General features: G+C 66.6%; 426 protein-coding genes, 3 tRNA genes, 1 other RNA gene and 1 pseudogene (2 of these 431 only partly in view). 203 read left to right on the forward strand and 228 right to left on the reverse strand.

What is annotated here, in order from left to right; translation table 11 throughout:
* Positions 1-517: the 3' portion of a GNAT family N-acetyltransferase gene (locus BLQ70_RS09700; RefSeq protein WP_091856808.1), read on the forward strand. The gene continues 98 nt to the left of window position 1, outside the view; the window shows 517 of its 615 coding nt (coding positions 99-615); its start codon lies off the left edge, out of view; its stop codon occupies positions 515-517.
* A gap of 144 nt (positions 518-661) precedes the next feature.
* Here BLQ70_RS09700 and BLQ70_RS09705 read toward each other — a convergent pair whose 3' ends face one another.
* The 6 genes from BLQ70_RS09705 to tsaD all read right to left on the reverse strand — a co-directional run bounded on the left by BLQ70_RS09705 (position 662) and on the right by tsaD (position 6595).
* Positions 662-1381, reverse strand: coding sequence for an AprI/Inh family metalloprotease inhibitor (locus BLQ70_RS09705; RefSeq protein ID WP_244511972.1), 720 nt, complete (start codon positions 1379-1381; stop codon positions 662-664).
* A gap of 220 nt (positions 1382-1601) precedes the next feature.
* On the reverse strand, positions 1602-3554 hold the full coding sequence (acs, locus tag BLQ70_RS09710) for an acetate--CoA ligase (protein WP_061970564.1): 1953 nt from the start codon (positions 3552-3554) through the stop codon (positions 1602-1604).
* A 248-nt stretch (positions 3555-3802) separates the two neighbouring features.
* A complete protein-coding gene (locus BLQ70_RS09715) occupies positions 3803-4210 on the reverse strand; it encodes an EVE domain-containing protein (RefSeq protein ID WP_061970566.1) in 408 nt (135 codons plus the stop codon).
* Entirely contained in the window at positions 4210-4551 is a 342-nt protein-coding gene (locus tag BLQ70_RS09720) for a hypothetical protein (protein WP_091856809.1), read from the reverse strand. The genes BLQ70_RS09715 and BLQ70_RS09720 overlap by 1 nt, the downstream gene beginning before the upstream one ends.
* Positions 4548-5543, reverse strand: coding sequence for an NAD(P)H-dependent glycerol-3-phosphate dehydrogenase (locus BLQ70_RS09725; RefSeq protein WP_091856810.1), 996 nt, complete (start codon positions 5541-5543; stop codon positions 4548-4550). The genes BLQ70_RS09720 and BLQ70_RS09725 overlap by 4 nt, the downstream gene beginning before the upstream one ends.
* Entirely contained in the window at positions 5540-6595 is a 1056-nt protein-coding gene (tsaD, locus tag BLQ70_RS09730) for a tRNA (adenosine(37)-N6)-threonylcarbamoyltransferase complex transferase subunit TsaD (protein WP_091856811.1), read from the reverse strand. Before tsaD ends, BLQ70_RS09725 begins: the two co-directional genes overlap by 4 nt.
* 271 nt (positions 6596-6866) lie before the next feature.
* On the opposite strand from tsaD, the gene BLQ70_RS09735 reads away from it, so the two are divergent.
* From BLQ70_RS09735 to rpoH, 4 genes are all read left to right on the forward strand, one after another.
* Positions 6867-8720, forward strand: coding sequence for a uroporphyrinogen-III synthase (locus BLQ70_RS09735; RefSeq protein ID WP_091856812.1), 1854 nt, complete (start codon positions 6867-6869; stop codon positions 8718-8720).
* An 18-nt stretch (positions 8721-8738) separates the two neighbouring features.
* Positions 8739-10454 carry a heme biosynthesis protein HemY gene (locus BLQ70_RS09740; protein WP_091856813.1) on the forward strand — a complete coding sequence of 572 codons (1716 nt, stop codon included), beginning with the start codon at positions 8739-8741 and terminating at the stop codon, positions 10452-10454.
* A gap of 201 nt (positions 10455-10655) precedes the next feature.
* Complete coding sequence (locus tag BLQ70_RS09745; protein ID WP_091856814.1) at positions 10656-11684, forward strand: RluA family pseudouridine synthase; 1029 nt, start codon at positions 10656-10658, stop codon at positions 11682-11684.
* A gap of 218 nt (positions 11685-11902) precedes the next feature.
* Complete coding sequence (rpoH, locus tag BLQ70_RS09750) at positions 11903-12799, forward strand: RNA polymerase sigma factor RpoH (protein WP_061970578.1); 897 nt, start codon at positions 11903-11905, stop codon at positions 12797-12799.
* 52 nt (positions 12800-12851) lie between these two features.
* Here the strand turns inward: rpoH and BLQ70_RS09755 are convergent, their stop codons facing one another.
* Positions 12852-13892 carry a DUF2125 domain-containing protein gene (locus BLQ70_RS09755; protein ID WP_091856815.1) on the reverse strand — a complete coding sequence of 347 codons (1041 nt, stop codon included), beginning with the start codon at positions 13890-13892 and terminating at the stop codon, positions 12852-12854.
* 224 nt (positions 13893-14116) lie between these two features.
* On the opposite strand from BLQ70_RS09755, the gene BLQ70_RS09760 reads away from it, so the two are divergent.
* The gene (locus BLQ70_RS09760; protein ID WP_061970581.1) at positions 14117-14686 is read left to right on the forward strand and encodes a gamma-glutamylcyclotransferase; all 570 of its coding nucleotides are present in this window, start codon (positions 14117-14119) and stop codon (positions 14684-14686) included.
* Between the two features lie 152 nt (positions 14687-14838).
* On the opposite strand, the gene BLQ70_RS09765 is transcribed toward BLQ70_RS09760, so the two are convergent.
* From BLQ70_RS09765 to ftsE, 5 genes are all read right to left on the reverse strand, one after another.
* A complete protein-coding gene (locus tag BLQ70_RS09765) occupies positions 14839-15237 on the reverse strand; it encodes a hypothetical protein (protein ID WP_091856816.1) in 399 nt (132 codons plus the stop codon).
* A 106-nt stretch (positions 15238-15343) separates the two neighbouring features.
* Positions 15344-16105, reverse strand: coding sequence for a lysophospholipid acyltransferase family protein (locus tag BLQ70_RS09770; RefSeq protein WP_091856817.1), 762 nt, complete (start codon positions 16103-16105; stop codon positions 15344-15346).
* 56 nt (positions 16106-16161) lie between these two features.
* Positions 16162-16899: a YdcF family protein gene (locus BLQ70_RS09775; protein ID WP_091857120.1), complete on the reverse strand. Its 738-nt coding sequence runs from the start codon at positions 16897-16899 to the stop codon at positions 16162-16164.
* Positions 16900-17074: 175 nt separating this feature from the next.
* Positions 17075-18037 (reverse strand): cell division protein FtsX, encoded by a 963-nt coding sequence (locus tag BLQ70_RS09780; RefSeq protein ID WP_091857121.1) that lies wholly within the window; start codon positions 18035-18037, stop codon positions 17075-17077.
* Complete coding sequence (gene ftsE, locus BLQ70_RS09785) at positions 18024-18647, reverse strand: cell division ATP-binding protein FtsE (protein WP_082617647.1); 624 nt, start codon at positions 18645-18647, stop codon at positions 18024-18026. The genes BLQ70_RS09780 and ftsE overlap by 14 nt, the downstream gene beginning before the upstream one ends.
* A 233-nt stretch (positions 18648-18880) precedes the next feature.
* Here ftsE and BLQ70_RS09790 point away from each other — a divergent pair, with 233 nt between their 5' ends.
* From BLQ70_RS09790 to BLQ70_RS09800, 3 genes are all read left to right on the forward strand, one after another.
* Entirely contained in the window at positions 18881-19681 is an 801-nt protein-coding gene (locus tag BLQ70_RS09790; RefSeq protein WP_061970586.1) for a zinc-ribbon domain-containing protein, read from the forward strand.
* 134 nt (positions 19682-19815) lie between these two features.
* Complete coding sequence (gene hpt / locus BLQ70_RS09795) at positions 19816-20373, forward strand: hypoxanthine phosphoribosyltransferase (RefSeq protein ID WP_061970588.1); 558 nt, start codon at positions 19816-19818, stop codon at positions 20371-20373.
* Positions 20374-20382: 9 nt separating this feature from the next.
* Complete coding sequence (locus tag BLQ70_RS09800) at positions 20383-20757, forward strand: response regulator (RefSeq protein WP_091856818.1); 375 nt, start codon at positions 20383-20385, stop codon at positions 20755-20757.
* Here the strand turns inward: BLQ70_RS09800 and BLQ70_RS09805 are convergent.
* The 3 genes from BLQ70_RS09805 to BLQ70_RS09815 all read right to left on the reverse strand — a co-directional run bounded on the left by BLQ70_RS09805 (position 20754) and on the right by BLQ70_RS09815 (position 22610).
* Positions 20754-21263: a TspO/MBR family protein gene (locus tag BLQ70_RS09805; protein ID WP_091856819.1), complete on the reverse strand. Its 510-nt coding sequence runs from the start codon at positions 21261-21263 to the stop codon at positions 20754-20756. The two genes, BLQ70_RS09800 and BLQ70_RS09805, sit on opposite strands and share 4 nt — an antisense overlap.
* A 158-nt stretch (positions 21264-21421) precedes the next feature.
* Complete coding sequence (locus tag BLQ70_RS09810; protein WP_210184271.1) at positions 21422-22012, reverse strand: glycoside hydrolase family 19 protein; 591 nt, start codon at positions 22010-22012, stop codon at positions 21422-21424.
* Between the two features lie 76 nt (positions 22013-22088).
* The gene (locus tag BLQ70_RS09815; RefSeq protein WP_091856820.1) at positions 22089-22610 is read right to left on the reverse strand and encodes a cysteine dioxygenase; all 522 of its coding nucleotides are present in this window, start codon (positions 22608-22610) and stop codon (positions 22089-22091) included.
* A 177-nt stretch (positions 22611-22787) separates the two neighbouring features.
* Here BLQ70_RS09815 and BLQ70_RS09820 point away from each other — a divergent pair, with 177 nt between their 5' ends.
* Positions 22788-23264, forward strand: a complete 477-nt coding sequence (locus BLQ70_RS09820) for an Lrp/AsnC family transcriptional regulator (RefSeq protein ID WP_091856821.1) — start codon at positions 22788-22790, stop codon at positions 23262-23264.
* Between the two features lie 113 nt (positions 23265-23377).
* Here BLQ70_RS09820 and BLQ70_RS09825 read toward each other — a convergent pair whose 3' ends face one another.
* The 4 genes from BLQ70_RS09825 to BLQ70_RS09840 form a co-directional block, all read right to left on the reverse strand.
* Positions 23378-25000 (reverse strand): peptide chain release factor 3, encoded by a 1623-nt coding sequence (locus tag BLQ70_RS09825; RefSeq protein ID WP_091857123.1) that lies wholly within the window; start codon positions 24998-25000, stop codon positions 23378-23380.
* 48 nt (positions 25001-25048) lie between these two features.
* Positions 25049-25810, reverse strand: coding sequence for an ABC transporter permease (locus tag BLQ70_RS09830; protein ID WP_061970738.1), 762 nt, complete (start codon positions 25808-25810; stop codon positions 25049-25051).
* Between the two features lie 8 nt (positions 25811-25818).
* Positions 25819-26757, reverse strand: coding sequence for an ABC transporter ATP-binding protein (locus tag BLQ70_RS09835; protein WP_091857124.1), 939 nt, complete (start codon positions 26755-26757; stop codon positions 25819-25821).
* Positions 26758-27055: 298 nt separating this feature from the next.
* Positions 27056-27691: a hypothetical protein gene (locus BLQ70_RS09840; protein WP_091857125.1), complete on the reverse strand. Its 636-nt coding sequence runs from the start codon at positions 27689-27691 to the stop codon at positions 27056-27058.
* 207 nt (positions 27692-27898) lie between these two features.
* Here BLQ70_RS09840 and BLQ70_RS09845 point away from each other — a divergent pair, with 207 nt between their 5' ends.
* From BLQ70_RS09845 to BLQ70_RS09855, 4 genes are read left to right on the forward strand one after another with little or no spacing between them, the layout of a single operon-like run.
* The gene (locus BLQ70_RS09845; RefSeq protein WP_139163512.1) at positions 27899-28267 is read left to right on the forward strand and encodes a DMT family transporter; all 369 of its coding nucleotides are present in this window, start codon (positions 27899-27901) and stop codon (positions 28265-28267) included.
* 8 nt (positions 28268-28275) lie between these two features.
* The gene (locus BLQ70_RS26135; protein ID WP_274532899.1) at positions 28276-28398 is read left to right on the forward strand and encodes a hypothetical protein; all 123 of its coding nucleotides are present in this window, start codon (positions 28276-28278) and stop codon (positions 28396-28398) included.
* Positions 28399-28402: 4 nt separating this feature from the next.
* Positions 28403-29407 carry an NAD-dependent epimerase/dehydratase family protein gene (locus BLQ70_RS09850; protein ID WP_091856823.1) on the forward strand — a complete coding sequence of 335 codons (1005 nt, stop codon included), beginning with the start codon at positions 28403-28405 and terminating at the stop codon, positions 29405-29407.
* Positions 29404-30852 carry an aspartate aminotransferase family protein gene (locus BLQ70_RS09855; RefSeq protein WP_091856824.1) on the forward strand — a complete coding sequence of 483 codons (1449 nt, stop codon included), beginning with the start codon at positions 29404-29406 and terminating at the stop codon, positions 30850-30852. Before BLQ70_RS09850 ends, BLQ70_RS09855 begins: the two co-directional genes overlap by 4 nt.
* A gap of 87 nt (positions 30853-30939) precedes the next feature.
* On the opposite strand, the gene BLQ70_RS09860 is transcribed toward BLQ70_RS09855, so the two are convergent.
* The 6 genes from BLQ70_RS09860 to BLQ70_RS09885 form a co-directional block, all read right to left on the reverse strand.
* Entirely contained in the window at positions 30940-31239 is a 300-nt protein-coding gene (locus BLQ70_RS09860; RefSeq protein WP_091856825.1) for a hypothetical protein, read from the reverse strand.
* A gap of 133 nt (positions 31240-31372) precedes the next feature.
* Positions 31373-31987: a TlpA family protein disulfide reductase gene (locus BLQ70_RS09865; protein ID WP_170843364.1), complete on the reverse strand. Its 615-nt coding sequence runs from the start codon at positions 31985-31987 to the stop codon at positions 31373-31375.
* Positions 31988-32079: 92 nt separating this feature from the next.
* Entirely contained in the window at positions 32080-33390 is a 1311-nt protein-coding gene (locus BLQ70_RS25600; RefSeq protein WP_170843365.1) for an FAD-binding oxidoreductase, read from the reverse strand.
* The gene (locus tag BLQ70_RS09875) at positions 33387-34277 is read right to left on the reverse strand and encodes a UbiA family prenyltransferase (protein ID WP_170843366.1); all 891 of its coding nucleotides are present in this window, start codon (positions 34275-34277) and stop codon (positions 33387-33389) included. Before BLQ70_RS09875 ends, BLQ70_RS25600 begins: the two co-directional genes overlap by 4 nt.
* 219 nt (positions 34278-34496) lie before the next feature.
* Positions 34497-35381, reverse strand: a complete 885-nt coding sequence (locus BLQ70_RS09880; protein WP_091856828.1) for a tellurite resistance TerB family protein — start codon at positions 35379-35381, stop codon at positions 34497-34499.
* Positions 35382-35473: 92 nt separating this feature from the next.
* On the reverse strand, positions 35474-35944 hold the full coding sequence (locus tag BLQ70_RS09885; protein ID WP_091856829.1) for an Lrp/AsnC family transcriptional regulator: 471 nt from the start codon (positions 35942-35944) through the stop codon (positions 35474-35476).
* A 132-nt stretch (positions 35945-36076) separates the two neighbouring features.
* On the opposite strand from BLQ70_RS09885, the gene hppD reads away from it, so the two are divergent.
* On the forward strand, positions 36077-37210 hold the full coding sequence (gene hppD, locus BLQ70_RS09890; protein ID WP_091856830.1) for a 4-hydroxyphenylpyruvate dioxygenase: 1134 nt from the start codon (positions 36077-36079) through the stop codon (positions 37208-37210).
* A 39-nt stretch (positions 37211-37249) separates the two neighbouring features.
* Here hppD and BLQ70_RS09895 read toward each other — a convergent pair whose 3' ends face one another.
* From BLQ70_RS09895 to BLQ70_RS09905, 3 genes are all read right to left on the reverse strand, one after another.
* Positions 37250-38044 (reverse strand): AprI/Inh family metalloprotease inhibitor, encoded by a 795-nt coding sequence (locus tag BLQ70_RS09895; RefSeq protein WP_170843367.1) that lies wholly within the window; start codon positions 38042-38044, stop codon positions 37250-37252.
* Complete coding sequence (locus BLQ70_RS09900; protein ID WP_061970615.1) at positions 38029-39003, reverse strand: 2-hydroxyacid dehydrogenase; 975 nt, start codon at positions 39001-39003, stop codon at positions 38029-38031. Before BLQ70_RS09900 ends, BLQ70_RS09895 begins: the two co-directional genes overlap by 16 nt.
* A gap of 146 nt (positions 39004-39149) precedes the next feature.
* Positions 39150-39926, reverse strand: a complete 777-nt coding sequence (locus BLQ70_RS09905) for a FadR/GntR family transcriptional regulator (protein WP_061970616.1) — start codon at positions 39924-39926, stop codon at positions 39150-39152.
* Between the two features lie 238 nt (positions 39927-40164).
* Here BLQ70_RS09905 and BLQ70_RS09910 point away from each other — a divergent pair, with 238 nt between their 5' ends.
* From BLQ70_RS09910 to BLQ70_RS09930, 5 genes are all read left to right on the forward strand, one after another.
* Complete coding sequence (locus tag BLQ70_RS09910; protein WP_061970618.1) at positions 40165-41217, forward strand: ABC transporter ATP-binding protein; 1053 nt, start codon at positions 40165-40167, stop codon at positions 41215-41217.
* A 228-nt stretch (positions 41218-41445) separates the two neighbouring features.
* Positions 41446-42750 (forward strand): ABC transporter substrate-binding protein, encoded by a 1305-nt coding sequence (locus tag BLQ70_RS09915; protein WP_091857127.1) that lies wholly within the window; start codon positions 41446-41448, stop codon positions 42748-42750.
* Positions 42751-42888: 138 nt separating this feature from the next.
* Positions 42889-43845: a carbohydrate ABC transporter permease gene (locus BLQ70_RS09920; protein ID WP_091856832.1), complete on the forward strand. Its 957-nt coding sequence runs from the start codon at positions 42889-42891 to the stop codon at positions 43843-43845.
* The gene (locus tag BLQ70_RS09925; protein WP_061970623.1) at positions 43838-44740 is read left to right on the forward strand and encodes a carbohydrate ABC transporter permease; all 903 of its coding nucleotides are present in this window, start codon (positions 43838-43840) and stop codon (positions 44738-44740) included. The genes BLQ70_RS09920 and BLQ70_RS09925 overlap by 8 nt, the downstream gene beginning before the upstream one ends.
* Before the next feature lie 74 nt (positions 44741-44814).
* The gene (locus BLQ70_RS09930; protein WP_091856833.1) at positions 44815-45720 is read left to right on the forward strand and encodes an NAD(P)-dependent oxidoreductase; all 906 of its coding nucleotides are present in this window, start codon (positions 44815-44817) and stop codon (positions 45718-45720) included.
* A 7-nt stretch (positions 45721-45727) separates the two neighbouring features.
* Here the strand turns inward: BLQ70_RS09930 and BLQ70_RS09935 are convergent, their stop codons facing one another.
* Entirely contained in the window at positions 45728-46795 is a 1068-nt protein-coding gene (locus BLQ70_RS09935; protein ID WP_061970742.1) for a LacI family DNA-binding transcriptional regulator, read from the reverse strand.
* Positions 46796-46896: 101 nt separating this feature from the next.
* On the opposite strand from BLQ70_RS09935, the gene BLQ70_RS09940 reads away from it, so the two are divergent.
* The gene (locus BLQ70_RS09940) at positions 46897-47808 is read left to right on the forward strand and encodes an NAD(P)-dependent oxidoreductase (RefSeq protein ID WP_091856834.1); all 912 of its coding nucleotides are present in this window, start codon (positions 46897-46899) and stop codon (positions 47806-47808) included.
* A 10-nt stretch (positions 47809-47818) separates the two neighbouring features.
* On the opposite strand, the gene BLQ70_RS09945 is transcribed toward BLQ70_RS09940, so the two are convergent.
* Together BLQ70_RS09945 and BLQ70_RS09950 are read right to left on the reverse strand one after the other, a co-directional pair.
* Positions 47819-48562: an aspartate/glutamate racemase family protein gene (locus BLQ70_RS09945; protein WP_091856835.1), complete on the reverse strand. Its 744-nt coding sequence runs from the start codon at positions 48560-48562 to the stop codon at positions 47819-47821.
* A gap of 291 nt (positions 48563-48853) precedes the next feature.
* Positions 48854-49963, reverse strand: a complete 1110-nt coding sequence (locus BLQ70_RS09950) for a CaiB/BaiF CoA transferase family protein (protein WP_091856836.1) — start codon at positions 49961-49963, stop codon at positions 48854-48856.
* 218 nt (positions 49964-50181) lie between these two features.
* Between BLQ70_RS09950 and BLQ70_RS09955 the strand changes: the two genes are divergently transcribed.
* From BLQ70_RS09955 to BLQ70_RS09975, 5 genes are all read left to right on the forward strand, one after another.
* Positions 50182-51417, forward strand: a complete 1236-nt coding sequence (locus BLQ70_RS09955) for a metal-dependent hydrolase family protein (protein WP_091856837.1) — start codon at positions 50182-50184, stop codon at positions 51415-51417.
* A 154-nt stretch (positions 51418-51571) separates the two neighbouring features.
* Positions 51572-52387, forward strand: coding sequence for an ABC transporter permease (locus tag BLQ70_RS09960; protein WP_200959675.1), 816 nt, complete (start codon positions 51572-51574; stop codon positions 52385-52387).
* Between the two features lie 21 nt (positions 52388-52408).
* The gene (locus tag BLQ70_RS09965; RefSeq protein ID WP_091856838.1) at positions 52409-53467 is read left to right on the forward strand and encodes an ABC transporter ATP-binding protein; all 1059 of its coding nucleotides are present in this window, start codon (positions 52409-52411) and stop codon (positions 53465-53467) included.
* Between the two features lie 35 nt (positions 53468-53502).
* Positions 53503-54549, forward strand: coding sequence for an ABC transporter substrate-binding protein (locus tag BLQ70_RS09970; protein ID WP_091856839.1), 1047 nt, complete (start codon positions 53503-53505; stop codon positions 54547-54549).
* 139 nt (positions 54550-54688) lie between these two features.
* The gene (locus tag BLQ70_RS09975; RefSeq protein ID WP_091856840.1) at positions 54689-55558 is read left to right on the forward strand and encodes an ABC transporter permease; all 870 of its coding nucleotides are present in this window, start codon (positions 54689-54691) and stop codon (positions 55556-55558) included.
* A 57-nt stretch (positions 55559-55615) separates the two neighbouring features.
* Here the strand turns inward: BLQ70_RS09975 and BLQ70_RS09980 are convergent, their stop codons facing one another.
* From BLQ70_RS09980 to BLQ70_RS09990, 3 genes are all read right to left on the reverse strand, one after another.
* Positions 55616-58795, reverse strand: coding sequence for an efflux RND transporter permease subunit (locus BLQ70_RS09980; protein WP_091856841.1), 3180 nt, complete (start codon positions 58793-58795; stop codon positions 55616-55618).
* Positions 58796-58872: 77 nt separating this feature from the next.
* Complete coding sequence (locus BLQ70_RS09985; RefSeq protein WP_244511973.1) at positions 58873-60060, reverse strand: efflux RND transporter periplasmic adaptor subunit; 1188 nt, start codon at positions 60058-60060, stop codon at positions 58873-58875.
* A gap of 61 nt (positions 60061-60121) precedes the next feature.
* On the reverse strand, positions 60122-60958 hold the full coding sequence (locus BLQ70_RS09990) for an alpha/beta hydrolase fold domain-containing protein (RefSeq protein WP_091857129.1): 837 nt from the start codon (positions 60956-60958) through the stop codon (positions 60122-60124).
* Between the two features lie 109 nt (positions 60959-61067).
* On the opposite strand from BLQ70_RS09990, the gene BLQ70_RS09995 reads away from it, so the two are divergent.
* The gene (locus tag BLQ70_RS09995) at positions 61068-62075 is read left to right on the forward strand and encodes a LysR family transcriptional regulator (protein WP_091856843.1); all 1008 of its coding nucleotides are present in this window, start codon (positions 61068-61070) and stop codon (positions 62073-62075) included.
* On the opposite strand, the gene BLQ70_RS10000 is transcribed toward BLQ70_RS09995, so the two are convergent.
* The 9 genes from BLQ70_RS10000 to BLQ70_RS10035 form a co-directional block, all read right to left on the reverse strand.
* Positions 62048-62494 carry a PTS sugar transporter subunit IIA gene (locus BLQ70_RS10000; protein WP_091856844.1) on the reverse strand — a complete coding sequence of 149 codons (447 nt, stop codon included), beginning with the start codon at positions 62492-62494 and terminating at the stop codon, positions 62048-62050. The genes BLQ70_RS09995 and BLQ70_RS10000 overlap by 28 nt on opposite strands.
* Positions 62495-62521: 27 nt before the next feature.
* Entirely contained in the window at positions 62522-63214 is a 693-nt protein-coding gene (locus BLQ70_RS10005; RefSeq protein ID WP_091856845.1) for a response regulator, read from the reverse strand.
* Positions 63211-65919: a sensor histidine kinase gene (locus BLQ70_RS10010; RefSeq protein WP_091857130.1), complete on the reverse strand. Its 2709-nt coding sequence runs from the start codon at positions 65917-65919 to the stop codon at positions 63211-63213. Before BLQ70_RS10010 ends, BLQ70_RS10005 begins: the two co-directional genes overlap by 4 nt.
* A 52-nt stretch (positions 65920-65971) precedes the next feature.
* On the reverse strand, positions 65972-66577 hold the full coding sequence (locus BLQ70_RS10015) for a K(+)-transporting ATPase subunit C (RefSeq protein WP_091856846.1): 606 nt from the start codon (positions 66575-66577) through the stop codon (positions 65972-65974).
* An 11-nt stretch (positions 66578-66588) separates the two neighbouring features.
* Complete coding sequence (gene kdpB, locus BLQ70_RS10020; RefSeq protein WP_091856847.1) at positions 66589-68646, reverse strand: potassium-transporting ATPase subunit KdpB; 2058 nt, start codon at positions 68644-68646, stop codon at positions 66589-66591.
* Between the two features lie 32 nt (positions 68647-68678).
* Positions 68679-68849 (reverse strand): hypothetical protein, encoded by a 171-nt coding sequence (locus BLQ70_RS25605; RefSeq protein ID WP_170843368.1) that lies wholly within the window; start codon positions 68847-68849, stop codon positions 68679-68681.
* 10 nt (positions 68850-68859) lie between these two features.
* Complete coding sequence (kdpA, locus tag BLQ70_RS10025; RefSeq protein ID WP_091856848.1) at positions 68860-70563, reverse strand: potassium-transporting ATPase subunit KdpA; 1704 nt, start codon at positions 70561-70563, stop codon at positions 68860-68862.
* A gap of 29 nt (positions 70564-70592) precedes the next feature.
* Positions 70593-70682, reverse strand: a complete 90-nt coding sequence (gene kdpF / locus BLQ70_RS10030) for a K(+)-transporting ATPase subunit F (RefSeq protein WP_091856849.1) — start codon at positions 70680-70682, stop codon at positions 70593-70595.
* Between the two features lie 289 nt (positions 70683-70971).
* Entirely contained in the window at positions 70972-72627 is a 1656-nt protein-coding gene (locus BLQ70_RS10035) for an MFS transporter (protein ID WP_244511974.1), read from the reverse strand.
* A gap of 238 nt (positions 72628-72865) precedes the next feature.
* On the opposite strand from BLQ70_RS10035, the gene BLQ70_RS10040 reads away from it, so the two are divergent.
* A complete protein-coding gene (locus tag BLQ70_RS10040) occupies positions 72866-73927 on the forward strand; it encodes a LacI family DNA-binding transcriptional regulator (RefSeq protein ID WP_091856851.1) in 1062 nt (353 codons plus the stop codon).
* On the forward strand, positions 73927-75111 hold the full coding sequence (locus tag BLQ70_RS10045; RefSeq protein WP_061970662.1) for an extracellular solute-binding protein: 1185 nt from the start codon (positions 73927-73929) through the stop codon (positions 75109-75111). Before BLQ70_RS10040 ends, BLQ70_RS10045 begins: the two co-directional genes overlap by 1 nt.
* A gap of 99 nt (positions 75112-75210) precedes the next feature.
* Here the strand turns inward: BLQ70_RS10045 and BLQ70_RS10050 are convergent, their stop codons facing one another.
* Positions 75211-75924, reverse strand: coding sequence for a TetR/AcrR family transcriptional regulator (locus tag BLQ70_RS10050; RefSeq protein ID WP_091856852.1), 714 nt, complete (start codon positions 75922-75924; stop codon positions 75211-75213).
* A gap of 139 nt (positions 75925-76063) precedes the next feature.
* Between BLQ70_RS10050 and BLQ70_RS10055 the strand changes: the two genes are divergently transcribed.
* From BLQ70_RS10055 to BLQ70_RS10065, 3 genes are read left to right on the forward strand one after another with little or no spacing between them, the layout of a single operon-like run.
* Positions 76064-77083: an efflux RND transporter periplasmic adaptor subunit gene (locus tag BLQ70_RS10055; RefSeq protein ID WP_091856853.1), complete on the forward strand. Its 1020-nt coding sequence runs from the start codon at positions 76064-76066 to the stop codon at positions 77081-77083.
* 3 nt (positions 77084-77086) lie between these two features.
* Positions 77087-78334: an ABC transporter permease gene (locus BLQ70_RS10060; protein ID WP_091856854.1), complete on the forward strand. Its 1248-nt coding sequence runs from the start codon at positions 77087-77089 to the stop codon at positions 78332-78334.
* Positions 78331-79008 (forward strand): ABC transporter ATP-binding protein, encoded by a 678-nt coding sequence (locus BLQ70_RS10065; RefSeq protein WP_091856855.1) that lies wholly within the window; start codon positions 78331-78333, stop codon positions 79006-79008. Before BLQ70_RS10060 ends, BLQ70_RS10065 begins: the two co-directional genes overlap by 4 nt.
* Before the next feature lie 124 nt (positions 79009-79132).
* Here the strand turns inward: BLQ70_RS10065 and BLQ70_RS10070 are convergent, their stop codons facing one another.
* From BLQ70_RS10070 to BLQ70_RS10105, 8 genes are all read right to left on the reverse strand, one after another.
* Positions 79133-80344, reverse strand: coding sequence for a M24 family metallopeptidase (locus BLQ70_RS10070; RefSeq protein ID WP_091856856.1), 1212 nt, complete (start codon positions 80342-80344; stop codon positions 79133-79135).
* Positions 80345-80413: 69 nt separating this feature from the next.
* On the reverse strand, positions 80414-81556 hold the full coding sequence (locus tag BLQ70_RS10075; RefSeq protein WP_091856857.1) for an NAD(P)/FAD-dependent oxidoreductase: 1143 nt from the start codon (positions 81554-81556) through the stop codon (positions 80414-80416).
* Positions 81553-82650, reverse strand: a complete 1098-nt coding sequence (locus BLQ70_RS10080; protein WP_091856858.1) for an alpha-hydroxy acid oxidase — start codon at positions 82648-82650, stop codon at positions 81553-81555. Before BLQ70_RS10080 ends, BLQ70_RS10075 begins: the two co-directional genes overlap by 4 nt.
* 16 nt (positions 82651-82666) lie before the next feature.
* Positions 82667-83254: an isochorismatase family protein gene (locus tag BLQ70_RS10085; protein WP_162766371.1), complete on the reverse strand. Its 588-nt coding sequence runs from the start codon at positions 83252-83254 to the stop codon at positions 82667-82669.
* A gap of 224 nt (positions 83255-83478) precedes the next feature.
* Complete coding sequence (locus BLQ70_RS10090) at positions 83479-84366, reverse strand: ABC transporter permease (RefSeq protein ID WP_082617637.1); 888 nt, start codon at positions 84364-84366, stop codon at positions 83479-83481.
* The gene (locus BLQ70_RS10095; RefSeq protein ID WP_091856860.1) at positions 84363-85421 is read right to left on the reverse strand and encodes an ABC transporter substrate-binding protein; all 1059 of its coding nucleotides are present in this window, start codon (positions 85419-85421) and stop codon (positions 84363-84365) included. Before BLQ70_RS10095 ends, BLQ70_RS10090 begins: the two co-directional genes overlap by 4 nt.
* A gap of 42 nt (positions 85422-85463) precedes the next feature.
* Positions 85464-86516: an ABC transporter ATP-binding protein gene (locus BLQ70_RS10100; protein WP_091856861.1), complete on the reverse strand. Its 1053-nt coding sequence runs from the start codon at positions 86514-86516 to the stop codon at positions 85464-85466.
* Positions 86513-87361 (reverse strand): ABC transporter permease, encoded by an 849-nt coding sequence (locus BLQ70_RS10105; RefSeq protein ID WP_170843369.1) that lies wholly within the window; start codon positions 87359-87361, stop codon positions 86513-86515. Before BLQ70_RS10105 ends, BLQ70_RS10100 begins: the two co-directional genes overlap by 4 nt.
* 128 nt (positions 87362-87489) lie before the next feature.
* Between BLQ70_RS10105 and BLQ70_RS10110 the strand changes: the two genes are divergently transcribed.
* From BLQ70_RS10110 to BLQ70_RS10140, 7 genes are all read left to right on the forward strand, one after another.
* Positions 87490-88395 (forward strand): LysR substrate-binding domain-containing protein, encoded by a 906-nt coding sequence (locus BLQ70_RS10110; protein ID WP_091856863.1) that lies wholly within the window; start codon positions 87490-87492, stop codon positions 88393-88395.
* 368 nt (positions 88396-88763) lie between these two features.
* Positions 88764-89669 carry a LysR substrate-binding domain-containing protein gene (locus tag BLQ70_RS10115; protein WP_170843370.1) on the forward strand — a complete coding sequence of 302 codons (906 nt, stop codon included), beginning with the start codon at positions 88764-88766 and terminating at the stop codon, positions 89667-89669.
* Between the two features lie 381 nt (positions 89670-90050).
* Positions 90051-90845, forward strand: a complete 795-nt coding sequence (locus BLQ70_RS10120; protein WP_170843371.1) for a transporter substrate-binding domain-containing protein — start codon at positions 90051-90053, stop codon at positions 90843-90845.
* A gap of 43 nt (positions 90846-90888) precedes the next feature.
* Positions 90889-91650 (forward strand): amino acid ABC transporter ATP-binding protein, encoded by a 762-nt coding sequence (locus BLQ70_RS10125; protein WP_280140798.1) that lies wholly within the window; start codon positions 90889-90891, stop codon positions 91648-91650.
* Between the two features lie 46 nt (positions 91651-91696).
* On the forward strand, positions 91697-92368 hold the full coding sequence (locus BLQ70_RS10130; RefSeq protein ID WP_170843372.1) for an amino acid ABC transporter permease: 672 nt from the start codon (positions 91697-91699) through the stop codon (positions 92366-92368).
* Positions 92369-92373: 5 nt separating this feature from the next.
* Positions 92374-93615 carry an NAD(P)/FAD-dependent oxidoreductase gene (locus BLQ70_RS10135; RefSeq protein ID WP_091856867.1) on the forward strand — a complete coding sequence of 414 codons (1242 nt, stop codon included), beginning with the start codon at positions 92374-92376 and terminating at the stop codon, positions 93613-93615.
* 13 nt (positions 93616-93628) lie between these two features.
* Positions 93629-93988, forward strand: coding sequence for a RidA family protein (locus BLQ70_RS10140; protein ID WP_091856868.1), 360 nt, complete (start codon positions 93629-93631; stop codon positions 93986-93988).
* A 170-nt stretch (positions 93989-94158) separates the two neighbouring features.
* Here the strand turns inward: BLQ70_RS10140 and BLQ70_RS10145 are convergent, their stop codons facing one another.
* Genes BLQ70_RS10145 through BLQ70_RS10155 form a run of 3 tightly spaced genes read right to left on the reverse strand, consistent with a single transcriptional unit; the run spans position 94159 to position 96741 of the window.
* On the reverse strand, positions 94159-95625 hold the full coding sequence (locus BLQ70_RS10145; RefSeq protein ID WP_091856869.1) for a M81 family metallopeptidase: 1467 nt from the start codon (positions 95623-95625) through the stop codon (positions 94159-94161).
* Positions 95622-96542: an SIS domain-containing protein gene (locus tag BLQ70_RS10150; protein WP_091856870.1), complete on the reverse strand. Its 921-nt coding sequence runs from the start codon at positions 96540-96542 to the stop codon at positions 95622-95624. The genes BLQ70_RS10145 and BLQ70_RS10150 overlap by 4 nt, the downstream gene beginning before the upstream one ends.
* Positions 96529-96741, reverse strand: coding sequence for a RidA family protein (locus BLQ70_RS10155; RefSeq protein ID WP_091856871.1), 213 nt, complete (start codon positions 96739-96741; stop codon positions 96529-96531). Before BLQ70_RS10155 ends, BLQ70_RS10150 begins: the two co-directional genes overlap by 14 nt.
* Positions 96742-97243: 502 nt before the next feature.
* Between BLQ70_RS10155 and BLQ70_RS10160 the strand changes: the two genes are divergently transcribed.
* Together BLQ70_RS10160 and BLQ70_RS10165 are read left to right on the forward strand one after the other, a co-directional pair.
* Positions 97244-98224, forward strand: coding sequence for a 1-aminocyclopropane-1-carboxylate deaminase/D-cysteine desulfhydrase (locus BLQ70_RS10160; protein ID WP_244511990.1), 981 nt, complete (start codon positions 97244-97246; stop codon positions 98222-98224).
* Complete coding sequence (locus BLQ70_RS10165; protein ID WP_091856873.1) at positions 98221-99255, forward strand: succinylglutamate desuccinylase/aspartoacylase family protein; 1035 nt, start codon at positions 98221-98223, stop codon at positions 99253-99255. Before BLQ70_RS10160 ends, BLQ70_RS10165 begins: the two co-directional genes overlap by 4 nt.
* 38 nt (positions 99256-99293) lie before the next feature.
* Here the strand turns inward: BLQ70_RS10165 and BLQ70_RS10170 are convergent, their stop codons facing one another.
* The 3 genes from BLQ70_RS10170 to BLQ70_RS10175 all read right to left on the reverse strand — a co-directional run bounded on the left by BLQ70_RS10170 (position 99294) and on the right by BLQ70_RS10175 (position 102062).
* On the reverse strand, positions 99294-100577 hold the full coding sequence (locus BLQ70_RS10170; RefSeq protein WP_091856874.1) for an ABC transporter substrate-binding protein: 1284 nt from the start codon (positions 100575-100577) through the stop codon (positions 99294-99296).
* Positions 100578-100672: 95 nt separating this feature from the next.
* Positions 100673-100954: a hypothetical protein gene (locus BLQ70_RS25290; protein WP_139163513.1), complete on the reverse strand. Its 282-nt coding sequence runs from the start codon at positions 100952-100954 to the stop codon at positions 100673-100675.
* A gap of 73 nt (positions 100955-101027) precedes the next feature.
* Positions 101028-102062, reverse strand: coding sequence for a LacI family DNA-binding transcriptional regulator (locus BLQ70_RS10175; RefSeq protein WP_091856875.1), 1035 nt, complete (start codon positions 102060-102062; stop codon positions 101028-101030).
* Between the two features lie 61 nt (positions 102063-102123).
* On the opposite strand from BLQ70_RS10175, the gene BLQ70_RS10180 reads away from it, so the two are divergent.
* The 6 genes from BLQ70_RS10180 to BLQ70_RS10205 are packed head-to-tail and all read left to right on the forward strand — an operon-like array spanning position 102124 to position 108909.
* Entirely contained in the window at positions 102124-103074 is a 951-nt protein-coding gene (locus BLQ70_RS10180; protein WP_170843373.1) for an N-formylglutamate amidohydrolase, read from the forward strand.
* Positions 103075-103104: 30 nt separating this feature from the next.
* Complete coding sequence (locus tag BLQ70_RS10185) at positions 103105-104598, forward strand: ABC transporter substrate-binding protein (RefSeq protein WP_170843374.1); 1494 nt, start codon at positions 103105-103107, stop codon at positions 104596-104598.
* 26 nt (positions 104599-104624) lie between these two features.
* Positions 104625-105584: an ABC transporter permease gene (locus BLQ70_RS10190; RefSeq protein WP_061970209.1), complete on the forward strand. Its 960-nt coding sequence runs from the start codon at positions 104625-104627 to the stop codon at positions 105582-105584.
* The gene (locus BLQ70_RS10195) at positions 105562-106419 is read left to right on the forward strand and encodes an ABC transporter permease (protein WP_091856877.1); all 858 of its coding nucleotides are present in this window, start codon (positions 105562-105564) and stop codon (positions 106417-106419) included. The genes BLQ70_RS10190 and BLQ70_RS10195 overlap by 23 nt, the downstream gene beginning before the upstream one ends.
* Complete coding sequence (locus tag BLQ70_RS10200) at positions 106419-108299, forward strand: dipeptide ABC transporter ATP-binding protein (RefSeq protein WP_162766377.1); 1881 nt, start codon at positions 106419-106421, stop codon at positions 108297-108299. The genes BLQ70_RS10195 and BLQ70_RS10200 overlap by 1 nt, the downstream gene beginning before the upstream one ends.
* Positions 108300-108312: 13 nt before the next feature.
* Complete coding sequence (locus tag BLQ70_RS10205; RefSeq protein ID WP_091856879.1) at positions 108313-108909, forward strand: HutD/Ves family protein; 597 nt, start codon at positions 108313-108315, stop codon at positions 108907-108909.
* 112 nt (positions 108910-109021) lie between these two features.
* Here BLQ70_RS10205 and BLQ70_RS10210 read toward each other — a convergent pair whose 3' ends face one another.
* Positions 109022-110575 carry a winged helix-turn-helix domain-containing tetratricopeptide repeat protein gene (locus BLQ70_RS10210; protein ID WP_091856880.1) on the reverse strand — a complete coding sequence of 518 codons (1554 nt, stop codon included), beginning with the start codon at positions 110573-110575 and terminating at the stop codon, positions 109022-109024.
* A 125-nt stretch (positions 110576-110700) separates the two neighbouring features.
* On the opposite strand from BLQ70_RS10210, the gene BLQ70_RS10215 reads away from it, so the two are divergent.
* Entirely contained in the window at positions 110701-111162 is a 462-nt protein-coding gene (locus tag BLQ70_RS10215) for a cupin domain-containing protein (protein ID WP_091857133.1), read from the forward strand.
* A gap of 165 nt (positions 111163-111327) precedes the next feature.
* Here the strand turns inward: BLQ70_RS10215 and BLQ70_RS10220 are convergent, their stop codons facing one another.
* The 8 genes from BLQ70_RS10220 to BLQ70_RS10255 all read right to left on the reverse strand — a co-directional run bounded on the left by BLQ70_RS10220 (position 111328) and on the right by BLQ70_RS10255 (position 116618).
* A complete protein-coding gene (locus BLQ70_RS10220; RefSeq protein WP_091856881.1) occupies positions 111328-111819 on the reverse strand; it encodes a DUF411 domain-containing protein in 492 nt (163 codons plus the stop codon).
* Between the two features lie 161 nt (positions 111820-111980).
* Entirely contained in the window at positions 111981-112247 is a 267-nt protein-coding gene (locus BLQ70_RS10225; RefSeq protein ID WP_091856882.1) for a heavy-metal-associated domain-containing protein, read from the reverse strand.
* Positions 112248-112322: 75 nt separating this feature from the next.
* Positions 112323-112538, reverse strand: a complete 216-nt coding sequence (locus tag BLQ70_RS10230; RefSeq protein ID WP_061970195.1) for a hypothetical protein — start codon at positions 112536-112538, stop codon at positions 112323-112325.
* Between the two features lie 74 nt (positions 112539-112612).
* Positions 112613-112891: a copper-binding protein gene (locus tag BLQ70_RS10235; protein WP_091856883.1), complete on the reverse strand. Its 279-nt coding sequence runs from the start codon at positions 112889-112891 to the stop codon at positions 112613-112615.
* A 26-nt stretch (positions 112892-112917) separates the two neighbouring features.
* On the reverse strand, positions 112918-113400 hold the full coding sequence (locus BLQ70_RS10240; RefSeq protein WP_091856884.1) for a cupredoxin domain-containing protein: 483 nt from the start codon (positions 113398-113400) through the stop codon (positions 112918-112920).
* 28 nt (positions 113401-113428) lie between these two features.
* Positions 113429-114865 (reverse strand): multicopper oxidase family protein, encoded by a 1437-nt coding sequence (locus BLQ70_RS10245; RefSeq protein WP_091856885.1) that lies wholly within the window; start codon positions 114863-114865, stop codon positions 113429-113431.
* Between the two features lie 14 nt (positions 114866-114879).
* On the reverse strand, positions 114880-116403 hold the full coding sequence (locus BLQ70_RS10250) for a TolC family protein (protein WP_091856886.1): 1524 nt from the start codon (positions 116401-116403) through the stop codon (positions 114880-114882).
* A complete protein-coding gene (locus BLQ70_RS10255; RefSeq protein ID WP_139163516.1) occupies positions 116400-116618 on the reverse strand; it encodes a hypothetical protein in 219 nt (72 codons plus the stop codon). The genes BLQ70_RS10250 and BLQ70_RS10255 overlap by 4 nt, the downstream gene beginning before the upstream one ends.
* Positions 116619-116775: 157 nt before the next feature.
* Here BLQ70_RS10255 and BLQ70_RS10260 point away from each other — a divergent pair, with 157 nt between their 5' ends.
* Both BLQ70_RS10260 and BLQ70_RS10265 read left to right on the forward strand, forming a co-directional pair.
* Positions 116776-117564 (forward strand): response regulator, encoded by a 789-nt coding sequence (locus tag BLQ70_RS10260; RefSeq protein ID WP_091856888.1) that lies wholly within the window; start codon positions 116776-116778, stop codon positions 117562-117564.
* Entirely contained in the window at positions 117561-118973 is a 1413-nt protein-coding gene (locus BLQ70_RS10265) for an ATP-binding protein (RefSeq protein ID WP_139163517.1), read from the forward strand. Before BLQ70_RS10260 ends, BLQ70_RS10265 begins: the two co-directional genes overlap by 4 nt.
* 78 nt (positions 118974-119051) lie before the next feature.
* On the opposite strand, the gene BLQ70_RS10270 is transcribed toward BLQ70_RS10265, so the two are convergent.
* A tRNA-Leu gene (locus tag BLQ70_RS10270) sits at positions 119052-119136 on the reverse strand.
* A 197-nt stretch (positions 119137-119333) separates the two neighbouring features.
* Here BLQ70_RS10270 and BLQ70_RS10275 point away from each other — a divergent pair.
* The 3 genes from BLQ70_RS10275 (at position 119334) to purU (ending at position 121596) form a co-directional block, all read left to right on the forward strand.
* Positions 119334-119945, forward strand: a complete 612-nt coding sequence (locus BLQ70_RS10275; protein WP_061970185.1) for a YqaA family protein — start codon at positions 119334-119336, stop codon at positions 119943-119945.
* A gap of 9 nt (positions 119946-119954) precedes the next feature.
* Positions 119955-120503 (forward strand): disulfide bond formation protein B, encoded by a 549-nt coding sequence (locus BLQ70_RS10280; protein ID WP_091856890.1) that lies wholly within the window; start codon positions 119955-119957, stop codon positions 120501-120503.
* Between the two features lie 208 nt (positions 120504-120711).
* Positions 120712-121596: a formyltetrahydrofolate deformylase gene (gene purU / locus BLQ70_RS10285; protein WP_091857134.1), complete on the forward strand. Its 885-nt coding sequence runs from the start codon at positions 120712-120714 to the stop codon at positions 121594-121596.
* 253 nt (positions 121597-121849) lie between these two features.
* On the opposite strand, the gene BLQ70_RS10290 is transcribed toward purU, so the two are convergent.
* Positions 121850-122407 (reverse strand): HNH endonuclease, encoded by a 558-nt coding sequence (locus tag BLQ70_RS10290; protein WP_061970322.1) that lies wholly within the window; start codon positions 122405-122407, stop codon positions 121850-121852.
* A 222-nt stretch (positions 122408-122629) separates the two neighbouring features.
* Here BLQ70_RS10290 and BLQ70_RS10295 point away from each other — a divergent pair, with 222 nt between their 5' ends.
* On the forward strand, positions 122630-123136 hold the full coding sequence (locus tag BLQ70_RS10295) for a DUF3060 domain-containing protein (protein ID WP_091856891.1): 507 nt from the start codon (positions 122630-122632) through the stop codon (positions 123134-123136).
* A 30-nt stretch (positions 123137-123166) separates the two neighbouring features.
* Here BLQ70_RS10295 and BLQ70_RS10300 read toward each other — a convergent pair whose 3' ends face one another.
* From BLQ70_RS10300 to BLQ70_RS10370, 15 genes are all read right to left on the reverse strand, one after another.
* Entirely contained in the window at positions 123167-124051 is an 885-nt protein-coding gene (locus BLQ70_RS10300) for a 3-hydroxybutyryl-CoA dehydrogenase (protein ID WP_061970178.1), read from the reverse strand.
* A gap of 83 nt (positions 124052-124134) precedes the next feature.
* Positions 124135-125079: an electron transfer flavoprotein subunit alpha/FixB family protein gene (locus tag BLQ70_RS10305; protein WP_091856892.1), complete on the reverse strand. Its 945-nt coding sequence runs from the start codon at positions 125077-125079 to the stop codon at positions 124135-124137.
* Positions 125079-125825 (reverse strand): electron transfer flavoprotein subunit beta/FixA family protein, encoded by a 747-nt coding sequence (locus tag BLQ70_RS10310; protein WP_091856893.1) that lies wholly within the window; start codon positions 125823-125825, stop codon positions 125079-125081. The genes BLQ70_RS10305 and BLQ70_RS10310 overlap by 1 nt, the downstream gene beginning before the upstream one ends.
* A 164-nt stretch (positions 125826-125989) precedes the next feature.
* On the reverse strand, positions 125990-126688 hold the full coding sequence (locus BLQ70_RS10315) for a rhomboid family intramembrane serine protease (protein WP_061970172.1): 699 nt from the start codon (positions 126686-126688) through the stop codon (positions 125990-125992).
* Between the two features lie 6 nt (positions 126689-126694).
* Complete coding sequence (locus BLQ70_RS10320; protein ID WP_091856894.1) at positions 126695-127276, reverse strand: cob(I)yrinic acid a,c-diamide adenosyltransferase; 582 nt, start codon at positions 127274-127276, stop codon at positions 126695-126697.
* 58 nt (positions 127277-127334) lie between these two features.
* A complete protein-coding gene (locus BLQ70_RS10325) occupies positions 127335-127931 on the reverse strand; it encodes an acyloxyacyl hydrolase (RefSeq protein ID WP_170843375.1) in 597 nt (198 codons plus the stop codon).
* A 156-nt stretch (positions 127932-128087) separates the two neighbouring features.
* Positions 128088-128276: a twin transmembrane helix small protein gene (locus tag BLQ70_RS10330; RefSeq protein ID WP_061970166.1), complete on the reverse strand. Its 189-nt coding sequence runs from the start codon at positions 128274-128276 to the stop codon at positions 128088-128090.
* Between the two features lie 72 nt (positions 128277-128348).
* Positions 128349-129629, reverse strand: coding sequence for a glycosyltransferase family protein (locus BLQ70_RS10335; RefSeq protein WP_061970165.1), 1281 nt, complete (start codon positions 129627-129629; stop codon positions 128349-128351).
* 148 nt (positions 129630-129777) lie between these two features.
* Positions 129778-130575, reverse strand: coding sequence for a polysaccharide deacetylase family protein (locus tag BLQ70_RS10340; protein ID WP_091856896.1), 798 nt, complete (start codon positions 130573-130575; stop codon positions 129778-129780).
* Positions 130572-131711 (reverse strand): glycosyltransferase family 4 protein, encoded by a 1140-nt coding sequence (locus BLQ70_RS10345; protein WP_091856897.1) that lies wholly within the window; start codon positions 131709-131711, stop codon positions 130572-130574. The genes BLQ70_RS10340 and BLQ70_RS10345 overlap by 4 nt, the downstream gene beginning before the upstream one ends.
* Before the next feature lie 26 nt (positions 131712-131737).
* Positions 131738-132925: an ABC transporter permease gene (locus tag BLQ70_RS10350; RefSeq protein WP_244511977.1), complete on the reverse strand. Its 1188-nt coding sequence runs from the start codon at positions 132923-132925 to the stop codon at positions 131738-131740.
* A complete protein-coding gene (locus tag BLQ70_RS10355) occupies positions 132922-133920 on the reverse strand; it encodes an ABC transporter permease (protein WP_091857136.1) in 999 nt (332 codons plus the stop codon). Before BLQ70_RS10355 ends, BLQ70_RS10350 begins: the two co-directional genes overlap by 4 nt.
* Before the next feature lie 6 nt (positions 133921-133926).
* Positions 133927-135882 (reverse strand): ABC transporter substrate-binding protein, encoded by a 1956-nt coding sequence (locus BLQ70_RS10360; RefSeq protein ID WP_091856898.1) that lies wholly within the window; start codon positions 135880-135882, stop codon positions 133927-133929.
* Entirely contained in the window at positions 135879-137756 is a 1878-nt protein-coding gene (locus tag BLQ70_RS10365) for an ABC transporter ATP-binding protein (RefSeq protein WP_091856899.1), read from the reverse strand. The genes BLQ70_RS10360 and BLQ70_RS10365 overlap by 4 nt, the downstream gene beginning before the upstream one ends.
* A gap of 26 nt (positions 137757-137782) precedes the next feature.
* Positions 137783-138808: a polysaccharide lyase family 20 protein gene (locus tag BLQ70_RS10370; protein ID WP_091857137.1), complete on the reverse strand. Its 1026-nt coding sequence runs from the start codon at positions 138806-138808 to the stop codon at positions 137783-137785.
* A gap of 184 nt (positions 138809-138992) precedes the next feature.
* Here BLQ70_RS10370 and BLQ70_RS10375 point away from each other — a divergent pair, with 184 nt between their 5' ends.
* From BLQ70_RS10375 to BLQ70_RS10425, 11 genes are all read left to right on the forward strand, one after another.
* Positions 138993-141749 carry an ABC transporter ATP-binding protein/permease gene (locus BLQ70_RS10375; protein ID WP_170843376.1) on the forward strand — a complete coding sequence of 919 codons (2757 nt, stop codon included), beginning with the start codon at positions 138993-138995 and terminating at the stop codon, positions 141747-141749.
* A complete protein-coding gene (locus tag BLQ70_RS10380) occupies positions 141746-142195 on the forward strand; it encodes a Crp/Fnr family transcriptional regulator (protein WP_061970152.1) in 450 nt (149 codons plus the stop codon). The genes BLQ70_RS10375 and BLQ70_RS10380 overlap by 4 nt, the downstream gene beginning before the upstream one ends.
* A gap of 16 nt (positions 142196-142211) precedes the next feature.
* Entirely contained in the window at positions 142212-144020 is a 1809-nt protein-coding gene (locus tag BLQ70_RS10385) for an adenylate/guanylate cyclase domain-containing protein (protein WP_091856901.1), read from the forward strand.
* A gap of 76 nt (positions 144021-144096) precedes the next feature.
* Positions 144097-144759 (forward strand): hypothetical protein, encoded by a 663-nt coding sequence (locus tag BLQ70_RS10390; RefSeq protein WP_091856902.1) that lies wholly within the window; start codon positions 144097-144099, stop codon positions 144757-144759.
* Entirely contained in the window at positions 144756-146006 is a 1251-nt protein-coding gene (locus BLQ70_RS10395) for a glycosyltransferase (RefSeq protein WP_091856903.1), read from the forward strand. The genes BLQ70_RS10390 and BLQ70_RS10395 overlap by 4 nt, the downstream gene beginning before the upstream one ends.
* The gene (locus tag BLQ70_RS10400) at positions 146003-147163 is read left to right on the forward strand and encodes a glycosyltransferase family protein (RefSeq protein ID WP_091856904.1); all 1161 of its coding nucleotides are present in this window, start codon (positions 146003-146005) and stop codon (positions 147161-147163) included. Before BLQ70_RS10395 ends, BLQ70_RS10400 begins: the two co-directional genes overlap by 4 nt.
* 149 nt (positions 147164-147312) lie before the next feature.
* Positions 147313-148299, forward strand: a complete 987-nt coding sequence (cobS, locus tag BLQ70_RS10405) for a cobaltochelatase subunit CobS (RefSeq protein ID WP_061970143.1) — start codon at positions 147313-147315, stop codon at positions 148297-148299.
* 16 nt (positions 148300-148315) lie between these two features.
* A complete protein-coding gene (locus tag BLQ70_RS10410; protein WP_061970142.1) occupies positions 148316-148666 on the forward strand; it encodes a GFA family protein in 351 nt (116 codons plus the stop codon).
* A gap of 8 nt (positions 148667-148674) precedes the next feature.
* Positions 148675-149091, forward strand: a complete 417-nt coding sequence (locus tag BLQ70_RS10415; protein ID WP_061970140.1) for a GNAT family N-acetyltransferase — start codon at positions 148675-148677, stop codon at positions 149089-149091.
* Positions 149088-150980: a cobaltochelatase subunit CobT gene (gene cobT / locus BLQ70_RS10420; RefSeq protein ID WP_091856905.1), complete on the forward strand. Its 1893-nt coding sequence runs from the start codon at positions 149088-149090 to the stop codon at positions 150978-150980. The genes BLQ70_RS10415 and cobT overlap by 4 nt, the downstream gene beginning before the upstream one ends.
* Positions 150980-151978 carry an esterase-like activity of phytase family protein gene (locus BLQ70_RS10425; protein WP_091856906.1) on the forward strand — a complete coding sequence of 333 codons (999 nt, stop codon included), beginning with the start codon at positions 150980-150982 and terminating at the stop codon, positions 151976-151978. Before cobT ends, BLQ70_RS10425 begins: the two co-directional genes overlap by 1 nt.
* A gap of 166 nt (positions 151979-152144) precedes the next feature.
* On the opposite strand, the gene rpmB is transcribed toward BLQ70_RS10425, so the two are convergent.
* Positions 152145-152432, reverse strand: coding sequence for a 50S ribosomal protein L28 (gene rpmB, locus BLQ70_RS10430; protein ID WP_091856907.1), 288 nt, complete (start codon positions 152430-152432; stop codon positions 152145-152147).
* A 287-nt stretch (positions 152433-152719) separates the two neighbouring features.
* Here rpmB and BLQ70_RS10435 point away from each other — a divergent pair, with 287 nt between their 5' ends.
* Complete coding sequence (locus tag BLQ70_RS10435; RefSeq protein ID WP_091856908.1) at positions 152720-153532, forward strand: DUF3108 domain-containing protein; 813 nt, start codon at positions 152720-152722, stop codon at positions 153530-153532.
* 9 nt (positions 153533-153541) lie between these two features.
* Here BLQ70_RS10435 and BLQ70_RS10440 read toward each other — a convergent pair whose 3' ends face one another.
* Positions 153542-153874 carry an NIPSNAP family protein gene (locus tag BLQ70_RS10440; RefSeq protein ID WP_091856909.1) on the reverse strand — a complete coding sequence of 111 codons (333 nt, stop codon included), beginning with the start codon at positions 153872-153874 and terminating at the stop codon, positions 153542-153544.
* Between the two features lie 2 nt (positions 153875-153876).
* Positions 153877-155061: a pyridoxal phosphate-dependent aminotransferase gene (locus tag BLQ70_RS10445; protein WP_091856910.1), complete on the reverse strand. Its 1185-nt coding sequence runs from the start codon at positions 155059-155061 to the stop codon at positions 153877-153879.
* 255 nt (positions 155062-155316) lie between these two features.
* Here BLQ70_RS10445 and BLQ70_RS10450 point away from each other — a divergent pair, with 255 nt between their 5' ends.
* From BLQ70_RS10450 to denD (BLQ70_RS10480), 8 genes and pseudogenes are all read left to right on the forward strand, one after another.
* Positions 155317-157137 (forward strand): IlvD/Edd family dehydratase, encoded by a 1821-nt coding sequence (locus BLQ70_RS10450; protein WP_091856911.1) that lies wholly within the window; start codon positions 155317-155319, stop codon positions 157135-157137.
* Between the two features lie 315 nt (positions 157138-157452).
* Positions 157453-158292 carry an isocitrate lyase/PEP mutase family protein gene (locus BLQ70_RS10455; protein ID WP_091856912.1) on the forward strand — a complete coding sequence of 280 codons (840 nt, stop codon included), beginning with the start codon at positions 157453-157455 and terminating at the stop codon, positions 158290-158292.
* On the forward strand, positions 158289-158615 hold the full coding sequence (locus BLQ70_RS10460) for a hypothetical protein (RefSeq protein WP_091856913.1): 327 nt from the start codon (positions 158289-158291) through the stop codon (positions 158613-158615). Before BLQ70_RS10455 ends, BLQ70_RS10460 begins: the two co-directional genes overlap by 4 nt.
* Positions 158612-159274: pseudogene (locus BLQ70_RS26180) on the forward strand (GNAT family N-acetyltransferase); the annotation flags it as partial. The gene BLQ70_RS10460 and the pseudogene BLQ70_RS26180, both read left to right, overlap by 4 nt.
* Positions 159275-159379: 105 nt before the next feature.
* The gene (locus BLQ70_RS26185) at positions 159380-159745 is read left to right on the forward strand and encodes a GNAT family N-acetyltransferase (protein ID WP_342028485.1); all 366 of its coding nucleotides are present in this window, start codon (positions 159380-159382) and stop codon (positions 159743-159745) included.
* Between the two features lie 14 nt (positions 159746-159759).
* Positions 159760-160506 (forward strand): SDR family oxidoreductase, encoded by a 747-nt coding sequence (locus BLQ70_RS10470; protein ID WP_061970123.1) that lies wholly within the window; start codon positions 159760-159762, stop codon positions 160504-160506.
* Between the two features lie 94 nt (positions 160507-160600).
* Positions 160601-161587, forward strand: a complete 987-nt coding sequence (gene denD / locus BLQ70_RS10475; protein WP_091856915.1) for a D-erythronate dehydrogenase — start codon at positions 160601-160603, stop codon at positions 161585-161587.
* 34 nt (positions 161588-161621) lie between these two features.
* Positions 161622-162602: a D-erythronate dehydrogenase gene (gene denD, locus BLQ70_RS10480; RefSeq protein ID WP_091856916.1), complete on the forward strand. Its 981-nt coding sequence runs from the start codon at positions 161622-161624 to the stop codon at positions 162600-162602.
* 119 nt (positions 162603-162721) lie between these two features.
* On the opposite strand, the gene BLQ70_RS10485 is transcribed toward denD (BLQ70_RS10480), so the two are convergent.
* From BLQ70_RS10485 to rplU, 3 genes are all read right to left on the reverse strand, one after another.
* Complete coding sequence (locus BLQ70_RS10485) at positions 162722-163417, reverse strand: GNAT family N-acetyltransferase (protein ID WP_091856917.1); 696 nt, start codon at positions 163415-163417, stop codon at positions 162722-162724.
* A 154-nt stretch (positions 163418-163571) separates the two neighbouring features.
* Entirely contained in the window at positions 163572-163838 is a 267-nt protein-coding gene (gene rpmA, locus BLQ70_RS10490) for a 50S ribosomal protein L27 (RefSeq protein WP_061970119.1), read from the reverse strand.
* A 99-nt stretch (positions 163839-163937) separates the two neighbouring features.
* Entirely contained in the window at positions 163938-164627 is a 690-nt protein-coding gene (rplU, locus tag BLQ70_RS10495; protein WP_091857138.1) for a 50S ribosomal protein L21, read from the reverse strand.
* Between the two features lie 292 nt (positions 164628-164919).
* Here rplU and BLQ70_RS10500 point away from each other — a divergent pair.
* The 3 genes from BLQ70_RS10500 (at position 164920) to BLQ70_RS10510 (ending at position 165887) form a co-directional block, all read left to right on the forward strand.
* Positions 164920-165009 (forward strand) — tRNA-Ser (locus tag BLQ70_RS10500).
* A 204-nt stretch (positions 165010-165213) separates the two neighbouring features.
* On the forward strand, positions 165214-165423 hold the full coding sequence (locus BLQ70_RS10505) for a hypothetical protein (protein ID WP_061970118.1): 210 nt from the start codon (positions 165214-165216) through the stop codon (positions 165421-165423).
* Positions 165424-165605: 182 nt separating this feature from the next.
* The gene (locus BLQ70_RS10510) at positions 165606-165887 is read left to right on the forward strand and encodes a hypothetical protein (RefSeq protein WP_061970117.1); all 282 of its coding nucleotides are present in this window, start codon (positions 165606-165608) and stop codon (positions 165885-165887) included.
* A gap of 78 nt (positions 165888-165965) precedes the next feature.
* Here BLQ70_RS10510 and BLQ70_RS25610 read toward each other — a convergent pair whose 3' ends face one another.
* Together BLQ70_RS25610 and BLQ70_RS10520 are read right to left on the reverse strand one after the other, a co-directional pair.
* Complete coding sequence (locus BLQ70_RS25610) at positions 165966-166178, reverse strand: DUF2934 domain-containing protein (protein WP_061970116.1); 213 nt, start codon at positions 166176-166178, stop codon at positions 165966-165968.
* Positions 166179-166326: 148 nt separating this feature from the next.
* Complete coding sequence (locus BLQ70_RS10520) at positions 166327-167349, reverse strand: bile acid:sodium symporter family protein (RefSeq protein ID WP_091856919.1); 1023 nt, start codon at positions 167347-167349, stop codon at positions 166327-166329.
* Between the two features lie 91 nt (positions 167350-167440).
* Between BLQ70_RS10520 and BLQ70_RS10525 the strand changes: the two genes are divergently transcribed.
* A complete protein-coding gene (locus BLQ70_RS10525; RefSeq protein ID WP_170843378.1) occupies positions 167441-168343 on the forward strand; it encodes a LysR family transcriptional regulator in 903 nt (300 codons plus the stop codon).
* A gap of 118 nt (positions 168344-168461) precedes the next feature.
* Here the strand turns inward: BLQ70_RS10525 and BLQ70_RS10530 are convergent, their stop codons facing one another.
* Positions 168462-169280, reverse strand: coding sequence for an aspartate dehydrogenase (locus BLQ70_RS10530; protein ID WP_091856921.1), 819 nt, complete (start codon positions 169278-169280; stop codon positions 168462-168464).
* A 124-nt stretch (positions 169281-169404) separates the two neighbouring features.
* Here BLQ70_RS10530 and BLQ70_RS10535 point away from each other — a divergent pair, with 124 nt between their 5' ends.
* The 7 genes from BLQ70_RS10535 to mnhG all read left to right on the forward strand — a co-directional run bounded on the left by BLQ70_RS10535 (position 169405) and on the right by mnhG (position 175817).
* On the forward strand, positions 169405-169647 hold the full coding sequence (locus BLQ70_RS10535; RefSeq protein WP_244511978.1) for a LysR substrate-binding domain-containing protein: 243 nt from the start codon (positions 169405-169407) through the stop codon (positions 169645-169647).
* Positions 169648-169780: 133 nt separating this feature from the next.
* Positions 169781-172687 carry a monovalent cation/H+ antiporter subunit A gene (locus BLQ70_RS10540; protein ID WP_091856923.1) on the forward strand — a complete coding sequence of 969 codons (2907 nt, stop codon included), beginning with the start codon at positions 169781-169783 and terminating at the stop codon, positions 172685-172687.
* Positions 172678-173019, forward strand: coding sequence for a Na+/H+ antiporter subunit C (locus BLQ70_RS10545; protein ID WP_091856924.1), 342 nt, complete (start codon positions 172678-172680; stop codon positions 173017-173019). Before BLQ70_RS10540 ends, BLQ70_RS10545 begins: the two co-directional genes overlap by 10 nt.
* A complete protein-coding gene (locus BLQ70_RS10550) occupies positions 173019-174653 on the forward strand; it encodes a monovalent cation/H+ antiporter subunit D (protein WP_091856925.1) in 1635 nt (544 codons plus the stop codon). The genes BLQ70_RS10545 and BLQ70_RS10550 overlap by 1 nt, the downstream gene beginning before the upstream one ends.
* The gene (locus tag BLQ70_RS10555) at positions 174650-175135 is read left to right on the forward strand and encodes a Na+/H+ antiporter subunit E (protein ID WP_091856926.1); all 486 of its coding nucleotides are present in this window, start codon (positions 174650-174652) and stop codon (positions 175133-175135) included. The genes BLQ70_RS10550 and BLQ70_RS10555 overlap by 4 nt, the downstream gene beginning before the upstream one ends.
* The gene (locus tag BLQ70_RS10560) at positions 175132-175413 is read left to right on the forward strand and encodes a K+/H+ antiporter subunit F (protein ID WP_091856927.1); all 282 of its coding nucleotides are present in this window, start codon (positions 175132-175134) and stop codon (positions 175411-175413) included. The genes BLQ70_RS10555 and BLQ70_RS10560 overlap by 4 nt, the downstream gene beginning before the upstream one ends.
* The gene (gene mnhG, locus BLQ70_RS10565; protein WP_091856928.1) at positions 175410-175817 is read left to right on the forward strand and encodes a monovalent cation/H(+) antiporter subunit G; all 408 of its coding nucleotides are present in this window, start codon (positions 175410-175412) and stop codon (positions 175815-175817) included. Before BLQ70_RS10560 ends, mnhG begins: the two co-directional genes overlap by 4 nt.
* A gap of 165 nt (positions 175818-175982) precedes the next feature.
* On the opposite strand, the gene BLQ70_RS10570 is transcribed toward mnhG, so the two are convergent.
* Positions 175983-176057: transfer RNA gene (locus BLQ70_RS10570), tRNA-Val, on the reverse strand.
* Positions 176058-176224: 167 nt separating this feature from the next.
* Positions 176225-176584 carry a cell cycle two-component system response regulator CpdR gene (cpdR, locus tag BLQ70_RS10575; protein WP_038363805.1) on the reverse strand — a complete coding sequence of 120 codons (360 nt, stop codon included), beginning with the start codon at positions 176582-176584 and terminating at the stop codon, positions 176225-176227.
* Between the two features lie 228 nt (positions 176585-176812).
* Here cpdR and BLQ70_RS10580 point away from each other — a divergent pair, with 228 nt between their 5' ends.
* Complete coding sequence (locus BLQ70_RS10580) at positions 176813-177733, forward strand: N-formylglutamate amidohydrolase (RefSeq protein ID WP_061970102.1); 921 nt, start codon at positions 176813-176815, stop codon at positions 177731-177733.
* Positions 177734-178042: 309 nt separating this feature from the next.
* On the forward strand, positions 178043-178825 hold the full coding sequence (gene hisN, locus BLQ70_RS10585; RefSeq protein ID WP_091857139.1) for a histidinol-phosphatase: 783 nt from the start codon (positions 178043-178045) through the stop codon (positions 178823-178825).
* Here hisN and BLQ70_RS10590 read toward each other — a convergent pair.
* Entirely contained in the window at positions 178730-179785 is a 1056-nt protein-coding gene (locus BLQ70_RS10590; protein WP_091856929.1) for an alpha/beta hydrolase, read from the reverse strand. The two genes, hisN and BLQ70_RS10590, sit on opposite strands and share 96 nt — an antisense overlap.
* A gap of 265 nt (positions 179786-180050) precedes the next feature.
* Between BLQ70_RS10590 and BLQ70_RS10595 the strand changes: the two genes are divergently transcribed.
* On the forward strand, positions 180051-180521 hold the full coding sequence (locus BLQ70_RS10595; RefSeq protein WP_061970098.1) for an Hsp20 family protein: 471 nt from the start codon (positions 180051-180053) through the stop codon (positions 180519-180521).
* A 64-nt stretch (positions 180522-180585) separates the two neighbouring features.
* On the opposite strand, the gene BLQ70_RS10600 is transcribed toward BLQ70_RS10595, so the two are convergent.
* Both BLQ70_RS10600 and BLQ70_RS10605 read right to left on the reverse strand, forming a co-directional pair.
* A complete protein-coding gene (locus tag BLQ70_RS10600) occupies positions 180586-181545 on the reverse strand; it encodes a hypothetical protein (RefSeq protein ID WP_091856930.1) in 960 nt (319 codons plus the stop codon).
* A gap of 93 nt (positions 181546-181638) precedes the next feature.
* A complete protein-coding gene (locus BLQ70_RS10605; protein ID WP_091856931.1) occupies positions 181639-182694 on the reverse strand; it encodes a threonine aldolase family protein in 1056 nt (351 codons plus the stop codon).
* A 614-nt stretch (positions 182695-183308) separates the two neighbouring features.
* Between BLQ70_RS10605 and gltB the strand changes: the two genes are divergently transcribed.
* Complete coding sequence (gene gltB, locus BLQ70_RS10610; protein WP_091856932.1) at positions 183309-187997, forward strand: glutamate synthase large subunit; 4689 nt, start codon at positions 183309-183311, stop codon at positions 187995-187997.
* A 99-nt stretch (positions 187998-188096) separates the two neighbouring features.
* Positions 188097-189521 carry a glutamate synthase subunit beta gene (locus tag BLQ70_RS10615; protein WP_091856933.1) on the forward strand — a complete coding sequence of 475 codons (1425 nt, stop codon included), beginning with the start codon at positions 188097-188099 and terminating at the stop codon, positions 189519-189521.
* Between the two features lie 31 nt (positions 189522-189552).
* On the opposite strand, the gene BLQ70_RS10620 is transcribed toward BLQ70_RS10615, so the two are convergent.
* Positions 189553-189861 carry a DUF6958 family protein gene (locus tag BLQ70_RS10620; RefSeq protein WP_091856934.1) on the reverse strand — a complete coding sequence of 103 codons (309 nt, stop codon included), beginning with the start codon at positions 189859-189861 and terminating at the stop codon, positions 189553-189555.
* 356 nt (positions 189862-190217) lie between these two features.
* Here BLQ70_RS10620 and BLQ70_RS10625 point away from each other — a divergent pair, with 356 nt between their 5' ends.
* Positions 190218-191732, forward strand: a complete 1515-nt coding sequence (locus BLQ70_RS10625) for an ABC-F family ATP-binding cassette domain-containing protein (protein WP_091856935.1) — start codon at positions 190218-190220, stop codon at positions 191730-191732.
* A gap of 4 nt (positions 191733-191736) precedes the next feature.
* Here BLQ70_RS10625 and BLQ70_RS10630 read toward each other — a convergent pair whose 3' ends face one another.
* From BLQ70_RS10630 to BLQ70_RS10640, 3 genes are read right to left on the reverse strand one after another with little or no spacing between them, the layout of a single operon-like run.
* Entirely contained in the window at positions 191737-192270 is a 534-nt protein-coding gene (locus tag BLQ70_RS10630; RefSeq protein WP_091856936.1) for a DUF3859 domain-containing protein, read from the reverse strand.
* Positions 192271-192280: 10 nt separating this feature from the next.
* A complete protein-coding gene (locus BLQ70_RS10635) occupies positions 192281-193483 on the reverse strand; it encodes an SGNH/GDSL hydrolase family protein (RefSeq protein ID WP_091856937.1) in 1203 nt (400 codons plus the stop codon).
* A gap of 53 nt (positions 193484-193536) precedes the next feature.
* Complete coding sequence (locus tag BLQ70_RS10640) at positions 193537-194769, reverse strand: lytic murein transglycosylase (protein ID WP_091856938.1); 1233 nt, start codon at positions 194767-194769, stop codon at positions 193537-193539.
* A 340-nt stretch (positions 194770-195109) separates the two neighbouring features.
* Here BLQ70_RS10640 and rnk point away from each other — a divergent pair, with 340 nt between their 5' ends.
* The gene (gene rnk, locus BLQ70_RS10645; RefSeq protein ID WP_061970083.1) at positions 195110-195520 is read left to right on the forward strand and encodes a nucleoside diphosphate kinase regulator; all 411 of its coding nucleotides are present in this window, start codon (positions 195110-195112) and stop codon (positions 195518-195520) included.
* Positions 195521-195652: 132 nt separating this feature from the next.
* Here rnk and galE read toward each other — a convergent pair whose 3' ends face one another.
* Positions 195653-196645, reverse strand: a complete 993-nt coding sequence (gene galE / locus BLQ70_RS10650) for a UDP-glucose 4-epimerase GalE (RefSeq protein WP_061970081.1) — start codon at positions 196643-196645, stop codon at positions 195653-195655.
* Between the two features lie 169 nt (positions 196646-196814).
* On the opposite strand from galE, the gene galU reads away from it, so the two are divergent.
* The 6 genes from galU (at position 196815) to grxD (ending at position 202055) form a co-directional block, all read left to right on the forward strand.
* Complete coding sequence (gene galU / locus BLQ70_RS10655; protein ID WP_061970079.1) at positions 196815-197693, forward strand: UTP--glucose-1-phosphate uridylyltransferase GalU; 879 nt, start codon at positions 196815-196817, stop codon at positions 197691-197693.
* A 101-nt stretch (positions 197694-197794) separates the two neighbouring features.
* On the forward strand, positions 197795-198682 hold the full coding sequence (locus BLQ70_RS10660) for a class I SAM-dependent methyltransferase (protein ID WP_091856939.1): 888 nt from the start codon (positions 197795-197797) through the stop codon (positions 198680-198682).
* Entirely contained in the window at positions 198679-199116 is a 438-nt protein-coding gene (locus BLQ70_RS10665) for an acyl-CoA thioesterase (protein WP_091856940.1), read from the forward strand. Before BLQ70_RS10660 ends, BLQ70_RS10665 begins: the two co-directional genes overlap by 4 nt.
* Positions 199117-199212: 96 nt before the next feature.
* A complete protein-coding gene (purL, locus tag BLQ70_RS10670) occupies positions 199213-201423 on the forward strand; it encodes a phosphoribosylformylglycinamidine synthase subunit PurL (protein ID WP_091856941.1) in 2211 nt (736 codons plus the stop codon).
* A gap of 12 nt (positions 201424-201435) precedes the next feature.
* Positions 201436-201672, forward strand: a complete 237-nt coding sequence (locus tag BLQ70_RS10675; protein ID WP_061970071.1) for a BolA family protein — start codon at positions 201436-201438, stop codon at positions 201670-201672.
* Between the two features lie 47 nt (positions 201673-201719).
* Complete coding sequence (gene grxD, locus BLQ70_RS10680) at positions 201720-202055, forward strand: Grx4 family monothiol glutaredoxin (protein WP_091856942.1); 336 nt, start codon at positions 201720-201722, stop codon at positions 202053-202055.
* Between the two features lie 78 nt (positions 202056-202133).
* Here grxD and BLQ70_RS10685 read toward each other — a convergent pair whose 3' ends face one another.
* The 4 genes from BLQ70_RS10685 to tlpA form a co-directional block, all read right to left on the reverse strand.
* Positions 202134-202775, reverse strand: coding sequence for a glutathione S-transferase family protein (locus BLQ70_RS10685; protein WP_091856943.1), 642 nt, complete (start codon positions 202773-202775; stop codon positions 202134-202136).
* Positions 202776-202827: 52 nt separating this feature from the next.
* Entirely contained in the window at positions 202828-203076 is a 249-nt protein-coding gene (locus tag BLQ70_RS10690; protein ID WP_061970067.1) for a DUF1272 domain-containing protein, read from the reverse strand.
* Positions 203077-203181: 105 nt separating this feature from the next.
* A complete protein-coding gene (locus tag BLQ70_RS10695) occupies positions 203182-204912 on the reverse strand; it encodes a carbamoyltransferase family protein (protein ID WP_091856944.1) in 1731 nt (576 codons plus the stop codon).
* A 43-nt stretch (positions 204913-204955) separates the two neighbouring features.
* Complete coding sequence (gene tlpA / locus BLQ70_RS10700) at positions 204956-205585, reverse strand: thiol:disulfide interchange protein TlpA (protein ID WP_061970064.1); 630 nt, start codon at positions 205583-205585, stop codon at positions 204956-204958.
* Positions 205586-205615: 30 nt separating this feature from the next.
* Here tlpA and argH (BLQ70_RS10705) point away from each other — a divergent pair, with 30 nt between their 5' ends.
* From argH (BLQ70_RS10705) to BLQ70_RS10720, 4 genes are all read left to right on the forward strand, one after another.
* Positions 205616-207001 (forward strand): argininosuccinate lyase, encoded by a 1386-nt coding sequence (gene argH, locus BLQ70_RS10705; protein WP_091856945.1) that lies wholly within the window; start codon positions 205616-205618, stop codon positions 206999-207001.
* 81 nt (positions 207002-207082) lie between these two features.
* Positions 207083-207346 carry an LPS translocon maturation chaperone LptM gene (gene lptM, locus BLQ70_RS10710; RefSeq protein ID WP_061970061.1) on the forward strand — a complete coding sequence of 88 codons (264 nt, stop codon included), beginning with the start codon at positions 207083-207085 and terminating at the stop codon, positions 207344-207346.
* Between the two features lie 140 nt (positions 207347-207486).
* Entirely contained in the window at positions 207487-208776 is a 1290-nt protein-coding gene (gene lysA, locus BLQ70_RS10715; protein ID WP_091856946.1) for a diaminopimelate decarboxylase, read from the forward strand.
* A gap of 135 nt (positions 208777-208911) precedes the next feature.
* Positions 208912-211629 carry a TIGR02302 family protein gene (locus BLQ70_RS10720; RefSeq protein WP_091856947.1) on the forward strand — a complete coding sequence of 906 codons (2718 nt, stop codon included), beginning with the start codon at positions 208912-208914 and terminating at the stop codon, positions 211627-211629.
* A gap of 128 nt (positions 211630-211757) precedes the next feature.
* Here the strand turns inward: BLQ70_RS10720 and yddG are convergent, their stop codons facing one another.
* Positions 211758-212699 carry an aromatic amino acid exporter YddG gene (yddG, locus tag BLQ70_RS10725; protein WP_342028482.1) on the reverse strand — a complete coding sequence of 314 codons (942 nt, stop codon included), beginning with the start codon at positions 212697-212699 and terminating at the stop codon, positions 211758-211760.
* Between the two features lie 181 nt (positions 212700-212880).
* Here yddG and BLQ70_RS10730 point away from each other — a divergent pair, with 181 nt between their 5' ends.
* Positions 212881-214083, forward strand: coding sequence for an MFS transporter (locus tag BLQ70_RS10730; protein WP_061970055.1), 1203 nt, complete (start codon positions 212881-212883; stop codon positions 214081-214083).
* A gap of 135 nt (positions 214084-214218) precedes the next feature.
* A complete protein-coding gene (locus tag BLQ70_RS10735; protein WP_091856948.1) occupies positions 214219-215457 on the forward strand; it encodes an MFS transporter in 1239 nt (412 codons plus the stop codon).
* A 69-nt stretch (positions 215458-215526) separates the two neighbouring features.
* Here the strand turns inward: BLQ70_RS10735 and phbB are convergent, their stop codons facing one another.
* From phbB to BLQ70_RS10750, 3 genes are read right to left on the reverse strand one after another with little or no spacing between them, the layout of a single operon-like run.
* The gene (gene phbB, locus BLQ70_RS10740) at positions 215527-216252 is read right to left on the reverse strand and encodes an acetoacetyl-CoA reductase (RefSeq protein WP_061970051.1); all 726 of its coding nucleotides are present in this window, start codon (positions 216250-216252) and stop codon (positions 215527-215529) included.
* A gap of 42 nt (positions 216253-216294) precedes the next feature.
* Positions 216295-216510, reverse strand: a complete 216-nt coding sequence (locus tag BLQ70_RS10745) for a DUF1737 domain-containing protein (protein WP_091856949.1) — start codon at positions 216508-216510, stop codon at positions 216295-216297.
* A 19-nt stretch (positions 216511-216529) separates the two neighbouring features.
* Positions 216530-217708 carry an acetyl-CoA C-acetyltransferase gene (locus BLQ70_RS10750; protein WP_061970048.1) on the reverse strand — a complete coding sequence of 393 codons (1179 nt, stop codon included), beginning with the start codon at positions 217706-217708 and terminating at the stop codon, positions 216530-216532.
* Between the two features lie 307 nt (positions 217709-218015).
* Here BLQ70_RS10750 and phaR point away from each other — a divergent pair, with 307 nt between their 5' ends.
* A complete protein-coding gene (phaR, locus tag BLQ70_RS10755; protein ID WP_061970046.1) occupies positions 218016-218618 on the forward strand; it encodes a polyhydroxyalkanoate synthesis repressor PhaR in 603 nt (200 codons plus the stop codon).
* Between the two features lie 52 nt (positions 218619-218670).
* On the opposite strand, the gene BLQ70_RS10760 is transcribed toward phaR, so the two are convergent.
* Positions 218671-221523 (reverse strand): autotransporter family protein, encoded by a 2853-nt coding sequence (locus tag BLQ70_RS10760; RefSeq protein ID WP_244511979.1) that lies wholly within the window; start codon positions 221521-221523, stop codon positions 218671-218673.
* 206 nt (positions 221524-221729) lie between these two features.
* Positions 221730-223421: an EAL domain-containing protein gene (locus BLQ70_RS10765; RefSeq protein WP_139163518.1), complete on the reverse strand. Its 1692-nt coding sequence runs from the start codon at positions 223419-223421 to the stop codon at positions 221730-221732.
* Positions 223422-223593: 172 nt separating this feature from the next.
* Between BLQ70_RS10765 and BLQ70_RS10770 the strand changes: the two genes are divergently transcribed.
* A complete protein-coding gene (locus BLQ70_RS10770; protein WP_091856951.1) occupies positions 223594-223806 on the forward strand; it encodes a hypothetical protein in 213 nt (70 codons plus the stop codon).
* Between the two features lie 85 nt (positions 223807-223891).
* Here BLQ70_RS10770 and rpmF read toward each other — a convergent pair whose 3' ends face one another.
* Both rpmF and mtgA read right to left on the reverse strand, forming a co-directional pair.
* On the reverse strand, positions 223892-224077 hold the full coding sequence (gene rpmF / locus BLQ70_RS10775; RefSeq protein WP_047582212.1) for a 50S ribosomal protein L32: 186 nt from the start codon (positions 224075-224077) through the stop codon (positions 223892-223894).
* A 151-nt stretch (positions 224078-224228) separates the two neighbouring features.
* Positions 224229-224897 carry a monofunctional biosynthetic peptidoglycan transglycosylase gene (gene mtgA / locus BLQ70_RS10780; protein WP_091856952.1) on the reverse strand — a complete coding sequence of 223 codons (669 nt, stop codon included), beginning with the start codon at positions 224895-224897 and terminating at the stop codon, positions 224229-224231.
* 127 nt (positions 224898-225024) lie between these two features.
* On the opposite strand from mtgA, the gene BLQ70_RS10785 reads away from it, so the two are divergent.
* Positions 225025-225972 (forward strand): polyprenyl synthetase family protein, encoded by a 948-nt coding sequence (locus BLQ70_RS10785; protein WP_091856953.1) that lies wholly within the window; start codon positions 225025-225027, stop codon positions 225970-225972.
* Between the two features lie 120 nt (positions 225973-226092).
* On the opposite strand, the gene BLQ70_RS10790 is transcribed toward BLQ70_RS10785, so the two are convergent.
* Together BLQ70_RS10790 and BLQ70_RS10795 are read right to left on the reverse strand one after the other, a co-directional pair.
* Positions 226093-227337, reverse strand: a complete 1245-nt coding sequence (locus BLQ70_RS10790) for a hypothetical protein (protein ID WP_091856954.1) — start codon at positions 227335-227337, stop codon at positions 226093-226095.
* 31 nt (positions 227338-227368) lie between these two features.
* A complete protein-coding gene (locus BLQ70_RS10795) occupies positions 227369-228661 on the reverse strand; it encodes an adenylosuccinate synthase (RefSeq protein ID WP_091856955.1) in 1293 nt (430 codons plus the stop codon).
* Positions 228662-228966: 305 nt separating this feature from the next.
* Between BLQ70_RS10795 and BLQ70_RS10800 the strand changes: the two genes are divergently transcribed.
* The 3 genes from BLQ70_RS10800 to BLQ70_RS10810 all read left to right on the forward strand — a co-directional run bounded on the left by BLQ70_RS10800 (position 228967) and on the right by BLQ70_RS10810 (position 232315).
* The gene (locus tag BLQ70_RS10800; RefSeq protein ID WP_091856956.1) at positions 228967-230175 is read left to right on the forward strand and encodes a M20 aminoacylase family protein; all 1209 of its coding nucleotides are present in this window, start codon (positions 228967-228969) and stop codon (positions 230173-230175) included.
* Positions 230176-230410: 235 nt separating this feature from the next.
* A complete protein-coding gene (locus BLQ70_RS10805; protein WP_091856957.1) occupies positions 230411-231607 on the forward strand; it encodes a M20 aminoacylase family protein in 1197 nt (398 codons plus the stop codon).
* 123 nt (positions 231608-231730) lie between these two features.
* Positions 231731-232315, forward strand: a complete 585-nt coding sequence (locus BLQ70_RS10810) for a tyrosine phosphatase family protein (protein ID WP_091856958.1) — start codon at positions 231731-231733, stop codon at positions 232313-232315.
* Between the two features lie 15 nt (positions 232316-232330).
* On the opposite strand, the gene BLQ70_RS10815 is transcribed toward BLQ70_RS10810, so the two are convergent.
* The 4 genes from BLQ70_RS10815 to BLQ70_RS10830 form a co-directional block, all read right to left on the reverse strand.
* Positions 232331-234037: a mucoidy inhibitor MuiA family protein gene (locus BLQ70_RS10815; RefSeq protein WP_170843379.1), complete on the reverse strand. Its 1707-nt coding sequence runs from the start codon at positions 234035-234037 to the stop codon at positions 232331-232333.
* A 144-nt stretch (positions 234038-234181) separates the two neighbouring features.
* On the reverse strand, positions 234182-234928 hold the full coding sequence (locus BLQ70_RS10820; RefSeq protein ID WP_483062267.1) for a F0F1 ATP synthase subunit A: 747 nt from the start codon (positions 234926-234928) through the stop codon (positions 234182-234184).
* 146 nt (positions 234929-235074) lie between these two features.
* Positions 235075-235392 carry a DMT family transporter gene (locus tag BLQ70_RS10825; RefSeq protein WP_091856961.1) on the reverse strand — a complete coding sequence of 106 codons (318 nt, stop codon included), beginning with the start codon at positions 235390-235392 and terminating at the stop codon, positions 235075-235077.
* Between the two features lie 114 nt (positions 235393-235506).
* Positions 235507-236388 (reverse strand): type 1 glutamine amidotransferase, encoded by an 882-nt coding sequence (locus BLQ70_RS10830; protein WP_091856962.1) that lies wholly within the window; start codon positions 236386-236388, stop codon positions 235507-235509.
* An 83-nt stretch (positions 236389-236471) separates the two neighbouring features.
* On the opposite strand from BLQ70_RS10830, the gene BLQ70_RS10835 reads away from it, so the two are divergent.
* Positions 236472-237410, forward strand: coding sequence for a DMT family transporter (locus tag BLQ70_RS10835; RefSeq protein ID WP_091856963.1), 939 nt, complete (start codon positions 236472-236474; stop codon positions 237408-237410).
* Positions 237411-237538: 128 nt separating this feature from the next.
* Here BLQ70_RS10835 and bla read toward each other — a convergent pair whose 3' ends face one another.
* From bla to BLQ70_RS10855, 6 genes are all read right to left on the reverse strand, one after another.
* The gene (bla, locus tag BLQ70_RS10840) at positions 237539-238540 is read right to left on the reverse strand and encodes a class A beta-lactamase (protein WP_091856964.1); all 1002 of its coding nucleotides are present in this window, start codon (positions 238538-238540) and stop codon (positions 237539-237541) included.
* Positions 238541-238609: 69 nt separating this feature from the next.
* The gene (gene serA / locus BLQ70_RS10845) at positions 238610-240199 is read right to left on the reverse strand and encodes a phosphoglycerate dehydrogenase (protein ID WP_091856965.1); all 1590 of its coding nucleotides are present in this window, start codon (positions 240197-240199) and stop codon (positions 238610-238612) included.
* A gap of 206 nt (positions 240200-240405) precedes the next feature.
* Positions 240406-241584, reverse strand: coding sequence for a phosphoserine transaminase (locus BLQ70_RS10850; RefSeq protein ID WP_091856966.1), 1179 nt, complete (start codon positions 241582-241584; stop codon positions 240406-240408).
* 117 nt (positions 241585-241701) lie between these two features.
* Positions 241702-243165 (reverse strand): hypothetical protein, encoded by a 1464-nt coding sequence (locus tag BLQ70_RS25295; protein ID WP_139163519.1) that lies wholly within the window; start codon positions 243163-243165, stop codon positions 241702-241704.
* Complete coding sequence (locus BLQ70_RS25300) at positions 243131-243940, reverse strand: hypothetical protein (RefSeq protein ID WP_139163520.1); 810 nt, start codon at positions 243938-243940, stop codon at positions 243131-243133. The genes BLQ70_RS25295 and BLQ70_RS25300 overlap by 35 nt, the downstream gene beginning before the upstream one ends.
* A gap of 1090 nt (positions 243941-245030) precedes the next feature.
* The gene (locus tag BLQ70_RS10855; protein ID WP_139163521.1) at positions 245031-245255 is read right to left on the reverse strand and encodes a hypothetical protein; all 225 of its coding nucleotides are present in this window, start codon (positions 245253-245255) and stop codon (positions 245031-245033) included.
* A 191-nt stretch (positions 245256-245446) separates the two neighbouring features.
* Here BLQ70_RS10855 and BLQ70_RS10860 point away from each other — a divergent pair, with 191 nt between their 5' ends.
* A complete protein-coding gene (locus BLQ70_RS10860) occupies positions 245447-245707 on the forward strand; it encodes a hypothetical protein (protein ID WP_091856968.1) in 261 nt (86 codons plus the stop codon).
* A 1-nt stretch (position 245708) separates the two neighbouring features.
* On the opposite strand, the gene BLQ70_RS10865 is transcribed toward BLQ70_RS10860, so the two are convergent.
* The gene (locus BLQ70_RS10865) at positions 245709-246164 is read right to left on the reverse strand and encodes an RbsD/FucU family protein (protein WP_091856969.1); all 456 of its coding nucleotides are present in this window, start codon (positions 246162-246164) and stop codon (positions 245709-245711) included.
* Positions 246158-247018 carry an amidohydrolase family protein gene (locus BLQ70_RS10870; RefSeq protein ID WP_091856970.1) on the reverse strand — a complete coding sequence of 287 codons (861 nt, stop codon included), beginning with the start codon at positions 247016-247018 and terminating at the stop codon, positions 246158-246160. Before BLQ70_RS10870 ends, BLQ70_RS10865 begins: the two co-directional genes overlap by 7 nt.
* Positions 247019-247219: 201 nt before the next feature.
* Here BLQ70_RS10870 and BLQ70_RS10875 point away from each other — a divergent pair, with 201 nt between their 5' ends.
* From BLQ70_RS10875 to BLQ70_RS10915, 9 genes are all read left to right on the forward strand, one after another.
* Complete coding sequence (locus BLQ70_RS10875) at positions 247220-248557, forward strand: ABC transporter substrate-binding protein (RefSeq protein WP_091856971.1); 1338 nt, start codon at positions 247220-247222, stop codon at positions 248555-248557.
* Positions 248558-248691: 134 nt separating this feature from the next.
* Positions 248692-249621 carry a carbohydrate ABC transporter permease gene (locus BLQ70_RS10880; protein WP_061970010.1) on the forward strand — a complete coding sequence of 310 codons (930 nt, stop codon included), beginning with the start codon at positions 248692-248694 and terminating at the stop codon, positions 249619-249621.
* Positions 249621-250439 carry a carbohydrate ABC transporter permease gene (locus tag BLQ70_RS10885; protein WP_082617579.1) on the forward strand — a complete coding sequence of 273 codons (819 nt, stop codon included), beginning with the start codon at positions 249621-249623 and terminating at the stop codon, positions 250437-250439. The genes BLQ70_RS10880 and BLQ70_RS10885 overlap by 1 nt, the downstream gene beginning before the upstream one ends.
* Before the next feature lie 84 nt (positions 250440-250523).
* Positions 250524-251420 carry a dihydrodipicolinate synthase family protein gene (locus BLQ70_RS10890; RefSeq protein ID WP_091856972.1) on the forward strand — a complete coding sequence of 299 codons (897 nt, stop codon included), beginning with the start codon at positions 250524-250526 and terminating at the stop codon, positions 251418-251420.
* 5 nt (positions 251421-251425) lie between these two features.
* Entirely contained in the window at positions 251426-252121 is a 696-nt protein-coding gene (locus BLQ70_RS10895; RefSeq protein WP_061970005.1) for a GntR family transcriptional regulator, read from the forward strand.
* Between the two features lie 72 nt (positions 252122-252193).
* Entirely contained in the window at positions 252194-253186 is a 993-nt protein-coding gene (locus tag BLQ70_RS10900) for a sialic acid TRAP transporter substrate-binding protein SiaP (RefSeq protein WP_091857142.1), read from the forward strand.
* 165 nt (positions 253187-253351) lie between these two features.
* A complete protein-coding gene (locus BLQ70_RS10905; RefSeq protein ID WP_244511980.1) occupies positions 253352-253864 on the forward strand; it encodes a TRAP transporter small permease in 513 nt (170 codons plus the stop codon).
* Complete coding sequence (locus BLQ70_RS10910; protein WP_061970000.1) at positions 253861-255147, forward strand: TRAP transporter large permease; 1287 nt, start codon at positions 253861-253863, stop codon at positions 255145-255147. Before BLQ70_RS10905 ends, BLQ70_RS10910 begins: the two co-directional genes overlap by 4 nt.
* Before the next feature lie 86 nt (positions 255148-255233).
* Complete coding sequence (locus tag BLQ70_RS10915; RefSeq protein WP_091856973.1) at positions 255234-256532, forward strand: hypothetical protein; 1299 nt, start codon at positions 255234-255236, stop codon at positions 256530-256532.
* Here the strand turns inward: BLQ70_RS10915 and BLQ70_RS10920 are convergent.
* The 4 genes from BLQ70_RS10920 to ppk2 form a co-directional block, all read right to left on the reverse strand.
* Positions 256480-257055, reverse strand: a complete 576-nt coding sequence (locus BLQ70_RS10920) for a hypothetical protein (RefSeq protein WP_091856974.1) — start codon at positions 257053-257055, stop codon at positions 256480-256482. The two genes, BLQ70_RS10915 and BLQ70_RS10920, sit on opposite strands and share 53 nt — an antisense overlap.
* The gene (locus BLQ70_RS10925; protein ID WP_091856975.1) at positions 257052-257612 is read right to left on the reverse strand and encodes a hypothetical protein; all 561 of its coding nucleotides are present in this window, start codon (positions 257610-257612) and stop codon (positions 257052-257054) included. Before BLQ70_RS10925 ends, BLQ70_RS10920 begins: the two co-directional genes overlap by 4 nt.
* Positions 257609-258205: a hypothetical protein gene (locus tag BLQ70_RS10930; protein ID WP_091856976.1), complete on the reverse strand. Its 597-nt coding sequence runs from the start codon at positions 258203-258205 to the stop codon at positions 257609-257611. Before BLQ70_RS10930 ends, BLQ70_RS10925 begins: the two co-directional genes overlap by 4 nt.
* A 91-nt stretch (positions 258206-258296) precedes the next feature.
* Positions 258297-259250 carry a polyphosphate kinase 2 gene (gene ppk2, locus BLQ70_RS10935; RefSeq protein ID WP_091856977.1) on the reverse strand — a complete coding sequence of 318 codons (954 nt, stop codon included), beginning with the start codon at positions 259248-259250 and terminating at the stop codon, positions 258297-258299.
* 121 nt (positions 259251-259371) lie between these two features.
* Here ppk2 and BLQ70_RS10940 point away from each other — a divergent pair, with 121 nt between their 5' ends.
* The 7 genes from BLQ70_RS10940 (at position 259372) to phoB (ending at position 265958) form a co-directional block, all read left to right on the forward strand.
* A complete protein-coding gene (locus tag BLQ70_RS10940) occupies positions 259372-260430 on the forward strand; it encodes an ATP-binding protein (RefSeq protein WP_091856978.1) in 1059 nt (352 codons plus the stop codon).
* Positions 260431-260544: 114 nt separating this feature from the next.
* A complete protein-coding gene (gene pstS / locus BLQ70_RS10945; RefSeq protein ID WP_061969988.1) occupies positions 260545-261570 on the forward strand; it encodes a phosphate ABC transporter substrate-binding protein PstS in 1026 nt (341 codons plus the stop codon).
* A gap of 156 nt (positions 261571-261726) precedes the next feature.
* Entirely contained in the window at positions 261727-262701 is a 975-nt protein-coding gene (pstC, locus tag BLQ70_RS10950) for a phosphate ABC transporter permease subunit PstC (protein WP_061969987.1), read from the forward strand.
* Between the two features lie 8 nt (positions 262702-262709).
* A complete protein-coding gene (gene pstA, locus BLQ70_RS10955) occupies positions 262710-263594 on the forward strand; it encodes a phosphate ABC transporter permease PstA (RefSeq protein ID WP_091856979.1) in 885 nt (294 codons plus the stop codon).
* A gap of 45 nt (positions 263595-263639) precedes the next feature.
* Positions 263640-264440, forward strand: a complete 801-nt coding sequence (gene pstB, locus BLQ70_RS10960) for a phosphate ABC transporter ATP-binding protein PstB (protein ID WP_091856980.1) — start codon at positions 263640-263642, stop codon at positions 264438-264440.
* 77 nt (positions 264441-264517) lie between these two features.
* Complete coding sequence (gene phoU, locus BLQ70_RS10965) at positions 264518-265237, forward strand: phosphate signaling complex protein PhoU (protein ID WP_091856981.1); 720 nt, start codon at positions 264518-264520, stop codon at positions 265235-265237.
* A 13-nt stretch (positions 265238-265250) separates the two neighbouring features.
* Positions 265251-265958: a phosphate regulon transcriptional regulator PhoB gene (gene phoB, locus BLQ70_RS10970; protein WP_061969982.1), complete on the forward strand. Its 708-nt coding sequence runs from the start codon at positions 265251-265253 to the stop codon at positions 265956-265958.
* A 3-nt stretch (positions 265959-265961) separates the two neighbouring features.
* Here phoB and BLQ70_RS10975 read toward each other — a convergent pair whose 3' ends face one another.
* Together BLQ70_RS10975 and BLQ70_RS10980 are read right to left on the reverse strand one after the other, a co-directional pair.
* A complete protein-coding gene (locus BLQ70_RS10975) occupies positions 265962-266348 on the reverse strand; it encodes a SpoIIAA family protein (RefSeq protein ID WP_091856982.1) in 387 nt (128 codons plus the stop codon).
* A gap of 57 nt (positions 266349-266405) precedes the next feature.
* Complete coding sequence (locus BLQ70_RS10980) at positions 266406-267332, reverse strand: LysR family transcriptional regulator (protein WP_091856983.1); 927 nt, start codon at positions 267330-267332, stop codon at positions 266406-266408.
* Between the two features lie 95 nt (positions 267333-267427).
* On the opposite strand from BLQ70_RS10980, the gene argH (BLQ70_RS10985) reads away from it, so the two are divergent.
* From argH (BLQ70_RS10985) to lpdA, 13 genes are all read left to right on the forward strand, one after another.
* Entirely contained in the window at positions 267428-268843 is a 1416-nt protein-coding gene (argH, locus tag BLQ70_RS10985; protein ID WP_091856984.1) for an argininosuccinate lyase, read from the forward strand.
* Positions 268840-269733, forward strand: a complete 894-nt coding sequence (locus BLQ70_RS10990; protein ID WP_091856985.1) for an amino acid ABC transporter permease — start codon at positions 268840-268842, stop codon at positions 269731-269733. The genes argH (BLQ70_RS10985) and BLQ70_RS10990 overlap by 4 nt, the downstream gene beginning before the upstream one ends.
* Positions 269730-270524, forward strand: coding sequence for an amino acid ABC transporter ATP-binding protein (locus BLQ70_RS10995; protein ID WP_091856986.1), 795 nt, complete (start codon positions 269730-269732; stop codon positions 270522-270524). Before BLQ70_RS10990 ends, BLQ70_RS10995 begins: the two co-directional genes overlap by 4 nt.
* A 36-nt stretch (positions 270525-270560) precedes the next feature.
* Positions 270561-271391, forward strand: coding sequence for an ABC transporter substrate-binding protein (locus tag BLQ70_RS11000; protein WP_091856987.1), 831 nt, complete (start codon positions 270561-270563; stop codon positions 271389-271391).
* Positions 271392-271608: 217 nt separating this feature from the next.
* Positions 271609-272787, forward strand: a complete 1179-nt coding sequence (gene zapE, locus BLQ70_RS11005) for a cell division protein ZapE (protein WP_091856988.1) — start codon at positions 271609-271611, stop codon at positions 272785-272787.
* Positions 272788-272789: 2 nt separating this feature from the next.
* Positions 272790-273389 carry a TetR/AcrR family transcriptional regulator gene (locus tag BLQ70_RS11010; RefSeq protein WP_061969969.1) on the forward strand — a complete coding sequence of 200 codons (600 nt, stop codon included), beginning with the start codon at positions 272790-272792 and terminating at the stop codon, positions 273387-273389.
* Positions 273390-273710: 321 nt separating this feature from the next.
* Positions 273711-274673: a malate dehydrogenase gene (mdh, locus tag BLQ70_RS11015; protein ID WP_061969967.1), complete on the forward strand. Its 963-nt coding sequence runs from the start codon at positions 273711-273713 to the stop codon at positions 274671-274673.
* A 78-nt stretch (positions 274674-274751) separates the two neighbouring features.
* The gene (gene sucC / locus BLQ70_RS11020) at positions 274752-275948 is read left to right on the forward strand and encodes an ADP-forming succinate--CoA ligase subunit beta (protein ID WP_091856989.1); all 1197 of its coding nucleotides are present in this window, start codon (positions 274752-274754) and stop codon (positions 275946-275948) included.
* A gap of 9 nt (positions 275949-275957) precedes the next feature.
* Positions 275958-276842: a succinate--CoA ligase subunit alpha gene (gene sucD, locus BLQ70_RS11025; protein ID WP_091856990.1), complete on the forward strand. Its 885-nt coding sequence runs from the start codon at positions 275958-275960 to the stop codon at positions 276840-276842.
* A 157-nt stretch (positions 276843-276999) separates the two neighbouring features.
* A complete protein-coding gene (locus tag BLQ70_RS11030) occupies positions 277000-279957 on the forward strand; it encodes a 2-oxoglutarate dehydrogenase E1 component (protein ID WP_091856991.1) in 2958 nt (985 codons plus the stop codon).
* A 107-nt stretch (positions 279958-280064) separates the two neighbouring features.
* The gene (gene odhB, locus BLQ70_RS11035; RefSeq protein ID WP_091856992.1) at positions 280065-281297 is read left to right on the forward strand and encodes a 2-oxoglutarate dehydrogenase complex dihydrolipoyllysine-residue succinyltransferase; all 1233 of its coding nucleotides are present in this window, start codon (positions 280065-280067) and stop codon (positions 281295-281297) included.
* 16 nt (positions 281298-281313) lie between these two features.
* On the forward strand, positions 281314-282057 hold the full coding sequence (locus tag BLQ70_RS11040) for an SDR family oxidoreductase (RefSeq protein ID WP_091856993.1): 744 nt from the start codon (positions 281314-281316) through the stop codon (positions 282055-282057).
* Between the two features lie 37 nt (positions 282058-282094).
* Positions 282095-283498, forward strand: coding sequence for a dihydrolipoyl dehydrogenase (gene lpdA / locus BLQ70_RS11045; RefSeq protein WP_091856994.1), 1404 nt, complete (start codon positions 282095-282097; stop codon positions 283496-283498).
* Between the two features lie 116 nt (positions 283499-283614).
* Here lpdA and folD read toward each other — a convergent pair whose 3' ends face one another.
* The gene (gene folD, locus BLQ70_RS11050) at positions 283615-284475 is read right to left on the reverse strand and encodes a bifunctional methylenetetrahydrofolate dehydrogenase/methenyltetrahydrofolate cyclohydrolase FolD (protein ID WP_091856995.1); all 861 of its coding nucleotides are present in this window, start codon (positions 284473-284475) and stop codon (positions 283615-283617) included.
* 190 nt (positions 284476-284665) lie between these two features.
* On the opposite strand from folD, the gene BLQ70_RS11055 reads away from it, so the two are divergent.
* From BLQ70_RS11055 to BLQ70_RS11075, 5 genes are all read left to right on the forward strand, one after another.
* Positions 284666-285991, forward strand: a complete 1326-nt coding sequence (locus tag BLQ70_RS11055) for a cytosine deaminase (protein ID WP_244511981.1) — start codon at positions 284666-284668, stop codon at positions 285989-285991.
* Positions 285988-287412, forward strand: coding sequence for an FAD-binding oxidoreductase (locus BLQ70_RS11060; protein ID WP_091856997.1), 1425 nt, complete (start codon positions 285988-285990; stop codon positions 287410-287412). The genes BLQ70_RS11055 and BLQ70_RS11060 overlap by 4 nt, the downstream gene beginning before the upstream one ends.
* A gap of 5 nt (positions 287413-287417) precedes the next feature.
* On the forward strand, positions 287418-288005 hold the full coding sequence (locus tag BLQ70_RS11065; protein ID WP_091856998.1) for an NAD(P)H-dependent oxidoreductase: 588 nt from the start codon (positions 287418-287420) through the stop codon (positions 288003-288005).
* Between the two features lie 98 nt (positions 288006-288103).
* The gene (locus BLQ70_RS11070; protein WP_061969949.1) at positions 288104-288586 is read left to right on the forward strand and encodes a MarR family winged helix-turn-helix transcriptional regulator; all 483 of its coding nucleotides are present in this window, start codon (positions 288104-288106) and stop codon (positions 288584-288586) included.
* A gap of 137 nt (positions 288587-288723) precedes the next feature.
* Complete coding sequence (locus tag BLQ70_RS11075) at positions 288724-289602, forward strand: DMT family transporter (RefSeq protein WP_244511982.1); 879 nt, start codon at positions 288724-288726, stop codon at positions 289600-289602.
* A 130-nt stretch (positions 289603-289732) separates the two neighbouring features.
* On the opposite strand, the gene BLQ70_RS11080 is transcribed toward BLQ70_RS11075, so the two are convergent.
* From BLQ70_RS11080 to BLQ70_RS11090, 3 genes are all read right to left on the reverse strand, one after another.
* On the reverse strand, positions 289733-291697 hold the full coding sequence (locus tag BLQ70_RS11080; protein ID WP_082617576.1) for a potassium transporter Kup: 1965 nt from the start codon (positions 291695-291697) through the stop codon (positions 289733-289735).
* Between the two features lie 78 nt (positions 291698-291775).
* The gene (ispG, locus tag BLQ70_RS11085; protein WP_061969945.1) at positions 291776-293050 is read right to left on the reverse strand and encodes a flavodoxin-dependent (E)-4-hydroxy-3-methylbut-2-enyl-diphosphate synthase; all 1275 of its coding nucleotides are present in this window, start codon (positions 293048-293050) and stop codon (positions 291776-291778) included.
* A 13-nt stretch (positions 293051-293063) separates the two neighbouring features.
* A complete protein-coding gene (locus BLQ70_RS11090) occupies positions 293064-293612 on the reverse strand; it encodes a Fur family transcriptional regulator (protein WP_244511983.1) in 549 nt (182 codons plus the stop codon).
* A 112-nt stretch (positions 293613-293724) separates the two neighbouring features.
* Here BLQ70_RS11090 and BLQ70_RS11095 point away from each other — a divergent pair, with 112 nt between their 5' ends.
* From BLQ70_RS11095 to BLQ70_RS11105, 3 genes are all read left to right on the forward strand, one after another.
* Positions 293725-294510 carry a 3-hydroxybutyrate dehydrogenase gene (locus BLQ70_RS11095; protein ID WP_091857000.1) on the forward strand — a complete coding sequence of 262 codons (786 nt, stop codon included), beginning with the start codon at positions 293725-293727 and terminating at the stop codon, positions 294508-294510.
* Positions 294507-295580, forward strand: coding sequence for a patatin-like phospholipase family protein (locus BLQ70_RS11100; RefSeq protein WP_082617574.1), 1074 nt, complete (start codon positions 294507-294509; stop codon positions 295578-295580). The genes BLQ70_RS11095 and BLQ70_RS11100 overlap by 4 nt, the downstream gene beginning before the upstream one ends.
* Before the next feature lie 292 nt (positions 295581-295872).
* Positions 295873-296289, forward strand: a complete 417-nt coding sequence (locus BLQ70_RS11105; RefSeq protein WP_061969942.1) for a DUF3830 family protein — start codon at positions 295873-295875, stop codon at positions 296287-296289.
* A gap of 55 nt (positions 296290-296344) precedes the next feature.
* Here the strand turns inward: BLQ70_RS11105 and ybaL are convergent, their stop codons facing one another.
* Positions 296345-298207, reverse strand: a complete 1863-nt coding sequence (ybaL, locus tag BLQ70_RS11110; protein ID WP_091857001.1) for a YbaL family putative K(+) efflux transporter — start codon at positions 298205-298207, stop codon at positions 296345-296347.
* Positions 298208-298380: 173 nt separating this feature from the next.
* The gene (locus BLQ70_RS11115) at positions 298381-298701 is read right to left on the reverse strand and encodes a polyhydroxyalkanoic acid system family protein (RefSeq protein WP_091857002.1); all 321 of its coding nucleotides are present in this window, start codon (positions 298699-298701) and stop codon (positions 298381-298383) included.
* A 134-nt stretch (positions 298702-298835) separates the two neighbouring features.
* On the opposite strand from BLQ70_RS11115, the gene BLQ70_RS11120 reads away from it, so the two are divergent.
* Positions 298836-299213 (forward strand): YkvA family protein, encoded by a 378-nt coding sequence (locus BLQ70_RS11120; RefSeq protein ID WP_091857003.1) that lies wholly within the window; start codon positions 298836-298838, stop codon positions 299211-299213.
* An 88-nt stretch (positions 299214-299301) separates the two neighbouring features.
* Here the strand turns inward: BLQ70_RS11120 and BLQ70_RS11125 are convergent, their stop codons facing one another.
* Complete coding sequence (locus BLQ70_RS11125; protein WP_061969936.1) at positions 299302-299511, reverse strand: hypothetical protein; 210 nt, start codon at positions 299509-299511, stop codon at positions 299302-299304.
* Positions 299512-299686: 175 nt separating this feature from the next.
* On the opposite strand from BLQ70_RS11125, the gene BLQ70_RS11130 reads away from it, so the two are divergent.
* A complete protein-coding gene (locus BLQ70_RS11130; protein WP_091857004.1) occupies positions 299687-300349 on the forward strand; it encodes a hypothetical protein in 663 nt (220 codons plus the stop codon).
* Positions 300350-300434: 85 nt separating this feature from the next.
* Here BLQ70_RS11130 and BLQ70_RS11135 read toward each other — a convergent pair whose 3' ends face one another.
* Entirely contained in the window at positions 300435-300665 is a 231-nt protein-coding gene (locus BLQ70_RS11135; protein WP_244492923.1) for a hypothetical protein, read from the reverse strand.
* Positions 300666-300991: 326 nt separating this feature from the next.
* Here BLQ70_RS11135 and BLQ70_RS11140 point away from each other — a divergent pair, with 326 nt between their 5' ends.
* Positions 300992-301300: a hypothetical protein gene (locus BLQ70_RS11140; protein ID WP_139163522.1), complete on the forward strand. Its 309-nt coding sequence runs from the start codon at positions 300992-300994 to the stop codon at positions 301298-301300.
* Positions 301301-301346: 46 nt separating this feature from the next.
* Here the strand turns inward: BLQ70_RS11140 and iolB are convergent, their stop codons facing one another.
* The 8 genes from iolB to BLQ70_RS11180 all read right to left on the reverse strand — a co-directional run bounded on the left by iolB (position 301347) and on the right by BLQ70_RS11180 (position 311921).
* A complete protein-coding gene (iolB, locus tag BLQ70_RS11145; RefSeq protein WP_091857006.1) occupies positions 301347-302144 on the reverse strand; it encodes a 5-deoxy-glucuronate isomerase in 798 nt (265 codons plus the stop codon).
* 25 nt (positions 302145-302169) lie between these two features.
* Entirely contained in the window at positions 302170-303054 is an 885-nt protein-coding gene (gene iolE, locus BLQ70_RS11150) for a myo-inosose-2 dehydratase (protein WP_091857007.1), read from the reverse strand.
* Between the two features lie 31 nt (positions 303055-303085).
* On the reverse strand, positions 303086-304936 hold the full coding sequence (gene iolD / locus BLQ70_RS11155; RefSeq protein WP_091857145.1) for a 3D-(3,5/4)-trihydroxycyclohexane-1,2-dione acylhydrolase (decyclizing): 1851 nt from the start codon (positions 304934-304936) through the stop codon (positions 303086-303088).
* Positions 304937-305009: 73 nt separating this feature from the next.
* A complete protein-coding gene (locus BLQ70_RS11160) occupies positions 305010-306944 on the reverse strand; it encodes a bifunctional 5-dehydro-2-deoxygluconokinase/5-dehydro-2-deoxyphosphogluconate aldolase (protein WP_091857008.1) in 1935 nt (644 codons plus the stop codon).
* A gap of 106 nt (positions 306945-307050) precedes the next feature.
* Positions 307051-307920 carry a MurR/RpiR family transcriptional regulator gene (locus BLQ70_RS11165; protein WP_091857009.1) on the reverse strand — a complete coding sequence of 290 codons (870 nt, stop codon included), beginning with the start codon at positions 307918-307920 and terminating at the stop codon, positions 307051-307053.
* Between the two features lie 97 nt (positions 307921-308017).
* On the reverse strand, positions 308018-308821 hold the full coding sequence (locus tag BLQ70_RS11170; RefSeq protein ID WP_091857010.1) for an SDR family NAD(P)-dependent oxidoreductase: 804 nt from the start codon (positions 308819-308821) through the stop codon (positions 308018-308020).
* Between the two features lie 158 nt (positions 308822-308979).
* Complete coding sequence (locus tag BLQ70_RS11175; protein ID WP_091857011.1) at positions 308980-309999, reverse strand: TRAP transporter substrate-binding protein; 1020 nt, start codon at positions 309997-309999, stop codon at positions 308980-308982.
* A gap of 53 nt (positions 310000-310052) precedes the next feature.
* Positions 310053-311921: a TRAP transporter large permease gene (locus BLQ70_RS11180; protein ID WP_091857012.1), complete on the reverse strand. Its 1869-nt coding sequence runs from the start codon at positions 311919-311921 to the stop codon at positions 310053-310055.
* A 234-nt stretch (positions 311922-312155) separates the two neighbouring features.
* Here BLQ70_RS11180 and BLQ70_RS11185 point away from each other — a divergent pair, with 234 nt between their 5' ends.
* The 3 genes from BLQ70_RS11185 to BLQ70_RS11195 are packed head-to-tail and all read left to right on the forward strand — an operon-like array spanning position 312156 to position 315522.
* Positions 312156-313043 carry an IclR family transcriptional regulator gene (locus tag BLQ70_RS11185; protein ID WP_091857146.1) on the forward strand — a complete coding sequence of 296 codons (888 nt, stop codon included), beginning with the start codon at positions 312156-312158 and terminating at the stop codon, positions 313041-313043.
* The gene (locus BLQ70_RS11190; RefSeq protein WP_091857013.1) at positions 313040-314674 is read left to right on the forward strand and encodes an acyl-CoA synthetase; all 1635 of its coding nucleotides are present in this window, start codon (positions 313040-313042) and stop codon (positions 314672-314674) included. Before BLQ70_RS11185 ends, BLQ70_RS11190 begins: the two co-directional genes overlap by 4 nt.
* A complete protein-coding gene (locus tag BLQ70_RS11195; protein WP_091857014.1) occupies positions 314671-315522 on the forward strand; it encodes a PCC domain-containing protein in 852 nt (283 codons plus the stop codon). The genes BLQ70_RS11190 and BLQ70_RS11195 overlap by 4 nt, the downstream gene beginning before the upstream one ends.
* Positions 315523-315534: 12 nt before the next feature.
* On the opposite strand, the gene BLQ70_RS11200 is transcribed toward BLQ70_RS11195, so the two are convergent.
* Positions 315535-317160 (reverse strand): acyl-CoA synthetase, encoded by a 1626-nt coding sequence (locus tag BLQ70_RS11200; RefSeq protein ID WP_091857015.1) that lies wholly within the window; start codon positions 317158-317160, stop codon positions 315535-315537.
* Positions 317161-317280: 120 nt separating this feature from the next.
* Here BLQ70_RS11200 and BLQ70_RS11205 point away from each other — a divergent pair, with 120 nt between their 5' ends.
* The 8 genes from BLQ70_RS11205 (at position 317281) to BLQ70_RS11240 (ending at position 325557) form a co-directional block, all read left to right on the forward strand.
* Complete coding sequence (locus BLQ70_RS11205; protein ID WP_244511984.1) at positions 317281-318174, forward strand: beta-keto acid cleavage family enzyme; 894 nt, start codon at positions 317281-317283, stop codon at positions 318172-318174.
* The gene (pepT, locus tag BLQ70_RS11210; protein ID WP_091857017.1) at positions 318174-319403 is read left to right on the forward strand and encodes a peptidase T; all 1230 of its coding nucleotides are present in this window, start codon (positions 318174-318176) and stop codon (positions 319401-319403) included. Before BLQ70_RS11205 ends, pepT begins: the two co-directional genes overlap by 1 nt.
* A 75-nt stretch (positions 319404-319478) precedes the next feature.
* Positions 319479-320846 carry an ABC1 kinase family protein gene (locus BLQ70_RS11215; RefSeq protein ID WP_091857018.1) on the forward strand — a complete coding sequence of 456 codons (1368 nt, stop codon included), beginning with the start codon at positions 319479-319481 and terminating at the stop codon, positions 320844-320846.
* Between the two features lie 435 nt (positions 320847-321281).
* On the forward strand, positions 321282-321566 hold the full coding sequence (locus BLQ70_RS11220; RefSeq protein WP_061969907.1) for an aa3-type cytochrome c oxidase subunit IV: 285 nt from the start codon (positions 321282-321284) through the stop codon (positions 321564-321566).
* A gap of 37 nt (positions 321567-321603) precedes the next feature.
* Positions 321604-322743: a Re/Si-specific NAD(P)(+) transhydrogenase subunit alpha gene (locus tag BLQ70_RS11225; protein WP_091857019.1), complete on the forward strand. Its 1140-nt coding sequence runs from the start codon at positions 321604-321606 to the stop codon at positions 322741-322743.
* 17 nt (positions 322744-322760) lie between these two features.
* Complete coding sequence (locus BLQ70_RS11230; protein ID WP_061969903.1) at positions 322761-323195, forward strand: NAD(P) transhydrogenase subunit alpha part 2; 435 nt, start codon at positions 322761-322763, stop codon at positions 323193-323195.
* 5 nt (positions 323196-323200) lie between these two features.
* Positions 323201-324607, forward strand: coding sequence for an NAD(P)(+) transhydrogenase (Re/Si-specific) subunit beta (locus tag BLQ70_RS11235; protein ID WP_061969901.1), 1407 nt, complete (start codon positions 323201-323203; stop codon positions 324605-324607).
* A 77-nt stretch (positions 324608-324684) separates the two neighbouring features.
* A complete protein-coding gene (locus tag BLQ70_RS11240) occupies positions 324685-325557 on the forward strand; it encodes an alpha/beta hydrolase (RefSeq protein WP_091857020.1) in 873 nt (290 codons plus the stop codon).
* Between the two features lie 20 nt (positions 325558-325577).
* Here the strand turns inward: BLQ70_RS11240 and BLQ70_RS11245 are convergent, their stop codons facing one another.
* The 5 genes from BLQ70_RS11245 to BLQ70_RS11265 form a co-directional block, all read right to left on the reverse strand.
* The gene (locus BLQ70_RS11245) at positions 325578-326426 is read right to left on the reverse strand and encodes a tetratricopeptide repeat protein (protein ID WP_170843380.1); all 849 of its coding nucleotides are present in this window, start codon (positions 326424-326426) and stop codon (positions 325578-325580) included.
* 343 nt (positions 326427-326769) lie between these two features.
* Positions 326770-327003, reverse strand: a complete 234-nt coding sequence (rpsU, locus tag BLQ70_RS11250) for a 30S ribosomal protein S21 (protein ID WP_061969899.1) — start codon at positions 327001-327003, stop codon at positions 326770-326772.
* Positions 327004-327174: 171 nt separating this feature from the next.
* Positions 327175-328281: a 5-(carboxyamino)imidazole ribonucleotide synthase gene (locus BLQ70_RS11255; protein WP_091857021.1), complete on the reverse strand. Its 1107-nt coding sequence runs from the start codon at positions 328279-328281 to the stop codon at positions 327175-327177.
* The gene (gene purE / locus BLQ70_RS11260; protein ID WP_061969895.1) at positions 328278-328778 is read right to left on the reverse strand and encodes a 5-(carboxyamino)imidazole ribonucleotide mutase; all 501 of its coding nucleotides are present in this window, start codon (positions 328776-328778) and stop codon (positions 328278-328280) included. Before purE ends, BLQ70_RS11255 begins: the two co-directional genes overlap by 4 nt.
* A 99-nt stretch (positions 328779-328877) precedes the next feature.
* Positions 328878-329096, reverse strand: a complete 219-nt coding sequence (locus BLQ70_RS11265) for a YdcH family protein (protein WP_047580734.1) — start codon at positions 329094-329096, stop codon at positions 328878-328880.
* Between the two features lie 230 nt (positions 329097-329326).
* Here BLQ70_RS11265 and BLQ70_RS11270 point away from each other — a divergent pair, with 230 nt between their 5' ends.
* From BLQ70_RS11270 to BLQ70_RS11280, 3 genes are all read left to right on the forward strand, one after another.
* Positions 329327-329515: a YdcH family protein gene (locus tag BLQ70_RS11270; RefSeq protein ID WP_061970298.1), complete on the forward strand. Its 189-nt coding sequence runs from the start codon at positions 329327-329329 to the stop codon at positions 329513-329515.
* A gap of 236 nt (positions 329516-329751) precedes the next feature.
* The gene (locus tag BLQ70_RS11275) at positions 329752-330012 is read left to right on the forward strand and encodes a GlsB/YeaQ/YmgE family stress response membrane protein (protein WP_061969893.1); all 261 of its coding nucleotides are present in this window, start codon (positions 329752-329754) and stop codon (positions 330010-330012) included.
* A gap of 80 nt (positions 330013-330092) precedes the next feature.
* Positions 330093-330596 carry a YidB family protein gene (locus tag BLQ70_RS11280; RefSeq protein ID WP_061970296.1) on the forward strand — a complete coding sequence of 168 codons (504 nt, stop codon included), beginning with the start codon at positions 330093-330095 and terminating at the stop codon, positions 330594-330596.
* 127 nt (positions 330597-330723) lie between these two features.
* Here BLQ70_RS11280 and BLQ70_RS11285 read toward each other — a convergent pair whose 3' ends face one another.
* On the reverse strand, positions 330724-332352 hold the full coding sequence (locus BLQ70_RS11285; protein WP_091857022.1) for an acyl-CoA synthetase: 1629 nt from the start codon (positions 332350-332352) through the stop codon (positions 330724-330726).
* 98 nt (positions 332353-332450) lie between these two features.
* Positions 332451-333215, reverse strand: a complete 765-nt coding sequence (locus tag BLQ70_RS11290) for a sulfite exporter TauE/SafE family protein (RefSeq protein WP_091857023.1) — start codon at positions 333213-333215, stop codon at positions 332451-332453.
* A gap of 172 nt (positions 333216-333387) precedes the next feature.
* Between BLQ70_RS11290 and BLQ70_RS11295 the strand changes: the two genes are divergently transcribed.
* Positions 333388-335322, forward strand: coding sequence for a propionyl-CoA synthetase (locus BLQ70_RS11295; protein WP_091857024.1), 1935 nt, complete (start codon positions 333388-333390; stop codon positions 335320-335322).
* 18 nt (positions 335323-335340) lie between these two features.
* On the opposite strand, the gene BLQ70_RS11300 is transcribed toward BLQ70_RS11295, so the two are convergent.
* The 3 genes from BLQ70_RS11300 to BLQ70_RS11310 all read right to left on the reverse strand — a co-directional run bounded on the left by BLQ70_RS11300 (position 335341) and on the right by BLQ70_RS11310 (position 338162).
* Positions 335341-336231 carry an MBL fold metallo-hydrolase gene (locus BLQ70_RS11300; protein WP_210184272.1) on the reverse strand — a complete coding sequence of 297 codons (891 nt, stop codon included), beginning with the start codon at positions 336229-336231 and terminating at the stop codon, positions 335341-335343.
* Positions 336232-336256: 25 nt separating this feature from the next.
* Positions 336257-336985, reverse strand: a complete 729-nt coding sequence (locus BLQ70_RS11305) for a DUF1013 domain-containing protein (RefSeq protein ID WP_091857026.1) — start codon at positions 336983-336985, stop codon at positions 336257-336259.
* A 178-nt stretch (positions 336986-337163) separates the two neighbouring features.
* The gene (locus BLQ70_RS11310; protein ID WP_091857027.1) at positions 337164-338162 is read right to left on the reverse strand and encodes an NAD(P)H-quinone oxidoreductase; all 999 of its coding nucleotides are present in this window, start codon (positions 338160-338162) and stop codon (positions 337164-337166) included.
* Between the two features lie 92 nt (positions 338163-338254).
* On the opposite strand from BLQ70_RS11310, the gene BLQ70_RS11315 reads away from it, so the two are divergent.
* A complete protein-coding gene (locus BLQ70_RS11315) occupies positions 338255-338455 on the forward strand; it encodes a DUF1192 domain-containing protein (RefSeq protein WP_061969879.1) in 201 nt (66 codons plus the stop codon).
* Positions 338456-338815: 360 nt separating this feature from the next.
* A complete protein-coding gene (rcdA, locus tag BLQ70_RS11320) occupies positions 338816-339346 on the forward strand; it encodes a protease adaptor protein RcdA (RefSeq protein ID WP_091857028.1) in 531 nt (176 codons plus the stop codon).
* 124 nt (positions 339347-339470) lie between these two features.
* On the opposite strand, the gene rpmE is transcribed toward rcdA, so the two are convergent.
* Positions 339471-339707: a 50S ribosomal protein L31 gene (gene rpmE / locus BLQ70_RS11325; protein ID WP_061969875.1), complete on the reverse strand. Its 237-nt coding sequence runs from the start codon at positions 339705-339707 to the stop codon at positions 339471-339473.
* A 253-nt stretch (positions 339708-339960) separates the two neighbouring features.
* Between rpmE and BLQ70_RS11330 the strand changes: the two genes are divergently transcribed.
* Entirely contained in the window at positions 339961-341757 is a 1797-nt protein-coding gene (locus tag BLQ70_RS11330; RefSeq protein WP_091857029.1) for an ABC transporter transmembrane domain-containing protein, read from the forward strand.
* Positions 341758-341769: 12 nt separating this feature from the next.
* Here the strand turns inward: BLQ70_RS11330 and BLQ70_RS11335 are convergent, their stop codons facing one another.
* The 7 genes from BLQ70_RS11335 to BLQ70_RS11365 form a co-directional block, all read right to left on the reverse strand.
* Positions 341770-342183, reverse strand: a complete 414-nt coding sequence (locus BLQ70_RS11335) for an Ivy family c-type lysozyme inhibitor (protein ID WP_091857030.1) — start codon at positions 342181-342183, stop codon at positions 341770-341772.
* Positions 342184-342185: 2 nt separating this feature from the next.
* The gene (locus BLQ70_RS11340) at positions 342186-343205 is read right to left on the reverse strand and encodes a peptidoglycan -binding protein (RefSeq protein WP_091857031.1); all 1020 of its coding nucleotides are present in this window, start codon (positions 343203-343205) and stop codon (positions 342186-342188) included.
* Between the two features lie 29 nt (positions 343206-343234).
* Positions 343235-344245, reverse strand: coding sequence for a flagellar motor protein MotA (locus BLQ70_RS11345; RefSeq protein WP_244511985.1), 1011 nt, complete (start codon positions 344243-344245; stop codon positions 343235-343237).
* Positions 344246-344343: 98 nt separating this feature from the next.
* Positions 344344-345135, reverse strand: a complete 792-nt coding sequence (locus BLQ70_RS11350; RefSeq protein WP_061969866.1) for an inositol monophosphatase family protein — start codon at positions 345133-345135, stop codon at positions 344344-344346.
* Between the two features lie 93 nt (positions 345136-345228).
* On the reverse strand, positions 345229-346161 hold the full coding sequence (locus BLQ70_RS11355) for a tetratricopeptide repeat protein (protein ID WP_091857032.1): 933 nt from the start codon (positions 346159-346161) through the stop codon (positions 345229-345231).
* Complete coding sequence (locus BLQ70_RS11360) at positions 346158-346811, reverse strand: thiamine phosphate synthase (protein ID WP_091857033.1); 654 nt, start codon at positions 346809-346811, stop codon at positions 346158-346160. Before BLQ70_RS11360 ends, BLQ70_RS11355 begins: the two co-directional genes overlap by 4 nt.
* Positions 346808-347962, reverse strand: a complete 1155-nt coding sequence (locus BLQ70_RS11365) for a benzoate/H(+) symporter BenE family transporter (protein ID WP_091857034.1) — start codon at positions 347960-347962, stop codon at positions 346808-346810. Before BLQ70_RS11365 ends, BLQ70_RS11360 begins: the two co-directional genes overlap by 4 nt.
* A 206-nt stretch (positions 347963-348168) precedes the next feature.
* On the opposite strand from BLQ70_RS11365, the gene BLQ70_RS11370 reads away from it, so the two are divergent.
* Positions 348169-350169: a PhoX family protein gene (locus BLQ70_RS11370; RefSeq protein WP_091857035.1), complete on the forward strand. Its 2001-nt coding sequence runs from the start codon at positions 348169-348171 to the stop codon at positions 350167-350169.
* Positions 350170-350279: 110 nt separating this feature from the next.
* Here the strand turns inward: BLQ70_RS11370 and fba are convergent, their stop codons facing one another.
* From fba to tkt, 5 genes are all read right to left on the reverse strand, one after another.
* Positions 350280-351362 carry a class II fructose-bisphosphate aldolase gene (gene fba / locus BLQ70_RS11375; protein ID WP_091857036.1) on the reverse strand — a complete coding sequence of 361 codons (1083 nt, stop codon included), beginning with the start codon at positions 351360-351362 and terminating at the stop codon, positions 350280-350282.
* Positions 351363-351502: 140 nt separating this feature from the next.
* Positions 351503-352696, reverse strand: a complete 1194-nt coding sequence (locus tag BLQ70_RS11380; protein WP_091857037.1) for a phosphoglycerate kinase — start codon at positions 352694-352696, stop codon at positions 351503-351505.
* On the reverse strand, positions 352693-353184 hold the full coding sequence (locus tag BLQ70_RS11385) for a hypothetical protein (protein ID WP_091857038.1): 492 nt from the start codon (positions 353182-353184) through the stop codon (positions 352693-352695). Before BLQ70_RS11385 ends, BLQ70_RS11380 begins: the two co-directional genes overlap by 4 nt.
* A gap of 74 nt (positions 353185-353258) precedes the next feature.
* Positions 353259-354269, reverse strand: a complete 1011-nt coding sequence (gene gap / locus BLQ70_RS11390; RefSeq protein WP_061970293.1) for a type I glyceraldehyde-3-phosphate dehydrogenase — start codon at positions 354267-354269, stop codon at positions 353259-353261.
* A 122-nt stretch (positions 354270-354391) separates the two neighbouring features.
* Positions 354392-356389 (reverse strand): transketolase, encoded by a 1998-nt coding sequence (tkt, locus tag BLQ70_RS11395; protein ID WP_091857039.1) that lies wholly within the window; start codon positions 356387-356389, stop codon positions 354392-354394.
* 321 nt (positions 356390-356710) lie between these two features.
* Here tkt and BLQ70_RS11400 point away from each other — a divergent pair, with 321 nt between their 5' ends.
* Positions 356711-357016: a DUF4164 family protein gene (locus tag BLQ70_RS11400; protein ID WP_342028484.1), complete on the forward strand. Its 306-nt coding sequence runs from the start codon at positions 356711-356713 to the stop codon at positions 357014-357016.
* Positions 357017-357301: 285 nt separating this feature from the next.
* Entirely contained in the window at positions 357302-357670 is a 369-nt protein-coding gene (locus BLQ70_RS11405) for a cell division protein ZapA (protein WP_061969853.1), read from the forward strand.
* 74 nt (positions 357671-357744) lie between these two features.
* Here the strand turns inward: BLQ70_RS11405 and pal are convergent, their stop codons facing one another.
* The gene (pal, locus tag BLQ70_RS11410; protein ID WP_061969851.1) at positions 357745-358260 is read right to left on the reverse strand and encodes a peptidoglycan-associated lipoprotein Pal; all 516 of its coding nucleotides are present in this window, start codon (positions 358258-358260) and stop codon (positions 357745-357747) included.
* A gap of 341 nt (positions 358261-358601) precedes the next feature.
* Between pal and BLQ70_RS11415 the strand changes: the two genes are divergently transcribed.
* The 4 genes from BLQ70_RS11415 (at position 358602) to BLQ70_RS11430 (ending at position 360543) form a co-directional block, all read left to right on the forward strand.
* A complete protein-coding gene (locus BLQ70_RS11415; protein WP_091857040.1) occupies positions 358602-358925 on the forward strand; it encodes an ArsR/SmtB family transcription factor in 324 nt (107 codons plus the stop codon).
* Positions 358922-359341: an SRPBCC family protein gene (locus BLQ70_RS11420; RefSeq protein ID WP_091857041.1), complete on the forward strand. Its 420-nt coding sequence runs from the start codon at positions 358922-358924 to the stop codon at positions 359339-359341. The genes BLQ70_RS11415 and BLQ70_RS11420 overlap by 4 nt, the downstream gene beginning before the upstream one ends.
* Positions 359342-359383: 42 nt before the next feature.
* Entirely contained in the window at positions 359384-359599 is a 216-nt protein-coding gene (locus BLQ70_RS11425) for a hypothetical protein (RefSeq protein ID WP_091857042.1), read from the forward strand.
* Between the two features lie 143 nt (positions 359600-359742).
* Positions 359743-360543 (forward strand): aldolase, encoded by an 801-nt coding sequence (locus tag BLQ70_RS11430; RefSeq protein ID WP_061969843.1) that lies wholly within the window; start codon positions 359743-359745, stop codon positions 360541-360543.
* Positions 360544-360629: 86 nt separating this feature from the next.
* Here BLQ70_RS11430 and tolB read toward each other — a convergent pair whose 3' ends face one another.
* From tolB to tolQ, 4 genes are read right to left on the reverse strand one after another with little or no spacing between them, the layout of a single operon-like run.
* A complete protein-coding gene (tolB, locus tag BLQ70_RS11435) occupies positions 360630-361967 on the reverse strand; it encodes a Tol-Pal system beta propeller repeat protein TolB (protein WP_091857043.1) in 1338 nt (445 codons plus the stop codon).
* Between the two features lie 5 nt (positions 361968-361972).
* Positions 361973-363181, reverse strand: coding sequence for a cell envelope integrity protein TolA (gene tolA / locus BLQ70_RS11440; protein WP_210184273.1), 1209 nt, complete (start codon positions 363179-363181; stop codon positions 361973-361975).
* 28 nt (positions 363182-363209) lie between these two features.
* On the reverse strand, positions 363210-363659 hold the full coding sequence (locus tag BLQ70_RS11445; RefSeq protein WP_061969840.1) for an ExbD/TolR family protein: 450 nt from the start codon (positions 363657-363659) through the stop codon (positions 363210-363212).
* An 11-nt stretch (positions 363660-363670) separates the two neighbouring features.
* Positions 363671-364381, reverse strand: a complete 711-nt coding sequence (gene tolQ, locus BLQ70_RS11450; RefSeq protein ID WP_061969839.1) for a protein TolQ — start codon at positions 364379-364381, stop codon at positions 363671-363673.
* 433 nt (positions 364382-364814) lie between these two features.
* On the opposite strand from tolQ, the gene BLQ70_RS11455 reads away from it, so the two are divergent.
* Complete coding sequence (locus tag BLQ70_RS11455; protein ID WP_091857045.1) at positions 364815-365750, forward strand: hypothetical protein; 936 nt, start codon at positions 364815-364817, stop codon at positions 365748-365750.
* A gap of 98 nt (positions 365751-365848) precedes the next feature.
* Here the strand turns inward: BLQ70_RS11455 and BLQ70_RS11460 are convergent, their stop codons facing one another.
* The 3 genes from BLQ70_RS11460 to ybgC form a co-directional block, all read right to left on the reverse strand.
* The gene (locus tag BLQ70_RS11460) at positions 365849-366310 is read right to left on the reverse strand and encodes a DUF2852 domain-containing protein (protein ID WP_061969832.1); all 462 of its coding nucleotides are present in this window, start codon (positions 366308-366310) and stop codon (positions 365849-365851) included.
* Positions 366311-366405: 95 nt separating this feature from the next.
* Positions 366406-367062, reverse strand: a complete 657-nt coding sequence (locus BLQ70_RS11465) for a TetR/AcrR family transcriptional regulator (protein WP_091857046.1) — start codon at positions 367060-367062, stop codon at positions 366406-366408.
* A 188-nt stretch (positions 367063-367250) separates the two neighbouring features.
* Entirely contained in the window at positions 367251-367655 is a 405-nt protein-coding gene (gene ybgC / locus BLQ70_RS11470; RefSeq protein ID WP_091857047.1) for a tol-pal system-associated acyl-CoA thioesterase, read from the reverse strand.
* A 125-nt stretch (positions 367656-367780) separates the two neighbouring features.
* On the opposite strand from ybgC, the gene BLQ70_RS11475 reads away from it, so the two are divergent.
* The gene (locus BLQ70_RS11475) at positions 367781-368293 is read left to right on the forward strand and encodes a hypothetical protein (protein WP_091857048.1); all 513 of its coding nucleotides are present in this window, start codon (positions 367781-367783) and stop codon (positions 368291-368293) included.
* A gap of 24 nt (positions 368294-368317) precedes the next feature.
* Here BLQ70_RS11475 and BLQ70_RS11480 read toward each other — a convergent pair whose 3' ends face one another.
* From BLQ70_RS11480 to ruvC, 5 genes are all read right to left on the reverse strand, one after another.
* The gene (locus tag BLQ70_RS11480) at positions 368318-368848 is read right to left on the reverse strand and encodes a DUF3828 domain-containing protein (protein ID WP_091857049.1); all 531 of its coding nucleotides are present in this window, start codon (positions 368846-368848) and stop codon (positions 368318-368320) included.
* Between the two features lie 89 nt (positions 368849-368937).
* Entirely contained in the window at positions 368938-369963 is a 1026-nt protein-coding gene (gene ruvB, locus BLQ70_RS11485; protein ID WP_091857150.1) for a Holliday junction branch migration DNA helicase RuvB, read from the reverse strand.
* 23 nt (positions 369964-369986) lie between these two features.
* Positions 369987-370478: an N-acetyltransferase gene (locus BLQ70_RS11490; protein ID WP_091857050.1), complete on the reverse strand. Its 492-nt coding sequence runs from the start codon at positions 370476-370478 to the stop codon at positions 369987-369989.
* Complete coding sequence (ruvA, locus tag BLQ70_RS11495) at positions 370475-371092, reverse strand: Holliday junction branch migration protein RuvA (protein WP_091857051.1); 618 nt, start codon at positions 371090-371092, stop codon at positions 370475-370477. Before ruvA ends, BLQ70_RS11490 begins: the two co-directional genes overlap by 4 nt.
* A 166-nt stretch (positions 371093-371258) precedes the next feature.
* On the reverse strand, positions 371259-371771 hold the full coding sequence (ruvC, locus tag BLQ70_RS11500; protein ID WP_061969820.1) for a crossover junction endodeoxyribonuclease RuvC: 513 nt from the start codon (positions 371769-371771) through the stop codon (positions 371259-371261).
* Between the two features lie 163 nt (positions 371772-371934).
* On the opposite strand from ruvC, the gene BLQ70_RS11505 reads away from it, so the two are divergent.
* The gene (locus tag BLQ70_RS11505) at positions 371935-372714 is read left to right on the forward strand and encodes a sulfite exporter TauE/SafE family protein (protein WP_061969819.1); all 780 of its coding nucleotides are present in this window, start codon (positions 371935-371937) and stop codon (positions 372712-372714) included.
* Between the two features lie 103 nt (positions 372715-372817).
* On the opposite strand, the gene BLQ70_RS11510 is transcribed toward BLQ70_RS11505, so the two are convergent.
* From BLQ70_RS11510 to ssrS, 4 genes are all read right to left on the reverse strand, one after another.
* Positions 372818-373564, reverse strand: coding sequence for a YebC/PmpR family DNA-binding transcriptional regulator (locus tag BLQ70_RS11510; protein ID WP_061969818.1), 747 nt, complete (start codon positions 373562-373564; stop codon positions 372818-372820).
* A 101-nt stretch (positions 373565-373665) separates the two neighbouring features.
* Entirely contained in the window at positions 373666-374490 is an 825-nt protein-coding gene (locus tag BLQ70_RS11515) for a TIGR00282 family metallophosphoesterase (RefSeq protein ID WP_091857052.1), read from the reverse strand.
* Between the two features lie 97 nt (positions 374491-374587).
* The gene (locus tag BLQ70_RS11520; protein WP_244511986.1) at positions 374588-375175 is read right to left on the reverse strand and encodes a 5-formyltetrahydrofolate cyclo-ligase; all 588 of its coding nucleotides are present in this window, start codon (positions 375173-375175) and stop codon (positions 374588-374590) included.
* Between the two features lie 6 nt (positions 375176-375181).
* Positions 375182-375338: non-coding RNA, 6S RNA (gene ssrS, locus BLQ70_RS11525), on the reverse strand.
* 165 nt (positions 375339-375503) lie between these two features.
* On the opposite strand from ssrS, the gene ybgF reads away from it, so the two are divergent.
* From ybgF to glmM, 4 genes are all read left to right on the forward strand, one after another.
* Positions 375504-376448 carry a tol-pal system protein YbgF gene (gene ybgF / locus BLQ70_RS11530; RefSeq protein ID WP_091857053.1) on the forward strand — a complete coding sequence of 315 codons (945 nt, stop codon included), beginning with the start codon at positions 375504-375506 and terminating at the stop codon, positions 376446-376448.
* The gene (tilS, locus tag BLQ70_RS11535) at positions 376445-377500 is read left to right on the forward strand and encodes a tRNA lysidine(34) synthetase TilS (RefSeq protein ID WP_091857054.1); all 1056 of its coding nucleotides are present in this window, start codon (positions 376445-376447) and stop codon (positions 377498-377500) included. Before ybgF ends, tilS begins: the two co-directional genes overlap by 4 nt.
* Positions 377501-377611: 111 nt before the next feature.
* Complete coding sequence (gene ftsH, locus BLQ70_RS11540; RefSeq protein ID WP_091857055.1) at positions 377612-379537, forward strand: ATP-dependent zinc metalloprotease FtsH; 1926 nt, start codon at positions 377612-377614, stop codon at positions 379535-379537.
* 160 nt (positions 379538-379697) lie between these two features.
* Positions 379698-381041, forward strand: coding sequence for a phosphoglucosamine mutase (glmM, locus tag BLQ70_RS11545; RefSeq protein ID WP_061969809.1), 1344 nt, complete (start codon positions 379698-379700; stop codon positions 381039-381041).
* 48 nt (positions 381042-381089) lie between these two features.
* Here the strand turns inward: glmM and BLQ70_RS11550 are convergent, their stop codons facing one another.
* Positions 381090-381857: an SDR family NAD(P)-dependent oxidoreductase gene (locus BLQ70_RS11550; protein WP_091857056.1), complete on the reverse strand. Its 768-nt coding sequence runs from the start codon at positions 381855-381857 to the stop codon at positions 381090-381092.
* Between the two features lie 130 nt (positions 381858-381987).
* Here BLQ70_RS11550 and BLQ70_RS11555 point away from each other — a divergent pair, with 130 nt between their 5' ends.
* Positions 381988-383025 carry an L-idonate 5-dehydrogenase gene (locus BLQ70_RS11555; protein ID WP_091857057.1) on the forward strand — a complete coding sequence of 346 codons (1038 nt, stop codon included), beginning with the start codon at positions 381988-381990 and terminating at the stop codon, positions 383023-383025.
* 9 nt (positions 383026-383034) lie between these two features.
* On the opposite strand, the gene BLQ70_RS11560 is transcribed toward BLQ70_RS11555, so the two are convergent.
* From BLQ70_RS11560 to BLQ70_RS11575, 4 genes are all read right to left on the reverse strand, one after another.
* Complete coding sequence (locus BLQ70_RS11560) at positions 383035-384795, reverse strand: sensor domain-containing diguanylate cyclase (protein WP_091857058.1); 1761 nt, start codon at positions 384793-384795, stop codon at positions 383035-383037.
* Positions 384796-385020: 225 nt separating this feature from the next.
* Entirely contained in the window at positions 385021-386694 is a 1674-nt protein-coding gene (locus BLQ70_RS11565) for a formate--tetrahydrofolate ligase (protein WP_091857059.1), read from the reverse strand.
* A 133-nt stretch (positions 386695-386827) separates the two neighbouring features.
* Positions 386828-387514, reverse strand: coding sequence for a glutathione S-transferase family protein (locus BLQ70_RS11570; protein ID WP_091857152.1), 687 nt, complete (start codon positions 387512-387514; stop codon positions 386828-386830).
* Positions 387515-387536: 22 nt separating this feature from the next.
* Positions 387537-388286, reverse strand: a complete 750-nt coding sequence (locus tag BLQ70_RS11575; RefSeq protein ID WP_091857060.1) for a haloacid dehalogenase type II — start codon at positions 388284-388286, stop codon at positions 387537-387539.
* A gap of 114 nt (positions 388287-388400) precedes the next feature.
* On the opposite strand from BLQ70_RS11575, the gene gpmI reads away from it, so the two are divergent.
* Entirely contained in the window at positions 388401-389915 is a 1515-nt protein-coding gene (gene gpmI / locus BLQ70_RS11580; RefSeq protein WP_210184274.1) for a 2,3-bisphosphoglycerate-independent phosphoglycerate mutase, read from the forward strand.
* A 56-nt stretch (positions 389916-389971) separates the two neighbouring features.
* Here gpmI and BLQ70_RS11585 read toward each other — a convergent pair whose 3' ends face one another.
* The 8 genes from BLQ70_RS11585 to BLQ70_RS11620 form a co-directional block, all read right to left on the reverse strand.
* The gene (locus tag BLQ70_RS11585) at positions 389972-390841 is read right to left on the reverse strand and encodes an outer membrane protein (RefSeq protein ID WP_061969797.1); all 870 of its coding nucleotides are present in this window, start codon (positions 390839-390841) and stop codon (positions 389972-389974) included.
* A gap of 168 nt (positions 390842-391009) precedes the next feature.
* Positions 391010-391474, reverse strand: coding sequence for a low affinity iron permease family protein (locus BLQ70_RS11590; RefSeq protein ID WP_091857062.1), 465 nt, complete (start codon positions 391472-391474; stop codon positions 391010-391012).
* A 79-nt stretch (positions 391475-391553) separates the two neighbouring features.
* Positions 391554-392390: an S-formylglutathione hydrolase gene (fghA, locus tag BLQ70_RS11595; protein WP_061969795.1), complete on the reverse strand. Its 837-nt coding sequence runs from the start codon at positions 392388-392390 to the stop codon at positions 391554-391556.
* A gap of 211 nt (positions 392391-392601) precedes the next feature.
* Positions 392602-393714, reverse strand: coding sequence for an S-(hydroxymethyl)glutathione dehydrogenase/class III alcohol dehydrogenase (locus tag BLQ70_RS11600; protein ID WP_091857063.1), 1113 nt, complete (start codon positions 393712-393714; stop codon positions 392602-392604).
* A 25-nt stretch (positions 393715-393739) separates the two neighbouring features.
* A complete protein-coding gene (locus tag BLQ70_RS11605; RefSeq protein ID WP_091857064.1) occupies positions 393740-394024 on the reverse strand; it encodes a metal-sensing transcriptional repressor in 285 nt (94 codons plus the stop codon).
* A 132-nt stretch (positions 394025-394156) separates the two neighbouring features.
* On the reverse strand, positions 394157-395068 hold the full coding sequence (locus tag BLQ70_RS11610; protein ID WP_061969789.1) for a hypothetical protein: 912 nt from the start codon (positions 395066-395068) through the stop codon (positions 394157-394159).
* 152 nt (positions 395069-395220) lie between these two features.
* Positions 395221-395781, reverse strand: coding sequence for an NUDIX hydrolase (locus BLQ70_RS11615; RefSeq protein WP_091857066.1), 561 nt, complete (start codon positions 395779-395781; stop codon positions 395221-395223).
* 5 nt (positions 395782-395786) lie between these two features.
* Positions 395787-396830: a DUF3616 domain-containing protein gene (locus BLQ70_RS11620; protein ID WP_091857067.1), complete on the reverse strand. Its 1044-nt coding sequence runs from the start codon at positions 396828-396830 to the stop codon at positions 395787-395789.
* Positions 396831-397008: 178 nt separating this feature from the next.
* Here BLQ70_RS11620 and BLQ70_RS11625 point away from each other — a divergent pair, with 178 nt between their 5' ends.
* The 3 genes from BLQ70_RS11625 to BLQ70_RS25615 are packed head-to-tail and all read left to right on the forward strand — an operon-like array spanning position 397009 to position 398381.
* Entirely contained in the window at positions 397009-397218 is a 210-nt protein-coding gene (locus tag BLQ70_RS11625) for a hypothetical protein (protein ID WP_244492920.1), read from the forward strand.
* 8 nt (positions 397219-397226) lie between these two features.
* Positions 397227-398171, forward strand: a complete 945-nt coding sequence (locus BLQ70_RS11630) for a dihydrodipicolinate synthase family protein (RefSeq protein ID WP_091857068.1) — start codon at positions 397227-397229, stop codon at positions 398169-398171.
* Between the two features lie 48 nt (positions 398172-398219).
* Positions 398220-398381 carry a hypothetical protein gene (locus BLQ70_RS25615; protein ID WP_156407168.1) on the forward strand — a complete coding sequence of 54 codons (162 nt, stop codon included), beginning with the start codon at positions 398220-398222 and terminating at the stop codon, positions 398379-398381.
* Positions 398382-398452: 71 nt separating this feature from the next.
* Here BLQ70_RS25615 and aceB read toward each other — a convergent pair whose 3' ends face one another.
* Positions 398453-400060 carry a malate synthase A gene (gene aceB, locus BLQ70_RS11635; protein WP_091857069.1) on the reverse strand — a complete coding sequence of 536 codons (1608 nt, stop codon included), beginning with the start codon at positions 400058-400060 and terminating at the stop codon, positions 398453-398455.
* A gap of 302 nt (positions 400061-400362) precedes the next feature.
* Here aceB and BLQ70_RS11640 point away from each other — a divergent pair, with 302 nt between their 5' ends.
* Positions 400363-401640: a TadE/TadG family type IV pilus assembly protein gene (locus BLQ70_RS11640; RefSeq protein ID WP_170843381.1), complete on the forward strand. Its 1278-nt coding sequence runs from the start codon at positions 400363-400365 to the stop codon at positions 401638-401640.
* A 2-nt stretch (positions 401641-401642) separates the two neighbouring features.
* Here BLQ70_RS11640 and BLQ70_RS11645 read toward each other — a convergent pair whose 3' ends face one another.
* The 3 genes from BLQ70_RS11645 to ygfZ are packed head-to-tail and all read right to left on the reverse strand — an operon-like array spanning position 401643 to position 403785.
* The gene (locus BLQ70_RS11645) at positions 401643-402245 is read right to left on the reverse strand and encodes a YfbR-like 5'-deoxynucleotidase (protein WP_091857154.1); all 603 of its coding nucleotides are present in this window, start codon (positions 402243-402245) and stop codon (positions 401643-401645) included.
* Positions 402245-402874 (reverse strand): DNA-3-methyladenine glycosylase I, encoded by a 630-nt coding sequence (locus BLQ70_RS11650; RefSeq protein WP_210184283.1) that lies wholly within the window; start codon positions 402872-402874, stop codon positions 402245-402247. Before BLQ70_RS11650 ends, BLQ70_RS11645 begins: the two co-directional genes overlap by 1 nt.
* An 11-nt stretch (positions 402875-402885) precedes the next feature.
* A complete protein-coding gene (ygfZ, locus tag BLQ70_RS11655) occupies positions 402886-403785 on the reverse strand; it encodes a CAF17-like 4Fe-4S cluster assembly/insertion protein YgfZ (RefSeq protein WP_091857071.1) in 900 nt (299 codons plus the stop codon).
* A 150-nt stretch (positions 403786-403935) separates the two neighbouring features.
* Here ygfZ and BLQ70_RS11660 point away from each other — a divergent pair, with 150 nt between their 5' ends.
* From BLQ70_RS11660 to pgm, 5 genes are all read left to right on the forward strand, one after another.
* On the forward strand, positions 403936-405276 hold the full coding sequence (locus tag BLQ70_RS11660) for a dihydroorotase (protein ID WP_091857072.1): 1341 nt from the start codon (positions 403936-403938) through the stop codon (positions 405274-405276).
* 184 nt (positions 405277-405460) lie between these two features.
* Positions 405461-405883, forward strand: coding sequence for a YciI family protein (locus BLQ70_RS11665; protein WP_061969770.1), 423 nt, complete (start codon positions 405461-405463; stop codon positions 405881-405883).
* 75 nt (positions 405884-405958) lie between these two features.
* Positions 405959-406384 (forward strand): YciI family protein, encoded by a 426-nt coding sequence (locus BLQ70_RS11670; protein WP_061969768.1) that lies wholly within the window; start codon positions 405959-405961, stop codon positions 406382-406384.
* A 62-nt stretch (positions 406385-406446) separates the two neighbouring features.
* A complete protein-coding gene (locus tag BLQ70_RS11675; protein ID WP_091857073.1) occupies positions 406447-407718 on the forward strand; it encodes an RNA polymerase sigma factor in 1272 nt (423 codons plus the stop codon).
* A 117-nt stretch (positions 407719-407835) separates the two neighbouring features.
* Complete coding sequence (pgm, locus tag BLQ70_RS11680) at positions 407836-409494, forward strand: phosphoglucomutase (alpha-D-glucose-1,6-bisphosphate-dependent) (protein ID WP_091857074.1); 1659 nt, start codon at positions 407836-407838, stop codon at positions 409492-409494.
* Positions 409495-409534: 40 nt separating this feature from the next.
* Here pgm and BLQ70_RS11685 read toward each other — a convergent pair whose 3' ends face one another.
* The 4 genes from BLQ70_RS11685 to BLQ70_RS11700 form a co-directional block, all read right to left on the reverse strand.
* Positions 409535-410929 (reverse strand): amidase, encoded by a 1395-nt coding sequence (locus BLQ70_RS11685; RefSeq protein ID WP_091857075.1) that lies wholly within the window; start codon positions 410927-410929, stop codon positions 409535-409537.
* A 56-nt stretch (positions 410930-410985) separates the two neighbouring features.
* Positions 410986-412425 (reverse strand): aldehyde dehydrogenase family protein, encoded by a 1440-nt coding sequence (locus BLQ70_RS11690; RefSeq protein WP_244511987.1) that lies wholly within the window; start codon positions 412423-412425, stop codon positions 410986-410988.
* A 1-nt stretch (position 412426) separates the two neighbouring features.
* Positions 412427-413110, reverse strand: a complete 684-nt coding sequence (locus tag BLQ70_RS11695; RefSeq protein ID WP_091857077.1) for a GntR family transcriptional regulator — start codon at positions 413108-413110, stop codon at positions 412427-412429.
* A gap of 100 nt (positions 413111-413210) precedes the next feature.
* On the reverse strand, positions 413211-414680 hold the full coding sequence (locus BLQ70_RS11700; RefSeq protein ID WP_091857078.1) for an aromatic amino acid ammonia-lyase: 1470 nt from the start codon (positions 414678-414680) through the stop codon (positions 413211-413213).
* A gap of 198 nt (positions 414681-414878) precedes the next feature.
* On the opposite strand from BLQ70_RS11700, the gene BLQ70_RS11705 reads away from it, so the two are divergent.
* Positions 414879-415598, forward strand: a complete 720-nt coding sequence (locus BLQ70_RS11705; protein WP_244511988.1) for a GntR family transcriptional regulator — start codon at positions 414879-414881, stop codon at positions 415596-415598.
* A gap of 3 nt (positions 415599-415601) precedes the next feature.
* Here the strand turns inward: BLQ70_RS11705 and BLQ70_RS11710 are convergent, their stop codons facing one another.
* From BLQ70_RS11710 to BLQ70_RS11735, 6 genes are read right to left on the reverse strand one after another with little or no spacing between them, the layout of a single operon-like run.
* Positions 415602-416381 carry an enoyl-CoA hydratase-related protein gene (locus tag BLQ70_RS11710; RefSeq protein WP_091857080.1) on the reverse strand — a complete coding sequence of 260 codons (780 nt, stop codon included), beginning with the start codon at positions 416379-416381 and terminating at the stop codon, positions 415602-415604.
* Complete coding sequence (locus BLQ70_RS11715) at positions 416382-417161, reverse strand: enoyl-CoA hydratase/isomerase family protein (protein WP_091857081.1); 780 nt, start codon at positions 417159-417161, stop codon at positions 416382-416384.
* 36 nt (positions 417162-417197) lie between these two features.
* A complete protein-coding gene (locus BLQ70_RS11720; RefSeq protein WP_210184275.1) occupies positions 417198-418073 on the reverse strand; it encodes an amidohydrolase family protein in 876 nt (291 codons plus the stop codon).
* Positions 418066-418680 (reverse strand): carboxymuconolactone decarboxylase family protein, encoded by a 615-nt coding sequence (locus tag BLQ70_RS11725; RefSeq protein WP_091857083.1) that lies wholly within the window; start codon positions 418678-418680, stop codon positions 418066-418068. The genes BLQ70_RS11720 and BLQ70_RS11725 overlap by 8 nt, the downstream gene beginning before the upstream one ends.
* 11 nt (positions 418681-418691) lie before the next feature.
* Positions 418692-419897: a CaiB/BaiF CoA transferase family protein gene (locus tag BLQ70_RS11730; protein ID WP_091857084.1), complete on the reverse strand. Its 1206-nt coding sequence runs from the start codon at positions 419895-419897 to the stop codon at positions 418692-418694.
* Positions 419890-420516, reverse strand: a complete 627-nt coding sequence (locus BLQ70_RS11735) for a glutathione S-transferase family protein (protein ID WP_210184276.1) — start codon at positions 420514-420516, stop codon at positions 419890-419892. The genes BLQ70_RS11730 and BLQ70_RS11735 overlap by 8 nt, the downstream gene beginning before the upstream one ends.
* 270 nt (positions 420517-420786) lie before the next feature.
* On the opposite strand from BLQ70_RS11735, the gene BLQ70_RS11740 reads away from it, so the two are divergent.
* Both BLQ70_RS11740 and BLQ70_RS11745 read left to right on the forward strand, forming a co-directional pair.
* Positions 420787-421800 carry an amino acid ABC transporter substrate-binding protein gene (locus BLQ70_RS11740; protein ID WP_091857085.1) on the forward strand — a complete coding sequence of 338 codons (1014 nt, stop codon included), beginning with the start codon at positions 420787-420789 and terminating at the stop codon, positions 421798-421800.
* A 259-nt stretch (positions 421801-422059) separates the two neighbouring features.
* Positions 422060-424408, forward strand: coding sequence for a xanthine dehydrogenase family protein molybdopterin-binding subunit (locus tag BLQ70_RS11745; RefSeq protein ID WP_210184277.1), 2349 nt, complete (start codon positions 422060-422062; stop codon positions 424406-424408).
* 24 nt (positions 424409-424432) lie between these two features.
* Here the strand turns inward: BLQ70_RS11745 and BLQ70_RS11750 are convergent, their stop codons facing one another.
* The 4 genes from BLQ70_RS11750 to BLQ70_RS11765 are packed head-to-tail and all read right to left on the reverse strand — an operon-like array spanning position 424433 to position 433668.
* A complete protein-coding gene (locus BLQ70_RS11750; RefSeq protein ID WP_091857087.1) occupies positions 424433-427576 on the reverse strand; it encodes an efflux RND transporter permease subunit in 3144 nt (1047 codons plus the stop codon).
* On the reverse strand, positions 427573-430737 hold the full coding sequence (locus BLQ70_RS11755) for an efflux RND transporter permease subunit (RefSeq protein ID WP_091857088.1): 3165 nt from the start codon (positions 430735-430737) through the stop codon (positions 427573-427575). The genes BLQ70_RS11750 and BLQ70_RS11755 overlap by 4 nt, the downstream gene beginning before the upstream one ends.
* Before the next feature lie 13 nt (positions 430738-430750).
* Positions 430751-432187 (reverse strand): efflux RND transporter periplasmic adaptor subunit, encoded by a 1437-nt coding sequence (locus BLQ70_RS11760; RefSeq protein WP_091857089.1) that lies wholly within the window; start codon positions 432185-432187, stop codon positions 430751-430753.
* On the reverse strand, positions 432184-433668 hold the full coding sequence (locus tag BLQ70_RS11765; protein WP_091857090.1) for an efflux transporter outer membrane subunit: 1485 nt from the start codon (positions 433666-433668) through the stop codon (positions 432184-432186). Before BLQ70_RS11765 ends, BLQ70_RS11760 begins: the two co-directional genes overlap by 4 nt.
* 217 nt (positions 433669-433885) lie before the next feature.
* Here BLQ70_RS11765 and BLQ70_RS11770 point away from each other — a divergent pair, with 217 nt between their 5' ends.
* The gene (locus tag BLQ70_RS11770) at positions 433886-434482 is read left to right on the forward strand and encodes an IMPACT family protein (RefSeq protein WP_170843382.1); all 597 of its coding nucleotides are present in this window, start codon (positions 433886-433888) and stop codon (positions 434480-434482) included.
* Between the two features lie 21 nt (positions 434483-434503).
* Here the strand turns inward: BLQ70_RS11770 and BLQ70_RS11775 are convergent, their stop codons facing one another.
* Positions 434504-435166: a GNAT family N-acetyltransferase gene (locus BLQ70_RS11775; protein WP_091857092.1), complete on the reverse strand. Its 663-nt coding sequence runs from the start codon at positions 435164-435166 to the stop codon at positions 434504-434506.
* A gap of 79 nt (positions 435167-435245) precedes the next feature.
* Between BLQ70_RS11775 and pdxR the strand changes: the two genes are divergently transcribed.
* The 4 genes from pdxR to ku (BLQ70_RS11790) all read left to right on the forward strand — a co-directional run bounded on the left by pdxR (position 435246) and on the right by ku (BLQ70_RS11790) (position 438884).
* Positions 435246-436727, forward strand: coding sequence for a MocR-like pyridoxine biosynthesis transcription factor PdxR (gene pdxR, locus BLQ70_RS11780; protein ID WP_244511989.1), 1482 nt, complete (start codon positions 435246-435248; stop codon positions 436725-436727).
* Positions 436728-436857: 130 nt separating this feature from the next.
* Entirely contained in the window at positions 436858-437001 is a 144-nt protein-coding gene (locus BLQ70_RS25805; RefSeq protein ID WP_210184278.1) for a hypothetical protein, read from the forward strand.
* Positions 437002-437009: 8 nt separating this feature from the next.
* Positions 437010-437999 carry an MFS transporter gene (locus BLQ70_RS11785; protein WP_210184279.1) on the forward strand — a complete coding sequence of 330 codons (990 nt, stop codon included), beginning with the start codon at positions 437010-437012 and terminating at the stop codon, positions 437997-437999.
* A 48-nt stretch (positions 438000-438047) separates the two neighbouring features.
* Positions 438048-438884, forward strand: coding sequence for a non-homologous end joining protein Ku (ku, locus tag BLQ70_RS11790; RefSeq protein WP_091857156.1), 837 nt, complete (start codon positions 438048-438050; stop codon positions 438882-438884).
* Here ku (BLQ70_RS11790) and ku (BLQ70_RS11795) read toward each other — a convergent pair whose 3' ends face one another.
* The 4 genes from ku (BLQ70_RS11795) to BLQ70_RS11810 all read right to left on the reverse strand — a co-directional run.
* Positions 438885-439670 (reverse strand): non-homologous end joining protein Ku, encoded by a 786-nt coding sequence (gene ku, locus BLQ70_RS11795; protein ID WP_091857094.1) that lies wholly within the window; start codon positions 439668-439670, stop codon positions 438885-438887.
* Positions 439671-439737: 67 nt separating this feature from the next.
* Positions 439738-442356 (reverse strand): DNA ligase D, encoded by a 2619-nt coding sequence (ligD, locus tag BLQ70_RS11800; RefSeq protein WP_091857095.1) that lies wholly within the window; start codon positions 442354-442356, stop codon positions 439738-439740.
* Positions 442357-442400: 44 nt separating this feature from the next.
* Positions 442401-442676 (reverse strand): hypothetical protein, encoded by a 276-nt coding sequence (locus BLQ70_RS11805; protein WP_091857096.1) that lies wholly within the window; start codon positions 442674-442676, stop codon positions 442401-442403.
* A gap of 113 nt (positions 442677-442789) precedes the next feature.
* Positions 442790-443504 carry the 3' portion of a hypothetical protein gene (locus BLQ70_RS11810; protein ID WP_091857097.1) on the reverse strand. The gene runs 155 nt beyond the window's last position, so 715 of the gene's 870 nt are visible here — the last part of the coding sequence; the start codon falls outside the window, past its right edge; the stop codon is at positions 442790-442792.

A 443504-nucleotide genomic window follows, 5' to 3' on the forward strand; every position in this document is an offset into this window, starting at 1 on the left:
GCTCGACCCCGTCACGCGCCAGCAACGCTTCGGCACGGCGGTGAATGACGCGTTCCTCGAGAACTATGCCAGGACGACCTTCGGCGTCGGCGGCCTGGTCTATGCCTATGTCGTCGAGGGTGTGGTGCGCGGCGCGGCCGAGTTGCGCGGTCTCGACGAGATCATCGCGCTGACCGGTGAGGCTGCCTTCAGCGTCGAGACGCCGTGGCGGCGTCGCGGCGTCGGTGGGCAGTTGTTCGGGCGGCTGATCACGGCGGCGCGCAATCGCGGAGTCCGGACGCTCTACCTGACCTGCCTGCCGGAAAATCTGGCGATGCGCCGGCTTGCGGCGAAGTTCGAGGCCGATCTCGTCGGCGGCTATGCCGATGTCGAGGGCGTGATCGCGACTGGAGCACCGACGCCCTTCACGATCCTCGACGAGGCGCTCGACAATGCGAAGGGCTTCGCGACGATGGCGCTGTCGATCCAGAAGAGCTTCTGGCCGAGCACATTGCTCGCGCGGACCTTCGGTGTCTGAGGGACAGATCTGCGGCGGAGGCGACGATCCAATGATCGTCGTGCTCGCCCTCGTGGCGAGCATCCACGTCTTGAACAGCGACCTTCATCGATGAAGGCGCGGATGGTCGGGACAAGCCCGACCATGACGTGATTGGTTTGGTGATTACCGGTTCAGCGACAGCGAGGCGCCGGATTTGGTGACGGCGCCGTCGAGCGCGCCGGAGCCGGAGCTGCGCAGCCGGGCGGCGACCGCGCCGCCCTGCTGGTAGAGATAGACCTCGCCATCCCGGAAATCCCAGGCCGAGATCTTCTGAAGATCCTTGTTGGCGCAGCCGGACGAGGAGGCACGGTAGAGATCGAGCGTCGGCGTGCTCGACAATTGCACGCGGCAGGAGCCGCCCGTCGCCTCGCGGGCCGTCCAGCCGCCGACCATGCTGTTGCGGCTGGCGGATGGGCGCGGCGCCGCCGTCGGGCTCTGGCCGAGGCCGGCGACCTGATTGTCGCTGCCGCGCAGGCCCGGATCCTGCGTCGGCTGGCCGGTCGGGGGCAGGGGCTGGCCTTGCGGCGCGCCGCCGGCATTGGGGTCGAAGAACGGGTCCTGGGGCGCAGGCAAGGCTCCGCCACCCTGCGGACCGCCTGCAACGGGGTAGCCGCCTGGCTGGGGCGTCGCGGGATAGCCACCCGGCGGCGGCAGCGGCTCCGACGTGATCGGAGCAGAGCTCACCGGCGGAGCCGAGGGCAGCACGGGCTGGCTGTAGGAGGGCGGATTCATCACCGGCCCGGTGAAGCGCTGCGAGCCGGCGCAGGCCGTCAGCGCCAGCAAGGGGAGCAGGGCGGCCGCGCGGGTCAGGGTGGCGGTCGATGCGATCTTGATCGTCGTCATGCGGCGCGGGTTCCGATCTCGGTCAGCCGAACGTTGCGTCATTATCAGGAAACGCGATGAACGCGGCATGAGCATGGTCTAGCGCAGGCCTGCCACATTGCGAACCCTTGATGTCGACCCGGGTTCCTGCGCGCCGGGCCGGAACTTTACGAAAATGGCCCGCCCCGGGAGGTGCAGGCCATTTTCAGTGTGTTGCCGGGAGAACAGCGGCTCGCGCGAATCAGCCCGCCTTGCGCTTGTTCTGGCGGTTCTCGACGAGATCGTCGACGACGGCGGGATCGGCCAGCGTCGAGGTATCGCCGAGCGCGCCGTACTCGTCCTCGGCGATCTTGCGCAGGATGCGGCGCATGATCTTGCCGGAGCGGGTCTTGGGCAGGCCGGGCGCGAACTGGATCAGGTCGGGTGAGGCGATCGGGCCGATCTCCTTGCGGACATAGGCGACGAGGTCCTTGCGCAACGTGTCGGTCGGCGCCTCGCCCGCCATCAGCGTGACATAGGCGTAGATGCCCTGGCCCTTGATGTCGTGGGGATAGCCGACGACCGCGGCCTCCGAGACCGACGGATGCGCAACCAGCGCCGATTCGACCTCGGCCGTGCCCATGCGGTGGCCGGAGACGTTGATGACGTCGTCGACGCGGCCGGTGATCCAGTAATAGCCGTCGGCATCGCGCCGGCAGCCGTCGCCGGTGAAGTACTTGTTCGGGTAGGTCGCGAAATAGGTTTCCTCGAAGCGCTTGTGGTCGCCATAGACCGTGCGCATCTGGCCGGGCCAGCTCTCGGCGATGACGAGATTGCCCTCGCAGGCGCCTTCCAGGACCTTGCCCTCGGGATCGACGATCTCCGGCTTGATGCCGAAGAACGGCCGCGTCGCCGAGCCTGGCTTGAGCTGGGTGGCGCCAGGCAGCGGCGAGATCAGGATGCCGCCGGTCTCGGTCTGCCACCAGGTGTCGACGATCGGGCAGCGGCGCTCGCCGACGACGCGGTGATACCACTCCCAGGCTTCCGGATTGATCGGCTCGCCGACCGAGCCGAGCAGGCGCAGCGACTTGCGCTTGGTCTTCTTCACCGGCTCCTCGCCGGCGCCCATCAGCGAGCGGATCGCGGTGGGCGCGGTGTAGAAGGTGTTGACCTTGTGCTTGTCGATGACCTCCCAGAAGCGCGAGATCGTCGGATAGGTCGGGATGCCCTCGAACATCAGCGTGGTCGCGCCGTTCGCGAGCGGTCCGTAGAGGATGTAGCTGTGGCCGGTCACCCAGCCCACGTCGGCGGTGCACCAGTAGATGTCGCCGTCATGGTAGTCGAAGACGTATTGGTGGGTGATCGCGGTGTAGACGAGATAGCCGGCGGTGGTGTGCAGCACGCCCTTCGGCTTGCCGGTCGAGCCCGAGGTATAGAGCAGGAAGAGCGGGTCCTCCGCCTTCATCTCGACCGCCGGGCAGTGACCGGAGACCTTGGCGGCCTCGTCATGGTACCAGCGGTCGCGGCCTTCCTTCATCGTGATGTTGCCGCCGGTGCGCTTGACGACGATGACGGTCTCGATGCCGCCCTTCACCTTGTCGTCGGCAGTGTCGACGTTCTTCTTGAGCGGGACGGCCCGGCCCCCGCGCAGGCCTTCATCGGCGGTGATCACGATCTTCGAATCGGAATCTTCGATGCGGCTCGCCAGCGAATCCGGCGAGAAGCCGCCGAACACCACCGAATGGACGGCACCGATGCGGGCGCAGGCGAGCATCGCATAGGCCGCCTCGGGGATCATCGGCAGGTAGATGGTGACGCGGTCGCCCTTCTTGACGCCGTTGGCCTTGAGGACGTTCGCGAACTTGCAGACTTCGGTATAGAGCTGGCCGTAGGTGATCTTCTTCGACTCGCTCGGATCGTCGCCTTCCCAGATGATCGCCGTCTGCTTGGCGCGGGTCGCGAGATGCCGGTCGATGCAATTATGGGCGACGTTGGTGGTGCCGTCCTCATACCATTTGATCGAGACCTTGCCCGGCTTGTAGCTGGCGTTCCTGACCTTGGTGTAGGGCTTGAACCAGTCGATGCGCTGGCCCTGCTCGCCCCAGAACTTGTCGGGGTCCTTGATCGAGGCCGCGTACATCTTCTTGTACTTGGCGTCGGTCGCCCAGGCCTTCTTCGACCAGGAGGTCGGGACGTCGTAGATGATCTCGGACATTCGGGCGTCTCCCCAGACTTGGGCGGTCTGTGTTGCGCTGGTCCGCCTCATGGTCAGGCGCGGCGGACGTCGCTTCTTCGATTTCGACGCATCATAGGATGCGAACGCGCCGCGGCAAGCCATTGTGCATCGCACTTTCGTGGCAGGGGCAGGCCGCGAATGCATGAAAGCGGGCCGAAAAGCCTTCCAACCGTCTTATCCGATGGTCGAATCGACTTTTGGGCCCGCTTTTTGCCGCTGATTATTATTCAGAGCCCGCCCATCTTGCAGACGATGTCCCATTCCGCGTCCGTTACCGGCTGGACCGAGAGGCGGAAGGAGGTGACCAGCGCCATCTTGGCGAGCTTCGGCTCGGCCTTGACCGCCACGAGCGTCACCGGCTTCGGCAGCGGCTTCACCGCCTTGAAGTCGACCAGGACCCAGGGCTCGCCGGGAATCCAGTTATAGGCTTCCTTGATGACCTCGACGATGCCGACGACCTCGAGCCCCTCGTTGGAATGGTAGAAGAAGACTTGGTCGCCCTGCTTCATCGCCATCAGGTTGAGCTTGGCGGTGTGGTTCTTCACGCCGTCCCAATGCGTGCCCTTGGCGCCGGCCTTGACCTGGTCGTCCCAGGACCAGACGGATGGTTCGGATTTGATCAGCCAGTGAGCCATCAGGCCTCGTCCTCCTTGAGCGGCACCGGCGGCTGCGAGGCCGCCTCGCCCTGTTCGTTCCAGAACCGCACCATCTCGCGGGTCAGCGCGGCGTAATCCTTGGGGTCGAGCTCGACGCGGACCTCGCCTTCGCCGAAGGGCAGGATCAGCACGAAGCGGTGCGTGCCTTCGGCCTTGCGTCGACGGTGCTGGATCACCGGGCCCGCGATCCGGCCGGCCAGCGGCACGGGCTCGCTCTCGGCGACGAGCTCGGAACCTGTCGTCTTCTTGACCTCGGCGATGCCGCGCGCGACGCGCTTCGTCAGGTCGGACCAGTCTCCCGCCATGCTCTCCTCCGTCATTCCGCCCGGATCGGCCGCGCCAGCAAGGCAGCGACGGCCTCGCGCACGCCGACATCGCCGGCGATGATCGCGGCCACGGCCGAGGCGATCGGGGTCTCGACCTGTTTCGCCCGCGCCATCTCGACCAGCGCCGGGGCGGTGAAGGCGCCCTCGGCCAATTTACCGCCGGCCGCTTCCACCGGGCTCTTGCCCTGGCCCAGGGCCAATCCATAAGAAAAATTGCGCGATTGCGGCGAGGCACAGCTCAGCACGACGTCACCGAGACCGGACAGGCCCATCAGCGTTTCCGGATCGGCGCCATAGGCCTCGCCGAAGCGGCGCAGTTCGGCGAAACCGCGCGCCACCAGAGCGGCGCGGGCGCTCTCGCCATAGCCCAGTCCGATCGTGATGCCGGCCGCGATCGCGAGCACGTTCTTGGCCGCGCCGCCGATCTCGACGCCGCGAATGTCGGCGGAATGGTAGATGCGGAAGGCGGGCGAACTTAGCGCTTCGGCCAGCGCCTGCGCCAGATCGGAATCGCCGGCCGCGAGCGTCACGGCCGTCGGCAGCCCGCGCCCGATATCGGCGGCGAAGCTCGGGCCGGAGAGGATCGCTGCGGTGGCGCCCGGCCAGGCCTGCTCGATGATTTCGGTCGCGAACCGGCCACTCGCCTGCTCGATGCCCTTGGCTGCGGAGATCACCGGTACGCGCGGCGGCAGGGCTTCCGCCAGATGCTCGCAGGCCGACCGCAAGGCCTGCGTCGGCACCGCGACGATCAGGGCGTCGCAATCGGCAAGGGCTGCGAGCAGGTCGGTCGCGTGGATGCTCTCGGGCAGGGCGATGCCGGGCAGGCGCGGCGCCTGCCGTGTTCGCTCGATGGCCTCGATGGTCACGCCATCGCGAGCCCAGAGCCGGACATCGTGACCGGCACGGGCGGCGGCGAGCGCCAGCGCGGTGCCGTAGGCGCCGGCGCCGACCACGCCGATGCTGCGATAGCGAGCGCGAGAGCTCATGCGGCGGTCGACGGAGTGGCCGAGAGTTCGTCCAGCGGCCAGCGCGGACGGGCGACCGCGGCCATGTCGTCGACGAGGCCGAGCCGCAGCCGTTCCAACCCCGCCCAGGCGATCATCGCACCATTGTCGCCGCAGAGCGCCAAGGGTGGGGCGACCATCGGCAGGCCGGCTTCGGTCGCAAGACGATTGAGCCCGCTGCGGATCGCCTGGTTGGCGGCGACGCCGCCGGCGACGACCAGCGTCGAAGGCGTGATGCCGGCTTCGCGGCAGGCGCGCAGGCCGGCGCGGGTGCGGTCGACCATCACGTCGACGACGGCCGCCTGGAAGGAGGCGCAGAGATCGGCGACGTCATTGTCGGAGAGCGGCGCGATCCGCTCGGCGACGAGCCGCACGGCGGTCTTCAGGCCGGAGAGCGAGAAATCCGGGCTCGGCCGGCCCTGCATCGGGCGCGGGAAATCGAAGCGCTCGGGATCGCCCTTGGCGGCCTCGCGCTCGACCGAGGGACCGCCGGGATAGGGCAGGGCGAGCATCTTGGCGATCTTGTCGAAGGCCTCGCCGACGGCGTCGTCGATCGTGCCGCCGAGCTTGAGATAATCACCGACGCCGCGCACGGCCAGCAACTGGGTATGCCCGCCGGAAACCAGCAGCAGCAGATAGGGGAAGGCGAGATCGTCGGTGAGGCGGGCCGTCAGCGCATGCGCTTCGAGATGGTTGATCGCGATGAAGGGTTTGCCGGTCGCGAGCGCGATCGCCTTGCCGGCGGTCAAGCCAACCATGACGCCGCCGACGAGGCCGGGGCCGGCCGCCGCCGCGACGGCGTCGATCTCATCCGGCTTCAATTCGGCATTGGCGAAGGCGCGTGCGATGACGCGGTCGATCGCCTCGACATGGGCGCGCGCCGCGATTTCCGGCACCACGCCGCCATAGGCTGCATGTGCGGCGATCTGGCTCAGCACCTCGTTCGACAGGATCTTGCTCTCGCCGGAACGCTCGACGGAGACGATCGCGGCTGCCGTTTCGTCGCAGGTCGTCTCTATCCCCAGTACACGCATGATCGGTCGACTTGTCTCGCGGAATGAGGGATCAGGATCCAGAAGTGCCGTCCGGCGGTTCCGTGCCGGCAATTCCTTCGTATAGTGCGCGAGGGGGCGCAAGGCCAAGAGGCCCGTCACAAGAGGCGGTTCTGCGGTCAGGGCGACGAGACGAGGAAAAGGAGACGGCATGGGCAGGATCATTGTTCCGCCTCAATGCGGCATGATCGCAAATTGCTGCACGGTTCGCGGATCGTCCTGCGGGCGCCGCCGGTTTTGTCAGGAGCTGTGAATGCGCGTCTTCGTCTTTCGTCCCCGCCCCGATGCCGAACGGACCGCCCGCGCCATCGCCGAACACGGCTTCGAGCCGGTCGTCACGCCGCTCTTCGAGGTCGTCCGCCTGACCGATGCCGCGCCCGAGGGGGCGTTCGATGCGATCGTGCTGACCAGCGGCAATGGCGTGCCGGCGCTGGCGGATGGATCGATCGCCTGGCGGGACCTGCCGGTCTTCACCGTTGGAAGCCGTACGGCCGCGAAGGTGCGCGAGGCCGGGCTGGACGATACCCGTAGCGCCGATGGCGACCGCAACGACCTGATCGAGCTGATTCGGCGGACGCTGCCGGTGCCGGCGAAGCTCCTGATGATCGTCGGGCGCGACCGCAAGGAGGACGTGCCGGACCGTTTGCGCGAGGCCGGCTACGAGGTGACGCTCTGGACCGCCTATGCGGCCGAGCCCGTCTCCGTCCTGCCTGAGGATATGCAAGCCGCGCTGCGGCATGGCGGCGGAGGCGCGGCGCTGCATTATTCGGCGCGCGGCGCGCGGACCTTCATTGCGCTGGCCCAGGCGGCCGGCGTTGCCGACGAGGCGCTCGAACTCACCCATGTCACGCTGTCGGCCGATGTCGCCTCGCCCCTGATTTCGGCCGGTGCCAGTACGGTGCTGGTCGCGGAGCATCCGGAGGAAGCCGGGATGCTGGCGGCGCTGGAGCAGGTCTCGGCGCGCGAGCATCTGATCGATGCCGCCCGGCCGGAGCCGCGCGGCAGCCTGCAGCGCACGCCGCCGACCGTCGATCTCAAGGTGGTCTCGTCGTCGGACGAACCGACCGAGGCGGCGGAGCCCGCGAAGCCGTCGCCGGAAGCGGTGGCGCCGACCGAAGCGCTGCCGCAGGAATTCGCGCCGCCGCCGGTCGAGCCGACGCGTGCGCCTGCCGAACGCGAGGCGCCGGCGCGCACGCCCTGGCTCGCTGTGATCGCGGCCGGGCTCGTCGGTGGCGTGATCGGCGGGGCACTCGTCAGCTATGCGCTGACCAAGCCTGCGCCATCGGGGAATGTCGAGGCCATCGCCGAGCTGCGCAACCGGCTGGAGGCCACGCAAGCGAGTGCGGTAGCAGCCGACCGCAAGGCGGCCTCTGCGACGGAAGCGGCGGCCAAGGCCGGTTCCGAACTCCAGGCAGTGACGGCGAAGCTCGCTTCGCTCGGCAATGTGCAGGCCCCGGATACCAGCGCTTTCACCGCTCAGGCCCAAAGGGCCGAAGCGGCGGCTGCGGCCGTCGGCCAGCGCCTCGACCAGATCGCGGGGCGGCTCGGCAGCGTCGAGACGCAGGCCAAGGCGGCCTCGGGCGCAAGCCCGGAAGCAATGGCCGCGGCGCGGATCGTGCTGGCCGAACGGGTACAGCGCGCGCTCGCCGGCGGGCGCCCCTTCGCCGGCGATATCGCGGCGTTGACAAAAAGCGGTGTGGCGCAGGCGGATGTCGCCGCCCTGGCAGCTGTTTCTTCAGGCGGTGCGCCGACGCGCGATGCGCTGCAGGCGGGCTTCCGCAAGCATGGCGCGATGTTCCAGCGCGAGGTGATGCCGGCCTCCGATAGCTGGACCGACAAGCTGCTCGCCCTGGCGAGCCGCGTCGTCACGGTCCGCCCGGTCGGCGACAGCGGCTCGACCGATCCCGCGACGCTGCCGCTCCGGCTGGAAAGCGCCATCGCTACCGGCGACATCGTCAAGGCTTCGGCGCTGTGGGGCCAGTTGCCGGAGCCGGCGCGCCGTGCCAGTGCGGAATTCGGTGCCGATCTGCAGAAGCGTGCCGCGGCGGATGCGGCGATTGCCAAAATCGCGCAGGATGCGGTCGCGGCGCTCGGCGCGGCTGGTTGACGGAGGGTTGAGGAGTCCATGGTTCGCGTTCTCGTCTACCTCGCCGTCTTCGCCTGTCTTGCCTTCGGCGCCGTCTGGCTCGCCGACCGGCCGGGAGAGGTTTCCGTCCTCTGGCAGGGCTACCGGATCGAGACCAGCGTCGCGCTGGCCGCGATCGGCGTCGTCGCGCTCGCCTTTCTCGTCCTGCTGGTCTGGGCGATTTTTCGTTTCGTCTTCGGTTTGCCTTCGGCCTTCAGTCTTTCTTCGCGGTCGCGGCGCCGGGCACGCGGCTTTGAGGCCGTGTCGCGCGGCATGGTCGCGATCGGCGCGGGCGATCCGATCGCCGCCGGGCGCTATACCGGCGAGGCGCGCCGTTTCGTTCCGGGCGAGCCGCTGACTCTGCTGCTGGAGGCGCAGACCGCCCAGTTGAGCGGCGACCGGGCGCAGGCCGAAGCCGCCTTCAAGGCGATGCTGGAGAAATCCGAGACGCGGGTCCTGGGCCTGCGCGGACTCTTCGTCGAGGCGAAGCGGCGCGGTGACGTCACCGCCGCGCGCGCCTTCGCCGATGATGCGGTGCGCCGCTCGCCCTCCCTGGCCTGGGCCAACGACGCGCTGCTGGATTTTCACACGCAGGCCGGCGACTGGCAGGCGGCCCGCACCGCCGTCGAGCGCCGCGCTGCGCTGAGGCTCGCCGACAAGGCAGAGGCACGCCGCCAGCGCGCTGTGCTGCTGGCGGCCGAGGCCTTGCAGGCGCGTGAGCACGAGCCCGAGAAGGCGCTCGCCGCGGCGCTCGAAGCGGTCAAGCTGTCACCGGCGCTGACGCCGGCCGCTGCCCTGGCCGGGCGGATGCTCGCCGAGCGCGGCGATGTCCGCAAGGCCTCGAAGCTGCTGGAGGCTGCCTGGAAGGATGCGCCGCATCCCGACATCGCTGCCGCCTATCTCGATGCGCGGCCGGGAGACAGTGCGCTCGACCGCCTTGCCCGGGCGACGACACTGACGAAGCTGCGTCCCTCCGATCCTGAAAGCGTGCTGGCACTGACCGGCGCCGCGATCCAGGCGCGCGAGTTTCAGAAGGCGCGCGAGACGCTGAAGCCCTTGCTGGCAGGCGGTGCCTCGGTGCGCGCCTGCCTGCTGATGGCCGAGCTTGAGGATGCCGAGCATGGCGCGGCCGGCCGGGTGCGCGAATGGCTGGCGCGGGCGACGCGGGCGCCGCGCGATGCCGCCTGGGTGGCGGACGGGCTGGTCTCCGACCACTGGATGCCGGTTTCGCCGATCACCGGCCGGCTCGACGCCTTTGTCTGGACGGTCCCGCCGGCGACGCTCGGCAGCCAGGCGCAAGCCGTCGACGACGTGCTGGCCGATCTCGACGATTCGACCAAGCTGATCGAGGTGAAGGCCGAGAGCGTCACGACGATCGAGCCTGCGGCCGTTTCACCGCCTCCTCCGCCTGCTCCGCCCGTGCCGAAGGAAGAGCCCAAGCCGGAGCCGGTCGCCGCTGCTGTGCCACCGGTTCCGAAAGAGGAGCCGAAGCCGGTCGTGGAACCGAAGCCGGCCGAGCCTGTGGCAAGCGCTGCCAAGCCGGTTGAGGCCAAGCCCGTCGAGGCCAAACCGGCCGAGGTCAAGCCAGCGGCTGAGCGTGAGGCGGCATCGCCCACGCCGGTCATCTTCCCGGTTTCGCATGCGCCGGACGATCCGGGGCCGGAGGAAGAACCGCCGCCGGAACCGAAGAAGAGCGGCTTCAGGCTGTTCGGTTGAACGCCATCGCCGCTTGACCCCTCCACGGGTCATCCCGGGCGACCGGAGGGAGACCCGGGATCCATTCCGGAACACTGATCTGAAAGGCTCCGGAATGGATCCCGGATCTTCGCTTCGCTCCGTCCGGGATGACGGCATTGGTTGGATCACAGGTTGCGAAAAAGGCGTGCGGCCGGTGGCCATGCACCTTATAGCGGCGCGATGACATCCATTCTCGACCCGAATGCCGCCGTCACTCTGACGGTCGGCCCCGAACAGGCCGGCCAGCGTCTGGACAAGGCCCTCACCTTGCTCGCCGGCGAGATTTCGCGCGCCCGCCTGCAGCAGGTCATCAAGGAGGGCGGGGTCAGCCTCAACGGCGCCGTCTTCAGCGATGGCAGCCGCAAGGTGGTCGAGGGCGACACCATCGCGCTCGTGATGCCGGCGGCGAAGCCGGCCGATCCGATCGGGCAGGATATCCCGCTCGACGTCGTCTACGAGGACGAGCACCTGATCGTCATCGACAAGCCGGCGGGGCTCGTCGTCCATCCTGCCGGCGGGCATGAGGATGGCACGCTGGTCAATGCGCTGATCGCGCATTGCGGCGAGAGCCTCTCGGGCATCGGCGGGGTCAGGCGGCCGGGCATCGTGCATCGGCTCGACAAGGACACCAGCGGCCTGCTCGTCGTCGCCAAGAACGACCGGGCGCATCAGAAACTCGCCAAGCAGTTCGCCGACCATGGCCGCACCGGCCCGCTCCAGCGCGCCTATCTCGCCATCGCCTGGGGCGTGCCGCGCCTGCGCGAGGGCACGATCGACGCGCCGATCGAGCGCTCGACCCGCAACCGCGAGAAGATGACCGTGGTGAAGGAGGGGCGCGGGCGCGAGGCGATCACCCATATCGAACTGCTCGAACGCTATCCGCCCCTGCTGAAGGGGCTCAACGAGATGGAAGCCTTGGCCAGCCTGATCGAATGCCGGCTCGAGACGGGGCGCACCCACCAGATTCGCGTGCATATGAGCCATATCGGCCATCCGCTGCTGGGCGACCAGCTCTACGGCTCGGGCTTCGCCACCAAGGCGGTCCGCTTGCCGGAGGATGCGCAAGCCGCGCTGGCCGGGCTCGGCCGGCAGGCGCTGCATGCGGCGATCCTCGGATTCGAGCATCCGGCGAGCGGCGAAGAGATGCTGTTCGAGTCCGAGCCGCCCGAGGATTTTGCGAATCTGCAAGCGGCACTCGCGAGGCTGTGAGCGAATCCGGCGGTTTTGCCACCTTTCCGCCAGAGTGAGTTCGCATATACTGGGGTTGTTCGGATGCGGATGGCCAAGGGGGCGCCGCAAGCGAGCGTTCCGACCGAACCGATGACAGGTTCCCGCGTTGGATCGTTTTGCCGGATCCGAAGCCTGCGCGAAGGTTGATCGCGCGGAGGGCCTGCCGCCAAGCGGGGGCCTCGATGAGGAGAACGAGCATGGCGAGTGCTTCGCTGCCCGTCCTGTCCGCCGAAGGCGGACTGTCACGTTATCTCGATGAAATCCGCAAGTTCCCGATGCTGGAACCGAGCCAGGAATACATGCTGGCCAAGCGCTGGCGCGAGCATGGCGACCGCGATGCGGCGCACCAGCTCGTCACGTCTCACCTGCGCCTCGTCGCCAAGATCGCCATGGGCTATCGCGGCTACGGCCTGCCGATCGGCGAAGTCGTCTCGGAAGGCAATGTCGGCCTGATGCAGGCGGTGAAGCGCTTCGAGCCCGAAAAGGGTTTTCGCCTCGCCACCTATGCGATGTGGTGGATCAAGGCCTCGATCCAGGAATATATCCTGCGCTCGTGGTCGCTGGTGAAGATGGGCACCACCGCCAATCAGAAGAAGCTGTTCTTCAATCTGCGCAAGGCCAAGAGCAAGATCTCGGCGCTGGGCGAGGGCGACCTGCGCCCCGACCAGGTCAAGCAGATCGCGACCAAGCTCGGCGTCAACGAGCAGGACGTGGTCGACATGAACCGCCGCCTCGGCGGTGACGCGTCGCTCAACACGCCGCTGCGCGAGGATGGCGAGGGCGAGTGGCAGGACTGGCTGGTCGACGATTCGGAAAGCCAGGAGCGCCGCCTCGCCGATTCCGAGGAGGCGGATAACCGCCACTCGGCTTTGCGCGAGGCGCTGGAGGTGCTCAATCCGCGCGAGCGCCGCATCTTCGAGGCGCGCCGCCTGGCCGAGGACCCGATCACGCTGGAGCAGCTCTCCGAGGAGTTCGGCGTGTCGCGCGAGCGCGTGCGCCAGATCGAGGTCCGTGCCTTCGAGAAGGTGCAGGAGGCCGTGAAGAAGGCGATCACCCGCATCGAGGCGCCGCGCGCGGCGCTGCCGGCGGCCTGACCGGTTTCGCTAGCGAGAGTTTGAAGGGGCGCCGCGAGGCGCCCCTTTTTTGTCAGTACAGCGGCGGCAGCGGCTGGAGGGGCAGGCGGAAGGGGCCGATGAAGACCCGGCCTTCGCGCAGCGAGACCGGAGGCAGGGTGGTCAGGCCCGGCGCCGTGGCAGTGTTGCCGCCGCGCCCGCCAAGGAAGCCACCGAGGCCGCCGAGCAGGTTGCCGATACGAAAGCCGCCGATCTGCTCGATCCCGGCCGCCGCCAACTGGAGGTCGCCGGCGACGCGGTGCAACGGATCGAGCAGCAACTGCCCGCTGCCGTCGACGCGGGCCTTGCCCTTGGTCGAGACCAGGCGGGTCAAATCGAACATCCCGTTGGCGGCGCGCCAGCTCTCGAGCGCATCGGGGTTGAAGCCCTTGCGGAAGCTCTCGGCCTGGGTGAGCGTCGCCTGCAGGTCGATCTCGCCGGCTTCCGTGTTGCCGAGCAGGGCATCGATCGGCGGCAGGATCGTGCCCTTGGCGTTGATGGCGATGTCGACGGCCTGATCGGTTGCGGGCCGGGTCGGGTTGCGGCGCAGATGCGCTTCGAGCGTGGCGGCGCCCCAGTTCTCGGCAGTGAGGCCGGGTGTCGTCAGCACGCCGCGCGGCTCGCTGGCGACGAGCGCGAAGCGCTCCGGGCTGCGCCAGGCAAAGCTGGCATCGAGGCTCTTCCAGGTCAGGTCGAGCGCGCGGCCTTCCGGCAGGAGCGCCTTCGCCGGGCTCGACACTTCGAGGATCACGAGGCCGGGCGAATAGATCTGGCCGACTGCGACGGTCGGCCCCGTCTCGACGCGCACCGCATCGCCCCAGCGGGTCGAGGTCAGGGTCAGCGCGTTGCAGCGCAATTCGATGCGGAAGGGGAAGCCGCCGATGCTGCGGTCGGCACAGGTCCAGGTGCGGCCGCGCTCGGCCTCGCGCGCCAGCGCGACGTCGATCTCGGTCGCGATGCGGCCACGCGCATAGAACCAGAAGGCGGACCAGGCGGCGGCGAGGACGACGAGCAGCATGAAAGGCCCGTAGAGCCAGAAGCGGCTGCGGCGGCGCGTCGGGAGGGGATCGGTCATGCGGCAGGCATTCCTTGCGCGGAGGCGGGCGGATCGCTAGATCGCCCGGACGGCTTTGCCGGGCGGTCTATCACGTTGGCGTGGCACCGGATTTGCTCGAAAAGCGGATGACGCTCTTCGGCCCGATGGTTTAGCTCGCCGGACGGGAAGGCGCCAGAGCAAGCGACCCGACCGAAACGGCAAGCTCAGCAAGCAGGCCGACGCGGCCAAATTATGGGACGAGGATGACGACCGAATTCGGCGCGACCGATCTCTGGGTCTTCGGTTACGGCTCGCTGATCTGGCGGCCGGGCTTCGCTTTCGAGGAGAGCGTGCAGGCCCGCCTCCACGGTTATCACCGCTCGCTTTGCGTGTTCTCGCATGTGCATCGCGGCACGCCGGAGCGGCCGGGGCTGGTGCTGGGGCTCGATCGCGGCGGGGTCTGCCGCGGTCTCGCCTTCCGCGTCGCGGCTGGGCAGGCGCAGGAGACCGTGGACTATCTCCGGGCGCGCGAGCAGGCGACGGCGGTCTATCTCGAGCGCCACGTCCAGCTCAAACTGGAGGATGGCCGGCAGGTGCGCGGGATCGTCTATGTCGCCGACCGCAAGCACCTGCAATATGCCGGCAAGCTGCCGCCGGCGCAGTTGCTCAAGCTCGTTCGCGAGGGCAGGGGCCAGTCCGGCGAGAACCCCGACTACGTGCTGCAGACGCATGAGCATCTGCGCAAGATGGGCATTTTCGATCCGGTCCTGGCCGGATTGGCCCAGCAATTGGCGCCTGGGCTCGGCGCACCGCATCCGCCGCTGGCGGGTTGAGGAACGTTCGTCGAAAAGGTTTGCGCCGTCATTGCGAGGAGCGAAGCGACGAAGCAATCTAGGGGGATGGGGCTGACGCGTTAGAACCCAGTCCCCCTGGATTGCTTCGCTGCGCTCGCAATGACGATTCCGGCGGCTTGGTCCGGGAGGCTTCAGCCTTCCGGGTTCGCTTCCGGCATCAGGTCGAGCAGGGCGGCACGGCGGCTCATCCCGTCCTCGGCGAGCAGGTGGACATGAATCTCGCAGGCGCCGGCGGCCATGATCGAACGCTGCCAGCGGCCGAGCGCGGCTTCGATGCCGAAGGGGCCGGAGTCGCGGGCGGCGATGACACGTCGATCGCTGGAGACCGCGAGCAGGACCGCATCGGTGAAGCCCAGCGCATGCGTGTCGTCGACGGCGAAGACCGAGGCGACATAGCGGCGGCCAGAGCGGCCGCGCCAGGCGGTGAAGCGTCGTTCGCTCAGCGCAGCGGTGCTGCGCAGGGGCATTTCGCGGGCGGCAGGCGCCTCGTCGAACAGATCGGGTGTGTCGCGATAGGCGAGAGCGGCCATGTCCGTTCCTCCTGTGATAGGAACAAAATGGGAACGACATGGGGATGAGTCAAGCGCTGCCGGAAGCGAAACCGCGTTTCGGCCTGCGGGATGCTGTCAGGGAGTGTCAGGAGTTGGCGAGCGGGTCCATCCCGCGCGCCGCAAGCTCGGCGCGGCCTTGGGCGAGGAGCCGGTCGCTCGCCGTCTCGACGCGTTCCTGCAGGGTGCGCTGGAAGGTCGCCTTGTCGAGCCCCGGTTCGATCGGCGGCAGGATCTCGATGCGGACGGTGCCGGGGCGGCGCAGGAACTTGCGGCGGGGCCAGTAGAGACCGGTGTTCAGAGCGACCGGCACGCAGGGCACGCCGAGCTCGCCATAGAGATGGGCGACGCCGAATTTGTAGTCCGGCGGGGCACCGGGCGCCCGGCGGGTGCCTTCCGGAAAGATCAGCAGCTGACGGCCGTTCTGGCCGAGTTCGATCCTGGCGCGGCGCGTGACGTCGGACAGGGCGCGGGCCCGCGCTCCGCGGTTGACCGGGATCATCCGCATCTTCGTCAGGGCCCAGCCGAAGACCGGGATCCAGGTCAGTTCGCGCTTGAGGATGAAGACCGGATTGCGGAAGACCGTGACCAGCGCGAAGGTCTCCAGGAAGGACTGGTGCTTGGCGCCGACCATCAGGCCGCCCTGCGGAACGTTCTCGATGCCGGTGATCTCGCAGCGCGTGCCGGCGACGACGCGCATCAGCCACAGAGCCGAGTGGGCCCAGCCGATCGCAACCGCCAGAATCGCGCGCTTCGGCAGAAGCAGGGCAGGCAGGACACCAAGGATCAGCCAGAGGGTGAGATTGGCATAGAACAGGATGTTGAAGGCGAGGGAGCGCAGGACGAGCATGCTGCGCAATGAGCCCGAGACGCGCTTCCGGTCAAGCTCTGGCTATCGGTTCGGCCTCAACCTTCGTGGCGATGTTGCTCCAGAAGGCGGGAGCGCTTCTCGGCGGCAGGGCCGAGCGTATCGGCGGGCTTCGGCGAAACCGGCTTGCGGCCGCCGATGATCACCGAGAGACGCGAGGTCTCCGGATCGCTTTCGACAAGGCTGCGCAGGCGCGCGACGAGGTATTTCGCATATTCCGGCGCGAGCATCCTGACGACCGACCAGCGGTTCCACCAGCCGGAGGTGTCGACATGCTCGGTCACGACCGGGTGGGCAACGAGCTGGACGCCCGGCATCGCATGGGCGAATTCGACGAGGGTGCGCGGCATGTGATAATTCGAGGTCACCACGAGCAGCGAGCGGAAGCCGTGGCGGCGGACCCAGCGCCGGGCCTCGATGGCGTTGCCGATGGTATTGCGGGCGCGATAGTCGAGGTCGACGCAGCAGGAGAGCAGGTCGCGCGAGGCGGGGTTCAGTTTGGCGAGCTCCTCACGGCCGGTTTTCTCGTTGACGCCGCTGATCAACAGGCGCTCCCCGCGCTCGGCGCCGAGCAGGCCGATGGCATCGCCGATGCGCTGAGCGCCGCCGGTGACCACGACGATCGCATCGGTGCGTGGTGTGCTTGCCGGCTCACGCGCATCGATCATCGCGGCGAAGCGGATATAGCCGATGCCCAAGAGCAGGGCGCCGACGCAGGCGATGGCAGCCGCCGTCAACCCGAGAACGCGGCGGAGCGAGGTCGATCGCGCGGGCATGTCCCTCCGGGGCGCGGAATCGGAAGGCGCCATCGCGAGATGGTCGTTTGTGCTGCCGATCATGGCCATGACGTCGCCGTCCTAGCGCGCCAATCGGGCATAACAGCGGCAGGCCCCTGTCCGGTCTTGCCGCATGCGTTAAGACCTGGTTGCCACGATGAAGCCAGCGGGATGCTCATGCCAGCATCCTCAGGTGGCGGCGCACGGTGAAGCGCGAGACCAGCCCGGCGATCACCGCGACGACCAGGGCGACGAGGATGACCGCTCCGTAACCGGTCCAGCCGATCTCGAAGGCGCCGAACAGGGCCTGCAGCTGCTCCGCTTCCGGCGTGGCACTCCAGCGCGAGGCGATGAAGCCGAGCACGCCGATCGTGACGATGGCGGCGAGGCCGCCGAAGAGTCCGCCCCTGAGGCCAAGCCGGATGAAGCGGCTCTGGAATTCCCGCGCGATGAAATCATCATTGGCCCCGACGAAATGCAGGACCTCGACGCTGTCGCGGCTGCCGGCCATGGCGCCGCGCGTGGCGAAGGCGACGGCCAGCGCCGCCGCCGTCAGGACGAGCAGGACGATCGCGAAGCCCGTGGCGATGATGGTTCCGGCCATGGCAGAGAGGCGCCTGACCCAGAGCCGGTGGTCGTCCAGCGTCGCGGTCGGTACCTCGCGGCGCAGCTCCGCGCCGAAGCCGCCGAGATCGGAGGCGGCATCGGCCTTCAGCTTCAGCACGATGAGACGCGGGACCGGCAACTCGACGAGATCGAGCCCGGTGCCGAGCCAGGGTTCGAGCAGCTTGTCCGATTCGGCCTTCGGCACGGCGCGGACGCTTTCGACCTCCTTCAGCCCGCTCGCCAGCATGACGGCGCGCGCCACGTCGTCGTCGATCTTGCGGTGCGAATCGGGGCGGACCTGGATGGTCATCTCGTTGGAGATGGCGCCGCGCCACTGGTCGGAAGCGCGCGCGGCGAGGACGGCGGCGCCGGCGCTCAGCGCGGCCAGGAAGGTGAGGATGGCGATCACGGCCATCAGCGCGCGGCCGGCGACATTGTCGATCGGGACGAGCGGCTGGTCCCGCCGGAGATTGGCAGGCAGGCCGCGCGGTCGCCGTCCGGGCTCCCGGTCGCTGGCTTCAGGCGTCGACATGGAGGTGTCCATCGGCCAGCACGAGGCGCGGCGCGTCGTAGATTTCCATCAGGTTGAGATCGTGGGTCGCGATGATGACGGCGGTGCCCAGCGACTGGAGCTCCATGAACAGCCGCAGCAGGCGCCGGCCGAGACCGGGATCGACATTGCCCGTCGGCTCGTCGGCGAGCAGGAGTTCGGGCCGGCTGATCAGGGCGCGCGCGATGGCGGCGCGCTGCTTCTCGCCGCCTGAGAGAACAGGCGGGACGGCATGCATGCGCTCGCCTAGGCCGACCCAGCGCAGCAACTCGACGACCTCGGCGCGATAGCTCGCTTCCTCCTTGCCGAGGACGCGCAGCGGCAGCGCGACGTTCTCGTAGACGGTCAGGTGGTCGAGCAGGCGGAAATCCTGGAAGACCACGCCCATGCGGCGGCGGAAGGCGGTGAGCGTGTCCGGATCGAGCCGCGAGACGTCCTGGCCGAACAGGTTGACCAGCCCGCGCGTCGGCTTCAGCGCCATCAGGATGAGGCGCATCAGTGTCGTCTTGCCGGCGCCGGAGGGGCCGGTCAGATACTGGAACGAGCGCGGCTCGATGCTGAAGTTGATGTCCTTCAGCACCTCCGGGCCCATGCCGTAACGCAGGCCGACATTCTCGAACCGAACCAAACGGTCTTCCTCGCTGAACCTGTCTTTTGCGAATCCGCATCCGATCCTACACCGCAAGCCGTCGCGCGCGGAAAGGTCGTGATGCGGACAGATTGCCCCAGAGATTCTTCACGGGGCGTTAACCATGAATCCCGCCAACTGAATTGCGCGCAACGGCTGCCGTCATGCGGCGCCCTTGAAGGAGTAGGCTCGCACCCATGCTGATCGTCTGCCCATCCTGCGCGAGCCAGTATGAACTCGACGCGGCCAAACTGGGGCCGGAAGGGCGCAAGGTGCGCTGCGCCGGCTGCAGGACCTCGTGGCATGTCGAGCCCGGTGCCTTCCCGGAGCCTCCCAGCGAGGCCGAGACCCAGGCTCTGCTCGCCGAGGAGCTGGAGCGTGCCGCCGCGATCGATGCCGAAATCACAGCCCTCGCCGCCGAGGCTGGCGGGGAGCATGGCTCGGAGCATCCCTCTTCCGTAGAGGAGTTGCCGGTCGCAGCGCCGATGCGCCGGGCCAGGTCCTCCGGCAAGCCGCGCAGGATATCGGGCCCTTTCCTGCGTCGCGGGGGAGCCGGGCTGCCGGCTGCCGCGGCGCTCGCGGGGCTGGCCCTGCTCGGTACCGTGGTCTGGCAGCGCCAGGCCGCGGTCCGCGTCGCGCCGCAGCTTGCGGGCCTGTTCGAGACGATCGGGATGCCCGTCAACGTCCGGGGCCTCAGCCTCAGCTCCATCGAAAGCGGCCTCGTCGAGGACGGGCAGAACCGCTTTCTCGTGGTCGAGGGCGATGTCACCAATATCACCAGGAGCAAGACGGCGGTGCCGCTGATCGAGGTTGCGGTCAAGGATGCCGGCGGCGCGACGCTCTACACCTGGACGACCGAACCGCCGCGCGCGAATCTGGAGCCGGCCGAACTCATCCGCTTCCGGGCGCGGCTGGCCTCGCCGCCTGAGCAGGGACAGTCGGTCAGGGTGCGCTTCACCTCGGCTGCAACTATGGCCAATCTCGCCAGCAAGCCCTGAGGCTGCTAGGACAGGGCCTGTCGACCAGGCCGGCCCAGCAGCCGGAGGTGTCCACACATCATCGCCTCATCAGGCCTTCGGCGCATCGGCGTCATGCGAGGCCGGTTGCGGCCGGATATCGAAACGGAGTCATCATGCCGGAACGGCGTATCAGGGTTCTCTACGACGAAGCGGCGATCGCGCGGCGCAACGAGGAAATGGCCGAGGCCATCGCAGCCAGCGCGCCGAAGGATCTGCTCGTCGTCGCCGTCCTGAAGGGCAGCTTCATGTTCGCCGCCGACCTGATCCGGGCGATGCATCGCGTCGGGCTCTCGCCCCAGGTCGAGTTCATTCACCTGTCGAGCTATCTCTCGGGAACCGTTTCCTCCGGCCAGGTCGAGATCCTGCGCGACGTCCAGAGCGAAGTGCGCGACCGCGACGTGCTCTTGGTCGACGACATCCTCGAATCCGGCCGGACGCTGGCCTTCGCCAAGGACCTGCTGGCGGCGCGCGGCGCCGCGAAGGTGTCGACCGCGGTGCTGCTGGAGAAGCCGCACAAGCGGGCGGTCAACATCCAGGCGGATTATGTCGGCTTCGAATGCCCGGATTATTTCGTGGTCGGCTATGGCATGGACGTCGCCCATTCCTATCGGCAGCTGCCCTTCGTCGGCGTGGTCGAGACCGAGGACCAGGCCGGGTTTCCGGGGATCTGAGGAGTCTTCATGTCGCGTATTCTGGTCGTCGACGACGAGGAGCCGCTGCGCATGCTTGTCGCACGCGGCCTTGGTCTCGATGGACATAGCTGCCTGACGGCGTCGGACGGAGCCGAGGCGCTCGATATCCTTGTTGCCGAGCAGGGCCGTTTCGACCTGCTCCTGACCGATATCCGCATGCCCCTGATGGACGGCATCGCACTGGCGCTCGCGGCCAAGCAGCAGTTTCCGGACCTGACGATCATGCTGATGACCGGCTATGCCGAGCAGCGCGAGCGGGCGAAAAGCCTGGAATCGATCGTCGCCGAGGTGATGGCCAAGCCCTTCACCATCGCGGAACTGCGCGCGACCGTGCTGAAGGTGATCGAAGGCTCGATCGGCTAGCGGTTGAGCCACCAGATCGAGGCGTTGAGCAGCGTCGCGAAAGCGACCCAGGCCAGATAGGGCCAGAGCAGGTTGGAGGCCAAGCGGTCGAGCGGACGGAATGCTGCGATCGCCGCCACGATCAGGACGAGCAACGGCAGGATGACGGCCAAGCCGGCCACAGGGCTGTTGGCGCCGAAGAAGGCGAAGGACCAGCCGATATTGAACAGAAGCTGCAGGTGATAGACCAGCAGCGCGCGCCGGCGCCCGGGCGTGCCGACCGGCAGGCGCAGGATGCGGAATGCGGCCAGCGCCATCAGCGCATAGAGCGCTGTCCAGACCGGCGCGAAAATCCAGTTCGGCGGGTTGAAAGGCGGTTTGACGAGGCCGGCATACCAGGTCGGGATTTGCGGCACGGTCGCGGCGCTGCCGGCGATCGACGCCGCCACCACCGGGAGGATCGCGATGGCGAGCGCCGCCCAGAGAGGCGGGCGATGATCGGTCGAGGTCTGGGGCAGCGTCGTCATGATTTGATGATGGGGCGCTGCCGGACGCCTCGCAAGGCGGTGTGCCTGTTTCAGACATGCGGTCTGCACCAGCGGACATTCCCGCTTCTCATGGAACTTTTCCGGGGCAGGGCGTAAGGAGCGTCCGCTCGCTCAGTCTGGCTGCGGAGATGACGCCCTCACAGCCAGATCTCTTTCGCCTTTGCGAGGTAGCGCGCGCGCTCCGCCAGTCCGTTGCGCCCGCCATTGATCAGCTTCGTCACGCGCTCGCTATCGTCGGCATCGGCAGCCACGTTGATGGCGCGCTCGGTCCAATAGGCGAAGGCGACGCACAGCGAAGTCTCGGGCTCCTTCGCCCGCTCGGGCTCGGCCTCCAGGTCGATGCCGAGCAACTGACCGAGGTGGCGGTAATTCGCCCGGCCGGTGAGCTGGAAAATGCCGCGGCCGTGGTAGCGGATGCCGTCGCCGGCCTGCGTGTTGCCGAGGTCGCGTCGGCCTTCGTTGCGGATGAAATAGGCGGGCCCGCCATATTCCTCGAGCGTGCGGAAGCCGTCAGTTTCGTGCGCTGCCTGCGCCAGAAAATGGCAGATGCGCAATCGCGTCGTAAGCGCGTGGTCAGCGGCCAGGTCATCGAAGCGCTCGGAAATGCCGGCAACGATCGCCGTATTGGCGGGAGGCGCGAGGCGCAGCAGGCGTTCGCGGGTTACGGCCAGGCTTGGCTCGGCCGTGTGGTCCAGACCGATCCAGGTTCCGATTGCGCGCATCGACATGAAAATGCCCTCCCGATGAGGAGGGCATCATCGCCGCTGTCACGAAGCCGGGGATAAGATTGCCGGCGCGAAAAGCTCAGCCGCTGACGGCGGTGTATTCGGTCTCAATCGAGGAGGCGTGGACCTCGTGGTCGAAGCCGTAGATATGGATCGAGATCGCCTCGCCCGGTCCGAAATTGCGCATGCGGTGGATGTTCGGGCCCGAGGGCAGCATGCAGGCGACATAGCCCGGCTGGCGCTCCTGCTCCTCGGTCTGGACGGCGCGGTTGGTGTCGATGGCGCGATACCAGGTCTCGGTGACCGTGCCGGAGACGACGCCGAAGCAGCAGGAGCAATGGTGGTCGTGGATCGAGGTCGCCGAGCCTTCGCCCCAGACGATCGCCCAGACGCTGACGGCGTCGTTGCCCGCGAGCAGGTTGCGGCTGTAGCAGCCGGGCTTGCGCTCCAGCGGCAGGCGCTGGACCAGGTCGGGCATGGCGACGAGCTCCTGCAGCACCTCGCGGGCAGCGCTCAGGTAGTCGCGCGTCAGCGTGCCGGCATCGGTCCGCAGATTGCGCAACACGGCGCCGCGCCGCTCTTCACTGAGAAAACCCTGCATGCCATTCCCTTTCGATCAGTGTGGGAATGATACGGGACAGGCGGGGGCAGAGGTTTGCGGAGATGGAGAATATTTATCCCCGATTGGAAAATAATGCCCAGTATGGAATTATATGTGGAAATTTCTCTCGGCTTCACCTCCTTGGAAGGAAGTTGATTCCGGATTCTCCGAGGTATCATGGCCAAGCTCGACGCGTTCGATCTGCGCATCCTGGCGCGATTGCAGGAGGATGCGAGCCTGCCGCTGGCTGAACTCGCGGAGGCGGTGGGGCTCTCATCCTCGCCCTGCTGGCGGCGGGTGCAGAAGCTGGAGGAGGGCGGCTATATCAAGCGCCGCGTCGCCCTGCTCGACCGCGACAAGCTCAAGGCCGGCGTCACCGTCTTCATCGCTGTCCGGACGGCGCGGCATTCGATGGAATGGCTGGAGCGCTTCCATGCCGCCGTGCAGGACCTTCCGGAGATCGTCGACTTCTACCGGATGAGCGGCGAGATCGACTACCTGCTCAAGGCCTGCGTCTCGGACATCGCCGCCTATGATGCGCTCTACAAGAAGCTGATCTCGCGCATCGACCTCAGCGACGTGACCTCGATGTTCGCGATGGAGGAACTGAAATCGACCTCGGCGATCCCGCTGGGATTCGTGGGGGAGGGATAAAGGCGCGTCATGCTCGGGCTTGACCCGAGCATCTCGGAAACCAGTGTTCTCTCGTCACGAGATTCTCGGGTCGAAGCTATGCTTCGCCCGAGAATGACGCTTGGGGCTCAACCTTAGGCCTTCGTGACCTTCTGGTAGTCCTTCACGTCCGAGAAGGTGATGTCGGGCGCGCGCTCGGCATCGTATTTCAGCGTGAACTGGCTGGACGCCATGAAGACCGGGTCGCCGTCGAGATCGTCGGCCATCGACGATGGCTTGAGACCGACGAATTTCTCCAGCGCCGCCTTGTCGTCGGCGGAGACCCAGCGGGCGATCGCGAACTGGCAGGGTTCGAAATCGACGGGAAGCGAGTATTCGACGTCCATGCGCTCCTTGAGCACGTCGAGCTGGAGGGCGCCGACGACACCGACGATGGCGGGCGCGCCGTCATGCGGCAGGAAGAGCTGGACGACGCCTTCCTCGGCCATCTGCTGCAGGGCCTCGCGCAGCTTCTTGGCCTTCATCGCGTCCTTCAGCTTGACGCGGCGCAGGATTTCCGGGGCGAAGCTCGGCACGCCCTTGAAGACGATGTCCTCGCCTTCGGTCAGCGTGTCGCCGATGCGTAGCGTCCCGTGGTTCGGCAGGCCGACGATGTCGCCGGCGAAGGCTTCCTCAGCGATCGAACGGTCGCGGGCGAAGAAGAATTGCGGCGCGTTGAGCGGCATCGGTTTGCCGGTGCGGACGAGCTTGGCCTTCATGCCGCGGGAGAGCTTGCCCGAGCAGATGCGCATGAAGGCGATGCGGTCGCGGTGGTTCGGGTCCATGTTCGCCTGGATCTTGAAGACGAAGCCGGTCATCTTCGGCTCGTCCGCCTCGATCAGGCGCTTGTCGGAAGGTTGCGCGCGCGGGCTCGGGGCATAGGCACCGAGTGCGTCGATCAGGTCGCGCACGCCGTAGTCGCGGAGCGCCGCGCCGAAATAGAGCGGCGTCAGATGGCCCTCGCGGAAAGCCTGAAGGTCGAAGGGCTTCAGGCCTTCGGCGGCGAGGAAGACCTCCTCGCGCCAGGTCTCGGCGGCGCCATGCGGCAGCAATTCGTCGAAAAGTGGGTCGTCCCAGCCGGAGACCTGGCGGTCCTCGGCGCGCTCGTCGCCCTTCTGATTGCGGCGGAAGGTATTGGCCTTGAGGTCGTAGGTGCCGGTGAATTCGCGGCCGCGACCGACCGGCCAGGTCATCGGCGCGACGTCGAGCGCCAGCGTCGTCTCGATCTCGTTGATCAGGTCGAAGGGATCGCGCGTCTCGCGATCGACCTTGTTGATGAAGGTGACGATCGGGATGTCGCGGAGACGGCAGACCTCGAACAGCTTCTTGGTGCGATCCTCGATGCCCTTGGCGGCGTCGATCACCATGACGGCGGCGTCGACCGCGGTCAGGGTGCGGTAGGTGTCTTCCGAGAAGTCCTCGTGGCCCGGCGTGTCCAACAGGTTGAAGACGTGCCCGCCATATTCGAAGGTCATCACCGAGGTGACGACCGAGATGCCGCGCTGACGCTCGATCTTCATCCAGTCCGAGGAGGTCTGGCGGCGGCCCTGCTTGGCGCGCACCTCGCCGGCGAGCTGAATGGCGCCGCCGAAATAGAGCAGCTTCTCGGTCAGCGTCGTCTTGCCCGCGTCCGGGTGCGAGATGATGGCGAAGGTGCGCCGGCGCGCATGCGGCGCGGCGGAGGCCGCGGACGCTTCAATTGTCGAAAGATCGGTCATGGCGCGCATGAAGACGGAAGGGGGGCGGAAGTCAATTGTGATCCGCGTTCAGTTCTTCAGCCGGTAGCCCGTCTTGAAGATCCAGCCGACGGTGGCGATGCAGGCGGCGAGGAAGAACAGGGTCATGCCCAGGCTGATGCCGAGGCTGACATCGGCGAGCCCGTAGAAGCTCCAGCGGAAGCCGCTGATCAGGTAGACCACCGGGTTGAACAGCGTCACGGTCTGCCAGAAGGGCGGGAGCATCGAGATCGAGTAGAAGGAGCCGCCGAGGAAGGCGAGCGGCGTCACGATCAAGAGCGGGATGACCTGCAATTTCTCGAAGCCATCGGCCCAGATGCCGATGATGAAGCCGAACAGGCTGAAGGTTGTCGCCGTCAGCACGAGGAAGAGCAGCATCATCGCGGGATGCTCGATCCGGAGCGGCACGAAGAAGGCGGCCGTCAGCAGGATGATCAGCCCGAGCAGGATCGATTTTGTCGCGGCGGCGCCGACATAGGCGATCACGGCCTCCCACCAGGCGACGGGAGCCGAAAGCAGTTCGTAGATCGTGCCGGTGAATTTCGGGAAATAGATCGCGAAGGAGGCGTTGGCGATGCTCTGCGTCAGCAGCGAGAGCATGATCAGGCCGGGCACGATGAAGGCGCCATAGGGCACGCCCTCGACCGATTGCATGCGCGAGCCGATCGCCCCGCCGAAGACGATGAAATAAAGCGAGGTCGAGAGCACGGGCGAGACGATGCTCTGGAGCGGGGTGCGCCAGGTGCGGTTCATCTCGAAGCGGTAGATCGCGGCGATCGCGTGAAGATTCAGGCCGGTCATCAGCGGCGCTCCTTGACCAGGCTCACGAAGATATCCTCGAGCGAACTCTGGCTGGTGCTGAGGTCTCGGAAGCGGATGCCGGCCTCGGCCAGGCCCTGCAGCAAGGTGGTGATGCCGGTGCGCTCGGCCTGGGTATCGTAGGTGTAGACGATCTCGTCGCCCGCGGCCGAGAGCCTGAGATCGAAGCTCGCCAGCGCCTCCGGCACGGCCGCGATCGGCTGCTGGAGCTGGAGGGAGAGCTGCTTCTTGCCGAGCTTGCGCATCAGTTCGGCCTTTTCCTCGACCAGGATGATCTCGCCCTTGGAGATGACGCCGACGCGGTCGGCCATCTCCTCGGCCTCCTCGATGTAATGCGTTGTCAGGATGATGGTGACGCCCTCGTCGCGGAGGCGGCGGACCATCCGCCACATGTCCTGCCGCAGCTCGACATCGACGCCGGCGGTCGGCTCGTCCAGGAAGAGGATGCGCGGCTCGTGCGAGAGCGCCTTGGCGATCATGACGCGCCGCTTCATGCCGCCCGAGAGCATGCGGATCTGGCTGTCCTTCTTCTCCCAGAGCGAGAGGTCCTTGAGGATGCGCTCGATCAGGGCGGGATCGCGCGGCTTGCCGAAGAGACCGCGGCTGAAATTCACCGTCGACCACACCGTCTCGAAAGCGTCCGTCGTCAGTTCCTGCGGCACGAGGCCGATGGCCGAACGGGCGGAGCGGTAGTCGCTGACGATATCGTTGCCATCGGCCGTGACCGTGCCGGTGCTCGGCCGGACCAGGCCGCAGATGATGCTGATCAGTGTCGTCTTGCCAGCGCCGTTGGGGCCGAGCAGGGCGAAGATCTCGCCACGCCTGATGGCTAGATCGATCGATTTCAGCGCGCTGAAGCCGGAATCGTAGGTTTTCGAGAGGCCGGAGACCGAGATGATCGGCGAGGACGTGTCTGACATGGGCGGCATATAGGGGAGCCGTTGCGTGGTTACGATGGCAGGGTCATGCGGGGAAAGCATGATCGCCTGTCAGTTCATGGCGGGAAGCACCGCGAAACGAAAAGGCCGGGCGCATGGCCCGGCCTTCTCCACGCGACGCAACCGCACGCTACTTCATGAAGAACCACAACAGGATGATGATCGGGATCGGAACGCCTACAAGCCACAGGACGATGGAACGCATTTTCTCAGCCCCCGTTTGGAACGATGATGCTGCGGCAACGCTCTTCCGAGGGGGAAAGTTCCTGCCGGCCTGGCGTCAGGCTTCGCCAAAAGCTTCGGCGCTCGGGTGCCATTCTGGGCGGTAGCCGTGCTGCATGGCGGCGAGCGTGGCAGGCGGGGTGAGCACGGTGACGAGGCCGGTCGGCCGCTCGCGCTGGTCGACATAACCGCTGGGGGACCAGAGCAGCGCGGACGCGCCGCGCAATGCCAGGAAACCGGTTCCGTCGCCGGAGCGCAGCATTGCGCCATCAGGCAATAGCTCGGCCGGCAGGCGGTGCGTGCGCTTCGTCCGGCCGTCGAGGCGATCGGCATCGAGGATGCGGTCGATCTCGGGGAAGAGCGGCGTCTCTGGAAGGCCGAGGCCCTGCACCAGCGCCACGCGATAGGCGAGCGCGTCCTGGCGCCGGCATTCCATGCAGGGGCGATGGCCGGCCGCGAGCGCCGTCACCTCGTCGCAGAAGAATAATTCGGTATAGCCGCGGCCCCAGACCTTGCGCTTGCGCCCCTTGAACGAGAGGACGCAGCAAAGCCACTGCCGTGTCGCCTGGATGCGCGTCGGAACCTCATGCGCGGTCGGGTCGTGAAAGCGGCCGCCGCGGTTGCCGTAGAAGGTGCCGCGCGCCGGATCGGCGAAGAGCGAGCCATCGGGCCTGACGCGATTGGGAAGGGGCATGATCGGCATCCGTTGAGTGGATCGCGTGCGAGCCTAGCCTGCCGCCGGTCCATTGCTGGCAGGAAGGAACATCTGCATTTTTCAGCGATCTCGGCAGGAACCGCTTAACGCTACGATCAAGTCGATCCCTGCCCCTAAGGTATTTGAAGTGTTTTCGGCTGCATTCCGGTGGGCGACAAAAGCCATGCGGAGCCGGCAAGCGCCACCATGAACGCCTATCTTCCCCTGATCCTGTTCACGGTGCTGACCAACGCCGCCGCGCAACTGATGCTGAAGCGCGGCATGACCGGTGTCGGCTCGCTGAACGTTGCCGGGGATGGGCTGGTCGCGACGGTCTTCCGCGTCGTGTTCAATCCGTTCGTCTTCGCGGGCCTGTGCACCTTCGTCGTCAGCATGGCCTCGCACCTGATCGTGCTCTCGAAGGTGCAGATCAGCTACGCCTACCCGTTCCTGAGCCTCGCCTATGTCGTGGTCGCGGCCTACGCCTATTTTGTCTTCCACGAAGACCTGAGCGCGATGCGTATCGCCGGCATCGGCTTCATCGTGCTGGGCACCATCTTCATTGCACAAAGCTGAGGGAGATCATGGACCTGATCGTACGCCTGTTCCTGCGCCTCGGCGCCCTGTTCGAGCCACCGGTGGTGCCGCAGCCGATCCCGGTACCGGTGCGCAATCGCCCGCGCCTGCCTGTCGACCACCGAGGCTGAGCCGATGAAGCACATCATCATCGGCGGCGACGGCTTCGTCGGCTCGCATCTGGCGGCCGATCTCTCCGCCATGGGCGAGGAGGTTCTGGTCGCCGACATCCACCAGAGCGGCCATGCGCATTACGCCAAGGTGCCGTTCCTGAAGATCGACGTCACCAAGGCCGAGAGCGTGGACGCAATCCCGCTGGCGCCGGATGACCTCGTCTACAACCTCTCGGCCAAGATGCTTTCGCCGATCGTGACGCGGGCGGAGCGGCACGACTTCTTCTGGCCGGTGAATTATCACGGCACGCAGAACATCCTCTCGTGGATGGAGAAGAATGGCGCCAACCGGCTGGTCCATTTCACCACCGACATGATCTACGGCCATTCGGTGAGCGTGCCGCAGGACGAGACCCATCCCGCGCATCCGCTCGGCGAATACGGCGAGAGCAAGCTCGCGACCGAGCGGCTTGCCGACGAATACCGCGCCAAGGGCTTCCGTATCCCGATCTTCCGGCCGCGCCTGATCATCGGGCCGGGCCGGCTCGGCATCCTGGTCAAGCTGTTCAAGCTGATCGACATGAACCTGCCGGTGCCGATGATCGGCTCAGGGCGTAACCCCTACCAGTTCATCTCGGTCTTCGACTGTGCCAGTGCCTGCATCGCGGCCTGGAAGGCGGGCTTCCCGAACGAGGCCTATAATCTCGGCTCCGACGATCCGCCGCCGGTGCGCAAGCTGCTCGGCGACCTGATCAAGCATGCCGGCTCGAAATCGATCCTGCTGCCGACGCCGGCCTCGCTGGTGAAGCTGACGCTCGACACGCTCGACGCGATCAACCTGCCGATCATGGACCCCGAGCAGTACAAGATCGCTGACGAGATCTGCATCCTCGATACGTCGAAGGCCAAGCGCGAGCTTGGCTGGACGCCGCAGCACCGCGACGAGGACATGCTGCTCGCCGCCTATACCGAATACCGCAAGGCCAAGGATGGCCCGAAACAGGCCGAGAGGAGCCTCGCCGCATGAGCATGCCCGCTTTCAAGAACGAGGACATAGCCGTGACGAACGCCCGGCCGCAGCTCATCAGCGTGGAGGCCGCCAAGCAGCTCGACGCCGCGCAGGTGAAGGAGCTCTTCGCAGCCCATATCAATCCCGGCCAGCTTCACTTCCTGAAGCTGCTCGGCTTCGACAAGATCCTCGTCGATCGTGCCGAGGGCATGCATTACATCACCAAGGACGGCCGCAAGATCCTCGATTTCTTCGGCGGCTTCTGCTCGGTCGCCTTCGGCCACAACCATCCGCGCATCGTCGCGGCCCGGCAGAAATTCCAGGACGAGAACCGCCATGAGATCTGCATGGCCTTCATGTCCCAATATGCTTCCGCGCTGGCGAAGAACCTCGCCACCATCGCGCCGGGTGATCTCGACATGGTCTTCCTCGGCTCGACCGGCTCGGAGGCGATGGAGGCGGCGCTGAAGGTCGCCGAGCAGGCGCAGGGGCCGGAGAAGTCCAAGATCCTGCACGCCGCGAACTCGTTCCACGGCAAGACCAAGGGCGTGCTCTCGGTCACGGATTCGACGCTCTACCAGTCGCAGTTCAAGCTGGTCGAGAACCGGGTCAAGGTGCCCTTCGGCGACATCGCCGCCGTCCGGCAGGCGCTGGAGAGCGACCCGTCGATCGGCATCGTCGTGATGGAGACGATCCAGGGCGGCGGCGGCATCGTCGAGGCGCCGGAGGGCTTCTGGCGCGAATTGCGCGCGCTCTGCGACAAGCATGGCGTGCTCTGGGTCGCCGACGAGGTGCAGTGCGGTCTCGGCCGCACCGGCCAGTTCTTCGCCTTCGAGCGTGACGGCGTGGTGCCGGACGTGACTGCGCTCGCCAAGGCGCTGGGCGGCTCCAAGGCGGCGATGGGCGCGATGATCGCGCGTCGCGAGATCTACATGAAGGCCTATGGCAAGCCGAAGAGCGCGCTGATCCATGCGCAGGCGACCTTCGGGGGCATGGGCGAGGCCTGCGTCTCGTCGATCGAGGCCCTCAACGTCCTCTATGACGAGGACCTGATGGGCAATGCCCAGCGCCAGGGCGACTACCTGATCGAGAAGCTGAACGGCCTGCGCGCCAAATATCCGAGCCTGCTCAAGGAAATCCGCGGTCGCGGCCTGATGATCGGCGTCGAGTTCCAGGACATCAGCGAGACCATGCCCTTCGGGCTGAAGCACATGGTGGCGCTGCTCGACGACAAGCTGAAGGGCTCGCTCTGCGGCTTCGTCGGGGCGCTGCTCCTGAAGGAGCACGACGTGCTCGTCGCCTTCACCGAATACAACCGCAACGTCATCCGGCTGGAGCCGCCCTTGATCGTCACGCGCGAGCAATGCGACGAGTTCCTCGCGGCCTTCGAGGCTGTCCTGTCGGGCGGCGTCACCGGCATCGTCACCGGCTACCTGCGCAAGGTCGCGGTCGGCAAGGGCTGACCGGTTCGATCAGCAACAACAAAAAGAGGCCGGCGTAAGCCGGCCTTTTGAGTCAGGGGTCTCGAAACAGGGGTCTTCCAGGAAAGCTCAGTAGTAGCCGCAGACCCGGCGGTAGCCGATGACGTTGCCCCAGCGGTCGAAGCGCTCGACCAGGTCGCAGGAGCGGGCGGGAGCGGCGTAGTAGCCGTAGCCATAGGAAGGGCGAGTGGCGCCGGCGATGATGGCCCCCGCAGCGAGCGCGCCGACCACACCAGCTCCGACACCCCAGCCCCGGTGGCCGTAGCCATAGCCCCAGCGCGGGCGGGCTTCGGCGCCGGACGCGATCATGGTGGTGGCCAGGGTCAGGGCCGCGAGGGTCGCGGTCACGGTCTTGCGGAACGTCGTCATGCTCGTCTCCCGATTGCTGCGAGGGCGAAGGTCTCGCTCTCCATGCTCATTGGTCGCAGGCGGCGGCGGGCAGGTTCAAAGGCGATGAGAAGTTTTTTCGGGGGCGTTTCAGGCCGCCCGCCAGCCGGTGCGATCAGCTCGCTGCCCGCCCGTAGAAGCGCAGCAGCTCGAGCCCTTCCGGGCTGGTCCAGTCCGCTTCGCCAACGAGGTAGCCGACGCTGCGTGCCTCGCGATCGAGCAGATAGGTCATCGGCATGCCATAGAGCGGGAAGGGGGTCGGCTTTGCCGATTTCGGACCGGAGGCCACTATTCCCTCGGCATCGATGAAGGTCGTGAGGTCGGCGAGGCCGAGCCGGTCGAGATAGGTCCTCACGGTCGCGGCCGACTTGTCGAGCGAGACGGGTAGGACGACGAAGGGTTCGCGGGCGGCTCTCGCCTGGAGCCGGCGCAGGATCGGCAATTCGCGCCGGCAAGGCGGGCACCAGCTCGCCCAGAAATTGAGGAGGACAGCCTTGCCGCGATAGGTGGAAAGCGGCCGGGTCTTGCCGGAGAGATCGATGAGAACGAGGGAACCTGCCTCTTCCGGCGGATCGATCTGCACGAATTGCGAGCTCGGCCCGGCAAAGCGCGGAGGCTGCCGAGCCGCGGCCGATGTCGCGGCAAAGGGGGAGAGCAGGGTGAGGGCGAGAGCTTCGCGGCGCGTCGGCGAATGGGCGGTGTTCCGGCACGGTGCCGGCTGATCGTTCACGGGCGTAGTCATACGCCGCAGCTAGCAGCCGGCCGCCTGTCGGGGAACCGTCGCTGTGCTGACCTCACCGGGCTGTGATGTCGCAGTCCGCTCTACTGCGTCGTGACCCGCCGCCAGAAATCGGAGGAGAAGCCGGGGTCGATATGCGCAGCGAAGTCGCGCCAGCGGGGGAAGGATGCCGCGAAGGTCGCGGGCGACATGCGGGCGTCCTTGTAGGGGTTGACCCGGCCGCCGGCGACGATCGCGAGGCCGTCGAGCCGAGACAGCAGCTGCTCGGTCCGCTCGCCGCGATTGGGGAAATCCAGCGTCAGCGTGGCGCCTGGCATGGGGAAGGACATCAGGCCGGGCGAAGGCTTGTCGCCGAAGAGCTTCAGCACCGTCAGGAAGGAAGCTTCGCCCGCGGCGAGCGTCTGTCGCAGCATCTCGGCGACAGTGTCGGGGGCCTTGTCGAGCGGGACGGCGCATTGGAATTGCCGCAGGCCCTTCGGACCATAGGCGCGGTTCCAGTCGCGGACGCGGTCGAGCGGGTAGAAGAACGGGCGATAGGGCACCCGGCGGGTGAGGCCGTCACGTGGCTGGCTGTTGCGGTAGAGCCAGTTGAACCCGCTCAGCGTCATGCGGTTGATCAGCGGGAAAGGCGGCTTCAGCGGAAACGACAGGGAGCGCGCCGGACGCGGCGCCGGGATGCCGGAAGCGGGGGCATGGTTGGCCCGGAAGAAGACGCCGCGGCCGAGATCGCGTCCGCCGGCGAGCGAGTCGATCCAGGCGACGGTGTAATCATGCGTGGCATCGGATGCGGCGGCGATCTCGAAGAAGCGATCGAGATTGCCGAAGGGCAGGACCTCCTGCGCCATCTCGGCCGATGCTATCGGCATGAGCCGGAGCGTCACCTGCGTCACCAGGCCGGTGAGGCCGAAGCCGCCGATGGTTGCTGTGAAGAGATCACTGTTGAGGTCGGGCGCGCAGATCAGGCGCTGCCCGTCCGAGCGCACCAGCTCGAAGGCCCGGACATGGCTGCCGAAGGTGCCGGCGCTGTGATGGTTCTTGCCGTGGACGTCGTTGGCGAGCGCGCCGCCAATGGTGACGAAGGCGGTGCCGGGCGTGACCGGCGGAAACCAGCCGGCCGGCACAGTGATCTCGAGCAGGCGGTCGAGCATGAGGCCGGCGCCACAGGTGATGAGGCCGGTCTCGCGGTCGAAGGCGAGAATCTCGTCGAGATCGCGCGCATCGATCAGCGTGCCGCCGTCGTTCAGGCAGGAATCGCCATAGGAGCGTCCGTTGCCATAGGCGAGGGCGGGGCGGTGGCGGGCGGGGGCGTCGAGCCAGTCGCGCGCGTCGACGATCCGGCTTTCGCGGGCTGCGAGCCCGCCCCAGGAGCGATAGTCCGAGAGCGGGGCGCTCACGGCAGGAAGGTCGCGGCGACCATGATCAGGGCCACCACGAGCCCCATGAGCTGGCTGCGCCAGTCGCGGATCATGAAGACCAGCGGATCGTCCGGCATCTGGCCGCGACGGGCCAGGAACCAGATCCGCGCCATCTGGTAGAGGATGATCGGGCAGATCAGCCAGATCAGCTTGGGCTGGCTGTAGAGCTGCTTGACGTTGGCGCTGTCGACATAGAGCGCCATGATCAGGGCGCAGGTGCAGCCCGAGGCCATGCCGAGCTGCGACAGCGCCTCGATATCCTCGGCGTGATAGCCACGCCCCGCCTTCTTCAGCCCGGACTGATCCTGGGTGAGGCGCAATTCGGCATAGCGCTTCACCAGCGCCAGGCTGAGAAACAGGAACATCGCGAAGGCCAGCAGCCAGGAGGATATCGGGATGGCGGCGGCGGCATTGCCGGCGAGGATGCGCAGCGTGTGCATGGCGGCGAGCCCGAGGACATCGACAAGGAGCTTGCGCTTGAGGAAGAGCAGGTAGGCGAGCGCCAGGAACAGATAGGTCAGCAGCGCGAGGAGGAAGTTCTTCGGCTGCGGCACCAGCAGAGCCGTCGAAAAGGCAGCCGCGAGCAGCACCGGCACGGCGGCATAGGCCTGCACCGCCGTGATCTCGCCCGCCGCGAGCGGGCGCTTGCACTTGGTGGGATGGCGCCGGTCCGCCTCGACATCCTTGATGTCGTTGAGGAGATAGACCGCGGAGGCGATCAGGCTGAAGGCGACGAAGGCGATCAGGCCGAGCCAGAGCGCGTGCGGATCGAACGCGTCGTGGTTGAGCAGGATCGGGACGAAGACCAGGCCGTTCTTGAGCCAGTGATGCGGCCGCATCGCCCTGATCATCGCGGTCACAGACATGGTTCGGCCCGTCTCCCCCAAGACATGGGTCGGCCTCCGCATCGCGGAACCCGACTGCCGGCTCAGCCGGCGCGGGCGTTATCGGCGGGAAACTCCTAAGCGCAGGTGCACATGGCGTCGAAACGGGCAGTGATTTCAACGCCATGCTTAACATCGGGCTTCCGCGGTCCGCGAAAGCCGGAGACGGCCGGCGCCGTGCTCGGGCGCCGGCCGAAGCGGTCAGACCTTGGCGGCGCTGGCGGCGGCGTCGATATTGGCGACGAGCTCGGCATCGAGGCCGAGCGAGCCGGCCAGGCCCGCCAGGAAGTCCTTCTCGGCGGCATTGTCCGGATTGATGGCGATGCGCGCCGCCGTATAGATTTGTGCGGCGAGCTCGGGGCTCTCGGCCGCCTCGACCAGCGCGTCGATCGAAGCCGGCTTCGCCATCTCCTGCGCCAGCCACTCATGCGCCTCCTGTTCGAGGCCGGCCTCCTTCAGGCCGCCGAGGATGGCGCTCTGCTCTTCCGCATCGATATGGCCGTCGGCGGCTGCGGCTGCGATCATCGCGCGGATGAAGACCAGAGCGGTCGCTTCGGTCGCGGCCTGCGGCTCGAAGCCGGTGCCGGCGGGGGCGGGCAGCACCTCCTGCTGGGCTGCGTTGAGCAGCGGCTTGCCGGCCTGATAGTTCTGGTAGGCCTTGTAGGCGAGGCCGCCGATCAGGGCGAGGCCGCCAAGTTTGGCCGCCGAGCCTGCGACCGAGCGGCCGGTGCTGGTGCCGAAGACGAGGGCGCCGAGCCCGCCGAGCACCGCGGTTGCCAAAGCAGGGTTGCTGCTGAACACGCCCTTGGCCTGCTCGATGAGCTGATCCGGCGTCCGGCCGCCGGTGACCCGGCCGAGCGCATCGCCGGCGCCCTGCTGCACGCCGGTCTGGCGCGCCGCGTCGCCGAGCCCTTGCGTCGCCTGGGTCAGGATCTGGCCAGCCAACCCGCCGAGGCCGCCGGAACCCTGGATCTGGCCGGCCAGCCCGCCGAGCATGCCGCCAAGGCCGCCCTGCTGTCCGGCCTGTGTGCCGGCCTGGCTGCCGGCGCTGATCAAGGCGTCGAGCAGGGATTTGGCATTGAACATCTGGTTTCTCCTGTTGGCGGCTGAGGCGCCGCGCAGTCGATCCGCCGCATGAAAACGGCGTGACCAAGGCGCCAGTTTGCACAGCAGCGCGCTCAAGTCATCGGCAGCGGCAGAACTCCCGGTTCCTTCAGCGTTTCCAGCGCGATCTCGGAGCGCACGCGGGCGACGCTTTCATGCGGCATCAGGATTTCGTTGACGAGCCGGGCGAGCGCCTTGAGGTCGCCGACCGCGACCTTCAGCAGGTAATCCGCCTCGCCGGTTAAGGCATGGGCTTCGAGAATCGCGGGCGTCAGCTTTACGAGATCCCGGAAGCGGCGGGCATTGTCGCGCGAATGCGTATCGAGCGCGACATGGATGAAGACGATGACGCCGAGGCCGACGGCGGAAGGTTCCAGCGCCGCCCGGTAGCCACGGATGACGCCCTCCTGCTCCAGCCGCTGCCGTCGACGCGACACCTGGCTCGCCGATAGCCCGACTGTCTCCGCCAAGGCGGCGTTGGTCAGGGAAGCATCATTCTGGAGAGCGTCCAGCAGGCGCCAGTCGAGTGCGTCAAGCGTGGCCATGTCGTGCGCCTTCAGTATCTCTTATGCGTGTATCATGCATCTAATTTTCCTGATGAGGCAATTTTGCACGGAATTTTCCTGATCTTTGCGCGATCATGGGGCATCCAGCAAGAGCCGACAGGAGGAATGCCCATGGGTCCGTTTCCGCACGATGCCGCCCCACCCGCGATCTCGGCCGTCAACCCGATGGGAACGGACGGATTCGAATTCGTCGAATACGCCCATCCCGAGCCGGAGAAGCTCGGCGCCCTGTTCGAGACGATGGGCTTCACGAAGGTTGCCCGCCACCGTTCGAAGCAGGTGACGCTCTACCGGCAGGGCGACGTGAATTTCGTCGTCAATGCCGAGCCCGATTCCTTCGCGCAGGCCTTCGCCGCAGAGCACGGCCCCTGCGCCTGCGCCATGGCCTTTCGCGTCGTCGATGCGAAGCACGCCTTCGAGCGGGCCGTATCGCTCGGTGCCGAGCCCTATGAGAGCGCGATCGGACCGGGCGAACTCGCGATTCCCGCCGTGCGCGGCATCGGCGGCTCGCTGCTCTATTTCGTCGATCGCTATGGCGAGAAGGGCTCGATCTGGGATGTCGATTTCGAATGGATCGGCGAGCGCGATCCCCATCCGGAGCAGGCTGGGCTCTACTATCTCGACCACCTCACCCATAACGTCATCCGCGGGCGCATGGACCATTGGGCCGGCTGGTACGGCAAGCTGTTCAATTTCCGCGAGATCCGCTTCTTCAATATCGAGGGCAAGCTGACCGGCCTGATCTCGCGGGCGCTGACCTCGCCCTGCGGCAAGATCCGCATACCCATCAACGAGTCGCTCGACGACAAGAGCCAGATCGAGGAATACCTGCGCCAGTACAAGGGCGAGGGCATCCAGCATGTCGCGATGGGCTCGCGCGACATCTATGCCAGCGTCGAGGCCCTGCGCGGCAACGGGCTGCCGTTCATGCCGTCGCCGCCTGCGACCTATTACGAGAAGGTCGATGCCCGCGTGCCGAACCATGGCGAGCCGGTCGAACGGCTCAAGGCCAACGGCATCCTGATCGACGGCGAGGGCGCGGTCGCGCTCGGCGAGAAGGCCGGCCGGATGAGCAAGGTGCTGCTGCAGATCTTCTCGGCCACGGTGGTCGGACCGATCTTCTTCGAGTTCATCGAGCGCAAGGGCGATGACGGTTTCGGCGAGGGCAATTTCCGCGCGCTCTTCGAATCGATCGAGGAAGATCAGATCCGCAGGGGCGTGCTAAGTCCGGTGGCGGCGGAGTAGCCAAGCGAACCGCATGGCCGGCTCAGCCGGTCATGCGTGCTACGGCGCGAGCTTGCGCATCAGAAGCGGCGCGCCGACCGCCGGGTCCTTGCGCCATTGACCGTTCTCGAAGACGAGGTCGGTGCCGTGGCCGCGGCGGGCGACGAGGGTCAACCGGCCGCCGGCATAGCGCCAGCCGACGGGATCGAAGATCGTCAGTCCGGTATCCGGGCAGGTCCCCTCGAAGGCGGCGGGCTGGTGGCCATCGGCGGCTGCAGGCGACAGCGCGAGGCGGCAGGCCTCGCGGTTCTGCTGGCGCATCAGGACATAGCGCCCCGGCAGAGTGTCGGGCGCTGGCGCCGTTGCCGGATCGACGACCGTGACGCGTTGGGCTGCGGTCGCTGCCTGATTCTGCGGCGCCCGGGGCGCGATGCGGGGGTGGTTCTGCGATGTCAGCCGATAGGCCTTGCCATCGCTGCCCTTGCCGTCGAGCCCGGTCTCGGGCGTTCCCTTCTGGAAGCCGATGACCTCCTTGCCGTCGGTATCCAGAAACTGGGGTTGCCCGCCCGCCGCCAAGGTCCAGGAGGCGGCGGTGCCGAGGACCGGCAATGCACGCCGGCACGTGGCGGGGAAACGCAACTGCCGCCGGTTGCCGGTGGCTTCCGCGCCGAGCGTGACCGTGCAGCTTCGGGACGCGCCCGCCAGTTCGAGGTCCCAGGCGCCGAGCCAGCGGCGGATCGCGTCGGGCGCCTTGTCGGCGCCGCGCGGCAGCGGCGCCGTCTGCGCGACCGCCGGCAGGGAGCTGGCGGCCAGGATCAGCAGAGGCAGAAGCTGGCGGATCAGGCCTTTTTCCATGGGGTCTCCGACACGGGCGATAGCGGGCCCTTGCCATCGAACCATGAAACCAGGTTGTCGACCAGAAGCTGGCCCATCGCCTCGCGGGTATGGACCGAGGCCGAGCCGACATGGGGCAGCAGCACGGCATGCTCGATCGCGATCAGCTCTGCCGGCACGCGCGGCTCGTCCTCGAACACGTCGAGGCCGGCGGAGAGGATGGTCTTGTCCTTGAGCGCCTTGATCAGCGCCTGCTCGTCGACGACGGTGCCGCGGCCGACATTGACCAGGATGCCGTTGGGACCAAGTGCCTTCAGAACCTCGGCATTGATGATGTGATGGGTCGAGGCTCCGCCCGGCGCGACCGAGATCAGCGTGTCGACATCGGCGGCCATGTCCACCAGCGACGGGTAGTAGCGATAGGCCACGTCCGCCTGGCGCGAGCGGCCGTGGTAGACGACCGGCAGGCCGAAGGCCTCGATGCGCTGAGCCACCGCCTTGCCGATGCGGCCGAGGCCGACGATGCCGACCTTGCGGCCGCGCAGCGAGGTGGTGAGCGGATAATTGCCCTGCAGCCACTTGCCCTCGCGCAGGTAGCGGTCGACCTGCGGGAGCTGGCGGACGGTGGCGATCAGCAGGCCCAGCGCGAGATCGGCAACCTCGTCGGTCAGGACATCGGGCGTATTGGTGACGACGAGCCCACGCCGGCCGGCTTCGGCGGCGTCGACATGGTCATAGCCGACACCGAAGCTCGAGATGACCTCGACCTTCGGAAGCGCGTCGAACAGCGCGCCGTCGACCCGGTTGTGCCCGCCGCCGGCGGCAACGCCGCGCACGCGGTCCGCGACCTCGCGCAGCAGGGCGGCGCGGTCGGGCGCCTTCCACAGTTCATGGACGGTGAAGCGCGCCTTGAGCTGGTCAGCGGCATAGGCCATCAGCGGGCCGGTCTGGACGATTTCGGGCTTGGTCGAGGCTGTCATTGTCTGGCTGTCCGTGAGATGTGGCGAAGGGCGTTGATTCGGCTTGTCTGAATCGATTAAAATGAAATTACGCGGCCTGCCGGAACGGCATAGCCCCGCTGCCGCATGAGCGCTATCCGATCACGTTCCGCCGGGAAAGCGGGCGCTCATTTAGTATGCTTTATTCTGGCGATTTTCCCAGCCTCCGTCGCGAAATGCGTGCCGAGCGAGGCCAGTGTGGTGTTGAGGCTGTCGATGACGAGGCCGGCCATGCGGGCCGAGGCAAGGTCGCCGTCGCGGTCGATGATGGCGAGCAGCACATGCTCATGGTCGGGCAATGATTCGATATAGGCTGCTTCGTCGCCGGTCTTGAGCAGCAACGACCATTGCAGGGTGGCGATGACCGCGCTCGACAGGCATTGCAATGCGGCGTTCTGGGCGGCGGAGAAGATCGCCTCGTGGAAGGCGAGATCGGCCCGGATCGTCGCCTCGGCATAGGGCGCGCCGTCGGCCATGCCGCGATAGGCGGCTTCGATCCGGGCAATGTCGGCGGAGGTCCGGCGCTGCGCGGCGAGACGGGCGGCGCTCGGCTCGACGAAGCGGCGCAACTCGAAGAGATCGCGGATGAATTTCTCGTTGGGGTCGGCCTCGAACTGCCAGGACAGGACGTCCGGATCGAGCAGGTTCCAGCGCTCGCGCGGTGCGGCACGGGTGCCGCTCTTCGGACGGGCCTCGACCAGCCCCTTGGCGGTGAGGACCTTGACGGCTTCGCGATAGGCGGTGCGCGAGACCGATATCTCGGAGCGCAGGTCGTCTTCGTTCGGCAGGACCTCGCCCGCCCGGACGCGACCGGTGATGATCGCGACGGCAAGCTTCTGGGCGACCTGGCCGAAAAGCCGGTCCGGATTGAGCGTCGTCGGCCGCGAGAAGTCGCGTACCCGCATCGCTGGTGCCCCTCCCTCGGGCGCCTTCGGCCAGCCAAAATTTGCGGCATCCCGAAGGTTGTGGCGGCGCTTGACAGGGCCGCTTCTATCGTATGACTTTATCGCAGATTGGAACGGACACAATCGTCGGGATCAGGCGGTGTCCGCTTTCATCATTCGGTCACAAGAAACCGATTGTGGTCACGGGCCGCTGCAAGGCGGGCGCGTGATCAGGGAACGGAAAACAGGGAAGGACGGCATGGCTTCAGTCCAGATTGCCGATGTGCGCAAGGCCTACGGGTCGACGCAGGTCATCCACGGCGTCGACATCGACATCGACGACGGCGAATTCGTCATCCTGGTCGGTCCGTCCGGCTGCGGGAAGTCGACGCTGTTGCGGATGATCGCCGGGCTCGAGAACATCTCGGGCGGCGAGATCAAGATCGGCCCGCGCGTGGTGAACGACGTTCCGCCGAAGGAACGCGACATCGCCATGGTGTTCCAGAACTATGCGCTCTATCCGCATATGACGGTCGCCGACAACATGGCTTTCTCGATGAAGCTCCGGAAGGCGCCGAAGGCCGAGATCGACGATCGCGTCGGCAAGGCCGCGGGCATTCTCGGCCTCGACAAGTTGCTCGATCGCTATCCGCGCCAGCTCTCGGGCGGCCAGCGTCAGCGCGTCGCGATGGGCCGGGCGATCGTGCGCGATCCGCAGGTCTTCCTGTTCGACGAGCCGCTCTCCAATCTCGATGCCAAGCTGCGCGTGCAGATGCGCACCGAGATCAAGGAGCTGCACCAGCGCCTGAAGACCACCACGGTCTATGTCACGCACGACCAGATCGAGGCCATGACCATGGCCGACAAGATCGTCGTGATGCATGACGGCATCGTCGAGCAGATGGGCGCCCCGCTCGATCTCTACGACAATCCGGCCAATCTGTTCGTGGCGGCCTTCATCGGCTCGCCCTCGATGAACCTGCTCAAGGGCAAGATCGTCGGTAACGGCTTCGAGACCGAGGGCGGCACGGTCTGGCCGATCGGCAAGCATCCGGTGGGCTCCGACGGCCTTGCCGCGGTGCTGGGCATCCGCCCCGAGCATTTCCGTCTCGATCCGAACGGCCTGAAGGCTGAAGTCTCGGTCGTCGAGCCGATGGGCTCGGAGACGCAGGTGGTCGTCCACTGCGGCGGGCAGGACCTGACCTGCATCTTCCGTGAGCGCATCTCGGCGAAGCCCGGCGAGACGATCGGCATCACGCCCGATACCAGCGTGACGCATCTGTTCGACGCCGCGACCGGCAAGCGCATCTAAGGGCACGCGCCGATCGGGTTGCGATGCGATCCGATCGAGCCATGTGTTCTTGATGCAGAGTATCCGAGGCGGCTTTCCGATCGGGTCGGTTCAATCTGATCGGACCCGGCTCCAAGAAATTCGCCGCCCGGAAGGCAGGGCGGCGGATGATCGCTGTCAACGCCCATCATCATGCAGGACGGGGGTCCCATGCAGGCCGCCGCCGCCCCAACGGAGGAGACGGTTTCCATGAGCATTTCAAGAAGAGACGTTCTGATCGGCGGCGCCGGCCTCGCGGCGGGCGCGACCCTGCCGCTGTCTTCGGCCATCGCGCAGGCCGATGTCGAGAAGGGTGCGAGCTTGCGCGTGCTGCGCCCGACCAAGTTCGTCGATCTCGACCAGCAGATCTTCGACGAGAACACCGCCGCCTTCACCAAGGCGACGGGCGTGCAGGTCAAGGTCGACTATGCCGGCTGGGAAGACCTGCGGCCGCAGACGGCGGTGACCGCCAATACCGGCGCAGGTCCCGATATCGTCGTCGGCTGGGCCGACGATCCGCATATCTTCTCGGACAAGCTGATCGACCTCACCGCGCTGGCCGATGACCTCGGCAAGAAGAACGGCGGCTGGTATCCGATCGCCGAGAAATACGGCAAGAAGGACAAGACCAACCAGTGGGTCTCGATCCCGATGGGCGCTTCCGGTGCGCCGGCGGTCTATCGCGAATCCCATGTCAAGGAAGCGGGTTTCGACGCCTTCCCGAAGGATCTCGACGGCTTCCTCAAGCTCTGCCGCAAGCTCAAGGAGCAGAACCATCCGGCCGGCTTCGCGCTCGGCAACGCGGTCGGTGACGGCAACGCCTTCTGCAACTGGCTCGTCTGGACCCATGGCGGCCATATGGTCGACGAGAACAACAAGGTCACGATCAACTCCAAGGAGACGATCGAGGCGCTGAAATACGCCAAGGCGCTCTACGAGACCTTCATCCCCGGCACTCTCTCCTGGCTCGACATCAGCAACAACAAAGCGCTGTCGGCCGGTGAAGTCTCGGTCACCCAGAACGGCGTCTCGCTCTATTTCTCGATCAAGAATTCGAAGGACGAGAAGACCGCGGCGATCGGCAAGGACCTGAACCATGCGATGATGCCGGTCGGGCCGCTCGGGCGCCCCTCGGAGCCGGCGCTGATCATCAACGCCATGGCGTTCAAGCACACCAAGTTCCCGAAAGCCGCGCTGGCCTATCTGCGCTTCATGATGGAGCGCGAGAACTACGACAAGTGGCTGACCGGCAGCTCCGGCTACTGGGCGCAGCCGCTCAAGGGCTATGCCGACAGCAAGGTCTGGTCGAGCGATCCCAAGATCCTGATCTATCGCGACACCTGGGAACGCGCGCTCTGGAGCGGCTACAAGGGCTCGATCAACGAGGCCGCGGGCACCGTGAACGCCGAGTATGTGGTCGTGCAGATGGTCGCATCCGTCTGCGCCGGCCAGGCAACGCCGGAAGAAGCGGCCAAGGAAGCCGAGCGGCGCGCCAAGCGCTACTACCGGACCTGATGCGCTCCGCGCGCTGATCCGGAGACACGCGGCCGCCGGCTTGCCCGGCGGCCGATGCGAGATCGCATCGGATATCCCTGAAAGGCGGCTTCAAGCCTTTCGCCCCGGTGCCCCAGCAGACCCGAACGCGAGGGCGCCATGGCCGTAGCTGCCGCCGAATCGCGAACCGTCCACAGCCTGCAACACAGCTGGCTGGTGCGTCTGTTCGACAACAAGCCATTCCTGATCTTCCTCTGCCTCCTCCCGGCGGCCGGCTTCCTGCTGGTCTTCCTCAGCTATCCGCTGGGCCTGGGCATCTGGCTCGCCTTCACCGATACGCGTATCGGCAGGCCCGGCATCTTCATCGGCTTCGAGAATTTCGTGTCGCTCTGGCAGGATCGAGTGTTCATCACCTCGGTCTGGAACACGTTGCTCTACACCGGCGTGGCGACCTTCGGGAAATTCGCGCTCGGCCTCTGGCTGGCGCTCCTGCTCAACAACCACCTGCCGTTCAAGTCGCTGCTCCGGGCGATCATCCTGATTCCCTGGATCGTGCCGACCGTGCTTTCGGCGATCGCCTTCTGGTGGATCTACGATCCGCAGTTCTCGATCATCTCCTATGTGCTGGTCGACGTGCTCGGCTGGCGCGACACCTACATCGACTTCCTGGGCCAGCCCTGGCCGGCGCGTTTCTCGCTGATCGCCGCCAATATCTGGCGCGGCATTCCCTTCGTCGCGATCAGCCTGCTGGCCGGCCTGCAGACGATCTCGCCGGCGCTTTACGAGGCAGCGATGCTGGACGGTGCCAATTCCTGGCAGCGCTTCCGCCATGTCACGCTGCCGATGCTGATGCCGATCCTGGCGATCGTGCTGACCTTCTCGGTGCTGTTCACCTTCACCGATTTCCAGCTCGTCTACGCGATCACCCGCGGCGGACCGGTCAATGCCACGCATCTGATGGCGACGCTCGCCTTCCAGCGCGGCATCCCGGGCGGGCAACTCGGCGAGGGCGCGGCGATCGCGGTGGCGATGATCCCGTTCCTCGTGATGGCGACGCTTTTCAGCTATTACGGCCTGTCCCGCCGCAAGTGGCAGCAGGGGGAAGACAATGACTGACCAGACCCTCGCCACGCGCCCGCAGCTCACCGACAAGGAGCGCGAAGGCGTCATCGACTGGTCGTCCGGCCCGCGGCGCTTCATCACGCTCTACCTGCCGCTGTCGGTCTTCCTGCTCGTGCTGCTGTTCCCGTTCTACTGGATGGCGATCACGGCGATCAAACCGAACGGCGAACTGCTCGACTACAAGAACAACAACCCGTTCTGGGTGAAGTCGCCGACGCTGGAGAACATCAACAAGCTGCTCTTCCAGACCGACTATCCGCAATGGCTGTGGACCACGATGATGGTCGCGGCCGTGGCGACGGCGCTGTCGCTGTTCTCCAGCGTGCTCGCCGCCTATGCGATCCAGCGGCTGCGGTTCAAGGGCTCGCAATATGTCGGCCTGGCGATCTATCTGGCCTATCTCGTGCCGCCCTCGATCCTGTTCATCCCGCTGGCGACGCTGATCTTCCAGTTCGGCCTGTTCGACTCGCCGCTGGCGCTGATCCTGACCTATCCGACCTTCCTGATCCCGTTCTGCACCTGGCTCCTGATCGGCTATTTCAAGTCGATCCCCTACGAGCTCGAGGAATGCGCGATGATCGACGGGGCGACGCGCTTGCAGACGCTATGGCGGATCACCTTGCCGCTCGCCATGCCCGGTCTGATCTCGGCCGGCATCTTCGCCTTCACCCTGTCCTGGAACGAGTTCATCTATGCGCTCGCCTTCATCCAGTCGGCGGAGAAGAAGACGGTTCCGGTCGCGGTGCTGACCCAGCTCGTCGAGGGCGACGTCTATCACTGGGGCTCGCTGATGGCCGGCGCGCTGCTCGGCTCGATCCCGGTCGCGATCCTCTACTCCTTCTTCGTCGACTACTACGTGGCGTCGATGACCGGTGCCGTGAAGGAGTAGCCGGCTTTGACGCCGGCTGTCTTGCGGGCATGGCGCAAGCTGTGCCCGCTTTCGTTCAAAGAGTGTCTGCCCCGATGTCCCATCAATCGATCTCCAGCATTGCCTTCGTCGGGCTCGGCGCCATGGGCGCGCCGATGGCCGAGAACCTCGTCAGGAAGCAGTTCCGCGTCACCGGCTTCGACATGCGCGAAGCCGCGCGCGAGGCGCTGGTCGCGGCCGGTGGGCATGCAGCTGCGAGCGCAAAGGAAGCGGCCGAGGGCGCCGAGGCACTGCTGCTGATGGTCGTAAATGCGGCGCAGGCGCGCGCTGTGCTGTTCGAGGCCGGGGCGCTCGCCGCGCTGGCGCCGGGCGCGACCGTGATCCTGATGGCGACCTGCCCGCCCGGCGAGGCCGAGGCGATCGCCGCCGAGGTGACGAAGACCGGGCGGCATTTCATCGACGCGCCGGTCTCCGGCGGCGTCAACGGCGCGCGCAACGCGACGCTGACCATCATGGTCGGCGCGCCCGCTGAGAGCTTCGCGCGGGCGAAGCCCGTGCTCGACGCGCTCGGCGACAAGGTCTTCCATGTCGGTGAGAAGGCCGGGCAGGGCGCGACGGTGAAGACCGTCAATCAGTTGCTCTGCGGCGTGCATATCGCGGTCGCGGCCGAGGCCCTCTCGCTGGCCGAGAAGGCCGGGATCGACGGCCGCCTGCTGTTCGAGATCATGGGCGGCTCGGCCGCTTCGTCCTGGATGCTGCGAGATCGCGGGCCGCGCATGCACGAGCCCGATCCGGCGGTGGCGAGCGCCGTCGATATCTTCGTCAAGGACCTCGGCATCGTGCTCGATGCCGGGCGCGCCGCGAAGACGGCGCTGCCGCTGGCCGCGGCGGCGCACCAGATGTTCCTGTCGGCGTCGGGCCTCGGGCATGGCGGGCGCGACGATTCGCAGGTGGTGCGGGCCTATCGCGCGCTCAACGCCAAGCCCGCGAACGATGCCTGAAGAAGGCTCAACGCGGCGGCGGGCTGGTCGTGCCCCTGACGATGAGGGCCGGCGTCAGCAGGAGCCGCTGCGTCGGGGCATGGGGGTCGGCGATGCGGTTCAGCAGGAACTCGGCGGATTTGCGCCCCATCTCGTCCTGGAAATTGCGGACGGTGGTCAGGGCCGGGTACCATTGCGCGGCTTCCTGCACATCGTCGCAGCCGACGATCGAGAAATCGGCCCCGGCCTCCAGCCCGCGATGGCGCAGGCCGAGCATGGCGCCGAAGGCGGCGAGGTCGTTCATGCAGACGGCGGCGGTCGGCGGGTTCTCCGCATCGAGGACCTTCTGCATGCCCTTCAGCCCGTTCTCGCGGGTGCCGTAGTCGAAATGGACCAGCGCCGGGTCGAAGGGCAGGCCATGGCGCGCAAGCGCCTCGCGGTAGCCGGCATAGCGGTTGCGGCCGGTCGAGATGTTCTCGTTCGCGCAGAGAAAGGCGATGCGACGGTGGCCGAGCCCGATCAGATGCTCCATCGCCAGATTGGTGCCGTGGCGGTCGTCGGAGCCGACGAAGTCGAGGTCGAGTTCAGGGATTTCGCGCGAAAGCTGGACGATCGGTATGCCGGCATCGACGAGGGGGAGCAGGTTCTCGGCCGTGCTGGCGCCGGCCGGGCAGAGGACCATGCCGTCCGGCCGGTATTCGGCGAGCGTGCTCAGCACGCGCTGCTGCCGGTCCAGGTTCTCGGCATAGGTCCCGAGCAGGATCGAGCGGTCGTTGCGGGCCGCGGTTTCCTCGATCGCGGCCAGCAATTCGGCGAAATAGGGGTTGGTGATGTCGTGAAAGCCGACGCCGATGATGTTGGTGCGGTCGGTGCGCAGCGAGGCGGCGCTGCGATTGTAGCTGTAGCCCATCTCGCGGGCGATCTCGCGCACGCGGTTGCGCGTCGCTTCCGCCACGAGCTGCGAGCCGCGCAAGGCCAGAGACACCGTCGCGGTCGAAACCGAGAGTCGCTCGGCGATGACCTGCAAGGTCACGCGGCCGCGGCCTGGCGGCGGGCTCTTGGGCTGGCGGAGCCCGGGCGGGTCGCTCGCAGTCATGACTCGTCCACACTGAGCGCAGGCCTCGCGGCCGGCTTCCGGTCCGGCCATGTCGCCGACGTCCGGGTCCATCTCAACCATATCAGCGGGAGAATTTGAAGATGAGCGCACGCAAAGAGTCCATCGGCTTCATCGGCGTCGGCTTCATGGGGCAGGGCATGGCCCGTAATCTTGTGGACAAGGGCTTTCCGCTGACCGTGATGGGACACCGCAACCGCAAGCCGGTCGAGGAGCTCGTCGCGGTCGGGGCGGTGGAAGCGAAGACGGCGAAGGAGCTCGCGGCGCGCTCCGACATCATCTTCCTGTGTGTGACCGGCTCGGCCCAGGTCGAGGCGGTGGTGAAGGGCGAGAGCGGCATCGTCGCCGGGGCGAAGCCGGGCACGGTGATCGTCGATTGTTCGACCTCCGATCCCACGGTGACGGTGAAGCTCGCGGCCGAGCTTGAGGCGAAGGGCCTGCATCTCGCCGACGCGCCGCTCGGCGGCACGCCGGCGCAGGCCGCGCTCGGCCAGCTCTCGGCGATGATCGGCGCCCCTCCCGAGGTCTTCGCCCGGATCAAGCCGGCCTGCGAGGCCTGGGCGCAGAAGATCGTGCATCTCGGCCCGGTCGGCGACGGCCACAAGATGAAGCTGATCAACAACTTCCTCTCGCTGGGCTATGCCGCGATCTATGCGGAGGCGCTCACCCTTGGCCAGAAGATCGGGATCACGCCCCAGACCTTCGACAGCGTCATTCGCGGCAGCCGCATGGATTGCGGCTTCTACCAGACCTTCATGCAATACGTGCTGGAGCGCGACCGCGACGCCCATAAGTTCACGCTGAGCAACGCGTTGAAGGACGTGCGCTATCTGGAGAGCGTGGCCAACGAGGCCGGCGTCGCCAACCCGATCGGCAATGCCGTGAAGAACAGCTTTGCCACCGCCGTCGCCAGCGGCAAGGGCGAGGATTACGTGCCGATGCTGTCTGACTGGATCGCGGGCCTGAACGGCACGTCGATCGCCGGCAAGGGCTGAAATCGCCTGTTCAGGGCTGCGCCAGCAGCCGCGAGAGGCCGTCCGAGAGCCCGGTGCTGGCGACGGGAGCAGGCAGGGCGAGGTCGCCTTCCCGCGGCTTCGGCTGCGGCTGGTCGAGTTCGGCCAGCAGCATCCGGATGCCGGCTTCCGCCGAACAGATCACGGGCACATCGATAAGCGGCTGGACGCGCGGCGCAAGGCCTGCAAGCCCGGCGCCGCCGAGGATGACCGCGCCGGCGCCGTCGCGCTTGGCCACCCGGCGGCAGGCTTCGGCGAGCATCGCGATCGAGCCGTCCGGGTCGCGGGCGATATCAGCGCCGGTGGGAGCCACGGTCTCGACGGCGGCGAGGCGGCTGCCCAGCCCGATCGAGCTGACGAATTCGTGCAGGATCGGCCCCCAGCGCTCGCCGCCGGTGACGATGGCGAAGCGCTCGGCCTGTTCCGCGGCATAGCGGCTGCTGGCCTCCGCCATGCCGATCACCGGGATGCGAGCCATTTCCTTGAGCGCGAGCAGGCCGGGATCGCCGAAGCAGGCGAGGTAGACGCCGTCGCAATCCCCGCCATGCTCGGCGAAGGCTTCGAGCGCGGCATGGGCGGCGATGACGCCGGCGCTGCGGCTGGCGATGTAATGCGCGCCGAAGCGACCGGTGACCGGCACGAGCTCGGCCTGCGCCGGCAGATAGGGCTGGACCACGCGCGCGACCAGCGCCGTCATCTCCGGCATGGTGTTGGGATTGAGCAGGAGAATGCGCAAGCGAGGCCTCACGATCCGTGAACCAGCCGGGACCCGCCGCCGATCTCGCGATCGGGCAATGGCGGTGCAGCGGCTGCCAGGAGTGAACGATGTCTCATCGGTCTGAAATCAACAGCAGATTTGCCGTTCGGCTCGCAAGCGGATGAATGGAGAAACAGTGCTTCCATTCCGGCAGGGTCGGGCGTCGCTGGCACTGCCCGGCGTTCTCGCATTCCGTCACGTCCACAGCAAGGGCACGATGATGTCGCGGGCCAAATCGCAGCACCGCGTGCGGCCCGGAATATCTTGCGTTCAGCGGGGGCGGCTCGGCGCCTGCCGCGTGATCGCGCAGGGCGTCCTGCTGAAGCGGATCGGCGGTTTCGTCGTGACCAGTCGCCCTTCCGTGGGATGCTCGACAGCCTCGAAGAAGCCCGTGGCCTTCAGATGCGGATCGTCCAGGAGGTCGTCGAGCGTGTTGATGGCCGAGCAGGGCACGTCGATCCGGTCGAGGATCGACTGCCATTCGGCGGAAGCGCGGTCCAGCAGGCACTCCGCCAGGCGCTCGTAGAGCGTATCGATCATCGCGGCGCGTGCGGCGCCGTCATTGAGCGCCGGTTCCGCCGCCCAGTCCTCGCGCCCGGCTGCCTGGAACAGCGCCCGCCAATGCGCTGCCGTATAGGGCATCACCGCGATAAAGCCGTCGGCCGTCCGGTAGGGCCGGCGATGCCGCGACAGCACCCGGGAATAGCCGCTCTCGCCGAGCGCGGGCTCGAAGCTGCGGCCGCCGAGATGCTCGACGGCGAGGAAGGAGACCATCGCCTCGAACATCGGGACCTCGATCGCCTGGCCTTCTCCCGAGACCGCGCGGTGATAGAGCGCCGCATTGATCGCGCCGACGGCGAAGAGGGCGGTCGTCTTGTCGGCGACGATCGTGGGTGCATAGACCGGCGCATCGCCCGAGCGCTCAGCCAGAGCGGCCCATCCAGAGGCGGCCTGGATGACGTCGTCATAGGCCGGCCGGTCGCGATAGGGCCCGTCCTGCCCGAAGCCGACGATGGCGCAGTAGATCAGGCGCGGATGGCGGGCGAGCAGCGTCTCCGGATCGAGCCCGTTCCGGCGGGCCGCTTCCATCCGCATGTTGTGGATGAAGATGTCGGCATCCGCGATCAGCTCCCGCAGGCGGGCGAGGTCCTCCGCCGACTTCATGTCGAGCGCGATGCTGCGCTTGTTGCGATTGCAGTTGAGGAAGGCGGCACCCATGCCCGGCGAGCGGGCGGGGCCGGGCGCGCGCATGATGTCGCCGCCCGGTGGCTCGACCTTCAGGATATCGGCACCCATGTCGCCCAGCGTCTGCGTCGCATAGGGGCCGGCGATGACCGTGGTCAGGTCGACGATCTTGATCCCGTTCAGTGGGCCCGGCATGGCGGTTGCGAATCTCCGTTGGGGCCTGAGTGAACCCGCCATCGATCAGCCGCGCAACGCCGATCTGGCTGGATAACCCCACGATGCGCGACCGGCGACGGATGTCCGCCGGAGGCGCAATCAACCGCCCTTGCGCTGTCGACAGTTTGGATGTTGCGTGCATATCATGTGGGTGCTCGGAGCCCGGTGCTCCCTGGCAGGCATGTTCGGAGGCGGGAATGACGATGCTGCATTTCAAGAACTTCGCTTTGCTCGAACCCGGTTTCGGTGAATTGCGCCGGGGCTATGAGCTCGTCGTCGAGGGCGACACGATCCGCGAACTCTCCGACAAGCCGCTGAAGCCCGCCAAGGCCGATGTGATCGATTGCGGCGGCCGCACGCTGATGCCTGGGCTGATCGACAGCCATGTCCATGTCTTCCTGTCGGAGGTCTATATCCGGGCGATGGAGAGCATGCCGCTGACGCTGATGACGGCACGTGCCGTCCGTTTGATGAAGGGCATGCTCGACCGCGGTTTCACCAGCGTGCGCGACACCGGCGGCGCCGACTGGGGCATCAAGGAAGCGGTCGAGAAGGGCGATGTCGCGGGGCCGCGCCTGTTCATCGCCGGTGCCGCGATCGGCCCGACCGGCGGCCATAGCGACCCGCGCCGGCGCACCGATTTCGGCGCGCGCTGCCATTGCTGCAACGCCATGGCCTATACGATGAACGTCTCCGACGGCGTCTCCTCGGTGCGGAAATCGGTGCGCGAGCAGATGCGGCTCGGCGCCGACCATATCAAGATCATGATGTCCGGCGGCGTCGCCAGCCCCTACGACCCGCTGGATTCGATGCAGTTCAGCGTCGACGAGGTGAAGGCCGCCGTCGAGGAGGCGAAGGCCTTCGGCCGCTATGTCTGCGCCCATGCCTATACGCCGGAGGCGATCACGCGGGCCGCGCAATGCGGCGTGCGCGCGATCGAGCACGGCAACCTGATCGACGATGCCTCCGCCAAGTTGATGGCCGAGAACAACATGTTCCTCACCGCCAATCTCGTCGCCTATTACGCGATGAAGGAGCGGGCGGCCGAGTTCGGCATGACCGGCGACATGCTGGCCAAGAACGATCTCGTCATCGATGGCGGTCTGCGGTCGCTGGAAATCTGCAAGCGCGCCGGCGTGCCGGTTGCCTTCGGCTCGGACCTGCTCGGACAGTTGCAGGTCGAGCAGTCGCGCGAGTTCCTGCTGCGCCGCGAGGTGCTCTCGCCGCTGGAGATCATCCGCTCGGCGACGACGGTCGGTGCCCAGATCCTGCGCATGGAAGGCAAGCTCGGCACGGTTCAGACCGGCGCCTTCGCCGATTTGATCCTCGTTGACGGCGACCCGCTGAAGGATCTCGCGCTGTTCCAGGAACAGGGCAAGCACCTGGCGGCGATTATGAAGGGCGGTGCCTTCCACAAGAACACGCTGCATTGAAGCGCTGCCCAGTCGCCGGTCAGCGCATGACGGAAATGCAGGCTTCACTGTTTGTAAGTGGCGTCGCAAACTGCCGCTCAAACGAGGGAACGGTCTTGGCCTCCAGAGTGGATGACATACGGCAGGGAACGGCCTGCCATCAGGGACAAGCTGGGTGAGCGCCGGTTCGCCGCGATTCGGGCGCTATGCGCTGAACGGTGCGGCCGCGCTGTCGCTCGGCTTCATCCTGCTCCCGTTGATCTTCGTGACCTGGCTCGCCTTCTTCCGGCAGGAAATCCCCTCCTTTCCGCCGGAGGGCTATTCGCTGAAATGGTTCGCCGGGGCGGCGAACAACAAGTCCTTCATCGACGGTTTCACGCTGAGCGTTCAGGTTGCCGTCGCCTCGACGTTGATCGGCCTTCTCCTCGGCGTGCCGGCAAGCCTCGCCCTGGTGCGCCATCGCATCCCGCTGGGCGGTGGCATCAGCACGCTCCTGCTGCTGCCCTTGGTGATGCCGGGCATCGTGTTGGGCACCGCGACCTATGTCTTCCAGATCGAGATCGAGATCGCCACGGAATGGCCGGTATTGGGCTCGCTCGGCGGCCTGGTCGCGGCCCATACCCTCGTCGTTATTCCCTGGGTGGTGCGGCTGGTGACGGCGAGCCTCGCCGGTTTCGACCGCTCGATCGAGGAAGCCGCGCAGAATCTCGGCGCCGGCCCGGTCACGACCTTCTGGCGGGTGACGCTGCCGAGCATCCGGCCCGGTATCGTGGCGGCTTCGCTGTTCGCCTTCGTGACCTCGTTCGGCAATCTCGAGATGAGCCTCTTCCTGGTCGGGCCGGGCCGGACGACGCTGCCGATCGCGATCCTCCAGTATCTCGAATGGAAGATCGATCCGACGGTGGCGGCAGCCTCCCTCATCCAGATCGTCCTGATCGCCGTCGCGATGATCGTGACCGATCGCTATGTCAAACTGAGCCGGGTGGTGTGAACGGATGGCGAGATCCTAACGATGGCACAGCTCTCGCTCTCGCATCTGAAGAAGGCGTATGGCGGCCTCACGGTCGTCGACGATGTCGATCTCTCCGTCACCGACGGCGAGTTCCTGGTGCTGCTCGGCCCCTCCGGCTGCGGCAAGACGACGACGCTGCGCATGATCGCCGGCTTCGTGCCGCCGAGCGCGGGCGCGATCACGATCGGCGATCAGGACGTCACCAACCTGCCGCCGTGGAAGCGCCATTGCGGCCTGGTCTTCCAGAGCTACGCGCTGTTCCCGCACATGACCGTCGCGCAGAACGTCGCCTTCGGTCTGGAGATGCACAAGGTGCCGCAGGCCGAGCGCGGCCCGCGCGTCGCCGAGGCGCTACGGCTCGTGCGGCTCGGCGGCTTCGACGAGCGCTATCCGCGCCAGCTCTCCGGCGGCCAACAGCAGCGCGTCGCCTTGGCTCGGGCGCTGGCGATGGAGCCGCAGGTGCTGCTGCTCGACGAACCCCTCTCCAATCTCGACGCCAAGCTGCGCCTCGAGGTCCGGATCGAGATCCGCGAATTGCAGCAGAAGCTCGGCCTCACCACGGTCATGGTGACGCATGATCAGGAGGAGGCGCTGACCATGGCGGACCGCCTCGTCGTCATGGAAAAGGGGCAGGTGCGCCAGATCGGCACCCAGCGCGAGCTCTACGAGAGGCCGGCCGACCGCTTCGTCGCCGGCTTCATCGGGCGCAGCGCCTTCGTCGAGGGACAGGTCACGGGGCAGGGTCGTTTCCGCACGGCCGGTGGACTGGATGTCGCCTGCAACGCCGCTGCTGCTACCGGGCCCGCGACGCTGGCGCTTCGGCCGGAACGGATTGCGGTCGGCAGCGAGGCCGACGGCTTGCCCAACCGCTTTCCGGCACGGATCGAGCATGCCTCCTATCTCGGCGCGCTGCTCGACGTCCAGGTCGCGCTCAACGAGCAGGACCGCATGCTGCTGCAGATCCCGAACAAGGTCGGGTTGGCCGAGCCGCATGTCGGCGAGAGCATCACGATAGGCTGGGCCGAAAACGCCGGGCTCGTCTATCCGCAAGGGGCGTGAAAGCCCATTCGGCGTCCAAAAACGAGGGGAATACCATGGCTTCATTCGACAGGCGGGATATTCTGAAAGGTGCAGGCGCGGCTGCGCTGGCGACAGCCACCGGCATGCCGGCCTTCGCCCAATCGGGCGGCCGCGTCGTCGTCGGCACCTGGGGCGGCGACTACGCGAGGCTTTTGACCAAGAACGTCGAAGACCCGATCCTCAAACCCAAGGGTATCGAGGTGGTGCAGGACCAGGCCGGCGATGCGCCGCGCCGGGCCAAGATGGTCGCCGAGAAACGCCTGCCGCGTGGCACCGTCGACATCCAGGGTCTCTCGGCCGCCAACATGTTCGAGATGAACGAAGCGGGCGTGCTCGAGCAGATCGACTATTCCAAGCTGCCAAATGCCAAGAACCTGCTGCCGACGATGAAATATCCCTACGGGATGGGGCACATCTATTCGGGCAACGTCGTGATCTACAATCCCAAGATCATCTCGCCGGCGCCGAAGGGCTTCAAGGACTGGCTCGATCCGAAATGGGGCTCGAAGATCGGCTTCATCGACATCCAGTACCAGTCGATCTTCATCGCGGCCTCGATGGCGGCGACCGGCGGCAAGGACATGAACGATCTCGAAAAGGCCAAGGAGGTCCTGCTCGCGGTCAAGAAGGCCGGCGCGCGCGTCTATCCGACCAACGAGGCCTTCGCCCAGGCGATGAAGAACGAGGAAGTCGGCATCAGCGCGATCTGGAAGGCGCGCGTCGTGCAGTGGCAGAACGCCGGCATCCCCTGCGAGGCGGTTTCGCCGATCGAGGGTATCCCGACCTATGTCTCGGGCTTCGTGATCCAGAAGAACGCGCCGAACAAGGACAACGCCTACGCCTATATGGACGCCATGCTGGCCAAGGCGCCGCAGGAGGCCTTCGCCGTCGACATGGGCTATAACGGCACCGTCACCGGCCTCAATGTCGATCCGGCGCTGCACAAGCGCATCGGCTTCACGCCCGAGGAAGAGAAGACTCTGAAGGACCTCGACTACGCCTTCCTCGCCAAGAACGACGCGGCGATGAAGGAATGGTGGGACAAGGTCTTCAAGGGCTGATGCCCATGCAGGCCGTCATTCTCGGGCGAAGCGTAGCGCAGACCCGAGAATCTCGTGACGATGAGGGGAGTGTCCTCATGAACAGCGCCAAATCGTCCAGAGATGCTCGGGTCAAGCCCGAGCATGACGGGCTCGCGGCATGAGCGCCGCTCCCGAAGCCGTCGCTGGTGCCCGCACCAGACTCGCCGGCCTGCTCGTCGTGCCGGCGACGCTCTTCGTCGCGCTCATGCTGATCGGGCCGCTGGCGATCCTGTTCCGCTACTCGCTCAACAAGTTCGTGCCCGGCCAGTTCATGGTCGATGCGCTGGTGATCGAGAACTACGTCAAGTTCTTCACCGACGCCTATTATCTCAACGTGCTCGTCCGCACCGTGCGCGTCGCGATCATCTGCACGCTGATCTGCCTGATCATGGGCTTTCCGCTGGCCTATGTGCTGGCGCGGACGCAAAGCCGCTTCAAGAATCTCATGGTCATCGCGGTGGTGCTGCCGCTCTTTGTCGGCAATGCTGTTCGCGCCGCCGGGTGGATGACCATCTTCGGCAGCAAGGGGGCGTTCAACGCCTCGCTGATGGGGCTCGGGCTGATCGATCAGCCGCTCGAGATCATGTATACCGAGAATGCCGTGCTGATCGGCATCATCGCGGTCAACCTGCCCTTCATGGTGCTGACGCTGCAGAGCGTGATCGAGGGCATTCCGCGCAATGTCGAGGAAGCCGCCTTCAGCCTCGGCGCCGGGCCTGCCGCGATGTTCCGCCGCGTGCTGTGGCCGCTGGCGCTGCCCGGCATCCTGGCTGGCACGATCCTGACCTTCATCCTGGCGATGAACGCCTATGCCACGCCGGTGCTGCTGGGCGGGCCGAAATTCCAGATGATGGGGCCGCTGGTCTATGGGCAGTTCGCACAGCAGAACAACTGGCCCTTCGGCGGGGCGATCTCCTTCATTCTGATGACCGCGACGATCCTGCTCACCATGATCGCGCATCTCACCGTGCAGCGGCGCTATCGCTGATACGCCAAAGCGAAACCGCCTCCGGCCGGTGGCGGTTTTCTCTCTCATTGCTTGGGCTTACTCGGCAGCCTGCAAGACCGGCTGTTCGATATCATGCCGGGCGAGCGGGCGGTTGCCCGCGAGCTTCCGCATCAGCACGTAGAAGACCGGCGTCAGGAAGATGCCGAAGGCGGTGACGCCGATCATGCCGGCGAAGACCGCGATGCCCATCGCCTGCCGCATCTCGGCGCCGGCCCCGGTCGAGATCACCAGCGGCACCACGCCCATGACGAAGGCGAGCGAGGTCATCAGGATCGGACGCAGGCGCAGGCGGCTGGCCTCGATCGCGGCCTCGACCGGCGTCCTGCCTTCGAATTCGAGCTCTCGCGCGAATTCGACGATCAGGATGGCGTTCTTGGCCGATAGTCCGACCAGTACGACGAGGCCGATCTGGGTGAAGACGTTGTTGTCTCCGCCCGAGAGCCAGACGCCGGTCAGCGCCGCCAGCAGGCCCATCGGGATGATCAGCAGGATCGCGATCGGCAGGGTCATGCTCTCGTACTGGGCAGCCAGCACCAGCAGGACGAGCAGGATCGCGACGGGGAAGACGATCACCGCCGAGTTGCCGGCCAGGATCTCCTGATAGGTCAGCTCGGTCCATTCGAAGGCGAAGCCCTTGGGCAGGGTCTCCTTCGCGATGCGCTCCACCGCTTCCTGCGCCTGACCCGACGAGAAGCCCGGAGCCGCGCCGGCATTGATGTCGGCCGAGAGGAAGCCGTTATAGCGCATGGCGCGTTCCGGGCCGGAATCGGTGCGCACATTGAGCACCGCACTGAGCGGGATCATCTCTCCCGTCGTCGAGCGCACCTTGAGCTGGCCGATATGCTCGGGCTGGGCGCGGAAGGGCGCATCGGCCTGGACGCGCACGGTATAGGTGCGGCCAAAGCGGTTGAAGTCGTTGACATAGGTCGAGCCGAGATAGGTCTGCAAGGTGTCGAACACTTCCGTCACGGGCACGCCGAGCTGGCGGGCCTTGGTGCGGTCGATATCGGCATAGAGCTGCGGGACGTTGACCTGGAAGCTCGAGAACAGGCCGGCGATCTCGGGCGCGGTCGCCGCCTTGGCCATGAAGGCCTTGGTCGCCTCGTCGAGCGCCGCATAGCCCAGGCCGGCGCGATCCTCGATCTGCAGCTTGAAGCCGCCGATCGTGCCGAGGCCCTGCACGGGCGGCGGCGGGAACATCGCGATGAAGGCCTCCTTGATGCCTGCGAATTCCTTGTTGAGCTGCATCGCAATGGCGTTGCCGCTGAGCGCCGGGTCCTTGCGCTGGTCGAAGGGCTTCAGGGCGACGAAGACGATGCCGGAGTTGGAGGAGTTGGTGAAACCGTTGATCGAGAGACCGGGGAAGGAGATCGCGTTCTCGACGCCTGGGTGCTTCAGCGCAATCTCGTCCATGCGGCGGATGACGTCCTCCGTCCGGTCGAGGGTCGCGGCATCCGGCAACTGCGCGAAGCCGACGAGATACTGCTTGTCCTGGCCCGGCACGAAGCCCGACGGCACCGCCTTGAACAGCACGCCGGTGAGGCCGAGGAGCACGACATAGACCGCGAGCATCACCGCGCGATGCGAGATCACCCGGCGCACGCCGCCGCCATAGGCTTCCGACGAGCGATGGAAGAAGCGGTTGAAGGCGCGGAAGAACCAGCCGAACAGCTTGTCCATGGCCCGCGTCAGCGCATCCTTGGGGGCATGATGGCCCTTGAGCAGCAGCGCAGCGAGAGCCGGCGACAGCGTCAGCGAGTTGATCGCCGAGATCACCGTCGAGATCGCGATGGTCAGCGCGAACTGCCGGTAGAACTGGCCGGTCAGGCCGGAGATGAAGGCGAGCGGCACGAAGACGGCGACGAGTACCAGCGCGATTGCTATGATCGGGCCGGAGACCTCGCGCATCGCCTTGTAGGTCGCTTCGCGTGGGGCGAGCCCGTTCTCGATATTGCGCTCGACATTCTCGACCACGACGATGGCGTCGTCGACGACGATGCCGATGGCGAGCACCAGCCCGAACAGGCTGAGCGCATTGATCGAGAAGCCGAGGAGATACATCACCGCGAAGGTGCCGACGACCGAGATCGGTACGGCGACGAGCGGGATGATCGAAGCGCGCCAGGTCTGCAGGAAGACGATGACGACGAGCACGACGAGCGCGACCGCCTCCAACAGCGTCGAGATCACCGCTTTGATCGAAGCGCGGACGAACTGGGTGGTGTCGTAGACGATCGAGTAGTCCACGCCTTCCGGCATGTTCTGCTTGATCTCGCGCATCGTCTCCTGGACGCGGTCGGCGATCGCGATGGCGTTCGAGCCCGGCGCCTGGAAGACCGGCACGGCGACGGCCGACTTGCCGTTCAGCAGCGAGCGCAGGGCATAGTCGGCAGCGCCGAGCTCGATGCGGGAGATGTCCTTCAGCCGGACGACCGCGCCGTCGGCTGCGGTCTTGACGATGATCTCGCCGAACTGCTCCTCGTTCTGGAGGCGGCCTTGCGCGTTGACCGAAAGCTGCAGGTCGAGGCCCGGAGCATTCGGCGAGGCGCCGATGACGCCGGCCGCGGCCTGGACGTTCTGGGCGCGGATCTCGCGCACGACATCGCCGGGCGATAGTCCGTGCTCGGCGACCTTCTGCGGGTCGAGCCAGACGCGCATCGAGTAATCGCCGGAGCCGAAGAGCTGGACCTGGCCGACGCCGTCGATGCGGGCGAGCCGATCCTTGACGTTCAGCACCGCGTAATTGCGCAGATAGGTCATGTCATAGCGGCCGTTCGGCGAGGTGATGTGCACCACCATCGTCAGGTCGGGCGAGCTCTTGACCGTGGTGACACCGAGCCGGCGTACCTCCTCGGGCAGGCGCGGCTCGGCCTGGCTGACGCGGTTCTGGACGAGCTGCTGGGCCTTGTCCGGGTCGGTGCCCAGGCGGAAGGTGACGTTCAGCGTCATGACGCCGTCGGTCGTCGCCTGGCTCGACATGTAGAGCATGCCTTCGACGCCGTTGATCTGCTCCTCGATCGGCGTCGCCACCGTCTCGGCGATCACGCGCGGGCTCGCGCCAGGATATTGCGCCCGCACGACGACCGTCGGCGGGACGACTTCCGGGTATTCCGAGATCGGCAGGGCCCTGATCGAGAGCAGCCCTGCCAGGAAGATCAGGACGGAGAGGACCGCCGCGAAGATCGGCCGGTCGATGAAGAATTTCGAGAGGTTCATGGGTAGCGCCCCCTTTCGAGCGGCTTATGCTTGCGGCTGCGGGCCCGCCTCGCGGCATCCGCAGCCGATCGTTGATGTCAGCGTTGCGCGAGTTCGGTTGCGGGCTTCTTCAGTTCGCTCTTCTGCGCCATCGGCACCGGTTCGGGTGCGACCGTCGCGCCGGGCCGCACGCGCTGCAGCCCGTTGACGACGATGCGCTCGCCGGGTTTCAGCCCAGCCGTGACGACGCGCAGGCCGTCATGGGCGGCGCCGAGCGAGACCTCGCGCCAGGCTGCCTTGGCGTCGTCGCCGACGACGAAGACGAACTTCTTGTTCTGGTCGGTGCCGACCGCGCGCTCGTTGATGACGAGCTGCTGCTCGGCCTTGGCCTGCCCGAGCTGGACCCGGACGAACTGGCCGGGCATCAGCTTGCCGTCGGGGTTGTCGAGCCGGGCGCGCACCCTGACCGTGCCGCTGGCGCTGTCGATGCCGTTATCGACGAAATGCAGCTTGCCGCTGAACTGCGCGGCCTGCGCCGTCGCCGTGGTCAGCCTGACCGGAATCTGCTCCAGCGCTCGCGAACCCTCTGGCAGTGAGGCCAGCGCATCGAGCACGCTGCGCTCGTCGGCATTGAAGGCGGCATAGATCGGATCGACCGAGAGCAGCGAGGTCAGGACCTGCCCGCCGGCCGCGATCAGGTTGCCGACGGTGACGTCGAGCCGGCCAATGCGGCCGCTGATCGGGGCACGGATCTGGGTATAGTCGAGGTTGAGCTGCGCCGTGCGGCGGGCGGCCTCGGCGGCCTGGAGATTGGCCTGCGCCTCCCGCAGGTTGTTCACGCGGGTATCGACGTCGCGCTGGGAGAGGTTGCGGGTTGCCAGCAACTGCTGGCCGCGCTCGTTCTCGCTCTCGGCGAGTGCGACCCGTGCCTTCGCGCCTTGCACCTGCGCCTCGGCCCGCTGGAGATCGGCGAGATAGGGTGCCTGGTCGATGCTGACGAGCAGGTCGCCCTGCTTGACGAGGTTGCCCTCGCGGAAATGCACGGCCTCCACGACGCCAGCGACGCGCGAACGCAGTTCGACGCGCTCGATCGCTTCCAGCCGGCCGGAGAACTCGGCCCAGGGCACGACCTCGCGGGCTTCGACGGTCGCGACGGAGACGGGGATGGCGGTTGCCGCTGCGGGCGCGGTATCGCCTTGGGCATGCGTGCCGGACAGGGCAAAGACCGTGACAGCGGTCAATGCGACGGAGGCGGTGAGGCCGGCCAAAAGGCCACGACGGTTCATTCCCGGAATCATGGGTCGGTCCTTCCTTGGAAATGCTGGGGGTGTTCGAAAGAGGGGAGCGCTAGGAGGGCGCGGTCCGTTCATAGAAGGCGGCGATCTCGCCGCAGCTCTGGCAGAGACAGGAGCCTTCCTCGGCCGCATCCGCATAGGCCTGCGGCCAGCGCGTCGGCGCGCTGAACTCGACATGGCGGACGGCGATGCCGGCCTGGCCGAGACGGTCGGCATATTGCGCGGCTTCGTCGCGCATCGGGTCGTCCTGCCCGCTGATCAGCAGGGCCGGCGGCAGGCCGGCGAGACGTGTCGCCTGGAGCGGCGCCGCGTAGGGATGAGCGGCGCGCTCGGGCGTGCCGAGATAGTCGGCCCAGCCATCGGCCCAGCGGCAGCCGACCGGGCCGGCCTGGACGCCGCGCAGCGAGGCCGTGCCAAGGCAGGCGTCGAGCATCGGCGAGAACAGGATCTGGCCAGCGAGCGTCGGGCCGCCGCGATCGCGCGCCATCATGGCGAGCGCCGCGGCGAGGTTGCCGCCGGCTTCCTCGCCGGCGATGTAGAGCGGCGCGCCGCGCGTCGCCCAGCGATTGCGCCCCCTGGCAAGAGCCTCGAGCGCTGCATAGATGCGCTCCAACGTCTCGGGGAAGCGCTTGATCGGGGCGAGCGGATAGGAGAGCGAGAACACGACCGCGCCGGCCTCGGTCAAAGCTGTGGCGACGGCCTGCCCTTCGGCCGGCGAGCCGCTGTTGAAGTGGCCGCCATGCAGATGCAGCACGAGCCCGGCATTATCCGGGACCTCGGCGGGAACGTAGAGGCGGCCTGTGAAGCTCTCTCCACGGGCGCTCAGGGTTTCCTCCCGCCAGAAGACGGAGAGGACCGGTTGCAGTTTCTGCGCGGCGATCGCGGGCATTGACGCACCCTCGCTGTTGCGTTGCAGCATGAGATAGAGATTCGGCATTCCTGAATAAATGATCTAATCATTCATTCATTATTCACGTACGGAAACAATCCGAGGGCATATGGACCAGCTTGCCGCGATGCGGGCCTTCGTGCGGGTCGTCGAGACCGGCACCTTCACGCGGGCCGCCGATCTTCTGGACATGCCGAAGCCGACCGTCACCAAGCTGATCCAGCAATTGGAGGCGCATCTGCGCGCCAAGCTGCTGAACCGGACGACGCGGCGGGTGACCGTGACCATGGACGGCGCGGCCTATTACGAGCGGGCATTGCGTCTGCTCGACGAACTCTCCGAACTCGATTCCAGCCTCACGCTGGCGCAGGCGCGGCCGAGCGGGCGGCTCAGGGTCGATTGCAGCTCCTCGCTGGCGATCTCGGTGATCATCCCGGCGCTGCATGAGTTCCATGCGCGCTATCCCGATATCCAGCTCGATCTCGGCCTGAGCGATCGCGCCGCGGACCTGATCGGGGAGAACCTCGACTGCGCGGTGCGTGCGGGGGAGATCGCCGACCAGAGCCTGATCGCGCGCCGGATCGGCGAGATGCAGCTCATCACCTGCGCGACGCCCGACTATCTGGCGCGGTTCGGCACGCCGGTCCATCCGCGCGATATCGAGGACGGCCACCAGATCGTCGCCTATCGGCCGGCGCTCGGCGGGCGCATCCTGCCGATGGTCTATCAGAACCGCAGCGAGACGATCGAGGTCAGCGGGCGCTACACCATCGCGCTGAATGACGGCACGGGCTATCTCGCGGCCGGGCTCGCGAGCCACGGCATCATGCAATTGCCGACTTTCATGGCCCGGGTGCCGATCGCGGACGGGCGGCTCGTGCCGCTGCTGCTGGACTGGTGCACGGCGCCGAAGCCGCTGCACATCGTCTATCCGCCGAACCGGCACCTCAGCAACAAGGTACGCGTCTTCGTCGATTGGCTGGCGGAGCTGTTCGCGCGCGACGAGTTCGTGCTGTCGCGCGGCGCGGGCTTCCCGGCCGGTTGCAAGCCATCGCTTCTGCCAGCGATGCCGATCCCCGCGAAAGCCGATCAGCTCTCTTCGAGCAGCAGTGCGTAGATGTCCTCGCCGCCCGCGGCATTGCGGATGCGCTCGCGGATCTCGGCCGGACGCAGGCGTTTTGCGATGCAGGCCAGCGCGTCGATACGGCCCTTGCCGCCATTCATGGGCGTCAGCACCAGGCAGACGAGATCGACCGGCGCGCCGTCGATCGCCTCATAGGCGACGGGTTTCTCCAATCGGGCCAGCAGGCCGAACGGCTCGGTAAGGCCTTCGACCGGTGCATGCGGCATCGCCAGCCCGCCGCCGACGCCGGTGGAGCCGAGCGCCTCGCGGCGGTTCAGTGCATCGAGGATCGCGGCTTCGGGCAAGTCGAGCTGCTCGGCCGCCTTCCTGGCGAGGGCACGGAAGAGGGCGGGCTTGTTCGTGGCGGCGAGCCTGACGATCGAGCGCGGGCGGATGATGTCGGATGGGATCATGGCTAGGTCTTATGCCTTGCGGCAGGCTCATTCGGCTTCGCGCAGGCGGTAGCCGACGCCGGTCTCGGTGGTGATGTATTGCGGCTGGTCGGGGATGCGCTCGATCTTCTGTCTGAGCTGCCGGACATAGACGCGCAGATACTGGACATCGGCCGAGGCGCCCCAGACCTGCTTCATCAGGAACTGGTGGGTCAGCACTTTGCCGGCATGCTGCACGAGGATGCGCAGGATGTCGTATTCCTTGGGCGAGAGCTTCACCTCCTGATCGCCCAGCCGGACGATGCGCTTGACGAGATCGACCGAGAGTTCGCCGGTCTGGAAGATCGGCTTCTCGCCCTGCTGCTGGAGCTTGTGGCGCAGCGCCACGCGCAGGCGGGCGGCCAGCTCCTTCATGCCGAAAGGCTTGGTGACATAGTCGTCGGCGCCGTTTTCGAGAGCCCCGACGATGCCGGCCTCATCGGTGCGGCTCGACAGGATCACGATCGGCAGGGCGAGCGCCTCGGCGCGCCATTTCTGCAGAAGCTCCTGCCCGGACATATCCGGCAGGCCAAGATCGAGGATGACGAGATCGGGCAAGTCCTCGGCGATGCGCTCGATCGCTTCGCGCGCGGTGGCCGCCTCGCGGATGGCATAGCCCTCGGTCGAGAGGCCGACGCGCAGCAGGCGGCGGATCGCCGGCTCGTCGTCCACGACCAGCACCTTGGTGTCCGTTGCGGTCATGTCTGTGGTTCCAATGGCTTGGGCTGGCTTTCAGCCGGCAGGCGGATGGTGAAGACCGCGCCGCTGCGGTCCGTCCGGTTGGCCGCCGTGATCGTGCCGCCCATCGCCTCGACGAAGCCGCGGCAGATGGCGAGGCCGAGTCCGGTTCCGGCGCGGACCTGATCGCCTTTCCTGACGCGATAGAAGCTGTCGAAGACGCGTTCGAGATCGGTGGGCGGCAGGCCCGGTCCTTCGTCAGTCACCGTCACCAGAACCTCGCCGCCGTCCTGCCGAGCGCGGATGGCGATGGCGCTGCCGGCGGCGGCGTATTTCGCGGCATTGTCGAGCAGGTTGAACAGCACCTGCTCGAACAGGACGGGGTCGAGCCTGAGCATGGGCAGGTCGTCGGGCAAAGCGGTCTCGATGGGGTGGCCGGCGGTGATCTTCGCGGCGCGGCGGAGCGCACTGCCGACCACATCGGCGACATCGACAAGAGCTGCGTTCGGCTCCATCGCGCCGGATTCGATCCGCGTCATGTCGAGGAGATTGGCGATGAAGCGGTTGAGGCGCTCGGATTCGTCGATCACGGTCGCGAGCAGGGCGGTGCGATCCTCTTCCGGCAGCGCCTGACGATAGTCGCGCAAGGTTCCGGCCGCGCCCAGGATCGAGGCCAATGGCGTCTTCAGGTCATGCGAGATCGAGGTGAGCAGGGCCGAACGCAGGCGGTCGGCCTCGGCTGCGAGCTTGGCCCGGTCGACATCGGCGACGAGCTGGATGCGCTCGATGGCGACCGCCGCCTGGTCGGCCAGGGCATCGAGCAGGCGCTGCTGTTCCGGCGTCAGCAGCGGGCCATCCTTGTCGTCGTCGAGGCCGATCACACCGATCGCGGTGCGGCCGGTGCGCAGGGGCAAATAGAGCCGCTTGGCGCCGGGCAAGGTGTCAGCGCCCCGCCCGGCCGGGCGGTCATGCTCCCAGGCCCAGCGCGCGGCGGCGATATCGGCATCGACCAGCGTGTCGTCGGGCGGATAGCCGGCGCGGACCGCGATCGTTCCATCCTCGGGCATCAGGATGACGACGCGCAGGCGCAGCATGGAGGCGATCTGGAAGGCGCTGGCCCAGAGCACGTCGTCGAGCGTGCCGGTGCCGGCGAGCTTCTTCGAGAACAGATAGAGGTCCTCGGTGGTGCGGGCGCGCTGGCGGGCGGCATTGGCCTGGCGCTGAACGCGGGCGGTGAGGTTAGAGGCGATCAGGGCGACGAGCAGGAAGAAGCCGAGCGCGACGACGTTCTCGGGGTCGGCGATCGTGAGCGTGTAGAGCGGTGCGATGAAGAAGAAATTCAGTGCGAGCGCGCCGAGCAGCGAGGCGAAGAGAGCCGGCCAGAGACCCGCTGTCACGGCCGAAGCGAGGACGGCGGTCAGGAAGACCAGCGCGATATTGCGCAGGTCCATGATCTGGCTGAGCAGTTCGGCCGCGCCGAGCGCGACCGCGACATAGGCCAGTGCCGCGAGATAGGGCCTGGCCGAGAAGCCGGGCTTGCCGATAGCCGAGACGCCGGCATCCGCGTCCGCTGTCTGCTCCCGCAAGGCGACGACATGGACCCCGATATCGCCGGCCCGATTGATCAGTTCATGCGAGACGGAAGGCTTCAGCCATTCGCGCCAGCGCGGCTTGGCCGGCTTGCCGACGATGATCTGGGTGACGTTGCCGGCGGCGGCATGCCGGAGGATCTCGCCGGCCACATCCTGTCCCGGCAAGGTGACGGCCTCGGCGCCGAGTTGAGCCGCGAGCCGGAGCGCATTGGCGATCCGCGTCTTGGCTGCTTCGGGCAGGGCTGCGGCCTGCGGCGTCTCGACATGGAGCGCGCTCCAGGGGGCGCGCAGCCGGTCGGCCTGCCGCTTGGCATGGCGGATCAGGGCGGGCGCCCCGGCGCTGTCGTCGATGCAGACCAGGAGGCGCTCGCCCGCCGCCCAGGGCCCGGAGATCGCGTGTTCCTGCATATGGCTGAGGAGCTGGTCGTCGACCCGCTGCGCGGTCCGGCGCAGCGCCAGTTCGCGCAGCGCGGTCAGGTTGCCCGGCGAGAAGTAGTTCGCAACGGCGCGCTTGGCGGTCTTGCCGAGATAGACCTTGCCCTCTTCGAGGCGCTTGATCAGGTCGGCGGGCGTCAGGTCGATGATCTCGATATCGTCGGCGCGGTCGACGATCGAATCCGGCACGGTCTCGCGCACGCGGATGCGGGTGATCTGGGCGACGACGTCGTTCAGGCTCTCGACATGCTGGATGTTCAGCGTGGTGTAGACGTCGATGCCGCGCGCGAGCAATTCCTCGACATCGAGATGGCGCTTCGGATGGCGGCTGCCGGGGGCGTTGGTATGAGCGAGCTCGTCGACGAGGACGAGCGCCGGACGCCGGGCCAGGATCGCGTCGAGGTCCATTTCGTCGAGCGCGCGGCCCTTGTAGTCGACGAGCCGGCGCGGGACGATCTCGAAACCGTCAACCAGCGCTTGCGTCTCGCTGCGGCCATGGGTCTCGACGACGCCGATCACGACATCGACCCCCTCGGTCCGGCGGGCGCGGCCGGAGGTCAGCATCTCATAGGTCTTGCCGACGCCGGGCGCCGCGCCGAGGAAGATCTTCAGGCGCCCGCGACCTTCGCGCTGGGCACTCGCCAGCAGCGCCTCCGGTGAGGGCCGGCCTCTGGTCTCGCGATGGCTGTCGGCGATGGTCATGCGGGTCCGCACGGAAAGCGGCGGCGCCTGACGCGCCGCCGTGGCCTTTGTGTCAGCGCTGGGCGGCGCCGTCGAGAGCAAGGTTCAGCGCGAGCACGTTGACGACGGGCTCGCCGATGAAGCCGAGCTTGCGCCGCTCGATATGGGTGTCGACCAAGGCCTTGAGCGTCGCCGGGTCGGCATTGCGGGCCTTGGCGACACGCGCGATCTGGAAATAGGCGGCCTCGGGCGAGATATGCGGGTCGAGCCCGCTGCCGGAGGTGGTCACCAGCTCCATCGGCACCGGCGCGTCGGGATTCTCCGCCTTGAGCTTCTCGGTCTCGGCCTTGATCCGATCGACCAGCTTCTGGTTGGTCGGGCCGAGGTTGGAGCCGCCGGAATTGGCGGCGTTATAGGGCGCGTCGACCGTCTTCGTGCTGTCGTTCGGGTCGGTGCCAACTGTCGCCGAGGGGCGGCCGTGGAAATAGCGCTCGCTGGTGAAGTTCTGGCCGATCAGGCTGGAGCCGATGATCTTGCCGTCCTTCTCGATCAGGCTGCCATTGGCCTGGCGCGGGAAGACGGCCTGGGCGATGCCGGTCATCGCCAGCGGGTAGGCGAGGCCGGTGATGACGGTCAGCGCGACGATCATCACGAGGGCGGGGCGGATCTGCTTGAGCATGGTCGAATTCCTCAGATGAGGCCGATGGCGGTGATGGCCATGTCGATGGCCTTGATGCCGATGAAGGGGACGACGAGGCCGCCGAGCCCGTAGACCAGCAGGTTGCGGCTGAGCAGGGCGCCGGCGCCGACGGCGCGATACTTCACGCCCTTCAGCGCGAGCGGGATCAGCGCGACGATGATCAGCGCGTTGAAGATGATCGCGGAGAGGATGGCGCTCTGCGGCGTCTGCAGCCCCATGATGTTGAGCGCGCCGAGCTGCGGATAGAAGGCCAGGAACATCGCCGGGATGATCGCGAAATACTTGGCGACGTCGTTGGCGATCGAGAAGGTCGTCAGCGCGCCGCGCGTCATCAGGAGCTGCTTGCCGATCTCGACGATCTCGATGAGCTTGGTCGGGTCGCTATCGAGATCGACCATGTTGCCGGCCTCGCGGGCCGCGACCGTGCCGGTGTTCATGGCGACGCCGACATCGGCCTGGGCGAGGGCGGGTGCATCGTTGGTGCCGTCGCCGCACATGGCGACGAGCTTGCCCTTGGCCTGTTCCTCGCGGATCAGCGCGAGCTTGTTCTCGGGCGTAGCCTGGGCGAGAAAGTCGTCGACGCCTGCCTCGGCCGCGATGGCGGCGGCGGTCATCGGGTTGTCTCCGGTGATCATCACCGTGCGGATACCCATGCGGCGCAGTTCCGTGAAGCGCTCGCGGATGCCGCCCTTCACGATGTCCTTGAGGTGGACGACGCCGAGCAGACGCCCGTCGCGGGCGACCGCGAGCGGCGTGCCGCCGGCCTTGGCGATCTCGGCGGCGATGGCCTGGACCTCACGCACCGTCTCGGGCGTGGATTTGGCGCTGGCGCCCTCGACATATTTCAGGACGGCATCGACCGCGCCCTTGCGGATCTGCGAGCCCTCGAGATCGACGCCGCTCATCCGGCTCTGCGCGGTGAAAGGCACGAAGGTCGCGTGCAGGGAGCCCATGTCGCGGGCGCGGATGGCGTATTTCTCCTTGGCGAGCACGACGATTGAGCGGCCTTCCGGCGTCTCGTCGGCGAGCGAGGCGATCTGGGCGGCATCCGCCAGTTCCTGCTCTCCGACGCCGCGCACGGGGCGGAACTCGGTCGCCTGGCGGTTGCCGAGGGTGATCGTGCCCGTTTTGTCGAGCAGTAGCGTGTCGACGTCGCCGGCGGCCTCGACGGCACGGCCGGACATGGCGAGCACGTTGAAGCGTACGAGCCGGTCCATGCCGGCGATGCCGATGGCCGAGAGTAGGGCGCCGATCGTGGTCGGGATCAGCGTCACGAACAGCGCGACCAGCACCACGACCGGGATATAGCCGCCGGCATAGGTGGCGAAGCTCGGGATCGTCACGGTCGCGAGCACGAAGATCAGCGTCATGCCGGCGAGCAGGATGTTGAGCGCGATCTCGTTCGGCGTCTTCTGGCGCTCGGCGCCCTCGACCAGTGCGATCATGCGGTCGATGAAGGTCGAGCCAGCGGCGGCGGTGATGCGCACGCGGATCCAGTCGGATAGGACCTGCGTGCCGCCGGTCACCGCCGAGCGGTCGCCGCCGGATTCGCGGATGACGGGGGCGGATTCGCCGGTGATCGCGGCCTCGTTGACCGAGGCGACGCCTTCGATCACCTCGCCATCGGAGGGGATGATGTCGCCGGCCTCGACCAGCACGACATCGCCGACCTTGAGCGAGGTGCCCGGAACGAGCCGGAACTGGCTGCGGTCATCGCCCGAGAGCAGCTTGGCTTCGGTCTCAGAGCGGGTCTTGCGCAGCGAGTCGGCCTGGGCCTTGCCCCGCCCCTCCGCCACCGCTTCCGCGAAATTGGCGAAGAGCACGGTGAACCAGAGCCAGAGCACGATCTGGAAGGAGAAGCCGAGATTGGCGCCTCCGGTGGCGAGGTCCTTGACGAAGAGGATGGTGGTGAGTGCCGAAACCACGGCGACGACGAACATCACCGGGTTGCGGGCGAGGCTGCGCGGGTCGAGCTTGCGGAAGGCGTCGGCGAGGGCCGGCAGCAGTATCCGGGCGTCGATCAGGCTCGCGGATTTGGACGGGCTCATAAGAGGCTCCAGCGGAGGGTGTCGGGTCCGGCTCAGGCGGCGACGAGGCCGGCGAGCGCCCGGACGAGCAGCAGGACGAGGAATAGCGCGACCGTCAGGCCGAGGATGATGGTGGCAGGGCGCGGCGGCGCCCTGTCCGTTTCTCGCGAGGCGGCGTCACGATGGACGGCGTCGCGGCGCAATTGGCGCAGGCAGCTTGCCATGGCGGCCTCCTCAGAAGCTCTGGCCGGCGAGCATCGCGAGATGCTCGACGATCGGGCCAACGGCCAGCGCCGGGAAGAAGGTCAGGCCGCCGACGATCAGGATGACGCCGACGAGCAGGCCGACGAAGAGCGGGCCGTCTGTGGGGAAGGTGCCGGCCGAGGCTGGCACGGATTTCTTCGCGGCGAGCGATCCGGCGATGGCGAGCGCCGGAATGATGACCAGGAAGCGGCCGACCAGCATCGTGATGCCGAGCGTCGTGTTGTACCAGAGCGTGTTCGCCGAGAGACTGGCGAAGGCCGAGCCATTGTTCGCCGCCGCCGAGGTATAGGCGTAGAGGATCTCGGAGAAGCCGTGCGGGCCGCTATTGCCGGCCGACGCCACCGCACCGGGGAGCACGACCGCGATCGCGGTGAAGACCAACATGCCGGCCGGCAGGCAGAGGATGGCGAGCATCGCCATCTTGACCTCGCGGGCCTCGATCTTCTTGCCGAGATATTCCGGCGTGCGGCCGACCATCAGGCCGGCGACGAAGATCGCCAGCACGACGAAGAGCACGATGCCATAGAAACCGGCGCCGACGCCGCCGACGATGACCTCGCCGAGCTCCATGTTGATCAGCGGGATCATGCCGCCGAGTGCGGTGAAGCTGCCATGCATGGCGTTGACCGCGCCGCAGGAGGCGGCGGTGGTGACGACGGCGAAGAGGGCGGAGAGCGGGATGCCGAAGCGCATCTCCTTGCCCTCGAGATTGCCGCCCTGGAGACCGAGGCCCTGGACCAGCGGGTTGCCGGCAGCCTCGGCCCAATAGCAGATGGCGACGCCGGCGATGAACAGGACGCCCATGGCGGAGAGGATCGCCCAGCCCTGGCGCTCGTTGCCGACCATCCGGCCGAAGACATTGGTCAGCGCGGCGCCGATCGCGAAGATCGAGACCATCTGGATCAGATTCGAGATGGCGTCGGGATTTTCGAACGGGTGGGCCGAGTTGGCGTTGAAGAAGCCGCCGCCATTGGTGCCGAGCATCTTGATCGCGAGCTGGGAGGCGACCGGGCCGCGGGCGATGGTCTGCTGTGCGCCTTCGAGCGTTGTCGCCGTCACGGACGGGTCGAGCGTCTGCGGGACGCCCAGGGCGACATAAGCGAGCGTCAGCAGGATGCAGAGCGGTAGCAGCAGATAGAGCGTCGCGCGGGTCAGGTCGACCCAGAAGCTGCCGACCGACTGGGCCGAGGCGCGGGCGAAGCCGCGGATCAGCGCGATGGCGATGGCGATGCCGGTCGCGCCCGAGACGAAGTTCTGCACGGTCAGGCCGAGCATCTGCGTCAGGTAGGACATGGTGCTCTCGCCGCCATAGCCCTGCCAGTTGGTGTTGGTGACGAAGCTCACCGCCGTATTGAAGGCGAGGTCGGGCGCAACCGCGCCCATGCCGTCCGGGTTCAGCGGCAGCAGGCCCTGGAAGCGCTGCAGCCCGTAAAGCAGCAGCAGGCCCGCGAGGTTGAACAGCAGCAGGGCGACCGCATAGGCGCTCCAGTGCTGTTCCTCGCGCTCATGCGTGCCGGCGAGCGCATAGAGCCCGCGTTCGACCGGCGCGAGCACGGGCGAGAGGAAGGTGCGCTCGCCCTTGAAGACGCGCGTGATGTAGCTGCCGAGCGGCTTCACCAAGGCGAGCACGATCGCGCAGAAGACCAGGATCTGGATCCAGCCAAAGAGTGTCATGGGATGGCTTTCTCAGCTCGCGCCGGCGCTCAGAAGCGCTCGGGGCGCAGCAGCGCATAGGTGAGATAGGCGAGCAGGACCGCAGTCACCGCGCCGCCGAGGAGATAATCGACGAACATGGGTGGGCTCCTTCAGAGCGCGTTGCAGGCCGAGACATAGGCGAGCGCGGCTCCGAAGAAGCCGAGCGCGAGCGCGAGCATGGCGATATCCATTGCCGTGGTCCTTTCGACCGGGCGTTACCGATGGGTCGAGGCGCGGGGGGCCCACCTTTGCGTGGAAGGCGAGGGTGCGAGCGGATCGACCATGGGTGGGATTATCGTGCTCGCGGCATAGCCGTTCGAGACGGCGCGCGGCGTTGCAGAATAGGAATTTTATAGGAATTCGGCGCGCCCTGCGGACGCACAGGCTTCAGCCGTGAGGCGTGTCGGACCGGAAGATGCCGGGCTTTCGCGGCACGGCGGTGGGGCGTTCGATCGAGAGGGTCACCTCCGGTGCGCCATCCCCCTGATGCAGATCGACAAGGCTGTCATTCAGCGTCGTGTCGACCGCAGTCCGGCGGTAGTTGAAGCGCAGATAGTCGTGCCATGTCGGCGTGCGGAAGGTCTCGGTCCAGACGGTGACGTCATGCAGGTTGCGGGTCAGAATCCAGCGGCGCGCGCCGTTGCGCCCTTGCGCACGCCGGCGCTGCTGCATCAGGGTGAGAAAGGCTTCGACCTGATCGGGGGCGATCCGATACTCGATCTTGACGGCGATCGGCCCGCTGCGCGGCTTCAGGTCAAGACCGAGCGTCGGGGCCTCGAAGCTGTCGGGCGTCGAGACATCGGAATCCTTGCGCTGATGGATGGGCAGGAGAAAGCCGAGAAGAGCGACGCCCAGGGATGCCGCGGTCGAGGCCTGCAAGGCGAAACCCAGCGAATAGCTTTCGGTGACCATGCCCCAGAGCCAGCTCCCGCCAGCCAGCCCGAGCGAGGTGAGGGCGTAATAGAGCGAGATCGTCCGGCCGACGACCCAGCGCGGGCTCGCCCATTGCACGCTGATGCTGAGGCCCGACCAGCCAAGGACCCACCCGGCGCCGCCGAGCATCAGCGCGATAGCCGCGAGAGCCGGGCTCTGCGTCAGCGAAAGACAGAGCGTGCAGGTCGCGCAAGCCGTGCAGGCCAGCTTCAGCATCTGCTCGTCCGAGAGCTTGCGCCGGAGCGTCGTCGAGGCGAGGCCGGCCAGCAGCGCGCCTGCGCCGAAGCCCGCCATCAGGGTGCCGTACGCGATGGCGCCCTGCTTGAGCTGGTCGCGCACCACCAGGGGCAGCAGGGCGAGGATGGCAATGCCCGCGAAGCCGAAGAGGAAGCCGCGCCCAAGCGCCGTCTTGATCTCCGATGAGAGGGAGGTGAAGCGGATGCCGTCGGAGATCGCCGTCAGCATCGCTTCGGGCGGTAGCCGCGAGACGGGCACCTTCCAGCGCGAACGCCAGACGACGGCCAGCGGCGCGAGATGGCCGAGCGTATAGAGGCAGAAGGCCGTGAGCGGGCCGAAGCTCGCCAGGATGATGCCGCCGAGCGCCGGCCCGACGCTGCGCACGGTGTTGAAGCCGACGGAGGTCAGCGTCACGGCCGCCGCAAGATCCTTGCGATCGACGATATCGCCGACCGAGGCCTGCCAGGCCGGATCGTTGAAAGCGATGCCGCAGCCGGCGAGAAAGCTGAAGAACAGGATAATCCAGGGATTGATCATGCCCAGCGCGACGAGGATCGTCAGCGCGACGGCGGTCACGGTCATCAGGGACCGGGCCATCAGCATCACCTTGCGGCGATTGAAATTGTCGACGATGGCGCCGGCGAAGATCGACAGGATGAAGGCGGGCAGGTTCGTCGCGGCCTGGACCAGCGCAACCATGACGCTGGACGGGGTGATGGTTGCCATCAGCCAGCTCATGGCGATGGTCTGGATCAGCCACCCCAGGCCGGAGATCAGCCCGGCAAGCCAGATCGCCCGGAACGTGACATTCCTGAGAGGCGCAAACGGCCCGGCACCCGCCGCGGATTTCCGCGCATCCATGACTCGGCTCATTCCGACGTCTGCTCCTGGCCGCCGGCCTTGGTTCCGAGCGTGATTCCGGAATCTTATGTCATGATTTTCACTTGGGAGGCCTGATTTTCCGGCATGGACGACCTGCAGGGAGACGGATGTTCCCTGTCAGGCAAGCTGGAGCAGGCGCGCCCAAAAACAAGCATGCCGTATGCCAGCAGCGCGCTGCGATGATTGACGCTCACTTGACAGGATGCCGTGCAACCGGTTGCATGAAGCGATGACACGGGGCTCGATCACGATCGGAGATGTCGCGGCGAAGGCTGGTGTGTCGCGGGCGACCGTGTCGCGCGCCTTCACCCGGCCCAATCTCCTGACGCCGGCCGTCGTCGAGCAGGTCAGGCGGATCGCCGACGAACTGGGCTATGTCCCCAACCGCATCGCGCGGGCGCTCAGCACCGGGCGCTTCGGCACCATCGCGCTCCTGGTGCCGGACATCGCCAACCCGTTCTTCCCGCCGCTCATCCGTGCCGCGCAGGCGCGAGCCGACGCACTGGGCTATGCGGTGTTCCTCGGCGATTCCGACGAAACGCCCGATCGTGAGGACCGCCTGCTGGCGAAGCTGGCGCCGCAGGTCGACGGCTTCGTCGTCGCGTCGCCCCGCCTCGACGAGGCGCGCATCCGCTTCCATGCCGGCCAGAAGCCGACGGTGCTGATCAACCGCGACATCGCCGGCGTTCCGCGCGTGCTCATCGACGTGCGCGGCGGCATCGAGATGGCGATTACGCATCTCTTCGCGCTTGGCCATCGCCGCATCGCCTATGTCGGCGGCCCGGCTGCGTCCTGGGCGAACCAGCAGCGCGAGCAGGCCGCGATGGCGGCAGCACAACGCTTCGGCATCGAGGAACTGGCGATCCCGGCCTACCGGCCGACCTACGAGGCCGGCCAGGCGGCGGTCGAGCGCCTGCTCGCAGCCGGTGTCAGTGCCGCCATCGCCTTCGACGACATCGTCGCGCAGGGGCTGGTCGCGGGCTTGAGCGCGCGCGGCATCGTCATCCCGCGCGACCTCAGCATCGTCGGCTTCGACGACGTGCTGGCCGTCACGACCTATCCGCCACTGACCACGATCGATGCGCATTGCGCTGATGCCGGCGCGGCCGGCGTCGAACTGCTGCTGGAGATCATCGAGACCGGCGAGAAGCGCGACGCTTGCCAGATCATCCCAACCCGCCTCGTCCAGCGCGAAAGCACCGGCCCGGTCACGACCGGGGAGGCGATACCCGGGCGATCCCCATCCGCCGGGAACAGGCGCAGATCAACCGACCAAAGAGGGAGAACGTGATGTCACGATGGTCAATCCTAGCCGCAGCGGCGGCGCTGATCGGGCTCGGCCCGCTTGCGGCCGAGGCCCAGCCGAAACCGGCCCTGCCCAAACCCAAGGCGCCGCTGACGATCAGCGTCATCGACGTCGCCGGCGACCTGCAGATCAGCCAGCCCGCGATCGAGAAGTTCCAGAAGGAGCATCCCGATCTCGTCGCGCGCTTCATCTTCACCAAGGCGACGGCGCCGGAGCTCGCCGGCAAGCTCAAGGCGCAGCAGCAGGCCGGGCGCGTCGACATCGACTTCGTGCTGACCGGCAACGACGCGCTCGCGGCCGGCATGGAGCAGAATCTCTGGCTCGAGATCTTCCCCAAATATGCCGACCGCTTTCCCGCGCTGGACAAGCTCTACATCCCCGGCGCCTATGCGATGCAGAAGATGGCGCGCGGCCAGGCGATGGTGCTCGACTGGTATCCGTCAGGGCCGCTGCTGGAATACGACCCGGCCAAGGTCAAGGACATGCCGAAGACGGCCGAGGAACTGCTGGCCTGGTGCAAGGCGCATCCCAACCGCTTCATGTATGCCCGCCCGGCGAATTCGGGGCCGGGGCGCACCTTCGTGATGGGCTTGCCCTATCTGCTCGGCGACAAGGACCCGCAGGATCCGGTCAAGGGCTGGGACAAGACCTGGGCCTATCTCAAGGAGATGAACGACTGCGTCGAGTACTACCCGTCCGGCACCACCGCGACGATGAAGGAGCTCGGCGACGGCTCGCGCGACATCATCGCCACCACCACCGGCTGGGACATCAATCCGCGCTATCTCGGCATCGTGCCGGAGAACTTCAAAGTGGCGACGCTGAAGGGCTTCCACTGGGTCGGCGACGCCAACTACATGGCGATCCCGAAGGGCGTCAGCGGCGAGAAGCTCGATGTCGCGTTGGCGCTGATGGCCTATCTGCTGGAACCGGCCCAGCAGGCCTACATGTACGACCACGGCTACATGTATCCCGGCCCGTCCATCCACGGCGTGACCATCGACATGGCGCCGAAGGACAGCCAGGAGACGATCGCCAAGTTCGGCCGGCCGGAATATGCCGATATGATCGCGAACAACCCGACCGAACCGCCGCTCGACGCAAAGCCTCTGGTGACGATGTTCGAGAAATGGGATCGAGAGATCGCCGGGAAGAAGGCAAGGCCTTGAAGCTGTGGCGCGGTGCGGTTTGTACCGCACCGCGCCAGTTACGGAGATTCGGGCATCGCCTGGAAGCAGGCATTCATGCCTATCCGTCAGGCGCCCAGTCTATGTGTGGTCGCGACGATCGACCTGGCGTGCCGTCATCACCGCCCGTGTGAAGCCGGGTTCGACGATAACCAGACTACCGTCCGGCAGTCCGAGGACACGGTCCATCGCGATACCCTGGAATTGGAAGCGTCGATCCAGCGTCGCGATCGCAGCGTCTTCCCCGGCGGTCCCCATCGCATCAATCGTTCGCGCGACGGCATCGTGGGTGCTGGCGTTGAGATGCAGGACGATCTCCGCTGCGGCTTCGGGGTCCGGCACGGTGAAGGTGCCTTCGGCGGTGCCCTGTGCGATGATTCGGGTCAGCACCGGTCGCATCACCGCGATCGAGGCGGCATTGATCCGATGGTAGAGCAGCAGGTTCTCCGGCCGGAAGACAACGTCGAAAGCGGCACGGAATTTCGGTGCATCCGCCAGCTTCATGCTGCGGGAGCGCGCCATGAAAACGTTCAGCCGCTCAAGCGCGCTGAGACCCGGATCGTCGAGGATATCGCGGACACGCGCGACCGCATCCTGCGCCAGCCGGGCGGTGATCCCTTCGAGCAAATCCTCCTTCGCCGTGAAGTGGTGGTAGAAGCCGCCCTTCGAGATGCCGACCTTTGCGATCACGTCGTTGACCGTGGTCCGCTCGTAGCCGCGCTCGAAAAACAGCGCCTGCGCGCCGTCGAGGATCTCGTTCCTGCGATCACCCGGGGACTTCACGATACGGGGCATATGCGACTTACCTCTGCTTGACGACCGACCGTCGGTCTGTAGAATGACCGACGGTCGGTCTCTCGCGATTGTGCGCGTAAGAGGCTGCCGCCGCAACGCTTCCGACTTGCGATGATCGCGAGCGGGGTGCGTCAGCGTGATGCCTCCTGCGAGGGATGTCGTGAAGTTCTCTCGTCTCCTCCTTGCCGCCTCGGCCATCATCGTCGCTGGCGGCGCCTACTGGCTCCTGACCAAGCCGGTCGCGGTCGCAACGGTCGCACCCAAGCGCGGCGATGCAGCCGAGATCGTCTACGCCACCGGCACCGTCGAACCGCGCAACTGGGCCAAGGTTACAGCGCTCGTGCGAGAGCGCATCGTCGAGCGCTGCGACTGCGAGGGCCAGCGCGTGGAGCAGGGGCATGTCCTCGCCCGTCTCGACAGCGTCCAGGCCGAGGCGACCTTGGCCGAGCTCAAGGCCCGCCAGAAGCTCGCCACCGCCGAGCTCGACCGGTTGGCGGTGCTGGTCGAGCGCAATGTGACGAGCCAGCAGGCGCTCGACCGCGCTCGCAGCGAGATGGGGCAAGCCTCGGCGCTGATCGCCGGCCAGACCGCCCGCCTCGAGAACTATGTCCTGCGCGCCCCGATGCGCGGCACCGTGCTGCGCCGCGATGGCGAGGTCGGCGAGATCGCCGAGCCCGGCAGCGTGCTGTTCTGGATCGGCGAAGCCAGGCCGCTGCGCGTCGTTGCCGAAGTCAACGAAGAGGACATTCCCCAGGTCAAGCCCGGCCAGCGTGCTTTGCTACGCGCCGACGCCTTTCCGGGGAAAATGCTGGAAGCCACCGTCGACAGCATCACGCCCAAGGGCGATCCGGTCGCCAAGACCTATCGCGTCTATCTTGCTTTGCCGGACGACACGTCCTTGCTGATCGGCATGACGGTCGAGCTCAACATCATCGCGCGGGTGGCGAAGCAGGCGCTGCTGCTGCCGGTTGCCGCCGTTCAGGGCAACGCCGTCTTCGTTCTCGATGGCGATCGCGCCCGCCGCCGAGAACTGGCGATCGGCATTCGCGGCACCGGCGATGTCGAGGTCCTCTCCGGATTGCCGGATCAGGCTCGCGTTATCACGCCCTTTCCGGACAAGCTCGGCGATGGCGTCCGTGTCAGGCCGCAAGGAGGCTGAGCCATGCGGCTGATCCTCGCTCTGGCCCTGACGCATATCCGCGGCCGCGGCCGGCAGACCCTGGTCGCGATCATCGGGGTCGCGCTCGGTGTCGGCTTTTCGATCGCCATGGCCTCGCTGATGCAGGGCGGCGAGGATGATTTCGTCGCGAGGCTGGTCGACACCATGCCGCATGTCGACATCACGGATGAATATCGCAACGCCCGCCGCCAGCCGGCGCAGGACGCCTTTGCCGCTGTCCACATCGCCGGCTTGCGGCCGAAGGACGATCGGCGCGGCATCCTCAACCCCACCGAGGCGGTCGCGATGCTGCGGGCCTGGGTGCCCGGGCGATTGGCGCTCAGCCTGAAGACGCAAGGCGTGGTGCGCTATTCCGGCCGCGATGTCGGCATCGCCATCATCGGCATCGAGCCGCAGGCGGAGATGAAGGTCTCCTCGCTCGCCAAGGATTTCCGCCAGGGCAGCTTCACCTCGCTGATCGCCGGCGGCAACAACATCGTCGTCGGCGACAGGCTGGCGCAGCGCCTCGGCGCCGAACTCGGCACCACCGTCACCGTCGTCTCCTCCACAGGCCAGAGCCGCGCCTTCAAGATCGTCGGCCTGTTCCACACCGGCACCACGGCGCGCGATGAGGGCGAGGGCTATGTCCTGCTCAAGAACGCCCAGATCCTCAGCGAGCGCCCGAATGCGATCAACGAGATCAGGCTGAAGCTCGACGACCCCACCGCCGCGCCGCAGGTGGCGCGGCGGGCCGAGGCGCAGATCGGCTACAAGGCGATGGCATGGCAGGAGGCGAACGAGTCGCTGTTGCAGGCGCTCGTGATCCGCAACGTCATCATGTACACGGTCGTCGGCGCGATCCTGCTGGTGGCCGGCTTCGGCATCTTCAACATCATCTCGACCATTACCCATGAGAAGGCGCGCGACATCGCCATCCTGAAGTCGCTCGGCTTCACCGAGACCGATATGCGCCGTCTCTTCCTCCTCGAAGGAGTGGCGCTCGGCGCTGGCGGCTCGCTGATCGGCTGGGCGTTCGGTTTCTCGCTCTGCTTTGCGCTCTCGCTGGTTCGCTTCGAATTGTCAGGTGCCAGCGTCGCCCAGGAGATCACGCGCCTGCCGCTGGCCTGGAGTATCTGGCACTATCTGATCGCGGCCGGCTTCGCGCTGGTCTCGGCCGGTGTCGCCGGCTACCTGCCGGCAAGACAGGCGGCACGGCTCAATCCGGTCGACATCATCCGGGGCGCCACGTGAGCGCGCTGATTGAAACGAAGGGGCTGACCCGCGTCCTGCCCGCCGCCGTACCGGTGACGCTGGTCCAGGACATCACGCTCGCGATCGGGGAGGGCGAGTTCGTCGCCATCACCGGCCCCTCCGGTTCAGGCAAATCCTCATTGCTCTATCTGCTCGGGCTGCTCGACAAGCCGAGCGGCGGCTCGCTCGCTATCGAGGGCAGGGACACCGCCGGGCTCAGCGAACGCGAGCGCGCCGCGATCCAGCTGGCGACGCTCGGCTTCGTCTTCCAGTTCCACTTCCTGCTGCCGGAATTCACCGTCCGCGAGAACGTGGAGATTCCGATGCGCCGGCTGGGCAAGCTCGGCGCTGCTGCCATGCGCGACCGTTCGACGGAACTGCTGACGGCGCTCGGTCTCGCCGACCATCTCGACAAGCGGCCCGACCAGCTCTCGGGCGGCCAGCGACAGCGCGTCGCTGTCGCCCGTTCGCTCGCCAATGATCCGCCATTGATCCTCGCCGACGAGCCAACCGGCAGTCTCGACAGCAGGAATTCCGCGCAGGTCTTCGCGATCCTCGATGAGCTGGTGCGCGAGCGCGGCAAGACAGTGATCGCCGTGACCCACGATACCGAGATGGCAGCGAAGGCGAGCCGGCGCGTTCACCTGGTCGACGGGCGGCTGTGCGAGAGCTGAGATATCACCTGGAAGCTATCGCATGGTGGCTCTCTTCGCGCGCAACTTCACGGCATGGGCCGAAAGCCCGCGACGCAGCGATCAGGCTGATTTCGGCCCGGATCGAGGGAGCATTCTGTGGCGGTCAGGCCTCGTAGCCGAAGGGGTCGTCGACGGAATGCGAGGGCTGGGTAAACCACTTCGCGCCATCATCAGACATGTAGACGATATCCTCCAGCCTCACTCCAAACTCGCCGTAGATGCACATCATGGGCTCGATCGAGAAGCACATGCCAGGCTGAAGCGGCGTCCTGTTGCCCTTCACGATATAGGCCTCTTCGTGAACGTCCAGGCCGAGCCCATGCCCCGTGCGATGCGGCAACCCGGGAACCTTGTAACCGGGCCCGTAACCTGCCGCCTCGATCACTCCGCGCGCCGCCTGGTCGATCGCCTCGCAAGGTGCGCCAAGGCGGGCCGCGGCAAACCCCGCCAACTGGGCTGCCTTTTCAAGGTTCCAGATCTCGCGCTGCCGTTCGGTCGGCTCTCCGAACACATAGGTTCTGGTGATGTCCGAACGATAGCCTTCCAGCTTCGTCCCCATGTCGATGAGAACCATGTCGCCGTCGTTCAGCGTCTGCGGGTAGGGTACGCCGTGCGGATAAGCCGTAGCTTCGCCGAATTGCGCGTGATTGCTGGACCAGTCCCGGCCCAGCTTGCGATGGGCGCGCGCCAGAAAGTCCAGGGTCTCGGTCGTCGTCACGCCGACCTTCAAGGCGCGGGCGACCGCACGGTGAACTTCCATGGTGATGTCCATGGCCTGCTGGATCAGGGCAATCTCGGCTGCCGATTTCAGCTGCCGGCAGGCGGCGGTGATCGGCTGCCCGCTGGTGAAGGAAAAGCGGTTGCCCGCCTTGCGCAGGCCTTCAGCGATATAGAAGGGGGTCTGCGGATCGAGCGCCACCGAGCCGCTCTCGTAGCCCAGGCTGCGTATCGTATCGACGACCAGGGCAGCAGGGTCCTCATGCTCTTCCCAGCAGCGCACGTCGTCGCCGAACAGCATGTATTCCCGCGTCTTGGGCTCCTCGAAAGCGGGGCTCAGGTAGACGACCTCGCCTTCGGCGGGGACGATCGCCCCGTGCAAGCGTTCGGTCAGGGCAAGGTCGATGCCCGTGAAGTAACGCAGGCTGGTCGAGGTATCGAGATAGAGCGCCTGATGCCCTCCGTCTCGCAGCAGCTTCTGGGCCTTTGCGATCCGTGCGCGATACTCGTCCAGCCCGATCGCAACGCTGCGGCTCGTCGGTGGACTGAGCCTGGCGAGCTCTTCTTCGAAGGATGATCCGCCTACCCCGATCGTCATGACATACCTCTTTCAACGTGATTGCCTTCAAAGGCACAGGTGCTCAGCGGCCAGTGAACTTGATCGATACTAAGCGTCCGTGCGCTGTTCAGCATCGTCGGCGAAGCGTCCGAACGAAGCCTTCTGAATATAGAAGCGAGCCGGCCGCATCGCGTTCAACTCCGGCACGATCTCCCGCTCAAGAAGCTCACGCGCGGCGAGCCGGCCCCACATCGGCCCCCAGCCGACCCCACCATGGGAAACGGCAAAGTAGAAGCCGGGCAGCCAGGGCAGTTCGCCGATGACCGGGCCTCCGTGAGGAATGGCACGGATGCCGATGCGGCTGGCGGCGACGGCGGTGCCCGCCAGCGCGGGTATGAGCTCCGCAACATCCTCCAGGATGCCCTGTGGGGATGGGCCGTTGGCACCGTGGACGCTGGTGAGGGCCTCTCCGCGCCAATGAATGGCCAACCCGCCTTCGGGATCCGGCCGGCTCATCCAGGTCGGTGCGCCGATGATCTGCCTGGGTAGGCCAGGGATGGCCTCGGTATAAACCACAAGGCCGGGAACGAGTTCGAGGGGCAGAGTCGCGCCGGCCAGTGCGGCGATGTGGCTGCCCCAACTGCCTGCGGCATTGATCACCGCGTCGGCAGCGATCTCGGAGCCGTCGCGAAGCAGGACGCCGGTAACCTTGCCAGCCTGCCGCAGGACCGCGCAGACCGGCTGGTCGGTCAGCACCGAGCCACCCAGTTTTCGGACATGATCGAGCAATGTCGCTACCATGGCGGGGGCATCGACCCAGCCGGAGCGCGCCTCGTAGACGACCTCGTCGTCGTCAGCGAACAGAACGCCGGGCGCCATGCCGCGCGCCTTGCCACCATCGAGCATCTTGAGGTCGAGCCCGCGCTCGCGGCAGATGGCGAGGTCGCGCGCGATCTTGGCCCGCTCCTCCGGCAGGCCCCAGGTCAAGGTGCCGGTCCAGTGCAGCCATCCCGGGCCGATTTCCTGTTGGAGCTGGTCGAAGGTGTCGTTGAGCTGGAGCCTGAGGCGAGCGCGGCCGGGATCCTCGTCCCAACTCGCCTGCGGAAAGGTCGACAGATAGGCGATCGAGGCAGCGCTTGTGCCGGATGCGGGACGCGCAGCGTCCACGACGACGACATCGGCTTTGCCGACGGCCAGCCTGTAAGCGATGTTCGCGCCGATCGCCCCAGCGCCGATGACGATGATTTTCATGGCGACCTGCTGAAAATTCGGGGAGACAGATCGGCGACGCTGGAGCAGCCGAGATGGCCGAGGGTCGTCCAGAATTCGCGTTTCACGAGTTCCAGCGTGCGTCGTACTCCGTACTCGCCATCTGCCGCCAGGCCGAACGCGACGAGGCGTCCCAGAGCGACGGCATTGGCACCCAGCGCTATGGCGGTGGCGATATCGCTGCCTCGACGCACTCCGGAGTCGAAGATGATCGGAACCTCGGCTCCGACCGCGGCGCGAATATGAGGCAATATCTCCAGTGTCGTCAGGGTGCGATCGATGGACCGGCCTCCGTAGTTGGAGACATAGAGCGCGACGGCTCCCGCATCGAGCGCCGCCTGCGCGTCGGCGACGCTCTGGACGCCCTTGACGATACAGGGAAGCGGGCTGCGGGCGATAACGTCGGCGGCTTGCTTCCAACCCCAGCGCGGCTCGGCAAAATCGAGCAACTCGACCAGATTTGCCGGATCGGACAGGCCTGGGCCGAAATTCGACGGCCCCTTCTCGCCGCGCGGGGAGAAGCGGTCCTCCATCATGCGTTCGCGCCATTGACGGATCGGCGAATAGGTGGCGCAGACATGGGTGTAGCCGGCCGCCCTGGCGCGGCCGATCATCTGCAGGACGCCTTCCGGATCGCCGACGAAGGTCATCTGGAAAATCTTGGCCACGCCTGACGCCTGCGCCACCTCTTCCAGGTGAAACGAGGACGCCGCCGGCACCATCTGCTTGATACCGGCGGCCTCGGCCGCCCGCCCGATGGCGCAATGGCCGTCGGGATGGAACACGGCTTCGCCGCCGAAAGGCGCGATCAGCGCCGGGAAGCTCAGGTCGTGCCCCAGCAGGTTCGTTCGCGTATCCGGGTTGGATATCCCGGCGAACAACGGCGTATCGAACCTGATCCGGTCGAAGACGCTGGTGTTCTCCTCGCGCGTGACCTCGTCGCCGGTTCCACAATTCAGATAATTCCAGTCGATCTCCGAAAGCTGCCGCCGCGCCTGCGCATGGATGCCGCGAAGCGTCGTGTACTTCTCATCGGTGCGGTAGCGGTCGTCCAGCCGCTGCTCGGGCTTGCTCATGATGGTGACTTTCGTCTCAGGCCTGCGCCTTGAAGGCGGCGATGATCTCGTCGGTCGAGCGGACGCGGCCGATATAGGGGAAGACGTATTTGAGAGAGGCCTCGTGGGCCTCGGCAGTGCCGGCGGCCATGGCGTCGCGCACGAAGATCACGTCGTAGCCGTGATCATAGGCATTCCGGCCGGTGCCCTCGACGCCGAAATTGGTCGAGATCCCGGCCAGCACGATCGTCTTGATCCCACGCCGCCGAAGCTGCAGGTCGAGGTCGGAGCCGTAGAAGGCGTTAAAGCTCTTCTTGTTCACGACCGGCTCGTTGATGCGCCTGTCCATCTCCGGGACGAGCTGATCCCAGTTCTCGATGCGGTGCGGGTAGCGGGGCCGCTTGACGTCGAGGTTGGGGCCCAGATTGTCCGACTCGTCGGGCAGGAAGGTCGTGCGCACGAAGACGGGCAGGGCACCCGCCGCCCGCGCAGGTTCGATCATCGACGCAATGCGGGCGACGACCTCGGTCGCGCTGTGCGGCGCGGCCGCGTGATGCGCGACGGAAGTCTGCATGTCGATGGAAACGAGGGCGGTGGTTTTTGCGTCGAACAGGGTGTCGGTCATGGATCGGCTCTTTCTGAATTGGGATGGCGGAGCACATCGCTGCCGCAGCATCGTCGGGCACAGGCTCGCAATCCCGCGCCGGCAGGCTTCGAAAATCCGGGTGGTAGGGGGCTTTGCTGCAGTGGTTCGGCGTCAATCGCGCCGGGTGGGAGGAGCGCGGCAATGGCTGTCGAGGCACGAGATCATGGCTCGAAACTCTGCTCGGTCGGGGGCACGGGCGGGGCTCATGCGCGTGCCTGGCGTCCGAGGATCAGCTTGTTGGCGAGAACGGTCATGACGAGCGTCGTCGTCATCAGGATCAAAGCGAGAGCCGAGGCGAAGGGCCAGTTGTTGTTCGCCGTAAACTCCCAGTAGAGCAGCGGCGCCATCATGTGGAAGCGCGGCCCGCCGATCAGCACCGGCGTCGCGAATGCGTTCATCGCGAGGATGAAGCAGAGCACTGCGGCGATCATCGTCCCCGGCAACGCCATGGGCCAGACGATCCGCCAGAAGGCGCGGGCCGGCGCGGCTCCGAGGCTCTCGGCGGCTTGCTCCAGGTTCTCGTCGATTCCCTCGACGACGCTCTGCAGCGTCAGGATCATGTAGGGCAGGTTGATGGAGATGATGCCGATGATGACGCCCGTGGTCGTCTGCATCAGCGTCATCGTGCCCAGGCCCAAGCTGGTGGCGGCAAGGTTGATGACGCCGCCATGCGAGAACAGAACCATCCAGCCGATGGAACGGACGGTGCTGCTGACGAAGAGCGGCAGCACCATCAGCAGCATCACCGCGTTCTTCCACCGGCTCTGCCAGCGGGCCAGCCGATACGCGATTGGAAAGCCGAAGAGCAGACAGAACGCCGTCGAGCTCAACGCCACGACCACGGTGGTGATCATGACGTCGGTATAGTAGGCGTCGCCGAAGAAGCGCGTGTAGTTCTCCGCGGTCGCAGCCTCGACCATGAGCTTTGTCGGATCGAAGCGGTTGAAGCTCATGCGGAGCAGCAACAGCAGCGGCGCCACCAGCATCACTGCCACGACGGCCGTGGCCGGTGTCAGCAATGCGCTGGCGGCCGCGAGATGTCCCTTCTCGCGCCGGTCGGAAGGCAAGGGCGTGGCTGCGGCCAGGGTCATCCCTTGTACTCGATGTTCTTCTTCCACCAGTCGCTCATTGCCGGAAGCTCGCGGGCGAGCTTGTCGAGATCTGGGGAGACCAGTTTCGGCGCATCCGGCGGCAGTTCCAGCCGCTTGGCCAGATTGGGAGGCAGGTTGGCGTTCGCTATCGAGGGCATGTAGCCCATGTTCTCGGCAAAGCCCTGCTGCGCCTTGGGCTGCAGCGCGGCCTCGATATAGGCGTAGGCCGCGTCCTTGTTTTGGGCATTCTTGGGGATGACCAAGCCAGAGACGTAGAGCATCGCGCCGCTCTTCGGCCAGGCCGACTCGATCCGGACACCGGCGTTCTGCCACATGATCGAGCGGGCCTGCCAGATGACCGCGATGGCGATCTCCTTGGACTTGAAGGCTTGGGTAAATGCTTCCGGCTGGGCATAGAGGCGCAGCCCGTTGGCGTTGACGTCCTTGAGATAGCTCTTTCCGGCCTCGTAATCGTCGAGCGAGCCGCCGCGATACAGGGCGCCGGCCATCAGGAACGCATAATAGTTGGCGATGATGGCGCCGACCTTGCCCTTGTATTTCGGGCTCAGAAGCGCATCGAGATCCGTCGGCGGCTCGTCAACCTGCTCGGGATCGTAAATGATGACCTGTGCGCTGACGATGTGGGGAACGATGTAGGGGTCTCGCGCCTCGGGGCGGATCGCATTCCAGCTCGGCAGCTTGGCCGGATCGATCGGCAACAGGGCATCGGCGTTGCGCAGGGCCTGTGCCTTTACGTTGTCGAAGCACTGAACATCCACCGCACCGCGCGGCAGGATGCGCTGGGCGATCGTCTTGGCCATGCGGGTATCGGAATCGCCGACATCCTGGACGACCCTGACGGCTTTGTCCGCCATAATCGGATCGACATTCTCCCGCAGCAGCCTGCCATAGTCGCCGCCCCAGGTCCCGACCGTGACTGAGCCGCCCGATTGCGCGAAACTCTGGCCCGCGAACGGTACGGCGACCGCTCCTGCCGATGCGCCTGCGATGAAGTTTCGCCGGGAGATGCGATCGAACGTCGTATTCTTGATCATGGCAGTCCCCTGTAGTTGCTCGCGACGGTTGCTTTTTGAAGTTTACGAGGCTTCGAAGACGCGCTCCGCGCTGCCGTCCCAATCGATCGAGACTTCCGATCCCGGCGGCAGGCACAGGCGGTTGCCGGGCTCCGAAGCCTGGCGAACGACGATGCGCTTGTCGGGTGCGATCTGCACCGCATGCTCCACGACCGCGCCGAGATAGACGCCGACCACGACCGTCCCCGTGAGCTTGCCCGCCTCCCGGCCCGCGCGCAGGGCCAGCCGTTCGGGACGCAGCGCCATCGTCGCCGGGCCGGAGCGACGGTCGGACGAGAGGAGGAGCGGCTGTTCCCCTCCGAAGGCGAAGTTGCGCTGCCCGTCGACATGGCCTTCGATCAGGTTGCTGCGGCCGATGAAGCTCGCGACGAAGGCCGTTTCCGGTCGCTCGTAGAGATCTTCCTGATCGCCAGTCTGCTGGATGCGACCGTCCTTCATCACGACGAGCCGATCGCCCATGGCCATGGCCTCGTCCTGATCATGGGTGACCATGATGGTGGTGAACCCATGCTCGCGCTGCAGGATGCGGATATCGCGAGCGACCTCCGACCTGAGGGAGGCGTCGAGGTTCGACAACGGCTCGTCGAGCAGGACGATGTCGGGGCGAATGGCGAGCGCCCGCGCCAGGGCCACGCGCTGCTGCTGCCCGCCGGACAATTGCCGCGGCAGGCGGTCTGCGAGCCCGTCCAGCTTGACCAGAGCGAGCATCTCGTCGACGCGCCTGGACGCTTCCGCCCGCCCGATGCCGCGCATCTCGAGGCCGAAACCGATATTGGCCGCTGCCGTGAGATGCGGGAACAGCGCGTAGTTCTGGAAGACGATGCCCATATTCCGCTTATGCGGCGGCAGATCGACGATGCTTCTGCCGGACACCTTGATGTCGCCGCGGCTCGCCGCGACGAAACCGGCGATCATCCGCAGCGTCGTGGTCTTGCCGCATCCGGACGGGCCCAGAAGCGCAACCATCTCGCCCGCCCGCACATTGAGCGAGAACTGATCGACGGCTGCCATCGTGCCGTAGAATTTCGAGACGTTTTCGATGTCGAGCGTGCTCATCGCGCAACCCGCCCGAGATTGGCGAAATTGCCGAGTGCGAACAGGATGGCGCCGATGCCGACGATCTGCAGGACGGAGATCGCCGCGATCAGCGGATCCAGCCGATATTCCAGATATTGCAGGATCGCGATCGGCAAGGTCGACATGCCGGGGCTGACGAGAAACAAGCTGATCTCCAGATTTTCGAAACTGATGATGAAGGCGAAGAAGCCGGAGGCGACGATGCCGTTGCGCATGGCGGGAAGCGTCACGCGCCAGATCACGCGGGGCGGCGAGGCTCCCAGGCTGGCGGCCGCCTCCTCGGTCACGCGATCATGGTTCGTCAGGCTGGCAAGGCAGATCCGGATGACCCATGGGATCGTGATCAGAACATGGGCCAGGACGAGCAGGGCCATGCTGCCGGCAAGAGGCAATTCCGTGCGCAACTCCACGGTGATCGCGAACACGTAGATCGCGAGGCCGATCGCGATTCCGGGAATGGTCAACGGCGCCAGAAGCAGCGTTCCGATCCCTTGCGTGCCTCTATTCCGGTAGCGCGACAGGGCTATGCCGGCTGGGACCCCGAACAGCAGGCTCAACCCGCCCGCCAGCAATGCAAGCTTCAGGCTGGTCAGAAGCGGAGAAATGAATTGAGGAATGCTCGATCCATACCACGCCAATGAATATCCCTGAGGAGGGAAGACAATGACCTTATCGTCGAAAAAACTGACGTAAACCGTCAAGATCAGGGGCGCGAAAACTGTAATTAGACCGGAAACAACCAGAGCCGTTGCTCCGGGTCGCGCCAACCATTCCAGTTTTTCTGTCAATCCGAGCGACGATGCGCTGGGCGCCGTATCCGACATCTTTATCCCCTGTTGGGCTATAGCGTGGACGGGATAAAACATCGCGTCAAATTATTTGTTTGACCGAGTTGATAACGAGTGGGAATGATTTTGCTCGGAGATCGGGTCTCCAAAGGGGCAACTGCTCGATGTCGATGAACCCCCGCCAGCTTCAGGCCTTCTCCGCGGTCATGCGCGCCGGCGGCATCTCTCGTGCGAGCCGGGTGCTGCACCTGTCACAGCCGGCTGTGAGCAAGCTCATCGCGGGGCTGGAGGGCGATGTCGGCTTTCCCTTGTTCAGGCGTGACAAGAAGCGGCTTTCGCCGACGGCCGAGGCTCATATCTTCCTGGCGGAGGTGGATGCGATCCTCAACGGCATGGAGCGGCTGCGTCGCGTATCCGCGGACCTCAAGAACACCCGCCGCGGTCATCTCACCATCGGGACTATCGCCACATTCGGACTTACGCTGCTGCCGGAGATCATTGCGAGCTTTCAGAAGACCAGCCCCGAGACCAGCGTGCATCTGCATGTGCAGACCTCGCCGAAGCTTCTCGATCTCGCTCACACCCAGCAACTGGATATCGCGATCAGCATGCTGGCCTCCGACAGCCCTGCCGTTCAGACCGAGACGCTCATGCAGTGCCGGGCCGTCTGCGTCCTGCCATCAGGACACCGGCTCGCCGGCAAGGATGTGATCGTCCCCCGGGATCTCGAAGGCGAGGCCTTTATCTCGCTTGGAGAGACCGATCGGGTGCGACAGCTGGTGGATCGCGCTTTCGAGCAGGAAAACATCGCGCGGAAGATGGTGACGAGTACCCAGTTCGGGATGGCGGCCTGTGAATTCGTGCGATGCAGCAATGCGGTGACGGTCGTGGCGCCGATGACGGCTCGGGCCTCCGTCAATCGTGATCTGGTGATCAAACCCTTCAGGCCCGAGGTGGTACTGGACATCAAACTGCTGCGTCCGCGGATGAAGCCTCCTTCCTCCGTTCGCGAGAGTTTCTTGAGCCATCTCCGAGACTGCCTGGAACGATGGAATCTTTCGCACCCTTGAATGGGTGTTGAAGGAGATTCAGAAGAACCTCGGGCGCAGATGGGCAGGTTCACGCCGCTCAGCCGACAGACATCGAGAGACGACCATGAGCGGACGTAGCCAGCTCTGGAGGGCGCCGCTGCAGGGGGGCGGCCGCTGGCAGTACGATGAGAATGTTCAGATCCTTTACGACGCCTGGGCCGGCATAAAGCCGGATGGTCAAGGCCGCAGGGGGGCACCGTCAGCGGCGCCATGGGTATCCAACTCAAGACACAGCGTCTCACGGGCGTTTCGAACAACTTCCAGTCTGTCGCGCTGGATTCGGCAAAACTTAGTAGCTTCATATGCCTGTTGATGCCTTAGACACGCCGTCTACGGATGGAGGGAGCGTGAAACATCGGCATCTTGAGGTGTTCAGGGCTGTCATGCGCGCCGGGAGCATCACCGGCGCCGCGCATTTGCTCGGACTGACCCAGCCAGGAGCCAGCAAGCTCATCGCACAGGGAGAGGAGTTGTGCGGCTTCCCCCTGTTCAGCCGCGTCCAGAACCGCCTGGTTCCGACCGAACGGGCCGTTCGCCTGTTCGAGGAAGCGGAACGGCTGTTCGTCGGCATGGAAGAAATCAATCGCCTGGTGGGGCGTCTGCGCAGCGACGGCCCTCCACGTACCGTCGTCGCCGCCATCCCGATGATCGCCCAGGAGATTCTGCCGTTCGCCGCAGCCGACTGGCTCGCGGGTGTCGATGCCCAGCTCTTCGTCACGACGCGCGATGCCGGCGGCGTTCTCGCCATGGTGACCTCCCGCAATGCCGATGTCGGCTTCGCCATGAGCTTTCGCCGGACGCCGGGCGTGCGAAGCCAGCTCATCGCGCGAAGCCGCGTTATGTGCGCCATATCCACCGAGCATCCGCTCGCAGCGAAGGCGATCATCAACCCAACGGATCTGCAGGGAGAACGCTTCATTTCGATCTCGCGGCATGAAGGGCAGCAGCAGAAGATCGACCAGGTGCTGGCGGCGGCATCCGTGAAGCCGAAGGAAGTGGCCGAGATGCCGCTGATCATCGGCGCGGCAGCTATGGCGCGGGCTGGCATCGGCATCACATTTGCCGACTGCTTTTCCGCGCGGCCATGGCTCGGACAAGGCCTCGTGCTGCGCCCGTTCGAGCCGGAAATCCGGTTCGAGTACCATGCGATCTGGATCGATGGGGCACCGCAAGGGCGCAACGTCCAGACGCTTATTGCCGCGATGCGGGCGACCATGCGCGCTCAGTTGCAGAGCTTCGGCAGCGGCGCCTAGCTGCGCAGCGCTCAAGGCCGCACCCCGCGATCTTTGGGCGGTGCAGCGATCCTCGACCATAACCAGAGGCCATGATCCATAACCAACGTCGCGATGGACAAGTGCGCCACGCTTGACCGAATATCATGGCTCTCGAAATCGAAATTCGGCGATTTCATCGAGATCTTGAGGTCAAATTCTCGAACAAGTTAAAGGTTTATCCGGGGCATGAAACGGAAATACCTTGATGTGCGCGAGTTGACGACTTCGCGATCGCCTTGGCATGCCTTGCGGCCAGGGTGAACGAAGCAACGCTGCCGGGCGCGTCACTGCGGTGACGCGATGCACCGTACACTATTCTATCGACCGCCAAAGGCGGCGCAAAAATCGGGGATTGATGGAATGTTCGGGTTCATCACGAAACTTGCCGTCGCGACCACCATGGCCATCTCGACGCTGGCCCTTCCAGCCGCCGCTCAGGATGGCGGCAAGGACATGGCTCGCATCCTCTCGCAGAAGGTCGTGCGCGTCGGCGCGGTCGAGGCGTTTCCGTCCTATCGGCAGGACCTGGCGAGCAGCAAATGGGAAGGCATCTTTCCCGAGACGGTCGAGGCTCTGTTCGGAGCCATCGGCGTCAAAGTCGAGTATGTGCCGACCGAATGGGGCACCGCTGCTGCCGGGCTGCAGTCCGGCCGGTTCGATCTGATCGGCGGCTATTCGGCCACGCCGGAGCGTGCGCTCGCCGTCGGCTTTACCATCCCGGTCGCGCGCGTCGGCGTCGGGCTCGCGGCGGCGACGGCCGAGAAACAGGCTGCGGCCGCGAATTGGGCCGACCTGAACAAGCCGGAGGTGCGGATCTCGCTGGCCGACGGTTCGGCGACGATGCGCATGGTCCAGCGCCTGATCCCCAAGGCGACCTATGTCGCCGTGAAGACGGAAGATGCCGCGATCCTCGAACTCGAAAGCGGTCGGGTCGACTATTTCGCCAGCACGGAGTCGAGCCTCTCGCGCTATGGCCAGGCCCGCAAGAATGTGCATGTCGGCTATCCCAAGCCCGAGATCGGCCAGAACTCGACATTCGCCCTGCGCAAGGGCGAGCACGATTTCCAGGAATGGCTCAACGTCTCGCTCGGCGCGCTGATCGCTGACGGCACGATCCCCGGCATCCGCGCCAAGTTCCTCAACCCCTCGAAATGAGGTTGCTCCCGGCCGTCCGGGACAGTGAAGAGGAGATCGGTCTTTGACGCTGCTGGCGATCCGCGACGTTCACAAGTCCTATGGCGCGCTCGAGGTTCTCAAGGGCATCGACCTGACCGTGGAGGCCGGTGAGATCGTTGGCTTCATCGGGGCCAGCGGCTCGGGCAAGTCGACGCTTCTGCGCTGCATCAACCACATGGAGGCGCCGACGCGGGGCGAGGTTCTGCTCGAGGGCGAGACCGTCGGCGTGAAGAAGGTCGGCGACAGGCATGTGCCGCGCTCCTCGGCCGAACTCAGTCAGCAGCGCCGCAAGATGGCGATGGTGTTTCAGCACTTCAATCTCTGGCCGCACAAGACGGCGCTGGAGAATGTGATGGAGGGACCTGTCGTCGTCCAGAAGATCGAGCGCGAGAAGGCCAGGGCAAAGGCTCTTGCCGCACTCGCCCGCGTCGGCCTCGCGGACAAGGCGGATTCCTATCCGAGCCGCCTGTCGGGCGGTCAGCAGCAGCGCGTCGGCATCGCCCGCGCGCTGGCATTGGAGCCGCAGATCATCCTGTTCGACGAGCCGACATCGGCGCTCGATCCGGAACTCGTCAACGAGGTCCTCGCCGTGATCCAGGGGCTCGCCAACGACGGCATGACGTTGATCATCGTGACGCACGAGATGCGCTTCGCCCGCGATGTCTGCGACCGTGTCGTCTTTCTCGACAAGGGCAGGATCGCGGATATCGGGCCCCCCTCGCACATCTTCGGTGCGACAGCGAATGCCCGAACGCAAGAATTCGTCCGCAACTACTACGGCTGAACGCGACGCCGGCGGCTTTGCCGCGGCCGCAAGACGGGCGGGACAGATGGAATACGACTGGAACTTCGCGATCGTCTGGGACTACCGAGCCGTCCTGCTGAGGGGGTTGCTCTACACCGTCATGCTCGCTGCGATCACGATCGTCACCAGCATGATCCTGGGCCTCGTCCTGGCGCTGCTGCGCGGCAGCAAGGTCCCGTTCGTCTATCCGGTGATCTCGACCATGATCTCGGTCGTCCGGGCGGTGCCCGTGCTCGTTCTGCTGGTCTGGATGTACTACTGCCTGCCGATCATCACCGGGTTGAAGCTCGAGGGCTTCACCACCGTGGTGATTGCGCTGTCCATCTACAGTTCGGCCTTCTTCGCCGAGATTTTCCGCGGCGGCATCCAGTCGATCGACCGTGGCCATATCGAAGCTGCGCAATCGGTCGGCATGACCCGCGGACAGGTCTTTCAGCGGATCGTCGCGCCGCTCGCTTTCCAACGGATTTTCCCGCCGCTGGTGAACCAGTGCATCCTGGTGCTCAAGAACACGACGCTGGCCGGTTACGTCGCCGTCCCCGAGCTCCTCTATTTAGGCCAGCAGATCAGCGTGCGGACCTTCAGGCCGCTCGAGCTGCTGACCGTCGTCGCCGTGCTGTTCGTCGTAACGATCGTACCGCTCACCCTGGCCGCCGAATACTTCGAGAAGAAGTACCGCGAGAAATACTTCAGGTAGGATCCATGCAACTTCGTGACGAAACGGTCGTCGTCGGCGCAGGCGTCGTCGGCATGGCCATCGCTGTGCGGCTGGCACGCGCCGGAACCCAGGTGGTCGTGCTCGATCCGCTGCCGCCCGGAGGGCGGGCCTCCTTCGGCAATGCCGGAATCATCAGCCCCGCCACCGTGATGCCGATGTCCGGACCCGGCGTCCTGCGCAAGGTGCCGGGCTGGATGAGCGATCCGCTCGGGCCGCTCTTCGTGTCCCCCCGGCATTTCCCACGCGCGCTGCCGTGGCTGCTGCGCTACATCATGGCCGGACGGCCGGCGCGGGTGCGCGGCATTGCCGCCGCGATGCACTATCTGCACCGCGACTGCGTGGCGGATTGGGAGCATCTGCTCGGTTCGGAATTCGTGGCCCGCAACATGCGCTTCCATGGCGGGCTGCAGCTCTGGTCGGGCCCGGGCAACGCCAAGGCGGCGGCGCTCGGCGCCGAGATCCGCAAGCGCTATGGCATCGAAGCAGAGGCGCTGTCCGGAGACAGGCTGCGCGAACTCGTGCCCGACGTCACGCCGGCGATGAAGACAGGCCTGCTGGTGCGTGGCGGCGGCTATACGCTCGACCCGGCCGAAATCTCCGCGCATCTCGTCGAAGAATTCATGCGCCTGGGCGGCCGGATCGTCCAACGCTCGGTCGAGCGTATCCATCGGGAGGCGCCGGGTCGCATCTTACTCGCCACCAACCTTCATCCCATCGAATGCCGGCGCGTCGTCGTTGCAGCCGGCATCTGGTCGGGCAGGCTCCTGGCCCCGCTCGGGATTCGCATCCCGCTCGAGGCGGAGCGCGGCTATCATGCGACCTTGCCGAACCACAATGTGCGGCTCGAGCATTCGATCGGCTTCAAGGATCGCGGCTTCTCCGTCACGCCGATGCGCCAGGGGTTGCGCGTCGCCGGCACGGTCGAGTTCTCGGGGCTCGACACCCCGCCGGACATGCGGCGCGCGCAAAAGCTGGTGAAGCACGCCGCCGAGCTGTTTCCGGGCATCAAGCACGACGAGCCGCTGCTCTGGTCGGGCTTCCGCCCGTCGCTGCCGGACAGCCTGCCCGTGATCGGCCCGGCCACCGCCGATGGCGATGTCGTGATGGCTTTCGGGCACAGCCATTACGGCATGAGCGGCGCCCCCGGCACGGCGCGCGTCGTCGACGACATCCTCCATGGCAGGCACCGCGAGGAGCATGCCATGTTCAGCCATCACCGTTTCTGACAGGAGCACTCCCATGGAAATCCAGCGCAAGCTGATCGAGAAGCGCTACAGCAAGATCTCGATCTACAATGGCGTCGCCTATTTCGCCGCCACCCCGGACCGTCCCTTCGATACCTCGGAAAGCGTCGTCACGCAGGCGCGCCAGATATTCGCACGCGTCGAGGAGCGGCTCGCGGAAGTCGGCTCGACCAAGGCCGACCTCCTGTTCGTCACCATCATTTTGTCGGACAAGCGCTATCTCGCTGAATTCAACGAGCTCTGGGACGCATGGGTGAGCGACATCACCCCGCCCTCGCGCGCCTGCTTCTTCGCCGAACTGACCAATCCGGACATGAAGGTCGAGTTCGTCATGCAGGCGCGAGCACGACAGTAACCAATCGCGGCGCCGGGAGCAGACTCCGGCTCCTTGTCCGAAAGCGGACATCGAGTGGCGTCACGATGCAAAGAGCCCATCCGGCCAGGCATCCAGATGCAGCGACGACGGGACGGAACATTGGCGTTGCGGCCTCCCGGGGGCGCTGCGGCAAGGGCCGGATGTTTGACTTACGTCATCCACACCGGAGAGACGTTCGTATCGAGTGGAGCGATAGGCCGGCGAATGCGGCGGTAGGGTATTGCGGCGGCATCGGGCGGATAGGGGCCGCCGCAATTCACGAAAATCACATCGGCGGCGATCGGCGCGAAGGCTGTGTGAAAATGGCTTGCGGATTTCACCACGACGATCTTTTTCTTCGAGAGTTCTATCCCGAGCAATTCGAAGACAGCGGGGTGGAACGTCTGGGCGCGTTTGCTTGCCAGCACCACATCCAGTTTGCCGAGCCGTACCGAGGCCGCGGCCCCCAGCGAGACCCGGCTCTCTTGAAACGGAATGACAAGATCGCGTGTGGTCGCGACGACCTCGATTTCAGCATCGACGGGCATGCCCGAACTCGGCGCCGCCTTGCCACCGAAGCGCAGATGTAGGCGCGCACCGGACCCCGCCGCCAGGCAGAACGAGACAGCGACCGGATCCCACAGAGCCCCGACCGCGGCATCGATGTTCGTGCGCTCGCGCAGCGCGTGAACAAGGAACGTGCTGTCGCCAGCCACGCCGCCACCGGGATTGTCCCAGCGGTCGGCAAGCACGACAGGCTGACCGGCCACAGCGAGGGCCATGTCGATCGCCTCGGCCGGATCGGGCATATACGGCATGCGGTTGGCGCCGAAAGCAACGATACGGGCACCAAATTCGGCCGCCACGGATCGGCCCATTTCCGGCGCATCGTCACTGATCACGACGACCTTGGTGCCGACGTCGTGGACGTCCGCCGCCGGAAACCCGTGCACGACGGAGATGCTCAGCACGCCGTCCCTGCCTTCACGGGCGATCATGTCGTCGACAAGGGACCTGCCAGGTTCGCGGCTGGTCAGAAAGTTCGCGATGGCGCGGCAGTCGAGGACACTCACAACTGGCGTGATTTCCTTGCGGGCGGCGCGCAAGGAAAGATCCACCATATCTTGCGCGCGCTCGTAGAAATCGCTGTGCGGCACCTCCTTGAAGGTGACCAGGATCGTGACCGCGTCGATCATCGCCTGTGTGAGATGGCAATGGGGATCGAGTTCGACCCCGATCACCGCATCCCCTCCTGCGATGGCGCGGGCCTGAGCAAGCAGATCGCCCTCGCAATCGTCGTAACCCTCGGCGATCATCGCGCCATGCAGGCCGAGAAGCACCACGTCGACGGGCATCGCGGCGCGCAGCTGGTCCAGGATTTCGTCCCGCAACCCCTCATAGGCCTCCCGGGAAACCAGGCCCGCAGGCTCGGCCCAGGCGGCCGTCCCCTCGATCAAGGTGAACCCCTGCTCACTGGCGCGTTTGCGGGCCGCGACAAGGGGGGCGGAACAGAGAGTGGGCGTCTCGGGGTGCTCACCCGGCGGGGCGTAGAACGCATCTTCGAAGGCGCCGCGGTCGATGCGAATTGGCGAGAAGGTGTTCGTTTCAGTCGCCAGCGAAGCGACAAAGACCCTCATGACTTGCTCTTTCTGCGGCCTGACGGCGCCGCCAGCGGAATGCGCAGATCGGCGAGGCTGTTCTTCGCCTCGCGCAGGCGCTCGAAAAGCGCCGGCCCGCCACGGAGAGCCATTGCTGTCGCGATGATGTCGATCAGCACGGCATGGGCCACGCGCGACGTCATCGGCGTGTAGATTTCGGTGTTCTCATGCGCGTCGATCTCGAGGACGATGTCAGCCGCAGCCGACAGCGCGGTATTTGGCCGGGTGATGGCGATGACCGTGGCGCCGCATTGGCGCGCCTTCAGCGCCATCGCCTCGATGTCGCGCACCATGCCGGTATGGGAAAAGCAGAGCGCCACGTTGCCCTTGCGCAGCGTGGCGGCGGCAAGGCGCTGCAAGTGCGTGTCGTCATACGCCACGACCGGGATGCCGAAGCGCATCAGCTTGTGCTGGGCTTCCATGGCCAGGATGCGTGCCGCTCCGGCACCGTAGCAATCGATGCGGGTCGCGTCGGCGAGGATGTCGACGACCCGCGCAAGCACCGCCTGGTCGATGGAACGTCGCAGCATCGTCAACGCGTAGATCGAGGAATCGACAAGCTTGTCGACGATCTGGTCGAGCGGGTCGCTGGAGGTGACTTCGCTGTGAACATAAGGCGTCCCGGCGACGATGCTCTGTCCGGTGCGCAGCTTGAGTTCAGGATAGCTGGCCAACCCCATCGTACGCACGAACCGAAGCACGGTCGGCTGGCTGACACCCACCTCTTCGGCCAATGTCGCGATCGACATATGGATGACCTTGTCCGGCGCATCGAGCACAAACTCTGCCACTCGGCGCTCGGATGGCGAAAGCTCGGCCCTGCGGGCGGTCAATATGTCGAGGAAGCGGTCGTCGCCTCCCGCGTGACCATTTCCCGGCGCTTCACCTGTCATCATGCCCTTCCCCTACTCGAGCGCGAAAGCCTTCCACCTTGATGCAGGCTCCCAGCGGGAGGGTCTCGACACCAATGGTGGTGCGGCTATGCCGGCCGAACGCGCCCATGACTTCCACTATCATATCGGATGCACCACTCATCGCAGTCCCGGGCGCGACGAAGTCCGGATCGGCGTTGACGAAGTCGCCCGACGAACGCATGTCGCGATCCGGTCGGGCAACCCCAGCACCAGCCTTCCATGGGCGAGGGGCAGCAGCCGGCAGAGGCGCGTAGCAGCATACCCGTCTGCTTCCGTAATTTTACTCCCTGGATTGTCTCTATGGCTTCGGGGAGCTTCCCGTCCGGGACCACGCAGAGCTGCCCGGAGCCGTACAGCAACGTTGCGATGACACTGTCAGATGCATAATTTCCTTTTAATTCAAAAGTATCCTGTGCCTTGATGCAGCCCGATCAAACGAATTTCGATGCGAGAGACGCTGATCAAAACGCCCGTCTCCACGCCATGGTCGTCATGGTGGCGGCCCATCATCTGACGGCCTCAGCCCTTCCTACACCGGTTCCGGACGCGTTGACGAGACCATTTCCGTAATTTATCTACATCGCGCTCGGCGAGCGCCGATGCCCTTGCAGGACGCCGCGATGCTCGTACCTTGCCCGTCTGCTGTTTCGATCGATCCGGTATCCGGCCGCCCGCGCCTCGCCATGGCTCGCCTGCCGACGCCTTTCGAACCGGCGCCCCGGCTGGCCAAGCATCTCGGCGTCGCCTCCGTTCACATCAAGCGCGAGGACATGGCCGGCTATGCGCTCGGCGGCAACAAGCTTCGTCAGCTCGACTTCATCCTCGCCGAGGCGATCGCAGCCGGAGCCGACATGCTGATTGCGACGGCCGGCAGCCAGTCCAACTTCTGCCGGTCGCTGGCCGGGGCAGCCGCCAAGCTGGGCCTCGGTTGCCACCTGCATGTGCGCGCCAAAATGGGCACGGAGCTTGTTGGCAATCTGCTCCTGGACGACATCTTCGGGGCGGAGGTCACCTTCACCCAGGAGACCGACCCATGGCACCCCGCCATCAAGGATGAAATCGAGGCGATCGCCGATCGTTACCGCAAGCAGGACCGGTCGCCCTTCGTCGTGCAGCTTACGGGCGTGAGTGCCAATGTCGGTGTCGCAGGCTGGATGTCGGGTGCCGCTGAGCTCCGCGAGGATTTCAAGGCGATCGGGCGGATCCCCGACAGCGTCGTCGCGGTTTGCGGTTCCGGGCTGACGGCCGCCGGGCTGGCGCTCGGCTTCAAGCATCTCGGCGTTCCAACCAGGGTCATGGGCGTCAGCGCCCAGCAACCGGAGGCGCGACTGCGCAAGTGGATCGTCGAGACCGCCAACATTGCCGCCGCGTGGATGGGCATCGAGACGCGTCTCTCGGGGCAGGATTTCGACATCGTCGACGGAGAGATCGGCCCAGGCTACGGCATTCCCTCCGACGCGAGTGTCGCCGCAGTCAGGACCGCTGGCCGGCTCGAAGGGCTGGTGCTCGATCCCGTCTATACAGGCAAAGGCATGGCCGCCCTGATCGGTGCAGCTGAGAAGGGTCTGCTCGGCAAGGCGTCCTCCATCGCCTTCCTGCACTCCGGTGGCACGCCGGGGCTGTTCACGCACGCATCCGCCTTTGAACGGGCGGCCCACCAATGAAACGCGGCGTCTCGGGAGCAGGCGGCCCCGCCCGGCTGGAGGTCGAACTCGATCGGCCGGGGCGCCACGTCGGCGCCCTCTTCGTTCCGCACTCGCACGACCGCTCCGCCTATGGTCGTATCACGCTTCCGGTGATCGTGGTCAAAGGCGGCGACGGGCCGACATTGCTGTGTACCGCCGGGCTGCATGGCGACGAATACGAAGGACAGTTTGCGCTGTCGCGTCTGGCCCGGACACTCGATCCGGATCGGCTGCGCGGGCGTGTCATCTTGCTGCCGGTGGCCAATCCCGCCGCATCGGCGGCGGCCACGCGCACGTCCCCCATCGACCGCGTCAATCTGGCTCGCTGTTTTCCGGGCCGGCCGGACGGCCTGCCTACGGAACAGATCGCGGATGGCATCTTCCGGCTGCTGCTGCACTTGGCAGATTGCGTGGTCGACCTGCATAGCGGCGGTGGGACGCTCGACTATCTGCCATGCGCTTTTGGGCGCCTGCCCGCGGACAGTGCCCTGGCAAGGCGTGTGCTGGATCTCATGCTGGCCTTCGGCGCGCCCCATGCGATGGTGATGCGTCACCCCGAAGCCAGCGCGACGCTGGTCTCCGCGGCGCTGGAGCAAGGCATCCCCGCCATGGCGACGGAGCTGGGCGGCGGCGGATGCGTAACCCCCCGGACCGTCGAGATTGCGCGGGTCGGCATCGAGAACGTTCTCGCTCATCTCGGCATGATCGATGCTGTCGCAACACCGTGCGCGAAGGCACGCCTGCTGGCCATCGAGCCGCGAGGGTTCCTGCGTGCGCCGGGGCGTGGGGCCTTCGAGCCTGTCCATGCTTTGGGCGAGACGGTGCGAACTGGCGAAACGGCCGGGTGGCTGTGGGATTTCGAGCGCGCCGACCGCGCGCCCGAGCCGTTGCTGATACCGGACGATGGCGTGGTCGTATGCCGCCGCGTGCCGCCTATGTGCTCCGCCGCCGACGTGCTTCTTCATCTTGGCCGGGATACGACCCGCGCCGACCTGCTCGGCGTTGCCTAAGTGGGAGGGAAGGGGAGGCCTTGGCCTCCCCTTCCGCTTCATTTCAGAAGTGTCTGTACGCGAACGGTCAGATCATCCATCGCCCGCTGCGGCGTCTTCATGCCCAGTACCGCAGCTTCGGCTTCTTCCTTGAAGAAGTCGGCGGCGCGTGCCGCTTCGTTGAAGGCAGGCAGCGGCACGCGCGAAACGGCGAGGACCCGCCGCTCGTCCTGCGCATAGGGCAGCGCTTCGATGATGCGTGGGTCATCATAGGTCGAGTTGCGGACCGGCCCGTTTCCGTTGAGGGCTGCTCCCAGCGCCGCCTGTGGAGAAGACATCCACTTAACGAACTTCCAGGCCAGGTCCTTGTTTTGGGAATTCTTCGGGATCGCCATGCTCCAGAACTCGACCTTGGCAGGCGCGACATCGTACTTTCCCAGCAATGCCTTCGCGACCGGGAAGAACGTCGTCTTGATCTTGCCGGCGGCCTGCGACTTCTTGGGGTCGTTGTAGAGCCCGTTGCGGCTCATCGAGCTCATGGCCATCGCGGCGCGGCCGGTCTGCATCCAGGTGTTCGCGTCCTCCGCCTTCATGCCGGTGAGATTGCGCGGCACGGCGCCCGCCTCGAAGAGCTGCCGAATGGCGGTCAGCGCCTTTACCATCGGCTCGGAGTTGGCGACGACCTTCATGTCGGGGGTGATGAAGTCGGCGTCCCAGGCGCGGGCAAAGGCGATCACCTCGGGATAGGCGACACCGGGCAGGATGAAGCCCACGGCCGGCGTGCCGTCGGGCCGCTTCCTGGTGCACTTCTTGGCTATGTCGATGAATTCCTCGATCGACTTGGGCGGGCCGGAAACCCCGCATTCGGCGAAGATTTCCTCGTTGTAGTGCAGCCCGGTCGAAGCATGGCGGAACGGCACGGCAAAAAGCTGCCCGTCGAAGGTCACCGCCTTCACAAGGCCGGGAAAGATGTCGTCGAATTTCTCGATCGGGTCGCTCTTCATGTAGGCGTCGAGCGGTTCGAACAAGGTCGTGACGCGCGGCGTCGCATAGGTGTTGAGCAGGAAGGCGACATCGATCGTCGACTGATCGAGCGAGGCTTCGCGAAACACGCGATCGTGCAGCGGCCCGGTCTCGAACGTGGCCCAATTGATGCCGACACCGTTAGCCGCCGTGAAACCTGCCGTGACATCGCCGCCGGCGGTGCCATTGGACACATTCTGCAGGACGCGATGGGCAAACACATTCAGTTGCTTGCCCTGCGCGAACGCCTGACCCGCCGCATAAGGCACGGCATAGGCGGCCGCCGCCCCGGCGAAGAAATGCCGTCTCGTCAAACGCATTTGTCCCCTCCCTTGTTTGTTCGAATTTCGCTGCGTCTAGAGTCGTTGCGTCAAGACGCAGGGCGCGAAACCCTCTTTCGTCCCATGTAGAATAATTACAGAATTTGGCGCAGCACAATCGCATAGTCACGATGGCAGGTCGAATTTTTTATATTTACTACATAGGCCGCTTCTGCCTCCACCGGGGTAGGCGCTGCGCCATCCAAGAGCGGTACGCGGTAGCGAGCTTCTCGAAAGTGATGAGCAGATGGTGCCAGCATTCTGCCGTTGGAGCCATGAATGTCGACAGGAAGCTCGCACGGCGCCCACGGCGGCAGCTCGGGCTTATATGAGAGCAGCTCCGTTATATCATCGCGCTCCGCCGAATGGCGGATCATGCGCGCTAATGCGGCCGCGCTGCGCTACAAGCAGACGTTGCGCGCCCGCCAGATAATGGGCCTTGTCGAGCCCTCACCTCAAGCTGGAAACAGAGCCTCTTTCGGCAATGCGGAAACGCTCGAGCCGAACATTTTCCATCTCGGATCCATTCTCAATGGCATCAATGAGTTCGTTCGCAGCCAGGCGCCCCAGCTCCTCGAACGGGAACTGCACGGCTGAAATGGCTGGCACGTGCATCAGCGCGAGCGGGCTGTCGAGAAGCGAAATGACGGAAAGCTCGTCCGGCACCTCCAGCCCGATCGATCGCGCTCCCGCTATCATCCCTGAGGCAATCGTCGTGTTCGCGGCGCAGACCGCGGATGGCGGGGCCGCGCTGGCCACGTAGATCCGCTTGAAGACCTCTGCCGCCTCGGCCCAGCCATAGTTGCACTCGCCGATGAGCTGTTCATCAGGCACGAGCCCGCAGCGACGAAGCCCCTTCGTGAAACCCTCCAGGCGCTTCTGTCCGGCATATTGGTGCAAGGGTCCCGATATGAAGGCCAGGCGCCGATGCCCGAGCATGACAAGGTGCTCGACCACCTGTGCGGTCGCCTCGACATAGTCGACGATGATCGAACCCTGATGACCTTCGAGTTCGCGATTCACCAGGAGATGCTTGATCGAACGGCGGCGCAACTCGTCGACCAGGCCGGGATCGCTGATGGTCGTGACGAGAACGCCGTCGACGCCCTTGCCCTCCACGAGCCGGCGATAAAGCGCCGTGTCGGGCTGGTCCTTGTCGGCGAGCGAGATGAAGAGCGAATACCTTCGCTCGATCGCGGCCTTCTGCGCGCTGCGTATGATCGTGCCGAAAGCCGGATTGTCGATTTCGGGCACGACGATACCAAGCGCGTAGGTTCGCTTGAGACGCAACGCGCGCGCCCGGGTGTCGGGCCGATAGCCGAGCTTCGCCGCGGCATCGAGCACGCGCTGCCGTGTTTCCTCGCGGATCGTCAGCGTGGCTTCGCCGCTCATGACCCGGGAAGCCGTCGACCTGGCCACGCCCGCCGCAGCCGCAACATCATCAAGGCGCGGAACGAGAACACCCTTCCGAAACTGCTCCGGCACGCGTTTTCCTCGCCCGTTGCCCCTAGTCCGCTCTATCGCAGATGCGAGACGTCAACTCAGGGTGAGCAAGCATGGAAGCCATGCGCTTGACAATCGGCAGGCCGGCTTCATAGGGTTAGGAAATCGATTTCCTTTTCACTTACCGCCGAGTTATCCCATGCTTCTCGTACCTGGCGTTATGCTCCGGACCGACCCGGCCGGCGTCGCTTCACCCGTGGTTTTCGACGTGCCGAGAAGCGGAACCTGGTACCCTTGCGATTTCCGCCCGGACGCAAGCTTCCAGGATGTGCATCGCTCGGTATCGATGTACCTGCACGAGCTCTACAGCGTCGTTCCGACGGCCGGGGCGACGTTGCTCTATGCGCTATTTCCCAACGCCTATATCGACGCGAACCGCCACGAGACCGATGTCGATCCGGAGCTCCTCAGCGACGAATGGGCAGGCCCCGGGATCCTGAATCCGACGGTCAAATCCAAGCTCGGCATCGGCCTGATCCACAGCGCCGCCGGTAACAATTCTCTCTATGACGGCAAGCTTACGGCGGCGGACGTCCGCAACCGCATCGAGAACTACTTCCTGCCCTATCATGACGAGCTCGCCCGGATCATCTCCGAGCAGCGGAAGGCTTCGCCGGCCAGCTACCACATCAGTTGCCACAGCATGGCTTCCATCGGCGGCCGGTCCACGCTCGATGCAGGCTCGCCGCGATCGGACATCGATATCGGCGACCTGAACGGCAAGAGCTGCTCCCCGGAGCTTTCCAAGCTGGTCGAGGAAACCTTCAAGCGGCACGGCTATCGCGTGACCTCCAATTTCCACTACGCCGGCGCCGAATGCGTGACGCGTCATGGCGATCCGGAGAGCGGCCGCCACAGCCTGCAGATCGAGGTCAACCGCAAGCTGTACATGGACGAGGAAAGCCTCACCAGGAATGCGGGCTTTTCAGAGCTTCAGAAGGCTATCGCCGACCTCGCCGGCGCATTGAAGGAATTCGCCGCTCATCGCGGCTGAGACATTCCAAAAAAAGAAATGGGGACGAACATGAATAAGCTACTTGCTGCAACTCTGGCGATTCCTTGCCTGGTGTTGTCCCCATCGGCCGATGCGCAGGTCAAGGACAGCCTCGTCGCGACGCTGAACAGCAACGTCAACAGCCTCTACCCGGGCCGCGGCACGACGGCAGAGGAGTACAATGTCGGCGTCCTCCTCTTCAACGGCCTGGTCCGCATCTCCGAGGACCTCAAGCTCGAACCGGAGCTGGCGACCTCCTGGACCGCCAATGCCGACGCGACGGAGTGGACCTTCAAGCTCCGTGACGGCGTGAAATTCCACAATGGCAAGCCCTTCTCTGCCGAGGATGTGATCCACACCTTCGCGCTGCTTGCGGATCCGCAACTGGCCTCCCGCGCACGCTCGACCGCCGAGATGGTCAAGACGATCGAGACGCCCGATCCGCTCACGGTGAAATTCGTGCTGCATCAGCCTTACGGCTCCTGGCCGGAAATGCTGATCGAGCGCCATCTCAAGATCGTGCCCAAGGGCGTTTCGATGGACGACATGCTCGTCAAGCCGATCGGCACCGGCCCGTTCAAATTCGAGTCCTATACGCCCGGCGACAAGCTCGTCGCGGTCAAGAACGCCGACTATTGGGAGGATGGCCTGCCGAAGTTGAAGCAGGTCACGCTCCGCATCATGCCGGAGGACGCCGCCAAGATCGCGGCGCTGAACGCCGGCGACATCGACATTCTCTGGAACGTGCCGCTTGAGGCCATCAAGGAGTTGTCGGCGTCGCAGGCGATCAAGGTCGATCCCGTGCCGACCGGCACCTGGGACGGCATCGTCATGAAGAACGACCTGAAGCCGTTCACGGATGTGCGCGTCCGGCAGGCGGTGCTGAAGTCGCTGGACAAGGCGCAACTGGTCCAGTTCGCGCTGTTCGGCCAGGGTGCGCCCACGCACACGCCGATTCCACCCAACCACCCCTTCTTCGACGCATCGCTGCCGCTGAAGCCCGACGTCGCCGGCGCCCGGAAGCTTCTTGCCGAGGCCGGATATCCCCGCGGCTTCGAGATCACGCTCAACGTGCCTGTCGGGCGGCCGACCCGCGAGCGCGCAGCCGTCGCGATCCAGCAGATGCTGAAGCCGGCGGGCATCAATGTGAAGCTCGAGCGGGTGCCGTACAGCCGCTGGGGCGCAACCGTCGCGGGCAAGGCCCCCTTCTACATGGACGGCTATCTGTCGCGGCCGACGATCGATACCGCCACCTATCCCTGGTACCACTCCAGTGGCTCCTGGAATAAGCAGATGTGGAACTTCAAGAGCGAACGGATCGATGCCGTGCTCGACAAGGGCCGGCTGGCAACGTCGGAAGACGAGCGCAAGGAACAATACAAGCTGTTCCAGAAATACGCTGTCGAGGATGTGCCGGGTGCCGTGATGTACGTCATCAACTTCGCCACCGCCTATCGCAACAACCTCCAGGGCTACAGGACTCATCCGTATTCCTGGATGGATTTGCGCCGCGCTCATTTCTAAGACGCATCCCGGCGAGGTAGGTCAGCATGGCCGGCTACGTTCTCAAGCGACTGCTGTCCATCGCCCTGACGATGGCGGTCATGTCCGTCCTCATCTTCTGGATCACGCAGGTCATGCCGGGCAACGTCGCCTACATGATCCTGGGTGATTTTGCCTCGCCCCAGGACGTGGCGACGCTGGAGGCCAAGCTCGGCCTGAACGACCCGGCTTACGTCCAGTATCTGCGCTGGGCGACGGGATTGCTTCAGGGCGACCTCGGCCGGTCGCTGGTGATGGATCGTCCGATCGCACCCGTCCTCTGGGATGCGGTCGGCAAGTCGGCGATCCTCGCAGGCATCTCGATTGGCCTGGTCGCGCTTCTCGGCATCTCGCTGGGCGTCTATGCCGGCGTCCGGCACGGCCGGATCTCGGATCACATCGTCTCCGTCGCGACCTATATCAACATCGCCATCCCGGAATTTCTCTGGGCGATCGTCATCGTCATGCTGTTCGCCGGCTACCTCAACTGGTTCCCGGCCACGGGGTACAGCGACCTGTCGAGCGGCTTCGCTTCCTGGGCCCGCCATCTGATCCTGCCGGTATTCACGCTGGTCACCGGCCTGATCGCGCACATCTCGCGGCTCACGCGCTCGAGCATGATCGACACGATGCAGACCCAGTATGTCCGCGCGGCCCGCGCCCGCGGACTGCCGGAGAAGCTGGTCATCCGGCGCCACGCCCTGCCTAACGCCCTTCTCCCGACGATCACCATCCTGGCGATCGACGTCGGCATCATGATGGGCGGCATCGTCGTGGTCGAGACGATCTTCTCCTATCCCGGTCTCGGGCGGCTTCTCATGTTCGCGATCCAGAACATGGACGTGCCGCTCCTGCAGGCCTGCATGATGGTGATCACCTTCGTCTACGCGGCGGCGAACCTGATCGCCGACCTGCTCTACGCATTCCTGAACCCCAAGGTCCGATATGGCCGAAGCAGCAGCGAATAGTCGGCCCCAGCACCGGCGCGCGCCCCTTCCAGCATCGCTGATCTGGGGCGGCGTTCTCCTGACCGTGATCCTCGCTCTCGCGATCGCAGGCCCCTCCCTCTCGCCCTACGACCTCGACGCGCTCCAGCTCGACATGCGGCTGATGCCGCCGAGCGCCGTCCATTGGCTTGGAACCGATGAATTCGGCCGGGACGTGCTCAGCCGCGTGCTCAACGGTGCCCAAAGTTCCCTGTTGATGGGCTTCGGCGCGACCGCGGTCAGCCTCCTCTTCGGTGTCCCGCTCGGGCTGGTCGCCGGCTATTATCGCGGCTGGGCCGACGAGGCCATCATGCGCGCCGTCGACGTCATGATCTCCCTACCGCCGATCATTCTCGGACTTCTCATCCTGTCGGTCACGTCGCCGAGTCTCTGGAAGACCGTGCTGGCCGTCGGCTTCGTCTACATCCCGATCATCACACGGCTCACCCGGGGTATCACCCTCGAGGTCGCGAGCGAGGAGTATATCCAGGCTGCCCGCGCGCGGGTCGAGGGCGGCTGGTACATCCTCTTCCACGAAATCCTGCCGAATGCCTGGCCCCCGATCATCGTCGAGTCCGCGCTCAGGGTTACCTTCGCGATGCTGCTGGCGGCGGCCCTGAGCTTCCTCGGCCTCGGGGTGCAGCCGCCGGCCTCCGACTGGGGCCTGATGATCGCCGAGGCCCGGCCGTTCATCAATTCTGCCCCCTGGATCGCATGTTCGGCTGGCGCGGCCCTCTGTGTGACCGTGATCGCGATCAACCTCGTCGGCGACGGCCTTCGCGAAGCGCTCGATCCCCGGCTGGCGCGGAGGCGGTGATGACTGACCATGTCCTGAAGGTCGAAGACCTTTCCGTCAGCTTTCCTCAGTCCGGCGGCCGGGCGCGCATTCTGCACAATGTCGACTTCGCCCTGGAGCGGGGAACGGTGCTCGGCATCGTCGGGGAGTCCGGTTCCGGCAAGAGCACGGCCGCGCTGGCTGTTCTCGGCCTGCTGGACAACGGCGGCAGCATCGATAGCGGCCGCGTCGTCATCGATGGCGAGGATCTCTACGCCAAAAGCGCCGAGGAGCGTCGCCAGTTGCGCGGCGGCAAGATCAGCATCGTCTTCCAGGATCCCTTCACCACGCTCAACCCGGCCATCAGGGTTGGCCGGCAGATCGCCGAGCCCCTGGTGATGCATCGTGGAATGACCGAGGCGGAAGCCCGGGCTGAGACGCTTCGGTTGCTGAAGGAAGTGGGGATTCCTGACCCCGAACGGATGGCTGCGAGCTATCCGCACCAGCTATCGGGCGGAATGAAGCAGCGTGCATTGATCGCGAGCGCGCTCGCCTGCGATCCCGATGTGCTCATCCTCGACGAGCCCACAACCGCCCTGGACGTGACCATCGAGGCGCAGATCCTCGATCTCCTCGACAGCCTGCGCATCACGCGCTCGTTGTCGATGCTGTTCATCAGCCACAATCTGGGGGTCGTCTCCCGGATCTGCGACGAGATCTGCGTGCTCTATGCCGGCCGCGTCGTCGAATATGGCAAGAGCGCTTCCATCCTGACGGAGCCGCGGCACCCCTACACGAAGGGGCTTCTCGCATCGCTTCCCAAGATGTCGCGCGAGCGCCACCGGCTCCAGCCGATCCCCGGCCGCCTGCCGGACGTCAGGAAACCATTGAGCGGTTGTGTCTTCGCGCCCCGGTGTCACTTCGCCGAGCCGCGCTGCCAGACCACGCCCCCTGCGATCACACCTATCGGCGAGGATGTGGCGGCAGCCTGCTGGCGCGCGAGTGAGCTCGCAAGAACGCCATGGCGCATCGAGAGTAGCGAGACGATCCCGCGTCGCGTCGACGCCGGCGACGGGAAGCCGATCGTCGTGGCACGCGATGTCGAGCGCACGTTCGAGGCCGGCGGCGCCATGGACGGGATATCGTTTTCGCTCGACGGCTGGGTACCGAGGGTCAGCTTCGGCCGGAAGGTGGTCCGGGCGGTCGACAAGGTCTCGCTCACCATCCATGAAGGCGAGATCGTCGGGCTCGTCGGCGAAAGCGGCTCCGGCAAGACGACGCTCGGGCGCTGCCTGATCGACCTGATCTCGCCCACCTCGGGTGAAGTCGCGATCGATGGGGCCCAGCTGTTGAATGCCAGCCGCTCCGAGAAGCGCGACCTGCTCAAGCGGGCGCAGATCATCTTCCAGAATCCGGATTCCTCGCTGAACCCACGCAAGTCGATCGGAGAAACGCTCGAACGACCTCTGGAGCTTGTCGGGCTCGGTCGCGAGGAACGCCAAAGGCGCGTCGCGGAGCTGCTCGACCTCGTTCGCCTGGATGCCAGCTACGCCGAACGCTACCCGCACCAGATGAGCGGCGGCGAGAAGCAGCGCGTCGGCATTGCCAGGGCCCTATCCACGAATCCCCGCTTCATCGTCTGCGACGAAGCGGTTTCGGCGCTCGACGTCTCCGTGCAGGCCTCGATCCTCAATCTGCTTCTCGACCTGCGAGAGCAGTTCAAGCTGGCCTATCTCTTCATCACGCACGACCTCTCGGTCGTTTCCTACATCGCGGATCGGATCTGCGTGATGCGCAATGGGACGATCGTCGAGGTAGGCAGCACCGAGGCCATCATCGACAGGCCGCAGCACCCCTACACCAAGGCGTTGCTGGCGGCCGTGCCCAAGGTTCCCGAGCTGCGCGCGAACCTGGACCGTTAGGGATCGGATTGCCATGACCAACAGCGCGATCAGCTATCGCTACCTGCCGCGGGCCGCCTGCACGGTCGAGCCCTGGAAGAACGGGCTGGGCTCGACGGACATCATCGCCGAGGAGCGGATCGGCAACGTAGCGGGAGAGGGCTGGGAGGGGCTGGTCTGGCGTCTCGCCGCAACCGAGATACCGACTGCTTTGCCGTTCTCCGACCATAGCGGCTACGAACGCCACCAGGTCGTAATCGAAGGCGAAGGCCTTTATCTCGATACGCCTTCCGGCACCATCGACCTATCGACGCCGCTGAAACCCGTTCGATACGGTGGCGAACTCAAGATCATCAGCCGACCGGAAAAAGGGGCCGTCAAAGTCTTGAATTTGATGCTCGATCGAAGCTTGGCGACAGGAGAAATGGCAGTCCTCACGGCTGAGGCTGATAGCGAGTTTCCGGCAGGAACGCATCTCGTATCGGCCGTCGCGGGTAATGCTCGTGCGCTGGTTCAAGGCGTTGAAATCGACATTGTGGAAGGCGATACCGTCGCCCTTGAGATTGAATCAGCTGTATCGATAGTCATCAGATCGGGCTCTGCTGTGGTCTCCTCAATTTATCGGACATGAAGATCGGCGCCTGCGTTTCACGTTCATGAGGGCGGGTGTCGTCTGCTGATGCTGCACTTCGGGATAGCTGAAATTGAACTTCTAAAAATAGACAGCCCGAAACCGGACACCGTTACTCTGGCAGTCCGGCCAGGAGCAATGCCTCACCGAGAGCCTCTGCAAGCGCGGGAGCGCAGTTCACCCCCGCGAACTGGCGGCTGAAGCGAAACGTCGGATGGAGTTCGAGCACCCGTGCCGCTGCGCATTTGGCGTCTTCCAGCCGGCCGAGCTTGGCCAGCGCCGCCGCCAGTTGCACATAGGTGATGCTGTGGCCCGGATTGGCATGTACGGATTTGTAGGCAGCGCTGCAGGCTTCCTTGTAGCGACCGCGCAGCAAATGGCTCATCGCCTGCGCATCAAAGGCGGCGAAGGCCCATGGATCGAACGGACTGAGCCGCATGCCTCGCTCGCTCCAGACGATGGCCTGTTCCGCTTCCCCGCCCCATCCGAGCATCACGCTGCCCAGGATATAGGTGAGTGCCGATGACGAGCTGATCGCGAGCGCGGCTTCGAACGCGGTGAAAGCGGCCCCACGATCATGACCGTCCATGCCGATCGAAAACCCGGCGAGGGTCAGCGCGGTCGCATCATCCTGGCCATGGATGAGCGCAAGACGGGCATGGTGGATCGAGGCAGCGCGGCTGGCTTCCTGCCAGCCGGCGCGCAGGAAGAGACAATGGTGGCACATCGCGGCGTTGCCGTACGCCAAGGCATAACCAGGATCGAGCTGGATTGCTCGTTCGAGCAGGCCAAGAGCGCTGATCACCCGCTCGGGCATGCCTGAATCGACATCGGGCTGAGCTCGCAACACAAGATCATAGGCATCGAGGCTGTCGGGACGTTTGCGCTTGACCCGATCCATTTCGGCGCGCCGGATGCTCGGCGCGATCGCCCCCACGGCCGACAGCGCAATCTCATCCTGAAGCTCAAAGATATCGTCGGAGGCACGGTCGTAGCGCTCGGCCCAGACATGGGCACCGGTCGAGGCGTCAATCATCTGAACGTTGACGCGGATGTTGCTGCCGCTCTTGCGCACGCTGCCTTCGAGCACATAGCGCACGCCAAGCTCCCGGCCAATTTGCTTCACGTCGAGCACACGCTCTCTGTAGGGGGCCGTCGAGTGGCGCGCGATGACGAACAGTCCCTTGATGCGCGCCAGGCCGGTGACGATGTCGTCGACCATCCCCTCGGCAACGTAGTCCTGCGCCCGGTCGCCGTTCAAACTGGAGAAAGGCAACACCGCGATCGAGGGCCTGTCCGGCAACGCCAGCTGAGTTGATGCGGCAGCCGCGGTTGCTGCGTCTGGATCATCGATAGCGACAGCGGGTCCGATATAGCGATAGCCGCGTCGGGGAAGGGTCTCGATCCAAGAGGCGCTGCCACCCCGCTCGTCGAGCATACGCCGTATCGCGGCGATCTGAACCGTAAGGTTGCTGTCCTCGATCGCCTGCGCAGGCCAAGCCTTCTCGAACAGGGCCTCCTTGGCCACCGGCTTGCCCTCGCGTTCCACCAGCAGCGCGAGCAGTGCTATCGCGCGCCGGCCGAGCGCAACCGGCTCAGCGCCGCGGAACAGGATTCCAGCACTGGCGTCGAGGCGGTATGGGCCGAATGCGAAGATTCTCGCCATGAGCGAAGATGGGACCGGTTGCGAATTTTTCGCAATGATTTCGGAACGGTTTCACGACTCGCCGATATGACGAGGAGATATTGCGCGGTGCCTGCACATTAGAACCCCAGCCGATGGAGGATCATATGAGCGCTGCACCGGTCATTCGTAGGCCCGAGCAGAACAACGGCGTCATGCTGCGAGGCTATCCGATGACATTCCTCGTCACTGGTGAGGATACGAGGCACACGAGCATGTTCGATTGGACGATTCCGCCGGGGTTCGCTACCGGCCTGCATGTCCACCGCGTCCAGGAAGAAACATTCTACCTCCTCGACGGCGAATGCGCCTGGCATGTCGGCGATGAAGTCATCCATGCGCGGCCCGGCACCTTCCTCTTCATCCCGCCAGGCGTGCCGCACAACATCACCAATGTCAGCGTGAGCCCGGCGCGCGTGCTGATGACCGTTTCGCCGCCAGGCCATGAACGCTATTTCGAGGAGCTCGCGCAACTTGCAGCACGCGGGGCTCCCGATCCAAACGTTCTCGCCGATCTGCGGGGCCGCTATGACACGGATCAGCTCTCGACTTTAACCACGCGGTCCTAGATCGCGGCTCGGTTGCACAGCGCCGAAAGCTGACGCTGGCAATCTGCCACGGAGCGGATATTCAGCTGGACGTGAAGGTGGGAGAGCCTTCGCATCGTGCCCGCTTTCAGCTGGAGATTGCCTCGTGCATTCGGCCCAGGTCGCGGAGAGCGAATGGGCGGCAGATCAGATCTGATCGAGCCCGCGGTAGCGCGCGAAGATGTTCTGCCGGCCGGCTGAGAAGATGACGACCTCGTAACTGTCGGGCGCCTGCCCGTGCACCTCCATGCCGGGCGAACCGACGGGCATGCCCGCGACGGCAAGGCCGGTCGCCTTCGGGCGTTCGGCCAGCAGGCGCTTGATCGCTTCGGCCGGGACATGACCCTCGACGACATAGCCGCCGATCTCCGCGGTATGGCAGGAGGCGAGAGCATCGGGCACGCCGAGCCGGGTCTTGAGCGGCGCAACATCCGCGACCTCGATCACCTCGACCGGAAAGCCGGCGGTCCTCACATGCGCGACCCAGTTGCCGCAGCAACCGCAATTCGGGTCGCGCGTCACGGTCATCTTCGGCAATGCCTCGGCAGCGACCGCGGGGAGCCACAGCATGAGGCCGGCGGTTGTCGGCGCGAGGCCGAGCATCAGCGCGCGGCGGGATGGCAGAAATGCGTTGGTCATGACGATCTCTCTTCTTCGACGTCCAATTCTACCACTGCGGCCTCATTCGTGACGCCTGCGCTCTCGATCGCGGCACCCGTGTCATCGAGCATCCTTTGGCGTCGCCCCGTTCGCAGCCGCAGGCGAGGAGGACCGGCCGCGAAGGCCGGCCCTCATTGGCGTCAGCTGACCGGCTCCGGGCTCGGCGTGTAGCCGGCTGCGATGACGGCGGCCTTGATCGCGGCATAGTCGTCCGAGCCCAGCACGCTCACGCGCTTGGAGCCGGGGTCGGCAGTCGCGGCGGTTCCCGGCAATCTGGTCTCGATCGCAGCCTTGATCGTACCGGCGCAGTGGCCGCAGGTCATATCCTCGACCTGAAAGGTTACGGCGTCGCCGGTCGGCGCGGCCGCCTCGGTTGCGGGCTTCGCGTGCTGTTGGCAGGAGCACATGTCTGCATCATCCTTTCGATGTGGCGATGGCCGGAGCGTGCTCTTTCCCATCGTGGGAAGGTCAAGCGGCTTTTGCTAGCCACCGCGATCTTTGGCCGAGGGGCTTGGGCTGCACCGGCCCCTGCTGCAGACGATGACGAGAATCTTGTGCGAAGTGCCAAGGCAATTCGCCCGGTAGGCGATGAGATCGCGCTGCTGCAGAACAGTCTCGATCTGCGGCTCGATGCAGCCGTTGTCGAGCAGGGTTCGTTGCAGATCGGCATCGGAGGCGAGGGCCGCGGAGCTTGTCACGGCGACCCCCGCGGCGATCGAAACGACCCTGCGAAGGCGGGCGCGTCGAGACCGCCCGCCGCGCTTGGGTGTCGTCACTTCGCTTTCTGGAGCTTGGTCACCGTAAGCTGGCCGTTGACGCGGTCGGCGTCGAACTTGACCTTGGTGCCGGCCTTCAGCCCCTTGAGCATGGCCGGGTCGCCCGCCCGGAACACCATGGTCATGCTGTCCATGTCGAGATTCTTGATCGGGCCGTGGTTGATGGTGAGCTTGCCCTGGGCCTCGTCGATCTTGGTGACGGTGCCGCTGACCGACTGGGCGGCGGCCGGCAGCGCGGCGACGAGGAAGGCGAGGATGGCGGCGGTTTTCAGCATGGGATGCTCCTTTTGGCAGAGGCTGTTCACTTGACGATGATCTTGCCGGTCATGCCGGCTTCGCGGTGGCCGGGGATCAGGCAGGAGAAGTCGAACTCGCCCGCCTTGGTGAAGGCCCAGACGATCTCGCCGGTCTTCTTCGGCGCGAGCCGCTTGGCGTTCGGATCGTCATGTTCCATGTCGGGGTTCTTCTGCATTTCGACGGCGTGCTTGAGGTTCTCCGCCAGCGTCGCCAGCACGAGTTCGTGGTCGAGCTCGCCATTGTTGCGGAGCTGGAAGCGGATCTGCTCGCCGCGGCGGATTTCGATCCGATCCGGGATGAAGGACATCTTGCCGTCCCGCTCGGCCATCACGACCTGGACGATGCGGGCCGGCTTCTTCGGATCGCCGGCCTTGCCATAGGCGGTCTCGTCGCCACGGCCGTGCCCGGCGCCGCCGGGGCCGGCCATCGCTGCGCCGGCCGAGAGGAAGACCGCGATTGCGGCGAGCTTGAAGGCTGCTGAGATCATGAGGCTCTCCTGATCGGGGAACGGCGTGTCAGTGGTTGGAATGCGGGTTCTTGGTCGTGGGGCGGGGCTTGCCGTCCGGTCCGAGGCTCGGCTTGCGCGGGTCCTTTGCCCGCCATTCGGCGGCCTTGATGCCGCTGTCGGGCGGGGTCGCGCGCGGCGCTTCGCCGAGCTTCGCGCCCTTGAGTTCGTAGGCGACGGTTCCCTCGGGATGCTTGAACCAGCCGGGGTCCTTGTAGTCGGTCTTCGCCAGCCCCTCGCGGACCTTCACGACCGAGAACATGCCGCCCATCTCGACCGGGCCGAACTGGGCGAAGCCGGTCATCATCGGCAGGGTGTTGTCGGGCAGAGGCATCTCCATCGCGCCCATCTCGCCCATGCCGTTCGAGCCCATCGGCATGTAGCCCGGCGCGATCCTGGCGATGCGCTTGGCGAGGTCCTTCTTGCTGACGCCGATATAGTTTTTCACCGAATGCCCCATCGCATTCATCGTGTGGTGCGACTTGTGGCAGTGGATCGCCCAGTCGCCCGGCTCGTCGGCGACGAAATCGAAGGCGCGCATCTGGCCGACGGCGACGTCGATCGAGACCTCGTCCCAGGCTGCCGCCGGATCGACCCAACCGCCATCGGTGCAGGAGACCTTGAACTCGTAGCCGTGCATGTGGACCGGGTGGTTGGTCATGGTCAGGTTGCCGAAGCGGATACGGACCTTGTCGTTCAGGCCGACGACGAAGGGGTCGATGCCCGGGAACACGCGGCTGTTCCAGCACCACATGTTGAACTCGGTCATCTCCGCGACGCGCGGGACATAGGAGCCGGGCTCGATGTCGAAGGCGTTGAGCAGGAAGACGAAATCGCGGTCGACGCGGCGGAAGGCCGGGTCCTTGGGGTGGACGACGAAGAAGCCCATCATGCCCATCGCCATCTGGACCATCTCGTCCGAATGCGGGTGGTACATGAAGGTGCCGGAGCGCCGGAGCAGGAACTCGTAGACGAAGGTCTTGCCCGAGGGGATATGCGGCTGCGTCAGCCCGCCGACGCCGTCCATGCCGTTGGGCAGGCGCTGGCCGTGCCAGTGCACGGCGGTGCTCTCCGGCAGCTTGTTGGTGACGTAGATGCGGACCTTGTCGCCCTCGACCGCCTCGATCGTCGGCCCCGGCGACTGGCCGTTATAGCCCCAGAGATAGGCCTTCATGCCGGGCGCCAGCTCGCGCACCACCGGCTCGGCGACGAGATGGAACTCCTTCCAGTCGCCGTTCATCTTCCAGGGCAGGGACCAGCCGTTGAGCGTCGCGACCGGCTGGTAGTCCGGCCCCGTGGTCGGCACGAGCGGTGCCTGCGTCGTCGCCTCCGCCATGGTCGGCGCCTCCGGCACGGCGGCGAAGGCGGCGCGGCCCGAGACCGCTGCGGCGCCGGCCAGAACCAGCCCGGACGAGCCGATGAAGCCTCTGCGGGAAAGGGATGTCATGTCCGTCAACTCCTTCAGTGGCCTGCGCCGCCGGCATCGCCGCCGCCAGCCGCCGCGACGGTGGCCGAGCCGCCCGCGCTGCCGCCGCCGATCAGCGCGTGCTTGAAATCGGTATGGGCGATCCAGAAATCGCGGCGGGCATTGATCGCGGCGACGTTCGAGAGGATGCGGCTGCGGGCATCCGCGATCAGGTCGGTCACGTCGTTGAGCATGCCGCTATATTGCAGCAGCGACTGCTCCTGAATGATCTTGCGCAGCGGCAGGACATTGGTCTGGTACTGGCGCGTGATGTCGTAATGGGCGCGGTAGGCGGTATAGGCCTCGCGCGCTTCCGAGCGGATATTGACCGCCTTCTCGGCCAGCTTGTTGGCGGCCTGCATATAGGTCTGCTCGGCGAGCGCGACCTTCGACTGGCCGAAATCGTAGATCGGGATGTCGATCTCGAGCTCCAGCGTCCGGCTGCGGCTGGCTTCGCGTTCGACATGGCCGTGGTCGTTGACGCTGCGGCTGCGGTCGTAGGTGCGCCGCCCGAGCAGGTCGATATCGTTGACGAAGCGCGTCGCCTGGGTGAGGCCCAGCGACTTGGCGAGCGTGTCGAGCTCGGCCCGTGCGATCCGGAGGTCGACGCGTTTGCGCAGAGCCTCGGCCTCGATCGCCTTGACCGATTGCAGGCGCGGCAAGGGCGGCAGGCTGCCGACCCGGAACTTCAGGTCGTCGCCCCAGAGGCCGAGCTGGCGGACGAGGCGCTCGCGTTCCTGCCGCTGCTGCTGGCGGGCCTGGGCGAGCTGAACGGTGAGTTCCGCCTCGAAGGCGAATTCGCGGGCTTGGTCGATCTTGTTGACGCCACCGGATTCGCCGAGCCGCTTGAGCAGCTCGGATGCCGCATCAGTGGAGCTTTTCGCCTCCTGGTAGAACGCGACCTGCGCATTGGCGGCGGCCGCGCGATAGTATTGGCGGCGCGTGTCGGCGGCGAGCTTCAGCACCGCCTCGGCCGTCCGCATCTGCGCGGTCTGGAAGCGGTCGCGGGCGATCTCGGCCCGTGCCGGCAGGGTCGCCAGCGCCAGCAGGCTGCCGACGATCTGACGCTCGATCTCGACCTCGAAGCGGCCGGAAAGCTTGGAGATGCCGAAGCGCGGATTGGGCGGCAGGCTCGCCGCGACCATCTGCGCCTCGGCCATGCCGAGTTCGTTGAAGGCAGCCTGCAAACCGCGATTGTTGAGCAGCGCGACCTGTACCGCCGCATCGGCCGTCAACGGCTTGCGCAGGAGCTGGTCGACGCGATCCTTGGCGGTGAGCGCAGCCTGATCGTCACCGATCTTGGCCACATCCTTGCCGATATCGGCATAGGTCGCGGTCTGGATCGCGCCCATGCCGCCATCGGCCGAAAAGCTCGCGCAGCCGCCGAGCAGAGCGGTGGCGCCGGCAAGCAGGGTCCAGCGCAGCAGGCGGCGGGCTTTCGAAACGGGAGAAGCGGTCAAGGCCGGTCCTTGGGTATGGATGCGCGAGGGCGTGGCGGCAGGGCTGCTCGGCTTCGTCATGATTTCGGCCCGACCCGGCGGTTGAGCTCGCGCCAGTCCCTGGGCTCGGCAGGGCGATAGGTGGCGGCGCCTGCGGTTACGCTGCCATAGGTGACGGCGGGAACGCGGGCATTCGGATCGGCCGGCCGGGCCAGATGGTCTGGAACGGCGGCGACCGAGCAGGCACCGAGTGCCAGACCGATCGCCCCCAGGAACGGCAGCTTCACCAATCTCACGACTCACGGCTCCCCTGTTGCGGTGGAGCAGGGGTAGCAACGCCGATCCGCGGGCGTCCGTTACAAATTGTTTCAAAGCGATGCGGGCAGCCAGGCCGCTCACGCGCTATGGTCGGCTCGCACAGAGAAGGAGAGCCGGCGCTCGCGCGGCGTGGTGATGTCAGGGAACGCGGAACACGAGACGGATCAGGCGCCTGCCGCGCCGACCAACGACGATCACGGCCATATCCTGGTGGTGGATGATGATCCGCAGATCAGGCTTCTCGTCGCGCGCTTCCTGCAGCGGCACGGCTATCAGGTGACCGGCGCGCCGGATGGCCGGGCCATGATGGAAGCGCTGGCGCACAGCGCCATCGACCTCATCGTCCTCGACCTGATGCTGCCCGGCCGCTCGGGCGTCGAGCTCTGCCGCGACGTGCGCGCGACCTCGCATGTCCCGATCGTGATGCTGACCGCGCGCAGCGAGGAGAGCGATCGCATCACCGGCCTCGAAGGTGGGGCGGACGATTATGTCACCAAGCCGTTCAGTCCGCGCGAGTTGCTGGCGCGCATCCGGGCCTTGCTGCGCCGGGCGCGGGCGGGGCAGGGCGCGGTCGTCTCGCAGGCGAGCACGCTGGTGACCTTCGACGGCTGGCGCATGGATCTCCGGCGCCGGGAATTGCAATCGCCGGCTGGGACCTTGATCGATCTCTCGACCGGTGAGTTCGACCTGCTCGTCGCCTTCGTCGAACATGCCAATCGCGTGCTGTCGCGCGAGGCGCTGATGCAATTCGCCAAGGCCCGGATGAGCGACGATCCGTTCGACCGGACGATCGACGTCCAGATCAGCCGCCTGCGCCGCAAGCTCGAGGCCGATGCCAGCGGCAGTCAACTGATCAAGACGGTGCGGGGCGCGGGCTACCTGTTCGCCTCGACGATCGGGTACCACGAAGGACAGAGCGCTTGACGAGGCTGCTTGGACGATTTTGGCCCGACACGGTGGCAAGCCGCGCGATCCTGATCCTGTTCGCGGCGCTGCTCGCCTTCCATCTGCTCGGCTACTGGGCCTTCCGCGTCGGTGTGGAAAGCTTCGCCTCGGCCGGGCGGGATGGCAGCCTCGCCGAGCGCATCGTCTCGATCAAGCGCGCCATCGCCAGCATTCCCGACGGGGCGGAGCGCGACCGCGTCGCGCATGACCTGTCGAGCGCGAGCCTCGAAGTGCATTGGAGCAAAGTCAGCCTCGTCCTCGGGACCGTGCCGGCGACCGAGCGGACGCGCCTGATGGAAGCGCACTTGCAGCAGTTCGCGCCCGATCTCGCGGCAGAGTCCTTCCGCGTCGGCGTGGCGGATGATGGCGGAGCCGCAACCGACCGGCATCTGATGCTGGTCTCGATCCGGCTCGACGACGGCAGCTGGGTCAATTTCTCGTCGTCCGCGCTCGGTGCCGCGCAGCATCTCGACTGGAACCTGACCGCGATCATGATCTGCTTCGCCGTCGGGATCGTCGTGGTCGCGCTGCTGCTGCTGCGCTGGGCGACACGGCCGCTGCGCGACCTCGCGCTGGCGGCGGAGCGCTTCAGCCTCGACCAGGTGCCGCAGCCCTTGCCGGAGGGCGGCCCAGCCGAGGTCCGCCGTGCCGCGCGCGCCTTCAACACCATGCGCGAGCGCATCCAGCGTCTCGTCACTGAGCGCATGCAGGCGATGGCCGCGGTGTCGCACGATCTGCGCACGCCGATCACCCGCCTCCGTTTGCGCTCCGAATTGCTCGACGACGACGCGACGCGGCGCCTGATCGATGCCGATCTCGGCGAGATGGAGGAGATGATCGATTCGACGCTGGACTATCTGCGCGGCGGCGTGTCGAGCGAGGCGCTCCGGCCGATCGATCTCGCCTCGGTCGTCGAGACCATCGTCGACGAGCATCTCGACCAGGGGCATAGCGTCAGCCTGTCGGGGCTGAACGCGGCGCCGATTCTCGGGCGTCTCCTGCCGCTGAAGCGGGCGTTCTCGAACGTCATCGGCAATGCGGTCAAATACGGGGGGGCGGCCACGATCAGCATCGCCGAAGCGGGGAGCCTTGTCGTGATCACGGTCGAAGACGAGGGGCCGGGGATCCCGGCGGCCGACAGGGAGCGCGTCTTCCTTCCCTTTGTGCGGCTGGAAGAATCGCGCGGCCGCGAGACCGGGGGCTCCGGGCTCGGCCTCACCATCGCCCAGGCCGTCGTCAGGTCGCATGAGGGGAGCGTGGTGCTGGAGAACCGGGTGGAAGGCGGCCTTCGCGTCACGGTCTCGTTGCCCAGGCTCGATCATCCGACCCGGGACCGTTCCCGTCGGCCCGATGCGCTCATCAAAAATGGGCAAATCGTCCGTGGCTGAGACAATTATTCTGGAATGGCCCGCCGCCGCCGACGCACGCTCGGGACAATGACGCCGGATTGCCTGAAAGCAGGCCTTTGGTGCCCCTGGCCGGGATCGAACCAGCACTCCTTGCGGAACTCGATTTTGAGTCGAGCGCGTCTACCAATTCCGCCACAGGGGCCCTTGCAGGCGGGCGGACTATAGCGATCGACCGATGCCGGTCAATCGGCGGAAGCGTCATTCCCGCAGGTTTCGTCGGATGATCTTCAGGGCGTTTCATCGTCGAGGCGGCATTGCCGAGGCGATGGCTCGACAAGCCATCGCCTCGGCTTATGGAAGCCGTTGCGTCACCGGCTGCCTCATGCTCTAGAGCGCGCCATGCTCAAGCGCCTCTACGAATGGACGATGTCGCTCGCCGCCCGGCCGCGGGCAGAGCTCTGGCTGGCGGCCGTCGCCTTCGTCGAAAGCTCCTTCTTCCTGATCCCCGCGGATGTCCTGTTCGTGCCGATGGCGCTCGCCCGGCCGCAGCGGGCCTATCGGCTGGCCTTCATCGCGACGCTGTTCTCGGTGCTCGGCGGCATCGCCGGCTATGCGATCGGCTATTATGCCTTCGAAGCGCTGGCGAAGCCGGTCCTGGCCTTCTACGGCAAGCTCGGCGCCTTCGAGACGCTCAAGGCCTGTGCCGGGCCGGATACGACACTGATCCTGCTGACGACCTCCGGCCTTGCCCATCTGCCCCCGATCAAGGTGGTGACGATCCTGGCCGGCGCCGTCCATATCGGACTGACCTTCTTCGTCATCTCCTGCGTGCTGGCGCGCGGCGCGCGCTTCTTCGCACTCGCCTTCCTGCTGCGGCGCTACGGCGACACCATCCGCCACTTCATCGAACGTCGCCTGAAAGTGATCGCCGTTGCCGGCGCTGCCGTGCTGATCCTGCTTTATTTCGGCCTCAAGCTCGTCGCAGGGTCCGGCCAGCTTCTCTCCTGCTGAGCCCCCGCCATGACCGCCTCCCCAGCCGCCGCTGCTTCGAGCCGCCTGCCGAACTCGCGACAACTGATCGCCCTCATCGGCATCGTGAGCCTGGCGCTGATCGCAGGAGCCTGGTTCTTCGAACTCGCCCTGCATTTGAGGCCCTGCAAGCTCTGCCTGGAGCAGCGCATGCCGCATTACGCCGCCATCGGGCTGGCGCTCGCCGGGCTGGTGCTGGCGCGTTCGCCACGCCTGCAATGGCTCGTCCTGCTCGGGCTGGCCGGGCTGATGGCGTGGAGCACGGGGCTCGGCATCTATCATGCCGGCGTCGAATGGGGCTGGTTCATGGGGCCGAACGACTGCGGCGGCGCGGCAGCGGCTGCGACCGGCATGCAGGATTTCATGAAGCAGTTGCAGACGACGCGCATCGTCTCCTGCTCGGAGGCAGCCTGGCGCTTCCTCGGGCTGTCGCTCGCCGGCTGGAATGCGTTGGCATCGGCTGGGCTCTTCCTGCTCGCGGTGCTCGGGCTGCTGCGCGGGCGGACGGCTGTCACGCATCCGGGAACCGGGCTCGTTTAGCCACTCTGGCGGTCGCCTCCTGGTTCGATCGGCGCCGGGCTCCTCATCGCCCCGGCTTCTCGGGGGTGGCGTCCCGGACAGAGCCCGTGCGGTTCAATCGCGAAGACGACGACCATGGTGAGATTGCACGCGGCTGTTGGCAGCCATAGATTTTCGCGAGAAAGCGGATCTGACCCCTTAAGAACCCGCAACCGGATTGGTCCGTTCGATGAACAAGCACATCCTGACTGTTACCTGCGTATCGAGAAGAGGGGTCGTTGCCGCAATCGCGGGCTATCTGGCCGGCATGGGTTGCAATATCTCGGACAGCGCGCAGTTCGACGATAGCGACACGGGCCGCTTCTTCATGAGGGTCGGCTTCGTCAGCGAGGAAGCGAAGCCGCTATCGGCGATCGCGGAAGGCTTCGCAGATGTCGCCAGGCCCTTCGACATGACGTTCGACTTCCGCGACGAGAGCGAAAAGGCGAAGGTCGTCCTGATGGTCTCGCGCTTCGGGCACTGCCTGAACGACCTGCTCTACAGGTGGCGGATCGGCGCGCTGCCCATCGATATCGTCGCCGTGATCTCAAACCACATGGACTATCAGAAGGTCGTCGTGAACCACGACATCCCGTTCCATTGCATCAGGGTGACCAAGGAGAACAAGACGGCTGCGGAGGCGCGCCAGATGGAGATCATCAATGAGAGCGGCGCCGAGCTCGTCGTGCTCGCGCGATACATGCAGGTCCTGTCCGATGAAATGTGCAGGCAGATGTCGGGGCGGATCATCAATATCCACCACTCGTTCCTTCCAAGCTTCAAGGGAGCGAACCCCTACAAGCAGGCCTTCGAGCGTGGTGTGAAACTGATCGGCGCCACGTCCCACTATGTTACGGCCGATCTCGACGAAGGGCCGATCATCGAGCAGGACATCGTGCGCGTGACGCATGCGCAGAGTCCGGAGGATTACGTGAGCCTGGGAAGGGATGTCGAGAGCCAGGTGCTGGCGCGGGCGATCCACGCCCATATTCACCGCCGCGTCTTCCTGAATGACGGGAAGACCGTGGTGTTTCCTGCCTCGCCGGGGTCGTACGCCTCCGAGCGGATGGGGTGACCCGAACCATTCGGCTGAAGCCACTGTAGAACGGCAGCCAGCCGGTTGCAGCCGTTCTTCGTGTGGGCACGCTGGTTCTACGCAAAAAACACGCTGTCATTCCGGGGGAGGCCCGAATGGCGGCGTGTTTCGTGGGAATGAAGCGAGCGCTTGAAGCAATTCCGCAATTCTTCGAATCGCGGAATTGCTCCAGGTCCTTGTCTTATCGGATTTTCTTCACGCGAACCGGTGCCCACTTCGCTCGAAAATGCTCTCAGGGCTCCAGTTCCGAATCCCAGTAGAGGTAATCGAGCCAGCTTTCGTGCAGGTAATTCGGCGGGAAGAGCTTACCGTTGCGATGGAGGTCGTTGACCGTCGGCGCAAAGGGCTTCTGGGCCGGGAACATCTCGACTGCGGCCGGCATCTTGTCGCCCTTGCGCAGGTTGCAGGGCGAGCAGGCGGCGACGACGTTTTCCCAGGTGGTCAGGCCGCCCTTCGAGCGCGGGACGACATGGTCGAAGGTCAATTCGTCGCGCGTATTGCAATACTGGCAGGCGAAGCGGTCGCGCAGGAAGACGTTGAAGCGGGTGAAGGCCGGGGTCCGAGAGGGCTTGATATAGCTCTTGAGCGAGACCACCGAGGGCAGCCGCATGTCGAAGCTCGGGCTGCGGACGACGGTGTCGTATTCGGAGACGATGTTGACGCGGTCCATGAAGACCGCCTTGATCGCGTCCTGCCAGCTCCACAGCGACAGGGGATAGTAGCTGAGCGGCCGGAAATCGGCGTTCAGCACCAAAGCCGGACAGCCGTCCGGCGATGCCATCGGATGCATCACATGCGCCGTCAAACCCGTCGCACCTCCGCTTCATCGAGCGAGACGAATCCCGCCCAAGGATCAATGTAAGCGCGAGACGACAGGAATGTGAAGGAACTTATTGCGCCTGCGTTGCGGCGCCCGGCATGAGGTGCGGCACATAATCGCCCGACTTCGCCGGTAGTCGCCGGACAGGCCCTGTGGGGTCGATTCGTGGACGAAACACCGGAGGGTCCGCCCGTGAAGGCCAAGCTTGCCGCGTTCCTTGCCCTGATGATCCTGATTGCGCCGGCTTCCGCCGCGGAGATCCGGGTCGAAGGCGCGCAGATGTCGCGCGATTTCGCCTGCGAGGACGGGCAGGATGTTTCGATCTCCGGCGCCGGACACAAGGTCGTGCTCACCGGCCGCTGCGGTGCGGTGAACGTGCACGGCGCGGATCACATCGTGTCGTTCGAGACGGCCCGGGAGATCGCCGTCAGCGGCATCGCCAATACGGTCGAGGGCGGCACGACCGGGGGGCTCGTCGTCGAAACGGCCAAGAATAAGGTCAAGGCGACCGTGAAGGCGGCGGAGACGGCGAAGATCGACGTCTCGGGCGCCGATCAGAAGCTCGAGTTGACGCTTGCGGGCCCCACGCAGATCGAGGTGCAGGGCGCCAAGAACGCTGTCGAATGGCGCGCCGAGGCTGGGATCAAGGCGCCATCGGTTTCGGCCGGGGGCGTCGAGAATCGGATCAGCCGCCGCTGAGGCGGCGGCTGCGAAGCAGAATCGATCCGCTCAACGGGTCGGGACGGGCTTCTCGCCGCGATAGTCGTAGAAGCCGCGCTTGGTCTTGCGGCCGAGCCAGCCGGCCTCGACATATTTCACCAGCAATGGGCAGGGGCGGTATTTCGAGTCGGCCAGCCCGTCATGGAGCACCTGCATCACCGAAAGGCAGGTATCGAGGCCGATGAAATCGGCGAGCTGGAGCGGGCCCATCGGGTGGTTGGCGCCGAGCCGCATGGCGGTGTCGATCGCGTCGACCGAGCCGACACCCTCATAGAGCGTGTAGACGGCCTCGTTGATCATCGGCAGCAGGATGCGGTTGACGATGAAGGCCGGGAAATCCTCGGAGACCGAGACGGTCTTGTGCAGGCTGCCAACGAGGTTCTTGGCGCGCTCGAAGGTGCCGTCATCGGTAGCGATGCCACGGATCAGCTCGACGAGCTGCATCAACGGCACCGGATTCATGAAATGAATGCCGATGAAGTGCTCCGGGCGATCGGTCGCTGCGGCAAGGCGGGTGATCGAGATCGAGGAGGTGTTGGAGGCCAGGATCGCGTCCGGGCGCAGATGCGGGCAGACTGCCGTGAAGATCTTGCGCTTGACCTCCTCGTTCTCGGTCGCGGCCTCGATCACGAGGTCGCAATCGCCGAGATCGGCGAGGCCGACGGCGGGCTGGATGCGGGCGATGGCCGCACGGCGCTCATCCTCCGCCAGCGCACCCTTCGAGACCTGCCGGGCCATGTTGCCGTCGATCGTGGCGAGCGCGGCGTTGATGCGCTCCTCGGCGATGTCGTGCAGCTTGATGTCGAAGCCGGCGGCCGCCGCGACATGGGCGATGCCGTTGCCCATCTGGCCTGCCCCGATAATGCCGATCGTCTTGATCGCGTGGTCCGACATGGTTTGATCCCGGATGAAACGTTCAGGCTCCCGCAGGAGCGGAACGGGCCGCCCTGAGGCGGCCCGGAAGGGCGGTGCCGGCCTTACTTGCCGGCTTTGGCGAGCTCGGCGTCGAGCTCTGGCAGGATCGTGAAGAGGTCGCCGACGAGGCCGTAATCGGCGATCTGGAAGATCGGGGCTTCCTCGTCCTTGTTGATGGCGACGATGACCTTCGAGTCCTTCATGCCGGCGAGATGCTGGATCGCGCCGGAAATGCCGACCGCGATATAGAGCTCGGGCGCGACCACCTTGCCGGTCTGGCCGACCTGCCAGTCGTTCGGGGCGTAGCCGGCATCGACCGCGGCGCGCGAGGCGCCCATCGCAGCACCGAGCTTGTCGGCGACGGGCTCGATCACCTTGCCGAAATTCTCGGCCGAGGCCAGCGCGCGGCCGCCGGAGATGATGATCTTGGCCGAGGCCAGCTCCGGACGGTCGGACTTGGCGACCTCCTCGCCCTTGAAGGACGAGTTGCCGGGGTTCTCGGCCGCCGCGACGGCCTCGACCGCGGCCGAGCCGCCTTCGCCCGCCGCCGCGAAGGAGGCGGTGCGGATGGTCAGCAGCTTCTTGGCGTCGGTCGACTGCACGGTCTGGATCGCGTTGCCGGCATAGACCGGGCGCTCGAAGGTGTCGGGCGAGACGATGCCGCTGACATCGGAGACCTGCATCACGTCGAGCAGGGCTGCGACCCGCGGCAGCACGTTCTTGCCGGTGGTGGTCGAGGGCGCGACGATGGCGTCGTAGCCGTCCGCGAGCTTGACGATCAGCGCGGCAAGCGGCTCGGCCAGCGCATGGCCGTAAGCCGCGTCATCGGCGAGCAGCACCTTCTCGACGCCGGCAAGCTTGGCGGCGGCATCGGCCGCGCCCTTCGAACCCTGACCCGCGACGAGGATATGGACGGGGCCGCCGAGCTTGGCGGCAGCCGTCAGTGCCTTGGCGGTGGCGTCCTTGATCGAGGCGTTGTCGTGTTCGGCGATCAGCAGCGTGGTCATCAGATCACCCCGGCGGTCTTGAGCTTGGAGACGAGTTCGGCGGCGTTGGCCACCTTGACGCCGGCGGAACGGCCAGCGGGCTCGACCGTCTTCAGAACTTTCAGGCGTGGGCTCACATCGACGCCGAGCGCTTCGGCCGAGGTCTCGTCGAGCGGCTTCTTCTTCGCCTTCATGATGTTGGGCAGCGAGGCATAGCGCGGCTCGTTGAGACGCAGGTCCGTGGTGACGATCGCCGGGAGCTTGAGCGAAACGGTCTGCAGGCCGCCATCGACCTCGCGGGTGACGTCGACCGAATCTGCGGAAAGCTCGACCTTGGACGCAAACGTGCCCTGGCCCCAGCCGAGGAGGGCTGCGAGCATCTGGCCGGTCTGGTTGCAATCGTCGTCGATCGCCTGCTTGCCGAGGATGACGAGACCGGGGCCTTCCTGCTCGACCACCTTCTTCAGGAGCTTGGCGACGGCGAGCGGCTCGACGATGCCGTCGACCTTCACGAGGATGCCGCGGTCGGCGCCCATGGCGAGGCCGGTGCGGATCGTCTCGGCCGCCTGCGCCGGGCCGATCGAGACCACGATCACCTCGGTCGCCTTGCCGGCTTCCTTCAGGCGCAGCGCCTCCTCGACGGCGATCTCGTCGAACGGGTTCATCGACATCTTCACGTTCGCCAGTTCGACGCCCGAACCGTCCGCTTTCACGCGGATCTTCACGTTGTAGTCAACCACCCGCTTCACGGGCACCAAGATCTTCATCGCCAGATCACCGTTCAGAAGAGATGAGCCTCGCACCGCACTGCACCTGACGGCAGGACAGCGGCATCGCGGCCCTCGGCTGGAATGCGCTGGGACCGTAGCGACGCCCGTTTGCGCTTGTCAACGCCCGTCCAGGCACGGCTCGGGGGCAAAACAGCGCGGCTTCAGCCACGGGCGGGCTTGCGCCCGAACAGCGCGATGCTGCGGTGCACGAAGAGCGGGGTCAGGGCGGCGCCCGTCGCCAGCCCGCCAAGGTGCGCCCACCAGCCGACATTGCCGTCGGCACCGAGCAGGGCGGCGGCGGCCTGCAGCAGGACCCAGCCGCCGAGCGCGTAGAGCGCGGGGATGTGGATCGGAATCCAGTTGAAGGCGAGCCCCCAGATCCGGACCTGCGGATAGATCATCAGATAGGAGGCGATGACGCCGGAGATGGCGCCGGAGGCGCCGATCAGGGGCTGCTCCGACCCGGGATACATGCCGGCATGGAAGAGGGAACCGCCGAGCCCGCAGAGGAAGAAGAAGGCGAGGAAGCGCAGATGCCCCATCGCATCCTCGACATTGTCGCCGAAGACCCAGAGGAACAGCATGTTGCCGACGAGATGGGCGACATTGGCGTGCAGCAGCACATTGGTGAACAGGGTCGCCCAGGCCGGGACATGGGCAAGGCCTTCCGGCAATTGCGCCGTGCCGAACAGCACCGAGGGAATCATGCCGAAACCGGCCATGATCGCGAGCTCGGCTTCCTGGCTCGGCCAGAGCTGCAAGGCGATCTGCAGGGCGATGCAGGCGCCGATCAGCCCGTAGGTGATATAGGGCGTGCGCATGAAGCGCAGCGGTACACCGTCATGCAGAGGGACGAACATGGTGGCTCAGCGGTTCTGGCCGGGCACCCAGAGCACGTCGCCGGCTGCCTTGGCATTGAGGTAGCGGGAGGCGACGAACAGGAAGTCCGAGAGGCGGTTGATGTATTTGAGCGCGGGCGCGGCAACCGTCTCGCCTTCGGTCACGGCAAGCTCGGTCATCAGGCGCTCGGCCCTTCGGCTGACGGTACGGGCGAGATGGAGATGGGTTGCGGCCGGGGTTCCGCCGGGCAGGACGAAGGAGCGCAAGGGAGCGAGATCGGCGTTCAGTTCGTCGATCTCGGCCTCGATCCGGTCGACCTGGGCCTGGACGATGCGCAGCGGCTCGAAGGCCAGGGGCTTGTCGGTCTCGGGTGTCGAGAGGTCGGCGCCGAGATCGAAGAGATCGTTGCTGATGCGGCCGAGCATGGCGTCGACCAGGGCGTCTTCCGTCGCCGCATGGAGGCGGGCGAGGCCCACACAGGCATTGGTCTCGTCGACGGTGCCATAGGCGGCGACGCGCAGGTCGGATTTCGGCCGGCGCGGGCCGCTCGTCAGTCCGGTCGTGCCGTTGTCGCCGGTGCGCGTGTAGATGCGGTTGAGCTTGACCATGCCATGCTTATAGCGTGGCTGCGGCGGGACGGAAGCGCGTTTGCGGCGTAGCCGGGCTTCAGAAGGTGTAGCCCAGCCTTGCGCCGATATTGGCGGGGCCACGGCTGGTCGTGCCAGGCTTGTCGGAGCAGCCGACCGTGCTGAAATGCTCGAGCGTGGTGACGAGGCTCCAGCGGTCCGAGAGCCGGAAGCCGAGGGCGGCAGCTTCGCGCGTGCCGGTATTGCAGCCGAGCGCGAGGCGATTCTCGGGGACGACCAGGCCGGTCTTGCCGTCGTTCAAGGCGGCACCGAGGCTCGCCTCGACGAAGATGTCGCGGGTCACGTCGAAGGTCCAGGTCGCCCCGGCATAGGCATAGCGCGTACCGTTGAGGTTGACGCTCGCGCCGATGTTGAAGCGGGGGATGAAGGTCGCCGCGATGCGATCGCTCAGGGGAAGGAGGCGTGGCGACAGGAGGTCGGCGCTCAGGTTCGGCAGGCCGCTCTCCCGGCCACCGGGATTGGCAAGGCCGGCGCCGATGCGGGCTTCCCAGGCAGGGGTGGGCGCTTCGGTGGCGGGGGCGTAGCTGGAGACAGAGCCGGAGAGGGACCGGGTCTGCGCGGAAGCAGCAGAGGCGGCCAGGCAAACGGCAAGTGACAGCAACGCGACGCGGACCATGGGCCTTCGGCAATTGAACGTGTGAGCAGGCGTTAGTGAAGCACACATACTCGTGTTCGGAATGTGGCGAGGCCCGGATGCTCAGGCTCTCGTCCACAGCGGGTTAAGAGATTCAATTCAATTATTTCAAAGGCTTGCGCGCAGTGACGCAGGCGTTCAGCCGTTGCGCCACCACAAGACGATGACGATCAGCACGATGGCGACGAACTGCAGGACGACCCGCAGCCGCATCAACCGCTGCGAGGTATTGGCGCTGCCGCCGCGCAGCATGTTGATGAGTCCGAGCAGGAGCACGATGGCGACGGCGCCGACCGCGACGGACACGAGAGTGTTCGAAAACGTCATGGGGATTGGCTTAGGACCATGCGAGGAACTTGACCAGCGCCATGATGCGGCTGACGTGGCCTGAGCCGTGGGTCAGCTCGTCGCAGCCGTCTGCGCCAGGGCGCGGCTGCGGACGGGCAGGGAGAGATCGCCGGCAAGCGCGCGGCTGATCGCGGGCAGGCCGTCGAGAAGATCGGGCATGAAGGCCTGTGACGGGGGCGGACGCTGCGGCAGCGCATGGAGCGCGGCTGCCATCACGCGCGGATCGCGCTCGCCCTCGCCGGTCTGGGAGGGGTCGTAGAGGACGTCGACCAGCTTGAGCTCGTCGGCGCGGCCGGCCCGGATCGCCTGTTCGAGGCGCGGACGGACGCGGGGCACGATCAGGGCCGGCTTATCGAAGGAGAGGATCTCGCAGAAGGTGTTGTAGCCGCCCATGGCGACGACGCAGTGGGCCCGGTTCATCAGCAGTTCCAGGCGCGGCTCGAAGCCGAGCCCTTCGAGCTTGGGATTGCGGGCGATGCGCTCCGCGAATTCCTTGCGCTTCTCCCGCGACATGAACGGTCCGAAGACGATGAGGGCGGGGAGCGCGATCGTCGGATCGGCCTCATAGGCCGAGATCACCCAGTCGATGACGCCGGCGCCGTCGCCTCCGCCGCCCGGCGTGACCAGGATGAAGGGCTGCTTGGTGATGCGCGGGTAGCGGTTCGGCGGCATCGGGCTCGGCACCGCGCGCTTGAGATAGCCCAAGTAACGGAGCTTGTCGGCGAAGCGGTGCTGGCCCGGCAGGCCGGTCAGGGGCTGGTAGACGTTCTCCAGCCCGTAGACGAAGATGTCGTCATAGACGGTGTCCAGCGCTTCCAGCGCGCCGTTGCGGCTCCATTCCTCCAGGACGGCGGCGGGCTCGTCGAGCACGTCGCGCAGGCCGAGCACGATGCGTGCGCCGCGCCGGCGCAGGATGTCGAGCGAGGGCTTCAGTTCGCCGCGCAGGCCGACCGGCTCCTTGTCGACGATGACGACGTCGGGATCGAAGGACAGGACCGTCTGCTTGATGATGTCGGCCCGCAAACGGATCGTATCGCCGAGGTCGAGATTGAGATGGTGCGGCTCGTAGCTGCCGTCGCTCTGCTTCTCGACGCCGGGAATGCGGACATAATCGACGCCGTCGCCGAACTGGAAGCTCGAGATGACGGACGAGCCGGAGACGATGATCACCGAGATATGCGGAAAGCTGGCGATCAGCGCATTGGCGATGGCGCGGCAGCGGCGGATATGGCCGAGCCCGAAGGTGTCGTGGCTGTAGATCAGGACGCGCGGCGCATGGGGACTGCGCGGCGCACGTTCGGCACCGGCGAGATCGACGACGTTTGAAGGCATCGGAACGTCGCCCCCCGGAAAGGCCAGACGACCTCTTGGCGAGGACGAACGCAGTTGGAACTATGGAGCGATTATAACCGGTCGTCGGGGACGATCCAAGCCCGTCCAGCACCTGTTCCGTTGGGATATCCAACGGCAGCAGATCACGTCATCGTAAGCCGGTGACGCCGCTCGCAGCGTCTTCGGGTGGTGTGACGAACTGGCCGGGATCGATCGTGCGGACCGCCGGGTGAACGGCGGTCGCGGCCAGAATGTCGGACAAGACTGACCAGGCGGTCTCGTCGTGGTCGCGATGGTGCAGCAGCAGGCCCAGCTCGATGTCGCCGGCCTCGTTCCGCCGCCACTGTGCCAGTAGAGCGACGAGTTCGCCCAGGATGTCCGCGGCCGGGCGCCCGACGCGGCCGCCATGCCAGTCCATGACGTCGACATGGGTGTTGAGCAGGCGCGGCCCACCGTCCGACCCCAGGCGATAGCCGCGGAAGCAGGAGAGACCGGCAAAGCCGAGCGCGCCGAGGCGCGCGGCATGGTTTTGGGCGATGCGGTTCCAGGGTGGCACGAAGACCGGCAGGACGGCGTCGCCGAGGAGGTCGCGCAGGCGCTGGCGGCCCAACGCGATGTCGGCATCGATATCGGCAGCCTCGCGATCGGCGCCGAACTCTGATTTTTTGCTGCCGGCAGGTGCGTGGTTCAGGTGGGAAGCGCCATGCTGGCAGGGCCGCAGCAGCGGCATGCCGCGTAGCGTCGGTGCCAGTGCAGGCTCGGCCAGCAGGGGGATGACCGCGAGCAGGATCGGCGTCGAGAAGCGCTCGGCGAGATCCGAGAGGCGGTCGAGTGCCGGGCTTGGCGCCACGGTGTCGTCGTCGCGCAACCAGAGGCCGATCTTTCGTTCGGATGCGCTCCAGTGGTCGAGTTCGAGGGCGAGCGCCTGCCAGGGGGAGACATTCACGGCGCAGTTCTCTCCGTTGGGGATGGCAGCTTGGCGCGGCGGTTCCGCATGGCGAGCGCCAGACCTTCCGCCAGCCTTTCAGCGGCGCGTTTCGTCGTGCGTTCGGCCGATATGAAACGGCGCGCGGCAGCCCCCATGGCTTCGCGCTGTGCTCCGTCGCGCAGCAGGCTGATCAGGGCAACGGCCAGGGCTTCCTCGTTAAATTCGGGGGCGAGCAGGGCAGTCTCGCCGACCAAGACCGTCTCGCCGACGCCGCCGCTGTCGAAGGCGACGACTGGCAATCCTGCCGCCTGGGCCTCGAGATAGACCAGCCCATAAGCCTCGCCGATGCCGGGCCAGATGAAGATATCGTGCCGGGCGAGCTCGGCCTGCGCGGCCTCGCGGTCGAGCTGGCCGTGCCAGGTGATGCGGCGAGCGGGGACACCGGCAAAGGCGGCTTTGACCTCGGCACGGCGGGGTCCGTCGCCGATGATGCTCAGCGTCCAGTCTTCGCCCCGGCAGCGGTCGAGGACGCGGGCGAGGGTGAGGTAGCTCTGCAGCTTGGCGCCCTCTCGCATCATTGCAATGGTGACGAGGCGTGGCGGGCCCGACGAAATGGCGGGTCGGGGCTGCTCGGGAGGGGTCGCGACGAAGGGGGGCAGGGCGAGCAGGGACGTACCCGCGTTCCGCCAGGGTTCGAGCCCCTGCCGGTCGCGGTCGGTGAAGTAGAAATGGACGTCGCCGGCGGCCAGCCCCTGCCGGACAGCCGCCGTATGCGCGGCCCATTCGCCGGTGGCGCGCCGGGCGGAATCGCTGGATTCGGCGGTGACATAAGGGATGTCGAGCGCTGTCGCGATATCCGGCCCGAGGAGGTCCGGCGAGCGATAGTAGTTGTGATAGGTGAACCAGAGATCGGGGCGTGGCCGGCCGGCTTGGTATCCGGCGAGCAGGGCATCGCGCAGGCGGGCCGCGTCGGTGACGACGCTGATAAAGCGCGCCGGGTCCGGTTCGCGAAAATAGGTCTTTGGCGCTGCGACAGGCTCGACGACATGGCCGAGGCTTTCGAGCGCGGCGACGAGCTGGCGGGCCATGCGGCGGTCGCCGGAGACGCCGCCGTCACCGACCGGATTGAGCGGGGTGTGGAACGCGATGCGCAAGATCGTCTTCGGGGTCGGTGATGCTGTCAGCGGTAGGGGTCGGCTGCGTCGCGCAGGCCGTCGCCGAGGAAGTTGAAGGCGAGGATGATCACGATCACGGGCACGACCGGATAGAGCAGCCAGGGATAGAGCGCCACAACATTGATGTTCTGGGCCTCGTTGAGCATCACGCCCCAGCTGGTGATCGGAGGCCTGAGGCCGAGGCCGAGGAAGGAGAGGGCGGTTTCGCCCAGAATGGTCTTGGGGATGGTGATCGTCGCCGAGGCGATGAGATGGCTCATGAAGCCGGGCACCAGATGGAGCGCGATGATGCGGCGCGGCTTCGCGCCCATGAGCTGGGCTGCGACGACATAATCCTCCTCGCGCAGCGAGAGTAGCTTCGAGCGCACCGAGCGGGCGAGCCCGGTCCAGTCCATCAGGCCGAGGATCACCGTGATGCCGAAATAGACCAGCAGCGGGCTCCAGGTCGGCGGCAGGATCGAGGCCAGCGCCAGCCAGAGCGGGATATGCGGCAGCGACTGCACGATCTCGATGATGCGCTGGACGACCAGATCGATCCGGCCGCCATAATAGCCGGCGATGCCGCCGATGATGACGCCGAGCACGAAGGAGACGGAGACGCCGAGCAGGCCGATCGAGAGCGAGATGCGCCCGCCATAGAGGATGCGCGAGAGCATGTCGCGGCCGAGCCGGTCGGAGCCGAGCAGGAAGAAGGTGCCGCCCTCGGGCGGGCAGACGAGGTGCCGGTTGCCGGGGATCAGCCCCCAGAAATCGTAGTCGTCGCCCTTGCAGAAAAAGCGCAGCTTCTGCGGGCGCGTGCTGTCGACCTCGTATTCGCGCTTCAGGTTCTCCATGTTGAGGCGCATCGCATAGGGGTAGACGAAGGGGCCGATGAAGCTGCCTTCGTGGAAGAGGTGGATGCTCTGGCTGGGCGCGCGGATGAAGTCCGTGTTGCGCGTCGTATAGTGATAGGGCGCGAGGAACTCGGCGAAGGCCGCCATGGCGTAGATCACGAAGATCACCACGGCGGAGATGACCGCGAGCTTGTGCTTGCGGAACTTCCACCACATCAGTTGCCATTGCGAGGCGAGGTAGACCCGCTCCTGCTCCGGCGTCATCGCCTCGGTAGCATAGGGTTCGAACGGCGCCGTCGAGACCTCGTGCGGCAGGGCCGCGCCGTCCGGCGGAAGATGGTTGAGCGTCGTCGCCTTCACTTGGTCGCGGCTCCCTGGAGGCGGATGCGCGGATCCAGGATGGCGAGCGCGATATCCGAGATCAGCACGCCGATCACGGTCAGGAAGGAGAGGAACATCAGGAAGGAGCCGGCGAGATACATGTCCTGGCTCTGCAGGGCGCGGATCAGGAGGGGGCCGGTGGTCTGCAGCGAGAGCACGATCGCGACGACCTCGGCGCCCGAGACGATCGAGGGCAGGATGTCGCCGATATCCGAGATGAAGAAGTTGAGCGACATCCGTAAGGGGTATTTCCGCAGCGCCTTGCCGGGCGGCAGGCCCTTGGCGCGGGCGGTGACGTAATACTGCTTCTGCAACTCGTCGAGCAGGTTGGCGCGCAGGGCCCGGATCATGCCGGCGGTGCCGCCGGCGCCGATGATGATGACGGGAATCCAGAGATGCTCCAGCACCGATTTGAGCTTGGCCCAGCTCATCGGCTGGTTGAGATAGGAGGGATCGACGAGGCCGCCGATCGAGGTGCCGAACCAGATATTGGCGAAATACATGAAGACCAGCGCCAGCAGGAAATGCGGCACGGCAAGCCCGACGAGGCCGAGGAAGGTGAGGCCGTAATCGCCCCAGCTGTACTGGTGCGTCGCCGAGTAGATGCCGATCGGGAAGGCGACGATCCAGGTGAAGATGATGGTGGCGAAGGACACGATCATGGTCAGCAGCAGGCGGTCGCCGACGATCTCGCGCACCGGGCGCTGGTATTCGAAGGAATAGCCCATGTCGCCCTGGATGAGGCCGGCGACCCAGCGGACGTAACGTTCCAGCGGGGGCTTGTCGAAGCCATACTCCTTCTTCAGGAACTCGATGCGGCTCATGTCCGCCTTCTCGCCCTGGGCCTGCATCTCGGCGGCGAGCGTCTCGAAATAATCGCCTTCAGGCAGGTTGATGACGGTGAAGATCAGCGCGCTGGTGACGATCAGCGTCGGGATCATGAGCAGGATGCGCTTGAGGATGTAGCGGATCAGCACGCGTCAGGCCTTGGTCTCGGCTCGGTCGAACCAGAAGGTGTCGGGCATGTAGCGGCCGATGAAGGCACCGGGCTCGAAGCTATAGAGGCCTTTCTCGGGCACGTTGCGCAGGTCCCTGGAGACGACGATCGGCTGCAGCGTGCTGTTGATCACGCCGATGCTGAAGAGCTGCTCGGCATTGATCGCCAGCATCTTGTGCCAGATGGCGCGGCGCTGGTCGCGGGTCGAGCTGACGCGCCATTCCTCGTAGAGCCGCACGAGTTCGTTGACCTCCGCCAGGGCCGGCCGTTCGCCTTCGCGGCCGCTGTTCTCGACGAACTGGCCCCAGCGCGGCCACTGGAACTGGGCGGAGGAGGTCGGCGCCAAGGCATCCGGCTCCATGTCCGAGGTGACCAGTGCATTGTCCATGCCGGCCCAGGCCGACATCACCGTCTGGCCGGCGAGGATGCGGCGGCGGAAGACGTCGCGCTGGGTCGAGCGGGGATAGATCTTCATGCCGACATCGAAGAAATCCTGCTTGAGCAGGTCGAGGATGTCGGTTTCCTCGGTGTTCTCGCCGGCGGTCTCGATGGTGAACTCCAGCCGGCGCCCGTCCGGGAGCAGGCGGATGCCGTCGTCGTCGCGTTTGGTCAGGCCGATCTCGTCGAGCAGGCGGTTGGCGAGCGCGGGGTCGTGCTGGGTCCAGAGCGCGGCGAGCTTGGCGTCGTAGAGCGGGCTTTCGGGCAGGGCGGTGTTGCCGCTCTCGCGCGCCAGTCCGAAGAAGATGACCTTGTTGACGTCCTTGCGGTTGATCGCGACCGAGATCGCCCGGCGATAGCGGACATCGCGGTTGAGGTCGCGCCAGACCGGATCGATGGCGTTCAGGTTGGGGAGCAGGGCGAAATAGGCGCCTTCCGCGCGCTTCCACAGCCTGACGTCGAAATTCATCCGCTTTGAGGCTTCCTTCAGGAAGGTGTAGTTGTCGAAGCGGATATAGCGGGCCTGGAGGTCGGACTCGCCGGCCGCGGCCTTGGCCGGGATGAGCGAGCTTGTGCCGATCGTCAGCGTCACCTGGTCGGTATAGGGGAGCTGGCGACCGTTCCTGTCGATGCGGTGGAAATAGGGATTGCGCTCGAAGACGAACTGCTCGGCCGGCAGGGGCGTGGTATTGCGCCAGGGCTCCAGCGTCGGCAGCTTCGGGTTCTCTGGCCGGTACATGCGCGAGAGCCGCTCGTGCAGCGCGCCCCAGTCGCGGACATGGTGCTCCTTCACCCGTTTGGCCAGTTCGTGCTTCGGCGCGTGGCGCTCGTGGAACTGCTTGAGATAGCCGGAGGCCATGAAGATGTAGGTCGGCTGCGCGCCCGCCAGCGCCGGCAGGAAGATCGGGTTCGGCGTCTTCCAGCTGTAGCGGACTTCCGTCTCGCTCAGGATCTCGAAGCGCGGCGGTTCATTGGCCGAGAACAGGGCCTGGGGCGGGCCGCCCGGCGAAAGCCGCTTGTTGTTGGCGATATCCTCCCACCAGTAGCGGAAATCCTCGGTGGTGAAGGGCGAGCCATCCGACCAGCGATGGCCCTGGCGCAGCTTGAGGGTGAAGATGCGGCCATCCTCGACCTCGCAGCTCTCGAGCAGGTCCGGCACAAGCTCCAGATCGTCGTCATAGACCATCAGGCGGGTGTAGCCGTAGAGCGTCATCATGCGGATGTCGCGCTGGTCGCCCATCAGCATGCGGATATTGCCGCCATGGCGGCCGGGCTCACGGCCGAGCGCCGCCAGATCGATGATGCGTGGATTGGCCGGCAGGCGCGCGGCGACCGGTGGCAGGGTGCCGGCTGCGACCTGGTCCGCGAAGAACGGGCTGTCGATCGCAGTGCCCGAGAACGGCGCGGCCTGCGCGAGGCGCGGCAGGGCGGCTCCCGCGAGAGCGGCGGAGCCGAGCAGCAATGCGGTGCGGCGGGTCGGGTGCGGGGCACGGCGCGTCATGGCACCAGCTCCCGCATATCGGCATTCGGCCGCGCGAGTACGAAATGGCCATCGCCGAGCGGCAGATGCGTCAGGGCGCCCTCGTCGGGCCCTGCCTTGAAGGCCTTGTCCCAATGGCTGTCGTCGGAGGCGCCGCCGGGCGCGGCCAGCTTGAAGTCGAGCCTGCGGTCGAGATCGGCGAAGGGCACGGAGCGCAGCAGCGCCCTCGTGTAAGGATGGGCGGGGCGGTCGAAGAGCGCGTGGCGCGGCGCCAGCTCGACGATCCGGCCATTGGCCATCACCGCGATCCGGTCCGCCATGTAGTTCACCACGGCGAGATTATGCGAGATGAACAGGAAGGTCAGGCCGCGCTCGGCCTGAAGGTCCTTGAGCAGGTTGAGGATCTGCGCCTGCACGGAGACGTCGAGCGCCGAGACCGGTTCGTCGCAGATGATCAGGTCCGGGTCGAGCGCGAGCGCCCGCGCAATGCCGATGCGCTGGCGCTGACCGCCGGAGAAGGAATGCGGATAGCGGTTGAGGAACCGCATATCGAGCCCGACATCCTGCATCAGGGTCCGCACCCGTTCGTCCTGCCCGGCCTGATCGCCGCGGCCATGGATGACCAGCGGCTCGCGCAGGATGTTCATCACGGTCATGCGCGGTGACAGCGACGAGACCGGGTCCTGGAAGATCATCTGGACGCGCGGGCGGAACTTGCGGAGGTCCTCGCCCTCGAGGCCGAGCACGTCGACCCGCTCGCGCCCATCGTCGAAGATCACTTCGCCGGAATCGGGCGTGACGGCGCGCATGATGATCTTGCTGACCGTGGTCTTGCCGCAGCCGCTCTCGCCGACGAGGCCGAGGCATTCGCCACGCCTGATGTCGAAGCCGACATCGTTGACGGCCTTGACGCTGGTCTGGTTGCCCTTGCCGAAGAAGCTGCGCGAGCCCGTGACATAGGTCTTGTGCAGGCCGCGGACGCTGAGGAGGGGGGCGGCGTCTGCCGCGGGTTTCGGTGGCGGCGCGGCGACGGCCGGGCGCGGGCGCGCCTCGCGCAGCGCGACCAGCCGCTCGCCGTCCTGCATGTCGAAATGCGGGGAGGCGTCGAGCAGCGCCTTGAGATAGGGGTGGCGGGGGCGGCGAAAGATATCCTCGACCGTGCCGCGCTCCATGATCTCGCCATGGAAGATCACCACCACCTCGTCGGCCATGTTGGCGACGACGCCGAGGTCGTGGGTGATGAGCAGGATCGCCATGCCCATCTCGGCCTGGAGATCGCGCATCAGGTCCAGCACCTGGGCCTGGATGGTGACGTCGAGAGCCGTGGTCGGCTCGTCGGCGATCAGCAGGGCCGGCTGGCAGATCAGCGCCATGGCGAGCATGGCGCGCTGGCGCAGCCCGCCCGAGAGCTCGAAGGAGTAGAGGCCGAAGGCGCGCTTCGGGTTCTTGAAGCCGACACGCTTCAGCATCGCTTCGATCAGTTCACGCGCCTCGGGCTTCGGCATCGGCCGGTGCAGGAGCAGCGCCTCCTCGATCTGGTTGCCGATGGTATGGACCGGCGAGAGCGAGGACATCGGCTCCTGGAAGATCATGCCGATCCGCCCGCCGCGCAGCGCCCGGATGCCCTTGCCTTCGGCGGGCAGCGTCGCGATGTCGACGACGGTCTCGGGGGCCTGCGGGTCGCGGAACAGGATCTCGCCGCCGGTGATCCCGCCGGCGCGTGGCAGGAGACCCATGATGGCCTGGGAGATCACCGATTTGCCGGAGCCGGATTCGCCGACCAGCGCGACGGTCTTGCCGGCGGGGACGCGCAGGCTGACGCCCTTCACAACGTCACGGGCCAGGCCGTGGATCGTGAAGCCGATACGCAAGTCGCTGATGCGCAGGATATCCATAGTCCGAAACGATGTGCCCCTGGGGCCTAGGGCCCTTCACCTTTCCTGACGTCACTAGACGTCGAAAGCGGCAACTTGCCAATCGCTTTCGACGCTTGCGGTTCCGGCGGGCATTGCCCGATGCGGATGACATCGCTGCAACGGGGCCCGCGCCGGAAATCGTCGTAGCTGATGCTCCAGGGCAGCGGGGCCGGGGCGCGATAAGGGCCCATCTTGAAATACTGGTTGTCGTCGAGCCCTGGGCCGCTATGCCCGATATGGCCCTCGACGGTCACGATATGGACGCCGTCGGCAAGGATTTCGACATGGCCTTCGCCATCGGGGCCAGGTTGGGAACGGACGACGAAATCGATCCAGCCCTTCTGCGCGGAGGGCAGGTCTGCATGCGGCGTCACCCGGATTCCGGGCGCGCAGGCGTCGAAATAACGCGGGTAATTCTCTGTGGTCGTGCCGCTCTCCATCGCGACGAGCGCGCGGGTCTGCTGTGCATCGGGGCGGCTCAGCACGAGCGCCTCGCCAGGAAGGCAGCCGTGAGGGCGCTCGCTGCCGCCGATCGGATAGGAGGGAATCAGGTCGGTCTCGACGGTGATGCCGAGGCGGCCGCGATAAAGGCGCAGCGCCAGGAAGGGCGAATAGTCGCCGACGGCCTCGGGCAGGATCTCGCGCTTCCACTGGGCGATCACATATCTGCGATCGTCCTGGGCGAGCGGATCGTTGAGGCGCAGCGCAAAGCCGTACCAGACCGCGCTGCGGAAGGGGACGAGCACCTCCGGGCGCTCCCAGACCTCGGCCCGCTCGCTGCAGCCGATGGCGCGCGGAAGACAGGACGGCGTCGCGATCAGGGTCAGGGCGCCCGCGCCGCTATAGGGCGCGGCATCCCCGAAAATCGCGCGGCCAGAGCGCTGCTCGGGATTGTCCTTGTAAAATAGCCCGCCTTCGGGGGCGAAACCGCCCTGTTCGAAGCCGTCGTGCAGGATGCGCTGGGCGGGGTCGGCTCGGGCCGAGACGGCGAATAGGCCGACGAGACCGATCGCGGCCGCGCAGCACAGCATTCCCGACGCAACTGTCCTTTTCACGCTACCCCCGACGATGGATGCCACCTCCACCCTGCTATGCCGCTACGGCCGCAGCGTGGCGCGCATTGCACTCGGCCGCAACCTCACCACATATGGTCGCTTCGGGCCCGCCGGACCCGTTCGAGCTTGCGCCGCGAGCGCTTCGGTACAGGGTTGCCCCTTGGAGTCCAATCTCTTCCGTTACATCTGGCAGAAGAGCCGGGCCGAGCAGGTCGTCGTCCTGCTGATCATCCTTGTCTCGATTCCCTTCAACTGGGCTTCGTTCGACGTGCCCAAGCGCATCGTCAACGATGCGATCCAGGGCGGCGCCTTCAAGGACGGCAAGACCACCGCGACGCTGATGGACTTTACCCTGCACCTGCCGTCCTGGCTGGGTGGGGCGAGCTACAGGCTGTCGGAGGGCATCCAGGTCGGCCAGTATGGCCTGCTCGTCGGCCTCAGCACCTATTTCCTGCTGCTGGTCCTGATCAACGGCGCCTTCAAATACGTCATCAATGTGCGCAAGGGCATCCTCGGTGAGCGCATGCTCAGGCGCATGCGCTACGACCTGTTCAGCCAGCTGATGCGCTTCCGGCCGGAGGAGATCCGCGCGGTCAAGCCGGCCGAGATCGCCAGCATGATCAAGGACGAGGTCGAGCCCGTCGGCGGCTTCGTCGGCGATGCCTTCATCCAGCCTGTCTTCCTGCTCAGCCAGGCGCTGACGGCGCTGATCTTCATCATGGCGCAGAGCTTCTGGCTGGGCTCGATCGCGCTGCTGATCGTGCTGGTACAGGCGATCATCATCCCGATTCTCAGGCGCGAGCAGCTCAGGCTCGGCCGCGAGCGCCAGATCGCCTCGCGCCAGCTCGCGGGCCGCATCGGCGAGATCGTCGATGCCGGGCCGATGATCCAGGGCCATGGCGCGACGGCCTATGTCCAGTCCGACATCGCCGGGCGGCTCGGGCGGCTCTTCGACATCCGCTATGCGCTCTACAAGCGGAAATTCGCGGTCAAGTTCCTCAATAACCTGCTGGCCCAGATCACGCCGTTCTTCTTCTACGCGATCGGCGGCTTCTTCGCGCTGCAGGGGCGGCTCGATATCGGCCAGCTGGTCGCGGTGATCGCCGCCTATCGCGACCTGCCGCCGCCGATCAAGGAGCTGATCGACTGGGACCAGCAGCGCAACGACGTGACGATCAAGTACGATCAGGTGATCTCGCAGTTCAACAGCGACGAGACGCTCGTCCTCGACGAGGAGAACGGGGTCGCGGCCCTGCCGGAAAAGGGCGAGATCCGGCTCGAATCCGTGCAGATGCTCGACAATCGCGGCCAGCCGCTCCTGACGCCCCTCTCGTTCAGCCTGGCGCGGCCGGGCCTGGTGGCGGTTATCGGCCCGCCGGGCGGCGGCAAGGACGTGCTCGGCCGGATCCTCGGCCGGCAGGCGACGAGCTATACCGGCCGCGTGCTGATCGACGGCGAACCGCTGGCGGGAATGTCGGTCGAGCGGGCGAGCCACATCATCGGCTATTCCGGCGACGAACCCGAGCTCATCGCCGGCTCGATGCGCGACAACATCCTGCTGCCGCTGCGGCGCCGGCGCCCGGACCTCAAGGCCGGCGGCGCGGTCTCCGCACCGGAGCACCGCCGCTTCGTCGAGGCGATCCGCTCGGGCAACTCGCCCTTCCCGTTCGAGGCCGACTGGACCGACTATGCCGGGGTCGGCGTCACCGACACCGCCGAACTCGCGGCGCGCATCCACGAACTGCTCGACGTCTTCGGCTGCACGCAGGAGGTCTACGAGCTCGGGCTCGGCGGCAAGGTGATGCGCCCGGTCAGCGAGCAGGCGATCGAGCGCATCATCGCGGCCCGGCGCGTGGTCGCGGCCGAGCTGACACGGATCAAGCAGGGCGACCTGATCGAGCCCTTCGTGCTCGACCGCTACAACCGCAACGCCCCGATCGTCGAGAACCTGATCTTCGGCACGCGGACCAGCACGCGCTTCGACAGCACGACCCTGCTGTTCGAGCCCTATGCCCAGTCGATCCTGAAGGCGGAGGCGCTGGTCGAGCCGCTGGCCGAGATGGGCGCGCGCATCGTCGCGACCGTGGTCGAAATCTTCGCCGGCCTGCCGCAGGGCCATGCGCTGTTCGAGCGCTATTCCTTCGGCGCGAATTTCGAGTTCGAGCGCCTGAACGAGCTCGCAGCGCTGCTGGCCAAGCACGACATGCGCAACCCGCTCGACCAGGAGACCGAGCGCGATCTCGTCGCGCTGGCGCTCGGCTATATCGAGCCCAAGCACAGGCTGAACCTGATCGATGCGCGCCTCGAGCGGCGCATCCTGCGGGCGCGGGAAAGCTTCCGCAAGCATCTGCCGGCCGATGCGGTCGAGGACGTCGATTTCTACGACCCCGACAAGGTGATGGTCGGCGCCAGCGTGCGCGACAACCTGATGTTCGGGCGCATCGGCTACGGCGTGCCCGATGCCGCCCGCAAGGTCGGCGAGATCGTGCTGCAGGCGCTCGCCCGCTCAGGGCTGGGCGAGGCGCTCTACCGGCTCGGCCTCGATACCGAGAGCGGCATCCGCGGGCGTTTCCTGCCGGTCCGGCTGCGACAGGCCGTGCCGTTGGTCCAGGCGCTGGTCAAGGCGCCGCAGATCGCGGTGCTCGACATATCCTCTCTGCTCGCGATTTCGGACGAGCCGCGGGAGATCGTCGCCCGGCTGCACAGCTATTGCGCGGGCATGACGCTGTTTCTTCTGGTCGGAGATGCTAACCTTGCGGGAGAGGTCCCGCTGCGGGTGCTGTTCCACGGAGCGACGGGCACGGTCGAGGCGCTGGGCAGGCCCGATGCGGCCAATGATCGGGCGTCGCGCCTCGAAAGCACCGGGCGCGAGGACACTGGGCGCGAGAACACTGGGCGAATGGAGGCGCGATCATGAGTCTGGAAACCGATATCGGCTGCCTGCGTTGCCTGCCGCTGTTCCAGGACATGCCGGCATCGCGGCTCAAGCTCGTCGCGCTGATGGGCGAGCGGCTGCAATTCGAGCCCGGTGCTGTCCTGATCAGCCCGCAGGAGAAGCTCGAGGGCGTCTACGTCATCCTGGAAGGCGAGGTCGAAATCCTGCAACCAAGCGAGAGCGGCGAGGAGCGGCGCTTCGTCAAGGACACCGGCAGCATCACCGGCGACGTGTCCCTGCTGAGCGGCCAGCCCTTCATCGCCACCATCAGCGCGAAGTCGCGGGTGCTGGCGCTGCGGATTCCGAAGGACCTGTTCTTCGAACTGCTCCAGACGGTGCCGGAATTCAGCCTCGCCGTCTGCCGGGATCTGGCCGGCCGGGTCCACAGGCTTGCCTCCGTCCTGCTGCGCGAGCACGAAACCGTTTGACGAGGTCCATCATCGCATGAACCGGCCGCAAGCCGCAGGCACGAACCGCACGGGCGCAACCCGCGGCGGCATGGGTGCGAGCATGGACCAGGTCTCGTCCTGGAGTCGGGACATCCGGTTCGTCTCCGGGTTGATCCTGCTTGTTTTCGCCACGACCCATTTCCTGAACCATGCCGTCGGCATCCTCGGTGTCGGCGCCATGGAGAAGGTCCAGGACTGGCGCTATGGCTTCTGGCATTCCTGGGCCGGGACGGCCGCGCTCTATGGCGCGCTGATCGTCCACCCGGTCTTCGCGCTGCTCAGGGTGGTGCAGCGGCGCACCTTCAAGATGCCTCTGCGCGAAATGCTGCAGATCGCGCTCGGCCTCGCCATTCCGCTGCTGCTGGTCGACCACATCATCAGCACGCGGGTGATGGGCATCTATTTCGGCGTCGACGAGAGCTACCGCTCGGTCCTGCGCCGGCTCTGGCCGGGGCTGGCGCTGACGCAGTCGCTGCTGCTGCTGCTGGTCTGGACGCATGGCATCATCGGCATCCATTTCATGCTGCGCGCCCGCGACAGCTATCGCCACTGGCGCGACCCGTTCCTGCTGGCGGCGATCCTGATCCCGCTCCTGGCCATCATCGGCTTCTCCGTCGGAGCGCGGGAGGCCGAGCAGATGGCGATGCCGGCCGAGCTGGTCAGCGACGCGCAAGCCGCGATGTTCGCCCGCGACGTGATGTGGGGCAAAGGCGCCTTCTACGGCCTTGTCGCTTCCTTCCTGTTGTTCATCGGCATTCGCGAGATCAGGGTCCGGACGACGCGCCAGATCACGGTGCGCTTCGTCGGCCACGGCACGCGCCGGCTGGCGCCGGGGCCGACCGTGCTCGAGATGTTCCGGCGCTTCGGCATTCCCCATGCCGCGCTCTGCGGCGGGCGGGCGCGCTGCGCCACCTGCCGCGTGCTGGTGATGGACGGCAACGACAAGCTGCCGAAGCCGGGCCCGAACGAGGCCAAGCTGCTGCGGCGGATCTCGGCGCCGGAAGGCGTCCGGCTCGCCTGCCAGATCAGGCCGCGCGACGATCTTCAGGTGCAGATCCTGCTGGCGTCGCGATTGAATGCCGGCGCGGCGCGCCCGTTCGAGATCGACGATGCCGCGGGCAAGCGCGGCCTGACCGTGGTGGTGGCCGATCTCAGGGCGTTCTCCGCTCTCTCCGAACGGCAATTGCCGCGCGAGCTGATCGGCCTGCTCAACCGTTTCTTCGACGAGATGGGGCAGGCGATCACGGCGCATGAGGGGCGCATCGACGCCTTCTATGGCGACGGCTTCATGGCGGTGTTCGGTCTCGAAGGCCCGCCGGCACGCGGGGCACAGGCCGCGATCGCGGCTGCCGGCGACATCGTGCGCGCGGTCGATGCGCTCAACCGGGAATACGGCGCGGCGCTTCCGCTTCCGCTCCGGATCGGCATCGGCATCCATACCGGTGACGCGATCACGGGCGCGGTCGAGAACGAAAACCTCGGACGGCGCGAGATCACGGTTGGCGAGACCGTCATGGTCGCGAGCCAGCTCGAATCGGCGACGCGGCGCGTGCTGGCCGATATCGTCGTCTCCGAGGACACGATCCGGGCGAGCGGGCGCAGCTATGCCGGCACGACGACGCTGAAGATCGCGATCAAGGGGCGCGAGAAGCCTTTGACCGCCTATGGCTTCGCCAGCGCGCCGGAAATCGCCCGCCGCAAGCGCGAGGACGTGGCGGTGCCGGTTCCCGTGGTGGCCGGCGGCGAGGCGACTACATCGGCAGAAGTGGTGCAGGAGCAGGGCGAGACCGGCGAAAAGGGCTGATCCTTGCGCGGATGGCTGGTTTTTTGCGGGCGCGCATGTCTATGGTCCGCCGGCTTTTCCGGATGACGACCGACCCATGACGCCCGAACCGCCCCAAGAGGCCTTTCACGACCTGCTGCGCGGCATGGCAGCGCTCTCGGGCAACCGTGTCGTCGCCGATATCGCGCGGCTTTACGGCAAGGGCGCGCCGCCCGACCTGTCGATCGCCTGCAACCACAAGCAGATCGCCTCGAAGCAATGGCTGGTCGAGGCGCTGGCCGAGACTTACCCTAAGCCCGCGGGACCTGTCTGGGTGCTCGGCGCCTGGTACGGCGTGCTCGGCGCGCTGCTGCTCGACGATGCCCGGCTTGCGATTCCGGGGATCGTCAGCCTCGACATCGATCCGACCTGCGCGCCGATCGGGGAGATCCTGAACCATCGCCATGTTCAGGCCGGGCGGTTCCGGGCGATGACGGCCGACATGATGGCGATGGATTTCGCGGCGCAGTCGCCGGCGCCGGGGCTGGTCATTAACACGAGCTGCGAGCATCTCGATGATGTGCCGGGCTGGCTCGCGACCTTGCCCAAGGGCCTGCCGCTCGTGCTCCAGTCCAACGACTATTTTCGCGAGCCGGACCACCGCAGCTGCGTGCCCTCGCTTGACGCCTTCCGTGAGCAGGCGGGGCTGTCCGAGGTCTGGTTCGCAGGCGCCCGGCCGACGAAGAACTATACGCGCTTCATGCTGATCGGACGGCGATGACAGCGGGCAAGGCGCCGCGCATCGCGGTGGCGATGAAGGGCTATCCGCGCCTGTCGGAAACCTTCATCGCGCAGGAATTGCTCGGCTTGCAGCAGCGCAGCCTCCCCTTCGAAATCTGGTCGCTGCGCCATCCGACCGATGCGGCGAAGCATCTGATGCACCATCAGATCACGGCGCCGGTGCGCTATCTGCCGGAATATCTGCACGACGAGCCGGCTCGCGTGGCGCGCGGAATACTGGCGGCCCTGCTGAGGCCGGGTTTGCTGCGACTGCTGCCAATCTTCCTGCGGGATCTCGCGCGCGACCGGACGCGCAATCGCTGGCGCCGCTTCGGGCAGGCCTGCGTGATGGCGCGCGAACTGCCCGATGATATCCGGCACCTGCATGTGCATTACCTGCACACGCCGGCTTCCGTGATCCGCTATGCCGCCTTGCTCGCCGGTCTGACATGGTCGTTCTCGGCCCATGCCAAGGATATCTGGACGACCGAGGATTGGGAAAAGCGCGAGAAGATCGCCTCCGCCGTCTGGGGTGTCACCTGCACCCGCGATGGGCATCGCGAGCTGGAGCGCCTCTCCGACCGGCCGGACAAGGTCGCGCTGGTCTATCACGGGCTCGATCTCGCGCGCTTTCCGGCGCCGGGATCGCGCTCGGCATGGGACGGCTCGGACGCGAACGATCCCGTGCGCTTCGTCACCATCGGGCGCGCAGTGGCGAAGAAGGGCTTTGACGACCTTCTGGACGCGCTGGCCAAGCTGCCTCCCACGCTGCACTGGCGCCTGACGCATATCGGCGGCGGGGAGAAGCTGAAGGCCTTGCAGGCGCAGGCGCAGGCGCTCGGGCTCGACGACCGGATCGTCTGGGCCGGACCGAAGGCGCAGGATGAGGTCATCGCGGCTTTGCGGGCGGCCGATCTCTTCGTGCTGCCGTCGAAAGAAGCAGGCGATGGCGACCGCGACGGCCTGCCCAATGTGGTGATGGAGGCCGCGAGCCAGGGCCTGCCGATCGTCGCGACGGATTTCGCGGGAATCCCGGAATTCGTCCGCGATGGCGTCGAGGGCCTGCTGGTGCCGCCGGGCGATGTCGCGGCGCTCGCTGCTGCGTTGGGTGACCTGGCGAAGGCGCCTGAGAAGCGCGCCACGCTGGGCGAGGCAGCCTATGCGCGGCTGACGGGAGCCTTTTCTGCTCAGGCGGGGCTCGACCGGGTCGCGACGATGCTGAAGCGCTCGGCGGGCGAAGGGGCATGAGCGCTTCCGTCCTGATCGCGGTGACGCATCTGCTCGGCAGCGGCCATCTGGTCCGGGCCGCGAATCTCGCGCGAGCATTGGTGCAGGGCGGGCTTTCCGTCACGCTCGCCAGCGGCGGGATGCCGCTGCGCGTCATGGAGGATGAACCCTTCGCCTTCGTGCAATTGCCGCCGATCAGGACCGAAGGCACGGATTTCCGCACGCTGCTCGATGAGAGCGGGCAGCCGATCGACCCGGAGCGCAAGGCTGCCCGCATCGCCATGCTTGAAGGGCTGGCGGCGCGGTTGCGGCCGGATGTCGTGATCGTCGAGCATTTCCCCTTCGGGCGGCGTCAACTGGCCGCCGAGTTCCTCGCGCTGATCGCCGCAGCGAAGTCGGCGCGGCCCGAGGCGCTTGTGCTCTCCTCGGTGCGCGACGTTCTGGTGACGCCGCGGCCGGACCGAATCGCCGAGGCCGAGGGTCGGATCGCTGGGATGTTCGATGCGGTCCTGGTCCATGGCGATGCCGGTTTCCTGCCGCTCGACCGGTCGTGGCCGGTGGGCGAGGGGCTGGCGGCCAAGCTGCGCTATACCGGTTATCTCGCCGATGATCGGCCTGCCGACATCACGCTGGCGAACGGCGAGGTCATCGTCTCGGGCGGCGGTTCGGCAGCTGCCCTGCCGCTCTTCGCTTGCGCCGTAGCGGCAGCGCGGCTCGATCGGTCCGGACGCCGCTGGCGGATTCTCGCCGGGCGCGGCATGGCGGAGGCCGATCTGGGACTGCTTGCGGCCGATGCCCCTGAGAAGGTCGTGATCGAGCGGGCTCGGCCGGACTTTCCCGCTCTCCTTGCCGGCTGCGCGGTCTCGATCAGCCAGGCCGGCTACAACACCGTGCTCGATCTCGTCGCGGCCGGGCGGCCGGCGATCGTCGTGCCCTTCGATGCCGGCAACGAGACCGAGCAGACGGTCAGGGCCGAGGCGATGGAGCGGGCGGGGCTGGCGCGATGCTTCCGTCTGTCCGGGGATTTCGTCGGGGATGCGGTGGCTCTGACGGATGCCGTCGGTGAGGCCATGGGAGCCCAGCCCCCGGCCCTGCCGATCGACCGGGGCGGCGCAGCCCGCTCGGCCGCGATCGTGAAGGAGCTTCTCGCCGGGATTGCCGGCCGCGCCCGACACTGAGCCGGCATGCCCTTTGCGAGGGCCGGGGTGCAGCTTTGCGAATTGCCGCCTCCGGTCTTTCGCTCTAATGAGGGACGATCCGCCTCCCTTCTCGGTCGGCTCTGGGTTAACCGGCGAATTCCGGTCATGGCCCTTTGCCTGGAGACAAGATGATGACGACGACGACTGCGCCCGGCCTGCCCGACATCAAGCTGTCGGTGCGCGAGACCTTCGGGATCGATTCCGATCTCGAGGTGCCGGCCTTTTCCGCAGCCGATCCGCATGTGCCGGATTTCGATCCGGATTACCGATTCGACCGCGACACCACGATCGCGATCCTCGCCGGCTTCGCGCATAACCGCCGCGTCATGATCTCGGGCTATCACGGCACCGGCAAGTCGACCCATATCGAGCAGGTCGCCGCCCGCCTCAACTGGCCCTGCGTCCGCGTCAACCTCGACAGTCACGTCTCGCGCCTCGATCTCGTCGGCAAGGACGCGATCGTGCTGAAGGAAGGCAAGCAGATCACCGAGTTCCAGGACGGCATCCTGCCCTGGGCGTTGCAGAACAACATCGCGCTGGTCTTCGACGAATACGATGCCGGCCGCCCCGACGTGATGTTCGTGATCCAGCGCGTGCTGGAGCAGTCCGGCAAGCTGACGCTGCTCGACCAGAAGCGCGTCATCCGCCCGCACGGCGCCTTCCGCCTGTTCGCCACCGCCAACACGGTCGGCCTCGGCGACACGTCCGGCCTCTATCATGGCACCCAGCAGATCAACCAGGGCCAGATGGACCGCTGGTCGATCGTCACCACGCTGAACTACCTGCCGCATGACAACGAGGTCGCGATCGTCCTGGCGAAGTCGAAGCATTACCAGGGCACGCCGGACGGCAAGGACGTCATCAACAAGATGGTCCGCGTCGCCGATCTCACCCGCAACGCCTTCATGAACGGCGATCTCTCGACCGTGATGAGCCCGCGTACGGTCATCACCTGGGCCGAGAACGCGGCGATCTTCGGCGATATCGGCTTCGCTTTCCGCGTCACCTTCCTGAACAAGTGCGACGAGATGGAGCGGACGCTGGTGGCCGAGTTCTTCCAGCGCTCCTTCGGCAAGGAACTGCCGGAAAGCGCCGCGAACGTGGTGCTCAGCTAACGGGAGGACACGAGCCATGGCGCAGTATCAGGGAAGCTGCCACTGCGGGCGGGTCGCCTATGAGGTCGAAGCCGATCTCGGACAGACCCTCACCTGCAATTGTTCCTACTGCCAGCGCCGCGGCTCGATCCTCGCGTTCTCGCCCGCCAGCGCCTTCACGCTCACCAAGGGCGAGGATGCGCTGACCGAGTACCGCTTCAACACGCAGAAGATCCAGCATCTGTTCTGCGAGACCTGCGGCATCGAATCCTTCGCCAAGGCGAATGGGCCCGACGGCACGCCGATGGTCGCGGTCAACGTCCGCTGCCTCGCCGGCGTCGAGCCGACCGAATTGTCGCCGACCGCCTATGACGGGCGTTCGCGCTAGGAGGGGTTGTGGTCGCGATCACGGTCGAGCCCGAGCAGGACGAGACGCGTGCCGCGGTGCTGCGCGGCCTCAGCGCCCATAATCAGGTCAGGGTCGGCCCGCGCAACGGCACGCCATTGACGATCAGCCTGCGCGACGCGGACGGCACGATCCTCGGCGGGCTCGTCGGCGAGCTGAAATGGGAATGGCTGCATGTCGATCTGTTCTGGATCGACGAGAGCCAGCGCGGCACCGGCCGGGGCGCGGCCATCATGGCTGAGGCCGAGCAGCGGGCGAGGGATTACGGCGCGCGCGGCGTCTATCTCTCGACGATGAGCATCCAGGCGCCGGGGTTCTATCCCCGGCTCGGTTATCGCGAATGCGGCCGGATGGAGGACTATCCGGTGGCCGGTCAAACGCTGCATCATTTCACGAAGGCGCTATGAGTATCTCGAACCGCAAGCCAGGAACGCCGAAGGAAGCCCCGGCCGAGCCGCTGAAGCGGGCGATCTCGGGCGCGATGAAGGCGATCGCACGCAAGCCGGAGATGGAAATCGTCTTCGCGGCCGACAAGCCCTCGCTCGTTGGCGAGCGGGCGCGCCTGCCCGAGCCGCCGCGCAAGCTCAGCCCCGGCGATGTCGCGATCCTGCGCGGTCATGCCGATTCGATGGCGCTGCGCCTCGCCTGCCATGATGCCGCGATCCACCGCCGCACGGCGCCGGAGGGCGATGCGGCCCGTGCCGTGTTCGACGCCGTCGAACAGGCGCGCGTCGAATCGATCGGCGCGCGGCGGATGTCCGGCATGGCCGGCAACATCACCGCGATGCTGGAGGACCGCTACCACCGCGGCGGGCGCTACGAGGAGGTCACCGACCGGGCCGACGCCCCGCTGGAGGATGCGTTGGCGCTGATGGTGCGCGAGCGCCTGACGGGCCTCAAGCCGCCAAAGGCGGCCGAGAAGGTCGTCGAGCTCTGGCGCGAGCAGATCGAGGCCAAGGCCGGGGCCGATCTCGACCGGCTCACCAAGACGATCGAGGACCAGCGCGGCTTCGCCCGCACGGTGCGCGACATGCTGGCGGCACTCGACATGGCCGAGCAGACCGCGCAGGGCGACGAATCCGACGAGGACGAGGACAACCAGGACCAGTCCTCCGAGGACCAGCAGCAGCAGGACGGCGAATCCGAGCAGGAGAGCGGCGCCGATCGTTCCGAGGTCGAGGTCTCCGAGGACGCGACCGAGGAACTGCAGGAAGGTGCCTCCGAGGCGACCGACGCGCCGGCCGGCGACTGGGACGAGGAGGACGAAGCTTCCGAATCCGAGGAGGCCGGCGAGGCGCCGCGCCCGCGCGAGAGCCGCGGCAACGAGCGCCCGCAGACCGATTACAAGGCCTATACCCAGAAATTCGACGAGGTCGTCACGGCCGAGGAACTCTGCGACGCCGAGGAACTGACGCGCCTGCGCGCCTATCTCGACAAGCAGCTCGCCCATCTCCAGGGCGTGGTCGCGCGGCTCGCCAACCGCCTGCAGCGGCGCCTGATGGCGCAGCAGAACCGCACCTGGCAGTTCGATCTGGAGGAGGGCGCGCTCGACCCGGCGCGCCTGCCGCGGATCATCCTCGATCCGTTCCAGCCGCTCTCCTTCCGGCAGGAATCGGACACGAATTTCCGCGACACGGTCGTGACGCTGTTGATCGACAATTCCGGCTCGATGCGCGGGCGACCGATCACGGTGGCGGCGACCTGCGCCGATATCCTGGCCCGGACGCTGGAACGCTGCGGCGTCAAGGTGGAATTGCTCGGCTTCACCACGCGCGCCTGGAAGGGCGGGCTGTCACGCGAGGCCTGGCTGCAATCGGGCAAGCCGGCCAATCCCGGCCGCCTGAACGATCTCCGGCACATCATCTACAAGGCGGCGGACGCGCCCTGGCGGCGCGCGCGCAAGAATCTCGGCCTGATGATGCGCGAGGGGCTGCTCAAGGAGAATATCGACGGCGAGGCGCTGGACTGGGCGCATAAGCGCCTGCTCGGCCGCTCCGAACAGCGCAAGATCCTGATGGTGATCTCGGACGGCGCGCCGGTCGACGATTCCACCCTCTCGGTCAATGCCGGCAATTATCTCGAGCGGCATCTGCGCCATGTCATCGCCGAGATCGAGACGCGCTCGCCGGTCGAGCTCATCGCCATCGGCATCGGCCATGACGTGACGCGCTATTATCGCCGCGCCGTCACCATCGTCGATGCCGAGGAGCTGGGCGGGGTGATGACCGAGAAGCTCGCGGAACTCTTCGAAGAGGACGGGCCTGCGGGTTCCGGCTCCAAGCGCCGCGGGCATTGATGCGCCTGACGCGCCGCGCCGCGCTGGCAGGGCTCGGCGCGTTCGCGCTGCCCGCCGCCGCGCAGGCGATCGAGCAGACCCGCTTCCCCGTCGGGGTCTCGGCACGACCGATCGCGGCTTTCGAGCCGCGCCGGCCGGAGCAGCGCCGCTTTGGCGCGCTGCAATTCCGCAGCGGGCTCGTGCTCTCGTCCGGCCATCCGCGCTTCGGTGGATTTTCGGGGCTGGCGCGACTGAATGGCGGGCGCGATCTCGTCGCCATCACCGATCGCGGCTACTGGCTGACGGCGAAGGTCGCCTCCAATGGCGGCAAGCTCACCGGGCTCGAGGAGGCCGAGATGGCGGCGATTCTCGGCGCCTCTGGGCGACCTCTGACCCGCTCCGGCCTCTTCGACACCGAGAGCCTCTGCATCCATGATGGTACGGCTTACGTCGGGATCGAGCGCAAGCATGAGATCGCCCGCTTCGACTGGGCGCGCGATGGCGTCGAGGCGCGTGCACGGCCCGTGCCGGTGCCGCGTGAGTTCAAGCGCCTGCCGCGCAATCGCGGGCTGGAGGCGCTCGGCGTCATGCCTGTGGGGCCGCTGAAGGGCGCTCTCATCGCCATCGCCGAGCGTTCGGGCAAGGAGGACGAGCCGACGCTCGGTGCCATCCTTGGCGGCCCTCAGCCGGGCCTGTTCAAGCTCGCCCGGCATGACGGCTACGACATCACCGATCTCGCCTTCCTGCCTTCCGGCGACATGCTGGTGCTGGAGCGCTGGTACCAGCCGCTGCGCGGCGTCGGCATGCGGATCAGGCGAATCGCCGGGCGCGATATCCGGCCGGGGGCGCTGATCGGTGGTCAGCGCCTGATCGAGGCCGATCTCGGCTTCGAGATCGATAATATGGAAGGACTGTCGGTCCATCTGGAGGCGGGGCGGACGGTGCTGACCCTGATCTCGGACGACAATTTCTCGTTCCTGCAGCGCACGCTGCTGCTGGAGTTCGAGCTGCTTTCGTAGACAGCGTCATGGTCGGGCTTGTCCCGACCATCCACGTCTTCGCTGTTCGAAAGCCGTGTTCAAGACATGGATGCTCGCCACAAGGGCGAGCATGACGGTTGAGCTCAGCTCAAACGAAAAAAGCGGCCTTGCGGCCGCTTCATTCAAACCCGGAAGGGCAAACCGCTCAGTTGGCGGTGAGCTTCTTCTCGAGGTCGCGCTTCAGGGTCAGCGCGCCGACCGAGAGGTCGCCAGCCGCAGCCTTGAGCAGGAAGGCATCGAGACCGCCGCGATGCTCGACCGAGCGCAGGGCGTTGGCCGAAATGCGCAGGCGCACCGAACGGCCGAGCGCGTCCGACTGCAGCGTGACGTTCACGAGGTTCGGACGGAAGACGGTCTTCGTCTTGCGGTTCGAGTGGCTGACGAGGTGGCCGGTCTGGGTGGCTTTCCCGGTCAGTTCGCAACGGCGGGCCATGATATCGTTCCTTACGTTCCCGGGGGCGCTCAAACAAAAAAACCGACACGTGACGTGCCGGCGAGCACCGGAAGTCAAATTGAAGTCGCGGTTCCATAGCCAAGGGCGCGGCTTGCGTCAAGGAAAACTCCGTTCGCCGTTCACATGGCCTTCAGCGTTAACGGGGTGTAAAGATCGGGGTCCGATGCTTCAATCGGTCGTTGCTTCGCCACAAGGGGAAGCCGGCCACGATTCGGGCCGATTCAGAGTGCATTCCGCACAGGATCGCGCCGTTCCGGAGACAGTGGATGAAGTCCGCCGCCGCATCGTCCCTTGCAGGCCTCGCCCTCGCCGCCTGTCTGGGCGCGAGCGCCGATGCAGCCTCGCTCGACGCGCGCTACGACGTTTCGCTCCTGGGAATCACCCTGGGGACGGCGAGCCTCAGCGGCGGCATCGACAATTCCGGCTACAAGCTCGACATCACTGCCAAGCTGACGGGAATCGCCGGTGGCGTCACCGGCGGGCGCGGCTCGGGCGCGGCGACAGGCGCCCTTGTCGGCGGCAGGCTTGCGCCGAAGACCTTCGCTGTGAGCTCCGCCAATTCCAGTGAGAGCCGGACCGTCCGCATGGCGCTTGCCGAGGGCGCCGTCGCCGGCATCGATATCGAGCCGCCGATCGACGAGAAGCCCGATCGCGTGCCGCTCAACGAGAGCCACAAGCGCAATATCGTCGATCCCCTCAGTGCCTTCCTGATGCCGGTCACCGGCAAGAGCAAGGACGCCGCCTGCAACCGCACGCTGCCGATCTTCGACGGCGCGGCGCGCTACGACATCAAGCTCTCGAGCGCCGGCACCCGCAACGTCAAGCTCGAAGGCTATAGCGGCCCGGTCTCGATCTGCCAGGCGCGCTTCGTCCCGATCGCCGGCCACCGCGCGCTCAGGCCCAGCACCAAGTTCATGGCCGAGAACCGGGACATCTCGGCCTGGCTCGCGCCGATCGCCGGCACCGATGTGATGGTGCCGGTGCGCATCTCCGTGAAGACGATGATCGGCACGGCCGTGATCGAAGCTTCCAGATTCAAGGTCGATCCCGGCGTGACCGCCAGCGCTGCGCGGAATTGAGGCCGGGCCTCAGGGCGCGCGCTTGACGCCCTGATCGTCCTCGAAGACCGGCCGGAAGAACGAGCGCTCATAACTGATGATGAAACGCTCCTTCTCGTTCATCGCGAAGGCTGCCTGGCATTCGGGATCGGCGAAGGAGCGCTTGCGGTAATCCTCATAAGCCGCGAGCGACGGGAAGCTGAACATGGCGAGCGCCACGTTCGAGACGCCTTCCGACGGCATGAAGTAGCCGTGGTGCTTGCCGCCGAACTTTTCGACCAGCCGGATCCAGAGCTTGCCATAGGCCTCGAAGGCTTCGAGCTTATGCGGATCGATGACGTAGCGCAGATAGCAGGTGACCATGGTCAGGCCGCCTTCGCCGTGCTGAGGAAGGTCTTCATCCGCTCCAGCGCCTTCTCGATGTTCTCCAGCGAGTTGGCATAGGACAGGCGGATATAGCCCTCGCCGTGGACGCCGAAATCGGGGCCGCCGATGGTGGCGACGCCGGTTTCCTCCAGCAGGGCCGAGGCCAGCTTCTTCGCCTTCCAGCCGGTCTGCGAGACGTTCGGGAAGGCGTAGAACGCGCCCCGGGGCTCGATGCAGGAGACGCCGGGCAGGCCGTTCAATCCCTTGACCACCGCCTTCCGGCGCCGGTCGAACTCCGCCAGCATCATGTGCACCGCGTCCTGCGGACCGGTGAGTGCCGCCAGGCCAGCCCATTGCGCGGGGGCGTTGACGCAGGAATGCGAATTCACCGCGAGCTTGCGGGCATTGTCGAGCAGGGGCTTCGGCCAGACCGAATAGCCGAGCCGCCAGCCGGTCATCGCATAGGTCTTGGACCAGCCGTTGAGCAGGATCAGCCGGTCGCGGATTTCCGGATAGCTGAGAAGGCAGACATGCTTCTCGCCGTCATAGACCATCTGGTCGTAGATCTCGTCGGACATGATCGCGACGTCGGGAAACGCCGCCAAGCCGGCGACGAGCTTGTCGATCTCGGCCTTGGGCGTGACGCCGCCGGTCGGGTTGGCCGGCGAGTTGATGATCAGCAGCCGGGTCTTCGGCGTGATCAGCGCCAGCGTCTCCTCGGCGGAGAAGGCGAATCCGTTCTCCTCGCGGATCGGCACCGGGACCGGCGTCGCGCCGGTATACTCGATCATCGAGCGATAGATCGGGAAGCCGGGGTCCGGATAGAGAATCTCGGCGCCGGGCTCGCCGAACATCAGGATCGCCATGAACATGGTGACCTTGCCGCCGGGCACGATCATCACGCTCTCGGGCGAGACCTCGACCGCGAAGCGCTTGTGCAGGTCGGCGGTGACCGCCTCGCGCAGGGGCAGGATGCCGTTGGCGGGGGTGTAACCGTGATGACCGTCACGCAGCGCCTTCACCGCGGCTTCGACGATGTGGTCGGGCGTCGAAAAATCCGGCTGGCCGATGCCGAGATTGATGATGTCCTTGCCCTGGCGCTGCAATTCGGTGGCGCGGGCCAGCACGGCGAAGGCGTTTTCCTCGCCGATGCGGGAGAAGGAGGGGACGACGTGAAGGGTCATGGCGCGTTTCCTCGGGCAGCGTTGGCATGAAGCCGGCTGCGCCTGTCTTGGCGCCAAACCGGCGCGGCTGGCAAGCGCGGGCGGCGCATTCCGGGATTGTTGCATGCTGCATACAGCATGATTAAATAGTATGACTATCAGCCAGATTGGGCCTTGCCGAGCCGCAGGCGATGGGCATGATGGCTAGTCTCAAATCGTTTGAATGTGAGATCGGCAAGCGGCCGCCAGCGCCGCGCCGAACGAGAGGAAACGAGGATGGCCAAGGCACCCGGCAAGAAATCCGTTCGGCGCATCAAGCCCGAGCAGTTGCGCTCGAAGGCATGGTTCGACAATCCCGACAACGCCGACATGACCGCGCTCTATATCGAGCGCACGATGAATTTCGGCTTGTCGCGGGAAGAACTGCAATCGGGTCGGCCGATCATCGGCATCGCCCAGACCGGCTCGGACATCGCGCCCTGCAACCGGCATCATATCGAACTCGCCTCGCGCGTCCGCGACGGCATCCGCGAGATGGGCGGCGTGCCCTTCGAGTTCCCGATCCATCCGATCCAGGAAACCTGCAAGCGGCCGACCGCGGCGCTCGACCGCAACCTGCAATATCTCTCGCTGGTGGAGATCCTCTACGGCTATCCGCTCGACGGCGTCGTGCTGACGACCGGCTGCGACAAGACCACGCCGGCCCAGATCATGGCGGCCGCGACGGTCGACATCCCGGCGATCGCGCTGCCGGGTGGGCCGATGCTGAACGGCTCCTTCCGCGGCGAGCGCACCGGCTCGGGCACGATCGTCTGGAAGGCGCGCCAGATGATGGCGGCCGGCGAGATCGACTATAAGGGCTTCGTCGACCTCGTTGCCTCGTCGGCACCTTCCGCCGGCCATTGCAATACGATGGGCACGGCCTCGACGATGAACTCGCTGGCCGAGGCGATGGGCATGACGCTGCCCGGCGCCGCCGCGATCCCCGCGCCCTATCGCGACCGCTACGAGATGGCCTATCTCACCGGCAAGCGCATCGTCGAGATGGTCTGGGAGAACCTGATCCCCTCGAAGATCCTGACCCGCGAGGCGTTCGAGAACACCATCGTCATCAATTCGGCGATCGGCGGCTCGACCAACGCGCCCGTCCATGTCAACGCCATCGCCAAGCATATCGGCGTCAAGCTCGACAACGAGGACTGGACCAAGGTCGGCTACGACATCCCGCTGCTGGTGAACCTGCAGCCGGCCGGCGAGTATCTCGGCGAGGACTACTATCGCGCCGGCGGCCTGCCTGCCGTGATCGCGGAGCTGATCGAGAAGGGCAAGCTCAAGCCCGCGATCACCGCCAACGGGCGGACGCTGGAAGAGAACTGCAAGGGCGCCTTCTCGATCGCCCGCGAGGTGATCAAGAGCTACGACCAGCCGATGAAGGCCCAGTCGGGCTTCCTCAACCTCTCCGGCAACCTGTTCGATTCCGCGATCATGAAGACCAGCGTGATCACGCCGGAATTCCGCAAGCGCTATCTGGAGAACCCGAAGGACCCGATGGCCTTCGAGGGCCGCGCCATCGTCTTCGACGGGCCGGAGGACTATCACCACCGCATCGACGATCCGGCGCTCGCCATCGACGAGCACTGCATCCTGTTCATCCGGGGCGTCGGGCCGATCGGGTATCCGGGCGCGGCCGAGGTCGTGAACATGCGGCCGCCGGACTACCTGATCAAGAAGGGCATCACCGCGCTCGCCTGCGTCGGCGACGGGCGCCAGTCCGGCACCTCGGGTTCGCCCTCGATCCTCAACGCCTCGCCGGAAGCGGCGACCGGCGGCGGGCTCGCGCTGCTCAAGATGGGCGACAAGGTCCGCATCGACCTGAAGAAGCGCACCGCCAACATCCTGATCTCGGATGAGGAGCTGGCCGAGCGCAAGGCGGCGTTCAAGGCTTCGGGCGGCTACAAGTATCCGAAGAGCCAGACGCCCTGGCAGGAGATCCAGCGCAAGATCGTCGACGAACTCTCCGAGGGCATGGTCCTCAAGCCGGCGGTCAAGTACCAGAAGATCCACAAGAAGTTCGGCATTCCGCGCGACAACCACTGAGGGGATGTCGCGTTTGAAAGGTGTCATCCCGTGCGCGCTGCGGCATGTAATGCCGCGGCGCAGACACGGGACCGTCACCCGATAAAGGCGCCCTTGCTTCGTACGATTCCGCATCTGCGCAGCGGCACTTCGCGCCGCGGCGCGTGCGGGATGACACGCGGCACTGGCGCTTTCCCGTTGCCGGCGCCACCCACGCCATTCCGCCCGCGCATCGGCGTTCGCTGCGCGACGCGCGCCCAACGGGGCTGACAAACGATACGACCCTCGACACTATGGCAGTCGTTCGTTCCGCCTCCATTTGAAACGATTTAAACCATGGCACAGAGCCCGCAGGTCGAAGCCTTCCGCAAGCTCCACGAGGCCGGCTGCTTCGTGATGCCCAATCCCTGGGATCTCGGCTCGGCCCGCTGGCTGCGCGGGCAGGGCTTCAAGGCGCTGGCGACGACGAGCGCCGGCTATGCCTTCACGCAGGGGCGCGCCGACCAGGACGTGCCGCGCGACATGATGCTGGCCCACATCGCCGAGATCGTGAAGGCGGTGCCCGACCTGCCGGTCAATGCCGATTTCGAGAACGGCTATGCCGACACGCCTGACGGCGTCGCCGCCAACGTCAAGCTCTGCGTCGCGACCGGCGTCGCAGGCTTGTCGATCGAGGATGCGACCGGGCGCCAGGACGCGCCGCTCTATCCGTTCGAGCTCGCGGTCGAGCGGATCAAGGCGGCGCGCAAGGCGATCGACGAGACCGGCTCCGGCGTCGTGCTGACGGCGCGGGCCGAGTGCTTCCTGACCGGTCATCCCGAGCCGCTGAAGGAATCGGTACGGCGGATCGAGGCCTATGCCGCGGCGGGTGCCGACGTGCTCTATGCGCCCGGCCCGAAGACCCCGGCCGATATCGGAGCCATCGTCGCTGCGGCCGGCGGCAAGCCCGTGAACACGCTGATCTACGGCGATTTCGGGCTTTCCGTGCCTGAAATCGCGGCGACCGGTACGCGGCGCATCTCGATCGGCGGGGCGCTGGCGCGGGCGGCCTGGGCCGCCTTCATCGAGGCGACGCGGCTGATCGCGGAGGAGGGCAGCTTCAAGGGCTTCGCCGGCAACGGCGCCTCGGCGCCCCTGAATCCGTTCTTCACCAAAGACCTCGCGGAGCGCTCATGAGCGGCACGCTGCTGATCGCGCCGGAATGGCTCGGGCTCAGCGGCCTCTGGCAGATCGACGCCAAGGGCAAGCGTCGGGCGGTCGACGCCGAGGATGTCGGGCTCTCCGAGGCGGTTGCGGACCGGCTCGAAGCCTGGATGGATGCCTTCGACGCGATCTATGACGAGGATGAACCGGCGGCTTCCGATTTCAGCGACGCGGTCGAGCGGCTGGCCTGGGAAGCGGAAGGCGCAGCGCTCGCCCATGCCATTGCGGGAGAACTCGGAGCGGGCTGGGAGATCCGGCTCGACCTCGCCGGCTGGAAGGGGAAGGAAGCATCATGACGACGCTTCATTGGACGGCCCCCCCGTTCCCGCCGGCCAAGGTTCTGGAAGGCCAGTATTGCCGGCTCGAACCGCTCGATGTCGCCAAGCATATCGACGATATCTGGGCCGCCGATGTCGGGCGCGACAGCGTCTGGGACTGGCTCTCAGTCCCGCCGCCGAAGGACAAGGACGCATACCGCGCGCTGCTCGACTCGATGGTCGCGAAGGCCGGCATCGTGCCGCTCGCCGTGATCGACAAGGCCGACGGCAAGGCCAAGGGCCATCTCTGGATCATGGAGATCCGGCCCGAGCATGGCGTGTTCGAGGTCGGCTCGATCACCTATTCCCCGGCCTTGCAGCGGACGCGGGCGGCGACCGAGGCGATCTATCTCGTCGGCGATTACGGCTTCTCGCTCGGCTATCGCCGCTACGAGTGGAAGTGCAACAACCTGAACGAGCCGTCCAAGCGGGCCGCTTTGCGCTTCGGCTTCCAGTATGAGGGGCTGTTCCGCCAGCATATGGTGGTGAAGGGCGCCAATCGCGACACCGCCTGGTTCTCGATCCTGGACGGCGAATGGCCGGTGCGCGCCCAGGCCTTCCGCCGCTGGCTGGCGCCGTCGAATTTCGACGCGCAGGGCCAGCAGAAGCTCGCGCTCGGTGCCTTCAACCAGATCGGAGGCCATGCGGGAACTGTCGCGCTGCGCCGGGCCGGGCTCGCGGATATCCCGGCGATCCTTGCGCTCAAGAACGCTGCCTATACGCCGAACGAGAGCATCATCGGCGTGCCCTCGCTGCCCCGCATCGCCGATTATGCGCAGGTCGTCGCCGAGCACGAGGTCTGGCTCGCGGAGGATGCCGGCAAGCTCGAAGCCGCGCTGGTGCTCGACATCGAGCCGGAGGATTTCACGATCTGGAGCGTGGCCGTCGCGCCGGAAGCGGCGGGCCGCAAGCTGGGCGCCGCGCTGATGGGCTTCGCCGACGAGCGGGCGCAGGCGCTCGGCTATGCTTCGGTCCATCTCTACACCCATGCCAAGCTGACCCAGCGCATCGGCTGGTACGAGCGGCTGGGCTTTTCCATCACGCATCATGAGGACATGGCCGACCGGCGGCTGACCCATATGCGCAAGACCTTTGCAAAAGCCGGTTGAAAGAGGACACGGGTATGGCAGGACGTTTGAAGGGCAAGGTCGCGGTCGTCACCGCCGCGGGGCAGGGGATCGGCCGGGCCATCGCCGAGGCTTTCGTCGCGGAAGGCGCCACCGTCTGGGCGACCGATAAGGACGTCGCCCTGCTGGAGGGTATTCCGAAGGCGAAGAAGCGCAAGCTCGACGTGCTCTCCAGCAAGGCGGTCAATGCCTTCGCCGAGAAGGTTGGCCCCGTCGACATCCTCGTCAACGCCGCCGGCTTCGTCCATCACGGCACGGTTCTCGACACCGACGACAAGGCCTGGGACTTCTCCTTCGACCTCAACGTCAAGTCGATGCATCGCACGATCCAGGCCTTCCTGCCGGGCATGCTGGCCAAGGGCTCCGGCTCCATCGTCAATATCGCCTCAGGTGCCGGCTCGGTGCGCGGCATCCCGAACCGCTACGCCTATGGCGCGACCAAGGCGGCGGTGATCGGCCTGACCAAGGCGGTCGCGGCCGACTACATCAAGAAGGGCGTGCGCGCGAACGCGATCTGCCCCGGCACGATCCAGTCGCCCTCGCTCGACCAGCGCATCAAGGATCTCGCCCAGGCGACGAAGACGACCGAGGCCGCCGCCCGGCAGGCCTTCATCGATCGCCAGCCGATGGGCCGGCTCGGCACGGCCGAGGAGATCGCTGCGCTCGCCGTCTACCTCGCAGCGGACGAGTCGAGCTACACCACCGGCCAGATCCATCTGGCGGATGGCGGCTTCGCCCTCTGAAGCGCTTTCGGACGGAGGGCGGCCGTCGCCCTCCGTTCCCCTGACGGGTTGCCGCGAAGAGCAGCCCGCGATGCGAACCGGATAGGGAGACGTCATGCATGTCCTGATCACAGGTGCGGCCGGCATGGTCGGCCGCAGGCTGGCGGAACGTCTGGCGCGCGAGGGCCAGTGCGCCGGCCAGGCGATCGACACGCTGACGCTGACCGATGTGGTGGCGCCCGCGCTGCCGGCCGAGCTTGCGGATCGCGCGACGATCCGCGTCGAGGATGCCGGCGATGCCGCTGTCGCCAGGGAATTGGCGGCGCTGCGGCCGGACCTGATCTTCCACCTGGCTGCGATCATCTCCGGCGAGGCCGAGCGCGATTTCGACAAGGGCTACCGCGTCAATCTCGACGGCATGCACAACCTGCTGGAGGCGATCCGGCATGAGGGCGGCGCTGCCTATGCGCCCAAGCTCGTCTTCACCAGCTCGAGCGGCATTTTCGGCGCGCCGTTCCCGGCGTCGATCTCCGACGAGTTCCACGTCACGCCGCTGACCAGCTACGGCACGCAGAAGGCGATCGGCGAATTGCTGCTGGCCGACTATTCCCGGCGCGGCTTCGTCGAGGGCGTCGGCATCCGCTTCCCCTCGATCGTGGTCAGGCCGGGCAAGCCCAATGCCTCAGCTGGCGGCTTCTTCTCCGGCATCATCCGCGAGCCGCTGCAGGGGCAGGAGGCGTTGCTGCCGGTCAGCGACGAGGTGCTCTTCACCCATGCGAGTCCGCGTTCCGCCGTCGGTTTCCTGATCCATGCCGCCGGCCTCTCGCGCGATGAGCTCGGCCCGCGGGTCAACCTGACCATGCCCGGCGTCTGTGTCACGGTCGGCGAGCAGATCGAGGCGCTCCGCCGCATTGCCGGCGACAAGGCGGTGAAGCTGATCAAGCGCGCGCCCGATCCGGCCTCGGCGGCGATTGTTGCGGGCTGGCCGACACGCTTCGACGCAAAGCGTGCGCTGGCTCTGGGCTTCACCGCCGAGCGCGATTTCGACGAGATCATCCGCGTCCATATCGCCGACGATCTCGGCGGCCATCTCCCGAACTGACGAAACCTCAGAGCAAACCTTCAGGACAGATCCGATGCATATTCTCGTTCTCGGCGGCGCCGGCATGGTCGGGCGCAAGTTCATCGAGCGGCTGGCGCGCGACGGCCATCTCGGCGGCAAGCCGGTGACGCGCGTGACGGCGCAGGACGTCGTCGTCGCCTCGCCCCCGCCGGCCGCGCCCTTCGATTTCGAGGCGGTGGTCTCCGATCTCTCGATCCATGGCGAATCCGAGAAACTGATCGCGACGCGGCCGGAGGTGATCATCCATCTCGCGGCGGTGGTCTCGGGCGAAGCCGAGGCCGATTTCGACAAGGGCTATCGGATCAATCTCGACGGCACGCGCTACCTCTTCGAGGCGATCCGGCATGCGGAGGGCTATACCCCGCGCGTGGTGTTCACCTCCTCGGTCGCGGTGTTCGGCGCGCCCTTCCACGACAAGATCGAGGACGAGTTCTTCACCACGCCATTGACCAGCTATGGCACGCAGAAGGCGATCGGCGAGCTCCTGCTCTGCGACTATTCGCGCCGCGGCTTCTTCAACGGCGTCGGCATCCGCCTGCCGACGATCTGCGTGCGCCCGGGCAAGCCGAACAAGGCGGCCTCGGGCTTCTTCTCCAACATCATCCGCGAGCCGCTGAACGGCGAGGAAGCGGTGCTGCCGGTCTCCGATCAGGTCCGCCACTGGCATGCCTCGCCGCGCTCGGCGGTCGGCTTCCTGATCCATGCCGCGACGATGGATACGGCCGCGATCGGCCCGCGCCGCGCCCTGACGATGCCGGGTTATTCCTGCACGGTCGCCGAGCAGATCGAAACGCTGCGCAAGGTCGCCGGCGAGAACGTGGTCAAGCGCATCAAGCGCGTGACGGACCCGGTGATCGACGGGATCGTCGCCGGCTGGCCGCGCAATTTCGACCCGCAGCGTGCTCTGGCGCTCGGCTTCAGGTCGGAGGCGAATTTCGAGGAGATCATCCGCGTGCATATCGACGACGAGCTGCACGGGACCTTCGTGAAGTAAGACGAAACTGCACTTCCGTCATGGTCGGGCTTGTCCCGACCATCCACGTCTTCCTCGGTCAAGTCCGCGTTCAAGACGTGGATGCTCGCCACAAGGGCGAGCATGACGGTTGCAGATCTTCAGGCCGGGCAGGGCTCGGCCTGTTCCTGCTGGCGCCGCGGCGGTATGCCGAGCGCGGGCGCACCGCGCGCCGACTCCTGCTCCGGTTCCAGTTCAGGCGCATGAGCCCAGCCGCTGGCGCTCCAGCTCTTGAGCGCCGCCCAGGTCGAGCGGTCGAGCCGGAACTGCTCGCAGGGGAACAGCCCGCCGCGCGCCGGCAGCGACTTCAGGAACGAGCCCTCCGACCGGAAGCCGGACTTCTCCAGCACCCGCCGCGAGGCCGGGTTGATGACGCGGGTATCGGCCTCGATCGCGGGCAGGTCGATCAGCGAGAACAGGCTGTCGATCAGGCCCTGCACGGCCTCGGTCGCGCAGCCCTTGCCCCAGTGCGGGGTGCCGAGCCAGTAGCCGATGAAGGGCACGCCCGTCGCCTGCCTGTGCGCGCTGATCATGCCGATCAACTCGTTGGGCTTCGACCGCGGGGTGATGGCCAGCGCGAGATGCTCGCCCAGCGCGTTGCCCTTGCGCATCGCGAAGATGAAGGGCTCCACCGCCTGGGGCGGGTAGGGATGGGGGATCGATGCCGTCATCTCGGCCACCGCCTTTTCACCGGCAAGGCGCAGGATGGCATTGGCATCGGCCATGCGGGGCCAACGCAGCCAGAGACGCCGGGTCTCGAGCCGGAAGACATCGTCGCGGGTCAGTTCGGGGAACATATCGTCTCTCCGTCGGCGCAAACGAAAAAGGGAGCTGGGACTTTGGTCCCATCTCCCCTTCGCTGACCTTCGGGAGACCCGTATTGGGTCTTTTAACCCTTGATCCGTTCGGTTCGATGGAACCGGCGGATCGAGAGAATTCCCTATCCGCCTATTACTCTGCGGCCTCTTGGGCCGGAACTACGTTCACGAAAGCTCGGCCGAGTTTCGTCGTGAATCGGACTCGGCCATTCGCCGTCGCAAAGAGGGTATGGTCTTTGCCCATGCCGACATTGGCGCCGGCATGCCACTTGGTGCCGCGCTGACGGATAATGATGTTGCCCGGAATCACGGCCTGGTCGCCGAACTTCTTGACGCCGAGGCGCCTGCCTTCGGAGTCGCGACCGTTGCGGGACGAACCGCCTGCCTTTTTATGAGCCATAACGCCCTACCTCAAAACTTGTGCTGTCTCTGTAACCCGAATCGGCGGCGAAAGCCAGCCGGTTCGGGTCCGACGATCAATCTGCGCTGACGGATGCCGTCAGTAGTCCTCGCCCGAAGCCAGTTCGGCCTGGTCGGCCTTGGCGCGCGGCGGCTTGCCGGCGAGCAGCTCCTTGGCCTGCTCGACCCACTCCTCGCGGGTGGCGCGGCCACGCAGCTTGAGCTCCTCGTCCCACTTGGCGATGTCGGCCTCGGTCCAGGCGGCGATGTCGTTCCAGGAGGCGATGCCGGCGGCGCGCAGCTTCTTCTCGATGGTCGGGCCGACGCCCGAGATCAGCGAGAGGTTCGAGGCGTCGAGGCCCTCGGTCGCCGCAGCAGCCTTGGCGGCCTTCGGAGCGGCCTTGCCCTTGGTCGCGGTCGAAGCGGCCTTCAGCGCCACAGCGGAGGCATCGCCCTTCTTCATCTCCGGCTTCTTGCCGCCGGTGAGGATGTCGGTGATGCGGATGACGGTCAGCTCGGCGCGGAAGCCGCGCTTGCGCTTCGAATTCTGGCGGCGGCGCTTCTTGAAGGCGATGACCTTCTCGCCACGAGCCTGCTCGACGATTTCACCGACGACGGTGATGTCGGAGAGGGCCTTGGCGTCGAGCGTGGTCTTCTCACCCTCGGTGAGCATCAGCACGGAGCCGAAAGCGACGGTGTCGCCCGGGTTGCCTTCGATCTTGGCGGCGGTGATCTTGTCGTTGGCGGCGACGCGGAACTGCTTCCCGCCGGTCTTGATGACTGCGAACATTTTGTCCTCCATGTTCGGCCCCGTCCTGTCGCGGCTTCCGGATGGAGGCCCGTGGGACGGCTTTTTGGCAGTCGATTGCGTGGTCTGGCTTGCTCTTGCGACATGCGACGCAGCGCACATGCCAAAAGAGATCGGGCGCGAGTTTCCCCGCGCCGGACGGTGCTCGATAGTCGCAAGGCCAGAGCAGGTCAAGCGAAAGCGGCGGGGAAGAGTGGATTTCTCCTGCGCAGGAGGCTTGCTCCCCGGACGCGGCTTGTGTAGTAACCGCCTCGCTTCGACCGAAGGCGACCGCGGACAGGTGGCAGAGTGGTTGAATGCACCGCACTCGAAATGCGGCATACCTGCAAGGGTATCGGGGGTTCAAATCCCTCCCTGTCCGCCATCCTCTCAATTCACTGCGCCGATCTGGAACGAGAAGCGCCACGCGGCGGCGTAAAGCTTCCGTTCTCCGTCCCTACGCGATCCGCAGTGTCGGTGTGCGAGGCGGGCTTGCGGCTCGCTGGAAACGGCTACCGGCACGGAACGGGGTTGAACTGACCGGCCAGGTTGCGCCTTAATTGCGGCTCACACAGCAAGGAGGCCCCCGATGCGATTGGCGCTTGCCATTATCACCCTGGCTCTCACCGGCTGCAACAGCACGCCTCAATCCCAGCATCCGACGCGGGATTACACCGTGGGCACGGCGGAGTGCTCGAAATTCGGCTGGGGTACCGCCCAGATGGCGGAATGCCTCGATCGTACCGCCGAACGCCAGTCGGCAACGGTTTCGCAGGAGCGCACAGGCGAAGCCGGCTAGATCGCCGGGCGGCCTTTCGGATGTGAAGTGTCGATCCGCTGCTGTAGCCGGCAACGAATCGGCAGACGTCTTCGGCCTCCCTTTGAACCGCTGCCGATCCCGCGTGCAGCCTGTACTGTTGGTTCGTCGCAAATTCGCAAGCAGGGTTGCACGCTGCCCTCAGGCGCGGCAAAGATGGACTCATGATCAGGATCTCGATTGCCGCCAGCCTGGTTGCCGTTCTGGCCGCCGGCTGTGTCTCCTCCCGGCCCCAGCCTGTCCAGCAGACTGCGGCTCCTTCCGCCAAGCGCATCGTCCGTGACGGCGGGCAGCTGGTTCTGCCGGACGGCACACGTGTCTCGCCGGATCATACCGGCGGCTTCACTCTGCCGAACGGCGATTACGTGAAGCGCGAGCGAGGGGCGCTGGTGTTGCCGACGGGCGCACGCTGCCAGCCCGACGCAAGCGGGTATATCTGCCCCTGAGGCCGAGGCGCCGGATGACGGCGCCTGCCTCGCTGCTCATTCTCTTTTCAGCCCGTTAATGACGAGCGGGCCTGCTATTCAAGCCGCGTCGGATGTCTGCCGACGCTTCTTCGCCGTGCCCGCGCCGGAATCGTCGGTATCGTCGAGGACGTGGTTATGGCTGCGGAAGGCCCAAATCTCCTTGGCGGCTTCCCAATGCTCGCGGTCGCGGCCCTCGGGCTGTCCGTCCTTGATCCAGAGCCCGTAGGCGATCTTCCGGATCTCGTGCTGGGTCTTGTCGTCCTGCTTCATGTCTCGCCTCCATGATCGCTCCCCGATGCGCATCGGGGAACTCTGGTTTCGGAGAGGATGACGGCCTTGCCGTACAGGGGAACAACCGCGGATCGGCCGGGTTGTTCCCGCGCGCGATGAAAGATCCAGCCCGGCGCGGGCGGGATGTTCAAGTCTTTGCGGTCGCCAGATCCGCTTCGCCGGGCGTTTCGGTTTTTGCTTGAGCGGGACGGCGGGCATAACGCTGGGCCAGGACTGCGCAGGCGAAGAGTTGTGCCTGGTGGAACAGCATCAGCGGCAGCACGATCAGGCCGAGCGCCTGGCCGGGGAACAGGATGTTCGCCATCGGGATGCCGCTCGCCATGCTCTTCTTCGAGCCGCAGAAGACGATGGCGATCTCGTCCTCCTTGGAGAAGCCGAGGCGGCGGCTGGCGAAGGTCGTGATCGTCAGCACTGCGGCGAGCAGGACGACGTCGATGATGATGACGAGTCCGAGATCGGCGAGCGTGACCTGCGACCAGATGCCGGCGACCATGCCCTCGCTGAAGGCGGCGTAGACGACGAGCAGGATCGAGCCGCGATCGACCAGCGAGATCGGCGCCTTGTGGCGCTGGAGGAAGGGGCCGATCCAGCGGCGCAGCAACTGCCCGACCAGGAAGGGCAGCAGGAGTTGCAGGGCGATGCTCTCGACGGCACGCGTGCTGAAGCCGCCGCCTTTCGAATTGAGCAGCAGGACGACGAGCAGCGGCGTCAGCACCATCCCGAAGAGGTTGGAGACCGAGGCACTGCACAGCGCCGCCGCGACATTGCCGCGCGCGATCGAGGTGAAGGCGATCGAGGACTGCACGGTCGAGGGCAGGATGCAGACGAAGATCAGGCCAGCGATCAGTTCGGACGGCAGGAAGCCGCCGAAGATGCGCGTGAGCAGCAGGCCGAGCAGCGGGAAGAGCAGATAGGTGCTCGCGAAGACCAGCGATTGCAGGCGCCAGTGCAGCAGGCCTTCCCAGACCGCCAGCGGCGACAGCCTTGCGCCATAGAGGAAGAAGAGGAGGGCGACCGCGACGGACACGGCGTCATTGGCGATCTCGGCCCCAGTGCCATGGGCGGGGAACACGGCCGCGACCGCGACAGTGGCCATCAAGGCGATCAGATAAGGATCGATGCCGAAGCGGGCGAGGGTGCGGCGGAGCATCTGCGGTCCTTGTGATGAGATGGCGCCTTCTAAACTCTTTCACGTTCATTTTGATCTGGACTGGCGGCGATATCGGCTATCATGAATCATGATGAGCATCAGCCCCGATCCGAAGCCGCTCGATCCCGTCCTGCTGCAGAGCTTTCTGAAGGTCTGCGAGACGTTGAGCTTCACCGAAGCGGCACGCCAGCTCGGCCTGCGCCAGTCTTCCGTCAGCCAGCATGTCGCGCGGCTGGAAAAGCGGCTCGGGCGGCGCCTGCTCGCGCGCGACACCCACGAGGTGCGGCCGACGCCGGACGGGGATGCGATCCTGCCCTTCGCGCGGCAGGCGCTCGAGGCGGGACAGCGGATCGAGCGTCATCTCGCTGGCTCGACCCTGCGCGGGCGTCTCAGGCTCGGGGTCTCCGAGGATTTCGCCTATACGGCATTGCCGGAGATCCTCGCCGCCTTCGCCATGCAGCATCACGCGGTCGATCTGGAGCTGACGGTGGGCCTCAGCGGACTGCTCTACGAGCACTATGACGCGGGCGATCTCGACCTGATCTTCGCCAAGCGCCGCAAGGGCGATGCGCGCGGCGAGGTCGCCTGGCAGGAACGGCTGGTCTGGGCCGGCCGGCCGGGCACGGGACTGGCCGAGCAGCCGGTGGTGCCGCTCGTGCTCTATCCGCCGCCGAGCATCACGCGCGTCCATGCCATCGAGACGCTGGAACGAGCGGGCCGCGCCTGGCGCGTCGCCTGTACCAGCGGCAGCCTCGCGGGCCTGCGCGCGGCGACGGTGGCGGGGCTCGGCATCACCGCACATTCGGCCCGCCTGATCCCGCAGGGTCTCGCCGAGGTCGAGCCGCGTGACGCGCTGCCGCCGCTGGGGACGATCGAATTCGTCGTGATCGGCGGACAGTCGCATCAGGCGGCGGCGCGGGCGCTTGCCGACAGCATCCTGGCGAGCGCGGAGCGCCTCCTGCCGGAAGCGTCGCGGCGCGTCAGGCGCGGTTAGGCTTCAGATCGCCATCCTGTGGGAGAGCGTCTTCACGGTCATGTAGTGGGGGAGACCCTCGGCGCCGCCCTCGCGCGCCTATCCGCTGTCCTTGACGCCGCGGAATGACGGTGGAGGTTCAGCGCACCAAGGTGCGCACGCGGTTCTCGACCAGCCGGACCAGCCCCAGCGCCGTCATCTCCGAGGATTTCGGGTTCGTGGCGAGCGGGCGGTTCTCGATGGCGATGTCGAGCTTGCCGAAGGCGCCGCGCGCGCTGAGCTGGTGGCCGTTGCCGCCTGCTGCAGGGTCGGCGACAAGCTCGACACGGGTGCGATCGAGCCCGATGCCGGCGAGCGCCGAGATCACCGCGACATTGGCGTTCTGCGGAAAGCGCGAGGCAGCCTCGCGGGCCGTACCGGAGAAGAACGCGGTCGCCTCGGTGATCCCGTCGAGTCCGAGCAGGCTTTCGGCCGAGGTCCCGCGCCAGGCGGCCGGCGGCTTGACGATGCGGTGGACGACCTCGTCGAGCGGCAGCAGGGAGGCAGCGGCGATGCCGTCGATGCCGGCGAGGGCGCCCGGCGGGATCAGGAGCTGGCTGCCGCGGCTTTCGGCGGCGGCGATCAGGCGAGCGAGCAGGGCGTCGTCGCAGAAGGCGCTGGTCGAGGCGACGGCGAAAGCCGGAGCGTGCACGAGCGCCGCCTTGCCCCAGATGCCGACAGCCTCACGCCCGGCGGCTTCGACGACGAGATCGAGATCCAGGCCGGCGAGTTCATCCGGCTCCGTGATAAGCTTCGCTCCGGCTGGGATGTCGCCGGCTGCGGCGGGGTTGCGGACGGCGACAGCGGCGATGGTGATGTCGCCGCTGCTTCGCTCCGCCAGCAAGTCCGCGACACGGCGGTTGATGGCGCCCCAGCCGATCAGGGCGAGACGGAGCGGTTTGCGAGGTTGCATCGTCATGAGCCTTCCGCCGTTTGCAAGGCGAGATCGAGCAGGGGGCCGCCGTTCAGGCCTTCCAGCATGCTGAAATGGCGGCCCGCACAGATCAAGGGCGCTGGCGCCTGCGGGCGCGGCGGAGCCGCCGGTGACACTGACCCGCGACAGCGGCATCCGCCTTTTGACCGGGCTCGGCATCGCCGTGCTGCCGACCTATGCGCGGGCGGTGGCGCCGGCTTCGGTACTGGTGCGACCGCTGACGGAGCCGTCGATCTCACGGGACATCGTGATGATCCGGCTGGGCGGGCGCGCGGCCTCGCCGGCGCTCTCGGCTTTCGAGGGGCTGCTGCGCCGCTTCGTGCGTCAGCTCGCGCCGAGCGAGGCCGGGTGAGGGGCGCATGCCGGCCTCGTCCGCCGTCGTCAGGGCGAGAGAAAGCGCGCGACGGTATGACCGGCCGCTCGCCGTTGGCGGATCACGATCGATGGCCTAAGAACGGACGACGCCTCGCAGCCAAAGGAGAACGATGCCTTCCCCGCTACTGCTGATCCTCGTTCTACCCTTTGTCGGCAGCCTGGCCGTGGTCCTATTCCCGGGCGCTTCCCGCGAGCCGGCGACCTGGATTACCGGGGTTACGATGCTGGCCTGCCTCGTCGTGACCGGGGCGCTTTATCCTGATGTCAGCGGCGGAGATGCCGTCCGGGTTCAGATCGACTGGATACCGTCCCTCGGGCTTGACTTCACCCTGAGGATGGACGGTTTCGCCTGGATTTTCGCGATGCTCGTCAGCGGCATCGGGCTTCTGGTCGTTATCTATGCCCGGTATTACATGTCGGCCGAGGATCCGGTCCGTCGCTTCTATATGTTCTTCCTGGCCTTCACGGGATCGATGCTGGGGGTCATCCTCTCGGGAAACCTGATCCTTCTGGTCGTGTTCTGGGAACTGACCAGCATCTTCTCATTCCTGCTGATCGGCTACTGGCACCATACCCAGCCAGCGCGCGACGGCGCCCGCATGGCCATGACCATAACGGGCATGGGCGGCCTCGCTTTGCTGGGCGGCGTGCTGATCGTCGGCCATATCGTCGGCAGCTACGACCTCGACGACGTCCTGCGATCGGGCGACCTGATCCGTTCGCATCAGCTCTACGTCCCGGCGCTTGTGCTGATCCTCCTCGGCGCGCTCACGAAAAGCGCGCAGTTTCCCTTCCATTTCTGGCTGCCCAACGCCATGGCCGCGCCGACGCCCGTCTCGGCGTTCCTGCATTCGGCCACCATGGTGAAGGCTGGCGTGTTCTTGATGGCGCGGCTGTGGCCGGTGCTCTCCGGCACGCCCGAATGGTTCATGATCCTGGGCATCGCGGGAATGGCGTCGTTCGTGCTCGGCGCCTACCTCGCCATGTTCCAGCATGACCTGAAGGGACTCCTGGCCTATTCGACGATCAGCCATCTGGGCCTGATCACGCTGCTGCTCAGCCTCGGGAGCCCGCTCGCGGCCGTGGCGGCGATTTTCCACATGCTCAACCATGCGACCTTCAAGGCATCGCTGTTCATGGCGGCCGGGATCATCGACCACGAGACGGGCACGCGCGACCTGCGGCGGCTCTCCGGCCTGTTCCGCTACATGCCGATCACGGGCACGCTCGCCATGGTGGCAAGTGCCGCGATGGCGGGCGTTCCGCTGCTGAACGGCTTCATCTCGAAGGAGATGTTCTTCGCGGAAGCCGTAGAGACCCACGCCGATTCCTGGCTGGACACCGCCGCTCCCTACGCGGCCGTGCTCGGCAGCGCGCTCGCCGTCGCCTATTCCCTGCGGCTGATCCATTCGATCTTCCTGGGAGAGCCCCCCGAAAGCCTTCCCCGCGAGCCCCACGAGCCGCCGTTCTGGATGCGGTTCCCGGTGATGTTCCTGGTCATCGCCTGCCTCGTCGTCGGCATGATTCCGGCCCTGACCATCGGCTCGTTCCTCCATGTCGCCGTTTCGTCCGTGCTGGGTGCCGCCACGCCACAATACAGCCTGGCGGTCTGGCACGGCTTCAACCTTCCGATGGCGATGAGCGTGCTCGCGCTGGCGGCCGGCGCGCTTCTGTATCTCGGCATCGGCAATTACCTCGAGCGTTCCGAACGTCCGCCGCTTCTTGGCCGGATCCAGGGGCAACGCATCTTCGAGCGGGTGATGGTCGCGATTTCGTGGCGCGCAGCGCCGCTGGTCGAGGACATCTTCGGCACCAGGCGCCTTCAACCGCAGATGCGTCTGCTGGTGGCGGCCGCAGTGGCCGCCGGCACCGTCCCGCTGCTCGCTTCGGGCCTCTCCTTCGGGGCCTTCGGCAACGGCACGACGGATCTCGCCTTCACGGGCCTTTGGTGCGTCGGGATGATCTGCGCCGTCGCCGCCGCCTATCAGGCCAAGTTCCACCGCCTCGCGGCACTCGCCCTGCTTGGCGGCACGGGGCTCGTGACCTGCGTGACCTTCGTCTGGCTCTCCGCGCCGGACCTTGCCGCGACCCAGCTCGTCGTCGAGATCGTGACGACCGTGCTCATCCTGCTCGGCCTGCGGTGGCTGCCCAAGCGGCTGCAGGACGTGCCGGAACCGAGCGGCTGGCTGCCGCGGCTGCGCCGCTTCCGGGACCTCACGATCGCCGTCGTTGCGGGCCTGGGAATGACGGCGGTCTCCTATGCGGTGATGACTCGCACGCCGCCCGACACGATCTCGAAATTCTTCGTCGAGAAGGCCTATAGCGAAGGCGGCGGCCGCAACGTCGTCAACGTCATTCTCGTCGATTTCCGCGGTTTCGACACGCTGGGCGAGATCACGGTCCTCGGCATCGTCGCGCTGACCGTCTTCGCGCTGCTGCGACGTTTCCGCCCCGCGCCGGACAATATCGAGCGGCCCGAACAGCAGCGCATCCAGTGGTCCTTTGACGAGGCCGAGCCGGAGGTGGAGGCCGGAGCGACCAAGGCAGAATACCTCTACCTGCCATCCGTGATCATGCAGTGGATGTTCCCGGTCGTCATCGTCCTGGCCGCCTATCTCTTCCTGCGGGGGCATGACGCCCCGGGAGGGGGCTTCGTGGCCGGCGTCGCCATGGCGGCAGGCTTCATCCTGCAATACATGGCTGCGGGCACGGTCTGGGTCGAGGACAGGCTGCGCATCCTTCCGGTCGTCTGGATCGGCGGCGGCCTGCTTCTGGCCGCGTTCACCGGGGCGGCCTCGATGCTGCTGGGAGATGCCTTCCTCACCTCGTATTTCCGGTATGTCGAGCTGCCGCTCGTCGGGAAGGTCCCCATGGCGAGCGCGACCCTGTTCGATCTCGGCGTCTTCAGCCTCGTGGTCGGGGCTACGGTGCTCATGCTGATCGCCATCGCCCACCAATCCGTCCGCCGCCTGCGCGCGGCCGCCCGTCTCGAAGAGGAGCGCCGGCGATGGAACTGACGCTTGCAATCGCCATCGGCGTTCTCACCGGATCGGGTGTCTGGCTGGTCCTGCGACCGCGCACCTATCAGCTCGTCATCGGCCTGTCGCTGCTCTCCTATGCGGTGAACCTCTTCATCTTCAGCATGGGCCGGCTGCGCGTCGGAGCCGCTCCCGTGCTGGAATCCGGCGGCGCGGGGAATCCGGCGGATTATGCCGACCCGATTCCGCAGGCGCTCGTGCTCACGGCGATCGTGATCGGCTTCGCCACGACCGCTCTCCTTCTGGTCGTGCTGCTCGTCGCCCGCGGGCTGACGCGCAACGACCATGTCGACGGGAGGGAGCCGAACTGATGGAGTGGACGAGGCACCTTCTCATCGTCCCGATCCTGCTTCCGCTGATCACGGGGGCTGCCCTGCTGTTGATCGACGAGCTGCGCCATACGCTGAAGGCGCTGCTCAGCCTGGCATCGACCGTGCTGCTCTTGGTGACGGCAATCGTCCTGATGCGCCTGGCAGACGGGGTTCCCGGCGGAAGCGCTGCCCTGTCCTCGTCCTATGCCGTCGCCAACTGGCCCGCGCCCTTCGCCATCGTGCTGGTGCTCGACCGGCTGTCGGCGCTGATGCTCACCCTCACGGCCGTGCTGGCGCTCGCCTCGCTCGTGTTCTCGACGGCGCGCTGGGATCGGGCAGGGCCGCATTTCCACACGCTCCTGCAGTTCCTGCTCATGGGGCTCGGCGGTGCGTTCCTGACCGGGGACCTGTTCAACCTCTTCGTCTTCTTCGAGGTCACGCTGGCCGCGTCCTACGGCCTGCTGCTGCATGGTTCCGGCGCCTTCCGGGTTCGTGCCGGGCTCCACTACATCGCGATCAACCTGGCCGCATCGCTGCTCTTTCTGATCGGCGTCAGCCTGATCTACGGGACCGCCGGAACGCTGAACATGGCCGATCTCGCCGTCCGCCTGCCGAACGTGCCGGCCGAGGACCAGGCGCTGCTGCGCGCCGGCGTCGCCATCCTCGGCACCGCCTTCCTGGTCAAGGCCGGGCTGTGGCCGCTCTGCTTCTGGCTTCCTTCCGCCTATATGGCGGCAGCCGCCCCCGTTGCCGCGATCTTCGTCGTGCTGACCAAGGTCGGCACCTATGTGCTGCTGCGCCTCACGCTCCTGCTCTTCGGCCCCGAGACCGGTGATATTGCGGGCTTCGGCGGCATGGTCCTGCTGTGGGGCGGCATGGGCACGATCGCCTTTGCGACATTCGGGCTGCTCGCGTCCCAGGCGATGGGCAGGCTCGCTGGCTACAGCGTGCTGATCTCCTCGGGGACCTTGCTCGCGGCCGTCGGCATCGGCGATGCCAGTGTCGTGTCCGGAGCGCTGTTCTACCTGGTCAGCTCGACCCTCAGCGTTGCCGCCCTCTTCATGCTGATCGAACTGGTGGAGCGGGCACGCGAGCCGGCGGCGGACCTGCTGGCCGTCACCATGGAGGCGTATGGCGACGAGAGCGACAAGGGCGAGGAACACGAGGACGAGGAGGTCGGCGTGGCCATGCCGGGAGCGCTCGCCATCCTGGGCATCTCGTTCGGATGCGCCGCGCTCCTGCTCGCGGGCCTGCCGCCGCTGTCGGGGTTCATCGCCAAGTTCGCGATGCTGACGGGGATGCTGAACCCGGACGGGCTGGGGGCTCCGGCCGCGATTCCAGGGCGCATCTGGCTCTTGGTCGCGCTGGTCATCCTGTCCGGCCTGGCGGCGCTGGTTGCGATGATGCGCAGCGGCATCCGGATATTCTGGGCGCCGCTCGAGGTCATCATTCCGCGGGTGCTGGTGGTGGAGGTCGCGCCGATCGTCGCGCTGCTGGCGCTCTGCATGGTCCTTGCGGTCCAGGGCGGCGCGGTGCTGAGCTATACCGACGCCGCGGCGCAGGCGCTGCATGCCCCTTCGAGCTATATTCAGAGCGTATTGGGGGCGGGGCACCCGCCGGGCGTGTCCCGATGAGCCGCGCGCTGCCCTATCCACTCCTGACCGCGGCGCTGCTGCTGATGTGGCTGCTGCTCACCTCTTTCTCGACCGGGCAGCTCCTCGTCGGTGCCGCGGTCGCGATCGGAGCCTCCCACGCGATGGCGGCGCTGCAGCCATCCAAGCCCAGACTGAGGCGCTGGCAGCTCCTTCCCAAGCTTCTGGGCATCGTGGTGCTGGATATCCTCCAGTCGAACATCGACGTTGCCAGGATCATCATCGGTGGGGACCGTCGCGACCGGGTCGCAGGCTTTGTCGCCATACCGCTCGACCTGCGCGACAAGACCGGCCTGGCTCTGCTGTCATGCATCGTCACCAGCACGCCCGGGACGGCCTGGGTCGAGTACGCCCCGGATACCGGCGTGCTTCTGATCCATGTGCTCGATCTCGTCGAGGGGGCCGACTGGGTCTCCCTGATCAAGAATCGCTATGAGGCGCTGCTCATGGAGATATTCGAATGACCGCCGCAATTCTCCTGTGGTCGGTCATAGCCGCGCAGGCGATGCTCGTCGCCGCCATGGCGTGCTACGCCTACAGGGTCATCCGGGGGCCGCGCGCGCAGGACCGGGTGCTTTGCCTCGACGCCATGTATGTCTGCGCCATGCTGCTGATCCTGACGATCGGAATCCGCACCGGCAGCGCGATCTATTTCGAGGCGGCCCTGATCATCAGCGTGCTCGGCTTCGTCTCGAGCATCGCGCTCGCCAAATTCCTCATGCGCGGCGAGGTGATCGAATGACCCCGGCCGAGAACCTGCCCGCCTGGGCGGCCCTATTGACGGCCGTCCTGGTCCTCCTGGGCGCCGCACTGACCCTGGTCGGCGCGATCGGAACCCTGCGCTTCGGCAGCTTCTTCGAGCGGGTTCATGCGCCGACGCTCGGCACGAGCTGGGGGACCGGGGCGATCCTGCTTGCGTCGGTCGTCTGCTTCTCGGCACTGGGATCGCGGCCGATCGTGCACGAGATCATGATCGGCGTCTTCATCACCATCACGACGCCGGTCACGCTCATGCTGCTCGCTCGCGCGGCGCTTTACCGGGATCGGGTCGAGGACGATGCAAATGTCCCCCCGCGAACCATGCTGCGTCGCCGCAGCGTGAACGCCGCTGCGCCGGAATCGGGAGACGAGCCGCCGCGCGGATGAACGCGCTCTACGCGGGCAACAGGCGACAAGCTCTCATATGACTTACCTGCCCGGGAGCCCGCGTGCCGGGGCCTGTGCGCTGTCATGGCCCCATTCTTCGCGGCCCCAAACGAAAACGGCCTCCCGGGAGGGAGGCCGTAATCCCCAGCAGACACTGAGGGAAAATGGTGGGCGCGACAGGGATCGAACCTGTGACCCCTACGATGTCAACGTAGTGCTCTCCCGCTGAGCTACGCGCCCGTCGCCGCTGAAAGCAGCTTCCGGAAGCGTGTCCGGGCCGTGTTGGCCGCGATCACGCTGCGAGTGAGGGGGGCTATAGCGGCTCGCTTCGCGGGTGGCAAGGCGTTTGCCGCATAAATTCTACAGGGGCTGTCGGCATCCACATTCGTGCGATGCCGAACGGCCTTTCAGGCGGCCAGCAGCTTCTCGACCTCGTTGACGAGCTCGCGCAGGTGGAAGGGCTTGGAGAGCACCTTCGCATCCTTCGGCGTCTGCGAATCGGGGTTGAGCGCCACGGCGGCGAAGCCGGTGATGAACATCACCTTGATGTCGGGATCGAGCTCGGTGGCGCGGCGCGCCAGCTCGATTCCATCCATCTCCGGCATGACGATATCCGTCAGCAGGAGCTCGAACGGCTCCTCGCGCAGGCGGTTATAAGCCGACAGGCCGTTATCGAAGGAGGCGACGTCGTAGCCTGCGTTCTGCAGGGCCTTGACCAGGAAGCGACGCATATCGTTATCGTCTTCCGCGAGCAGTATCTTCGTCATGGGCCTGATCTGTTCGTCCCTGAGGCCTGAGTTCGTCTAGCGTCTAGCGTCTGGCGCCCGGCCGAGGCCGGGCCTGGAACGGTTGGGTAGTCACCCGGCCGCACAGTTGGAACCATGTCCTTTCATAAGGCAACATCATGGTAAACAACGCGTGAATCCAGCACGGATTTTCCAGGGTTTCGCGACATCGCTTCAACCGTTCAGGTTTGTGTGCTTCAGTCATTTGCGATGAGCCTGTCCTCAGCCCCTTTCCCGCCCGCGCCGGACGATGTCGTCGCCGAGATCGAGCGGCCGTTCAGCCTGTACCAGCCGGCTCTCCAGGTCGTGCCGGTGGTGGTCGACGTGCCTCATGCCGGGCGCTGCTATCCCCGCCGCTTCGTCGAGGCGGCGCGCCTGCCCTTGCGCAGCCTCCGGCGCTCCGAGGACGCCTATGTCGACCGGCTGTTCGCGCAGAGCGTCTCGCTCGGCGCGCCGTTGCTGGTGGCCGAGTTCCCGCGCGCCTATCTCGACGTGAACCGCGAGCCCTACGAGCTCGATCCGCGCATGTTCGAGGGACGGGTGCCGCCCTTCGCCAATACGCGTTCGATGCGCGTGGCGGGAGGCCTCGGCACCGTCCCCCGCATCGTCGGCGACGGGCAGGAGATCTATTTCGGGCGGATTCCGGTCCAGGAGGGGCTCGCCCGCATCGAAGAGCTCTACCGGCCCTATCATGCGGGCCTGCGCAGCCTCGTCCAGCGTACCCAAGGCGTGTTCGGCACCTGCATCCTGGTCGATGCGCATTCGATGCCCTCGGCCGGGCTCGACCGCGACGGGCTGGCGAAATCGGACATCATCCTCGGCGACCGCTTCGGCACCAGCGCGGCCGGCTACATCATCGACATCGCCGAGCAGGCCTTCACACGGCTGGGCTTCAGCGTCACCCGCAACCGGCCCTATGCCGGCGGCTTCATTACCGAGCATTACGGCGCGCCCGCCGCTGGGGTGCATGCCTTGCAGATCGAGGTGAACCGCGCGCTCTACATGAACGAGGCGACGCTGGAGCCGCATGCCGGTTTCGGCGCGGTCGAGCAGGCGATGGCGGCGGTGATGGCCGATTGCTTCGCGCGCTGGAGCGGCTGGCTCGACGAATGGCGCGAGGCAGCCGAATAGCGGCAGCTGGTGAAGCGGGGGGTCTTTCCAAGAAAAAAGGGCCGCACACTTGCGTGGCGGCCCAAGTCTAGGGAGGAAACGCCCAAGGAGGGCAATGAAGGTTTGAGGTCATCGCCCCTTCGCAGTGCACAATATGAGGGTGCGCTGCAAAACGCAAGTAAAATCAGCGGAATCACAGGCGTCATGCGATGGGCGCATGATGCCGAGACGAAAAGGCGGGGTTTCCTGGATATTTCCGCATCCGGCCTCGTCTGAGATGGTCAATCTGCGGAGTCGATGCTGCAAAGCAGCAAACTGGAGTGCCTGTTCATGAGCGCAGTCGATTTCGGCGCTTTCGTCGCGGATCTGGCGACGCAGTCTGGCCGGGCGATCCTGCCCTTCTTCCGGGCGCTGCATGCGACGGAGGACAAGTCGCGGGGCGGGGTGTTCGATCCCGTGACCGAGGGCGACCGCGCCGGCGAATCGGTGATGCGCCACATGATCAAGCGGCAGTTCCCGGCGCATGGCGTGCTCGGCGAGGAATTCGGCAGCGAGAACACCGATGCCGAATATGTCTGGGTGCTCGATCCGATCGACGGCACGCGCGCCTTCATCTCCGGCATTCCGGTCTGGGGCACGCTGATCGGGCTGACGCGCAACGGCGTGCCGGTCTACGGCATGATGCACCAGCCCTTCTCGGGCGAGCGCTATTCCGGCGACGGGCGCGAGGCGCGCTATGAGGGGCCGGGCGGGCCGAAGAAGCTCAGGACCCGCCAGACCACCGATTTCGCCACGGCGACGCTGATGACGACCTCGCCCGCCCTGTTCAAGGGCGCGGAGGCGAAGGCCTTCGCCCGCGTGGAGAAGGAGGTCCGGCTCTCGCGCTATGGCTGCGATTGCTACGCCTATTGCATGCTCGCTGCCGGCCATGTCGATCTCGTGATCGAGAGCGGCCTCAAGCCCTATGACATCGTCGCGCTGATCCCGATCATCGAGGGCGCTGGCGGCATCGTCACCTCATGGGACGGCGGCAGCGCTGCCGGGGGCGGGCGCATCCTCGCGGCCGGCAGCAAGGCGCTGCATGAGGCCGCCATGGCCCTGCTCGCCGGCTGAGCCCGGCAGGGCCTGGTCCTCGCCGGGGATGAAGGCGTCGAAGGCGGCCCAGAACTGGGCGCGGATCGCGTCGCTTTCCATCAGGATCTCGTGGCGCGCGGTCGGCAGGACCAGCGCCGATCCGGTCTTGAGCCGCGCCGCGAAGCGCTCGATCGCGGGCGTCGAGACCACCGGGTCGCGGCCGGCGGCGATGATCAGGGTCGGTATCTTTACCTCCAGCGCTGCAGAAGGCGCGGCGAGGCGAGCGATCAGGCGGAAGGCGGTCCTGATCCAGGCAATGGTCGGGTCGCCGATGCTGAGATCGCGCGCCGCGGCCGAGAGCGCGGCGTTGCGGGCATAGCGCATGGGATCGCTGGTCAGGCGGTTGCCCTCGAAGGGCTTGGTCGCGATCGCGGTGTCGCCGCCGCCCGGCACGAAAGCCCGGCCGAAGCCGAGCCAGTAGAGCAGGCTCGCTAGGATCTTCGCCCGGCCGGGATGCGCGATCATCGCGATGCCGAGCATCGGCGCGAGCGCGACCATGCGCGAGACCGGCAAGGCATTCGAGCGTGCGGCGTCGAGGCAGAGCGCAGCACCCATCGAATGGGAGAGGACGAAATAGGGCGGGGGCAGCTTCGCCTGCATCTCGGCCATCGCCAGCGCCAGATCGGCCTCGTAATGCCTGAGACGCCCGACATGGCCCTTGCGCGTGCGGCGGACGAAGCGTTGCGAGCCGCCCTGGCCGCGCCAGTCGAAAGAGAGGACGTGGAAGCCGCGGCGACGCAGCTCCGCGACGGTCTCGCTGTAGCGCTCGATGAACTCGGCCCGGCCCTGCACGACGACGATGGTGCCGCGCACCGGCTTCACCGTCGGGCGCCAGCTGGCGAAACGCAAGGAGGCGCCGTCGCGAGTCGTGGCGAGCCAGGTCTTGCCATGCCCGGGAACGGGATAATCCGGATCGGCGAAAAAGGCGGCCTCGGCCATCAAGTGCTCCGCATCGCGGCTGCAGTATCGAACGCGGCCGCCGCATGCTCGATATCCTGCACCGGATATCCTGCGAAAACATGTCGGTGCGCTTAAAAAGAAATGCGAGGGCTGATTTCGCAGCTGAAGAAAGCCGCTCTTGAAATGCCCGAGCGCCTCCCCAGATCAGGTCTGCGCAGGCCGGAACCGGCTGCGCGAAAGCAACCAGGGTCCGCGCTCAGGCGAGGCGGGCCGACCCCATTGTCGCTTCTTCGGAGGACATACCATGCGTCATTTCGACCTTTCCCCGCTCTATCGCTCGACCGTCGGCTTCGACCGTCTGTTCAATCTCCTCGACCAGGCGACGAGCAACGAAGCCGCCCCGAGCTACCCGCCCTATAATATCGAGCGGACCGCCGAGAACGCCTACCGCATCACCATCGCGGTTGCGGGCTTCGGCGAGGGTGACCTCTCCATCGAATCCAAGGAAAACGCGCTGACCGTCAAGGGCGAGAAGCAGCTCGTCGAGGGCGCCGAGAAGCGCGAGGTCCTGCATCAGGGCATCGCCGCGCGCGCCTTCGAGCGTCGCTTCCAGCTTGCCGATTATGTGCAGGTGACCGGCGCCAGCCTGGAGAACGGCCTGCTGCATATCGACCTCGTGCGCGAGATCCCCGAGGCCAAGAAGCCGCGCCAGATCGCGATCGGCACCGGCGGTTCGGCCAAGGTCCTCGAGGCCAAGGTCGCTAAGGCTGCGTAACCAGCGTCCAGCTTTCGATGAAAGCGAAAGGCTCCCGGAAACGGGAGCCTTTTTTGTTGGCCGGTCAGTTCATCGGCGCGACGGGGGCGATCGGCGTCTCAGGCTTGGGCGTCGATGGCGTCGGGTCGTTCTGCTGCACCGGCGGGATAGCCGGAGCCTCGGGCGCGGGCGCAGCTGTCGAGAGCGGCGGCTTGCGGTCGGTGCCTTCGGTATTCCGCACATCGCTGGGATTGACGAGCTTCGGCTTGTCGGCGCCGGTCTCCGGATCGGTCGTGCCGGGGGATGGCTCCGCCGGCTTGGCGGGCTGCGGTGGCACGGCGGTTGCCGGAGCGCTGGCCTCGGCCGGTCCGGTTTCCGCGGGCTTCGCCGGTTCGGGTGCCGGCGGCGCGGCGGGGGAGGGCGGTGAGGTGGTCGCGGGCGCGCTCGCTTCTGCCGGCGGCGTTTCCGCTGGCTGGACAGGCTCGGGTGCCGGCGGCGCGGCCGGCGAGGGCATCACGGTTGTCGCCGGGGCGCTGGCTTCCGCCGGGCCCTTCAGTTCGGCCGGGCGTTCGGGCGGCTGGGGCACGAGGCGCTGGCGCGGCGGAGCGTGCTCCTCGCGCGGATCGGCGCGGGCGACGCTGGGAGCAGCCGGCTGCCCGCGCAGGGGAATGCGGCGGATCAAGTCGCCGGCATAGGCGTCGAGGATCAGGCGTTGGCGCTGGCCACCGGCGGTGACGCCGTCGACGATATAAGTGTCGTTGCGCCGGATCGAACGCTCGATCCGGACGAGCCCGTAACGGCGGGCGGCGATGCCATTGACCGAATAGGCGGAGACGGCAGCCGGAGCACGCGGCACTGCAACCGGTGGGCGCGGAGCGTATCCGTAATCATAACGATAGCCGTAGCCATAGGCCGGGTAGGGATCGTACCCGTCGTCATAATAGTAGTACTGCGCGCTGGCGGCGCCCGCCATGCCGGCCATTGCGCCGGCCACGACCAGGCCCATCAGCGCGATGCGCCCCGGTGCGGTCGAACGATCTGCCATGCCAAATTCCCTTAACGAATGACTATTCGACACTTAGTCTTGTTAGGGATTGCGGCGGGCGTGGGGCTGGAAACGCGGCGCAAATACGCCCGCTCAGCCAGCGATCGCGGCGATCAGGGCCTCGACATGCTCCGCTTCCGTCGCGAAGGACATGACGAAGCGGCCGACGACCTCGCCCTCCTTGAGGGGGGCTTCCGGCGGCAGCGAGCGCGCGGACCAGTCGTAATAGCCGATGCCGGCGGTCTTCAGGCGCTCCTGCACGGCGGGCGGCAGAACCAGGAAGACCTCGTTCGCCTGACAGGGCCAGGCGAGGCGCGCCTCGCCCCCTTGCGCGACCGAATCCGCCAGGCGTTTGGCCCGGGTATTGGCGTGGCGGGCGAGGTCGAGCCAGTGATCGTGGGCAAGCAGGCCTTCGAACTGGGCGCCGAGCACGCGGCCCTTCGAGAGCGTCTGGCCGGCGCGCTTGCGTCGCCATTTCATTTCCTCGGCCTCTGCCGGGTCGAAGAAGATCACGGCTTCGGCCGCGAGCGCGCCGTTCTTGGTGCCGCCGAAGGAGAGGACGTCGACGCCGGCCTTCCAGGTGATCTCGGCCGGCGTGCAGCCGAGCGTGACCAGCGCGTTGGCGAAGCGGGCGCCGTCCATGTGGAGCTTCAGGCCGCGCGGCGTCACGGCCTCCTTCAGGGCGCGCACCTCGGCCGGCGTGTAGATGGTGCCGCATTCGGTCGCCTGCGTGATCGTCAGCACCTGCGCCTGGACCTGATGGAAATCGCCGGCGCGCAGATGCGAGAGCGCCTTCGTCACCGCTTCCGGCGTCAGCTTGGCGCCGGTGCCGGGCAGGTCGACCAGCTTGGCGCCGTTGGTGAAGAACTCCGGCGCGCCGCATTCGTCCTCGACGACATGCGCCTCCTCATGGGTGAGGACCGCGCCCCAGGGCTTGACGATGCTGGCGAGCGCGAGCGCATTCGCCGCCGTGCCGGTCAGGACGAGGAAGACCGCGACCTCGCGCTCGAAGATCGCGGCGAAGCGCTCCTCGACGCGCTGCGTCCAGTCATCCTTGCCATAGGGGGCGGCGGCGCCGGCATTGGCAGCGGCGAGAGCGGCCATGACGCGGGGGCTGGCGGCGGCGGTGTTGTCGCTGAAGAAATCCATGATTTGAGGGTTAGGCGGATGGCGCTTTCCTGCCAAGCGGCACCGGCGGAGAGGGGGCTTGCGCGCTGCGCCGGACGGATTCGCGCGAACGCTTCAAAAACAAGAACCGGGCTGCCTGAGTCAGGCTTTCGTTCCGGAAATGTCTGGTACGGATTCGATTTTGCAATAAAATTTCGCTGCAGCGCGAAATCGGCGCTTGTGCGTAGATTGGAATTCTGGCAAGTTCATCGCAATAGGACAGTGTTGCTGTCCCATTTTTCACCGCGCCGACCAAAAGCTGCTCTAGCTGAAGGTCGCGCCGTCGCAGCGGAGCGGAGCATGACGAAGGGCCGGGCTACCAACGCCAAAGCCAATCGCACGCGCGCCGTCCGTAAAACGACGGCCTGAAGACAGGCGCGAACGGGCGAGGCACGCCCGAGGCGCCTGCGGAGGACGCGGGCGCGGTGGAAACAAAGCGCAAGCAGAGCCTCCAAAAAGACGACGGCCGGACCGCCTTGGCCCCACCTTGCTGCCGACTTGCTGTCGGCACTGAGGGCCGCAGCGGTCAGGATCATGGACTGACGGGTCTCCCTGCCGGCGCAAGCTCGCGGGGTTCTGGGAAGCGGGGTTTGACGATGAGCGTGACCAGCAAGTCGAGCGGCGCAGCGGCTTTCGAGCGTTTTCCGGCCGTGCGCGATCCGGCGATGCCGGTGCATCAGGGCCTGTACGATCCCAATAACGAGAAAGATTCGTGCGGCGTGGGCTTCATCGCCGACATGAAGAACCGCAAGAGCCACGCGATCGTGCAGCAGGGCCTGCAGATCCTGCACAATATCGACCATCGCGGCGCCGTCGGTGCCGATCCGAAGCTCGGCGACGGCTGCGGCATCCTCGTCCAGATCCCCGACCAGTTCTTCCGCGAGGAGACCGCGCGGCTCGGCATCGCCCTGCCGGAGCAAGGCTATTACGCGATCGGCCAGTTCTTCATGCCGCGCGATCCGACCGCTCGGGCGATGTGCGAGGATGTCATCTCGCAGACCGTGGCGGAGGAGGGACTCGTCTTCCTCGGCTGGCGCGACGTACCTGTCGACAACAGCGATCTCGGCCATGCGGTGCTGGCGACCGAGCCGGTGCATCGCCAGCTCTTCGTCGGCCGCCCCGACGACATCACCGACGAGGACGAGTTCGAGCGGCAGGTCTATGTCCTCAGAAAGTCGGTCTCGAACAAGGTCTACAAGCATCAGGAGCGCAAGACGGCGGAGTATTACCCCGTCTCGATGTCCTGCCGCACCATCGTCTACAAGGGCATGGTGCTGGTGAACCAGCTCGGCTCCTACTTCAAGGACCTGCAGGACGAGCGCTTCGTCAGCGCGCTGGCGCTGGTCCACCAGCGCTTCGCGACCAACACCTTCCCGTCCTGGCGCCTCGCGCATCCCTACCGGATGGTCGCCCATAACGGCGAGATCAACACGCTGCGCGGCAACGTCAACTGGATGGCGGCGCGGCAGGCGAGCGTCGATTCCGACCTGTTCGGCTCGGATATCTCCAAGCTATGGCCGATCTCCTATGAGGGGCAGTCGGACACAGCCTGCTTCGACAACGCGCTCGAATTCCTGGTGCAGGGCGGCTATTCGCTGGCCCATGCCATGATGATGCTCGTGCCGGAGGCGTGGAACGGCAACCCGCTGATGAATGAAGAGCGGCGCGCTTTCTACGAGTACCACGCCGCGCTGATGGAGCCCTGGGACGGGCCGGCCGCGATCGCCTTCACCGATGGGCGTCAGATCGGCGCGACGCTGGACCGCAACGGCCTGCGCCCCGCGCGCTATCTCGTCACGGACGACGGGCTCGTCGTGCTCGCTTCGGAATTCGGCGTGCTGCCGATCCCGGAGGAGAAGATCGTCGAGAAGTGGCGCCTTCAGCCCGGCAAGATGCTGCTGATCGATCTCGAACAAGGCCGCATCATCGGCGATGACGAGATCAAGACCTCGCTCTGCCTCGCCAATCCCTACAAGGACTGGCTGAAGCGCACCCAGATCGTGCTGGAGGACCTGCCGCCGGTCGAGGCGCGGGCCTCGCGCACCGACGTGCCACTGCTCGATCGCCAACAGGCCTTCGGCTACACCACCGAGGACGTTCGCCTGCTGATGGCACCGATGGCGGTGACCGGGCAGGAAGCCGTGGGCTCGATGGGTACGGACACCCCGATCTCGGCGCTCTCACTCAAGTCGAAGCTGCTCTACACCTATTTCAAGCAGAACTTCGCGCAGGTCACGAACCCGCCGATCGACCCGATCCGCGAGGAGCTGGTGATGAGCCTGCTCTCCTTCATCGGGCCGCGTCCGAACATCCTCGATCTGGAGGGCACCTCGCGCCGCAAGCGTCTGGAGGTCCGCACCCCGATCCTGACCAATGACGATCTCGAGAAGATCCGCTGCATCGGCCATTACGAGGATCGCTTCGACACCAAGACGATCGACTTCACCTATCCGGCGCGCGAGGGCGCGGCCGGCATGGACGGCGCGGTGGCGCGGCTCTGCGAGCGCGCCGAGGCTGCCGTCCATGGCGGCTACAACATCATCATCCTTTCCGACCGGCAGGTGGGCTCCGACCGCATCCCGATCCCGGCGCTGCTCGCGACGGCAGCGGTGCACCATCACCTGATCCGCAAGGGCCTGCGCACCTCGGTCGGCCTCGTCGTCGAATCCGGCGAGCCGCGCGAGATCCACCATTTCTGCTGCCTCGCCGGCTACGGCGCCGAGGCGATCAACCCCTATCTCGCCTTCGACACCTTGCTCGACCAGCATGAGCAGGGCGCCTTCCCCGAGGAGGTCGATGCCGACGAGGTGGTGAAGCGCTATATCAAGTCGGTTGGCAAGGGCGTGCTGAAGGTGATGTCCAAGATGGGCATCTCGACCTACCAGTCCTATTGCGGCGCGCAGATCTTCGACGCCGTCGGCCTGAAGAGCGCCTTCGTCGACAAGTTCTTCTTCGGCACCGGTACGGCGATCGAGGGCGTCGGCCTCGACGAGATCGCCGAGGAGAGCCTGCGCCGTCACCGCGACGCCTTCGGCGACTCGCCGCTCTACCGCAACAGCCTCGATATCGGCGGTGAGTACATGTACCGCGTCCGCGGCGAGGACCATGTCTGGAAGCCGGACGTGGTCGCCTCGCTGCAGCATGCAGTGCGCCTCAACGCGCAGGACCGCTACGAGGAGTTCGCGCAGCAGGTGAACGACGACGCGCAGCGGCTCAGCACGATCCGCGGCCTGTTCAAGGTCAAGATGGCGACCGATAACGGCCGCGCGCCGGTGCCGCTGGAGAGCGTCGAACCTGCCGCCGAGATCGTGAAGCGCTTCGCCACCGGCGCGATGTCCTTCGGCTCGATCTCGCGCGAGGCCCATGAGACGATCGCGCTCGCGATGAATCAGATCGGCGGCAAGTCGAATACCGGCGAGGGCGGCGAGGAGCCGATTCGTTTCCGGCCGATGCCGGACGGCCGTTCGAAGCGCTCGGCGATCAAGCAGATCGCGTCCGGCCGCTTCGGCGTCACCACCGAATATCTCGTCAATGCCGACGTGATGCAGATCAAGGTGGCGCAGGGTGCCAAGCCCGGCGAGGGCGGCCAGTTGCCCGGCCACAAGGTCGACGCCAAGATCGCCCGGACCCGGCATTCGACGCCGGGCGTCGGCCTGATCTCGCCGCCGCCGCATCACGACATCTATTCGATCGAGGATCTGGCCCAGCTCATCTTCGACCTGAAGAACGTCAACCCGTCGGCCGATGTCTCGGTGAAGCTGGTCTCGGAGATCGGCGTCGGCACGGTTGCCGCTGGCGTCGCCAAGTCGCGCGCCGACCACATCACCATCTCCGGCTTCGAGGGCGGCACGGGCGCGAGCCCCCTGACCTCGCTGAAGCATGCGGGCTCGCCCTGGGAGATCGGCTTGGCCGAGACCCAGCAGACGCTGGTGCTGAACCAGTTGCGCGGCCGTGTCGCACTCCAGGTCGATGGTGGCCTGCGCACCGGCCGCGACGTGATCATCGGCGCGCTACTCGGCGCCGACGAGTTCGGCTTCTCGACCGCGCCGCTGATCGCGGCCGGCTGCATCATGATGCGCAAGTGCCATCTCAACACCTGCCCGGTCGGCGTCGCGACGCAGGACCCGGTGCTACGCAAGCGCTTCAAGGGCCTGCCCGAGCATGTCGTGAACTACTTCTTCTTCGTGGCCGAGGATGTCCGCCGGCTCATGGCGGAGATGGGCTTCACGAAGATCGAGGAGATCGTCGGCCGCTCGGACCTGCTCGACAAGCGTGATGCGATCGAACACTGGAAGGCGAACGGGCTCGACTTCACCAGGTTGTTCCACAAGGTCGACCTGCCGGGCGTGGCGATCCGCCATGTCGAGTTGCAGAAGCACCCGATCGACACCGTGCTCGACCGCCAGCTCCTGGCCGAGGCCGCGGATGCGATCGAGACCGGCACGCCGGTCGTGATCGAGAGGCCGGTCGGCAATGTCGACCGCAGCACCGGCGCGATGCTCTCGGGCGCCGTCGCCAAGAAGTATGGCCATGCCGGCCTGCCGGAAGACACGATCACGGTGAAGCTCAAGGGCACCTCCGGCCAGAGCTTCGCGGCCTTCCTCGCGGCCGGCGTCACGGTCGAGCTCACCGGCCAGGCCAACGACTATGTCGCCAAGGGCTTGTCGGGCGGCAAGGTGATCGTGAAGCCCGATCCGGCGACCAGGGCCGTGGCCGAGCGCTCGATCATCGTCGGCAACACCGTGCTCTACGGGGCGATCGCGGGCGAGGCTTACTTCCGCGGCGTCGCGGGCGAGCGCTTCGCGGTGCGCAATTCCGGCGCCATCGCGGTGGTGGAAGGCACGGGCGACCATGGCTGCGAATACATGACCGGCGGCGTCGTCGCGGTCATCGGCCAGACCGGGCGCAATTTCGCGGCCGGCATGTCGGGCGGCATCGCCTATGTGCTGGACGAGGACGGCACCTTCAAGTCGCGCTGCAACCTCTCGATGGTCGATCTCGAACCGGTCGAGGAGGAAGAGGACCTGATGGAGCGGCTGCACCATCATGGTGGCGATCTCGAGCATAAGGGCCGGATCGACATGACCAACATGTCGGGCCACGATGAAGAGCGCCTGATGCAGATGCTGACGAACCATGTCGACTACACCGGCTCGGAGCGCGCCCGCACCATCCTCGACAACTGGGCGGACTACCGCACCAAGTTCGTCAAGGTGATGCCGGTCGAGTACCGCCGCGCGCTGCGCGAGATGGAACAGGCCCGCACCTTGCAGGCTGCGGAATAAGCGAACGCCACCCCGCCGGGGCCGTCACGGTCCCGGCATCTCGATCAGGTTAAGGCACGCGCACGGGGACGTACCCGCGCACACGGCGAGAGAAACGGCATGGGCAAGGTCACGGGCTTTCTCGAATTCGACCGGCAGGAGCAGAAGTATCAGCTCGCCGGCGACCGCATTCGCCACTTCCGCGAGTTCACGCTCCCGCTGGAGGAGCGCGATATCAAGAAGCAGGCGGCGCGCTGCATGGATTGCGGCATCCCGTTCTGCCACGGGCCGACCGGTTGCCCGGTCCATAACCAGATCCCGGATTGGAACGAGCTGGTCTATTCCGGCGGCTGGGAGGATGCGCTGCGCAACCTCCACTCCACCAACAACTTCCCGGAATTCACCGGCCGCATCTGCCCGGCGCCCTGCGAGGAAGCCTGCACGCTCAACCTCGAAAACATGCCGGTGACGATCAAGACGATCGAGCAGGCGATCGCCGACAAGGGCTGGGAAGAGGGCTGGATCGCGCCGGAAATCCCGGCCAAGCGCACCGGCAAGCGCATCGCCATCGTCGGCTCGGGGCCGGCGGGCATGGCGGCGGCGCAGCAGCTCGCCCGCGTCGGGCACGATGTCCATCTCTATGAGCGCGAAGCCAAGGCCGGCGGCCTGCTGCGCTACGGCATCCCCGACTTCAAGATGGAGAAGAAGCATATCGACCGCCGGGTGAAGCAGATGGAGGCGGAAGGCGTGACCTTCCACTACAACGCCAATATCGGCGTGAACCTGCCCTTCGCCACGCTGATGGCCGAGCATGACGCGGTGCTGATGACAGGCGGGGCGGAAGCGCCGCGCGATCCCGGCCTGCCGGACACCAATCTCGCCGGTGTCCATTACGCGATGCCGTACCTGACCCAGCAGAACAAGCGTGTCGGCGGTGAGGATGTCTCGAACGAGGCACCGATCAGCGCGGCCGGCAAGCATGTCGTCGTGGTCGGCGGCGGCGATACGGCCTCGGACTGCGTCGGCACCGCCTTCCGGCAGGGTGCACTCTCGGTGACGCAGCTCGACATCCGGCCGATGGCGCCGGAGATCGAGGACAAGCTCACCGTCTGGCCATACTGGCCGACGAAGTTCCGCACCTCGTCCTCGCAAGCCGAGGGCGCCGAGCGCGAGTTCCAGGCGGCGACGCTCGGCCTCGAAGGCCGCAACGGCCGGCTCACCGGCGTGAAATGCGCGCGCGTCGACGAGAAGCGGAAGCCCATCGCCGGCAGCGAATTCGTCCTCCAGGCCGATCTCTGCTTCCTCGCGATCGGCTTCGCCGGCTCGGTGATCGAGGGCATGATCGCGCAGTCGGGCGCGGCGGTGGACAAGCGCGCCAACGTCGTCGCCAATGACCGCGACTACAAGACCAGCGTCGGCAAGGTCTTCGTCGCCGGCGACATGCGCCGCGGCCAGTCGCTGGTGGTCTGGGCGATCCGCGAGGGCCGCCAGGCGGCCCATGCCATCGACAAGGAGCTGATGGGCGCCACGATCCTGCCGGTGTGAGGCAGGCGCCAGCCCTTATACCCCTGAGCGTTCACTCCTTCGCCGGATCGGCCTTGTAAAGCCGGACCGGCGAGCCGGGTGCGCGCCGGATCGTGCCCTTGGCTTCGAGGTCGAGCTGTACGGCTTTCAGCCACCATCCGGCCGTTTTGCCCTGCGGAAACAGCGCCTCGGGCAGGTGCGGCAGCAAGGCTTCCTTCGCATCGGGGACCTTCAGGCCCGGTGCGGCTCGCGGCAGGACCAGCAGCAGCGCCTCGCGCATCGCGAGATATTTGGCCCGGTCGACCCGCTCGGTCTTGCCGGGCGTGTTGACGTTCTCGATCTCGATCTTGTCGTCAGCCATCGGTCGTCCTTGCCGTTCTGTTTCCGGGTTTCCCGGTTCCGCCAGCCGAAGCCGGTTCGTCGATCTCCCTCTAACGCAGGCGGAGCCGCTTGGTGTCATGAGTGCGTTCCGCGCCGCGCTCTTGCCCCTTATGCCAGGGAGGCGCTGGTCCTCGGCTGCTGCATCGCTATGATTGCCGTCATGGAATCGAACCAGAAGGGGAAGCAGGCGCCGCGCCGCCGCTTCCATTGCCGCACCCGCGGACCTGTCTGCGCCCCGCGCTTCACCTCGCGGGGCTGACCGGGAACGCACCGTCGTCTCATCGTCAGCCTTTGTTGGCGCGCTCTGACGCGCATGCCTGACTTCATGAGATTCCGATGTCCCTGATCACCCTGAAAGACCTCTCGCTGGCTCGCAGCGCGCCGCTGTTCGCCGGCCTCGACCTCGCCATCGCCAAGGGCGACCGCCTCGGCCTCGTCGCTGCCAACGGGCGCGGCAAGTCCTCGCTCCTGCGCATCCTGGCCGGCACGGAGGAGGCGAGCGGCGGGACGCTCACCCGCTCGCGCGGCCTCGTCACCGCCTTCGCGCCGCAGGACCCGCCCGAGCGCCTGCTGCCGATGAGCCTCTATGATGCGGTGCTGGATGCTCTCGATGCCGAAGCGGCCGAGACCGAAAGCTGGCGCGTCGATGTGCTGCTCGACGATCTCATGGTCGAGGAGAGCCTGCACGGCCGCGCCGTGGGTAGCCTCTCCGGCGGCTGGCAACGCACGATGCTGCTGGCGCGGGCGGCGGTGATCGAGCCAGATTTGCTGCTCCTGGACGAGCCGACCAACCATCTCGATCTCGAACGGATCGGCCTGCTGGAGCGCTTCCTCGCAGCTCTGCCGCGCGATTGCGCTGTGGTTGCGGCGAGCCATGACCGCGCCTTCCTCGACGATGTCAGCACGCGCACCCTGTTCCTGCGCCCGGCCGAGAGCGCCGATTTCGCCTTGCCCTATTCGCGCGCCTTGCAGGCGCTGGAGGAGCGCGACGCGGCGCGCGGCCGGCAGTTCGAAAACGAGATGCGCAAGGTTCGGGCGCTCCGCCAGCAGGCGGCGAAGCTGAAGAATATCGGCATCAATTCCGGATCGGACCTGCTGGTGGTCAAAACCAAGCAATTGTCCGAGCGGGCCGACAAGCTGGAGGAGCAGGCCAAGCCCGGGCACAAGGAGCGCTCGGCCGGCGCGATCCGGCTCGCCAGCAGCGGCACCCATGCCAAGGCGCTGGTCTCGATCAAGGAAACCCCGATCGCCACACCGGACGGGCGCCTGCTGTTCCGCACCGGACCGCTCTGGATCGAGAAGGGCGACCGGATCGCGCTGCTCGGCGCCAATGGCAGCGGCAAGACCCGCTTCGTTGCGCGGCTGCAAGCGGCGCTCGACGGTTCCGACCCGGAGATCCGCGGGACGGCGACCCTGAAGGCCGGCTATTCCGACCAGGGCCTGTCGCAGCTCGATGCCTGGCGCACGCCCTGGGATGCGGTGAAGAATTCCAGCGACCTCGGCGATCAGACGGCCCGCACCGTGCTCGCCGGAGCGGGCATTTCGAGCGAAGCGCAGACCGCGCCGACGGCCCGGTTGTCAGGCGGGCAGCGGGCACGGCTCGCGATGCTGCTGCTCCGTCTGATCGAGCCGAATTTCTACCTGCTGGACGAGCCGACCAACCATCTCGATATCGAGGGGCAGGACATGCTGGAGAGCGAATTGATCAAGCAGGAAACGGCCTGCCTGCTGGTCAGCCATGACCGCGCCTTCGTGCGGGCCGTGGCGACGCGGATCTGGGTGATCAACGGCAGGAAGCTGGTCGAGGTCGATGATCCCGATCCGGTCTTCGACAGGCTGATGGCGGGGTGAGGCGCTACCCTACACCGCAATCGGAATTGGGCGCGCCGGGGGGCGGGAGAGTGATCGTGAAAGCCTTCCGTGCGATCTCCCGGCCGCGGATCGCGACGATGATGGTCCAGTCGCCGGCCGCCATCTCCCATTCGTGCTCGAAGGTGAAGCCGACATGGCTCACGCCGTCGATCACGGCGCTGGGAAAACGGTCCTCGGTGCTGGTCTTGCCATCGGGCCGGGCGAGGGGCGGATGCTCGACCCTGACCGAGACCTGGCGCGGCAGAACCCTGGGGATGTCGTCGCTCAGGCGCAGCGACAGCCCGAAATTGCGGCAGAGCCGTGCCTCGATCCGGTCCGTGCGATCGAGATAGCGGATGTTCTTCATCTCGCTGGCCGGTGCGAGCCCGGCCTCGCCCGGCCCCGGCGTGCCCGGGATGCGGCGCCCGGCCGTGATGCCATAATCGATGATCTCGCTGCGCGGTTCGGCTGCGGCATGGGTGGCGGCAAGTGCCAGGAGGATTGCGGCCGTCATGGCCATCGGGCGCCGGTTCGTCATCGGGTCGCTTTCAGCGCGGCCAGCGGTAGTCGTCGAGCCGGCCCGGGAGCGGATCCGGCGCGATGCCCTGGCCGAAGACGCGTTCGAGCTGCAGGGCGGCGTCGCCGCGCCCGCGTGCCTCGGTGATCGAAGCGAGCAGCGGCTGCTCAGTAATCGGGCCTTGCCCGGTGAGGGGCTGGATCGGCCCGGCGAGCGGTTTGGCCTGTAGTGCGGCGGGCAGGCCGATCATGGGCACGCCCGCGACCATCTGATCGATCAGGCGCTCGATGCCGCCGGGCTGGAGTTCCAGTGCCGTCGGTGCGCCGGTCTCGGGCGAGACGGGGAGGGCGATGACGCTGCCCTGCGGGGCCGCCTCGATCATGCGACGGATGACGAGGTCGACGAAATGCGCGGCCTTGCGCGCGCCGGCAGCGGTGAAGTGGATGCCATCGCCGAGGCGCAGGCGCACCAGCTGTCCGGAGACGTCGGGGCCGGTCGCGGCATAGCGGTTCTCGGCATCGACGAAGCCGCCCCAGAGATCGACATATTGCCCGCCCGCCTTCTCGACGCGCTGGCGGTAGAGGTCGTTGAGGGTGATGAGATCGGCCGAGAGCCGCCCGTTCTGCATCGGCGGTGCGCCGACCCAGATCAGCGGCACGCGCTTGCCGGCGAAGGCGTTGGCGATGGCGTCGATCCGGTCGCGATAAAGTTCGAGCCAGCGCGGGCTCAGGGGCTCGTGGACGGTCTCGCCTTCGCGGATCGGCTGGCGGTCGTTGAGGCCGAGCAAGATGACGCCGATGCTGATCTTCTGCTCGCTGGCGAGGAGATCGGAGACGGCTTTCGGCCAGTCGTAGAAATCGCTGCGAACCAGGCCGGAATCGGGCTTGGCCTTGTGGATCACCTCGACATCCGGGCGGTTGTTGAGGGCGTCGTCCAGACCGTTCGCCAGGAGATTGGCGAGGGAATCGCCCATGACGACGATATGACTGCTGACATCGACCTTGGGGATGACCGGATCGTCGCGGACGATGACGGGGGCCTCGCGGCGGCGGACCACGGGCGCGACGCGCTGACGCGGCTGCGGCGCCACGGTCCGTGGCTGGGCGGGCAATTGCCAGAACATCTGGAACAGGCTGCGCTGTTGCGTCTGCTGCTGGGCGAGAGAGACCGGCCCGCCCGTCAGCAGGAGCAGGCAGGCAGCAGCCAGAACCATGGCGAACGAGCGCAGGCGCATAGGCCGATCCGGTGGTTCCCCCTGCGCGACTATAGGCCGGGAGCGGCCGAAAGTCAGCGCTTGCCGCGCAGCTTCGACAGCAGGGCGGGCGTCGGATAGCCGTCGGCGATCTCGCCGGCGCTGATCTGATAGCGCCTGACAGCCTCGCGAGTGCCGGTGCCGATGCGGCCGTCGGCATCGTGGTTGTAGAGGCCGAGCGCCTTCAGGCGGTGCTGGAGATCGCGGGTCGCGGCCATGTCGAGGCGCGGCGCCTTGGTCGGCCAGTTCGCCCGGATGGCGGAGCGCCCGGCGATCCGGTCGCCGAGATGGCCGACGGCCATCGCATAGGCGTCGGAGGAGTTGTATTTCTTGATGACGTCGAAATTGGCGGTGAGCAGCATCACCGGGCCGGTATGGCCGGCCGGGTAGAACAGGCGGCCTTCGCCGGAGGAGGGCAGGCGATTGCCATCGGCGCGACGCACGCCGGCGGAGGCGAAGGCGGAGAAGCTCGCCTTGTCCAGGCGGTGGTCGAAGCCATCAGGCAGCGTCACCTCCATGCCCCAGGGCAGGCCCGGCACCCAGCCATAGCCCTTGAGGTAGTTGGCTGTGGAGGCGATGGCGTCGCTCGACGAGGTCCAGATGTCGGCATGGCCGTCGCCGGTCCAGTCGACCGCGTATTTCATGTAGCTCGACGGCATGAACTGGGTGTGGCCCATGGCGCCGGCCCAGGAGCCCTTCAATTCGCTGCGCTCGACATGGCCCTTCTGGATCAGCTCCAGTGCGGTCAGCAATTCATCGCGGAAGAAGTCGCCGCGATAGCGGATCGAGGCGAGCGTCGCGAGCGAGCGGATGACGTCCTTGCCGCCCTTGAACGAGCCGTAATTGGTCTCCATGCCCCAGACGCCAAGGACGATTTCCTTGGGCACGCCATAGCGCGCCTCGACCTGGGAGAGGACGCTCGCGTTCTCGGCCGCGGCCTCGCGCCCGCGCCCGATGCGGGCGCCGCCGACGGCATTCTCCAGATAGCTCCAGATCGGGGCGCTGAACTCCGACTGCTTCCTGGTCAGCGCGACGATGGAAGCATCCGGCGTCACACCGCGGAAGGCGAGGTCGAAGGTCGCACGCGAGATACCGCGCGCCTGAGCCTGCGGCCAGAGTCGTTGCACGAAGACGTCGAAGGGGGCGCTGGCCGGGGTCGCCTGCGCATTGCGGGCATGGGCGCCGGAGACGTTGATCGAGCCGGTGGTCTGGGCCAGCGCCGGTGCCAGGCTGATCAGGACTGAGGCTGCGATGACGGACAGGCGCATGGACACTCCCGGCGAATGCTGGATGGAAACATCTTCACAGCGCCCGAACAAGATTAACCAAGGGTTAATTCATGCGGCGATCGCTGCGGCATTCGTGATTTGACAAGCTCCGGCGATTGTCAGATTCTGCGGGGATGAATAGCGCGTCCCCCTTCCGCCGCGGTCTCCACCGCTCGGGCAACCTTATCGCGGGCTTCTAGCCCCGGGCCTGTCGCGCTTGGCGCCTCCGGTTCGGGGTGCGCCTGCTCTGCCGCTTTTTCCTGCGAGTTCGACCTTTTTGATGCCGCGCGGATTTCAACCGCCGGCGGGCGCTCGCCTTTTCGATGAAAGACCTGTCCTGATGTCTACCAAGCGTCCCGCCATCACCGTTACGACCGCGGACCATGCCATGCTGAGCCGCATCGCGGCCGGCGCGGCCAACACCATGCCCGATCTCGCCGCCGAGCTGACCCATGAGCTCGACCGCGCCCGAATCCTGCCGGAGGGGCGGGTCTCGCACGACCATGCCCGGATCGGCAGCCAGATCGTCTATCGCGACGAAACCACCAAGCGGGAAAGCACCATCACGCTGGTCTGGCCTGAGCATGCCGATATCGAGAAGAACCGCGTCTCGGTGATGACGCCGATCGGCGTCGCGCTGATCGGCATGGCGGCCGAGCGCTCGATCGACTGGACGACGCGCTCCGGCGACGTCAAGCGCCTGACCGTGCTCGAAGTGCGCGAGCCGGTGGAGGAAGAGGCTGCGTCCTGAAATCAGGCGTGGGTAAAGCACATCGTCATTGCGAGGAGCAAAGCGACGAAGCAATCCAGGTAGACGTAGAGCTCTGCCGCCTCCGGATTGCTTCGCTGCGCTCGCAATGACAGGTGTGGATGTTCCGGCTTCTCACGCCGTGGCGTTCTTCGTCCTGAGCTTCTCCTCCCAGGCGAGCGCCTGGCCGACGATCTCCTCGAGGTCGTCATGCGCGGGCTGCCAGCCGAGCTCGGCGCGGATGCGGTCGGCGCGGGCGATCAGCGAAGCCGGATCGCCCGGCCGGCGCTCCGCCAGCGTCACGGGAAAATCGACCCCGGAGACCTTCTTCACGACCTCGACGACCTCCTTGACCGAATAGCCACGGCCATAGCCGCAGTTCAATGTCAGGCTCGCCCCGCCGCCGCGCAGATGGTCGAGCGCGGCGAGATGGGCGCGGGCGAGATCGGTGACGTGGATATAGTCGCGCACGCAAGTGCCGTCCGGCGTCGCATAGTCGGTGCCGAAGACGGTCAGGCCGTCGCGCTGGCCGAGCGCCGCCTGGCTCGCGACCTTGATGAGATGGGTGGCGTTCGGCGAGGATTGGCCGGAGCGGCCCTTCGGGTCGGCGCCAGCGACATTGAAGTAGCGCAGCGCGACATAGCTGAAACCATGCGCCTTGGCGGCGTCCTGCAGCATCCACTCGCTCATCAGCTTGGAGCGGCCATAGGGGTTGATCGGGTTGAGCGCGATCTCTTCCGGCACCGGCGAGACCGGCGGCTCGCCATAGACGGCGGCGGTGGAGGAGAAGATGACGTGTTTTACGCCCTTGCGCGCGGCGCTTTCGATCAGTCCGCGGGTCTTCACCGTATTGTTGAAATAATAGCCCAGTGGATCGGTGACAGATTCGGGGACGACGATCCTGGCGGCGAAATGCGCAATCTCCGTGATCTCATATTCGCCGATCAGGCCCTCGACCAGCTCCTGGTTGCCGATATCGCCCTGGACGAAGATCGCCTCGGGCGGCACCGCCCACCAGAAGCCGGTGGAGAGATTGTCGAGCACCACGACCTTCTCGCCGCGATCCAGCAATTCCAGGACCATATGGCTGCCGATGTAGCCGGCGCCGCCGGAAACCAATACCGCCATCGTGTTTCTCGCCTCATCTTCGTCAGGAACCGCCTTTATCGAAAAACCGTTGACGGCTTCTCAAGGCCTGTTGGCTAATACCGCCTGATGGCCCGCAACCATGACAGTTGTACGGCCGTTCCCATCATTGCCTGGCTTCGGCAAGGCTATCGCGCCCAATGGATTTTGCATGACGAAACGCATCCGCAAGGCCGTTCTTCCTGTCGCTGGTCTCGGCACCCGCTTCCTGCCCGCCACCAAGGCGATCCCGAAGGAGATGCTGACCATCGTCGACCGCCCGGTCGTGCAACATGTCGTGGACGAGGCGCGCGCCGCCGGCATCGAGCATTTCATCTTCGTCACCGGCCGCAACAAGGCAGTGATCGAGGATCATTTCGATCTGGCCTACGAGCTCGACGACACGCTGGCCAAGCGCAACAAGACGAAGGAGCTGGAGGCGCTGAAGCACGATCTGCCGGCTGCGGGTGCGACCAGCTTCACCCGCCAGCAGGCTCCGCTCGGCCTCGGCCACGCCGTCTGGTGCGCGCGCGAGATCGTCGGCGACGAGCCTTTCGCGCTGCTGCTGCCGGACATGCTGCATTACAGCCAGGGCAAGGGCTGCCTCGCCGAGATGATCGAGGCCTATGACCAGCATGGCGGCAACCACATCGCCGTCGCGCCCGTGCCTGAGGATCAGACTCATCAATACGGCATCGTCGCCGTCCAGGACGCCAAGGCCAAGGTCTCGAAGATCACCGGCATGGTCGAGAAGCCGCCGAAGGGAACGGCGCCGTCCAACCTGCATGTCTCCGGGCGCTACATCCTGCAGCCGACGATCTTCAACCTGCTCGCCAACCAGGAGAAGGGCGCCGGCGGCGAGATCCAGCTGACCGATTCGATGGTCGCGCTGTCGCGCCAGGAGCCGTTCTACGCGGTGCGCTTCGACGGCGAGATCTACGATGCCGGCTCGAAGATCGGCTTCCTCGCGGCGAATGTCGCCTATGCGCTCGATCGCGGCGATCTCGGTCCGCAACTGCGCGAAGAGATCGCCAAGCTGCTCGACCGCTGAGCTACAGGACTCGTTCAACTCAGCCCTCGTCCTGAGGCGTCAATCCGAATAGGAATGGCGTCTCCAAGGACGAGGGCTTGTGTCTTGCTGACGGTGCAAAGTTGAGTGACCAGAGTCTCGTCTTCGACCGGGCACTTGGCCGCAAGCGGCTGAGGCGCGCGCTTGCCGGCGACTATCCGGATTTCCTGCTGGAGCGCGCGGCTGATGATCTGGGGGATCGGCTCGGCGCGGTGCTGCGGGAATTCGCGGTCGCGGCCGATCTCGGTACGGCCCTGCCTGTGGTTGCGCCGGCGCTTGCCGGCCGGGTCGGGCGGCTTCTGCGCATGGCTGAGGCGGAAGGCGCGCCGGCCGATCTCGTCGGCGATCTCGAACGCCTGCCCTTCGCCGCCGGTTCGCTCGACCTCGCCGTCTCGCTGCTAGCGCTGCATGGGGTCAACGACCTGCCGGGCGCGCTCATCCAGATCAAGCGGGCGCTGCGGCCCGATGGCTTGTTCATGGGCTGCCTGCTCGGCGGGCGGAGCTTGCAGGAACTCAGGCAGGCGCTGCTCGAAGCCGAGAGCGAGACGATGGGCGGGGTCAGCCCGCGCGTCGCCCCCTTCGCCGATCTGCGTGACCTCGGAAGCCTGTTGCAGCGGGCCGGTTTCGCATTGCCGGTCGTCGACAGCGAGATCGTGACGGTGCGCTATCGCGACGCCTTCGGGCTGTTCCGCGATCTGCGCGCCATGGGCTGGGCCAATGCGCTCGTCGCCCGGCGCAAGACGCCGTTCAGGCGCGAGACCTTGCTGCGCGCGGCTGCGCTCTATGCCGAGCGCTTCGCCGATCCGGACGGGCGTTTGCCCGCGACCTTCGAATTCGTCTGGGTTTCCGGCTGGGCTCCGCATGAGAGCCAGCAGAAGCCATTGAAGCCCGGCTCGGCCAAGGCGCGGCTGGCCGATGCGCTTGGCGTGCCCGAGATCAAGGCGGGCGAGAAGCCGGGAGGCGAGGGATGAGCGAGCGACAGCCCCGCCTGACCCGCGCCGATTTCCGCGTCTTCCGCGCCATTCCCACGCGCTGGCACGACAATGACGCCTTCGGACACGTCAACAATGTCGTCTATTACGGCTGGTTCGATACGGCGGTGAATGCCTGGCTGATCGAGAACGGCTTTCTCGACCTTGCTGGCAGCGAGATCGTCGGGCTCGTGGTCGAGACCGGCTGCACCTATTTCGAGAGCGTCGCCTTTCCGGAGACGGTGGAGGCCGGGATCGCGGTCGAGCGGCTCGGCAACAGCTCCGTCACCTATCGCATCGGCATCTTCCGGCAGGGCGGCGATCAGGCGGCTGCGCAGGGGCGCTTCACCCATGTCTATGTCGCGCGCGCCGACCAGAAGCCGGTGCCGATCCCGGCCCCGCTCAGAGCAGCCCTTACCGCCATCCAGAGCTGAAAACATCGACGCAGCCGGGAATCCGTTGTCTCGCGCGCCGAGGCAGGCTATGCCCCTGCCAACCCCTATCGCCGGACCGCCAGGAACCCTGAGCCCGTGATTCCGAACGACATCAAGATCACCCCGCAGCTCGTTGCCGAGCACGGCCTGAAGCCGGACGAGTACCAGCGCTTCCTGCATCTGATCGGCCGCGAGCCGACGATCACGGAGCTCGGCATCGTCTCGGCGATGTGGAACGAGCACTGCTCCTACAAATCCTCGAAAATCCATCTGAAGACGCTGCCGACCAAGGCGCCCTGGGTGATCCAGGGCCCGGGCGAGAATGCCGGCGTCATCGATATCGGCGAGGGCACCGCCATCGTCTTCAAGATGGAGAGCCACAACCACCCGTCCTTCATCGAGCCCTATCAGGGCGCGACGACCGGCGTCGGCGGCATCCTGCGCGACGTCTTCACGATGGGCGCGCGCCCGATCGCCGTGCTCGACGCTTTGCGCTTCGGCTCGCCGGATCATCCGAAGACCCGCCATCTCGTCTCCGGCGTCGTCGCCGGCATCGGCGGCTACGGCAATTCCTTCGGCGTGCCGAATGTCGGCGGCGCGACCGGCTTCCACTCGCGCTATGACGGCAACATCCTCGTCAACGCCATGGCGGTCGGCATCGCCCAGGCCGACGAGATCTTCTACGCCAAGGCCTCCGGCGTCGGTAAGGCGATCGTCTATCTCGGTTCGAAGACCGGCCGCGACGGCATCCACGGCGCGACCATGGCCTCGGCCGAATTCGACGACAAGTCGGAGGAGAAGCGCCCGACCGTGCAGGTCGGCGACCCCTTCGCCGAGAAGCTCCTGCTCGAAGCCTGCCTCGAGATCATGGCCGCCGGCCATGTCGACGCGATTCAGGACATGGGCGCTGCCGGCCTGACCTGCTCGGCCGTCGAGATGGGTGCCAAGGGCGATCTTGGCGTCGAGCTCGATCTCGACAAGGTGCCCTGCCGCGAGGAGGGCATGAGCGCCTATGAGATGATGCTGTCGGAGAGCCAGGAGCGCATGCTCATGGTGATCAAGCCCGGCCATGAGGACGCCGCCGAAGCGATCTTCAGGAAATGGGGCCTCGACTTCGCCGTCATCGGCCACACCACCGACACGCTCCGCTTCGTTGTGAAGCACCAGGGCGAGGTCATGGCCGACCTGCCGATCAAGGAGCTCGGCGACGAGGCTCCGGAATACGACCGGCCCTGGATCGAGACCGTGCCGCAGCAGCGCATCGCGGCTGAGAGCGTCGCCGCGCCTTGCGGCAATGCCGAGGCGTTGAAGACGCTGATCGGCTCGCCGGACCTCTCGTCCAAGCGCTGGATCTGGGAGCAGTACGACACGCTGATCCTCGGCAACTCGGCGGTGACGCCGGGCGGCGATGCCGGCGTGATCCGCATCGAGGACGGGCCGCGAGGCCTTGCCATGACCGCCGACGTCACCCCGCGCTATTGCGAGGCGGATCCGTTCGAGGGCGGCAAGCAGGCGGTGGCGGAAGCCTGGCGTAACCTGACCGCGACGGGTGCTACGCCTCTCGCGGTGACCGACAACCTGAACTTCGGCAATCCCGAGAAGCCGGAGGTCATGGGCCAGCTCGTCGGCTGCGTCCGTGGCATCGGCGAAGCCTGCAAGGCGCTCGACTTCCCGGTCGTCTCCGGCAACGTCTCGCTCTACAACGAGACCAACGGCGTCTCGATCCTGCCGACCCCGACCATCGGCGCCGTCGGCGTCATGGCCGATGTGACCAAGCATGCGACGGTCGCCTTCAAGGCCGAGGGCGAGGCGATTCTGCTGATCGGCGAGACGGCCGGCTGGCTCGGTCAGAGCGCCTATCTCGCGACAATTTGCGGCCGCGAGGAGGGCGCTCCGCCGCCGGTCGATCTCGCAATCGAGCGCCGCAACGGCGATTTCGTGCGCGGGCTGATCGCGGGCGGCAAGGTTTCGACCTGCCATGACCTGTCGGATGGCGGGCTTGCGGTTGCGCTCGCCGAGATGGCGATGGCCAAGGGCATCGGCGCGGTGATCGAGACGCTGCCGGCCGGCCCCGCCCATGCCGCGCTCTTCGGCGAAGATCAGGCGCGCTATGTCCTGACGGTTCCGGCTGCCGAGGCCGATGCGGTGATCGCGGCGGCGAAGGCTGCCGGCGTGCCGGCGCTCGCCATCGGCAAGACGGGCGGCGCGGCGCTTGCCCTGCCGGGCGAGCCCGCTCTGGCGATCGCCGATCTCCGCAAGATCCATGAAGACTGGCTGCCGTCCTATATGGCCGGCAAGGCGGCCTGAGGAGTTCGACCCATGGCGATGGACGCGCACGAGATCGAGCGCATGATCAAGGCGGCGCTGCCGGATGCGGCGATCGAGATCAAGGACCTGGCGGGCGACGGCGACCATTATGCCGCGACCGTCGTCTCGGCCGCCTTCAAGGGCAAGACCCGGGTGCAGCAGCACCAGATGGTCTATGCCGCGCTCCAGGGGAATATGGGCGGCGTGCTGCACGCCCTTGCGCTGACGACCAGCGTTCCCCAAGATTAGAACAAGACCATCCGGCGGGCCTTGAACCCGCTTCAGGAGACGAGACGATGTCCGACGTCAATGCCCGCATCGAAGCGGAAGTGAAGAACAACGACGTGGTGCTCTTCATGAAGGGCACGCCGCAATTCCCGATGTGCGGCTTCTCCGGCCAGGTCGCGCAGATCCTCGGCTATATCGGCGTGCCCTATAAGGGCGTGAACGTGCTCGAGGACCAGGAAATCCGCGAGGGCATCAAGGCCTTCTCGAACTGGCCGACGATTCCGCAGCTCTACGTCAAGGGCGAGTTCGTCGGCGGCTGCGACATCACCCGCGAGATGTTCCAGGCCGGTGAATTGCAGGCGCTCTTCGAAGAGAAGGGCATCGCGGTGAAGCAGGCGAGCTAAAGGCTCGCCGCCACGATCCGTCTGCCCGCGTCGCAAGCAGGCAACAGGTGGCTTTGGTGATCTCTGTGATGAAACCGCCTAGGCGGGAAAGGCGGTGGCCTGCATAGCGGGCCGCCGCACCATGCTCGCCCACCAGGCTTTGATGGCGGGCCGCTCGGCAAGCAGCGCCTCGGCCTCAGACGCCAGCGTGAAATAGGCGAAGATCGGCGCGGCATGAAGATCAGCCAGCGTCAGCGCCTCGCCGGCGAGATAAGGGCTGCCATCCATCAGGTCGCTGATCGCGCGCAGGCATAGCTGTGCCTTGGGCAGGGCGGCCTGAATTCGCGCCTCGTCCGGCGCGCGTCCCTGCTTGGGGGCGGAGACGCGCTCCACATAGATGTCCCAGACCAGCGTGCGATAGGCGTAAGAGTCGAGGATGCTCGTCAGCTGATTGACGCGGGCGCGCTCGCGCGGCGCGGAAGGCTGCAAGGCAGGCCCGGGGAACGCCTCATCGACATAGCGTTCGATGGCGCCGGCCTCGTAGAGCCGGAAGCCATCGTGCTCGAAGGCGGGGATGCGGCCGAATGGTTGCCGCTCCAGCAGGGAAGCCGGCGGCCCGCTTTCGGCGAAGACGTCGATCGGGTCGAGCCGGTAGGCTACGCCCTTTTCCTCCAGTGCCAACCGGACCGCGCGGACATAGACGCTGTAGGGCGCACCATAGACGACAGGCATGAGCGTCATCGCGTGTTCCCTGCCTGCTCGATTGATCCCGCTGGATGCGTTCGGGGCAGATTCAAGCCGCCGCGCATTGCGGGTGCGGCTTGCGGACGCGTTCGGTCGAGGCCGGGTATTTCTCCAGCATCCGCTCCGGCCTGATCGGCCGGCGCACGAGGTCGCCGCCACAGTTCGGGCAGGTGCCCGCAAAGCGGGTCTCGACGCAATCGGCGCAGAAGGTGCATTCGAAGGTGCAGATCAGGGCGTCGCGCGATTGCGGCGGCAGGTCGCGGTCGCAGCATTCGCAGTTCGGGCGCAATTGCAGCATGGCGTCGTCTCCTTCCGATGGGCGGAAGAATGACCGCAAACCGGACTGAGGCCAGCGATTTCGCGTGATCCGACCGATCAACGGGGCGGATCGATCGGTCGCCCATTACTTCACCAGCAGCCAGTCGTCGATCACCAGCGCGTCGAGCCCGCTCGTATAGAACATCAGGATCGCGTCCTCCGCCGTGTGCAGGATCGGCTTGCCCATGATGTTGAAGGAGGTGTTGAGGATCACCGGCACGCCCGTCAGCTCATGGAAGGCCGAGATCAGCGCGTGATAGCGCGGGTTACGTTCCGCCGTGACGCTCTGGAGTCGGCCGGTCGCGTCCTCATGGACCACGGCCGGGACGCGGTCGCGCACCGCTTCCTTCCAGGTGAGCGTGCGCTCCATATAGGGCGCGTCCTGATAGTTCTCGAACCAGTCGGCGGCGTGCTCGGCCAGGATCGAAGGCGCGAAGGGCCGGAAGGCCTCGCGGTACTTCACCTTGGCGTTGAGGATGTCCTTGGCGTCGGCAGGGCGCGGATCGGCGATGATCGAGCGGTTGCCGAGCGCGCGCGGCCCGAACTCGGCGCGGCCCTGCACCCAACCGATCAGCTTGCCTTCGGTCAGGAGCTTGGCGGTGACCGGAGCGATCTCGTCGGGAGCGAGCTTGCGCAGGCGCTTCTCCCAAAGCTGCATGCGCTCGAAGGGCTCGGTCGAGACGGTCGAACCGAGATAGGGGGAAAGGGGTCCCTTCGGCGCGCGCCAGTCCGGATTGGCCTCCGCGTGCGCCAGCCAGGCTGCGCCGATCGCGTTGCCGTCATCCGCAGGGGCCGAGGGCACGAAGACGGTCTTGAAGCCGTGGCGGCCGGCGATCTTGCCGTTGAAGGAGGAATTCAGTGCGCAGCCGCCGGCCATGACGAGGTTTTCGCTCGGGACCAGCGCCGCGGCCTCAGCCAGCAGGGCTTCCATCATCTCGGCGAAGACGTCCTGCCCGCAGCGGGCGAGATCGGCCCAGCCCTGGTCGAGGGCGTCCGCCGGACGCTTGGCCAGGATCTCGGCGGCGACCGCCTGCACCACATCCGCCTTGGCGAAGGAGAGCTTATGGCCCTCGATGCTGTAGAGCTTGCGCAATAGCGCCATCAGCTCCGGGTCGGTCTTGCCGTAGGGCGCGAGCCCCATGATCTTCCATTCCTCGCCCTTGGCCTGATCGAAGCCGGCGAGATCGGTGACGAGCCCGAAATAGAAGCCGATCGATTCCCGGCCACGATGGCGCTTCACCTCGCGGAGTTTGCCATGCTCCAGGGCGAAGATGGCAGACGCCCCGGTCTCGCCCATGCCGTCGACGACGAGGCAGGCGGCGTTGTCGAAGGGCGAGGACCAGCAGGCATAGGCCGCGTGGCTGAGATGATGGCCGTAGCGCGTGAGGCCGGTGACATTGGCCTTGCCATAGGCGCGGTCGAGCCCGAGCAGGACGCCCATGCCGGCGCGCTGCTGCGCCGCATGAAGCGAGGCGATCAGCGCGCGCTCGGTGCGCTCCGGCACCAGAGAGCGGTTGAGTTCGGGCGAGAGCTTGAGCAGGGCGTCGAGCGTGAAGGAGCCGGCGCGGGCCATCTGGTCGAGGAAGCCGGTGAAATCCTCGCCCCAGCTCGTGGCGATGCGGACCTCGGCATCTTCAGGGATGTAGCGCTTCAGCAGGCCTTCCATGCGCGGCGCCGAATCGGGCTCGCAGTTCGGCGCGCGCTTGTATTGCAGGTAGCGCTCGGTCGCCTCGGCGAAGAGCACCTCGCCATCGGGGCCGATGATCGCAATGGCGGGATCGTGGAAGGTGGTGGCCAGGCCGATCGTGTAGCTCATGGCCGAAAGCCAATAACCTCCCGGACCCGGGAAGCCAAATCGCTCAGGGCTTGCCGATGGCGGCTTTCATCAGCGCCTTCGAATCGGCGCTCGCCCAATCGGCCGGGCCCTGGATGATGCCGAGCTCGCAGCCCGCCTTGTCGACGATGATGCTGACCGGCATGCCCTCGACCTTGTGCGCGGCGCGCAGCGCCTGGAAGGTTGCGGCCTGCGGATCGCCGTAGAAGGGCAGGGTGGTGACCTTGTTGTCGGCGAGCCAGGCCTTCGGCTTGTCGAGATTGCGGGTGTCGATATTGATCGCGACCACCGCGAAATCCGGCCCGCCCATCTCCTTCTGGAGCGCGTCGAGCGCCGGCATTTCCTTCAGGCAGGGCGCGCACCAGGTCGCCCAGAGATTGACCAGCAGCGTCTTGCCTTTGAACGCTGCCAGCGTCATCGGCTGCCCATCCGGCCCGGTGAAGGCGAGTGCAGGCGCCGGCTGCGGGCGCGCACGCAGCTCGACCGCCGCGACCTCGCCCTTGACCAGCGGCTTCATGCGCTCGGCCGCCGCGCTTGCGGCGCTGCATGATCCGTTGCCGGCATCGCCCCGGACGGAGTAGAAGGCGGCTACGCCAGCGAGGCCGAGCGCCGCGACGACCCCGAGGGCCAGTCCGATCTTTTTTCCAGACGTCATTATGCGTCCTCAAAAGCAGGAAAGACCGTCGTGAGCAATCGCATGTGGGGTGGGCGTTTCGCCACAGGTCCAGGCGTCATCATGGAGGAGATCAATGCCTCCATCGATTTCGACAAGAAACTCTGGCGCCAGGATATCCGCGGTTCGCTGGCGCATGCGGCCATGCTGGCCGAGACCGGCATCCTGACCAAGGAGGATGTCGCGACGATCACCGCCGGCCTGAAAAAGGTCGAGGGCGAGATCGAGAGTGGCGCCTTCACGTTCTCGCGGGCGCTCGAAGACGTCCACATGAACATCGAGTCGAACCTCAAGGACAAGATCGGCCTTGCTGCCGGCCGCCTGCACACGGCTCGCTCGCGCAACGACCAGGTCGCGACCGACATGCGGCTCTGGGTGCGCGACACGCTCGACGAGATCGATGGCCAGATGGCCGACCTCCAGCTTGCGCTGGCCGAGAAGGCCGACACCTATGCCGGCGCGGTGATGCCTGGCTTCACCCATCTGCAGTCGGCGCAGCCGGTCACTTTCGGCCATCATCTGCTCGCCTATGTCGAGATGCTCGGCCGCGACCGCAGCCGCATCCGCGACGCCCGCGCCCGCCTCAACGAATGCCCGCTCGGTGCGGCCGCACTCGCCGGCACCTCCTTCCCGATCGACCGGCACATGACGGCGAAGGCGCTCGGCTTCGACCGGCCGACGGCGAACTCGCTCGATTCGGTCTCGGATCGCGATTTCGTGCTGGAGACGCTTTCGGCCGCCTCGATCTGCGCGATGCATCTCTCGCGCTTCGCCGAGGAGATCGTGCTGTGGTCGACGCCGCAATTCGGTTTCGTCCGGCTCTCCGACGCTTTCTCGACCGGTTCGTCGATCATGCCGCAGAAGCGCAATCCCGACGCGGCCGAGCTGGTGCGCGGCAAGGCGGGCCGCGTCTTCGGCGCGCTCCAGGGCTTGCTGACCATGATGAAGGGCCTGCCGCTGACCTATTCGAAGGACATGCAGGAGGACAAGGAAGGCACCTTCGACGCGCTGCAGACGCTGTCGCTGTGCCTCGCCGCCACCGCCGGCATGGTCCGCGACATGCAGCCCGACCTCAAGGTGATGAAGAAGGCGGCCGGCCTCGGCTATGCGACGGCGACCGATCTCGCTGACTGGCTGGTGCGGGTCCTCAAGATGCCGTTCCGCGACGCGCATCACGTCACTGGTCGCCTCGTCGGTATCGCTTCGGAGAAGAAGGTCGGGCTGGAGAAGCTCTCGCTCGCGGAGATGCAAGGCGTGGAGCCTGCCATCACCGAGGCCGTCTTCGCCGTGCTCGGCGTCGACCAGTCGGTGAAGAGCCGCGTCAGCTACGGCGGCACGGCCCCGGCCAATGTCCGCAAGCAGGCCAGGCGCTGGCTGAAGCAGCTCGCGAAAGGCTGAGGTCGAAGCGGCGGAGAGTCTCGCGCTCCGCCGCATCCTCCGCTAAGGTCCCGCCACGTTTCGCCCCGAGGGTTCGTTTTCGTGCTTGATTCCCGCCTGAAACTCGGCCGCACCTTGCTGGTCGTCGGTCTCCTGGCCGTTGCGCTCGGCGCCTGCGGGCGCAAGGGGCCGCTGGAGGCGCCGCCCAATGCGACCGGCGCCATCGACCTGCCGGACGACCAGATCGGCGCCAAGGAGAACGATCCCGCCTCCCTGGGCTCGGCCTCCGTGCTGGCGAAGCCGGCCAAGACCAACAAGGCGATCGTCATCCCGAACAAGCCTTTCGTTCTCGATCCGCTGATGTGACGGCCGACGCCGTCGGGATATCCCACATCACGCGTCATGCTCGGGCTTGACCCGGGCATCTCCTGAAAAAGGTTCTTTGGGCTCTGCGCATCGCTTCGCCCGGGAACGCCGACCGCCTAGCCTGACTGCGAGCTCATCCCATGCATCATTTCGCCTATCGCGACGGCTCGCTCCATGCCGAGGGCGTCGATCTCCAGCGGATCGCGGCCGAGGTCGGCACGCCGGTCTATGTCTATTCGAGCGCGACGATCGAGCGGCACTACAAGCTGTTCGAGGCGGCGATGAAGACGACCGCGCCGGCCGGCAAGACCCACGTCTTCTACGCCATGAAGGCGAACGGCAATCTTGGCGTGCTGAAGACGCTGGGCGCGCTCGGCGCCGGCATCGACACGGTTTCCGAAGGCGAGGTGCGCAAGGCGCTCGCCGCCGGCATCCCGCCCGAGAAGATCGTGTTTTCCGGCGTCGGCAAGAGCGAGCAGGAACTGCGCTTCGCGGTCGAGGCCGGGCTCTATCAGGTCAATATCGAGAGCGAGAGCGAGCTCGACCTGCTCTCGAAGGTGGCGGCCTCGCTTGGTAAGCGGCAGGAAGCGGTGTTCCGGGTCAACCCGGATATCGGCGCCGGCGGCCATGCCAAGATCACGACCGGTTCGTCCGAGAACAAGTTCGGCGTCTCCTTCGAAGAGGTCGGCCGGCTCTATGCGCGCGCGGCCAACATGGAAGGCGTCCGGATCATGGGCCTTGCCGTCCATATCGGCAGCCAGATCGGCGAGATCGACGCCTTCGAGGCGGCCTATTCCAAGATGGTTGCGCTGGTCGGCGACCTGAAGGGCGAGGGCCACCGGGTCGACCGGCTCGATCTCGGCGGCGGGCTCGGCATTCCCTACGACATCCCGAGGACGTTCGATTACGGACCGGGACTGATCGAGGCCTATGCCGCGATGGTCGCCAAGGTGACCAAGGGGCTCGATGTCGAGCTCGGCTTCGAGCCCGGCCGCCTGATCGTCGGCAATGCCGGCGTGCTGCTGACGCGGGTGCTGCATCTCAATCCGCGCCCGACCAAGCAGTTCCTGGTCGTCGATGCGGCGATGAACGATCTCGTCCGGCCGGCGATGTACGAGGCCTATCACGAGATCTGGCCGGTGACGGAGCCCGAGATCGGCGGCCCCGAGGTCGCCTATGACGTGGTCGGGCCGATCTGCGAATCGGGCGATACCTTCACCACCGGGCGCAACCTGCCGAAGCTCCGGCAGAACGACCTGATCGCCTTCATGACTGCCGGCGCCTATGGCGCCTCGATGTCCTCGACCTATAACCAGCGCCTGCTGGTCGCCGAGGTGATGGTCAAGGGCGACCAGTACGCCGTCACGCGTCCGCGCCAGAGCTATGAGGAGCTCATCGGCACGGACAAGCTGCCCGGCTGGTTTGCCTGATCGGTTCCGCTCCGTTCACGAAAGGCGGAGCGCTGTGCGTTGGCGGGTCTTCGCACTGGCAATGCCACATTCCCATGCTAGCCTGATTTGGTCAGGCGAGTTCAGACAGGAATGGGGGCTGCCCGGAGCGATGGCATGAGCGAGGCAGAGCGCCGCAAGGCGCCCGACACGATCGACGGCATCCGCCAGCGGCTCTCCCGTCTCGCGCTGGCCTCGCGCGTCTCGCTCGGCTGGGAGCGGCTATGGCCGCGACTTTGGCTGCCGCTCGGCGTCGTGCTCGCTTTCCTCGCGGTCTCCTGGTTCGGCCTGTGGACGCATCTGCCCTGGTATGGCCGGATCGTCGGCGTTCTCGCCTTCGCAGGGACTTTCGCCGCCAGCCTCTGGCATGTCGCCCGCCTTGTCCTGCCGACGCATCGCGATGCATTGACCCGGCTCGACCGGTCCTTCGTCGATGGCCATCGCCCGGCCTCGTCGCTGGAGGACAGCTTGGCGATCGGCTCGGCCGATCCAGTCTCGCAGGCCCTGTGGAAACTGCATGTCGAGCGCCAGAGCCGGCAGGTCGCCGCCTTGCGCGTCCAGCCGCCGCAGCCGCGCATGGCAGGCCACGACAGGCGGGCGCTGCGCGCCGTGCCGCTGCTCGCCGCCATCACCGGCTTCTTCGTCGCCGGGCCCGAACTCACGCAGCGCCTTTCCGCCGCTTTCGACTGGAAGGGCCCCTCCGCGATCGCTGCCTCGATCCGGATCGACGCCTGGATCGATCCGCCCGCCTATACGCGCCTGCCGCCGATCCTGATCGACTTCGCCAAGCTGGCGAGTCCGAATCTGAGCGCGCCGGAGAAATCGGTCATCGTCGTGCGCATCGCCGGCAAGACCAATATGGACGTCGCCACCACCGGCCGGCTCGACCTGATCAAGCCGGAGGCCAAGGAGGGCGAAGCCAAGGATGCTCAGGCCAAGCCCGCCCAGCCGATCGGGCCGCAGCAGGCGGTCCTGGAGAAGCGCTTCACGCTCGCCGGCAACGGCACGCTGAAGCTCACCGGCAGCGGCGCGCCCGGCACGGTGCTCAATATCACCTCGGTCCCGGACCAGCCACCGACCATCGCCTTCACCGATCCGCCGAAGCCCATCACCGGCGCGCAGTCCGGGGGATTGGGCATCACCTACAAGGCCAAAGACGATTACGGCATCGCCTCGATCGAGGTGAATGTCTCGCGTCCGGACGTGGCGAAGGGCGGGCGCTCGCTGGTCGAGCCGCCGAAGCAGAACCTCGCCGTGCCGTCCTCCGCCTCGGGCGAGGAGGAGAACAAGAGCACGGTCGATTTCTCCGCCCATCCCTGGGCCGGCGCCAAGGTCAGGATGGTGCTGATCGCCAAGGATGAGGCCGGGCAGGAAGGCCGCAGCGAGCCGCTCGAGGTCGTGCTGCCGCAGCGCACCTTTACCAAGCCGCTCGCCAAGGCGCTGGTCGAGCAGCGCCGCAAGCTCGTCATGGATGTCGAGGATCGCTCCAAGGTGCAGCTCGCCATGGACGCGCTGATGATCGAACCCGGCCTCTTCATGAAGGAGCCCGGAATCTATCTCGGCATGCGCATGCTGACCGAGCGCCTGCGCCGGTCCGGCAGCGACGACGAATTGCGCGAGGTCTCGGAGCTGATGTGGGCGATGGCGCTCCAGCTCGAGGACGGCGACATGTCAGATGCCGAGCGGGCGCTGCGGCAGGCACAGGAGAACCTGCAGCAGGCATTGGAACGCGGTGCCTCCGAGGAGGAGATCAAGAAGCTCACCGACGAGATGCGCCGGGCCATGGATAATTTCATGCGCCAGCTCGCCGAGCAGATGATGCGCCAGCAACAGCAGAACGGCGACCGCGACCAGGCCCGCCTGCCCGAGAATTTCCGCACGGTGACGCCGCGCGACCTGCAGAACATGCTCGACCGCATCGAGGAACTCTCGAAGCGCGGCGACATGGCCGAGGCGCAGCGCCTAATGGAAGAGCTCAACCGGATGCTCAACAATCTCCAGATGGCGCGCCCGGGCCAGCAGGACCCGCGCCAGCGGGAGATGAACCAGGCGCTCGGCGATCTCGACCGGATGACGCGCGATCAGCAGAACCTGCGCGACGAGACCTATCAGAACGAGCAGCGCCGCCAGCAGGGACAGGGCCAGACCCAGCGCGGCCAGCGCCCCGGCCAGCAGCAGGCGCGTCCGGGCCAGCGCCAGCAGGGCCAGCAGGGGCAGCGCGGTCAACAGGGCCAGCGCGGCCAGCAGCCGGGGCAGCAGCCCGGCGAGCAGGGTGAGGACGGCGAAGGCGGCGAGGGCATGCAGGGCCAGAACGGTCAGGGGCAGGGCCTGTCGCAGCGCCAGCAAGCCCTGCGCGAGCGCCTGCAGGACCTCCAGCGCCGGATGCGCGGCATGGGCGCGCCGCAGAATGGCGAGCTCGACGAGGCCGAGGACGCGATGCGCGAGGCCGAAGGCCAGCTCGGCCAGGGCCAGGGCGAAGGCGCTCTCGACGCGCAGGGCCGCGCGCTCGAAGCCCTGCGCAAGGGTGGCCAGAATCTCGCCCAGCAGATGCAGGGCCAGCCCGGCGAGGGCGAAGGCGAGGGGCAGGCCTATGGCGAGCCGGACGGACGGCAGCAGGGCCGGCCTTCGGCGCAGCAGCGCGGCAGCGAGGATCCGCTCGGCCGGCCGCAGCGCCAGCGCGACTGGGCCGATGGCCGGGTCAAGGTGCCCGGCGCCGACGAGAGCGCGACCCAGCGGGCACGGCGTATTCTGGAAGAGCTGCGCAAGCGGCTCGGCGATCCTTTGAGGCCAACGGAAGAGCTGGACTATTTGGAGCGGTTGCTCAGGCGGAACTGAGCGAGCGCAAGGCCGTCATGCTCGCCCTCGTGGCGAGCATCCACGTCTTGAACACAGCACTGGATCGACGAAGACGTGGATGGTCGGGACAAGCCCGACCATGACGAGACCTGTTCTCGCTTGAGACCTTAGCCCTTCCGCCCACCGCCGCTCGCCACCAGTGCCCCCACGACGATCAGCGCGCAGGATGCCGCGAGCAGCCAGCTCGCCGGGGCATAGCCGAACAGCACGAGGATCAGCGTCGAGAGCACCGGCGCGGCATAGGAGGCGACGCCGAGCAAGGCGACGTCGCCCTGCTTCATGCCGATATCCCAGACGACGAAGGCGAGCCCGATCGAGCCAAGGCCGAGGCCGAGCACGCCGCCCCATTCCACGGCCGTCAGCGACCAGAGCGTGCTCTCGAAGGCGAGATGGCAAGCCAGCGCCGGCACGGCGCAGCCGAGCACGGTGATGCACAAGCTCTCCGAGGGGACATTAGCAAAGCGGCGCGAGGCGACCGAATAGCTCGCCCAGACGAAGGCGCCGAGCGCCGCGAGTATGTGGCCGAGTGCCAGTCCGCCGCCGGCTCCGAGGCCGCCCGAGACCAGCAGGCCGGTGGCCACCAGCCCGATCAGCGCGCCGACGAGGTGGCGCGGCTTGAGCACGCCGCCCGGCAGCAGCGCCGCGAAGAGTACGATCAGCAGCGGCCAGAGGTAGTGGATCAGGTTCGCCTCGGCCGGCGGGGCGGTTTTCACTGCGGCATAATAGAGCGCGGTGTCGCCGAACGGGCCGTAGAGCCCGAGCGCGAAGGAGGCCGGCGTCGGGCGGATGCGCGAGAGCTGCCCGCGCAAAGCCGTGATCGCGAGGATCAGCAGGCCGCCGATGATGAAAGTCATGGCGACGAGCTGGAACGGCGGGACACGCCCCGACATCGCCGTGAACAGCGCCAGCGTCGACCAGAGCAGGATGGCGCAGAAGCCGATGAGGGTCGCGGTGCGGGCGGTCATGACGGGGCCGGATGTGAAGATCGCGCGGCGATAGCAGGTTTCACTGGGCTTGCCGATGGGGCCTTCGTTTCCGTTTGGCGTCATTCTCGGGCTTGACCCGAGAATCTCCGGTTCATGAGGCGCCGCAGTCTCCTCCGGCATGAGATGCTCGGGTCAAGCCCGAGCATGACGGGTGCATGTTGCACCGCAACTCAGCCTCGCGGCCATGGGCGTCATGCTTTCTGCCCCGTTGACCGCACGCAAAAGGCGGCTCATTGCCTGTTTTATGACCACGATCCCGCTGCAATCCGTCGCTCGCCGTCCGCTGATGCCGGTTCTGGCGGCGCTCAGCGTCGCGCATCTGCTGAACGATCTCGTCCAGTCGATGATCCCGGCGCTCTATCCGCTGTTCAAGGAGAACTATCAGCTCGATTTCGTGCAGATCGGGCTGATCACGCTCGCCTTCCAGGTCACGTCTTCGCTGCTGCAGCCGATCCTCGGCTTCGTCACCGACCGCAAGCCCTGGCCCTATGCGATGGTCGCCGGCATGTGCTCGACGCTGGCGGGCCTCCTGATGCTCTCCTTCGCCCATAGCTACGCCATGGTTCTGCTCGCGGCGGGCCTGATCGGCCTTGGCTCGGCCGTGTTCCATCCGGAGGCGACGCGGATGGCGCGCCATGCCGCGGCCGGCCGTCAGGGCCTGGCGCAGGGCGTGTTCCAGGTCGGCGGCCATATCGGTTATTCCGTCGGCCCGCTGCTGGCGGCGGCGGTGGTAATGCCGCGCGGGCAGGAGAGCCTGTCCTGGTTCTCCGGCGTGGTGCTGGTGGCGATGCTGGTGATGGGCTGGCTCGGCGCGCGCTATTCCGCGATGCGGCGCGAGCAGAAATCGTCCTCGGCGCATGTCGAGGAAAGCGCCAGCCACGGCCTGCCGCATGGGCGCGTGCTGCTGGCGATGGCGGTGCTGGTCATGCTGCTGATCTCGAAGAACGGCTACACGGCGGCCTTCACCTCCTATTACACCTTCTACCTGATCGAGCGCTTCGGCATCGAGATCCAGCTCTCGCAGATCATGCTGTTCCTCTATCTCGTCGTCGGCGCCATCGGCGTGATCGTCGGCGGCATGATCGGCGACCGGATCGGCCGCGACCGGGTGATCTGGCTGTCGATCCTGGGTTCGCTGCCCTTCGCGCTGATGCTGCCCCATGCCGACCTGTTCTGGACCGGCGTGCTCAGCATCGTCGTCTCCTTCATCATGTCGAGCGCCTTCTCCGCGATCCTGATCTACGCGATCGACCTCGTGCCGCACCGGGTCGGCCTCGTCGGCGGGCTGTTCTACGGCCTGTCCTTCGGCCTCGGCGGTGTCGCGGCGGCCGGCATCGGCCTGCTCGCCGACAAGATCGGCATCATCGAGGTGTTCAAGATCTGCGCCTGGCTGCCGGCCTTCGGCTTGCTGACCTTCCTGCTGCCGAAGGGCGGCCGGCAGAGCTGAGCGGGACGGCTTTTCGTCGCTTATATCAGGGCCGCCGACGACAGCCGGCGGCCCTGACGCATTGAACCCACATTCACGCGCTAGCGCTGGCCACTCCCCGGCCGGGTGCTGACCGGCCGCTGCAGAGGTTGGCTGATGCTGGTTCAGATCGGAACGCTGATCGCCGCGACGAGTCTGGTGCAGCTCGCGAACGGCTTCTTCAATACGTTCCTGTCGTTGCGCCTGACGCTCGAGGATTTCGGCCCGGCTGCGACCGGCATCGTGCTCAGCGCCTATTTCGTCGGCTTCACCATCGGCGCGGTGTCGAGCGGCGGGGTGATCCAGCGCGTCGGCCATATTCGCGCCTATACGGCCTTCGCCGGGCTGGTCGTGGTCGCGACCGCGTTGATGCCGCTCTGGACGTCGGCACTGGTCTGGGCCACCTGCCGGATGGTGATCGGCATCGGCTGCGTCGGGCTCTTCGTGACGACGGAGAGCTGGCTCAACGCCAAGGCGATGCCGGACCAACGCGGTCGCATCTTCTCGACCTATATGGTCGGAACCTTCGTGGCGCTGGCGATCGGCCAGCTTGCGGTGGCCGGGCTCACGATCCAGGCGGCGGGGGCGTTCCAGGTCGTCATCGCGCTCTTCGCGCTGGCTCTGGTCATGGTCAGCACGACGCGGGCGGAAGCGCCTGGCCTCAAGCCTGAGGCGAAGCTGCGCTACGGCGAGCTCTCCCTGCAGGCCCCGATCTCGGTCGTCGGCTGCGTGGTCAGCGGCATCGTGACCAGCGCCTTCTACGCGCTGGTGCCGGCCTGGATGCTCAGCAACGGCGCGCCGCAGCAGACGATCGCACTGTTCATGCTGGTCGCGGTGCTGGGCGGGCTCGCCTTCCAGGTGCCGGTCGGGCGCCTGTCGGACCGGAACGACCGCCGCCTCGTGCTGGCAGGGTTGGCGGTCGGCTATGCGGTGGCCGTGATCCTGCTGGTGGCGATGCCGCGCTCGCTCCTCGCGGTGCTGCCGGTGGCGGCGCTGCTCGGCGGCTTCATGTCGACGCTCTATCCGGTCTGCGTCGCCCATGCGCTCGACCGCATGCCGGCCGACCGGGTGGTTGCGGTCAGCGGACGATTGATCCTGGTCAGCGGCTTCGGCTCGGCGCTCGGGCCTCTGGTCGGTGCGGGCATCATGGCGCGCTTCGACATCGACGGGCTGCTCTATTTCATGGCGGCGATCGCGCTCGTGCTCGCGGGTTTCGCCGGTCTGCGGATGCGGATGCGCGAGGCTCCGGACAAGGTCGAGCGGCCCTTCGAAGTCATCGACCCGCTCAATCCGGGGATCACGCAGACGCCCGAGGCGACGGAGCTCGACGGCACGCCCCGTCCCGCCATGGCCTGACCGAAAAGCAGACCGCCGCCCGTTGCCGGGCGGCGGTCCCAAATGCTCGATAGGGTATGACTGGCTCGCTCAGGCCATGTATTGGCCGCCATTGGCGGAGAGGGTCGAGCCGGTGATGAAGCCGGCATCGTCACCCGCCAGGAACACCACGGCCCGTGCGATCTCCTCGGGCTCGCCAAGGCGGCCGACCGGGATATGCGGCAGGATCGACTTCTCGATCACGGCCGGGTCGATCGCCTTGACCATCTCGGTCGCGATATAGCCGGGGCAGATCGCATTCACCGTGATGCCGGCGCGCGCGCCTTCCTGGGCCAGAGCCTTGACGAAGCCGATATCGCCGGCCTTGGCGGCGGAGTAGTTGACCTGCCCCATCTGGCCCTTCTGGCCGTTGATCGAGGAGATGCAGATGACGCGGCCGAACTTGCGGGCGCGCATGCCTTCCCAGACCGGGCGGGTCATGTTGAACAGCGAGTTCAGATTGGTGTTGATCACCGCGTCCCACTGCTCCTTGGTCATCTTGTGGAACATGCCGTCGCGGGTGATGCCGGCGTTGTTGACCAGGATATCGACCGGCCCGAGATCGGCCTCGACCTTGGCGATGCCGGCGACGCAGGAATCATAGTCCGAGACGTCCCATTTATAGGTCTTGATGCCGGTCTCGGCGGTGAATTTGGCCGCGGCCTCGTCATTGCCGGCATAGCTCGCCGCGACGCTGTAGCCGGCCGCCTTCAGACCCTTCGAGATCGCCGCGCCGATGCCGCGCGAGCCACCCGTAACCAATGCCACCTTCGCCATAGGCCAGTCTCCCTTTCAGATGATCCCTGCGGCGTTTCGCCGTTATTGTTCAGATAGTTCCAGGGTGGGCGCGTAGGCCGCGTCCACGTCCTTGATGATGGCCTGGCCACAGATGACCCGGCCCTGGACCGCGTCGAAGGTCAGGGTGGGCTGGCCGTAGAGCGACCAGCCGAGGCTCAGCGCTTCGGAGACCCGATGACAGAAGGAGGCGTCATCGGGGCCGGTGAGATAGCGGTAGAGCGTCGTGCGCTTCGCCATGGGCTGTGAGGCGCTTGTCTCAGCGCTCCACGGCCATGGCGACGCCCATGCCGCCGCCGATGCAGAGCGTGGCGAGGCCCTTCTTGGCGTCGCGCTTGGCCATCTCGTGCAGCAGCGTCACCAGCACGCGGGCGCCCGACGCACCGATCGGATGGCCGATCGCGATCGCACCGCCGTTGACGTTGACGATGTCCGGGTTCCAGCCGAGGTCCTTGTTGACCGCCAGCGCCTGCGCCGCAAAGGCCTCGTTGGCCTCGACGAGATCGAGATCGCCGACCTTCCAGCCGGCCTTCTCAAGCGCCTTGCGGGTCGAGGGGATCGGGCCGGTGCCCATGATCTGCGGGTCGACGCCGGCCGTCGCCCAGGAGGCGATGCGGGCGAGCGGGGTCAGGCCGCGGCGGGCCGCTTCCTTGGCCGTCATGATGACCAGCGCGGCGGCGCCGTCATTGAGGCCGGACGCGTTGCCGGCGGTCACCGTGCCGTCCTTCGAGAAGGCGGGCCGGAGCTTGGCCATGGCCTCGACCGTGGCGCCGTGGCGCGGATACTCGTCGCTGTCGACGACGATGTCGCCCTTGCGGGTCGAGATGGTGACCGGCGCGATCTCGTCCTTGAACCTGCCGGCCTTCTGGGCGGCCTCGGCCTTGTTCTGCGAGGCGACGGCGAAGCGGTCCTGCTCCTCGCGGCTGATCTGGTACTTGGTCGCGACGTTCTCGGCGGTGGTCCCCATGTGATAGCCGTGGAAGGCGTCCCAGAGGCCGTCCTTGATCATCGTGTCGGTGAACTTGACGTCGCCCATCTTGGTGCCGGCGCGCATATAGGCGGCGTGCGGGGCGAGCGACATCGACTCCATGCCGCCGGCGACGATGATGTCGGCATCGCCGTTGGCGATCTGCTGCAGGCCGATGGCGACGGTGCGCAGGCCCGAGCCGCAGAGCTGGTTGAGGCCCCAGGCGGTCTTCTCCTGCGGGATGCCCGCGGCCATCGCGGCCTGGCGAGCCGGGTTCTGGCCCTGGCCGGCGGCGAGCACCTGGCCGAGCACGACCTCGTCGACCTCGGCCGCTTCGACCTTGGCGCGGCGCAGGGCTTCCTTGATCGCGACGGCGCCGAGATCATGGGCGGGAGTGTTGGCAAAAGCGCCGCTGAAGGCGCCGACCGCAGTGCGGGCCGCACCGACGATCACGATATCCGAATCTGCCATGAGAGGTATCCTCGCTTTGTTGTTGCGGCTGCACCGCTCCCGCCGGCCCAACCGTTCCCCGCCACCTTCGAAGCCTGCCGCGACGCCGTCAAGACAGGCGAGAGGCTAAATCGACCGAGGCATCTTCACCGAGGTGACGCAAGGGAGGGGCTATCGCTGTGGTTGCAGGGCCTTCGGTGGTTTTTTGCAGCGCCCGCTCAAAGAGCTTGCGGTGCAGCACCGACAGGCTATCGTCGCGTCATGGGAGACCGTTTCGCCGAGCACGCCGGAACCACTGGCGGCCGCGGATCAACGTCAAGCAGGACCGATGGCCAGCGACAAAGAACCGACCGTCATCAAGAAATACGCCAACCGGCGTCTCTATCATACGGGCACCAGCTCCTATGTGACCCTGGAGGATCTCGCCGGGCTCGTGCGCTCGGGCGAGGATTTCGTCGTCTATGACGCCAAGTCAGGCGAGGACATCACCCGCTCGGTGCTGGCGCAGATCATCTTCGACGAGGAAGCCAAGGACGGGCAGAACCTGCTGCCGATCGCGTTCCTGCGTCAGCTCATCCGCCTGTACGGCGACAGCATGCAGGCGCTGGTGCCGCGCTACCTGGAATTCTCGATGGAGAACTTCACGCAGGAGCAGAGCAAGTTCCGCGAGCAGATGACCAAGGCCTTCGGCGGAACGGCCTTCAGCGGCAACGCGCTCGACGCCATCCAGGCGCAGACGCGGGCGAACATGCAGATCTTCCAGGAAGCCTTCCGGCTGTTCAACCCGTTTACCGCGGTGGCGCAGGCCAAGCAGGAAGCAGCCGCCGGCGCGAAGCCCGCGGCGGAAGCCGGCAGCGGCGATCTCGGCGATCTCAAGCGCGAGCTCAACGAGATGCGCGAGCGCCTGGACAAGCTGTCGCGCTCGCGCTGAGGCGCTTTTTGACGATCTTGAACCCGCGTCCCGCAGAAGCGGGATGCGGTTTCTACCAGCCGATCCTGATCCCGGCCCGCCCGGTGATGCTGTGGCTGTCGGCGAAATGGGCCAGGCTGGTCTGGGCCTCGACCTCGCCATAGAGCGCATAGCGGCCGGTTTCGTATTTCGCGCCGAGGCCGAGCCCACCCCAGAGCCGCTCTTCGCGGCTGGTTAGTGGCGTGCCGGCGAGATTTGCCGTCGTCCCGTCAAGGAATTCGTAGCGCAGGTTCGCGATGCCGTAGAGCGAGGCATTGACCTGCCGCCCCGCATCGTCGCGCCAGCTTCGCCGATAGTCGGCGGACAGGCCGAGCCGCCCGCGCAGGCTGTCGCCGTCGCCCAGGACTACGCGGGCGCCGAACGGATCGATGAAGCTGTCGGCGTCGATATGCGCGTAAGTCAGCTGGGCCTGCGGCGTCAGCGACCAGCCGTCCGACAGCGTGATGCGCTGCCCCAGTTCGAGCCCCAGCGCGTAGCCGAAGCCGGCCTTGCCCTTGGCGAGCTGGCGCCCGGCCGTCGTGGAGGACAGGTCGCTGTCGAACCAGTTGAGCTTCGTCTGCGCGTCGGCATAGAAGCCCGTCGCGCCATACCATGTCAGCGCCCCGCCGAAGCCGCTGCCCGCGGCCTTGATCCTGCCGCGGCCGAAGACCGAGGCGATATCGGCCAGCGCCTCGTCATGATGCAGCGAGACGCCGCCGACCAGCGTGCCGGCGTCATCAGCGAAAACCTGCCCGTCGGCGCCAGCCTGCAGGCGCCAGCTATCGATCATGTAGCTCGTGCCGGTCGTCGAGAAGCCCGGCGTGACGCGGCTATGGGCTGCATCGATGCGGGCCCAGATCGCACGGCCCGCCGCGTTCGACGTGTCGCCTGTCCGGCCGTCGAGGCGCTCGCCGACGCGCTGACGCAGGGTCTGGAGCTCATTCAGGCTCTGCAGGACCTGGCCATAGGCTTCATAGAGAGGCGTTCCCGGCTGGTAGATCGGGCCGATGACGGTTGGACCTGTCGATGGCGAGGTGGGAGTGGGCGGCGCCATATAGGCCGAACGCAGGTACCAGTCGCCATCGTTCGGGGTGCTGATGCCGTTCTTCTGCAAGCTGTAGGCATAGGCGCCGGCGACCACGGCCTGCTGCCCCTGGAAGACGGTGTTGCCCTGGAGCGTGAAGACGCCGTTCGAGGCTCCGGCGACATCGACGACCTTGATGCCCTCGACGGTCGGCGCCCCGGCGCCGCCCTGGTTCAGCACCGTCACGAGGGTCGATCCCGCCGTGCTGCCGGTGATGACGAGGCGGTCGGACGGCGAGGCATCGCCGCCGAGCACGGTTTCGATCTCGAGCCTGCCGCCATTGCCGAGATAGTCGCCGTTGATCGTCAACGTGCCGATCGAATTGCCCGGCGCGATGGTGCCGCCCGGCTGGTTGATCGTGGCGCCGACCGTGCCGATGCCCTGCAGGCGGCCGCCGATGACCTCCATCGTCCCGCCGAGAATGCCGTTCACGGCGAGCGTGCCGGCCAGCACGCTGCCGGCCCCGGTGAAGGTCGAGCCGCTGTCGCCGGTCAGCTCCAGCTTGCCGGCGCCATCCTTGATCAGCGCGCCCGCGCCGGTGAAGCTGGGAGACATGCCGATATCATGGCCATCCGTGTCGATGACGAGGCCGTTCGCGCCGATGGCAATGGTGCGCGTGTCGAAACCTGCGAAGAAGCCGGAATTGTCGGATGTGGCGCGCAGCAGGCCACCGTCGAAGGTGACGCTGACCGCGCCATCGCCTCCGAAGATCCCGCCGGTTTCCAGAACGCCGCGATTGCTCGTGGAGCCCTGTAGCAGCAGCGTCCCGCTGGCCCCCGAGGCGCTGCCGAGCAGGACACCGCCTTCGGCGCGGACGAGCCCGCCATTCTCGACCGTCAGCGAACCGGTTCCGACATTGCCGATGGTGAGGTTGTATGGCGACATCGACCATTTCGAGCCCGTGCCCGTGACGGTGACGGTGCCGGTGTTGTTGGCGCCGATATAGCCCTGATTGCTGGTGGCGATTGCGCCATCCTCGATGCGCAAGGTGCCCACGTCGAAGCTGCCGACAGTCAATTGGCCGGCATTGTTCCAGGCCGTGCCCGCGCCGGTGAGCACGACATTGCCCTGACCGCTGCTGCCGACGAGGCCGTCCGCGCTCGAAACCGTCGCGCCGCCCTCGGCACGCAGGGTTCCGGCGCCGTACAGGCCGACGGTCAGCCGGCTGCTGTTCTGCCAGGAGGAGCCCGATCCGCTGACCAGTGCGTTGCCGCCGCCGCTGATGTTGCCGTTGATGCTTGAAACCCGGCCGCCAGCCAGGACGTTCAGCGTTCCCGCGCCATTGTAGCCGACATGGAGATCACCGGCGTTGGTCCATGTCGAGGCGCTGCCGCCGCTGCCGATCCCCGAAACCGTGACGGTGCCCTGGCTGCCGAGGTCAGCGGCGATGTAGGCGGTCAGGTTGCTGACCGTGCCGCCACCCAGAATGCTCAGGGAGCCGGTCCCGGACTGCCCGATGACGAGATCACCCGCGTTGGCCCAGGTGGACGCGTTGCCACTGCCGTCGGTACCCGAGGCCGTGACCGTGCCGTTGCTGCCCGCGCCATAGCCGATGGTACCCAAATCATTCGTCACGGTTCCGCCGGCCGTGATGTCGAGCTGGCCGAGGCCGGCATCGCCGACCGTGAGGTCGCTGCCGACCGTCCAGTTCGGTGACTGGGCGGGGCCCGGATTCAGATCGCCGCTGCCCGTGACCGATTGCGCGTGCGCCGGAAAGCTGTTGGCGCAGGCCAGTGCGGCGAGCGCGGTCGAGAGCAGCAGAGCTTGGCGACAATTGCGAGCGGCAATCGCGCTCTTCGTCACTCGTCTCGTCAATTTTCAGCCCCCCGGCCGATGGTGTCTCAACGTCGCCTTGCGCGATGGGTCCAGCGCCTATTTCACCTGTTCAACGACGAATCAGCCACGGCACGAGCCGATAGATTGCTGTCCGCAGGTTAAGTGACAGTAACGAATTGGGCTCGCGTCGAGGCGGCCGCTCGGAAACGAGGGAAGGCTCGCGAGCGCCTGCCTCAGCCGGCCGCCAGCCGGCGAGGTGCAACCTGCAACGGCTCGGCCACTTCGGCACGGCCGACGAGATGGCCCTGCAGATAGGTGACGCCCCAGTCGCGCAGCATGCTAGCCTGCATCTCGTCGTCGACCCATTCGGCCACCGTCTCGACGCCGAGATGGCCGGCGAGCTCGACCAGCGTGCGGACGTAGAAGCGGTCGTCGGTCGAGCGGCGCAGGTTCTGGGTGAAGGCGCCGTCGATCTTGAGGATGTCGATCGGGAAGGCGCGCAGATGCCGCAGCGAGGTGTGGCCGGCGCCGAAATCGTCGATGGCGATGCGCGCGCCCTGCTCCTTGATCCGTCGCAGCAGTTTGGCGATGCGGGCAGGATTGTCGATCGTCGAGGTTTCCGTGACCTCGACGATCAGGCGCGAAGCCTTGTCCCGGGCGGCGCCGGTGCAGGCGATGAAGGCGTCGAACCATTCGGGGTCGTTGAGGGAACGCGGCGAGACGTTCACCGAGAGGGTGAGCTTCGGATCGGCGCCGAGCATCTCGATCGCGAGTTCCAGCACGCGCTGGTCGAACAGTCGCACGAGCCCGCGCCGCTCCAGCATCGGGATGAGCTCGGCCGAGGCGAAGTAGAGGCCGGTATCGCCCTGGCCGACGCGCAGCAGCGCTTCGTGGAAGGCGATTTCGCGCGAGGCCGTCCTGACGATCGGCTGCAGCGCCAGGCGCACGCGGCGTTCGTTCAGGGCGGCGATGGCCTGCACGTCGAAGCCGGTCTGCTCGGTGCCGGGGCTGCGTCGCTGCTGCGGCCTGGCCATCACGGCGGTGTCGACGGCCCCGGCGCGGGCGCTGGCCAGCGCCCCTTCCGCTGCGGCCAGCAGCGCGCCGCCATGGCTGCCGAGCTCGGGCGCGCTGGCGGCGCCGACGCGCAGCCGCACCAGGGCGATGCCGCGGCTGGTTTCGATCGCCGATTGCGCGACGACCTTGATGAAGCGGCGGGCGGCGGGCTCGACCTGCTCGGGCGGGCAGCCGACCAGCAGAATCGCGAAGCTGTTGCCGGCATAGCGGACGAGATGGTCGCGCCGGCGCGTCACCGAGCGCAGGCGCTCATGCACGGTGACGATGATCTCGTCGGTGGCCTCATGGCCGAAATCGTCGTTGAGGCGGGCGAGCTCGTCGATGGCGGCGACGAGGACGACGACCGGCCGCTCCGCCGGCAGGTGCTCCTGCAGGGCCATGCCGACGCGCTCGACCAGGGCGGGCCGATCGCAGAGCTCGCTGCCGAACTGCTCGAGTTCGTCGGTCCGGGCGGCGCGTTCGAGTCGGAGCACGCCGCGCGCGCTCGCCGGATAGCCGTCGCTGCCGGCGAACCAGCGGCCGGTATCCTCGGCCCACATCTTGCGGCCGGCGAGATCGATCGCGTAGCGGGTGCGATAGATGACGCCGTCGCCGCCGTCGTGCTCGCTGGAGCAGAAGATCGCGTCGTAGCGGCTGGGCCCGCTGCCGGGTTCGACGAGGCCGGCGAAGGCAAGGCCGCGCGCCATCGCCTGTTCGGGAAGCGCGCCGAGGACTTCGGCTGCATTCGGCCCCCAGCTCAGGGTGTCGCTCTGGATATCCCAGCCATAGACCACTTCGCCGATCGAGGAGAGGATGCTGCGGGGATCAACCGGGCCGCCGTTCTGGAAGCTGAAGATCGGCGGGGAGGGCATCGTTCGGCCTCGATCGGACGGCTGCGCGGCTCCGTTCCGGTGCTTCGGCGCGCTGTCCATGTGATGGGAAGTGCTTCGAAACGATGCGGTATTTTTGCTTAACGCAGCGTTAAGATTGGCCGCCCCCTTGCAACGAGGCTTCCGTCACAACTCGTCTGTGCCGGAGTGATACATGACTGAGGCCGGAAGCCGGACCGATCGGAATGCCACCGATGCCAACGCATCCGCGCTGGTGCTCCTGCAGGCGGCTGCGGCGCGGGCCGAGATCGGCCCCTTCGCCCGGCGCGGGCGGGCGAGCCCGCAATCGGCGGCGGTCTGCTACCGGGCGGCGGCGCGGCTTGGCGCACCCATCGGAAGCGCCCGCCTGCAGGCGGCCCGAAGCTAAGGCAAAGAAAAACCGGCCTCGCGGCCGGTTCTGAAACGTTCAGCAGCAAGCCGGCATCGCTGCCGGTGCCGGAAAACCGGACGCCTCAGGCGTCGGTCTTGACCTTCAGCACCTGACGGCCGCGATACATGCCGCTCTTCAGGTCGACATGGTGCGGACGGCGCAGTTCACCCGAGTTCTTGTCCTCGATATAGGTGGGCTGCTTCAGGGCGTCGGCCGAGCGGCGCATGCCACGCTTCGACGGCGACGTCTTTCTCTTCGGAACGGCCATTGTACTTCTCCATCATGCCACCGCCCGGACGCTGGCCCAAGGCCACGCATCCGCCACAGCGACGGATCAATCTCGTGAGGCGTTGGCCTTACACCGTCGGGGCCATGATGGCTAGTGCCGAATCCGGATTTATTCGCCGGCCCGGCCCGGATCAACCGGGGAGGGCGCAATCGCCCAGCGATCCGAGCTGGCGGAGCTGGCGCAGGCTGCGGCCGGCGGCCGATTGCAGCGCCCGATTCGGCTTGGCGGGATTGCGCAGGAGCGGATTGGGCAGGGCGCCGGCGAGTCGGGCGGCTTCGGCCGGCGTCAGGCGCGCGGCGGATTTGCGGAAATAGCGCTGCGCCGCGGCCTCGGCCCCAAACAGGCCGTCGCCCCATTCGGCGATGTTGAGATAGACCTCGATGACACGCGGCTTCGACCAGGCGAGATCGATGGCGATCGCGAGCGGGATCTCCATGCCCTTGCGGATATAGGAGCGGCCCGGCCAGAGGAAGACGTTCTTGGCGGTCTGCATGGTCAGGGTCGAGGCGCCGCGGCTCGGCCCGTCCTCGTTCTCCAGCACCTTGTTGAGCTCGACCCAGTCGACGCCGCCATGGCTGCAGAAGCGCTGGTCCTCCGAGGCGATGACGGCGCGCACGAGATGCGGCGAGATCTGGTCGAGCGGCACCCAGTCGCGCTCGACCGGCTTCAGCACCAGCCAGCGGCCGAGCATCAGGGTCGAGGGCACCGGCACGAACCGGTAGAGCAGGATCAACGCCGCAAGGGCGAGGAGCAGCCAGAGGGCGAGCCGGAAGCACAGGCCGAGAATCCTACCCAGCACCTTGCTTCACCCTCCCACGCCACGCGATCGCCCCGGGCATGACGGCCCGAGCCGAGGCGGCGCAGCTTGACGATGTGGCGAACGTCCGGCAAGGCCCCCCTTCCGGCAGCGAACGCGAGATCCGCGCATGAGTTCCGTCCCCCCTTCGGTCCATCCCGGCGATCTCGATGCCCGGCTGGCGCAGAATGCAGCCGCCATCGAGGCGGTGCTGGAGGCGCTCCTGTCCGATGCTCCGGCTGTGGGCGAGATCGCGCGCCCGCCGCGCCTCCTCGCCGCGATGCGGCATGGCGTGCTTGGCGGCGGCAAGCGGCTTCGGCCTTTCCTGACAGCCGAGACGGCAAGGTTCCTGGGCGTTCCGGTGGAGCAGGCCAGGCGGGCGGGCGCCGCGGTCGAATTGCTGCATTGCTATTCGCTGGTCCATGACGACCTGCCGGCGATGGATGACGACGACCTGCGCCGCGGCCGGCCGACCGTGCACAAGGCCTTCGACGAGGCGACGGCGATCCTTGCCGGCGACGCGCTGCTGACGCTCGCCTTCGAGGTGCTGGCCGATGAGGCGACGCATGAATCCGGCGCGGTGCGGGCGGCGCTGGTGACGAGCCTCGCGCGGGCTTCCGGCTGCGGGGGCATGGTCGGTGGCCAGATGTTCGATCTGGCTGCCGAAGGACGCTTCGAGGCCGTGCGAGGCGCGCTTCCGGAGGCGGAGATCCGCCGGCTCCAGGCGATGAAGACCGGGGCGCTGCTGGCGGCGAGCGTCGAGATCGGCGCGCGGCTCGGCGGCGCCGATACGGCGGCGCTGGTGGCGCTCGGGCGCTATGGCCGGGCGCTGGGCGCGACCTTCCAGATCGCCGACGACATCCTCGACGTCGAATCGGACGCCGCGCAGATGGGCAAGGCGACGGCCAAGGATGCGGACAAGGGCAAGGGCACGCTGGTCGGCGCGCTCGGCCTCACCGGGGCCAAGCGCGAGCGCGACCGGTTGAGCGCGGAGGCCGTGGAAGCACTCGCGGGCTTCGGCCCGGATGCGGGTGTGCTCCGGGCTGCGGCGCGGTTTGCGGCCGAGCGGAAGAGCTAGAAAATCGAGCGCCGTCATGCTCGGGCTTGACCCGAGCATCTCGGAGACCAGCGTCTTCTGGTCATGAGATTCCCGGGTCTGCGCTTCGCTTCGCCCGAGAATGACGGCCGGATATCAGCCTTACCGCCAGCGGCCGAAGGCGTCGGCGAGCGTCTGGCTGCCGGAAACGCCCTTCTCGAAGGTGATGATGCCGCGGCGGCCCGAGGCAAAGCGCACGGGCACGTCGATCCAGCTGCGGCTCAGGATCAGGTCGGTATTGCGCTCGACCTCGACCGGCACGTTCGACAGCGCCGCCACGAAGAGATTGTCACCCAGCGCCGAGTTGATCGCCGAGAGCGGCGCGCCGCGCTCGCCTTCCTCGCTCTTGAACTGGGGAACGCCGACTTCCTTGACGGTCTGGGTCGCCGGGTCGCCGGTGCTGGTGAAGCGCAGGCCGATGATATGCGAGGCCGGAAAAGCCGAATCGGTGTTGCGGCGGATGGTGAAGTCGAGGCTCAGCCCGACATCGGGAATCTCGACGGTCGCGCGCACGATGGTCTCGATCGGCCGGCCCTGGCCGGCGCTCTCGCTGTCGAGGCGCCAGAACACGCGGCCGCTCGTGGTCTGCGGCTGCTGCGGGGTCTCGGGCACCTCGACGAAGAGGACGGCGCGCTGTGCGACCGCGACCTCGCCGCCGGGCTGCGGCACGGGGATGCCGGGCGCGTTGTTCGGCTGGCTGCCGGCCGGGCGGTTCTGCGGCGGGGCGCCGGGCTCGCCGACGCGCTCGGCGATCTTGCCGCCATTGTCGGACTGGGGGGCTTGCGCCGGCTGCGATGCCGTTTCGCTGTTCGGGCGCGGCGTGTCCTGAGGCCGGAGCTTGTGGACATAGATGGCCGTGGCGGCGATGGCGGCGACCGCAACCGCCACGACGCCGCCGACGACGGCGGAGCGGATATGGCCGGGCTTCACCCGTCGCTCGCGCGGCGGCAGCACCCGCGGCCGGGCGGCCTGCGGCTCGGCCGGCTCGGGCAGGGGCTCGCCATCGTCCTGTCCTGCTGCGGGCGGCAGCGGCGCGAATTCCGGCGCCTTCTTCGGCGTCGGCGGGCGGATCGGCAGCGTCGGATTCTCGACAGTGCGGATCACCGGGCCGCCCGCTGCCGGCGGCGGCGCGGGAGCCTCGTCGTAATCCGCCTCGATCCGGGCGACGGCCTCGTCGAGCGACAGGCGCTCGCGCATGATCTCGGCTTCGCTCAAGGGCGGGTCGAGGCCACGCAGCTGCGAGACCAGGGCGGCCCGCGCCCGATCGTAGATGGCGCGCCGGGCCTCCGGGGAGGTTTCGGACAGCCCGGCAACCGCACGTGCCAGGATCGGATAGAAGTCGGCCATTGGCCTCACTTGTCGCTGTTGGTGCGCCGCGTCAACCCTCGAAGGGATTATGGACGAGGATCGTATCGTCGCGCTCGGGGCTGGTGGAGAGCACCGCGACGGTGGCGCCGATCAGCTCCTCGATGCGGCGAACGTACTTGATCGCCTGTGCCGGCAGGTCGGCCCAGGAGCGGGCATTGGCGGTGGAGCCTTCCCAGCCCTCGATGGTCTCGTAGATCGGTTCGACGCGGGCCTGGTCGTTCTGGCCGGCCGGCAGATGCTCGAGAACCTGGCCGTCGAGCTTGTAGCCGACGCAGACCTTGATCTCCTTGAAGCCGTCGAGGATGTCGAGCTTGGTCAGCGCGATGCCGTCGATGCCGGAGGTCTTGACCGTCTGGCGCACGAGGCAGGCGTCGAACCAGCCGCAGCGGCGCTTACGGCCGGTGACGACGCCGAATTCCTTGCCCTTGGTGCCGATCAATTCGCCGATCTCGTCGAAAAGCTCGGTCGGGAAGGGGCCTTCGCCGACGCGGGTGGTGTAGGCCTTGGCGATGCCCAGCACATAGCCGACCGCGGAGGGGCCCATGCCGGAGCCGGTCGCGGCCTGGCCGGCGACGATGTTCGAGGAGGTGACGAAGGGATAGGTGCCGTGGTCGACATCGAGGAGAGCGCCCTGTGCACCCTCGAACAGGATGCGCTTGCCGGCGCGGCGCTCGGCATCGAGCAGCGCCCAGACCGAGGTGGCATAGGGCAGCACGTCCGGGGCGATCGCCTTGAGCTGGCCGAGCAGTTCCGTCGCATCGACCTCGCCGATGCCGAGGCCGCGGCGCAGCGCGTTGTGATGGGCGAGCAGGCGCTCGATCTTGGCTTCGAGCAGCGCCTCGTCCTTGAGGTCGATGACGCGGATGGCGCGGCGGCCGACCTTGTCCTCATAGGCCGGGCCGATGCCGCGCTTGGTCGTGCCGATCTTCATGCCGGCATTCGAGGTCTCGCGGAAATGGTCGAGCTCGCGGTGCAGCGGCAGGATCAGTGTCGCATTGTCGGCGATGCGCAGGTTGTCGGGGGTGATCGCGACGCCTTGCACGCGCAGCTTGGCGATCTCCTCGACGAGATGCCAGGGATCGACGACGACGCCGTTGCCGATGACCGAGAGTTTGCCGGGGCGGACGATGCCGGAGGGCAGCAGCGAGAGCTTGTAGACGACGCCATCGATGACCAGCGTGTGGCCGGCATTATGGCCGCCCTGGAACCTGACGACGACATCGGCCTGGCTGGAAAGCCAGTCGACGATCTTGCCCTTGCCCTCGTCGCCCCACTGGGCGCCGACCACCACAACATTCGCCATGAGCGAGGTGTCCCTGCTGTTACCGCGTTGCCTTCACGCAAGCGGCCCGCGCAAATGCAAAACCCCGGCGCAAGGCCGGGGTTTCGGGGCAGGTCCTTGCAAGCCCTCATGGGCCAACACGGTCCGCAGGTCAAGTTTTTCGGCAGGCCGGGCCGTGATCCGAGGGGATAAACTGCCTGAGCATGGCGGGTCTGCAGCATCTGCGCAGTGATGCTGCCACAATCGGGCGTAAGGGCTATGGGCCAGCGGGCGGCGATGGAGGGGCCATGCCGCCGCGGGCCACTGGAGAGGGGATTTCACCGACCATGACGAAGCTCGATGCCTGGCTCGGCCAGCACCATGCCGCCTTCACCGCGATCCGCCGCGACATCCATGCTCATCCCGAACTCGGCCTCGAAGAGGTCCGCACGGCCAAGCTCGTCGCCGACAAGCTGCGTGAATGGGGCGTCGAGGTCACCGAGAATGTCGGCAAGACCGGCGTCGTCGGCGTGATCCGCGGCAACAAGCCGGGCCGTGCGGTCGGCCTGCGCGCCGACATGGATTGCCTGGCGCTCGATGAGACGACGAACCTGCCCTATTCATCGAAGAACCCGGGCCGGATGCATGCCTGCGGCCATGACGGGCACACCACCATGCTGCTCGCGGCCGGGCGCTACCTCGCCGAGAACCGGGATTTCGAGGGCACCGTCAACCTGATCTTCCAGCCGGCCGAGGAAGGCCGCGGCGGCGCCAACGCGATGCTCGCCGACAAGCTGTTCGAGCGCTTCCCCTGCGACGCGATCTACGGCCTGCACAACACGCCTGGCATGGCGCCCGGCACCTTCGGCACCACCGTCGGCCCGTTCCTGGCGGCGGCGGATAGCTGGAAGGTCACCTTCCACGGCGTCGGCGGCCATGGCGGCTCGCAGCCGCATCGCTCGACCGATATCACCTACGCCCAGGCGCATTTCGTGCTCGGCCTGCAGGGCATCATCGGCCGCAACGTCGCCCCGCTCGACACGGCGGTGATCAGCGTCGGCTATATCCATGGCGGCGATGTCAACGCCTCGAACGTCATCCCCTCCGAGCTCGTCATCGGCGGCACGGCGCGGACCTATTCCATGGAAGTGCGCGATCTCGTCGAGCGTCGCATCGGCGAGCTCGCAGCGGCGACGGCGCAGGCCTGGGGTTGCAAGGCCGAAGCCTATTACCATCGCGGCACCAGCCCGCTGGTGAACGAGGCCGAGCAGGTGCGTGTCGGCGTTGCCGCGGCGTCGGCGGCTGTCGGCGCCGAGAAGGTCAACGGCCAGCTGCGTCCGGGCACGGGCGGCGAGGATTTCGCCGAGATGATGCTGGTTCGCCCGGGCGCGTTCATGCGCATCGGCAACGGCGTCAACCCGGACGGCTCCTTCGTCGGCCTGCATACGCCGCTCTACGACTTCAACGACGCGATCATCCCGGATGGCGTGCGCTACTGGGTCGGCGTCGTCGATCAGGAGCTCGGGCAGGGCCTGCGCGCCGTCGCGGCGGAGTAGCGCCCGGTCTTTCCACGCCTCCGGTCGCTCCGAGCGACCGGAGGCGTGGACGATCCCCGGCCGTTCGACACGGGGGCCGATCCAGGCTTCGCTCTATTCGGATGGCCCGCACTGTTTCGGCCGGGGCGGCTGGCCGAGCGTTCGACGTATTTCGAAAAATTCTGCGCTATGCAGCGGGTCGGGACATCCTCTGAGCTCACGTTCCCGATGCCGCAGGAGAGGGAAAGCACCGATCATGACCAAGCTCGACGCCTGGCTCGGCCAGCATCACGCTGCGTTCACCGCGATCCGCCGCGACATCCATGCCCATCCCGAACTCGGCCTCGAAGAAGTCCGCACGGCCAAGCTCGTCGCCGACAAGCTGCGTGAATGGGGCGTCGAGGTCACCGAGAATGTCGGCAAGACCGGCGTCGTCGGCGTGATCCGCGGCAACAAGCCGGGCCGTGCGGTCGGCCTGCGCGCCGACATGGATTGCCTGGCGCTCGATGAGACGACGAACCTGCCCTATTCCTCGAAGAACCCGGGCCGGATGCATGCCTGCGGCCATGACGGGCACACCACGATGTTGCTCGCGGCGGCGCGCTACCTCGCCGAGAACCGCGACTTCGCCGGCACCGTCAACCTTATCTTCCAGCCGGCCGAGGAAGGTCGTGGTGGCGCCAACGCGATGCTCGCCGACAAGCTGTTCGAGCGCTTCCCCTGCGACGCGATCTATGGGCTGCACAACGTGCCCGGCATGGCGCCCGGCAACTTCGGCACCGCGGTCGGCCCGTTCTTGGCGGCGGCTGATAGCTGGAAGGTCACCTTCCGCGGCGTCGGCGGCCATGGCGGCTCGCAACCGCATCTTTCCACCGACATCACCTATGCGCAGGCGCATTTCGTGCTCGGCCTGCAAGGCATTGTCGGCCGTAACGTCCCCCCGCTCGACACGGCGGTGATCAGCGTCGGCTACATCCATGGCGGCGACGTCAACGCCTCGAACGTGATTCCGTCCGAGCTTGTCATCGGCGGCACGGCCCGCACCTACTCGCTTGAGGTGCGCGACATCGTCGAGCGCCGCATCGCCGAGCTCGCGGCGGCCACCGCCCAAGCCTGGGGCTGCAAGGCGGAAGCCTTCTACCGTCGTGGCACCAGCCCGCTGATCAACGCGGCCGAGCAGGTCGCGGTCGGCGTCGCTGCGGCGAGCGCGGCGGCTGGCGCCGAGCGTGTCGAGGACAAGCTTCCGCCGAGCACGGGCGGCGAGGACTTCGCCGAGATGATGCTGGAGCGACCCGGCGCCTTCATGTTCATCGGCAACGGCGTCGATCCGGATGGCAGCCCTGCCGGCCTGCATACGCCGCTCTACGACTTCAACGACGAAATCATCCCGGACGGCGTGCGCTACTGGGTCGGCGTCGTCGATCAGGAACTCGGGCAGGCCAAGGCCGCCTGATCACGATCATCGTGGCCGGCCCCCAGGGGCCGGCTGCAATCATGCAGGGCAGCCCGTCATCCCCGGTGGTTGTATAGCCGGCGCAAGAGCGCTACGCGGCGGGCTCCGCAGCGGAGGCGCGCCATGAAGACCCTGTCCATCTCGACCCTGACGATCTGCGGCATCGAGGAACTGCCCGGCAACAGCGCCCGCGAGGTGACGCATGTGCTCTCGGTGATCGATCCCGACCGGGCCGAGATCGATGCCTTCGGGACCTATGGCGAGCATCATCGCGTCACGCTGCGCTTCCACGACATCATCGATCCGCTCCCCGGCCAGATCATGCCGACGCCGGAACATGTCGGCGAGATCCTGAATTTCGGCGAGGGCCTGCGCGGGACCGCGTCCGGCCGCGTCAAGGGCCATCTGCTGGTGCATTGCCATATGGGCATCTCGCGCTCGACCGCGGCGATGATGACGCTGATGGCGCAGGCCGATGCGGCCGAGGACGAGGATGCGTTGTTCGCCCGCCTGCGCGAGATCCGGCCGCAGGCCTGGCCGAACTCGGTGATGATCGGCTTCGCCGACGAGCAGCTCGGCCGCGGCGGCCGGCTGACGCAGGCGCTGCGGCGGCACTACGCCCACCAGCTCGAGATGCAGCCGAAATACCGGACCTGGATGAACGATCTCGGCCGCAAGCGCGAGATCGAGATGGGTCTCATCCTCTGAGCGAAGGCTGCCGGCTCACTTCCCCGGCAGCGGCTGCTCTTCGTAGGAGAGTTCGCGGTCGCCGGGCCATTTGATGCGGTAGGCGAGCTTGATCTCCTTCTCGGCGCCGGGGGCGAGATCGAAGGTCCAGGCGGCGACGCCGCGGCGGTCGCCGACCTGCTTCTCGGTCGGCGGGGTGGTCTGGGCGGCGATGGTTTCGACCGTGATTCCGCTGCTCTCCGAGAAGGGGATGCGCTCCAGCACGGTGACCTTGACCGGCTTCGCATGCAGGCTCTTCACCACCGTGCGGAACTCGCGCAGGTCGGTGCGGGTCTGGCCGAGCCAGCTCGGATCGTTCTCGCGGCGCTTTACCGGCGCGAACGAGACCTTGATGCGATCATCGGCGCCGAAGCCGAGCTCGACCTTGTCGCCGGGCGCGACCAGATTGAACTGGCCCATGCCGACATAGGTGCCGTCGCGATGCAGCGCGACGCGGCCGGCCAGAAGCGGCGCCTCCTCGTCATGGACGAAGCCGGCTTCGAGATAGGCCTTCTGCTCAAGCTCGGGGACTGTGCGGGCGGCGAGCGTCGCCTCGGTCTTGCGCTGGGTCAGCGTCACCGTCTTGGAGGTGCCGTCCTGCGGGATCGAGGCGCGGCCGGGCACCTGGAAATTCGCCTGATAGGCACCGGCCTCGATCGTGGCGACCTGGATGTCGGCAGGCTTGGCCGTGACGGCGCGCTGTGATTGCTTGGCCAACGCGTCCGCCATGGCCTCGGCTTCCGCCTTGGCACGGCCGGCCATCGGAGCAGGCGCGGCGCTGACGCGCGGGCGGCTCTCATAGACCACCGGCGGCTCGAAGAAGGCGACCTGCATCGGCGTCAGTTCCGGCGCGCGCGTGCCCCCAGCGGAGCGCGTCGTCGAGAGGGTCAGCGCGACATCGTCCCAGGCCTCGCCGCTGCGCTGGCGAATCTCGGCGCGGCGCGTCAGGGCGATTTCCGGCTTCTCGCCGGTCGTCGTCAGTCGCGCCTCGTAGGTCGGAGTCCAGTTCGCGCCGGTAACGCGATAAGTGACGGTGAACTCGGCCGCGACCGGCTGCGGCGCCTCGACGGCGATGGCGATGTCGCGCTTCGGCGCACCGGGGCGGCCGGCCGGCGGGCGGGCGCGCTCCAGTGCGGCAATCTCGGCCTCGACATCGGAGAGGCGGTTGCGGGTGCCGCGCAATTCGTCCTGGACCTTGACCAGTGCGGTGCCGATCGCCTCGAACACCGCCGGCCAGTCGCCGACGGGCAGGGCCTTGCCGTCGGGGCCGAGCTTGTCGGGGCCGACCTGCGCGAAGCGCTCGATCGTGGCGCGCTTCGCTTCGATAGCGCCGATCTGGCCGGAGAGCTTCTCCTTCTCGTCGCGCAGCGTCTTGAGCTTCTCTTCCATCACCGTGTCGAGCACGGGCTTGGCATCGCCCGGCGTAATGCGGACATCGACCGCGCCGACCGAGAAGGCCCCGTCACCCAGTCCTTGCGCCAAGCCCTTGCCCTCCACGCGAATGGAAGCGGGGTCGATCGTCGCCGGCAGGCCGCGCAGCACGATCTGCGAGACGCCCTGCAGCAGGTCGGCCTTGCCGAGCCGCGTCACCACCGCCCCGTCCGGAAAGACCGTGACGCGGTCGATCCGGCTCGACAATTCAGTCTCGGCTGCGACGGCGAGGCCGGGTGCGAGAAACAGGGCTGCGGCAATATGGCTTCGCATCGAAATCATCCCCTCCAGGTCGCAATCACGTCGCCGTGATTGGCGCTGCCGAATTCGGCGTGCCCAAGGCGGAATTGGGCCGGAATGCGGATAGGCGGGGGATGCGCCGGAAGCGTCCTGCATTTGCAGGAGCGATCCGGCAACTCAATGGCCCGGATGCAGCGCGTCGTTCAGATAGATGCAGGCGAGCACGGTGAAGACATAGGCCTGCAGCACCGCGACCATGAATTCGAACGCCGTGAGCGCGACCGTCATCAGCAGCGGCAGCGGCGCCAGCAACGAGGTGCTGACGCCAGCCGCGAGCAGCGCCGCGACGAAGCTGCCGAAGACCTTGAGCGCGATATGGCCGCCGAGCAGGTTGGCGAAGAGGCGCAGGCTCAGCGAGATCGGCCGCGACAGGAAGGAGACGATCTCGATCAGCGTGATGAAGGGCAAAAGCCATTTCGGCACGTCGGAGGGCACGAAGAGCCTGAGGAAGCCGAAGCCATGGCGCAGCACGCCGTAACCGACGACGGTCGCCATCACCAGCATGGCGAGCGCGAAGGTCACGACGATATGGCTGGTGACGGTGAAGGCGCCTGGGATCATGCCGAACAGGTTGAGCACCAGCACGAACATGAAAAGCGAGAAGATCAGCGGCAGGAAGCGCATGCCCTCGCGCCCGGTCGCGTCGGTCAGCGTCTTCGCGACGAATTCGTAGAGCATCTCCGCCAGCGCCTGGGCGCGGCTGGGGACGATGGCGCGCGAGCGCGTCGCCAGAATCAGCCCGCCGGCGATCGCGGCGGTGGCGAGAACCATCATCAGGGACGCGTTGGTGAAGCCGAGGTCGAGCCCCCCGATGCGCAGTGGAACGAGGGTCTTGACGATGAACTGGTCGCTGGGATTGGCCACGGCGAGGGGCCTCCGCTCACGGGGTTGCGCGACGCCGCGGAGCATTCCGCGTCGTGGGGCCGTCCCCTGTGAGTTCACGAAGGCCGCGGGTCGTCCCGAGGCGCGGTCTGCCTAGAAGGCGCCGGCCGCTTTGGCAAGAGCGGCTGTCAGCTCGCCGAGAGCTTCATCATGACGAGGCCCGAGACGATCAGCAGGGCGGCGGCGATGCGCATCGGCGTCAGCGCCTCGCCGAGCACGGTCACGCCGACGACGAAGGCACCAACTGCGCCGATGCCGGTCCAGATCGTATAGGCCGTCCCGAGCGGCAGCGAACGCATCGCCAGTGAGAGCAGGGCGAAGCTGCCGATCATCGTGACGATGGTGATCACGGTGGGCATCGGGCGCGTGAAGCCGTCCGACTGCTTCATGGTGAAAGCCCAGACGATCTCGAGAATGCCGGCGGAAAACAGATAGAGCCACGCCATAGCGGGTCCCCCATGGTTTGCCGGGTCGTCCCGGCACATGTCCCAGGTTGGGGGAGGTCGTGGCCTCGCGGGTGCTGATCTAGTGATCGCCCAGCGTCATGGCAAGGTCACGGCTCAGGCGCGCCCGCGCGCGCTGGCGTGCGGCTTGACCCGATGTTCCATGAAGTTGCGGAGCTCGGTGACGCGGCGCTCGGCATCGAGCACCTCGCGGTCGAGGCCATGCGCCCAGGCGACATCCTGCCGGTCCGGATCGGCGTCGAGCGTGCGCAGATCGTCGAGCCAGGCCTTTGCCGAAGCTTCGTCCTTGCGGAAGCCTTCCTCGATCAGCAGCGGCACCATGCGGCCGAGGATTGCGGCCATCTGCTTGAGCGAGAATTCGGGATGGTACTGCACGCCCCAGAAGGTGCCGCCATTGTGCCGGATCTCGGCGGCCTGGACCTGGCTGTAGGCGTTGGAGGCGAGGATCGTCGTGCCGTGCGCGGGCAGCGCGACGGTGTCGAGATGGATGGCCGGGGCATCGAAGGCGGCCGGGCGGCTGGCGAGCAGCCTGTGACCACGACCTGCTTCGGTCGGCGTGATCCGGCGGGCGAAGCCGGTCTCGCGGCCCTTCGGATTGGCGGTGACGGTGCCGCCGGCCGCGACGGAGCCGACCTGGACGCCCCAGCAGGAGCCGAAGCAGGGCGTGCCGCTGGCATAGATCGCCCGCATCAGTTCGACCTGCCGGGTCACGGGCGGGGTGATGTCGTAGATGTGCAGGGCGGAACCGGTCAGGAAGATGCCGTCATAGGATTCGAGCCCGGCACTGTCCGGCAGGTTGGCGCCCTCGTCGGCCGGCAGGCAGATATCGGAAACGATGCCCGGCGCGATCGCCGCGATCTCCGCCGCATAGGCCTCGCCATAGGCCATGCCGTAAGCCTTGCGCAGCCCTTCGCGTGTCTCGTGCATGTTGCCGTCGACGAAGAGCAGGCGGAGCGGGCGGGCGCTGGTTTCGATCATCGGGATATTCCGCAGGGATGCGCAGGGCGACGGGCAGGTGTGCGCCCGATCTCATATGAGCGGGGTACACGCAAGGGTATTGCATGAGCCCTTTCTCGCAACAGGGCCGAAACGTGCACCCCACCCAGACCTGGCTGCAACGCGCCTGGGGCAATGCTTACCTGCTGATGGTGCTGACCACATTGATGTGGGCCGGCAATGCCGTGGCGAGCCGGCTCGCCGTCGGCAACATCTCGCCGATGATGCTGACCTCGCTGCGCTGGGTGGCGGTCTGCGCGATCATGCCCTGGCTGCTGCGCGACCAGTTGCGGACGCATTGGCCGGTGCTGCGGGCGCATTGGCGGCTGATCGCCTTGCTCGGTGCGCTCGGTTTCACCACCTTCAACACGCTGATGTATCTCGCAGCCTATTCGACCAGCGCGATCAATATCGGCATCCTGCAAGGCTCGATCCCGGTCTTCGTGCTGATGGGCGCCTTCCTGGTGTTCCGCACGCGGATCACCCTGATGCAGGGGATCGGCGTCGCGGTCACGCTGCTCGGCGTCGTGGTCACCGCGAGCCGCGGCGACATCCATACCCTGTTGGCCTTTCGCTTCGTGCCGGGCGACGTGCTGATGATCATCGCCTGCGTGCTCTATGCCGGCTTCACCGTCGGCGTCCGCAAGCGGCCGCCGGTGCCGGGCCTCGTCTTCTTCATAGCGATGGCGAGCTTCGCCTGCGTCGCGTCGCTGCCGCTGCTCGCGACCGAGATCGCGCTGGGACGTTCCTATATCCCGACGACGCAGGGCTGGCTGATCCTCGCCTTCACGGTGATCTTCCCCTCAATGGTCTCGCAGCTTTCCTTCATGCGGGCGATCGAACTGATCGGGCCCGGCCGGGCCGGCGTCTTCGTCAATCTCGTGCCGGTCTTCGCGCCGATCCTGGCCGTGCTGATCATCGGTGAGCCCTTCGGGCTCTATCACGCGCTGGCGCTGGTGCTGGTGCTCGGCGGCATCTTCATCGCAGAGCGATTGGGGCGGTAGTACGTCTCGCCGTCATTCTCGGGCGAAGCGAAGCGCAGACCCGAGAATCTCTTGCAAGGAAGAGGGGCTTTCGTGCCCAGAGATGCTCGGGTCAGGCCCGAGCATGGCGCCGGCTCAGACGACCGCTCTCAGCGCAGCGCCGAAACCGCGAGCCGCGCGACATCCGCCAGAGCCGCCTCCCGCTCCTTGGCATCGGCGCGGGAACCCGCGAGATAGGTCACGATGACGAAGCGCCGGCCGTCCGGCAGCGTCGCGATGCCGATATCGTTGGTGGCGTGGTTGATTCCATCCGTCGTCAGCCCGGCGCCGGTGCGGTGGGCGAGCCGGGAGCCCGCTGGCAGTCCCGCCTTGATGCGATCGGCGCCGACCTTGGTCTCGGTGATGATCTGCGTCAGCAAGGCGGCATGCGCGGGGTCGCGCAGCCAATTGCCCTTGGCGAAGGCCTCCAGGAACTGCGCGCTGGCCTCCGGGGTCGAGGCGTCGCGCTTGTCCTTGAGCGCGTTCGACAGGGCGGCGATGCGCAGGCGCGGCCGCATCGCCTTGAGCTCGGCGCGGAAGGCCTTCTCGTCGACGACCTGATCCCAGCCGAAGCCCTTGAGCCCGTAGATCTCCGGCTGGAACTGCCGCTCGTAGCGATCGATCGATAGGCCGGTGACGCCACCATCGCGCAGCATCTTCGTCACCACCTGCGGCCCGCCGATCTCGCGCATCAAGAGGTCGGCGGCGGTGTTGTCGCTCTCGCCGGCGGCGAGGCGGATCAATTCGCGCAGCGGATAGTCGTTGCGCTCGCCCTTGAAGGCCTTGGCGAGCGGGCTGTGGAACAGCGAGAAATCCTTGCGGGTGACCGTGATCGGCTGGTCGAGCCTGAACTTCCCCGCCTCCACCTGCTGCAGCACGGCGACGGCCAGCGGCAGCTTGAACACGCTCTGCATCGGGAAGGTCTCGGAGCCGCGATGCGACCAGAGCTTGCGGTCGCGCAAGTCCATCAGCGCGACGCCGAGGCGGCCCTCGGCCTGCTGCTCGATGCCCTCGATCGCCTTGTCGAGCTTGTCGCGGTCCCAGTCGGCGAGGGCCGGGACGGCCGTCAGGCAGGCGAGGGCTGTGGCGGCGAGGCGAAGGCGGGCAGACATGGAAATCCCCTGTGGCGCGCACCACAGGGGACGAGAATTGCGGCGGCGCTGGGGCGCCGGACCGGCGGATCAGAACTTGAGGCGCCGGGCGCGCTTGACCATCGGGATCGCGTGGATCTTGTCGAGCAACTCATCCGAGATCGGCTCGTCGACCGCGACATAGCAGATCGCGTCGCCGCCGGGCTTGTCGCGGCCGAGCGCGAAGGTCGCGACATTGACGCCGGCGCCGCCGAGCAACGAGCCGAACTGGCCGATGAAGCCCGGCTTGTCGGCATTGCGGACGTAGAGCATGTGCGGCGCGAACTCGGCATCGATGGCGATGTCGCGGACCTCGACGATGCGCGGCTTGCCGTCATGGAAGACGGTGCCCGAGGCATGGCGCGGCATATCCTCGGCCTCGACGACGATGCGGATGACGCTTTCGAGATTGCCGGCGACCTCGCGGGTCAATTCCTCGACGACGATGCCCTTCTCCTTCGCCACCATGGCCGAGTTGACCATGTTGATCTCGGGCAGGAACGGCCTGAGCACGCCGGTGATCGCGGCAGCCGAGATCGCCTTGAGGTTGAGGCTCGCGACCGCGCCCTCGTACTCGATGCGGATGCCCTTGACCGGCGCTTCCGTGAGCTGGCCGAGGAAGGAGCCGAGCTTTTCGGCGAGATCGACGAAAGGCTTCACGCGCGGGGCTTCTTCCGCCGTGATCGAGGGGAAGTTGACCGCGTTGGTGATCGCGCCCTTCAGCAGGTAGTCGCTCATCTGCTCGGCGACCTGCAGGGCGACATTCTCCTGCGCCTCGTTGGTGGAAGCGCCGAGATGCGGCGTGCAGACCACGTTGTCGAGGCCGAAGAGCGGGTTCGCCTCGGCCGGCTCCTGCGAGAACACGTCGAAGGCGGCACCGGCGACATGGCCGGACTTGATCAGGTCGGCCAGCGCCTGCTCGTCGACGAGGCCGCCGCGGGCGCAGTTGATGATCCGCACGCCCTTCTTCGTCTTCGCCAGGTTCTCGGCCGAGAGGATGTTCTTGGTCTTCTCGGTCATCGGCACGTGCAGCGTGATGAAGTCGGCGCGCTTCAAAAGGTCTTCCAGCTCGACCTTCTCGACGCCCAGCGCGACGGCGCGTTCCGGCGAGAGATAGGGGTCATAGGCGATGACGCGCATCTTCAGGCCGATGGCGCGCTCGGCGACGATCGAGCCGATATTGCCGGCGCCGATCAGGCCCAGCGTCTTGGCCGTGATCTCGACGCCCATGAAGCGGTTCTTCTCCCACTTCCCGGCCTGGGTCGAGGTATCGGCCGAGGGGATCTGGCGGGCGAGCGCGAACATCATGGCGATGGCGTGCTCGGCGGTGGTGATCGAGTTGCCGAAGGGCGTGTTCATCACGATCACGCCGCGCGCGGTGGCGGCGGGGATCTCGACATTGTCGACGCCGATGCCGGCGCGGCCGATGACCTTCAGGTTCGTCGCCTGCTCCAGCAGTTTGGCGGTCGCCTTGGTGGCCGAGCGGATGGCGAGGCCGTCATAATCGCCGATGATCGCGGCGAGCTTGTCCTTGTCCTTGCCGAGGTTCGGATCGAAGGTCACGTCGATGCCACGGTCCTTGAAGATCTGGACGGCGGCGGGGGAGAGAGCGTCGGAAATCAGGACTTTCGGGGCGGACATGGGAAGCTCCGGCTGGCGCCGCGCTGCACGTGGAGCGGTCTGGCGCGTGAACTCGATGAACTTGAAATAAGCGGGTCATCCCGGGCGACCGAAGGGAGACCCGGGATCCATTCCGGAGCGCTTCCTTGGGAAGCTTCAGGCATGGATCCCGGATCTGCGCCACTTGCGTGGCTTGTCCGGGATGACGGCGCGCGGGTGGAAAGCGCTTACGCCGCCTTCTTACCCAGGCCCGCCTTGGCCTCGGCGAAGGCATAGGCGATCCAGGGCAGCAGCGCCTTCACGTCGCGCGACTGGACGGTCGCGCCGCACCAGATGCGCAGGCCGGGAGGGGCGTCGCGGTAATGGCCGAGATCGTAGCCGGCGCCGGCCTTCTCGATGATCGAGACGACCTGCTTGGCGAAGGCCGCCTGCGCGTCCGCCGGCAGGGCGGTGACCGCAGGGTCGGTGAACTTCAGGCACACGCTCGTGTTCGAGCGTGTCTTCGGCTTCACGGCGAGGAAGTCGATCCAGTCGTTCTCGCGCACGAACTTGGCGATGACGCGGGCATTGCCGTCGGCGCGCTTCACCAGGCCGTCGAACCCGCCGACCTTCTGGGCCCATTCCAGCGCGTCGATATAGTCCTCGACCGCGAGCATGGAGGGGGTGTTGATGGTCTCGCCGGTGAAGATGCCCTCGATCAGCTTGCCGCCCGAGGTCATGCGGAAGATCTTCGGCAGCGGCCAGGCCGGCTTGTAGCTTTCGAGCCGGGCGACGGCGCGCGGCGAGAGCACGATCATGCCATGCGCGGCCTCGCCGCCGAGCACCTTCTGCCAGGAGAAGGTGACGACATCGAGCTTGGGCCAATCGAGGCGCTGGGCGAAGGCGGCGGAGGTGGCGTCGCAGATGGTCAGCCCCTCGCGATCGTCAGCGATCCAGCTCGCGTCGACGACGCGCACGCCGGACGTGGTGCCGTTCCAGGTGAAGACGACGTCGCGGTTCTTCGTGTCGACCTTCCTGAGGTTCGGCAATTCGCCATAGGGCGCGTCGAAAGTGCGGACGTCAGTGAGCTTGAGCTGCTTGACGACATCGGTGACCCAGCCGGCGCCGAAGCTCTCCCAGCTGACCATGTCGACGCCGCGGGCGCCGAGCAGCGACCAGAGCGCCATCTCGACGGCGCCGGTATCGGAGGCCGGCACGATGCCGATGCGGTAATCGGCCGGAACCTGCAGCACCTCACGCGTCAGGTCGATCGCGCGCTTGAGCTTGTCCTTGCCGATCTTGGCGCGATGCGAGCGGCCGAGCGGGGCGTCGGAGAGGTTCTTGAGGGCCCAGCCGGGGCGCTTGGCGCAGGGGCCGGACGAGAAATTAGGCACGCGCGGACGCGTGGCCGGAGCAGTATTCGCCATCGATGTCTCCATCCTTACAGATGGGCGCGCCCCGTTGGGGGGGCGTGTCCCGTCGATGGGGGTAGGATGGGGAGGGGCGGGAGTCAAGGGATGTGCCAAGACGCCCGCTAAGCGCACCTATCGATTTAAATCGTCAATGTCTTTCCAAAGTGGATCAACGGAAGAACGAAGTTGCTCAAGAATAAGCCGTATTCGCGCCGTTTGGCTGCGTTGCGGAGCGTAAATCCAGCCTTCATCACCTTTGTGCCTATCAAGTATGCCTTCTCTCATCAATATGCTTATTATGGAATTCGACAATTTCCTTGAAGTTCCGCTGCCAAATCCTCTGATTAACGCTTCCTCTTTGCGGCCGGCGCCTTTTTGATTGAAGGTTTTCTTAAGTATGGCGAGCAATATTTCATGGGCCGGTGACAGCCCAGCTCTTCTAATTTGCGATACGGTTTGTATCGCATCAAATTCGTCGACAATATCCAATTGTATCCATGCCGGTAATCCCGAGTAGGATGCCGCGCCAGAAACTTTACTGCAAAGAGAGGATCTTATTGTTAATTTATTAGGAGGAGAATTTGGTAGTATTATCCTTTCAAATGTTGAATCCGTAATATATAAATCACTCAGAGGGGTTTCATTCAAGACAAATTCAGTAAACGTTCCTCCGTTTATCGTAATTCCTGACAAGCTGATTCCGTCAATTTCGACGCGACTCATGCTTGAGACGATATCGGAGGCTAAGGTTTTATTTGGCGAATTTGCCGCTCTATTTGCTAATTGTCGATATGTATCAATACGCCCCTTTATATCAGCTGCTAGGATCGACTGTCCTAAGGGGGCGAGGGGATTCGACCACTGTTCCAAAAGAATGGATTTTCGGTGTGCCTCGTCTCGCTCGGACAGGGCTGACACATCTTTTGCTCTCAATCCATCCAAGATAAACATGTCTACAAACTGCCTATCTTGCGATTCTGCTCCAATTCGCCCCAGGCTTGGTAGGCGCTGCAGCATAACGGATGCTTCTTCAACGGGCAGCTGTCCGACAACTGCTTCGAATGCTTCCTGAAGATCTCGTTGAGAAATCGGGCCTACATTCGCTGGGCGAGTTCTCGTAATTCGGCTCAATGCAACAAATACTCTGTATATTGTTTCTTCATCGAAAAAAGTATTTATTCGAGAGTCTCTTTTGCAAACAACTTTTATAAAATGATTCCAGAATCCGACGCCATTATTCGTCGCGCCAAACATGCTTCCAAGTTCGTCGTCTGATAAAAGGGCGATTGTTTGGCATATCAGTGGTTTGCGCGGAAGCCACGATGGAAGTTCTGTATCTATTCCTGCAGCCTCAAAGTATGAATCCAATTCTTCGTTCGTAAATTCTTCTTTCACTTTGATAATAATCGAATTGGCTTTTGTGATACCAATCGCCGACATCATCTCTTCATTCGATGAAAAGTAGTGCTCTCTGCCCGCAATTAAGCACCCTGATTTTGTCCGCAGCACTAAATCTTTCACGCCAGCCATTGCCTTGGCTCGCAACTGCCGCAGGCGACCCTCATCCGAGCTCCAAGATTGGCCCTCCAAGTTCATCGAAGCCATCCAGCAGAAGCACGAGGCTGTCCCTGTTGAGTGCCTTGACGCATGATCCGGCTAATTCGTCGAGCCCCAGCACATAGGCGCCTCGGCGGACTATCTCATCTCCGCGATCAAGGCCCCAGCATTCGCGGAGGTTTACAGCGAATGGAAATTGGAAGGTAAGGTCCCACGTTTCCGCAAGTTTTGAAAACGATTCCCTGACGCATCTGCTTTTTCCAGATCCGTATTCTCCGAGCAGAACAATGTTTTTCCCTGACAGTAGTAATTCGCAGATATCTGCTATTTCTATATCTTTTCCATTATCGATGCGCTGATACGATACCGGAACATATCGTACGGTATCGCTTTCGCCGGTCAACGGATTGACGGAGCTTCCAAACGAGGCTGAGAGACGCGCATTCTTGTATTTAGGGAACTGAAAGAATAAGGCTGCAAATTGGCCTGCTGATGCTACGGTTATCTTTGCGGCGGCGGCTGCGTCAATCATTGCTTGGGTTGGTTTTTTGCTAAGTACTATGTATCCTCTAAGAAGTACCCCATCTGCCATAAGAGTTTGTTTAGCTAAAATTAGTCGACCTATTCCCTGGCGGACCTTGTCTAAATCATTTTGTTGGCTTATTTCTATCGCAATTGTCTCTTGATCATTTCGTTCGATTACGCCATCAAAATTTACGCCAGCTATACGTCCTTGCGTGCAATTCTGCCCGAATATCAACGTTGCGATACCGCGAATCTGATCCTCAAAATTCTGCCACTTCGGTTGAATCATTATTTCCTCCTCGGTTCCATCAAAGGACGAGCAAGAAGGGCGATTGGCAAGGCCAAATTTCATAGAACTTTATGGTTGGCTCGCTGTGTCGCTCCTAATCGGAGGTAGGCAGCATAGGAGGAGCGCTGCTTTTCTAGCTAGTAGGGAATGTCTGTAGCGACTGTGGTTTGACGCTCTACCTCGACAAAGGAGGGAATTCTGCCGCGCCTCTAACTCGATTGTTCAAAGTTCTGCACCTCAACGCGACTGACGGAGCTCGCGCACGTCCCGTAAAGTTCCCGAACAATTCGCCCGAGAATTTGAAGGCCGCTAGGCCAAGTGCTGACCAAGAGCTGGCGGCGTTCTGGTCCGACATCTACGCCAATGTCGTTTTGAAGCCGATGGGGCACCGGGAACCCCTCTCCCGTTGATCGCTGTCGCGAAGTTTTATCCCCGCCCTCCCACACCGCTCCTATCCTCACCGCACCTCGTCCCCGAGGGGCAGCCATCCGGAGGTATGCCGTTGGCGGGGCGGGGGCTGCGCCTGCGGGTGGGGTTGCGACCCACTCCCGGGAGGCTTCGGGGCACCGCCCTGGGGGTACTACGGCCCCTGTGCGAGGAGCTCGCTGGAAGGCATGGCGGCACCGCATCTGCGGGGCCAGGACGCGACAAGGCCGGCATCGGACCGAAAATGGCTTGGCCCGTTTCGGGATCATCCGCTGCACGAGACAAAGGAGATCGCGCAAGCGTCTCTGCCGAACTGGCGTCGAGGCCCGCAGGTCAGCGAAACGCCCTGCCGTATAAGCGCGGCCCGGAGACTGAAGAACGCCGGCAAGCGGAGCGCCACGGGGCGTGCGGATGGTGGCTCAATCCATCCGCGCCGCATCCTGGCTCAATGGAAGCGGCCGATACCCCCCCGCGCCTCGCGGCGCTCCGCTGCCCCTCATCGATCAACGAACGCGGCAACGCGGGCGGCGAAGATGCATGCACGCAGACCGGCCGTCATGCTCGGGCTTGTCCCGAGCACCCACGTCTTGAACACGACCTGCATCGGCGAAGACGTGGATGGTCGCCGCAAGGGCGACCATGACGGGGAGCGTAACGTTTCCGCTCAATCCCCCGTCATCGTCATTTCGGCGTCGATCGCCTTCATCTTCGGATTGGCGGCGCAGAAGGCCCTGATTTTGTTCGCGACGGGGGCTGAGTATTCGCTCTTGCGGTGGGCGCCGGATTTCAGCCAGTCGGCGCAGCTCTGCTCCCGGTCGGTGATCCGGGCGGCGGCGGGCGCGGCGAGGAAAAGGCCGGCGAGAGCGGCGAGCAAGGCGAGGCGGGTCATGGTCTGGTCCTGAACGGGCGGCCGCATCACAGGCTTCGCCTCGGGCGCCGCTCCTGCCTTGCGTCGCGCCTGCTTGCAAATGCGATTGTCGCAGGCCCGATGCGCGGGCAGGGCAGTGCGGTCGAAGAGGGCAGGCAGGGCTGCGCATTTCGTGATAGGCAGCGGCTCGATCCGAAACAGGTGAAGAGACCATGGCCAAGAAGACCCCCGAACAGCTCGCCCAGGAATTCGAGGGCCGCAAGGCCAAGGGGCTGGCCAAGGGCGGGGCGGCGTTCTGGCCGAACATCATCGCCAATGCCGTGCTGAAGCTCACCCAGCAGCGGGCCGAGATCACGCCCGAGACGCTGATCGAGATGATCGAGCGCGAGGCGCCGACGCTGGAGATCACGGTTCGGTCTGGCGCGGCGGAGGCTGTCGCGCGCCTGAAGCAGGCCGTCGCCAAAGGTTCGTGAGCTAGCCCGGCTCGCCGGCGATGACGCCCTTGCGCAGCAGGAAGCAGCCATAGGGCCGGGGATCGCCGACCTGCACGACCGCGAAAGCCCGCCGCGCCTGATCGTAGAAGGCGAAGCGCTCGAGGCGAGCGAGCGGCGAGGAGCGGCCGAGCGCCTTGTCGATTTCGGACTGGACCGCGCGCTGGACATCGGGGATCGCGGCGGCATCGCCGACCACTTCCATGCGCCGGAGCGGTGCGGGCTCGAAATCGTCGATCGGCAGCACCGAGAGGATGGCGCGGGCGGCGCGCTGCATCGTCAGGCCGGGCAGGCGGATCAGGCGCCCGCTGGTGGTCGCGCTGGCGATGGTCTCCGCCGGGTGGTTGGCATCGACCAGCGCGAGGTCGTCGCCATGGCCCATCGCGGCGAGCACCCAGAGCAGGTCGGCGGAGAGGACAGGGTCGAGATTTTTCAGCATGACGGGCGGCGGCCCCTCTTCGTCAGGTAGATGCGGGCGGCGTTGCCGCCGAAGATCGCGGCGCGCTCGGGTTCAGTGAGCGTCGCGGTGAGGCGCTCAGTGGCGGCAAGCCATTGGTCGTAGCTGGCGGCGAGCGTCGCGACCGGCCAGTCGCTGCCCCAGAGCAGGCGCTCCGGCCCGAAACAGGCCAGCAGCTGCGCGACGGCCGGCGCCAGTGTCGCCTCGCGCCAGCCGGGCGCAGCCTCGGTGACGAGGCCGGAGAGTTTGCAGGTCGTGTTCGGCCTCGCCGCCAGCGCCGCGATGCCGCCGCGCCAGGCGGAGAGGTCGGCGCCGGCGAGGTCGGGTTTGGCGCCGTGGTCGATGACGACGGGCAATTCCGTCTCGCGCTCCAGCAGCGTGAGGAGGGCGGGGATCTGCGGCGGCTTCACCAGCGCGTCGAAGACGAGGCCGTGCTCTCTGAGCGCGGCGAAGGCGGGGGCGAGGGCGGGCTTCGCGAGCCAGCCGGGATCGGGGATGTCCTGCACCATGGGCCTCAAGCCGACAAGCAGCGGATCGGCGGCGAGGGCTGCGATGCGGGCAGGGGCGTCGGGCGCGTCGAAATCCGTCCAGCCGACGACGCCTGCGACGAAGGGCGTGGCGGCGGCGATGGCGAGCAGGTGATGCGTCTCGGCCTCGGTCGGCGCGGCCTGGACGAGGATGGTCGATGCGATGTCGTGCTGTGCCAGCAGCGGGGCGAGGTCGGCAGGTTCGAAATCGCGATGGATGGGGCCGAGCGCCGGCGTCAGCCAGCCATAGTCGCCGCGGGCGAGGCGCCAGAAATGCTGGTGGGAATCGATGCGGGGCGGGCTCGTCACGGGCGGCTCTCGCGGCGGTTCGGCGGCGGCAGGGGAGATGTGACACTACTATGTGCACGCCAACATGTTAGCTTGCAACCGGCCCGAAAGGAGATTAGCGTCCAGCCCGATCGCGGAAGCGGGAGGTGGCGTTCCGCCTCGTGATCCGCGCGCCATCAAAGGCCCGAAACGGGCCGTGTTCAAGTCCTGGGGAGGACGCCGATGACCGACCATCTTCTCAAGCCGACCCGTCGTGTCCTGCTGGCCGGCGGCGCCGCCGCGATCGCCTCGCCCTTCGTGCTGCGCAAGGCGCAGGCGCAAGGGGCGTTCGACTGGAAGAAGTTCTCCGGCCAGACGATCGACGTGCTGCTGGTCAAGAACCCGCGCTCCGACCTGATGCAGGCGGCGGAGAAGGAGTTCACCGAGCTCACCGGCATCAAGGTCTCGGCCGAGCAGGTGCCGGAGCAGCAGCAGCGCCAGAAGGCGGTGATCGAATTCGCCTCGGGCAAGCCGAGCTTCGATGTCAGCGGCATCTCGCTGCATGTGCAGAAGCGCATGGCGGCCAAGGGCAAGTGGTTCGAGAACCTCGATCCCTACATCAAGAACGCGTCGCTGACCGCGCCGGATTTCGACTTCGCCGATTTCGGTGCCGGCCCGGTCGCCTATGCGCGCCAGGCCGACGGGGCGCTCGATACGATCCCGTTCTTCGTCGACTACTGGATGATCTACTACAACAAGGAGCTCTTCGACGCGAAGAAGGTCGCCTATCCCAAGACGATGGACGAGATGTTCACCGCCGCGCAGAAGCTGCATGACCCCGCGAAGGGCGTCGCCGGCTTCGTCTCGCGCGGCCTGAAGAACGCCAACGTCCCCGTCTGGACCTCGCTGATGCTCGGCCAGGGCATGGAGACGGTTTCGCCCGAGGGCAAGCTGCTCACCGATACGCCGGAAGCGATCTGGGCGGCGGAACTCTATCGCAAGCTCAACAAGGAGACCGGCCCGGTCGGGCAGGTCGGCTTCAACTGGAACGAGTGCCAGACCAGCTTCATGCAGGGCCGCGCCGCGATGTGGCTCGACGGCATCGGCTTCGCCACACCGCTGGAGGACCCGTCCAAGTCACGCATTGTCGGCAAGGTCGGCTACGGCGTGACGCCGCCGGGGCCGAAGGCGCATCACGCCGGCATGTTCGCCGACGGCATGGGCATTTCGCGCGGCTCCTCGAAGAAGGAGGCGGCCTGGCTCTATCTCCAGTTCATGACCAACAAGAAGAACCAGATCGCCATGCTCAAGGCCGGCGCCGGCGCGCCTGGCCGTTCCTCGGCCTATCTGGACACCGAGACGATCGCGAGTTCCAAGTTCGGCAAGCAGTATTTCGAGTGCCTGCTGGCCTCGGCCAAGATCGCGCGGGCCGGCCTGCCGCAGATCGTGCCGGTGACCGAGTTCCGCGACGTGTTCGGCGTGGGGCTCACCAACATGATCGGCGGGGCGGATGTCGCGGCCGAGCTCAAGAAAGCGACCGAAACCTTCGCGCCGGTTCTCGCCAAGAGCGAGCAGGGCTGAGGGCGCGAAGCGGGATCGTCATGGTCGGGCTTGTCCCGACCATCCGCGTCCTCCCGCGTCGCAGGCTGTGTTCAAGACGTGGATGCTCGCCACAAGGGCGAGCATGACGATGGGTTTCCAGTGAAGCAGACCGCATGACCAGCACGTCCCTGCCAGCCAGCATGCCGAGTACGACACAAGCGAGCGTGGCCGCGGCATCGGCGGATTTCACGCCGCGCTACTGGCTGTTCTCGCTGCCGGCGGTGCTGGTGATCGCGGCGGTGATCGTCTTCCCCTGGCTGTTCACGCTCTACATGTCCGGGCAGGACTGGAAGATCGGCGGCGGGGTGGAGTTCGTCGGCCTCGGCAACTTCGCCGAGCTGATGAAGGACCAGCGCTTCATCGAGTCGATGGGGCATACGCTCTACTTCACGGTGCTGGCGGTGGTCCTGCCGATCGTCTTCGGCACGGCGGCGGCGCTGGTCTTCCATCGCGAGTTTCCGATGCGGGGCGTGCTGCGCACGATCTTCGTCATGCCGATGATGGCGACACCGGTCGCGGTCGCGCTGGTCTGGACGATGATGTTCCACCCGCAGCTCGGCGTGCTCAACTACCTGCTCTCGCTCGTCGGCATCGGGCCTTCCGGCTGGGTCTACGAGTCGTCGACGGTGATTCCGACGCTGGTCCTGGTCGAGGTCTGGCACTGGACGCCGCTGGTCATGCTGATCGTGCTCGGCGGATTGGCCGGGCTGCCGCGAGAACCTTACGAGTCCGCGCTGATCGACGGCGCCAATGACTGGCATATGTTCCGGCACATCACGCTGCCGCTGGTCTGGCCCTTCATCATGGTCGCGATCGTGATCCGCACCATCGATGCGCTGAAGGCCTTCGATACGATCTTCGTGATCACGCAGGGCGGGCCGGGCACGGCGTCGGAGACGCTGAACATCTTCCTCTATCTGCAGGCCTTCCAGTTCTACAAGATCGGCTACGCCTCGGCCGTCGTGGTGATCTTCTTCGTCATCATCATCATGCTCTCGCTGCTGCTGCTCTATGCGCGGCAGAAGTCGAAGTGGAACGCGTGATGAACCGCGCGCTCAAGAAATTCGGCTTCTGGGCCTCGGTCTTCGTGCTGGTCTCGCCGGCGGTGCTGGTCTTCCTCTGGATGATCTCGCTGTCGCTGAAGAACGAGCTCGACAACACCGCCTTCCCGCCGGTCTTCATCCCCGATCCGCCGACGCTGAAGAACTATGTCGACGTCTTCGCGCAGAACAATTTCGGGCTCTACCTCTGGAATTCGATCCTGGTCACCGGCGGGGCGGTTCTGCTCGGCTTGCTGGTCGGCGTGCCCGCCGGCTACGGCATCGCGCGCGGCAAGGCGCATAAATTCGCGGTGCTGATCCTGGTCGCACGGATGACGCCAGCGCTTTCCTACCTGATCCCGCTCTTCCTGCTCTTTCAGATCACGGGATTGGTGGGTTCCATTACGGCGCTGGTCATCACCCATCTCGTCATCACCATCCCGATCATCGTCTGGATCATGATCGGGTATTTCGAGAACGTGCCGATGGAGCTGGAGGATGCCTCGCGCATCGACGGCGCCACGACCTGGCAGGCCTTCCGCCATGTCGCACTGCCGCTGGCGAAACCGGGCATCGTCGTCGGCGGCATCCTCGCCTTCATCTTCTCCTGGAACAACTTCATCTTCTCGGTGGTGCTCGGCGGCAAGGCGAGCCGGACGCTGCCCTCGGCCGTCTACAATTCCCTGACCTTCGAGCAGATCTCCTGGGGGCCGCTCGCTGCCGCGGCGCTGCTGGTGACGCTGCCCGTGCTGCTCGTCACCGTCATTGCCCAGCGCCAGATCGTTGCCGGGCTCTCTGCCGGAGGCCTCAAGGACGGCTAGAGACAAGTCCGCCGGACCGCTTGCGGGCGGCTCTGTCTTCATTCTAACATGTCAGTCAACATTCAGCCCTGAAAGCCCTCTCAAATGGCCACCCAAAAGACCCGCTTCGGCCTCTCCTGCGCGATCACCACCCCGATGCGGGAGGGCGGCAGCGTCGACCTCCCGCGTCTCGTCCATCACGCCCGCCATGTGCTGGCCGAGGGCTGCGATTCCGTCACGCTGTTCGGTACGACGGGCGAGGGCGCGGCGCTGGGCCTGCCGGCGCGGACCGCGATGATGGGCGCGCTGATCGGAGCGGGAATCGACCCGGCCAGGCAGATCTATGCGGGCATCGCGGCGGCCTCAATGAACGAGGCGGTGGAGCAGGCCCGCATCGCGCTCGATGCCGGGGCGAAGGGGTTGCTGGTCGCGCCGCCCTTCTACTTCAAGGGCGTCAGCGACGAGGGGCTCTATGTCTGGTTCTCGCAGTTCTTCGAGAAGCTCGGCGCCTCCGCCCGCAATGTCGTGGTCTATCACATCCCCTCGGTGACGGCGGTCGATATCAGCGTCGGGCTGGTGCAGCGGCTCAAGACCGCGTTCCCCGGCCTCGTCATCGGCGTGAAGGACTCCTCGGGCAGCTATGCCAATACCGAGGCGCTGCTGAAGGCGCATGGCGAACTCGCCATCCTCGTCGGCGACGAGCGCCAGCTCGCCAAGGCGGTCCGCAACGGGGCCGAGGGCTCGATCTGCGGCCTCGCCAATCTGGTTCCCGGCCTGCTGCGCCCGATGGTCTATGAGGGCAAGGACAGCCCGGTGGTGAATGCGCTGGTCGACGAGATCTGCTCGCATCCGGTGCTGGCGGCGGTGAAGGCGCTGGTCGGCCATATCCATGGCGATGAGGGCTATGGCGCGATGCGCCCGCCGCTGGAAGCGCTGGACGCAGGCACCCGCAAGCGGCTCTTTGCCGCCTTCGATTCGATCAAGCAGGCCAAGGCTGCCTGACAGGGATGCCGGAAGGAGGGATCGTGAGCGAGCCGGAGCAGGAACCGCGTGAAGGCGAACCGCTGAAGCTGAGGGAGCGCGCCTATGCCTCCTTCACCGAGCGATTGCTGGCGCGCGAGATCAAGCCCGGCCAGTTCGTGACCCAGCGCGAGCTCGTCGCGATGACCGGGTTTCCGCTCGGCGCCATCCGCGAGCTGGTGCCGCGACTGGAGGCTGAGGGGCTGATCAAGACCGTGCCGCAGCGCGGCATGCAGGTCGCCCATGTCGATCTCAACCTGATCCGCAACGCCTTCCAGTTCCGGCTCTTCCTGGAAAGGGAGGCGACGGCGCTCTACACGCAGAACGCGACGGATGAGGAGATCGCCGAGCAGCGCGCCCGCCACGAGGCGATCATCGCGCGGGCGGAAGCCGGCGGCGACGAGCGGCTGATCGAGGATGCCGAGGATGTCGACCGCCTGATGCACGAGGCGATCATCGACCATCTCGACAACGACATCGTCAGCCAGGCCTTCCGCGTGACCTGGCTCAAGATCAGGCTGATCCGCCAATACGAGACGCGCATCCAGAACCACATCCTGGTGCCGGTGATGCAGGACCATCTCAAGATCATCGCCGCGATCGAGAGTCGCGACCCGGAACGGGCATCGGACGAAATGAGCATCCATATCGGCAACGCTCGCGCCAGGGCGATGCAGTACTGACGACTTAAGGACGACCACGCAGCACAGCATGACGACGAGCCGGAAAACCGGCCGCATGGGAGGGAAGCGATGATGACCAGACTGACGAAACGCAGCTTGCTCCAGGGTTCCGCCGCTGTCGGCGCGACGGTGTTCATGCCGGCGGTCGCAAGGGCACAGGCGACGGTGCTGCGCTGGGGCGAGATGCTGCCGGCGACGCATCCGCAGGTGCAGATGGTCGAGCGCATCGCCAAGCAGGTGAAGGAGAAGACCTCGGGCCGCGTCGATATCCAGTCCTTCCCGGCCGGCCAGCTCGGCTCCGGCAAGGACATGATGGAATCGGTTTCCTCGGGCGCGCTGACCATGACGACCGATGGCGCGGCGGCGCTGGGCTCCTTCCTGCCGCAGCTCTCGGTGGTGGAAGCGCCCTATCTCTGGCGCGACGCGGCCCATATGTCGAAGGTCGCCAAGGCGCCGGTGTTCACGCAGATGAATGCCGAGCTCGAGAAGAAGCGCGGCATGCGCATGATGGCGGTGACCTATTACGGCAAGCGCCACCTGACGACCGGATCGAAGGCGGTGAAGAGCGCGGCTGATGTCGCGGGACTGAAGCTGCGCGTGCCGCCGGTCGACACCTTCCGCGCCATGGTCGAAGCCTGGGGCGCCAAGGCGACGCCGGTCAATTTCAACGAGCTCTATCTCGCGCTCAGCCAGGGCGCCGTCGACGGGCAGGAGAACCCGCTGCCGACGATCCACAGCGCCAAGCTGCAGGAGGTTCAGAAGCACCTGATCCTGACCGGACACATCATCACGCCACGGCTCGTCATCGTGAACAGCGATTTCTGGAAGGGGCTGAAGGACGCCGACCGGACCGAGGTGGAAGCCGCGATCGCCGATGGCGTCGCCTGGCAGGACGCGGAGCTGACCAGCCAGGAAAACAGCCTCGTCGCGACGCTGAAGGCGGGCGGCATGACCGTGACCGAGCCCGATCTGGAAAGCTTCTCCAAGCCTGTGCTGGCGAGCCTGCCTAAGCAGTTCGAGAGCAAATGGGGCAAGGGCACCTGGGACGCGCTGGCGGCGCTGTAAGGCACTGCCAGTGGCGGAACCGCTTCGTCATGGTCGGGCTCGTCCCGACCATCCACGTCTTCATTCCCGACGGGTTGCGCTCGAGACGTGGATGCTCGCCACAAGGGCGAACATGACGGCGCGAGCCGCACATATGTGCCCTCCCGTTCATCCGAGCATCAGGACATGGCTGGTCATCCGATGAAATCCCTCGCCGCATTGGCGGACCGGCTGGTCTACTGGGCCGCGGTCGTGCTCCTGCTGACGCTGCTCGCCGTCGTGGTGCTCGGCGTGTTCTTCCGCCAGATCAACCAGCCGCTGGCCTGGTCGGACGAGCTGGCGCAGTACCTGTTGGTCTGGACCGGCTTCGTCGGCTGGATCATCGCGGCGCGGCGGCGTTCGCATATCCGCATCATGGTCTTCGCTCAGCGCCTGCCGCGCCCGGTGCAGGCGGCACTGGAGATCGCGACGCAAGCCTCGGTGATCGTCTTCGCTGCCGTGCTGCTACGTTACTCCTGGGGCCTGATCGAGCGGACCTGGGACGTGGAATCGATCGCGCTGCCGGTCAGCTCGGCGGCGCTCTACATCGTCATGCCCTTCGCCGCGCTGGCGCTGATCCTGCAGGCGCTGGCCGAGATCGGCGACGTGCTGGCCGGGCGCAAGGTCGAGGTCGCGGAACCAGGAGCGCAGGCGCTATGACCACGCTGATGCTGCAGATCCTGCCGGTCTGGTTCCTGGCCCTGATGATCGGCGTGCCGCTCTTCGTCTCGATGGGGCTCGCGGCCGTCGCCTTCGTCTTCCTCGGCGGCTTCCCGCTCGGCATCGTGCCGCAGAAGATCGCGCAATCCGCCAATTCCTTCCCGCTGCTGGCGGCGCCGCTGTTCATCCTGATGGGCAACATCATGAACTCGGCGGGGATCACCGACCGGATCTTCGGCTTCGCCACGGCCTGCGTCGGCTTCATGCGCGGCGGGCTCTGCCATGCCAATATCCTCGCCAGCGTGATCTTTGCGGGCATGTCGGGCTCGGCCGTGGCGGATGCCGGCGGCGTCGGCACGCTCGAGATCAAGGCGATGCGGGACGAGGGCTACGATGCCGAGACGGCGGCCGCGATCACGGCGGCTTCCGCGACGATCGGGCCGATCATCCCGCCCTCGCTGCCGATGGTGATCTATGGCGTCACCGCCGATGTCTCGATCGGCGGGCTGTTCATCGCCGGCATCATTCCCGGCCTGCTGATGGCGGGCGCGCTGATGGCGATGGTCGTCTACATCGCCCGGAAGCGTGACCTGCCGCGCCATCCGTTCCCCGGGTTCCGCCAGCTCTGGGTCGCCTACAGGGAGGCGCACTGGGCGCTGATGACGCCGGTCATCCTGTTCGGCGGCATGATGGGCGGCATCTTCACGCCGACCGAGGCGGCGGCGGTGGCGACCGCCTATGCCCTCGTGCTCGGCCTCTTCGTCTATCGCAGCTTCTCGCTGAAGACCCTGCCGGAGCTCGTGGTCCAGACCGTCGAAACCACCGGTGTCGTGCTGGCGCTGGTGATGGCGGCGGCGGCGCTCGGCTGGTGCCTGTCGATCTCGCGGATTCCGCAGGTGGTCGGGCCGGCGCTGGTCGAGCTTGCCGGCAGCCCGATCGTCTACCTCTTGATCGTCAACCTGCTGCTGCTCTTCGTCGGCTGCTTCATGGAGGCGCTGGCGGCGATGCTGATCCTGATCCCGATCCTGACGCCAGCGGCGGCACAGTTCGGCATCGATCCGATCCAGTTCGGGCTGATCTTCGTGCTCAACCTGATGATCGGCACGATCACGCCGCCCGTTGGCGTGGTGCTGTTCGTGACCTCGAAGGTGGCGAACATCTCCTTCGAGGCGATGTCGCGGGCGATCGTGCCCTGGCTGGCGCCGCTGATCGCGGTCCTGATCGCGATCACGCTCTGGCCGCCGCTGACGACCTGGCTGCCGCAATTGATCATGGGGCGCTGACGGGGAGGCTTGTTCCTGGCAGGGCGTGTCAGCAATGCGCCCGGGCCGGGTTCGCCATCCGGGAGCGATCGCCTAGACTGGCGCCGATGCGCGAGATCGGCGACCTCACCCGGCAATTCATCCATCTGTGGCGCTTCGGCTGGCCGATGCTCCTTTGCGTCGCTGCCGGCGGGGCGCTGGTCACGGACCTCCTGATGCCGCTGGCGGTGAAGGCGGGCTTTGCTAACGCGCTCGCCGGCTTCGTCGTGCTCTCGGCGATCGTGCTGGTGAGGCTCATCACGGTCGTCGCCATGTTCCTGTCGCTGCGCCCGGCGATGCCGGCGGTGGCCGCGCTGTTTCCGGTGAAGCCGCGCGCAGGAGCTGCCGACATCGCGGCGAAGGACCCGGACTGGCTCGGCGTGGTCGCGATCGCGATCATTCCCTTCTTCGCCTATTACGCGGCCTGGGGTTTTCTCGGCGACACGGTGCGGGATTACTCGCTGCTGGCGCTGGAGATGGCCGATCTCGGCCAGAAAGTGTCGCTGTTCGACGTCCCGGCGACGCTCTGGCTCGGCATCGCGGTCGCGCTCGCCTTCGCGGTGCGCAGGCTGGCGAAATTGATGCAGACGCGCAGCTCGCGCCCGGCCTGGCAATTCGTCATCGTGCTCTGCGACGCCAACTGGATCTTCGTCGGCCTCTATGCGCTCGCGGGGTGGAAGAATGCGGCTTGGGCCTGGATCGGCACAGGTGGGCCGCTGCCCTATCTGATCCGGGCGCGCGACCTTCTTCTCGGGCTGATCGGCAAGGCGCAGGCGGCGACGCCCGTCGCGGTCGATCTCGCGCCGCCTTCCTTGCAGAGCAGCGCGCAGGGGCTTTTCCTCTATGCCCTGCTGCCGCTGGTCTGGCTCCTGATGGCGGCGGTGATCTACGGCTTCGACATGAAGGACGCGGCGGCGCTGAGTGGCCACCGGCGCACCGCGGCGGCCTTGTCGCGCTATGGGCGACTGCCGAAATTCCTGCGCGAGTTCCTCGACCATTTCGTCGCCGGCTACCGCTCCCGCTACCTGCCGATCGCCAACAGTGTGCGGCTCGCCTTCGGGGCAGGGCTCGCGGTGCTGATCGGCTTCGTCCTGCTCTATCGCGTCATCGGCTGGGCGGCGGCCTGGGGCTGGATCGGCCTCGCGCATCTGATCGGGCCGCAGGAGCTGCCGGCCTGGCAGGCGCTGGCCAGCATCATCGCCTTCTTCCTGGGCGGTCCCAGCGACATCCGCGGCGGTATCCTCGTCGAGGCGCTGCGCATCTGCCTTATCGCGGCCGTGGTGGAGCAGGCATCGGCAAAGCGGGTCGAGGCGCTCAGTGCGTCCGCGCAAAGCGAAGGTAGCGCGGCCGCGACGCCGGCAGGCTGATCGTGACATCGGCCGTCGCGAAGGCCGATGTCGGCAGGATGAAGCTCTCGGTGATCGCGACGGTCGAGCCGGTAACCGGCTTGCCGAGGAAGGCGGGACCGCAGGTCTTGCCCTCGTCCTTCTCGCGGCTGAGAACGCGCCTCGCCTCGCTCGGCGCCAGGAAGGCGGGCTGCCAGCGCCGGCCGTCCGGGGCGAGCAAGGCGATGCGACAGGGCGGCTGCGCAACGCTCTCCGCATCCAGCACCTTCGCCTCGAGGCGCAGCAGCGCGACGGTAGAGCCATTCGGCCGTTCGGCGATGCGCTGGAGGCTGACGATGCGCCATTCGGCGCCGGCGAAGGGAGCTGGCCGGTCGAACGGCGAGGTCTGCGCGACGAGATCGCTGGCTCCGGCCCAGGCCGAGACGGTCTTGCGCGCCTGCACGAACAAGGCCAGGGGCAGGACGATCGGCAGTGCCCAGAGGCAGCGCCTGCGCCAGTTCGGCGGCGGCTTCGCCGCGGGTTCGGCTACGGTCGCGTCCGTCATGTCAGCGTTTCCAGGTCGAGGGTTTCGGCCTGCTCGATACGCTCGTCGGGGATCGTGATGCGCAATTGCGTGTCGAGGCGCGGCCAGCGCGACATCGAGACGAGCAGGGCGCCATTGCGCGCCGCGTCGCGGCCGATCTCGAAGATCAGCAGGCCCCGCTGTGGCAGGCCGGGTTCGAGGCGCCTGCCGCGCAGGAAGCCACGGAACGACTCGGCCCGCTCGCTTGCCTCGAAGCGCAGGCCGGACGCCGCCAGCCAGGTTGCGCCGCTGAGTGCCGTGGTGGCGGGGGTGCCCTCGACCTCCACGACGGCCACGGCCCAGAGCCCGCCGGTGTCACGGTCGTAGCTGCGGCCGAAGGCTTGCCAGCGCAGGCGCTCCGCCAGGACGACCTTTTCGACGCGCAGGGTGAAGCCGCGGGCATTTGTGGTCGTGCCGGCGACGCCGTGCTGCGTGATCGGGCCGGTGATCTCGCTATAGCCCGGCGTGGTCTGCTGCAGGGCGAAGAGGAGCAGCGCCGCGACGGCGAGCGCGGTGACGCGGGCGAGGGCGCGGATCATGAGCCGCCGCCTTCCGTTCGCAGCGGCAAGGTGATCGCGGCGACGGGCTTCCGATTGAACCAGCCTGGCGCGGCGAGGAGATTGTCGCGCGGCTTGAAGGTCTCGCCGGTGACGACGACGCGGATGGCTTCAGGCGCCGGGGCAGCTTCCGGCAGGTCCCAGACCATGCGGATGCGCTCCGGCAGGCCAGGCTGCAGGGCGCCGAGGATGGCGCCGTCGCGCAGCAGATAAGCAGTCGGCAAAGGCGAAAGGCCAGCGATCGGCGGATCGAAGCTCAGGATGCGGGCAATCGCGTTGCTGCTCTCCGAACTTCGGTTCATCAGGTCGAGATCAACGCTGAGCGCCTTCGTGCCGGGCCGTCCGCGATAGCCGTCGGGGCGCGGGGCGCTGCTCAATCCGGCCTCGCGAATGACGAGTTGCCAGCGCCCGGCCTCGATGGGCTGCCCGGCCTGCGCAGCCGGAAGATTGGCGGGTGGCATCGCCTCGCGCAGGGTCTGGGCGGTGGTCAGCCCAAGCGCCAGCAAGCCGCCGATGCCGATCGTCAGCTTCGACGCGAAGGATCGCCGCAGGCTTGCGAAAGCCGTGGTCGCCATGGGCCGGTTGCTCGTCTCCGCTCCGGTCGGAGCGGGAAGATCACCCGATTCTGTGACCGGAATCCGGCAGGAGCGGTTCGGTGGGCCGGAATCAGTGGCTTTCGGGTTCGCCACCGTTGTCGAGATAGCGGCTCACGGGGATGACGATCTCCTCGTCGAGCGTGCCGATCGCGGCCTCGTCCTTGTCCTTGTAGGGGATCGCACGCAGGACGTGCCGGATGGCGTTCAGTCGGGCGCGGAGCTTGTCGTTGCTGCGCACGACATGCCAGGGCGCGGCTTTGGTCGAGGTCCGGGAGAGCATCTCGTCGAAGGCGCGGGAATAGTCGTCGAAGCGCGGGACCGACTCGAAATCGATCGGCGAGAGCTTCCAGCGCTTGAGCGGGTCGTGCCAACGGGCGTGCAGGCGAGTCATCTGCATCTCGCGGCCGATGGTCAGGAAAAGCTTGATCAGGCGGATGCCGTCACGGGCGAGCATGCCCTCGAAGGCGGGGGCCTCATCGAGGAAATGCTCGGTCTCCTCCGGCTTGCAGAAACCCATGACGCGCTCGACGCCGGCGCGGTTGTACCAGGAGCGGTCGAAGAACACGATCTCGCCGGCTGTCGGCATCTGCGCGGCATAGCGCTGGAAATACCACTGGCCCTTCTCCGTATCGGAGGGCTTGGACAGGGCGACGATGCGGGCCTGGCGCGGATTGAGATGCTGGGTGAAGCGGGCGATGGTGCCACCCTTGCCGGCGCCGTCGCGGCCCTCGAAGACGATGACGATGCGCTCGCCATGCTTGCTCGCCCAGCGCGTCAGCTTCTGCAATTCGATCTGCAGCGGTTCCATCTCGCGGTTGTAGCGCTTGCGCTTCATCCGCTTGCCATAGGGGTAATTGCCGCTGTGATAGGCGGCGTCGATGATGGCTTCCGGCAGGCTGTCGGCCTCGATGTCGAAGCCCTTCGGCTTTTTGGATCTGGTGCGGGTTTTGGCTGGTTTGCCGTGCTCCTCCGACGGAGCGACGACAGATTCCTTCGCGCCCGGATCCGAGATTTTCTTGGCCATCGTCCTGTTCTCCGCTTTGGATCAGCCTAGCCGGCTAGCTCGCGGAAGGGAATTGACGCCCGCCGCTGTTCCGCTCAGGAAGAGGCCCCGTCGGCATCCGCCGTCTGTCTCCGGGCTTTGCATGGTCAATCTTTCCGCTTCCAATGCCGCGCTGGTGCGGGACGTGGTCGAGGCGCTCGGCGCGCCGGCCGTGCTGCTCGACGGGCAGGGTGTGGCGCAGGCGCTGAGCCCGGCCATGCAGGCGCTGATCCCGGGGCTGGCGGCCGGCAAGCTCCTGGCGCTGGTGCTGCGCGATCCCGACCTCAACGACGCGATCGAGCAGGTCGCGATCGAGGGGGGCGCCAAGACCATCGAGCTCATCGAGCGCGTGCCGGTGGAGCGGACCTTCCGCATCCATATCGCCGCGCTGCGCGACAGCGGTCTGCGCCATGCGACGCTGCTCACCTTCCAGGATTTGAGCGAACAGCGCGTGATCGAGCGCATGCGCGTCGATTTCGTCGCCAATGCCAGCCATGAACTGCGCACGCCGCTGGCTTCGCTGCTCGGCTTCGTCGAGACCTTGCAAGGCCCGGCGCGCAACGATGAGCGGGCGCGCGAGCGCTTTCTCGGGATCATGCGCGAGCAGGGTCTGCGCATGGCCAGGCTGGTCGACGACCTGCTCTCGCTGTCGCGGATCGAGCAGCGCGCCCATGTCGCGCCGGATACCCCGGTCGATCTGGCGGGTATCGCCCGCGAGATCGTGGATTCGCTGACGCTGATGGCCCGCGAGCGACAGGTCGCCTTGGTGCTGAAGACGCCGCGCGAGGCGTTGCAGGTGCCGGGCGATCGCGACGAATTGCTGCGCCTGATGGAAAACCTCGTCGAGAACGCCATCAAATACGGCAAGCCGGGCGGGGAGGTCGCGGTCACCGTCGACGCCGGCGAGAGCGAGGCGAGTTTCAGCGTGCGCGACGACGGGCCGGGTATCGCGCCGGAGCACCTGCCGCGCCTGACCGAGCGCTTCTATCGGGTCGACACCGCGGCCAGCCGCGAAGCGGGCGGCACCGGGCTGGGGCTTGCGATCGTCAAGCACATCGTGCTGCGCCATCGCGGCCGGCTGACGATCGAGAGCAAGTCGGGTGAGGGGGCGACCTTCCGGGCGATCCTGCCGCGCTTCGAGGCGGGGCGCACCAACGGCTGATCCGTGCATGACAGCCATTCATGACAGCTTTCATGACGAACTGTCATTTGGCTGTCATACAGAGGGTGTTCTGACAGGGTCGCTGCAAACAGCGATCAGATGAGGACTTCTCACATGCGCAAGATTCTTGTTCTCGCGGCCGTTGCCGTCGGGATCGCCGGTTCCGCCCAGGCCGCCGACATCACCGGTGCCGGCGCGACCTTCCCCTTCCCGATCTATGCGAAGTGGGCCGAGGCCTACAAGAAAGAGACGGGTATCGGCCTGAACTACCAGTCGATCGGCTCGGGTGGCGGTATCCGCCAGATCAAGGCCAAGACCGTCGCCTTCGGCGCCACCGACGCCCCGCTGAAGGGCGCAGACCTGACCAAGGACGGCCTGATCCAGTTCCCGACCGTGATGGGCGGCGTCGTGCCGGCCGTGAACATCGCCGGCGTCGAGCCCGGCAAGCTCAAGCTCTCGGGCGAGATCATCGCCCAGATCTATCTGGGCGACATCAAGAAGTGGAACGACCCGAAGATCGTCGCGCTCAATGCCGGCGTCACCCTGCCGGACGCGAACATCAACCCGGTCTACCGCTCGGACGGCTCGGGCACGACCTTCGTGTTCACCGACTACCTCTCCAAGGCCTCGGCTGAGTGGAAGTCGAAGATCGGCGCCAACCAGTCGGTCCAGTGGCCGGTCGGCATCGGCGGCAAGGGCAACGAGGGCGTCTCGGCCTCGGTCAAGCAGGTCGCCAACTCGATCGGCTATGTCGAGTATGCCTATGCCAAGCAGAACAAGCTCTCCCACGCCCTGGTGAAGAATGCCGACGGCAACTTCCCGGCGCCGGAAGAGAAGGCCTTCCAGGCCGCCGCCGCCAATGCCAACTGGAACGAGCAGCCGGGCTTCGGCATCTCGCTCAACAACCAGAAGGGCGCGGATGCCTGGCCGATCACCTCGGCGACCTTCATCCTGGTCTATGCCAAGCCGGAGAAGCCGGAAGAGACGCAGGCCGCTCTGAAATTCTTCGACTGGGTCTACAAGAACGGCGACAAGCTCGCGAGCGAGCTCGACTACGTCGCCCTGCCGACGAACGTGAAGGACCAAGTCCGCAACGCCTGGAAGGGCGTGACCGACACGGCCGGCAAGCCGATCTTCTGATCGCTGCCATCGACAAGGCGAGGCGGGGTTCGACCCGCCTTGCCGCACTCTTCAAGCCCTCATCCTGAGGAGTCCTGTTCGGGCGCTCCTCAGGATGAGGGCTGGGATCGGGCGGACCCTCCGACGATCCCGGCCATGCCACCGGAGCCTTCGCGGATGACCGCAGCAACCGACATGACGAGCATTCCCGGCGCGACGCCGATCGTGCGGAAGACGCCGAAGGCGACCTTCGATGCCATCTTCCGCAATGCCAGCTTCGGTGCGGCGCTGCTGGTGCTGGTGCTGCTCGCCGGCATCATGGTCTCGATGGTCATCGGCGGCTGGCCGGCCTTCCGCGAATTCGGTCTCGGTTTCATCACCTCCAGCGTCTGGGATACCCAGAACGAACAATACGGCGCCTGGCCGGCGATCGTCGGCACGCTCTCGACGGCGCTGATCGCGCTGGTGATCGGCGTGCCGCTCTCGCTGGGCATCGCGGTCTACCTGACCCAGCTCGCCCCGGCCTGGTTCAAGAAGCCGGTCGCGACCGCGATCGAGCTGCTCGCGGCCGTGCCCTCGATCATCTACGGCATGTGGGGCCTGTTCGTCTTCGTGCCGCTCTTCGCGGCTTATGTGCAGATCCCGCTCTCGAACATCGTCGAGGGCCTTCCGATCGTCGGCACCGTGCTCTACTCGCGCTCGCCTTCGGGATTGGGCATCTTCACGGCGGGCATCATCCTCGCCTTCATGATCATCCCCTTCATCGCCTCGATCACCCGCGACATGCTGGAGCAGATCCCCTCGGTGCTGCGCGAGAGCGCCTATGGCATCGGGGCGACGACCTGGGAGGTCGTGCGCCATGTGCTGGTGCCGCAGGCCGGCGTCTCGATCATCGGCGCGGTCATGCTCGGCCTCGGCCGCGCCCTCGGCGAGACGATGGCGGTGACCTTCGTCGTCGGTAACGCCAACCGGCTTTCGGCCTCGATGTTCGACCCGGGTTCCACCATCGCCTCGCGCATCGCCAACGAGTTCAACGAGGCGCTGGGGCTGCAGCTCAACGCGCTGATCGCGCTGGGCTGCATCCTGTTCTTCGTCACCTTCGTCGTCCTCGTCATCGCGCGGCTGCTGGTCGCCCGCGTCAAGCGCTACTGAGGCCCCCCATGACCATGACGACCACGCCTCGCGAACTGCCGCATCAGCCCTGGGGCCGCGTGCGCCAGTCCCGTCGCACCGCCGATCGGCTGATGAAGATCATCGCCACCGGCTTCACCTTCATCGCCATCTTCGTGCTGTTCTGGATCCTCGGCATGCTCGTGGTGAAGGGCATCGGCGGGCTTTCGCTCGCCACCTTCACCGCGGTCACGCCCGGCCCCGGCACGGAAGGCGGCGGCCTCGCCAATGCCATCGTCGGCTCCTTCGTGCTGACCTTCCTCGGCATCGCCATCGCCACGCCGATCGGCGTGCTCGCCGGGACCTGGCTCGCGGAATACGGCCGCGGCTCGCAGCTCGCCAACCTGATCCGCTTCATCAACGACATCCTGCTCTCGGCGCCGTCGATCCTGATCGGCCTGTTCGTCTACGTCATCCTGGTGGAGCCGTTCCGCGGCTATTCCGGCTGGGCCGGCGGCGTCGCGCTCGGCATCATCGCGATCCCGGTCATCGTGCGCACCACCGAGGACATGCTGAACCTCGTGCCCGGCCCCTTGCGCGAGGCTGGCGCCGCGCTCGGCGCGCCGCCTTCCGTCGTGATCACCTCGGTGACCTGGCGCGCGGCCAAGGCCGGCATGGTCACCGGCATCTTGCTGGCGCTCGCCCGCATCGCCGGCGAGACGGCGCCGCTGCTCTTCACCGCGCTCAACAACAATTTCTGGTTCTCGCCGACGCTCACCGGCGGCGTCTCCAACCTGCCGGTAACGATCTACCAGTTCGCCTCCGCCCCTTACGAGAACTGGCAGCAGCTCGCCTGGGCCGGCTCGCTCATCATCACCGTCTCGATCCTCGTGCTCTCGATCGTTGCCCGGCGCATCGTCGCCGGCAGCAAGTGAGCCTGAAACCAACCCGGTCGCGACCGACCTTGAGGACCTAAGTCGATGCTTTCGACCCTTGAACTCTCCCCCCAGTCGCTCGATGCCGAGGCGCCCGTCCGGATCGCGGTGAAGAACCTCGATTTCTACTACGGCGAGCACAAGGTGCTGAAGAACATCAATCTCGACTTCCGTGATCGCCACGTCACGGCGCTGATCGGCCCGTCCGGCTGCGGCAAGTCGACCCTGCTGCGCATCTTCAACCGCATCTACTCGCTCTATCCGGAGCAGCGCGCGGAAGGGCAGATCATGCTCGACGGCCGCAACATCATCTCGAACGACGTCGATGTGAACGAATTGCGCTCGCGCGTCGGCATGGTCTTCCAGAAGCCGACGCCGTTCCCGATGTCGATCTACGACAACGTCGCCTTCGGCATCCGCCTCTACGAGAAGCCGCCGAAATCCGAGCTCGACGACCGTGTCGAGGGCGCGCTGCGCCGCGCCGCGCTCTGGGACGAGGTCAAGGACAAGCTGAAGAGCTCCGGCATGGGCCTCTCCGGCGGCCAGCAGCAGCGCCTCTGCATCGCGCGCACCATCGCGCAGAAGCCTGAGGTGATCCTGTTCGACGAGCCGACCTCGGCGCTCGACCCGATCTCGACCGGCAAGATCGAGGACCTGCTGGAGCAGCTCAAGAGCGATTTCACCATCGCCATCGTCACGCACAACATGCAGCAGGCGGCGCGCATCTCGCAGTACACGGCGTTCATGTATCTCGGCGAGGTCATCGAGTTCGCGCCGACCAACACGATCTTCATGAACCCGGCCAAGAAGCAGACCCAGGACTACGTCACCGGCCGTTTCGGCTAAGCGGCATTTTTGTTTCGCATCGGCTTGCCCGAAAACCGGTTTCCACTTTTCGGGCCGATGCGCCTGAGGAACACGCAATGACCGACCACATCGTCCGCTCCTACGACACCGATCTCGAAGGCATCCGCCGCAGCCTCGCTGAAATGGGCGGCATGGCCGAGCGCATGCTGGGCGACTCGACCGTCGCGCTCGTTCGTCGCGACACCGCGCTCGCTCAGAAGATCATCTCAGCCGACCAGCGCCTCGACAATCTCCAGCGCGAGGTCGAGGAAAAGGCCGTGCTCACCATCGCCCGGCGCCAGCCCCTGGCGCAGGACCTGCGCGAGCTGATCTCGGCGATCCGCCTCGCCTCCGACATTGAGCGCGTCGGCGATCTCGCCAAGAACATCGCCAAGCGCGCCGTCGCCATCGCCGGGCAGTTCCAGCCGCCGCATCGTGCGGTCGTCGGTCTCGAGCATATCAGCCGCCTCGTGCAGGCCCAGCTCAAGGACGTGCTCGACGCCTATGCCGCGACCAACGAGCAGAAGGCGCTCGAGGTCTGGAAGCGTGACGACGAGATCGACGCGCTCTACACCTCGCTGTTCCGCGAACTCCTGACCTATATGATGGAGGACCCGCGCAATATCACCTTCTGCACGCATCTGCTGTTCTGCGCCAAGAATATCGAGCGCATCGGCGACCACACCACCAATATCGCCGAGACGATCCATTACCTCGTCACCGGCGATTCCCTCGACGTGAACCGGCCGAAGCTCGACACGACCAATATCGAGGTCGAAGCGGTGACGGGAAACTGAGGTCAAAGCCATCATGGCCGCACGTATCCTGATCGTCGAGGACGAGGAGCCGCTCACCCTGCTGCTGCGCTACAACCTCGAAGCCGAGGGCTTCGAGGTCGACAGCGTCGCGCGCGGGGATGACGCCGAGCTGCATCTGCGCGATTCCACGCCCGATCTGGTCCTGCTCGACTGGATGCTGCCGGGTCTCTCCGGCATCGAGCTCTGCCGGCGCCTGCGCTCGCGCCGCGACACCGAGCGCGTGCCGATCATCATGCTGACGGCGCGCGGCGAGGAGACCGAGCGCGTGCGCGGGCTTGCGACCGGCGCCGACGACTATGTCGTGAAGCCGTTCTCGCTGCCGGAGCTGATCGCCCGCATCCAGGCGCTTCTTCGCAGAGCGAAGCCTGGCCATGTCGCAGGGTTGCTCGCGGCCGGCGATCTCGAACTCGACCGCACGACGCGCCGCGTCCGGCGCGCCGGGAGCGAACTGCATCTCGGCCCGACCGAGTTCCGCCTGCTCGAGTTCCTGATGCAGGCGCCGGGCCGGGTCTATTCGCGCGCCCAGCTCCTCGACGCCGTCTGGGGCCGCGACGTCTATATCGACGAGCGCACGGTCGACGTCCATGTCGGGCGGCTGCGCAAGGCGATCACGCCGGGCGACGCCAAGGACCCGCTGCGCACCGTGCGCGGCGCGGGTTACGCCTTCGACGAGACCTTCGCGCGCAGCGGAGCCGCGTAAGCCTCAGGCGTTCGGGCCGCCCTCGATATCGCCGGCCCAGGTCAGGGCCTTGTCATAGTCCTCGGGCTTGAAGGCGCGGACCTTGACGAAGGGGATCGCCGGGTCGAGCAGATCGACGAAGCCGGCGAGCCAGCCCTTGTCGGTGATCACGGCCTCCTTGGGGAAGCGCCTGAGCTCCCAGAGCTTGCCGAGGCTGTAGCGCGCGTCCTTCCAGGCCGCGGCCAGCGTCATGTCGGTGAAATCGGTCATGTCGGCGAGGATGCCGAGCTTCTCGTGACGTTCGAGCCGGGCGTCGATATCGGCCATGATGGCGTCGAGATCGTCAGCCGTGAGCGTCTGCGACAGCCGATAGGCTGCGACATGGTCCGGGGCGGGCAGAATGGTGAGCATGGCTCCTCCTCCTCGGGTGACAACGCGCAGGCGAGGGGGAGGTTTCGCCGGGTCCGGTCAGGCCGAAGGGGGCGGCGCGCGCGTCGCTGCGTCGAAGCTCTCGGCCTCGGCCCGCAGCCAGGCGATGAAGGCATCCAGCCCCGGCCGCGGCGGCTGGTCGAGCGGTCGCGTCAGCCAGCAGCCGATGGCGCTGGTGAAGCCGAGCCCCAGCGGATTGACGAGCGCGCCGGAGGCAAGCTCGTCGGCGACGTAGCAGCGTGGCGCCAGCGCAAGGCCTAGACCGGCGACGGCGGCGCTGGTGATCACGGAATAATAGCCGTAGCGCACGGTATGCTCCGGCACTGCGCCGCGCAGATCATGCGCTTCGGTGAACTCGGCCCAGAAGGTCGGCATCTGATAGTGCTGCAGCAGGGTCATCTTCTGGATATCGGCCGCGCGGCGGAAACCGCCCATCCGCTCGATCAGGCTGGGCGCCGCGACGAGCGCGACATCGCGGCCGAAGAGGAAATGCGCCTCCTTTCCAGGCCAGGGCGGGACGCCATGGGCGATCTCGATATCCGGCTCTTCCGTCTCGCTCTCGCTGACGTAATTGGTGAACTGCACGTCGACGCCGGGATGAGCCTCGGCGAAGGCCGGAAAGCGCGCCATCAGCCAGCGCTCGCCGGCGATCGCGACCATGTGCAGGCGGATCGGCCGGGCGATGGCGTTGCGCTCGGCGAGACGCCGCGCGCCGCGTTCCATCTGCTCCAGCGCGGCTTCCGCATAGGGCAGGTAGATCGCGCCGGCTTCGGTGAGCTTGAGGCCGAGCGGGCTGCGGTCGAACAGCACCGTGCCGAGATGATGCTCCAGCGAGAGGATCTGCTTGGACACCGCGCTCTGGGTCAGGTTGACCGCGAGAGCGGCGCGGGCCGTCGAGCCCAGCCTTGCGACGGTCGCGAACGCCCTCAGCGCCGCGGCTGACGGGGGTGGCCGGCTGGCCGCCATGGGGTATTCCTTTTTGGACTATCTCGGCGGAGATCGTTTCGTTTGCCGGCCTCTCGGTCAAGAGGCCATTCTTCCCTGACGGGAGGAACGAGATCATGAACCAGACGACCCGACTCTGGGGCGGGCGCTTCCGCAAGCCGCCGGACCCGCGGCTGATGAAGCTGTCGAGCGCCGCCGGCGAGCACGCAAGGCTGGTGCCGCAGGATGTCGCGGGCGGCAAGGCGCATGCGGCCGAACTCGGTCGCGCCGGCCTGCTGACTGCCGAGGAACTCCAGGCCATCCTGACCGCGCTCGACGGGATCGCCCGCGACACGGTCGCGGGGCGGATCGCGCCCGGTCCCGATGACGAGGACGTCCATACCTTCATCGAGCGCATCCTGACCGAGCGCGTCGGCTCGACCGGCGCCAAGCTCCGCGCCGGACGCTCGCGCAACGACCAGGCGGCGAACAACCTGAAGCTCTACCTGCGGAGCAAGTCGCGCACGCTCGCCGGCATGCTGGCGGAGTTGCTGGCTGCGATCGCCGATCAGGCGGAGGAGCATGCGGCCTCGGTCTGCCCCGGCTTCACCCATCTCCAGAGCGCGCAGCCCGTCACCTTCGGCCATTGGCTGATGGCGCATGGCCAGGTGCTGATGCGCGATGCCTCGCGCCTGACCGACTGGGAAAATCGCTCCGGCCAGTCCCCGCTCGGGGCGGCGGCGCTCGCCGGTTCGGCGATTACGCTCAATCCGGAGCTCAGCGCCAAGGCACTCGGCTATGACGGGCCATTCGAGAATTCGGTCGATGCGGTCGGCGCGCGCGACCATGTCGCGGAGTTCCTGTTCGTCGCGGCGATGCTGGCGACGAACCTGTCGCGCCTTGCCGAAGAGGTGACGCTGTGGACCTCCCGGCAATTCGCCTGGGTGACGCTGGACGATGCCTTCGCGACCGGCTCGTCGATCATGCCGCAGAAGAAGAACCCGGATATCGCCGAGATCTCGCGCGGTCGGGCGTCACGGCTGACCGGCGACCTCGTCACCATGCTCGGCGCGATGAAGGGTTTGCCGCTGTCCTATAATCGCGACCTCGCGGAGGACAAGCGCACGGGCTTCGACGCCGTCGACGTGCTCGAAGACGTGCTGCCGGCCTTCGCCGGGCTGATCGCCAGCATGAGCGCCGATGTCGCGACGATGCGGGCCCAGGCCGGCTCCGGCTTCGCGCTGGCGACAGAGGTGGCCGATCATCTCGCCCGCAACGGCGTGCCCTTCGCCGAGGCGCATGAGATCACCGGCGCGCTGGTGCGCTATTGCGAGGAGATGGGCCGCGAGCTTGAATCGCTCGACGCCGTCGATCTTCGCGCCGTCGATCCGCGGCTCGATGCCGGCGTTCTCGACCATTTGACGCTCGATGCCGCGGTCGCGGCGCGCAGCGGCCATGGCGGCACGGCGCCCGAGCGGGTGCGCGAGCAGATCGCGCGCTTCCGTGGCAAGCTCGCCAGTCTTGAAGCCTGGAGCCGGGAGACGGGTCGATGAGCGACGCAACCTCGCCGATCAGCAGCCGCGACCTCGCTGCGATCGCCCGTCTCAGGATCGTGCCGCGGCGCTTCTACGGCCGCTGGGTCGCTTCCGCGCTGATCCTGGCTGTCCTCGCCTGGATCGTGATGGCCTTCGTCGAGGGGGACATCGCCTGGCCTGTGGTGCGGCAGTTCTTCACCGCGCCGGCGATCATCGCCGGTCTCGGCAACACGCTGATCATGACGGTCTGCGCGATGACGCTGGGCATCGTGCTCGGCGTGATCTTCGCGATCATGTACATGTCGCCGAACCCGGTGCTGCGCAGCGCGGCGTTGTTCTATATCTGGTTCTTCCGCGGCACGCCGCTGCTGCTGCAGCTCCTGATCTGGTTCAACCTGGCGCTGGTCTTCCCGACCATCGGCATCCCCGGCCTGTTCTCCTGGCGCACGATCGACATCATCGGGCCATTCATGGCGACGCTGCTCGGGCTCGGCATGAACCAGGGCGCCTATACCGCGGAGGTGGTGCGTGGCGGCATCCTCTCCGTCGATACCGGGCAGACCGAGGCCGCCAAGGCGATCGGCATGACCCGGCTGACGACCTTGCGCCGGATCGTGCTGCCGCAGGCGATGCGCGTCATCATCCCGCCGGTCGGCAACGAGGTGATCAGCATGGTCAAGCTGACCTCGGTCGCGAGCGTGATCCAGTATGCCGAGATCCTGCGCAACGCGCAGACGATCTACTACGCCAATGCGCGGGTCATCGAGTTGCTGATCGTCGCGGCCGGCTGGTACCTGCTCGTGGTGACGATCCTGCAGATCGGACAGTATTTCCTCGAACGCCACTTTTCGAAGGGGCGGGGAGGGCGGCGCACCAAGCGCGCCGCGGTGCAGGAGGAAACGGCATGAGCACGGCGGAGAACCCGGCGAAGGCCGATAGCGCGATCGTCACGATCGCCAATGTCAGCAAGATCTTCGGCGAGCTGAAGGCGCTGAACAACGTCTCGCTCTCGATCGAGCCCGGCACGGTGCAATGCATCATCGGGCCGTCCGGCTCGGGCAAGTCGACGCTGCTGCGCTGCATCAACCAGCTCGAGAAGATCGACAAGGGCGCCATCCGCGTCGATGGCGAGCTGATCGGCTATCGCCGCGTCGGCGACGAACTGCACGAGCTGACCGATGTCGAGATCGCGCGTCAGCGCCTCGTCACTGGCATGGTGTTCCAGCGCTTCAACCTGTTCAACCACATGACGGCGCTGCAGAACATCATCGAGGGGCCGCTCACCGTGCTGAAGCAGCCGCGCAAGCAGATCGTCGCGGAGGCGACGGCGCTGCTGGAGCGCGTCGGCCTCGCCGACAAGCGCGACGCCTATCCGAGCGAGCTCTCGGGCGGGCAGCAGCAGCGCGTCGCCATCGCCCGGGCGCTGGCGATGAAGCCGAAGCTGATGCTGTTCGACGAGCCGACCTCGGCGCTCGATCCCGAGCTCGTCGGCGAGGTGCTGAACGTGATGCGCGATCTCGCGGCGTCCGGCATGACCATGATCGTCGTCACGCATGAACTCGGCTTCGCCCGCGAAGTGGCTGGCGACGTCGTCTTCATGGACAAGGGCGAGATCGTCGAGCAGGGGCCGCCGCAGACCGTGCTCGTCGCGCCTAGCCAGGCGCGCACGCGCGACTTCATCGCCGCCGTCCTGAAGTGACGGCGGCTGGATCAGTTCACTAGAGGGAGAGACCACATGCTTCGTTTGACCATCGCTGCCGCGCTGCTCGCCGGCACCGCGCTTGCCGCGCAGGCCCAGGCCCTGCCGGACCGCATCAAGACCGCCGGCAAAATCGTGATCGCGACCCAGCCGAACTATCCGCCGATCGCCTTCAAGGATGTCGCGACCAACCAGCTCTCGGGCTTCGACATCGAGCTGGGCGAAGCCATCGCCAAGGAACTCGGCGTCAAGGTCGAGTGGCAGGAGACCGCCTTCGCTCAGATGCTGCCTTCGCTGCAGACCGGCCGCGTCGACGCCGTCATGGCGGGGATGAGCGATCTGCCGGCGCGGCGCGAGACCGCCGACTTCATCGACTACATGGATTCCGGCGCGCAGTTCTACACGGTCACCGCCTTCAAGGACACGATCAAGACCCCCGAGGACCTGTGCGGCAAGAGCGTCGGCGCCAGCCGCGCGACCAACTGGCCGCGCCAGATCGGTGAGTGGAGCGAGGCGAACTGCGTCGCCAAGGGCAAGCCGGCGATCAACGTCGTCGGCACCGAGGGTTCGGTCGACGCGCGCACCCAGCTCAAGACGCAGCGCCTGCAGGGCGGCGTCCAGGGCAGCGAGACGATGAGCCATTTCCAGAAGCTCGAGCCGAACACCTATATCGCGCTCGGCAAGCCCTTCACCCATTCGCTGGCCGGCATCCCCTTCGCCAAGACGGCGGAAGGCACGCAGCTGCGCGACGCGGTCAAGGGTGCGCTCGACCGGCTGCAGGCGAACGGCACCTATGACAAGCTGATCGAGAAGTACGGCCTCGCCAATAATGCGGTGAAGCCGGTCTCGATCAACCAGGGCAAGTAAGCCCTGCTTCCCGCTCCTCGTCATTGCGAGGAGCGTAGCGACGAAGCAATCCAGGGGCCGCCGGCCTGAACGGGTCGAGCCGGTCCCCTGGATTGCTTCGCTTCGCTCGCAATGACGATGTGTTCCCGGCGCGCGAGGTTCGCTCCGTGGGCTTGCGATGACGGCAGGGCTGCCGTAACCCGGTCAGGTCTTTTCCGGATCGCCAGCGCCCGCCGTCATGTCAGCCTCGATCACCGACCGTTATGCCGCCCTGGTCGAGGCGGGCGCCATCGAGCGCGATCCCGCGCAGGTCGCGGTGGTCAAGAAGCTCGAGGCCTTGTCCGCGACGCTCGCCGCCCGCCGCCTCGCCCGCAAGGGCAGCGCGCTCGGCTGGCTCTTCGGCAAGAAGCCGGACACGGCGTCCGCACCGAAGGGGCTCTATGTCTGGGGCTCGGTCGGCCGCGGCAAGACCATGCTGATGGACATGTTCTTCGAGGCCGCGCCGGTGAAGCGCAAGCGCCGCGTGCATTTCCACGAGTTCCTGGCCGACGTCCATGGCCGCATCAACGCCTATCGCCAGAAGATCAAGAGCGGCGAGGTCAAGGAAGGCGATCCGATCGCGCCTGTTGCGGCGGATCTCGCCGATGAGGCCTATCTGCTCTGCTTCGATGAGTTCACCGTCACTGACATCGCCGATGCGATGATCCTCGGGCGGCTGTTCACGGCGCTATTTGCAGCGGGCGTCGTGGTGGTCGCTACCTCGAATGTCGAGCCGTCGCGGCTTTACGAGGGAGGGCTCAACCGGGCGCTGTTCCTGCCCTTCATCGAATTGCTGCAGACCAGGGTCGAGGTGCTCAAGCTCGATGCGCGCACCGATTTCCGGCTGGAGAAGCTCGGCGGCGCGCCGGTCTATCATGTGCCCGCCGACGAGAAGGCGAAGGCTGCGCTCGATGCTGCCTTCAAGGCCTTGTCCGGTATGGCGCAGGGGCAGCGCACTGTTTTGAACGTGCAGGGGCACGATCTCGTCCTGCCGCAGGCCGCCGCCAGCGTGGCGCGGGCGGGCTTCGCCGATCTCTGCGCCCAGGCCTACGGCGCTTCGGATTACATCGCCCTGGCGCAGCGCTTCCATACGCTGGTGCTCGACGACATCCCGATCCTTGATTTCGACCGGCGCAACGAGGCCAAGCGCTTCATCATCCTGATCGACACGCTCTACGAGCATCATGTGAAGCTCGTCGCTTCGGCGGCGGCCGAGCCGCATGAGCTTTATCGCGCGAGCAAGGGGCGCGAGGCCTTCGAGTTCGACCGCACGGTCTCCCGCCTGATCGAGATGCGCTCCGAGGAATATCTCGCGATGCCGCATGGCCGGCCGGATTCGACGGCGAGCGGCGATACGACAGGGCTGGTGGAGACCTGACGATGCCGCAGCGCGAACCGAGTGAGACCCGCATCCTCACGGTCGCCGGCGAGCATCTGCGCAAGTTCGGGCTGAAGCGCTTCACGGTCGTCGCCGTGGCGGAAGAGGCCGGCATGACTCATGCCAATGTCTACCGCTACTTCCCCTCCAAGGGCGCGCTGATCGACGCCGTCGTCGATGTCTGGCTGAAGGCGACCGAGCGCCGGCTGGCGGATGTCGCCGATGGTCCCGACCCGGCCGACGACAAGCTCGAACGCCTGATCCTGGCGCTGGCCAAGGCCAATCGCGATCTCCTGACCGAGGAGCCGCATCTCTTCGCGGCCCTGTCGCTGGCGGTCGCCAAACGGCATGCGATCAGCCGGCGCAACCGCACCCGCGTGCGTGCCCTGTTCGAGCGGGTGGTCGACGAGGGCATGGCGACCGGCGTGTTCGAGCCGCGCGATCGCGACCGGGCGATCGCCTTCGTCATCGACGCTACCAACCGCTTCATCCATCCGGCCTCGCTGGCGCTGGAAGCGGACGTGCCGCAGGCTTCCGTCGATACCCGGCTCTCGACCCTGATCCGTGTGATCCTGCGGGTGCTCGGCAGCGGGATCGTGTGAATAATCCGGTTACCAATTACAATATATGTAAATTGTAATTATCGATTTTCGTTCCTGATGGAACCGAGTGAATGCGAAGGCCTCTGCTAAGTCATTGAAAAATCGGGGCCGGCCTTGCGCGGCGACGCGCGAGGCGTTTCGTGCCCGAGAAAAGCCGCTTTTGCGGCGAGGGTTGCGGCAAAAGCCCGGTTTGGGCCAAAGGAACGCACGGTTTGGCCGGCTCCCACCGGGGGCCGACCTGTCGCAGCGCCAAGGCATTTTGAATGTCGAAGCCGGTAGCAGCCGGATCGATGGTCGCGCCAGAAACAAAAGGACTAGGCAATGGCCCGTAAGAAGATCGCCCTCATCGGCTCCGGCCAGATCGGTGGCACGCTCGCTCACCTCGCCGGCCTCAAGGAGCTGGGCGACGTCGTCCTGTTCGACATCGCCGAGGGCATTCCGCAGGGCAAGGGCCTGGACATCGCCGAGTCCGCTCCGGTCGACGGCTTCGACGCCGGCTACAAGGGCACGAACTCCTACGAGGACATCAAGGGCGCCGACGTGATCATCGTCACCGCCGGTGTGCCGCGCAAGCCTGGCATGAGCCGCGACGACCTGATCGGCATCAACCTCAAGGTGATGAAGTCGGTCGGCGAGGGCATCAAGCAGTACGCTCCGAAGGCCTTCGTGATCTGCATCACCAACCCGCTCGACGCGATGGTCTGGGCGCTGCAGAAGTTCTCAGGGCTCAAGCCCAACATGATCTGCGGCATGGCCGGCGTGCTCGATAGCGCCCGCTTCCGCCACTTCCTCGCCGAGGAATTCCAGGTTTCGGTCAAGGACGTCTCGGCCTTCGTCCTCGGCGGCCATGGCGACGACATGGTGCCGCTGGTCCGCTATTCGGGCGTCGCCGGCATCCCGCTGCCGGACCTCGTCAAGATGAAGTGGACCACGCAGGAGAAGCTGGATGCCATCGTCGAGCGCACCCGCAAGGGCGGCGGCGAGATCGTCAACCTGCTCAAGACCGGCTCGGCCTTCTATGCGCCGGCTGCCTCGGCGATCGCGATGGCCGAGAGCTATCTCAAGGACCAGAAGCGCGTCCTGCCGGCGGCGGCGGCGCTGCGCGGCCAGTACGGCGTCAAGGACATGTTCGTCGGCGTTCCCGTCGTGATCGGCGCCAAGGGCGTCGAGCGCGTCGTCAAGATCCGCCTCAACGGCGCCGAGAAGGAGATGCTGGCGAAGTCGGTGGCTTCGGTCCAGAACCTGATCGATGCCTGCAAGACCGTCGATCCGTCACTCGCGTAAGTTAAGCGAGGGCGGCGGCGCGACAACGCGCGGCCGCCCTCTCGTCAATTTTCGGTCGCTGTCAGGGAAACCGAGCACATGAACATCCACGAATACCAGGGCAAAGCCATCCTCAAGGAATTCGGCGCGCCCGTTTCGGCCGGTTTCCCGGCTCTCACGGTGGCGGAGGCGGTCGAGGCCGCCAAGAAGCTGCCGGGGCCGCTTTACGTCGTGAAGTCGCAGATCCACGCCGGCGGGCGCGGCAAGGGCAAGTTCAAGGAACTCGGCCCCGACGCCAAGGGCGGCGTTCGCCTTGCCAAGTCGGTCGCGGAAGTCGAGGCCCACGCCAAGGAGATGCTCGGCAACACGCTGGTCACGATCCAGACCGGCGAGACCGGCAAGCAGGTCAACCGCCTCTATATCGAGGACGGCTCGGACATCGAGAAGGAGTTCTACCTCTCGGCGTTGGTCGACCGCGAGACCTCCCGCATCGCCTTCGTCATCTCGACCGAGGGCGGCATGGACATCGAGGCCGTCGCCCATGACACGCCCGAGAAGATCGAGACCTTCTCGGTCGACCCAGCGACCGGCATCATGCCGCATCACGGCCGCTCCATGGCGCGCATCCTCGGGTTGCAGGGCGACCTCGCCAAGCAGGCCGGCACCGTGCTCGGCCAGATCTACGCAGCTTTCGTGGCCAAGGACATGGACATGCTGGAGATCAACCCGCTGATCGTGACCACCCAGGGCCAGCTCAAGTGCCTGGACGCCAAGGTCTCGTTCGACTCGAACGCGCTCTACCGTCACCCTGAGGTCGTCGCGCTGCGCGACACCACGGAGGAGGACGCCAAGGAGATCGAGGCGTCCAAGTACGACCTCGCCTATATCGCGCTCGACGGCACGATCGGCTGCATGGTCAACGGCGCCGGCCTCGCCATGGCGACGCTCGACATCATCCAGCTCTACGGCGAAAGTCCGGCGAACTTCCTCGACGTCGGCGGCGGCGCCAGCGAAGAGAAGGTGACGGCGGCGTTCAAGATCATCACCGCCGACCCGAAGGTGAAGGGCATTCTCGTCAACATCTTCGGCGGCATCATGAAGTGCGACGTCATCGCCCGCGGCGTGATCGCGGCGGTGAAGGCCGTCGGCCTCAAGGTTCCGCTGGTCGTTCGCCTCGAAGGCACGAATGTCGAGGAAGGCAAGCAGATCATCCGCGATTCCGGCCTGAACGTCATTCCCGCCGACGACCTCGACGACGCCGCGCAGAAGATCGTCGCCGCGGTCAAGAAGGCCTGAGGAGCAGACATGTCCATCCTGATCGACAAGAACACCAAGGTCATCACCCAGGGCTTCACCGGCAAGAACGGGACCTTCCACTCCGAGCAGGCGATCGCCTATGGCACGCAGATGGTCGGCGGCACCTCTCCGGGTAAGGGCGGCTCGCTCCATCTCGGCCTGCCGGTCTTCGACAGCGTGCACGAGGCCAAGGCCAAGACCGGCGCCACCGCGTCCGTCGTCTACGTGCCGCCCCCGGGCGCCGCGGACGCGATCTGCGAGGCGATCGATGCCGAGATCCCGCTGGTGATCTGCATCACCGAGGGCATCCCGGTGCTCGACATGGTGCGCGTCAAGCGCTCGCTGGTCGGTTCCAAGACCCGCCTGATCGGCCCGAACTGCCCTGGCGTCGTCACGGCGGGTGAGTCGAAGATCGGCATCATGCCGGCCAACATCTTCAAGCCGGGCTCTGTCGGCATCGTCTCGCGCTCGGGCACGCTGACCTATGAGGCGGTGTTCCAGACCACCCGCGAGGGCCTCGGCCAGACCACGGCCGTCGGCATCGGCGGCGACCCGGTCAAGGGCACCGAGTTCATCGACATGCTCGAGATGTTCCTGGCCGACGACAAGACCACCTCGATCGTCATGATCGGCGAGATCGGCGGCTCGGCCGAAGAGGACGCGGCGCAGTTCATCAAGGACGAGGCGAAGCGCGGCCGCAAGAAGCCGATGGTCGGCTTCATCGCCGGCCGCACGGCTCCTCCCGGCCGTCGCATGGGCCATGCCGGCGCGATCATCTCGGGCGGCAAGGGCGGCGCCGAGGACAAGATCGCTGCCATGGAAGCGGCCGGCATCCGGGTCTCGCCCTCGCCGGCGCGCCTTGGAAAGACCTTGGTGGAAGTGTTGAAGGGCTGAGGCGTTTTAGCGCGTCATGGCCGGCCTTGAGCTGGCCATGACGCGCCGCCAAATCCCGAGGGGTTGCACGGGTCCGGCCCGGGCATGACGACAGATTGAATGATGTCCGGGCAAGGGTTCGGACATGACTTAAGCGGCGAAGGAAGGCAGGAGCATCATGGCTCGCCAGGACATCAACGAGGCTCTCGCGCAGACCGGCTTCCTCTATGGCGGCAACGCTGCCTATATCGAGGATCTCTATGCCCGCTACGAGGCCGACCCCAAGTCGGTCGATGAGCAGTGGCAGGGCTTCTTCGGCGCGCTGAAGGACGACAAGGAAGCCGTCCTGCAGAACGCCAAGGGCGCCTCCTGGAAGAAGCCGAACTGGCCGGTCGTCGCCTCTGGCGAGCTGGTCTCGGCGCTGGACGGCAACTGGGCCGTCGTCGAGAAGGTGATCTCCGACAAGCTCGGCGCCAAGGCGAAGGCCGCCGGCACCGTGCTCTCCGCCGCCGACGTGCAGCAGGCGACGCGCGACTCCGTGCGCGCGATCATGCTGATCCGCGCCTACCGCATGCGCGGCCATTTCCATGCCAAGCTCGATCCGCTGGGCATCGAGAGCCGCACCGATCATGAGGAATTGTCGCCGGCCGCCTTCGGCTTCGGCGAGGCCGATCTCGACCGCAAGGTCTTCATCGACAATGTGCTCGGCATGGAGTTCGCCACCGTCCGCGAGATGGTCGCGGTGCTGCAGCGGACCTATTGCGGCACGGTCGGCATCGAGTTCATGCATATCTCCGACCCCGAGCAGAAGGCCTGGCTGCAGGAGCGCATCGAGGGGCCGGACAAGGAGATCGCCTTCACCCGCGAGGGCAAGCGCGCGATCGTCAACAAGCTGGTCGAGGCCGAGGGCTTCGAGAAGTTCCTCGACCTCAAGTTCACCGGCACCAAGCGCTTCGGCCTGGATGGCGGCGAGGCGCTGGTTCCGGCGCTGGAGCAGATCATCAAGCGCGGCGGCGCGCTCGGCGTGCGCGACATCGTCTTCGGCATGGCCCATCGCGGCCGCCTCAACGTGCTGACCCAGGTGCTCGGCAAGCCGCATCGCGCGCTGTTCCACGAGTTCAAGGGCGGTTCCTTCGCGCCTGACGACGTCGAGGGCTCGGGCGATGTGAAGTACCATCTCGGTGCGTCCGCCGATCGCGAGTTCGACGGCAACAATGTCCACGTCTCGCTGACCGCCAACCCGTCGCATCTGGAGATCGTCGACCCCGTCGTGCTCGGCAAGGTGCGCGCCAAGCAGGACCAGTTCGGCGATATCGTCGAGCGCTCCAAGGTGCTGCCGCTGCTGATCCATGGCGATGCGGCCTTCGCCGGCCAGGGCGTTGTGGCGGAATGCCTCGGCCTGTCCGGGTTGAAGGGCCACCGCACCGGCGGCTCGCTGCATTTCATCATCAACAACCAGATCGGCTTCACCACCTATCCGCGCTATTCGCGCTCCTCGCCCTATCCGTCCGACGTGGCGAAGATGGTCGAGGCCCCGGTCTTCCATGTGAACGGCGACGATCCGGAAGCGGTGGTCTTCGCTGCCAAGGTCGCGATCGAGTTCCGGCAGAAGTTCCACAAGCCGGTCGTGATCGACATGTTCTGCTATCGCCGCTTCGGCCATAACGAGGGCGACGAGCCGGGCTTCACCCAGCCGCTGATGTACCGCAAGATCCGCGGCCACAAGTCGACGCTGGAGCTCTACGGCGAGAAGCTCGCGGCCGAGGGTGTGATCGAAGCCGGCGAGCTCGACGCGATGCGCGCCGCCTGGAAGGCGAAGCTGGAGGTCGAGTTCGACGCCGGCCAGGCCTTCAAGCCGAACAAGGCCGACTGGCTCGACGGCCGCTGGGCCGGCATGAAGGCGATCCGCGCCGACGAGGACGATCCGCGCCGTGGCGCCACCGGCGTGCCGGCGGCAGTGCTCAAGGAGATCACCGAGAAGATCACGGCCGTCCCGGCCGGCTTCAACGTCCACAAGACGATCCAGCGCTTCCTCGACAACCGCAAGAAGGCGGTCGAGGCCGGCGAGGGCATCGACTGGGCGACGGCCGAATCGCTGGCCTTCGGCTCGCTGCTGCTCGACGGCAATCCGGTCCGCCTCTCCGGCCAGGATTGCGAGCGCGGCACCTTCTCGCAGCGCCATTCGGTGCTGATCGACCAGGAGACCGAAGCCCGCCACACCTCGCTGAACGACATCCGCGAGGGGCAGGCGCGCTACGAGGTCATCAACTCGATGCTCTCGGAAGAGGCCGTGCTCGGCTTCGAATACGGCTACACCCTGTCGGAGCCGAACGCCCTGACCTGCTGGGAAGCGCAGTTCGGCGACTTCGCCAACGGCGCGCAGGTCGTGTTCGACCAGTTCATCTCGTCGGGTGAGCGCAAGTGGCTGCGCATGTCGGGCCTCGTCTGCCTGCTGCCGCACGGCTATGAGGGTCAGGGGCCGGAGCACTCCTCCGCCCGCCTGGAGCGCTTCCTGCAGATGTGCGCCGAGGACAACATGCAGGTGGCGAACTGCTCGACCCCGGCGAGCTATTTCCACATCCTGCGCCGGCAGCTGAAGCGCGACTTCCGCAAGCCGCTGATCCTGATGACGCCGAAGTCGCTGCTGCGCCACAAGCGCTGCGTCTCCGACCTCAGCGAGCTGGCCGAGGGCTCGACCTTCCACCGCGTGCTGGCTGACGATGCCGAACGCGGCAAGTCGACCACCAAGCTGGTCAAGGATTCGAAGATCCGCCGCGTCGTGCTCTGCTCGGGCAAGGTCTATTTCGACCTGCTGGAGGAGCGCGAGAAGCGCGGCGTCGACGACGTCTACCTGATGCGCGTCGAGCAGCTCTATCCGTTCCCGCTGAAGACGCTGGCGCAGGAGCTGGCGCGCTTCAAGGGCGCCGACGTGGTCTGGTGTCAGGAGGAGCCGAAGAACATGGGCTCCTGGACCTTCGTCGAGCCCTATCTCGAATGGGTGCTGGGCCATGCCGGCTCGAAGTCGAAGCGTCCGCGCTATGTCGGCCGCCCGGCCTCCGCTGCGACCGCGACCGGCCTGATGTCCAAGCATCTCACCCAGCTCAACGCCTTCCTCGACGAGGCCTTCGCGGCCTGACATCCTTCCCGGCGGCGCCTTGAGCGCGCTGCCGGATTCCATTGCTGCACCGGCGCCCTAGCCGGTGCCGAACCTGCCGCCAGAGAACGAGACAACAGAGGCCTGACATGGCGACCGAAATCCGCGTACCCACCCTCGGCGAATCCGTTTCCGAGGCCACCATCGGCAAGTGGTTCAAGAAGCCGGGCGAGGCGGTGAAGGCCGACGAGCCCCTGGTCGAGCTCGAGACCGACAAGGTGACGCTGGAAGTCAACGCGCCGGCCGCCGGCGTGCTCGGCGAGATCGTCGCCAAGGAAGGCGATACGGTCGGTGTCAGCGCGCTGCTCGGCACGATCGCCGAAGGCGGTGCTGCTGCCGCTGCCCCTGCGCCGAAGGCTGAGGCCAAGCCCGCTGCTGCCGCTCCGGCTCCCGCTGCCGAGGCTCCGAAGGCTGCCGCGACCAAGGCCGCCGATTCCGGCCCGGCCGTGTCGCGCCTAGCCGCCGAGAGCGGCGTCGACCCGTCCAAGGTCGCTGCCTCGGGCAAGGATGGCCGCGTGACCAAGGGCGACATGCTCGCCGCGATCGCGACCGGCGGCGCTGCCGCTCCGGCGGCCGCGCCGGCTCCCGTTGCCGTCCGCGCCCCGTCGGCGCCGGATGATGGTGCCCGCGAAGAGCGCGTCAAGATGACCAAGCTGCGCCAGACGATTGCGCGCCGCCTCAAGGAAGCCCAGTCCAACGCGGCGATGCTGACGACCTTTAACGAGGTCGACATGTCGGGCGTGATGGCGCTGCGCAACCAGTACAAGGACGTGTTCGAGAAGAAGCACGGCGTGAAGCTCGGCTTCATGGGCTTCTTCGTGAAGGCCTGCGTCCAGGCGCTGAAGGAGATTCCGGCGGTCAATGCCGAGATCGACGGCACCGACATCATCTACAAGAACTACTACCATATCGGCGTCGCCGTCGGCACCGAGAAGGGCCTGGTGGTTCCGGTCGTGCGCGATGCCGACGAGCTTTCGATCGCCGGCGTCGAGAAGAAGATCGGCGAGTTCGGCAAGAAGGCCCGCGACGGCAAGCTCTCGATCGAGGAGATGCAGGGCGGCACCTTCACCATCTCGAACGGCGGCGTCTACGGCTCGCTGATGTCGACCCCGATCCTGAACGCGCCGCAATCGGCGATCCTGGGCATGCACAAGATCCAGGAGCGTCCGGTCGTCGTCGGCGGCAAGATCGAGATCCGTCCGATGATGTATCTCGCGGTCAGCTACGACCACCGCATCATCGACGGCAAGGAAGCCGTGACCTTCCTCGTCCGCATCAAGGAAGGCCTGGAGGATCCGGCGCGCCTCGTCCTCGATCTCTGATCGCGCGGGACGGGATATGTCGGGCGTTGCGATCGTCACCGGCGGCAGCCGGGGAATCGGCCGGGCGACCGCGATCCTGCTCGCGGAGCGCGGCTACGATCTCGTCGTCAACTACCAGTCCAATGCTGAAGCCGCGGCCGAGACGGTCGCGGCCGTCAACGGCCAAGGTAGGCAAGCGGTCGCGGTCAAGGGCGATGTCGGCGACGAAGCCGATGTCGCTGCGATCTTCGGCGCGGCCGACCAGCTCGGGCGGCTGACCGCGCTGGTCAACAATGCCGGCGTCATCGATGCCCCGCAGCGCCTCGACGAGATGGACCTCGCGCGGCTTGACCGGATGTTCCGCATCAACCTGACCGGCAGCTTCCTCTGCGCCCGCGAGGCGGTGAAGCGGATGTCGACCCGCCATGGCGGGCAGGGCGGTGGCATCGTCAACCTGTCCTCCGCTGCGGCGGTGCTGGCCGGCGCCGGGCAATATCTCGACTATGCCGCAGCAAAAGCCGGCATCGACATCTTCACGCTCGGCCTCGCTCGCGAGGTCGCGGCCGAGGGCATCCGGGTCAATGCCGTCAGGCCCGGCATCATCGATACGGAGATCCATGCCAGCGGCGGCATGCCCGATCGCGTCGCTGCCTTGCGCGACCAGCTTCCGATGAAGCGCGAGGGCACGGCGCGCGAGGTGGCGCAGGCGATCGCCTGGCTGCTCTCGGCCGAGGCCTCCTACACCAACGGAACCGTCTTGAACGTCACCGGCGGGCGCTGAAGCGCCGCCGCATTCGAACACAGGAAAGGAAGTCACCATGGCTGCGGCCTACGATCTCGTCGTCATCGGAACCGGCCCCGGCGGCTATGTCTGCGCCATCCGCGCCGCCCAGCTCGGCCTCAAGGTCGCTGTGGTCGAGAAGCGCAAGACCCATGGCGGCACCTGCCTGAATGTTGGCTGCATCCCGTCTAAGGCGCTGCTGCACGCCTCCGAGATGTTCGAGGAGGCCGGCCACACCTTCGAGAAGCTCGGCATCGTCGTCGGCAAGCCGAAGCTCGATCTCAAGGCGATGATGGCCCACAAGCAGGAGACGATCGACGCGAACGTCACCGGTGTTGGCTTCCTGCTGAAGAAGAACAAGATCGACGCCTTCCACGGCACGGCCTCGATCCCCGCCGCCGGCAAGGTCGTCGTGACCGCCGAGGATGGCAAGGCGCAGGAGATCGAGACCAAGAACATCGTCATCGCGACGGGTTCGGAATCGGCGCCGCTGCCGGGCGTGACCGTCGACGAGAAGACCGTCGTGACCTCGACGGGCGCGCTCGAGATCGGCGCTGTGCCGAAGGAGCTCGTCGTGGTCGGCGCCGGCGTGATCGGCCTCGAGATCGGTTCGGTCTGGGCGCGTCTCGGGGCGAAGGTCACCGTCGTCGAATATCTCGACCGCATCCTGCCGGGCATGGATGGCGAGGTCGCCAAGCAGTTCCAGCGCATCCTGCAGAAGCAGGGCTTCACCTTCCAGCTTGGCTCCAAGGTCACCAAGGTCGAGACGGGCAAGAAGGGCGCGACCGTCACCGTCGAGCCCGCGGCTGGCGGCGCGGCGACCACGCTCAATGCCGATATCGTGCTGGTCGCGATCGGCCGCCGTCCGAACACGGATGGCCTCGGCCTCGACAAGGCCGGCGTCGCCACCGAGAAGGGCCGCGTCGTTATCGACGATCATTTCAAGACCAATGTGGCCGGCATCTACGCCATCGGCGACGTGGTGCGCGGGCCGATGCTGGCGCACAAGGCCGAGGACGAGGGCGTCGCCGTCGCCGAGATCATCGCCGGCAAGCATGGCCATGTGAATTACGACGCCATTCCCGGCATCGTCTACACCGCGCCGGAAGTCGCCGCGATCGGCAAGACCGAGGAAGAGCTGCAGGCAGCGGGTGTCGCCTACAAGATCGGCAAGTTCCCGTTCACCGCGAATGGCCGCGCCCGCGCCATGCGTCATACCGACGGCTTCGTGAAGGTGCTGGCCGATGCGGCGACCGACCGCGTGCTCGGCTGCCACATCATTGGCCCGCATGCCGGCGACCTGATCGCGGAAGTGACCGTGCTGATGGAGTTCGGCGGCTCGTCGGAAGACCTTGCCCGCACCTGCCACGCTCATCCGACGCTGGCCGAGGCGGTGAAGGAAGCCGCGATGGCCGTGGAGAAGCGCCAGATCCATATGTGATCGGGCTGGCGGGCCGTGCCTCTGGTGCGGCCCTGCTGCAAGAATGAAAAAGGAGCTGCAGGACTGCAGCTCCTTTTTTTGTTCGAGGACTACTGGGAAAAGTTTGGCCGCTGAGCTCAGCCGCGCCGCGCGTGAAACGCCGTCAGCGTGTTCTTGAGCAGGCAGGCGATGGTCATCGGGCCGACGCCGCCGGGGACCGGGGTGATCGCGCCCGCGACCTTCACGGCTTCCGCGAAATCGACGTCGCCGGTCAGCTTGCCGTCGGGCAAGCGGTTGATGCCGACATCGATCACGGTCGCACCGGGCTTGATCCAGTCGCCCTTGACCATGCGCGGGCGGCCGACCGCGGCGATGACGATATCGGCGCGCTTCACCACGGCGGCCAGGTCGCGGGTGCGCGAATGAGCGATGGTGACGGTGCAATCGGCCTGGAGCAGAAGCTGGGCGACCGGGCGGCCGACCAGCTCGGAGCGGCCGATCACGACGGCATCAAGTCCCGACAGCGATGGCAGCGCCTGCTTCAGAAGGAGCATGGAGCCGAGCGGCGTGCAGGGCACGAGGCCGTTCTTGCCGCCGGCGAGCAGGCCGGCATTGATCGGGTGCAGGCCGTCGACATCCTTGGCCGGATCGATGGCGTCGATGATGCGGCCGGTGTCGATATGCTTCGGCAATGGGAGTTGGACGAGGATGCCGTCGACGCTGTCGTCGGCGTTGAGCTCGGCGAGCTTGGCGAGAAGCTGCGCTTCGGTCGTCTCGGCCGGCAATCGATGGGCAACCGAGTTCATGCCGATCTCGACCGCAAGCCTTTCCTTCGAGGCGACATAGACCTTGCTCGCCGGGTCCTCACCGACCAGGACAACATGCAGCCCTGGCGTCAGTCCACGCGTAGCCTTGATGGCCGCGACCTCGCGGCCGATCTCGGCCCTGAGCGCGGCCGCGGTGGCCTTGCCGTCGATGATGCGGGCGTCGCCGGTCATGGTCCGACCTCATGTTGGCTGATGACGCCGCCCTCATGCGCGATCCAGACGGCCCGGACAAGCCCGAATGCGACGCCCGCATGGCCGCAGGCGCCATCGGCGGGGGAGGAGGGGGCGGCGTGGCTTGCGAGCGCCCTGTCAGCCCGGTATCGACGAACCGAAGCTCGAGAGGCAGGAGAGGCGAGACAACGTGACGACCGGTTTCGCCCGCCTGCCAGATGCGCCTGCCTTCCGCCTGACCGACCTGCGCGTGCCCGCCTGCCTGATCGAGGGTGATGCTATCCTGGCCGACCGTAACGGGTTGGCGCGTGTCGACCTTGCGATCGCGGATGGCCGCATCACCGCGATCGAGCCTGCCGGGGCGGCAGCTAATGGGGCGGGGCCTGTCTTGAGCCTCAATGGCGGCATTGCTTTGCCGCGGCTGGTCGATTGCCATGTCCATCTCGACAAGGGGCATATCTGGCCGCGCAGCCCCAATCCGGATGGCACCTTTCCGGGCGCGCTGAACACTGTAGGTGCTGATCGCGAGGCGAACTGGTCGGCGCAGGACGTGCGCGCGCGCATGAATTTCTCGCTGCGCAGTGCTTTCGCCCATGGCACGGCGGCGATGCGGACGCATCTCGATTCGATCGGCAAGCAGATCGGCATCTCCTGGCCGGTCTATGCGGAATTGCGGGCGGAATGGGCCGGGCGCATCGCGCTTCAGGCCTCGCCCCTCTTCGGCGCCGATGCCGCGCTCGACCCGGCGCATATGGCGGCGGTGGTCGCAGCCGTGAGGGCGCATGGCGATCGCTTGCTCGGCTGCGTCACCTATATGATCCCGGAACTCGACCGGGCGCTCGACATCCTGTTCCGGGTGGCGATCGAGAACGGCTTCGATCTCGATTTCCATGTCGACGAGACCAACGACCCGGCGGCGCGCTCGCTGGAGCACATTGCGGATGCGGCTTTGCGTCATCGCTTCGCGGGCAAAATCCTGTGCGGGCATTGCTGCTCGCTCGCCCTTCAGGCACCGGAGGACGAGGCGCGCATCATCGCCAAGGTCCGCGAAGCGGGCATTGCCGTGGTCTCGCTGCCGCTGTGCAACATGTATCTGCAGGACCGCCAGCCCGGCCGCACGCCGCGCTGGCGTGGCGTCACGGCGCTGCATGAACTCAAGGCTGCCGGTGTGCCGGTGGTGATCGCCTCCGACAACACCCGCGACCCGTTCTACGCCTATGGCGATCTCGATCTCGTCGAGGTGCTGCGCGAGGGCACGCGCATCCTCCAGCTCGATCATTCCGGACCGGACTGGGCCAAGGCGGTGGCGCGCACGCCGGCGCGGGTGATGGATATCGAAGGCGGCGTCATCGCCGTCGGCGCGCCGGCCGATCTCATCCTGACGCGGGCGCGCGACTGGACCGAACTCTTCTCCCGGCCGCAGGCCGATCGCACCGTGCTGGTTTCCGGCCGGGCGATCGACCGGACGCTGCCGGATTACCGCGAACTCGACCATCTGATGGGCAGAGCATCATGACTGCACGCTATGACATCGCCACGCTGAAGAGCCGCATCAGTGGCATCCGTACCGAGGAGAACCCGGCGCTGGTGAAGCAGAAGAGCCGCGACTTCTTCTGGTACTCGCCGATCCTGAAGCGTCAGCTCGATCATGTCGTGGCCGATATCGTGGTCTCGCCGACGAGCGAGGCGGAGGTCGTGCAGGTGCTCGCCGCCTGCCACGAACTCGGCATTCCCGTGACGCCGCGCGGCACCGGCACCGGCAATTACGGCCAGGCGATGCCGCTCTCCGGCGGGGTGCTGCTCGACCTTTCGGGCTTCAACAAAGTCAAGGAAATCGCGGCCGGCCGCTATGTCGCCGAGCCCGGCGCGATCATGGCCCGGATCGATGACGAGACGCGAAAGCATTCGCGGCAGGAGCTGCGGCTGCATCCGTCGACCTACCAGACGGCCTCGATCGGCGGCTTCATCGCCGGTGGCTCGGGCGGCGTCGGCTCGATCAAATGGGGGGGCCTGCGTGACTGGGGCAACATCATCCGGCTCAAGGTCGCGACGATGGAGGCAAGCCCGCGCATCCTCGAATTTTCCGGCGAGGACCTGCACAAGGTCGCCCATGCCTATGGCACCAACGGCATCATCACCGAGGTCGAGATGCCGCTCGGGCCGGCCTATAACTGGGTCGATGTCATCGTCGGCTTCGAGGACCTGCGCGCCGCGACCGAATTCGCCAATGCGGTCGGCGAGCAGGATGGGCTCGCGCTGAAGAACCTCTGCGTCGTCGCGGCGCCGGCGCCGCACGATTATTTCCTGCGCCACCGCAAGTTCCTGCCGCGCGACAGCCACCTCGTGATCGTCATGGCCGCCGATTTCGCGGTGGATGCGCTCTGCGCCTATGCGCGCCGCTTCAAGGGCGCGGAACTGCTGCTGCGCACCGACAAGCTCGCGCCTGAGGATGCCAAGGGCTTGCCGCCAGCCTATGAACTCGGCTGGAACCACACGACACTCAGGGCGCTACGCGTCGATCCGGCGATCACCTATCTTCAGGTGCTCTATCCCTATCCCAACCAGGTCGATCTGGTGGACAAGATCCATGCCCGGTTCGGCGACGAGGTGACCTGCCATCTCGAATTCGTGCGCTTAGACGGCAAGATTACCTGCTTCGGCCTGCCGCTGGTGCGTTTCACCTCCGAGGAGCGGCTGGAGGAGATCATAGCGATCCACGAAGAGATGGGCGCGCCGATCTTCAATCCGCATCGCTACACGCTGGAGGAGGGCGGCATGAAGCAGACGGACGAGACGCAGCTCGCCTTCAAGCGCGAGGCCGATCCGCAGGGGCTGCTCAATCCCGGCAAGATGATCGCCTGGGAGGACCCGGCCTACGATTATCGCTCCGGCAAGACCTTTCTGTTCCGCAGCTTGTCTGAGGCCGGAGTCGGCTAAGCACCATGCGCGTCCTCGTCCTCTACGCCCATCCCGTTCCGGAAAGCTTCGGCGCCGCCATCCACGAGACGGTGGTCGCCAGCCTGAAGGCGGCGGGGCACGAGGTCGACGATTGCGATCTCTATGCGGAAGGCTTCGCCCCGGTGCTGAGCCGGGAGGAGCGGCGCGGCTATCACGATACGAACAGCAACACATTGCCGGTTGCCGGTTATGTCGAGCGTGTGAAGCGGGCCGAGGCTCTGGTGCTGTGCTTCCCGGTCTGGAATTTCGGCTATCCCGCGATCCTCAAGGGCTTCCTCGATCGCGTCTTCCTGCCCGGCGTCTCCTTCGAGATGGTCGAGGGCAAGGCGCAGCCGGCTTTGCACAATATTCGCCGGCTGGTCGCGGTGACCAGCTATGGCGGCTCGCGCTGGCGCGCCTTCCTGATGGGCGATCCGCCGCGCAAGGCGGTGTGCCGGGCCCTGAGGGCCGTCTGTCATCCGCTGGCGCGCACGACTTATCTCGCTCATTATGAGATGAACCTCTCGACACCGGCCAGCCGGGCGGCCTTCCTGAAAAAAGTCGCTGCGAAACTCGCGTCCTCTTCGCTCTGACATCCGGTTGTCATCCGTCTGTCATGTTCGCGCGCGAATACGCAGCCGGCGAAGCGTCTCGCTTATCCGTCCAAGGATCGGCCCGAAGGATCGACCCCATGACCAAGGCAATCGAGAAGAGCGTCGGCCGTGCCCTGCTCGTTACCGCGCGGCTGCACCGCTCGCGGATGGGTGAGAGGCTGAACGGCCTGGGGTTGTTCCCGGGGCAGGAGCAGGCGCTGAAGGCGCTGCAACCGGCCCCGATGACGATGGGCGAGCTTGCCGCATTGCTGCGCGTCAAGCCGCCGACCGTGTCGAAGACGATCGGGCGGCTTTCGCTGCAGGGTCTCGTGACGCGCGAGGGTGGCAATCGCGATGGCCGCCTCGTGCAGGTCGCACTGACCGAGGCCGGCCAGAAGACTGCGGCCGAGCTCGACGCGGTCTGGAACGACGTCGAGGACGAGCTTCTCGACAAACTCGACGGCAGGGAGCGCAAACAGCTGCGCAAGCTCCTGCGCAAGGCGGCCAAGGGCCTCTCCAAGGCCGGCGCCGAGCAGGACGATGTCGAGGCTGATCTCGACGAAGCCGATAGCGACGCCTGATTTCTGCATGGAGCGCATGCTCCAGCGTACTGGCGACGCCGCCTAAATCGGTTCAATCTATTTCGTCATTCCTCCAGAGCATGGCGAGACCCGTGTCCCCTCCTTCAGCGGCGCCTTCCGAGACGGGTCGCGCGCGCATGGCCGCGATCGGCCTGATGTGCGCGGCTGTGCTGCTGTTCTCGCTGCTCGATACCAGCGCGAAATGGCTGGGCCAGTCGATGAACCCGCTGCAGGTGGTGTTCGCGCGCTATGCCGGCAGCATGATCCTGGTCCTGGCGATCATCAATCCATGGACGCGCCCCGGCGTGCTGCGGACCAGCCGCCCCTGGCTGCAATGGGGCCGCTCGCTGCTGCTGCTCGGCTCGACGGCGCTCAACTTCATCGCGCTGCGCTATCTCCAGCTCGCCGAGACGATCTCGATCATGTTCGCGACGCCGCTCCTGGTGGCGCTGGCGTCCGGGCCGCTGCTCGGGGAATGGCCGGGACCGCGCCGGCTTGCGGCGATCGGCGTCGGCTTCCTCGGCGTGCTGGTGGTGACGCGGCCGGGTGTCGGCGGCATGCATCCGGCGGCATTGCTGAGCGTGCTGGGCTGCCTGTGCTACGCCTTCTATTCGCTGGCGACGCGGGTGCTGTCCGGCCACGATTCATCGGAAACGACGATGATCTATTCGGGCGCGGCGGGGACGCTGGCGACTATTCCGCTCCTGCCCTGGATCTGGGAGACGCCGCAGACGCTGCTGCCCTGGCTGCTGATGTTCGCTGTCGGTGCGCTCGGCGGCTTCGGCCACTGGCTGCTGATCCTGGCGCATCGGCTGGCGCCGGCCACGGTGCTGGCGCCCTTCATCTACTCGCAGATCGTCTGGATGCTGCTGCTCGGCTGGCTGGTCTTCGACCAGTTGCCGGATCGCTGGACCTTCGTCGGCGCCGGCATCGTGATCTCGTCAGGGCTCTACCTGCTCTATCGCGAGCGGGTGCGGCATGTGCCGGAGGAAGCGGCTTCGGCCAGACTGGATTAAGGCCGAAGAACGCGCGTCATGCTCGGGCTTGACCCGAGCATCTCATGACACGGAGGCTCCTGGCCTCATCCTGCCAGAGATTCTCGGGTCTGCGCTTCGCTCCGCCCGAGAATGACGATGCGAGGCGTTCTTAGACCGTGACCTGCGTGCCGACCTCGACGACGCGGCCGGTCGGGATCTGGAAGAAGTCCGTCGCGTCGGTGGCGCTCTTGGTCAGGCCGATGAAGAGGTTGTCCTGCCACATCGGCATGCCCGATTGCGGGGAAGCCTTGATCGAGCGGCGCGACAGGAAGAACGAGGTCGACATGATGTCGAACTTGAAGCCCTGCTTGCGCAGCATGGCCAGGCCCTTCGGCACGTTCGGGCTCTCCATGTAGCCGTAGACCATGTCGACGCGCCAGAAATCGTCGGTGATGCGGGCAAGGCGCACCCGCTCCTCCTCGACGACGCGGGGCGTATCGGCCGAGCGCACGGTCAGCACGACGTTGCGCTCGTGCAGCACCTTGTTGTGCTTGAGGTTGTGCAGCAGCGAGGCCGGCGCGGTCTCGGGGTCGCTGGTCAGGAAGACAGCCATGCCCTTGACGCGAGCGGGCGGGCTCTTGGAGAGCATGGTGACGAGCTCGAGCAGCGGCACATCGGTCTTGCGGGTCTTGTCGAACAGGATCTTGGTGCCGCGCATCCAGGTCCACATCACCAGCGTCAGGCCCATGGCGAGCAGCACCGGCACATAGCCGCCATGGAACAGCTTCAGCATGTTGGCCGAGAAGAAGGAGACGTCGACCAGGAAGAAGGGGAGGATGAGGGCTGCGGTCGCCAGCGGGCTCCAGCCCCAGTGGCGGCGGATGACGATCGAGGCCAGCATCGAGGAGACCACCATCGTCCCGAAGACCGAGATGCCATAGGCATGCGACAGGCTCGACGACGTCCGGAACGACCAGACCAGGATCAGCACCACGACCAGCAGCAGCAGGTTGACGCGGGGCACGTAGATCTGGCCGGAAGTCTGCTCGGAGGTGTGACGGATCTCCATGCGCGGGAGGAGGCCGAGCTGGATCGCCTGCCGGGTCAGGGAGAAGGCGCCGGTGATCACCGACTGGCTGGCGATGATGGTCGCGACCGTCGCCATGATGACGAAGGGCAGCAGCAGGCCCTGCGGCGCGAGCCGGTAGAACGGATTGTCGATGGCGCTGGGATCAGAGAGGATCAGCGCGCCCTGGCCGAGATAGTTGAGCCAGAGAGCGGGGAAGACGACATAGAGCCAGGCGCTCCGGATCGGGCCGCGGCCGAAATGGCCCATATCGGCATAGAGTGCCTCGGCACCCGTCACCGCCAGACAGACCGAGCCGAGCACGGCCAGCGCCACGCCGGCATGGTCGTGGAAGAACAGCAGCGCGTAATACGGGTTGATCGAGCGGAAGACGCTGAGATCGTCGGCAATGTGATAGATGCCGAGCCCGGCCAGCGTCAGGAACCAGACCAGCATGATCGGACCGAAGAAGGTCGCGACACGATGGGTCCCGTGGCTCTGCATGACGAACAGGCCGATCAGGATCGCCGAGGCGATCCAGAGGATATAATCGTTGAGTGCGGGCGTGATCAGCTTGACGCCCTCGATCGCGGAGAGAACCGAGATCGCCGGAGTGATGACGGTATCGCCGTAGAACAGGCCGGCGCCGATCATGCCGAGCAGCAGCGCGACATGGCTGCGCGCCCGCCCGAGGCTGCGCTGGGCCAGCGCGACGAGGGTGAGGATGCCGCCTTCGCCGTTATTGTCGGCGCGCATCAGCAGCACGACATATTTCAACGTCACCACGATGACGAGCGACCAGAGAATCAGCGAGAGCACGCCGATGACGACGGTCGGAGGAATGACCGCGCCCTCTTCGCCGCCGGTTGCGGCCAGCAGCGTCTCGCGCAGCGCGTAGAGCGGGCTGGTGCCGATATCGCCGTAGACGACGCCGAGCGCGCCCAGAGCCAGCGCCCCGACGCCCATCTTGCCGTGACCGTGGCCACCATTCTGGCCGTGGGCGGCGTCGAGCCCGAAGCGTGAATCCTCCGGCCGAACGGTCGCAGGATTCGGGTTCTCATGCCCCATCAGGGATCTCCGCTCATGCTGCGGTGCAGCGAAAGGCCGGGGCCTCTAGCACGTTGCGGGCGGCGCGCAAAGGCGGGATCAGCCAGTGGCGCCGAGGCCGACGCCGAAGCGCCGTTCGATATAGCTGGCGACCATGGCCTTGAATTCGGCGGCGATGCCGGCGCCGCGGAGCGTGGCGACCTTCTTGCCATCGACGAAAACGGGCGCCGTCGGCGCCTCGCCGGTGCCGGGCAGCGAGATGCCGATATCGGCATGCTTGGATTCGCCGGGGCCGTTGACGATGCAGCCCATCACCGCGACGTTGAGGTTCTCGACGCCGGGATACTGCGTCTTCCATTCCGGCATGGAATTCGAAATCCAGCTCTGGATATCCTGCGCCAGCTCCTGGAACACGGTCGAGGTGGTGCGGCCGCAGCCGGGGCAGGCGGCAACCAGCGGCACGAAGGCGCGGAAGCCCATGGTCTGGAGCAGTTCCTGCGCCGTCCTGACCTCGAGCGTGCGGTCGCCGCCAGGCTCGGGGGTCAGCGAATAGCGGATGGTGTCGCCGATGCCTTCCTGCAGGAGGATGCCGAGCGCGGCCGAGGAGGCGACGATGCCCTTCGAGCCCATGCCGGCCTCTGTCAGGCCGAGATGGATGGCGTAGTTCGCCCGGCTCGCCAGCATGCGGTAGACCGTGATCAGGTCCTGTACGCCGGAGACCTTGGCGGAAAGGATGATGTATTCGCGTGCGAGCCCGATCTCCTCGGCGCGCTCGGCCGAAAGCAGGGCCGATTGCACCATCGCCTCGCGCATGATGGCGCGGGCATCGAGCGGGCGCACGGCACGCGCGTTCTCGTCCATCAGCGCGGTCAGCAGTTCCTGATCGAGCGAGCCCCAGTTGGCGCCGATCCGCACCGGCTTGCGATGCTTGATCGCGAGCTCGATGATCTGGCTGAACTGCTTGTCCTTCTTGTCCTTGAAGCCGACATTGCCGGGGTTGATCCGGTATTTCGCCAGAGCCTCGGCGCAGGCCGGATGATCGGCGAGCAGCTTGTGGCCGATATAATGGAAGTCGCCGACGAGGGGCACATCGACGCCGATACGGTCGAGCCGCTCGCGGATCTTCGGCACGGCAGCCGCCGCCTCGTCGCGATCGACGGTGATGCGGACGAGTTCCGAGCCCTGGCGGGCGAGTGCGGCGACCTGCGCGACCGTGCCGGCGATATCGGCGGTGTCGGTATTGGTCATTGACTGCACGACGATGGGTGCGCCGCCGCCGACCGTGACATGGCCGACCTTGACCGGGACGGTGAGCTGCCGGCCCAGCGGGCCTGCGCGTTCCGGCGTCAGATAGGAAAAGGCGCGCTCGTTCATGCGGGCTGCTCTATCACGATCCGGAATTGCGGCAATGCTCGCATCGCCCGACGATCTCGACCATCTGGTGCGAGGGTGAGAATTGCCGGTTTTCGGCGATCGCCGCCACCGCTTTCTTCATGGCGGGCGAGGAATCCTCGTCGACCCCGCCGCAGGATTCGCAGATCAGGAAGGCGACGACCTCGTTCGCGCCATGGCCGTGCAGGCAGGCGACATAGGCATTCTTCGACGAGAGCCGGTGGACGAAGCCCTGCTCGACCAGGAAATCGAGCGCGCGGTAGATCGAGATCGGCGCGAGGCGGCGCCCGCCGGCCGGCGAGATGCGGTCGGCGAGATCATAGGCCCCGACCGGGCGGTGGTCGGCATGGAGCGCCTCCAGCGCCTGCCGCCGGATCGGGGTCAGGCGCAGGCCCCGCTCGCGACAGATGCGTTCGGCCCGGGCGAGGGCCTCCGCGGCGTGGCGGCGATGGTCCTCGGCATGGCGGCAAGGCCCCTCGGCATGGGCATGCGATGCATGGTCATGATCGCCGTGTTGATGCGCGTCAGGCTGCATTTTCGTCATGTTGCGTTGCGAAGACTCATCGGGCACCCTGCGACGATATCCTGTCGGCGCATCGTCCGTTCGACCCCGAACCTAAGCATTTTCTCCCCGATTGTCAGGAGCCTTGACGCTCATGTTCCTCAAAGACCGTACCGCCGCCATTACCGGCTCGACCTCCGGCATCGGGTTGGCCTATGCCCGCGCGCTCGCAGCCGAGGGTGCCAACCTCGTCATCAACGGCATCATGGCCCCGGCCGATGCCGAGAAGCTGCGCACCGATCTGGAACAGGAATTCGGCATCAAGGTGGTGTTCTCGGGCGCCGACATGACCAAGCCCGCCGAAATCGCCGGCTTCATCGCCGAGGGCGAGAAGGTCTTCGGCGCGATCGACATCCTGATCAACAATGCCGGCATCCAGTATGTCGCGCCGATCGACGAGTTCCCGATCGAGAAATGGGACCAGATCATCGCGATCAACCTGTCCTCGGCCTTCCACACGATCCGCGCCGCCCTGCCGAAGATGAAGGAGAAGGGCTGGGGCCGCATCATCAACACCGCCTCGGCGCATGCCTTCGTCGCCTCGCCCTTCAAATCGGCCTATGTCGCGGCCAAGCACGGCATCGCCGGCCTGACCAAGACGGTGGCGCTCGAAGTCGCGACCAAGGGCATCACCGTCAATGCGATCGCGCCGGGCTATGTCTGGACGCCGCTGGTCGAGAAGCAGATCCCGGACACGATGAAGGCGCGTGGCTTGACCAAGGAGCAGGTCATCAACGACGTGTTGCTCGACGCCCAGCCGACAAAGGAGTTCGTCACGGTCGAGCAGGTCGCGGCGCTCGCGGTGTTCCTGTGCACGGATTCCGCGAAGTCGATCACCGGGACGACGCTGCCGATGGATGGCGGCTGGACCGCCGCGTGAGCGGGCGCCCCTCCCGCAAAGCCGAACCGGTCAAGGGACTGGTCGGGCCGAAGGCGGAGAAGACGGTTTCGCTCGCGCTGCAGGGCGGAGGCGCGCATGGCGCCTTCACCTGGGGCGTGCTCGACGCCATCCTGGAGGACGGGCGCCTCGGCATCGAGGCGCTGACCGGCACCAGCGCGGGTGCGATGAACGCGGTCGTGCTGGCCGAGGGCTGGATCGATGGCGGGGCCGATGGCGCGCGCACCAAGCTCGAGGCCTTCTGGCGGGCGATCAGCGTCGACGGCAAATATGGCGGCTCGGAACGCTCGCTGCTCGACACGATGCTCGGCGCCTGGGGCAACAATAACGGCACGCCGCCGGGCATGCTGTTCTTCGAGATGTTCGCGAAGGTGGCGAGCCCCTATGACGTCAATCCGCTGAACATCAACCCGCTGCGCGGCGTCGTCGCCGACCTCATCGATTTCGACAAGGTCAGGGCCTGCGATGCGGTGAAGCTGTTCATCGCGGCGACCAATGTCCGCACCGGCAAGATCGCCGTGTTCGACGGCAAGGACCTGACGCCGGACCATGTGATGGCCTCGGCCTGCCTGCCGATGGTGTTCCAGGCGGTGGAGATCGACGGCGAGGCCTATTGGGACGGCGGCTATATGGGCAACCCCGCCCTGTTCCCGCTGTTCTACAAGGCGCATTGCGACGACATCCTGCTCGTGCAGATCAACCCGATCCAGCGGCGCGAACTGCCGACCAAGGCGCGCGAGATCCAGGACCGGCTGAACGAGATCACCTTCAATGCCTCGCTGCTGCGCGAATTGCGGGCGATCGACTTCGTCAACCGCCTGATCGACGACGGCAAGCTGCCGCGCGAGGAATACAAGCGCGTGCTGATGCACCGCATCGACGGCGGCCCGCCGCTGGCGGAATTGACCTCGTCCTCGCGGATGAATGCGGAATGGTCCTTCCTCCTCAAATTGCGCGACATGGGTCGCACCGCCGGCCGGCGCTGGCTGAAGCGCAATTACGAGGCGATCGGCAAGAGCGGGACGCTCGACCTCAGGGAAGCGATTTTCTGAGCGGTGTGTTGACCTTGCGCTGAACCAAGCGGGTCATCCCGGACGGAGCGTAGCGGAGATCCGGGATCCATTCCGGAGCCTCACCGAGGCATGTTCTGGAATGGATCCCGGGTCTCCCTTTGGTCGCCCGGGATGACCCGCGTTCTTGATAACGCGCGGTGCGAACCAATCACGCGCCACCTGCATCCTTCACGTTCCGGCGCCGCAGTTGTTCCGGCAGCGCTCTTGCGCGGGCGTCGGGCGCAGTGTCATTCAGCTGGGCTGAAGCTTTTTCCAGGACAACGGGGATTTCATGAGCAAGCTGATCGTCACCGCCGGGCCGTTCAAGTTCGACGCCAGGTTCGAGCTGGAAGCCGCCCCGAAGACCTGCGCCGCCTTCAGGAAGCAGATGCCGTTCATCAGCAAGATGGTGCATGTGCGCTGGAGCGGCGAGGGCGTCTGGATGCCGCTCGGCGATCTCGATTTCGGCGTCGGCTACGAGAACAACACCGCCTATCCGGCGCCCGGCCACATCATCCTGTATCCGGGCGGCGTCAGCGAGACCGAGATCCTGCTCGCCTATGGCGGCGTGCAGTTCGCCAGCAAGGCCGGCGTGCTCTCCGGCAACCACTTCATCACCCTGACCTCAGGGCTGGAGAACCTCTACACGCTCGGCCGCAAGACACTCTACGAGGGCGTGCAGGACGTGCGCTTCGATCTCGTCGACTGAGCACTATCGGCGACCGAATAGGAAAAGGGCGGGGCGCGGCGCGTCCCGCCCTTTTTCACGCCGCCGCCGGGGGATCGGCCGGTGGGTCTTCCGCCGACCCGGTGGCGGATGGTCTCGGAGTCGGCAACAAGGCGATCACCCCGGGCGTTGCTGCGTCGGGGGGAGCATCCGGCTCGGCCGGCGCGGGCTTGGCGCCGTCGGCGAGATTCTGGCAAAGCGACAGCATGGCACGGGCGATCTCGGCCTCGCCCATGATCGTCAGCGTCGCCCCGCATTTGGTGAGATGCGCGACCTCGGCGTCGGAATGGGCGCGGGCGACGATCGGCAAGGCCGGGTTCTCGGCACGGGCCTGCTCGCAGACCTGCCCGGCCTCGAAGCTGCCGGGGATGGCGACGAAGAGGCGCACGGCCCGGCCGACCGCGGCGGCGGCCAGCACCTCGGGGTCGGCGGCGTTGCCGACGAGGAGCTCCGCACCGTCGCGCTTGGCGGTCGCGACCGCGTCGGGATTGTCCTCGATGACCAGGAGCTTCGCGCCCTGCGAGAGCAGGCCGGCGCCGAGCAGGCTGCCGACGCGGCCATAGCCGACGACGACGATATGGCTGTCGAGGTCGGTCGGGGTGATGTCGCGTTCCGGCTGGGGGGCGGGCTGCGGCTCGGGGGCCGCAGCGGTCTCGGCCTCCGGGGAAGCTGCAGGCTTCGGCTTCGCGGCCGGGGCCTCCGGCGCCAGGCGCTCCGCCAGGGCGAACATCACCGGGTTGAGCAGGATCGACAGGATCGCGCCGGCGAGGATCAGGTCGCGCCCCTGCGCCGGCAGGATGCCCAGCGCCGTGCCGAGGCCGGCGAGGATGAAGGAGAACTCGCCGATCTGGGCGAGCGAGGCCGAGATGGTCAGGGCGGAGGTCTGGGGGCGGCCGAAGGCGCGCATGATCAGCCAGGCCGCGACGGACTTGCCAATCAGGATGATGGCGAGTGTGCCGATCAGCGGCCCCGGTGCCCGCAGGAGGATGCCGGGGTCGAAGAGCATGCCGACCGAGACGAAGAACAGCACCGCGAAGGCGTCGCGCAGCGGCAGCGTCTCCTCGGCCGCGCGCTGCGAGAGCGGCGATTCCGACAGGATCATGCCGGCGAAGAAGGCGCCGAGCGCGAAGGAGACCCCGAACAGGGTCGCAGCCGCATAGGCGACGCCGAGCGCGACCGCGAGAACCGCAAGCCGGAACAGCTCGCGCGAGCCGGTATGCGCGACCCAGTGCAGCACCCAGGGAATGACGCGCCGGCCGATGACGAGCATGAAGGCGAGGAAGCCGACCAGCTTGGCGAAGGTCAGGCCAAGCACGCCCCAGACGCCGAGATCGAAGCGGGTCGCGAGCGGGGCGCTGCCGCCGGACGACGAGCCGTTGATGATCTCCGCCACCACCGGCAGCAGCACCAGCGCCAGAACCATGGCGATGTCCTCGACGATCAGCCAGCCGACGGCGATGCGGCCACGCTCGGTCTGGACCAGTCGCCGCTCCTGCAGCGAGCGCAGCAGGACGACCGTCGAGGCGGTCGACAGTGCGAGGCCGAAGACAATGCCCGAAAACCAGTTCCAGCCAAGCAGCGTGCCGAGCCCGAGTCCGAGCAGCGTCGCGATGCCGATCTGGACGACGGCGCCGGGCACGGCGATCGCCTTCACCGAGAGCAGGTCCTTCAGGGAGAAATGCAGGCCGACGCCGAACATCAGCAGGATGACGCCGATCTCGGCCAGCTCGTTGGCGAGGTTCTGATCACCGACGAAGCCCGGCGTGAACGGGCCGGCGGCGACACCGGCGAGGAGATAGCCGACGAGAGGGGAGATCCGCAGTCTGTGGGCGATTGATCCGAAGACGAAAGCAAGGCCGAGGCCCGCGACAACGATGGCGATCAGCGGGCCGTGATGCATGGCTCTCCCGAATCCGAAAGGTCAAGAAATCAAGATTGTTTGAACATTCGGAGCATGGGGTTTCGAGGCAGGGATTTCAACCGAAAGGCGTACGACTTTTCGGGCTTCGCTGCCGAAATTCCGGGCTGTTCGGATGGGGTGCGGCAGCGGGAGGGCTCGAAGGCGCAGATGCCTCAGGCCTTCGGCTTCTCCAGCAGGATCTGGCCCTGCTTCTCGACGCCGATCTTGAGCTTCTCGGCGAACATCGCGAGCATCCAGGGCAGGCTCACCTCGACGCGGATCAGGCGGTCCTCGACCTCGACGCGGCCATGGACGGTCTGGCCGAGCGCGCCGACACCGAAATGCAGGGCATCGCCCTCCCAGCGTTCCTCGACCAGCTGCATCCTGACCATGCCGAGCCGGTCGCGGATCTTGTCGACGCCGCCGCGCAGGCGCGCCAGCGCGGCGTCCCGGCCGAGATCATGCGAGATGGTGATGGAAACGGGTTTGCCCATGACTGCTCATCGGAAAGGGAGGAGGGTTCTACATGGCAATGATACGGGCGCATTTCCAGCGCAGCGAACAATGAGACCCGGCAGCGGACATCTGCTAACGGGACGGCGCAAGATCGAAACCGGCAAGGCCTGTCATGCTCGAACGAGCGAAGCAATGGGCGCGCCTGCTCAAGCGGGATGTGCTCGCCCTGTGGATCGCGGCCCGTGACAGCCGGACGCCGTGGTATGCGAAGCTCGCGGCGGGCGCAGTCGCCGCCTATGCCCTCAGCCCCATCGACCTCATCCCGGATTTCATCCCGATCCTGGGCTATCTCGACGACCTGCTCATCGTGCCGCTCGGCATCCTGCTGGTCGTGAAGCTCATTCCCCCCGGTCTGATGGCCGAATACCGGGCGATGGCGGCCGGGCAGGCGAAGCAGGCGAGCTATGGCGGCATGGCCGCGATCCTGGCGATCTGGATTGGAGCCGGGGCTGCGCTGCTCTGGTGGCTCTGGCCGGCTGGATCATTCTGAGTATCGGCGGCCACGCATGGAAAAGCCCGCCGAAGGGGCGGGCCTGGTTGTCCATCGCTTGTGCCGGATCATCCGGCCGTCATCCGCCTCAATCGCGTTCGCTCAGGCGCTTCTGGCCGGTCTGAGTGACCCGCCAGATAGCGCCGTCGGCTTCGACGAGGCCACGATCCTGCAGGGAATGCAGCATCGTCTCGTCGAAAATGAAGTGGCGGGTCTCCTCCTCGATGCTCTCCAGTGCGATCCATTCGGGATCGGAGAGAACGAACGGGTGAGCGATCTGGAGGTGCTGAACATGCATGCGCGTCTCCTTCTCGTTGAATGCCCCTGTTCTCGGGTCAATCGCATTCAATCATGACGCGGTCGTGGCCGAAGCGGCGGCGAATCGTGGCCCGGTTGTTTTGTCGCGGTCTGGAACCCGGCCGCTCCCGCTTCGTTCTCTGGCCATGACCCCTTCCAAGAACGGAGAGACCGCCATGGCGATCAGCAACAGTTTCCCGCCCGATGTTCCGAAAGCCGTCGACGAGGCCGGCGAGGCCGTGGGAGCCAGCGTGAGCAGCCTGCGCGGCAAGGCGGCCGATCTCGCGGGCAAGGCCGGGGAGACCGTCAAGGATCATTACGAGCGAGCCAAGGATGCGTGGGACGAGGCCGAGCCGCTCGAGGCGGTCCGCGGCGGCGGGCAGGCCGTGGTGCAGAGCGTCGAGCGTCACCCGCTCGCGGCGCTTGGTCTGGGTGTGGCCGGCATCGGCCTCGTCGCCTGGGCGATGTTGCGCAGTCAGCCTTCGTCGGGTTGGGAGCGCTATCAGCCTGACTATGGGCGCTGGCGCGGCTGGCTCCAGGATTACGGCTCCGATGCGGCCGATGCCGGCAATCGGGCCTTGAAATCGGGCGGCAGCTGGCTGCGCTCGCATCGCGATGTCGCTGATGATTATGCCGGCCGCGCCGGCGACTATGCGGCGATGGCCCGCGACTATGCAGACAGGGGTGGGCGCATGCTGGCGAAGCGGGCCGAACGCGAGCCGATGGCGGTCGTCGTCGGGCTCGGGCTCGCGGCCTATGTGATCGGCTCGCTCCTGAGCTCGGCTTCGTCCAGCGAGCCGGCAGCCGCACCTGCCCGCAAGCGGGCCGCCCGGCGCTGACGGCCGACAAAAAAGCCCTGCGGCGCGAAACGCCGCAGGGCTCGAAGATGTGACGGGGTGCCTTCCGAAGAGGGCGCCCGCTATCTTACCACCAGTAGCCGCGGCGGCCGTAGTAGCCACGGCCGTAATAGGAGCGGTTGTCGGCGGCGATCAGCGCACCACCGACGACGCCGGCCGCGACGCCAGCCGCGACAGCCGAGCCGGCTTCGTTCGAGGCGCGGCGGTTCTCGACGTAATTCGCCGAGCGGCACTTCTGGTAGGCGCGGGTGCCGGGGCGGAAGCCCTGGGCCTCACAGGTCACTTCGGCGTCGGCCATGGACTCCTGCGCGGTCTGACAACCAGCGAGAAGAGCGGCCATGGCGCCAACGATCAGAATGCTACGCATATTTTATCCCTTTTCAGCCTCCCATTGGCCTGAGGTGGACTTAAGAGCAGCTCGGTCTGCAGGTCAAGAATGACGCGGGCTTTGCGTTAAAGTTCGCAGCGTCAAATCGCGACAATTCCGCTGGAATTGCGACAGTTTGGCGGAGTCGCCGGCGATGCAGGGCGCGCCGGAGCGGTTTCATGCGGGCTCAGGCTTGCATTTGTGCCGAAGCGGGCGAACATGGGCGCAGACCCGATCAGCCCAGTCCGGACGTGACGATGCCCCGCTTTTTCATCCTTCTGCCGGCCCTGCTGCTTGGCGCCTGCGCCTATCACACCTCGCGCAGCAGCATCGTGGTCGTGACCGATGCGAAGAGTGTTGTGGAGAATTGCGCGAGGCTCGGCGAAGTCGACGGGCAGGACAGCTCCCAGGTCATCATGCCGCTCGACAAGACGCGCGATTCGGTGATCACGCGCCTGAAGATTGCCGCGGCGGAGCTGGGGGGGACGCATGTCCTCGCCAACGCTGCCGATATCAAATGGAAGGGCCCGGACACCAAGGGCGCCGTCTACAAGTGCAATCCCTGAGACGCGAGCGAGCCACGCCGCCGTCAGCTGATCCGGCTGGCGTCGGTCAGCCCTTCAGCAGCCATTCGTGCTCGGCGGCGTTGTGGAATTTCCAGGTCCGCTGCGGGCCGGCCATAACGTTGAGATAATAGAGATCGTAGCCGTGGCAGGTGGCGCAGGGATGATAGCCCTTCGGCACCAGCACGACGTCGCCATCCTCGATCGCCATCGCCTCGTCCAGGCTGCGGTCGTCGGTGTAGACGCGCTGGAAGCCAAAACCCTGCGGCGGGTTGAGGCGGTGATAGTACGTCTCTTCCAGATGGGATTCGCGCGGCAGGTCGTCCCGGTCGTGCTTGTGCGGCGGGTAGCTCGACGTGTTGCCGGCCGGCGTGATGACCTCGACCACGAGCAATGAATCCGCCGGCTCGTTCTCGGGCAGGATATTGGTGACGTGGCGGGTGTTGGAGCCCTTGCCGCGGATCTCCTGGCCGAGATCGTCCGGCCCGATGACGCGGACGGGCAAGCCGCCCTTGAGGCCAGGCGCCGTGCAGACAGCGAGTTCGAGATCGGTCGTCGCGGTGACGGACCAATCGGAACCTTCCGGCAGATAGACCGACCAGGGCTTGCCCTCGAACGGGCTCATGCGGCTGCCGAGCTCGCCCAGGTTTTCGCCGCCGCCCGTGGCCTTGCCCTTGCCGGTGACGAAGACGAGGCAGGTCTCGCGATCGCCGGTCGCGGCCGAGACGGTCTCGCCCGGCTTCAGGCGATGCAGGTCGAAGCCGACATAGGTCCAGCTGGCGCTTTCCGGCGTGACATGGGTAACGCGGCCGCTCTTGCCCTGCGGCTTGACCTTGAGATGGGACATCGGCTGTTTCCTATCTGTATGGCGATCAAGCCAGCCCGGCTTCCCTGATGAAGCGGGTGAGATTGGCGTGGCCGAGCTTCGCATAGGTCGCGGGCTCCGCCTTCTTCGGGTCCTGCTCGGCCTCGACCACGATCCAGCCGGAATAGCCCTGAAGCTCCCGGAGCACGCGGACATAATCGATCAGGCCATCGCCCGGCACGGTGTAGACGCCGGCGAGCACGGATTCGAGGAAGGACCAGTCCTCGCGATTGGAGCGCCACATCACGGCCTCGCGGATGTCCTTGCAGTGGACATGGTGGATGCGGGCCTTCCAGTGACGGGCAATGCGGGCGGGGTCGCCGCCGCCCCAGGTGGCGTGGCCGGTGTCGAGCAGCAGGCCCACGGTCGGGCTGGTGACACCCATGAACCGGTCGATCTCGGCCTCGGTCTGCACCACCGTGCCCATATGGTGGTGATAGACGAGCTGCAAACCGTATTCGGCCTTCAGGGCCTCGGCGAAATTGGTATAGCGCGCGCCGAAATCGTCCCAGCGGTTCTTCGGCAGGACGGGCCGGGCCGAGAGCGGCTTGGTGATGTCGGAATGGATCGCGTTCGAGGTCTCGGCCACGATCAGGACCGAGCAGCCCATGTCGCGCAGCAGCGTCGCATGAGCCTTCACCGCCACCATCTCGGCGGCGACGTCGCGGTCGAGCAGCTCGGTCGAGTACCAGCCGGAAACCAGAGCGTGGCCATGGGCGTCGAGGATCGGCTTCAACTTCGCCGCCTCGCGCGGGAACTTGTTGCCGAGCTCCATGCCGGTGAAGCCGGCTTCGCGGGCTTCCGTCAGGCAGGTTTCGAGCGGGATGTCGCCGCCGATCTCCAGCATGTCGTCATTCGACCAGCCGATGGGGTTCGCGCCGATGCGGATCATGTGTCGGGTCTTTCTCGCCTATGGGAACGGCTTAGTTGCCGATGGTCTGACGCTTGCGTCGTTCGTCGTAATTCGCCCGTGCCGTGCGGACCTCGGCGCGCTCGCTGACCTCGGGCACCGCGACGTCCCACCAGGCGCCGCCGGAGCCGGTCGAGATCAGCGGGTCGGTGTCGATCACGACGACGGTCGTGCGGGTGTTTTCCTTGGCCTGCGTCAGAGCGGCTTCCAGCTCGGCGATCGAGGCGGCCTTCACCGCGATCGCGCCCATGCTGGCGGCGTGCTGGACGAAATCGATCTCCGGCAGCGTCTCGTGCCTGCTGTCCTTGAGCAGGTTGTTGAAGCTCTGGCCGCCGGTGGCCATCTGCAGGCGATTGATGCAGCCGAAGCCGCGATTGTCGAGCAGGACGATGGTGAGCTTGAGGCCGAGCATCACCGAGGTCGCGATCTCGGAATTGAGCATTAGGTAGGAGCCGTCGCCGACCATGACGACGACCTCCTTGTCGGGCCTCGCCATCTTGGCGCCGAGCCCACCGGCGATCTCGTAGCCCATGCAGGAGAAGCCGTATTCGGCATGGTAGGAGCCGGGCGCTCCCGCCTGCCAGAGCTTGTGCAGTTCACCAGGCAGGCCGCCAGCCGCATGAAGCAGGATGACGTCCGAACCCAGCGTGCGCTGGACCGCGCCGATGACCTGCGCGTCCGAGGGCAGGGCGGCATTGCTGGCAGCGGTCGCCTTGCCGGCTTCCTTGCGCCAATCGCCCTTGCCGGCCTTGGCGTTGTTGGTCCAGCTCTCCGGCGCCTTCCAATTGCCGATGGCCTCCGCCAGCTCGGCGAGACCCTCGCGGGCGTCGGCGACGAGGGGCAAGGCGCGATGCTTGCCGGCGTCGAAAGATTGGACGTTGAGGCCGATGATCGTCTTGCCGGCGGCGCCGAACAGGGCCCAGGAACCGGTGGTGAAATCCTGCAGGCGCGTGCCGATGGCGAGCACGAGATCGGCCTCGGCGGCAAGGCGATTGGCTGCGCCCGTGCCGGTGACACCGACGGCGGCCATGTTGAGGGCGTCGTCATCGGGCAGGGCGGATTTGCCGCCTTGCGTCTCGCAGACCGGAATGCCGGTTGCGGCCGAGAAGCGGGCGAGCTCGTCGCTGGCGCCGGAATAGAGCACGCCGCCGCCGGCGACGATCAGCGGTTTCTTCGCGGCCTTCAATGCCTCGGCTGCGGCTTTCAGTTCGGCCCGGTCGGCGCGCGGGCGGCGCGGCGTCCAGAGGCGCTCGGTGAAGAAGCTCTCGGGATAGTCATAGGCCTCGGCCTGCACGTCCTGGCAGAGCGCGAGCGTGACTGGGCCGCATTCGGCCGGATCGGTCAGCACCTGCATGGCGCGGGCGAGCGCCGGGATGATCTGCTCGGGCCGGGTGATGCGGTCGAAATAGCGCGAGACCGGCCGGAAGCAGTCGTTCGCCGAGACGGTGCCGTCACCGAAAGCCTCGACCTGCTGGAGGACCGGGTCGGGAATGCGGTTGGCGAAGACGTCACCCGGCAGCAGCAGAACCGGCAGGCGGTTGACATGGGCGAGCGCGGCGGCGGTGACGAGATTGGTCGCGCCGGGGCCGATCGAGGTCGTTGCGGCCATGAAACGGCGGCGCATATTCGCCTTGGCATAGGCGATGGCTGCATGGGCCATGGCCTGCTCGTTATGGGCGCGGAAAGTCGGCAGGCGTTCGCGTTCGTGCCAGAGCGCCTCGCCGAGGCCGGCGACATTGCCATGGCCGAAGATCGCCCAGACGCCACCGAAGATCGGCAGGCGCTGCCCGTCGATCTCGGTCATCTGGCGGCTGAGGAAGCGCGTCAGCGCCTGCGCCATGGTGAGGCGGACGGTGCTCATGATCCTGTCTCCGGTCGGGAGTCTTTTTAGCATCGGCTTGGTCCGAAAACCGGTTCCCACTTTTCGGGCCGATGCGCTAGGCCGCCTTCCGGCCGCGCGTGGCAAGCCAGAGGCCGGTCAGCGCCTCGAAGCGGCCGGCCATGTCGGCGATGGCTGCCTCGTCGTCGAGCTTGCCGGAAAGCCAGCCCTCGGCCGCGCTCATGAAGATGGTGCGGCCGACGGCAAAGCCCTTGACGATGGAGGCGGATGCGGTGGCCGCGAAGCCGGCTTCCAGCTCCTCGGCCGGCGCATCGAGCCCGAGCAGCAGGACGCCGCGGCACCAGGGATCATGCTTCGTGATCGTCTTCTCGATCGCGGCCCAGGCGGCAGGGGAGGATTGTGGCTCCAGCTTCCACCAGTCCGGCTTGATGCCGAGCGCATAGAGCTCGCCGAGCGCGCGGGCGATCGTATCGGGGCCGAGCGGGCCGTTCTTGCTGGCAATGATCTCGATCAGCAATTCGCGGCCGACCTTGCGCGCCGCCTCGAACAGGCCGCGCAGCTTCTCCTGCTGCTCGCGCTTCAAATCTTCCGGGTCGTCAGGGTGATAGAAGCAGAGTGCCTTGATGCAATGATCGACCGGCCATTCCGGCAGCAACGAGCCGATATCCTGACTGGTCTCGAAGCGCAGCGGGCGCGAGCCCGGCAGTTCGACCGGGCGGCCGAGCCAGGCGAAGGGATGGCGGGCGAATTCGAACATCGCCTCGCGGCCATGCTTCTCGTCGAGCAGCATGCCGTAGCCGGGGCGGCCATCGGCGACGCGGGCGGCGGCCTTGACCGCGAGCACCTTGAAATCGCGGATGCGGGCGGGATCGGCACCGGCCTTTGCCGCGAGCTCTTCGAGCTGCGAGCGATGGTCGCAGGCCAGTGCCATCAGCGAGGGCACGTCGTGGCGGCGCGTCGTCGCCCAGTGGATGTGGTTGATGTCTTCGTCCTTGCGCAGCGCCCGGTGCGGGCTGCCCTCTTTGAGGAAATATTGCAGTTCCTCGAAGGTCGGGCTTTCCGGCGAGCAAAGCAGACGCGAGACGGCGAAAGCGCCGCAGGCATTGGCCCAAGTGGCGGCGGTCTGGAGGCTCTCGTCACCGAGCCAGCCGCGCAGGAAGCCGGACATGAAGGCGTCGCCGGCGCCCAAGACGTTGTAGACCTCGATCGGGAAGCCCTTGCCGACGATGCCGTCCTCGAGATCGTCGGGGATCGCGCCTTCATAGACGATGCAGCCCATCGGGCCGCGCTTGAGCACGATGGTCGCAGGCGTCAGCGAGCGGATCGTCTTCAGCGCCGGCAGCAATTCGCTCTCGCCCGAGGCGATCAGCACCTCTTCCTCGGTGCCGATGATGAGGTCGCAGCCGGGCAGGACGGTCTTCATCCGCTCGGAGACGGCCTGCGAGGCGATATAGCGGTTGTCGCCGGCATCATGGCCGGCGAGGCCCCAGAGGTTCGGGCGGTAGTCGATATCGAGCACGACCTTGCCGCCGTTTGCGCGCACCAGCTTCATCGCTTTGCGCTGGGCGGCCTCAGGGCCGGGCCGGGCGAAATGCGTGCCGGTAACGACGACGGCGCGGGCCCTGGCGATGAAGGCGGGATCGATATCGCCTTCTTCCAGCGCCATGTCGGCGCAGTTCTCGCGGTAGAACAGCAGCGGGAAGGCCTTGTCGCTTTCGACCGAGAGGATGGCGAGCGCGGTCAGGCGCTCGGGATCGGTCTTGAGGCCGTCGAGATTCACGCCCTCGCGTGCGAGCTGCTCGCGCAGGAAGCGGCCGAACTGTTCGTTGCCGACGCGGGTCAGCAGGGCCGAGCGCAGGCCGAGCCGGGCGGTGCCGATCGCGATATTGGCCGGGCAGCCGCCGACCGACTTGGCGAAGGAGGTGACATCCTCCAGCCGCGAGCCGATCTGCTGGCCGTAGAGATCGACCGAGGCGCGGCCGATGGTGATGACGTCGAGCGCCTGCGCCGATCCGCCGAGCGGTCCCGCCATGTCTTCCTCCCGGCAGCGATGATCATCGAAGCCGAGCGGCTCCGGTCGCGGGAATGAAATAATAATTCCATCAATTCGTCAATGCGGAATGTATGTTCCTAAAGCTTTAGGCGTGTCCGCCACGGCGGCCCCTGCCGCGTCCGGCCCGGCGCGCCTCGCCGACGCCGACGGCGAGCGCCATCGAGAGCGCCATGGTCGAGGCCAGCGTGCGAAACCCGCCAAAATCCGCCTCGGCGACCTCGAACCAGAGCTTGGCGATGCTGGCGAGCGGGGAGAAGGCGCTGTCGGTGATGGCGACGAGCGGCACGTCACGTTCCGCGAGGCCGCGTGCGTCCTCGATCGTCGCGGGCGCATAGGGCGAGAAGCTGATGACGAGGACGGCATCCTTCGGCGTCGCGAAGGCGATCATCTCGGGATCGAGGCCGGCAGCCGACTCGACGAGCTGGTTGCGGACCTGGAGCTTGCCGAGCGCATAGGCGAGATAGCTCGCCACCGGATAGGAGCGGCGCCGGGCGAGGATATAGATCGTCTCGGCGCGGGCGAGCACATCGATCGCGCGGTCGAGCGTGGCTTCGTCGATGGTGCGGCTCATCACGTCCAACGACTTGCGCGAGGCGGTCAGGAAGCCGTCGAGGATGCGGTGGTTTCCAGCCGCCGTGCCATCGCCGACCCGCAGCGTGTTGAGGCGTTCCTCATAGCTGGAATTGCGCTCGCGCAGGCGGGCGCGGAAGACGCCCTGCAGGCTGGTGAAGCCGTCGAAGCCGAGATGCTGGGCGAAGCGGATCAGCGTGGAGGGCTGGACGCCGGCCGAGACCGCGATGCTGGCGGCGGTGCCGAAGGCGATCTCGTCGGGATTGTCGAGAGCATAGGCTGCGATCTGGGCGATGCGCTTGGGCAGGCTTTCGCGCTGACTGAGAATCGATGCGCGCAATTCGTCGAAGTCGCGCGGCAGCTCCGCAACGGCGGTTTCGCTCATCCTGGATTCCCGTTGCCGTCCCTGTTGTCGACAGTTCTGGCAGCGAAGCGGAAATGGAGCAAGCGTTCCAATGGAGGAATGAACGCTCGACTATAGGTTAGCCGAGCGGTGCGGTTGTGCAGCTCTGGCCGCCATCGACCGGCAGGCAGACGCCCGTGATGAATTTCGCCTCGTCGGAGGCGAGGAAGACGGCGGCGTTGGCGATGTCCCAGGCCGTGCCCATCTTGCCAATCGGCACCTGCGCGTCGCGGGCGGCGACCATCTCCTCGACCGAGGCGTATTGCGCGGAGATCTGCTTGTAGATCAGCGGTGTGTCGATCAGGCCGGGCATGATGCAGTTCGCGCGGATGCCCTGCTTCGCATATTGCATCGCGAGCGCGACCGTCGCCTGGTTCACCGCTGCCTTGGTGGCGTAATAGGCGAAGTAGGGATAGCCGGTCCAGCGGATCGCTGCGAGCGAGGAAATGTTGACGATGGCGCCGCCACCGCCCTTCAGCATCTCCGGGATGACGGCCTTGGCGCAGCGATAGACCGAGCCGAGATTGAGCTGGAGCGAGGCGTTGAACTGCTCTTCCGAGAGCTCGACAGGGCCGCCCATATGGGTGACGCCGACATTGTTGTGGAGGATGTCGAGCCGCCCGAAATGCCGGGCTGTTTCAGCAACGCAGGCCTCGACCGAGGCGAGATTCGTCACATCGGCTGCGAGCGCGAGAGCCTTTCCGCCCTCTCCGGCGATGATCGCGGCGGTCTCTTCGGCGGCCGCATGGTTCAGGTCGATGCAGGCGACGCCGGCGCCCTCGCGGGCGAAGGCTACGGCCGCGGCCTTGCCGTTGCCCCAGCCGGGTCCGGAGGAGCCGGCGCCGAAGACGATGGCGATCTTGCCCTTCAGCCGGTCGGCCATGAGGTAACTCCGATATGAAACAAGAAATGCCTCAGCCCTCATCCTGAAGAGCCGCGAAGCGGCGTCTCGAAGGATGTTCCAGTGAGCGCTGGAGCATCCTTCGAGACGCGGGCTTGCGCCCGCTCCTCAGGATGAGGGCTGAGGGAATTATGGCGTTGTCAGCTCAGCGAGCTGCCGACGGCCTTTTCCAGGATGGCCCAGGCCTCGTCGCCATACTTCTTCTTCCACTCGGCGTAGAAGCCGGCCTTGCGCAGGGCTTCGCGGAAGGCGTCGGCCTTGGTCTCGTTGGCGACCATGCCCTTTGCGACGAGCTCCCCCTGCACGTTGGCATTGAGCTTGGCGACGTCGTCACGCTCGAGCAGCGCGGCGGCGTTGATGTTCTTGGCGACGATGGCGCGCAGGTCCTCCGGCAGCTTCTCCCAGGCGCGGCGGTTGGCCAGGAACCAGAAGCCGTCCCACATGTGGTTGGTCAGGGAGAGGTATTTCTGGACTTCGAAGAGCTTGGCGGTCGAGATGATCGCGAGCGGGTTCTCCTGGCCGTCGACGATCTTGGTCTGCAGCGCGGTGTAGACCTCGGCGAAGTTGATCGAGGCCGGGGCCGACTGGAAGGCGGTGAACATCGAGGTCCAGAGCGGCGAGACCGGCACGCGGATCTTGAAGCCCTTGAGGTCGTCGGGCGTGTTGATCGGGCCCTTGGACGAGGTGATCTGACGGAAGCCGTTGTCCCAGATCTTGTCCATGACGACGAGATTGGCCTTGTTGATCTGGCCGCGGACGTAAGCCCCGAGTTCGCCGTCCATCGCCTTCCAGACGGCGTCATAGTTCGGGAAGGCGAAGCCGATACCGGAGAGCGAGGCGTTGGCGACCAGCGTCGAGAGGATCAGCGGCGAGAGCGTGAAGAACTCGACGCCGCCCGAGCGGACCTGGCTCAGCATGTCGGTGTCGGAGCCGAGCTGGTTGTTCGGGAAGATCTGGATGTCGACGCGACCCTTGGTCTCTTCCTTGATCTTGGCCACGGCCTCGTTGGCGCGCGTGTTCATCGGGTGCGCGACGGGCAGGTTGTTGGCGTATTTATAGGTGAACTCGGCAGCCTGCGCGTTGGCGCGGCCGATATGGAACGTGCCGATGGCAGAGGCGGCGGCTGTCGCCTGAAGCAGGGTGCGGCGCGAGATGGTCATGGGCGTTTCTCCTTGAGAGTGTCTGGTTTCTTGCTGGTTTCTTGTTGTGAGCTTCACAGCACCCAGGTCGAGAGGCCGGGGACGAGGGCGATGACGACGAGGCCGACGATCAGGGCGAAGATATAGGGCCAGACCGCGCCCATCGCCTCGTCGGGCGAGACGTTGCCGATCTTGCAGGCGATGTAGAAGCCGATGCCGATCGGCGGCGCCATCAGGCCGATATTCATCGCGGTGACCACGACCATCGAATAATGCACGTCGTTGATGCCGAGGTTCTTGGCGATCGGGAACATCAATGGTGCCATCAGCACGATCGCCGGCAGGCCCTCCAGTACACAGCCGAGGATCATGAAGACGACGATGGTGACCGCCATGAAGGTGAGCCAGCCGCCGGGCAGGTTCGCCATGAAGACGGCGAGGTCGCGGGCGAAGCCGGTCTGGGTCAGCGCCCAGGCCATGGCGAGCGCCGTGCCAAGGATCACCAGGATCGCGCCGGAGAGCGCCGCCGTCTCGACCAGCATCTGGTAGAACTTGCGCAGGCTGATGCCGCCATAGAGCACGATGCCGATGACGAGCGCATAGAGCACCGCGATGGTCGAGACCTCGGTCGCGGTCGCGACGCCCCCGCCGACCGCGGCGCGGATGATGAAGGGCAGGACGAGGGCCGGCGCGGCGACGAGCGCGACCTTGCCGATCACCGCCAGCGGCGCGCGGCGCACGCCCTTCATGTCCTCCGCCGCCGCCTTCCAGCGGGCGAGACCGGCGAGCGCGACCAGCAGAACGCCGGCGATGACGAAGCCCGCGTTGAACAGCCCGGCAATCGAGACGCCGGCGACCGAGCCCAGCACGATCAGCACGATCGAGGGCGGCACGGTGTCGGCCATGGCGGCGCCGGTCGAAAGCAGCGCGATCAGGTCCTTGGGCTTGTAGCCGCGTCGCTTCATCTCCGGGAACAGCGCGGGCGCGACCGTCGCCATGTCCGAGACCTTCGAGCCCGAGATGCCTGAGACGAGATAGAGCGAACCGAGCAGCACATAGGACATGCCGGCGCGGACATGGCCGAGCAGGGACGCGAGGAAATCGACGATCGCCTTGCCCATGCCGGTCGCGTCGAGGATGCAGCCAAGCAGCACGAAGATCGGCACGGAGAGCAGGATGAGGCTCGACATGCCCTCGTCCATGCGCCCGATCATGACGATCGTCGGGACGCTGGTCGAGAAGGCGAGGAAGGCGAGCGTGCCCAGCCCGAAGCAGAAGGCGATCGGGACGCCCGCAACGAGGCAGGCGGCGACGACGCCGAGCAGGAAGATCAGGATGTTGTAGTAGCCGAGCCCCTTCAGCGTCGGCCCGAGCAGCCAGAAGGCCAGGCCGAACCCGCCGACGACCAGCACGGCTGCGGCGATGTCGACGAGGCGCGCGGTCTTGAAGATATAGCGCAGGGTGAGCAGCAGCATCAGCACGATGCCGACGGCCAGTGCCGAGACACGCCAACTGACCGGGATGTTGAGCGCGGCCGAGGTGACGTAGCTCTCTTCCACCGCGTATTCGATGGCCGGGTCGACCATCGCGGCCAGAAAGGCGGCAACCGCGACGAGCGCCAGCGTCTCGACGAATTCGCGCAGCCGCGGCGGCATCATGCCGACGAACAGCGACAGTCGCAGGTGCTCGTTGCGGTCGACGGCGATGGCGGCGCCGAGCATGGCGAGCCAGATGAAGGCGATCGAGGCGACCTCGTCGACCCAGACGAAGGGCAGCGAGAAGACGTAGCGCGAGACGACGCCGAGTAGCAGCACGCCGATGATGAAGGCGACCAGCACGGCAGCGACGGCCTCGACCGGGCGCATGATGGCCGAGCCGGGACGTGCGTCCTCGTTCTCGCTGAGGTTCTCAGGGATTTTCAGGGTATCGATGACATCGACCATGCGGCGGCCTCAGGTGCCGGTCGCCGGACGCGAAGCGCCCGCTATGCAGGATGCCCTGGGGGCCATCGTTCCGTTCCTCCCTCCGCGCCGATCTTGTTGGGCCGTCGGCGTCGCTTGTGGTCCACACTGTGAATAGCCGGACAGCGGGACGGCAGGCAGATTACACAAGGGAAGCGGCATTGCAATCCGCAAAGCGTCCATCTACGGTTGGAGAACAAGAACAAGGTCCATATCATGGACTGTGTGGAGGAGCGCTTGCCGCCAAATTCCGCGCCCGAAGCCGGGCTGTCCGGCTCGCAGAGCGTCGACCGCGCGCTCGGGCTGCTCTCGCTGATCGGGCGGGAGCCGGCCGAGGGGTTGCCGCTTGGCGAGATCGTCTCCGGCAGCGGCCTCAACAAGCCGACGACGCGGCGCCTCCTGCTGGCGCTGATGCGGGCGGGATTGGTCGAGCAGGAGCCGCAGACGCGGCGTTATTGCCTGGGCGAGGAGGCCTTCGTGCTCGGCGTGCTGGCCGCGCGGCGCCATAGCCTGCTCGAGATCGCGATGGAGGGCCTGCGCCGGCTTTCGGCCGAGACGCAGGATACGAGCTTCCTCACCGTCCGGCGCGAGAACTATGCGATCTGCCTGCATCGGGAGGAGGGGACCTATCCGGTCCGCACGCACGCGCTGCAGGCCGGTGACCAGCACCCGCTCGGCGTCGGTGCGGGCTCGCTCGCCATGCTGGCGGCCCTGCCGGACGACGATGTGGACCGGGTCATCGCGGCTAACGAGGCCGTCTTGCTGGCGCGCTATCCAGGCTTCGCGCCGGAGGCTTTGCGGGCCGATGTCGTTGGGACACGGGCGCGCGGCTTCTCGCTCAATCCCGGCCGGCTCGTCGCCAGCTCATGGGGCATCGGCCGGGCCTTCCGCTACCCGGACGGGCGGGTCGCAGGGGCGCTGTCGATCGCCGCGATCGACAGCCGGATGGTGCCGGCCCGGCAGGCGGAGCTTTCGCTATTGCTGGCGCGCGAAGCCGAGCGGCTGGAAGCGCTGCTCAAGCAGATGTTCGTATCCAAGCGGGCTGTGCGGCCAATCGTGGCCGCCGCACCGCGTTCCATCGAGACAGGGAGAGCCGCAAGATGAGCTCTGCAAAACCAGCCCCGACCGGGGGCGTCGTGCCGATGACGCGGCGTGTGATGAACCTCGCCCATATCGCGACGCAGAATGCCCGGCGCCTGCCCGCACACCCCGCCTTCATCTGGGGCGAGAAGACGCTCGACTGGGCCGAGATCGATGCGCAGGTTTCCGCGCTGGCGGCGGGCCTGCGGGCGCGTGGCATCGGCAAGGGCGACCGCCTGCTGGTTCATTCCAAGAACTGCGACGCGATGTTTATCTCGATGTTCGCGACCTTCCGGCTCGGTGCCGTCTGGGTGCCCACGAATTTCCGCCTGCTGCCGGACGAGGTCGCCTATCTCGCAACGGCTTCCGGCGCGAAGGGCTTCCTCTGCCATGGCGATTTCCCGGAGCATGCGGCGGCCGTCGCGGCTGCGAACCCTGCGCCGGAGTTCACCTGGCGGATCGGCGAGGGCGCTTTCGGCGAGGACGAGGTCGGCGCCGTGATCGCGCGCCATCGCGGCGAAAAGGTCGAGAACGCCGCGGTCGAGCACGACGATCCCTGCTGGTTCTTCTTCACCTCCGGCACGACCGGGCGCTCCAAGGCGGCGGTGCTGACTCATGGCCAGATGGGCTTCGTCATCACCAACCATCTCTGCGACCTCGTGCCCGGCTCGACCGAAAAGGACGCCTCGCTGGTGGTTGCGCCGCTCTCGCATGGCGCGGGCGTGCATCAATTGATGATCTCGGCGCGCGGCGCGACGTCGATCCTGCTGCCGACCGAGCGCTTCGACATCGACGAGGCCTATCGCCTGATCGCGAAGCACCGCATCAGCAACATCTTCACGGTGCCGACGATCCTGAAAATGCTGGTCGAGCATCCCGCCGCCGACAGCCATGATCACTCGAGCCTGCGCTACATCATCTATGCCGGCGCGCCGATGTATCGCGAGGACCAGAAGGCGGCGCTGAAAAAGCTAGGCAAGGTGATCGTGCAGTATTTCGGGCTGGGCGAGGTCACCGGCAACATCACCGTGCTGCCGCCGGCCCTGCACGAGACCGAGGACGGCCCGAACGCCCGCATCGGCACCTGCGGCTTCGAGCGCACGGGCATGCAGGTGCAGATCCAGGACGAGGACGGCAAGGAGGTCGAGGCGGGCGTTCAAGGCGAGATCTGCGTGATCGGGCCTGCCGTCTTCGCGGGCTATTACGACAACTCGGAAGCCAATGCGAAATCCTTCCGCGATGGCTGGTTCCGCACCGGCGATCTCGGCCATATGGACGAACAGGGCTTCGTCTACATCACCGGCCGCGCCTCGGACATGTACATCTCCGGCGGCTCGAACATCTATCCGCGCGAGATCGAGGAGAAGATCCTGACCCATCCCGCGATCGCGGAGGTCGCGGTGCTCGGCGTGCCCGATCCGGTCTGGGGCGAGATCGGCATCGCGGTCTGCGTCAACCGGCCGGGCCAGAACGCGACCGAAGGCGAGATCGCGGATTTCCTCGGACCCAAGATCGCCCGCTACAAGATGCCGAAGCGCTTCCTGTTCTGGGAGGCCCTGCCGAAATCGGGCTATGGCAAGGTGCCGAAGCGCCTCGTCAAGGACGAGCTCGAGAAGCGCGGCGAGCTCGATTTCCTGAAGGGAAAGGCATCGTGAGGCGCATCCAGCAGCCCGGCACGGGAACGCCCGAGCGCATCCAGTGGGTCGAATGCGGCGGGCGCTCCTTTTCGCTGACACTGCCGGCCGGCGTGCCGTTGCTGGAGGCGGTCAGGAGCGGCTTCGCGGCCGAGGGGTTCGCCTCGGGCGTGGTGAAGCTCGACGGGCTGAAGCTCTCGCCCTTCGCCTATGTGATGCCGGCGCTGTCGAAGACGCCTGAGCATGCGGCTTTCTATAGCGACACCTTCTGGCCGGAAGGGGGAGCTGGTGTCGAAGTCGGCGCGATGACCTTCGGCCAGCGCGATGGCGCGCCCTTCTTCCACGCCCATGCGCTGTGGGTTGAGGGTGATGGCAAGCGCAGCGGCGGCCATATCCTGCCGGATGAGACGACGGTTGCCGAGACGATCACGCTGCAGGCGGTCGGGCTGGATGGTGCGGCTTTCACGGCCGAGCCGGACAGCGAGACGCATTTCAAGCTGTTCGGGCCGGTGTCCGCCGCATCAAGTGGCGCCGGGGAAGACCGGTTCTTTGCGCTGCGGGTGAAGCCGAATGTCGATTTCTGCGGGGCGTTGGAATCGTTTTGCGCAGAGCGCGGCATCCGCGAGGCGGTCATCCATGGCGGTGTCGGCTCGACCATCGGGGCGCGGTTTGTCGATGGTGGTGTGGTCGAGAATTTCGCGACGGAGGTTGCGATCACGGAGGGGCGGATCGCCCGCGGTGCCGGCGGCTTCGAAGCGACGATCGATGTCGCCTTGGTCGACTATAGCGGCGCGGTGGCGAGCGGCCGGCTGGTCCGCGGTGACAACCCGGTTCTGATGACGTTCGAGCTCGTGCTGGAGGCGCGTTGACGTTTCAGCCCGTCAACCGCCCCGCTGCTTCGCGATCTCCCGGTTGCGCAAATCCTTGCGCATGATCTTGCCTGTCGCTGTCAGCGGCAGTTCGGTCACGAACTCGACCTCGCGCGGATACTGGTAGGCCGCCAGCCGGTCGCGCACGAAGGCCTGGATTTCCGCCGCCAGTTCCGCTGTCGGCGTCACGCCCGGCTTCGGCAGCACGAAGGCCTTGACGATCTCGGTGCGGACGGGATCGGGCACGCCGACGACCGCGACCATCAGCACGGCTGGATGGCGGATGATGCAATCCTCGATATCGCCGGGTCCGATGCGGTAGGAGCCCGAGGAGATGATGTCGTCGTCGCGGCCCTGGAACCAGAAATAGCCTTCCTCGTCGCGCGCGCCGCTGTCGCCGGTGACGAGCCATTCGCCGATGAACTTCGCCGCGGTGGCTTCGGGCTGGTTCCAGTATTCCAGCATCATCACCGGATCGGGCCGTGCGACCGCGATCAGCCCCTGCTCGCCATCAGGCAATTCGCGGCCCTCGGGCGAAATGACCGCGACGCGGTGGCCGGGCACGGCACGGCCCATCGAGCCTGGCTTCACCGGGTAGAGGCTCGCGCAGTTGGAAACGAGCAGGTTCGCCTCGGTCTGGCCGTAGAACTCGTTGACCGGGAAGCCGAAGGTCTCGCGGCTCCAGTCGAGCATGTCGGCGCCGAGCGTCTCGCCGCCGGTACCGATCGAGCGCATCGCATAGCCGAAGCGTTGGGGATTGTTGACTTGCCGCATCAGCTTGAGCGCGGTCGGCGGCAGGAAGGCGTTGCGCACCTTGTGCCGTGCCATCAGCGCGAAGGCGGCCTCGGGATCGAATTTGCGGGCGCGGGAGGCGAGCACCGGCACGCCGCAATAAAGGCTGGGCAGCAGGACATCGAGCAGGCCGCCGATCCAGGCCCAGTCGGCCGGCGTCCAGAACAGGTCGCCCGACTGTGGGAAGAATTCCTGCGGCAATTGCACGCCGGGGAGATGACCGAGCAGGACGCGATGGGCGTGCAGCGCGCCCTTCGGCTTACCGGTGGTGCCGGAGGTGTAGATGATCACGGCCGGATCGTCGGCGCGCGTGTCGGCGGCGGTGAAGCGGTCGGAGGCCTTAGCCATCTCCGTCTCGAAATCGAGATGGCCGGCGCCGCCGACGACGAAGATCTTGCGCAGGTTCGGCAGGGCCTCGCGGATCGCCTCGACCTTGCCGATGTTCTCCGCGTCGGTGACCAGCACGCTGGCGCCGCTATGGCCGAGCCGGTGCTCCAGCGCCTCCGGTCCGAACAGGATGAAGAGCGGCAGGGCGATGGCGCCGAGCTTGTAGGCGCCGAGATGGGCAATGGCCGTTTGCGGCGATTGCGGCAGCAGGATGCCGACGCGCTCGCCCGGTCCGATGCCGTGAGCGCGGAGCAGATTGGCGAAGCGATTTGAGGCGCGGGACAGTTCATCGAAAGAGAGCGTCGCGACCTTGCCTCCGTCCTCCTCGAAGATCAGTGCCGGCTTGCCTGTGCCGTCGGCATGCGCGTCCGAGCAGGCCGTGCCGATATTGAACCGCTCCGGGATGCGCCAGGCGAAGGCGTCCAGCGTGTCGCGATAGGTCGCGCGGCGTTCGAGCATGGTGGGCTCCGGTCTTCGCATGCGTTTGCGCCGATCCTGCCCAGCCGGCCTATGGGCTGACAAGCCCGAGCGGAGCAGCTTACGGTTTGCGCAAAATTGCGGAGAAGCGAGGACATGCCCGTGACCAAACCGATCTGGGTCGAGGCCGCGATCAACGGCCCCTGGGGCAAGGAGCGCCAGCCCGGCATTCCGATCAGCATCCCCGATATCGTCGCGGACGGCATCGCCGCTGTGGAGGCGGGCGCCGCCATCGTGCATCTACATGTCTACGACATGGTGACCGGCCGGCAGCGCGATGATTGGCAGCTCTATGCGCAGGCGATCGAAGGCATCCGCGCCAGGGTCGACGCGATCGTCTACCCGACCATCCCGATCCTCGGCTCGGGCTATGCCGGCGACATGATCGGGTCGGGTCGCTACACCCATCTCGAGGAACTGGCGAAGCGCGGGCTTGCCGAATGGGGCGTGCTCGATCCCGGTTCGTGCAACTGGACGACCTTTGCCGGCATCCCGGAGGGCGAGGCCGGTTTCATCTACCAGAACCCCGGCGAGCATATCCGCGAGGGGATGGAGGTGGCTGAGCGCCACAAGGTCCATCCGAGCTATGCGATCTACGAGCCCGGCTTCACCCGGCTCGGCGCCGCGCTGGCCAGGGCTTATCCGGGCATGCCCATGCCGATCTATCGATTGATGTTCTCGGATGCCTTCGCCTGGGGCTTTCCGCCGCGCGAATGGGCGCTGGAGGCGCATCTCAGGCTGCTCGCCGAGGATGCGCCCGAGGCGCCGGTGATGATCGCCGGGCTCGGCGTCGATCTCAGAGACCTCATCGGCCCGGCCGTGGCGCGGGGCGTCCATGTCCGCGGCGGGCTGGAGGATGCGCCCTTCGGCTGCGAGAAGACGAATCGCGAATTGATCGCGGACACCGTCCGCCTGGTCGAGGCTGCCGGCGGGAAGCCGGCAAGCGCGGCCGAGGTGCGGGATTGGCTGGCGCGGCAGGGGAAGGGAGAAGCGTAGTGAGTGTGCGCGATAAATTGCTCGACCGGTTCCTGCGCTATGTCGCGATCGAGAGCCAGAGCGACATGAAGGCGACCAGCCTGCCGAGCACGCCGGGCCAGCAGGTGCTGGCGGAGTTGCTGGCCGAGGAGCTGCGCGGGCTCGGGCTGGAGAACGTCGTCATCGATGACCATGCCACGGTGACGGCGCTGAAGCGCGGCACGAAGCCCGGTGCGCCGCGTATCGGCTTCATCGCCCATGTCGATACGGTCGATGTCGGGCTGTCGCCGGTGATCAAGCCGCAGGTGCTGCGCTTCGAAGGCGAGGATCTCTGCCTCAACGCGGAGAAGGATATCTGGCTGCGCGTCGCCGAGCATCCCGAGATCAAACCCTATAAGGGCAGCGAAATCGTCTTCAGCGACGGCACCAGCGTGCTTGGCGCGGACAACAAGGCGGCGGTCGCGATCGTGATGACGCTGCTGGCGGAACTGCGCCCCGAGGATGAGCATGGCGACATCCTCGTCGCCTTCGTGCCGGACGAGGAGATCGGCCTGCGCGGCGCCCAGGCGCTCGATCTCGCCCGGTTCGCCTGCGACTTCGCCTACACGATCGACAGTTGCGAGGTCGGCGAGGTCGTATGGGAGAACTTCAACGCCGCCATGGCCGAGATCGTCCTCACCGGCGTCACTGCCCATCCGATGTCGGCGAAGGGCGTGCTGGTGAACCCGATCCTGATGGCGCAGGATTACATGGCCGCTTTCGACCGTGCGCAAACGCCGGAGAACACGGCCGGCCGCGAGGGCTATACCTGGTTCGTCGAACTCGTCGCCAACGCGGCCGAGGCGGTGCTTCGCGCCAATATCCGTGATTTCGACAAGGCGTCCTTCGAAGCTCGCAAGCGGCGGATCGGCGAGGTCGCGGCGGAGATCGCAAAGCGCTATCCGACCGGACGGGTCACCTCGGAGGTGAGCGATGTCTACGGCAATATCGCCGACAGCCTGGGCGAAGACCGGCGCTCGGTCGATCTCTTGATGGCGGCGCTGTCCGAATTGCAGATCGCGCCGAAGCGGATCCCGATGCGGGGCGGCACGGACGGGGCGGCGCTCTCGGCGCGCGGGCTGCCGACGCCGAATTTCTTCACCGGCGCGCATAATTTCCACTCGCGCTTCGAATTCCTGCCGCTGCCGGCTTTCGCGACCTCCTATGAGGTGGCGCGGCGCATCTGCCTGCTGGCGGGGCAGGGCGCCTAGCGCGGCTTGTCGCATTGGCGTGCGGCTCGCCGGTGCCTACATGAGGTGGGCAGGAACAGCGAAAGCACGATCCGCATGTCCGAACGCGACGCCGAAGCCAACCGATTCTCCGCTCGCGCGGCGCGCTATGCCCGCGTCGGCGCCAATGTCGGCGGGGTGGCCGCCCGGATGGCCGGCGCCCGGCTCTTCGGCGTCGAAGGGCGCGATGCCTCCAATGCCGAGGCGCTGGCCAAGGCACTGGGCGGGCTGAAGGGCCCGATCATGAAGGTGGCGCAGCTCGTCGCCACCATTCCCGATGTCGTGCCGCCGGAATACGCCGCCGAATTGCAGAAGCTGCAATCGCAGGCGCCGCCGATGGGCGCGGCCTTCGTCAAGCGCCGGATGATGGCCGAGCTCGGTGCCAGCTGGCGCGAGCGCTTCGGCGAATTCGACCTGAAGCCGGCGGCTGCGGCCTCATTGGGGCAGGTGCATCGCGCGACGACGCAGGAGGGCGCGGCGCTCGCTTGCAAGCTGCAATATCCCGACATGGAATCGGCGGTGGAGGCCGATATCGCGCAACTCGAGGTGCTGTTCTCGCTGCACCGGCGCATGGGCGCGGTGATCGACACCACCGAGATCGCCAAGGAGATCGGCGCCCGTGTCCGCGAGGAGCTCGACTACCGGCGCGAGGCCAAGCATGCCGCGCTCTATCAGGCGATCCTGTCGGATACGCCTGAAATTCGCGTGCCGGCTGTCGAGGCCGGGCTCTCGACCGGGCGGCTTCTCACCATGCACTGGCTCGAGGGCAGCCCGATTCTCTCGCATAAGCAAGACGGGCAGGCGGTGCGCGACCGGATCTCGACCGCGATGTTCAAGGCGTGGTGGCGCCCGTTCAGCCATCACGGCGTCATCCATGGCGACCCTCATCTGGGGAACTACACGGTGTTTTCGGAGAGCGGGGAGCCACAGGGCATCAACCTGCTCGATTACGGCTGCATCCGCATCTTCCCGCCGAGCTTCGTCGGCGGCGTCGTCGATCTCTACAAGGGCCTGCGCGACGGCGAGGAGGCCCGCGTCATCCACGCCTATGAGACCTGGGGCTTCAAGGGACTGACGAAAGATCTCGTCGACACCCTGAACATCTGGGCGCGCTTCATCTACGGGCCGCTGCTGGAAGACCGGGTCAGGCGCATCGCCGAGGATGTCAGCCCGGCCGAATACGGGCGCAAGCAGGCTTTCCAGATGCATCAGGCCCTGAAGGCGCGGGGACCGGTGACGGTCCCGCGCGAGTTCGTGTTCATGGACCGCGCCGCGATCGGGCTCGGCGGCGTCTTCCTGCATCTCGACGCCGAGCTGAATTTCCACCGCTTGTTCGAAGCGGAGATCGAGGGATTTTCCGTCGAGCGCGTCGCGGCGCAGCAGGGTGCGGCACTGACGGCTGCGGGGTTGAAGCCGGCGGCATAAGGCGCTCAGTCGCCGTCTGCCGATATCGTCTGCCCGATCCGACAGGCGGCGATGTTCTCGTCGTCACGCCTGGTCTGCTCGCGACCAGCGTCTCGGCGTTTCGCACAGGGCTGGGGTCGAGAGTCATGCACTCATCGTTCGTCGCCAGCTTGATCCGATCATCTACGGACAGTTCCGTCGCTGATCCAGCGATGGACGAATCTGCCGGTCGGTGCTCCGGGCGGTGCCAGATGGCGTAGATCGTTCTCAAAATCGGCCGATAACAAGAATAATTCTCTATTTAAATCGATTGAATTGCTCCGCGCTGTTCGCTAGAGAATGGTTGTGCGAGGTTGCGACGGCATGCTCCACCGTTGCAGCAAGCTGCCGCGTTGCCCGTGCGTCGCGGGTGCGCTACAGGCTTAGAGAGACTGTGTCTTTTTCAGGATCGAGACCATGGCCGACCACGCCCATCACGCCGACGCCCCCGCGATGGACTATCCCGAGCATGAGCGGACTTATACCGGCTTCGTGCATTTCGCCGAGGTTGCGACCGTCGCCTCGCTCGCCATCGTCGCGGCGCTCGCCGTCGGCGGCACCAAGCACGCCTGGGGCACGGCGCTGATCGGCACGCTTCTTGCTGTCATCGGCACGGGCATCGGCATCGCCGCCCCGTCGATCTCCTGGCGCGCGCCTCTCGTCTCGCTCGTGCTGATGCTGCTCGCGCTGCTCCTGCTCTGACCGTCTCCCCATAACGCCGGAAAGGCCTTTTCCCGCCATGCGCATTGCTGTCCCAGCCGAAACGCAAGGGGCGGAAACCCGCGTCGCAGCGACGCCGGAGACCGTCCGCAAGTTCAAGGGCCTCGGCGCCGAGGTCGTGGTCGAGACGGGGGCGGGCAAAGCCTCCGGCATCCTCGATGCGGATTATGAGGCAGCAGGGGCGACAATCGCGAAAACGGCGGCGGAAGCGCTGGCCGGCGCGGCTATCGTGCTGAAGGTGCGGCGTCCGTCGGAGAGCGAGATCGCCGGCCTGCCGGCTGGTGCGCTCGTCGTCGCGACGATGGACCCCTATGGCAACGAGGCGCAGGTCGCGGCGCTGGCCAAGGCCAATGTCGACGCCTTCGCCATGGAGTTCATGCCGCGCATCACCCGGGCCCAGGTGATGGACGTGCTGTCCTCGCAGGCCAATCTCGCGGGCTATCGCGCCGTGATCGACGGCGCGGCCGAATACGGCCGGGCGCTGCCGATGATGATGACGGCGGCGGGCACCGTGCCGGCTGCGAAGATCTTCGTGATGGGCGTCGGCGTCGCCGGCCTGCAGGCGATCGCGACCGCGCGGCGCCTCGGCGCCATCGTCACCGCGACCGACGTGCGCCCCGCCACCAAGGAACAGGTCGAATCGCTCGGCGCCAAGTTCCTCGCCGTCGAGGACGAGGAGTTCAAGCAGGCGCAGACGGCCGGCGGCTATGCCAAGGAGATGTCCAAGGAATACCAGGCGAAGCAGGCGGAGCTGACCGCGAGCCACATCGCCAAGCAGGACATCGTCATCACCACCGCGCTGATCCCGGGGCGGCCTGCGCCGAAGCTGATCTCGGCGGCGATGGTCGAGAGCATGAAGCCCGGCTCCGTGATCGTCGATCTCGCGGTCGAGCGCGGCGGCAATTGCGAGCTCGCCAACCCCGGCGAGGTCGTGACCACCGGGAACGGCGTCAAGATCGTGGGCCATCTCAACGTGCCCGGCCGCCTGCCCGCAACCTCCTCCTCGCTCTACGCCAAGAACCTCTTCGCCTTCGTCGAGACGCTGATCGACAAGGCCGAGAAGAAGCTCGCGGTGAACTGGGACGACGAGCTGGTCAAGGCGACCGCCCTGACGAAGGACGGTGCCGTCATCCACCCGAATTTCTCAGCCAAGGCCTGAGCGAAGGAATTCCGACCATGGCAACTCCCTCCACCGAACAGGCTCTCGAACAGGCCCGCAACGCGGCCGCTCTCGCCAAACAGGCAGCCGAGCTCGCCGAGCGCTACGCCGATCAGGCCGCGGCCGCGGCCAGCATCGCGACCGGCGGCGTCGACCCGACGGTCTACCGCCTCGCGATCTTCGTGCTCGCCGTCTTCGTCGGCTACTATGTCGTCTGGTCGGTGACGCCGGCGCTGCACACGCCGCTGATGTCGGTCACCAACGCGATCTCCTCCGTCATCGTCGTCGGCGCCTTGCTGGCGGTCGGCGTCGAGACCCTGCCGACGCTCGGTGACGGGCCGATCTGGGCCAAGGTCTTCGGCTTCCTCGCGCTGGTCCTCGCCTCGGTGAATATCTTCGGCGGCTTCCTCGTCACCGAGCGAATGCTCGCGATGTACAAGAAGAAGGGCTGATCGCCATGGCCGCGAACCTCTCAGCCCTGCTCTACGTCGTCTCCGGCGTCCTCTTCATCATGGCCCTGCGCGGCCTGTCGCATCCGACGACCTCGCGACAGGGCAACCGCTACGGCATGATCGGCATGGCGATCGCCATCGTCACGACCGTGGTGTTCTTCCCGCCGTCGGGCTTCTCGGGCTGGCTGCTCGTCATTATCGGCATCGCCATCGGCGGCGGTATCGGCGCGGTCATGGCCAAGCGCGTGCAGATGACGCAGATGCCGCAGCTCGTCGCCTTCTTCCACTCGCTGGTCGGCCTTGCCGCGGTGCTGGTGGCGGCGGCGGCGCTCTATGCCCCGGAAGCCTTCGGCATCGGCCATGCCGGCTCGATCAAGGGCGCGAGCCTGTTCGAGATGGCGCTCGGCGTCGCGATCGGCGCGGTCACCTTCACCGGTTCGATCATCGCCTTCCTCAAGCTCGACGGGCGGATGAGCGGCAAGCCGATCATGCTGCCGCAGCGCCATGGCATCAATATCGGGCTCGGCATCGCGCTCGTGGTGCTGCTGGCGATCTTCATCAAGAGCGAGAGCCACACCGTCTTCTGGCTGATCGTCGCGGTCTCGCTGGTGCTCGGCGTGCTGCTGATCATCCCGATCGGCGGCGCCGACATGCCGGTCGTCGTCTCGATGCTGAACTCCTATTCCGGCTGGGCCGCGGCGGGCATCGGCTTCACGCTGGGCAACATGGCGCTGATCATCACCGGCGCGCTGGTCGGCTCGTCCGGTGCGATCCTGTCCTACATCATGTGCAAGGCGATGAACCGGAGCTTCATCTCGGTCATCCTCGGCGGCTTCGGCGGCGATGACGCCGCGGCCGGCGCGGGTGGCGCGGTCGAAGCGCGGCCGGTCAAGCAGGGCTCGCCCGACGATGCCGCCTACATCATGAAGAATGCCGGCAAGGTCATCATCGTGCCCGGCTACGGCATGGCGGTGGCGCAGGCGCAGCACACGCTGCGCGAGATGGCCGACCTGCTCAAGAAGGAGGGCGTCGAGGTCAAATACGCCATCCATCCGGTCGCAGGCCGCATGCCCGGCCATATGAACGTGCTGCTGGCCGAGGCCAACGTGCCCTATGACGAGGTCTTCGAGCTCGAGGACATCAACTCGGAATTCGGCCAGGCCGACGTCGCCTTCGTCATCGGCGCCAACGACGTCACCAACCCGGCCGCCAAGACCGACAAGTCCTCGCCGATCTATGGCATGCCGATCCTCGACGTCGAGAAGGCCAAGACCGTGCTCTTCATCAAGCGCGGCATGGCGGCGGGCTATGCCGGCGTCGAGAACGAACTGTTCTTCCGCCCCAACACCATGATGCTGTTCGGCGACGCCAAGAAGGTCACCGACGCGATCGTCAAGGCGATGGCGCACTGACGCCGAGCCGTCATCGGATTGCTGCAAAGGGCCGGCTTGATCGCCGGCCCTTTCGTTTCCGGAACCTGCATCGCGTGATGATCCGGCGTCTGCTGAAACTGCTGCTGTTGCTGGGGCTGGCGGGCTACTTCGCCGGGCTGGGCATGCTCTATCTGCGCCAGCGCGAGATGATGTATCCGCGCGATCCGGCGAGGGCGGACATCACTACGGCCGGGCTCGACGCCGCCGAGGAGGTCAGCGTGGCCACGGCCGATGGCGAGCGGCTGGTCGCCTGGGTCGTGCCGCCGCGTGCAGGCAAGCCGGTCCTGCTCTATTTCCACGGCAATGCCGGCAATCTCGGCAGGCCCGGGCGCGTGGAGCGCTTCCGGGGACTCACGGAGGACGGCACGGGCCTGTTCGCCATCAGCTATCGCGGCTATGGCGGCTCCTCCGGCACTCCGAGCGAAGAGGGGCTGTTGCAGGACGCGCGGGCGGCCTATGGCGCTGCTGCGGCGCGGTTCGGCGCCGGCAGGCTGGTCGGATACGGCGAGTCGCTGGGCACCGGCGTGGTGCTGAAGCTCGCGGCAGAGGTGCCGCTCCAGGCGGTGGTGCTGGAGGCGCCCTATCGTTCGACCCTGGCTGTGGCGCAGGGGCTCTATCCCTATCTGCCGCTCAGCCTGGTGATGAAGGACCAGTTCCGCTCGGATGAGATCATCGCCCGGGTCCGGGCGCCGCTGCTCGTGCTGCATGGCGAGCGCGACCAGGTCATTCCCTTCGCGCAGGGACGGCAGCTCTACGCGCTCGCGAACGCGCCCAAGCGCTTCCTGGGCTTTACCACGGGGCGGCACGCGGATCTGCCGCGCTACGGATCGATCGGCGAGATCAGGCGTTTCCTGGCCGATGCCGTATCAGGCAGCATCGGCGGGGCGGACAGCCGCATGATCGGGGAGGGAGCCGGCGCGCGCCCCTGAGGCGCGCCTCCGATGCTCCGTCAGCTCCGGAAGAAGCCGCCGCCGCCGAGGCGCGATGAGCCGGCGCGGGCCTGGGCATTGTTGCCGTCGATGGACAACGCGCGCTGATAGGCTTCGGAAGCTTCGGCCTTCTTGCCGAGCTTCTCGAAGGCGAAACCGCGGCCGGCCCAGGCATTGGCATTGCGGTTGTCGACGTTGAGGGCGGCCGTGAAGTCCTCCTGCGCGGAATCGTACTTGCCAAGCGCGTTCAGGCTCTCGCCGCGCGCGATATAGGGCGGGGCGGTGTAGGGATTGCGGTCGATCACCGAGTCGAAATCGGTGACGGCATTCTGATGCTGGCCTTCCTTCTGGTAGACGAGGCCGCGGGCATGGAAAGCTTCCGCCGATTCGGGATTGAGCCGGATCGCGGTGTTGAGATCGGCTAGCGCCTGCTGGCTGTTGCCCTGCGCACGCAGCAGATTGGCGCGGGCGATATAGGCCGGCGCATAATTCGCATTGGCGGTGGTGGCGCGGTTGAAATCGGCGAGCGCCGAATCGGCGCGGCCGCTCTGGCGCAGCGCGAGGCCGCGATTCGTATAGGCGGAAGCGAGGGTCGGATCGATCTGCACCGCCTTGGTGAAGTCCGAGATCGCATCCGAGAAGCGGCCGACGCGGGCATAGGCCGCGCCGCGCGTGTTATAGGCGCCGGGGTCGTTCGGATTGCGCGAGATGACCTCGCTCAGCGAGCCGATATTGACGCTGGCATCGGCGGTGTCGCGAGTGTCGAGTTCGGCGACGGCGGGCTGTGAGCCGAGATTGGAGACGGTGTCGCAACCCGCCAGGGCCAGCGCCATGCCGGCTGCGGCCAACCAGTAATTGCCTCGGATCATGCTCTGCCTCATCGGTTTTCGTGCTTCGCTTGCCGCGATGCCCTCGTTCCGGAGGATGCCCGGCTTCCGGATCGCCATGCGTCCTGCTGGGCGCAAAGTGATGAACCGGCTTATTGTTCCAGCACCGGATTTGTTCGAAAAGCGGATTTCACTTTTCGGTCCGATGCAAGCCGTCGCGGCGTGGTCGCGCTCCCAGACCGGCAGCGCTCTCTCGGAGAAGACGCCCGAAATCCGCCAAAACTTGGTTAACGTGGCTCAAATGACAACGCGCCCGGAGCGAGCTCCAGGCGCAAATCACTATCGGCCCTGTCATGGCAGCCCCAAACAGGGCAGCCAGAGGGTCTCAGGGGCGCTTGGGCTTCACCGGCGCGGGCAGGAGGCCTTCGCGCTGGAGCTTCTTGCGCTGGAGCTTGCGGGCGCGGCGCACGGCCTCGGCCTCTTCGCGAGCGCGCTTCTCGGAAGGCTTCTCGTAGTGGCCACGAAGCTTCATCTCACGGAAGATGCCCTCGCGCTGCATCTTCTTCTTGAGGGCGCGGAGCGCCTGATCGACATTGTTGTCGCGAACGAGAACCTGCACGTGAAACGTCCGTCCTTAACGGGTTGATCCAAGAATGGAGGCCGGCGATAAGCCAGAGCCCACCGCGCGAAGATGGGTGCCGATAGCAGAATTCATTTCGGCTGTCCACGCCGCAATCCCTTGAAAATGCGGGGTCGATTGCAGTTCGGGGATCGGCCTGGAACCGGGCGCTCAGGCGCGCTCGTCCGTGACCCGGGTGACATGGCCCATCTTGCGGCCCGGACGGGCGTCGCGCTTGCCGTAGAGATGCAGATGCGCGCCGGGTTCGGCCAGCAGTTCGCGCCAGCGCAGCGCGCTCGCACCGATCAGATTTTCCATCTCGACGCGGCCGCGCCGGGCGGTCGAGCCGAGCGGGAAACCGCAGACGGCGCGGACATGCTGGTGGAACTGCGAGGTCTCGGCGCCCTCGCTGGTCCAATGCCCGGAATTATGGACGCGCGGGGCGATCTCGTTGACGACGACGCGCTCGGCGAGGTCGCCCTCGGCCTCGAGTACGAACAACTCCACGGCAAAGACGCCGACATAGCCGAGCGCCTCGCCGATGCGGCGGGCGGCGTCTACGGCCTGGAGCGATGCGCCTTCCGAGAGATTCGCGGGGATGCGGGTATAGGCGAGGATATGGTCGCGATGCTCGTTCTCGCAGACGTCGAAGGCGGCGAAGGAGCCGTCGAGCCCGCGTGCGGCGACGACCGAGACCTCGCGCACGAAGGAGACGAAGCCTTCGAGGATCGCGGGAAAGCGCCCGATCGCCTCATGAGCCTGGGCGAGGTCGCTGCCCGGCGCGATCTTGACCTGGCCCTTGCCGTCATAGCCGAAGCGGCGGGTCTTCAGGACCGAGGGGCGGCCGAGCTCGGCGGCGGCCGTTTCGAGATCGGCGAGCGAATCGACGGCCCGGAACGGCGCGACGGCCAGGCCGAGTTCGGAGACGAAGCGCTTCTCGCTGAGCCGGTCCTGGGTCACCGCAAGCGCCCGCGCGCCGGGATGGAGCGGCACGCGCGCGGCGAGGAAGGCGGCGGTCGCGGCCGGGACGTTCTCGAACTCGTAGGTGACGACATCGACGGCATCAGCGAAGCGTGCGAGCGCCTCCTGGTCCTCATAATCCGCGACGGTATGGCGCGCCGCCACGTCGAAGGCCGGGCTGTCGGTCTCGGGCGCGAAGACATGGCAGCGGATGCCGAGATCGGCGGCGGCGAGCGCCATCATCCGGGCGAGCTGGCCGCCGCCGAGGATGCCGAGCATGGCGCCGGGGGCGAGGCCGGTGGGAACGGGAGGATTCATGCGTCGTCCCGGTTGGGGCGCTCTGCGATACCGGCGCTCTGGCGGGCGCGATAGGCGTCGAGGCGTTCGGCGAGCGCCTGATCGGACAGGGCGAGCACGGCTGCGGCAAGGAGGGCGGCGTTGACGGCGCCGGCGCGGCCGATGGCAAGCGTGCCGACCGGGATGCCGGCCGGCATCTGGACGATCGAGAGCAGGCTGTCCTGGCCCGACAGGGCCTTGGATTCGACGGGCACGCCGAAAACCGGCAGCGGCGTCAGCGATGCCGTCATGCCCGGCAGATGCGCGGCGCCGCCGGCACCGGCAATGACCACCTTGAAGCCCTCGGCCTTCGCGCCCTTGGCGAAGTCGAAGAGCCGCTCCGGCGTGCGATGAGCCGAGACGATGCGGGCGTCATAAGGGATGGCGAGCGTGTCGAGAGCCTCGGCTGCGTGACGCATCGTCGCCCAGTCGGACTGGCTGCCCATGATGATGGCGACGGGTGGGCTGCTGGCTGCCATGGAATGCGCTCGGGCTCGGCTCCGGAAGCGCGCGATCTAGACCGGTCGATGCGGGGTAAGCAAGGGCGAATCGGCGTAAGGCAGCCGGAAAGGGCGGCTTCAGGCAATGATGTCGGGCGTTAGTGCGTCCTCGATCTGGGAAATGCGGTCCTTGAGGTAGAGCTTGCGCTTCTTCAGGCGCTGGACCTGGACCTGATTGATCGAGCCGACGCGCTCCAGCGCATCGATGGCGCTGTCGAGATCGCGGTGCTCCTCGCGCAGCCGCGCGAGTTCGGAGGTGAAGGTCTCGACCTCTTCCGGGCTGAGCTCGAATCCCATGGGCATCTCATCATCGCCTTGATCGGGGGCGACTATGCGCGTGCCGCCCGGAGTCCTGCAAGTGCGGGCAAGGCGGCTGAAGGCATAGGGAAGCCATCTATTCACGGCTTTCCGGAAACGGACCGGTCACGATCACAGAATCTCATGAATGCCGTGTGACGGCGCGGGGAAGACGTGAAGCCGGCTCTATGCCAGATTGGTTAAGTCAACCGCTCATCAGGAGGATCCAGATGTCGTTGCAGACCCGTCTTGCGGAACTCGAGCGCAAGCACCGTCAACTCGAGGACGCCATCTCCCAGGCTGTGGCGAGCCCGTCTTCGAGTGACCTCAGCCTCGCAGAGCTGAAGCGGAAGAAATTGCAACTGAAGGATGAGATCGAACGCGTACGGATGACCATGCCGGAGCGAACCTTGCACTGAGCCTGCGGGCCGCCAGGCCCTTTGAGTGCTACACAGATGCGGATGGACCGGCCCGAAAGGGCCGGTTTTTCGTAGGCGGCTGCAAGAGCCGTCAACGGAATGACACAATGGACTTTGAAGCTGCTTCGGCATGTTCCGAAAACCGCATCGCCCGTTTCGGAGTGATGCAAGCTGGCGGGAACATCTTGCGCGATGGCCAGTTGAGGCCGGGCGCGCCTCGCGCGGGGGAGACTGTCATGGGCATCATCTGGACCATCATCATCGGTTTCATTGCCGGCGTCGTCGCCAAGTTCGTCATGCCGGGCTCGAACGAGCCTGCCGGCTTCATCCTGACGACGATCCTCGGCATCGTCGGGGCCTTCGTCGCGACCTGGCTCGGTCAGTCGCTCGGCTGGTACGCGCCGGGCGAGGGAGCCGGGCTGATCGGCGCCGTCGTCGGTGCCGTCATCGTCCTGGCCGTCTGGGGGATGATCAGCAGCCGCAATCGCGCTGTCTGAACCCGACCGTTCCCGCATCGGCTTCCCGCTGTCGCGATGCGACCCCAAGCCGATATTTTCTCCCACATGGAGTGATTGCCGTGAGTGACGACAACAGCAGCAGCGGATTTCCGTCCCTGACCGCCCTTCTGGGCCTCCTCGCCGTCGCCGGCTACCAGAACCGCGACAAGATCTCCGAATGGCTCGGCGGGCGCGGCCAGCCTGAACCGGGCGAGGCGCCGGTGCCGCAGCCGGGCCAGGCAGGGGCTGCGCCGCAGGGCGATGGCGGGCTTCTCGGTGGCCTCGGCGGATTGCTCGGGGCCGGCGGTGTCGGCGGCATGCTGAATGGCGGGCTCGGCGAGCTCGCCGACCGCTTCAAGCAGGCGGGACAGAGCGAGAAGGTCGATTCCTGGGTGCAGCACGGACCCAACCAGCAGGTCGCGCCCAATGATCTCGAACAGGCGCTCGGCCCGCAGGTGATCGATGCGATCGCGACCCGGACGGGCCTGTCGCGCGACGAATTGCTCGACCGGCTGTCGCAGGTCCTGCCGGAAGCCGTCGACCGCTTCACGCCGAATGGAAGGCTCGATCGCGCCGGGGCCTGAGAGCCGTTGCCGTCATTCTCGGGCGAAGCGCAGCTTCGACCCGGGAATCTCCGGACGAGAAGGCACTCGTTTCCGAGATGCTCGGGTCAAGCCCGAGCATGACGGGTAGGTTGTCGGGCCGGCTGGCCTACAGCGCCCGTGCCATCTCGCGCAGGCGGAATTTCTGGATCTTGCCGGTCGAGGTCTTCGGCACTTCGGCGAAGACGATGGTCCGCGGGCATTTGAACGCCGCGAGCTGCTCCCGGCACCAGGCGATGATCTCAGCCTCGGTCGCGGTCTTGCCTGGCTTCAGCTCGATGAAGGCGCAAGGCGTCTCGCCCCATTTCTCGTCGGGGCGGGCGACCACGGCGGCCGCCTGCACGGCCGGGTGCTTGTAGAGCGCGTCCTCGACCTCGATCGAGGAGATGTTCTCGCCGCCGGAGATGATGATGTCCTTCGAGCGGTCCTTGAGCTGGATATAGCCGTCGGGATAGCGCACGCCGAGATCGCCGGTATGGAACCAGCCCCCAGTGAAGGCGGCCTCGGTCGATTTCCGATTGCCGAGATAGCCCTTCATCACGACATTGCCGCGCATCATCACCTCGCCGAGCGTCTGGCCGTCGCGCGGGACGGGCTGCATCGTCTCGGGATCGAGCACGTCGAGCCCTTCGAGCGCCGGGTAGCGCACGCCCTGGCGGGCCTTCCTGGCGGCCTGCTCGGCCGGAGAGAGCGCGTTCCAGTCGTCGTTCCAGTCGTTGACGACGGCAGGCCCGTAGCACTCGGTCAGCCCATAGAGATGGGTCACCTCGAAGCCGGCCTGCTTCATGCCGGCGAGCACGGCCTCGGGCGGCGGGGCGGCGGCAGTGAAGAAGGAGACCGTCTGCGGGAAGTCGCGGCGCTCCTCGGGCGCGGCGTTGAGTAGCGCCGACATCACGATCGGCGCACCGCAGAGATGGGTCACGCCATGGTCGGCCAGGGCGTCGTACATCGCCCTGGCGCGGACCTGACGCAGGCAGACATGGGTGCCGGCGACGATCGAGATCGTCCAGGGGAAGCACCAGCCGTTGCAGTGGAACATCGGCAGCGTCCAGAGATAGACCGGATGGCGGCCGAGATTGCCGGTGATGACGTTCGAGGTCGCCAGCAGGTTGGCGCCGCGATGGTGATAGACCACGCCCTTGGGGTCGCCGGTGGTGCCGGAGGTGTAGTTGAGCGCGATGGCGTCCCACTCGTCCGACGGCATCAACCAGTCGAAATCCGGATCGCCGGAAGCGAGGAAATCCTCGTATTCGATCTGGCCCAGCCGTTCGCCGGGGCCGTCATAGACCGGGTCGTCATAGTCGATGACGAGGGGCTTCGCCTTGCAGAGGGAAAGGGCTTCCTTGATCGTCTTCGAGAATTCCCGATCGGTGATCAGCACCTTCGCGCCGCCATGGTCGAGCGAGAAGGCGATGATCGCCGCGTCGAGGCGGGTGTTCAGCGTGTTCAGGACGGCGCCGGCCATCGGTACCCCGTAATGGCATTCGAGCATGGCCGGGGTGTTCGGCAGCATCGCCGCGACCGTGTCGTTCTTGCCGACGCCGTGCCTGGCCAGCGCCGAGGCGAGGCGGCGCGATCGGGCGTAGAATGCGGCATAGGAGCGGCGCAGCGGGCCGTGGATGATCGCGGTGCGCTCCGGGAAGACCGAGGCGGCGCGCTCGAGGAAGGCGATCGGTGTCAGCGGCTGGAAGTTCGCCGGATTGCGGTCGAGATCGGTGTCATAGGCCGAACGGGTCATCGGGAGCCTTCCTTGCAAGCGCCGACAGCCTTAGCGGCTGGCGCGCTCCCGGGTAATCCATCCCTTTTTCCGATGCGGCGCAATCGCGCGGAGGCCGATCAGCCGAGAAGATGCAGGTCGCGCAGGCCGTCGAAGATCAGCTTCCCGCCCACCAGCAGCAGAAGCCAGTAGACGATGCCGTAGAAGCGCTCCGCGGGCACGCGCCGGACCAGCCAGACCCCGGCGAAGGTCGCCGCGACGGCGAAGGGCAGCAGCGCGGCCGAGGCCATCAGGTTCTGGCTGTTGAGCTGGCCGAGCGCGAGATAGGGGATGAGCTTCACCAGGTTCATTGCGGCGAAGAACACCGCGCCGGTGCCGACGAAGACGGCCGGCTTCAGCTTCTGCGGCATGACATAGATCTGGAAGGGCGGGCCGCCGGCGTGGGCAACCATGCTGGTGAAGCCGCAGAGGAAGCCCCAGAGGCTGCCGGCGCTCCAGTTCGCCTGCGTGGCGACAGCGGGCTTCCGGCCGTCGCTCAGCATGCGGCGCAGTGCGAAGCCGACCGAGATCAGCCCGACCGCCAGCACCACCGCCGCGTCCGAGACTTTTGCGGCCAGCAGATAGCCGACGAGGATGCCGAGCAGCGCACCGGGCGCCAGCGTCGCGAGGTTGCGGCGATCGAAATCGCGCCGGTAGGACCAGACCGAGACGACATCCTGCGCAATCAGCAGCGGCAGCATGATCGCGGCGGCGGTCACCGGCGAGACCACCAGCGCCATCAAGGGCAGGGAGAGCAGGCCGATGCCCGAGAAGCCGCCCTTGGCCAGGCCGGTCAGGATGACGGCCGGCACCATGGCGGCGAAGAAGAGAAGATCGAAGGGCATGGAGGGCTGCGCCGCTGAGCCGGGACGTGCAGAATGGGATGGGCGAAAGTCTTAAAACAGCGAGCTTGCGTTGACCGGGGGCAGTGCGCAGGATTCCGCGCAAAATCAGCCCCGCCATCGCCGGCTTGCCACGGGGCTTTAGGATGAAACCCGGCGCAGAGGAACGCTTGCGATGAATGGCCCCCATGCGGCGCCCGCCCGCCCGGCGCAAGGCTATGCCGAAACCTATGCGAGCTGGCAGGCCGATCCGGATGCCTATTGGCTCGACATGGCCAAGGCGATCGACTGGATCAAGCCGCCCGAGAAGGCTTTCGACGCCTCCGCCGGCATCTATGGCCGCTGGTTCCCGGATGCGACCTGCAACACCTGCTTCAACGCGCTGGACCGGCATGTGCGCGACGGGCGCGGCGATCAGGCCGCGCTGATCTATGACAGCCCGGTCACCGGCACGAAGGCGAGCTATACCTACGCTGAGATGCTGGACGAGGTCGCGACGCTCGGCGCCGTGCTCGAAGACCTCGGGGTCGCCAAGGGCGACCGCGTCATCATCTACATGCCGATGGTGCCGGAAGCGGCCTTCGCGATGCTGGCCTGCGCCCGGATCGGCGCGGTGCATTCGGTGGTGTTCGGCGGTTTCGCGGCGAAGGAGCTGGCGACGCGCATCGACGATGCCGAGCCCAAGGTGATCCTGACCGCGACCTGCGGTATCGAGCCGACGCGCGTCGTCGAATACAAGCCGCTGCTCGACGGCGCGATCGAGATGGCCAGGCACAAGCCGCAGGCCTGCGTCGTGCTGCAGCGACCCCAAGTCGATGCCTCGATGCATGCGACCCGCGACAAGAACTGGCGCACGCTGGTGGCTGCTGCGAAGGCGGCTGGGCGCAAGGCCGAGTGCGTCGAGGTCGCGGCGACCGACCCGCTCTATATCCTCTACACCTCCGGCACGACCGGCCGGCCCAAGGGCGTCGTGCGCGACAATGGCGGGCACATGGTCGTGCTCAAGGCTACGATGGACCAGCTCTTCGATGTCGGGCCGGGCGAGGTGATGTTCTGCGCGTCCGATGTCGGCTGGGTCGTCGGCCACGGCTATATCGTCTATGCGCCGCTGATCCAGGGCGCCACCAGCGTGCTCTATGAGGGCAAGCCGGTCGGCACGCCCGATCCCGGAGCCTTCTGGCGGGTCATCGCCGAGCATGGCGCCAAGGTGCTGTTCACGGCGCCGACCGCCTTCCGCGCCATCCGCAAGGAGGACCCGGAGGGCAAGCACCTCGCCGGCCACGACCTGTCGTGCTTCAAGGCGCTGTTCCTCGCCGGTGAGCGGGCCGATCCCGAGACGCTGAAATGGGCGGAAGCGCTGCTGCAAGTGCCGGTGATCGACCATTGGTGGCAGACCGAGAGCGGCTCGCCGATCGTCGGCGATCCGCTGGGCCTCGGCCTCCTGCCGGTGAAGCACGGCTCGTCGACCGTGCCGCTGCCCGGCTGGGACGTGCAATGCCTCGACGAGGGCGGGCGACAGGTCGAACCCGGCACGATGGGTGCGATCGTGCTGAAGCTGCCGTTGCCGCCCGGCGCGCTGACGACATTGTGGAACGACGATAAGCGCTTCAGGGAGGCCTATCTCACGACCTATCCGGGCTACTACAACACCTCGGATGCCGGCTTCATCGACGCGGACGGCTATGTCTTCATCATGGGCCGCACCGACGACATCATCAATGTCGCCGGTCACCGGCTTTCGACCGGCGGCATGGAGGAGGTGCTGGCAGCGCATCCGGCTGTGGCGGAATGCGCGGTCGTCGGCATTCGCGACGCGCTCAAGGGCGAGCAGCCCTGTGGCTTCGTCGTGCTGAAGGCCGGCGCGACCGTGACGCCCGAGCAGGTGGAGAAGGAACTCGTCGCGCTGGTGCGCGAGCGGATCGGGCCGGTGGCGGCGTTCAAGCTGGCGCTGACGGTCGCCCGGCTGCCGAAGACGCGCTCCGGCAAGATTCTCCGGGCGACGATGAAGAAGATCGCCGATGGCGAGGATTATGCGGTGCCGGCGACGATCGAGGATCTCACGGTGCTCGGCGAGATCGGCACGGCGCTGAAGGGCAGGGGGATCGGGTAGCGGCCGGTCGTCTCGGAGCTAGTAGGCGACCGTCGCGCCGTTCCAGCTCAGGAGGCGCTCGGGCACGTCGAGACGCATGAGGTCTTCGCCGACCAGCAAGGCACCGCCATAGCCCGCGGCACGGACTTCGCGGGCGAGCGCGGTGGTGTCCGCGTTCGGCGGGACCAGATGGGTCAGCGCCAATGCCTTGGCACCGGCGCGCGTCGCTAGCCCCGCCACGACAGCCGGCGTCATGTGATAGCTCTCGACCGCGGCGACGGTTTCAGGCGACCGAACGCCGGCGACGACGGGCATCTGGCTGGCAATGAACACCTCGCAGACCAGCAGGTCGCAGCCGGTGGCTTGCATCTCCAGCGAGGGCGTGAGGCGGGTGTCTCCTGAGAAGACGATCCGCGTGCCGCCATGCGACAGGGTCAGGCCGAAAGCAGGCTCGACCGGGCGGTGATCGACCAGGAAAGCCTCGATGGAGAGCTCGCCCAGGCCAGAGACCGGACCTTCGCGCAATTCCTCGAAGATAACCTCAAGCCCCGTTGCGTCGGGGCGCTTTTCGAAGGCGATGCGCAGGGTGCGCTCGCGTTCGAAGGCGGCATATTGGGCGCGGAGATTGGCGAGCGCGGGCGCAGGGGCGAGCACGCGCCAAGGCCGGGCGCGGCCCTGATGCCAGGAGGAGACCACGAGCTGATAGAAGTCGACCAGGTGGTCGGAGTGCTCGTGGGTGACGATCAGGGCGTCGATATCGGCGCCGCGCGTGCCGGCGGCGACCAGGCGCTGGCTGACCCCGGAGCCGCAATCGATCAGCAGCTTGCGGCCAACCGCCTCGACGAGATGCGAGGGGCCGGCGCGGCGCAGGCTGACAGGTGGTGCGCCGGTGCCGAGGAAGGTGAAGGCGAGACCGTCCATTCCCGACATGCGCAGCGTCCGTGGTTGAGAGCTCTTACTCGTCGTCCTCTTCGTCGGCCGGGCGCTTGAGCTGCTTCAGCTTGGCGAAGACGGAATCGACGTCGATCGCGGCTTCCTCCTCGCGCTTCGGCCGGCTCATGTCGGCGAAGGGCTGGCTCTCGCTGGGCTTCGGCTCCGGAGCAGTGGCCTCTTCCACGGTGAGCAGGGTCGAGCCGGCCTCGACCAGCGCGGCCGGACGGTCCTTGGCGGCGCGGCCGACTTCGAAATCGAGATCGATCTGCGAGCACAGGCCGAGGCTGACCGGGTCGATCGGGGTCAGCGTCTGGGCGTTCCAGTGGGTGCGGTCGCGGATCTGCGCGATGGTCGACTTGGTGGTGCCGATCAGGCGGATGACCTGCGCGTCCTTGAGCTCGGGATGGTTGCGCAGCAGCCAGAGGATCGCGTTCGGCCGGTCCTGGCGCTTGGAAACCGGGGTGTAGCGCGGGCCCTTGGTGCGCTTGATCTCCGGCACCTTCACCTTGCGCTCGGCGAGCTTGAGATGGTGGCTCGGGTTCTTGGCGGCGCGCTCAAGCTCCTCGCGGGTGAGCTGGCCGGAGGTGATCGGGTCGAGGCCCTTGATGCCGGCGGCAACTTCGCCGTCCGCGATGCCGCGCACCTCGAGCGGGTGCAGCTTGCAGAACTCGGCGATCTGCTCGAACGTCAGCGAGGTGTTCTCGACCAGCCAGACCGCGGTGGCCTTGGGCATCAGCGGGGTTTGTGACACGGTACGGTCTCCTCTTCGCCTTCGCGCCGCCGCTCGCAGGGGCTCTTAAGGCAGGGTCGCGGACAATAGCTCTCATGCGCCGACCGGCCTCCCCGGCCGGCCATCCAAATCATCGACGATGAGCAGGATGGCGCGCCTTATAGGCGAGGGCGGGGCAAGTGTCTATGAAAAGCGATGCTCACACCGTCAGCACGATCTTGCCGATATGGGTGCTGGATTCCATCAGGCGATGGGCCTCGGCCGCCTGCGCCAGCGGGAAGGTGGCGTGGATCAGCGGCTTGCAGCGCCCGGCCTCGAGCAGCGGCCAGACCTTGGCCTGCAATTCGGCGGCGATGGCGGCCTTCTCGACAACGGTGCGCGGCCGCAGCGTCGAGCCGGTATGGGACAGGCGCTTCAGCATCAAGCGGCTGAAATTGACCGTGGCCTTCGGCCCGTTGAGGAAGGCGATCTGGACGATGCGGCCCTGATCGGCGGCCAGTTCGTAGTTGCGGTCGATATAGTCGCCGCCGACCATGTCGAGGATCAGGTCGGTGCCGCGCCCGCCCGTCGCCGCCTTCGCCGCTGCGACGAAATCCTCCGTCCGGTAGTTGATGGCATGGTCGGCACCGAGTTCGCGGCAGGCGGTGCATTTGTCGTCGGAGCCGGCCGTCGCGATGACGGTCGCACCGAAGGCCTTGGCGAGTTGGATCGCCGTGGTCCCGATGCCGGACGAGCCGCCATGGACGAGGAAGCTCTCGCCGGCCTGCAAGCGACCGCGCTGGAAGACATTGGTCCAGACCGTGAAGAAGGTCTCGGGGATCGCCCCGGCCTGGGTGAGCGTCAGGCCCTTGGGGGCGGGCAGGGCGTTGCGCTCGTCGACCACGGCATATTCGGCATAACCGCCACCGGCGACGAGGGCGCAGACCGTCGAACCGATCGCGAAGCGGCCGGCGCCTTCGCCCTGCGCCACGACCGTGCCGGCGAATTCGAGGCCGGGGATGTCGGAGGCGCCGGGAGGCGGGTTGTAGCCGCCCTGGCGCTGCAGGACGTCCGGCCGATTGACGCCGGCGGCAGCGATGGCGACGAGGATCTGGCCCGGACCGGGCTTCGGGACCGGGCGCGTTTCCGGCCTGAGGACCTCGGGGCCGCCCGGAGCCGCCATGCCGATCGCCGTCATCGTTTCGGGAAGTGCCGTCATGGCGCAGTGTCCTCGTTTGGTGCGTCGCAGCGTGACTGCGTTGGAAACTTAGCTAGCGTGCCCCGCGCAGTTTGAGCAGATGCGAGGCCGCCATGTCGATATTCCCGGAGGATGACCGCCCCAAGCCGAAGAGCGTGCACGAAATCGGACAGGATCTGTCGACGCTGTCGCTTGGCGAGATCGACGAGCGGGTCGCCGCGCTCAAGGCCGAGATCGAGCGCCTGATCGAGACCCGGTCCCGCAAGGACGCCTCGCGCTCTGCTGCGGATGCGTTCTTCCGCAAGCCCGCCTGAAAAAGCGTCAAAAAGAAACGCCCGTTAACAGGGCGTTAATGATTCCAAAGTATGAATCGCATCATCCAGTTTGTCTGGATGTCGAGTGGCTCCTGCCCACTCTGTTTGACGCCTCCCTGTTGACCTTCGAGCCGCCCTTGGCGGCTCTTTTTTTGTCTGCGCGTTCCCCGGACCCGGCGAATCTGGGATGCTCCTGTGGAGCCGCCCGCCTTGTTGTCGCCACAGGGGTTTAGCCTCGTTAAGGTTAACGACACCTTACCGGCGCCGGCGACCGTGATCGGCGCTATCCTTGCGACATCGGTGTCCTGATCCGTGACGCGTTCCAGAGGCGCACGGGCTTGTGCCGATGGGAGACACCGCATGAACGACGCCCAGTTGCTCGACCCGCAGACGGAAGAGGGCGCGATTTCCTTTGCTCGGGGCTTCGTGCGCTCCGACGCCTTCATGCTGCTGTTTCGCGAGGGAATGGGACTGGTCGAGCAGACGGCGGGCTATCTCGACGGAGACGGGCGCAAGGATGCCGCCGCCCTGCCGCGCGAGGCCTCGCTGACCTACGCCACCGAGAGCATGCGCCTGACCACGCGATTGATGCAGGTCGCCTCCTGGCTCCTAGTGCAGCGGGCCGTGGCGGAAGGCGAGCTCACCGCGGAGCAGGCCCGGACCGAGCACAACAAGGTCAAGATCGGCGACCCGATGGCGCCGCCGTCGGAGTCTATCGTGGCGCAATTGCCGGAGCGGCTGCGCGAGCTGATGGCGCATTCGTTCAGGCTGCAGGAGCGTATCCGCCATCTGGAGGGCCAGATGTCGGGCCAGGCGCCTGTGCGCGCGGCCGTCAACCCGGTCCTGGACCAGCTCGCCAGCCTGCAGGCCCGGCTCGGGCTCGCCCACTGATCATTCGGGAGCGCGGCGCCGTCGAGGCGCTGCGCTTCGGATCATGCCAAAACGGAAAAACCCGGCCGCGAGGCCGGGTTTTCTTGTTCGAGATCAAGGACGGCGGCGCCGCAGCGCCGCAGCATCACTTCTTGCCGATCGCGCCCAGGCCGGCGAAGCGCGTGTTGAAGCGCGAGACGCGGCCGCCGCGGTCCAGCATATGCTGGGTGCCGCCGGTCCAGGCCGGGTGGGTCGTGGGGTCGATGTCAAGGTTGAGGGTGTCCCCTTCCTTGCCGTAGGTCGAGCGGGTGGCATATTCGGTGCCATCGGTCATGACGACCTTGATGGCGTGATAGTCGGGATGGATGCCAGCCTTGGCCATGACGAAATCCTCAGAAAGCTTACAAAAACGGGCGCATCGACAAGCAGGCGAGCCTGCCCGGCCCGTCGAAAGAATTCGGATGAGCCTGTCGTGAATTTGGGTGCACATATCGCAGCCGGCGCTCCAGCGCAAGCGCGACGCACTCCCGGGGAAGGGCCCTGCGGCGTTGCGTCGTTTGCCAAGCCCGCCATGATCGGCTTCACGGAGGCGAGATTGAGATTGGTCGAAAGAGCGCGCGCGACGCGTGCGCGAGATGCAGGAGGCCCGCTGCGTGGCCGAAGCTGAGAAGAACGACAGGAAGGCCCGGCCGGATTTCCGTTCGCTGGCGACCTTCTGGCCTTATGCCCGGGCGCAGAAGCGCCGGATCCTGCTCGCGCTCGTCGCGCTGGTCGTCGCCTCGCTGGCGACGCTGGCGCTACCGCTGGCGGTGCGCCGCGTCATCGATGTCGGCTTCACCGGGGGCGAGCAGCAGCTCGCCAACAGCTATTTCATCCTGCTGATCGGCGTGGTCGGCGTGCTGGCGCTGGCGAGCTCGGCACGCTTCTACCTGGTGATGACGGTGGGCGAGCGCATCGTTGCGTCGCTCCGCGCCGATGTCTTCCGCCATCTGACGCAGCTGGAACCGGCCTTCTTCGATTCGAGCCGGGCCGGCGACCTCGTCTCGCGGCTCACCGCCGACACCACGCAGATCAAGTCGACCTTCGCCTCGACAGCCTCGATCGCGCTGCGCAACGCCATCATGACGCTTGGCGCGCTGGCGATGATGGTGGCGACGAGCCCGCGGCTTTCCGCGATCGTCATCGGAGTCATTCCGCTGATCGTGATCCCGCTGGTCCTGTCCGGCCGCTCGGTCAGGCGCCGCTCGCGGGCGGCGCAGGACCGGCTCGCCGATGCCTCCGCCTTCGCGGCTGAAGCCGTCGGCGCCATCCGCACGATGCAGTCCTTCGGTGCCGCCGGGCAGAGTTCGGCGCGGTTCGAGGCGGCGTCGGACGGGGCCTATGCAGCCTCGCGGGAGGCGACGGCCTCGCGCGCGCTCCTCTCGGGCGTCGCGATCTTCCTGGTCAGCGCCAGCGTGGTCTGCGTGCTCTGGGTCGGGGCGACCGAGGTTTTCGATGGGCGGATGACTGGCGGGCGGCTGTCGCAGTTCATCCTCTATGCGGTGCTGGCCGCAAGCTCGCTCGGCCAGCTCTCCGAGGTCTATGGCGATATCAGTGCGGCTGCCGGTGCCTCCAGCCGGCTCGGCGAGATCCTGGCGCTGAAGCCGGCCATCGCCGCGCCGCCACATCCCAAGCCGATGCCGGCTCCCTCGCTCGGCGAGTTCGCCTTCGAGAACGTCTCCTTCAGCTATCCCGGCCGTGTCGGGCCGGCGCTGTCGGACCTGACCTTCTCGGTCCGGCCGGGCGAGCGGATCGCGCTGGTCGGGCCGTCCGGTGCCGGCAAGAGCACGGTGCTGCAACTGGCGCTGCGCTTCTACGATCCGCAGGACGGCCGCGTCGTCGTCGACGGCGTGGCGGGCCCCGAGGCCGATCCGGAGGCCTGGCGCGAGCGCTTCGCGCTGGTGCCGCAGGAGCCGACGGTGTTCGGCGTCTCGGTGCGCGACAACATCGCCTATGGCCGGCCGGGAGCCTCGCAGGAGGAGGTCGAGGCAGCGGCCAAGCTCGCGGCGGCGGACGAGTTCATCCGTGCCTTGCCTGAAGGTTACGAGACGGTCGTCGGCGAGCGCGGGGTGACGCTCTCGGGCGGGCAGCGGCAGCGCCTCGCCATCGCGCGGGCGATCCTGAAGGACGCGCCGATCCTGCTGCTCGACGAGGCGACCTCGGCGCTCGATTCCGAAAGCGAAAAGGCGGTGCAGGATGCGCTCGACCGCCTGATGCAGGGCCGCACCACGCTGGTGGTGGCGCATCGCCTCGCGACCATCCTTTCGGCCGACCGCATCCTCGTGATGGAAGATGGGCGCATCGTCGAGGAGGGCAGCCATGCCGAGCTCAAGGCGCGCGGTGGGCTCTATGCGCGGCTGGCGGCGCTGCAGTTCGGACTGGAGGCGGCCTGAGCTGGTGGGCTGCTAGGGCCCCACCAGTGCGCGCTGCTGCTCTTCGCTGGGTTGGCCGAAGAAGCGGATGTTGCCGGGCTGGACCAGCACGCCGAGCGCTTCCCTGCCGTCGGGCGAGAACAGCGCATAGAACTGGTTGTTGCCGCAGTCGTGCCGCTTGCAGGTGTCGACGCGCTCGAAGGCCTGGCCACTGACGGTGACGATCGTGCTGGGGCCGCCGGGGCCGGTGAGCTTGTCAACCTTGAGCCAGGATTCGCGCGGGCCGAGCTTGCCGAGCATGCGCGTCCAGGCGTCGCGATAGGTCGGCAGCTTCATCAGGTCGTGGAGATAGCGCCCTCCGTCCTTGGGCGCCTGGGCCGAAGCCGGAGCTGCCAGCAGCAGGGCGACAGCACTCGCGATTGCGAAAGGCAGGCGCCTGACGAACATGTTCAGCGCTCCGTGATCTTGAACTCGATGCGGCGGTTGCGGCGGTGGGCGTCGTCGGTATTGGCGACGTCGAGCGGCTGGTACTCGCCGAAGCCGGTCGCCGCGACGCGGTCGGTCGGCAGGCCGCGCGAGATCAGGTATTCGACGACGGCGATGGCGCGGGCCGAGGAGAGATACCAGTTCGAGGGGAACTGCGCGGACTTGATCGGCCGGTTGTCGGTATGGCCGTCGACGCGCAGGATCCAGGGCAGGTCGGGCGGCATCTCGTTGCCGAGATCGAGCAGGATGGTGGCGAGCTTGTCGAGCTCGACCTTGCCTTCGGGCTTCAGCACGGCCTGGCCGCCGTCGAAGAAAACCTCGGACTGGAAGACGAAACGGTCGCCGACGACGCGAATATCCGGCCGTGTGCCGAGCACCTGCCGCAGCCTTCCGAAGAAGTCCGAGCGGTAGCGCGCCAGCTCCTGCACGCGCTGGGCCAGCGCGACGTTCAGCCGCGAGCCGAGCTCGGAGATGCGGGCCTGCGAATCCTTGTCCTTGGCCTCGGAGGCGGAGAGGGCTTCCTCCAGCGCTGCGAGCTGGCGGCGCATGGCCTGGATCTGCTGGTTGACGAGATCGACCGTCGCCTGGGCCCGGGCGGAGAGCTGCTTCTCCGCATCCAGCGCCTTCTGCGATTCGGCGAGCTGGGCGCCGGCATTGCTGCCGGCTTGCGTGTCGATCAGGCCTTGCAGCCGGCTGCGCTCACCTTGCGTCTGGGCCAGCGTCGACTGCATCAGCTGGAGGCTTTCCTGCGCCTGCCGGTTGGAGGAGCGCTCGAGGGCGAGCAGGTCCGTCAGTTCGGAAATCTGCCTGTTGAGCCGCTCCAGCGCGGTGTCCTTGCCGGTCAATTCCTGCGACAGGAAGAACTGGCCGAGCACGAAGACCGTCAGCAGGAAGACGATGCCGATCAGCATCGTCGAAAGCGCGTCGACGAAGCCGGGCCAGAAATTGACGTCCTCGCGGCGATGGGCGCGGGAGAGGGCCATCCGTCAGGTTCCTGCTTTGGCGAGCAGCATCATGGCTCGGTCACCTGGTCGGCGGTGAGGCGGTCGATCAGGCGCTTCAGGTCCTTCTCGCGGGCGGCCTGCGCCTCGACCCAGTCACGGATCATCTGCTGCTCGGAGCGCATGTGCTGGACGAGGCCCTGGATGCCCTCGGCCAGATTGGAGAGCGCCTGCGTCGCGGCGCGGTTGTTGGAGGCGCCGTCGGCCATGGCGGCGCTGAGCTGCTCGAAACGGTCGGCGAGCGGATTGCCGGCCGCAAGCAAGGCGGCAGGCGCATCGGGCGTGCCGGTGCGGCTTCCGAGCCAGCTCTCGACCTCGTTGCGGAAGCGGCGCTGTGCCTGCCCGACCTGAAGATCCAGGAAGCCGAGGATCAGCGAGCCGGCGATGCCGAAGAGCGAGGAGGAGAAGGACAGGCCCATGCCCGCGAGCGGGGCGGAAAGCCCAGCCTTGAGCTCGTCGAAGAGCACGCCGGCCTCGGCGCCGGTGCGCAGTGACTTGATGACGGTTCCGACCGAGCCGACCGTGTCGAGCAGGCCCCAGAAGGTGCCGAGCAGGCCGAGGAAGACGAGCAGGCCGCTGAGATAGCGCAGGACCTCGCGCCCGTCGTCGAGCCTGACCGCGATCGATTCGAGCGCCGTGACGGCCTGGGCTGGGGCAAGGGTGCCATGCTCCAGCGCCGGCAGGACGGAGCCCAGCGGGGCGATGACCTGGCCGCGGCGGATATCGGCGGAGGCAGGCGCGACGGCGAGGTTGGTCGCGGCGCGCGCCTCGCTGTGGATGCGCCAGAGTTCGCGCAGTGCGATCAGGCAGCCGACGAGCAGGGCCCCGAGGATGAGCCCGTTCAGACCGGGATTGGTCATGAAGGCCTGGACCAGCCCGGCCTGCAGGATGAAGCCGAGGAAGCCGATCAGGACGAGGAACAGGACCGCGCGGACGACGTAGCGGAGCGGCCTGGAGAAGCGGACCTGCGTCCGCACGGTTGCGGCCGTTGCCGGCTCGGCCGCGAAATCCTCAATCGCCATGCGTCGTCTTCCGTTCGCCTCGGAGTGCGGGGAGGACTGTCGCCTCCCACGCCGCCGGGATCAAGCACGAAAGAGCAACAGTTTCGAGGCTGTTGGCCTTAGGCCGCCGCGGTCTTGAGCGCCTGGCTGAGCGCGCGCTCGCCGGCCTCGTTGCCGCAGATGATGTCCTTGGCGCTCGTCACCGGCTTGCCGTCGAGCGTGCCGAAGGTGCCGCCGGCCTCGCGGATCAGCACGGCGCCGGCCGCGAAATCCCAGGTGTTGAGGCCGCGCTCCCAATAGGCGTCCATGCGGCCGGCGGCGACATAGGCGATGTCGAGGGCGGCCGAGCCCATGCGGCGGACATTGGCGAAGCGCGGCATCACGGCGGCGAGTTCGCGCAGGAACTGACCGTGGCCGCCCTTGCCGATATGCGGGATGCCGGTGCCGATCAGCATGTCGGCCGGCTCGTTGCGGCCGGAAACGCGCAGGCGGCGGTTATTGACATAGGCGCCCTTGCCCTTCTCGGCCATGAACATCTCGTCCTTGGCGGCATCGTAGATCACGCCGGCGATGAACTGGTTGTCGCGCTCGAGCGCGACCGAGATGTTCCAGTGCGGGATGCCGCGCAGGAAGTTATGGGTGCCGTCGAGCGGGTCGATATGCCAGCGGTTGCTCTCGTCGGTGCCGTGGACGACGCCGCTCTCCTCCATGACGAAGCCGTAGCCCGGGCGGGCCTTCTCCAGCGCGGCGCGGAGAATCTCCTCGGCCTTGGTGTCGGCCTTGGAGACGAAGTCGCCCGGGCCCTTGGCCAGGACCTGCAGGTTCTCGACCTCGCCGAAATCGCGCTTGAGCGAGCGGGACGCCTTCATCACGGCGTCGGTCATCACGGTCATCAGGGGAGAGCGGATCATCGGAAACCTCTTGCGCGCCGCAACGACGCGATGAGCCAGCGGCGCAAGCCTTGCGCCCGGCAAGAATTTAGTGAGCCGTCACTTGCGCGGGTCTTACGGCGCCGTCAAGACGGCGGTGCTGATCCGGCCGGCGGCCATGCGGGCGGCGCGGGCCTGCTGCTCGGGCTTGAGGCGTTCGAACATGTCGTCGAGCGCGGGGTCCTTGAGGCCCTGCGAGCGGGCCGCGAGATGCCAGGCCGCCGCCTCGATCGTGTCCGGCGCGATGCCGAGACCGAACTGGTAGAGCTTGGCGAGGCGGTTCTGGGCGATCGGGTTGCCCTCCCAGGCGGCGCGCCGGAATAGGCTGGCGGCGGCGGCCTCGTCCTTCTCCACGCCGGTGCCGTTGAACAGCATGATGGCGTATTCGACCTCGCCGGGGACGTTGCCGGCCGCGGCCGCCTGCTTCATCCAGCGGGCGGCGACCTCCTCGCTCTCCGGCATGCCGCGTCCCTGCTTTGCCAGCACGCCGAGCGCATGCATGGCGTCGCCGATCTGGGATTTCGCCGCGATTTCGAGACAGGCGACGGCACGTTTGTCCTCGGCCTCGCGGTTCGCCGCGAGAAGGGCGAGCGCGAGATTGTAGTTGGCGGCGGGGTGGCCGGCGGCTGCCGCCTTCTCGAGCAGCTTGCCGGCGCGGGCGGGGTCGCGCTTGCCGCTCTTCTCGTCGAGAAGCTGCGTCGCCAGCGCGAAAGCCGCGTTGATGTCGCCGCGCGCCTCGGCCCGCTCATACCATTCCGTCGCGACCTTCTGGTCCGGCGCGACCCCGAGGCCCTGGCGATAGAGTTCGCCGACCAGGGTCATCGCGGCGGCATCGCTGCTATCGGCCTCGATGCGCTTCAGCGCTTCCGCCTGGGCGCGACGATAATGTCCGGCCTGATAGGCGCCATAGGCCAGGTCCGGCGTGGACGCAGCCTCGGCCGGGCCGGCAAGCAGGGCGCCGGCAAGCAGGGCTCCGGCCAGCAAGGCTTGCCCGGCCAGCCGCGTCATCGGGCCGTCTTCCGCGCGGCGCAGGCGCTGATCGCCTGGTTGGCCTGCTCGACCAGGGCGCGGATATCCTGCCCTTCGTCGAAGGCCCAGGCGCCGAGCGCGACGAATTCCGCGCCGGTCTCGATCAGCGCGGGGATGGAGTCGGCATCGGGCGCATAGGCGACGCAGGGCGTCTCGAAGATCTCGGCCCACCAGCCGGCGCGCTCGACCACGGCCGCGAGCGGCGGCAGCGAGCCGTCGGGACGGGGCTCGCCGAACATCACGTAATCGACGCCGGCCTCGCCGGCATCCATCGCGTCATGGCGGGCACGCAAGGCGCCGATGCCGATGATGCGCTCGCTCTTCAGGCTGGAGCGGGCCTCGGAGACTGCGGCAGGGCCGCCGGTGAGATGGACGCCATCGGCGCCACCGCGCGCCGCGACGAGCGCATTGTCCTCGACGACGAGGGCGACATTATTGGCCTGGACCGGGCCGGCGAGGCGCTTGACGCGCTCGATCCGGCTGCGGTCGTCGCCGGCGCTGAGGCGCAGCAGCACGGCGGCGACATCGCCGCCGGCCATGGCCTGCATCAGGCGAAAGGCCATGGCCTCCGCGTCTGCGACGGGAGGGGTGATGAGCATCAGGCGAGTGGAGGATGATTGTGTGGTCATGATCGGCTGCGCAAACGGCCCGCAGCGAAGTCCAATGTCAAGACCGCAAGGCCGGCAACGAGGCTCCAGAAGGCCGATCCGATGCCGAAAAGCGAAAGGCTGGAGGCGGCGACGGCGAAGGTGACGACGGCGGCGAAGCGCTCCTTGTCGGAAGACATGGCCTGTCCGAGCGCGCCCGTCAGCGAGCCGATCAGCCCGAGGCCGGCCACGGCGACGATCAGCGCCTTGGGCAGGGCCAGCAGCAGGGCGATCAGCAAGCCGGTCGAGGCGGCGACGACGAAATAGAACAGGCCGTAGAGCACGCCGGCCTTCCAGCGCTGGGCAGGGTCGGGATGGGTGTCACCGCCGGTGCAGATCGAGGCCGATATCGCGGCCATGTTGGTCATATGCGCGCCGAAGGGCGCGGTCAGGAGCGAGGTCAGGCCGGTGACGAAGAGCGAGGGCGCGGTCGGTGGATTGTAGCCGGCGGCGCGCAGCACGGCGAAGCCCGGCAGGTTCTGGGCGGCCATGGTGACGAGGTAGAGCGGGATGCCGATTCCGAGCATGGCGGGAATATCGAAGCGCGGCGTGACGAATTCGAGGCCGCTCAGCGTCATTGCTCCGGCAGGCCAATGGGCGAGCCCGCCGACGAAGCTGATCGCGATGCCGGCGACGAGCGCAGCGATGACGCCGAGGAAGGGATTGAACAGGCGCGCCAACAGGAAGACGGCGAGCAGCGGCAGGACGAGCCCGGGCGAGAGCCGCATCTCGTCGAAGACCGCGACGACGAAGCGGAAGATGACACCGGCGAGCATCGCGGCTGCCACCGGCATCGGGATGCGCTCGATCAGCCTGCCGAGCGGGCGGAAGGCGGCGGTCAGCATCATCAGCACGGCCGCGACCAGGAAGGCGCCAACGGCCGAGGCCATGTCGAAGCCGGTCACGGCGGCGATGAGGGCGGCGCCCGGCGTCGACCAGGCGCAGATCATCGGCATGCGGTAGCGCCAGGACAGGAAGAGGCTGGAGGCGCCGGTCGCGAGGCAGAGCGCCGCAATCCACGAGATGGTCTGGCCGGGCGTGGCGCCGAGCGCCTGCGCGGCCTGGAGGATGACGGCGACGGAGGCGGCGAAGCCGACGAAGACCGCGACCAGGGCGGAGAAGACGATCGACATGGTGCGGGAAGCCGGCTGGGACAGAAGCAAGCCAGCGTTGAACCAGAAATCGCCTGAGACGGAAAGGGCGGCGGGCGCAGGGCCGGGGCCAGTCTGAGGGCGGGACTGGCTGGAAGATGGCCTGCTGGTGACGGGCGATGTCATTCGGCTGTCAATGGCCGGGCCTAGCTGCGCATTATTCCAATCCGCAGCGACCGAGGCCGACCATGCGCGACGACGACTACGAATCCACCTTCGGCGCCAGCATGCTGGAGCATGAGGATGCCGAGCCGCGGAATCCGACGGACAATCCGACCATGGGTGAACTGATCTCGCAGCGGTTCTCGCGGCGCGGCCTGCTCAAGGGCGCGCTCGCGGTCTCGGCGATCTCGGCGACGGTCGGCACGCTGGCTTTGGAGACCGCCGCCGAAGCGCAGGCGCAAGGCGCGAAATCCGCCTTCTCCTTCAAGGAGGTCGAGGTCGGCGTCGATGCCGATCACCATGTCGCAGAGGGCTACGAGGCGCAGGTTCTGCTGCGCTGGGGTGACCCGCTGACGGTTGATGCGCCAGCCTTCGACCCGGCAAAGCAGAGCGCGGAGGCCCAGAGCAAGCAGTTCGGCTACAATAACGACTTCGTCGGCTATGTGCCGATGAGCGGAGCGGCTGACCCGTCTGCGCATGGGCTGCTCTTCGTCAATCACGAATACACCAACCCGCATCTGATGTTCCCGGGCGTCGTCGAGATGAAGGACGGCAAGGCGGTGATGAAGAACGCGACGCCGGAGCGCTTCGCGATCGAGGCGATGGCGCATGGCGCGACCGTCGCGGAAATCCGCAAGACCGGCAGCGAATGGGCGCTTGTCAGGGATTCCAAGTACAACCGCCGCATCACTGTCGCCACCGAGATGCAGCTCTCGGGACCGGTCGCCGGCCATGAGCGCGTGCAGACCAAGGCTGACGCCAGCGGCCGCAAGGTACTGGGCACGCTCAACAATTGCTCGGGCGCGCTGACGCCCTGGGGCACCTTCGTCTCGGGCGAGGAGAACTTCCACGGCTATTTCTCCGGCAAGCTGCCGGAGGGCCATCGCGAGGAGGCGAACTACAAGCGCCTCGCCGTGCCGTCCTCGCCCTATGCCTGGGGCCGCTTCGAGGAGCGCTTCGACCTCGCCAGGGAGCCGAACGAGGCCAATCGCTTCGGCTGGGTGGTCGAGGTCGATCCGTTCGATCCGAACTCGGTGCCGAAGAAGCGCACCGCGCTCGGCCGCTTCAAGCACGAGGGCGCCGACATGATCGTCGCCAGGGACGGGCGCGTGGTCGCCTATCTCGGCGACGATGAGCGCTTTGATTATGTCTACAAGTTCGTCACGGCGGGCCGCTTCGATCCGAACAACCGCGCCAGCAACCTCGAGCTGCTCGATTCCGGCACGCTCTACGTCGCCAAGTTCGCGGCTGATGGCACGCATGAATGGCTGCCGCTGGTCTTCGGGCAGGGGCCGCTCACGGCGGCCAACGGCTTCCAGAGCCAGGCCGACGTGCTGATCGAGGCGCGCCGTGCCGGCGATCTGCTCGGCGCGACCAAGATGGATCGCCCCGAGGACCTCACGCCGAACCCGGTGACGGGGCGCGTCTATGTGATGCTGACCAACAATACGAGCCGTAAGGACGATCAGGTCGACTCCGCCAATCCGCGCGCCAAGAACGCCTTCGGCCATATCATCGAGATCGCCGAGGCCGATGGCGATCACACGGCGACCAGAGGGCGCTGGGAGATCCTGCTGAAATGCGGCGATCCGTCCGTCGCGGAGGTCGGCGCGAGCTTTTCGACCGATACGACCAAGAACGGCTGGTTCGGCATGCCCGATAATGCCGTGGTCGATTCCGCCGGGCGTCTCTGGGTCGCGACCGACGGTAACGGCATCGACGTGACCGGGCGCACAGACGGGCTCTGGGCGGTCGATACCGAGGGTGGCGCGCGCCGGACCTCGAAGCTGTTCTACCGCGTGCCGCATGGCGCGGAGATGTGCGGCCCCTGCTTCACGCCGGACGACACCACCGCCTTCGTCGCCGTGCAGCATCCGGGTGACGATGGGCCGGACTGGCCCGAATTCGGCCGCCGCTCCTATTACGAGGACCTCTCGACCCGCTGGCCGGATTTCAAGCCGGACATGCCGGTGCGGCCCTCGGTGGTGGCGATCACCAAGAAGGGTGGCGGCAAGATCGGGGTTTGAGGCGGCCTGCCGTCATGGCCGGGCTCGACCCGGCCACCTCCTGACAGCAAAACGCCCGGTCTATGCGACCGGGCGTTTCCGTTTCAAAGCCTGCTCAAATGCAGTGAAGCTCACGCCGCCTTCTTGGCGCCGAAGGTCGGGTCGAGCTCGCCCTTGGCGTAGCGCTTGGCCATTTCGGCCAGCGTGATGACGCGCTTGATCTTCGAGGCCTGGCCGGCGGTGTTGAACTCCTCCAGGCGCTGCTTGCAGAGTTTGGTCATCGCCTCCATGGCAGGCTTCAGATACTTGCGCGGGTCGAACTCGCCGGGGTTCTCCGAGAGAATCTTGCGGATCTGGCCGGTCATCGCCATGCGGTTGTCGGTGTCGATGTTGATCTTGCGCACGCCGTGCTTGATGCCGCGCTGGATCTCCTCGACCGGCACGCCCCAGGTCTGGGGCATCTTGCCGCCATACTGGTTGATGACGTCCTGAAGATCCTGCGGAACGCTGGACGAGCCGTGCATGACGAGATGCGTGTTCGGCAGGAGCTTGTGGATCGCCTCGATGACATGCATCGCCAGGATCGCGCCGTCGGGCTTGCGGGTGAACTTGTAGGCGCCATGCGAGGTGCCCATGGCGATGGCGAGCGCGTCGACCTTGGTCTCGGCGACGAACTTCACGGCTTCGTCGGGATTGGTCAGGAGCTGGTCGTGGCTGAGCTTGCCCTCGAAGCCGTGGCCGTCCTCCTTCTCGCCCTCGCCGGATTCCAGCGAGCCGAGCACGCCGAGCTCACCCTCGACCGAGATGCCGCCAAGATGGGACATGTCGGTGACGGTCTTGGTCACGCCGACATTGTAGTCCCAGTCGCCCGGCGTCTTGCCGTCGGCCTTGAGCGAGCCGTCCATCATGACGGAGGTGAAGCCGGCCTGGATCGCGGTCATGCAGGTCGCCGGCTCGTTGCCGTGGTCGAGATGCACGCAGACCGGGATATGCGGATAGATCTCGGTGACGGCGTCCATCATGTGCTTGAGCATGATGTCGTTGGCGTAGCTGCGGGCGCCGCGCGAGGCTTGGATGATGACGGGCGCGTCGGTCGCGTCGGCCGCCGCCATGATCGCCAGCGCCTGCTCCATGTTGTTGATGTTGAAGGCGGGCACGCCGTAGTCGTTCTCGGCGGCATGATCGAGCAACTGGCGAAGCGTGATACGGGCCACGATGGCACTCCCCTTTTGAAAACGGATATGGCGAAAGATGTAGTGCGGACAGGCTCCCGGCGCAAAGCCGGGTGGGTGGAAAGCTTAAAACGCGAGCGGCCGCCCCGTTGTCGGAGCGGCCCGCACGGTCAATGCCCGGATCAGCGCTTCCGCAGCGCCTCGACGCCCGGCAGGGCCTTGCCTTCCATCCATTCGAGGAAGGCGCCACCCGCCGTCGAGACATAGGACAGGTCGTCGATGACGCCGGCATGGTTCATCGCCGCGACGGTGTCGCCGCCACCGGCGACCGCGACCAGATCGCCGGCCTTGACGTGCCTGGCCGCGGCCTTGGCGACGGCGACGGTCGCCGTGTCGAAGGGCGGCAGCTCGAAGGCGCCGAAGGGGCCGTTCCAGACCAGCGTCCTGACCTTCTCCAGCCGCAGCACGACTTCGGCGATCGAGAGCGGGCCGGCATCGAGAATCATCTCGTCGGCGCCGACTTCGCCGACCGGAACGACGCGATGGCCGGGATGGGCCTTGAATTCGCGCGCCACCAGCGCGTCGACCGGCAGGAGGATCTCGCAGCCGGCAGCCTTGGCCTTCTCCTCGATCTCGCGGGCGGTGCCGACGAGGTCATGTTCGCAGAGCGACTTGCCAACATCGACGCCGCGAGACGCCAGGAAGGTGTTGGCCATGCCACCGCCGATGGCGAGGACATCGACCTTTTTGACGAGGTTGCCGAGCAGGTCGAGCTTGGTCGAGACCTTGGCGCCGCCGACGATCGCCATCACCGGGCGGGTGGGGTTGTCGAGGCCGGCGGAGAGGGCTTCGAGCTCCGCCTGCATGGTGCGCCCGGCGTAGGCCGGCAGGACATGGGCGAGGCCTTCCGTCGAGGCGTGCGCCCGGTGCGCGGCCGAGAAGGCGTCGTTGACATAGAGGTCGCCATTGGCGGCGAGCGCCCTGACGAAGTCGGGATCGTTCTTCTCGTCGCCGGCGTGGAAGCGGGTGTTCTCCAGCAGCAGGACGTCGCCGTTCCTGGCGGCGGCAAGCGCCTTTGCAACCGGTTCGCCGATGCAATCGTCGACGAAGGTGACGGGGCGGCCGAGCGCCAGCGTCAGTGCCGGCACGACCTGCCTCAGGCTGTTCTTGTCGTCGCGGCCCTTCGGCCGGCCGAAATGCGCAAGCAGCACGACCTTGCCGCCCTTGTCGGCGATCTCGCGGATCGTCGGCAGGATGCGGTCTATGCGGGTGGTGTCGCTGACCTTGTCGCCGTCCATGGGAACGTTGAGGTCGACGCGGACAAGCACCCGCTTGCCCGCGAGATCGGCATCGTCGAGGGTGCGGAAGGCGCTCATCGCGGCAGCAGGCCGCCGAACAGGCCGGGCACGCCGAATTTCAGGACGAGGATGGTGAGCAGCACGGTGAGCACCGCGGTCACGGCGGCGGTGACGAAGAGCGTGCCGGCCCGCGGCGTCGCATCGACGCGCTGGCGCAGGGCGGCGATCTCGTTGCGGATGCCGCCGATGTCGAGCGTGCCCACCGCATTGTCGACCTTGCCGGCCGAGCGCTCCAACGAGGCTTCCGCGCGGGTCAGAACGGCCTCGTAGCGGGCGAATTTCTCCTCGATGCGCGCCGCCTTCTCCTCGATGCGGGAGAGCTGGTCGAGCTTGTGCGGCTCGGTCGCGACCGTCGCCGGCTCGGCGCGTATCGGAGCCGGAGCGGGGGCAGGGGCAGGGGTCGAAGCGGAGGGGAAGGCCGGGACCGGCGCCAGGTTGGCCGGTGCGGAGGCAGCCTCGGTCTGGGGGGCGGGCGGGGTCGCTACTGTCGGCTCGATCTTGGCCATGCTCGGTCCGTTTCTGCTGCTGTTCAGGGACAAGGCCACGCCCTGACGGAGGAACGTGGCCTTGGTAAGACGGTTCAGAGCAGGGCGCCCATGGCGACGGCGGTGTCGCTCATGCGGTTCGAGAAGCCCCATTCGTTATCGTACCAGGAGAGGACGCGGACGAACTTGTCGTCCATGACCTTGGTCTGGTCGAGCGCGAAGGTCGAGGACGCCGGATCGTGGTTGAAGTCGATCGAGACGTTCGGCTGGTCGGTGACGGCGAGGATGCCCTTGAGCGGGCCGCGCTTCGAGGCCTTGATGATGGCCTCGTTGACCTTCTCGACCGTGGTCTTGCGCTTCGAGATGAACTTGAAGTCGACGACCGAGACGTTCGGGGTGGGAACGCGGATCGAGGTGCCGTCGAGACGGCCCTTCAGATCGGGAATGACCAGGCCGATCGCCTTGGCGGCACCGGTCGAGGTCGGGATCATCGAGAGCGCGGCGGCGCGGCCGCGATAGAGATCCTTGTGCATCGTATCCAGCGTCGGCTGATCGCCGGTATAGGCATGGATCGTGGTCATGAAGCCCTTGTCGATGCCCATGCTGTCATGCAGGACGCGCACGACCGGCGCGAGGCAGTTCGTGGTGCAGGAGGCGTTCGAGACGACGACGTGGTCCTTGGTCAGCTCGTGATGGTTGACGCCGAAGACGACGGTCAGGTCGGCGCCGTCGCAGGGGGCCGAGACCAGCACGCGCTTGGCGCCGGCGGCGAGATGCGCGGCGGCCTTGTCGCGGGTGGTGAAGATGCCGGTGCACTCGAAGGCGATGTCGACGCCGAGCGCCTTGTGCGGCAGGTCCTTGGGATCGCGGATCGCGGTGACCTTGATCGGGCCGCGGCCGACATCGATCGTGTCGCCGGAGACGGTCACGGTGCCGGGGAAGCGGCCATGGACGGAGTCGAAGCGGAAGAGATGGGCGTTGGTCTCGACCGGGCCGAGATCGTTGATCGCCACGACCTCGATATCCTTGCGCTTCGACTCGATGATCGCGCGCAGAACGTTGCGCCCGATGCGGCCGAAGCCGTTGATCGCTACCTTCACCGTCATATCTTCCTCTCCTTCGCCGAGCGAAACGGCGATGCCGTCGCTATCCACGCGGGCAATTCGGCCAAAGAATGGCCGAACGCAAGATGTCTTTCGGGAATATCAGCCCTGCCTGCGGCCGGCCCTCAGGCGTTGTGCTGCTTCATCGCGGCGTCGGCGATCGCCTCCGCCGTGATGCCGAAATGCTTGTAGACCTCCTTGTAGGGGCCGCTGGCGCCGAAGGAGTGCATGCCGATGAAGGTGCCGTCGTGGCCGATCACGGCATCCCAGCCGAAGCGCACGCCGGCCTCGACCGCGATCTTGACCGGGGCCGAGCCGACGATCGCTGCCTGAGTTGCCTCGTCCTGCTCCAGGAAGAGCTCGAGCGAAGGCACGGAGACGACGCGGGCGCGAACGCCCTTCTCGGCGAGCAGCTTGCGCGCGGCGACGGCGAGCTCGACCTCGGAGCCCGAGGCGAAGAGCGAGACCTGGGCCTTGCCGCCTTCGGCCGCCAGCAACTCATAGGCGCCGGTGGCCGAGCGGTTCTTGGCGGAGGCGTCGGTGCGCAGCTGCGGCAGGTTCTGGCGCGAGAGGGCGAGCACCGTCGGGCCGTTGGTGCGTTCCAGCGCGGCCTGCCAGGCTTCCGCGGTCTCGATCGTGTCGGCCGGGCGGAAGACGCGCATGTTCGGCATGGCGCGCAAGCTCGCGATCTGCTCGACCGGCTGGTGGGTCGGGCCGTCCTCGCCGAGGCCGATCGAGTCATGGGTCATGACGTAGACGACCGGGGCGCCCATCAGGGCGGCCAGCCGCATCGAGGGGCGGGCATAGTCGGCGAAGACCAGGAAGGTGCCGCCGGCGGTGCGGAAGCCGCCATGCAGGGTGATGCCGTTCATCGCGGCGGCCATGCCGTGCTCGCGGATGCCGTAGCGGACATAGCGGCCCTTCGGGGTCTTCGGGGTGAAGTCCTCGGCGGCCTTGGTGCGGGTGTTGTTCGAAGGGGTGAGATCGGCCGAGCCCATCACCAGCTCCGGCATGACCGGGATGATGGCTTCCAGCGCCAGCTCCGAGGCCTTGCGGGTGGCGACGGCCTGCGGCGCGGCGATCAGCGCCTTCTTGTGGTTGAGGATCGCCTTGTCGAGCTTGGCCGGAACACCGTGCACGAGGCGGCGGTCGAACTCGCCACGCTTGCGCTCGGACAGGGCGGCGAAGCGCTCGCTCCAGTCCTTGTGCGCGGTGGCGCCGGCCGCGCCGAAGCCGCGCCAGGCTTTGAGCACGTCGGCCGCGACCTCGAAGGGCCCGCCGGTGATGCCGAGCGCCTGCTTGGCGGCGGCGAGCTCCTCGGCGCCGAGCGGCTCGCCATGGGCCTTGGAGGTGCCGGCCTTCTTCGGCGCGCCGAAGCCGATCACGGTCTTGCAGGCGATCATGGTCGGCTTGTTCGACTTCTGGGCGCGGCGGATCGCGGCCTCGATCGCCTCGGGATCGTGGCCGTCGACGCGCTCGGAGCGCCAGCCGCAGGCCTTGAAGCGGGCGACCTGGTCGACATTGTCGGTGATGGTCAGGGGGCCGTCGATCGAGATGCCGTTATCGTCCCAGAGCACGATCAGCTTGTTGAGCTTCTGGTGGCCGGCGAGCGCGATCGCCTCCTGGCTGATGCCCTCCATCAGGTCGCCGTCCGAGGCCAGCACATAGGTGTGGTGATCGACGACCTTCCTGCCGAACTCGGCGGCGAGCATGCGCTCGGCCATCGCCATGCCGACGGCGGTGGCCAGCCCCTGGCCGAGCGGGCCGGTGGTGGTCTCGACGCCGGCGGTCATGAAGTTCTCGGGGTGGCCGGGGGTCTTCGACTCGATCTGGCGGAAGGCCTTGAGGTCATCGAGCGCCATGCCGGGCGCGCCAGTGAGATAGAGCAGGGCGTAGAGCAGCATCGAGCCGTGGCCGGCGGAGAGCACGAAGCGGTCGCGGTCCGGCCAGCGCGGATCGGCGGCGTCATATTTCATCACGCGGGTAAACAGCACGGCGGCAACGTCGGCAGCGCCCATCGGCAGGCCGGGATGGCCGGACTTGGCCTTCTCGACACCGTCCATCGCCAGGCCGCGGATGGCGTTGGCGAGCTTGTCGTGCTGGGCGCGGTCGATGGTGGTCATGATGATCTCACGAGCTTTAAGTCTGGCGGGCTTGAGGCCGATCCGAACCTGCGGGAAAGGCAGGAATGGGGCCGGCGGGCAGGCGATGTCGGCAGGCTTGGAAAAGGACCGGTGGATTAGGCCTTGCGCTCGCCACGAGTCAATTCGCGGAAGCCGGGTTTCAGGGTCGCAGGAGCCGGTTGCCGCAGGTTTTTCGCATGGTTCCGTCCGAACCGGCGCGTTCGCGCTCCCGGATGGGGCCGATTCCTGTTTTCCCGCGTTCTCATGTAAATTCGCTGGACGAATCGTGTGAGCCGGCTTCGATCTGAAAGGAGAACGACGGTGGCGAGCCTGATGCTGGACAATGCGCTGGCGCGCCTGGATACGGCGCTGGGGCAGCTGGAAGCGGCGGCGCGGCGGCGGGTCGAGGCTGAGCGTGGACATGGCAACCTCGAAACCGAACTCGCCCTGATGCAGGACGATCGCGCGCGCCTTGCGGCCGATCTCGACGGCGCCATGGCACGGCTCGGGCAGGTCGAGACGGCCGCCGCCGATGTAGACCAGCGGCTGGAGCGGGCGATGAACGTCGTCGGCGCCGTGATCGCGCGGGTGGAGGCGCAGCCGCCGCCGGAGCCCGAGGCAAGCTAGGGTCTGTACTCGTTATGGACGATGTTTTGATCGGGCCAAAACGGCCAAGAGCAAGGAGGAGCCCGCCGCCCGATGCCCCAGGCATCGGGCAAGGGACCGACACAGCTATCGGCCGTTTTCGCCCGACCCCGCAGGGGCGCGGGCCTTTTGGGCGGCGGGTGCGTCGCGCGGCCTTGCAAACCGGACGGTTTGCTGCGGCCACGCTCCTGCCCGCCGACCAAAATGCCTCGCGTCAAAACATCGCCCATAATGAGCACAGACCCTAGAGCGAGGACTGGAGAGGGAATGCCGCAAGTCAACGTCATGATCGCCGGGAAAGCCTACCGCATGGCCTGCGGGGAAGGCGAGGAGGGCCATCTCGAGGGGCTCGCCCGGTTCTTTGACGAGAAGATCGGCGAAATGCGCGAGGCCTTCGGCGAGATCGGCGACATGCGCCTGCACGTCATGGCCGCGCTGATGGTGGCCGACGAGGTCCATGAACTGAAGCGGCGACTGGCGAAGCTGGAAGCCGACCTCGCGGCGACGCAGGGCAATGCCGGGGCTGCCGATCAGCGGCTCGGCGAGGTCGAGGACCGGGCGGCGGAAGCGCTCGTCGCGGCAGCCGAACGGATCGAAGGCGTGGCGCGCAGCCTGATCCCGACCGCGGTGGGGTGACGGCTTCCGCCCGGAAACAGAAAAGGCCCCGGACGATGTCGTCCGGGGCCTTTTCTTTTCTAACTGCGCAGCGATCAGACGCCAGGCGCGCCGCCGGCGCCGTCCAGCACCGTGACGGAGCGGCGGTTCTGCGACCAGCAGGAGATGTCGTTGCAGACCGCGACCGGGCGCTCCTTGCCGTAGGAAATGGTGCGCATGCGGTTGGCCGCGATGCCGCGCGAGGCGAGGTAGTCGCGTACGGTCTGGCCGCGGCGGGCGCCGAGCGAATAGTTGTACTCGCGGGTGCCGCGCTCGTCGGCATGACCTTCGACGGTGAAGGTGTAGCGCGGATAGCGCTGGAGCCAGCCGGCCTGCTTGTCGAGGGTGGCGGTCGCGGTCGGGGTCAGGTCGGTGGAGTCGGTCTCGAAGAAGACGCGGTCGCCGACATTGACGACGAAGTCCTGCGCGCTGCCCGGGGTCGCGGCGCCGCCGGCGCCGAAGCCCGAGGCGTCGGCATTCTGGTCCTTGGCGCAGGCGCCGAGCGCGAGCGTGGCGGCGATGGCGGCGGCGAAACGGACGGCACGGCCGCCGGGAAGGAGAGTGGTCAACATGGCTGAACTCCGGGGCAATCGAATTTTGTGGCGCGCACTTCGAGGAGGGCTTCGCGAAGCCTCATCAATGAAGCGTCAACCTAAACGAGACCTTGCCAAATCAGGGCGAAGTGGCGGCATTGCGGCTTATGGTTAACCAAATGTGGCGAAAGGCGTTTGCGAGCCGGGCTGTTGCGCCGGGAGCACAGGAATGCTCCGCAGGACGGCTTGCCTGCCTCATCGACCATGGGTTGGGCCGCAGCGTGACACCACCGGGCAAAAAAAGATCGGAGCTTTCCGGTTGACGAATTCATAGCTGTGTGGTTATGGATAATTCATAGCCATATGGTTATGGAATTCCGATGCCCGGCACGCATGACCTTCTCTTCAGGACGCTTTCCGACCCGACGCGGCGGGGCATTTTCGAGTGCCTGTGCAGCCAGGGCGAACAGACGGTCGCGGCGCTGACCGCACAGGCCGGCGTGTCGCAGCCGGCTGTCTCGAAGCACTTGGCCATGCTGAAGCAGGCCGGGCTGGTGCGGGACCGCCATCAGGGCCGGCAGACGCATTACAGCGCACAGCTCGCGGCGCTCGCGCCTCTCGCCGACTGGACGAACCGCATGGCCGGCTACTGGGAAAGCCGGTTCGACGATCTCGAAGACCTGCTCAAGAGGATGGACCAATGACCGAAACCCGCTCCGTCATCGTCGAGCGCGAGATGCCCCATCCACCGGAGAAGCTCTGGCGCGCGCTGACGCAGCCGCATCTGATCGCCGAATGGCTGATGAAGAACGACTTCGTGCCGACCGTCGGCCACCGCTTCAATCTGAGTGGCGACTGGGGCGGGGTGCTGGATTGCGAGGTGCTGACCGTGGAGCCCAACCGGTCGCTCTCCTATAGCTGGGACTTCGCGCATGATGACCCGGCCTATGCCCTCAAGAGCGTCGTGACCTTCACGCTGACGCCGTCGCCCAAGGGCACGCATCTGCGCATGGAACAGGTCGGCTTCCGGCCGGAGCAGAAGCAGGCCCTCGGCGGCGCCAAGGCCGGCTGGCAGCAGTTCTTCGCCAAGCTGGAAGAGGTCGTGGCGCGCGCCGGCTGAGGCGGCGCCACTCCTCCTATCCCCTCATAAAAGGAGCCTTCCTTGTCCTGGAGCACTGCAATCCGGCAGGGCCATCGCTGGCTGTCGATCATTTTCACGGCCACCGTCCTCGCGAATTTCGCCGCGATGGCGCGCGGCGAGCCGCCGGCCTGGATCGTCTATTCGCCCCTGCTGCCGCTCTTCCTGCTGCTGTTCAGCGGGCTCTACATGTTCATCCTGCCTTACGCCGCGAGATGGCGCGGCCGGCGTCAGGCCTGAGGGCAGGTCAAGTCTCGGGCTGATCGCGAAAAAATTGCGCAAACAGGGCGCAGAATTGCAGCGCATCTTTCGCGCCCTCCGGTCTATCGTGAGGAGATGCGGCCTTGCCTCGGCCCACCTTCCAGTCCCGACCGGAGATCGCGATGGCTCATTCCCTCAATTCCGCTGTTGCGAGCGTGGCGCCGATCCGCGGCCCTAACCAGCCCGACCTCGATTCTGATATCGTCTGGGAGGCGCGCCGCGATCTCGCCGCGACGTTCCGGATGGCGGCGCGCTACGGCTTCGAGGAAGGCATCTGCAACCATTTCTCCGCGCTGGTGCCGGGCTATGACGACCTCTTCATCGTCAATCCCTATGGCTGGGCCTTCCGGGAGCTGACCGCCTCGAAGCTGCTGATCTGCGACTTCCACGGCCAAGTCGTCTCAGGCGAGGGCCAGCCGGAGGCGACCGCCTTCTACATCCACGCCCGGGTCCACAAGAACGTCCCGCGCGCCAAGGTCGCCTTCCACACGCATATGCCTTACGCGACGGCGCTTTCGATGACCGAGGGCGATCCGCTGATCTTCGCCGGCCAGACGGCGCTGAAGTTCTACGGCCGCACCGTCGTCGACCGCGACTATAACGGGCTGGCTTTGGACGAGCGCGAGGGCGACCGCATCGCGGCTGCGGTCGGCGATGCCGATATCGTCTTCATGAAGCATCACGGCGTCATGGTGCTCGGGCCGACCATCGCCGAGGCCTGGGACGATCTCTATTATCTGGAGCGGGCCTGCGAGGTGCAGGCGTTGGCGCTCGCGACGGGGCGCGAGGTCAAGCCGGTGAAGCCCGAGATCGCGGAGGCGGCCTATCGCCAGATGCGCGAGGGCGATCCGGAATCCGCGCGGCTCCACCTGGCCTCGATCCGCCGGCAGCTCGACACCGAGGAGCCGGTCTATCGCGACTGAGCGGCCGGTTGGATCCTAAAAAGCAGAAGCCGCCCGAATTCGTCGGGCGGCTTCGCAGAATCCACAGGTGACGATCGCTTTTCGCCTCAGCGCCCGCCGCTGAGCAGCGGCGACCAGGTCGGGTCGGAGGCGAAGGCCGGGGTCGGCACGGGCACTTCGACGCGGCCGGTGATGTCGACCATATAGAGCTTGCCGCCGGACTGTCCGCCGGGATCGCGGAAGAACATCAGGTACTGGCCGTTCGGCGCCCAGTTCGGGGCCTCGTTGTGGAAGCCCTCGGTCAGGATGCGCTCGCCCGAGCCGTCCGGCCGCATCACGCCGATGGCGAAGCCGCCGCCGCCCTGGCGGGTGAAGGCGATGAGATCGCCGCGCGGCGACCAGGAGGGCTGCGAGTAGCGGCCCTGGCCAAAGGAGATGCGCTGGCCCTCGCCGCCGCCGGCCGGCATCACGTAAAGCTGCTGCTGGCCGCCGCGGTCGCTCTCGAAGACGATGCGGGAGCCGTCAGGCGCATAGGAGGGCGAGGTGTCGATCGCCGCCGTCGAGGTCAGGCGCTGCGTCGTGCGCGAGCCGATGTCGATGGCGTAGAGATTGGCGTTGCCGCCCTGCTGCAGCGAGAGCACGACGCGCTGGCCGTTCGGCGCGAAGCGCGGGCTCGAGCTCATATCGGGGAAGTTGCCGACGATCTGGCGCTGGCCGGTCTCGATGTTGAGGACCTGCACGCGCGGCTGCTCGCCCTGGCGCTGCGACATGAACGCGACGTCCTGCGAGACCGGGGAATAGCGCGGCGTCACCACCGAGACGTCGCCATTGGTCAGGTAGCGCACATTGGCGCCGTCCTGATCCATGATCGCGAGGCGCTTGCGGCGGGTCTCCTTCGGTCCGGATTCGTCGACGAAGACGACGCGGGTATCGAAGAAGCCGCCGAGCCCGGTGATCTTCGAGAAGATCGCGTCCGAGATGATGTGACCGACGCGGCGGTTATTGCTCGGGTCGGTGAAATATTGCTGGCCGTCGGTCTGGGTGCCGGTGGCGACGTCCCAGAGCCGGAACTCGGCGCGGATGCGGCCGGCCTCGCGGGAGACGCGGCCGGTGACGAGGGCCTGCACGCCGGCGGCCTGCCAGGCCTGGAACTGCGGCGCCGCGTCGAAGGGTGGGTTCTTCTCGGGATGGCGGCTCTTGTCGATGGGGGTGAAGTAGCCGCAGCGCTTCAGGTTGTTGGTGATCACGCCGGAGACGAGCACGCCGCCTTCGCCGCCGAAATCGGCGATGGCGATCGGCATCGGCTGGAAGGCGCCGCCGGTCAGATTGATGATGAGCTCGGCCTTGGCCGCGGTGGGCAGCAGCAGCGCTGCGCCGGCGGTGGCAAGGAGACGGCGGCGGGTGGGCGCAGCCGCGAGACGGGGAAGGGGGGTGCGGTCGATCATCGGGGTCACATGACGTCCCTGGCGTCGAAATTGACGACGACATCACGCCAGTCGTCGTAATAGGAGGCGAATTGAGCCGGGATGCGCAACGGCGCGCAGCGGCGGGTGGCGGTCAGCGCCGAATCGGCGGCGACCCGGAAGAGCGGATCGGCGGACGAATTGATCACGCCGGGCTGGCCGATGAGCGAGCCGTCGGTGTTGAGCTTCATCCGCACGGAAGGCACGACATTGCTGCCGCCACGGGCGTTGGCGAGCGCGATCGGCACGTTCCAGCATTTCAGGAGCTGATCCTGGATGATGCCGATGAGCTGGGCCCTGAGCGAGGGGCTGAGCTTCTGCGAAGACCCGCGCTCGGTGCCGAGCGAGGCCGTGCGGTTGATCTGCGGCGCCGAAGAGCCGGAGGATTGCGCCTTCTCCTTGGACTGGAGCAGCTTGGCGATGTCGCTGGCGTTGAAGTTCTTGGCGATCTCCGCCTCCTTCTTCGCCTTGGCCTCCGCCTCCTGTTTCGCCTTCGCCGCGGCGGCGATCTTCGCCTTCTGCTCGGCCTCCGCCTTTGCCTTGGCGGCCGCCTCCGCCTTTTCCTTCGCAGCCTTGTCGGCTTCCGCCTTGGCGAGCGCCTCGGCCTTGGCCTTGGCATCGGCGGCGCGCTTGGCAGCCTGGGCGTCGGCTTCCGCCTTGGCCTTGGCGGTGGCCTTCGCCTCCTCCTCGGCCTGTTTCGCCTTCGAGGCGAGTTCGGCCTCCTCGGCGAGCTTGGCCTGTTCCTCGCGCTTCTGCTCGGCCTCGCGGGCGGCAGCAGCCTCGCTCTTCTGCGGCGGCTGCTTGGCGGGCTCGGGCGGCTTGGTTTCGGGCTTGGGTTGCTCGGCCGGGCGGGCCGGCGGCGGAGGCGTCGCGGCGTTGTTCTCGGCGGTCTTCAGTTCGACCGGGCGCGAGGGCGGGGCGGGCGTATCGGTCTTGGCCTCGCCGGCTTCCTTGCGCTCGACCATCTCGGACTGGCGCTCGGCACGCGGGGTGGGCTGGGCCTGGACCTTCTCGGCGCTGCGCTCGCCACGCGTCACCTGGTTGAGGGCACTGGGATCGATGACCTCGACGGCGATCGCCTCCTCGTTCTCCGGCAGCGGCGTCGGCGACGAGAACGCCAGCAGCCCCGCGACGAGGAACGTCACGTGGCCGAGCGCCGACACCAGCATGCCAGGTTCGGAGGTCGAAAGCTTCACGCCCTGAACACCCTTACTCTCTCAACCTTCAGCGGCTCGCCGGCTCGGTGACGAGCGCGACCCGCTTGAAGCCGGCGGCGGTGATGGTCGACATCACCGAAGCGACGCGGCCGTAATCGACCAGCTTGTCGCCACGAACATAGACGCGCTCGTCGAAGCCCTGCTTGGCCAGGCCCTGGAGCTTGGCGACGAGATCAGGCTCGAGCGTCGGCTCGTCCTGCAGGAAGATCTGGCCCTTGCTGTCGATGGCGATGGTCAAGGGCTTCTGGTCGACATTGATCGGCTTGGCGCCGGTCTGCGGCAGGTCGAGCGGGACGCCGGTCGCGATCAGCGGGGCTGCGACCATGAAGATGATGAGCAACACCAGCATGACGTCGATGAACGGCGTCATGTTGATCTCGGCGATGGCGCCGTGGCGGCGTCCGCGCCGGCCCCGGCGACCGGAGCCCTTTGCGCCTGAGGCGGCTGACATACCCATCGATCAGGCCCTCACGCGGCCATGCGTTCGTCGATCTGCCGCGACAGGATCGCGGAGAACTCGTCGGCGAAGGCTTCGAGACGGCCTTGCGCCTTGGCGACCTCGGCCTGGAGCTTGTTGTAGGCCATCAGCGCGGGAATGGCGGCGAAGAGGCCGATCGCGGTCGCGAAGAGCGCTTCGGCGATGCCGGGCGCGACGACGGCGAGCGAGGAATTCTTGGAGACCGCGATGGCGGTGAACGAGGTCATGATGCCCCAGACCGTGCCGAACAGGCCGATGAAAGGCGCCGCCGAGGCGATGGTCGAGAGCACGAGCAGCTTGGATTCGAGCCGCTCGGTCTCGCGCTGGATGGTGACGTCGAGCACCTTGTCGATGCGCTGGGACAGGCTGGCGACCGAGCGCCCGCCATTCTCGAAGGAGCGCTTCCATTCGCGCATTGCCGCGACGAAGACCGCGGCCATGTCGTTGACCGGCTTGCCGGCGAGGTCGCGATAGAGTTCCTCGAGCGAGCGGCCGGACCAGAACACCTCCTCGAAGGCGTCCATGTCCTTGCGCGTCCTGCGGTAGAGCAGGGTCTTGTCGACGATGATCGACCAGCACCAGACCGAGGCGCCGATCAGGCCCATCATGACCAGCTTGACGACGATGTGGGCGTGCCAGAACAGCGTCCAGAACGACATGTCGATCTGCGGCGCGGCCTGCGCGACGTCGGCGGGGTTCATCCTGTCATCCTTCTCACCCAGGCGGTACGGCCGATGATGGGTGCCTTGCGGCTCCAACCCGGTCCAAGCCCCGCCGCTTGCGTCGCGGGAGCCCACGCCGCCGCCCGATCCGCGATCCGGGGAAATGCCGTATCCCTCCAATCGCGCGTGAATCCGGCGAAAGATGGGCCGAAACAGGGTTTCCCACGGAACGCATGCTCCAGACCGAGTTAAGCATCCGGCAAGGTTAATGTCGGGTATACGCCCGACCGGGCGGGCATGAGGTTTCGGGAAGCCGGCGGTGTGCACCCAGGCCGCCAGTGCTTTCCGTTCAAAATGCTGCGAAGCGCCAGACGGCGCGCTGGAAGCCTCATGTGAAAACAGAGCGCTTGACAGAAAATTTCAATTTGCAGATCTGTGCATGCCTTCGAGAAGGGAAGGCCAGTCGAAAATCATGAGTTATTTTTCGTATGTGGGCTCCGGGCCCTATTGTTACGCCAACTCATTTTCGATGATGTTTGGGGAGGCGTCGCTATCGCCCTCCGTCATTGAGTTCGCGACGGGAAGTCCTTTCGGCATGCAATTGCATGGCGGGGCGATGCCATTCTTCGATCCCTATGGCTGGACTCCGGAAGCGGGTTTCGAGGACGCGCTCGCCGCCATGGGCTGGACCTCCACGGTCATGCGGGGCGGCAGCGAAGATGAGGCGCTAGCCCGACTTGCGGATGGTCTCGCCGCGGGACCGGTGTGGGTCGGCCCGGTCGAAATGGGCCATCTGCGCCATCAGCCAGGCATGCGCGGGGCGATCGGCGCCGATCATTATGTCGTCGCGCTCGCGCTGCGCGACGGCTTGGTCGAGATGCATGATCCGCAGGGCTATCCGCATGCGACGCTACCGCTCGCCGATTTCATGGCGGCGTGGCGCGGCGAGACGGTGGATTACGGCGAAGCCTTCACGATGCGCATGGGATTCCGCCGCGTCGAGATCGTGCCGGAGGAGGAGGCGATCCGGCGGGCGCTTCCAGCGGGCATTCGCTGGCTCGCCATGGACCGCGACCTGCAGCCGCCGGCGGGGACACTCGGGAACGAAACTGCGGTGCTCGCGCTGGCGGAACGGATCGCTGCCGGCTGCGACGACGACTTCCGGGGCCATCTCATCCACTTCGCGGTGCGGGTCGGTGCGCGCCGGGCTGCCGATGCCGCACGTTGCCTGACGCGGATCGGGCTCGACGCTGCTGCCGGGGTCATGGGGCGCCAGGCACGCTTGATCGGCGCCCTGCAATATCCGCTGGTCGCACGGGATGACGCGACGGCCGCCGCTCACCTGAGGGCGTTGGCGCCGACCTATCGCGAACTGCTTGCGATGCTGGAGCCGGCTGCCGCTTCATAGCTAGGCGATCGGAGAGCCGCGCCACGCTGCATCCAACAGACAATAAAAAAAAACCCGCCCCGGTGAGGGGCGGGCCTGTGCTGGTCGAACCGACGGTATCAGGCCGCGTCGGGCTGGGCCGGGGTATTGGCCGGCGGGTTGTTGCGGCGCTCGGTCATGAACTGATCGAACTCGGCCTTGTCGCGGGCCATGCGCAGGCGGCCCAGGAAGTCATGGAACTCGCGCTGCTCGTCCTCGAGCCGACGGATCGTCTCGTCGCGGTATTCGTCGAAGGCGCGGTTGCCGCTGGTGGGGCCGCCGCGGCCGCCCCAACCACCGAAGCCGCCGCCGAAACGACCCTCGCGGCCGGTCATGCGCTCCCGCAGGCGGTCCATCTTGCCCTGAAGGCGGCTCATCCGGTGCTCGTACCGGTCTCCGGCATATCCACAACCCATGCGTCCACTCCAGAAAAGAAAGGCCAGGGTCGCCAGACCCAGGGGCCAGAAGAGGATGAAGCCGAGAACCGCGAAGGCGATCCAGGCTCCCTTTCCATATTCGTCCAGTTTCTCGACGATCGGCATTGCTCCCTCACCATCCATGAACGTGAATGTAAATCACATTTACATAGATGCGCCCGACCCTGCCGCTTGTCAAGAACGCGGCCCGCGAAAATCAATCAGTCCGGCTTCGGAGGGCTGTTGCGGCCGATGCCGAGGCCCTGGAGATAGATCAGCGTGCCGGCCTCCAGCAGGTCGGACGCCGACATCGGCAGCGGGCGGCGACCGCCATCGGCGCGGCCGAACAGGGCAGCGATGCCATGCGACATCGCCCAGATATGCAGCGCCATCATCAGGGCGGGGGGGCGCTTGCCCTGCGGGAGCTGCGCGATCAGGGCCTCCGATGCCTGACGCAGACAGGCAAAGGCGCTGTCGGCGGCGGCCCGCAGCTCGGCGCTGGCATCCAGCGGCACGCCGGCCTCGAACATTGCCGCGTAGTAGGCGGGCTCGTCATGGGCGAAGGCGAGATAGGCGCGGCCGAGCCGGTGGAACGCGGTTTCGGGATCGGGCCGGCCCTGGTCCCAGGCGCGCGACAAAGCCGCCTCGAAAGCCTGGAAGCCGCGGGCGGCGACATCGGCCAGGAGTTCATCCCGGTCGCGGAAATGGCGATAGGGCGCGGCCGGGCTGACGCCGGCCATGCGCGCGGCCTCGGCGAAGGTGAAGCCGTTCGGCCCTTTCTCCCGGATCAGCCCGAGCGCGGCCCGCACCAGCTCCTCCTTGAGGTTGCCATGGTGATAGCCGCGGGGTGTTTCGGGGCGTTCGCGCTTCCAGCTCATGTAAGGAGCGCTAACATGCGGGTGGGGCTGCGTCGACTGTTAGGCGTAACAACACAAGCCCTCATCCTGAGGAGCCGCGTCAGCGGCGTCTCGAAGGATGTTCCAGATGGCTCGGGAGCCTCTTGAAGCATCCTTCGAGACGCGCCTTCGGCGCTCCTCAGGATGAGGGCTCCGGGTGGTTGGCCTTCTCAGTCGTCGAGCATCAACCGTTTGCGCAAACCATCCGGGATGCGCCGGGCCCGGCCGCCGCCGACGCAGGCGACCATGACCTGCGCGGAAATCAGCACCTCCTCGCCGCGCAGCACGCGCTGCTCGATGTCCATGGTGGCGCCGCGGGCCGCGATCGAGCGGGTCTCGACCGTCAGCAGGTCGTCCATCACGGCGGGCCGCAGGAAATCGATCGTCATCTTGCGGACCGCGAAGCCGAGCGCCGTCTCGCCGTCGAAGAGCTCGCGCTGCTCGACGCCGCGCGCGCGGATCAACTCGGTGCGGCCGCGCTCCATGAAGCGCAGATAGGAGGCGTGATAGACGACGCCGGAAAAATCGGTGTCCTCGTAATAAACGCGGATGTCGAGGCGGTGGACCCTGCTCATGCTGCTCCGGACGGATATTGCGCGATTGCTGCTGCCATAACCAACAGATGCGGCTTCGGAAAGGCTGGAACTGCGCCGCTGGAGAAGCGTTGCCCGTTGCGTGACCACAGCAACGGAGACCTATCATGGCGCAATCCAGCAAGGCGACCGCGCGGCTGCTCGACAAGGCCGAACGCGATCTCGTCGCCCATAGCCAACGCGGTGCGATCGGGGCTCTCCCGGACGATGAATTGCGCGATCTCGCCGCCAAGCTGCGCGAGCGGCGCGACAAGGCGCGCGACGGCGCCCGCCGCCAGAAGCGCGAGATGCGCGGCAAGGCCGAGCCGAAGGGCGCCAAGGCGGCCAGCGACAATACCGGAACCAAGGCCAAGGCCGACGCGCTGACGGCAGCGTTGAAGCGCGTCGGTGCCGAGCGTACACGCCGGGCGGAGAAGGCAAAGGTGCCGAGCCAGCGCAGCCTCGCGCGCAAGGCCCTCGCGCTCAAGCAACGCCAGCGGGTGGCTGAGCGGCCCGCCAACCGCACCGCCGGCAAGGGGATGCGGTCGGTCGAAAATCCGAAGGCGGCGAAATCCGGCGCGTTGAACGATGCAGGGGCTCGCCCGGCGATGATGCGCTCGAAGATCGCGCGTCAGCCATAGGCCGATACCCAGCCCTGCAGGCGTTCAGCGCTTGCAGGGCTTGTTCATGAAGGAGCCGCAGTCATAGGGCTTCGACAGCTCGTCGCGGACCGAATAGTCCTTGCCTTCGAAGCGGTTGACGATGTCGTCGATGCGCCAGCCGCCACCTTCCTCGACCATGCGGAAGCGCACCGTGACCGGCTGCTTGAAGCTGCGGAAGGCGGCGCTGACCAGGGCCCGGCCGTTCGCGGGTTTCTCGGTGACCGTGACCTTGAGGTTCTTCACCTCGCCATCCTGGCCGTTGAGGAAGGGATCGGCGCCGACATGGCCGATCTCGCCGGCCTCGTCCTGATAGAGGTCGTCGCGGGCGAAGAGGGCAGCGAGGCCCTTGCTCATCAGCTTGTCGCGATGCGGCGGGCGCCAGGGCGGCTCGCCCGAGGCGGCGAGCGTTTTCACCGTGGCGGCATAAGCGTCCTTCACCGGGCCGTCCGGCGTGTTATCGGCGGCGAATGCACTGCTGGCGGCCAGCAGGCCGAGAGCGAGTGCCGCCGACGGGGCGAAGCGAAGGGCGGGCATGCGCGAACTCCGAAAGCGACTGATCCGATGCGATCAAGCGCGAAGGACGCGATGCCCGCGTCCTTCATATGCGGGACGATGGCCCGGCCTTACTCACCGTCCTCATCGCTGCCGAACAGCCCGAACTGTGCCGTCTCGCGCGAGGGTTCCGGCATGCCGAGATGGCGGAAGGCGTGGGGCGTGAGCAGGCGTCCGCGCGGCGTGCGCTGGATGAAGCCCTGCTGCAGCAGGAAGGGCTCGATGATCTCCTCGATGGCGTCGCGCGGCTCGGAGAGCGAGGCGGCGATGGTCTCGATTCCGACCGGGCCGCCGCCGAAATTGATCGCGACGGTGGTAAGATAGCGCCGGTCCATCTGGTCGAGGCCGATGGCGTCGACATCGAGCAGGGAGAGGGCCTTGTCGGCGACCTTGCGGGTGACGATCGGGTCGCCGTCGACGATGGCGAAGTCGCGGACGCGGCGCAGCAGGCGCCCGGCGATGCGCGGCGTGCCGCGGGAGCGCTTGGCGATCTCGTTGGCGCCGTCGTCCGACATCGGCACGCCGAGCACGCGGGCGCCGCGGGCGACGATGCGCTGCAACTCCTCGACCGTATAGAATTGCAGGCGGATCGGGATGCCGAAGCGGTCCCGCAAGGGCGTGGTCAAAAGGCCGGCGCGGGTGGTGGCGCCGACGAGGGTGAACTTGGGCAGGTCGATCTTGACCGAGCGCGCCGCCGGGCCTTCGCCGATGATCAGGTCGAGCTGGTAGTCCTCCATCGCCGGATAGAGGATTTCCTCGACGGCCGGGTTGAGGCGGTGGATCTCGTCGATGAAGAGCACGTCGCGCTCTTCGAGATTGGTGAGCTGGGCTGCGAGGTCGCCGGCCTTGGCGATCACGGGACCGGAGGTCGAGCGGAAATTGACGCCGAGCTCGCGCGCGACGATCTGCGCCAGCGTCGTCTTACCGAGGCCGGGCGGGCCGACGAAGAGGACATGGTCGAGCGCGTCGCCACGGCTCTTGGCCGCGTTGATGAAGACCTGGAGATTGGCGCGCGCCGCTGCCTGGCCGGTGAAATCGGACAGCGAGAGCGGCCGCAGCGAGGTCTCGCTGTCGTCGTCGCGACGTTCGGCCGTCATCAGGCCGGAGCGCTTGGGGTCGCTCACAGCGCGATCTCCAGCTCGATGGCGTCGTGGATCGGAATGTCCTTGTACCCTGTCTTGATGATGCCAGGCACGACCGAGCGATAGGCGTCGATCGCTTCCAGATAAAGCCCCGAGAGGCGGAAGCCGCGGCGCTGGTAGAAAGTCATGCCGGGCATGTTGTCATTGGTGAGCATGGCTTTCAGTTTTCCGGCGCCGGCCTTGCGTGCCGCGAAGATCACGGCGTCCAGCATGCGGATGGCGACGCCTTCGCCCGGCTTCAACGAATGGAGTGCGCAGAGATAGGCGCTGTCGCCCCGCACCGTCCAGCTCGCCAGCGCGGCGGTCTTGCCCGAGCTGTCGAACAGGCCGAGCGCATCGATCTCGGCGACGTCGTAGACATGCAGGCCGATCATCATGCTGTGCGAGCCCCAGCTCGCCAGCATGATGCGGCAGAGCTCGGTCTTGTCGGTCACGACGCGCAATTGAAGCTCGTCGGGCGCTTCGCTCACTTCGCCAGTTCCTTCAGGCCCAGCTTGATGAGCTGGGCCGTGCCGGCCCCATCGCCGGCGGCCTTGGCGGCAGCCGCCACGGCCGCCACCGCCTGCGCCTGAGGATAGCCGAGATTGGCGAGCGCCGACACCGCGTCGGCGATCGGCTGCGGCAGCTTCCTGTCCTCCAGCGCGCCCGCGAGCTGCGCCACGCCCGGATCGATATGGCCGAAGGCCGGGGCCTTGTCCTTGAGCTCGGCGCAGAGGCGTTGCGCGAGCTTGGGGCCGACGCCGGGGGCGCGCGCGATCGCGGCCTTGTCGTTGGTGGCGATGGCGGTGGCCAGCCCGCCCGGATCGAGCGTCGAGAGGATGGCGAGCGCGACCTTGGCGCCGACGCCCTGCACGACCTGCATCAGGCGGAACCAGTCGCGCTCATTGTCGGACATGAAGCCGTAGAGGCGGATCGCATCCTCGCGGACATGGGTCTCGATCGAGAGCGCGGCGGCCTCGCCGGGTTGGGGTAGGCGCTGCAGCGTGCGCGCCGAGCACTGCACGACATAGCCGACGCCCTGCACGTCGATGATGACGTGGTCCTCGCCATAGGAATCGATCAGGCCCTTGAGCTTGCCGATCATCGATTTTCTCCACGAGTCATCCCGGGCGACCGTAGGGAGACCCGGGATCCATTCCGGAACATGTCTCGGTGAGGTTCCGGAATGGATCCCGGATCTTCGCTTCGCTCCGTCCGGGATGACCCACGCGAGGGAGTGTCGCGAAAAATGTCGATCGGCAGTATGGGGCTCATGATGCCTTCATCTGCGCGACCAGCGCCTTCATGCCGCGATGCTGGGCATGGCAGATCGCGACCGCGAGCGCGTCCGCCGCGTCGGCCGATGAGGTCTCGGCCTTCGGCAGGAGCACGCGAATCATCGCCTGGACCTGCTTCTTGTCGGCATGGCCGACGCCGACCACGGTCTTCTTGACGAGGTTGGCGGCGTATTCCGCGACATCGAGCCCGGCGAGCGCCGGCACGACCAGAGCGATGCCGCGAGCCTGGCCGAGCTTCAGCGCCGATTGCGGGTCGCGGTTGATGAAGGTTTCCTCGACAGCGGCCTCGTGCGGACGATGCGCGGCGAGGACCTTGTTCAGGCCTTCGTGCAATTGCCGCAGGCGCTGGCCGAGCGGCAGCGCGCCGTCGCTCTCGACGCAGCCGCAGGCGACGAAGGAGAGCTTGCTGCCTTCAGAGACGACGATGCCCCAGCCGGTCTTCCGGAGGCCGGGGTCGATGCCGAGGATGCGAATCGGGGGTGCCATGTCGGGTTCAACCTAGCGGATGTTTCGGATTTGTCCCGCGCCGAGACAGGCCGCGCGATGGGGCTGGATGAATTCCCCTGATCGATGACATCAAAAAGGAAAGTTGTTCTTGCCGCCCGCCCGTGGGCATGGTTCGCCGCATCTTTCTTTCTCAGCCGGTGCCATGTCCTTCAACCTGTCTTCCTTCATGCCGGGCCTCACGGCCGATGGCATCGCCGTCCTGCTGGCTGCAACGCTGCTCGGCGGGCTGGTGCGTGGCTTCACCGGCTTCGGCTTCGCGATGGTGTTCATGCCGCTGGCCTCGATGATCCTCGGGCCGGTCGCGGCGCTCGGCCTGATCTGGTTCATCGATCTGCCCTTCGCGCTGCCGATCGCGGCGCGCAGCGCCAAGACGGCGGAATGGCGCGAAATCCTGCCGCTGCTGCTGACCGCGACGCTCGCCCTGCCGGCCGGCATCTGGCTGCTGATTTGGCTGGATCGCGAGACGATGCGCTGGGTGCTCGCCCTGCTCGTGCTCAGTGCGGTGGGTCTGATGGCCTCGGGCTGGCGCTATCACGGGCGGCCGACGATCCCGCTCTCGCTCGGGGTGGGCGCATTGTCGGGGCTGTTCAACGGCATGGCCTCGATCGGCGGCATGCCGCTCGCGGTGTTCTGGCTCGGCGCGCAGCGCAACGACCGGCACAAGACGCGGGCCAACATGCAGGCCTTCTTCGGCGTCTCGACGCTGATCAGCGGCACGGTCCTGTGGTGGAAGGGCATCCTGACCGGTGGGGCCCTGATGATGGCGGTGCCGCTCTTCGCAATCTACGGCGTCGGGCTCTGGGCCGGCACGCATGGCTTCCGGCTGGCTTCGGAGCAAACGTTCCGGCGCGGCGCCTATCTGGTGATCTTCCTGAGCGCGCTGATCAGCCTGCCGCTCTGGGACGCGGTGATCGGGCGATAGGACGCGTCGCGGGTATCCGCGTCCTCACACCATATCAAGGCTTCAAAAACGCAAACGGCCGGGACGAGCCCGGCCATGATGCATGGAGGACGCTGGCTTCAGCTCAGGCGCTGAGCTTGGCCATGATGTCGTCGGCGATCTCGAAATTGGCGAAGACGTTCTGGACGTCGTCGTCGTTGTCGAGCGCTTCCATCAAACGCATCATCGAGGCGGCTTTTTCCTCGTCGAGCGGGGCCGTCGTCGTCGGGCGCCAGACCGGCTTGGCCGAGGCGGGGGCGCCGAGTGCTGCCTCAAGCGCCTTGGAGACTTCGTTCAGGGCGTCGAAGGCGCAGAGGATGGTGTGGCCGTTCTCGTCCGAGATCACGTCGTCGGCCCCGGCCTCGATCGCGGCTTCCATCACCGTGTCGGCATCGCCAGCCTCCGGCGGATAGCTGATCTCGCCGACGCGGTTGAACATGAAGGAGACCGAGTTGCTCTCGCCCAGCGCGCCGCCCGACTTGGTGAAGTAGGAGCGCACGGCGGAAGCGGTGCGGTTGCGGTTGTCGGTCAGGGCCTCGACGATGACGGCGGTGCCGCCCGGGCCGTAGCCCTCGTAGCGGACCTCGTCATAGTTGTCGCCTTCGCCGCCGGCGGCCTTGTTGATGGCGCGCTGGATGTTGTCCTTCGGCATGTTCTCGGCGCGCGCGGCGAGCACCGCCATGCGCAGGCGCGGGTTCATGTTGATGTCGGGCATGCCCATCTTGGCGGCGACGGTGATTTCGCGGGCCAGTTTCGAGAACAGTTTCGAGCGCACGGCATCCTGCTTGCCCTTGCGATGCATGATGTTCTTGAACTGTGAATGGCCGGCCATGGGAGCTCGTTACCTTCAGAGGTTGCGGCGGAAAGCGCTGGAAGCCGGCCTTATAGGCGCCCGCTCCGCCCGCGTGCAAGCGCTGCGCACGCCGGAAAGCGTCAGGAAATCCAGGCGTCCGGCACGGCCTGGCTGAGATGCGGGCCGACGCGAACGGCCCAGACCGCTTTCGCCAGGCCGGTGGCATCGTCGATATCGACCGCGACGCCGGAGAGCGTGCCTTCGCCCGTCGCCGGCTCCAGTCTTGCGCCCGGCACCTTCTGCAGGAAGCGGCGCACCGGCTCGTCCTTCTGCATGCCGAGCACGGAATCATAGTCGCCGCACATGCCGGCATCGGATTGATAGGCGGTGCCGCCGGGCAGGATGCGGGTATCCGAGGTCGGCGCATGGGTATGCGTGCCGACGACGAGGCTGGCGCGGCCGTCGAGGAAATAGGCCATGGCCTGCTTCTCGCTGGTCGCCTCGGCATGGACGTCGACGATCACGGCATCGGCGATTTCGCCGAGCGGGCAGGCGGAGAGCTCACGCTCCATCGCGGCAAAGGGGTCGTCGAGCGGATCCATGAACAGCCGGCCCATGACGTTGACGACCAGGACGCGGGCGCCGTTGCGGGCCTCGATCACGGTGGCGCCGCGACCGGGCGTGCCGGGCGGATAATTCGCCGGGCGGATCAGCCGGTCCTGCCGGGTGATGAAGACGAGGGCCTCGCGCTGGTCCCAGGAATGATTGCCGAGCGTCACGACATCGGCGCCGGCGGCGAGGATCTCGTCGCAGATCGCCTCGGTGATGCCGAAGCCGCCCGCCGAGTTCTCGCCGTTGATGACGACGCAGTCGAGCTTCCAGGCCTCACGCAGGGCCGGCAGCCGCTCCTGAACCGCAATCCGGCCGGGGCGGCCGACGATGTCACCGAGGAAGAGAAGACGCATGAAACCGACCTGAAAACTGCGAAGGCTTTCTCCCTCGCGCGAAGGCGCGAGGGAATCAACCGCAGCAGAAGAACTTCCGCGCGAAGGCGCGCGGGAATCAGCCGCAGCGAAGGGTTTCGCGCTCTGTCACGATCCAGTCGAGGCGCCGGTCATGCGGCTCGTCCGGCACCGCGTCGATCTCCTGCGCGCCATAGCCGATGCCGATGCTGACGGTTGGGCCGAGTTCGGAGAGCGCCCGATCGTAATAGCCCTTGCCGTAGCCGATGCGGTAGCCGCGCCGGTCGAAGGCGGCGAGGGGCACGAGCAGGATCGCGGGCCTCAGCTCCGGCTGGTCGGGGGCGGGGACGAGCGTGCCGAAGCCGCCGGGCACGATCGGCTCATAGGGCGCCCAGCGCCGGAAGATCATGCGCCTGTCGACGATGGCGGGCAGGCAGAGCGGCAATCCGCGCTCATGCAGGGCTTCGAGGATCGGGCGGGGATCGGCTTCCGAGCGCATCGGCCAATAGGCCGAAACCGGGCCGGCACTTCCCGTCCAGACTGGAAGGCTCAGCACCTGCGCGGCGATCTCGACGTCCCATTCGAGCCGATTGTCGAGGTCGAGCGCGTCGCGGCGGGCGAGCGCATCCGCGCGGAGGGCGGCCTTGCGCGGGGAGGGCGGAGCGTGCGTGCCGGGCGTCATCGTCATGAAGGTTGCGGAGCCACCTTGGCCGTGGAGTTTTGAATCCCGGGACACCTACAGAGTAGGTGGGCGCCGTGTGTCCGGTTCCAAGGGATCCGGACAGGGACAGCTCCCTAGGGAGTCGTATGGGCCCGGGGAATGCTGTCTCGCACGCACCAGGCAGCCCCGCTCCGCTTATTTAGGGAAGCCGCCGGCAAAGCGCCAGTGGTACTTTATGCGTTTGCGCATGGCGCGCCCTCCGGCTGGGCCGGCCGTGAAAAGCGTTCATATTTTGGCCGTGGTGAGCTGATGGTATAGAGACAGCGCGCGACATGTACGGAAACCGGTTTCAGCGATGCTTCGTTCTCTCCTAGCCCGCCATCTCTCCCGCCCGGGACTGGCCGCGTTGGCATTGTCCGCCGCGCTCGCTGGCGGCGCCGTGCCGGCCTCGGCACAGGATGCCGCCGATCTGCTTGTCCGCACGACGCGCCTCGAGAACCAGTTGCGCCAGATGTCCGGCCAGATCGAGCAGCTCCAGTTTGAGAACCGGCGCTTGTCCGAGCAGCTCCGCAAATTCCAGGAAGACGTCGATTTCCGCCTGAACGAAAAGGGCGGCGGCGGCCGTCCGAATTCGGCTGCGCCCGGGCCGACGGGGGCGCCTCCCGCAGGCGCCACGCCGCAGCGGCATCGCCGCAGCGATGCCTTCGACCCGGCGACGCAGCAGGGCGCGGCCGGCGCGCCGCAGCAACTCGGCGGCGGCGGCGCGATCGCCGGCATCATCGAGGACGACTATGCCGGCGGCCCGGCGACCGGGCAGCCGCTCGACCTCCAGGGCGTCGGGCGCCCGGTGCCGCAAGGCGGCATGCCGCAGGACCGGCCGCGCGGCGCGAGCGTCGCTGCCGCGAGCGGCCCCCAGAGCGCCAAGGAAGCTTATGATCTCGCCTTCGCCTCGCTTCGGCGCAAGGAATACGAGCAGGCCGAAATGGGTTTCCGCCAGTTCCTGCAGAGCTACCCGCGTGACCGGCAGGCGGTCGACGCGACCTATTGGCTCGGCGAGAGCTATCTGCAGCGCCAGCGCTACCGCGAGGCGGCCGAGCAGTTCCTGAAGATTTCCCGGGAATCGCCGAAGGCCGCCAAGGCGCCGGACAGCCTGCTCAAGCTCGGGATGTCGCTCAACGGGCTCGGCGCCAAGGAACAGGCCTGCGCCACCTATGCGAAGGTCGGCGTCGATTACCCCTCGGCCTCCAACGCCGTGCGCCAGGGCGTCGCACGCGAGCGCCGTCGCTCCGGCTGCGCTTGAGCGCGGCTGCCGACGTAAGCGCATTCGCGCCGGTCTCGCTCGCCGAGGCCGGCGCTGCTTTTGAAGGGCTGTCGCGTGAGACGGCCCTCCTCGTTGCCGTCTCCGGCGGCCCCGATTCGATCGCGCTGCTGGCGCTTCTCGCCGCCTGGGTACAGTCCCCGGGCCGGCCGCCACTCCATGCCGTGACGGTCGATCACGGATTGCGCCCGGAATCGGCGGAAGAGGCGGCCACTGTCGCGGCATTCTGCGCGACGCTCGGCATCGGCCATGCGACCCTGCGCTGGGAGGGGCTGAAGCCGACCAGCGGCCTGCAGGCAGAGGCGCGGCGCGCCCGCTATGCCCTGCTGGCAAACGAGGCGAGGCGGCTCGGCGGCGCGACGCTGGTCACGGCCCATACGCTCGACGACCAGGCCGAGACCATGCTGATGCGCCTCGCCCGTGGCTCCGGACCTTCGGGGCTCGCCGGGATGCGGGGGCGCAGCGCGGTCAACGGCGTTGCGCTTGTCCGGCCGCTGCTCGGCATCCCGAAGGCACGGCTCGTCACGACGGCCGATGCGCGGGGGCTGCCTTTCGTGCGCGATCCCAGCAATGCCGACCGACGCTTCGAGCGGGTGCGCTGGCGGGAGACGATGCCGGTTCTGGCGGAACAGGGGCTGACGGCGGAGCGCCTGGGGCGACTGGCGGAACGGATGGCGCGGCTGGACGAAGCTGCCGCGCAGCGGGCCCGCGACGTGCTGGCAGAGGCGATGCTGCCGGACGAAGGCGCGGACAACGGGCTGCGCCTGCGCTTTTCCAGGCTGGCCGCCGAGCCGGAGGAAATCCTGCTGCGGGTCCTGGCGCTGGCGCTCGATGCGGTGGCGCCGGGTGGCGACGGCCATGGCCGGCTGGAACGGCTGGAGGCCTGCGGGGCGGCCCTGATGGATGCGGCGCGCGCCGGCCTCGCATTGCGGCGGACCTTGTCCGGCTGCGTTCTCTCGCTTGGTCGCGACGGCGTGCTGACGCTGCAACTGGAGCCGCCGCGGCGACGCGGCGTTCACCCTTCGGCGTCATAGTGCCGCCACGTCATTGCTTTCCCTTGGCAAGGGCGTGTGCGACACCTAAATTGGTAGTCGGGAAACTCTAGGCCTCATCCGGTTCTTCCGGGAGGCCCGATCGGACTGGGAATGAATCCGAATTTTCGTAATTTCGCCCTCTGGGTGGTGATCTTTCTGCTGGTCCTGGCGCTGGTCACCCTGTTCCAGAGTCCGAGCCAGCGCGCCAGCACCAATGAAATCCCCTACAGCCAGCTGATCAACGAGGCCGAGGCCGGACGCGTGTCGAACGTCGTCGTCGCCGGCCAGGAGATTTCCGGCGCCTTCTCGGATGGCCGCAGCTTCGTGACCTATGCGCCCTATGGCGATCCGAACCTCCTGAAGACCATGGCCCAGAAAGGCGTGCAGGTCTCTGCCAAGGCGCCGTCGGAAGGCACGCCCTGGTTCATGGCGCTGCTGGTCAACTCGCTGCCCTTCGTCATCTTCATCGGCCTGTGGATCTTCATGTCCCGCCAGATGCAGAACGGCGCCGGCCGGGCGATGGGCTTCGGCAAGTCCAAGGCCAAGCTCCTGACCGAGGCCCATGGCCGCGTCACCTTCGAGGATGTCGCGGGCATCGACGAGGCCAAGGAAGACTTGCAGGAAATCGTCGAATTCCTGCGCGATCCGCAGAAGTTCCAGCGGCTGGGCGGGCGCATCCCGCGCGGCGTGCTGCTCGTCGGCCCTCCCGGTACGGGCAAGACCCTGACGGCGCGTGCCGTCGCGGGTGAAGCCAATGTGCCGTTCTTCACCATCTCGGGTTCCGACTTCGTCGAGATGTTCGTCGGCGTCGGCGCGAGCCGTGTCCGCGACATGTTCGAGCAGGCCAAGAAGAACTCGCCCTGCATCATCTTCATCGACGAGATCGACGCGGTCGGCCGCCATCGCGGTGCCGGCCTCGGCGGCGGCAACGACGAGCGCGAGCAGACGCTGAACCAGCTCCTCGTCGAGATGGACGGCTTCGAGCCGAACGAGGGCGTCATCATCATCGCCGCGACGAACCGTCCGGACGTGCTCGACCCCGCGCTGCTGCGGCCGGGCCGTTTCGACCGGCAGATCGTCGTGCCGAACCCGGACGTTGCCGGCCGCGAGAAGATCCTGCGCGTGCATGTCCGCAAGGTGCCGATGGCGCCGGATGTCGACCTCAAGATCCTGGCCCGCGGCACGCCCGGCTTCTCGGGCGCCGACCTGATGAACCTCGTCAACGAGGCGGCGCTGCTGGCAGCGCGGCGCGGCAAGCGCATGGTCACGCATGGCGAGTTCGAGGACGCCAAGGACAAGGTCATGATGGGCGCCGAGCGCAAATCCATGGCGATGTCTGAGGAAGAGAAGAAGCTCACCGCCTATCACGAGGCCGGTCACGCCATCGTCGGCCTCTATGTCCCGGCCGGCATCCCCGTCCACAAGGCGACGATCATCCCCCGCGGCCGTGCGCTCGGCATGGTCAAGTTCCTGCCGGAGGGCGACCGCTACTCGATGAAGTTCAAGGAGTTCACCTCGCAGCTCGCGGTCGCCATGGGCGGGCGCGTGGCGGAGGAAATGACCTTCGGACGCGAGAACGTCACCTCGGGCGCCACCGGCGACATCCAGCAGGCGACCAAGATGGCCAAGGCCATGGTCACGCAGATGGGCTATTCGTCCGAGCTCGGCATGGTCGCCTATGGCGACAATCAGGAAGAGGTCTTCCTGGGCATGTCGATGGGACGCAGCCAGTCGGTCTCCGAGTCGACGGCGCAGAAGATCGACGCCGAGGTCAAGCGCCTCGTCGACGAGGGCTATGCCGACGCCAAGACCATCCTCACCGATCATCACGAGGAGTTCGTCGCGGTGGCCGAGGCGCTGCTCGAATTCGAGACGCTGACCGGCGAGGAAATCCGCGACCTGATCGCCGGCAAGCGCCCCGTGCGCGATGCCGACGACACGCCGCATGCTCCGCGCGGCTCGGCCGTCCCGAGCGCGGGCAAGGGCCGCAAGCGCGGCGAACCGGATGCCGGCCTGGAGCCGCAGCCGCAGGCCTGAGGCGAATCGAGTGGATTACGAAAGGGCGGCCGAGAGGCCGCCCTTTTCGTTTGCCCGGGCGCGATGTCACGCTCCGTCATAATTTGTGAGAAGGCGGAAAGGTTTTTTGGCTATAGAACGCCGGAAACGGGCGCGATGCGCTCCATGGAACCGAATCACGATGACGCGCAAATATTTCGGAACGGACGGCATTCGCGGGCGGGCGAACGGCGTCATCACGCCGGACCTCGCTCTGAAGGTCGGCCAGGCGACGGGCCTCGCCTTCCGCCGCGGCGAACATCGCCACCGCGTCGTGATCGGCAAGGATACCCGCCTCTCCGGCTACATGATCGAATACGCCATGGTTGCAGGCTTCACCTCGGTCGGCATGGACGTGATGCTGCTCGGCCCGATACCGACGCCGGCGGTCGCCATGCTGGCACGCTCGATGCGCGCCGATCTCGGCGTGATGATCTCCGCCTCGCACAACGCCTATGAGGACAACGGCATCAAGCTGTTCGGCCCCGATGGCTACAAGCTCAACGACGAGGTCGAGCGCGAGATCGAGGCGCTGATCGATGGCGACCTGACGCCCCGCCTTTCCGCCTCGCCGAAGCTCGGCCGGGCCAAGCGCATCGACAGCGCCGATGCGCGCTATGTCGAGTTCGCCAAGCGCACCATGCCGCGCAACATGAGCCTCGAGGGGCTGCGCATCGTGCTCGATTGCGCCAATGGCGCCGGCTACAAGGTGGCGCCGGAAGCACTCTGGGAGCTGGGTGCCGAGGTCATCGTCATCGGCAACGAGCCTGATGGCTTCAACATCAACCACGATGTCGGCTCGACCCATCCCGCGACTCTGGTGGCGAAGGTCAGGGAATTGCGCGCCGATGTCGGCATCGCGCTCGATGGCGATGCCGACCGGGTGCTGGTGGTCGATGAGCAGGGGCACATCGTCGACGGCGACCAATTGATGGCCGTGATCGCCCGCTCCTGGCTGGAGGACGGCCGGCTCTCGGCTCCGGGCATCGTCGCGACGATCATGTCCAATCTCGGACTGGAGCGGTATCTCGCGGGCCTGGGCCTGTCGCTGGCCCGGACCGCGGTCGGCGATCGCTATGTGCTGGAGCACATGCGCAACCACGGCTTCAATCTCGGCGGCGAACAGTCGGGCCATATCATCCTCTCGGATTTCGGCACGACCGGCGACGGTCTCGTCGCGGCGCTGCAACTGCTCGCCGTGGTCAAGCGGATGGACAAGCCAGTCTCGGAAGTCTGCCACTGCTTCGAGCCGTTGCCGCAGATCCTCAAGAATGTCCGCTACAAGAAGGGCCGACCGCTGGAAGAGAAGCAGGTGGTCAGCGCGATCGAGGCGGCGAAGCTGTTGCTCGGCGAGAGCGGCCGCCTGGTGATCCGCCCCTCCGGCACCGAGCCGGTGATCCGCGTCATGGCCGAGGGCGACGACCGCGACCTGGTCGAGCGTGCTGTCGACGATGTCGTCGAGGCGGTGACCAAGGCTGCGGCCTGATAAAGGGCACGTCATGCTCGGGCTTGACCCGAGAATGACGGATAGGCCTCACACCACCGAGGTCAGGCCGCCATCGACCATCAGCAGATGGCCGTTGACGTAGTCGGACGCCGCCGAGGACAGGAAGATCGCGGCGCCGGCCAGCTCCTTCGTCTCGCCCCAGCGCCCGGCCGGCGTGCGGCTGCAGACCCAGCTCGAGAAGGCCTCGTCGGCGATCAGCGCGGCGTTGATCTCGGTGGCGAAATAGCCGGGGCCGATGGCGTTAGCCTGGATGTTGTGCTTGCCGAGCTCGGCGGCGAGGCCCCGCGTCATCATCTTCACCGCGCCCTTGGACGCCGTGTAGGGGATGATGGTGGCGCGGCCGAGCTCGCTCATCACCGAGCCGATGCTGATGATCTTGCCGCGCTTGCGCGGCACCATCCGCTTCGTCACCGCCTGGGTGACGTAGAACACCGAATGCAGGTTCGTGTTGATCACCTCGTGCCAGCCCTCGACCGGGAACTCGGTGATCGGGGCGCGCTTCTGCATGCCGGCATTGTTGATGAGGATATCGATCGGCCCGATCTCGGCCTCGATCATGGCGACACCGGCCTCGACCGCCTTGTGATCGGTGACGTCGAAGGGGGCGATGGAGGCCTTGCGGCCGGCCGCGGTTAGTGTCTGCTGCGCGCGCTCCAGCTTCGCCTTGTCGCGGCCGTTCAGCACGACATGGGCGCCGGCATCCGAGAGCCCCTCGGCCAGCGCGAGGCCGATGCCCTGGCCCGAGCCGGTGACGAGCGCGATCTTGCCCGCAAGACTGAACAGCGACAGCGACATGGCGTATCCTCGCAAAATGCCGGATGCGGCGATTTCGGTTTGCGCCCAGGGCGCCGCTTTGGGTAAGCAGGTTTCAATCGATTAGACAATGGTGCCGCGCGCCGTCGCGCGGCGATTTCGGGAGCGTTCCATGCGTGCCGTCGTCATTCATGCCGAGAAGGATCTGCGGGTCGAGAAGACGACCGCGCCCGAGCTCGGACCGCGCGACGTGCGCGTGCGGATCGAGGCCGGCGGCATCTGCGGCTCGGACCTGCACTACTACCTGCATGGCGGCTTCGGCACGATCCGCGTGCGCGAGCCGATGATCCTCGGCCATGAGATAGCCGGCCGCGTCGAGGCGATCGGCGGCGAGGTCTCGCGGGTGAAGCCGGGCGACCGGGTCGCGGTCAATCCGAGCCGCGCCTGCGGCCATTGCCGTTACTGCCAGATGGGTTTGCAACAGCACTGCACCGACATGCTGTTCTACGGCTCGGCGATGCGCTTCCCGCATGTGCAGGGCGGCTTCCGTGACGTGCTCGTGGTCGAGGAGCGGCAGGCGGTGAAGGTCGCGCCCCGCGTCACGGCGGCCGAGGCTGCCTTCGCCGAGCCGCTCTCGGTCTGCCTTCATGCCGCCAAGCGGGCCGGGCCGCTGCTCGGCAAGCGCGTGCTGGTGACGGGTGCGGGGCCGATCGGCGCGCTGACCATCCTGGCCGCCAAGGCGGCCGGCGCCTCCGAGATCGTCGCGACCGACGTTGTCGACGGGCCGCTACCGGTCGCCCGCAAGATGGGCGCCACCGCGACGGTCAATGTCGCGGCCGAGCCCGAGCGGCTCAAGGCCGAGTACGGCGCGGAGAAGGGTGCCTTTGACGTGATGTTCGAGGCGTCCGGCAACCAGCATGCGCTGACCGGCGCCTTCGACGCGGTCAGGCCGGGCGGCGTCATCGTCCAGATCGGCGTCGGCGGCCAGTTCACGCTGCCGATGAACGTCGTCGTCGCCAAGGAATTCGACCTGCGCGGTTCCTTCCGCTTCCACGAGGAATTCGACTGGGCGGTGGCGATGATCGGCTCGGGCTCGATCGACCTGTCGCCGCTGCTCACCGCATCGATCCCGGTCGACCGGGCGGTCGAGGCGTTCGACCTCGCCGCCGACAAGTCGAAGGCGATCAAGGTTCAGCTCGACTTCGCCTGATGACCGGTTTCAACCGTTGCTGCGCCGGCGGAGCGAGAGCTCTTCCGGCGGGCTGATGGCGAAGCCGTTGCGGCCGTTGCGCTTGGCGACATAGAGCGCTTCGTCGGCGTGGCGCGTGGCTTCGGTCAGGGTATCCTGCGGCTCCAGCAGTGTCGCGCCGATGCTGGTGCTGACCGTGACGGAGGCGCCGTTGCCGAGGGTGACGGGGCGCTCCGCAGCCGCCGTGACGATCGCCGCGGCGATGGCCGACAAGGCGTCGCGATCGACATTGTCCAGCAGCAGGATGAATTCGTCACCGCCCCAGCGCGCGCAGATGTCGCGGTCGCGCAGCAACGCGGTCATCCGCCGGGCGAGCTCGGCGATCACCTCGTCGCCGCTCTGGTGGCCATGGCTGTCGTTGAGCGGCTTGAGATTGTCGAGATCGACCAGCAGCAGCCCCGCCTGATGCCCGGTCCGCCCGGCGCGGCTACGGCTCTTTTCGAAGGCCTGCTCGAAGCCACGCCGGTTGAGGGCACCGGTCAGCGGATCGGCATGGGCCAACCGTTCGAGCTGCTCGGTGCGCTCGCGCACGGCTTCCTCGAGCCGCGCGGTGTTCTCCTCGACGCTGCGGGCCATCGTCCCGAAGGCCTGCGACAGCCGGCCGATCTCGTCGCGACCGGCATCGATCGCGACGGCACGGAACTCGCGGGCGCGGACATGACTGGCGGCATGCTCGACGCGCGCCAGCCGGTCGAGCACGGCGCGCTTGAACAGAAGGGTCATCAGGGCCGCCGCCGCCAGCAGGACCGCCCCGAACAGCAGGCCGAGCGGCAGGAACAGCCTGCGGTCGATGATGCGGTCGATATCCATCACCGTGACGTTGAACCAGCCGAGCCGGTCGAGATAGCCGACGCCGACCAGGACGCGCTTGCCGCCGACATGCATGAAGCGCGACTGCACGAGATCGTCGCCGGCCCCGACGCGGGCGATCATCTCGCCGAGCAGGCTGCGATCGGGATCGTTGTCGACGAGCTGGTAGATCGTCTTCTTGGACGCGATGTCCTTGGTCAGGCTGTGGAAGTCGACGAGGTTCGCGTCGCGATGGGCCTGCACGGCGCCGCTGCGATCGACGAACATGCTCTGGACGCCGGTCTGCGGGATGTCGACGACCTCGCGGATGAACTGCGTCAGGTCGAGCCCGGTGCCGATGATGCCCAGCACACGGCTGTCCTTGCGGATGACGCAGTTGATCCAGACCTTGGTGACGCGGAGATTGTCGTCGTTGTCGACATTGAGGTGGCAGCCGGATCCCAAAGCTGCGGTCTTGTAGTACCAGCCGTCGCGCGGATTGCCAGCCGACAGCGTATAGCGCTTGCGATCGTGCTCGTAGCTGTTGTCCCTGTCGTTGAAGTAATAGTTGCCCGATCCGGCGATGACGGTGAAGTAACTGCGGTCCCGGAAGGACTGGCGGTAATGCTCGAGTTCGGCCAGGCCGCGCTCGGCCTTCACCGGATCGGCCTCGTTCTCGGCCCAGTCGACGATCGCGGGCGAGCGGGCGACGGTTTCGGCCAGCGAGACCTCGCGCATCAGCGCTTCCAGCCCGCGATAGCGATCGAACAGGATCTGCTTTTCGGCGACGAGCGTGCCGAGCTTCACCACAGTCGCGTCGACGAGCCACAGGAAGGCCGCGCCGGCGGGAAGCGCGATCGCGACCAGGATGGCGAGCGTCCAGCCCATGACCCGGGTCTTCAGGCTGTACGTGCGGGGCAGACCGGCCTCGGCCTGGCTCATCGGATCGACTTCCTTGCGGGATTGCGCAGGGTAGGGGCCGATCCGTTGCGTAAGCTTTAAGAAATCGTGGTCATCCCGTGCGCGTTGCGGCGCGAAGTGCCGCTACGCAGACACGGGATCGCATGACGAGAAGGCGCCTCTTTCTGAAGACGGTCCCGTGTCTGCGCAGCAGCGTTTCACGCTGCGGCGCGCACGGGATGACGACCTTCAGAGCAGCGACAACCTTCAGAACAACCCTTCGATCCGCCCTTGCGTATCGATATGGATGCGCTCGGCCGCCGGCTCTCGCGGCAGGCCGGGCATGGTCATGATGTCCCCGCAGATCGCGACGACGAAGCCGGCGCCAGCCGAAAGCCGCAATTCGCGCAGCGGAACGGTGTGACCGGAGGGCGCGCCGCGCAAGGTCGGATCGGCCGAGAAGGAATACTGGGTCTTGGCGACGCAGACCGGCAGGTCGCCGAAGCCGGCATCCTCCAGCTCGGCGAAGCGCGCCTGGAGCTTGGCATCGATGGCGACGCCGCCGGCGCCATAGATCTCGCGCGCGATCGTCTCCAGCTTCTGCCGCAGCGGCATCGCATCGGGATAGAGCGGGGCGAAATCGGCCTCGCCCTCGTCGGCGAGCGCGGCGACCTTGCGGGCGAGCTCCTCCGTGCCGGCGCCGCCTTCGGCCCAGTGCCGGCAGATCACGGCCTCGACGCCGAGATGGTTGCGGCAGTAGTTGCGGATCAATTCATGCTCGGCAGCGGTGTCGCTGGTGAAGTTGTTGATCGCCACGATTGGCGGCACACCGAATTTCCGGAGATTGTTGACATGGCGCGTGAGGTTGGAAAGCCCCGCTTCCAGCGCCTTCAGGTCCTCGCGGCCGAGCGCGTCCTTGGCGAGGCCGCCATGCATCTTGAGGGCGCGGACCGTTGCGACGACGACGGCAGCGGCGGGCTTCAGCCCGGCCTTGCGGCACTTGATGTCGAAGAACTTCTCGGCGCCGAGATCGGCTCCGAAACCGGCTTCCGTCACCACGTAATCGGCGAGCTTCAGTGCGGCCTTCGTCGCGATCACCGAATTGCAGCCATGGGCGATATTGGCGAAGGGGCCGCCATGGACAAAGGCGGGCGTGCCTTCCAGCGTCTGCACGAGGTTCGGCATCAACGCGTCCTTGAGCAGCACGCTCATCGCGCCGGTCGCCTTGATGTCGGCGGCGGTGACGAGGCGCTTGTCGCGCGTACGGCCGATGACGATGCGGCCAAGGCGGGCTTCGAGGTCGGCCGCGTCGCGCGCTAGGCAGAAGATCGCCATGACCTCGGAGGCGACGGTGATGTCGAAACCGTCCTCGCGCGGGAAGCCGTTGCTGGCGCCGCCGAGCGAGGAGACGATGGAGCGCAGCGCCCGGTCGTTCATGTCCATCACGCGCCGCCAGGCGATGTGGCGGGTGTCGAGCCCGAGGCCATTGCCCCAGTAGACATGGTTGTCGATCATCGCCGCCAGCAGGTTATGCGCGCTGGTGATCGCGTGGAAATCCCCGGTGAAATGCAGGTTGATCTGCTCCATCGGAACGACCTGGGCATAGCCGCCGCCGGCGGCGCCGCCCTTCATGCCGAAGCTCGGGCCGAGCGAGGGCTCGCGCAGCGCGATCGTCGCGCGCTTGCCGATGCGGGAGAGCCCGTCGCCGAGGCCGACCGTGGTCGTGGTCTTGCCTTCGCCAGCGGGCGTCGGGCTGATCGCGGTGACGAGGATCAGCTTGCCGTCGGGCTTCGCCTCGAAGCCGGGGATCGCCTGCGTGTCGATCTTGGCGATGTACTTGCCGTAGGGGTTCAGCGCCTCGGAGGGGATGCCCGCCTTTGCGGCGATCGTGGCGATGGGCTGCAGCGTGGCTACGCGCGCGATCTCGATATCGGTCGGCATTCGTCCTCTCGGAGGCTATTCCTGCCCGCGTCTCCCGAGCGCGGGACCGCGCGGACACTGGCGCGAAAAACCTGCCGCCGCCAGCGCTATTGCCGGCGGGGCAGGCATGATGCACAGGCGGCGCGGGACTGGCTTAGCCAGCCAGATGGGCGTTCTGCGGGAACAGGAATTTCCGGGCCTCGGCATCGAAATCCGCCTTGAAGGCGAACTGGTCCTTCAGCGCGACGGCGCGCTGCGCGGCGGGGCGGGCCGAGATCTCGTCGAGATGGCGCTTCACATGCGGAAACATCTCCGGCCAGGTCTCGCCGACGGCGAAGGAGAGCCGCGTCGCCCAGCCCCAGATCGACATGTCGACCAGCGTGTAGCGGTCGCCCAGCATGTAACGACGGCCAGCGAGCAGGTCGTTGACGATGCCCCAGTGCCGCTCGGCCTCGCGGGCGTAGCGGTTGATGGCATAGGGCAGCTTCTCCGGCGCGAAGCGGCTGAAATGCACCGCCTGGCCGCAATAGGGGCCGATGCCGGTCGCGACGAACATCAGCCAGGACAGCATCTCGCCGCGCGCTTTCGGCGTATCCTCCGGCAGGAACTGCCCGGTCTTCTCGGCGAGATAGAGCAGGATCGCGTTGGAATCGAAGACAGTGACGTCGCCATCGGTCAGGGCTGGCGTCTTGGCATTGGGGTTGATCGCGAGGAAGTCCGGCGTGAACTGCTCGCCCTTGCGGGTGTCGACCGGCACCATCTCGTAGGGCAGGCCGGCCTCTTCCAGGAACAGCGCGATCTTCGCCGGGTTCGGCGAGGGGTGATAGTAGAGCTTGATCATCGGGGTCTCCATGAGCGGCGCGTCAGGCCTGTCTCAGTCCGGCGACATAGGAGACGAGATCGGTCAGCGCGGCAATGGTCGCATCGGCCTGGAAGCCGAGCTGCTCCGGCTGCATCCGGAGCGCCTTGAACATCAGCGTGGGGTCGATCGTCGCAGCGGCAGCAAGCTCGCCGCGCAGCCGGCCGGCCGGCACGCGCTCGATGCGAGCGACATGGAAGCCATGCGCCTTGGCGCCGGCGATGTCGAAGCCGTTGGAAGAAACGAACAGGATCTCGTTTCGAGAGAGGCCGAGCCGCTTCTCGACATGGGCATAGCCGCGCGGATCGGGCTTGTAGACGCCGATCTCGTCGACGCTGATCACGGTTTCCAGGAGGTCGGTGATGCCGGCATGGGCGACGAGCCGCTTGAGCATATCCGGGCTGCCGTTCGAGTAGATGGCGAGGCGGTAGGAGGCGAGGCCTTCGAGCGCGGTGCGGGCCTCGGGATAGAGGGACAACGCATCATAGGCTGTCGCGATCCTGGCCACGAGCTCGGGCGACGGGGCAAGGCCGAGCGTTCTCAGCGTAAAATCGAGCGAGTCGCGGGTGACGGTCCAGAAATCCTCGTAGCGGTCCATCAGGGCGCGCAGCCAGGTGTATTCGAGCTGCTTCAGCCGCCAGACTTGCGTGATTGTCGCGCCATGGCCGGGAAAGGCGGCGTCGGTGACGGCCGCGACCGACTGGACGTCGAAGAGCGTGCCATAGGCATCGAAAACCAGCGCCTTGATCGACATGCGTCTCCTCCGTTGCGGCTTCGTCGCGTTCCCAACCTTCATAACACTCGCATCGGCCGTGTGGCGCATGGTATCCGCACAAGCACCTTTCACCGTTCCAGACAGGTCAAGCCGATGCCGCCTCGCCCCGTGATGCTGATGATCCTCGATGGCTGGGGCTGGCGCGAGGAGAGCCAGAACAACGCCGTCAGGCTGGCGAACACGCCGAATTTCGACCGGCTCTGGGCGGCGGGACCGCATGCCTTCCTGCACACCTCCGGGCTCGATGTCGGGCTGCCGCCCGGGCAGATGGGCAATTCCGAGGTCGGCCACCTCAATCTCGGCGCCGGCCGGGTGGTGATGCAGGACCTGCCGCGCATCAATCAGGCGATCGCCGACGGCTCGATCGCCGGGGCTCTCGAAGCGACCGGCCTCGTCGCCGGGTTGAAGGCGAGCGGCGGCGCCTGCCATCTCCTCGGCCTCGTCTCGCCGGGCGGCGTCCATGCCCACCAGGATCATGCGGTGGCGCTCGCCCGCATCCTGACCGCGCAGGGCGTCACCGTGCATGTCCATGTCTTCACCGACGGGCGCGATACCCCGCCGCAATCGGCCGCGGAGTACGTGAAAGCCTTCGCCGCCGCGCTACCGGCGGGCGCGAGCATCGCCAGCGTTTCCGGCCGCTATTACGCGATGGATCGCGACAATCGCTGGGAGCGGGTCGAGAAAGCCTGGCGCGCCATGGTGCTGGGGGAGGGCGAGCGCTTCGCCGATGCGCAGGCCGCGATCGCCGCGGCTTACGCCGAGAATGTCACCGACGAATTCATCCTGCCGGCGGCGATCGGCGCTTATGCCGGGATGAAGGACGGCGACGGGCTGCTCAGCTTCAATTTCCGCTCGGACCGCATCCGCGAGATCCTCGCCGCCGTGCTGGAACCGGATTTCGCCGGCTTCGCCCGCTCGCGGCGGCCAGTGCTGGTCAAGGCGGTCAGCATGACCTCCTACAGCGCCGAGCTCGACAAGATCATGCCGATGCTGTTCGCAGCCCAGACGCTGGCCAACGGCCTTGGCGAGACCGTCGCCAAGGCCGGGCGCAAGCAGGTCCGCATGGCCGAGACCGAGAAATATCCGCACGTCACCTATTTCTTCAACGGTGGCGAGGAGACGCCCTATGCCGGCGAGGACCGGGTGATGGTGCCCTCGCCCAAGGTCGCGACCTATGACCTGCAGCCGGAGATGTCGGCGCCGGAACTGACGCGCAAAGCAGTCGAGGCGATCGATTCAGGCCGTTACGATCTCGTCGTGCTCAATTTCGCCAATCCCGACATGGTCGGTCATACCGGCGTGCTCGCCGCGGCGATCAAGGCGGTCGAGACGGTCGATGCGGGGCTCGGCGCCATTGCCGAGGCGATCGGGCGGCAGGCTGGCGCGATGCTCGTCACGGCCGACCATGGCAATGCCGAGCTGATGGTCGATCCGGTGACGGGCAAGCCGCATACCGCCCATACCACCAACCCGGTACCATTGATGCTGGTCGGCGGGCAGGCCAAGGGGCTCGCCGACGGACGTCTCGCCGATATCTCGCCGACGCTGCTGGCGCTGATGGGGCTGGCGCAGCCGGCCGAGATGACCGGGCAATCGCTGCTGCGCTGAAAAGCAAAGCGGCGCGGGGGTGCCCGCGCCGCTTCGTGTCTCGATAGGCTGGACGATCAGTACTTGCGCACGACCGGCGGCGGGGCGTAGGCGATCGGCTCACGCTCGACCGGGCCGCAGCAGTTCGGGTCGCCGAAGTTCCAGCGCATGCCGATGCGGAAATCGTGGCTCTCGATGTCCTTGGCCTTGAGCGGAGCCTGGACCTGCCCGGTGAAGGCGTTGATCAGGCGGCCCGACTGGGCATCGCCGAGGTTCAGGTAGCGATAGCCGACTTCCAGGGTCAGGTTCTTGTTCACTTCGTAACCGACGCCGGCCATCAGCGCCCAGGCGAGATCGGTCTTGCTGCCGCTATTGGCATAGCCCAGCGTGGAACCGTTGAAGTTGCCGGTCAGTGAGCCCTGATCGGTCAGCCCGCTGATGCGATTCTGCGAGAAGCCGATGCCGGCGCCGATATAGGGCGTCAGGCAGTTCCAGGTGCCGAGGTCGAAATAGCCGTTGAACAGCGTGACCAGCGAGGTCAGGTTGCCCTTGTAGGTGTTGGTCTGGTTGCCGTTGTTGAACGGGTTGAAGACGATGTCGTTCACGCCGATCTGGCCGGCGCCGCGATATTCGCCGGTGACGTCGAAGCGCAGCCAGTTGTTGAAGCGATAGCCGACGCCGAGCCCGCCGAAGAAGGCGGCGTTGTCGCTCTTGCCGAAGAAGGCGCCGCCGAACTGGGCGACATCGTCCTGGTGATATTTGCCGACGCTCTGGATGCCGACGCCGATATCGCCGCGCAGATAGATGCCGCTCGAGATCGTGCCCTTCAGGCCGAGCGGCTCCGGCGGCGGGGGCGGCGGTGCGTAGGCGAGATCCGCGGCCTGTGCCGCGGCGGAGACGCCGAGGGCCAGGCTGCCCGCCAGCGCGAGAGTTTTCAGGCTGCCCATGGCAGTGTCCTTCGCGTTTGCGCGGCGCAAGAACGCAGCCCGCGCGTGTTACCAACGGGAAGGAACATGCCAGTGATTTCTTAAACGACACTTAACCTTAAGCGCTAACCTTACCGGCGGATGAAGAAAGCTCCGGAGCCCGGCTGGATGCCCGTATAGCGTGGGACTTCACGCCCGAGCGGAGGGAGAAGAGCCTGTCCGCGGTTCGTGCGAGGGCAGGGGCGTTGCCCCGGCGGAGGTGGCGAGCTTGCGGGCCTTGGCTGCCATCGCCTCGAATTCGTTCCGGATCGCTTCGAGCTTGTCCTCGTCGAGCTCCTCCAGATCGAGCAGCTCCTCACGGGCGCCCTCCAGCCGGCAGATCAATTCGTCGAGCTTGATCTGCATCGCCGCGGTGTCGCGGTTCTGGCTGTTCTGGATGATGAAGACCATCAGGAAGGTAACGATCGTCGTCGAGGTGTTGACGACGAGTTGCCAGGTATCGTTGTAGCCGAAGAACGGGCCGGAGAGCGCCCACACGACGATGAGCGCCGCAGCGCCCAGAAAAGTCTGCGGCCGGCCGGCCCAATGCGCGACGGCTTGCGACAGGCGCGTGAACAGCGAGCGGTCGCTCTGCGGCATGCGGCGCTTGGCCATGAAACGATCCCCCTTGGGCCGGTTGAGGCTGTGATGCTCTCAACGCGGCCGGAGTGGCGACCGTTCCCGCTGCGGCGCCTTATGCGGTCAAGCGTTCCGCGTGCCAGGCGATGTGCTGGGCCATGAAGGTCGAGATGAAGTTGTAGGAGTGGTCGTAGCCGTCGCGCATGGTCAGCTGGAGCGGGATACCGGCGGCGGCGCAGGCGACATCCAGAAGCTGCGGGCGCAGGCCTTCCTCGAGGAAGCCGTCGGCGGTGCCCTGGTCGACCAAGAGGTCGCGGACGCGGTGGCCGTCGGCGATCAGCAGGGTCGAGTCATAGGCGCGCCAGCGCGTCTCGTCCGGTCCCAGATATTTCTCGAAGGCCGGGCGCGACCAGCCGGCCGTCGAAGGCTGGGTGATCGGCGCGAAGGCGGAGACGGAACGGTAGCGCTCGGGATTCTTCAGGGCGAGGGTGATCGCGCCATGACCGCCCATGGAATGCCCGAAGATGCCCTGCCGGTTCATGTCGACCGGGAAATGCCTGCCGACCAGCTCCGGCAATTCGTCGCGGATATAGCTCTCCATGCGGTAGTTCTTCGCATAGGGGGCCTCGGTTGCGTCGAGATAGAAGCCGGCGCCGCAGCCGAACTGCCAGTTCTCCGGTTCGTCCGGCACGCCTTCGCCGCGCGGGCTCGTATCCGGGCAGATGATGGCGATGCCGTTGGCGGCCGCTGCGGCGCGGTATTCGCCTTTGTCCATGACGTTCTGGTGCGTACAGGTCAGGCCCGAGAGATACCAGAGCAGCGGAACCGGCCCGTCCTCGATCTGATGCGGCAGGTAGATCGCGAAGTTCATCGGGCAGGCGCAAGCCGCGCTGTCATGCCGATAGACGCGCTGCGAGCCGCCGAAGGCCTTCGAGGACGAGAGGAGTTCCATTGGGCGGGTCCTTCAGAGGTTTGGCACGACGCCTGTCATTCCGGGGCGGCCGAAAGACGAACCCGGAACCCACGACCGGGCAAGCCCTTGCCCGGTCGGTCTATTCAAGCTTCGTACCCGGTCGTGGGTTCCGGGTTCAGCGCTTCGCGCTGCCCCGGAATGACAAAGGTCGTGCTTCAGTGCCCGCCGAATGAGGCGGTGGAACGGCACCTCAGTAGACCACCACGCTCCTGATCGACTTGCCCTCGTGCATCAGGTCGAAGCCGTGGTTGATCTCGTCGAGCGAGAGCTTGTGGGTGATCAGGTCGTCGATGTTGATCTTGCCCTCCATGTACCAGTCGACGATCTTCGGCACATCGGTGCGCCCGCGCGCGCCGCCGAAGGCGGTGCCCTTCCAGACGCGGCCGGTGACGAGCTGGAATGGCCGGGTCGCGATCTCCTTGCCGGCCTCGGCCACGCCGATGACGATCGACTCGCCCCAGCCGCGATGGCAGCACTCCAGCGCCTGGCGCATCACATTGGTGTTGCCGGTGGCATCGAAGGAGAAATCGGCGCCGCCGCCGGTGAGGTCGACGATCGCCTGGACGACCTTGTCGTTGCCGATCTCGGCCGGGTTGATGAAGTCGGTCATGCCGAACTTGCGCGCCATCTCCTGCTTGGCCGGGTTGATGTCGACGCCGATGATCTTGTCGGCGCCGACCATGCGGGCGCCCTGGATGACGTTGAGGCCGATGCCGCCCAGCCCGAAGACCACGACATTCGCGCCCGGCCAGACTTTTGCCGTGTAGATCACCGCGCCGATGCCGGTGGTCACGCCGCAACCGATATAGCAGATCTTGTCGAAGGGCGCGTCCTCGCGGACCTTGGCGAGCGCGATCTCGGGCAGCACGGTGAAGTTCGCGAAGGTCGAGCAGCCCATGTAGTGGAACACTTCACCGCCGTCGCAGGAGAAACGGCTCGTGCCGTCCGGCATCACGCCCTGGCCCTGGGTCGCGCGGATCGAGGTGCAGAGATTGGTCCGGCGCGACAGGCAGGACTTACAGCTCCGGCATTCCGGCGTGTAGAGCGGGATGACGTGGTCGCCGGGCTTCAGGCTGCTCACGCCGGCGCCAACCTCGCGCACGATGCCGGCGCCCTCATGGCCGAGGATCGCCGGGAACTTGCCCTCCGAATCCAGACCCGAGAGCGTGTAGGCGTCGGTATGGCAGATGCCGGTCGCCATCACCTCGACCAGAACCTCGCCAGCCTTGGGGCCGCCGATCTCGATGGTCTCGATGGTGAGGGGCTTGCCGGCTTCCCAGGCGACGGCGGCGCGGGTCTTCATCGGGGGCTTCCTTCCTTGGGGATGTTCATTTCAGATAGGGGCGGATCACCCGCATGATCGCGGCGATCTCGTCATCGTTTCCGGCTTCCACCTGCGCTGCCTCGGCCGGCCGGGCCATGGTCTCGCGCAGGTGGCTTTCGAGCACCTCGGCCATCAATCCGGTCGCGGCGCCGCGCAAGGCGGCGAGTTGCTGCAGCAGGGCGCCGCATTCCTCGCCGCGCTCGACGGCGGCGATCAGGGCGTCAGTCTGCCCCTTGATCCGGCGCAGCCGCGTGACGGCGCGCTTCTTCTCTTCGGGCGTGTGAGGCATGGGCACTGAGGCTCCGGTTGCCGCGACGCTATGGTACTGAGGGGGAGTATGTCAACGCGCAAGGCGAGCCTAAACGAAAAGAGCGGCAGCGTTGCCGCTGCCGCTCTTCCGTCGATGCGCTGTCGAGCAGATTTAGAAGCTGTAGCCGAGCTTCACCTTGACGAGATGCTGGCTGAAATTGGTGAGGTCGAGATTGCCGGGCTCGCCCTTGGCCTTGCCGGAGACCTGGATGTTGTAGGCGGCGGAGAGGGCGAGCTGCTTCGTCGCCTGCCAGAACACGCCGGGGCCGGCGAAGGTCGCGTAGCCCGCCTCCTTCCCGAAGCCGAGCTCGTTATGGGCACGCATATGGCGGACCTCGCCGCTAAGATAGAGCCCCTCCTGCACCTGCCAGGCGAGCGAGCCGGCGATGGTGAAGGTCGATGAGCGCTGATAGGGCGAGGGGCCGGTCCAGGTCAGGTCATGCGAGAGATTGAGCCCGGCGTAGAGCGTGTTCGGGATCAGCGTCTTGTCGGCGAAGAGGCGGATGCCGGTATTGTAGGTGGTGAAGCGGCCGGCGCCGTCCGGATCGGCGCGGTTGACGCTGGGATCGATGACGAGGGTCAGGCCGAGCCCGTGCATGCTCCGCCCGAGCAGCTTGTATTTCATCTCGACGCCGGCGCCGAAGGCGCGCTCGTCGGCGCTGATGCCGCCGATCGAGGCGTTGCTGAAGGAGCCCAGCACATAGGGGCCGATCTCGAAGCAGGGAAACAGACCGTAGGAGCCCTGCAAGGTCAGGCCATGGCCGTTGAAGCTGCCGCCGCGGGTGCCGAAGGCGCCGCCATAGGTCAGGCTCGGGCCGAAGGAGCCGGTATCGGCGACGTCCGAACCGGTGGTGAAGCCGAAGGCGTCGGTCGGGATGCCCTCGCTTTCCGTACAGGCGGAGAGCGTGGGCGGAGGCGCAGCCGGAGCGCCCTTGCGGGAGGGCAGGTCGGCGGCGAAGGCCGTCGTCGTGGCGATGGACATGAACAAGGAGGCGGCGAGGCGAAGAGGAGCGAGGTTCGTCATGGCGCGGTTCCAGTTGCGCGGCGGAAGCAAGCTTCGCCGCGACTCGGGCGGGGCTTCTCCCGTTGCAAGACATGCGCCGCTCCGAGGCCGCAGGCGATAAAAGAGCTATAGCCGTTTCAGCAATCCGGATGGCTGTTGTTGCGCTGCAACAGTCAGGGCGTGGGCAGGTGCGACAGACGCTCCAGGGCACGCGGCGCGATCCCCGCGAGCGCCTCGACCGGTTTCCAGGCGGCGGCGTGCACCTCCTCGACCTGCGCGACGAGCGGGAGGGCCGGATCGGCGAGAAAGAGATATTGCAGGTCGTGATGGATATGGGCCGGCTCGCCGCGGGATGGCTTGCCCGGCACGTCATGGCTGTCGATGGTGAAGGGCAAGTCTGCGCCGCGATGCCAGGGATGCAGGGCGAGGCCCTGCACGCCGGTTTCCTCGATCGCCTCGCGTGCGGCCGAGAGATGGAAATGCTCGGCTTCCTCCCAATGCCCGCCGGGCTGGAGCCAGCGGCCGATCACGACATGGTCGATCAGCAGGACCTGGGCATGATCGGGCGAGAGTACGAAGGCGCTGGTGGTGAGATGGCCGGGAAAGGTGTCACGCCGGTCGAGCGCGTGGCCCTCAGTCATCTGCCAGCGCAGCAGCGCGAGATGCTCGCGCGGGCCCGCGATCTCGGCGCGGTAGCGCTCGACGGCGCGGGTGAGATCGTTGCGGAAATCCATCGGGTTCAACGAGGTTCGAGCGGCAGGCGGTAGGATTCGAAATGCCCGTTCTTCGGGCCGTCATAGCCGATCAGGACCGCGAGACCCTTGCCGTCCTGCGTCAGCACGGTCAGGGATTCCGCCTTGTCGCCGCCGCGAGCCGGCAGATCGCCGAGCGGTGCTGCCGCATCGGGTCTGGCGGGGTCGATCAGCAGCAGTGAGTAGGGCAGGGCCTGTTCCTGCGCCGGCCCCAGCAGCGCGAGCAGGCGGCCATCGGGGAGGGGCGCGAGGTCGCGGATGCCACGATCGGGGCCGGCCGGCAGTTGGAAGACCTGCGGCGCCTCCGTTGCGGGCGCATGGCCCGGCGCGAACAGGGCGTTCAGCGAGGCGCCGACGAGGAAGCCGCGATTGCCGAGGGAGGGCGCGCGCAGACCGGCCCAGAGCGTGTCGCCGGTGACCGCGATGCCTTCGACATTCAGGCCGTTATCGTCCATCAGGCCGCGTCCGAAGAAGGCGCCCGCTGGACCGGCGGCGCGCAGCATGTCGCTCAGGCGATAGGTCAGTTCGACCTTGCCGGCGGCGGTGCCTTCGACATCGACCTTGATCCGGGCAAGGTGGAAGGCCGAGAGGCGGAATTCGCCGCGCTTGCGCGAACAGCCATGCGAGCCTGCGACATAGAAGGCGCCCTCGGCATAGGCGACGGCCTCGCCGTCGAGTTCGGCGAAGCGGCCGGGCATCTTGCAGATACCTTGCGGCGGTTGGCCAAGGGTGTCGGGCGCGGCCTCGGCGCCGATGATGGGCACGGTCGCGTCCGGCGTGATGCGGTTCTCGGCGATGCGGGCGAACTGGGCGAAGGAGCCCTCGTCATTGATCAGCAGGCAGCGCTGGGTGCCGTTGGCGGCCGGCATGCAGGCGAGGCCGCTGACATCGCGCGCCGGCTTGCCGGGCTTCTTGCCGGAGAAGTCACCGAGCGTCCTGAAGCGCTGTTCCGGCGCGAGCGTCGCCGCCTGGGCGAGGGGGCCGGCGAGCGTAGCGGCGGCGAGGAGCATGACGAAGAGGGGGTAGCGCATCAGGCGAATCCGGAGGAAGAGGCGCGGATTGAGCGCGAGCGGCAGGAGGATGTCAAAGCGCTGCGGCGCGATCCCTATGGGATCTTGATGATCCTGCCCTTTGCCTCGTCTCGAACGGCTATGGCGCCGTCCCTAGCTTGTCCGGGCGGTCCTGGAAGACCGCTCGGGAAACAGGATGATGTTCAGTATTCCTCGCAAATCCTTTGGCGGTCCGCTCCAGTTCCTCGTCGGGCGCGACGTGGAAGGCCATTGGCTGGCCGTCGAGACGCATGGCCGCGGCGGCGGCATCTTCTGCGATCGCAGTGCCGCGCTGCGCTATGCCGTCTTCGAGACCGGGCACCGGGCTCGCGCGGTCCGTATGACCGCGAAGACGCTCTCGCTGCTCTGAGGCGCGCCATGAACCACTGGCTTCACGGCATGTTCACCGCGCTGGTCACGCCTTTCGACGAGGACGCGATCGATTACGGCGCGCTGGAACGCCTCATTCTCTGGCAGATCGCGCAGGGCGCCGACGGCATCGTGGTCGGCACCGCCACAGGTGAGAGCCCGACGCTGAGCGGGTCCGAGCGGGAGGCGCTCTGCGCCGCCGCCCGCCGCATCGCCGGTCGGCATTACCCGGTGATCGCCGCTGTCGGCAGCTATTCGACTGCCGGGACCGTTGCGGAAATCGCCGCCGCCGAGAAGGTCGGCGCCTCGGCCCTGCTGTTGCGCATGCCCTATTACAACCGGCCGACGCAGGCGGGCCTGGCGGCCCATGCGCTGGCGGCGGCGCAGGCGACCGGCCTCGAAATCATCCTCGACAACGATCCGGATCGCTGCGGCGTCGAGATCGCGCCGGAGACGCTGGAGCAGCTGGAAGGGGCGCCGAATATCGTCGGCATCCTGGAGCGGCGGGGCGACCTCGTTCGCTGCGACCGGATTGCCCGCGTCCGCGACCGCCGTTTCATGCGCTTGACCGGCGCGGCGGACACCATCCCTGCCTATCTGCTCGCCGGCGGCTGCGGGGCGATCACCAGCGTCGGCAATCTTGCGCCGCATTGGCTGGCGCGGATGGACAGCGCGGCGCGCTCCGAGTTCTACGGGCAGGCGCAGATCCTGCAGCGGCGGCTGGTCCCGTTGCTCGACCTGCTCGCGCGGGAGCCCGACCCCGTCCTGATCAAGCTCGCTCTGTCGATGCTGCATCCGGAGGTCGGCGCAACCTGCCGCGCGCCGCTCGCGCCGCCGCGGCCGGACATCGTGCCCCTGCTTTGCGACGCCATCGAGGACCTGCCGCACCCGCTTGCCGGCATGGCGATGAAGGCAGCGCGCAACGGGCCCGCGGTAGCTGCCCGCCGCGCCTGAATCCGTAGCAGCGCGGCTGTGTCCACCGCGAACCGGATGGAGGTTTCAATGACCACGATCGGGACCTATCGCCGTCGCCGGGAGGCGATCTACCGACATGTCCGCAGGCCATCGGCCGGTGGCTGGAAGGCTGACCTGCTGCACCTGTTCGGCTCGGTCGTCCTGCTCGCCATCCTGATCGGCGGACGGGTCTGGTGGCATCTGCATTGACTGCGCAAAAAGAAAGGGCGCCGCGATGGCGCGACGCCCTTCCGATGTCATCGGTCCGAACCGAACCGAGCTCAGGCGAGCTTGGCGTAGGCCGGCACGGTGAGGAAATCCTCGAAGTTCGGCGCCAGCGACAGGGTCTCGAACAGCGCGATCGCCTCGGGGAAGCGACCCTTGGCATAGTTCTCCGCGCCGAGTTCGCCCTTCACGCGCTCCATCTCCTCGGGCAGGCAGCGCTTGAACAGCGCCGCATCGGCTGTGATGCCGCCTTCGAGCGCAACGCCGTACTGGACGAACTGCCAGATCTGGGCGCGGCTGATCTCGGCGGTCGCAGCGTCCTCCATCATGTTGTAGATCGGAACCGCGCCACGGCCGCGCAGCCAGGCCTCGATATACTGGACGCCGACGCGGATGTTCTCGCGGAAGCCTTCCTCGGTGCGCGTGCCCTGATGGACTTCCAGCAGGTCCTTGGCGCCGATCGAGACGTCGTCGCGCTTCTTGTCGAGCTGGTTGGCCTGCGGCATCAGCCGGTCGAAGACCTCCATCGCGACCGGGACGAGATCCGGGTGAGCGACCCAGGTGCCGTCATGGCCGTCGCCGGCCTCGCGCTCCTTGTCGGCCTTGACCTTGGCGAAGGCGGCGGCATTGGCCTCGGGGTTGTTCTTGACCGGGATCTGCGCCGCCATGCCGCCCATCGCGAAGGCGCCGCGCTTGTGGCAGGTCTTGATCAGCAGCAGCGAATAGGCGCGCAGGAAGACCTTGGACATCACGACCTGCGAGCGATCCGGCAGGACATAGGCCTTGTTGCGAGCGAGCTTCTTGATGAAGGAGAAGATGTAGTCCCAGCGGCCGCAATTGAGGCCGGCCATGTGCTCGCGCAATTCGTAGAGGATCTCGTCCATCTCGAAGGCGGCGGGCAGGGTCTCGATCAGGACGGTTGCCTTGATCGTGCCGTTCTTCAGGCCGAGCGCCGACTGGGCGGCGACGAAGACGTCGTTCCAGAGCCGGGCCTCGAGGTGGCTCTCCAGCTTCGGCAGGTAGAAATACGGGCCGGAGCCGGCGGCCAGCGCCGCCTTGGCGTTATGGAAGACATAGAGGCCGAAATCGACCAGGGAGCCCGAGGCCTCCTCTCCATCGATGACGATGTGCCGCTCCGGCAGATGCCAGCCGCGCGGGCGGATGATCAGGACGGCGGGCTTGGCCTTGAGCTTGTAGTCCTTGCCGTTCGTGGGATCGGTGAAGTCGATCTTGTTCGCCCAGCGGTCGCGGAGATTGATCTGGCCTTCGATCATGTTGGCCCAGACCGGCGAGGACGCATCCTCGAAATCGGCCATGAAGACCTTGGCGCCGGAGTTCAGCGCGTTGACGATCATCTTGCGATCGACCGGGCCGGTGATCTCGACGCGGCGGTCGAGGAGGTCGGCCGGGATCGGTGCGACGGTCCAGTCGCCTTCGCGGATATGCCGGGTCTCGGCGAGGAAATCGGGCGTCTCGCCGGCGTCGAAGCGCTTCTGACGCTCCGTACGCAGGGCCAGCAGGCGCTTGCGCGTCTCGTTGAAGCGGCGATGCAGGTCGGCGACGAAGCCGAGCGCCTCGGTGCTGAGAATCTGCTCGAAGCCCGGCTGCAGGGCGCCCTTGACGACGACGCCGGCCGGCAGGGCGAGTGTGGGGGTGTCCGACATGAATGGTCCTCCGATCAGGTTGGGACCATCATTCCGCGAAAGCACACTTTGCAAAATCCGGAAAAAATGACGATCACTTGTTCAAATTTTGAATGAATTTCCGTTCGCGGGTAAGGGCCGTCAAAATGCCCGTGAAAGTTGTGTTGCGCGCGCGGTGAACGCATAATGACGTAACGGCAGTGCGTTTCGATTCAAAATGTGCAGATAGGCCCGACTTCCGCAAATCGGTTTCAGCAATTCGTAAGTTCCGGCCGCCAACGCTTCCGGGGTCGAATGCGGCAATCCGGCCCTGGATGAAACCAATGATGAAGATCGGCTCACTGCCTGAGATGTTCAGGCGCTTCCGCCGGGATCAACGCGGCAACGTGATGATGCTGTTCGGGCTGGTGCTCGTGCCGCTGATGGGCGTCGTCGGCGTGGCGATCGACTATTCCCGCGCCAGCAATACCCGGCAGGCGCTCAATGCGGCGATCGATTCCGCGGCGCTGATGGCGGCCCGCGATGCCCAGAAGCTGACGGACGGGGAGCTCAGGACGCGCATCGACGCCTGGATCCGCGACAACCTGCCCCCCGATGTGAAAGGCGAGTTCGAAAGTGCGGCGGTGACGATCGATCGCACGGCGCGGACGATCAAGATCGAGGCCAAGGCGATTGTGCCGACCACGATCTCCCGCGTGCTCGGCACTAGCCAACTGCCGGTGGGTACGAACAGCGAGTCGACCTGGGGAACCAACAAGATCGAGCTCGCGCTGGTGCTCGATAATACCGGCTCGATGTCTTCGTCCGGCAAGATGACGGCGCTGAAGCAGGCCTCCAAGGATCTCATCAAGATTATGCAGGATGCGGCGATCGATCCCGAACAGATCAAGATCTCGATCGTGCCGTTCAACACCCAGGTCCGGATCGACCGCGGCCTCAAAAACGAGAACTGGATTCGCTACGGCATGACGCGAAAGGTCAATTGCGACCGGTGGGGCAATAACTGCACCACCGAGACGCTGACCAAGACCGTATGGGCCCAGAGCCACGGCTGTATCGCCGACCGCGATCAGAGTTACGATGTCAGCGATGCCGGTTCCTATTCGGCCAGCGCCCAGCAATATCCGGCGACCTGGTGCGGCCAGACCTCGCTCGCGGAGGTCCTGCCGCTGACTGCGGACTGGGCGGCGCTCAATGCCCGCGTCGACACGATGACGCCGGTCGGCAACACCAACGTCACGATCGGTGCAGTCTGGGGCTGGGCCACGCTGTCGCCGGCGGCCCCGTTCACGCAGGCGAAGCCTTCGACCGAGCCGATGCTGAAGAAATACATGATCTTGCTGACCGACGGCGACAATACCGAGAATCGCTTCACAAAGGTCGGCAACGAGATCGATGCCCGCACGACGCTCGCCTGCACGGGGGTCAAGGCGGCGGGAATCAGCCTCTACACGATCCGCGTCATCGACGGCGACGCGACGCTGCTGAAGAACTGCGCCACGCGGCCGGAGATGTATTACGACGTCAAGAACGCCTCGCAGCTCAGCCCGATCTTCAAGGCGATCGCCAGCGAGATCAGCGCGGTGCGCCTGACGCAGTAAGTTCAACCTCCGCCGAGCGCGGCGAAGCGCGCCAGGAAGCGCGCCTGCGCCGCCTCGGTGTCGAGCGGGTCGAGCCAGGACAGAACTTCGGCCGGCAGCGCCTGCGGCCGGCCGAAGAATTTCAGGGCCTCCTCGCGGCCGAAGCCGGCCAGCCGCGTCGCCTCGAAGAAGGCGGCAATCGTGTCGGCCTCCTTGATCTTCTTCTTCAAGGCCGACGGCGTCGCGGCCGGCAGGCCGAAGCGCAGGTGGATCGCCGCCAGCAGCCGCAGTTCCACGCTCTTGTAGGCGTCGCCCATCACCACCTTGAACGGCGAGATCATGTCGCCGATGACGTATTCCGGCGCGTCGTGCAGCAATGCCATCAGATGATAGCCCTGGTCCCAGTCCGGATTGAGATGGGCGGCGATCGCCTCGACCAATAGCGAATGCTGCGCGACCGAGAAGGAATGGGCGCCGTGCGTCTGCCCGTTCCAGCGGGCGACGCGGGCGAGGCCATGGGCGATGTCCTCGATCTCGATGTCGAGCGGCGAGGGATCGAGCAGGTCGAGCCTGCGGCCCGAGAGCATGCGTTGCCAGGCGCGCGGCGGTTCTGGCTTGCGGGCCATCAGGCGGCGGGGCGCGAGTCGCGGGCGAGCGCGGCGCATTCGCTCCAGCGGAAGCAGCCGGTGAGGTGGTCATTGACCAGCCCGCAGGCCTCCATGAAGGCATAGACGATGGTCGGGCCGCAGAAGGTGAAGCCGGCCTTCTTGAGCTCCTTCGAGACGGTCTCGGAGAGTTTCGTCTGGGTTGGGACCTCTCCCTGAGCGCGATAGCTGTTCTGCAGCACGCGGCCGTCGAGATGCTTCCAGAGGAAATCGGCGAAGGGCTCGCGCTCGCTCAGCCTGAGATAGGCCTGCGCGCTCTTGATCGTGCCCTCGATCTTGCCGCGGTGGCGGATGATGCCGGGATCGGCGAGCAGGCGCTGGACATCGGCCTCGGTGAAGCGGGCGACGGCCTCCGGTTCGAAACCCGCGAAGCCGGTGCGGAAGGCATCGCGCTTCCTGAGGATGGTGATCCAGGAGAGACCAGCCTGGAAGCCGTCGAGGATCAGCTTCTCCCAGAGCGCGCGGGAATCATATTCCGGCACGCCCCATTCGGTGTCGTGATAGGCGATGTAGAGCGGATCGGTGCCCGGCCAGCGGCAGCGGAACTTGCCGTCTGCGCCCTGGATCGCGATGCGTTCTTCGCTGACGATGACGGTGTCGCTCACAGGGCGGCTCCTGCGACGGCACCGAAATCGGGCTCGCCGGGGAAGGGGAAGCGGATGAAGTCCGGCTTTTCCGCGAGATGGAAGGCGAGCCCGCCGCCGAGCGGCGTTTGTCCCGCGGCGAGCGCGTCGGCCAACCGGTCGAGCCGGAGCATGGCGAGGGCACGGCCATTGGCGCCCGAGCCGATATGGCCGAGTTGCTTGCTGCCGGCCGTGGCCTCGGCACCGGTCTCGGTCGCGATGCCCTCGTCGAAGACGACGGGTACGACGCGGGTGCGGGCGGTGCCGCGATGCTGCATGCGGGAGACGACCTCCTGCCCGATATAGCAGCCCTTCCTGAAGGAGACGCCGCCGAGCTGGTCGAGCAGCGCTTCATGCGGGAAGGTGTCGCCATAAGCGAAGTCACGCCCGCCGGCGGGAATGCCGAGCGCGATGCGGCGGGCGTGATAGGCCTCCGGCTCGGCGGTGACCAGTGCCTCGATGCCCTCGACATCGGCAATGGCACGCTGGCCGAGCGCCGGCAGGCGCGGGTCGTCATAGACGAAACCGGCATCAGCAGGCAGGGAAGCGCCATCAGCCGAGGCGATGACAGCGGTCTTCTCTGTGAGGTCGTCGAGCGTCACCTTGGCGCGCAGCTTGTAGAGCTTCAGGCGTTTCATCAGGTCGGCGGTCTGGAGCAAGGGGGTGTCGATGAGGAAGCCGCCGCCATCCTCCGGCGCCAGCGCGAGGATGAAGAAATCGCAGATCATCTTGCCCTGTGGCGTCAGCAGCGCGCCATAGCCGGCCTGCCCGGGCACGACCGGATCGAGATCGTTGGTCACGAGGTTCTGCAGGAAATCGCGCGCGTCGTCGCCGCTGACGCGAATGACGCCGCGATCGATCAATCGGGTTGCGGACATGGGTAGCCGTTCCAGTTCTGATGTCGGACGAGGCTCCTCGGCCGAATCGAGATGATGTCGCCACCCGAAAGCTGTTTGGGCTTCCGGGACGGCGCGTTGGCCGATAGGTAGGCTGCATCCCGTCTTTGCTCAACCTTTCGGAGACCTGTCATGCCCCAGACCTACGATGTCATCCTCAAGGGCGGTACGGTGGTGAACCAGGACGGTCGCGTGGCGCGCGATGTCGGCGTCACCGGCGGCAAGATCATGGCGCTGGGCGATCTCTCGCAGGCGTCGGCGGGCGAGGTGGTCGACTGCACGGGCCTGCACATCCTGCCCGGCGTGATCGACTCTCAGGTGCATTTCCGCGAGCCCGGGCTCGATCACAAGGAGGACCTGGAGAGCGGCTCGCGCTCGGCCGCGCTCGGCGGCGTGACCTGCGTCTTCGAGATGCCGAACACGATTCCGCAGACGGTGACGCCGGAGGCGCTGGCCGACAAGGTGAAGCGCGGGCGCCATCGGATGCATTGCGATTTCGCCTTCTGGGTCGGCGGAACGCATGAGAACGCGCATGATGTCGCCGAGCTGGAGCGGCTTCCCGGCGCCGCCGGGATCAAGGTGTTCATGGGTTCCTCGACCGGCGACCTGCTGGTCGAGGACGACAAGGGCGTCGCCGAGATCCTGAAGCGGACGCGCCGGCGCGCCGCCTTCCATTCCGAAGACGAGGGGATGCTGCGCGAGCGCATGCCCCTGCGCGTCGAGGGCGATCCGTCGAGCCATCCGGTCTGGCGCTCGCCCGAGGTGGCGCTGACCTGCACCAAGCGGCTGGTGCGGATCGCGCGCGAGACCGGCGCGCGCGTCCATATCCTGCACATCTCCACGGCTGAGGAGATGGTCTTCCTGAAAGACCACAAGGATGTCGCGACCGTCGAGGTGCTGCCGAACCATCTGACGCTGGTCGCGCCGGATTGCTACGAGCGGCTCGGCACCTACGCCCAGATGAACCCGCCGATCCGCGACGACAGCCATCGCCAGCGCATCTGGTGGGGCGTGGAGCAAGGCATCGTCGATGTGCTCGGCTCCGACCATGCGCCCCATACCCATGAGGAGAAGCACCATCCCTATCCGGCGAGCCATTCCGGCATGCCGGGCGTGCAGACGCTGGTGCCGATCATGCTCGACCATGTGAATGCCGGCAGGCTGACGCTGGAGCGCTTCGTCGATCTCAGCAGCGCCGGGCCGCAGCGCATCTTCGGGCTGGAAGGCAAGGGCCGGATCGCGGTCGGCTACGATGCCGATTTCACCATCGTCGACCTCAAGCGCCGCGAGACGATCACCAAGGAATGGAGCGCCTCGAAATGCGGCTGGACGCCCTATGACGGCGTCACCGTCACCGGCTGGCCGGTCGGCACCTTCGTGCGCGGGCTCAAGGTGATGTGGGAGGGCGAATTGACGAACCCCTCGCAGGGAGAACCGGCCCGCTTCCTGGAGGCGCTGCCGCGCGGCGTTTGAAACGGATCGGTGCCGCCCCCGCGTTAGGCTTCGGATGAGCGCGCGGGCGACTCCGCAAAAAAATCGAAAAAAGATTCTCGGCGCTGTCGATTTGAGCCGCGCCCGTTCGACGTGCAGTCAGAGAACGGGTTTCGGCGGTCCACGCCGGAGCCGCCCGGTTCTCCCAAACCCAAGGAGAAGACCGATGCGTGTGATGGTTCTGGTCAAGGCGGACAAGGACAGCGAAGCCGGCATCATGCCGAGCGGGGATATCCTCACCAAGATGGGGGCCTATAACGAGGAGCTGGTGAAGGCTGGCGTCATGCTGGCCGGCGATGGCCTGCATCCGAGTTCGAAGGGTATCCGCATGCGCTTCTCGGGCAGCGAGCGGGTGATCACGGACGGGCCCTTCGCCGAGGCCAAGGAGCTGCTCTGCGGCTTCTGGATCTGGCAGGTGAAGTCCTTCGACGAGGCGGTCGAGTGGCTCAAGCGCGCCCCCTTCGACGGCGGCACCGAGATCGAGCTGCGCCGCATCTTCGAGATGGAGGATTTCGGCGAGGCCCTGACGCCGGAATTGCGCGCGCAGGAAGAGCGCATTCAGGCCGGCGCGGCGAAGCTCGCCGGCTGAGCGATCAACTCTCGAAACCAATCCCCCGGAAGGCGCGCGGCCAGGCTCCGGCGCTTCCGCTCAAGGAGAAAACCGATGCGTTTCATGGTGATGGTCAAGGCAACCAAGGACAGCGAAGCCGGCGCGCCGCCGACCCGCGAACTGCTCGAGGCGATGATGGCCTATAACGAGGAGCTGGTGAAAGCCGGCATCATGAAGGGCGGCGATGGCCTGCAGCCCAGCTCGAAGGGCGTGCGCGTGCAGTTCGACGGCGCCAAGCGCTCCGTCGTCGACGGCCCCTTCGCCGAGACCAAGGAACTCGTCGCCGGCTACTGGCTGTGGGAATGCGCCTCGCTCGACGAGGCGATCGCCTGGGTCAAGCGCTGCCCCAACCCGATGCCCGGTCCGTCCGAGATCGAGATCCGGCCGTTCTTCGAGCTGGCCGATTTCGGCGAGATCGTCACGCCGGAGGCCGCGGCAGCCTGGGATCGGCTCAAGGCCGAGGCCGGCGGCCAGGGCTGAACCATCGGCGTCTCGTCCGAGCCGCTTGCCAGCCTGTATGCTGATGGTGTGTATCGCTTCCCATGTCGGGCAGCGATGCACACCGCACCATCGAGACGGTCTGGCGCATGGAGTCGCCCCGGCTGATCGCGGGGCTTGCGCGCCTGACGCGGGATGTCGGCCGGGCCGAGGAGCTGGCGCAGGACGCGCTGGTCGCGGCGCTGAAGCAGTGGCCCGAAGAGGGCGTGCCGCGCAATCCGGCGGCCTGGCTGATGCAGGTCGCCAAGCATCGCGCGCTCGACACCGCCCGCCACGAGATCATGGCCCGGCGCAAGCAGGATGAGATCGGCCGCGACATCGAGAGCGAAGGGCCAGCGATGCCCGATCTCGACGAGGCGCTCGACGACGAGGTCGGTGACGACCTGCTCCGATTGATCTTCACGGCTTGCCATCCTGTCCTGCCCAAGGAGGCGCGGATCGCGCTGACCTTGCGCCTGCTCGGAGGCCTGACCACCGACGAGATCGCGCGCGCCTTCCTCGTGCCGGAGCCGACGATGGCGCAGCGCATCGTCAGGGCGAAGAAGACGCTGAGCGAGGCGAAGGTGCCCTATGAAGTTCCGGCCGGTGCCGAGCTCGGCGAGCGCCTCGCCTCGGTGCTGGAGGTGGTCTATCTCATCTTCAACGAGGGCTATGCCGCGACCGCCGGTGAGGACTGGGTCAGGCCGGGGCTTTGCGAGGAGGCATTGAGGCTCGGGCGCATCCTGGCGGCGCGGGCGTCTGACGAGCCCGAGGTCCACGGCCTCGTCGCCCTGATGGAATTGCAGGCCTCGCGATTCCGGGCGCGCGTCGGCCCCGATGGCGAGCCGATCCTGCTGCTCGACCAGAACCGCGCCCGCTGGGATCGCCTGCTGATCGGGCGCGGGCTTGCGGCGCTGGAACGGGCGCAGCAGCTCGCAGGCGTGGTGCCGGGGCCTTATCTGCTGCAGGCGGCGCTCGCGGCCTGCCATGCCCGCGCCCGAACGGCCGAGGAAACCGACTGGAAGCGGATCGTCGCCCTCTACACGGTTCTGGGGCAGGTGACGCCGTCGCCGGTCGTGGAACTCAACCGTGCCGTGGCGGTCAGCATGGCGGACGGACCGGCGGCCGGGCTCGCGCTGGTCGAGGCGCTCGCCGGAGAGCCGGCGCTCAAGCGCTACCACCTGCTGCCGGGCGTGCGCGGCGATCTGCTCGCCAAGCTCGGCCGCCATCAGGAGGCGGCGGAAGCTTTCGAGCATGCGGTCGCGCTGACGCAGAACGCCAGGGAGCGGGCGCTGATGGAGGAACGGGCTGCGAAGGAGCGAGCTGCCGATTCATGACGCCGGCCTTGCCTCACGGCCCTGGTGCCGCGACCCCGTCGCATTCCGTTGCAACTCTGTTCATGGCGGCGTCTATAAGGGATGTCGCATCCTGACATGCCTGGAACGAGAGCCTACATGAGCGATAGCGTGAGTCCCCTGGCCGGCAAGCGGCTTGAGCCCGGCCAACTTGTCGACGTGGCAGCCCTCACAAAAGCCTATTACGATGAGCCCGATCCCGCGCAGCGTTCGCAGCAAGTCGCCTTCGGCACATCCGGCCATCGCGGCTCGGCGCTGCTGCGCTCGTTCAACGAGGCGCATATCCTCGGGATCGCGCAGGCGATCTGCCTCTATCGCCGCGAGCAGGGGATCGACGGGCCGCTCTTCCTCGGCATCGACACGCATGCGCTCTCGCGCAACGCCTTCGAGACGGTGCTGGAGGTCTTCGCGGCCAATGGCGTCGCCACGATCATCGACGAGAAGCTCGGCTTCACGCCGACTCCGGTGATCTCGCATGCGATCATCGCGCATAACCGTGGCCGCTCGGCCGGGCTCGCCGACGGCGTCGTGATCTCGCCCTCGCATAACCCGCCGGCCGATGGCGGCCTGAAGTACAATCCCCCGCATGGCGGGCCGGCCGATACCGACGCGACCGGCTGGATCGAGAAGCGCGCCAACGCCTTCCTCGCCGACAAGCTCGCAGGGGTCCTGCGCATGCCCTACGACAAGGCGCTGAAGAGCGAGCATGTCCACCGGCACGACTACATCACCGGCTATGTCGCCGACCTCGCCAGCGTCGTCGACATGGAGGCGATCCGGCAGGCCGGCGTCGTGATCGGCATCGATCCGCTCGGCGGGGCGGGGCTCGACTACTACCAGCCGATCATCGACCGCTACGGGCTGAACGCCACGATCGTCAGCAAGGAGGTCGATCCGGCCTTCGGCTTCATGACCGCCGACTGGGACGGCAAGATCCGGATGGACTGCTCCTCGCCCTATGCGATGGCGAGCCTGATCGGCATGCGCGACCGCTTCGACGTCGCCTTCGCCAACGATACCGATGCCGATCGGCACGGCATCGTGACGCGCAGCAGCGGGCTGATGAACCCGAACCATTATCTCGCGGCGGCGAGCGCCTATCTCTTCGCCAACCGGCCAGGCTGGCGCGCGGATGCCGCGATCGGCAAGACGGCGGTGTCGAGCGCGATCATCGATCGCGCTGCGAACAAGCTCGGGCGGAAACTCGTCGAGGTTCCCGTCGGCTTCAAATGGTTCGTCGACGGGCTGATCTCGGGCAGCTTCGGCTTCGCGGGCGAGGAGAGCGCCGGCGCCTCCTTCCTGCGCATGGATGGCACGGCCTGGACCACCGACAAGGACGGCATCATCCTCGGCCTGCTCGCCGCCGAGATCACCGCCAAGACCGGCAGCGATCCGGGCGTGCTCTACGGCAAGCTGACGGCGGAGCTGGGCGAGCCCCGCTATGCGCGCGTCGATGCGCCGGCGAGCGCCAGCCAGAAGGCGGTTCTGAAGAACCTCTCGGCCGAGCAGATCGCCACGAAGGAGCTGGCAGGCCAGCCGATCACGGCGATCCTGAGCAACGCTCCGGGCAACGGCGCGCCGATCGGCGGGGTCAAGGTCACGGCGGCGGATGGCTGGTTCGCGGCGCGCCCGTCGGGCACCGAGGAGGTCTACAAGATCTATGCCGAGAGCTTCCGCGACGAGGCGCATCTCGCCGCGATCCAGGAGGATGCGCGGCGGATCGTCGGGCAGGCCTTCGCGGCGGCCGGGGCCGCCTGAGGCGGGCTCGCCTGCCTTGTCGAGAGAGGTGCGCGACGCTCTATGACAGCGTCGGCCACGGCCACGGCCGCGACGGCGCGCGCATCTCCTCGAAGGCGCGGGCGAGCCGCAGCACGCCGATATCGTCGAAGGACTGGCCGATGATCTGGAGACCGATCGGCAGGCCGCCACTGGAATAGCCGCAATTGATCGACACGGCAGGCTGTCCGCCCATATTGGCCGAAACCGTGAAGGCGATATGCTCGAACGGCCGCTGCGGGTCGTTGAGCGGCGAGGCCCATTCGGCCGGATAGGACGGCTCCGGCGCGGTCGGCGAGATGATGAAATCGACGTCCTTGAGCGCGCCGTGGAGCGCGTTGCGCATCGCGTCGATCTGGGCGAAGCCGGTATAGACATCGCCCCCCGAGAAGTCCTTGGCGGTCACGATCCAATTGAAGATGTAGGGCAGGATCCTGGCTTGCTGCTCGGGCGGGAGGCGCGCGACGTCCTCATAACCCCGCGCCCGCCAGAAGCGGTCGAGACCGTCGATCATGGCGCGCGTCAGGAACGGGGCGATCGGCACGATCGTCGCGCCGGCATCGGTGAGCAACGCAGCAGCACTTTGCACGGCCGCGAGCGTCTCGTCGCCGACGGCCTGGCCGAAGCCCGCCTCCAGCCACAGGCCGATCTTCAGGCCCTTCACCGAGCCAGCGAGGTTGAGCCAGTCGATCTCCTGATAGGGCAGGGCCATCGTGTCGCGCCGGTCCGGCCTGGTCAGCACCGACATGTAGAGCGCGGTATCGGCCACCGTGCGCGTCATCGGCCCGGCGGCGCGCCCGATGAAGGGCGGATCGATCGGCAGACGCCCGGCGGACGGCTTCAGGCCGACGAGGCCGCACCAGCCGGCCGGCAAACGGATCGAGCCGCCGATATCGGTGCCGATATGCAGCGGGCCGTAGCCGGCGGCGGCCGCAGCCCCGGCGCCGGCACTGGACCCGCCGGGATTGGTCGAGAGATCCCAGGGATTGCGCGCCAGCTTGTGGAAGCTCGACAGGCCGGAGGAGAGCATGCCGTAATCGGGCATGGTGGTCTTGGCGAAGATGACGCCGCCCGCTTCCCGCGTGCGGGCTGCCGGGGGCGCATCGGCTGCCGCCGGCACGAGCGTCGTTGCCGCGGTGCCAAGCGGCACCGGCGTCCCCTTCGTCGCGATGTTCTCCTTGATCGTGACGGGCACGCCGTCGATCGCGCCGAGCGGTTCGCCTTTCATCCAGCGCGCCTCGGATTCACGCGCGCTCGTGCGGGCCGCGTCGGGATCGTAGGCCCAGAGCGCGTTGAGGCGCGGCTCCCACGCATCGATGCGCGCGATGACGGCGTCGATCACCTCGACAGGCGAGAGCCTGCGAGCGCGATAGGCTTCGACGAGAGCGACGGCGGTCAGGTCGGCAAGTTCGGTCATGCAGTGGCTCTCGTCATATCCAGTCTTCCCGCGGGGCAGAGCCTCGCGGAAGCACTCTAGCCGTGAAAGATCGAGATCGTCTTCATGCTGGCGAAGCCATAAAGGGCCTCGAAACCCTTCTCGCGGCCATGGCCGGATTTCTTGACGCCGCCGAAGGGCAATTCGACGCCGCCGCCGGCCCCGTAATTGTTGATGAAGACCTGCCCGGCCTGCGCGGCGCGGGCCATGCGCAATTGCCGACCGCCATCGTTCGTCCAGATGCCGCAGACCAGCCCGTAGGGCGTGCCGTTGGCGAGCGCCAGCGCCTCCTCCTCGCTGTCGAAGGGCATGATCACCTGCACCGGGCCGAAGATCTCCTCCTGCGCCAGCCGGTGGTCGGGCGGGACGTCGCGCAGCAGGGTCGGCGCGACATAGGCGCCGTCCGCCGGCGCGTCCGGAACGATGGTCCCTTGTGCCGCGACCGTCAGGCCGTCCTTGCGGGCGACGCCGAGGAAGTCTTCGATGATCGCCTTCTGGCGCTGCGAGACGACCGGGCCGACGGAGAGATCGGACTCGGCCGGTCCGACCTTGAGAGCCCGGTACTTCTCGCTCATGCGGGCGATGACATCTTCGTAGACCGAGCGCTCGACGAGGATGCGCGACGAGGCCGAGCAGGTCTGACCGGCATTCTGGATGCCGGCATTGACGAGGAAGGGCACGGCGCGGTCGAGATCGGCATCCGCGAAGACCACCTGGGCCGATTTGCCGCCGAGTTCGAGCGTCACCGGCACGGCATTCTTCGCCGCGGCCGTCTGCACCATCTCGCCCGTCCGAGCCGAGCCGGTGAAGGAGATGTGGTTGATGTCCGTGTGCTCGGAAAGGGCTGCGCCGGCCTCGGCGCCGAAGCCCGTGACGATGTTCAGCGCGCCGGCCGGCAGACCTTCCTCCTGCGCGATCCGCGCGAATTCGAGAATGGTCAGGCAGGCTTCCTCGGCCGGCTTGACGACGGCGGCATTGCCCATGGCCAGCGCCGCGCCGAGGCTGCGGCCAAGGATCTGCATGGGGTAGTTCCACGGGATGATATGCCCGGTGACGCCATGCGGTTCGTAGATCGTCAGGACGGTGAAGCCGTTCTGGTAGGGAATGGTGTCGCCATGCACCTTGTCGGCGGAGGCGCCGTAGAACTCGAGATAGCGCGCGAGCGCGACGACATCGGCCCGCGCCTGCGTCAGCGGCTTGCCGACATCGCGCGCCTCGATCTCGGTCAGAAGGTCGATGTTCTTGAGTACGCCGGCCCCGATCCGAGTCAGGATGCGCCCGCGCTCGGTCGCGGTCAGGCGGCCCCATTCGCCGGACAGCGCCTGCCGGGCGGCGCGAACCGCGAGATCAACATCCTCGCGCCTGCCGCGCGCGAGCCTTGCCAGCTCCTCACCGGTCGACGGATTCCGAACGGCGATATGCTCGCCATCCACGGCATCGCGCCATTCGTTCGCGATGAAATTGCGGTAGGTCTTCACGTCAGGCCTCGATATGGGTTTGTGGTCCGGCAAGCTGCGCCTTGAGGCGGACAGCCGTTGCATGGATGTGAGCTCGCGCGACGCGCTCGGCTTCGTCGGGCTTGCGCTGCTGGATCGCGTCGAGAATTTCGCTGTGCTCGGCCACAGCGGCGCTCGCCCGCTCGCTCGACAGCGCGAAGGCCGGCGCGAACACCTGGGATGTCAGGTGCAGAAGCGGCACGAGGGTGACCAGCGACGCGTTCCGGGCCGCGCCGATGACCGCCAGATGAAAATCGACATTCGACTGGGAATAGGCGCTCGGGTTCCAGTCGGCGATCTGCTTCTTCTGCAGATCGACCAGCTCCGCCAGTTTCGCGATTTCGTCCGATGTCGCGCGTTCGGCCGCGTTGCGCGCCGCGACGCCGTCCATCGCCTCGCGCACGGCGTAGGCGTCCAGCAGCTTCGGCAGATCGGCCGTCGCGACCCTGACGCCGCTGCCCGGCTTGTTCACGACCAGCCCGTCGCGCTCCAGAACGCGAAACGCCTCGCGCAACGGCGTCCGGCTGATCCCGAATTCGGTGGCGATTCGCTCCTGCCGGAGCGTCGCGCCGGGCGCATAGACCCCGGCATAGATGCGCTCGCGCAGGGCCTGCGCCACCTCATCGAGAAGGCGCGACTGGCTGCGCCATTCGAGCACCTGGTCCATCGGTTTCTCCAAGATCGGGAGAATGGTATCCAGGATACAAGACCTGTCAACACGCTCTGGCGCGGTGCGGCATAGTTAAGGCCCGAAAAGGGAGCAGGCCCTAGCGGGCTGTCGCCATGCCGGCTTCGATCAGGCGATCGATCTCGGCTTCGTTTGCGGCGAGGTGATCGAGGAAGGCCCCGGCATGGGGCACGCGCTGTCCTGCGCCGGCATAGGGGACGCCCTCGCGAACGAAGGCGAACAATCGGCCGGTGACGGTGCCGAGCGGACTGGCCTTCCGCATCTCGATAGCCTGCGCCGCCACCATCAATTCCATCCCGAAGATCGAGCGGCAGAGCGTTGCCATCTCCGCCGTCCGGCGCGCCGCGAGACCGGCCATGCTCGCCCGATCGAGATTACCGTTCGAATGGCTCGAACTCGCGAGCTCGCTGACGACAGGGGCGCCGAGAAGCCGCGCCTCCGAGGTGATGGATTTGTGAAACTGCGCGAGGCCGTTGAAGCCCGGCAGGCCGACGCCGTCCTCCTCGATCAGGCCGACGCTCAGGCCCGACCAGAACGAATCGGCCTGCTTGGCCAGCCGCTCCGTCGAGCTGGTGACGACGGGCACCATGGCGAGCCGGGCGATATCGAGCGCCATCGCGAGCGCCACCATGTCGAAATTGGCGACCGAGACCAGTTGGCGCTGCTCGATCGCGACGATGGGGTTGTTCTGGCTGGCGCCGAGTTCGATCGCGAGTTGCCGGCCCGCAAAGGCGAGGCTGTCGGCGGCCGTTCCATGGATCAGCGGCAGCGAACGGAAGCTCAGCGGGTCCTGGAGATGGCGCGGCCCGCCGGCTCGCATCAGATAGCTGCCATCGAGATAGGCCCGGATCGCGCGGCCGTGGCGGAGCACGCCGTCGAAGGGACGCGAGTTCAGCGCGGCTTCCGAGACGATCGACGGATTGGCCGCAAAACCCTCCATGCTGAACGCACCGGCCAGCGTGGCGAGATCGAGCATACGCTCGAGATCGTGGAAGGCGAGGGCCGCGGTGCCGATCGACAGCGCGCTGGAATTCAGCAGGGCGAGCGCCTCGCCGGCCGCGAATTCATGGTCCTTGTAGAGTTCCAGCGCCAGGTCCGCGATCGGCGACATGTCGCTCTGGCCCATTGAGCCCCAGAGGTGGACATCGACCCGGCGATTCCCGTTCAGGGCCTCGACCAGCCTGTCGGCCATGACTGGCCTGACGCCGAGATAGCCGGTCGCCATGCTGTTGAGCAGCACGACCATCATGGCCCGCACGGTCTCGTGCGAGGCGAGGGGGCCGTGCCCCATGTTATGGGTCAGGAGCAGGCGGCGGTTGAATTCGGGAATTTTGTCCAGAGCCAGCATCGTGCCGGTCTTGGCCCCGACGCTGCTGGTGACGCCGTAGATCTTCTCGCCGTTGCGGACGACCTCGTCGACGACCGCGCGCGCGCGGCCGATGCGGTCGACCGCATCCCGCGTGAGAGCCACCCGCGCCCCGGACCGGGCGACCTGAACGACCTCTGCCGGAGTCAGACCTTGGCCGGAGATGTCGACGACGTTCTGCATGATGATCCGTCCTGGCGGCAATCTGCGATCGGAGTGCGCAGGCGGCGCAGGCGCGATCGATGAAAAGGACAATAATCTAGTTCATCGGATTAATGATGCGCCTGCGGCTCGTCAACCGCCGGTTGTTGGGGTAGCCTGCCGATTGTCGCAAGCCTGATCGGGAGCCGCATGATCGTCCGCAGCGTTTCTTCGAAGCCGTTGGATTTCAAACGGTCCGGTATTTCCCGCTATCATCAGCTCGCCACGCTGTTCCGGCGCCGGATCGAGGCCGGGCAGTGGCAGGTCGGGGCGCAGATCCCGACTGTCGACGAGCTGGCCACCGAATGCGGCGTGGCGCGGGCGACGATCCGTCAGGCGCTGGACCTGCTCGAAGACGACCAGCTGATCGAACGCTACCGCGCGCGCGGGACATTCGTGCGCAAGCGCCCGGCGGAGAATTTGTGGTGCGCGGTCGGGACGGACTGGTCGGGCCTGCTGCGCCCGAGCTACGACGCGACGATCGAGATCCTCCATGACGAGCCCGACAGGGTCCTCCATGCCTTCGAAGAGCAGATCGGGACGCTTGCCCCGGCCTATCGCCATGTCCGGCGTCGTCACTGGCGGCATGGGCAGCCCTTTCTTCTGGCCGATCTCCATATCGACGAACGGCTCCGCGACCGCATCGCCCAGCGCGACCTCGAATCGAAGACGGCCCTGCGCCTGATCTCCGAAGTCGAGGGCGTCGAGATCGCGGATGCGCGCCAGACGCTGACCATCGGCACGGCGGATATCGAGACCAGCGAGGCGCTCGGGATTTCCCTGGATTCCCCGGTCGCCTTCGTCCACCGGCAGGCCCTGGATCAGGATGGCGTGCTGGTGCTCGATGCGAAGGGCATCTACCGCGGGGATGTCGTCAAGTTCGACGTGAAGCTGCGGTAGGAATCACCGTCCTTTGAACTCGGGCGCGCGCTTCTCCAGAAAGGCACGCATTCCCTCTTTCTGGTCCTGCGTGTCGAAAAGCTGGACGAAGGCCTTGCGCTCCAGCGCGAGCGCCGTATCCAGGGGTACATCCTGCCCGAGCTGCACGACCTCCTTGATCGCCTGGACGGCGAGCGGCGGCATCGAAGCCACCGTCGCGGCGATGGCTAGCGAACGGTCGAGAGCGCTGCCGTCAGGCACGATCTCCGAGAGCAGGCCCGCCTGGAAGGCTTCGGCGGCGGTCAACGGCTCTCCCGTCAGGACGAGCTTCATGGTGCGGTACTTGCCGATGGCCCGCAGCAGGCGCTGCGTACCGCCGGCGCCGGGCATGATTCCGACGCGGATTTCCGGCTGGCCGAAACGGGCGCCTTCGCCGGCGACGATCATGTCGCAGCAGAGTGCCGTCTCGCAGCCGCCGCCCAGCGCATAGCCTTCGACGGCGGCGATCAGGATCTTCGGGCAACGCCTGAGCACCGTGAACATCCGGTCGGTCGCGAGCGTCTGATGCTGGGCCGGGCTCATCGGCTCCATTTCGGCGATATCCGTGCCGGCGATGAAATAGCCCCCGGCACCGGTCAGGACGATGACGCGTACGCTCGTGTCGGCCTCTAGCGTCAGGATGGCGTCGGCGATGCGCGCCTTGATGTCGAGATTGAGCGCGTTGCGGCGCTCCGGGCGGTTCAGCGTGATGACCGCGACGCCATCGGATGCGTGGCGGACGGCGACGGCTTCAGTCGAATCCATCTAGCCGCCTCCGAAGACCGGCTTGCGCTTTTCGGCAAAGGCTCGCTGCGCCTCCTTGGTATCCTCGGAGGACGCCAAGGCTACGGTCTGTGACTGCTCGAAGCGGTAGCCGTCACGCAGTTCGAGGCCTTCGGTGACATTGAAGGATCGCTTGGCCGCCTGGACCGCCGAAGGGCTTTTCGAGGCGATCTCGCGCGCGATCTCCTGAGCCAATTCGAGCAGGCGTTCGGCCGGCACGCAGTCCGAGGCGACGCCCATGCGATAGAGTTCCGAACCGCGCACCCGTCGCGCCGTATAGATCAGCATCCTGGCATCGGATTCCCGGAAGAAGCGCCTGACATGGCTGACCCCGCCGGCGAGCCCGACATCGACCTCGGTCATCGCGAAGAAGGCTTCCTCCGCCACGAGGATGATGTCGCAGCACAGGGCCAGCACGCAGCCGGCGCCGATCGCTGCGCCATTGACCGCGGCGATGACGGGCTTGGAACACTCCATCACGGTATCGAAGGACGCGCGCACGAGGCGATTATGGCGGGGATAGGCGCCCGGTTCCTCCGCCAGGCCGGGGCGTTCCTTCAGGTCGGCCCCTGCGGAGAAGGTCTTGCCGGCGCCGGTCAGCACGATCGCGCGCACGTCGGCGCGGTCGCTGAGGCTGTCGAAGACGGCGACGATCTCCTCCCGGAACTGGCGGTTCTGCGCGTTGACCGGCGGCCGGTCGATCGTCACCGTCGCGACGAAATCGCTGACGCTGACGGTCAAAGTTTCGGGGGTGTTGGTCATCTCAAACTCCGTAACGAACGCGGCTTCGGGCCAGCATCAGAACCCGTAGAGCTTGCGGGGATTGTCGACGAGGATCTGCTGGCGAAGCCCGGCATCCGGAACCCATTCGGCGAACAGGTCGAGCAGATGCCCGACATCGGGAGCGCGTTCGGCCAGGCGAAGATGCGGCCAGTCCGAGCCCCAGATCACCCGCTCCGGGTTGGCCTCGATCAGCGCATCATGGAACGGCCGGGCATCGGCATAATCCGGAAAATCCTGAGAGCAGCGGCACAGGACGAGCTTGATCCAGAGCCAGCCTTCGCGAAGCGCGTCGAGGATCATCCTGAACGACGGATCGTCCAGCCCGCGCGCGATCTGCAGGCCCGCCATATGGTCCAGCACGATCGGGAGGCCACTGGCGCGGTAGAGCGGCAGGTTCTCGACATGCCGGTCGATCCCGGCCCAGATCTCGGCATGCCAGCCCCTTTCGCGCATGCCGGGAGCCATGGCGGCGAGAGCCTCGGTGCCGACCGAGCCCGGAAAGGGGCCTGCTCCGCCGGGCACCGTCATGTCGTTGAAACGCAAGCCCCGGATGCCCGCCGCGTCCCAGGCATCGAGATCGGCCTGCGGCACCCGCTCGCTCGCGGCGGCGATGCCGCGCAGGCGCCCGCCACCTTGCGAGAGGGCGTCGAGGATCGGCGAAGGGTCTTCGCCATAGGCGCCGGGCTGGACGAGGACGCCATGGGCCAGGCCGATGCGATCCAGCATGCCGCGATGCGCTGCCGCTGGTGCCAAGGGCGCCGCGTAATGCATCCGGTGCGACACGGGAAAGCGCTCATAGGGGCCGAAGACATGCGCGTGGCAGTCGCAGGCTCCGGCCGGCAGCGTCCAGCCGGGAGGGCGGTGCGATCTCGGGAGGACGGTCTCAGTCACGGCTGATGTCCTCGGCCACCCGCAGGGAGGCGGGCAAGCGTGTCGGCCCGTCCTGCAGCTTGGGCAAGGGCGGAGCGGCTCCGTCCGGCAGCGGGATTCCATGCGCGTTCAGCGTCATCGACACCATCGTGTAGTAACCGATCACGCCGGTGAGCTCGACCGCGCCGCGCGCTCCCCATCGCGCGACGATCGCGGCATGCACGTCGTCGGGAACGGTGCCGGTCTGCACGAGCAGGCGGGCATATTCATAGACCTCCCGCTCCTCGTCCGCGACGAAGATCGGCGCCTGGCCCAGACGGATGGCCTCGATGCTGGCGGCGTCAAGGCCGGCGACCTTCGCCGCTTCGGCGTGGATGTAGAATTCGAGCTGGCTGTTCCAGTGGCGGCCGGCGACGATGATGGCGAGCTCGTTGAGCTTCGGCGGCAGCAGCGTGGAATAGCGCAGGAACTCGCCGAGCCGGGACCAGCGCGTGGCGAGTTCCGGACTGTGGATGACGGCCCGCAATGGCCCGACCAGCCGACCGCGCGGCCCAGAGACGACCTCGTCATAGACCTTGCGCTGATCGGGCGTCAGCTCGTCGACGGCCGGGAGGTGGAGGCGACCCATTCTGTCTTCCATCAAACTTGCTCGGCCAGGCCGATGTCACGGAGGATCTCGTCGGTATGCTCGCCGAGCAAGGGCGGGGGACGGTCGAAAGCGAGCGGCTCGTTCTCGAAGTTCAGCGGGCTGACGACCTGCGGAACCGTGCCGGCGAGTGGATGGGGCAGGTGGCGCAGCATGCCGCGATGCCTGACCTGCGGATCGTCGAACACCTCGGGGACCGTGTTGATTGGCGCGCAGGGAACGCCGGCGGCATCGAGCGCGGCGATGAGCGCGTCGCGGTCGAAGCGGCCGAAAGCGGCGCGCAGCAGCGGATCGAGCAGGCCGTGATTGGTCACACGCGCCGGATTGGTGGCGAAGCGCGCATCCTGCGCCCATTGCGGCTCGCCCAAGACCTCGCAGAGTTTTGCGAACTGCCCGTCATTGCCGACTGCGAGGACGATGAATCCGTCGGCGCAGGGGAAGACGTCCTGGGGCTGGATGTTGGGGTGGCGGTTGCCCCCGCGCACCGGCGCGCGTCCCGAGACCAGCCAGTTCATCGCCTGGTTGGCGAGGAAACCGGTCTGAACATCCAGCATGGCGAGGTCGATATTGTCGCCTCTGCCGGTCTCATTGCGCCTGACCAGCGCCGCGAGCACGCCGACGGCCGTATACATGCCGGTCATCAGGTCGACGATGGGAACGCCGACCTTCTGCGGCCCGGCGCCGGGCATTCCCTCGCGCTCGCCGGTGACGCTCATCAGGCCGCCCATGGCCTGGATCGCGAAATCATAGGCCGCCGCCGACTTGCGAGGACCGCTTTGCCCGAAGCCGGTCACCGAGGCGAAGATCAGGCGCGGATTGATCGCCTTGAGCGCCTCGTAGTCGAGACCATAGCGCTTGAGCGTCCCGACCTTGTAGTTCTCGACCACGATATCGCTCGTGGCGGCCAGCCGGCGGACGATGTCCTGCCCTTTCGCGCTGGTGATGTCGACGGTGATCGAGCGCTTGCCGCGATTGACCGAGAGGTAATAGCCGGCCTCGCTGGTCGGGTTGCCGGCCTCGTCCTTGAGATAGGGCGGCCCCCAGGCGCGCGTGTCGTCGCCGGCGCCGGGGCGTTCGACCTTGATGACGTCGGCGCCGAGATCGGCGAGAATCTGGGTCGCCCAAGGACCGGCCATGATGCGGCTGAGATCGAGGATCCGGACATGGCTGAGGGGGCCTTGGCGCTGGATATCAGCCATCGTCCCTGACCTCGGTGGCGATCGCGGAGGGGCGCTGGCGGAATTCGCCATGCCATTGCGCGAGCCGGGGATGGCTCGCCCGCCAGTCGAGATCCTCGAAGCGGAAATCGAGATAGGACAGGCAGCAGCCGAGCGCGATTCCCGATAGCTGCAGTGGCCCCGGGGAGATCAGGCCGGCTTCGCTCTCGAAGCGCGCGAGGGAGGCCGACGCCTTGGCGGCGAAACTCGACAGCCACTCCGCCGTCTGCCGTTCCGCCGGCTTATTGCGCTCGTTGCGCCAGAGGATCAGCAGGTCGAGAAACCCGGTCGCGAGTTCGTGCCGGCTGAGTTCTTTCCAGCGCTCCGGCCCCGCGGCGGGGATGATGATGCCGCCGCCGGCGAGCGAATCGAGATATTCGCAGATCAGGCCGGAATCGATCAGCACCGTGCCGTCGGCCAGGATCAGCGTTGGGATCTTGCTCAGCGGATTGTCGGGCAGCAGGTCCGGGTTCGGCTTCGTCATCTGGACGACCGTGCGCCGCAGCGTCAAACGATCGACGAGGCCGAGCTCATGAGCGGCCACCATCACCTTCCGCACGAAAGGCGATCGCGGCGACCAGTGAAGTGTCATATCGCCCATTGCATGCTCCCCGCCTGGACAGGCGTCGCCTTGTTAAGTCAGTTTTATGACCCATAGCGATCAGATGCCTGCCTGTCGAGCGCGGCCACGGCGCGGATCTGTAAAGTAACCTGCGGCGAAGCCAATCGGGCAAATATCGCCCTGTTTGGCAAATTCTTCCGCGCGCTGGATGGGACTTCGGCAGAAGCCGCTCCTGCGCCCCAGTTGACGGCGGCATTCCGCGCCAATAGGCTAGTCTTATGACCTTTAAAGAATAATCGGGAGGGGACGATGAAGGCACTGCAGGTGGTTTTCGGGGCAGCCGCGATTCTGGCATCGACTGCGGCGGCACAGGCGGGCACGCTGGAGAAGGTCAAGGAGCGCGGTGAGCTGATCTGCGGAACGAGCCCGGGCGTTCCCGGCTTCTCGCTGCCGAATGCGCAGGGGCAGTGGGGCGGGCTCGATGTCGATCTGTGCCGCGCCGTCGCCGCGACGGTCCTGGGCGATGCCAAGAAGGTCAAATACATCTCGCTCAACCCGAAGGATCGCTTCGCGGTCGTGCAATCGGGCGAGGTCGACGTGCTTTCGCGCCAGACCACCTGGTCTCTGTCGCGCGACACGACGCTCGGCCTGTTCTTCTCGGCGATCACCTATTTCGACGGGCAAGCGCTGATGGTCAAAAAGTCGATGGGGATCAAATCGGCGAAGGACCTCGGCGGCGCGACCGTCTGCGTCCAGGGCGGCACGACGACCGAACTGAACATCGCCGACTTCTTCCAGAAGAACGGCATGAAATACGAGCCAGTGAGCTTCGCCTCGGGCGACGAGGCCATCAAGGCGTTCGAGACCGGCCGCTGCGACGTCTTCACCACCGATGCGTCGGCGCTCTATGCCTATCGCCTGAAGGTCGCCAATGGTCAGGATTTCGTGATCCTGCCCGAGCTCATCTCGAAGGAGCCGCTCGGGCCGGCGGTTCGTCGCGGCGACGAAGCCTGGGCCAATATCGTCCGCTGGGCTCATTACGCGATGGTCAATGCCGAGGAATTGGGTCTCACCTCGGCTAATGTCGACGAGCAATTGAAATCGGCCAATCCCGAGATCAAGCGCTTCCTCGGGGTCGACGGCAATCTCGGCGAGGGGCTCGGGCTGACCAAGGACTGGGCCTACCGGATCGTCAAGCAGGTCGGCAATTACGGCGAGAGCTATGAGAAATATCTCGGGCCGTCATCGCCGCTTGGCATTCCGCGCGGCGCCAACAATCTCTGGTCGAAAGGCGGCCTGCAATACGCTCCGCCTGTTCGCTGACGAAGATGATCCCTGGCGATTTCGGAATCGGTAAAGGAACAGCGTCCCGCGACGATGCCTCTCGGTCGCCGCCGGGCTACGCCAGGGTCAATGGCGCTATGCCGCGAACACAGGCGCCAATGCGCTTCAGGATGCCTATGATCACCACAGTTGGGTATCGCGGCTGAATAACGCTGCGGTGCCCGCACGAGGCCGAGGCGCTCCCTGCTGATCCGCTCAGGGCGCCGCTTCGGCTTTCATTCGACTGCGGTGCCTTGCGATGAACATGCATGTTTCTCAGGCCGATCGTCCGGCGGTCAATGCGGGGATCGGCCAGTCGCTGCCGCGTAAGGAGGATGCGACCCTTGTGCGCGGCGAAGGGCGCTACACCGACGATCTGTCGCTGGACGGCCAGCTTTATGCGGCCTTCGTCCGCAGCCCCCATGCGCATGGCATCATTCGCGGCATCGACACGGCCGACGCGAAAGCCATGAAGGGCGTCGTCGCGATCTACACCGCTGCCGACCTCGACGGCCAGGGCTATGGCGCGCTGAAATGCCAGGTCGACCTGTCGAACCGCGACGGCGCAGCCATGAGGAAGCCGGTCCGGCACGCGCTGACGGGAGACAAGGTTCGCTTCGTCGGCGATCCCGTCGCCATGGTCGTCGCCCGCACGGCACTGCAGGCCCGCGATGCGGCCGAGGCCGTGTCGCTCGATATCGACATCCTGTCCGCGGTGACATCGGCCGAGGCTGCGCTTGCGCCCGGTGCGCCCCAGCTCTTCGACGACGTTCCCGGCAATCTCGTCATCGACTATCATTTCGGCGATGCCGGCAAGGTCGCGGCGGCCTTTGCGGAGGCCGCGCATGTCACCAGGGTGCGGATCGTCAACAACCGCATCGTCGTGAACCCGATCGAGCCGCGCGCGGCGATCGGAACCTATGACCGCAAGGCGAAGCGCTACACGCTCCATGCCCCGAGTCAGGGCGCCTTCGGCATGCGCAACAACCTCGCTGCGGCGATGGGCGTGCCGCAGGAGCGGATGCGCCTGGTGACCGGCCATGTCGGCGGTTCCTTCGGCATGAAGTCGGCGGTGTTTCCGGAATATGTCGTGCTGCTGCATGCGGCGCGGCTCCTGAAGAAGCCGGTGAAATGGGCCGATCAGCGTTCCGAGAGCTTCGTCTCCGACCATCACGGCCGCGACATGGTGTTCGAGGCCGAGCTCGCCCTCGATTCACGCGGACGCTTCCTCGCCACGCGCTTCACCGGCTTCGGCAATATGGGCGGTTATCTCTCGCCGCCCGGCCCGATGATGGCGACGCTGAACATCGGCAAGAACAGCGTCGGCATGTATCGCACGCCGCTGGTCGAGGTGCAGACGCGCTGCGCGCTCACCAATACCGCGCCGATCGGGGCCTATCGCGGGGCCGGGCGCCCCGAGGGCAATTACTTCATGGAGCGGCTGGTCGACAGCGCCGCCCGCGAGATGGGGATCGACGCGGCCGTCCTCCGGCAGCGCAACCTGATCGCGCCCGCCCAACTGCCGTGGAAGACCCCGATCGGGACGGTCTATGACAGCGGCGATTTCCCGGCGCTCTTCGCGCGGGCGCTGCAGGCGGCCGACTGGAAGGGCTACCGCGCGCGCGAACGCGCCAGCCGCAAGGCCGGCAAGCTGCGCGGCCGCGGCATCGGCTGCTATCTCGAAGTCACCGCTCCGCCGAGCAACGAGATGGGCGGCATCCATTTCGAGCCGGACGGCACGGTCACCATCGTCACCGGGACGCTCGATTACGGGCAGGGCCACTGGACGCCCTTCGCCCAGGTCCTGACCAGCCAGCTCGGCGTGCCCTTCGACAGGATCAGGCTCGTGCAGGGCGACAGCGATCGCCTGATCGCGGGCGGTGGCACCGGCGGCTCGAAATCGATCATGGCGAGCGGCTCGGCGATCATCGAGGCGAGCGAGCGCGTCATCGAGAAGGGCAAGCTCCTGAGCGCGCATTTCCTTGAAGCGGCTGTCGCCGATATCGAATTCACCGAGGGCCGCTTCAGCATTGCCGGAACCGATCGCTCGATCGGCATCATGGAGCTGGTGCGGAAGCTTCAGGCGGGCGCGGCGCTACCGGATGATTTGCCCAAGACGCTCGATGTCGACCACGTCTTCAAGGCGGCGCCCTCGGCCTATCCCAACGGCTGCCATATCGCCGAAGTCGAGATCGACCCGGAGACCGGCCATGTCGAGATCGCCAGCTATGTCATGGTCAATGATTTCGGGGTGCTGGTGAACCCGATGATCGTCGAGGGACAGCTCCATGGCGGCGTCGTGCAGGGCATCGGCCAGGCGATCTGCGAGATGACCTCCTATGACGAGAACGGCCAGCTCCTGACCGGGTCCTACATGGATTACGCGATGCCGCGGGCCGCCGACGTGCCCTTCTTCTCCTTCATCAGCCAGGGCGTCCCGACGCGGACCAACCCAGTCGGCGCCAAGGGCTGTGGCGAGGCCGGCTGCGCCGGCTCGCTGCCTTCGGTGATGAACGCGATCGTCGATGCGCTTTCGCCCCATGGCGTGCGCCATATCGACATGCCGGCGACGCCGCAGGCGATCTGGCGGGCCATCCACGCGCGATAGCGGTTACGGCGCCGGCGCCCCGGCTCAAGCCGGGCCGGGATCGCCTTGAGCGGGGGAGGCGGCGGCGGCTTCCCGCGAGGCCCGGCGGCGGCCCAGCTTGCTCATCCAGAGATAGATGATCGGCGTGGTGTAGAGCGTCAGGATCTGGCTCAGGATCAGCCCGCCGACGATGGTGATGCCGAGCGGGCGGCGCAGTTCCGCACCGGGGCCGGTCGCGATCATCAGCGGGACCGCGCCGAGCATGGCCGAAAGGGTCGTCATCAGGATCGGCCGGAAGCGTTCGAGGCAGGCCTCGAAGATCGCCTCGCGCGAGGGCATCGCGCGCTGGCGTTCGGCGGCGATGGCGAAATCGACCATCATGATGCCGTTCTTCTTGACGATGCCGATCAGCAGGATGATGCCGATGAAGGCGATGATGGTGAGGTCGGTGCCGGATATCCGCAGGGCGATCAGCGCGCCCAGGCCCGCCGAGGGCAGGGTCGAGAGGATCGTCACCGGGTGGATCAGGCTCTCGTAGAGCACGCCCAGGATGATGTAGACGGCCAGGATCGCGACCAGGATCATCATGCCCTGGCTGCCGGCCCCTTGCGCGAACGCCTTGGCATCCCCCGCGAACTCGGCCCGGAGCGAGGCCGGCATGTGCAGGCCCTCGACGGCGGCGACGACGGCGTCGCTCGCCTCCTGGATGCCGACGCCGGGCGCGAGGTCATAGGTGATCGTCACGGCCGGGAACTGGCCCTGGTGGTTGATCACGAGCGGGGCGGTCCCGCGCTCGACCTTGACCAGGCTGCGCAGCGGCACCTGCCTGCCGTTGCGGCCGGGCACGTAGAGATCGAGGATGTCCTCGGGGTCGCGGCTGCGCGAGGGGGCGACTTCGAGCACGACGCGGTACTGGTTGCGCGCGCCGTAGATCGTCGAGATCTGGCGCTGGCTGAAGGCATCGGCCAGCACGTTGTCGATGGCCTGGATCGCGACGCCGAGCTGCGAGGCCTTGTTGCGGTCGATCACGACCTGCGCCTCGAGCCCGCCCTGCTCGCGATCGGTCGAGACATCGACGAGTTCTGGCAGGGTGCGCAGCTTCTCCAGCACCTTGGGCACCCATTCCTGCAATTCGGGCAGGTCGGGGTCCCAGAGCGTGAACTGGTATTGCGAGCGGCCCTGCCGCCCGCCGGCGCGCACATCCTGCACCGGGGTCAGGAAGATGCGCAGACCCGGGATCGAGGAGAGGCGTCCGCGCAAACGGTTGACCACCTGCGCCGAGCTGACGCCGCGTTCCTCCAACGGCTTGAGGCTGACGAAGAAGCGCCCGGTATTCACCGAGCCGCCGCCGATGAAGGAGGCGACGCCGAAGACGGCGGGATCGGCCGCGACGATGGCGGCGCCACGCTGCTGGAGCTGCATCATCGCCGGGAAGGAGATATCGGTCGAGGCCTGGGTGAAGCCGATGACGAGGCCGGTGTCGTCCTGCGGAAAATAGCCCTTCGGCGCGCTGCGGAACATCTGCACGGTCAGCACCACCGTGGCGATCATCACGACGAGCATGAGCCAGCTATGCCGCAGTACGACCGTGAGCGTGCGGCCATAGAAGCGCGTCATTCCCGACAGCACGCGCTCGACGATGCGATCGAAGCGGCTGGGGGCATGCGGCCCGGCTTTCAGGAAATGCGCGCAGACCATCGGCGTGACGCTGAGCGAGACCACCGTCGAGACGAGGATCGCGAAGGTCAGGGTCAGCGTGAACTCGCGGAAGAAGCGGCCCGCCACCCCGTCCATGAAGAAAAGCGGGATGAAGGCCGCGATCAGGGACAGGCTGATCGAGATCACGGTGAAGCCGATCTGGCCGGCGCCGAGCAGGGCGGCCCGCAGCGGCGACATGCCCTTCGCGACATTGCGCTCGATGTTCTCGATCATGACGATGGCGTCGTCGACGACGAAGCCGACCGAGATGGTCACCGCCATCAGCGAGAGATTGTCGAGCGTGAAGCCGGCCACCCACATCGCCGCGAAGGTGCCGGCGATCGAGAGCGGCACGGTGACGCCCGCCGCGACCGTCAGGGTCGTGCGTCGCAGGAACAGGAAGACGACCAGCATCACCAGGGCGATCGAGATCAGCAGCGTATGCTGGATATCCGCGATCGAGGCGCGGATCGTGACGGTGCGGTCCGACATGATCGAGAACTGGATGCCGGCGGGCACCCATTTCTGGACCTCGGGCAGGAGCGCCTTCACCCGGTCGACCGTGTCGATGACGTTGGCGTCGGCCTGCTTGGTGATGGTGATGAGGATCGCCGGCTTGCCATTGTACCAGCCGGCGGCGCGGCTGTTGCGCACGCCGCGCTCGACGGTGGCGACATCGGCGAGCCGGACCACCGTGCCCTTGGCCGAGCGCACGACGATGTTGCCGTAGTCCTCGGGCTGGCGGATCTGGTTGTTGGCGGAGAGCGTCTCGCTCAATCGCCCGCCGTCAAAGGAGCCGACCGCCGAGACGGTGTTCGCGTTGACGATGGCCGTCCGGATCGTATCGAGACTCAGGCCCATGGCGGCGAGCTGGGCTGGGTCGACGCGCACGCGGATCGCCGGCTGCTCGGCGCCGTTGACCGTGACCTCGCCGACGCCCTCGACCTGCGCGATGCGCTGGGCGATGACGGTATCGGCGGCGTCGTACATCGCGCTCGGCGTCATCGTGTCCGAGGTCAGGGCCAGGATCAGGATTGGCGCGGCGTTGGGATTGGCCTTGCGGAATTGCGGCAGGGTCGGCAGGTCGCCGGGCAGATCGGTCGCGGCCGCGTTGAGCGCCGCCTGGACGTCGCGGGCGGCGCTGTCGGTGTTCCGCGTCAGGTCGAATTGCAGCACGATCGAGGTCGAGCCGAGCGAGCTCCGGGACGTGATCTCCGTCACGCCGGGGATCGAGCCGAGCCGGCGCTCCAGGGGCGCGGCGACGCTGCCGGCCATCGTCGCCGGATCGGCGCCGGGCCGGCTGGCGAAGACGCGGATCGTCGGAAAGTCGACGCTCGGCAGGCTCGCCACCGGCAGGAACATGTAGGCGACCATGCCGACGAGGAAGAGGCCGATCGCCATCAGCGTGGTGCCGACGGGGCGCAGGATGAAGGCGTCGGAGAGGCCCCGCACCGATTTCCAGCCCTTGTCCTCGTCGGGGGCGTCGCTCATTCGGCCGCCTCCGGATCGGGATAGGGCACGACGCCGTCGGGGCCGCCGCCGAGGCGCCGGCGCAGCTTTTCGAGTGCGAGATAGATCACCGGGGTGGTGTAGAGCGTCAGCAATTGGCTGAGCAGCAGGCCGCCGACGATGGTGATGCCGAGCGGCTGGCGCAATTCGCTGCCCGTGCCGGTCGCCAGCGCAAGCGGCAGGGCGCCGAGCAGGGCGGCGAGCGTCGTCATCATGATCGGCCGGAAGCGCAGCAGGCAGGCCTTGACGATAGCTTCCTCCGGCGAGAGGCCCTCATGCCGCTCGGCCTCGAGCGCGAAGTCGATCATCATGATCGCGTTCTTCTTGACGATGCCCATCAGCAGGATGATGCCGATCAGCGCCACGATCGAGAGTTCGCGGCCGGTCAGGATCAAGGCGAGGAGGGCGCCGACGCCAGCGGAAGGAAGCGTCGTCAGGATCGTGAAGGGGTGGACATAGCTCTCGTAGAGGATGCCGAGCACGAGATAGATCGTCACGATCGCGGCGAGGATCAGCCAGGGCTGGTTGGCAAGCGAGCGGTTGAACTCCGCCGCATCGGCGCTGAAGGAGCCCGATATCGCGCTGGGCATGCCGATCTCGCGTTCGACGGCGGCGATCATCTTGACGGCATCGCCGAGCGCCTCGCCGGGCGCCAGATCGAAGGAGACGGTCGCGGCCGGGAACTGCTCCTGATGGGCGATGGAAAGCGGCGCGGTCTCGCGGATCAGCCGGGTGAAGGAGGAGAGCGGCACCTGCACGCTGTTCTGCGTCACCGTCGAGCTGCCGGCGGAATTGGTCTGGCCCTGGGTATTGGTGTTGCCGGTGACGTAGAGCTTCGTGAGCGCAGAGGGGTCGCGCAGATATTGCGGCGCCGCCTCCAGGATGACGCGATACTGGTTCGACTGCTCGTAGATCGTGGCGATCTGGCGCTGGCCGAAGGCGTCGTAGAGCGTGTCGTTGACGGCCTGGATCGAGATGCCGAGCCGCCCGGCCTTGGCCCGGTCGATCTCGACGCGGGCGCGAAGCCCGCCATCCTGCGCCTCGTTGGCGACGTTGCGCACGATCGCTTCCCGCCGCAGCGCCTCCGAGAGCTTGCGGGCCCATTCCATCACCTGCAACTGGTCGGCGCCGGTCAGGGTGTACTGGTATTGCGAGCGGCTGGCGCGGGTCGTGATCTGGATGTCCTGAACCGGCTGGACATAGGCCACGACGCCGGGGATCGCGGCGGCCAGCGCACGCAGCCGCTCGGCGATCACGACCGCGTCGTCATGCCGTTCGTCCTTGGGGCGCAGCGTCACCGTCATGCGGGCAGTATTGAGCGTGGTGTTGGCTTGACCGATGCCGAGAACCGCGACGACGCCGGTGACATCGCCGTCCTGCTCGAAGGCCCGCGACACCTGTTCCTGCAAACGCTTCATCTCGTTGAAGGAGACGTCCGGCGAGGATTCCATGACGACATTGAGCAGGCCGGTATCCTGGCTGGGCAGAAAGCCCTTGGGGATGACGACATACATCCACACCGTCAGCACCAGTGTGACCAAAGTCGCGAGCAGCACGAGGCCGCGGAGCTTCAGGGCCCAACCGAGCGTCACCTCGTAAAGCCGCGCCATCGCCGAGACCGGCCATTCCGCCAGCCGCATCAGCGGGTTCTCGCGCTTGCCATCTTTATGGCGGAGCAGCCGCGCGCACATCATCGGCGTCAGCGTCAGCGAGACGATCGCCGAGACCACGACCGCGATGGTGAGCGTCAGGGCGAACTCGCGGAACATGCGGCCGACGAGCCCGGTCATGAACAGCAGCGGGATGAAGACCGCGACCAGCGAGACCGTCAGCGAAATGACGGTGAAGCCGATCTCGCGGGCGCCGTCATAGGCCGCCCGGAGCGGTTTCTTGCCCTGCTCCATGTTGCGCACGATGTTCTCGATCATCACGATCGCATCGTCGACGACGAAGCCGGTGCCGATGGTCAGGGCCATCAGCGAGAGGTTGTCGAGGCTGAAGCCGGCGAGCCACATCACCGCGAAGGTCGCGATCAGCGAGAGCGGCAGCGCCACGCCGGCGATGATCGTGGCGCGCACCGTGCGCAGGAAGAGCAGCACGACGAGCACGACGAGCGCGCAGGCCAGCACCAGCGTGAACTGCACGTCGGCGATCGAGGCGCGGATCGTCTCGGTGCGGTCGCTGACCACCTGCAATTCGACGCCGGCCGGCATACCGTTCTTGAGGCGCGGAATCTCTTCCTTCACCCTGGCGACCGTGGTGACGATATTGGCGCCCGGCTGGCGCATCACGTCGAGGACGACCGCCGTCTTGCCCTTGTACCAGGCGCCGACGCGGCTGTTCTCCAGGTCTTCCAGCACCACCGCGACGTCGCGCAGGAAAACCGGCGCGCCGCTGCGATAGGCGACGACGATGTCGCGATAGGCGCTTGCGCTGCCGATCTGGTCGTTGGCGCTGATCGTATAGGCCTGGTGATTGCCGTCGAGCGCGCCCTTGGCGCCGGAGACATTGGCGGCGACGGTTGCCGTGCGCAGGTCCTCCATACCGAGCCCGTAGGCGGCGAGCCGCGCGAGATCGGCCTGGATGCGGATCGCCGGCCTGACGCCGCCTTCGAGCGAGACATGGCCGACGCCGGAAACCTCCGAGAGACGCGGCGAGAGCAGCGTGTCGGCGAGGTCGCTGAGCTGGCGCAGCGAGACGGTGTCCGAGGTCAGCGCCAGCACCATGATCGGCGCATCGGCCGGGTTGATCTTCGCGTAGGTCGGCGGATAGGGCAGGGTGCGCGGCAGCGTCGAGCCTGCCGCATTGATCGCCGATTGCACGTCCTGCGCGGCCGCGTCGATGTCGCGGTCGAGGTCGAATTGCAGGGTGACCTGGCTGAGCCCGAAGGAGCTCTGCGAATACATCGTCGAGAGCGCCGGGATCTGGCCGAACTGCCGCTCCAGCGGCGCCGTCACCAGCGAGGCGATCGTCTCGGGATTCGCGCCCGGCAATTGCGTGGTGATCTGGATGGTCGGGAAATCGACCTGCGGCAGCGCCGCAACCGGCAGGCGCAGATAGCCGAGGATGCCGCAGAGCAGCACCGCGATGCCGAGCAGCGAGGTTGCGATGGGCCGGCTGATGAAAGGCGCGGACACGCTCATCGCGGCTGCCCCGTCATGGCTGCGCTTGCGGTCTTTGTGCACCCGATCCGCCGGCAGGGGAACCCTGCCCGCCGGGCGGCGCGCCTTCCGAAGGGGCTGCACCGTTGCGCCGCTGCCGGTTCTGGCGGGTGCCGTCGGTTCCGGCGGGTGCTTCCGGCGCCGGGGCGGCCGAGCCGGCTCCGGAGGCATCGCCGCCGCCCTGCTGGTCGCGCCGCCGCCCCTGGCCCTGGCCGGGCTCGCGCGTGCCGCGGCGGCCGGGCGCGGTGGCCGGCGGCTGGGCTGCCTCCTCCGGCGTTGAGACGCGCACCTTCGCCTTGTCGGTCAGGCGGGCGAAGCCGGTGGTGACGAGCTTGACCGGCGGCTCGACGCCGGCGGTGATCACGGCGGTCGTCTCGGTCTGCTGGCCGACGGTGACCGCGACCTGCCGCACCGTCTCGTCCTCGTCGACGGCGAAGACGTAGGCACCGTTCGGCCCGCGCTGGATCGCGGCGGTCGGGGCGACCACGACATTCTTCAGTACGTCGACGAAGACCCGGACATTGACGAACTGGCCCGGCCAGAGCTGGAGCCGCTCGTTCGGGAAGCGGGCCTTGACCTTGATCGTGCCGGTGGTCTGGTCGACGACGTTGTCGATGACCTCGACGACGCCCTTGTCGATGATCGTCGTGCCGTCGGAATCGAGCGCATCGACCTCGACTGGCCCGCGCGCCACGGCTGCGCTGACGGCGCGAAGCTGCTGCTGCGGCAGGTTGAAGATCATGGCGATCGGCCTGAGCTGGGTGATGACCACGAGGCCGTTCGTATCGGAGGCGCGCACGATATTGCCCTGGTCGACCTGGCGGATGCCGAGCCGGCCGTCGATCGGGGCGCGGACCGTGGTGTAGTCCAGAATGGCCTTGGCGTTGTCGATCGCGCCCTGGTCGGCGCGGACCTGCGCTTCCAGCTGTGCCACCGTGGCGCGCTGGGTGTCGGCCTGCTGGCGCGAGCCGTAATCGGTCTGGGCGAGCTTGGCATAGCGCTCGAGATCGGCGCGGGCATTGGCGAGCTGCGCCTCGTCCTGCGCCTTCTTGGCCATGGCCTGGTCGTATTGCGCCTGGTAGGTCGCCGGATCGACCTTGGCGAGGATATCGCCCTTCTTGACGTCCTGGCCGTCCTTGAAGGCGATTTCGAGCAGCCTTCCGTCGACCTGCGTGCGCACCGTCACGGTGTTCAGCGCCTGGATCGTGCCGACGGCATCGGCCGTGACCGGCACGTCGCCGCGGCGCGCCGCGGTCGCGATCACCGGGATCGGCCCCTCGCCGCCGCCGAAGCGGGCGCGACGGCCGCCGCGCCCGGCGCCTTGCTGGCCGGTCGAGACGCCGTCTCCGCTCTGGGGCATCCAGCCGTCATTATAGCTATGCCAGCCCCAGGCGGCGGCGATCAGCACGAGAAGGACGAGAAGACGCTTCATTCCGCCGCCTCTGTCGCTGTGATGGCGGCGCGGCGATCAGTCTCGGACCAGCCGCCGCCCAGCGCCTTGAACAGGTCGATATACGCAGTGAGTTTGCGCAGCTTGATCTGCGAGAGCTGATCCTGCGCCTGGAACAGGGTCTGCTGGGTGTTCAGGAGCGTCACGATGTCGATAGTGCCCTCGCGGAGCCGCTGCTCGGTGATGGAATAGGCGCGCCGCGCAGAGGCGACGACCTCCGCCTGCAGGCGTTCATGGCGGGTGTTTTCCTGGATCGCGATCAGCGCATTCTCGACATCGGCAAAGGCGCTGACGATGGCCTTGCGATAGGTCGCGATCAATTCGTCGGCCGTACCGCGTTCGAGTTCGACCCTGGCGCGCAGGTTGCCACCGTCGAGGATCGGCTGGACGAGGCCGGCCGCTGCCGAGGCGAAAGCGGCATCGGGCCGCAGCAGGTTCTTCAGCAAGGCGCTTTCGAGCCCGCCCTGGCCGGTCAGGCTGATGCTTGGATAGAGCGCCGCGCGGGCGGCATAGAGCGTCGCCTCCTGCGAGGTCAGCCTGGCTTCGGCCTCGGCGATGTCGGGCCGGCGCTGCAGCAATTGCGAGGGCAGGCCGGCGCGCACGCTCGGCACGGCGATCGCATTCAGGCTGCCGCCCTTGATCGTGATGGCGGCCGGCGTCTCGCCGACAAGGACGGCGAGCGTGACCTTGGCCTGGCGCTGCGCGAGTTCGAGGGCCGGCACGGAGGCCTTCTGCTGCGCCACGACGCTTTCCTGCTGCGCGATGTCGAGCTGGGTCGCGGTGCCCACCGAGAGCCTCGCCTGGATGACCTTGAGCGTCCGCTCGGCGACCGCGATGTTCTCGCGGGCGATGCGCAGGCGGTCCTGCGCCTCCAGAACCTGGAAATAGGTCGTGGTCACGCTGGAGATGGCGGTCAGCGCCACCACATCACGGTCGAAGCGCGTCGCCTCGGCCGCGAAACGTCCGGCATCGGCGCTCGCGCGGTTCTTGCCCCAGAAGTCGAGCTCGTAGCTCGCCGAGAGACCGAGGCTGAACTGGTTGCCGACGCTGTCGCTGAACGGTCCGCGCTTCGAGCCCAGCGTGCCAGGCCGCAGGCTGCGCGAAGCATCGCTCGAACCGCTCAGCGTCGGGTAGAGCGCCGCCGCCGAGACCCGCGACTGCGCGTCGGCCTGACGAATCCGCGTCATGGCAATGGCGATGTCGAAATTCGTGCCGGCCGTCCGCTCGATCAGCCGGTCGAGTTCGCGCGAGCGGAACAGGCGCGGCCAGTCCGGCGAGACGGCAGGCGATGCGCGCCGCTCGCCGGCGGCATAGTTGCGCGTAACGGTGACGCCGAGATCGGGACGCTGGTCGGCCGGCAGGCAGGCACCGAGGCAAAGAGCGATGGCTGCCGCGGAAGAAAGACGGAAAAGCGAATGTCCGACCGCGTGTCCCGCAAGATCACGCCTGTAGTCCGGCACCATTCCGCTCTTCTCCAGCCTCGATTCGAAAGAACGCGGAACACGGCGCGACAGAGCCGCTTCTAGAGCTAACGACGCGAGAGAGAAAGTGAATTTCTCTTCATGTTTGCCACCGGGGCGCCGTTGCCGGTTCGCCGGCATGGGGTCTACGCCGCACGGCGCTTGCAGCCATGACGGGCGGGTCGTGGTTCGCCCGGCTTGCACCGTGCTACACGGGCGCATGGTCGCGCGCTTCACCCTCGTCGAACTCAGCACTGCCCGGCAGGAGATCAAGAAAAGCCGCTTCATCGCGGTGGCCGGCCCGGTTGCGGACGAGGCGGCGGCCAGGGACTTCATCGCCGCACGATCGGACCCGGCGGCCAGTCACAATTGCTGGGCGTGGCGGTTCGGGCAGAGCTACCGGTTCAACGATGACGGAGAGCCGAGCGGTACCGCAGGCAAGCCGATCCTCGCCGCCATAGACGGGCAAGGGCTCGACGGCGTCGCCGTCGTCGTCACGCGCTGGTTCGGCGGCGTCCTGCTGGGCAGCGGCGGGTTGATGCGCGCCTATGGCGGGACGGCTGCCCAATGCCTGCGCGAGGCGGCGAAGGTGGCGCTCATCGAGACCGTCCCTGCAACGGTCACATGCGGCTTCGGCGATCTGACCCTGGTCCAGGCGCGGCTCGGCGCCGTGCCGGGCGTGCAGTTGCGGGATCAGGCTTTCACGGATACCGGCGCGGTCCTGGCGGTATCGGCTCCAAAGGCCGAAATCGATGGCGTGACCCGGCTGGTGATGGATCTCACCAGCGGGCGCGCCGTGATCAGATGGGACGAATAGGCAGATAGCCGCAACGCGGGCTCAACCGAAGGAGAGCCTGGCACGCTGCTGACCGTCTGAGTCGAAGTTTTCGGGGGCAAGCCAGGCTTCGTAGCCTGCCCGGAGGCGCGGCCAGTCGGCGTCGACCATCGCAAACCACGCGGTGTCGCGATTTTGGCCCTTCTGCACCATATGCTGCCGGAAGACGCCCTCCGGCGTGAAGCCGAAGCGCTGCGCCGCGCGCTTCGATGGCGCGTTGTGGTCGTTGCACTTCCATTCGAACCGGCGATAGCCCAGCGTATCGAAGGCGTAGCGCGCGAAGAGATAGAGCGCCTCCGTCGCGACGCGGCTGCGGGCGATCGCGGGACCCCACAGGATATTGCCGATCTCGATGACGCCGTGCACGGCATCGATCCGCATCAGCGCCTGCCGGCCCTCCGCCCGCCCGGAGTTCTTGTCGACGACCGCGAAGAAGAGCGGATCGGCCGAGGCCGAGGCCTTTTCGAGCCAGGGGCTGAGAGCAGCCATGTCGGCGGGCGCATCCTCGAACAGGTAACGGAAGCGATCATCCGCTCCGGGTTCGCGGGCTGAGGCGAGCAGGTCGTTCCCGTGTCTGGCGGGATCGAGCGGCTCGAGCCGGGCATAGCGCCCTTCCAGCACAATCCTCTCGGGGCGGGGAACGCCCTTCCAATCCGACAGATCCATGGCGATGCCCTGATTTCATGCGTGGTTGCCTCTGCCGCCGAGGCCGCAGCAGCGCATCACTGGCGGATTTTGTGGTGTGATGTATACTGCCACTTCTTTCAATCTGACCAAACCACTTTGCGATGTGACGATGCCGGCAAAGGCCTTCGCCTGGCGGCCGCTGGACAGGGCGGCCGGCGATCTCGAAGGGCAGCTCTATCGCGGGTTTCGGGATCGCATCCTCGACGGGACGCTGCCGGCCGGGGATCGTCTGCCGTCCTCGCGCGATCTGGCCGTGGCGCTCGGCGTCGCCCGCTCGACCGTGGTCCAGGCCTATGAGCGCCTGAAGGCCGACGGCTACCTCCTGGCGCAGGCAGGCTCGGCCACGCGCGTCGCCGCGATCGGGGCGGGGCCGCCCCCGCTCCTGCTCAAGCCGGCCGCGGGTGTTTCCGAGCCGGTTCGTCAGCCTGCGCCCTCCAGGCTTTTCGAACCCGGCGTGCCCGACCTCGCGGATTTCCCGCATGCAGGCTGGGCGCGCTATCTCGGTGCGCGCGCTCGCTCCCTGCGCATTCACGATCTCGGATATGGCGAGGCGGACGGCCTTCCGGAGCTGCGGGAAGCGATCCTCGAGCATGTCGCCAAGACGCGAGGTGTTCTTGCCCGGCCGGAGCAGGTCATGATCGTGCCCTCGACCCGGGCCGCCATCAACCTGCTGATCCGTGTGCTGATGCGGCCGGGCGATCCGACCGGCGGCGTGGCCTGGATGGAGGAGCCGGGTTATCCCACGGCACAGGCACTCCTGCGCGAGGGCGGGGCCAGGATCGTTCCCGTGCCTTGCGACGAGGCCGGTATCGACGTCGCGAAGGCTGCCGGGCCGCCGCCGCGCCTGATCTACGTGACGCCCTCGCATCAATACCCGACGGGTGTGACGATGAGCCTGCAACGGCGGCTCGCCTTGCTGGACGCCGCGCAGGCGCATGGTGCGGTCGTGATCGAGGATGATTACGATAGCGAGTTCCAGTACGGCTCGCGGCCGATCGCGGCGCTGCAGGGCATCGATCGCAACGGCCTCGTCGCCTATCTCGGCACCTTCTCCAAGATCTTCGCGCCGGGGGTACGCGTCGCCTATGCGATCGTCCCGGTGCGGTTGCTGGAGGCGTTCTCAGTCGCCCTGCAACTGCAAGGCGCCGTCGTGCCGATCCACATCCAGGCGGCCCTGGCCGATTTCATGCGGGACGGTCGCCTGCGCGGCTATATCCGCAAGATGAAGGCCCTCTACGCCGCACGCATGGCCGCGAGCGTCGCAGCGCTCGAGCAGCATTGCGGGGATGCCTTGCAGATCGCCGCCGGAGCCGGCGGGCTTCAATTGGCGACATGGTTCCGCGATCCGCATGTCGACGACCGGGCCGTTGCCGAAAGCTTGAAGGCGAATGGCTTTGCGATGCAGCCGATGGCGCGCTTCCATCTGGGGCGAGTGAGGCCGGGCCTGGTTTTCGGCATAGCGCGCGTCGCCCCGGCAACCGTGCAGACCCATGTCGCCGCGCTGGCCGGCATCCTGCGGCGATCTCGGCCCTCGGTGTGAGCGGCGGATTGACAGTGTTGCATGGATTGCTAATCAGGCTCCCGAGGTAACGTCCTCGATCCCGTGACGGGATTTGAATGTCCGGGAACGGCCCGGCCCTCTTCTCCGGGGCCGGCCCATGACGCGTTCCATGACCAGAATATCGAGCGCCGCGCCGCTGGTTCGGTGGTTCATCTCCTCCGCGACGCTGACCGTTCCCCAGGCGGCCGGCCCTGTCGCCTTCGCGCTGGTCGCCCTTGCTCTTACGGGCGACACCAGCGGGGGGCGGGGATGATCCTGGCGATGACGCTGGCCCAGGTCGCCGGCGCCATCCCGATCACCCGGGCGGGGCGGGGCCTGCCGCCGACGACCTTCCTGCGCCTGCTGGTGATCTTCCGTACGGCCGCCCTCGTCGCCGTCGCCCTGCTGGCGCATTACGCGGCACCCTTCATCTGGCTGGTGGCGTTCTCGGCGCTCGCGGGGGCCGTGAACGGCGCGGCCTTCGGATATCTGCGGACCGTTCTCAACCAGCTCGCACCACCGGCGAAGCTGCCGAGAGCGCTCGGCATCGCGGCCACGCTCAACGAGGTGACGTTCGTCCTGGCTCCCGTGGCGGCTTCCGGGCTGGGCACCCTGTCGCCCGTGTTCGCCGTTCTGGTCATCGCCGCCCTCGGCGCGATTCCGGCCCTGCTCGTTCCAACCGTCGGGTCGATCGCGACGGAGGAGATGCATCAGGCCGATGCCTCGATCATCAGCCCGGCGATCCTGCTCTGGCTGATCTGCGCGGCGGCGGGCAGCTCGACCGTGGCGGCGCTGGAGATCGGCGCGGTCGCGCTCGCGCTGCATTTCGGCTACGCGCCCGCCCTGGCGATCCTTTTCACCGTCCCGCTCTGTATCGCCTCGGTGCTCGGCGGCGTCTGGGTCAGCGTCCGCAACCGCATGGGGAGCCGCCGCGCCGTCCTGATCCAGCTGATGATCATGACGGCCGGTGCCATCCTCGCCGCATTGCAGATATCGATGACGGTCACGGTCCTTGGCGCGGTGCTGATCGGCGGGGTCCTGGCCCCGCTCGGCACCTATTATTCGCTTGTCCTCGATTCCCTCGCGCCTCCCAGGAAGCGGCCCGAGGTCTTCGCTCTGCTGCGGACGGCGAATGCCATCGGCATCATCATCGCCAGCGCAGTCATGACGGCCGTCTCGCTGTCGACGGCCCTGATTGTGGTGAGCTGCCTGATGGTCACGGTCGTACTCGTCGTCGCCGCCTCCTCGCCACGGAACCGGGACGCGCGATAGCCGTTGATCTCGAACGTCCCGCATGCGCGCAATCCCCAGGGAACATTCATGGCGCCGCGAGCAATCTGGAAGGGCATCCTCAAGGTCGCAGAAGTCACGTGCCCGGTGGCGCTCTACACCGCCGCGTCGACCAGCGAGCGCATCTCCTTCCACACGCTGAACCGCAAGACCGGCCATCGCGTCCATCGCCAGTTCATCGACGCTGTCACGGGCAAGCCGGTCGAGAAGGAAGACCAGGTCAAGGGATATGATCGCGGCGATGGCGACTACATCATGCTGGAGCCGGAGGAGATCGCCGAGGCTATTCCCGAAAGCGACAAGACACTCGACGTCGCGACCTTCCTGCCTTGCGACGAGATCGACGACCTGTTCTTCGACCGGCCTTATTATGTGACGCCGAGCACGCCCGTCGCGACCGAGGCCTTCGCTCTGATCCGCGAGGTCATGGCGAGCCGGGAGGCTGCCGCCCTGGCGCGCACCGTGATCTTCCGGCGGATGCGCTCGATCCTGATCCGGCCGCACGATGCCGGGATGATCGCGACGACCCTCAATTTCGACTATGAGGTGCGTCCCGTGGAGAGCGCCTTCGACGACATCCCGAAGCTGAAGATCGAGGGCGAGATGCTGGAGCTCGCCGAGCACATCATTCGGACCAAGGCCGGCCGCTTCGACCCCAAGGCCTTCGAGGATCGCTACGAGACTGCACTGGCCGAACTGGTCAAGGCGAAGATCGAAGGCCGCAAGATCAAGCCGATGAAGCGGAGCGAGCCCGCCAAGGTCGTCAATCTGCTCGACGCTCTCAGGCAGAGCGCCAAGCCTGGCAAAAGCGGCAAATCGGCCGACAAGCCGTCGGCCAAGGCCGAGCCGCGGCGCAAGGCGGGCTGATCACTTCCGCGGTTCGAGGCTGCGCTTGAGCGCGTCCATGATACTGATGACATTGCCTTCGCTGGCGGCCGGTGCGGCTTTTCGGGCCGGTTTGCGGCCCTTCTGCTTGGCCTTGATGATATCCAGCAATTCCTCCTGAACCGGATCCTGCACGAGCTCCGGCGACCAGTCCTTCGTGCGCGAGACGATCAGCTTCTCCATGAGCGCGCGCATATCGGGCTCCGGCTTGGCTTTCCCGATGTCGGTGAAATAGTCCCCCTCGTCACGGACCTCGTCGCCATAACGCAGCGTCCACAGCACGATGCCCCTGTCGCGCGGCTCCAGCAGCACAGCCCGTTCGCGCCGGTAGAGCACGACGCGGGATATGCCGACCGTCCTGGTCGATTTCATCGCCTCGCGGATTACGGAAAAGGCTTCGTCGCCGATCTTGCCGTCCGGCACGAGGTAATGCGGCGTATCGTACCAGATCCAGCCGACGGAGGAGCGCGGCGCGAAGAGTTCGATATCGATGGTGCGCGTGCTGTCCAGCGCCACGGCGTCGAGCTCGTCGTCATCCAGCATGACGTAGTCGTCGTCGCCTTTGGGATAGCCCTTGACCTCGTCGTCATCGCTGACTGGCTTGCCGGTGACCGCATCGACGAAGCGGCTCTGGATGCGATGTCCCGTCTTGCGGTTCAGCGTGTGAAAACGGACTTTCTCGCTCTCGGAGCGTGCCGGCATCATCGCCACCGGGCAGGTCACGAGCGAGAGCTTGAGATAGCCTTTCCAGAATGTCCGTTGCGCCATGGAAGCCTCTCCGATCGGACGCGAAACGCATCGGCTGCCTATCCGTTCCGATGCTGTCGCGCGCAGGTCAGGAACGGCCGAGCTTCCTGATCGCCTCCGCGAGAGGCCGCTCGGCTTCGTCATAGTCCGCCCAGGCCTTGCTCGCGGCCAGCAGCTTCGGAATGGCGCGGATCGTGAACCGGGCTGGGTCGAGCCCGACCTTCACCTGCGGCCAGGTCAGCGGCATCGAGACATGTGCTCCCGGTCTCGCGCGCGGCGATAATGGCGCAACCGCCGTCGCCATCCGGTCGTTGCGGAGATAGTCGAGGAAGATGCGCCCCTCGCGCAGGCGCTTGGCCATGTTCACGACATAGCGCTCGGGCTCGTCCGCTGCGATCTGCCCACAGACACGGCGGGCGAAGTCCTTGGCTGCCGGCCAGTCCGGGGCGCTGCGGCCGGGCTTCGCCAGCGGCGTCACGACATGGAGACCTTTGCCGCCGGTGGTCTTGCAGAAGCTGACGAGGCCGAGCGCATCGAGCCGCTCCTTCATCGTTTTGGCCGCAGCGATCACCGCATCGAAGGAAACGCCCGGTCCCGGATCGAGATCGAAGACCAGTCGCCCGGGAACCTCGGGCTCGCCGGGCCGGCAGTTCCAGGGATGCAGTTCGATCCCGCCGATCTGGGCGGTCGCGATCAGGGCCTGGATCCGGTCGATCTGGAGATAGGGTTTCCTGTCGCCGGAAATCTTCACCAGCTCGAACAGGCTCGACGTTCCCAAACCGGCATGGCGCTGGAAGAAGATTTCGCCCTCGATCCCGTCGGGCGCCCTGAGCAGCGAGCAGGGCCGACCCTGGATATGCGGCAGCAGCCAGGCCCCGACGGTTTCGAAGTAGCGGGCGAGATCGAGCTTCGTGGCGGGCTCGCCGTCCTCGGCATCGGGCCAAAGCGGCTTGTCGGGGTTGGACAGGGGCACGCCGAGCACATCGACCCGGCCGCCGCGCGCTGACGCGGGATTCGGCGGGGTGGTCTTTGCTGCTGGCGCGGGCAGCTCGGTCTCGACCTCCGCCGCGGGCTTGTCCTCGCGCAAGCCCTTGAAGGCGGCCTGGCGGACCATGCCGTCGCCGGTCCAGCCTGCGAACTCGATCTCGGCGACAAGGGCGGGCTCGACCCAATGGACGCCGGCCGCTCGACGCGGGGCGCCTTTGCCGGTGAAAGGCGAGGTCTCGGCCTCATGCTCCTTGAGGCGCGGCAGCAGCTTTTCGACCTTGGCGGCGCCATAGCCGGTGCCGACCCGGCCGATATAGATGAAATGCGGACCGCGATGGACGCCGACGAGAAGCGAACGGAACTTACCCGCTGTGGTCGCCCAGCCGCCGATGACGACCTCGTGGCCGGCGCGGCATTTCGCCTTCGTCCATGTGTCACTGCGGCCGGAGATGTAGGGCGCATCGCCTTGCTTGGAGACGATACCCTCGAGCGACAGGCGGCAGGCGGATTTCAGAACCGCGTCGCCGCCGGTCTCGAAATGTTCGACATAACGGAGCGTGACGCCGTCGGCCGCGTCCCGTATCAGCGCAGCCAGTCTTTCCTTGCGGGCAAGGACTGGCAGCTTGCGCCAATCCTCGCCTTCGAGAAAGAGCAGGTCGAAGGCGAAGAAGACGAGGTTCTCGGTCTTCTCCTCTGACAGGGCGGCCTGAAGCGCAGCGAAATCCGGCGCACCATGGTCGTCGAGCGCAACGACCTCGCCATCGATGATGCAGTCTGGCAGCTTCTTGAACGCCTTGGCGACGGCACCGAACCTCCTGGTCCAGTCGAGCCCCTTGCGTGTCTTCAGCGTGACTTTCCCTGCGGCGGCGCGCGCCTGGATGCGGTAGCCGTCGAACTTGATCTCGTGGACCCAGCCCCTGCCTGCCGGCGGCCGCTCCACGCTCCGACAGAGCTGCGGTGGGACGAAGCTGGGCACATCGGCTGCCGCCGCCTTGCGCGCTTTCGGGCGGGCGGCCTCGGCCTTGTTGCGCACCGGCTTGCCTGCGCGCTTCTCGGCCGCCAAGCCGTGCTTGCTGTCCCAGACCGCATCTGCGTCGACCGCCTGCTCGGCCAGGAGGAAGGGCTTGGGCGAGCGCCCGCGTCCGGCCGCGATGGCCTTCATCGTCCGGCCCGAGGCCACGGAAGCGTCGCCCTTCAGGATCGCATCGCCATCGGAATCGACAGCATGGTCGTCGCGGTGCTTGATCAGCAGCCAGTTGGTGCGCTTGCCGCCGTCACGGTCGTGCTTCATCCGCACCAGCACGAAGCTGCCTTGCAGCCGCTTGCCGTCGAGCGTGAACTTGAGGTCGCCCTTCTCGAGCTGGCGCTGCGGGCTGAGCTTGCCTTCGGGCTCCCAATAGCCGCGATCCCAAAGCTGCACCGTGCCGCCGCCATATTGGCCTTTCGGGATCGTCCCCTCGAAATCGCCATAGGCAAGCGGATGGTCCTCGACCTCGACCGCGAGGCGCTTATCAGCGGGATCGAGCGAGGGGCCGCGTGTCACCGCCCAGGACTTGAAGACACCGTCGAGTTCCAGCCGGAGATCATAGTGGAGACGCGTCGCGTCATGCTTCTGGATGACGAAGCGAAGGCGGTTTGAAGGAGCCACTGCGATCGAATCGCTCGGCTCCCTGGTCTTCTTGAAATCGCGCTTGGTGCGATAGATCTTCAGCTTTTCCACGAAACACCATCCGATGCGAACCCGCGGAGGGAGGTGAATGAAGATCAGCCGGAGCCAGGCTCGATAAGACGAGCAGGCTTGGTCGACGGGAGAGCGCCGGAACCCGGCGTCGCCTCCGTGTTCGTCTGCGACTCCTGCGCATGGGGGCCGGCGGGAGGCGTGTGCCGGTCCTGCGCGCGCTGCTTCTGATTGCCCTCGGCAATGATCTTCGGACCCTTCATCGCATCGTCAGCAGCGTTTTCGCGCTTTTCGGGCGGCCGCTGGTTCGGCTCGGTCGGGCCGTTGGTGCTGCCATTTCGCTCGTGGTGACGGTCGATCATCGCATGCCCTTTCTGAAAGTGCTGCTGGAGCAACGCTCGCGCGCCCCGATCGTTTCGAAGAACAGCAAAAATGCCCGGCTCCGGGCGGAGCCGGGCTACGCAACCTCGACCGATCAGAGCGCCGGATCGCTCCGCAGGTTCTCGTCGCGATGCTCGCCGCCGAGCATGGCCGCCCAGGCCGCCGCCGCCGCACCGACCAGCAGCGCAGCCGCCGTCAGGAAGGCGGTCAGAACAGCAATCTTGCGCGCACGCTCCGCTGCCTGCTTGGCGGTTTCCTTGGCCTGCGAGATCCGGGCATAGGCATCGTCGATGCGCTTCTGCGCATCCTGCTCGCTGATGCCGGAACGCGCGGCGAGCCGCGAAGCAAGATAGTCCCGGTCACCTTGCTCGATCTTGCCGTTCTTCAGCGCGTTGATGAAGATCCTGGAGGCTTCGTCGCGCTCCTCTGCGGTCGGCGGCTGCTGACCATTCGCGCGCATGACATTGTCGAGCGCCATCGCGAGCGGGTCGATATTCTGCGAGACCAGTGATGCCGCGCCGGAGCTGGCGCTGGCGACGCCGCTGGCCGCCGTCTTCGCCGCACCGAACAGCGACGAGGTCGCGACGACGGTGATCAGCAGCGCGCCGGTCGCCCAGACGAGCAGGCCATGGGTGGCATCCCGCACCTTGCGTTCCTCGCCATTGGCATCGAAGCTCGGCTGGCGCATCCGCCCCGCGAGGTAGCCGCCGGCCATGGTCGCCGAAGCCATGACCCAGAGCGCCCACAGAGCGCCTGCAACCGCCAGCGCCGTGGCGCTGGAGCTCTTCTCGAAATCGGCGGAGACCATC

Source organism: Allobosea robiniae (assembly GCF_900102525.1).
Lineage (GTDB): Bacteria > Pseudomonadota > Alphaproteobacteria > Rhizobiales > Beijerinckiaceae > Allobosea > Allobosea robiniae.

What these genes read in the sequence shown, in the direction of transcription:
- BLQ70_RS09705 (WP_244511972.1), bottom strand. Translation starts at nt 1,381, where the DNA reads ATGACGACGATCAAGATCGCATCGACCGCCACCCTGACCCGCGCGGCC.
- acs (WP_061970564.1), bottom strand. Translation starts at nt 3,554, where the DNA reads ATGTCCGAGATCATCTACGACGTCCCGACCTCCTGGTCGAAGAAGGCC.
- BLQ70_RS09715 (WP_061970566.1), bottom strand. Translation starts at nt 4,210, where the DNA reads ATGGCTCACTGGCTGATCAAATCCGAACCATCCGTCTGGTCCTGGGAC.
- BLQ70_RS09720 (WP_091856809.1), bottom strand. Translation starts at nt 4,551, where the DNA reads ATGACGGAGGAGAGCATGGCGGGAGACTGGTCCGACCTGACGAAGCGC.
- BLQ70_RS09725 (WP_091856810.1), bottom strand. Translation starts at nt 5,543, where the DNA reads ATGAGCTCTCGCGCTCGCTATCGCAGCATCGGCGTGGTCGGCGCCGGC.
- tsaD (WP_091856811.1), bottom strand. Translation starts at nt 6,595, where the DNA reads ATGCGTGTACTGGGGATAGAGACGACCTGCGACGAAACGGCAGCCGCG.
- BLQ70_RS09735 (WP_091856812.1), top strand. Translation starts at nt 6,867, where the DNA reads ATGCGCGTCTTCGTCTTTCGTCCCCGCCCCGATGCCGAACGGACCGCC.
- BLQ70_RS09740 (WP_091856813.1), top strand. Translation starts at nt 8,739, where the DNA reads ATGGTTCGCGTTCTCGTCTACCTCGCCGTCTTCGCCTGTCTTGCCTTC.
- BLQ70_RS09745 (WP_091856814.1), top strand. Translation starts at nt 10,656, where the DNA reads ATGACATCCATTCTCGACCCGAATGCCGCCGTCACTCTGACGGTCGGC.
- rpoH (WP_061970578.1), top strand. Translation starts at nt 11,903, where the DNA reads ATGGCGAGTGCTTCGCTGCCCGTCCTGTCCGCCGAAGGCGGACTGTCA.
- BLQ70_RS09755 (WP_091856815.1), bottom strand. Translation starts at nt 13,892, where the DNA reads ATGACCGATCCCCTCCCGACGCGCCGCCGCAGCCGCTTCTGGCTCTAC.
- BLQ70_RS09760 (WP_061970581.1), top strand. Translation starts at nt 14,117, where the DNA reads ATGACGACCGAATTCGGCGCGACCGATCTCTGGGTCTTCGGTTACGGC.
- BLQ70_RS09765 (WP_091856816.1), bottom strand. Translation starts at nt 15,237, where the DNA reads ATGGCCGCTCTCGCCTATCGCGACACACCCGATCTGTTCGACGAGGCG.
- BLQ70_RS09770 (WP_091856817.1), bottom strand. Translation starts at nt 16,105, where the DNA reads ATGCTCGTCCTGCGCTCCCTCGCCTTCAACATCCTGTTCTATGCCAAT.
- BLQ70_RS09775 (WP_091857120.1), bottom strand. Translation starts at nt 16,899, where the DNA reads ATGCCCGCGCGATCGACCTCGCTCCGCCGCGTTCTCGGGTTGACGGCG.
- BLQ70_RS09780 (WP_091857121.1), bottom strand. Translation starts at nt 18,037, where the DNA reads ATGTCGACGCCTGAAGCCAGCGACCGGGAGCCCGGACGGCGACCGCGC.
- ftsE (WP_082617647.1), bottom strand. Translation starts at nt 18,647, where the DNA reads ATGGGCCCGGAGGTGCTGAAGGACATCAACTTCAGCATCGAGCCGCGC.
- BLQ70_RS09790 (WP_061970586.1), top strand. Translation starts at nt 18,881, where the DNA reads ATGCTGATCGTCTGCCCATCCTGCGCGAGCCAGTATGAACTCGACGCG.
- hpt (WP_061970588.1), top strand. Translation starts at nt 19,816, where the DNA reads ATGCCGGAACGGCGTATCAGGGTTCTCTACGACGAAGCGGCGATCGCG.
- BLQ70_RS09800 (WP_091856818.1), top strand. Translation starts at nt 20,383, where the DNA reads ATGTCGCGTATTCTGGTCGTCGACGACGAGGAGCCGCTGCGCATGCTT.
- BLQ70_RS09805 (WP_091856819.1), bottom strand. Translation starts at nt 21,263, where the DNA reads ATGACGACGCTGCCCCAGACCTCGACCGATCATCGCCCGCCTCTCTGG.
- BLQ70_RS09810 (WP_210184271.1), bottom strand. Translation starts at nt 22,012, where the DNA reads ATGTCGATGCGCGCAATCGGAACCTGGATCGGTCTGGACCACACGGCC.
- BLQ70_RS09815 (WP_091856820.1), bottom strand. Translation starts at nt 22,610, where the DNA reads ATGCAGGGTTTTCTCAGTGAAGAGCGGCGCGGCGCCGTGTTGCGCAAT.
- BLQ70_RS09820 (WP_091856821.1), top strand. Translation starts at nt 22,788, where the DNA reads ATGGCCAAGCTCGACGCGTTCGATCTGCGCATCCTGGCGCGATTGCAG.
- BLQ70_RS09825 (WP_091857123.1), bottom strand. Translation starts at nt 25,000, where the DNA reads ATGACCGATCTTTCGACAATTGAAGCGTCCGCGGCCTCCGCCGCGCCG.
- BLQ70_RS09835 (WP_091857124.1), bottom strand. Translation starts at nt 26,757, where the DNA reads ATGTCAGACACGTCCTCGCCGATCATCTCGGTCTCCGGCCTCTCGAAA.
- BLQ70_RS09840 (WP_091857125.1), bottom strand. Translation starts at nt 27,691, where the DNA reads ATGCCCCTTCCCAATCGCGTCAGGCCCGATGGCTCGCTCTTCGCCGAT.
- BLQ70_RS09845 (WP_139163512.1), top strand. Translation starts at nt 27,899, where the DNA reads ATGAACGCCTATCTTCCCCTGATCCTGTTCACGGTGCTGACCAACGCC.
- BLQ70_RS26135 (WP_274532899.1), top strand. Translation starts at nt 28,276, where the DNA reads ATGGACCTGATCGTACGCCTGTTCCTGCGCCTCGGCGCCCTGTTCGAG.
- BLQ70_RS09850 (WP_091856823.1), top strand. Translation starts at nt 28,403, where the DNA reads ATGAAGCACATCATCATCGGCGGCGACGGCTTCGTCGGCTCGCATCTG.
- BLQ70_RS09855 (WP_091856824.1), top strand. Translation starts at nt 29,404, where the DNA reads ATGAGCATGCCCGCTTTCAAGAACGAGGACATAGCCGTGACGAACGCC.
- BLQ70_RS09860 (WP_091856825.1), bottom strand. Translation starts at nt 31,239, where the DNA reads ATGACGACGTTCCGCAAGACCGTGACCGCGACCCTCGCGGCCCTGACC.
- BLQ70_RS09875 (WP_170843366.1), bottom strand. Translation starts at nt 34,277, where the DNA reads ATGTCTGTGACCGCGATGATCAGGGCGATGCGGCCGCATCACTGGCTC.
- BLQ70_RS09880 (WP_091856828.1), bottom strand. Translation starts at nt 35,381, where the DNA reads ATGTTCAATGCCAAATCCCTGCTCGACGCCTTGATCAGCGCCGGCAGC.
- BLQ70_RS09885 (WP_091856829.1), bottom strand. Translation starts at nt 35,944, where the DNA reads ATGGCCACGCTTGACGCACTCGACTGGCGCCTGCTGGACGCTCTCCAG.
- hppD (WP_091856830.1), top strand. Translation starts at nt 36,077, where the DNA reads ATGGGTCCGTTTCCGCACGATGCCGCCCCACCCGCGATCTCGGCCGTC.
- BLQ70_RS09895 (WP_170843367.1), bottom strand. Translation starts at nt 38,044, where the DNA reads ATGGAAAAAGGCCTGATCCGCCAGCTTCTGCCTCTGCTGATCCTGGCC.
- BLQ70_RS09900 (WP_061970615.1), bottom strand. Translation starts at nt 39,003, where the DNA reads ATGACAGCCTCGACCAAGCCCGAAATCGTCCAGACCGGCCCGCTGATG.
- BLQ70_RS09905 (WP_061970616.1), bottom strand. Translation starts at nt 39,926, where the DNA reads ATGCGGGTACGCGACTTCTCGCGGCCGACGACGCTCAATCCGGACCGG.
- BLQ70_RS09910 (WP_061970618.1), top strand. Translation starts at nt 40,165, where the DNA reads ATGGCTTCAGTCCAGATTGCCGATGTGCGCAAGGCCTACGGGTCGACG.
- BLQ70_RS09915 (WP_091857127.1), top strand. Translation starts at nt 41,446, where the DNA reads ATGAGCATTTCAAGAAGAGACGTTCTGATCGGCGGCGCCGGCCTCGCG.
- BLQ70_RS09920 (WP_091856832.1), top strand. Translation starts at nt 42,889, where the DNA reads ATGGCCGTAGCTGCCGCCGAATCGCGAACCGTCCACAGCCTGCAACAC.
- BLQ70_RS09925 (WP_061970623.1), top strand. Translation starts at nt 43,838, where the DNA reads ATGACTGACCAGACCCTCGCCACGCGCCCGCAGCTCACCGACAAGGAG.
- BLQ70_RS09930 (WP_091856833.1), top strand. Translation starts at nt 44,815, where the DNA reads ATGTCCCATCAATCGATCTCCAGCATTGCCTTCGTCGGGCTCGGCGCC.
- BLQ70_RS09935 (WP_061970742.1), bottom strand. Translation starts at nt 46,795, where the DNA reads ATGACTGCGAGCGACCCGCCCGGGCTCCGCCAGCCCAAGAGCCCGCCG.
- BLQ70_RS09940 (WP_091856834.1), top strand. Translation starts at nt 46,897, where the DNA reads ATGAGCGCACGCAAAGAGTCCATCGGCTTCATCGGCGTCGGCTTCATG.
- BLQ70_RS09950 (WP_091856836.1), bottom strand. Translation starts at nt 49,963, where the DNA reads ATGCCGGGCCCACTGAACGGGATCAAGATCGTCGACCTGACCACGGTC.
- BLQ70_RS09955 (WP_091856837.1), top strand. Translation starts at nt 50,182, where the DNA reads ATGACGATGCTGCATTTCAAGAACTTCGCTTTGCTCGAACCCGGTTTC.
- BLQ70_RS09965 (WP_091856838.1), top strand. Translation starts at nt 52,409, where the DNA reads ATGGCACAGCTCTCGCTCTCGCATCTGAAGAAGGCGTATGGCGGCCTC.
- BLQ70_RS09970 (WP_091856839.1), top strand. Translation starts at nt 53,503, where the DNA reads ATGGCTTCATTCGACAGGCGGGATATTCTGAAAGGTGCAGGCGCGGCT.
- BLQ70_RS09975 (WP_091856840.1), top strand. Translation starts at nt 54,689, where the DNA reads ATGAGCGCCGCTCCCGAAGCCGTCGCTGGTGCCCGCACCAGACTCGCC.
- BLQ70_RS09980 (WP_091856841.1), bottom strand. Translation starts at nt 58,795, where the DNA reads ATGAACCTCTCGAAATTCTTCATCGACCGGCCGATCTTCGCGGCGGTC.
- BLQ70_RS09985 (WP_244511973.1), bottom strand. Translation starts at nt 60,060, where the DNA reads ATGAACCGTCGTGGCCTTTTGGCCGGCCTCACCGCCTCCGTCGCATTG.
- BLQ70_RS09990 (WP_091857129.1), bottom strand. Translation starts at nt 60,958, where the DNA reads ATGCCCGCGATCGCCGCGCAGAAACTGCAACCGGTCCTCTCCGTCTTC.
- BLQ70_RS09995 (WP_091856843.1), top strand. Translation starts at nt 61,068, where the DNA reads ATGGACCAGCTTGCCGCGATGCGGGCCTTCGTGCGGGTCGTCGAGACC.
- BLQ70_RS10000 (WP_091856844.1), bottom strand. Translation starts at nt 62,494, where the DNA reads ATGATCCCATCCGACATCATCCGCCCGCGCTCGATCGTCAGGCTCGCC.
- BLQ70_RS10005 (WP_091856845.1), bottom strand. Translation starts at nt 63,214, where the DNA reads ATGACCGCAACGGACACCAAGGTGCTGGTCGTGGACGACGAGCCGGCG.
- BLQ70_RS10010 (WP_091857130.1), bottom strand. Translation starts at nt 65,919, where the DNA reads ATGACCATCGCCGACAGCCATCGCGAGACCAGAGGCCGGCCCTCACCG.
- BLQ70_RS10015 (WP_091856846.1), bottom strand. Translation starts at nt 66,577, where the DNA reads ATGCTCAAGCAGATCCGCCCCGCCCTCGTGATGATCGTCGCGCTGACC.
- kdpB (WP_091856847.1), bottom strand. Translation starts at nt 68,646, where the DNA reads ATGAGCCCGTCCAAATCCGCGAGCCTGATCGACGCCCGGATACTGCTG.
- BLQ70_RS25605 (WP_170843368.1), bottom strand. Translation starts at nt 68,849, where the DNA reads ATGGCAAGCTGCCTGCGCCAATTGCGCCGCGACGCCGTCCATCGTGAC.
- kdpA (WP_091856848.1), bottom strand. Translation starts at nt 70,563, where the DNA reads ATGACACTCTTTGGCTGGATCCAGATCCTGGTCTTCTGCGCGATCGTG.
- kdpF (WP_091856849.1), bottom strand. Translation starts at nt 70,682, where the DNA reads ATGTTCGTCGATTATCTCCTCGGCGGCGCGGTGACTGCGGTCCTGCTC.
- BLQ70_RS10035 (WP_244511974.1), bottom strand. Translation starts at nt 72,627, where the DNA reads ATGAGCCGAGTCATGGATGCGCGGAAATCCGCGGCGGGTGCCGGGCCG.
- BLQ70_RS10040 (WP_091856851.1), top strand. Translation starts at nt 72,866, where the DNA reads ATGACACGGGGCTCGATCACGATCGGAGATGTCGCGGCGAAGGCTGGT.
- BLQ70_RS10045 (WP_061970662.1), top strand. Translation starts at nt 73,927, where the DNA reads ATGTCACGATGGTCAATCCTAGCCGCAGCGGCGGCGCTGATCGGGCTC.
- BLQ70_RS10050 (WP_091856852.1), bottom strand. Translation starts at nt 75,924, where the DNA reads ATGCCCCGTATCGTGAAGTCCCCGGGTGATCGCAGGAACGAGATCCTC.
- BLQ70_RS10055 (WP_091856853.1), top strand. Translation starts at nt 76,064, where the DNA reads ATGCCTCCTGCGAGGGATGTCGTGAAGTTCTCTCGTCTCCTCCTTGCC.
- BLQ70_RS10060 (WP_091856854.1), top strand. Translation starts at nt 77,087, where the DNA reads ATGCGGCTGATCCTCGCTCTGGCCCTGACGCATATCCGCGGCCGCGGC.
- BLQ70_RS10070 (WP_091856856.1), bottom strand. Translation starts at nt 80,344, where the DNA reads ATGACGATCGGGGTAGGCGGATCATCCTTCGAAGAAGAGCTCGCCAGG.
- BLQ70_RS10075 (WP_091856857.1), bottom strand. Translation starts at nt 81,556, where the DNA reads ATGAAAATCATCGTCATCGGCGCTGGGGCGATCGGCGCGAACATCGCT.
- BLQ70_RS10080 (WP_091856858.1), bottom strand. Translation starts at nt 82,650, where the DNA reads ATGAGCAAGCCCGAGCAGCGGCTGGACGACCGCTACCGCACCGATGAG.
- BLQ70_RS10085 (WP_162766371.1), bottom strand. Translation starts at nt 83,254, where the DNA reads ATGACCGACACCCTGTTCGACGCAAAAACCACCGCCCTCGTTTCCATC.
- BLQ70_RS10090 (WP_082617637.1), bottom strand. Translation starts at nt 84,366, where the DNA reads ATGACCCTGGCCGCAGCCACGCCCTTGCCTTCCGACCGGCGCGAGAAG.
- BLQ70_RS10095 (WP_091856860.1), bottom strand. Translation starts at nt 85,421, where the DNA reads ATGATCAAGAATACGACGTTCGATCGCATCTCCCGGCGAAACTTCATC.
- BLQ70_RS10100 (WP_091856861.1), bottom strand. Translation starts at nt 86,516, where the DNA reads ATGAGCACGCTCGACATCGAAAACGTCTCGAAATTCTACGGCACGATG.
- BLQ70_RS10105 (WP_170843369.1), bottom strand. Translation starts at nt 87,361, where the DNA reads ATGTCGGATACGGCGCCCAGCGCATCGTCGCTCGGATTGACAGAAAAA.
- BLQ70_RS10110 (WP_091856863.1), top strand. Translation starts at nt 87,490, where the DNA reads ATGTCGATGAACCCCCGCCAGCTTCAGGCCTTCTCCGCGGTCATGCGC.
- BLQ70_RS10120 (WP_170843371.1), top strand. Translation starts at nt 90,051, where the DNA reads ATGTTCGGGTTCATCACGAAACTTGCCGTCGCGACCACCATGGCCATC.
- BLQ70_RS10130 (WP_170843372.1), top strand. Translation starts at nt 91,697, where the DNA reads ATGGAATACGACTGGAACTTCGCGATCGTCTGGGACTACCGAGCCGTC.
- BLQ70_RS10135 (WP_091856867.1), top strand. Translation starts at nt 92,374, where the DNA reads ATGCAACTTCGTGACGAAACGGTCGTCGTCGGCGCAGGCGTCGTCGGC.
- BLQ70_RS10140 (WP_091856868.1), top strand. Translation starts at nt 93,629, where the DNA reads ATGGAAATCCAGCGCAAGCTGATCGAGAAGCGCTACAGCAAGATCTCG.
- BLQ70_RS10145 (WP_091856869.1), bottom strand. Translation starts at nt 95,625, where the DNA reads ATGAGGGTCTTTGTCGCTTCGCTGGCGACTGAAACGAACACCTTCTCG.
- BLQ70_RS10150 (WP_091856870.1), bottom strand. Translation starts at nt 96,542, where the DNA reads ATGATGACAGGTGAAGCGCCGGGAAATGGTCACGCGGGAGGCGACGAC.
- BLQ70_RS10155 (WP_091856871.1), bottom strand. Translation starts at nt 96,741, where the DNA reads ATGCGTTCGTCGGGCGACTTCGTCAACGCCGATCCGGACTTCGTCGCG.
- BLQ70_RS10160 (WP_244511990.1), top strand. Translation starts at nt 97,244, where the DNA reads ATGGCTCGCCTGCCGACGCCTTTCGAACCGGCGCCCCGGCTGGCCAAG.
- BLQ70_RS10165 (WP_091856873.1), top strand. Translation starts at nt 98,221, where the DNA reads ATGAAACGCGGCGTCTCGGGAGCAGGCGGCCCCGCCCGGCTGGAGGTC.
- BLQ70_RS10170 (WP_091856874.1), bottom strand. Translation starts at nt 100,577, where the DNA reads ATGCGTTTGACGAGACGGCATTTCTTCGCCGGGGCGGCGGCCGCCTAT.
- BLQ70_RS25290 (WP_139163513.1), bottom strand. Translation starts at nt 100,954, where the DNA reads ATGATCCGCCATTCGGCGGAGCGCGATGATATAACGGAGCTGCTCTCA.
- BLQ70_RS10185 (WP_170843374.1), top strand. Translation starts at nt 103,105, where the DNA reads ATGAATAAGCTACTTGCTGCAACTCTGGCGATTCCTTGCCTGGTGTTG.
- BLQ70_RS10190 (WP_061970209.1), top strand. Translation starts at nt 104,625, where the DNA reads ATGGCCGGCTACGTTCTCAAGCGACTGCTGTCCATCGCCCTGACGATG.
- BLQ70_RS10195 (WP_091856877.1), top strand. Translation starts at nt 105,562, where the DNA reads ATGGCCGAAGCAGCAGCGAATAGTCGGCCCCAGCACCGGCGCGCGCCC.
- BLQ70_RS10200 (WP_162766377.1), top strand. Translation starts at nt 106,419, where the DNA reads ATGACTGACCATGTCCTGAAGGTCGAAGACCTTTCCGTCAGCTTTCCT.
- BLQ70_RS10205 (WP_091856879.1), top strand. Translation starts at nt 108,313, where the DNA reads ATGACCAACAGCGCGATCAGCTATCGCTACCTGCCGCGGGCCGCCTGC.
- BLQ70_RS10210 (WP_091856880.1), bottom strand. Translation starts at nt 110,575, where the DNA reads ATGGCGAGAATCTTCGCATTCGGCCCATACCGCCTCGACGCCAGTGCT.
- BLQ70_RS10215 (WP_091857133.1), top strand. Translation starts at nt 110,701, where the DNA reads ATGAGCGCTGCACCGGTCATTCGTAGGCCCGAGCAGAACAACGGCGTC.
- BLQ70_RS10220 (WP_091856881.1), bottom strand. Translation starts at nt 111,819, where the DNA reads ATGACCAACGCATTTCTGCCATCCCGCCGCGCGCTGATGCTCGGCCTC.
- BLQ70_RS10225 (WP_091856882.1), bottom strand. Translation starts at nt 112,247, where the DNA reads ATGTGCTCCTGCCAACAGCACGCGAAGCCCGCAACCGAGGCGGCCGCG.
- BLQ70_RS10235 (WP_091856883.1), bottom strand. Translation starts at nt 112,891, where the DNA reads ATGCTGAAAACCGCCGCCATCCTCGCCTTCCTCGTCGCCGCGCTGCCG.
- BLQ70_RS10240 (WP_091856884.1), bottom strand. Translation starts at nt 113,400, where the DNA reads ATGATCTCAGCAGCCTTCAAGCTCGCCGCAATCGCGGTCTTCCTCTCG.
- BLQ70_RS10245 (WP_091856885.1), bottom strand. Translation starts at nt 114,865, where the DNA reads ATGACATCCCTTTCCCGCAGAGGCTTCATCGGCTCGTCCGGGCTGGTT.
- BLQ70_RS10250 (WP_091856886.1), bottom strand. Translation starts at nt 116,403, where the DNA reads ATGACGAAGCCGAGCAGCCCTGCCGCCACGCCCTCGCGCATCCATACC.
- BLQ70_RS10260 (WP_091856888.1), top strand. Translation starts at nt 116,776, where the DNA reads ATGTCAGGGAACGCGGAACACGAGACGGATCAGGCGCCTGCCGCGCCG.
- BLQ70_RS10275 (WP_061970185.1), top strand. Translation starts at nt 119,334, where the DNA reads ATGCTCAAGCGCCTCTACGAATGGACGATGTCGCTCGCCGCCCGGCCG.
- BLQ70_RS10280 (WP_091856890.1), top strand. Translation starts at nt 119,955, where the DNA reads ATGACCGCCTCCCCAGCCGCCGCTGCTTCGAGCCGCCTGCCGAACTCG.
- purU (WP_091857134.1), top strand. Translation starts at nt 120,712, where the DNA reads ATGAACAAGCACATCCTGACTGTTACCTGCGTATCGAGAAGAGGGGTC.
- BLQ70_RS10290 (WP_061970322.1), bottom strand. Translation starts at nt 122,407, where the DNA reads ATGCATCCGATGGCATCGCCGGACGGCTGTCCGGCTTTGGTGCTGAAC.
- BLQ70_RS10300 (WP_061970178.1), bottom strand. Translation starts at nt 124,051, where the DNA reads ATGTCGGACCACGCGATCAAGACGATCGGCATTATCGGGGCAGGCCAG.
- BLQ70_RS10305 (WP_091856892.1), bottom strand. Translation starts at nt 125,079, where the DNA reads ATGACCACGCTGCTGATCGCCGAACACGACAACGCCTCGATCAAGGAC.
- BLQ70_RS10310 (WP_091856893.1), bottom strand. Translation starts at nt 125,825, where the DNA reads ATGAAGATCTTGGTGCCCGTGAAGCGGGTGGTTGACTACAACGTGAAG.
- BLQ70_RS10315 (WP_061970172.1), bottom strand. Translation starts at nt 126,688, where the DNA reads ATGTTCGTCCCTCTGCATGACGGTGTACCGCTGCGCTTCATGCGCACG.
- BLQ70_RS10320 (WP_091856894.1), bottom strand. Translation starts at nt 127,276, where the DNA reads ATGGTCAAGCTCAACCGCATCTACACGCGCACCGGCGACAACGGCACG.
- BLQ70_RS10325 (WP_170843375.1), bottom strand. Translation starts at nt 127,931, where the DNA reads ATGGTCCGCGTCGCGTTGCTGTCACTTGCCGTTTGCCTGGCCGCCTCT.
- BLQ70_RS10330 (WP_061970166.1), bottom strand. Translation starts at nt 128,276, where the DNA reads ATGACGTTTTCGAACACTCTCGTGTCCGTCGCGGTCGGCGCCGTCGCC.
- BLQ70_RS10335 (WP_061970165.1), bottom strand. Translation starts at nt 129,629, where the DNA reads ATGCCTTCAAACGTCGTCGATCTCGCCGGTGCCGAACGTGCGCCGCGC.
- BLQ70_RS10360 (WP_091856898.1), bottom strand. Translation starts at nt 135,882, where the DNA reads ATGACGCGCCGTGCCCCGCACCCGACCCGCCGCACCGCATTGCTGCTC.
- BLQ70_RS10365 (WP_091856899.1), bottom strand. Translation starts at nt 137,756, where the DNA reads ATGGATATCCTGCGCATCAGCGACTTGCGTATCGGCTTCACGATCCAC.
- BLQ70_RS10370 (WP_091857137.1), bottom strand. Translation starts at nt 138,808, where the DNA reads ATGCTGTGCTGCGCGGCCGCGATCGGTCTCGTCGGCCTATTCGCCGTC.
- BLQ70_RS10380 (WP_061970152.1), top strand. Translation starts at nt 141,746, where the DNA reads ATGAGTCTGGAAACCGATATCGGCTGCCTGCGTTGCCTGCCGCTGTTC.
- BLQ70_RS10385 (WP_091856901.1), top strand. Translation starts at nt 142,212, where the DNA reads ATGAACCGGCCGCAAGCCGCAGGCACGAACCGCACGGGCGCAACCCGC.
- BLQ70_RS10390 (WP_091856902.1), top strand. Translation starts at nt 144,097, where the DNA reads ATGACGCCCGAACCGCCCCAAGAGGCCTTTCACGACCTGCTGCGCGGC.
- BLQ70_RS10395 (WP_091856903.1), top strand. Translation starts at nt 144,756, where the DNA reads ATGACAGCGGGCAAGGCGCCGCGCATCGCGGTGGCGATGAAGGGCTAT.
- BLQ70_RS10400 (WP_091856904.1), top strand. Translation starts at nt 146,003, where the DNA reads ATGAGCGCTTCCGTCCTGATCGCGGTGACGCATCTGCTCGGCAGCGGC.
- cobS (WP_061970143.1), top strand. Translation starts at nt 147,313, where the DNA reads ATGATGACGACGACGACTGCGCCCGGCCTGCCCGACATCAAGCTGTCG.
- BLQ70_RS10410 (WP_061970142.1), top strand. Translation starts at nt 148,316, where the DNA reads ATGGCGCAGTATCAGGGAAGCTGCCACTGCGGGCGGGTCGCCTATGAG.
- cobT (WP_091856905.1), top strand. Translation starts at nt 149,088, where the DNA reads ATGAGTATCTCGAACCGCAAGCCAGGAACGCCGAAGGAAGCCCCGGCC.
- BLQ70_RS10425 (WP_091856906.1), top strand. Translation starts at nt 150,980, where the DNA reads ATGCGCCTGACGCGCCGCGCCGCGCTGGCAGGGCTCGGCGCGTTCGCG.
- rpmB (WP_091856907.1), bottom strand. Translation starts at nt 152,432, where the DNA reads ATGGCCCGCCGTTGCGAACTGACCGGGAAAGCCACCCAGACCGGCCAC.
- BLQ70_RS10435 (WP_091856908.1), top strand. Translation starts at nt 152,720, where the DNA reads ATGAAGTCCGCCGCCGCATCGTCCCTTGCAGGCCTCGCCCTCGCCGCC.
- BLQ70_RS10440 (WP_091856909.1), bottom strand. Translation starts at nt 153,874, where the DNA reads ATGGTCACCTGCTATCTGCGCTACGTCATCGATCCGCATAAGCTCGAA.
- BLQ70_RS10445 (WP_091856910.1), bottom strand. Translation starts at nt 155,061, where the DNA reads ATGACCCTTCACGTCGTCCCCTCCTTCTCCCGCATCGGCGAGGAAAAC.
- BLQ70_RS10450 (WP_091856911.1), top strand. Translation starts at nt 155,317, where the DNA reads ATGGCCAAGGCACCCGGCAAGAAATCCGTTCGGCGCATCAAGCCCGAG.
- BLQ70_RS10455 (WP_091856912.1), top strand. Translation starts at nt 157,453, where the DNA reads ATGGCACAGAGCCCGCAGGTCGAAGCCTTCCGCAAGCTCCACGAGGCC.
- BLQ70_RS10460 (WP_091856913.1), top strand. Translation starts at nt 158,289, where the DNA reads ATGAGCGGCACGCTGCTGATCGCGCCGGAATGGCTCGGGCTCAGCGGC.
- BLQ70_RS10470 (WP_061970123.1), top strand. Translation starts at nt 159,760, where the DNA reads ATGGCAGGACGTTTGAAGGGCAAGGTCGCGGTCGTCACCGCCGCGGGG.
- denD (WP_091856915.1), top strand. Translation starts at nt 160,601, where the DNA reads ATGCATGTCCTGATCACAGGTGCGGCCGGCATGGTCGGCCGCAGGCTG.
- denD (WP_091856916.1), top strand. Translation starts at nt 161,622, where the DNA reads ATGCATATTCTCGTTCTCGGCGGCGCCGGCATGGTCGGGCGCAAGTTC.
- BLQ70_RS10485 (WP_091856917.1), bottom strand. Translation starts at nt 163,417, where the DNA reads ATGTTCCCCGAACTGACCCGCGACGATGTCTTCCGGCTCGAGACCCGG.
- rpmA (WP_061970119.1), bottom strand. Translation starts at nt 163,838, where the DNA reads ATGGCTCATAAAAAGGCAGGCGGTTCGTCCCGCAACGGTCGCGACTCC.
- rplU (WP_091857138.1), bottom strand. Translation starts at nt 164,627, where the DNA reads ATGTTCGCAGTCATCAAGACCGGCGGGAAGCAGTTCCGCGTCGCCGCC.
- BLQ70_RS10505 (WP_061970118.1), top strand. Translation starts at nt 165,214, where the DNA reads ATGCGATTGGCGCTTGCCATTATCACCCTGGCTCTCACCGGCTGCAAC.
- BLQ70_RS10510 (WP_061970117.1), top strand. Translation starts at nt 165,606, where the DNA reads ATGATCAGGATCTCGATTGCCGCCAGCCTGGTTGCCGTTCTGGCCGCC.
- BLQ70_RS25610 (WP_061970116.1), bottom strand. Translation starts at nt 166,178, where the DNA reads ATGAAGCAGGACGACAAGACCCAGCACGAGATCCGGAAGATCGCCTAC.
- BLQ70_RS10520 (WP_091856919.1), bottom strand. Translation starts at nt 167,349, where the DNA reads ATGCTCCGCCGCACCCTCGCCCGCTTCGGCATCGATCCTTATCTGATC.
- BLQ70_RS10525 (WP_170843378.1), top strand. Translation starts at nt 167,441, where the DNA reads ATGAGCATCAGCCCCGATCCGAAGCCGCTCGATCCCGTCCTGCTGCAG.
- BLQ70_RS10530 (WP_091856921.1), bottom strand. Translation starts at nt 169,280, where the DNA reads ATGACGATGCAACCTCGCAAACCGCTCCGTCTCGCCCTGATCGGCTGG.
- BLQ70_RS10540 (WP_091856923.1), top strand. Translation starts at nt 169,781, where the DNA reads ATGCCTTCCCCGCTACTGCTGATCCTCGTTCTACCCTTTGTCGGCAGC.
- BLQ70_RS10545 (WP_091856924.1), top strand. Translation starts at nt 172,678, where the DNA reads ATGGAACTGACGCTTGCAATCGCCATCGGCGTTCTCACCGGATCGGGT.
- BLQ70_RS10550 (WP_091856925.1), top strand. Translation starts at nt 173,019, where the DNA reads ATGGAGTGGACGAGGCACCTTCTCATCGTCCCGATCCTGCTTCCGCTG.
- BLQ70_RS10555 (WP_091856926.1), top strand. Translation starts at nt 174,650, where the DNA reads ATGAGCCGCGCGCTGCCCTATCCACTCCTGACCGCGGCGCTGCTGCTG.
- BLQ70_RS10560 (WP_091856927.1), top strand. Translation starts at nt 175,132, where the DNA reads ATGACCGCCGCAATTCTCCTGTGGTCGGTCATAGCCGCGCAGGCGATG.
- mnhG (WP_091856928.1), top strand. Translation starts at nt 175,410, where the DNA reads ATGACCCCGGCCGAGAACCTGCCCGCCTGGGCGGCCCTATTGACGGCC.
- cpdR (WP_038363805.1), bottom strand. Translation starts at nt 176,584, where the DNA reads ATGACGAAGATACTGCTCGCGGAAGACGATAACGATATGCGTCGCTTC.
- BLQ70_RS10580 (WP_061970102.1), top strand. Translation starts at nt 176,813, where the DNA reads ATGAGCCTGTCCTCAGCCCCTTTCCCGCCCGCGCCGGACGATGTCGTC.
- hisN (WP_091857139.1), top strand. Translation starts at nt 178,043, where the DNA reads ATGAGCGCAGTCGATTTCGGCGCTTTCGTCGCGGATCTGGCGACGCAG.
- BLQ70_RS10590 (WP_091856929.1), bottom strand. Translation starts at nt 179,785, where the DNA reads ATGGCCGAGGCCGCCTTTTTCGCCGATCCGGATTATCCCGTTCCCGGG.
- BLQ70_RS10595 (WP_061970098.1), top strand. Translation starts at nt 180,051, where the DNA reads ATGCGTCATTTCGACCTTTCCCCGCTCTATCGCTCGACCGTCGGCTTC.
- BLQ70_RS10600 (WP_091856930.1), bottom strand. Translation starts at nt 181,545, where the DNA reads ATGGCAGATCGTTCGACCGCACCGGGGCGCATCGCGCTGATGGGCCTG.
- BLQ70_RS10605 (WP_091856931.1), bottom strand. Translation starts at nt 182,694, where the DNA reads ATGGATTTCTTCAGCGACAACACCGCCGCCGCCAGCCCCCGCGTCATG.
- gltB (WP_091856932.1), top strand. Translation starts at nt 183,309, where the DNA reads ATGAGCGTGACCAGCAAGTCGAGCGGCGCAGCGGCTTTCGAGCGTTTT.
- BLQ70_RS10615 (WP_091856933.1), top strand. Translation starts at nt 188,097, where the DNA reads ATGGGCAAGGTCACGGGCTTTCTCGAATTCGACCGGCAGGAGCAGAAG.
- BLQ70_RS10620 (WP_091856934.1), bottom strand. Translation starts at nt 189,861, where the DNA reads ATGGCTGACGACAAGATCGAGATCGAGAACGTCAACACGCCCGGCAAG.
- BLQ70_RS10625 (WP_091856935.1), top strand. Translation starts at nt 190,218, where the DNA reads ATGTCCCTGATCACCCTGAAAGACCTCTCGCTGGCTCGCAGCGCGCCG.
- BLQ70_RS10630 (WP_091856936.1), bottom strand. Translation starts at nt 192,270, where the DNA reads ATGACGAACCGGCGCCCGATGGCCATGACGGCCGCAATCCTCCTGGCA.
- BLQ70_RS10635 (WP_091856937.1), bottom strand. Translation starts at nt 193,483, where the DNA reads ATGCGCCTGCGCTCGTTCGCCATGGTTCTGGCTGCTGCCTGCCTGCTC.
- BLQ70_RS10640 (WP_091856938.1), bottom strand. Translation starts at nt 194,769, where the DNA reads ATGCGCCTGTCCGTCATCGCAGCCTCAGTCCTGATCAGCCTGGCACCG.
- rnk (WP_061970083.1), top strand. Translation starts at nt 195,110, where the DNA reads ATGTCTACCAAGCGTCCCGCCATCACCGTTACGACCGCGGACCATGCC.
- galE (WP_061970081.1), bottom strand. Translation starts at nt 196,645, where the DNA reads ATGGCGGTATTGGTTTCCGGCGGCGCCGGCTACATCGGCAGCCATATG.
- galU (WP_061970079.1), top strand. Translation starts at nt 196,815, where the DNA reads ATGACGAAACGCATCCGCAAGGCCGTTCTTCCTGTCGCTGGTCTCGGC.
- BLQ70_RS10665 (WP_091856940.1), top strand. Translation starts at nt 198,679, where the DNA reads ATGAGCGAGCGACAGCCCCGCCTGACCCGCGCCGATTTCCGCGTCTTC.
- BLQ70_RS10675 (WP_061970071.1), top strand. Translation starts at nt 201,436, where the DNA reads ATGGCGATGGACGCGCACGAGATCGAGCGCATGATCAAGGCGGCGCTG.
- grxD (WP_091856942.1), top strand. Translation starts at nt 201,720, where the DNA reads ATGTCCGACGTCAATGCCCGCATCGAAGCGGAAGTGAAGAACAACGAC.
- BLQ70_RS10685 (WP_091856943.1), bottom strand. Translation starts at nt 202,775, where the DNA reads ATGACGCTCATGCCTGTCGTCTATGGTGCGCCCTACAGCGTCTATGTC.
- BLQ70_RS10690 (WP_061970067.1), bottom strand. Translation starts at nt 203,076, where the DNA reads ATGCTGCAATTGCGCCCGAACTGCGAATGCTGCGACCGCGACCTGCCG.
- BLQ70_RS10695 (WP_091856944.1), bottom strand. Translation starts at nt 204,912, where the DNA reads ATGAGCTACACGATCGGCCTGGCCACCACCTTCCACGATCCCGCCATT.
- tlpA (WP_061970064.1), bottom strand. Translation starts at nt 205,585, where the DNA reads ATGACGTCTGGAAAAAAGATCGGACTGGCCCTCGGGGTCGTCGCGGCG.
- lysA (WP_091856946.1), top strand. Translation starts at nt 207,487, where the DNA reads ATGCATCATTTCGCCTATCGCGACGGCTCGCTCCATGCCGAGGGCGTC.
- BLQ70_RS10720 (WP_091856947.1), top strand. Translation starts at nt 208,912, where the DNA reads ATGAGCGAGGCAGAGCGCCGCAAGGCGCCCGACACGATCGACGGCATC.
- yddG (WP_342028482.1), bottom strand. Translation starts at nt 212,699, where the DNA reads ATGACGCCAAACGGAAACGAAGGCCCCATCGGCAAGCCCAGTGAAACC.
- BLQ70_RS10730 (WP_061970055.1), top strand. Translation starts at nt 212,881, where the DNA reads ATGACCACGATCCCGCTGCAATCCGTCGCTCGCCGTCCGCTGATGCCG.
- BLQ70_RS10735 (WP_091856948.1), top strand. Translation starts at nt 214,219, where the DNA reads ATGCTGGTTCAGATCGGAACGCTGATCGCCGCGACGAGTCTGGTGCAG.
- phbB (WP_061970051.1), bottom strand. Translation starts at nt 216,252, where the DNA reads ATGGCGAAGGTGGCATTGGTTACGGGTGGCTCGCGCGGCATCGGCGCG.
- BLQ70_RS10745 (WP_091856949.1), bottom strand. Translation starts at nt 216,510, where the DNA reads ATGGCGAAGCGCACGACGCTCTACCGCTATCTCACCGGCCCCGATGAC.
- BLQ70_RS10750 (WP_061970048.1), bottom strand. Translation starts at nt 217,708, where the DNA reads ATGGCAGATTCGGATATCGTGATCGTCGGTGCGGCCCGCACTGCGGTC.
- phaR (WP_061970046.1), top strand. Translation starts at nt 218,016, where the DNA reads ATGGCCAGCGACAAAGAACCGACCGTCATCAAGAAATACGCCAACCGG.
- BLQ70_RS10765 (WP_139163518.1), bottom strand. Translation starts at nt 223,421, where the DNA reads ATGCCCTCCCCGCCGATCTTCAGCTTCCAGAACGGCGGCCCGGTTGAT.
- BLQ70_RS10770 (WP_091856951.1), top strand. Translation starts at nt 223,594, where the DNA reads ATGACTGAGGCCGGAAGCCGGACCGATCGGAATGCCACCGATGCCAAC.
- rpmF (WP_047582212.1), bottom strand. Translation starts at nt 224,077, where the DNA reads ATGGCCGTTCCGAAGAGAAAGACGTCGCCGTCGAAGCGTGGCATGCGC.
- BLQ70_RS10785 (WP_091856953.1), top strand. Translation starts at nt 225,025, where the DNA reads ATGAGTTCCGTCCCCCCTTCGGTCCATCCCGGCGATCTCGATGCCCGG.
- BLQ70_RS10790 (WP_091856954.1), bottom strand. Translation starts at nt 227,337, where the DNA reads ATGGCCGACTTCTATCCGATCCTGGCACGTGCGGTTGCCGGGCTGTCC.
- BLQ70_RS10795 (WP_091856955.1), bottom strand. Translation starts at nt 228,661, where the DNA reads ATGGCGAATGTTGTGGTGGTCGGCGCCCAGTGGGGCGACGAGGGCAAG.
- BLQ70_RS10800 (WP_091856956.1), top strand. Translation starts at nt 228,967, where the DNA reads ATGACGAAGCTCGATGCCTGGCTCGGCCAGCACCATGCCGCCTTCACC.
- BLQ70_RS10805 (WP_091856957.1), top strand. Translation starts at nt 230,411, where the DNA reads ATGACCAAGCTCGACGCCTGGCTCGGCCAGCATCACGCTGCGTTCACC.
- BLQ70_RS10810 (WP_091856958.1), top strand. Translation starts at nt 231,731, where the DNA reads ATGAAGACCCTGTCCATCTCGACCCTGACGATCTGCGGCATCGAGGAA.
- BLQ70_RS10815 (WP_170843379.1), bottom strand. Translation starts at nt 234,037, where the DNA reads ATGCGAAGCCATATTGCCGCAGCCCTGTTTCTCGCACCCGGCCTCGCC.
- BLQ70_RS10825 (WP_091856961.1), bottom strand. Translation starts at nt 235,392, where the DNA reads ATGGCGTGGCTCTATCTGTTTTCCGCCGGCATTCTCGAGATCGTCTGG.
- BLQ70_RS10830 (WP_091856962.1), bottom strand. Translation starts at nt 236,388, where the DNA reads ATGATCGAAACCAGCGCCCGCCCGCTCCGCCTGCTCTTCGTCGACGGC.
- BLQ70_RS10835 (WP_091856963.1), top strand. Translation starts at nt 236,472, where the DNA reads ATGAGCCCTTTCTCGCAACAGGGCCGAAACGTGCACCCCACCCAGACC.
- bla (WP_091856964.1), bottom strand. Translation starts at nt 238,540, where the DNA reads ATGTCTGCCCGCCTTCGCCTCGCCGCCACAGCCCTCGCCTGCCTGACG.
- serA (WP_091856965.1), bottom strand. Translation starts at nt 240,199, where the DNA reads ATGTCCGCCCCGAAAGTCCTGATTTCCGACGCTCTCTCCCCCGCCGCC.
- BLQ70_RS10850 (WP_091856966.1), bottom strand. Translation starts at nt 241,584, where the DNA reads ATGGCGAATACTGCTCCGGCCACGCGTCCGCGCGTGCCTAATTTCTCG.
- BLQ70_RS25295 (WP_139163519.1), bottom strand. Translation starts at nt 243,165, where the DNA reads ATGAACTTGGAGGGCCAATCTTGGAGCTCGGATGAGGGTCGCCTGCGG.
- BLQ70_RS25300 (WP_139163520.1), bottom strand. Translation starts at nt 243,940, where the DNA reads ATGATTCAACCGAAGTGGCAGAATTTTGAGGATCAGATTCGCGGTATC.
- BLQ70_RS10855 (WP_139163521.1), bottom strand. Translation starts at nt 245,255, where the DNA reads ATGACCCGCCTCGCCTTGCTCGCCGCTCTCGCCGGCCTTTTCCTCGCC.
- BLQ70_RS10860 (WP_091856968.1), top strand. Translation starts at nt 245,447, where the DNA reads ATGGCCAAGAAGACCCCCGAACAGCTCGCCCAGGAATTCGAGGGCCGC.
- BLQ70_RS10865 (WP_091856969.1), bottom strand. Translation starts at nt 246,164, where the DNA reads ATGCTGAAAAATCTCGACCCTGTCCTCTCCGCCGACCTGCTCTGGGTG.
- BLQ70_RS10875 (WP_091856971.1), top strand. Translation starts at nt 247,220, where the DNA reads ATGACCGACCATCTTCTCAAGCCGACCCGTCGTGTCCTGCTGGCCGGC.
- BLQ70_RS10880 (WP_061970010.1), top strand. Translation starts at nt 248,692, where the DNA reads ATGACCAGCACGTCCCTGCCAGCCAGCATGCCGAGTACGACACAAGCG.
- BLQ70_RS10885 (WP_082617579.1), top strand. Translation starts at nt 249,621, where the DNA reads ATGAACCGCGCGCTCAAGAAATTCGGCTTCTGGGCCTCGGTCTTCGTG.
- BLQ70_RS10890 (WP_091856972.1), top strand. Translation starts at nt 250,524, where the DNA reads ATGGCCACCCAAAAGACCCGCTTCGGCCTCTCCTGCGCGATCACCACC.
- BLQ70_RS10895 (WP_061970005.1), top strand. Translation starts at nt 251,426, where the DNA reads ATGCCGGAAGGAGGGATCGTGAGCGAGCCGGAGCAGGAACCGCGTGAA.
- BLQ70_RS10900 (WP_091857142.1), top strand. Translation starts at nt 252,194, where the DNA reads ATGACCAGACTGACGAAACGCAGCTTGCTCCAGGGTTCCGCCGCTGTC.
- BLQ70_RS10905 (WP_244511980.1), top strand. Translation starts at nt 253,352, where the DNA reads ATGGCTGGTCATCCGATGAAATCCCTCGCCGCATTGGCGGACCGGCTG.
- BLQ70_RS10910 (WP_061970000.1), top strand. Translation starts at nt 253,861, where the DNA reads ATGACCACGCTGATGCTGCAGATCCTGCCGGTCTGGTTCCTGGCCCTG.
- BLQ70_RS10915 (WP_091856973.1), top strand. Translation starts at nt 255,234, where the DNA reads ATGCGCGAGATCGGCGACCTCACCCGGCAATTCATCCATCTGTGGCGC.
- BLQ70_RS10920 (WP_091856974.1), bottom strand. Translation starts at nt 257,055, where the DNA reads ATGACGGACGCGACCGTAGCCGAACCCGCGGCGAAGCCGCCGCCGAAC.
- BLQ70_RS10925 (WP_091856975.1), bottom strand. Translation starts at nt 257,612, where the DNA reads ATGATCCGCGCCCTCGCCCGCGTCACCGCGCTCGCCGTCGCGGCGCTG.
- BLQ70_RS10930 (WP_091856976.1), bottom strand. Translation starts at nt 258,205, where the DNA reads ATGGCGACCACGGCTTTCGCAAGCCTGCGGCGATCCTTCGCGTCGAAG.
- ppk2 (WP_091856977.1), bottom strand. Translation starts at nt 259,250, where the DNA reads ATGGCCAAGAAAATCTCGGATCCGGGCGCGAAGGAATCTGTCGTCGCT.
- BLQ70_RS10940 (WP_091856978.1), top strand. Translation starts at nt 259,372, where the DNA reads ATGGTCAATCTTTCCGCTTCCAATGCCGCGCTGGTGCGGGACGTGGTC.
- pstS (WP_061969988.1), top strand. Translation starts at nt 260,545, where the DNA reads ATGCGCAAGATTCTTGTTCTCGCGGCCGTTGCCGTCGGGATCGCCGGT.
- pstC (WP_061969987.1), top strand. Translation starts at nt 261,727, where the DNA reads ATGACCGCAGCAACCGACATGACGAGCATTCCCGGCGCGACGCCGATC.
- pstA (WP_091856979.1), top strand. Translation starts at nt 262,710, where the DNA reads ATGACCATGACGACCACGCCTCGCGAACTGCCGCATCAGCCCTGGGGC.
- pstB (WP_091856980.1), top strand. Translation starts at nt 263,640, where the DNA reads ATGCTTTCGACCCTTGAACTCTCCCCCCAGTCGCTCGATGCCGAGGCG.
- phoU (WP_091856981.1), top strand. Translation starts at nt 264,518, where the DNA reads ATGACCGACCACATCGTCCGCTCCTACGACACCGATCTCGAAGGCATC.
- phoB (WP_061969982.1), top strand. Translation starts at nt 265,251, where the DNA reads ATGGCCGCACGTATCCTGATCGTCGAGGACGAGGAGCCGCTCACCCTG.
- BLQ70_RS10975 (WP_091856982.1), bottom strand. Translation starts at nt 266,348, where the DNA reads ATGCTCACCATTCTGCCCGCCCCGGACCATGTCGCAGCCTATCGGCTG.
- BLQ70_RS10980 (WP_091856983.1), bottom strand. Translation starts at nt 267,332, where the DNA reads ATGGCGGCCAGCCGGCCACCCCCGTCAGCCGCGGCGCTGAGGGCGTTC.
- argH (WP_091856984.1), top strand. Translation starts at nt 267,428, where the DNA reads ATGAACCAGACGACCCGACTCTGGGGCGGGCGCTTCCGCAAGCCGCCG.
- BLQ70_RS10990 (WP_091856985.1), top strand. Translation starts at nt 268,840, where the DNA reads ATGAGCGACGCAACCTCGCCGATCAGCAGCCGCGACCTCGCTGCGATC.
- BLQ70_RS10995 (WP_091856986.1), top strand. Translation starts at nt 269,730, where the DNA reads ATGAGCACGGCGGAGAACCCGGCGAAGGCCGATAGCGCGATCGTCACG.
- BLQ70_RS11000 (WP_091856987.1), top strand. Translation starts at nt 270,561, where the DNA reads ATGCTTCGTTTGACCATCGCTGCCGCGCTGCTCGCCGGCACCGCGCTT.
- zapE (WP_091856988.1), top strand. Translation starts at nt 271,609, where the DNA reads ATGTCAGCCTCGATCACCGACCGTTATGCCGCCCTGGTCGAGGCGGGC.
- BLQ70_RS11010 (WP_061969969.1), top strand. Translation starts at nt 272,790, where the DNA reads ATGCCGCAGCGCGAACCGAGTGAGACCCGCATCCTCACGGTCGCCGGC.
- mdh (WP_061969967.1), top strand. Translation starts at nt 273,711, where the DNA reads ATGGCCCGTAAGAAGATCGCCCTCATCGGCTCCGGCCAGATCGGTGGC.
- sucC (WP_091856989.1), top strand. Translation starts at nt 274,752, where the DNA reads ATGAACATCCACGAATACCAGGGCAAAGCCATCCTCAAGGAATTCGGC.
- sucD (WP_091856990.1), top strand. Translation starts at nt 275,958, where the DNA reads ATGTCCATCCTGATCGACAAGAACACCAAGGTCATCACCCAGGGCTTC.
- BLQ70_RS11030 (WP_091856991.1), top strand. Translation starts at nt 277,000, where the DNA reads ATGGCTCGCCAGGACATCAACGAGGCTCTCGCGCAGACCGGCTTCCTC.
- odhB (WP_091856992.1), top strand. Translation starts at nt 280,065, where the DNA reads ATGGCGACCGAAATCCGCGTACCCACCCTCGGCGAATCCGTTTCCGAG.
- BLQ70_RS11040 (WP_091856993.1), top strand. Translation starts at nt 281,314, where the DNA reads ATGTCGGGCGTTGCGATCGTCACCGGCGGCAGCCGGGGAATCGGCCGG.
- lpdA (WP_091856994.1), top strand. Translation starts at nt 282,095, where the DNA reads ATGGCTGCGGCCTACGATCTCGTCGTCATCGGAACCGGCCCCGGCGGC.
- folD (WP_091856995.1), bottom strand. Translation starts at nt 284,475, where the DNA reads ATGACCGGCGACGCCCGCATCATCGACGGCAAGGCCACCGCGGCCGCG.
- BLQ70_RS11060 (WP_091856997.1), top strand. Translation starts at nt 285,988, where the DNA reads ATGACTGCACGCTATGACATCGCCACGCTGAAGAGCCGCATCAGTGGC.
- BLQ70_RS11065 (WP_091856998.1), top strand. Translation starts at nt 287,418, where the DNA reads ATGCGCGTCCTCGTCCTCTACGCCCATCCCGTTCCGGAAAGCTTCGGC.
- BLQ70_RS11070 (WP_061969949.1), top strand. Translation starts at nt 288,104, where the DNA reads ATGACCAAGGCAATCGAGAAGAGCGTCGGCCGTGCCCTGCTCGTTACC.
- BLQ70_RS11075 (WP_244511982.1), top strand. Translation starts at nt 288,724, where the DNA reads ATGGCCGCGATCGGCCTGATGTGCGCGGCTGTGCTGCTGTTCTCGCTG.
- BLQ70_RS11080 (WP_082617576.1), bottom strand. Translation starts at nt 291,697, where the DNA reads ATGGGGCATGAGAACCCGAATCCTGCGACCGTTCGGCCGGAGGATTCA.
- ispG (WP_061969945.1), bottom strand. Translation starts at nt 293,050, where the DNA reads ATGAACGAGCGCGCCTTTTCCTATCTGACGCCGGAACGCGCAGGCCCG.
- BLQ70_RS11090 (WP_244511983.1), bottom strand. Translation starts at nt 293,612, where the DNA reads ATGACGAAAATGCAGCCTGACGCGCATCAACACGGCGATCATGACCAT.
- BLQ70_RS11095 (WP_091857000.1), top strand. Translation starts at nt 293,725, where the DNA reads ATGTTCCTCAAAGACCGTACCGCCGCCATTACCGGCTCGACCTCCGGC.
- BLQ70_RS11105 (WP_061969942.1), top strand. Translation starts at nt 295,873, where the DNA reads ATGAGCAAGCTGATCGTCACCGCCGGGCCGTTCAAGTTCGACGCCAGG.
- ybaL (WP_091857001.1), bottom strand. Translation starts at nt 298,207, where the DNA reads ATGCATCACGGCCCGCTGATCGCCATCGTTGTCGCGGGCCTCGGCCTT.
- BLQ70_RS11115 (WP_091857002.1), bottom strand. Translation starts at nt 298,701, where the DNA reads ATGGGCAAACCCGTTTCCATCACCATCTCGCATGATCTCGGCCGGGAC.
- BLQ70_RS11120 (WP_091857003.1), top strand. Translation starts at nt 298,836, where the DNA reads ATGCTCGAACGAGCGAAGCAATGGGCGCGCCTGCTCAAGCGGGATGTG.
- BLQ70_RS11125 (WP_061969936.1), bottom strand. Translation starts at nt 299,511, where the DNA reads ATGCATGTTCAGCACCTCCAGATCGCTCACCCGTTCGTTCTCTCCGAT.
- BLQ70_RS11130 (WP_091857004.1), top strand. Translation starts at nt 299,687, where the DNA reads ATGGCGATCAGCAACAGTTTCCCGCCCGATGTTCCGAAAGCCGTCGAC.
- BLQ70_RS11135 (WP_244492923.1), bottom strand. Translation starts at nt 300,665, where the DNA reads ATGGCCGACGCCGAAGTGACCTGTGAGGCCCAGGGCTTCCGCCCCGGC.
- BLQ70_RS11140 (WP_139163522.1), top strand. Translation starts at nt 300,992, where the DNA reads ATGCCCCGCTTTTTCATCCTTCTGCCGGCCCTGCTGCTTGGCGCCTGC.
- iolB (WP_091857006.1), bottom strand. Translation starts at nt 302,144, where the DNA reads ATGTCCCATCTCAAGGTCAAGCCGCAGGGCAAGAGCGGCCGCGTTACC.
- iolE (WP_091857007.1), bottom strand. Translation starts at nt 303,054, where the DNA reads ATGATCCGCATCGGCGCGAACCCCATCGGCTGGTCGAATGACGACATG.
- BLQ70_RS11160 (WP_091857008.1), bottom strand. Translation starts at nt 306,944, where the DNA reads ATGGCGGGACCGCTCGGCGGATCGGCGCAGGCGCTCGACGTCATCACC.
- BLQ70_RS11165 (WP_091857009.1), bottom strand. Translation starts at nt 307,920, where the DNA reads ATGAGCGAAACCGCCGTTGCGGAGCTGCCGCGCGACTTCGACGAATTG.
- BLQ70_RS11170 (WP_091857010.1), bottom strand. Translation starts at nt 308,821, where the DNA reads ATGGCCGACCGGCTGAAGGGCAAGATCGCCATCGTCTTCGGCGCCGGC.
- BLQ70_RS11175 (WP_091857011.1), bottom strand. Translation starts at nt 309,999, where the DNA reads ATGACCATCTCGCGCCGCACCCTGCTTCAGGCGACAGCCGCCGCCTCT.
- BLQ70_RS11180 (WP_091857012.1), bottom strand. Translation starts at nt 311,921, where the DNA reads ATGGTCGATGTCATCGATACCCTGAAAATCCCTGAGAACCTCAGCGAG.
- BLQ70_RS11185 (WP_091857146.1), top strand. Translation starts at nt 312,156, where the DNA reads ATGGACTGTGTGGAGGAGCGCTTGCCGCCAAATTCCGCGCCCGAAGCC.
- BLQ70_RS11190 (WP_091857013.1), top strand. Translation starts at nt 313,040, where the DNA reads ATGAGCTCTGCAAAACCAGCCCCGACCGGGGGCGTCGTGCCGATGACG.
- BLQ70_RS11200 (WP_091857015.1), bottom strand. Translation starts at nt 317,160, where the DNA reads ATGCTCGAACGCCGCGCGACCTATCGCGACACGCTGGACGCCTTCGCC.
- BLQ70_RS11215 (WP_091857018.1), top strand. Translation starts at nt 319,479, where the DNA reads ATGTCCGAACGCGACGCCGAAGCCAACCGATTCTCCGCTCGCGCGGCG.
- BLQ70_RS11220 (WP_061969907.1), top strand. Translation starts at nt 321,282, where the DNA reads ATGGCCGACCACGCCCATCACGCCGACGCCCCCGCGATGGACTATCCC.
- BLQ70_RS11225 (WP_091857019.1), top strand. Translation starts at nt 321,604, where the DNA reads ATGCGCATTGCTGTCCCAGCCGAAACGCAAGGGGCGGAAACCCGCGTC.
- BLQ70_RS11230 (WP_061969903.1), top strand. Translation starts at nt 322,761, where the DNA reads ATGGCAACTCCCTCCACCGAACAGGCTCTCGAACAGGCCCGCAACGCG.
- BLQ70_RS11235 (WP_061969901.1), top strand. Translation starts at nt 323,201, where the DNA reads ATGGCCGCGAACCTCTCAGCCCTGCTCTACGTCGTCTCCGGCGTCCTC.
- BLQ70_RS11240 (WP_091857020.1), top strand. Translation starts at nt 324,685, where the DNA reads ATGATCCGGCGTCTGCTGAAACTGCTGCTGTTGCTGGGGCTGGCGGGC.
- BLQ70_RS11245 (WP_170843380.1), bottom strand. Translation starts at nt 326,426, where the DNA reads ATGATCCGAGGCAATTACTGGTTGGCCGCAGCCGGCATGGCGCTGGCC.
- BLQ70_RS11255 (WP_091857021.1), bottom strand. Translation starts at nt 328,281, where the DNA reads ATGAATCCTCCCGTTCCCACCGGCCTCGCCCCCGGCGCCATGCTCGGC.
- purE (WP_061969895.1), bottom strand. Translation starts at nt 328,778, where the DNA reads ATGGCAGCCAGCAGCCCACCCGTCGCCATCATCATGGGCAGCCAGTCC.
- BLQ70_RS11265 (WP_047580734.1), bottom strand. Translation starts at nt 329,096, where the DNA reads ATGGGATTCGAGCTCAGCCCGGAAGAGGTCGAGACCTTCACCTCCGAA.
- BLQ70_RS11270 (WP_061970298.1), top strand. Translation starts at nt 329,327, where the DNA reads ATGTCGTTGCAGACCCGTCTTGCGGAACTCGAGCGCAAGCACCGTCAA.
- BLQ70_RS11275 (WP_061969893.1), top strand. Translation starts at nt 329,752, where the DNA reads ATGGGCATCATCTGGACCATCATCATCGGTTTCATTGCCGGCGTCGTC.
- BLQ70_RS11285 (WP_091857022.1), bottom strand. Translation starts at nt 332,352, where the DNA reads ATGACCCGTTCGGCCTATGACACCGATCTCGACCGCAATCCGGCGAAC.
- BLQ70_RS11290 (WP_091857023.1), bottom strand. Translation starts at nt 333,215, where the DNA reads ATGCCCTTCGATCTTCTCTTCTTCGCCGCCATGGTGCCGGCCGTCATC.
- BLQ70_RS11295 (WP_091857024.1), top strand. Translation starts at nt 333,388, where the DNA reads ATGAATGGCCCCCATGCGGCGCCCGCCCGCCCGGCGCAAGGCTATGCC.
- BLQ70_RS11300 (WP_210184272.1), bottom strand. Translation starts at nt 336,231, where the DNA reads ATGTCGGGAATGGACGGTCTCGCCTTCACCTTCCTCGGCACCGGCGCA.
- BLQ70_RS11310 (WP_091857027.1), bottom strand. Translation starts at nt 338,162, where the DNA reads ATGACGGCACTTCCCGAAACGATGACGGCGATCGGCATGGCGGCTCCG.
- BLQ70_RS11315 (WP_061969879.1), top strand. Translation starts at nt 338,255, where the DNA reads ATGTCGATATTCCCGGAGGATGACCGCCCCAAGCCGAAGAGCGTGCAC.
- rcdA (WP_091857028.1), top strand. Translation starts at nt 338,816, where the DNA reads ATGAACGACGCCCAGTTGCTCGACCCGCAGACGGAAGAGGGCGCGATT.
- rpmE (WP_061969875.1), bottom strand. Translation starts at nt 339,707, where the DNA reads ATGGCCAAGGCTGGCATCCATCCCGACTATCACGCCATCAAGGTCGTC.
- BLQ70_RS11330 (WP_091857029.1), top strand. Translation starts at nt 339,961, where the DNA reads ATGCAGGAGGCCCGCTGCGTGGCCGAAGCTGAGAAGAACGACAGGAAG.
- BLQ70_RS11335 (WP_091857030.1), bottom strand. Translation starts at nt 342,183, where the DNA reads ATGTTCGTCAGGCGCCTGCCTTTCGCAATCGCGAGTGCTGTCGCCCTG.
- BLQ70_RS11340 (WP_091857031.1), bottom strand. Translation starts at nt 343,205, where the DNA reads ATGGCCCTCTCCCGCGCCCATCGCCGCGAGGACGTCAATTTCTGGCCC.
- BLQ70_RS11345 (WP_244511985.1), bottom strand. Translation starts at nt 344,245, where the DNA reads ATGGCGATTGAGGATTTCGCGGCCGAGCCGGCAACGGCCGCAACCGTG.
- BLQ70_RS11350 (WP_061969866.1), bottom strand. Translation starts at nt 345,135, where the DNA reads ATGATCCGCTCTCCCCTGATGACCGTGATGACCGACGCCGTGATGAAG.
- BLQ70_RS11355 (WP_091857032.1), bottom strand. Translation starts at nt 346,161, where the DNA reads ATGACGCGGCTGGCCGGGCAAGCCTTGCTGGCCGGAGCCCTGCTTGCC.
- BLQ70_RS11360 (WP_091857033.1), bottom strand. Translation starts at nt 346,811, where the DNA reads ATGACCACACAATCATCCTCCACTCGCCTGATGCTCATCACCCCTCCC.
- BLQ70_RS11365 (WP_091857034.1), bottom strand. Translation starts at nt 347,962, where the DNA reads ATGTCGATCGTCTTCTCCGCCCTGGTCGCGGTCTTCGTCGGCTTCGCC.
- BLQ70_RS11370 (WP_091857035.1), top strand. Translation starts at nt 348,169, where the DNA reads ATGCGCGACGACGACTACGAATCCACCTTCGGCGCCAGCATGCTGGAG.
- BLQ70_RS11380 (WP_091857037.1), bottom strand. Translation starts at nt 352,696, where the DNA reads ATGAGCGCCTTCCGCACCCTCGACGATGCCGATCTCGCGGGCAAGCGG.
- BLQ70_RS11385 (WP_091857038.1), bottom strand. Translation starts at nt 353,184, where the DNA reads ATGGCCAAGATCGAGCCGACAGTAGCGACCCCGCCCGCCCCCCAGACC.
- gap (WP_061970293.1), bottom strand. Translation starts at nt 354,269, where the DNA reads ATGACGGTGAAGGTAGCGATCAACGGCTTCGGCCGCATCGGGCGCAAC.
- tkt (WP_091857039.1), bottom strand. Translation starts at nt 356,389, where the DNA reads ATGACCACCATCGACCGCGCCCAGCACGACAAGCTCGCCAACGCCATC.
- BLQ70_RS11405 (WP_061969853.1), top strand. Translation starts at nt 357,302, where the DNA reads ATGCCGCAAGTCAACGTCATGATCGCCGGGAAAGCCTACCGCATGGCC.
- pal (WP_061969851.1), bottom strand. Translation starts at nt 358,260, where the DNA reads ATGTTGACCACTCTCCTTCCCGGCGGCCGTGCCGTCCGTTTCGCCGCC.
- BLQ70_RS11415 (WP_091857040.1), top strand. Translation starts at nt 358,602, where the DNA reads ATGCCCGGCACGCATGACCTTCTCTTCAGGACGCTTTCCGACCCGACG.
- BLQ70_RS11420 (WP_091857041.1), top strand. Translation starts at nt 358,922, where the DNA reads ATGACCGAAACCCGCTCCGTCATCGTCGAGCGCGAGATGCCCCATCCA.
- BLQ70_RS11430 (WP_061969843.1), top strand. Translation starts at nt 359,743, where the DNA reads ATGGCTCATTCCCTCAATTCCGCTGTTGCGAGCGTGGCGCCGATCCGC.
- tolB (WP_091857043.1), bottom strand. Translation starts at nt 361,967, where the DNA reads ATGATCGACCGCACCCCCCTTCCCCGTCTCGCGGCTGCGCCCACCCGC.
- BLQ70_RS11445 (WP_061969840.1), bottom strand. Translation starts at nt 363,659, where the DNA reads ATGGGTATGTCAGCCGCCTCAGGCGCAAAGGGCTCCGGTCGCCGGGGC.
- tolQ (WP_061969839.1), bottom strand. Translation starts at nt 364,381, where the DNA reads ATGAACCCCGCCGACGTCGCGCAGGCCGCGCCGCAGATCGACATGTCG.
- BLQ70_RS11455 (WP_091857045.1), top strand. Translation starts at nt 364,815, where the DNA reads ATGAGTTATTTTTCGTATGTGGGCTCCGGGCCCTATTGTTACGCCAAC.
- BLQ70_RS11460 (WP_061969832.1), bottom strand. Translation starts at nt 366,310, where the DNA reads ATGCCGATCGTCGAGAAACTGGACGAATATGGAAAGGGAGCCTGGATC.
- BLQ70_RS11465 (WP_091857046.1), bottom strand. Translation starts at nt 367,062, where the DNA reads ATGAGCTGGAAGCGCGAACGCCCCGAAACACCCCGCGGCTATCACCAT.
- ybgC (WP_091857047.1), bottom strand. Translation starts at nt 367,655, where the DNA reads ATGAGCAGGGTCCACCGCCTCGACATCCGCGTTTATTACGAGGACACC.
- BLQ70_RS11475 (WP_091857048.1), top strand. Translation starts at nt 367,781, where the DNA reads ATGGCGCAATCCAGCAAGGCGACCGCGCGGCTGCTCGACAAGGCCGAA.
- BLQ70_RS11480 (WP_091857049.1), bottom strand. Translation starts at nt 368,848, where the DNA reads ATGCCCGCCCTTCGCTTCGCCCCGTCGGCGGCACTCGCTCTCGGCCTG.
- ruvB (WP_091857150.1), bottom strand. Translation starts at nt 369,963, where the DNA reads ATGACGGCCGAACGTCGCGACGACGACAGCGAGACCTCGCTGCGGCCG.
- ruvA (WP_091857051.1), bottom strand. Translation starts at nt 371,092, where the DNA reads ATGATCGGCAAGCTCAAGGGCCTGATCGATTCCTATGGCGAGGACCAC.
- ruvC (WP_061969820.1), bottom strand. Translation starts at nt 371,771, where the DNA reads ATGGCACCCCCGATTCGCATCCTCGGCATCGACCCCGGCCTCCGGAAG.
- BLQ70_RS11505 (WP_061969819.1), top strand. Translation starts at nt 371,935, where the DNA reads ATGTCCTTCAACCTGTCTTCCTTCATGCCGGGCCTCACGGCCGATGGC.
- BLQ70_RS11510 (WP_061969818.1), bottom strand. Translation starts at nt 373,564, where the DNA reads ATGGCCGGCCATTCACAGTTCAAGAACATCATGCATCGCAAGGGCAAG.
- BLQ70_RS11515 (WP_091857052.1), bottom strand. Translation starts at nt 374,490, where the DNA reads ATGCGTCTTCTCTTCCTCGGTGACATCGTCGGCCGCCCCGGCCGGATT.
- BLQ70_RS11520 (WP_244511986.1), bottom strand. Translation starts at nt 375,175, where the DNA reads ATGACGATGACGCCCGGCACGCACGCTCCGCCCTCCCCGCGCAAGGCC.
- ybgF (WP_091857053.1), top strand. Translation starts at nt 375,504, where the DNA reads ATGCTTCGTTCTCTCCTAGCCCGCCATCTCTCCCGCCCGGGACTGGCC.
- ftsH (WP_091857055.1), top strand. Translation starts at nt 377,612, where the DNA reads ATGAATCCGAATTTTCGTAATTTCGCCCTCTGGGTGGTGATCTTTCTG.
- glmM (WP_061969809.1), top strand. Translation starts at nt 379,698, where the DNA reads ATGACGCGCAAATATTTCGGAACGGACGGCATTCGCGGGCGGGCGAAC.
- BLQ70_RS11550 (WP_091857056.1), bottom strand. Translation starts at nt 381,857, where the DNA reads ATGTCGCTGTCGCTGTTCAGTCTTGCGGGCAAGATCGCGCTCGTCACC.
- BLQ70_RS11555 (WP_091857057.1), top strand. Translation starts at nt 381,988, where the DNA reads ATGCGTGCCGTCGTCATTCATGCCGAGAAGGATCTGCGGGTCGAGAAG.
- BLQ70_RS11560 (WP_091857058.1), bottom strand. Translation starts at nt 384,795, where the DNA reads ATGAGCCAGGCCGAGGCCGGTCTGCCCCGCACGTACAGCCTGAAGACC.
- BLQ70_RS11565 (WP_091857059.1), bottom strand. Translation starts at nt 386,694, where the DNA reads ATGCCGACCGATATCGAGATCGCGCGCGTAGCCACGCTGCAGCCCATC.
- BLQ70_RS11570 (WP_091857152.1), bottom strand. Translation starts at nt 387,514, where the DNA reads ATGATCAAGCTCTACTATCACCCCTCGCCGAACCCGGCGAAGATCGCG.
- BLQ70_RS11575 (WP_091857060.1), bottom strand. Translation starts at nt 388,286, where the DNA reads ATGTCGATCAAGGCGCTGGTTTTCGATGCCTATGGCACGCTCTTCGAC.
- gpmI (WP_210184274.1), top strand. Translation starts at nt 388,401, where the DNA reads ATGCCGCCTCGCCCCGTGATGCTGATGATCCTCGATGGCTGGGGCTGG.
- BLQ70_RS11585 (WP_061969797.1), bottom strand. Translation starts at nt 390,841, where the DNA reads ATGGGCAGCCTGAAAACTCTCGCGCTGGCGGGCAGCCTGGCCCTCGGC.
- BLQ70_RS11590 (WP_091857062.1), bottom strand. Translation starts at nt 391,474, where the DNA reads ATGGCCAAGCGCCGCATGCCGCAGAGCGACCGCTCGCTGTTCACGCGC.
- fghA (WP_061969795.1), bottom strand. Translation starts at nt 392,390, where the DNA reads ATGGAACTCCTCTCGTCCTCGAAGGCCTTCGGCGGCTCGCAGCGCGTC.
- BLQ70_RS11600 (WP_091857063.1), bottom strand. Translation starts at nt 393,714, where the DNA reads ATGAAGACCCGCGCCGCCGTCGCCTGGGAAGCCGGCAAGCCCCTCACC.
- BLQ70_RS11605 (WP_091857064.1), bottom strand. Translation starts at nt 394,024, where the DNA reads ATGCCTCACACGCCCGAAGAGAAGAAGCGCGCCGTCACGCGGCTGCGC.
- BLQ70_RS11610 (WP_061969789.1), bottom strand. Translation starts at nt 395,068, where the DNA reads ATGACGAACCTCGCTCCTCTTCGCCTCGCCGCCTCCTTGTTCATGTCC.
- BLQ70_RS11615 (WP_091857066.1), bottom strand. Translation starts at nt 395,781, where the DNA reads ATGGATTTCCGCAACGATCTCACCCGCGCCGTCGAGCGCTACCGCGCC.
- BLQ70_RS11620 (WP_091857067.1), bottom strand. Translation starts at nt 396,830, where the DNA reads ATGCGCTACCCCCTCTTCGTCATGCTCCTCGCCGCCGCTACGCTCGCC.
- BLQ70_RS11625 (WP_244492920.1), top strand. Translation starts at nt 397,009, where the DNA reads ATGTTCAGTATTCCTCGCAAATCCTTTGGCGGTCCGCTCCAGTTCCTC.
- BLQ70_RS11630 (WP_091857068.1), top strand. Translation starts at nt 397,227, where the DNA reads ATGAACCACTGGCTTCACGGCATGTTCACCGCGCTGGTCACGCCTTTC.
- BLQ70_RS25615 (WP_156407168.1), top strand. Translation starts at nt 398,220, where the DNA reads ATGACCACGATCGGGACCTATCGCCGTCGCCGGGAGGCGATCTACCGA.
- aceB (WP_091857069.1), bottom strand. Translation starts at nt 400,060, where the DNA reads ATGTCGGACACCCCCACACTCGCCCTGCCGGCCGGCGTCGTCGTCAAG.
- BLQ70_RS11640 (WP_170843381.1), top strand. Translation starts at nt 400,363, where the DNA reads ATGATGAAGATCGGCTCACTGCCTGAGATGTTCAGGCGCTTCCGCCGG.
- BLQ70_RS11645 (WP_091857154.1), bottom strand. Translation starts at nt 402,245, where the DNA reads ATGGCCCGCAAGCCAGAACCGCCGCGCGCCTGGCAACGCATGCTCTCG.
- ygfZ (WP_091857071.1), bottom strand. Translation starts at nt 403,785, where the DNA reads ATGTCCGCAACCCGATTGATCGATCGCGGCGTCATTCGCGTCAGCGGC.
- BLQ70_RS11660 (WP_091857072.1), top strand. Translation starts at nt 403,936, where the DNA reads ATGCCCCAGACCTACGATGTCATCCTCAAGGGCGGTACGGTGGTGAAC.
- BLQ70_RS11665 (WP_061969770.1), top strand. Translation starts at nt 405,461, where the DNA reads ATGCGTGTGATGGTTCTGGTCAAGGCGGACAAGGACAGCGAAGCCGGC.
- BLQ70_RS11670 (WP_061969768.1), top strand. Translation starts at nt 405,959, where the DNA reads ATGCGTTTCATGGTGATGGTCAAGGCAACCAAGGACAGCGAAGCCGGC.
- BLQ70_RS11675 (WP_091857073.1), top strand. Translation starts at nt 406,447, where the DNA reads ATGTCGGGCAGCGATGCACACCGCACCATCGAGACGGTCTGGCGCATG.
- pgm (WP_091857074.1), top strand. Translation starts at nt 407,836, where the DNA reads ATGAGCGATAGCGTGAGTCCCCTGGCCGGCAAGCGGCTTGAGCCCGGC.
- BLQ70_RS11685 (WP_091857075.1), bottom strand. Translation starts at nt 410,929, where the DNA reads ATGACCGAACTTGCCGACCTGACCGCCGTCGCTCTCGTCGAAGCCTAT.
- BLQ70_RS11695 (WP_091857077.1), bottom strand. Translation starts at nt 413,110, where the DNA reads ATGGACCAGGTGCTCGAATGGCGCAGCCAGTCGCGCCTTCTCGATGAG.
- BLQ70_RS11700 (WP_091857078.1), bottom strand. Translation starts at nt 414,680, where the DNA reads ATGCAGAACGTCGTCGACATCTCCGGCCAAGGTCTGACTCCGGCAGAG.
- BLQ70_RS11710 (WP_091857080.1), bottom strand. Translation starts at nt 416,381, where the DNA reads ATGGATTCGACTGAAGCCGTCGCCGTCCGCCACGCATCCGATGGCGTC.
- BLQ70_RS11715 (WP_091857081.1), bottom strand. Translation starts at nt 417,161, where the DNA reads ATGACCAACACCCCCGAAACTTTGACCGTCAGCGTCAGCGATTTCGTC.
- BLQ70_RS11725 (WP_091857083.1), bottom strand. Translation starts at nt 418,680, where the DNA reads ATGGGTCGCCTCCACCTCCCGGCCGTCGACGAGCTGACGCCCGATCAG.
- BLQ70_RS11730 (WP_091857084.1), bottom strand. Translation starts at nt 419,897, where the DNA reads ATGGCTGATATCCAGCGCCAAGGCCCCCTCAGCCATGTCCGGATCCTC.
- BLQ70_RS11735 (WP_210184276.1), bottom strand. Translation starts at nt 420,516, where the DNA reads ATGGGCGATATGACACTTCACTGGTCGCCGCGATCGCCTTTCGTGCGG.
- BLQ70_RS11740 (WP_091857085.1), top strand. Translation starts at nt 420,787, where the DNA reads ATGAAGGCACTGCAGGTGGTTTTCGGGGCAGCCGCGATTCTGGCATCG.
- BLQ70_RS11745 (WP_210184277.1), top strand. Translation starts at nt 422,060, where the DNA reads ATGAACATGCATGTTTCTCAGGCCGATCGTCCGGCGGTCAATGCGGGG.
- BLQ70_RS11750 (WP_091857087.1), bottom strand. Translation starts at nt 427,576, where the DNA reads ATGAGCGACGCCCCCGACGAGGACAAGGGCTGGAAATCGGTGCGGGGC.
- BLQ70_RS11755 (WP_091857088.1), bottom strand. Translation starts at nt 430,737, where the DNA reads ATGAGCGTGTCCGCGCCTTTCATCAGCCGGCCCATCGCAACCTCGCTG.
- BLQ70_RS11760 (WP_091857089.1), bottom strand. Translation starts at nt 432,187, where the DNA reads ATGAAGCGTCTTCTCGTCCTTCTCGTGCTGATCGCCGCCGCCTGGGGC.
- BLQ70_RS11765 (WP_091857090.1), bottom strand. Translation starts at nt 433,668, where the DNA reads ATGGTGCCGGACTACAGGCGTGATCTTGCGGGACACGCGGTCGGACAT.
- BLQ70_RS11770 (WP_170843382.1), top strand. Translation starts at nt 433,886, where the DNA reads ATGGTCGCGCGCTTCACCCTCGTCGAACTCAGCACTGCCCGGCAGGAG.
- BLQ70_RS11775 (WP_091857092.1), bottom strand. Translation starts at nt 435,166, where the DNA reads ATGGATCTGTCGGATTGGAAGGGCGTTCCCCGCCCCGAGAGGATTGTG.
- pdxR (WP_244511989.1), top strand. Translation starts at nt 435,246, where the DNA reads ATGTATACTGCCACTTCTTTCAATCTGACCAAACCACTTTGCGATGTG.
- BLQ70_RS25805 (WP_210184278.1), top strand. Translation starts at nt 436,858, where the DNA reads ATGACCAGAATATCGAGCGCCGCGCCGCTGGTTCGGTGGTTCATCTCC.
- BLQ70_RS11785 (WP_210184279.1), top strand. Translation starts at nt 437,010, where the DNA reads ATGACGCTGGCCCAGGTCGCCGGCGCCATCCCGATCACCCGGGCGGGG.
- ku (WP_091857156.1), top strand. Translation starts at nt 438,048, where the DNA reads ATGGCGCCGCGAGCAATCTGGAAGGGCATCCTCAAGGTCGCAGAAGTC.
- ku (WP_091857094.1), bottom strand. Translation starts at nt 439,670, where the DNA reads ATGGCGCAACGGACATTCTGGAAAGGCTATCTCAAGCTCTCGCTCGTG.
- BLQ70_RS11805 (WP_091857096.1), bottom strand. Translation starts at nt 442,676, where the DNA reads ATGATCGACCGTCACCACGAGCGAAATGGCAGCACCAACGGCCCGACC.